Source organism: Paenibacillus sp. VT-400, from assembly GCF_001029205.1.
Lineage (GTDB): Bacteria > Bacillota > Bacilli > Paenibacillales > Paenibacillaceae > Paenibacillus > Paenibacillus amylolyticus.
On record NZ_LELF01000067.1, the window covers coordinates 3,460,283 to 3,921,655 of the forward strand.

A 461,373-nucleotide genomic window follows, 5' to 3' on the forward strand; every position below is an offset into this window, starting at 1 on the left:
GCTGAGGGGGGCGCAACTATGCATATAAATTTGAACGTACACCGACCGGATACAGCGTCAGAACCGCGCCAGCCGAACGTATCGAACGCGAACAGGCTGCGCGTGATTGGGCGGCGATGGCTGATTACGGGATCAATCGGGGCGTTAACGCTCATTTAATAAAGGAGTCGTGACTTCTCTCTCTAGGTAGGCGATCAGTAACCCAGTTATAAAGGTTGTGGGCGGCCTCTAGAATTGCGGCGATAAGTATGTACCACGTCAAATTGCTATTAAGTATGTCTGAAACCTTATCCCGCTCAGTTAATATGAGCTGAAAGTAAGTATAGAGAGCTATCGCGCTGTAAATTCCAAACTTCAACGCACTAAATAATTTGTCAATAAACTGTAGTAGTATGTACAAAATTTACTCTCCTTCTGTTCTTTTTAACCAAAATATACTACTAAACCATTAGAAAAAATAGGGAGTGACCGAATTGAACGACAATCTAACGCACATTTTCGCAATGCAGAACGCGCTTGACCATCGTATTATCCAGGAGCGTGGTATTGAAAAGACGACCGACGAATGGGTAGTCGGAATCACACTCGCAATGGAATCGGAGACGAGATCCGCCGCGAAGTTAACTGGAAGTGGTGGAAGAATCCGAAGCCGATCGATAAGGACGCGCTAAAAGGCGAAGTAATCTGTTTCGAACGAGTATAAAGTTAAAGGCCCTCGTAGCGAGAGCCAGTAGATAAGATTAATTATGTCCAGAACCATTTATTACGAAGTTCAACTTGTTTACAGATTGCACAGTATGACCGACCTAACATAGCCGCTATTACGTGGGCAGTTGCGTACATGTCAGCCTTATCTTTCCGAGTGGGCTTCGATAAGGGAAACGTACCCGGACAGGCAAGGCGCACTATGTATGGGGATTTGACGGTGAGAACATGGAAGAACCGCAAACCCTGCGACGGGCTGCGGTTATATAAGGTGATATTACTCTGTATTAGGTGCTGTAAGAACATCTGAGAGCCTGCCGAGCACATCTGATGCACCGTAAAAGATATCATCAAGCACCGCTAATACCGGTTGATCAATATCCTTAAATTTAAATTCAACTTCCACGTTGCCCTCATAACTAAACTCACTAGGAAAGTCACCTAGATTCATATTTGTAATATCAAGGTCATTCATACCAAAGGCTGAGGAACCATTCTCCCCTACGAAGGTGGTATTAGTAATTGTAACATTACCATCGTTAGTAACAAGTTTATGAATGTGTACTGTTTCCTTTTTTTTCTGTGCTGTGAGGCTTCTATGTTTATTGTTATTACTAAGTTCAACAAGATTGTTAGTCCAATTTACCCCATCTACTGTCATAAATCCTTGGGCACTTTCAAGAATATTCTTTATTTCTGGATTATGTTCTTCTACTCCTGGAAATTTATTCCTTATAATATCGTCAAAATTACTCTTTGACTTTAAAATAGGGAAGTAAATTCCCTTCTCATGTTTTTCCCGATTTCTCTCCCCAACATTCTGTCTACTTTTATCCGTGTATATCTGCCAAGCTGCGTAGTCAAGAGCGGATCTTATGTTATCTAAGAAGTGTTTAACTTTTAGACGAAGCATCTTCGACACTTCTTTTTCTTTAAAGGAGTTTTCGTAACTAATTTTTATTAATGTAAGCTGGTTTTCGGCATCTTTTAATAAATGAAGCGAATCAGATATCGGTGTGCTCATAGCTTCATTCTCCTCTCATCCCGCATATTTAAACGTACAGACTGCGCGCATAACGTTCATCTCCATAAACACCGCTTCCAACGAGTTCCGCGCCGATAAATATAAATATGAGCGTACGGTCCATTTGCGATTATCAGAAGTTAGCAGACGCACTAGACGTAGTCCTTTCGTTTTGGGTTACGTATACACTTCGACAAATTGGCGCAAAATTCCTGCTGCTATTCGGCGTCAAAATCGAAGGAGTGAACGTATAATGTACGCCGTCTAATTGAGAACCGGAATGTTCAACACGTACTATTTCGGAATCGTATTCGCGGCGGTATTATGCGCTTGGTTTCCGTTTCCGCCTAACGCGTTTTTGATGATCGTAATAGCGTGTCCGCTTATCGTAGCGTTATGGGTTTACGCGTTCATCAACGGGACAATTCCCGGAATGAATTTGTAAGAGAACGGGAGAATTCGGGAGATATAAGGAGTACGTTGTTTTATCGCGAAAGTTAGAAAACCCGGTCTAAATACCTACGAAGTTGGAGTTTTTCTACAAGTTGGATAAATTTTTATTCAATACGTGGAAAAAATTCTACAGTTAAAGCATTTCGCGAGTAGTAGTAAAAATGCTCTGATAAGCGAAATCGCCGAATTTGCACTTTGAAAGAAACACGCTAGTCCACTTATAATCGGAGGTGTCAACGAGATGATAGAAGCATTTTCATTCATTTCTTGTTCCCCTTTTTATACGAACATTGACACTCATATCCTATAATCTATAATACAAAGAAAGGAGGTGAAGGAATGAGTACATACCAAGCGTTGGACGTTATGCTTAACTTCGGTATTTTAATCTTCACAATGTTAGCCTTTATCACATCAGTTATTTTCTTTATAAACGCAAAGAAGCGATAGCCTCCCCGCCAAGAGCTGCTACCGCGATCACTATTCAGTATTAATCATAAACCTTACCGCCAACGCACGCAACACCCAAGACGCAGTCTAACCTGACGCTGCGTCTTTTTCTGTCTACTCCGGTGATAACTTTACTAATGGCCGCGTTCCCTCATTCACCCCGAGATACTTCCGCATCAACACGCCAGCCTCCGCCGACATAAACGCCCACCTTATCCGCATTTGCGACTCATAGCCGCGGCATTTATAGCGCGCCGTTACTCCGTCACTATCCGTTACCTCTTCGTAGACCTTAATCCCGCGCGTACGGAATCCTTTGCGTACTTCGTAGAGGTCTGCGGTGAGTTTGCGCTGAGCTTCCGCAATGACGTCGACGTACGGACCCGGCGTCTTGAGCGTTGCGTTAATAAGCGCGATGTCCCGTTCGAATGCGGTTAGGACACGCGGGAGAATAATATGCGATTTGAGGAGCGTGTGGTCTTCCGAGGTGATATCGATCATGGGCGGTGAGCCTCCGTTTAATCCGTGTGTAGAACGTTTGTTCTTAGTATAGCGCGGAGGCGGCGGATTATACAAGCGTGGGTAAACCGCTCGACGTCGCGCGAAATGGATTGCGCAGATATCCGAAATAAATAGTTGCAGCGATGCGCTCCTGTAATGACAAACAAGCCCGCAATCGGAAACGTTATCCGCTGCGGGCGAGTGTACAGGCAGTATTCATCATTCAGTGGGTTAGAGAAATTTCACGTTCTCCTGTTTCTACAAAAGAGTCATCATCTGGACCACGTCGAACAACGTTGTAGTGAATTCTCACTTTATGAGTGCAACTCCATTTTCTTGGGCCACCCCATACGCCCCCATCCGTATCTGTTTCTCTACCTAAGTCATCATAACTTACGTCAGTAACCTTCCAATCTACCCCATGACGCTTTTCAACTTCCCCGAGGCAGGCTTCGCAAGCTTTTTGGTAAGACCAGGAGTGTTTCTCAGACGAAGGTTTTTCAATAGACCAAGCAAATTCAAATGAGTGCTCCATTATTCAAGGTACCTCCTTTTGATGTAATCAGGAATTAATATTGTCAATAAGATTAACTACAATTCCTGTTAATAAATGACAACGAATGATCTCGCGCTCTCATCCGACCTCCCAACGCTAACTGCCGAGATCAACGCATACAAACGCGTGGCTGGCGAAGCGATATTCGAAATTGGGCGCCGATTGAAACACATTAAAGAGACGAAGCTGGCGGAAGAGCGCGGGGGCTGGACAACATGGTGCGAAGTTTGTATCGAGATGCCCGTGCGTCACGCTAATAAGTTTGTGCAAATTGTTTCCGAGTTGGGTGATCGGTGGTCGACGTCTACCACTTTGGCGTTCGAAGCCCTTTACCAAATCGCAACGCTCCCGCCTGAAGAGCGCACTCGCGGCCATACGGTTCCGTCCACAGGCGAGACTAAAACGGTTGACGAAATGACCGTGCGCGAGCTACGCGAAGTTAAAGCCGCGCTTAAGGCGGAAAGAGAAGCGCGGGAGGAAGCGGAGCGCCAACGTAGTAAAGTGGAATCGGACTACGAAACCGTCCGCGATACTCTCGAATCTATGCGTGAGCAGCCGCCACAAGTCGAGTATGTGTTATAGTACAAATTAACGTTACCAATTCCGGTCGCCGGGCATTTAATCCAACGCATCCTATTGACTTTTTCGACGTCGTGTGTATAATATAATATCTTTTAAAGACTTTAAAGATTTAAGATCTTTTACTCAGTTATTCACTACGTTCATAACTTCGTACGCCCCGATAACAAGTGATCGTGTCGGATAGATGGGCATCTCACATAGAATTGCGCGTCAGAACTAAAGAAAAAGACAATACGATACGCCTCGCCGCCCTCCTCCACCGAACCCTCCGAATCGCCGCCGTGAAATCTACGTGAAATTGCCGTTGATTTAGCCGTTCAAATAGCGCGTGAGGGTATTCGTTAGGGTCAGCGATTAAACACGCTAATTTCACGTGAATTTTACGGGAAGTTCAAAGAGGCGCAAATTGTGACGCGTACGATGTCGGCTGGAAATGACGAAAGATAAATGTATGTATAATAGTGCAAACACGAAGAAAAACCGGACGGCTGCATGAGCTATCCGGTCTATTTACGCGTTAATTAAAGATCGAGTTTACCGGAGAAAACTTACCGTGTTGCTTCGAAATATCAACTTGGAACATCTCACTGTATAATTGCGCCATATGAAGCGATTTATGACCTAAAATTTTCATGAGACTTACGATATCTCCGCCGTTTAGAATGTAATTGCGAGCAAATGTATAACGTAACGAATGGCAAGAAACGCGGACGCCTTTTATCTTCGCAAGCTGTCCGTAGTCTGATATCTCCTCTTGAACAGTCCGGCGTTTGAGAGGAAGTCCGTCAATATTAACAAAGAATACGGATGTGTCCGTTTCGCCGCGTAACTCTAGGTATTCACGTAGATGGACAGCAAGAGTAGCGCTAAATGGAACGAGTCTTTCTTTGCGGCCCTTACCGAAAACCTGTATGACTTGCTCCTTCCAGTGAACATCCTCAACTCTAAAAGACATTGCTTCTTCTATGCGCAGACCTGTATCGAGTATAAGCAAAATAAAAACGTAGTTGCGAAACCCTGCAGGTGTGGCGCGATCGGGTACGTCCAACAATTTAGTAACCTGCTCGCGATTCAGTGTGCGGAGGACCCGCTTCTCTTCGACCATCTTATCGATTGGTTCCATTGGGTTCTCTATTAAATAACCAGAACTGGATAAGTAATTAAAGAAAGCCCTTAAATTCCTTATATATTTATTCACAGTAGGGGCGCTATTGCCAAGCTCCATTCTTGTTTGAATGAATTCTTGGACGTCCTCGACAATTATCTTATTGACCTTAATAATCTCATTCACTTCAAGAAAGACACTGAGTTTTTCTAAGGATTGAGAGTATGAGGATATAGTATTCTCTGTCAAGTTTTTCAACTTACGTGAGTTCAAAAACATATTAATAGCTGACTTCATATCCAACTCATCTTTAGTATGCCGCATCTCTAAGATCAACTTTCTTTTTTCCTTGTAGTCCATTATGTTAACCTCCTCGCTGTATTAAGAATTACGCTAACACATCCCGTCAGCTAAAAACAGAACAATTAGAATCAAAATGCAGAAAAACGCACGCCTCCGAAGAGACATGCGTTTGTATTCTTTCATTATATGCGCTATTATGTTTATCAGCTAAATGACCGATAAGTTTACGCTAAAATTGCGCGGAGATTCGGACAGTTTACCGGAACAACGTCCGCATAGTTTATCGGAATCTCGCGACCAACGGCCGATAAGTTTACGCGAACAATCGTTCTAGTGTACGTCTGAAAACGTTGATACAGCGGTATTTACGAGACCTTATGCTCAATTCTCAGCTTGTCAGCAACCATCGCGATGAACTCGCTATTTGTTGGCTTCGACTTGCTGATGTTGATCGTGTAACCAAACAAGTGGCTGATGCTGTCGATGTTGCCGCGTGTCCAAGCCACTTCAATGGCATGACGGATGGCACGTTCGACGCGGGACGGCGTGGTTTTGAATTTTTCGGCAATCGCCGGATACAGTGTTTTAGTGATGGCTCCCAAAATTTCGATATTGTTATACACCATCGTAATCGCTTCGCGCAAATACTGATATCCTTTAATATGCGCAGGAACGCCGATTTCATGTATGATGGACGTAATATTTGCATCCAGATTTTTGTGTTTGCCCATTGGCACAACATTGGATGATTTCATGAACATGGATGATCCGCTGCTTGTGGACATCGCCGTCTGTGTTCCCACCAGTTGACGCACACGATTCGCAAGCACTTCCATGTCAAACGGCTTAAGAATATAATAAGAAGCTCCGAGTTGCACGGCACGCTGTGTGATATTCTCTTGTCCGAATGCCGTAAGCATAATGACTTTAGGCTGTGGAGACAGGTTCAGGTCGCGCAAGCGCTTAAGCACACCCAGTCCGTCCAGGTGAGGCATGATAATATCCAGAATCAATACATCCGGCACATCCCGAGTTTGCTCCAGCAATTGCAGTACTTCTTCTCCATTGTATGCAATACCGGTTACTTCCATATCTTCCTGCTCAGATATATATTCGGCAAGCAAATTCGTAAATTCACGATTATCATCGGCCAGCAATACCTCAATTTTTTGCAAAACGGTATCCTCCTTTAAATTAAACATCGTTTCGTACATTTCCTTACACGTTTAATTTTCGACACAGCCAGTTAAATTCCTCCTGTCGAAAATTATTTTTCTTTATTTTTTTTTCTTGATCCTATATAATAAATAATTTATTTCATTATCCGATATATTATGTTTGCTTTCGACAAAAAAGAACCTCAGGGCTGTTTAGCCAGCCTTGAGGTTCTTATCGTTTTCCTTTTTCATCATAACGCCAGCATCTTGTAACATCCATTCAATGAAGCAACCGTAACCCGATTTTGGATCATTCACGAATACATGAGTAACTGCACCGATCAATTTACCATTTTGTACAATGGGGCTGCCACTCATCCCTTGAACGATACCTCCGGTCTTATCCAGCAGTTTCGGGTCCGTAATTCGAAGTACCAGACCTTTTGTTGCTGGTTCAGTTTGATCTGCCACATGAACAATGTCAATGGAGAAGCGTTCAACTTGTTGACCGTCAACCACGGTAAGTATTTCGGCCGGTCCTTCCTTTACTTCATGAGAAAAAGCGACGGGAATGCCTTTCGAATACAAACTGTGCTCAGGATTTCCAGACATTTTACCAAAGATACCAAAAGCCGTATTACGTTCAATATTGCCCAAAATTTTGCTTTCCTTGAGGAAATGAGCACGTTTTTCACCCGGATCACCGGTCTCGCTCTTCGAAATTGACGTTACATTGGACTGAACAATCTGACCACTACCCACAACAATAGATGTCTGTGTGTTCATATCTGTAATGACATGGCCCAGTGCGCCATATACGCCCTGATCGGGAGCATAGAAGGTAAGTGTGCCAACACCGGCTGCAGAATCACGAATGTACAATCCAAGCCTCCACGCTTGATCCTCGGAGTCATACGCCGGAGTTAATCGTGTCTTCACCGTTTCCTTACCACGTTTTAACACAACATCAATACCTTTTTTACTTTTCCCTGCAAGTTCAACGGCTTCAGAGACACCTGCTACGCCATCCAGACGTTTTCCATCCATATGCGTAATCAGATCTCCGAGCTTAATGCCCGCTGTTTCTCCGGGCGATACACGCTCATCCTGACCGGAACGGACCAGATGATGTCCAACCACCAGAATGCCTGCCGATTTAACCTTGACGCCAATCGTTTGTCCCCCGGGTACAACACGCAAATCCGGTATCACATTCACATGGACTGTTTTGACCGGAATTTTACCCCACAACTTCAACGTTAATTTGGCATGTCCCGTCTGTTGAGGGTGAAGATGCAAAGGTTGTTGCCTGGTAACATGCATCGCTGCCTGATCATCCAAACCAACGATATCAGGACGATCTACAACGGCGCTTGAAGCAGCAGGTACAGCGAGCCGGACATCCGCTTGCCTGCCAGCAAACACCTGCAATTCATCCGGCAGTGAAGCATAACTTTGCACAGGCTGAATGGCCTGGCTAATCACACAAAGAAAGAAGGCAAATAAAAGACCTAGCAATTTCTTCCTGAGGGGGGAATTCAATGGCTGTCACACTCCCTTTGCTTCTTTCGCTTGACGAAAGGTGGTCGCCAATTGCGTACCTATAAGATAACCTCGCCCCCAGGCTTTTATTACTGTCAATCATTACGCCAGCCGTCCGTTTCACCCTTTTTTGGCTTCCGCCAAATTCAGCATTTCCTGTGCGTGATGCAGCGTTTTTTCTGTAATTTCCACGCCGCCCAGCATACGTGCCAATTCCTTCACTCTGCCTTCGTCTGACAGCGATTCCACCTGCGTCATTGTCCGTCCATCGTAGACATGTTTCTCAATGAGATACTGATGATCTGCCATACAAGCCACTTGTGGTAAGTGAGTTATTGAGAAAACCTGACAAGTCGAAGACAAACGGAACAGTTTTTCCGCAATGGATTGAGCTGCTCTACCGCTAACTCCGGTATCAACTTCATCAAAAATCAACACAGGTATCCGGTCATGTCGCGCAAAGATACTCTTCATCGCCAGCATCATTCTCGACAACTCACCACCTGAAGCAATTTTGCCAAGTGGTCGTAATGGCTCGCCCGGGTTTGGTGAGATTAGGAATTCCGCATTGTCCGCACCATGACGATTCAGACGAATACGACGTCCATTCCATTCAATCCCCTTTGGATCTTCGAAAGGAGTAATTTGAACACGCAGTGTAGTCCGCTCCATTTGCAGATCCTTGAGTTCGCTTTCCACCTGTGCAGCAAGTTCCTCGGCGCATTGTTTGCGAACCTTGCTGAGCTCTTCAGCAGACTCCATCACAAGGTTAAGCATTTTGTCACGTTCAGCTCGCAATTTCTCCAGCCGTTCGTCCTTGTTCTCCAGTTGGTCGGTTTCATGGCTAATCTGATCATAATAACTCAGAATAAGTTCAACACTGTCCCCGTATTTCCGTCTGAGGCCAGAAATCAGATTCAGCCTTTGCTCCACTTCTTCCAGCCTTGCCGGATTAAATTCAATCTTCTCCCGGTAATCCCTTAACTGAAATGTCGCATCTTCCAATTGATAAAATGCAGATTGTAGCTGTTCTACGATTGGTTGCAGTCCTTTGCTATCATATCCAGAAATGTCTTCAATTCTTGAAAGAGCAATGCTCACAGCTTCAAGTCCGCGTTGACCACTGAGCAGATCATATGCACCAGCAACACTGTCCATCATTTTCTCACTATGGGATAGTTTGACCCGTTCTTCCCCGAGTAATTCATCCTCGCCTTGTGTAAGGCTTGCTGCTGCGATCTCCTCAAGCTGAAAGCGATACATGTCCAAGAGTTGATATGCCCGCTGACTGGACTCCTGAAGGGCACGCAGTTCTTTTTCCGCCGTGATAAACTTGCTGTAGCGCTCCTGGTACTTCGCTTTGATCGGTCCGATGACTTCCGAGCCATAAGTATCGAGAAGCCCCAGATGGCTCTCAGCGCGTAGCAAACTCTGATGTTCATGTTGTCCATGAATATTGATTAGCTTCTCGCCTACTTCCCGCAGCATGGTCAGATTGACCAATTGCCCATTAATGCGGGACGTACTCTTCCCTTGAGTATTCAACTCACGTCGTATAACCAAATGCTCTTCAGGCTCACAATGGATACCCAATTTCTCTAATGTCTGCCATACCGGATGACTCTGCTCCATCTCGAACAAGGCTTCCATCTCTGCCTTCTCACATCCGTACCGGATCAGATCAGCTGAACTTCGTCCACCAGCAATTAAGCCAAGTGCATCTATAATAATCGACTTACCTGCACCCGTTTCCCCTGAAAGTACATGGAATCCCGGATGGAATACAACGTCCACTTCTTCCACCACAGCCAGATTACGAATCGATAACGTAACTAACATCTGCAAAAACACCTCCGGATGACTAACTCAGAAATTATGTTTTTGAACCATTACTTTAAGCAATATAACCCATGATTCGCTCAATAACGGTCACACTGTTACCTTCAGTCCGGCAGATAATCAGAATGGTGTCATCTCCACAGATCGTGCCCATGACTTCATTCCACTCAATATTATCAAGCAAAGCTGCAATGGAGTTGGCTGTTCCTGGCAAACATTTCATCACAACCAGATTGTTTGTGTGATCAATGTGCAAGAAGTTGTCAACGAGTGCACGCTTCAACTTTTGAATCGGATTATATCGTTGATCTGTCGGTAAAGAGTACTTGTATCTTCCATCATCCATCGGAATCTTGATTAACAGAAGTTCCTTGATATCCCGGGATACCGTCGCCTGAGTCACCTGAAAACCTGATTTGCGTAGTGCTTCAACCAGATCATCCTGGGTCTCAATTTCATTTTGACTAATGATTTCACGAATCTTGATGTGCCTTTGTCCTTTCATATATGCCTCCAGTTAGATGTATTGCAATAAAGCAGCATTTGTAATTCGCCGCAGACTTTGCCCTGCAATGTTCATTCTTTTATATTAGTCCAGATCATCCCCATCATACACATCTTCCTGATAGTCCATGAGCCTGATTAACTTAATATCGGAATCCTCCACGTCAACGTACAGCAATCCTTCACAGCCAGGATATAACAACAAATAATTGAGGAAGCGATCCCTTAGCGCAGGGCCGGTCATATCGATTGGCTGTCTGCGACGAGACGTTTTCACGAGGTATCTGAGATCCTCACGTTCTGCAACATAATCAATGAATAATCTGCTGTAATAAACGGATTCATTGGCCTCAAAAGCCAGAGGGACTTTCATTTTCCCACCGATGACTTCGTAGCCCTGTGCTTCAAGCAAATCCAAGGCCGGGGAATCTTGAATCTTCACGTTCAGTTGCATTCCAGACAAGCTTACCGGCGTCGGTCGGTTCACCCAATTACGCAAGCCAAAGAACAGCCACAAGATCAAACAGACAGCAAGTACACCTATAAAGATTGTGTCATATTGACCATCCATTATCGCTCACCTCGAAGACATATTCGAGGTTCAGTAATGATTTCCCTTTACGTCAATCACCTTTCCAGCGAAAAGAAACCCATCTTATGATGAGTTTCCCGTAAATGTATGAGCTGCTTCCTTTGCAACTTGCTCCGCAAGTGCGTCAAGTGAAGCTGGATCGATCTCTGGTTGTGTTGCCTCTGGTGCTTCCAGACGCCAATGTGCGAGAAATTCTATATTACCTTCTCCACCCGTTATCGGTGAAAAAGTTAAACTCTGCAGATGTAAACCAAGTTGACTGGAAAAATGAAGCATTGTCTGCAATACATCCTTGTGTACCTTCGTATCACGTACCACACCGGACTTGCCTACTTTTTCACGCCCTGCCTCAAATTGAGGTTTAATCAATGCAACGATATCTGCAGGTTGTTTCAAAAGAGCCAGAAGTGGCGGCAATATGATTCGCAGTGAAATGAACGACACATCAATGCTCGCAAAGTTCGGCACGGGTCCCGTCAGATCTTCAGGAGTCACATAGCGGAAATTAGTTCGTTCCATAACAGTAACCCGCTCATCATTACGCAAAGACCAATCGAGCTGATTATAGCCCACATCAATAGCGTAGACGTGAGATGCGCCATGCTGAAGTGCACAATCCGTAAATCCACCGGTGGATGAACCAATGTCGAGCATGACAAGTCCATTCATATCAAGGTCGAAATGACGGATCGCTTTTTCGAGCTTCAATCCGCCTCTGCCGACGTAGGGATGTACCGAGCCTTTAACTTTCAGCTCGGCTTCCCTTGGAATTTTCATGCCCGCCTTTTCGATCGGCTCATTATTGGCATATACCAGTCCAGCCATGATTGCGGCTTTTGCCTTCTCACGACTTTCATAATAGCCCTGCTCAACCAGCAGAACATCAATTCGTTCTTTCGGGAGTGACATGTCTGTCTCCTATCATGTAAATTTACGAAGGAAAACGTGTTTTGGGTATGCCGTAAGATGATTGAACAGCCATCTTGCGCAGTTCAGCACATACATTTTCAACGGTAAGACCCACTTCCTCACGTTGTTCCTTAATACTGCCATGCTCGATGAAGCGATCCGGAATCCCCATCAATTGTACATGAACATCATGTAGTCCCTGTTCTGCATAAAACTCCAGAACTGCACTACCCATGCTGCCTGCCTGGGATGTTTCTTCAAGTACAATCAATTTGGTGCCTCGAACAGCTAAATCACGCAACATTTGCTCGTCAAGAGGTTTCAGGAAGCGAGCGTTGATTACGCCTGCTGTGATACCTTCCCGCTTCACCATCTCTGCTGCTTCTTCTGCAAGCTGCACCATCGAACCTGAAGCGATGACAGCATATCCCTCGGATGGACGCAGTTGCTCCCATGATCCGATTGGAATCGGAACAAGTACATCATCCAAAGGTACACCGACCACATTGTTTCGTGGATAACGGTAAGCAATTGGACCTTCATTATAATCAAGCGCCGTTTTCATCATATGACGCAATTCATTTTCGTCTTTTGGCATCATCAGAACGATATTTGGAATATGGCGCATAAATGCCACATCGTATACCCCTTGATGTGTTTCCCCATCCGGACCAACAAACCCCGCACGGTCAATAGCAAACATCACGTTGGCGTTATGACGGCAAATATCATGTACAATCTGATCATAAGCACGTTGCATAAACGTAGAATACACGGCAAAGACCGGCTTCAAACCTTCCATAGCCAGTGCAGCACACATGGTCGCCGCGTGCTGTTCTGCAATACCTACGTCAATCATGCGATCGGGAAATTCCTTACTGAACGGAATAAGACCTGATCCTGTAGGCATTGCTGGCGTTACAGCTACGACCCGCTTATCCTGCTTCGCAAGATCAATTAACGTTTGACCAAACACTTCCGTGTACATCGGTTTTCCGACTGCCTTCAGCACTTGACCGGATTCAATTTTGTACGGAGAAATCCCGTGCCACTTGTGCGAATCGGCTTCTGCTGGCTGATAACCTTTGCCTTTGGTCGTGAGCACGTGAACGAGTACAGGACCATCAACGTTATCTGCCTGTTTGAAGGTTTCGATCAATTTGGGAATATCGTGCCCATCAATCGGTCCCAAATACGTGAAGCCCAGTTCTTCGAAAAGAACACCTGGTACCATCATATATTTGACACTATCTTTGATCCAGCTTGCCGATTTGGCCAAACGGTCCCCAATAGCTGGAATTTTTTTAAGCATCCCCTCGACATCATCTTTTGCTTTCAGATAATGACGATCCGAACGAATCTTGCTCAAATATTTATGCATGGCCCCAACGTTTGGAGCAATGGACATTTCATTATCATTCAGAATAACCATCAGTTTTCTCTGCTCATGACCAATATGATTGAGAGCCTCAAAAGCCATACCACCTGTAAGCGCTCCATCACCAATCATCGCGATGACTTGGTTGTCCTCACCTTTCAGATCACGTGCAAGGGCCATCCCCATCGCAGCGGACAATGAAGTACTGCTGTGTCCAGCTTCCCATACATCATGTTCACTTTCGTTGCGTTTGACAAACCCGCACAGACCGTTATGTTGACGCAATGTATCAAAGCGATCCATACGTCCTGTCAGGACTTTATGCACATAAGCCTGATGCCCTACATCAAAAATCATTTTGTCTGCTGGACTGTTATAACAGTAATGCAGGGCTACCGTGAGCTCAACCACGCCTAAGTTGGGTGCGAGATGCCCACCTGTAACAGACAGTTTCTCAATCAGAAACTGCCGGATCTCTGCCGACAAAAGGGCAAGATCATCCTGAGACATCGACTTTAGATCACTGGGTTGTTTAATTTGTGGAAGCAGCACGAGAATCTCCCCGCTTTCCTAGATTGTTTAGTTATTGTTGTAAATCGATATATACATTATGAATCAAATGACATTAAATCATTATAACATAAAAGAACAAGAATCATAATTTACTGCACTATACTCCCGATAACGAGCATTCTCGCCAGCAAGTTATTTAAAATTCTTCTCCATATGTATTCCCGCATCCACTCGGGACAGCTCTTTCCATCTACTCGGAAAAAGGACATTACATTCATTACACGGCTATACAGGTTTTGAAACAGACCTCTCCGTCAGAATCTAATGGTCTCGACCCATCAGATAATCTGCAATTTCCAGCAATCTGGATGCATCAGGTAACTCGGCTCTTTCAAGTGCGTCTTTTGCAGATTGGGTAAGGGATTTCACTTCATCTACAGAAGCCTCCATGCCAATAAAATAAGGATATGTTACCTTCTGCTGATTCACATCGCTCTGTGTTTTCTTGCCCATCTTCTGCTCGTCACCCGTCAGGTCGAGAATATCATCCTGAATCTGGAACGCCAGCCCCAGATCACGTCCAAACACACGTAAGGCTTCCAATTGTCCTTCCGTTGCTCCACCAATTCGTGCTCCAGCAATGAGTGAGAAAACAATCAGATCACCCGTTTTGTGCAAATGGATATATTGGAGCTGTGAAAGATCGGTCATGCCTTGCTCGCCTTCCATATCCGCGACTTGACCGCCGACCATACCTCTTGCTCCAGCAAGTTCGGACATGTCCTCTACGATGGACAGCAACGCATCTGCCGCTACACCGCTGCGACGACCAGCTTGAACAATGCTATAAAAAGCATGAGTTAACAGCGCATCGCCCGCCAATATGGCTGTTGCTTCACCATATACCTTATGATTCGTTAATTTTCCCCTGCGGTAATCATCATTATCCATAGCAGGCAGGTCGTCGTGGATCAGTGAATACGTATGAACCATCTCCACGGCGCAGGCTACCGGCATTGCAGCTGTACGCTGTGCACCGAAGGCTTCCGCCGCAGCAACGACCAGAAGAGGACGAAGGCGTTTGCCTCCGGCCATAAGTGAGTACTGCATCGCATCCGTCAGCGACTGGGGTACATCCCAGTGATCGGGAAGTGTGTGTTTCAACGCTTCTGTCACCTCAGCTGTGACCTCTTCGAGATATGCTTGAAACGAAGGACGATTACTCATGGACTTCACCGCTCTCATCGTCAGCAGTTCCAAAAGGCTTCTTGCGAAGCTCTCCATCTTCTTCTACGATCATCTCGATCTTGCGTTCCACTTGTTCCAGCTTCAGACCGCAAAGTTGCGAAAGTTTCATCCCGCGTTGAAACAGATCGATGGCCTGTTCCAACGGAACATCACCATGCTCCAGCTGACCTACAATGTCTTCCAATGCCGCCATTGCCTCTTCAAAATTCAATTCCGGTTCATTCGCCATGGGTATTGTCGTCCTCCTTCATTCCCCAAACCTGACAGTCCAGCTGTCCGTCTGTTAATTTAATCTTAATTGAATCTCCAGGCTGTACATCTTTCGTTGACTTGATCAATCGCTGTTCTTGCTCATCATAGACAAGGCTGTATCCCCGTGACATGACTTTGAGCGGGCTAAGCGCGTCCAGATGCCGCACAGATGATTTCCACTGTTGCTGCTTCGATCTGGCTATAGACCTGATCGCAAGTTCCAGTTGTCTGCGTGCTGCCGCATTCTCACGGCGTGCTACATTGACCTGCTCACGAGGATTGAATCGTTGCAGTGCTGCCCGCAGACGCTCCTGCTTCTCTCCTGTCCATTTCATACGTGTATCGACTGTTCTCAAAAGACGTTGGTGCATCATATCCAGTCGTTCTATGTGCTGCATCAAGGTACGTCTTGGATGCACCAGCACTGGCGAACGCTGTAATCTTGCGAGCCGTTCACGATTATGTACAGCACGCTGACGTAAGCTGTGCTGTAACTGGCGCTGACGTTGTCCGATCTGATCAAGCAACTCAGCTCGATTAGGTACAGCTAATTCAGCAGCTGCTGTAGGTGTAGCCGCACGCAAATCGGCTGCAAAATCAGCAATAGTGAAGTCCGTTTCGTGCCCAACCGCAGAAATGACAGGAATATCCGAAGCAACTATTGCTCTTGCCACAATCTCCTCATTAAAGGCCCACAACTCCTCCAGTGAACCGCCTCCGCGTCCAACGATAAGTACATCGGCTTCTCCCATCCGGTTCAGGTTGCCAATCGCTTTGACAATGGAAGGTGCTGCACCCTTCCCTTGAACCAGAACAGGATATAAAACAACTTTGGCAGAAGGGTATCTGCGCTGGAGTGTGATCATAATGTCTCGCACCGCCGCTCCCGTCGGTGAAGTTACAACCCCGATGGTCTGTGGATAACGAGGGATCTGTCTTTTTCGAGAAGGTGAAAATAACCCTTCATCCTCAAGCTTTTTCTTCAGCTGTTCGTAAGCCAGATACAGACTTCCAATTCCGTCCGGCTGCATATGGGTAGCATAGAATTGATACTGCCCATCCCGTTCATACACCGAGACATTACCACGGGCAATAACCCTTGCACCCTCCTTCGGTACAAAGGGTAATCGCTGGTTATGGGACGCAAACATAATTGACTTGATCCGGCTGTCCTTGTCCTTCAATGTAAAATACATATGGCCGCTGGAGTGATGTGTGAAATTCGAAATCTCCCCGCGCAGCCAGACGTCCGACAGGACCTGATCCGATTCCAGTTTCATCCGGATGTATCGGTTCAGGTCTTTGATGGAGTAGATCTTTTGATCTGCCACAGACAAAACCCTAGGCCAATCCGTGAGCGCGCTTGGCAGCGATCAATGTATTTTGCATCAGCATTGTAATTGTCATCGGACCAACACCGCCTGGAACGGGTGTAATTGGACCAGAAACTTCTTTCACGCTCTCGAAATCAACGTCTCCTGCCAGTTTGCCATTCTCCAAACGGTTCATGCCGACATCGATAACAACAGCACCTGGTTTCACAAAATCAGCATCCACAAAATTAGCACGGCCGATGGCTACAACTAGAATGTCCGCCTGGCGTGTAATTTCTTTCATGTTGACTGTGCGGGAATGACACATCGTTACCGTTGCATTCTCACGTTGCAGCAACAGCGATACCGGTTTGCCAACGATGTTGCTTCTTCCGATGACTACCGCATGTTTACCGGACATTTCCAATCCAGTACGTTTGATCAGTTCAATTACACCCGCTGGGGTACATGGAAGCAGACTATCGTCCCCAATAACAAGATTACCAACATTGACTGGATGGAACCCGTCTACGTCTTTATCCACGGCAATTGCATCAATGACCGCTTTCTCTTCGATATGCTTCGGTAGTGGGAGTTGAACCAAAATTCCGTTAATGGATTGTTGATTGTTCAGCTTGTCCACCAGCGCAAGCAGATCTTCTTGGGACGTCTCTGCATCCAAGCGATGCACTTCGGAGTAGAAACCGAGGTCGTGACATGCTTTTTCTTTATTACGCACATAGACTTGGGATGCCGGATCTTCCCCGACGAGCACAACAGCCAGACCGGGTACTACCCCCTGTTCGCTAAGCTGTTTTACTTCTGTTGTCATGCTTGCGCGGATCTCTTGGGATACTTCTTTACCGTTAATAATAGATGCTGTCATTGTACTCTCTCTCCCTTATGTGAATATAAATTTAGAGGTTGTTCAAAAAGCCCGCTTTTGATTACGAAGGATACTGAAAACCGGTCTTTTTGAACACACACTATAATTAATTTTAACTTAAGATAATTTTGCTTTAATCGCGTCAACTTCCTGAATCATGCGTCCAAGTACACCATTGACGAATTTACCGGATTCTTCTGTACCAAAATATTTGGACAGTTCAATCGCTTCATTGACTGATACCTTTGCCGGAATGTCATCACGAAACACCATTTCATACGTGGACAGTCGTAGAATCTGGCGATCTACACGTGATAGACGGCTGATCTGCCAACCTTTCAAATAATCCACAAGTAGCCCGTCAATGGCTTCCTTATTGTTCCAGGCTCCTTGTACAATCTCAGTAACATACGTGCGCATTACATCTGCATCGCGAATAACTACTTCGGTTTCATTATCTTCAGCAGCTTCATTGATTAACATGTTTACAGCTTCTGCTGCACCTACCTCATTCATTTCCATCTGATACAGACTTTGTACTGCAATTTCCCTTGCCAAACGTCTTTTCATGTCCTGCCTCCTGCAGCGCTCCGTCTGGAGCGTCATCATGCTTATTTTATAATCCATGCAACCATCTCATCAAATCCTGTATTGGATTGATCGATGACTTCCACGGTATTGTTATTGTTATCCCTTTTCACAAAAAAACCTGCAATACGTATCCTCCAAAAAACGGGCAACCTAAACTACAGTTCTATTTTCGGAAGAAACATATTGCAGGGTTCAGGTAGGTCACTTAAACGGACGCCAGCGATCGCCCAGCCATTGCCCCCACTCCCTCCAGGGAATGGACGAACCCAGCTTCGAATCGCTTCGTCTGCCTAACGTATAACCGATGAACACCAAGAGTGCAAAGAACAACATATCCCAAAAACCGATCCATACATAAAGAAATCCAAAAAAGATGCCTCCGACAATTCCGGTAATTCGGCCTCTGTGACTATCCCAAATCTCTTTCCACAGCATCAGTGAAACTCACCTCATTCCACTCGACTCTTGTAGTTAGGCGACTGGGTTACATTAGCGATATACACCGTGACAAAAGAAACCGGGATGCCCGTAATCTCTTGTACATGATCATGTATCGCCTTTTGCAGATCAGAAGTCAGCGCAGGAATAGGTGTCTCACCATCCACTACTGCACGGATCATAATCTCCAGTCCTGACTCAACCACACGTATGCGTGCCTTGACATCACGTACTCCCCGGAAACGGGAAGTTGCCTTCAAACAGAGATTCTCAATCGTCTCCATCGAAATCTGTACATCACCAAACTCAGTACGTTGATCTACAGACGGCAACGATGCACGCTCACGCCGAACCGAGATGTAGAAAAATCGCAAACTCAGGATAAACAAAATCGCTGCTGCAATAACCGACGCAACAATAACGTTTTGTTCCTGCTGGTAATTCAATTCGTAAGGCAGCACACCGCTAATCAGAAGAATGACGGCTGCCGATATTGCTCCAACGCTTATGCTGTATATAAACAACAGAAGCCGATCCAGTATTTTAGCCACGAACTGCACAGCCTCCCTTGCTCACTAACATGACTTAACCTGTTCACTAGCAAAAAATCAGATCCTCATCTAGCTTTCGCTATAATGAAGACCTGTCCAAGACGGGATAACCCCCGGCAGATGATGCCGGGGGAATCTGTCTTCTTTTATTTTACGCGCTGACTGTTCAGGTCGATCTCTTCCACTTTCTCGGTGCTCTTGAACTGAACGTCATGAATGTGCACATTCACTTCATTCACATTCAATCCTGTCATGTTCTCGATGGAACGTTTCACGTTCTGTTGAATCTCCGTAGCTACTTGTGGCAGACGGTATCCGTACTCGATAATTACGGAAACATCAACTGCAGCTTCACGTTGGCCCACTTCAACTTTAACGCCTTTGGAAAGGTTTTTGCGACCAAGCAATTCAGCAAATCCGCCAGCGAATCCGCCACTCATGCCTGCAACACCTTTCACTTCAAGGGTCGCCAATCCAGCAATCACTTCAATAACTTCAGGTGCGATCTGGATTTCACCGATATCCGTTCGTTCAAATTCAGTCGGTAGTGTACTCATAACTGTTCAACACACCTTTCGCGAGATAAGTTTGCGGCCATCCGTCAGGGCGCTGGACTCAGGTTAATCAACCTTCAGAACCCTTCCGGTCCGGCTTTACCGGAACTCCTGCAAACATCCGCGAGGTGCGGGCTTATCCTTTGCAGGAGACATGCGCTCTTATTATTCATACTATATCATTTGGGCTACATTATGACAAACAAGCCCAATATACCTTTTAAATCTCGTTTTCCTCAAGAAATTTGATATCAAAGTCACCGCGAATGAACGTTGGGTGCTCCAGCAATTTCTGATGGAAAGGAATAGTTGTAGATATGCCTTCAATCGCAAATTCCCCAAGCGCACGTTTCATCTTGGCAATCGCCTCTTCACGATTCGCTCCCCACACGATCAATTTTGCGATCATGGAGTCATAGAAAGGTGAAATGGTATAACCCGGATAAGCAGCACTATCTACACGAACGCCAGGTCCTCCCGGTGCAAGGTAGAATCCGATTTTGCCTGGTGATGGCATAAAGTTACGGTCCGGATCTTCTGCATTGATACGACATTCAATGGACCAGCCATTGATAACCACGTCTTCCTGACGGAATGAGAGTGGGTTGCCTTCAGCTACCGAGATCATCTCACGGATCAGATCCACGCCAGTAACCATCTCAGTCACCGGGTGCTCTACCTGAATACGCGTATTCATCTCCATGAAATAGAACTCGCCATTCGGGCTGAGCAGGAACTCCAATGTACCCGCTCCCGAGTAATCCACAGCAAGGGCAGCCCGTACCGCAGCTTCACCCATCAGTGTGCGCACATCTTCGGAGAGAATCGGACACGGAGCTTCTTCTACCAATTTCTGGCGACGACGCTGAACCGAGCAATCACGCTCTCCCAAATGTGCTGCATTTCCGTGTTTATCAGCAATGATCTGAATTTCCACGTGTTTCATACCTGTCAGGAATTTCTCCAGATATACACCTGCATTGCCAAATGCCTTCTGTGCTTCCTGCTGAGCAGCGGTAATCTGCTTAATCAGCGTTTCTTCATCTTCGGCAATACGAATTCCCTTACCTCCGCCACCAGCAGTAGCTTTGATAATGATAGGATATCCGATATCTCTAGCAATCATGATGGCTTCATCCATATTTTCAACAAGGCCGTCTGATCCAGGAATAACAGGTACTCCTGCATCTTTCATCGTCTGTTTGGCAACAGCCTTGTCTCCCATTTTGGTAATGGCTTCGGGTGAAGGCCCGATGAATGTAATATTGCAAGACTCACAAATTTCCGCAAAATCAGCATTCTCCGCCAAAAAACCGTATCCAGGGTGGATTGCATCACATTCCGTCAGCGTAGCTACACTCATCAGGTTTGTGAAGTTGAGGTAACTGTCCTTAGACAGTGTCGGTCCGATACAATAAGCCTCATCTGCAAGACGAACATGCAGAGAATCCTTGTCCGCTTCCGAGTAGACGGCTACCGTTGAGATACCGATTTCACGGCAGGCACGAATAATACGTACCGCAATCTCTCCACGGTTCGCAATCAGTATTTTTTGAAATTTCATTTCGTTTTGTCCTCCTTCGAAGCTCATGCGGTTAGCTGTTAACCAGCTATAACGGTTATTCCGGTTTCACCAGGAAAAGGGGCTGCCCATACTCGACCAGCTGTCCGTTCTCAACCAGCACTTCAACGATTTCTCCCTTGATGTCCGCATCAAGCTCGTTCATCAGCTTCATAGCTTCGATGATACATACCGTTGTTTTCTCAACAACTTTATCACCAGCGCTCACAAAAGGACCCGCTTCCGGCGAGGAAGCTCTGTAAAAAGTACCTACCATCGGAGATACAATTTTATGTAAATGACTTGTAGTATCGACCTGCGGTGCAGCTTCACTTACCACTGCTGCCGGCTGTACTTGCGGAGCAGCAATCATTTGCGGTTGCACAGCAGCTGCTTGAACATACTCCGTTTTGCCCGGTTTGCGGATTGATAACCGTGATCCTTCATTTTCAATTTCCAACTCTTGAACGGAACTTTCATCTACCAGTTTAATCAGTTCTTTGATTTCACTCAATTTAAACATTTCCATTATTCACTCCTTCGGCATCATGCCAGTCTCACTAGGACGGTCATATGGCTTTATGTATTATATCATAATCATTAAAAATGGAAAGAGCCCGAGAGTGCAACCAGCTCCCGGGACTGCATTTCCATGATTTGGATTACTGTTCTGTGACGTATTGCACGCTGATTTTGTTCTGTGAAACCGCCAATTCTTTCATGACCAGATCCACAATGGATACCGCCTGTTTTACATCCAGTTTGTCGCTGAGGACCACAACTTTATACTTGTCGGAATCTTCTTGAACGATCGCATTAGCGTACTGTTGAGAGAGCGTCTCCTCAATGCCAGTGATTTTAGCTTCTTTTTCTTCCAGTGTACGGAGTTGCTCGGTTGCTTTGGCATTCTCCTCTGGCGTTTTGCTCAAATCACCTGCCACGGTCATCAGTTCCTCATACTTACGATTGTTGCTTTCCTCACGTTGCCACTGGTAGTTCTGGAACTGGCTACTCGCAGATGCTGTCGTATTCTGCTCTTCCATTTCCTTGAGGACTTCCTCATCTGTCTTGGTTGCAGTGCCGCCTGCCTGACCGTCTGTCTCCGGTGTAGTTGTTGCGCCTTTGTCGGTCTCTTTGTTGGTTTCTTTACCTGCCTCACCCTTATTTTCGCCTGGTTCGACAGCAGGTGTTTTCTCTGTATTTCCAGCTTCTTTACCTTCCGTAGCCGATGGTTCCTCCACAGCGCCAGCCGCACTTGGATCACTTTCAACTTCGCCGCTATTCACCACTTCATTTACAACCAAACCTTCTGTAGGATCAAGAATGCCTGCCGTCTCCTTTGCTTCCCCCTGCTTGATTCCATCCACTTGCTGACTGTCAGCCACCGGCGCGTTGACTGGACCGGAATCCTCAGTGAACAGATAATACGCGGACAAAATGACCATCAGACTCAGCATGGAAACGAGCCATACCGTTTGACGTTTGTTATTCATTAGAACTTCCTCCTCAAATTGGCTTCAATCTTATGAGAATTGAATCTTGTGATTCAACACATCAGATTAGTCTTGTTTGCGCGGTACAACCGAGATCCGGTAGGCTGCCACATTCAGTCCTTTTTCCACAGCATCGGTTATCAGGTCCTTCACAACCTTGTTCTCTGCACCCCTCGCAACCACAAGCACCCCACGGATCTGCGGTTTGAGCTTTTTGGTCACTATAGGTGTCTGATCCCCTGCTATTTCGTAAGTAATAATCTCGCCATCACGGGTATATTGCGTCATATGCCGTTTGCCCCCGCTAGCATCGGTTTCTTCGGTAAGTTGCTGAGAATCCTTCACGTTCCGCTGAACGACCAATTCTTCTGTGGAATCCACGGTAACCATCACATCAACCGTTCCCACACCAACAATGTTTTCCAGCACACCTTTGATTTTGTCTTCAAATGCAATTTCGATCGCCTGAAAAGGATTCTGTTCCGACGGATCACTCTGTATGGATGCCATGGATGTTGCCGGGTCCGGTGGTTCCCGACCGATATTTTCGGAATCAATTTTTTTGACATTGACGAAGGAATTGAACAGCATGATTCCCACCCCGATCAAACCCAGGATAATCAGCCAGCGGAAGGTTTGACTTCGCCTTGCCCCACCCTCTCCTCCACCCATCCAGGTTTCCATCTTTTTGAACCATTGTTTCATCGGACACCCTCCTTCTCAGAGCACTTCAGCACTTTTTGGTTCTGTCACTTGAACGTTGTTTGCATCAACATCCCACTTTTCAGTCAACAATGTAATAATCTGCACCGCATGTTCGGACCTTGTGGATGTCTCACCTTGCTGCTTCGTCTCATCTGCTTGATCACGTATAACAGGCTCCGAAGACGCTTCATTTCCATCACGTTGCCCTCTACTCACATCAATCTGAACATCAGGCACTTCAATCTGACCGATCTGGATGGGCTGCTGTATTTGATGTGATTTACCCTTATCGACTTCTGTGTCTGTTCCAAATATGGGTTGTGTGTTAGCAGCGACTTCTTGCTTCCCTGCCTTCACTTCTCCTTCTACACCCTCTCCGGCCATCTCGACCAACACACGCTGGATCACAGGCAGTTCGACTGATGAGGCAGCTTCCATCTCCGTTTCATATTTACTCATGGTCAGCTGTACTTCTACGGACCGCACCTTGGCTCCTGTTGTTTCTTCAATCTGACCTTTCATCACATTAGCCAGTTCTTTGGCTGTCCATTGTAAGGATTGTTCCTGTTCATTGGATTGTAGCCGTTTGCCCTGAGCTAATATCTGTTCGAGTGTCGCATTCCCATTCGATGGAGCATCCATTGCAGACATTGCCCGTTTCAGTTCGCCAACCGGATCACTTTTGAGCAGCTTGGTTATGGGTGATAAAAGGGTCAGCAGGATGAGAAGGCTCAGCACAAGCTTGACATAACGTTCCATGGATCGATTGGGCAACAACATATCCACAAAAGTCGCCAGCAGAACGATCATAATCAAATCCTGGAGCCAGTTGCTCAGCCACCCCATCCTTTCCACCCCCTTTCTTGCCAACATACATTCAGCGCATCATGACAGTCAGATTGCCCGCGGTCAGCAAGATGGTAATGGCCAGGAAAAACATCAGCCCGACGGCTGCCAGCGCCGCAAATACGTAGATCATGCTCTTGCCGATGGCCTGGAGGCATCCTACAATCGGGGTGTCTCCTAGCGGTTGCATAATGGCACCAGTTACGTTGTATATCAAGGCAAGAGCCAGAATCTTGAGTGCCGGAAAGGCACATAGAAACAAAATGATGATCACTCCGGTGAGTCCAATTGCATTTTTGACAAGTAAAGAAGCTGTAATTACCGTATCCGTCGCATCCGCAAATGTTCTGCCCACGACAGGGACAAAGTTGCCTGCGATGTATTTGGCGGCCTTCAGGCTAACTCCATCCGCTACGGAGCCCGATGCTCCCTGAACCGAGATTACACCCAAAAACATCGTCAGCAGGATACCCAGCAGTGCCACACTAATATTGCGCAGGAGGTCTGCCAGCTGTGTCAGCTTGTACTTGTCAGACAATGAACTGACGAGATGCAGAACTGCTGAGAAGAAGAGTAACGGGAATACCAGCAAGTGAATCAACGTACTCACCAGATGAATCATGAAAATGATGAGTGGATGTGTCACCGAGACGGTGATGACATTACCCATGGACGCAAGCAGTGTGAATAACAAGGGAACCATGGCCATCATGAAGTTGATCATGCCGGTTATGGCATCCTTGGCGTATCCAATCGCCACACTGAAGCTGTTAATCGCAATAATGATGATGACCATATAACAGATGGAATAGGCGATTTTGCTAATATTATTTTTCTCAAATGCAGTCTGAAGTGTCTCCAGAATCATGCTGAGTACACTTAACATCACAATCGTGACCAGAAGTTTGCCATTATATAAAATTTCATGCAGCATGAAGGTTCCTATCGCTACAAACACCGATTTCAGGCTGAACCCTTCATTGCCGGGGATTAACATATCCATGAAGGAAGGGGTCTTCCCATCCGGGAAGAAACCACCGTATTGTTGCATCAGTTGATCCCAGTATTTCTCCACCTGATCCTTGGGAAGCTGATCGGCCTGCTGCTCCATCCACTCACCGGAAGGCGAGGTTGCAGTAACCTGTCCCAGGATACCAAACAGAAAACAGAGCATCAGCACAACCGTAAGGCGCCACTGCGGCTTATGATGCATTGATTTCATATGAAGTCCGCACGCCCTTTCTACACCGGCATCAGCTTCATGACGGTTTCGATAATAATGCTGATGATCGGTATAGCAAGTACAAGGATCAGTACCTTACCAGCCAATTCGATCTTGGACGCAATGCTTTCCTGGCCTGCATCCCTGACAATCTGTGCGCCAAATTCAGCGATGTACGCTATGCCAATAATTTTCAGCACCGTTTTCAGATAAATACTTTCCATGCCTGAATTCTCGGCAAGCCGCTTCAACACTTCGATGACTGCTCCAATTTTGCCAATCAACAACATGAAGATGACAATGCCGGTCGCGGCAGCAATCAGAAAGGCAAACATCGGTTTCTGTTCCTTAATGACCAGAATAAGCACTGTTGCAATGAGCGCCAAACCTACAACTTGGATAATTTCCACAGGTCACCACCATCCGGCTTCATGACCGTTTTCATTGAAAAAGAAATATCGATTTGATCTCTTGTAGCAGGCTGTCCAGCATACGGACCACCATGAACAATACAACGACAAATCCGATTACGGTCACCCAGTGAGCCATATCTTCCTTTCCCATTTGTTTCAGTACCGTGTGAATCATGGCGATGATGATTCCGATACCCGCAATTTGAAAGATTGCGTTCACTTCTAGATTCATGACCTTGGCACCTCACTATCCCGGCTATTTCAGAAGATCAGAATGACGATTAACGCTCCGACAAGCATCCCGAGGCTTCGGCTCATTCGTTCATATTTCATTTGATCGGCCTGGGCGCGGGATTCCTCATGCATTAGTTGTTGAATGGCTAACGATATATGTTTGGTCTGATCCTGACGGTCACTTGTGCCAAGGCTGAAGCTTAATTGCAGCATCACTTCCTTCTCGTCAGCCTTCATGGCCGATCTTCCCCACGCCAGATCCACGCCTGACTGCAGACTTTCCCGGGCAGTGAGTCCATGAGGAGGTTCCATCTGTGTAGCTGCATGAAGAAACAACGTCTTTACAGGTTCTTTGGTCTGTGCTCCCATCTTGCCCATGGCATCGGGAAGTGGAGTGAGCCCATAGTTAATCTCCGTCATCAGTCGCTGGAGGGCTGCAATGAGTTCTCGCAACTGTCTCGGTCTTAATGCATACTGTCTGGCCTTGTAAAATCCGGCGAGGGTGCTGGCTAACAGAATAATTACCGCACCAAACATGTTAACCAAAGGCTTCACCTCCTGCCCCGGTCTGTTGCAACCCACGCATTTTGCCATCAGCCAGCCGAAAGGTCATGCCCCGGCTCGTCCGTTGCAGCTGGACATAACGTTGAAACATCTGCTCCGTAATTAAGGTTCTGAGGGCGGGTCTGGCCGACAGCTCCGATAGGTCACGGCCATGCGCAGTCGCAATCACTGAGACTCCTGCATGCAGGGCTTCCATCACCGCCTCGGCATCCTCCGGACGACCGATCTCGTCCACAATCAGGACATCGGGCGACATGGAGCGAAGCATCATCATCATGCCCTCAGCCTTCGGACAACCGTCCATCACATCTGTTCGGGGACCTACGTCGAAGCCAGGTACTCCTTTGTAGCTACCAGCGATTTCGGACCTTTCATCGACAATGCCCACTTTCAGACGTGGACGTATTCCCTGAACCAGTTCAGTTCCCCCTGTAAGCTTTGTACCACTACTAATTTGTCTCGCCAGATCTCGCAGCAACGTCGTTTTCCCTTGTTGTGGTGGTGATAGGATCAACGTGTGCAGGACCTGTCCACTCTTCATATCGAGAAGATAAGGAAGGATACGATCAGCCACTCCATGTACCTCACGGGCTACGCGAACGTTAAACCCGTTGATGTCACGCAAGTATTCGACACGCCCACCGCTTAGTACCGTTCGTCCAGCAAGCCCGATTCGATGTCCCCCAGGTATGGTGATGAACCCTTTGCGCAGTTCCTCTTCCAATGTATAAAGTGAATGGTTACTGATCAGGTCCAGCAACCTGTGCGTCACTTCTTTCTGAGGAACATACGCTTCTTCAGGATTCCCGGTCGGACAACCTTGAGGTGTCAGGAAGTGGTATGTGTTGCCTGCATTAATCTCCAGGGGTCTGCCTTCACGAATACGTACTTCCTCCACTTGTTCCAATAGAGCGGGTGGCATTCTTCCAAGAATGGTTCGGATCGGTTCCGGAAAAAGTTCCCTCCAGTTCACCTTCATGAGTAGGCTCCTCCAACCTTGAGATCATTTGGTTCACACTTCTGGCGCTTGTTCATATCTCAAGTTTATGCCTGTACATTTAATTTATGACGCTGAAATCTATCAATTCTTCAGAATGCGGTTGAGAGTTGAAACCATAGATCCACCTTCTGTTCTAGGCACCCGTCTAGATGTGCATGCATATAGTAATTGCAGATAGGTAAGTTCCATTCCGGTTCAAAACAGAACTACCGATCCCCAGATACAGAAAGGAGTTGTGGGGAGTGCGAGTTGATGTCGTAGGCAATGTGAATGAAGTACGTACCATTGATATTGCAGGGCGAAGTGCAGTTGTCATTGATGTATTATGTACGACCAGTACGATTGTTACGGCTCTGGCGTATGACGCTTCGGCTGTGATTGCCGTAGAGACCGTTCCACAAGCCAAACAAATGGAAGTGAAAGATTGCATTCGAGGCGGGGAGCGTTTTGACAAAAAAATCACCGGATTCGAAGTGGGGAATTCCCCCTATGAATATATGACTGCAGGCATTGCAGATAAAACAATCATTCTAACCACAACCGATGGAACACGAGCTTTGATCAAGGCTTCCAAGGGGAAACATGTATTTGCTGGTTCATTTCTCAATGTGCAGGCTGTTGCAGCAGCTCTATGTGAACTTCAACGAGATGTATTGCTGTTGTGTGCGGGGAACCAGGATGAATTTGCTCTGGAGGACGGCTTGTGTGCTGGATGTATCATCGATGAACTGCACCGTCAATCCTGTTCTCCCCTCCAACTTAACGATCTCGGCATAGTGCTTCATCAGGCGGTATCCCAATGTCAGGAGAGCATCCCGGAGTTGGTGCAGGGGTCTGTTAGCGGGCGGAGGCTTGAAAAGTTAGGCAGAGTTCATGATATTTCGTATTGTTCTCAATTAAACCTGCTGGATTGTGTTCCCGAGATGGGGGAGGGGAACCGCATGCAGCCCTATAGAGGCATACGCGGCGGAAAGATGTTCAAGTTGATGTGAGAATTGCCATGAGAAAAACAAAAAAAGGTGTACTGCTGCCCGTTGGCAACAGTACACCTTTGCTAATTTACATACATTGAAGATACTTATCTGCGATCTTGAGGTCCACCGATAACGGCTTGCTCGGCAGTGTCGAGATCATATGCTGTATGCAATGCCTTAATAACGTCATGCAGCTTATCTCCGTCAATAACACAAGATACTTTGATCTCGGAAGTGCTCACCATCTTGATACTCACGCCTTCAGCGGAAATGACTTTGAACATCTTCGCAGCTACACCAGGATGACTGACCATGCCTGCGCCAACAATGGAGATTTTAACGAGGTTCTCCTCAGATGTAACTTCACGGTAAGGCAAGCGGCTGTGAAGGCCTTCAATGACACGTAATGCGTTCTCACGATCAGACAGCGCCACAGAGAACGAGAAGTCCGCTTTGCCATCCATCACTCCGCTCTGAACGATAATGTCCACATCCAGCTGATTGGATGCAAGCGCACCAAATACTTCGGCCAGAACTCCAGGTACATCCGGCACACCCAGAATACTGATGCGAGCCACGTTTTTGTCATAGGCAATACCACTAACCACTACGCCTTGTTCCATTGCTGCTTCCTCCTTCACAACCGTTCCTTCATTATGGTTAAAGCTGGATCTTACGATTAAAGGTACACCGGAATGCTTCGCGTACTCTACTGCACGCGGATGCAACACCGCTGCTCCCAAATTAGCGAGCTCCAGCATTTCGTCATACGATATTTCCTTCAGCTTGCGCGCAACCTTAACGATCCGCGGGTCCGTAGAATAGATTCCGTCTACATCCGTATAGATCTCACACGCATCAGCCTTAATCGCTGCCGCCAGCGCTACAGCTGTTGTATCCGAACCACCACGACCGAGCGTTGTGATCTCGCCGTCTTCCGTCATGCCCTGGAAGCCTGCAACAATAACAATGTTGCCCTCGGCAAGTGCTGCATTCACACGGTCAGGTTGAATATCATGAATACGTGCTTTTCCGTGAACCGGCTCTGTGCGGAATCCCGCTTGCCAGCCCGTAAACGATACTGCCTTACGTCCAAGCGCTTGAATAGCCATCGATAACAAAGAGATCGAAATCTGTTCTCCTGTCGTTAAGAGCATATCCATCTCACGAGCAGGCAGATCACTATTCAGTTGTTTTGCCTGATCAATCAAATCATCTGTTGTATCCCCCATGGCCGAAACCACAACTACACACCGATGTCCTTCATCAGCTTTTTCTACAACACGTCCGGCTACACGCTTCATGCGTTCTGTATCTCCGACCGAGCTGCCCCCAAATTTCATGACGTACAATGACAACGCAAATCCACTCCCTACCTTGTGCAGTATGCATAATTAATGTCCATCGTCATTATTCTCTACGAGAAATGACTTTAACCCAGTATATTACGAAAGCGCCTGATAGGCTAATCTTTTTTCGAAAAAACCCTCTGCCAAAGGAATGGCAAAGGGTTGTTAATAACCTTTTTTAGTTTACAAGCTGTGAAAGTTACGCACGGGAAGAGTATTTACCTTCACGTGTGTCAATCAGGAGAACGTCACCTTCGTTGATGAACAAAGGAACCTGTACGTTCAGGCCTGTTTCCACTTTTGCATTTTTGGTAGCGCCTTGTGCAGTGTTACCTTTAACACTTGGCTCAGTCTCGATGACTTTCAACTCAACGCTTGTTGGCAAGTCAATTCCGAGGATTTCTCCTTGGTAGCTAACGATCTTAACGACCATGTTTTCTTTCAGGAAGTTCAATTCCCATTCCAGTTGATCACTAGTCAATGTGAACTGATCATATGTTTCGTTATCCATGAACGTGTGCTCTGTACCGCTTGCATACAGGTAGGATACGCCACGGTTTTCGATGATGGCACGACCAATCGTTTCGCCTGCACGGAATGTTTTTTCAACGGTGTTACCGTTACGCAGGTTTTTCAATTTGGAACGTACAAAGGCAGCGCCTTTACCTGGTTTAACGTGTTGGAAATCAAGCACGGTATAGATATCGTTATCTACTTGCACGGTCAAGCCTGTTTTAAAATCGTTTACTGAAATCACAAAAAATCCCTCCTGATATGGTTAAAAAGTAGGTGATATAAGACGATGGGTTAATGTTATATGTAAAATGAGCCCAAGAATGACCACCTCGTTCACTTCGAGTGCAGTACCATCCTCCGATCGCTGTTATCCCCAGATTTTTTTGATCCCATTATCAATGGGAAAATCCGGTGATAAAGGCGAACGCTTCGCTTCTTCAGATTGGTTCTGCACTCTCCGTTATGGTGAAATTTCTTATTTTCAATTTAAATAACACATTAAAAATCGTCTTATATCCCTGTGGCTGTAATTTAGCCGATTACGGTGAACTTCTTGTCCGACTTCGTGAGAATATGAATACCCGTCTCGGTAATCACTACGTCATCCTCGATACGCACGCCGCCAAGCCCGTCAATATATATACCCGGTTCAACGGTAACGACCATACCCGGTTTCAATACATCGTCGCTAAGCTTGGACAAGCGAGGAGCTTCGTGAACTTCCATACCCAGACCGTGGCCTGTGCTGTGTCCGAATTGATCTCCATATCCGTGACCTGCAATGATATCACGAGCCAATGCATCTGCTTCCCGTCCGGTCATGCCCGGTTTCAGGTTCTCCAGCGTATGTAACTGAGCTTCCAGTACAATGTCATAAATTTTGCGCAGTTCAGGTACAGGTGTACCTATTGCAATGGTACGTGTCAGATCTGAACAGTATCCGTCCAAAAGTGCACCAAAGTCAAATGTAATTAACTCATTTTGTCCGATGACCTTGTTGCTCGCTACACCGTGAGGCATAGCAGAACGTTCACCCGATGCTACAATGGTGTCAAACGAAGAGGACGTTGCTCCATGCTTGCGCATGAAAAACTCCATCTCCAGATCCACTTCACGCTCCGTCATACCTGGTTTTGCAAACTGCAAAACGTGGCTGAACGTGGCATCCGCCAGATCTGCTGCTCTCTGCATAACCGCGATCTCATCTTCATCCTTGAACATACGAAGTTGTTCCACGATCCCGGATACAGCTTTCAGTTCGATAGATTGAAGTGCTTCAGCATAAGCGGAATGCGTGCCAAATGTGACACTATCCTGCTCGAAGCCCACTTCTTTGATATTTGCGGATGCCAGTAGTTCACGCACTGTATCCATCGGCTTGGCTCCATGCTCCACAACGGTGAATCCTTTGGCTTGTTGAGGCGCTTGTGACATATAACGGAAATCAGTCAGCAGATATGCATCCTGTTCCGTAATCAGCACATATCCCGCCGAGCCTGTAAAACCCGTCATATAACGACGGTTAATCGGGTTTGTAATCAGCATTGCAGTGAGTTCATGCTCACGCATGGCTTCACGCAACTTATTTACTCGTTTGTTTTCCATCGGTAACCCTTCTTTCTCTCACATTCCCGGGTTCCCGGCTCAGGTTTGTTTGTCCAGATGACGCACAAGAGCCAGCAATCCCAGTTCATAGCTTACTTCGCCAAATCCGGCAATCTGCCCGATTGTTTCCGCTGCAATCACTGAATGATGTCTGAACGCTTCGCGTGCATGAATGTTGGATAGATGTACTTCCACTGTAGGGACTTTTACAGCATTGATTGCATCACGTATAGCATAGCTATAATGGGTAAATGCTCCGGCATTCAGTATTATTCCGTCTGCCTCACCCATCGCTGCATGAATGCGGTCAATGATGTCCCCTTCATGGTTCGATTGATAAAAAGCGATGGAGACGCCAATTTCATCAGCCTGTCTGCGAATTTTGTCCTCAATATCCTTCAGACTAAGCGTTCCATAGATGCCCGGTTCTCGTACACCAAGCATGTTCAGGTTCGGACCATTGATCACAATAATTCGTTTCATCGCTGCTCCACCCTCTCTGCAAATAACCATCTGCTATTTTAACACAGGCATTGCCGGATTGAGAAGCTTTTTTGCGCTATGCCCCCGCTTGCTCCGGCTCGCGTTTGCGTTCGTCCGTGTACTCCATGGCTACCGTGTAACCAATGAACAGCCCCCACAGCAAAAAGAAACAGAGTTCCGTGATGATTGAATCCCACGTTAAACCGTTCAAAGGTTTCATCATCCCCAGTTTTGGTCCGACCAGTATAAAGAGAATCAGCCACCAGACGATTCCATATACCATGCCGGGTAACGGTCCTTTCAGTTTTCTAATCGTGAACGTGTAGAGTAAGGATGCCAAGATGGAAAAGACGATAAAAAACAGCCAGCCTGTCAAATGTCCTGCTGCGGTATATATATATTCATGTTTGAAAAAAGGCTCGGCCAGAAATCCGACAGGTACAATCGTAAAATGCAACAGATAGAATAGCCAATGTAGCCCCCCCCAGATAAAACCGGCAAAGAAGCCAAGCTCTAATGCAAAGGAAAATGGCTTCGTATAGTAGTGTGCTTGACCTTGCCTCTGGGTAGGGCGCCTGCCCTTGTCTTTTGACTGCCGTTCTTTCGGACGTTGACCTTCATCTTGTGATGTATCTTCATGCTTACGTTCTGTCATCGATATTCTCCTTCATTCAGTTGATAATCCCGCATTATGCCTCGAATTTCCGCTCCAATTCTACGAGGTAGTATGTTCAAAACAGGACAATCTTAACAACATCCTTCAAGGTTTGACTCACAAACTAGAAATTGGTCTCAAAATTCGATACAATAGGGTTATTAAACTGCCTTTGATCGCGAAGGCCTAGAACAGAATAGGAAGGTGAATAATTTGCCTCAACAATCCAAGCCTGTCAGCTATGGGGGGCAAGCTGTCATTGAAGGCGTAATGTTCGGTGGGAAACATGTCAACGTTACAGCTGTTCGTAGAAAAGACGGCGAAATTACGTATCTGGAAGTTCCCAAGCAAGACAAGTCCTGGGTCATGAAATTGCGGCGGATTCCTTTATTACGCGGAATTGTCAGCATTATAGATTCAAGTGTCAAAGGTAGCAGACATCTCAATTATTCTGCTGACGCCTATGCTGATGATGAACTGGAACCGGAAGAGAAAGCCAAGCAAAAAGAGAAAGAAGGTTCGGGCTGGAGCCTTAGCATGATCATTGGTGTGACCGCCGTTGCCATCCTTTCATTCCTTTTTGGTAAAGTTGTGCTCACATTGCTTCCTGTTGTTATCGAGAATTTTCTATTCAAAAATGCATTCGACAATCAGTTTTTGCATAATTTACTGGAAGGCGGCATTAAGCTGATCCTGTTACTCGCTTATCTGTGGTTAATCTCACAGACGCCGATGATTAAACGTCTCTTCCAGTATCATGGAGCGGAACACAAAGTAATCAGCGCACATGAAGCTGGTGAAGAACTGACACCGGAGAACGTGCAAAAGTACAGCCGACTGCACTACCGTTGCGGAAGCAGTTTCATTATGTTGACTGTCATTATTGGAGTGTTTCTATACTCTCTCTTCACGTACGATAACCTCTGGGAACGGATGGGTCAGCGTCTGTTGTTATTGCCAGTTGTGCTAGGCATTTCTTTTGAACTGTTAAAGCTCACGAATTCAGTACGTGATATTCCTGTACTGCGTTATCTCGGATACCCGGGATTGTGGCTGCAATTGCTGACAACAAAAGAACCGACCAACGAACAGGTAGAAGTATCCATTGCTTCGTTTAACCGCATGCGTGAGTTGGATGCCAAGCTTGCCAATGTCTCTGCTACGTCAGAAGTACCTGTTGCAACACTCGATCCTGTGAAAGGGTGAATGATATGAACAAGCAGGCAATCTTATTTTGGACGTTCATCGCACTAGCTGCTGTTGGAGTCTTGACTTGGGTGGGGAACGCTAGTCCATCCAGGATCATTATTCCTCTGGTCGTGTTCGGAGCCGTATTCCTGCTGTACAAATATCCGCCTCGTCGCTGGGCAAGCAAAACCAAATCACCAAAGATCAAGCCATCGGCACGAACCATGGCAAAAGTCAATGCACAGTCCAGTGCCAGAAAGAGCAGCGGCTCTTCTAAGAAACGCAAGGATTATCCTTTCCAAGTGATTCAGGGACAAAAAGGTAAAAGCGATGAAGATATACCGAAATTTCATTAAAAGTTACTGATATACAAAAAAAGCAGTTCTCCCAATATGCGGAGAATTGCTTTTTTCGCGTTTATACAGGAATCAGAGGCGGAGCTTCTGCCTGTTTCTTGCGCAATTCTTTTCTTTGTTTGTCCAGCTGTTCATCATACACTTTCATATTCCACCCGTTGAAAAATTCACTCCCTGCGGTAGTACCTGATCGATATAACGCCGTGCTGTCCTGTAACGATAAATGAAATTGCGTTGGTTTAATCCCAAGCGTTGGTATCTTCACTGTCCGAAACCGGTTAATCTGTTCAATATAGCGTTCATCATGTGCTGTGAGCATCGTCTCTACAAGGGCCTGAAGCATGCTTAGCGGTCCTTTAATCCGGGCAGGTTCCACTTCCGTCTTCCCCACCATTTTGAATCCGACAACCGGAATGACGTCTCCTCCTCGTTCCGAACGATCACCATCGAAGAGCCACAACGGAAAATTGCTAAGCAATCCACCATCCACGACATACACAAACTGATCTTGAAAAGGAAGTCCTTTGGAGAATACTGGTGATTTACGTATGACTACCGGATCGAAAAAATACGGGATACTGCAACTCATACGAACCGCCTTTGCAACATCCAGCTTCGCAGGGTCAATGCCGAACCGCCGAATATCGTCTGGCAACACCAGAATGGTCCCATTGGATATATCGGATGCGGTAATAAGCAACTTACCTTGTGGCAAGTCAGCGAATGTGCGAATCCCTTTCTGCTCCAGCATCTTGCGAATCCATGATTCCAGTGCCTCCCCCGAATACAGTCCTTTCTTCAAGAACAGCCTTGTTGCCGGTCCGATCCATCGGGTATTAAATATGGGGGAACGACGAAGCAATGAAACAAAGGGGGTATTCTCAATAATGACTTTCATCTCCTCGGCCCTGTAACCAGCCGCTAGCAGAGCAGCTACAATGGAACCGGATGATGTGCCTGCCACTCGATTAAACTGAATGCCGCAGTCTTGAGCACCCTGCACAGCACCTGCAAGCGAGATCCCTTTGACGCCTCCACCTTCAAACACCGCGTTAATTAACATAACAAAAAACCCCCGTTCTCCAGGCAGCCACGTTTCTACTGCCACTCTATGAGAACAAGGGTTTGTCTTATCACTGTATTGTTAAAATGTTTTATAGACCATAGTAGGCTTTTAATTTGGCAATCAAGCCGAGAGGGTTCTTCGTCAAGTACTGTGAACTAAAGAATATATCCCCTTTGACCGAACCATACTTCTTGTTGTAGTTCAGCTGATCGATGATCTCCTGTGATGTCTGCCAGCCAATTTCCGGCGTACCTAACTTATAAGGCGAGTGGCCGATATACAATTTTACATTTGTGTTAGCCACTTCATTCGCCCACCAGTCCACGACTTTGTCGTATCGGGCTACGTTCAATGTCATACTCCAATATACCTGAGGGGCAACATAGTCAATCCACTCCTGATTAATCCATGTCCGCACATCTGCATTCATGCTGTCATACGCGGTTACTCCTGCTTTGGTATCAGAGCCTGTCAGATCAACAGATTTGTTACGCCATACACCAAATGGACTAATTCCATATTCAACGTTAGCTTTCACGCTATGAATGCTCTGCCCGAGCTGCTTAACGAACTGATTGATATTGTCCCGACGCCATTCAGCACGGTCTTTAGTATTTAATGTGTTGTAAGTTTTGAAAGTTGCATCATCATTAAAAGTCACATTGGACGGATAGAAATAATCATCCAGATGTACACCATCAATATCATACTGATTGACCACTTCCATGATCGTATCGATAATATGCTGTCTGGCTTCCGGGATACCCGGGTTAATGTACATTTTGCCGGATGCATTCACAATCCAGTCGGGATGAAGCTTCGAGATATGGTTTGCAGCCAAGTTTGATGTACTTGCTGAGTTCGTTGCTCTAAACGGATTAAACCAGGCGTGGAACTCCAGGCCCCGTTTGTGTGCTTCCTCAACCATAAACGCGAGGGGATCATAACCTGGATCTTTACCTTGTGTTCCTGTCAATACGCTGTTCCAAGGTACCAGACCTGAAGGATAGATGGCATCCCCATTGGCTCTCACTTGGACAAATACGGCATTAATGCCCATACCTTGCAACGTATCTAGCTGTTTCGTATACTCCTGTTTTTGCTTCTCTACATTTCCCTTGGCACCGGATGTAGGCCAGTCTCCATTCACAGTGGAAATCCAGGCTCCCCGCATCTCTTCAGAAGCTGGTACAGTGCCCGTGCCTCCAGGCTCAGCTGGGGTTACCGGGGTTGGTTCAGGAGTTGGGACTGATTCGTCTCCTGTGTACAGATCAATGGTCTGGGCAGCCTGATTCCAGTTCACTCGAATGCCCAGGTTCTCACTGACGAATCGAATGGGTACCATGACCCGACCTTGTTTCAATTCGACCGATGCATCCAGACCAACTACAGCGTTATCCACCGTCGCCTGCTGGCGTCCGCTCGTCATAGAGATGACCGAATCGGATTTCTGAATGGTCACGGTACGAGTAGCTTGAGACCATAGAACAGACGCACCCAGTCCTTCGCTAATAACACGCAGAGGCACCATCGTTACATTTACTTTGGGCAAGATGTAGGGTGATACATCCGATTCCAAACGGTTGCCGTCTAGAAAAATAGCGATTTCCTTCTGCCCGGCCGCTTGTGCCGTCATACCTGCTGTCTGTAATCCAAGTACAAAAATGAGCAGCAGCATCAATCCTTTACGAACGTTCATTAGTGCAGTCCTCCAAAATCATTATAAATTTGCGGTAAATTCTACTAGTTTAATAGACGCTCCTACCGTTCGTTTAGTTGCGAAAATCACCAAATTATGGTGTGATTGCACACAAAAAAATGCTTCCTGCCATTGAAACGGCAAGAAGCATCCTTTGAATCACGGGATACGATTCGTTGTATATCACCATGTGTATTCCACTGCTGAAACTTAAGATTCTGTATTACTCATGACATCCTGAAGGTTTTTGAGGTCACGCAACCGGCTCTCATCCTGACGGAAGTATTCAACCAAGGACTCGATGCATGTAATGGAGTCCCAGCTCAGATGATGTTCAATGCCTTCAACATCATTGTAGATATTTTGTTCCTGAACACCAATCGTTGTCAAAAATTGTTCAAGCAGATGATGGCGCTCCATCAAACGTTTGCCCATCTTTTTGCCTTTTGGCGTAAGCACCAGTCCGCGGTACTTTTCATAGATCAGGTACTCGTCTTTGTCCAGCTTTTGGATCATCTTCGTCACCGATGAAGGATGTACTTCCAGTCCTTCAGCTATATCAGACACACGAGCATAGCCCTTTTCATCAATTAATTTGTATATACGCTCCAAATAATCTTCCATACTGGGCGTTGGCATCTGCTTCCCTCTTTTCTCTCTGACCGGCCCCTATTCGTGCCTGGTCCCTATCTTATAATGATACATGTTATCAATACGCATTGGCAAGTCCTGTACAGTTCGGAGCGCGCTGTTACACAAGTAATTGGCAGGCGTGACTTCTCCCCAAATGAGGCAAACTAAGCAAAGTTCCGCATCGAAAGGAGTGATTTCGTGAGTACAAGTGTAGCCTCACCGCCAGTTCGTAAAGCAAAAGGTACTAAACCCTTTATTCCCGATTTGGTGTATTTTGAACCCGGTGCGTTGGAATATGATAAGGGCAAACGGATTATGGAGTGGGTGACATCCAAAAACATACCTTATCAGATGACCACATCCCATAACCGAATCACAAACTTGCCGGGTGAAACCGAACAAGAAAAATATCGAATGGCAAAGCGAACTCTGGTCGTTGGTGTGCGCAAAACACTCAAGTTTGACCAGTCGAAACCTTCAGCGGAATATGCCATTCCCATCTCTACCGGCTGTATGGGGCACTGCCATTATTGTTATCTTCAAACTACACTTGGTGCGAAACCTTATGTCCGTGTCTATGTTAATACCGAGGAGATCATTCAGGCAGCCAAAGGGTACATCGAAGAACGCGCGCCTGAAATCACACGATTTGAAGCCGCCTGTACATCTGATCCCGTAGGACTCGAGCATATCACGGAGAATTTAAGTGACCTGATTCGTTTTATGGCGGAAGAAGAATATGGGCGCTTGCGATTTGTAACCAAATACCATCACGTTGATCCGTTGCTGAACATTAAGCATAACGGCCACACCCGTATCCGGTTTAGTGTCAATTCGGATTATGTTATCAAAAACTTTGAACCGGCTACCTCCAGATTTGAGGAACGCATTGAAGCTGCTGGCAAAATTGCACACGCCGGTTATCCCCTTGGATTCATTATCGCTCCGATCATGTGGTATGAAGGCTGGGAAGAAGGATACTCGGATCTGTTGCAGAAGCTGGCAGATACACTTCCAGAGGAAGCAACCAAGGATCTTACCTTTGAGATGATCCAGCACCGTTTTACCAAAACGGCCAAAGCAACCATTGAGAAACGTTATCCTAAAACCAAGCTGGAGATGGATATCGAGAAACGTAAAATGAAATGGGGACGCTGGGGTCAGTACAAGTATGTGTATAAGGATGACCAGCAAGATGCGCTGCGCGAATTCATTACGGAACGGATCTTTGAACATTTCCCACTAGCCAGTATTGATTACTTCACCTAAACGAACAACAGGATTCCCCAAAATCATATGCAGTTAAAAGCATTCCTAACAAACGATTAAAAAGCAGGTTACATGACCCAGATTGACTCTGGTAACATGTAGCCTGCTTTGTCATGCATTTTTAAAATTCAAATTCAGTTCATCCGTTTAAATAATCATCCAGTCTGGTGTAATCTGCTGCAACCAGATCGTAATCTTCGTCATCTGATCTGTAAAAAGCAATACCCCAAGGAACAACATTAATGCTCCCCCGACTTTCATCATGACATTGGAATACCGTAAGATCCAACGTGTTGAACCGATGAAAAAGGCCAAAATGAAAAACGGGATTGCAAACCCTGCCGTATAACCTGTAATCAGCGCCAGCCAGGTTGTGGGCTCACTTGCAGCCATAGCAATGATTGCTGTTAGAATAGGGCCAATACACGGCGACCAGCCTGCTGAGAAACCGATACCAAATATAAAAGAGCCCAGATAGCCTGCAGGTTTCCATTTCATATCCAGCTTGCGTTCCTTCATCAGAAACTGTGGCTTGAACACACCAAGTAAAAACAACCCCATAAGCATAATCAGAATCGCAGACAATTGCCGAATCAGTTCACGGTTATCATTGAAAAATTGGCCAAACAGTCCGGCACCCAGGCCAAGCGAATAAAATACAGCCGAGAAGCCTAAAATAAACGCCAGCGTGTGCGTCATCGTCTTAAAACGGACTTCTCGCTGATTGCGGTCATCCTTCAATTGTTGCACCGTCATACCTGTAATGTAGGAGAGGTATGATGGATACAACGGAAGACAACATGGTGATATAAATGAGACCAAACCTGCTACAAAAGCCATCCATACATTAACATCAGGCATGAAGCGGATGTCTCCCTTCCCCGGGCTCTCGTGCTTGTTCGTTTAGCCGTCAGGCTCGGAACCCTTTTTTTCCAATCATCGTCAGAATCAGCATCATGATCAGCAGTAATACAATCGTTGCTCCAGGTGCGAGGTTCCAGATACCTGCTACAACCAGTCCAAGGACTACGGCAATTTCGCCGATAATCACGGACAAGATAATGGCGGATTTGAAACTCCGGGCCATCAACAGGCTGACCGCTACCGGGATGGTCAATAGCGCTGACACCAGGAGCGCACCGACAATCTTGATCGCCGTGCTTATGACAAGTGCTGTCATCACAGTGATTAACATGTTCAGAATTCTCACAGGCAACCCTGTAACCGCTGCCGCATCTTCCTCAAAGCTGAGCAGGAAAAATTCCTTATGTAACAATGCCACTACAATCACCACGATCAGCGTAACCACACCTACGAGCTTCAGATCCGTAGCGTCTAATGTATATATACTGCCGAACAAATAACTCATGACATCTGCATTATATCCTTTGCCCAGCGTAAAGAACAAGGAAGCAAGAGCCACGCCACCGGACATGATAATGGCAATCGATAATTCGGCGTAACTCTTATACGCTTTGCGCAATTTCTCTATCGCAAATGAAGCAAGCACGGCAAATATCAAGCCCACCGCAATGGGATACACTTCAATCAGGAATCCAAGTGCAACACCGGCAATGGTCACATGAGACAAGGTGTCTCCGATCATGGATAACCGCCGCAAGACCAGAAACAGTCCGATTAACGGAGCGGTAATGCCAATTAACAATCCACCCGCCAGGGCACGCTGAAAAAAATCACTCATTAATATTTCCAAAACAAACACGACTCCTTCGGCCTTACTCTAATCTAATGGGCCATAAATACGGCTAGCGTACCTGTGCAGTGGTATGTTGCAGATTGGTCTCAGCACATTCCTGTACCTCATGCGAATGACGGACATGAAAATTAATTTTGCCATTCGTTACCACAGCTTCAGAACCCAGATAACTCTCCATCCGATCCATATCATGAGACACCATTAGAAAAGTCATTCGGTGATGTTCATGCATATGCGTAATCAGTTCAAAGAAACTGGCCTGTGATTCAGCATCAATACCTACGGTAGGTTCATCCAGAATCAACAGATCAGGGTGATTGATAAGCGCTCGTGCCAAAAATACACGCTGCTGCTGTCCGCCAGACAATTGACCAATACGTTTGTTCGCCAGATCCTCGATCCGCATGACCTGCATCGCATCCGTGCACTGTTGCTGACATTTGCGAGACATACGACGGAACATGTTTTTGTTATTATACAAGCCTGACATGACCACTTCACGAACGGTCGCAGGAAACAACGGGTTAAATGCATTCTTTTGAGGCACATACCCGATTCGGTCCCAGTCCTTGAACCTGCGGATCGACTGTCCGAATAGTTTGATATCTCCCTGCGCAGGAGGAAGAAGTCCTACCAGCATGCGCAGCAATGTCGTTTTACCCGCCCCATTGGAACCGATAATCCCGACAAAGTCCCGTTCCTGGGCCATAAAATCGAGATTCTCAATCACTCGCTGGTCCCCGTAGGAAAATGATAGTTTCTCGATCTCTATAATTGGATCATGACATAGTGGCATGATTTGCTGCATGGCAAAGCCGCCCTTCATTATATATAAGAATCCCATAGCGTCCTAAGAGCCTTCACCGTGAACGGTAAAGACTCTTCGATCTGAATTCTTCATTATATCTTATTTTAATGCGATCAGCAGATTTTGCAAATTTTTCTCCATGAGGGTGAAATAATCATCCCGGTTTGTTGCCTGCTCCTTGGTCAATCCCTCAACCGGATTAAGGACCATGGTCTCCACTCCTGCTTCACTTGCCAGTGTTTTCGCCAATTTGTCAGATACCAGCTCTTCGAAGAAAATGTATTTAATGCCCTCATCTTTAACCAGTTTCGCAAGCTTCACAATATCCTGTCCTGTCGGTTCAGCATCCGGGGAAAGTCCCATAATGGCATGCTGGGTTAATCCATAATCACGTGCAAGGTAGCCAAACGCTTGGTGCGAGACAACAATCTCGTTGTTTGGTACGTTAGCCAATTCATCTGTAAAACGCTGATCCAGCGTCTCAAGCTTCGTACGAAGCTCTTCATAACGTTGTTCGTAACCTGCTTTGTGATCAGGGTCTGCCTCAACCAGACTATTTTTGATGTTTTCAGCCATGATCATGGCTGATTTCGGACTAACCCACGTATGTGGATCAATATGATGATCAGCGACATCTTCACTGGTAGCCTCATCTGCATGCTCGTCTTCGTGCTCTTCACCGTGACCGTGCCCATCATCACCCTCAGCAGTTAACAGTTTAACCCCTTCGCTAACGGCAACAGACTTCACCTGTGTATCGCTATTCAGCGACTTCAGGAAATTTGGCACCCATCCTTCCAGTCCAGCTCCATTATAGAGAAACAGCTGTGCCTTGGACGTATTAACAATATCCTGACTCTTCGGAGTCCAGTCATGTGGCTCTACTCCCGTTGGCAGCAGGTTAATAACATTGGCATCCTCACCACCGATTGCAGTCGTAAAAGCATATACAGGATAAAATGTCGTCACAACGTTTACCTTGCCTTCCACAATCTTCGCACTATTGGAACTATCCTGCCCACAAGCTGACAATATCAGCAAAGTGAGAATAAGCAAACCCGTCCACAGTAACTTCATGTTGCCTCTTTTGCTCGTATTCCCTATCCGGTTATCCTGAGCTTGATGTTGCACTTTATAAAATGTCATTATGATTCACTCCGCATCTCTTAATCGTAAACATTACTGAAAGAATTATAGGTAACCTGAACCTACTTGTCAAGCTATCCCGTCCTATTCATTCTTTCCTGAAGTACGGAGTTCATAACAGTATATGCTTGTTCTCTTCCCGTCAGATACGAATTATATCAACAAAAAAAGGGGCCCGAATTACATCGGGCCACCTTGTGTCATTTTTATGACAGAATTTGATTTCTTATTTCACTTGTGCGCCATTAGGCATGTTGTCTGGTACTGTTGCCAGTGTAAGTTGGTCGCCATGGGATGCTGCAAGGATCATACCCTGAGACAATTCACCACGAAGTTTCACCGGTTTGAGGTTCGTGACACAGATGACTTTGCGTCCAACCATCTCTTCTGGCGAATAGAACTTCGCAATTCCAGATACGACCTGACGCTGCTCATAACCCAGATCGAGCTGCAATTTCAGCAACTTATCCGCTTTTTTGACCGGTTCGCAGGCAATGACTTGCGCGACATGCAGTTCAACTTTGGCAAAATCGTCAATACCGATCTCTTCCGTACCTTCAGGTGCGGTTACCGGTTCAACAGCTGCTGAAGTTCCAGCATCTGTTTGACTTGTTTCAGGCTGTGCTGCTTTTTGGCCACCAGTCATTGCTTCGGAGATATAAGCAATTTCCTGTTCGGAATCCAAACGTGGGAAGATTGGATCACCTTTTTGCAATGCGTTTCCAGTTGGAACCAGACCCCATTGCTTAGCTGTATCCCAAGCCGTAAGTTCACCTTCCTGAATGCCGAGCTGTGCCCAGATTTTATGAGGAGCACGTGTCAGGAACGGTTGCAACAAGATGGAAGCAATTCGCAAGCTTTCGATCAGGTGAGCCATAACGGATGCCAATTCATCACGTTTTGCTTCATCACGAGCCAGCGCCCATGGCTGCGTCTCATCAATATATTTGTTGGTGCGGCTGACAAACTGGCTGATCGCTGTCAGTGCTACGGAAAACTGCAGGTTTTCCATCGCCTGTTCCACTTTTTCCACCGTAGCATGGCCTGCTTCTTCCAGCGAAGCATCAAATTCCGTTACATTCGATGCAAACGCAGGGGCTTTGCCTTCAAAATATTTGTCTACCATGGCAACGGTACGGTTCAACAAGTTACCCAGATCGTTTGCGAGGTCGGAGTTAACACGTTCTACGAAGCTCTCTGGTGTAAAGGTACCATCGGAACCAAACGGTACTTCACGCAGCAGGTAATAACGCAGTGCATCGAGACCGTAACGGTCAATCAGAGTCACTGGATCAACGACATTACCTTTGGATTTGGACATTTTGCCATCCTTCATCAACAACCAGCCATGTGCAAACACTTTCTTCGGCAAAGGCAGATCCAATGCCATCAACATAATTGGCCAGTAGATCGTATGGAAACGAACAATTTCTTTCCCTACCAGATGTACATCCGCAGGCCAGAACTTGTTATACAGGGATGCATCGGATGAACCGTAGCCCAGTGCTGTAATATAGTTGGACAACGCATCAATCCACACATAAACCACGTGTTTTGGATCACCTTTAACTTTGACGCCCCATTCAAATGTAGTCCGCGATACGGCCAAATCTTCAAGACCTGGCTTGATGAAGTTGTTGATCATCTCGTTCTTACGGGATTCCGGCTGAATAAAGCCCGGGTTCTCTTCATAATATTTCAACAAACGATCTGCATATTTGCTCATACGGAAGAAGTAAGATTCTTCTTTGACCAATTCAACCGGGTGTCCGCTATCCGGGCTCTTGGCCGAGATAATCTCACCCTTCTCATTTTTCTCTACATCCACCAGTTGAGTCTCCGTGTAATACGTCTCATCCGGAATGCTGTACCAGCCTTCGTACTCACCTTTGTATATATCTCCCTGTTTCAGCAAACGGTCAAAGATATCCTGAACAATGGTTTTGTGACGTTCTTCGGTTGTACGGATAAAGTCGTCATTGGAAATGTCCAACTTGTTCCACAGTTCCTTGATCCCCACAACGATATCGTCGATAAAAGCTTGCGGTGTCTGTCCTTTCTCTTGTGCCTTGCGCTCAATCTTCTGGCCATGTTCATCGGTTCCTGTCAGATAATGAGCATCGTAACCGCGTAGACGCTTGTAACGAACCATCGCATCTCCCGCCACAGTTGTATACGCATGCCCAATATGCAATTTGTCACTCGGATAATAAATCGGGGTTGTCAGATAAAATGTTTTTTGGTCAGCCATGAATGACTTCTCCTCCTTCAAATGTTCCTGCTTCATGTGATCCCTTCGTCCAAAACAACTAAAAAAGAACACAAAAAACTCCCGCCCCTATGGGACGAGAGTTGCTCTCACGTGTTACCACCCAAATTCCCCATGTTTTTCGCAAAACACAGGCTCTGTCGGTCCTTCGACCGCCCATTAACGCTGGATCACGCCTCAGCCTTACGACAACAGCTCTGAAATCACTGTCTGCACGCTCGAAAGAGGTTCCTCCGGGACCATATTCCATCCTCCTCCCAGACCGGTTCTCAGCTCATCCGGCTCTCTGCACTGGGGGTGTGTCTGTACTTATCCCTTCACTGGAAATCATATAGAAGTTGTTCAAAAAGTTAAAACTAGACTTATTGAACTCGCATATATAGGAAAAATATACTGAAATGCGGACCCCTTTGTCAAGTGGACAGCATACTCAAGTTCAATCCTGGCCTGCTTCCAGGCCACCAGAATACTTCAGGCAACATCGTTACTCTGATACCATCATAGACTTTTCCGCCTTTGGTGGCACCAGATCTACACCGCCTGGATGAAACGGGTGGCATTTGGCAATACGTTTCGCTGTTAACAACGAACCTTTGAGCGCACCGTGCACTTCAATCGCCTCCATGGCGTAAGCCGAACAGCTCGGATAGAACCGACATGTTGGCGGTGTTAATGGAGAGATATAGTTGCGGTACACCCGGATGGGTGCCTGAGCAATTCTGCGCGATAACTTCATGGTCAGTGCTTCCCATGAGCGTGTGTATGTCCCGATGCCGCTTTGGCCGGAGCATGCTCTGCACAGTCCTTGCAATATCCAAATACTTCGAACTTGTGGTCTACAACCTGAAATTGCTCAGGCGCATCCGCAAGCTGCATCGGGCAAAAAATAATAGGATATGTCTTCTGACACTTCAGACAGATCATATGATGGTGATGATGATCTTCACTACAGTGCGCTTTGAATTTAACGCCATCTTCGAAGATGACCTGTTCCAGTACACCCAGTTCCTGCATCACCCGCAAATTACGATATACTGTGTCAAAACTCAGTCCGCTGTAAGTCTTACCCATATATTCATAGACGTCCTTGGGTGTAAGATACCCCGGAGACTCGGCAAATAACCGGGCCAGTGTTTTCCGCTGATCGGTAATGCGAAGCCCCTGTGAGGACATGGTTGAAATAATCTGTTCTGTCGACAGCATGATCTAAAGCACCTCCTGTCATACGAGCATTTTGCATCATTCATAGAGCGACAGTTATTCGGCAAAAGTTAAAACTTTTGCTTTCTTGTATACCTCTAATAATGCATCAAATTACGATTAGAGTCAACGAAGACACCGGGTTAGGTCATTCCAACATTACATAAAAAGGACTCCATGCACATGCATTGCCATTAGTCTAGCTTGAGCTAATGACATTACATTTTGATGGAGTCCCTTCCTGACGGTTCAGATGATCAAACGTTCGGGCGACTTTTGGGGTGAACGGGTATATATGATATAAGCTTTCACTCCAAACCGTCCGTGCAGGTTCATATTATTACTTTTCAGCCGGAAGCGGCGTGAACAGCAGGTTAACAGGCAAGTTACTTCCTGGTGCCGCCGAGAAGAGAATGGTTACACTCTCGCCGTACGAACCTGTGCGATACATAACACTTTGCTCATTAGGTGCAGTTACAGATTTACCTGTGGAAATCTGAACGACCTGTCCATTCACGAGTGCCACACCTGAATATCTGCCTCCACGAGGGTTGAATGAAATCAACGTGCGCGGAGCAACATTATTCAATGTAATTTTGTACAATACACCGAAGTTACCTGCGTTGGACGCTTCAGTGAAAGCCATAGGGTCCGTTCCCACAAGGTTTGGATCACTTGCATTGTCTCCAAGTGGAAGACGTGCAGGTTTCGACCCTACTTCTTGATCATACGTAATGATCCGTGTTGCATTTGGATAGGTACCACGGTTGTGAACTCCATCACGATCCAGAACCGGCAGGCTCGATAACACTTCCATCGGGTCCTTGTTTTCTTCGATCATGATAATGTTGTAATCCAGTTCATAGTCACTGAATACATCCGAATACAAGGAAATGACTTGTCCCTGTTTCATCGGAAGAACGCTCAGATCATTAAGAATCAGCTTGCTTTCTCCTGGCTGGATGTACACTTTCTTTTGTCCGGTACCATTCTGCATGGACTGGAACCAACGGTCAATGGACAGCTTTCCAGCTACCGTTGCAAAAGGAGACGGTCCTGCAAAACCCATGTTTTGCTGGTCAATGGACGCCGTGTATGCATTGTTATTTGTCGCTACAACATACATTTTTACGCTTTTGCCCGTGTTGTTCACATGGTGAATCATGAAACGTGTCTGTCCAAAGGAAGATTCCTTGTACACAATACCTTCCGTATTCACGGTTTCAGGGCTGTTACTGCGGATCAACAGACTTGGTTCATCATAATAAGTGAAAGGTACTTTCTCCAATGCCGGTACTCCACCACCGTCAAAAGTGAACTTCTCACCGACTGGTGTGAACAATTGATTAAAGTCAGTCACACTATAAAGTGTTTCTCCCGTAATATTGATCATCTTGGTATAGCTATCGCTAGCACCATGTTTATCGGTAACTGTAATCGTTACGGTCTTCGGTCCTGGAACAAAGAATGCAAGTGCATTGTTATCCCATTCTGTTTTTACAATTGCGTTCTCATCATCTGTACTTTGATCAATATAAGTGATTTTCTCACCCATTTTGTATTCTTCTTTATCTGTCGTAAACATCGCGACAGGTGGCAGATTTGGTCTTTCAACCTTAATCGTAACCGAATACGGATCGCTCCATTGACCACTTGAATCCTGGACCGCATAGGTTACTGTGTATACACCTGGTTGGTCGAATGAATCCTGACGGCCTGTCCAACGCTCATCTACAATGCTGAGTCCCTTGGGAGAGCTAGATCTGGTTGTGTAGGTTACCTGGTCTCCGGCAAAAACCTCTTTTTGTACCGTGAAGCTTGCCACCGGTTTGGTACTCAGATTCAATACAACCGTTTTGGCAGATTGGTTTACTTTATACGTAATGTCCAGAGCCAGTGTAATTGAAGTCAACGGCACCATGAACGTATTTTTTTGTTGATAAGCCGCGCCCTTCATCGTTCTGGACACACCATTAACGGTATAGATCTTGCTGTTTGTTTTGAAACGCAGCTCATCTTCACCACTAATAATGATCGTTTCTTTAGTTGTGTTATCATATTTAACATCATAGCCAACCCGATCAACGAGAGCACGGATCGCTACATAGGATACACCATTTTTTACAGCCATCGGCTGTCCAGCAAGATATGTTTTGCCATCTTGCATCATTTTATTACTGTTCATATAAAGAGTGAGGTCTCCACCCCGGCCTCCAGCAACAGATGAACCGCCTGTAGATGGTTGCTCCACTTCGACTGGTGCAGGTGCTGGTGTTTCCTCAGCTGTACCTTCTTCGTCCATAGGTTCAATTACCGGCTCAACAGGAGTCGCGTCTGTTCCTGTAGGAACATCTGTCTCAGGAGGGTTCACTTCTTCAGTTGTTTCATTATTTGATGTTGGAGTGTTTGTTCCGGATTTCACTTCGGATTCCGCAATGGTCTGTTCTTTCTTCACAACCTCCACGGATTTAACTTTGGCTGTATTCACTGATGTAGTATCGCTCTGATCTGCTGATTGTGCATTGGCAGGAATCACTGCAAACGCCTGAAACACAGCAAAAGCGGTAAGTATGGACAATTTCTTCTTCAAATTCATTCTTTGTCTTTGGCTCCTTCTGCTCCCATTTTATAAATATCCCCCTCAAAAAGTCATATTATTAGACGCTTGGAACCGGGAAAAGTTGCTAAAAAGTTAAGAGGAGAATTGTAAACTTTTAATAGAAGGAAAATACTATGAAAATAGTTATCTATCAATTATCTTTTTGGCATTCATATTCCAAAATTAACCAATAGAAAATTCCAACAAAAAAATCTCTCCAGGAGATGGTCAATCAGCACCATATCGCAGAGAGATGTAAGGATTAAATAGTTCTAGCGCAAACGGACAGGTAGACTTCCTGTTGGTTGCAGTCCACCGGTTAACACATGGGACAGTACCCGAACAACTGCAGGTGTATTCTCATATGTACATACATAACTACCCGGCCTCGAGATCTCCAGCAGATCATATGGATTGCGTAGAGCAATTACAATCAGCGAATGATTTTTACTAAGCTTTTCAACCAAAAACTGTTGCCTTTTCGGAAGATGACCTGCCGATGTGTACGTACATACGATAACTTGTTCACTATCTGACACATCAGCCAATATCCGATCTGTTTCATCATAAGTGGGCTGAGTAGTAATTTTGTGCTCACGAACTCTGCCTCGCAGCTGCGATAACGCCATACCCAACGATTCTGTATGGGACCATGGTTCATCCACCTCTGTCCGTTGCACAACCTCAGGCCAGATGACATATACGCCCTTCTCTGGGTCCAACGGCAACAGCCCATCATTATGAACGATGGTAATACTGCTTGAAGCAATCTTGAACAACGTCAATTCGTTGGGCTCAGTGGGTTTAGTGCAATCAACAGGTTCAACATCGGTTGCTTCGACCGTTTCACTCGCTTTCGGCGAAACCAGATGATCATTCTGCTGGCCACAGCGCTTTTTTTTCCATGTCATAATGCGTTCAACCGCCTGATGAATAACCTCTTCCGAGATCCGGCCCGTTCGAACTGCTTCCACAATGGCTTCCAGCGCAGCAACCTGATCTTGCAAGGTATGACTCACCAGAATCAGATCTGCTCCTGCCTCCACAGCACGAATAGCAGCTTCAGCTACCCCATAGGGTTTGGATATTGCATGCATTTCAAGACAGTCTGTAATAATAATGCCTTCAAAACCCATTTCCTCACGTAGCAGACCCGTTAACACCTTATGTGACAACGTAGCCGGAATGGGCTCGGGCTCAATCGAAGGGAACATCACATGAGCTGTCATAATAGCATCAACTCCGGCCTCAATCGCCTTACGGAACGGTAACAACTCCATCTGTTCCAGCCTGTTTCGATCATGAGGTACCGTAACCATACCAAGATGAGAATCTACAGCGGTATCTCCATGTCCAGGAAAATGTTTGGCAGTAGCAGCTATGCCCTGTGATTGATATCCGGTGATGGCTGCTACGCCATGAGCGGCCACACTTTCAGCATGTTCACCATACGAACGCACACCGATAACCGGGTTAAGCGGGTTGTTATTCACGTCGACCACTGGCGCAAGGTTCATATCAATACCGATGTTTTTTAACTCACGACCCAGAATTTGAGCACACTCCAGAGTATATTCCGCATTGCCTGTCGCACCAAGCGCCATATTACCCGGCACTTGGGTCATTCCCTCTTGGTCAATCCGTGCAACCATGCCACCTTCCTGGTCCACCGAAATCATGAGTGGTAGAGCCCCTGCTTCAGCAGACATCTCTTGCAGTTCGGCGGATAGCCGTGTCAATTGATCTACACTTTCGACATTACGCCGGAAATAAATGACACCCCCGACGTGATAGTCACGGATTAAACGAGTAATCTGTTCATCTGCGTGCTGACTGTGAAATCCACACATCAACAATTGTCCTACCTTTTGCTCCAATGTCAGATCATTCAAGGGTTTCATTCGACCTCTCCTCCCGTTTCCCTTGGTACTACAAACCCAATTGTTTACTCTGCCTGTACTCTGAGGGTTTCATGTGAAAGTGTTTATGAAACACCTTGGAGAAGTAACGGCGCTCCTTGAACCCTGTTGCTTCCCCAATCGCTGTTATGCTCCATTCGGTTGTACTCAACAATAAAGCGGCACTTTCCATCCGTTTCTGCGTCATATATTCCACAAAAGTAACACCCATTTGGGTTTTAAATAGCTGGCAAAAGTATCCCGGGCTGATTCCAAGCCAATCTGAGACTTCATCTATTCCCAAGTCCTGTTGCAGCCGTGCGTCCATATACTCACATGCAGAGAGGATCAGTTCCGATACAGAAGGACGTGGTTGCGTTTGTTTGCCCTGAGAGGCATGGGTAACGACCTCTGCAAGTTCAAGGAGTTCCCTCATGGATACAGCTCCTTGCAGTGCATTCCAAAAGTTCACTTCGTGCTCTTCAGCGAGGGCCTGTATTTCACGCAGTTCCCGAAGCATGTGTACAAGCATAAACCGAAGATTGGTTTCATCTATCCTGTTGAAGGATTGTCCTGAATTCCCCATTTGCTGTTTAAGCCGCTCCAATACATCACATAACCCCTGCTTGTTCCCTTGACGAATCCACCGAGTAACAAGCTCCAGATCTTCTCTTGTAATCCATGAGTTAGCCCCTTTGGAGGCCGTATGATCATACGATAAGGTGGTTTCGGGACAACTCGCCTTCAGCACCTTGTCTTCACTCTCCGAATGGGACATCAGTATTTTTTGACAATGCCGGTATCGCTCCAGAATTTCACTTTCCAGGTTCACGGGCACAGCACCCTGAACAACCCTGACCTTCACACTTGAATCCAAGGACAATATCGCATTTAATTCGAGACACAGTTGATGGGCCAGTTCCTCTGAGCGACGTTTCCACTCACCTGATGCCTCCAGCAAGATGCACCACTCCCCTTTGCGAGTCGAAAGAATCTGACAGTCCCCCTCAATTCTCTCTGCTACTTCCCTAAGTCTGGAACTTAAGGTCTCATGCCATCGTTGGTGCTGAAGCTCGGACCAGCCGATAGAATGGCGAAAATAACCGACCGCATCCACCAGCAGCAACGTATACGGTGTAGCAGTTGTTATGAATTCAGGAACAGAGGCAGGATAGGCAACCTTCAACGGTGCTTCTCCTCGCAACAGGTCAATCAACTGTTTGTGTCTGATCCAGCTTTCCATCTCTTGGCTGCGATAACGTTGCGATTCGTTTTCCAGACGTCTCTTCTGGATCTGTCCGGCAAGTTCACGCAGTTTATGTTCCAGATTCAAATAATCAATGGGCTTACATATGTATTCATGTACGTTATACTTGATAGCAGTTCGAGCATATTCAAACTGCTGATACCCGGTCAGCAAAATAATCTCACACGTTTCACCCTGCTCTCGCAGCAAACGAATAAGTTCCAATCCATCCATAGACGGCATTCGAATATCACACAAGAGAATGTCCGGATGACTTTCTGTTACTTTCCCCAGCGCTTCTACACCACTTCTCGCTGTACCTGTGATTTCAATCCCCATCTCTTCCCAGGGTAAAATGTAGTTCAGATTCTCCAGAATCGGCAGCTCATCGTCGACCAGCATTGCAGTCAGATTCATCCGGCTTCCTCCTGCTCATATAATGGAATGATGCATCGAATAACTGTGCCATACCCCGGTGCTGAACATATAAATATGCCATACCCGGCCCCGTATTGAATACGAATTCGATCTGCCACACTTCGTAATCCCAATCCCCTGCGTTCCGTTATGGACGATAATGATTCCGCCCCTTCCGCGAGCATATCTTCCGGTGGATCTTCTGCCATATACTCAAATCGTGCGAGCATTTCCTGGGGAATACCGATCCCATTATCCTCAACACATAACACCAGATGACCCCGTTCTGCATATGCGCTTATCCGCAGTACACCTGGATAGGTGATCCCCTCAAACCCATGTTGAATGCTATTTTCCACCAGAGGCTGAAGGGTAAGCTTAAGCAGAATTGAGCTGTATAGATGGGGTGGAATGTCAATCTCATAGGTGAACAAATCACTGAACCTGTACTGTTGAATCTCCAGATAACTCTGCAAATGCCTAATTTCCTCACCCAGCGGAATCTCCTCCTGATCCTGAATGCTGATACGAAGCATATTGCCAAGTCTGGTCACCATCTCGCTTACTTTACGGCCCTCCCCACGCAGCGCTAATCCATTAATGGATTCCAATGTGTTAAACAGAAAATGAGGTTTGATCTGGGCCTGTAATACACGTAGTTCCGCTTGGGCCTTCTGCTCTTGCTCTGCACGAACACGACGGAATAATCCCCCGATCCGATCCAATAGTTCATTGAACCCTTGCGCAAGCAGCTGCATTTCATCGAACCCTTTTCCTTCCACCCTTGCATTAAAATCACCATCATCCACACGACGCATAAACCTTACAAGTACAGCAATGTTACCCGTAATGCGATTCATGAAAAAAAGATTAAAGATCATCGCTGCGAGCAGACATGACAGAATAATGATGACAGACCAACCTGCAAAGGCATTGGTTTCCGCAGATAAGGCTTCCCATGAAGTCACACTGACGAGACTCCAGTTATAGTTCTTCAGATGATATTGTGAAATGATGCTCTCCTTGCCGTCAAAGACCGTTCTGACGCTACTAAAGCCAGGACCGTAACGGCTGGATTCAGCACCAAGGTTTTGCATGTTCTCACCGTTATATATACCTGCAGGATCATAGACAATCAGCCCTTCTTCATTAATTAACAGGAATGATGTATCCTGTGCCGAATCGCTGATTTGCAGGTGACGGAAGATCCGGTCGATCTCTCCTTTTTTGATCTGAACAACAAGCACGCCGATATTTTGAAAATAACTGAGTTCTTTGACCAGTCTGATCTGGGTGAAGACAGGCTCTACCCCGGTTAATTCGGGATATTCCAGAGGTGCGAGCCATTTAGGCACGCCATTAAGTTGCTGAATTTCGTTGAATAAGGGATGCACTTTGAATTGCTGAAAAGGAAGGGCTTGAAAATTTTCTTTGGTGAAAATGGAGACAATCTGGTTGTTCTCGGACGAACGCAAATCATATAAAAAGGCATAACTAATGAACGGATAATTATATAGAAGGGAACGGAAATTGCGCTGGCTGGCATTCAGGGATAACTGATTACCGGTTCCCAGATCCTGCTTGGTCGGATCTTTGGCATTCAACGCCATTTGAAAAACCGATGTCGCTATCCCGTTGTCGGTCACATTATTAATCTGCTGAAATACATTCTCGATATTGTAGCTGATGGCCTGAAGCGCATATTCGGCCTGTTGATTGTATTTTTTCTCAATCGTATGTGATGTGACCAGAAACATGCCAATGCCCAGCGCACACATCGGTACAATAATCAGCAGCAGAAATGCCAAAGCCAGCTTCATTCGCAAGTTCATATCCCGTTCTCCCTATTCACTGGTTCATGGTATTAACCTTTGACACCACCTGCAGTTACTCCTTCTATAATTTTCTCCTGGAGTATAGCGTAGATCACAAGTACAGGTACAACGCTGTATACAATACCTGCCGACATCTGAGCATAGTTCATCTGATATTGATCCCGAAACTGGACCATGCCCACTGGCAGCGTACGCAATTTATCGGTGGATAAAAAATAGTTGGCGAGTAAAAATTCGTTCCAGTTGCCGAGGAAATTAACGATAAAAACCGTAACAATGGCTGGAACTGTAAGAGGTATCACTATTTTAGCAAAGATACCCGGGGCCCTCAAGCCGTCCATGACCGCCGCTTCCTCAATCTCCCCAGGCAGAGAACGCATAAAAGCCGCCAGGATAATAATTGTAAAGGGGATCGCATTGGCCACATAGGGCACGATCAATGCCAGATGTGTATCCAATATGCCCATTTTGCGTACAAGCAGATAAATCGGCAGCATAAGTGCATTGTTAGGAATAAGCATACCCGCCAGAATCAGGCTGTACAGAAACAGGCTCCATCTCCGGTGTCTCATCCGGGTTACGGCAAAAGCAAACATGGCGCCGAGGACAATCGTACACGCCGACGATAAAACCGAAATGTACAGGCTGTTCCAGAAATACGTGCCAATCTTGGCATTCACCCAAGCCTCCACGTAATTGTTAAACTCCCATGTTGTAGGCAAACCAAACGGATTCAGGGCGATTTCATTGTTATCCTGCTTGAAGGAAGAGAAAATTACAAATAAAAAGGGAAACAAAATCGCAATTAAATACAACATTAACAACACATGAGGTATACTGCTTTTTATGCTTTTCGCCATCAATATTCCACCTTCTCGCCCCGCCTCGCCACCAGCAGTTGATACACCGCAGTGAGCACAAGCGTCAGAGCAAAGATCAGCACTGCAATGGTATTGCCATAACCATATTTGAAGTTGGTAATTGCATATTTGATCATATATGTCGCCAGAACCTCAGTGGACCCAGCGGGCCCACCTTTGGTCATGACAATCACGATGTCGGCTGCTTTCATGGCACCTGCGATGGACAACATGATCACCACCGAAATGATCGGCCGGATCAGCGGCAACGTAATTCGCATTGCACGTTGTACTGCCGTTGCCCCATCAATTGCAGCCGCTTCATCCAGATCACGTGGAATCGCCAGTATGGCCGCCAGAACCATGACAATGTAAAATCCCGTCCACTGCCAGGCATTGGTCACCAAGATGGACAACATGGCAAATCGGTTATCCGATAACCAGTAGATGGGATCGATGCCCAGCACATGAAGCATTTTGTTTAATAGTCCGATATTGGGCTCATAGATGAATCCCCATAAAATACCGATAACGGCTGTCGACATGATGGATGGTAAAAAAACAGCGGTTTTATAAAGACCTTTCAGTCTTTTCACATTGGCAATCAGAAGCGAAAACAGGACGATTAGGGGTACCTGAATCAGTACCGAAAATCCGATGAAAAAGCCGTTATTCCTTGTGGAAATCCAAAAACGTTCATCGGTCAGTGCCTTCACATAATTGGATAAACCCACAAAACGTGGCTCAGCCGATACCCCATTCCAACTCGTCAGACTGTAATACAGGGAGCTACCAATAGGGTATAGAAAGAACATTACAAACAGAATTAGGGCTGGCATTACAAACAACGTATAGATTAACGGGCTGCGGAGTGAAGTATTCATAGTCAGCCTCCTTCAGTCACTTCAACGATCGCAGTTTCAACTTGAATTGCTTTATTCCACTGAAGCGTTTGCTTCTTCCTGTACCTTTTGCAACTCTTCTGCCATTTTCTCTGGTGTGGTCTGCCCACCAATCAACTTCTGGATTTGCAGATTACTGATCTCTGTTGTCACATCGGCCTGAACGAGTGCATCAAATGCTGGGAACGACGTCTTGGACGCATTAAGCACAGCCACAATTTCTTTCATCAGATCATCGGTAATGCTATCGGTCAGCACTTTCTCGTCCAGCTTCATGGCAGGCAACACACCGTCTTCCACAAGGCCGCGGATCTGCATGTCTTCATTGTAGAAATTTTTGATAAAAGCTTTCACTGCGTCCAGCTTCTGCGGGTCATCCGCCACTGCTGCCGAGAATCCGTATCCATTGTTCACATCCCGCATCAAAGACGTCTGATCACCTGCTCCGTTCTCTACCGGAGGCATATTGAAGAATCCAACCTTGCCAATGAGCGATTCACCGCTCTGACCTTCCTTAAATACAGATGATTTCCATGTTCCGTCATACATTAATACCACTTCTCCACTTGTAAATTGCGTGGTATATTCGGCATACTCAAAGCCCAGCTCACCTTTTTTGAAATAACCCTTATCCACCCATTCCTTATGTTTGGCAAAACCTTGCACAACACCCGGATCGGTCCACTTCGCTTCACCTGTTGCAAACTTTGCAGTAATCTCCGGCCCGGCATACCGGGACCACAGATGGTTGGTTAACATAAGCGGCACCCAGCCCGCCTTAGATGCGGAAGCAAGCGGCACTTTGCCATCAGCCTTGATCTCAGCCAGTATATTGTCCAGTTCAGCCATGGTAGTTGGGGCTTTCCATCCTTTTTGTTCGAAGTACTCTTTATTATAGAAAAAACCTTCGCCCGAACCGCCAATCGGCAGTCCATATACTTTGCCTTCATACGTAAACGGTTCAAGGGATGTAAACTGGTCTTGAATGCCCAGCTCTTGCAGGATTGGGGTCAGATCAAGCAACATACTTTCCTTGGCATAAACTTTGGAATCCGGGCTACCGAACAGTTCAAATATATCCGGCGGGTTACCTGCCGCCATCTCTCCGCGAAGCTTTTCCTTACGATTCACATCGGATTCGACGCCATCCAGCGTAAAGGTCAGATTGGGTATCTCTCCCTCAACTTTGTCCACAACATCCTGCAGAATGGCCAGTCTTTTCTGTTTGTCGGCTCCCACCTGTGTGTGGCGGAGAAGCATTTCAACCGGTTCCTTACTTGTTTCCTCCACAGGTGTATTGCCTGCGCCTTGCTGTGGCTCGTTACTTGAGCTTGCACATCCCGCCAAAGTCCATGAAGTGATAAGCAATAATGAAAGCAGTAATGTCATTCTTTTTTTCATCTGGTTGACCCTCCTCAAGATATTGAGCGTTTGGCTTTACACTCTGATTATAAAAAGCCGGAGCTTACATCGTAAGGATGACAATTCATCAATGGAGGGATAAAATCCTTCACTGGACAAAAAACAGCCCCTGCGAAACATGTTCGCAAGGACTGCTTGGGTTGAAATATAAGTTGAACTTAAAAATAATTACACTTGCCACTCCGATGACAGAACAACCTTCCGATCGCTGTTATCCCCAGATTATTTTTAATTCAATTTTACAAAGGTGAAAATCTGGGGATAAAGGCGAACGCTCCGCTTCTTCAGCTTATTTCTGTCCTCTTCGTTCTCGTGTAAAAAATTAGTTCAAATTATATAGATCCTGTATATAACTGTAGTTACTTACCTGAACAAGCCATGCCAGCTGTTTCCTGGCGACCTTGTTCGATCAGGCGATACGCCCGCTCCACTTCTTCTTCACTTGGTGAAGGAACTCCATCCAGTGGATATACTTTACCGAGCGCCTCCCATTTGTAGATCCCCATCTGATGGTATGGAAGAATTTCGAACTTCTCGACGCCATTTAATGTTCCAATAAACCGTCCGAGGTTAAGCAAATCCTCTTCCTCGTTATGAATGCCAGGAACATATACGTGGCGTATCCACATTTTCCGACCTTGCTCCGATAACCACTTGGCCGTTTTCAACGTTCTCTCGTTGGATTTGCCTGTCAACTTGATGTGTTTCTCATCATCAATGTGCTTGAGGTCCAACAGAACCAGGTCCGTGTGATCCAACAGATCGTGAATCCGTTCCGGTTCGTTAAACCCGTTGCTGTCCAGTGTCGTATGCAATCCCCAGCGCCGCTTCACTTCCTTGAAGATTTCAGCTACAAAGTGAGCCTGTAACGTTGGTTCTCCACCAGATATCGTGAGCCCGCCTCCGGAGCTGCGGTAGTAAGACAGGTAAGGCTCAATTTCAGCCAGTACCTCCTCAAGCGTCATTTCTTTTCCGCCATCCAGCGCCCATGTATCAGGGTTGTGGCAATATTGACACTTGAGTAGACATCCTTGCATAAAAAGCACAAAGCGGATGCCTGGGCCGTCAACCGTCCCGAAAGTTTCGAGTGAATGAATATGTCCGTTAACCATGCTGCCTCTTCCTTTCTGTATCCGCATCCGCTGTGCGTTTAATATGATTTGGAATGCCTTGCTCTAGCGGTCTTCTACTTGCAAATTACTTACATCGAGCCATGGAACGTACGGTTGATGACATCCAACTGTTGTTCACGAGTCAGTTTAATGAAGTTAACGGCATATCCGGATACCCGTACAGTCAGTTGTGGATAGTTTTCCGGGTGATCCATCGCATCAATCAATTGCTGACGATCAAATACGTTAACGTTCAGGTGATGAGCGTTTTGACCGAAGTAACCATCCATCATCGCAGTCAGATTTGATTTACGTGTAGTCTCCTCTTTACCCAGTGCTTTTGGCACGATGGAGAAGGTATTGGAAATACCGTCAAGACTGTGTTCATAAGGCAATTTGGCTACAGAGCCAAGGGATGCCAGTGCACCTTTTTTATCACGACCATGCATTGGGTTCGCACCTGGAGCAAATGGTTCACCTGCTTTACGACCATCCGGTGTAGTCCCTGTTTTCTTACCATATACCACGTTGGAAGTGATCGTCAGAACGGATTGCGTTGGCACTGCGTTACGGTATGCTTTGTGTTTGCGAATCATGCCCATGAAGTTCTCGACCAGTTCAACAGCAATGCTGTCTACGCTGTCTTCATTGTTACCGTAACAAGGGAAGTCTCCTTCGATTTCGAAATCAACAGCGATGCCTTGTTCGTTACGAATTGGTTTTACTTTGGCATATTTGATCGCACTCAGTGAATCTGCTGTAACCGACAGACCAGCGATACCACAAGCCATCGTACGTACAATATCACGGTCATGTAATGCCATTTCGATACGCTCATAGCTGTATTTATCGTGCATGTAGTGAATGACGTTGAGGGTGTTCATATACAGCTTAGCCAGCCACTCCATCATTGGTTTGAAGCGTTTCATAACCTCATTGTAATCCAGCACTTCGCTAGTAATGGCAGGATACTCAGGTCCAACTTGTGCTCCGGATTTCTCGTCACGACCACCGTTGATCGCATACAGGAGAGCTTTTGCCAGGTTGGCACGAGCGCCGAAGAATTGCATTTGTTTCCCGATCTTCATAGCCGACACACAGCAAGCAATACCGTAATCGTCACCGTAGATCGGACGCATCAGATCATCATTCTCATACTGAATTGAACTTGTTTCAATGGATACTTTGCTGCAATAATCTTTGAAAGCTTCTGGAAGTTTCGTTGACCAGAGAACAGTCAAGTTTGGTTCTGGTGCAGGACCCAAGTTGTGCAGTGTATGCAGGAAACGGAAGCTGTTTTTGGTTACGCGTGTTTCGCCATTCACGGACATACCACCGATGGACTCAGTCACCCATGTTGGATCTCCACTGAACAGTTCGTTGTAATCCGGTGTACGCAGGAATTTGACGATCCGCAGTTTCATTACGAAATGGTCAACCAATTCCTGAGCCTGTTCTTCGGACAAAATCCCTTCTTGCAGGTCACGTTCAATGTAGATATCCAGGAAAGAAGATACACGTCCGAGTGACATCGCAGCACCGTTCTGTTCTTTGATCGCAGCCAGATAACCGAAGTACAACCATTGGAATGCTTCTTTTGCTGTTGTCGCTGGCAAGGAAATATCGAACCCGTGCATATCGCCCAATTGTTTCAATTCTTGCAATGCACGAATCTGTTCAGACAATTCTTCCCGCAGACGAATGACATCTTCATCAATAACATCAACTTCGAGTGCATTCAGTTCGCCTTTTTTGTTACGAATCAGGAAGTCTACCCCGTACAAAGCTACACGACGATAGTCACCGATGATCCGGCCACGGCCGTAAGCATCTGGCAGACCTGTAATAATTCCTGCTTTACGCGCTGCACGCATGTCGGAAGTATAAGCATCGAATACACCTTGGTTATGTGTTTTGCGAATGTTTGTAAATATATCAATGACGCCCTGTGGCATTTCAAAGCCATATGCCTCACATGCGTCAATCATCATGCGAATTCCGCCTGTTGGTTGAATGGAACGTTTGAACGGAGCATCGGTCTGAACGCCGACAATCTGCTCTTTGGATTGATCCAGATAACCGGGTTGGTGAGAAATAATAGTACCTGGTGTGTTCACGTCAACGTCAAGGACACCGCCGTTATCCCGTTCTTTTTTGGTCAGATCAGATACGATCTCCCATAATTCTTTGGTATTCTGGGTTGCACCTGCGAGAAATGCTTCGTCGCCGTAATACGGAGACAAGTTGTGTGCCAGAAAATCATTCACATCTACGGATTTGGTCCATGTTCCTTTGGTAAAGTTTCTCCAGCCTGTTTGTTGTTTGACATCTTTTTCAATCACCGACATCGTAATCCCTCCACTAATTTGGATTTCTGGACACATAACATCTTGCTTCATTCGTAGCATTGTGTGCCCAGAGCCGCGATTAATGTGAATTGTTTCACATAAACCGGAACATGTTCTCTCTACTTGGGAACCGGAACCGCGGGATGAATGTTTTTCTTACATTTTCAGTATACGACTTGGGGCTTTCATCATCTGTGATTTTTGTCACAAAGCCAGTGAACTAACTCACTCCACCTGCGCTTTGTCCCATTGACCCCTGTAAATTCACACTTAGCCACTGCGCGGGCAGAACAACTTCCGATCGCTGTTATCCCCGGATTTTTTCAATTTTATTTTTCAAAGGGTAAAATCCGGGGATAAAGGCGAACGCTCCGCTTCTTCAGTTTTTTCTGCCCACTCCGTTATTGTGTGAACATCTGGCTCAAACAGCCACATCACGGATTCCGTGTAACCTCTCTAGAACCCTTTTGCTCCTCTATGCTCGGAGCAAACCAAATCTTAGATTAAATCCTGAAAAACAGATGCTCGCTCTTCTGTTTTTCTGCCCACTCCGTTATTGTGTGAACATCTGGCTCAAACAGCCACGTCACGGATTCCGTGTAACCTCTCTAGAACCCTTTTGCTCCTCTATGCTCGGAGCAAACCAAATCTTAGATTAAATCCTGAAAAACAGATGCTCGCTCTTCTGTTTTTCTGCCCACTCCGTTATTGTGTGAACATCTGGCTCAAACAGCCACGTCACGGATTCCGTGTAACCTCTCTAGAACCCTTTTGCTCCTCTATGCTCGGAGCAAATCAAATCTTAGATTAAATCCTGAAAAACAGATGCTCGCTCTTCTGTTTTTCTGCCCACTCCGTTATTGTGTGAACATCTGGCTCAAACAGCCACGTCACGGATTCCGTGTAACCTCTCTAGAACCCTTTTGCTCCTCTATGCTCGGAGCAAATCAAATCTTAGATTAAATCCTGAAAAACAGATGCTCGCTCTTCTGTTTTTCTGCCCACTCCGTTATTGTGTGAACATCTGGCTCAAACAGCCACGTCACGGATTCCGTGTAACCTCTCTAGAACCCGTTGCTCCTCTATGCTCGGAGCAAATCAAATCTTAGAATAAATCCTGAAAAACAGATGCTCGCTCTTCTGTTTTTCTGCCCACTCCGTTAATGTGTGAACATCTGGCTCAAACAGCCACATCACGGATTCCGTGTAACCTCTCTAGAACCCTTTGCTCCTCTATGCTCGGAGCAAACCAAACCTTAGAATAAACCCTGAAAAACAGATGCTCGCTCTTCTGTTTTTCTGCCCACTCCGTTAATGTGTGAACATCTGGCTCAAACAGCCACATCACGGATTCCGTGTAACCTCTCTAGAACCCTTTGCTCCTCTATGCTCGGAGCAAACCAAACCTTAGAATAAACCCTGAAAAACAGATGCTCGCTCTTCTGTTTTTCTGCCCACTCCGTTAATGTGTGAACATCTGGCTCAAACAGCCACATCACGGATTCCGTGTAACCTCTCTAGAACCCTTTTGCTCCTCTATGCTCGGAGCAAATCAAATCTTAGATTAAATCCTGAAAAACAGGTGCTTCGCTCTTCTGTTTTTCTGCCCACTCCGTTATTGTGTGAAAGACGGCAATCAGGGCTCCCCTCTCGGGGAACCCTGATCTTCTTACCGTAAGGCACGCTTCGTTCTAGATTTATTATTCAAATTTTCCGTAGAAAGCGTTGCGGTATACATCAGCCAGTTCAGTAACCAGCGGCAACTTCGGATTGGCAGTTGTACATTGGTCTTCGAAGGCACGGTCTGCCAGATAATCGACATGTGCTTCAAAGTCTTTGGCATCAAATCCGATTTCCTGGAACGATTCTTCAATACCCAATGTTTTGTTCAGTTTGCGAATGGCATTGATGAGACTGGTTACGCCTTCTTCTGTTGTACGAGCAGGCAATCCCAAGATGCGGGCAATTTCGGCATACCGCTCATCCGCTACAAAGTGCGAATATTTCGGGAACGATGCAAATTTGGTCGGTTTTTTCGCGTTGTAACGAATGACGTGTGGCATCAGAATGGCATTGGTGCGTCCGTGTGCGGTGTGATACTGACCGCCCCATTTGTGCGCCAAGCTGTGGTTAATGCCCAGGAATGCGTTGGCAAACGCCATACCTGCAATTGTGGAAGCATTATGCATTTTCTCACGTGCCAGTTTATCGCCTTGCAGCGCAGATTGCTCCAGGTATTGGAACACCAGTTGGATTGCTTTGATCGCAAGTCCATCCGTGTAATCATTTGCCATAACAGATACATAAGCTTCAATCGCATGCGTCAGTACGTCCATACCTGTATCGGCAACCGCTGTTCTAGGCAGGGAGTATACAAACTCCGGATCGACAATCGCTACGTCTGGAGTCAGCTCATAGTCGGCCAATGGATATTTGGTGTTACCTTGATTTTTATCTGTGATAACCGCGAACGATGTCACTTCAGAACCTGTACCGGATGTGGTTGGGATCGCTACAAATTTCGCTTTTACGCCGAGACGTGGATATTTGTAGATCCGTTTGCGGATATCCATGAATTTTTGTTTCAGGTCGTTGAAGTCCGTGTCTGGGTATTCATAGAACAACCACATGGCTTTGGCAGCATCCATCGGTGATCCACCGCCGAGTGCGATAATGCAGTCTGGTTGGAAGCGGCGCATCATTTCGGTTCCGCGATCGACCGTTGTTGTGGATGGATCTGGCTCAACATCGGAGAACACTTCGATCGCTACTGGCATTTGGCGTTGACGCAGATAGTGTTCTACCTTTTCAACATATCCAAGCTTCACCATCATGGCATCCGTAATAATCGCCACACGTGTGATGTCAGGCATTTTGGCAAGATACTGCGTTGCCCCTTTTTCGAAGTAGACTTTGTTCGGCACTTTGAACCATTGCATATTCACGGTACGGCGAGCCACCCTTTTCACATTGATTAAGTTCACAGCGGTTACGTTGGAAGAAGTCGAGTTACGTCCGTATGATCCGCATCCCAGTGTCAATGACGGCATGTTTGTGTTGTAGATATCCCCGATGGCACCATGTGTGGATGGTGAGTTCACAATAATCCGTCCAGTTTGCAGACGATCTGCGAATTTGCCGATCACTTCTTCATTTGTGGAGTGGATAACCGAGGAGTGACCCATGCCGCCAAAAGCAACCACTTCTGCTGCACGTTCAATGCCCTCTGCTGCCGTTTTAACTTTGTAACAAGCCAGTACCGGGCTTAATTTCTCAGCCGACAATGGGAATTTGGTACCTACCCCTTCAATCTCGGCCACGAGAATTTTGGTGCCTGCTGGAACTTCAATACCGCACAATTTCGCAATGCTTACCGCAGATTGACCAACAATCGCCGGGTTCACCGCACATTTCTCGGTATTAATCGCACCTGCTGTCAATTTTGCTGCTTCATCTTTGTTAACAAAGTAACAGCCATTTGCAATCATTTTTTTCTTCACTTGATCAAAGATCGGTTCTTCAATGATGACCGCTTGCTCGGAAGCACAGATCATGCCGTTATCGAAAGACTTGGACAGGATCAAATCCGTTACTGCCTGATTGATATCCGCGCTTTTCTCGATAAAGCAAGGTACGTTACCCGGTCCTACGCCCAGTGCAGGTTTACCACAGCTGTACGCTGCACGTACCATGCCTGATCCGCCTGTTGCCAGAATGAGAGCCACATCATTGTGATTCATCAGTTCGTTTGTACGATCCATGGAAGGATCATCAATCCACTGGATACAATCTGCTGGTGCACCATGTTTCACAGCCGCTTCCAGCAGGATTTTGGCAGCTTCCCGGCTACAATTCTGTGCAGATGGGTGAAAACCAAAGATGATCGGGTTACGCGTCTTGATGGAAATCAATGCTTTAAACATCGTCGTTGATGTTGGGTTGGTAACTGGTGTAATACCCATGATGATGCCGACCGGCTCCGCAATTTTTTGGAAGCTTTCATACTCGTTATCTTCAATCACACCTACGGTTTTATCGTACTTGATACTGTGGTACACATATTCTGTTGCAAATATATTTTTGGTGATTTTATCCTCATATACTCCGCGGCCTGTTTCTTCTACGGCCATCTTGGCGAGCATCATGTGTTTATCCAGACCCGCAAGCGCCATTGCTTGCACAATCCGGTCAATCTGCTTCTGGTCCATCTTCATGAATGCGGCGTGTGCTTTATTCGCTTTGTCGATTAACGTTTGAATATACTGACCTGCTGTCGGTTCTTTTGCTGGGGCGACTTCGTTCTTTACAGCCATCTCCCTCATCCTCCTAAAGGTTCGTATTAGTTTGTCTCTCTCGTTTACATTCACATCGTAACATGACAATAAACTTAATTATGTGATTTTTTTCACAAAGTATAACAAATTTAATTTAAGTTTTGTAGTGTCCTTCATACGACCATTTTCACTTCCTATTTAAAATATAGAGCTGTAAAATTCATCCTCTCCATTAAAAGTGAATTTTATCACAATGTTTGAAATTTCGTCATTTTTGCCCCCTTTCCTTCCCCCTCAAACGGTAAGATTAGGTATATACTGAACTTAAAAATTGAACCACCGCAATTTGTACCGTCCTTCCTCCCGGCCGAGATGACCCTGATCAGGACGGCAACGGTTTGCGGCGAACCTCGGAGGCTACTGCTTACTACAGAAGGTCGTCCGATGGACATAAAGGGGAGATAGACTTATGAGAGAACTAACAACTGTACTGGAAAAGCGCGGTAATACTAACTGTTTCTCGGAAGCAAATTTCAACCATCTGCTGGTTACCATGAAAGATAGAACCTATCCGGAAGGTACACATCTGTACTGGGAAGGCGACATCTCTGACAAACTTTATTATATGAAACGGGGCCGTGCCCAGATCACCAAATCCACGGATGAAGGCAAGGAACTGATCATGTACATGTATCAATCCGGTGATATGATTGGGCAGGCTGATCCCTTCTTTGGCTCTAAACACAGCTTCTCAGCGGAAGTATTGGAGGACAGTGAGATCGGTGTACTGGAACATAAAGACCTGGAAATGTTAATCTGCCAGCATTGTGACTTCGCGATCGATTTTATGAAATGGATGGGCATCCACCACCGGTTGACACAGACCAAATTCCGGGATCTCATGTTATATGGCAAACCGGGTGCACTTTGCTCCACCCTCATTCGGTTGTCGAATTCGTATGGTGAGCCTCATGGAGAGCATGTCATTATTCACAAAAAAATTACCCATACGGACCTGTCCAATATGATTGGAGCCACTCGTGAAAGTGTAAACCGCATGTTAAGCGATCTGCGTAAGAAAGATGGGATTGAATATGACAATGGCATGATTGTCATCAAAGATCTGAAGATGCTGCAAGGAATCTGTCACTGTGAGCTTTGCCCGAACGAGATCTGTCGTATTTAACATTTGACTATGATAATCGGATATTGCTTATATATATTTAATGAAAAAAAGCCCAGTTCTCTAAAAAGAGATTGGGCTTCTTGGTATACTTAGGATGCATTGGTCAATTCAAGCTTTACCGCATCACGTGGATTCAATTTCATGTCCAGACCATTTTCCATTAATTCTTTGTCATTCACCATAATGACCCACCGCTCATTCATACGAGGCGTGACATTCTCGACCGAAACGACAAATTTGTTATTCTCCGACATTCTTACAATGCCGCTCGACTTCAACACATCACGAACTGTGCACTCCTGAACGTAGACGCCGGCATATTGACGATTAAGGGTTGGCATAATGTTTCCACCGCTAACCTTGAGTAACGTTGTCTGATATGCAACGCCATCCCCCCCACTGTCAGCGGCTTTCACGTAAATGATCACTTCATCTTTGGCATGAAGTTCCATGTCCCAATCTTCCTGTTCAATATCCTTGCCATTCAATTTGACAGCCCAGCTAAGCGAAGAATCCAGAGAAACTTCACCGACGGATTGAATCCGCTTGCCATCTGCCGTAAAATCAACCAGTCCGCTATTGAGTAATGCTTTTTTGAGTGTCAAACCCTCACTAAAATCTCGCTTAATGGACTTTGTTGCATCAGGCAAAAACGTACTGCCATCTACAGCCACTGTGATTGTATTCGCTGTTTCTGTCTCCTTGACAATTGGCTGCTCAGAAGGCTGTGTCTCACTACAACCAGCCAAGATCGCCAGTAGGAGCAAACATACACCTATGTAACCGGGGATTTTCTTCATCATGTAGGTAACACCACCCTGCGTAAAATCATTCACCCTGTTGTCCATAACCTCTATTATGGCACAACTTTCGGCAAAAAAAAGTGTCAAAGCCGTTACTTTTATAGGGTACCGCCTCCAAATAAGGCTTGTACAAGAAAGAGAGCCTGCACACAGGCTCTCCAATCTATATCATTTTTATGTTCTCATTGGTTACGTTATCATTGGACACTAGCCTGCATGTATGTCCGTCCTCCATCGCCATCTTTCAGATATGGATTAAGCCCGAAGAACTGCTCCTCAGATACATATACACCTGTCAGCAATCGCCCTTCAAGCAATCCACCATCCACCTGTACGCAAAATGTAGGTGCATCTACATACTCCTGATACAACGGAATCTGACCATATTGTTGATGTACCTTGAATACCTTGCCTTGCTCATGCAAAGGCCGTTCCGAGAAATAGGTAGGCACAATATAACGGGCAATGACATCCAGTTCCTGCACGCTATAAAAGGGTTCATCACCAAGCCATGGTGCAAACATTCGAATCTTCTCATATTGAGACCAGACAACCGCCTGAATCAGCATTTCTGCCTGAACCAATCGACCTTCTCCCACATCCAGAACCAATTGCTTTCCATGGATTGTTTCTTCCATCTGAGACATCGTTGAATCAGGTTGTCCCAGCTCACATCCGATACACTTCCAGCCCCTGGACGTTTGAATCCATTTTTGCAGCACCGCCGGAGCTAATTTCGGACCATCGCTGTTCACAGAATGCGTATTCACTTCGGCAAAATCATCTTTAACCGAACGCGAATATGCTGTGCGCTTAAACAACTCCGCAGCTTTTTTGTAGATTAGATGTACCTGAATGGATGCGCTCTCAAGTTCCGCAATATCTTTTTTGCCGTAGCGTACTTTACGGGATAAGCTTTCTTCTCTCATGACAAGTGGGCCTCCTTCGCTCCGGCCGTCTGTGGCCATTTTCTATAGATTATACTACAACTCATGACAACATGTGCATAGCCCAAGAGAAAAACGCCGATCAACATAATACTTAAGACAAAAACCCCTGATTTCCACGGAAATCAGGAGTCTATGTCACTCATGCAACGAAAGTGGGTGATGCTTATGCGTTAGTCAACCCACTGCTCAGCCCAGTCTTGAATTTGATTCATGACAGGCTGGAGCGCTCTACCTTTATCCGTCAGTTCATATTCAATACGAACTGGCGTCTCGGGATAGACGTGACGAACCAGAATACCTTCACTCTCCAGATCTTTCATCCGTTCGGATAACATCTTATCACTCATGGATGGAATCAGATTGGAGATATCCTTGAATCGCTTCGAACCACTCATCAATGTTTGAATAATTAAACCATTCCAGCGCTTGCCCAAAAAAGAAAACGCCGTCTCAAAACGCGGACACATCCGCAAGTCTTGACCTTCCACATTAATCACCTCTTTAGAGATCACTCAAATCAACTTACATTTTGTTAGTATATTTCATAATAACATATTTAAGCTTCAAAGAAAACGCCTGCAACTAAAAAGTTTAAATTTTAGAAGCATATCATCCAAAATGGATCATACATCCCAGTATACATTACACGCTACGTCGTCACCATGGGAAATATCGTATAACTTCCCCATAGTACTATCTTACCCAAAAAGAACCCAGCTGCCACAGTCATCAATGACTCGGAGAAGGGTTCTTTTTGAATAAAACTTATAATTTCCATTACACGATTGAGTTAGTGAATTAGACCAGCACGCCACCAAATGGTCTTACAGGTTCGCTCTTGCCAAATTCCGGCTTAAAGCTGCGGGCAGGATATGCCCATTTCACAGCGTTGCTGATCACTCTTAATATTTCCGGCTTGTAATAGGTCGGATACGTCTCATGACCTGGTCGGAAATAGAAGATTTTACCTTCACCACGCCGGAACGTACATCCGCTCCGGAATACTTCCCCACCCTGGAAGTTACTTACAAACACCAGTTCATCTGGTACTGGAATATCGAAGAATTCGCCGTACATTTCTTCTTTTTCCAATACAATCTTGCCTTCGATGCCATCCGCAATCGGATGAGATGGGTTAACACACCATACAATTTCCTGCTCGTCAGCTACACGCCACTTCAGATCGCAGCTGGTTCCCATCAGGGCTTTGAATGGTTTGGAGAAATGACCTGAATGGAGCACAATCATCCCCATGCCGTTCAGCACTCGCTGCGCAACCTTCTGTGAGATCTCATCGCTTACGCGATCATGTGCCATATGTCCCCACCATATGAGCACATCTGTGGAATTCAGCACTTCATCACTTAATCCGTGTTCAGGCTGATCCAGTGTAGCTGTACGAATAGCAAAGCCTTCGCCGCCAAGTCCGTCAGCCAGTGCTCGATGCAGACCATCCGGGTAGACTTCCCTTACTTCATCGTGAATTTTCTCATGGACAAATTCATTCCAAATGGTGACGTTGATCATATTCAATTTCCCCCTAGTGTAGCTCTAAACCCACCACATATCGCCCAGCGGTTCTTCGATTAATACTTGCTGGAGATTTTGCACGGCTTTAGAGAATCCTTCTTCAACCGACATCAGACCGTCTTCGTGCTCAATACTTACTACATAATCATATCCGACCAGACGCAAGGCACTCATAATGTCTGCCCATGTCTTGTTATCATGTCCATAACCAACCGAGCGGAACTGCCAAGCCCGATCCAGCATATTGGTATAGTCCTGCATATCCGTTACACCGTGTTTGTTCACGTTTACCGGATCAATCGTTGTATCTTTGGCATGGAAGTGATGGATAGCTCCTTCACGTCCCAAGATGTGAATTGCCTGAACCGGATCAATACCTTGCCACCACATGTGACTTGGGTCCAGATTGGCTCCGATCACTTCACCTGCTGCTTCACGCAGTCTCAGCAAGGTTGCTGGTGTATGAACGGAGAATCCACCGTGCAGCTCCAATCCAACTTTTACGTTACGATCTGCTGCAAATTTACCCCACTCTGTCCAGTAAGGGATCACTTTGTTCTCCCACTGCCACTTCAGGATCTCCTGGAAGTCATTTGGCCATGGTGCAACAGGCCAGTTCGGATATTTGGCATCCTCATGGTCTCCCGGACAACCGGAGAATGTATTCACTACAGGTACTTCCAGCTTCTCAGCCAGTTCTACCGATTTAACAAAATCATCGTGAAATCCTTTGGCAATATCCTTTTGTGGATGTAGCGGGTTACCGTGACAGCTGAGTGCACTGATCGTCAAACCACGTGATTCCACTGCATTTTTGAAGTTTTTCAATGCTGTAGGATTGCTTAACAACTCATCTGGCTTACAATGTGCATTGCCTGGATGTCCGCCTGTTCCGATCTCTACTGCTTTTAATCCCTTGGATGCTACATAATCAAGAGCATCCTCCAATTTACGTCCTCCGAATAGTACCAAAAATACGCCGAGTTTCAAGTGCGATTCCTCCCTGGATTAGATATCGTATGATTGCTGAATTCATGAATATTGAACTGTATACCATTACCGTTCAGATCACATGCCTGTTTGATTAGTGTGGAAAATCGAGAGTGTTTCTATCCTGAAATTGAACGTAAGAATACTGGTTATTCTGCTTCACTCGTAAGAGCATCAAGCTTCGAACACTTATTACTCAGACTAGTGGGATTCCACGGTTTCAATCTCAGTTTGAACTGTGCGAGTTACTGCAAAAGAATCATAGCTGCTCTCCAGATGTATGTGCTTGCCTTCAAGTGAAGAACGCTGGAATGAATGCATGGCTTCCAGTACGTGATAAGCTAGCTTGTCACTGGCTTTGTGTTCCCGTCCGGCACGAATGGATTCAACCATTTCGGTTACGCCGATGCCTCGTTCGTTTTGTCCACTTTCGAAGACTGGTTTGACCGTCTCCCAAGTGTCTTGACCGTATCTGCGAACCTTCACTTCCCCGTTAAAATAATTGGGGTCCGGTACACTAAGCGTACCTTCTGTACCATAGATTTCAATACGTGGCAGATCCGAAGCTCCGCGAATATCGAAACTGGTGATCATGGTTGCAATGGCGCCTTCTGCGAAATCAATGGTTCCTGCCAAGTGAGTAGGCGTCTCTACTTGCAGCGCTGTACCTTCCTTCGGTCCGGAGCCAATCTTGCGATCTGCAATCTGTATGCCTGCCGAGGCACTGATTCTGCGTATCGGTCCAAGCAACGTAATCAGAGCGGTCAGGTAGTAAGGTCCCATATCAAACATCGGTCCGCCACCTGCAACATAAAAGAACTCCGGATTAGGATGCCAAGCTTCTGGTCCTCCACCCATGAAGAATGAAGTCGCTGCAACCGGCTTGCCAATCAGCCCATCCTCAATGGCTTTACGAGCTGTCTGTATGCCTGAACCAAGGAAGGTATCCGGTGCAGAACCAACATACAATCCCTTTTCCTCAGCCAACTCAACAACTTTGCGACCATCCTCAAGAGAAATGGCCAGCGGCTTCTCGGCATACACATGTTTGCCTGCTTCGAGTGCAGCCAGATCGGTCATGGCATGACTGCCAGGAACCGTAAGGTTCAACACAAGTTCAATTTCGTTATTTTGCAGCAACTCATCTACATTGTAAACGTTTGCGATATTAAATTCATCTGCCCGTTCCTGAGCGCGTTCACGAATCAAATCCGCAACAGCCACGACTTCAATGACCGGGTTGTTTTTAAGATTTTCCAAGTAGATGGCGCTGATGTTACCACACCCGATGATGCCTGCTTTCATTTTCTCCACTGTGATGTTCATCTCCTTACGCATGGTGAAAATCTGCGTTTGAATGGTTGAGATACATATGTTTTGTTGGATGTTTCCTGTTCCTTAAATCTAATACTATGGTATTCCGTTTCAGCTTCAATTAAAATGAATAATATGATTGAAACATGAACTATCTGGTCATAATTTTCAAATTGCAAGGAGTATGCCCATGCCGACAGATCAAACCTGCCAAGTTCTTACAGCAGGCTTTTCATTTCATCGTAAACCCTACGCTATGGTGCAGCCTGAAGGGGTGAAGAACTACCTGTTAAGACTGCAAACAGACGGACGTTGCCGTGCACGCATAGACGGGGACATGTCCCTGGTGGATGCGGGCGATCTGCTTCTTTTTGATCCTGACGAACCCTATGAGCTGAGAATAGACAATGAAACCAATCCGATGGGAGAACGACTAGTGGAGAGTGGTGACTATCACATCTTCTTTAATGGTTCCTGGGTGGATGAGTGGTGGAAACGTCACAAACGGCCGACCCGAATCAAAGTCGAACTGACGGAAAGTCTCTTGGTCCTGTTTCGACAGCTCGTACTGGAGCAGCGCCGCATCTCCAATCCTTATCCGGAAATTTCAAGTTATTATATGCGAATTTTATGTCTCGAAGTGGATCGTCTGCTCGCGGAGCATCCAACGATAACCAACACCAATTATGTGGCTTATGAGATCAAAAACTACATTGAAGAAAACGCTTCCTCTTTATTCAAGCTCGATGATGTGGCAACACATATTGGCATCAGTGTTTCACGGGGCGTTCATCTCTTCAAAGAAGCGTTTGGCAAAAGCATCATGCAATACACGCTTGACGTACGGCTGAATATGGCCAGGGAACGAATTATTTTCAGTCCAATGACCCTGGAGCAAGTGTCTGAGTCTTCCGGCTTTAACAACTATACCTATTTTCATCGGGTATTCCGTTCCCGGTTCGGCATGTCCCCGAAGGAATTCCGCGTCATTCACCGGGAACAGATGTAATCATACCAGTATACGTAAGTTGAACTTATTTGCGCGCGGCTATGGCCTCGGATACAACCATCGCCAGATCTTCATTTCCAAACATGGACAACACGCCAAGTACCGTATCATCCGGGATTTCACCGGCTTCCTCCTTGGATACAATCAGCTTCTGCACCTGCTGCAAACGCTCGTTGCTCTGCTGATTCGGGTAGGCTTGCCGGTACATCTCTTCCGGGTCCAAACCATTATTGACACACCACTGGGCAAATACGAGGATCATCATCTCTTCTTCCTGTTTATAGGTTTCTACAACAGCTTCCTCGATCTGTTTATTACGTTCCTTTTCATATTCATCCATGACTTGTATTCCTCCGTATGTGTATTCTGCAATTATTTGCGAATCAATTGTTCCGCCAGTTCATGACTGTCCATGACATGACTTGCACTGATCAGGCAATCATCAGGTGAGTCCAGACAAGCCAGGAAATTATCAACTGCTCCGCTAAAACCTCTGCGTGTTAACACGGTGTCCCAGCTCCCGAACGTTTCTTTGGTTTCCAGACTCCCCTGTTCCATGCAGCTGATCGTGTCCATGTTCACCACTTCAACAGATCGTCCACCACCATGCAATTCGATCTTCTCCAGATCTGCCCCAGCTTCACGCACCATATCGAATCGACCGTAGGCTGTTCTGCCCAGCTTGGCCGTTCCGGTTGCGTGCAGCAGTCTGTCCAGATCATTCTTCCGAATCCATTGATGAAGCAACTCCACATTATGATCCGAGTACCACAACATCAGATCCAGCATATGGATGAGATCATCATAGATGGTTTCTGCCGCAGGACGATCCTGAATGCCTGTACGATGTTTGGTCACTGTCAAGGATTCAAAACCTTTTCCACCCTGCATCCATTCTTTCGCTTTTTGGTACATCGGTGCGAATCTACGGTTGAAGCCTACTGCGAGTAGCAGCCCTTGTGCCTCGGCAAAAGCAGTCATCTCTTCCGACTCCCGAATCGTATAGGATAACGGTTTGTCTACGTACACGGCTAATCCCTGTTCCAGACATTGCATGACAATGTCAAAGTGCGCTTCCGTTGCTGTATGTACAAACACCGCATCCAAGTCCCAGGACAACAGTTCTTTCAGATCCGTTGTTCCCCGTTCTAATCGATACGCCTCCTGAACGGCTTTGACCGGCTCCGGAGATCGGTTCATAATGCCTACAATCTCCACGTTCGGATGAACTGTTAACAGCGGCAAATATACTTTACGTGCAATATCGCCGAGGCCGATAATTGCAACTCGTTTACGTTTGGTTGTTTCCATGATGATCATTCCACCTTCAGTTCGGTTCTATATTTCCACGTCCTATAGTGTAACCCTTCGGACAGCAACTTGCCAGTGATTGCAGCACACTTCGCACGAATTGTTCAGACAATGGGCGAACGTGGTAAACTTAGGAGGAACAGCAGTACAGATCGGGACACGACCAGACCTGCCTGATCTGAAAGGAGCGTTTGGGATTTTGCGAAAATGGTTATGGCTTCTGTTATATGTTTTACTTGCAGGAGTCACGTTTATTTACAGATATGAACTGCTGGCCTGGACCGATCTTCATCAGTCCATACCGCTGTTACTCGCCATGGCAACATTGTTTGCTCTTGTGCCTGTCATTCCTTATAAGTTTGTTATTATCGCGTTTGGTTACAGTTACGGTACCACCACGGCAGCCTGGATATGCTGGCTTGGCACCACACTTGCAGCCATGCTCGTGTATGGCGGAGCAAGAACCATCTTCAGACATCAGGCGAGATCGTACCTCGAACGCATTCGGGGTCTGAACCGTTTTACCACATGGATGGAAGCACATCCGTTCATGGGTGTCATGTCGATGCGACTGTTGCCGATCGTGCCTCAGATGGCCGTTAATATTTACGCAGGTATAACGTACACGCCATTCTGGGTCTTCATGGTTGCCACGGCCATTGGCAAATTGCCAGCGATTTTTGTTTTTGCCTATGCAGGTGCACAGGCTGAAACCTCCATCTGGCTGAGCCTGGCCATCCTTGCCGGATATCTGGTGTTCATGGCCATTGTATTGCTCTTATTTCGCTTTCGGTCACGCAACAAAGCCTGAATTCAGAATTCGCAAACCGTTCAGATTCAGCTTGTTTTCATTCCGGCTTGGTTGGCTTGCCAATTCAGGATATAATAGAAGAGCAAGCCTAATGCTTGTGTAACAAGTTTTAATAAAACGGTAGATTGCTGGAGCTCGAATACGAGCGCTAAATCTTCATCAGAAATGGAGTGACTATAGCATGGAACAACATTCAAGTGAGTTAGCAACTTTTGCAGGCGGATGCTTCTGGTGTATGGTATCCCCCTTTGAAGAACTGCCCGGTATTCATAAGATCGTATCGGGTTATACAGGAGGACATACCGAGAATCCAACATATGAAGAGGTCTGCTCGGAGACAACAGGACATGTAGAGGCTGTGCAAATTACGTTTGACCCTGCCATCTTCCCTTATAAGAAACTGGTTGAACTGTTCTGGCAGCAGATTGATCCTACGGATACAGGCGGGCAATTCCATGACCGTGGATCTTCCTATCAGACGGCCATCTTCTATCACAGCGAAGAACAGCGCCAGATTGCGGAAGCTTCCAAAGCGGAGCTGGGACAAAGTGGACGTTTTGATAAACCAATCTTCACTCCGATTTTGCCAGCCAAACCGTTCTATGAAGCGGAAGAACATCACCAAAATTATCACCGGAAGAACCCTGCCCATTACAAACGCTACAGCAAAGGTTCTGGACGTGTAGATTTCATCGAACGCAACTGGACCGGTAACGTGGATAAAGACGGGCTGAAAGAGCGTTTGACGCCGCTTCAATATGAAGTTACGCAGAACAGCGCGACCGAGCCTGCATTCCATAACGAATTCTGGGATCACCACGGTGATGGTATCTATGTGGACATCGTATCTGGCGAGCCATTGTTCAGTTCTACCGACAAATACGACTCCGGCTGTGGCTGGCCGAGCTTCACACGTCCATTGCGTGACCACAACGTGAAGGAAAAAACTGATCTCAGCCACTTCATGATTCGTACCGAAGTGAGAAGTCGTGAGGGCGATTCCCATCTGGGTCACCTGTTCAACGATGGTCCTGCCGAAGCAGGTGGAATGCGTTATTGCATCAACTCTGCGGCACTTCGTTTTGTACCCAAAGAAGACTTGCAAAAAGAAGGATACGGTGAGTACGCCGTCCTTTTCCAATAAGTTATAATACAAATACAAAAAGAGCAGTGGGATGATCCCGCTGCTTTTTTGTTGTACATTCTTGTTTTAATAGACGAACTATTGTTGCATGAGAATGCATTGATTAGGTTTGGCTCGAAGAGATTTCCGAATTTAATTGGCTGGCAGAAGCCCTCTGATCATTACGAAATTGAATTCGCATCGCTGGAACAATACCCAGGATCATCACGGTAACCGAAATTGCGTAGACGATAAAAATGGATGTGCTGTTCATCAGTACACCTGCCATGGAAGATCCAAGAAGCATACTTCCTATGAATAAAGGTGTGATGGTGCCATTCACTCTCCCGATCAAATGCTCATCTATCCGAGTGACCAAGTACGTGGAGATGATGACGTTGATGAATGCCATACTGATTGAGCTTAAGAAGCTGATCAAAAGGGTCAGCCAGAACCAACTGGATAACACTTCCCCCATCGTGGCTACAGCCAGACACAGCACACCTACAAGCAGAGTTAAGGTCTGGTTCAGCTTAGCACTTACAGCAGCCGCAATACCTCCTCCAATCAATAAACCTATTCCGGACGCACCAGACAAAAACTGTAACGACGTTGCTTCAAGTCCCAGACGTTCAGTGATCAGAAATATTCCAAGTGGACTGATGAGACCCGCTGAAAGCCCTATACAGATGAATACCAGACTAAGCATTTTTAACGAGCGAGATCGAGCAACATATTGCCAGCCCTCTTTGATATCCGCTAATAATGAGGTATTTGTTTCCCGTTGAGTGGCGTCTTTAGGCAGCAATGTGAGTAGAAGCGCAGAGATGAGGAATAAAGTGAGTAATGCGTACATGGATGCCTGAATTCCCATTGCAGTGTATATAAACGTTCCGACGATTGGTCCGAGAATTAAAAACAACGATTGACCACTCTGTGTAATAGCAATTGCAGACTGCAAATGTTCTCCCTTTACATTTCGCCTCACAATCTTTAGAGAGGATGGTTGAGAAAACTGGCTAACGATAGAGGATACAAATGTGGCTACGTATAGAATCTGCCAATACCCGGAAGATAAAACGCCAATTATCATGACAATAGACAACGCACTCAGAATATCCCCCAGTATCATCGTACGTTTGGGATTCCAGCGATCAGCAAGTGCACCGCCTATGATGGAGAAAACAAAAATCGGGGCATATTCAAGTACGGTAATCAGCGAGACGGCTATTGGACTTCCTTGAGTTCGATCCATTACATAATAGAGGATCGCCATATTCCGGATCCATATCGCCAGATTTTGTAGCAGATCAGACCCTGTCACGATTAAAAAAGCTTTATTTCTGAACAATGTGTTCATTCTCCATCTCCTCTTTTAAACCGACTGTCCGGTTTATTAATATTTAAAAAGAAAAACTGACGTTTCATCAGCTTTTCATGGTTAACGTTGTTGAATGCCTGCCAGCAGACCGGCCATGCCTTTGTGGTAAATACGACGAATATCCGTCAGGTCCTTCTCATAATAGAGTGTAGTCAATCCGCTAAACAGACCGTAGATAATGTGCATTACATCCTGTGGGTCATCCGGTTTTAACTCCCCATCTTCCATCCCTTTAGTAATAATGGACTCGTATGTCGCATACGGAATTCGGATCAGGGAAAGCATCTCATCAAGCATCTCCTGACTGACGACCTGACCCGAGACAAACTCGTTAATGGCGTGATTCAGCGGGTTAGCCAAATCATCTACGTAATGGTCAGCAAGTCCGTACAATTTGTCTATGGCAGTCTTATACCCGGATTCTTTGTCCAGCCAAGCATCCATCCAATCTTCATTGTTAAGCTTGATTAGATACATGAATAACTCTTCTTTGCTTTTGAAATGATAATAGATGCTGCCTTTACTCCGATTGTTAATCGTACATATGTCTTCCATGGAAGTTGCACTATATCCCTTTTGGGCAAACAGTTCCTTGGTATTACGTGCAATGTCTTTCTTTATCTGGGTAATATCTTTTCTTCGTTTAACTTCGATTGGAAAAACCTCCATAAATTAAACCGACTATTCGGTCTAATAGTATCACAGCACAAATACCCCGTCAATTCAATTTGCTCAGGCACCCTCTCATTTGCTGTTTCAAAAGGATGTACAAGAGAGTGCCTGACTACAATTCAGGAAAGAAGTCGTCACATCATACTTACGATCCAACCGATCCAATACGCAAATGGAATTAATAACAACTGTGCCAACAGAGTACCGAATAAACGGGATACGAGCATGCAACCATAAATCTGATTCATGCGATCCAAACGGATCTCGCCACGTAATGATTTATCACTGAGCAGGGAAATCCGCGGATCAATCAGGATGGTTAACAAAATAGTCGCTATTCCGTTAATTAACCCGGTTGATTGGGATGCAGCTACAGCCTGCCCTGGGTAAAGGTACGCTGCGTATAAGCTGGACAGGACACCTGTGGTATAGATTGCGGTTACCGCTACATTAAGTAGCATTAACCGTCTTGGCATCCCATGTTGTACCAATCGTTTGGCCATCTTCCAGGATGGCGGGGTGATGTAATACGTTGCATTTCTAATCTTGCTTCGCTTCAGCATACCGCGAACCATCGCAGGGATGGAACCGGCTGCTTCAAAATGTACAACCATTCTTGATGAGAGCTTCACCATAGTTGGAAAACACAATATGGCTAATGCCGTTCCAATTGTTGCCGCACCCATTAACCAGTGCAGCTGCGCCGCAAAGTGTGGATTGGTTCCACGTGTTGCAGTATCCACTAGATTACCTACCATCGGACCCTGGGCCATATTCGAGGTTCGAGAAACCAACAACAAGATACCTGCCAATGAAATGGCCAACGCGATTCTGCGGGTGCGTAGTCCACCAAGGCGGAGCGCGTATGACAAGCTGTCTGCGGCATGAATCAGCATGGTGAACAGCATAGGGATTGCCAGACTAAGACTAAACATATGTATGTACTCCTTTATATTCCTGTTATTGAACTTATTTCTTTCATGGACAGCATTATACTCCTCTGGCTTGCAAAAGTATAGGAACGAGATCCTTTTATATAAGTTGAACTAAAGAATGTTTACACTGGGACACTCCGATGACAGAACAACCTTCCGATCGCTGTTATCCCCAGATTTTTTGATTCCTTTTATAAAGGGGTAAATCCGGGGATAAAGGCGAACACTTCGTTTCTTCAGGTTTTTTCTGTCCTCTCCGTTTCGTGTAAATGTTTATTTCAATTTATATAGATCATCGGTAAATGCACTTACGACCTCGGATGTTCATCGTTTATCCCTCCCCTCAGAGGGTAATATACAACTAATCCATTATTGTACAGGAGGGTTTTATATGCCTTGGAACAAACAGGATTATCCGGTATCCATGAAGAATCTGGAACCACGTGTCAGACATAAAGCAATTGAGATTGCCAATGCTCTGCTCGATGACGGGTATGAGGAAGGACGCTCGATTGCCATAGCGACAGCTAAGGCGGAAGAATGGAATGAGAATCATCCCGCACCAGAAAGTTCGAAATCGGACTCCACATCTTCTTCCGATAATTCCAACCCTAAAAAGTCGTCTTCCACAGATCGTCGTCATTCCGAGCCCGTCTCTTCGTCCAAAAGTCATGACAACATCCATGTCGTGCCTACTGACTCCGGCTGGGCGATCAAGGAAGAAGGAAAGTCTACCTATCTGTCCACATTTGATACTAAGGCAGAAGCTGTAGATAAGGCCAAAGAACTGAGTAGCAAACAAAATATTCGAGCGATTATCCATAATCAGGATGGTCAGATTGCTTCTTCGATCAAGTCCTGAATGAATCGGATGACATCGGAAAATGGCTGTTTTCACAGTGAGCTGTCATCCACAGTTCAGCGAATATAAAATCATTGCATGAGCAAAAACAACAAAATCCCTTTTGCTGCTGAAGAGCAGTCAAAAGGGATTTTGTATGAACTTTAACTATCAAGACCTGAATATGATGCATACAGGTTATGGTTGTTCTGAAACGTATGGTTAATTGGATACCCCTCTAGCCACCGTAGTCCGTTGTGATATAGCAGCAGCGTTAACTGCCTTGGCTGCAGCCGATGGTATCGGCAATTTCACAGCCGAAGTTGTAACCACGGTTCCGCGAGCCGGAACACTAACGACGTACGTGATGACTTTGCTGGCAATCCATACGGCCAGAATCGTATATAAAGTTTCTTTTACCGGAAGAAAGAAAAGCGACAATCCCAATACAAAAGCATCGCTGACAAAGAAAACTGTTCCCAGCTTCCATCCCTTCCAGCGGCTAACCAGCACGGCGAGAATATCGTCTCCACCTGTCGCTCCACCGAATCGAAGCACGATCCCAGCGCCTACCCCTGTCAAAATACCGGATAGAACTGCCGGAATCCACAGATTTCCGTTAAACGACAATACCAGTGTGGAGTATCGTTCAAAGCCGTCATAGAATAGGGAAAATGCACCGACGCCAAGCAATGCCTGAATCATGAATTTCCAGCCTTTAAGGAACCAAGCCAGGATCATGACCGGAATGTCCAGTAACAACATACCGATAGCAGGTGATAAGCCTGTTGCGTATTTTCCGAGCAGGGCCAGACCAACAAATCCGCCCTCCGATAAATGATTCTGAAAGTTAATGTGATAATAAGCAAAAGCTAAAATAAATGTACCGAGTAGCATAATGGCGAATTTGATCGCCTCTGTTTTAACGTGTTGTAAGGTTAACGATGTTCTCTTCATTCAGGTTCCCTCGCAGTTTGTAGGTTGGTTTTTTAGACCGACCGTACCCTGCAAAAGGTAAGCCTGGAAGAAATCATCGTGTACGTCCTTCGAATATTCATTCCAATCCCCTCTTTCGCAGAGTCAGCCGTTTTTTTGAAACCGGTTGGTGTACTCTACAAGGGGCGCTATGTGTATGAGAGATCGTAACGTTTCCAGATCGTCCTTGGGGAGATTGTCCTTCGGGAACTCATGGTATCCTGATCCTTTCTGTTCTGTTGTGGTTAGCTGTGCTCAGTTAAACTGAAAAATAACTACAATGCGTAAGCTTGAACATTTAATTGTACACTTACACTTGGATTACAGTACCCTCTTTTGATCGCGGTTATCCCCGGATTTTTGGAATTCCATTTTCCCTCTGGGGAAAATCCGGTGATAGCTTATGCTTCCGAATCTGCTTTCATTCAAAAAGCTTTCAGACGAACGCTTCGCTTCTACAGATGGGTTCTGCACTCTTCGTTCCTGTGTAAATTGTAAATCCAACTTACAGCAGTTGCAAGTTCATTCAGTTTAAACACCAAAGCTAACTTGCTTGTTCTTCTATTATATAACACCAACGTGACCGGGTCTAAACAGTAGACCCCTCAAAAACAGGCATAAAGCAGCCTTTGGACTGCTCCAGCAGTCATACGGCAACACCAGGATAAGCAATGCTTGCTAATGGTGCAACCTGCTCCTTTATTCTATGACCAAAGCTTCCAAAAATAACTGTCAGTCACCCAACTGTGACAAATTGGGGCCTTTTTTTATTTTCTTGCGCTTTTTAAAGGAATCATTTTCCTTTCACACATACACTATAGCAAACGTAATCGGCTTATTCTTTGTGCAGTTCAGACGTTTCCAGACTTACTCTGCTGTTTATGGTATAATATAACAATTGAATCCCACTACCGTTTAAGCGAGGCGGATTGATGAAAACGTTAAAGCCAAGAGTCTTTATTGGCTGCTCGCTGGAAGCGAAGCCGATTGCAGCCGCAGTACACGAAAACTTACGTTTTTCAGCCGAAGTTACCCCTTGGTATTCCGGGGTTTTTAATCCAAGTAGCTATACCATGGACGATCTGGAAGTAGAGGTCCGTACGACTGACTTTGCCATTTTTATTTTTCATCCGGATGATATATCCAAAATTCGCGGGAAGTACTACGCGTCAGTCCGGGATAATACAATGCTGGAAATGGGTCTGTTTATGGGTCGTCTGGGACGAAAACGTATTTTTTTCATTCTTCCTGAGGATATTACAGACATCAAGGACACAACCAAGGTCGAAGGATTGCGTATGCCCACAGATCTGCTGGGGTTAAATCCACTCGTATATGAAATCCGTTCTGACGGAAAGTGGGCACCAGCCGTGTCCGTGGCATGTTCCAAAATCGCAGACAGTATTGAGGAACAAGGACGCTGGAGTGATCCAGAATTGGAGAACATCATTGAGAAGCATAAACGCACTGAGGGAGAAGCAAGGTTACAACTGCTTAAGTTGCTGCGGTTCTTTAGGGAATTGCTGCGTACCCGCAAAGCAGATGCCAAGATGCTGGAGCGAATGAGCGATGCCCTGCGTACTGCCTTTGTCTCTCATCCTCCATTCGCTGTACGTGGCACAGCCATATACCGTACAGATGACAGTGGTTACATCGAGCAATTATGTGGTAATGTTGGAGAACCGGGGAGAAAGTATGACTTGTCCGCTAACGACGACAAACAACCGGATGATCCCAAGCGCATCCTGGTGATTGATTCTTACCGGGAGAATAAAATCAAGATCAACCTGTATGATGATTACCTTGAGAAAGAGTATCTGCTATGCTATCCTGTAGCCAAGAGGTATGTAATCACCGTTCACATTATTGGACATATTGAAGCGGATGAGGCGGTATTTCAGCAGATTGACCTACAGAATCGTCAACTGTTCAACGCCATCAACGATTTGTTAGGAGGCGAACCGGAATGAAACCGGAAACGAAAAAAATAAGCAAGCGCTGGGGCAGCGAAAAAAAGGTACGCCTCAGTTCTGCGCCCGAATCATCACGACCGGTTCCGGAACCCAAGGAAGAAGATCGTTTCCACAAGCCGGCCGTACCGCTAACAACCATTGGGCCCTCCCTGAAGGGCAAGGAAAGACCTTATAAGGTCATCCTTGAAAAAGAGGCGTTCTACGAAAAGCCTCAATATCTTGCTTAATTTCTGAACACATCATCAAACCTGCCGCTGAATCGGCAGTATTCCATAGGCCCCGCCGCCCAAGGCAGGGGCTTTTTTGTTGCTCATTTTCGCTAAAATAAAGCTACTTCTACTCGTTGACCTGGTGCCATTGTGTTAAGGCAAGACATCCTTAAATCATGATCATAATCGTAATAGCAATTCATTGCAGTAATTCATTGCTTGTAATTACTTCTGTAGCAGACTGCATTGCATAAGGTTTATTTGGTTTATGGCCTTAGGTTTCCTGCAAAACCCATAAATTATACCTTATTTTGGAGCAGGCTTGTCCCTAAATCCCTAGCCTCACTCACTATCTGTACCTTTAGGAAAATGCGGTAATGTGTGCTTCCAATATTTCTCGGTTGTATTGTGTATCTCCATTACATATATTGATTATAATATAGGAACACATGTTCTGTAAATATAAAATTCCAATTAAAGGTTAAGGAAGTGAACATATGACATCCTCAACTTCCGCCCCATCCCCTGCGGATGAAGACCATCGTCTGATTAAAGGTCTGGTTGTGCGCACGCTATTGCTGGATGTACTTGAACGAGATATTCACACACTGGATACGTTGCTACTGAAGATGCCCGAAGTCTACATTCTGTCGCTGACCCGCATTCAAAACAATGTGCTCAAGGAGATGTTGGCCCTTCGTAAACAGATGAGAACACGCGGTGTCAAAGTACTGGAAGAGAAACGGGAAGCCGAGGGAATCGAAACTCTGTATATGTGCAGAGGGTATTGGCAACGGTTCTATATGCTGTGGACATTCGCACGTAATGAAGTCAAAAAAGAACTCAGTCGGCATCTGCAGATGGACTTGGCGCAGACTTGATACAACTCTGACAATATAGAACCCATTCCCAGCAAAACAAGTTGACCACGGAAGGTTACGTTCATTAAGATGGAATAGAGATATCCAACCATTCCAATAAGGCATGATATAGTTTCAACCGGATATACTCTCAACGTCTTATCAATCAAGGAGTTGTACTTCATGGATTTGAATACACATTCGATTAAACAAACACCCGCACATACAGGCATTGCCGCAGATGTAACAGAACTGATCGGCCAGACACCTGCCGTTAAACTGAACAGACTCACAGGCAGCAACTCCGCTGACGTATACGTGAAACTGGAATACTTCAACCCCAGTGGCAGCGTCAAAGACCGTGCCGCCTACAACCTGATCGTTCAGGCTGAACTTGCGGGACACTTGCTCCCTGGTGCTACCATTATCGAACCGACGAGCGGCAATACCGGGATTGGTCTTGCGATGAATGCCGCCGCCAAAGGATATAAAGCCATTCTGATCATGCCGGACAATATGTCCAAGGAGCGCATCAACATTCTGAAAGCCTACGGCGCAGATGTGGTGCTCACCCCTGCCGCGGAGCGGATGCCAGGTGCGATTCGCAAAGCAAAAGAACTTCAGGCAGACATTCCGGGAAGTTTCATTCCGCAGCAGTTCGAGAATCAGGCGAACCCGGACATTCACCGGATTACGACAGCTCCCGAGATTATGCAGCAGATGGAAGGCAAGCTGGATGCCTTCATCGCTACGGCGGGAACTGGCGGAACCATTACCGGCACCGGGGAGGAACTGCGCAAGCAGTTGCCCGATATCCGCATCTATGCGGTGGAGCCCAAAGGTTCTCCGGTGTTATCCGGTGGCGAGCCCGGACCACACAAGCTCGTCGGTACAAGTCCGGGGTTCATTCCGGACATCCTGAATACCGACGTGTGGGATGCCATCATCCAGGTGTCCGATGAGGACGCACTGGATACGATGCGGCAGCTTGCTGCCCGGGAAGGGCTGTTGCTCGGCCCTTCCTCTGGCGCTTCGGTGTGGGCCTCCCTTTGCATCGCGAAGGAACTGGGGCCGGGGCACCGGGTGCTCTGCATTGCGCCGGATACCGGGGAACGGTATCTGAGCATGGGTATTTTTTAACACAGCATAAATCTGTACACATCAAAAAGGGGCTTCCATATCCCATAAGTCATGAGCATGACAGAGGCCTCCCTTATTAGCTCTCATTGGTCATTGGTTCTAATGAACCTGACACACGCTATTCGCTCCTATTTGCGCAGGTCTGACGTGTAACGAATCACAGCGACGTTATTTCCCCAATTCGGTCGATTTCCAGGTTGAAACGCCATTTTCGACGGGATAACGTTACTGAGATTCGCTAGAATTTACATCACTTCATTATCACCCTAATAAGGTGCGGTAGGTTCGGTAGAATGTTGGAGCGATTGGTAGCGAGGAGCGAGGGAAAATCCCTCGAAAAAAAGAGAAGAGAAGTACATTGAAGGAATCATCAAAATAAAAAAATAAGCTCTTGCTCACATACGGATGGTGAATCCGCAGAGAACAAGAACTTATTTTGGCAAGAAACCTTATCATCAAAAATAAAGCAAGAACATTTAACGTAAGCTGGTTAGTGTGTCAGGGTTGTCCATTCCACACCTTCAGGAAGCAGGGCCGCAATGCGGTCTTTGGCTTCCTTTTTGGTATACAGCGATTCATCGAGAATGACCGCAGAACCGGAATCCGTGCTTGTCCGAATCAGACGTCCGAGACCTTGCTTCACACGCAAGAGCATATACGGAAGATCGATCTCTTCGTATGGTGCTGCCGACGCACTGCGTTTTGCATTGAAGACAGGGTCCTGTGGTGGATACGGAAGCGACCAGATCATGACATTGGATAATGACGGACCTGGAACGTCCAGTCCTTCCCACAGATTAACGGAGCACAGCACACTTTCCTCATCCTGCTGGAACGCCGCGATCAGATCACTGATCTCTCGGTCGCCCTCGTACATAAAGCGCAAACCTTCTGCTTCAGGTACATGAACGATGTCCTGCTTGAACGCGCGTAGCTCTTCCATCGTACGGAACAGAACCAGCGCACGTCCTCCACTCTCCTGAAGTAACGACACCGCATCACGCATGCGATTTTCGTTCTCCGGGTGCCCCGGCACAGCTTCATCGGTAATTTTCATCTTCATTTTGTCCGCATAATCATACGGAGAAGCCACCGAGAATGATACAAAATCATCAATGCCCAGGCTGTCCGCCACATAACGGAATGAACTGTCCACAGATAACGTGGCAGAGGAGAACACGATTGGAATACCTGTGTTGAACACACGCTCGTTCAGCATTTCCTTCACGGTGCGCGGCATGATCGATAAGGTCGTCTCATCCTCGCTCTCTTCCGCCCAACAGATGTAACCATCTTCCTTGCGGAACAAGGCAAGCGCAGACTGAATCATATCGAGATGTTCTTCCACGACACGCATCTGGTAACCATCCAGCGAGAACAATCCGCTCTCAAATACCAATTCTTCGCCGATTGCATCCAGCACACTCGTCAGACGTTCAATCTCACGTAGCAGTGGCGGCTCTACCCGAACTTCTTTCCGTTCCGAACCAGGGATCGCGACCGTATACGTATCCAGCAACGCAAACAGTCGCTCACTGCTCTCAATCGCTTCATCCACACACTCCGCGAGGGATTCACGAATCTCTCCTTCTAACAGGCGAGTGACGAGTTCCTCGAAAATGCGGTGTTTCAGCTTGTAGCTCAGTGCGTTCAGGGCTGCTTCTTCCAACAAGTGTCCTTCATCAAATACAACTGAACTGTGATCAGGCAGGAGTGGCAGTTGGCCCTCGCGTTTGCGCGCATCATAGGTCCACACATGCTCCATGTAATAATCATGGGAACAGATGATGATGTCTTTGGAACGACGGTAATGGTCACGCGACAGCGTCAGGCCGCAGCGTTGTCTTTTAGGACAAACAAAACAATCCTGGAACGGGTCCCAGTTGATTTTGTTCCACTGACGATCATTCAGATGTGGATACTGTTTACGGTCACCATACGGATGGAAAGCCTGAAGTGTACCCGGCGTATTCACAAAATCCGGCAGGCTCTCATGCACTTCTTCAATAACAGGCGCATCCTCATCCGCAAATCGCATCGCACTTAGTTTGTTCAGACAGACGTATTGGTCCGGTGATTTGCCCAGACGTGCGTCCACTTCCAAGTCCAGATGTGCAGCCAGCTTCGCAATATCTCCGCCGGGCTTCACAAGCTGTTCAATTAAGGACTCATCGGCACAAGCAATCACTGCCGGTTTGCCCGTATAACGTGCATAACAGACCGCGTAGAGCAGATAGACTAACGTCTTGCCTGTTCCGACACCGGCCTCCGCCATAATGGTCTTTTTATCTCCATAGGCCCGTTCGAGCTGGTACGCCATAAAAATCTGTTCATCCCGTACCTCGAAGCCGAACTCTGGCAAAATATCGTAAAAAACATCGGCAACCCATTCCCCGAGACGGGATACAAAAGGTTCAGCCGGATCATATGCAAAAGGATAACGTTGTGTAGACAATCCTAGGTCAGCCTCCATTCTTAGACGCGGTCCTCTTTCATTTTTCCGTTCAAAAAAGGCCGCAGGGCAAAAGTTAATTATCTCACGCGATGAAGCGGGTGACAAGCTTTTTTTACGAGATTATTTGCGAGGTTTAATGTATAGAACCAATTTTCAGGGAAAATATATACAGGAATCCACTTTAAGGAAAGGCGGTGCTCCACTCCATGAATCATCAGTCTTCACAACCAGAGCATTCCTCAGACAAATCAGCTGAGACATTAACGGATCGACAAGGGCATCCCATTACGGACAATCAGAATGTACGAACCGTTGGTAGCCGGGGACCGACTACGCTGGAGAACTATCATTTTCTCGAAAAGATTACTCACTTCGACCGTGAACGTATTCCGGAACGTGTGGTCCATGCCCGCGGCGCTGGCGCTCATGGCATATTTGAAGCATATGGAACGGCCGGGAGCGAACCAGTATCGAAGTACACACGTGCACGTCTGTTTCAGGAAAAAGGTAAACAAACGCCCGTTTTCGTTCGCTTCTCTACCGTTATACATGGCGGACATTCACCGGAGACACTGCGGGACCCACGCGGATTTGCTGTAAAATTCTATACCGAAGATGGCAACTGGGATCTGGTGGGTAACAATCTGAAAATCTTTTTCATTCGCGACCCGCTTAAATTCCCGGATATGGTACATGCCTTCAAGCCAGACCCGTTGACCAATGCACAGGATATGGAGCGGTTTTTCGATTTTGTATCACTAAGTCCTGAAGCTACCCATATGGTGACATTCCTCTTCTCTCCATGGGGCATTCCAGCGAATTATCGGCAGATGCAAGGCTCGGGCGTTAATACATATAAATGGGTCAATCAGGAAGGCACGGGCGTACTCATCAAATACCACTGGGAACCGCTCAATCAAGGGATACGCAACCTGCTGCAAAAAGACGCGAGCGAGATTCAGGGGCAGAACTTCAACCATGCGACATTGGATCTGTATCACGCTATTGAAAAAGGGGACTATCCCGAATGGGAGCTGTGCGTTCAAGTGATGGATGACGGCGAGCATCCAGAGTTGGATTTCGACCCGCTGGACCCGACCAAGTTGTGGCCGCAGGAGCAGTTTCCTTTTCTACCTGTGGGCAAAATGACACTGAATCGTAATCCCGAGGATTATTTCAATGAAGTGGAGCAAGCAGCGTTTGGCACAGGTGTATTGGTAGACGGGCTGGATTTCTCAGATGACAAACTGCTGCAAGGACGGACCTTCTCCTATTCGGATACCCAGCGTCACCGGGTGGGTGCGAACTATCTGCAACTACCTGTGAATGCACCGAAAAATCGGGTAGCCACGAATCAGAGCGGAGGACAGATGCAGTATCAAGTGGATCGTGCGCCGGGTCAAAATCCGCATGTGAACTATGAGCCTTCATCGCTCGGTGGGTTAAAAGAAGCACCCCCACGTGGCAAGGAACATGAACCACTGGTGGAAGGTCGACTTGTCCGCGAGAAGATTGAGCGCACCAATGACTTTGGACAAGCGGGTGATACGTACCGGGCATTCGAGGATTGGGAGCGGGATGAGCTAATCAGCAACATGGTCGGCGCGTTGGCACAATGCAAACCGGATATCCGGGAGCGTATGATCTCTTACTTCACCCAAGCGGATGCGGATTACGGTCGGCGCGTCTCTGAAGGGTTGGCCTCTGTACCAACCGATGATAGCGCAACGGTCCAACCGAAACATGAACCCAGTGTCGAGCAAGCAGAGAAACGCAGTCGTGAGACGGACGGATATTAAAATAGCTGGACAGCGTTTAGACTGATAAGTCTGACACTGTTAGTACATTTGAGTATTTTGAGTAAGCAAATTCCGTTCTGAATTAAACATAGCCCTGATCGTCAAGTTGCCCGTTGCAGCTGCTATCAGGGCTTTTTCATGACTAGTTTGAGTATAATCTTCACTTCAGGATGTAGGCTTCTATTTATTTTAGGTTGAATGAAGTTCATAGGAGTGGATCATAAGTAAAACTGGTACTCTGAGGATGGAAAAGCGTACTTCTCTACGTTCATTTCAGATGATTCTTCGTTAAATGAGAGCTATCACCCAATGGAAAGATTACATAATTCACGTGATATTACAGGCAGTGGAAGCTTGCAGGCCTGACCTGCCTGCATGTACCTCCATCTGATCAGATGATTATTGATGATAACGCTTACAACATTTACCATAAAGCTGTGTCCTAGAGATTACACCTAACCAGCCGGCATGATCTATCTCATAGGTAACGGTCTGCTACACGGCTACCACATGCTCTTCATTCTATTCCCAATTAACCAAGGAGGTTTACGTAATGAAATTATTCCCATCCACATCCACTCATGTATCTGCACGATCTGCACGTTCTCTGAAGGAACGCTCCCTCAAATCCAAAATGGCCCATATCTGTCTGAGCGCCGCGTTCCCTCTATTATTAATTGGTGGTGGATCGGTTGGTGCAGCAGAACTGATCGAGAGCAGCTTGCAAAATCCCTCTGAATCGGTGGCGACTTCGAATATCGCACTTGCTGCGGGTGATCTGTATGTGTCTCCTGGCGGCTCAGCCAGCAATCCGGGAACACTGAACAGCCCTACGTCACTCGCTAACGCATTGACCCAGATCGCCCCAGGCAAAACCATCTATCTACGAGGCGGAACTTACAGTTTCTCCGAAACCATTACCATTGAGCGTGGCAATAGCGGTACATCCGGACAACGTAAAAACCTGGTGGCGTATGGATCGGAAAAACCGGTCTTTGATTTCTCAGCTCAAACCTTCGCTTCCACCAATCGTGGACTGCAAATGTTTGGAGACTACTGGCTCGTCAAAGGACTTGAGGTTAAGGGTGCGGGCGACAACGGAATTTTCATCGGGGGTAGCTATAACCGTCTGGAGCAGATCGAAGCTCATCACAACCGGGATACAGGTATTCAAATGGGACGTTATGCTTCCACCGCAGCGAAGAGTGAGTGGCCTGCCTATAACGAAGTCATTCGCTCTTACTCCCATGACAACTACGACCCGGATAATGGAGAAGATGCGGACGGCTTTGCCGCAAAACTGACTGTTGGCCCCGGCAACCTTTTCGACGGCTGTATCGCCGCGTATAATGTGGACGATGGCTGGGATCTCTATAGCAAAACGGACACAGGCGCCATCGGCGCGGTTACGATCCGCAACAGCATCGCCTACGCGAACGGGGCAACCGCAGACGGTACTTCTACCTCTAACAGTGATGGCAACGGCTTCAAGCTGGGCGGTGAGAAGATTGCAGTGAATCATATTGTGGAGAACAGCATTGCGTTTAATAATAAAAAGCACGGCTTCACTTACAACAGCAATCCCGGTTCGATCCAGATGAAAAATAACACCTCCTGGAACAATGGGCAAAGCAACTTTGCCTTTGATGTAGGCACCCACATCTTCACCAACAACCTGTCCTTCCAAGGCGGCGCCAGTGACAAAACAAGCGGAACCGACGTCAGCAGCACTAACGTCTGGTGGAAGAACAAAAAAAGCGAGAACGCCAAAGGCCTGCTCGCCAGCGCAGCCGACTTTGTCTCCCTCGTGCCTTCGGTAACACGTAGCGCGGACGGAACACCTGTATTGGGCAATTTCCTGAAGCTTGCAGGTGGTAGTGATCTGATCGGCTCGGGTACGCCATCGGGTAAGAATATTGGTGCGCGGTAAGTGGTAAGTACTAAGATAAAAGAATAATTTAAAAGCAAGATCCCCTCCCCCATGCCAGCCTGATCGGTGGTAATGGAGGAGGGGATTTTTGAATTGCTGTGTATTGTTTACTTTCTTCTAGGTTGAAAGATACTCACACTCACGTTTTGCCTAAAACCTCAATGATGAGTCTACCGCCTGTGCGAAAACCTTGTTCGAATGCCGCTTCCACATACATGGACGTGGATTGTCCGATCAAGTCTATCAGTTGCTCCAAGGCATCGTATTGATTCTCGGTAAGCTGTGTTTTGTAACCCTTCATGAGGTCTGATATTTGACGATTGATCTCCTGATATTCGGAGTGCTCAGGATGAATCGACTCGTCCAACCGCAGGTTTCCGTGAAACAAATCTTCGATCAGGTTTGACATGTTATCCTTCATGGTAGGTTCACCTCAGGAAGATTTTAACTCATAGGATAAGGTGAGATGGGAATTTAGCGGGAAATCCGCTAGTTTTTTATTGAGTCGAAATTAAAGTTAAACCATGCCTCAAACACCAAATGAAGCTTATCTTGCTATAGTCTCATATATAGCAACTATGAATGAGGCGAGTGGGACATTTCAACGGCTATAATGATTAGGTTGGCTGACTATCATCAGACCAGTAAAGATTATCTTTTGAATCGGACGGATGTAATAGTGCCTTAACCATCAAAGTGGTTCGGCTTGAGTTTTACATACCCGAGGCCATGTCCTTTCATACTGGAAGAAAATCCAAAATAGTACCTTATTAATGAATGCATCTTTCAAATTTTTATAGGTGTTCGTCCGTAAGGATCATTAGCCATAAGATCGAACTTTTATAAATGATTGTCGGCGTCGATCCTCTTATACTAGCCAAACTATTTTTCGCCAACACTAGAATGTGATTCTTAGTGTATTGCCAAGGGACAAGACGATTTGTTCCCTATTCTCTCCTGAAATAATTGTCGCAGGGTCAACAGGTACGATATCAATCATATCATTACAACAGTACTCGTTTAGAACTGCTTCACCAGCACAAGCCCCTGTTACTACGGATTTAATTAGTATCCTCATATATTCATCATCACCCCCAACAAAGAAGGACCATGACAGTCACCCGTCACAGCCCCTATTTCACTACAGTGTATTCAGATTCGAATTCAGCCTGCTTCATGTATTTCAGTGTCCCGGGAAACTGAACAAAAGGAAAGATCTCATCTGTATGCGTCGAGCTGTTCCCTTCGAACTGATGGCCATAGCCGGAATGATCTTCTGATGAACATATTTGTACCTCCCTCCTGTTACAATACCAATTTCTTTATTTCGCTAGCCATTTAGATTCATCACCATCCCCAACAAAAAAACTACCTAAATGGTAGTTTTCCGAATTCGTCTTTTTAGTTGTTGTTGTCTATTTTCAATAATCTTCTTTCCATTTTCCAATTCAAGCTCTCTATCTTCGATTATTCGAGCGAAGAATAACTTTTCGTTAGTTGATTTAGAAATTATATATCCTAATAACGAGTACAGCACTAAGATACCTAGTAAAACTATTAGAATTGTTGGCCCAACGCCTTGTATAAATTTTTTTATATCATGTGACTCTAAAAATGATTGATAACCACTTTTATAAATGGCTGAACCCAAAGAAACGATCAAGCCAGCTGACAGTATACCTACCATTAATGGTAGAACTGAGTTACCACTCTCCTTTGTTTCAGTTTTAGTTTTTAAAATTTTTAATTCGTCAAGAGTTCTGTCTTTGTGTCTTTCTTTAAAACTATAATATTTTTCAATATAATCATCTTCAAGTTGTCTGTTTAACATCTTCTAGCTCCTCCCCTATGTCATAGCCCTCTTTTCTTCACAAGTATCTGGCACTTACACTTCGGTGCCAATCAAAATAAACCCGAGTATTTTCTTCCAGTGTACACAATCCTTATTAGCAATTTGATCGACTTTCTTTGTCGGATGTTGTGTATAAGACCTACTAGGATTTTTCTGTATCTTCCCATTAGAAACCGTAGTATAGCCCTTTCAAAAAGATCATTACAGCCGAACTTACACATAGGCATCACAATGTTCTTATAATCTAGTCGTTCTTCCAATGAGCACTTCGATCTCTTTTTAATATGCGCTGCAACCAAAATATCCACGGGATATTTATTTGGCCAAACGTTTTGTATCAAGATTTTTAAGAGTTTCTAAATGAAGTATTTCCTGCTCATACTCTGCTTCAGTAATCTCTGGTTGGTAGATTTAACTCCTTAAATCGAAAGATGTCAAAAAGAGTTCAATTAATTCGTCTCACAGTACGCTGAAACCTCTTATTAAATTATTGTCAGCATATCCAACAACCCGATTAAATTCTATGTACGGAATTGAGTGTTGTTTAATCTCATCAAGAAAATAAACATACGTTCTCACTAGATCAGGGTTAAAACGCCTCACATTTAGCCATATGAAAGCAAAAGAAAAAGCACCACAATGGCTGTCTTATTTATTTCATATAGAACCTTCCTTGTTCACTCACATAAATTACTCCTTCTTTTTTTAAAAGATCATCTAAGTAGGGTGTTAGAAAGAACAAATTCACTCCTAGTTTATTAGCGATTTCCTTTTTAGTGATCCCTTCAGCGCCACTGATTGCTACTATATCAAAAATTCTCTTTTTTATACTTAAATATTTTTTCTTGGATTTTTCTTGTTCAGATTCGTCATAAAAAGGAATTTTCATTAAGTAATTGAAATGTTCAGAATTCACTTCATTGTTTTGTTGTACACTTTCAAGTTTAAGCAAAGCCTCATTGAGGTCTTGTTTAAGTTGTTCATTTGCTTTATTGTTCTCTTTTGTTTGTTCCAACAGTTCAACCACTTCAACGATATCATGTTGAACTTTTTTGTTTTGAAGTAGATTCATAAAATTATTCTCGTTTACAAAATCACTTGGAGCATAAAGAACCTTGTGCTTAAATAACAAAACTAAAAAGAAAGCTGCTACCAGTCCAATAGGAAACAACATGACGAACCACACAAATACCTTTTGAATTTCTAACGGAAGGCCAAGCAGAACTGTTGTACCAGCCAATTCAGCTATGCCGGCAAATATAGCTATTATTGTAAGTGGATTCTGAACTTTGTTTTTATTGTTCATATCTCTCAACTCCCCGAACTATAATAACCGGATTTCCAAAATGATACAATATGTGACAATCAACTATTTTTAGTACAAATGGGTCTACTACAGAATTTCTTCACTCCATCCCATCTGCCCCATACACAATCTTTACATTTCTCAGTGCTTTCTAGGACGAATTTCTCTTCCGTCTTCTAATGCGATCACTGCAATCGCCCCAATAAAAAAACCGATCCATGAAGGAACGATTTTATCTCTGATATGTATGATTTTTGATGTTCTGTAAAAAAAGGATCACGGACGTTTCGTCACTCATACTCTCATCCTCTTTTTAAGGAGATATCAGATCAATCCTTAAGAGGGGCAGCCATGCAAATGATTGAAAGACCCGTTAGGACTCAGCATCAAAATTCATGGCAGGTCAGTGGGCATCGAGACCCCCTCTTCGCTTAGAACTGACGTGTCGGCAATCCCATGACGTCTTAAAGGTACGACTTGCTTCGAGCCCTCCAAGAAACATGTTTTATCGGAACCGATCTTATGACAGGAATGTCATTCGGGATCAATTAAAAAGGCAACTGGCGATTCTTGTCATCCCGAGCAAGAAGAATCGCCTGTTCGCCAAGCGAATCGTTATGATAAATTGGCATGTACATCCAAGGCTTTTTTGATATTGGATTCCATTATGATCTGGCTTGTTTGAGTTTGAAGACAACCCCTAATTATTCGAGCGGATCATTCTTGTATGAGGAAATAAAATTAGTTGCTGTGAAAAACTGATTGTCAAGAGTTCCTGCTGGAATCACAGTACCATCTATCTGATAAATGTATGTTTTTCCATCAGGTAAGATATATAGTGGTATTGCGGAAAAAAATTTGAATTGTATTGACTCTTCTTCTGCTTAAAATGGGCCGTGTTTTTGCCCTGCTGGTATTACATTAAATGTACCAGGCTCATATATATCACCAGCTCCGGTTCTTAGTCTTCCTTTATGAAAAAAAATCGTCTGAACAGTAGGATGGTAGTGTTCAGGAAAGGTTGCTCCTTTTTCAACCTTTGCTAATTCAATTGTAGCTCCACTTACTGGATCAGCAAAAAGTACCTTGTTATAAATCCCATCCCAAGGTAGTTTTTTCCAGGGATGCTGTTCGTGATTTCCAAGTTTGTAGAAATTATTTAGTAATTATGGCGGTATCGAAAAGTTACTCATTTTCTTCAGCTCCTTTTGTATTGGTAATATATATGAGCAAATAACTGTTTTAATTACAAATTTCCATTCAGAAAAATTAGATTTCATCTGATCCTTAGAGCCAAAAAACTAAGAAGAATTACCTCCCTATTAGTAGATTATTTTGGGCAAACAGAGAAATTTAATTAATGCCTATCAACCACTGAACCACTTGCGTCCTTTTCTATAGTATTCTGGGATGCGGTGACATAAAGAAAACCATATTTCTCCATAAACTCCTGCTGTGGGTGGTTCTGCTGATGCTTCTGTAGCCACAATGATCCTCCCCATATTGAAAAAGTTTCTCTTAACTTTCAAACCAAGAAAAAGGCCGGCATATCTGCCGACCAGTTTTATCAGTATTATCTTGTGGAAACATATTTTCACACAATGCTAACTTGTCAATCCGTAAGTCGAATGAACTGCCGTTAAGCTTTTTTTCATTCTAATAACAGTCATAAAAACAGCGTTAGGAAAAATACTCCTAATTAACATTTACAGTAATTTCAAAGTTTTTTACAGCCTCATAGTCCCACGGTCTTTGGTAATTAAATTTCAACTTTCGTTTACCAATTACCATTGCAGTATAGGTTAGTGTTCGGATACTTGATCCCCCACTTATTTTTTGATCACTAGAACTATGCTCTGATTCAAGGATAACTACATTCTTTAACTCGGGAAAGAACTCTTCCATCCAAATATATCCTGTAGATGGGTTCCATGTTAAAGTAATTTTAATTTGATCTCCTACTCTTAAGTGAAAGCATTTTCCGTTGTCTGATTCGCTTATTATCATTAAAACCAGCCAGCCTTCATCAGATTCTATTTGAAATTAAAATTAATGGAACTTAATTGTATTCTCCTCAGTGTATTCAATATTCAGTTGATCTAAAACCTTCTCTTTAGCTTTTACAAACGACTTAGGATCATTAATCAAGTCAGTGGCACTCCATGCCTCGCAGTACTTCCTATTCCGATCATCTCTTAATTCGAGATAATCATATGGTAAGTAGCCATATCCCTTGTCTCCCCAATTTTCACTCCAAGAATTTTTAAATTTGAACATTGAAGTTCCCTCATCATACCCTACTACACATATCGCATGCCCTCCAACCATTTGACTGTCACTAGGCATTGGGATTTCTCCGGTTTTCCCTACCTCGTCTTTCCACCAATTCATATACACCGGTACACCTAGAACAAATGGGCCATTAACCAAAAGACTTTTTTTCATGGTTTCTAAAGAATCCAGACTTGCATATGCCTTAATTTTATATTGTTCGGCATTTTCATCAGCCTCGGATTGAGGAGTTCCCGGTTGGCAAGGAACATACGGCCAGTAATGTTCCTCACTCACCCCTTTAGTTGCTAAAATATCCAAAGCCAAACGAATGTAAGTCCCTTCTCCAGGAAGCCCGTCAATTTCTTTGCATTTTTGATATAGATATCTTGGGGAGAGCTTAAAATAATGTTTATGCTCTTGCTGCTCTTGCCATTCTTTCATACCTACAGTACATGCAAACCCCACACAAGTTCCCTCGTTTTTCTGATCTCTTATTGGTGTTAAACCCTGAACCTCAAAACGTTGCGGAACTGTGAACTGCGGCAGAATAGAAGACATTAGGATATCCCTTTTATCTACCGGAGATGGAATGAGTCCTAATCCTTTAGAGTCTTGCATTTTTTTGTTCCTCCTTTTGTTAATTTAGGTACGAGCTTATATTTTCCTTTCTAATAAATATTATTTTTCCAAAATTGACCTAACTATAAATTTTCACCAGGTCTAACATACTGAATGACGTTGCGAATAACTTAACACTAAGCAGGAGATCACTTCCCCAGTCTAAAGGCCTGATGATCCGCACCTCAATTAGTTCACTTTATTGTCCAAAACAATGACTCTAAATTTATCTACTAACTGACACGCTACATAATGTCGGAAGCATTATAGAATGAGGTAATCCCATCAAGTATTCGCCGAAGGTGAGTACTTATGCGTCAGCTCTGTCAGGTGACTTTGATCCACACTTCTTCATGTCTTTCTTACTTTCAAGTAGTATCTTCCCCTTACTGGTCATTGACCATTTCCTTGTGGTCAATTGAGAAGTCTTCACATCATCATCTGGTAATTGTAAAACTGTGGAAGCAGCTCTTTTTTCAAGTTCGATAATCAGCCATCAGTAACTATAGTAACTTACTTAAAATGATGATGAGGCCAACTAATACCAGCGTGTTTACTATGATCTGTACGCAAATGATCTCGGGCGGCTGCCGGGCGAAGGTTCGCTCCGAGCAAAAGAGTCCTTGCCATCGCTAACTTATTCCTGATCCATAATACCCAGATTAATTGATGATCTTACAAAAGTATGTTCATCAGTAAGCCAGTCCATTTTAGGACTGGTTTTGTCAGTCATTTGACAGGATCTCCGAAGGATACTAAGAATCCTTTCAAAAGAAATGAGTATGTAACTGCACTATGGCATTGGTGATAACAGGTTGGTCAATTCATTAATTGAGACGTTCCGTGCCTGGTAACACTGAACAGACTAAACATTAAAACAAAGTTTGAAGGTAACATTCATTTTCAAAAAGGTCAGTTCACTCCCGTGTAAAATGGACAGTTCAATACTATGTCGACTGCAACCTCTTATCGGGCAGCGCGGTAAGCTCAGAATGGCGCTGATCCAACCAAGCACCTTTAACAAATAATAGCATTAATTAATAAACTTGACTTATACTGACAGTAGTAATACTATATGTTTATATAAATGGAATATATTACAATTTAAATATTTATTTTGGAATCTTATATTATCAAGATGGGTATCAGAGCCTACCATGCTAAGATATCAATGCGTATAAATGAGTTTTACATTTTGTCCTGCAACACATAATCATTGGCAGGCATTCATTTTACATATACATTCCTACTTCATAGAGTTTTCTAGCCTGTAAAGTTCTACCTCTTAATTTCTTTTTTAGTAAAGAAAAAAGGGGAAGAACCATCTTTAAAAGAGAGGAGGGCAAGAGGCTTTAAACTGCAAGCAGGTCTATTTGTCGTAACCGCATGTTTTGGTAAAAGAATACCCATAACAAGAAAGGTGGAATTTATTGCTATGAGAAAATTGATTAGTTTAGCTCTTATTCTTGTTCTAGTGCTTTCGTTTAATGTAGCTGCCTATGCAGACGGTGATGTGACTCAAGCCAAACCGTTGACAAAGGAAGAAATTATTAATTCCAAAGAATTCAGTGAAGCTGTGAAAGCGGCTAAGGCTGAATTTGAATCGCAGAAGGCTGATAATGCGGGTGGTCCAGTTCTGTTTGCGCCTGCTCCGAAAGTATCTCACATTAATGTATACGGTGTCGTATCTCCTAATGGCGGCCAAGAAATTTACGGCTACAATAACAACCCGCTCTCCACAACCAATGATCACGGTGGTGCTTGGATTCAGTGTATTACTTTCCAGATCGGTTATGACAGCAGTCACTACGGCAAACTCGCCGGCAATACAATGACTAACAACTGGTCTGAAGCTATTGATCTGGACGGTGATCGTGTCGTAGATGCTTGGGCCCATTCTTGGGTTTATGAAGCGCCTACTACAGGGGGACAATTTGTAGGTACAGTCTATTCCATTAATATTCCAACACAGTGGACCGCTTGGATTAATGTTCGTTAACAGGAAGGATGTAATATGAATATTGGAGGCATTGGCTATCCTGGTTCTATCCTGAGGAATACGGAAAGTAAGCCCAAAAGCTCATCAGCTTTGGACACAGATCGGATCGCACCTAAGCAACTTTGGAACGAGCTAATCATCCGTTAACAAGCGCGAATGGCTCTGCCCTGCTTGCGATAGAAAATCATTTTTAGCGACTCTTCTATCCTATCAGGTTTGATGGACACGGATTTGATTCTTGATCAGTCGCAGGGATATACATCCCTGCGACTTTTCTTATTGTGACGTTAAATGGCCGACTTTGTACAAGAATCACCTATTGCACAGCAGACTAATTTCCCTCTGTTTGTATGAAAACAAACGTACTCTCGTCGGATCGTTCTTCTGAAAAGTCAAGTTCAACCGATCAAAGTTTCTTCCCCCCTTCACATCTGTAATTTCACACTCTGCCATGTACCGTACCATCTCACCTCTGGCCATCTTGACCCAGGTTGCCTTTTCAACCAACTTCCCATTGAGCATTTGTCCAAATAAACATGTAATGAACCGGGTTTCCTCCTTCAGAAACGGCAAAATATTTTTGCTATATTCTTTGGAAGCCAAGTTTAGAATTCAGTTGCTTTCCGATTGAAGCTGATCTGCGAGTTTGCTGCCCCAGAATATTGATATGAGTTGGTCATCTCCGAGTTACATAATAACCTTTTAGTAATCGTGCTATCATATGGATTCCTCCAATGTCTATAAACAAAATATGCGATTGGAATAGAGGTACCTCTATTCCAATCGCATATAACTAAACTAGGTTACCCCGGTGTTAAACCATTCTTCGATTACTGTGCACACAAAAATAGCCCTAAACCACTATTTAATTCATTGTGCAAAGAATATCGAAGAATTAGTTTAACACACGTAACCTCTCCGTTCGTATCAGATAACGCGATACTAACATGACTTGATATTTTTCAGGTTTAGCTTTTGGCTATTCCAGGAAACTTATTTCCGAAATATTCGTCAGATAGTTCCCCTTCAATTGTATACTCAATGTCATAGTAATATTCTGCGATCTCTGTCTTAGGATGAAGTAATTCAAGACAAACTCTAAAGAAAGGATAAAGTCTATTTCGGTCATTGATTATTAACTCAATACATTTGTACTCTACAATAAAATCTTTTAATTTTAGATCCTCAGGTAAATGATCATCTTCTTCTTTTAAATAATTATTTTGACAATTAGCAATCATTTCTTCGAAGAATATAATTGAACTTGCCTTTAGTTTTTCAAAATGATACGTCTCATTGAAATGGTTTTGTAGATCAATTAAATCCATATGAGTCCCTCCTATTTTCCAGATTTGAGGTAATCAAAAATCAGGTTTCCCTTTCCATCTATTCTGCCGTAAACTCGTACATGATTTGGAGCTTTAGCCACTTTTAATTTAACAATGTACAAATTTCCTTTATGTGTTATCTGTTCACCTTGCGATAGGAGAATAATACCGTTATCTCCCTTTCTGGCATTAGCCAACCCTTTTTGCATCGCTCTAGCAAACTGCTGATTTAAACTTAGTTTTTTAAGAGCATCAAAGGTAGGTCGTGCTATCCAACGAGATGCGGGAAGAAGTGATGAAGACGATCCGCTGATGCCAATTGCGCTATTTACTCGTCCAGACAAAAAACTACCTGCTACTGAGGTCCATGCCACCTTAACATCATAACTATCTTGTCCGTTTTCATAAGCTGACAACAACTGACCTTTAGCCACATTCGCATTGAATGGGGAATTAATAAATGCACCGCTAGTTTGAGTTAATTGTGCATATAGATTGGCAAATTTAACACCTTTATCCCCGTAGACCTTAGTAAAGACTTTGTTTAAGCTAGATTTGTAAGATTTATCCCCTTTCATCGATGCAGTTAGCATTTTCTCAATCTCGTAATACGTTGAGGTTTTGCGATGCCCACTTGGATCTACATATTTTAGAGGATTATTACTTACATAGGAGTACAAATTCAAACTCAGCGGATCATTCAGTTCTCCCTCGTACGTATCCTCTCCAATGAAACGTGCCATACCTGGATCATACCAGCGTGCTCGCAGATATTGCAGCCCTACAGTATCATCCCAATATTCTCCGGCATAGCGAAGCATATTCGGTACGGTTTCTTCCGTCGTTAACGGTCCACCCCAGATGTCATAGGTGTAACTGTTCAGCACTTTTCCTGCATCGTCCACAAGGCCAACGACATCGCCATGACCGTTCAATTGGTAGTATTCCAGTTTACCTGTTTGTTTGTCCTGTCGAGCCCATAATTGCCCATACAGATCATAGATATAGGCATATGTCAGCTCTACTTTTCCAGACGTTACAGTGGCCTCAGCCATGAGTTTGGCTTCTTCATCGTAATAATAACGAATCGTTTGATCGCTTTCCGTACGTTCATACAACAGTCCATCTCCATTATAGCTGTAGGTTACCGTTTTGCCTTCACCCGTTGCTTTAATCAGACGATTCTGGCTGTCATACGTGTACTGTGCATCCTTTAGACCGTATACCTTACCACTTCCGGTACTGTACCGGTTACCGTTCGGGTCATAAGTATACGTTTCTTTTTGCGTGCCCGTTTCGGTCTGAATCCGGCTCAATTCATCGTATGTGTATTGATCAGTTTCCCCATTCTGTGTACGGGACGTGATGTTTTTATTACCATCATATTCATAGGCGAACTGTTGCACCGCAGATGTTCCTTGAGAGATCGTGATTCCCGACAGGTCATAGCCATTGAACTGGTAGCTTGTGCTGAGGCCCTTGCCAAACGACAATTTCTCCAGCAAGCTATTGGACGCATAATTGAATGTCATCCGATCCACAGGCGTCGTTCCCGATGCTGCGAGTGCAGAAGCCCCTCCTGAACCCGAGGTAATATCCATGGAGGTTACCCGATTCATGGCATCTACTTCGCCGTGAATGCGCAAGGATTGTCCTTTGGCATCCGTTAAGGTATACCCTAGACGTTGCTGGGTATTGTTTTCGTAATCAAGTCGTGTCCCATCCGGGAACGTCAGTCCGTTCAACATCCCATCTGCTGCTTGATAACTGTACGTGGTCTTTCCATGATCATCGGTCATCGATGTTCTGCGGCCAATCTCGTCGTACGTATAGGATACATTCGTATCCGGTGCTTTCATACCTGTGAGCATATTGTCACTGTTATACGTATACTCTGTTACTTTCCCAAGTCGATCCTGTTTTTTAATCAGATTGCTTTTCTTATCATAATATAACGTTGTCGCATACCCGGCTGGACTCGGATGCGTTTGTTTGATGAGTCTTCCCAATTCATCATACTGTTTTGTGACTGTTTGCGTATTCGGTGATACGATCTGTGTCACTTGGCCTTGATAGCTATAGAAGTAGCGACTTGTCTCTTGCTTCGGTGTGGTTACCGTCGTGATTTGTCCAAGCGCATCATACGTATATGTCGTTCGTTGACCGTTACCATCGATAGATGCAATTACGTTACCATCGATATCATACTCGGTTTGTTGTAACGGAACATATGCACCATTCCTATATTCTTCCACCGCCGTCACTCGACCAATTAAATCCTTCTTCTCTCGTGTGCGATTGTCAGCAGCATCCTTATAGGTCACCGTTTGGGCCACAGCATCAATGTTGGTTGTTCCGGTGGTCCCGTCTGGATACTTCGTCTCTATCACTTGCCCAAACGCGTCGACTACAACTCTCGTAACATTGCCTTCAGCATCCTCAACAGCCGTTACATTACCTTCGCGGTCATAGGCGTATTTATACGTAGCCTCAGCCGTCTGCTCTTCTACCAAAAGACCTAACGGATTATACCGCTCGGTTGTGACAATGCCATCAGCCGATGTATTTGTAATGATGTTCTTAACATCATCATACGCCGTAGTTGATTTCGTACCATCAGCATGGACAATTTGTAGAAGTCGCCCTCTCTTATCATACTGATACGATTCCTGTTCCCCGGATGCATCGGTTGTCTTTTCCAGTTCACCAGCATTCGTATATTGATACGATTCCACGAGGGCTTCTGCTTTACCAGCAGCATCATTCACGGTTATGGACTTGGATTTCACCAAATGCCCTGCATTAGCCTGATAACTCAACGTCGCTACGCTGTCTTTAGCTAAATAGCCGCCTTTATCCGTGGTGCTGGTGACTCTTCCTTTATCATCCAACTTCACTTCCGATTCAGTGAGCAACTGCCCGCCGTATCCATTTTTAGTTGTGCTCCGCAGAACGGAACCTTGGCTGTTATAGGTTGTTTCGGTGTATCTCTCCAAGGTACTATTAATCTTGCTGGTCGAACGAATAGGTTTGATCCAGTGATATGGAGCCTTACTCGTTTCATACGCATAAGTGGATTCTTGTCCGGTACTGCGCTTTTCTGAAGTCACCATTCCATTGGTATCATAGGTCATGGTCGTGGTTAGCTTCTCGCCTGCACGTCCACCCTCACTAACCCACTCCGTCATTTGAGTCGGAAGGTTTCGCTTCGTCTGGTTATCGTACTGCAACTCCGTGGAATAAGTCACGTCATCTCCAGTTAACGTGTGCTTATCTGCGCGAACCAAATCTGGATGAGCTGCAGCGCTAAACGTTTTGGAGAACGTCCAAGTATCTGCGGTGTTCTCTGCTTTCACTTTCGTTGTCCATGTTGCGGATTGACCGTATGCTTCCAGATCTTCTCCAGAGTACTCAAAGTTAACCTTGTCCAGAACGCCTTCGCCATCCGTTGTGCTAAACTGGCTTTTGCGCTCTCTTACTTTGAATACAAAATGGGAGGAAGCTTCGCCAATCTGCTTCAGCGCTGGAATATATGCATAATCCGTTATAGCTGATGAAGGGCTTGTAATGCGCGATAGCAACGCTGTATGCATCACACCTTGAGCATTTTGGTTGCTTTGCAAGTCAGGCAGGAAATTGAATTTGGATTCCGGATAATAGTACGTATACGTCGTTGTGCGATCGAGAGCATCCGTGTATTCTCGCAAAATGCGAATGCCTTCGTCCTCGCGTTGCGTGTACGTTGCTTTCCGATCTGTTCCGGCAAGCTGTACAGTAACCTTCAGGTTGTCATAAGCAAATGTCAGCGCCTGACCTTCGCTGTTTTCAATTCGTGCAATAGCTTGGTTTCCGTTCAATGTCGTATAGTCAAAATTCACGCTATTGCGGTAGCCATCTGTAATTTGCAACAGTTCTCCGGCTTCATTAAATAGATAATCATAGCCGTTACGGATGGATAGACGATAACTGCTAGATACGCCATCAACAGTCACGGTCGCATCTCGCTTAACGGTTAAGTCATTCCATACGTAACCTTCCAGTTCCAGGTTCGAGTTTAAGCGGTAATAGCCCACGCCTGGAATCAGAATATATTGATTCTCACCACGCTTTTCCATGAAAGGAATGTCCCAACGCCAGCCTTGCCCCAATCCAGCAGAGAGTTCTTCCTTGCGTGGCGTAACCATATTGGAATATGTCTGTGTCGTTTCGTCATATTCAACGCCCAGCTGTCCACTCGCTCTAGCGCTGTCATAGACGCGTGTCAGATCAAACGGAATGAGACCAGGTAGAGAAAGGTCAGTACTCTGAATCATCATTTCCCCTGTAGCGGTTGAGATGGATTCTGCTCCATAAGACGTCATATAAAGCGATGCGTCATCTCGGATATCTACATGGTTAAGTCCAGTTTCGTCCACGGTTGTTCCTGTACCTGGAGCATCCTCATTAAGAGCATTAATTGAGAAGTTATTTTGCTGTGATGATCCGGAAGGGCGTAGCCCCTCCATTTGAATCGGTTCGCTTATTTCTTGTGCTTCTAGCCATTTTTCAGCAGCCTCGCCGCCTGTGCGATCTGTCTGTAAAGCTTTATACAACTGGTACAGCGAGTAACCTTGATCTAGTTTTTTCTCAATCCAATCTTCGTTGATACCAAATTGCTCTTTTAAACTATGGATAGTAATGTAGGTAGCGGAAGGGAGGGAATCCCTACCTTCTGCCGCCGCTGCTGCTTGTCCTCCATATCCAAAAGAACCGAACCCACTAAGAACCAATATGACGCATAACCAAATAATCGTTATTTTCTTAAACACTCCATCACCTCAACCTAGATTTAGACAATCATTAATTAAATGGGAAAATCTTTTTCGTTCGTTTCGTTAAATTACCGTTGCGATCATACTCAAACACAATTTGATCTCCTGTAAATAGAACGACTTTAAGCAATTGATTGCCATAGCCGTACTCATAGCTATTGTCATTACGAATGTTCATCCATGCTGCTTTTATGGCTCCCTGAATCGGTTTTCCATCCTTTTCACTTAGCTTGAGATAATAATTCTGTCCACCTTGAAGCTCCCATTCAAGAACAGTATATTGCTCACCATATACCTGTTCTTGCTCTATTGAAGCAGCTACCGGAATGTTCAATTCCTTATCTGAATACAATTCGATCCGAGGCTCAATAGAAAAATCACCTGATTCCTTTATGGCAATCCGATACTTGTCAGAGCTATACGGACTAAAACGGTAGTATACATTCCCTTGCTGAACTGTCGGAAGCGCCGTCTCTGTGTTTTCATACAAAGTCAGAAACTCCACTTCCACTTCCTTGACCGTAAAGTGCCGATAAGCACCTACAAATTTCAGCGTTTGAGCTGACACGTTATGCACCTGAATGTCAGACTTTCCAGGTACAAATTGTCCTCCTGTAGCGTTCTTTCCTTCCTTAATAACCACTTGATTCTGATTCCGAATAACGTAATCATAGGTTCCTCCTTCAGAAGGAGAACCAACGAGTATAGCCTCATAAGGTGAGGTATTCGAGAACAAGAGCGTGTTATTTGGCGTCAAATTCCGCTTGATAAGTGCAGGCTCCTGACTTGAGCTGGCTGTCACAGGAGAATGATATTTAATCGTTACAGGTTCCGTAGATACTACGGTAACAACAAGCGTTGCACCTGCTGGAATATCCCATGTTGCATGACTCATACCTTCCACGAAATACAATGCTTTATTAGATTTATCGTAGACTGTATAATCCACAACGGATGTTACTCCTACGATTCGTTCAATTTGAGCAGGTTCCGAACCCGGATTTGTAAATACTGCGCTCTGCCCTTGGTTAACAGTGATTTCCGATTCTGGTGAAGGGACTTGATCATCTTGTCCACGGAAAACGCGGTAAATCCCACCATACGTTATGGGTTGATCCGAGATGTTGGTAACAACAACTTTTTTACCACCCAAGACATACGCCTCGATCGCTGTTGCTGTTCTACTGCTTGACACTGTTCCATCTACGTTGTAAATCGTGTAATCATACACCCGTCCCTCACCGCTGGAAATATCATTTCGGAGCCTTTTCGGATCTGAGCTTATGTTGGTAAAGGCATAGCTCTCACCCTTGTTCAACGTAACGCGCAGATAAGCTGGTTCCTGGCTGTCCACGACAGAGAAATCATCCGTGTATTCAAATAATACAGGTGTACTTCCCCCTACAGTAACGATGGCTTCACCACCAGAAGGAATGGTAGCGAGACTTACGTTGCTATTGAATTTGTCACTATGTGCTCTGCCGTCTGCCTTATACACGACAATATCAAACAGTGCACCTATTTTCTTAGCATTACTCCGTATTGGGTTGCTGAGGGAACCCCCATTGTGGAATTTGACCGATTGACCCGGTGATACGGTAATCTTAGTTAGTGCTTCATTTGGTCGATCCTCTACATCAAAAATGGTGTAAATCGCACCTATAGTTACAGGTTGAGCGGATACACCCGTGACCACTGCTTTATTTCCATAAAAAACAACAGGTTCAACCGTTGTTGCTTTTCTTGTACTCCGTTCTGTACCATCTGGATAATAGGTGACGTAATCAAAAATCCGCCCTTGGGTGGTGGACGCATCACTGTCGAGATATTCCCGATCAGTAGTGTTATTCCAAAATGTCACGCTTTCTCCCTGTTTGAGTGTTACGCGATGGTACGCAGGTTCCATGCTTTCTTCAACCGAGAAATCATCCGTATAACTAAACTCAATTGGGACTTGCCCAACTACAGTCACGACTGCGTAACCTTGTGAACGAATGATCGGATTGGTATTTTTGTTGAATCCATCCGAATGAACGACGTTTTCTGCTGTATAAAGAACATAGTCAAAAAGGGCTCCATTGGAACTGCTGGCATTGTTTTTTATCGGATTGGCCAACGAACCATTATTACTGAAAATCATAGATTCTCCAGGATATACAGTGATTCGAGTAATTGCATCGCCACCGGCTTTTTGGACATCAAATGTCCGATAGGGCACACCATATGTTACAGGCGTTGCTGTAACCAAAGTTACAACGGCGGTTCTTCCTGCTGCTACAGTAGGTTTAGTGGTCGTATTCGTCCCTGTAGAACTTTCCGTTCCATCCGGAAGATAAACAACGTAATCATGCTTATCTTTGGTCGTTCCATCCGTTTGGAGTGCATCGGATTTGGAACTGATATTAGTGAACTGGTAGCTATCTCCCTGATATAGCGTTGTACGCGTATAGGCTGGCTCATCGCTCCATTCACCGGTATAGACTTCATAGGGAAAACCAACACTAACAGGCTGTGAGCCCGCTCCAGTAATAATGATTTCGTTCCCTCCCGCAAGTGAAGGTTTCCCAGTCGTTTCGAAATTGGAAGCTACAAGACTACCATCTTCTTTGTATGAAGCGTAATCTATCTTCCTGTCCTGAGCTGTGGAAGTATCGGCACTTAGAACTCTTGACTGTGTCCCTTCATTAAAGTATCGATAGCTCTCTCCTTTGGATAACGTAACCCTAAGCATGGCTGGGTTAGCTGATACACTGTAGGAAAATTCGGAACGAATTGTCACTGTAAACGGATTTTGACCCGTAGATGTCACCACAGCTGTATACCCCGAACCTACCGACAAACTGCTAATAGAATTCATGTTTTCGCTCATGATGCTGCCATCTGGTCTATAAATAACGTAATCGTATGCACTGCTTCTTGAAGTCGCGGCATTGGTACTTAACGATCTTGCGGCACTTCCGTTATTCGTGAACGTATAGGAATCTCCGGGACTCATGGTCAAAGTTCCGTCTGCCATGGCCATAGCTTGAGGAGAGAAAGAGTTTTCCCCGTATGTATCATCAGTTACCGTCGCTTCATCTTCTGCTTCTTCGATAACTTCGTCTACACCTTCTGGTTCTTCGTGGACATCCGGATCAATAACATCCAGATACTCGCCGTCTGTTAAAGCTGATTCCTCCATAGAAACATCAACATTCTCCGCGCTACTTTCAGTTGTTTTTATGGCATCCGATTGATCCGAAAGCGCATAACCGCTAGTCGGATACATGGTTCCAATCAACAACAAAGCCATCAGAAAAACAATAAAACCTTTTCTTAAACTCATGGAATTTATATTCCTCCTTTATGTTTTTTCTCCATTTCTTCCCTCAACAGATGTATAAATGGAGTCCGATAAATCATTATCGTCATTTTCCTTATTTTAGGACATAGTAAATTAGTCCCTAAATTCAGGGACTTTTTTCCTTTTATATCTCAGATAACAATTTAAAATATAACCTGTCATTACCCTGATACAAAATAGAATAATAGATTAGATGCAGTTCAAATGCTTTTTCAATTGAGTTTATCTTTCCTATTTAGATTAGGACTTAGATTTAATATCTGAAAAATAAAAAAGCCGCCAGTTGGCGACTTTTAATTGAATCAAATAGTTATCATTCTGGTACATGATCAGCGCACAGCAGCTACTGTACCTCTGCTTGTATAAAAACAAACGTACTCTCGTCGGATCGTTCTTCTGAAAAAGCGAAATTCAACCGATCAAAGTTTCTTACGTCCTTCACCTCTGCAATCTTATGCTCTGCCATATAACGTACCATTTCACCTCTGGCCATTTTAGCCCAGGTTGCCTTTTCAACAAGCTTCCCATTGACCATTTGTCCGAATACACAAGTAATGAACCGGGTTTCCTCGCTCAGAAAAGGCAAAATATTTTTGCTATACTCTTTGGAAGCCAGATTTAGGATGTAGTTGCTTTCTGATTGAAGCTGATCTGCGAGTTTGCTGCCCCAGAATTGATAGAGCGATTTGAAGCCCGGACCTTGCAACTTGCCCTGCATCTCCAACCGATAAGGGGTAACCCCATCCAAAGGCCGTAACATGCCATAAAAACCGGATAATATGCGTAAATGCTGCTGAAGATACTCTAATTCCTCATTTTGAAAAACACCCGGAGCCATATATTGATACTGAATACCCTCATAGGCATATATTGCTGGTGTCAGATTTTCCTTTATATTCATATTCCGAATCCGCTCCACGTTCTGTTCGGCGATTGCATCGTTACACTTCCACATCGCTTTGAGTTCGTCATAGGACAACTCTTGAAGCAGACTCAATAGCTGTTCTGACTCGTTTATAAATTGCGGCATCTGCGCGATAGCCATAAGATCGGTATCAATCTTCATCTTTTTAGCTGGTGATATGATAATTCTCATCGTGCTGATCCATCCTTAATCTACCGTTGTTTTTGTCGTTATCCATTGTACAGGATTGGACAGGCGAATCCAATGCCAAGGCTTAACTAAATCCCTCGTAGTACCTTTGAAAAGACTCAAAATGAACAAGTCAGCCCACGATTGGACCGGCTTGTTCATTAGAATTCAACACATTCAATTGGTGAGAAAGCAAGGCGTGCAACTCAAACCGCTATTAGGGAGATACGCTCCCCGTGCCGCTATTTTGCTCTGTTTTTGTAGTCGGCAATTGAATCATTGGCGTATTTGACCCACTTACATATGGAAGGGCTCCATCCCATTTCTTGATGGTTTCATATTCAACGAGTTGACTCGATAATGATTGTTGAAGTTCTTTATTTGCTTTAGCTTGACCTTCTGCTTCGATCAATAGTTTGTCTGCATTACCTTGCGCTTCCACGCGCTTGCGATCTGCTTCTTTCTTGGCGATCTCCAGTTCAGTCGTTTTACGTTCCAGTTCTTGAGAAGCTTCAACACGCTTATCGATTGCTTCCTGAGTCTTGGCGTCAGGTTGAGGAACACCTACAGTAACGTTTGATACAATAAAGCCTAATTCTTTAACGTCATCAGAAAAACGTTGTTGCACGTCTACTCCTGCTTCGGATGACTTTTCACCATAAACATCAATGACTGTAAACTTGGAAATCCCCTTACGAGCTGCGTCACGGAAACGTGTTTTGAGATATGTATCCTCAATTTCTTGAATGCTAATTGGCCCAAATGTATTGAATATAGAGGATACTTTACTTGGTTCTACTTGGTAGTTGTAGGCAAAATCAATTGTGATGTTTTTCCCGTCAGAAGTAGCAATCTGAATATCTCTGTATTCCACCGTTTGAATTCGGATAGGATATTTCGTCACTTTATCAAACGCTCCAACGAGTTTCCACCCTTGACTCAGTGTGCTATCTTTTACGCCTCCATTTGGTGAATAAACGACCCCAACATATCCATTAGGAATTCGTGTTAAAAAGAAGGTCACCATTAGCACTCCCACAATAATAACTAATGCAACCGCAATTGCCCCTACCCTAAACGTCTTTGAATTTTTCATCACCATTCTCCTCTTGTTTGAATGTATTGTATTTCTTCAAAATTCTACTACCTATTTTATTGAATAGCGGGAACATTAATGACCATAGAATAAATGCTAGGATAAAAATTAAAATGATCCCCCCAATAAATGGCATATCCGTCCTCCCCTCTATGGATGTAACCGAGTACAAATTTATAAATGGTAACTAATTATATCCTCCTTTATATATACTTTGTAAATTCGTATTAGGTTTCAAGGATATTCATCGCTTGAACTACTATTAGATAAAGTAGAGAAGAAGATGGGGAGTGAGGGACGTCCAGTATCCAGTTATTCCTATCAAGAAAGGGATCATCAATTGATCTAGGAATTATGGATCAGGCCATAGTTGCATCCATTGCTCTTCTCTCTTGGTGTATACAACTTCCTGCGGATTGTCCTTGAATTTGACGACTACAGGATACATCGGCATTTTACTGCGACGAGCAGTGATGCTAATGATATCATGTTCATCCACACCCTTTTCAACGATTAAATACGTTCTTAAACCTTCTTCAAGTTTCTTCATATCATTCTTATATGAGCCGTACCATGTGACTGAAGCTATGACAACTAATATAAGTACAATCAGTGATCCTTTTAGAAACTTCTATTCTATCGGCCAAAAAGAAAAAACCTTAAGGACATTGCCCCAAGGTTTAAGCGTAGGAAATTATACATGTTCATTATAAGAAATAGACTCAAATAATTGACCAAATACAGGTATTAGTTTAGTTGCATACCAATTTACGTCAGTTATTTTGTTATAACTTTCTACATCAAGGACTTTTCGATTGATATCAGGACTCATAAGTATGGTACCATTCTCTTCAATTAAAAATGTTCCCCCTACATCAGTATCTTTCCAAGTCATTGCCACTCCAATTAATTCTCTTTTATTATCCTTTATGACTAAAATCTTTAGTAACTCCTCTAGAGGAATTGATTTGCTCCGCCAATTAAAGTAATTATCGTCTCCAATTGGTAGATAAGTTACTTTTCCTTGATCGTTATAAGACCAACCGAAATCTTCGAGTTTGCGAAGAATAGTCATTCTTGAGATTTGCTTTGATAAACTTATTTCAATGGATATTGAAACAGACATGCAAAATCCCCCTTATCTTTAATCTAAAAATCCCTTGAATCCAATCCCTTTTTTAGTTAGCCAATCTTTGATCTGCTGAGGTATTTTTCGTGTTTGAATATAAGTAATTTATAAATTGCGGCATCTGCGCGATAGCCATAAGATCGGTGTCGATCTTCATCTTTTTAGCTGGTAATATGATAATTCTCATCGTGTTAATCCATCCTTAATCTACCGTTTTTTTTATCGTTATCCATTTTCCAGGATTGGACAGGCGAATCCAATGGTGAAGCATAATATCTTCTTTTGTCTTAGTAAGTATGATTGCTTTATTCATTCGGATTAGGCGTCAGCTGAATCCATTCATCTGTAAAGTTGTAGATATATTCCTGCGGATTGTCCTTGAATTTGACGACAACAGGATACATCGGCATTTTGCTTCGACGAGCGGTGATGCTTATAATCGTATTCCCATCTATTCCTTTTTCGGCGGTTAAATATGTTCTCAAATCATCCTCCAGCTTCTTCATGTCACTCTTATAAGAGCCATACCATGATAAAGAAGCGATGACAACTAGTGCAATTATAACTAATGAGGTCTTTAGCAACTTCATTTTACTCACCCTGACTTTAATTTATATTCTAATGATCCTAAATTTTAACAAACTGATTGAACCCGCTTATTTGGAATAGGCCCTTGCTACTATATCAGATCAAAACTTGTCAATATGCTATTACCTGAAGTTGGGTCGATATTCTCATGAGTCACCATGATCTGTTTTGTTATGATTATAAATAAAATACATTTATATTAATAGGGTCTAAGAGAAAGGGTGCCGCTTCTTATGTTTATTGTTCAACTACTGCTCGCTCTCGCACTTTTGGGCGGTTCAGACAGCTCCAATGATACCACATCTACACAACTGGAAGTAAATCCGTTACTGCCTCACCCTGCTTATTCTGAACTTGTCTTGGAATCCGGTTTAAAGCCTTTCCGTTCTGAACTAACATACAAAGGACTTGAACCAGACTATAATCAATTTGAGCAGGCCGCTAAAATTCTTCAGGACAAGCTTTTGGAAAGCGCACTACCCCCGCTTCTATCCAAATCCGGAGATACAGGTACATTTGATTACGGCGGACAATTAAAATTGTTAAAAACTGTCCCTCTGAAGCAAAGTATTGAATTCGGCCCATTAACTATTCATATGATGGATGCTCAATTATTAGAGGCTAGTGATATTCCAGATGATACTCGTAAAAACATTTCTATTCTGAATCAAGAAGATATCGGTCCTGATATAACTTATATCAAAATCATCTACAGTGTGGAAAATACAACGGATCAAAACATCGGATTTTACGGTTTGAATTCCATCCATCCAAACACAGGTAAACCTATCTCAGCAGATCGTAATTTCATGAGAAAACCCTATGTTTATCATCAATATGACGGCGTAGTCATGGATAATATGGGCTATGGTTTAGTATATACAGATGACCCCGACAAGCTGGAATCCATTGAATTGGTTTTCAATAGAATCTATGACTATGACACTGGAGAAACCATTGTAGAGCCTACTTCATTGAATATCCCTTTCACGGTCCAGAAGTAATATTAAACTTATATTTGCTTCAATTTTAAGATACCATTTTTCCACGATATAATAATTATTAAACCCCGGCCATGTACCTGCAGATGAGCAGCATACAGCCGGGGTTCCTTGTTGTATTAAGAAAATACATTTGTTCTATCTATAAACTCAAACTATCTTATCTCGTAAAATCATGCTGCCCAATAGTCAGCAGCGTTGGCCTGCTCTTACTCCACACCGAAGTGGCGATCTTCGGATTGTAATAATAGAGCGCTCCGTTTGTCGGATCAGCGCCATTCAATGCCTTACGAGCAGCCCTGTAAGAAGTCTGGGTTGGCTTGGTATTAAACTGCCCATCATCTATAGCCGTGAATTGCCCTTTCTGGAAAATAACCTTCGAAATAGACGACGGGAATTCACTCGAATGTACCCGATTCAACACAACCGCTCCTACAGCGACTTGCCCTTCAAAAGACTCCCCGCGCGCTTCACCGTGGATCAGCTTCGCCAACTGGCGCAGCGTCTCGCCCTCGGCTTTGGCCTTTTTGTTCAGCCTATTCAGCGTCGCTGGACCAGCAACACCGTCTGCACTCAGTCCCTGCGCCTGCTGGAACTTGCGGACAGCACCTTTGGTGATGGTACCGTAATATCCAGTCATTCCGGCGTCAAAGTACCCCAGATCGCTTAATTGCTCCTGCAATTGCAGCACATGCTCGCTACGAACGCCCTGTTCCAACTTCTGTGCTCCCGCAGAAGGAGCTGCCACGGTCAAGCCCAGAGTCAATGCGCAGGCACCGAGAAGCATACTGACCCGCCCTGCTCTTTTGCCAGCCATGTTACCCTTCCCATGAGTGACTTTCCGACTGACAGTGATAGGTTCCATGTTGTCAGCAAACGTTAATGGATTCAGCCCCTCATTCGTGCTATCAACTGTAGTCCGTTCATTACTGTTCATATGGCTTCCCCCCTTCATCTCTGTCATCTCACTTACGCTATCTAATTCACTTATCATATTCTTTTCATTGATTTCATTCGGTTGATCCATTCCAATATTATTCTTCATCATTCCATTAACCTCCACTTTTCTGAATCCAGATCCCACATCTTCCTCCTGAATCCTCACGGTTGGACATCCCGAGTGTCATTATAGGATATAGAAAAAATGAAGTCTATCGGACCGATGACGCAGTGAAAAAACGACACCGAACATAACAAAAAGAGGCATGAGCCCATGGTCACACCATGGTCATACCCCTTCTTCTATCAACCTTACAACGCTTGTCCAACCCGGCATTTTCGTAGGCTGGCAGACCCGTACAAAAGTTGCGTTGTATTTATTGACAATTACTCAGCAAGTTCCTGACCCTTCGTTTCCCGGCCCCAGAACAGTACAGCTGCTGCGCCAATGAGGATTGTCACGAAGAAAATCGTGAAAATTAGGCTGATTGCCACTTCGCGTTGAACCAGCATACCGACCATTAATGGAGCCAGTACGCCACCGATTCGGCCAACCGATGTGGCAAGGCCAACACCTGTCGAACGAACGGAAGTCGGATACAATTCCGGGCTGTAGGCGTACAGACCACCCCAGGCTCCCAGATTGAAGAAGGAAAGACAGATTCCTGCGGTCAGGATCGTCGCTTCCGTTGTTGCCAGTCCGAACGCAATCGCACTGAATGCGGTCAAGGTAAGGTACACAACAAGTACGAACTTGCGACCGTAACGTTCAATGAAGTACGCCGCGGTGAAGTAACCTGGCAACTGTGCAATCGTCATGATCAGCACGTATTGGAAGCTTTTGACCAACGTAAATCCTTTTGCCATTACAACCGAAGGCAGCCACAGGAACATTCCATAATAAGAGAAAATGACGGTAAACCACAAAATCCAGAGCATCAACGTTGTACGGCGATGTGGTGCTGACCAGACGGTAGCCACTTTCTCGCGGAACGTGATTTTATGAAGCTTGGTATGATTCTTGTACCGCGGCGGGTCCTGAATGGCACGACGCAGATATAATGCATAGAACGCCGGAAGTGCACCAATGGCAAAAGCAATTCTCCATCCGTACTCCGGAATGACAAAGTTGGCAATGAGCGCCGATACAATCCAGCCTCCTGCCCAGAAACTTTCCAATAATACAACGGCACGTCCACGTTCTGCTGTAGGCATCGACTCCGATACCAGTGTGGATGCCACGGGCAGCTCTCCGCCGAGTCCAATGCCTGCAACCAGACGCAGTGCACACAATACGGCAAATCCAGTCGCCAATGCAGACAGACCGCTTGCAATCGTAAAGATTAACAAGGTCCACATCAGTATGGCCTTCCGTCCAAAACGGTCCGCAAGTGCACCTGCAAGCAAAGCACCTAGTGCCATACCAATGGAGTTAATACTCGTAAGCACGCCAACTTGTCCGGGACTGAGACTCCATTCCTTGGCGAGTGCAGCCACGATAAAGGAGATCATGCCAACTTCCATCGCATCAAACAGCCAGCTCATGCCGGCACTGAACAGCAGCTTGCGCTGCTTGGGATTCCGCAATACTTCCAGTTTGCTCATCACTTATAGCTCCCTTGATCTCTATGTAGTCATTCTGACACTAAATCATTATTATGCAGAATGCTCCAGAAATCAATGCAAAATAAGCTTTTCCTTCCTATTTCTGCGATACCTTACCCCTTGAGTGAACCCGCTGTCAGACCTGCAACAAAGTAACGCTGGAGCAGAAGGAACAATGCAATCATCGGAATGGCCGTTACCAGCACACCCGTAAGCATCATCGGATAGTTCGTCACGTATTCTCCGCGGAACTGCATAAGCGCGAGCGGTAAAGTGAGCTTGGACTTACTGCTGAGCATCAGCATCGGAATAAGCAAGTCATTCCATACCATGACGAGCAGGAACGTAGCCGTTGCCGCCAGCGAAGGTGCAGCCAGTGGCAGTGCAATTCGCGTATAGAGTCTCCATTCGCTTGCTCCATCCATACTGCCCGCTTCCAGAATCTCCGAATTGAGCATGCGCATGAAGCCTGTCAGCATAAATACAGAGACAGGCATCAGCATAGCCGCGGATACGACAATCAATCCCGTGAGACTGTCCGACCACCCGAGTGTACGCGTGAGAGAATAGATCGGCAGCATACTCACTTGGGAAGGAACGATCAGACCTGCTACGAACAGAGCAAACACGATTTTACCTACACTACCGCCCCAGCGGACAATGGCGTAAGCAATCATGCTACTCAGCAACAACTCAATTGCAACAGTACCAAGCGTCACGACCAGACTGTTCCCGAAATATTGCCACATCGGCTGATTGCGGAACATGCCAGTGATGTTATCCCACGTAAACGGGTCCGGCCAGCTGAACGGACTGGTGAAGAAGTTGCTGCTTGTTTTGAACGAGGATACAAACACAAAGTACAGCGGCACCAGAATCAGCAGCGCGTACACCAATAAGATCAGGCGATTGAACCATTTTAAAAACATGTGGACTCCCTTCTGCCTCGGTTGCAGGATGAATGCTCCATCATCAACCTTAATAGCTTACCCGGTCGGCACGCAGTGCCTTGAACTGCAACAGCGTCAAGAGCGCGAGCAACACCAGGAAGATCATGGAACCGGCAGAAGCCAGACCAAATGAATAGCTGCCAAAGGCGGTATGATAGATATATGTTGTCAAAATTTCAGTTGCGTAGTTCGGCCCTCCGTCCGTCATTGTGAAAATGAGGTCAAATGCCTTGAACGACTGAATCGTCGTATAGGCCACAACAATCGTTGCCGAAGGTGCCAGCAGTGGCCAGGTCACGGTACGAAATACCTGCCATTTGCTGCCGCCGTCCATGCGAGCCGCTTCATACAGTTCTGCCGGAATACCTTGCAGACCTGCGATGAATACAATCATCATCTGTCCGGCATGGGCCCATACCTGTACCGCAGCGATGGAATAGATGGCGATTTTGGGATCTCCAATCCAGTTACGAGCAATGCTGCTCATCCCAGCTTCATTCAGTCCATAGTTGATTAGTCCGATAGATGGATCATACATAAATGCCCAAATCAGTCCAACCGATACGGAGGACAGAATCGCAGGCAGGAAATACAATGCCCGAAGCACGATGCGTGTCTTGGTATTACGTACCAAGAGTAGAGCCAGGACAAGTGAAATAAAGGTTTGTGCAATAACAACCGTTAACATGAACTCCACGTTGTTGCCAAAGGCTTTGCGGAATACGATGCTGCTGAGACTGTCCTTGTAATTATCCAGCCCTACAAATGCATACGACGGGGATACCCCATCCCAATCCGTAAAGGAGTAGAACAGCCCCGTCAATGTAGGAAATACGAACAATCCAACGTACAGCAGCAACCCGGGGATCAGAAACAGGGATAGCTGAAGACGGTTTTTCATCGTTTATTTCCCGATATGCTGATCAATGATCGCTTGTGCCTGCTGTGCTGCTTCTTCTGGAGAAGTGCCGCTCAGTACAGCCTGGATGGAGTTGGTTACTGCTTTTTGATTATCTCCGTTCAGGATGGTGAACCGTGGCTGGAACACGGTCTTTTTGGTTGCCCATTCTCCGGCTACCTGAAGCTCAGGCGTATCGTACTTCACATCATTCACCGTTACATTTTGTCCCGTTTGGTTGGCATAGTCACTCGCTACATCGGGTTTGCTAAGGAATTCGAGGAACTTCTTCGCTTCTTCCGGATGTTTTGACTTGCTGTTCACCGCGAGCATGAACGTAGTAGTATGCACTCCTTCATACTTCGCTTGATCTGCACTTACTGTAATCGGTGCAAGCAGTTTTTGCTCCAGATTAGGATTCTGCTGCTTGTTCTGTGCCAATTGATATGATCCGCTCGCCAGCATGGCTGCTTTCTCTTGAATAAACAGCGCTCCAGCCGCAGGGTCTTTCGTACCCAGTGCATCCTGCTGGAAGTAACCTTTATCGTTCAGTTCCTTGACTTGAGTCAACGTTTTCACCCAAAACTCATCCGTCAGTTTGGCTTCGCCAGCTTCCACTTTGGTAAAAATGTCGTCACTCGGTGCATTGTTCATCACCATTGTATTCATGAATTGCCCTGGGCCAATGTCCGCTCCGGCAAAGGCAATCGGAATGATGCCATTGTCTTTCAGCTTCTGGCAAAGGGCCAAGAAGCCTTCCCAATCGGTCGGCGGCGTCAAGCCGTATTGTTCAAACAGTTTTACATTATAAATTGGATCATTATATACGAGTTGATACGGGATCGCATATTGCTTGCCATCGTGCTGTCCTGATTCAATCAGCTTTGAATTGTAGGCCGACAGAAACGATGATCCGGTCAGGTCCGTGAACAATCCTGCTTTCGTGAAGGCTTCGAACTGTGCACCCGGGAAGGAAGCAAATACATCTCCTACCGAACCGTCACTGATTTTGGATTGTACGGTGGACTGATATTGATCGGAGGGCAGTGTCTGCATCTCCACTTTAATGTTCGGATTAGCTGTCTCAAAAGCGTCAATGGTTTTGTTCAGTGCTTCCACATCTTCTCCACGCCAGTGCATGAAGCTGATCGTAACTTTACCTGAACCCGAGGAACCGTTCTCTCCAGATGACGCATTATCCCCACCGCCGCAAGCTGACAGCAGGATGGACATCACCAGCATACTGACAAGCGGCAGGATCAATTTTTTATTTTTTTTCATGAAAGACGACCTCCTGAGGATGATTAATGTAAGTTGCACGAAAGTTTTTACACGGGGCACTCCGAGTGCAGTACCATCTTCCGATCGCTGTTATCCCCGGATTTTTTGAATCATTTTTCTCAATGGTTAAAATCCGGGGATAAAGGCAAGATGATGCTTACGAAGTAGCTTTCTTTCAGAAAGCTTTTAGCTTCGCTTCTTCAGATCGGTTCTGTCCTCTCCGTTTTCGTATAAAAAGATTAGTTAAACTTACTTAGTTAGTAGTAACTTGATGCTGCTTCTGTCTTGTTTTCCATTTCTCGCGAATGATCGGCATCACGGTACGTCCGAAGATTTCGGCCTCTTCCAGATGCGGGTAACCGGACAGAATGAAAGTCGTAACGCCGAGATCTCCATATTCCATCAGACGTTCTGCGACCTGTTCGGCTGTACCTACAATGAGGATCGCACCCCCGGAACGCACAACGGACAAGCCTGTCCACAGGTTAGGACCTACAACAAACTGCTGCTTCTCGGACAGTTCCCGTAGCTCGTTCTGTCTGCGTTGGTTGGTTGCATCCGTCTCGGCAAAAGCGGCTTTGGCTTTCTCAATCGCTTCTGGTGGTACTTTGCTAATAATCTCCCAAGCTGCTGCCCATGCTTCTTCTTCGGTATCCCGAATGAGTACCTGAGCACGCATGCCGTAACGCAATTGACGATCTTGTCCTGTTTCCTCTTTCACCTGCTGACGGATGACCTCAATCTCTTCGATCTGCTCCTGAATCCAGTCATGAGGCTCGCCCCACATAAGGAACGTATCCGCATGTTCAACAGCGACCTTCTTGGCAATCGGAGAACTTCCTCCCAGATAGAATGGTGGATGCGGATTTTGCACCGTCTCCGGCATGCCTACCGGTCCTTTGAAATTATAATACTGGCCGTTGAATTCAGGATTGGGATCGCTGGGGGCATCTGCACCAGAGTTTGAACCACTACCTGCAAACTCCGTCAGATTCAGTCCCGTCGATTGAGTCCATGAACGCTTCATGACTTCCATATACTCGCTCGCCCGCACATAGCGTTCATCATGCGCATGTGCCAGTGGATCGCCGAGTTCCTCCAGATCTCGAACAGAACTGCCTGTCACTACATTGATCATGGCGCGACCACCAGAGAGCTGATCCAGTGCGGCTCCCATTCGTGCAGCGAGTACGGGTGTAACCAATCCCGGGCGAATGGCGACAAGGGGACGCAATGTCTTCGTGTGACTCATCACAGCTGAGCCAACCACCCACGCGTCCAGACAGGCTCCCCCTGTCGGAATCAGTACAAATTCGAATCCTGCCTTCTCCGCCGTCTGTGCCACATCAACCAGATAATCCAAACTTGGTTCCCGCTCCGGAGCAACCCCTACATACTTACCATCCCCTGCTGTAGGCAAAAACCATCCAAACTTCATCTCTTCGTGTTCGCTCACAAAAGTCAATCCCTTCTATGAATAAATAAAGTCTCATGTTAAAAAAAAGATCACTGTTCTGCAACTTGGCCGTTCCGGTTACGAATCGTTCTTACGATCACTGTTATCTCCAGATTTTTTGATCCCCTTTTCTAAGGGGAAATCCGGAGATAAAGGTGAACACTACGTTTCTTCAGAATCGATTTCGTCCCCTCCACTACGTTTGCACTGGTTGAAATTGATTTTTAAAGTGTGCCTAATTTCTAATTCATTTTCAAAGTAAACATCCAAATGCCGATTAATTAACTTGGTTTAATAGGTATGGACATCATAACAATTGATTTGTATGTGAGCAATGTCATTTCGCGGTAATTTCATTTTGTCATTTTGTGGTCTTTTCTCAGATTTAGGTCTTCCTGATCTTGAATATATATAAAACCCACCTGTATAATAGGTTTAAATACGTGTTCAAAAAGTCTGGTTTTCAGTACCGAGAAGATCGAATGAAGCTAGAAATGGAGTAGCGGAGCGTAGGAAAACTACGTGAGCAACGGACATTTCGGCTGAATTTCAGCTTCGATGTTGATAATGCCACTAGGCATGATTCGTAATCAAAAGTGGACTTTTTGAACTACATCTGTAAGCCAAACTTTTGGAATGTACAAACGATACTTATACAATAAAGAGGTGTTCCTGATGACCGAGAGCATGAAGGAGGACCACCATGAGTTTTTGGATATTATTTTCTTCACTCCATCTGAATTCGAGAAAGCTGGTGGCGCCTGGCCGATTCGCATCGGCCGTAATAAAGCCAAGACCAACTATCATATTGGCCCGCGCACTACACCTTATTATTATTTGCTATTTGTGCTGGAGGGGGAAGGTACATTCATACAGAACGGACAGCGTCACACCCTTCGTGCCAGGGATGCGTTCTGTCTGTTTCCACATGTTACCCATGAGTACTGGACGGACCCCGAGGATACGTTGCAGAAAATATTTATTGCCTTTGATGGTGCACATGCAGCCGAACTGCTTTCCCGAATTGGACTTACACCCGACTCACCATACCGTTCAGGTGTACTTACTCCGGAGACTGCAAGTGCCATGCGCTCATTCATGGAGGATGTTCGCAAACCGCAGGACGGAGCGAGTGATCTGGGACGACTCACCCGGTTTCTAACTCTATTCGACCGAATTGCCCGGTCCCCCGCAACCAAAGGATTCCAACCTGATTCAACCACGCCTTGGCTCCAGAAAGGCAAGGAATACATGGACATTCATTTTGCAGGCGGCATCTCCGTGGAAGGTGTGTCCGCTCATGCGGGTGTGGATCGAACCCATTTTGCCAAACAGTTCCGCAAAGCCTATGGTCTGTCCCCTGTGCAATATATCCAGCAATTGAAAATGACCCAAGCCAAACGTCTACTCGTGCAGACGCCGCTAAGCTTAACTGAAGTGGCTCATTCCGTAGGTTACCCGGACTTGTTCTCCTTCTCTAAAGCGTTCAAAAAGCAAGTCGGTCTGCCGCCCAATCGCTATCGCACAGCGGAGAGCACGAAAGAATGAGGGAGCGACTTTCGCTCCTCAGCCTATAACTCAGTCTCGTGTACCCTGACTTGTGTACGATACCGCGTCTACTAAATTGCAATGAACGCCTAAGTGTCATATCCTGCACATCATAGTGCTGCGAAACCCATTACTATATAAATTGAACTAAACATTTACACGGGAACGGAGAGGACAGAAATAACCTGAAGAAGCGGAGCGTTCGCCTTTATCACCAGATTTTCTCCTTTGTAAAGCCGAATATAAAAAATCTGGGGATAACAGCGATCAGAAGGTTGTTCTGTCATCGGAGTGGCAAGTGTAAATTTTCTTTAGTTCAATTTATGTAGATCCAACACCAAAAAAGGCAAGCCCCTTTAACCCGGTACTTGCCTTCTTTCTATACTATAGTCTTGACTACACGTACTACCTGAAACTAGAAACTTTTTTACGTTGACCTAACGCTATTCCTTCTTCTCATCCTTGCGCGCAAGTGGAATACCGTTCTCCTTCGCATACCATGCTTCATAATGATGCACAGCCACACCTGCAAATGAAGAATGCGAGGTACCGAGATCAAACACCTTTGCCATCTCTTCATTCATATTGCTAACCGGTTTACGGAAAAAGGTCAGGTGATCCCCCTCGTGTGTATCCGCGAGTTCCGCTCCGATCCAGACTTTCTTGCCGAGATCATCCGCTTCGTCCAGTTCTTCCTTGGACAGATCATACATCTGCTGCCCACTATCCCGGTAAGCCATAATGGCCACCGCATCGAAATGGGAGATCACCCAGCGACTGAATGTACCCTCACCTTCAGCCGACTGACGGGCATCAAGCCAGAACGGAATGGCAGCACTCATGTACAGTCCGGCATCCTCGCCGGCTTTTGTCCAGGCCTTCATGTTGTTCTGCCACTCTGCAATGACGCTGCTCTCCTCGTTCTCCCAGCGCTTCAGCTGATACGGCTCCACATCCAGTTGAATGCCTTCGAAACGTTCATTCTTAGCGGAAGCCGCATTGTATGCTCGTACTCGCTCGATAAAAGCAAGCCCTTCATCCCGCTTTTCCTCATAGGCCCAGTCTGCATGACCGTTAAGTCCATGCACTTCAATCTCAGCCTGTCGGGCAGCCGCAATGAATTTACGGTATGTTGCATCAGGCACCTCATCCTGGATTTGAAGGAAGATGGTATCTACGCCCTGTTCTTTGGAAAAAGCAATAATCTCAGGCGTTTGCTCTGCAATAATGGACGCGTCCCACAGCCAGGTCGCTTTATGTTCCTCTGCCGAGAACCATTTGAACATCCAGGACAGAAGCAGCAGGCACAACACCACAGCCAGAATGGCCCATTTCGCCATACCCACCAGTTTGCCCCGTTGCCTCATATATTTCCTCAGACGAGCAACGCTTCACTTGGCTCAAGCACAGGATGCTGTACCGAGTGACCAATCTTGTAGATATGCGGATGTGTGTACGAACGGAAGGCATTACGTGTATCCAGAATCGGTACACCCATCTCGGCAATATCAAAGTAAGGCAAATCGCTGTGGTTGGTGATCAGCACGATGCAATCGTACTTCTTGAACTGCTCCAGATTGAACACTTCGCTGTGTACGGTCTCCCCATGCTTATCCTGGAAGGAATCCGCATGTGGATCGTAGTAGCTAACGTTAGCTCCACTTTCCTTGAACAATTCATATACTTCCAGTCCTGGTGATTCACGCAGGTCGGCAATATTCGGTTTGTACGACATACCGAGGAGCAGAATATTGGATTTACGTACGGATTTAGCGTATTCGTTCAGAATCGTTGACGTTTTGTTCAACACATAATATGGCATGTTGTCATTGGTGGATTGCGCCAGTTCAATGAATTTGCTATAGAAACGGAAGCCTTTGGCCTTCCATGACAGGTACATCGGATCAAGCGGAATGCAGTGTCCACCGATGCCTGGGCCTGGATAGAATGGCATGAAACCAAATGGTTTCGTCGCCGCCGCGTCAATAACTTCCCAGATATCAATGCCCATACGGTCACACATCATCGCCATCTCATTTACAAAAGCAATGTTCACACTGCGGAATGTGTTCTCCAACAGTTTGGACATCTCAGCCACTTTTGGTGAGGATACCGGTACTACGGTTTCTACATATTTTCCATATAGCGCTGTTCCGAGCTTCAAGCAAGCTTCAGTTGTGCCCCCGATTACTTTCGGCGTATTAAATGTTGTGAAACGTCCGTTCGACGGGTCCACACGTTCAGGCGAGAAGCAGAGGAAATAGTCTTTACCTGCTTCTTGTCCGATCTTGTCCAGCTGCTGCTGGATCAGTTCTTCGGTTGTACCTGGATAAGTGGTGCTCTCCAGCGTAATCAGCATGCCTGGTTTCATGTGCAGTTTGATCTGATCCACAACAGTCTCGATGTAAGACGTATCCGGGTCCTGATTCTCACTAAGAGGTGTCGGTACGCAGATACTGAGGGCGTCGATCACACGCAGCATGCTGTAATCTGTCGTTGGCTGGAAACGACCGCTTTGCATTACTTTTTTCAACTCATCAGACGAAATATCGTGAATATAGGAATCTCCTTGATAGATACTTTCTACTTTGGACGCATCCAGATCAATTCCGATTACCGTGAAACCTTGATTGACCATTTCCACGGCAAGTGGAAGTCCTACGTAACCGAGCCCGACAACGCCGAGTACAGCTTCTTTATTTTCAATCGCATTCAGTAATGTGTGGAATTGTTGATTCTCCATGATATTCCCTCCGGGCAGTGTATTTGGTGGTGCTTAAAATCCATATAAATAGATGAGTGTCTGTGCTCTAAATGTTGCTCTAATCTATCTGATTCATAGTGTAAAAAAAGCTATTACTTTGCACTTCACACAATCAGTTGTTCCAAGCTGTCTTCTAATGCAGGCAGCGTCTGATTCGGGCATCCAGCTCTACAGGCGAGAACGGTTTGGTCATGTAATCATCGACTCCGCTGCGGAAACATTGACTAATCGTCTGCTCGACACGCTGTTCGGTCAACACGACAATTTTGGGTGGCTGCTCCATCTCCAGATTCTGAATATGATGGATGAACGGCAGACCATCGATGCCATACAGATTCAGTTCGGTGAGCACCAGATCTGGTGTGACTTTCTCGATCAACTCCAGTGCAGCCAGTCCATCAACGGCTTCATAAGTTTCGTATCCCTGCATCTTCAACCGCAATTGCAGGAATTCGCGTACCGTCGGATCGTTGTCCACAATCAAAATTCGTTCCGGCTCGTCCGCCGTATTGTCCAGCGTGTAGATATGAATTTCCGACGAATCTACGAGCTTCGAGGACTCAGCCATATGCTGAATAGTTGCCTTCGAAGGGCGCTCCCCTTCCGGGAAACTGGCCAGTGTAATCTGTGGATCGGCACCGGGTACAGTCTCTTGCAACTCATGTTTGATCCGAAGTCCTTCATAATGAACCTCATCCAGTGACAACCCTGGCAGCAGGACGGCAATCGCCTGGGTGGCCCCATCCTTCCACACCTGGAAGGCAGACTCACTCGTTTGCTCCAGATGTGTCCTGACCTGCTGCTCAGGTTGAGAGTTTCCTGCACAATGGATGAACATTAAGCCGCATGTTTCGGCACCCGTTTCCTTCAATCCCTGTTCTACACTTCGGTACACATCAACGGCAGCCTCACGCTGCAATGTCGCCGTATTTGGCATGTTCTTTTCCACCCTTCTCCTCGATTATCTATAAGTCCAAAAAATATTATTTACACTGCCACTCCGATGACAGAACAACCTTTCGATCACTGTTATCCCCAGATTCCTTTATACAAGGGGAAATCCGGGGATAAGCGTATGCTTTCGATGCAGCTTTCTTTCAGAAAGCTTTTAGGTGCACGCTTCGCTCTTCAGGCTTTTTCTGCCCTCTCCGTTATCGTGTAAATGTCTAGTTGGACATATAATTGCTTTGATTATTCTTTAATCAAGCGGCTTCGCTTGTTTTCTTCTCATCCTCGGACCAGCTTTGACGTGTCATAGTACCCCATGAGTTGTTGTTTTGCATGAACTGCACATGTCCCTGCAATCTCCACAGTACACCGAGCTGGTGGTAACCCACGAATTTCAGCGCGGAGTAGACGAGCATTTTGACCAGATCGGAGAGTTTGTTGTAACGTTTGAAAGCAATCTCCTCCAGGACAAGTGCGCCCACACTCAGCAGATAACCACTCACAAAGTTCAGCAGTCCGAACAGAACCAGAATCGGCCATTGCGTCATATCCAGAAGGACATATCCAGCGAGAGCCAGAAGTCCGGTAATCCGGAAATACGGGTTGAGCGCTTCAAAAAGGACGTTATATGGCATGGTCACCATACCCATAACCTTATATTTCGGATTGAACAACATGCCACGATTCTCGATCATGTTCTTCAGATTCCCGCGGCCCCAGCGCTTACGCTGACTGGACAAGATCCGGTAGGAATCCGGTGCCTGCGTCCAACATACGGCCTCAGGACAGAAGGCAATGCGGTACTTCAATTTGTTTTCCAGCATGTAACGGTGAAGTTTGATGATGATGTTCATGTCTTCCCCAGGATAACCATCCCGGTATCCACCCACGGCGATTACAGCGTCCTTACGGAACATGCCGAAGGCACCGGAGACAATGATCAGACCGTTCATGTGACTCCAGCCAATCCGTCCGCCCAGGAAGGCTTTGAGATATTCAATCGACTGGAACATGGGCCAGATCTTGCGTGGCAGCGATACATCTTGCACTGCCCCGTTTTCAATTTTGCAGCCATTGGCGATCCGTACATCTCCACCGATAGCTACCGTCTCTTCCGGATTCTCCATATACATGCGTGCCATGCGGATGAGGGCATCCTTCTCCAGCAACGAATCAGCATCGATGGATGAGATTAGCGGATAATGAGACAGGTTGATCCCGGCATTGAGGGAATCGGCCTTACCGCCGTTTTCCTTATCAATGACATACAGATCCGGGAACTCCGGGTTATGGTAGATCCCACGAATTTTCTGACAGGCGATCTTGCCCCGAATCTTCGTATTGGGTACTGGCTTCAGACGATATTCTTCCAACAGGATATTCAGTGTCGCATCACTGGAGCCATCATTCACAACAATGACTTCATACGTTGGATAATTCAGTGTCATCAGGCAGTTTACATTTTCAATAATCGTCAGTTCCTCGTTGTATGCCGGTACCAGCAGAGAAACCGAAGGTACCAGTTCCGAGCCTGACAATGTATTGTATTTGGAATAATGCGACCGCCGGAAGATCGTCCAGATGTTACGGAACGATAAGGCCAGAATGGAAAAATAGAGCGTATTTACAAAAACAACATAGTAGATTGCGACCATGCCGTAGATTAATAGTAGATCCCTAAGCAGTGTAATCCCCTCCTACCGTAGCGACACCTGTGCGTTTCTTGCTGGTTCTGTTCTCTCGTACAGGGCCAAAATAGCGATCGTACAGCAGTCTTTTTTTGTTATGTGCAATCATCTGCTCTACAGCTCTGTCATCGGTTCTCGTGTGCTGCATGGTACTCTCAATCTGCTGCATCGCAATCTCGCGCTCAGCAACTGTACCTTGCACCGCAGCCTGACACAGCGCTTCGAATCCCGGTTCACCGAGCTTGCTCAGACTCTCCGCACTGTTATATCGAACTCTCCAGTCTTCATCCCGAAGCGCTTTGCGCAGCAATGGAATGCTGCCAGATGCATGCTTGTAACCAAGCGCTTGTACCACTTCGGCGCGAACTTCCGGATCGGGGTCCTGGATCAGCTTCAGGATTGTCTCATCCCGGAGTGCCGGACTTGCGCTAAGATACAGCTTCACCGCCTCGGCACGTACATCCTGATGTTCTGCGCCTACCAGTCTGTCGAGTGCAGGCATCACTTCAGGTACAGCCTGTCCCCACATGGCAACCAGTCCGACTTTGACAAAATCAGGATTCCGGTCTTCCAGCAATTCAATTAGAACTCTGCTCGTATCCAGACTCGTTTCGAGCAGAATATCTGCTGCCAGATGGTGAATGGACTTACCTTTGGTTAACAGCAAAGCGAGCATGTCTTTCAGTTCACCTTGCCGAGTCGCACATCTGGAGATGGATCGACCAATCATAATGGCCATCGGGCCCGGTTTCTCATCCTTCAGTAATTCCATCAAACCCGGAACGGCTTCGGGACAACGCATGCCACCCAAGCGATAAGCTGCATCAATCTGGCGACCATAACGCAGACGGCCCAGTTCCTTCAGATCATGCTCTACGAATCCTGCTTCACGGCACAGTGCGATTAATTTGTCGCGATACTCACCCTTGAACTGGTCGATCCATTCAATCAGTCTGTCCTGAATGACTCTGCGTTCCAGCGGAGCCAGTTTGCCTGGTGGCAATCTGAGCGGACTATTCTCGGTCAAGGCTGTTTGCAGATAGGTGAAATAGTCACGCTGCTTCAATTCATAAAATGCCGTCTTGCGTCGTTTGCCATTGTGGGACATTTTCATGGCAAACAATACGATGACGCCTACAACAACAAGTGCGATACAGATGTACAAAAACAGATAGGCCAAAGCCAAACTTGGAAACATGTGAAAAGGTCCTCCTTTATACTCATTTATTCGATCTGAAAACTAGGAATTTTTTCATAACTCTTCTTCATTTTTTCGTAGCTTAGCTTCAGGCGTTCACTATACTGCACCTGCTCCCAAGGCTGCCAGCTATATACCGGCAATGTCTTCAGATCCAGGGTCGTCTGTTCACCCCCAGGCCAAGATACTTTCTTCGTGGCGCGGTCCGTTAACCACGGAATGAGGGTAACGCCTTCCACAGCAACTGTGGAGAACTCACGTCCATTCTTGAGCGGTCCATAGTCGATCGCTTGCAGCGAACTCGGATCACCGAACCCAAGCAGCATCCAGGGAATTCGCATCTCCACCTGATTGCCGTTATACTGCCATGACGTTAATGAATCCGTATCAGGCTGGCCGGGAGCCGTCGTTCCTCGTTTCAATGTTCCGACCTTTTCATTCATGAACGGTTGAGCAGATCGGGTATCCGGCGGTGTCATCCTCAGGCTGACTGCCAGATTCCATGGGTGGAACGGATTATCTGCGGAATCTGACTGCTGATCTGGCAGCATATCGTATCCTTCTTTGCCGTACAGGCGCTGATTAAAGTCATAATCCTTGGCAATCTCCACCTGTGATTCTTCATCCTGTCCCAGTGTAATCACCGTCTCAAGACCATCACTGAGTGTTCGGCCCGGGAGTAACTTGTCAGGCTGACTGCCTCCAGCAAGTGTATCGGTCCCAATTCGCAGCACTGTCTTAGCCGGGTCAAACGGTTGATCCAAGGTCAGCCCAATATACAGATAGGCTTCATCATGGGTCATCTTCATTTCCTGAATGCCGTCCACTTGGCCCTGCCAGGTCGTGACCTCTTCATCCTTCAGATCATCCCAGTCATCCAGTGATCCGTCGATGGTCAACTGTTCCTGTTTCCCGGGGTCCATGGCAAGCAGACCAAACATCTTCTCGTTTGTCAGTACGTTCAGCCAATATGCACGGCGATCAGCCGGGATTTCCAGTGGCATCGTGTTCCATGTTTTTTTGAACCATTCATCCTGCCACATGAACACAATCGCTCCCGAGTATCCTTCATCATAGATATCCTGCGTCAGTGACGCGTCAATATCTCCCTGCTCTACTTCGTTATGTCCACCCTGATTCCGTCCTCCCATACCCAGATGGGAAATACCAAGAGAAGAGGGTACGCCATACTCTGTAATCATTACAGGCATATCGGAAAACTCGGCTTTCAGCTTGCGCAGATAACTTTTGTACGTGTTGTACTCACCGTTCTCATCCTTGATGGTTTGGAGTGTTTTATCGATATGGAACAGATCCGGGTAATATGGGTACACATGGTAGGCTGCAAAATAACCTCCCTGCCATGCCTCCGGCTGAATATGTCGGGCATCCACACTCACGAGATCCTCTTCATACAGCGGCTCGCCAGGATGATCCAGCACATCGGTAGTTACCCAGTTGGTGAAAGTCATCGGATGCTCCCATCCATACTTCTTCTCCAGGACCGCTGTATGATCCAGCAGTTCTGCGAGCCAGTTCTCGAACGGTGACGCTTCTGGACTCGCCGAGAAATGAACTCCCTTGTACTGCGGCACGTCCGCATGTTTTGCGTTTGTGTTGTCTACCATTGCCGGGTCCCATTCCGTCCCCACATGCCAGGCCATCAGGTATTTTCCTGCATTCGTTTTGTATTTGCCGCTGGACTCTCCCTGCTTGGCAGGAATGTCCGCATCGCCATAGACAGCAGATACGGCCTTTTCAATCTCCTGCTTGAACGTCTGCTCAATATGCGCCGCATAGGCATCCTGCTTCTCAATTAACTCTTCTTCAGGTGACCATATGCCCTGTATAAAATATAACGGTTGCTCCCGGCCGCGGTTATATTCGACTAATGCGGAGTAGAAAATCGGTTCGTGAACCGTGTATACCCGGATTACATTGGCTCCCAGATCCTCGATCTGCTGGAACCACCGCAAGTAATCCTCTTTGGTCAGCGGGAATTCTCCCGGGTAATGCCCCGGTGAAGTTGCGCCCAGGTTGACACCTTTGACGAACATCTCCCTCCACGTTCCATCTGGCCCGTATTCCATGAACCGGTCTCCATCGGTCTTGAATTTCATCTCCGTGCCGTTCTCCGCTGTGTACGTAACGAGCTTGGGTTGCATATAGTGCCATCCGGCAAATATCCCACCGGTCACCACCACTGCTCCTGTCAACACCGTTAATAGCCAGCGTCTTCGTCTTTGTCTGCTCATGTCTTTAGATTGCTCACCTCTCTAATATGCATCCTGCTTCAACATCGAATGGTCCAACATGAAGTTTACGAATCTTTCCGCTTCGGATGTCCGCTTGGTAGAGATGTCAGCGGTGTAGTTCTCACTATAGCGCTAAGACTCTGCATTTGTAACTAGGCTGATGGAAGCAAACATGAAATGGAACATTCTGCCCATAATTCGTAAAAAGAGCCATCAACTAGCACCGGGAAGCCTCTGAGATACGTCTGATTCCCGAACACTAATATCTGCTGGAATCGCATGGTATTGGTGCCCTGCTGATCTTGCAATTCTGGAACCTATATTGTTATGTGCAACGCGGGTACAGGCAACGTTTGCCGTTGGAACACATACCCCATTAAACGCGAGTCATTATTTAAAGTTGCGGACCTTTTTACAGTATTAACCATAAAGATTACAAAATTGATACTATAGTCCGATAACGCATCAGCGATATTCCGCGTCACATCAAGGTTTTCTGAAAAATGCAGAAAATCAAAAAAGGACGTCAGTCCCCCTCTATAGGACTGTGCCCATTTATAACCCTTTTACAAAAACCCAAATGAACGCCCGGTCATCAACCGTAGGTCATGGATCTCTCACATTAAATGTAAAAAAGCACATCTTATTTCCTAATTTCTGCCTCTAATATGGCTAACCCATAATTGTGTCCAATTTGCAAAATAATTCCGGTTGCCGCATTTCGAATTGTCAGATATGCTTATAAAACAAGAACACTTGTTCCATACTGTAAATAAACTGTTAATTATCGATGTTCAAATGAAAATAATTGCTTCTTAACATAAGAGCTTAGCATCACGAATAAGGAGAGAAGTCTTATGCCCCGCCAAGACAGACGTGTCATCATGCTGGCAGACTGCCAGTCATTCTATGCCAGTGTGGAGAAGTCTGCACATCCCGAATACAAGGACCGCCCCCTCGTAGTCGCGGGAGATCCGGCGCGCCGTTCGGGTATTATTCTTGCGGCCTGTCCACTCGCCAAGTCCTATGGAATTACGACAGCAGAACGACTGGGCGAAGCGCTCGCCAAATGTCCAGATGTTGTTGTTGTTCGCCCCCGGATGGCCGAGTAGATTCGGGTATCCCTTCATATTACGCGTATCCTTCAGTCTTACACCGATCTGGTGGAACCCTATAGTATTGATGAACAGTTTCTCGATGTCACCGGAAGCCTGGATCTGTTCGGCAGTCCCGAGACGATTGCACGCAGCATTCAATCGAGGGTGATGGATGAGACGGGTGTGTATATTCGAATCGGTATCAGCGATACCAAGGTCGTTAGCAAGATGGCCTGTGATCTGTATGCCAAAAAAGTCCCGGGAGGCATCTGCACGCTGCCTCGCAAAGATCTGCCTTCAACCATCTGGGAAAAGCCTGTTCGAGACATGTTCATGGTTGGTTCCCGCATGGCGCAGCATCTCTACAAGATGGGCATTCATACCATTGGTGATCTGGCCCAGACCCCACTGTCCCGACTAAGAGAACGTTGGGGGGTGAATGGCGAGGTACTGTGGCGTATCGCTCGCGGTATTGACGATTCCCCGGTCAAACCCGGGACCTATGCTCATCAGCAACAGGGGATCGGACATCAAATGACGCTGCCCCAGGACTATGACTCCTGGGAAGATATCAAAGTGGTACTGCTTGAACTGGCGGAACTCGTCAGTCGACGTTCCCGGGACAAATCACTCATGGGCCATGTGGTCTCGGTTGGATGTCGCGGACAGGATTATGATCGACCAACCGGTTTCTCCCGCCAGATGAAGGTGAATGAACCCACCAACATTACGGATGAAGTATACGATGCGGCAGCAGCTCTGTTCCTGCGCCATTGGGACGGATTACCCATCCGCCGCATCAGCATGTCATTGACCGGACTTGTACCCGATTCCGAAGTGCAACTGTCCTGGTTTGATGACCGCGAACGCAAAAGAGAATTGGAACGTGCCACGGATGATATCAAGCGCAGGTACGGAGATACCGCCATCATGCGGGCATCCTCCCTCTGCTCGTCCGCGCAAGCCCATGAACGTTCTCATAAAATTGGAGGTCATTATAAATGAGTAAAAAATTGCAGCAAAACGGTATCTTCGAGTCCTCACGCATGATGCTCCCCGAACACCGGGAAGCCTACATTCTTCATCAGGAACAACTAGCTCCTCGTACCCGCCCATCCCTGGATGCCCAGGCCGCGGAAGAAATGTCCCGTTTGCTCAGTAACTCGATGATGCTTGGAGATAGGGTCACCATTACCGTGTTTCACGAACATGACGATATCCGTTATACTGGTCAAGTACTTCGACTGGACCGTCCGGCTCGTACCCTCAGACTGCTGATGGAAGATGGGTCCCGGGATATTCAGATGAACCTCATTACAGATGTGGCCCTAGCCGATGACTGAAGGCGTATATACCCGCCCCGATGTTGCGGATAATCTATGATAGATGCAGCATAGTCGTTGCCATGCAGGACTGTCTTCCTACACTTCCAGGTGAATACCAAAAGCAGCCGACGAGACATACCCAGACCATTCACTTCGTTCTAAAGAAGCAAAATATCAGATACGTGATTCATCGGCTGCATATAAGGGTAAAGCTTTTTTTCTGAAAAACTTCTTAGAAAAAGCTCCAGTCGAATTCCTTAGACAGACGCTCGAGCAGATGCACACCGGCAATACTGTTGCCTTTGCGATTCAGAGCCGGGCCAACAAGACCTATGCCGAATTGTCCCGGTACAAGGGTCAGAATTCCACCGGATACTCCACTTTTGGCGGGCAAGCCGACCTCGATGGCAAATTCGCCTGATGCATTATACATACCACAGGTGGTCATGAAGGTTTTGGCAATCTGAACATAGCGACGAGGGATGAGTTCTTCTCCCGTAATTGGATCTGTTCCATTATAGGCCAGAACGAGTGACATTCGAGACAGATCTGCACACGTCACTTCAATGGAGCAATGACGGAAATATACGGCAAGCACGTCTTCAACGTCATCCTTAATGACCCCGTTGTGCTTCAAAAAGTAGCCAAGTGAACGATTCATATGACCACTCTCCGATTCGGACTGGAATACCTCTTCGTTATAGCCCAGCTGATCATTATTCGCCAGTTTGCGGAAAAACTCCAGAATGCGGCGTGATTTCTCTTCCTTACAGTCTCCTCCAACAAGCGAGGACACCGTAATCGCACCCGCATTAATCAATGGATTAAATGGAATACCGGGTTCAACCAATTCAAGCTTGATCATCGAATCATAATCGTCGCCTGTGGGTTCTTTTCCTACATTAAAGAAGACTGCTTCTTCACCATGGTCCATTAAGGCCAGAATAAGGGTAAATACTTTGGAGATACTTTGCATTGTAAATGGGACACCGCAATCCCCTGCCGACACATAGTTCCCTTCGGCGTCCATGATATGTATACCAAGCTCATCCTGAGAGGCTTTAACAAGCTCCGGGATATAAGAAGCCACCTTACCCTGCCCGGTGTGCAAACGACTGGTCTCCAGCCACTCCGGCAGCAATGCATTCAGACGTTCCATGGTTGAATTGCTCATATGTCATCTCCTCCACATCTCTATATAAGCATCTTGCATGAAATGTACATGGGTGAACCCATGCACCATGGTGATAATGAGTTCCAGCCATCTCATGCAAAATGCCCTATATTATCTGATTACCCTCAGAATAGTTCCTTTACCGCTTCATTTGAAGATTTAACTCCAAAATCTCACCGGGAAGACCATCGTAATCGCCTGTCCAGGTGGATACAAAGTTCTGTCTGGTCAAGATCCGGCGAGAAGCAGCGTTACCCGGATCGATAACTGCATAGAGTGATCCAATCCCTGCGGCTTGTGCCTGAATAATCAACCGTGACGCAATGGATGTGCCTTGACCTTTGCCCCAATGTTCAGGCAGGATCATGTAACCTATCTCAGCCTTGGTCGGGTCCTCCTGATCCGGAATCAATTTGGCATACGCCACACCGGCACCATCTTCACTATATACTCGGTAATGTCCGCATGTGGAACGCTCATTAAACTCCAGCATGGACTCAAATTGCGTTCTCGCCTCTTGCTCCGGTATTGCACGTTCTGTAATCTGTTTCATTACTTCCATATTGGAAACCAATGCATAATAATCATCAAAATCAGGTTGTGTGTATTTAATGAACTTCATGATGTGCCTCCTCTGGGGTACATAACTTATCTTGGTCTTGTTGAATTCACCTAGAGTATAACAGATGCGAATGATGGAATGCACACAAGGCAACACTCTTGCAGGCAGCCAGATGATCCGATAGGCCAACTAAGTCAGCAATCTGAACACTGTAGATACCAAAAAGCGGCCTCAACTGGAGACCGCTTTGTTTACTTTGTTTTTTAATTTGCTTTTTAAGATGAAGAAATATCCTCAGTTCCGTACTTCCAGTGCATGTTGTTAGCTTGCCCGTGATGAAGGGTTAAGGTTCATCTGTTTTTCACGTTGACGTGCACGACGACCTTCACCTGGAGGGGTAATGATCAGTGCGAGCAACAGCGAGACAGCGCAGAGTACAGCAATCACGATGAAGGTCAGATGGAATCCGCCCAGCAGGGCGCTGATGAATGATCCAGCCAAAGCACCAAATCCAAATCCCTGATAGATCACACCATAGTTTTTGCTCTGATTTTTCAGTCCGAAGTAATCGGCCACAATCGCCGGGAATACCGTAATGTTACCGCCAAAGCAGAATGCAACGGCCGCCACACAGGCGAAGAATATCCCGAAGGTCAGTGGAACCAGACTAAGTGTCATGACAGCTACGGCTGTAACTAGCAGCGCACCAGCGATGACCTTCATTCGTCCTACTTTATCCGACAGCGCACCGAGAATAATACGTCCTGCCGTGTTAAAGATTGCAACCATGGCCACTGCGTTCGCAGCGGTAGCTACATCAAGTCCAGCGAGTTGTACACCGATATCTTTGACAATACCGATCAGATACAGGCCACTCATACACGCCGTGAAGAAAATAACAAACAGCATGTACGCTTCTTTTGTACGCAGCATCTCTTTCACCGTGTAATCATGACGTGCTACGACTTGTTTGGATCCTTCCTTGCTTGCCGGAGCCTGTTCACGAACAACCGCTTCACGGATCAGGAATGATCCCGCAACGACCAGAACCAGAACGATAATGCCCCAGTACATAAATGCCTGAGCAGGACCAACGGCACCAATCAATGCCGTGTTCACATATTTGAACAATAAACTACCGGTACCAAAGGCTCCGACCGAGATCCCCGAGATCAGACCTTTACGCTCCGGAAACCATTTGATCAGATTAGACAGCGACGTAATGTACGCCGTACCATCTGCAAAACCAACAACAAATCCAGCCAAAATGTACAGCAGTGTTAACGAGGTGACTTGAGAACTCAGAATAAGACCCAGCCCAAGCACAACCCCGGCTACACGGATCAGACGCTGAAGACCCCAACGTTCCTGCAATCGTCCTGCAAACAATGTGGCAAAAGCCAAAGCAAAACTCGTAATTGAAAAAGTTATCGCGACCGAGCTGACGTCCCATCCGAAACGATCAGACAACGGTTGATTAAATAAACTCCAAGTATAGATGGTTCCAAGACCCATTTGTACAATGATGGTCCCCAAAACAATAAGCCAGCGATTCATTTTTGTAGGTGCAAATGTTGATTCAGGTGTTGATGAAACGGATGAAATGGTTGCTTTCATCGTGATCTCCCCTTTGCCGATGTCATATACATGAATGCGTTCACAAGCTAATCATACATGAAAGGGGATTCATCACACCGTTTTGAGCATGAGTTGCATCAGATGCGGAATGAAATGCTGCTAGATGCGCATGAGTTGCCTGAATTCTTTGACCTTCCCACGACTCACGGGCACTTCAGCTTCCAAATCGCGCAGACGGAGCAGATACGTATTGTTGAACCAAGGTACAATTTCACGGATTTGCGACAGATTTACGACGTACGAACGGTGGCAGCGAAAGAACGTATCCTGTGGCAGACGGCTGTGAAAATCCGATATGCTCACTGGCATGGTGAACTCCCCATTTTTGGTATATACCTTCGTCACTTTCTCTTGTGCTTCCGCATAGTAGATATCTGCCGTATCCGTAACAATAATATTGTCATTCCGCAGCAAATTAATTCTTCTATCTGTATGGGAATTCGTATCTCGTTCTCGTACCAGTTCACCATGCGCAGCAGATCCGTCCGCCGTAGGGGCTGGTCCATCCTCAACATGTTGCTCCACCGGCGCATGATCACGTTTGAATGCGAGCTCCAGCTTATGGAGCATTGCAGCAATTCGTTTCTCGTCATACGGCTTCAGAATATAATCAAATGCCTCCAACTCAAAGGCTTCCGCTGCATGTTCCTTATACGCCGTCGTAAATACAATGTAGGGTTTCGTTGCAAACTTCCCAATATGATGGGCCAGCATCATACCGTCCAGCGAGGGAATATTGATATCAAGGAAAATGACATCTACTTCTTGTTCCTGCAAAAATTTCAGTACATCCAGCCCGTCTTCAAGGCGGTCCACAACTTCAATCTGACTATGTTCCTGGATTAAATAATTCAATTCCTCACTTGCCAGAATCTCGTCTTCCACAATAAGAGCTCTCATTGATCCATCATCACCTTGTTACGACATCTCCTTTGGGCACATCAAATAAAATATCGGTTCCTTGTTCCAGCCTTGTAATGGTTACACCTTGTCCGTAGATAAGCTTAACGCGGCGATGCACATTATATAGCCCGATCTGGTTACCAGGCATACGGTCATGGTAGACACGTTCAATAATATCTGCACTGATGCCTGCCCCTGTATCACTGACACTGATTCGCACAAACTCCGGATAATCCTGTACCCGAATTCGAACAGTCCCGGGTCCTTTGACCTTGAGAATGCCATGAATAATTGCATTTTCGACGAGCGGTTGGATAACAAGACTCGGAATATGCACCGCGACCTCATCAATGTCATAGATCACGTTAAGTCGGCTACCAAAGCGAGCTTTCTCAATCTCTACATAATTACGGACCTGCTCCAGTTCCTTATGAATATCGATCAACTCATCCGACAGCTCCAGATTGTAGCGCATGTACCCGGATAGGTTCACAATCAGCTCCCGGGCACGATCAGGTTTGGTTCGGATGGACGATGCAATCGCATTTAGCGCATTAAACAAAAAATGAGGATGGATCGTTGTCTGTAATGCACGCAGCTCTGCTTTGTTGGCAGCAGCCTTGATCTCCTCTACCCGCGATACCTCCATCTGGGTCGAGATGATCTGCGATAGACCTACAGCCATCGTTTGTAATGGATACGTAATTTTGTACGCTTTGCGATAATAAATTTTCAGCGCACCTGTAATGTCTCCTCGTTCTTTGAGCGGAATGATTAACAGCGAGTGGATATCGGGTGTTTTTTCATCAATCACATCATTACTGATCGTAATCTCCCCGCTGGATATCGTCTTCTTGGTCATCTCACTTATAATTTCATTGCCTATATGATAGCGTTCCTCACCAAATCCTACATACGCCAGTACATTCCGGGTATCCGTAATTGCAACCGCATCAGCCTGAATATCCTCCTGAATAATCCGGCAGATTTTGCGCAGAGAATCCTCATCAATCGAACGGAAATAAGGCAAGGTTTTGTTTGCAATCTCCAGTGCCAGCTTCGCCTGACGAGCTGCAATCATCTCTTTTTCCCCTTCGACACTCTGTACCAAGAGCACAATCAGCCCAATGTTGACTTCACCCAGAATCATAGGCAGCGCAATCTGCGAGACAATATCGGCACCCAGTGGATCGGGATAGGAAAATAGCAGGATTAATAACATCGTGAGCGCTTCACAGATCATTCCAGCACCAATACCGATGATCCACCGCTTGGGCTTGGGCGTGTACTTATGTATATATCCGGAGACCAGACCCGCCAGGATACTCGTGATTAGACACGGTATAGCTGTGACTCCATCCATATCAATCAGATACCGATGCACCCCGGAGACAATCCCCGTAATAATACCCACAGGCGCTCCGAACAAAATACCACCCGATAACACGGCGATGATCCGCACATTCACCAGTGAACCTTCAACATTAATGCCCGTATATGTCCCGAAGATGGCAAAAGCACAGAATAACAAGGTAACCGCAATAGACTCCTGCCACCTTAATTTCCCCTTTTGCAGAATCTGCCTAAATCTCGGCACCCTCGACAGAAAGAATAAAAATATAATCAACAGCGCCGCCCGTTCAAATAAACCCAGCAGCATCGTAAACATCTCCAATCGTACTTCCTCCACATCTGTCTGAAAATAAAATGCATACCGACACAGCCACGCTTTACTACGTAAAATCCAGGACATTAATCCATAAAGCTCGTATGCAACAGTTTACCGCTCCCCCCGGAGGAAAGCAAAGTCCATCCTGTGAAAAAACATCAATATGACTACATCATGCATGCATATGATAGTTCATCCCTTAACTTCTATGAAAATATCCGACTCCAGAAAAACCTATGTTATAATCAGTTGTCATGTTATTCCAATTATTGAGTGAAATTAATTAAAGAAAGGTGTTCATGCATGCTTGCAATTCTACTTTTAGGTTTGCTTCTGCTTTTTAGTTTTCTATGGTTTACCCTATACTTTATCTCCAAACGAAGCCATCATCCCGATTGCTCATCGGCGATTGTCCTGCGAATCATCTTAAGCATCTCAACTCTGACACTCATCGTTCAAGTCTACAACCTTAAAGGAAACCCATATAACTTTATTTTAATATTCGTATTTATCGCTTCATTAATAGCCACTCGTTCTTTTAACGGTACGAACAAAAACAGATAAATAAAAACAATAGGCATGGCTGGCTCTATAGTTCAATCCTGAAACTAATCCAAAAAGGCCAACCAGACGTACCTGATTGACCTCAAGTCCAAAATTACGAAAAATTTCGCCTGATAAAATAACTTGGTGTGCAGCTCCAAGCATGGCAATAACTGTTGACCAAATTGCTGCCATAAGGAGAATACGTTTTGTCGTCCGGGTCGTAGAGCTCCCAGAAAGTGTCCGCTCCATCCTTCAGCATACCGCCCCAATACCTTCGGATCTGCTCCAGTGCCTTCTCCTCTTCCCCGCACATTATTAATGCATCAACATAATGATGAACCATGTACGGTGTGGTCATGCCAATAGCTTCTTCGTTACTCATTAACCGATCAAGTAATTGCCGGGCCGCTGGAGCATCCATGATCTCAGCCAGTACCATCCATACTTGCGATGCCCAGGATATCTGTCTTTTCTCACCACTGACGAAAAAGCCCTGTTCACCATCCCACAGATGTGCGAGGGCTGCTTGCTCAGCGTCTTTGATGTGTGCGTTAATCCATTCCTCATACTCCGGCAGCCCTAGTTCTTTGGCAATCGACCTTCCTCTTTTCATACTATAGATGAGCACTGCCTGGGCACCAGCCTGTTTATTTAATTCTTCATGCCAGTCTAGAAAACAATACCATGTATCGTCATCCCTTACGATGCCCCGCTCATCAAGTCGTTTAAGCCCGATCTCAATCTGTTCTCGAGCCACCGGCCAAAGTTCTTCCAACGTTTCCCTGTCCTTGGTAGCTTCAAAATATTCCCATAATGTCGCAATAAAGAACAACGCATAGTCATATAGGTAAATGTCGTCCATGTACGGTTCCGGTTGTTCGTACAAACAGGCTCCTACTTGGCCTCCCTCCAATCTTGTTCCGGCAAAGAGATAGAGACAGCGCTTGACGAGATCATTACAGCCGAATGTTTCATAATTGACGAGGGCCTGAAGGCGAAGATCTCCGATCCATAAACGTCGATCGCGCTTCGGTCCATCTTCGAATACCATCTGCATGCAATCCCGGAGTGTCTTCACGGACACGCGATCTATTTCCAGCAGCTCCGTGTCGATACCTTCAGGCAATTGAGGTACTGCCCCTATGTCTGCTGAGGTCACCGTCAAGCAATATATATCGTTAATTCGAATATCGTAACGGATCGACGTTTCTACCACCTCGATTTTCAGATACCGAAAGGCATACCGACGGTCCAGTGTTAGCGTGCCAGGTAACACGTCCACATTCACGATCTCATCTTGAAGCCATGAACGGCTAAGCCAACCCGAATATTCTGCAAAATCCTCACCGACCTCACAGGGCATTTCTCCAAATGTGAGCTTCAACCTGAGAGGTGCATCTGCATTACTGCGCTCGTTAAGAAGCGACAAGGTCAGATAACCGACGAGATGCTCCCCGAAATCCAGCGTAACACTGTCTCCCTTGCACAGCACTTGATCCGATAAGTGTTCTGCTAAGCCTATTGGTTCGATACGCCATCCCTGAAAAGCTGACGCATCCGGAACTGCGCTCACGATATGTTCCGGATAGACCTTTTGCTGGCGAAGCTCCGGCATCAGACCCTGCGCTTTTTCCAGCCAGGCTGTGTTTATCACTTTTTCACTCATTGCAGTGCCCTCCTTATCCTTTGACCGCCCCAACGGTCATACCGCCGATAAAATATTTTTGCAGGAACAGAAACGCCAGCAGCAACGGTAGCGCGCACAGAAAGCACGCTGCAAACAGGACATTCCACTGCGTGGGATTTTGCTGATCGCCCAAAAATCCGAGCATGGCCAGCGGTAACGGTGAATCTCCTGCGCTGGAAATAAAGATCATATTGAAGAAATAATCGTTCCAGATCCAGACACCTTGCGTAATAATGACCGAAACCGTTACCGGAATGAGTAAGGGGAACACGACGGTCCAGAACCGTTGGAATAATCCCGCCCCGTCGATGTGCGCCGCTTCTTCTACCTCCTCAGGCACACCGCTTCGAATGAAGCCCGTGTACAGGAAAGTTGAAAACGGCAGACTGCACGTAATGAACATGAAAATAGGCGTATATTGATTCGTTGGGATATGAAGCGCATTAATCATTTGCACGATCGGTATCAATACCATTTGCGCAGGTACCACAAGTCCGGACAAAAAAAACAAATACATGAACTTACTTAGCTTTGTCTTCAAACGGGCCATCGGGTAGGACGCCATTGCCGCAAACAGGACAACGAACACGACCGATACGCCGGTTAACACCACGCTGTTCCATAGCGCTTCCGGAAAGTGCATGCGGTCGAAGGCAGCCTTGTAACTTGCAAAGGACATCTCCCGGAACAGGACCAGCGGATTTGTGTTGTTGCTTGGATCTCGGAGTGATGTCGAAAAGGCAATAATTAACGGAATCAGGTTTAACGCCATCACCAACAGCACAACGACCTGAACGGACCCTTTCCCCAAAACTTTACGAAGCGTCATGCCGACACCTCCCGTTTGTTCATTTTCAGGACAAAAACAGCGGTAATGACGATAATTACGGCAAAGGAAATGACACCAAGAGCCGAAGCTTTACCAAAGAGTTGTTCGGTAAATGCCATCTTGTAGATGGTATAAATCAGCGTGTTGGTAGCCGTGCCGGGACCGCCATTCGTCATGATAAACGGGAAGTCGAACGCTTTGAGTCCATTGATCAAACTTAACGTCACGTTGATTGTAATTGCTGTTGCCAGTAATGGAATCTTCACATGGCGCAGCAATCTCCATGAGCCGCAGCCATCAATCCGTCCGGCTTCCAAAAGGTCGCTTGGAACAGTCTGTAGTCCTGCAAGGAAGATAATCATTGTCGTTCCGATCGTCTTCCAGATTTCCACGAAGATAATAGAATACAGCGCGGTCGAGTAATCACCCAGGAAATTCAGTTCATTTGCGATACCCAGTTTATCGAGAAAGGAAGAAATCAGCCCGTAATCCGGCATATAGACGTAACTCCACAAAAAGCCGACGACAATCGCACTGAACAAAGTGGGAATATACGCCAGGGAACGGTAAATCCCGGTTCCTCTTATTTTCATGTTTAACAGCAATGCCATTGCTAAACCGATGATATTGCCAGCTATGACGGTGACGAATGTATAGATCAGTGTATTTTTTAAAGAAATGCCTAGGATGTCGCTCCGGAACAATTCCTTATAGTTGTCGAAACCGATATAGTTATAGGCTTGGGCGTACCCGTTGTAATCCGTTATACTGTACTGGAACAACCGCAGGATCGGGAAGATCCAGAAGGTCAGGTAGAAGATCAATGCCGGCAAAGCAAACCAGTACATGGACTTTTTCATTACAGTAGAGCTCATCCTGCTCCATCCTTTCCAAGGGGCCTGCGGCAAGGGAAGAAGGACAATCATTCTCCCCTTTACAGCAGACAGCATCGTTTTGTTCTAGTTTTTCCATAGCTCTCTAAACTTGGTTTCCATGGCGTTTGCCACATCTTCTGGTGTTGTTTTCTGTCCAGCAATAATTTCGGCAAACTTTGCCTGCATGACGTCCGATACTCCGGCTGGCCACATCTGGTTGCTAAAGTAGATGGAATTTCCAGTTTGTTGATAGTTGTCATTCACTTCCTTAAACAATTCATTTTCAAGTTCTACGTCCTTATAGACGCTGATGGAACTGTTGGCTTCCACAAATGCTTTGAACAGATCGGATTCACCATCAAACAGGTAGTTCAGTACTTCCTTGGCTGCATCCAGGTTTGCCGATTTGGCGTTCAAAGCGTATCCGGCAGATGTTGCAGCAGATACAAACACCGGCTGTTCCGGCTCGTTACCTGGCAATGAAGCGAATCCGCGAGTAAATTCGGCAGCGCCTTTGGACGTCATGGAGGCATAATCCCATGTTCCCGTAAAGGTCATTGCTGCTTTCCCGTCGATAAACAACTGCGCAGATTGGGCACTACCAATGCCAAGTGAGTTTTTGACGACGTAGTTGTTATCATAGAGCTCTTTGTATTTGGATATGGTTTGAATCCACTTTGGATCAGTCAGCGATTTTTCACCGTTCTGCAATTTGACATCAAAATCCAGCTCATTCGGATACACGACATTGGCTGCAATCGGATACATACCGAATTGGATCATCCAAGGGTCCTTGTCTCCCATCGCAATTGGCGTTACGCCCGCTGCCTGCAACTTTTGACACAAATCCAGAAACGAAGGCCAATCCTTCGGAAACTCGGAATATCCCGCTTGTTGTAACAACTCCTTATTGTAGTAAACGCCCAAGAAGTCCAACCCTTCGGCCACGCCGTAAGGTTTACCCTCATAGGACATATCTTCCTTCGCTCCTTGGCTGATGTTGTCCCAGAACTTCAGATCTGACAGATCCGCAGCGAAGCCTGCCTTTGCAAAATCAATGACACCGCCAGCCGCATTTTTCGGGAAAATCCAGAAAATGTCCGGTCCCTGTCCAGCCGCAAGCTTGGTTCGAACAGATGTATTGTATTGATCATCAGGCAACTTTTGTACTTCCAAGTTAATGTTCGGGAACTTCTCTTTGACTAGACGCGGCAAGGTCTCCAGCTCGAAATCCTCTCCCTCGGATGCCTTGTTTCCCGAAAGCATCATCGTCAACGTAATTGGCTTTCCTGACTCATCTGTACTCCCGTTATTGGTATCCGTACCGCCCCCCTCCTCGCTACTGGAGCTGCATGCGCTCAGAAACATCAAGAGCAGTACCAAAGCTAAGGACCACAGTCGTTTTCTTTTTTTCATCTTGTCATTCCCCCAATTCATGTTTATTCTTGCTTTGTGCACATTCTCATCATACGGTGGGCAAAAGTGCATTTGCTTTGGCTCGTATGGTGCACTATTTTTAGAATTGACAAATGGCGGGAGGAGCACGTATGATTCTGTTCAACATCAAAACTAAACTTTTTCTGGTCCTCGTCCTCGTATCAATCGTGCCAATTATCGTTGTGTCTGTCAGTTCCTATCGCAGTTACACGAAGCTGGTGAGTGAGCAGACCTCTCTCGTGACGTCGACAACTATAGGCAATTCGGTCAAGAGCATGGAGGAAATTTTGCAGAACATCGACCGGATCTCCGTCACACTCCTTCAGCAGTCTTCCAATGCAACCGCTTACAGCACTGTGAGTGATGAACTAATCAAGTTGAACGGTACCAACGATCAATATGAAATCTTCATGATCCGCAGCAAATTGAAATTGATCTTTGAAAACATTCTGCTTGGTTACAATTACATCAATGGTTTGTACCTTTTCACACCTGATGGCAAATGGATAAGCTATGGCAGCAGCGGTACAGACCTACGCCTCGATTATGTAGCACTTCGGGATGAGTGGTATCTGGATACGATCCAGCGAAAAGGCGATTTGTATATTGGTGAAGTAGGCGTCAAACCTTACATCATTAACGCCAAGGAATCCATTGGCTTCTCCAGAGCCCTCTACGATCCCAACAACAACGAGTTCCTAGGCGTGTTTATGCTGGATTGCAGCATGAACATTTTTGACGGTCTAAAACGTAATCCGGCACCAAGCTTGTCCAATCTATATCTGGCGAACGACGCTGGCGAGATCCTGTACTCCAGCGACGGAAGTAGAGTTGGCACTCCTCTCTCCGATACTCTGGCTGCGGCAACGCATCAAGTCGGAAACAGTTCACAGTACAAATCAATCCAAGATAACATGATGACGGTAATCCAGAAAGTTCCCGGCCGCAATTGGAACGTGATTGCCAACATCTCTATGGATCGGTTGTATGAGGAGTACAACATCTCACAAAAGTTGCTGTTATACGTGGCCGTAAGCTGTGCCGTCATTTTCCTTCTACTTTCCTTTTTCTTATCCAACCTGATCACCAAACCCATCATCGAATTGACCAAAATGATGCGCAAAACCAAATCTCATCGTTTTGTGACCATCAAGCCTCAAGTAACGAGGCAAGTCGATGAAATAGGAATCCTTTACCACGAGTTCAACAAAATGATGAAAGATATCGATACGCATATCCGAGAGAGTTACCAGAATAAAATCCTCATGCTGGACTCGCAGATGAAGGCATTGGAAGCACAAATCAACTCCCATTTCCTCTACAATACGCTGGAGTCGATTAATAGCATTGCCGAGATCGAAGAAGTTGAGAGTATTGTGGTGATGACCAAGTCACTCGGGGACATGTTCCGCTACAGCATCAAAACGGACAGCGAGCTGGTCGCGGTCAGCGAAGAACTTCAACATGTAGAAAACTACATGGCCATCCAGCAGATTCGGTATGGTGACAAGTTCGCGTTCAACCTGAATGTAGACCCGGAAATTCGGAGTCGTCGCATGCTGAAACTTCTGTTGCAACCACTCGTGGAAAATGCTATCTATCACGGGTTGGAGAACAAACGTGGGAAGGGTTCCGTTACCATTACCGGTTTGTTTCAGGGGGACAGCATCGTGTTCGAGATCTGGGACGATGGCGTGGGCATGTCCTCAACACAAGCGGAAGAACTTCGACAATTGCTCCAGCAGCCACCTGAATTCGTCGCCGTTGGTCAAAGGCATAAACAAAGCATCGGCATCAAAAACGTTCATTCACGAATTGCTTTGTATTACGGAGAGGGTTACGGCCTTTCGTTTCATACCGATTTGAATACAGGAACTCGAATTACACTCGAAATTCCGGCCAATTGGGAAAAGAGGTGACCAAGAGATGTACACGTATATCGTTGTGGACGATGAACCCTTGATCCGCAAAGGTTTGTTGAAAAAAATCGGGACTTTTGAGCACTCGCTTGAACTCTTAGGCGAAGCAGATAACGGGGCAGATGCCTTGGCTTTGATTAAATCCTTCAAGCCGGACATTATCTTTACGGACATGCGCATGCCCGAGGTAGACGGCAAGCTGTTGATCAGGACAGTATGCCAGCAATATCCGCGCATCAAGTTAATTGTCATTAGCGGACATACCGATTTTGATTATATGCAGGAGGCCATCTCTGCGAAAGTTGTAAATTACCTGCTGAAGCCTTTTAGCCGGGATGAGATCCACGGTACGCTTCACCAAGCCATCCAAGCCATCGAACAGGAGCGCTCTCTTCAGCGGGAAGTCGTTCTAAGAGAAGTAGAAACGGAGCAGATGAAAAGGGATGCAGACATGCAAGCCTTCCTGAATTATGTGCTGGCTCCCCATTCATCCATCAAAACACCTGTGTTCCGCTCTGCGGAATTTGCCGCCATCATGGCATCTGACCAGTTCATTTTATTGACGATTTATGGTCCTCAACCGCTTACAGCACAGCAACTACCTACCTTTTCGAATGGCCTGTACATTCCTCATCCACAAACGGATCAAGTACTGTTTTTCCTGATGCATGATCTGGATTGCTCAGGCCAGCTTGATTTGCAGAAAATGGCGGAACAAACTGCGAGTATCATTTTGACCAAATCCGAAACTACGGATTGTTGTGTGGGGATCAGCTTGCCTCATACAGGCATTGGTGGGGTCCGAGAAGCTCATCATCAAACGATCCTTGCGTTGGACGAACGAGCCATTACCGATTTTGGCAAATGTTACGTATTTTCACGGGAGCAATTTCCTTTACATCAACTGAAGTGGGCTCGAACATATGAACTGCTATTTTTTATAGAGAGCGGGAATGTGCCGAAGGTGGAAGAGCTCATCACCGATTTCTTTGCTTTCTACATACGCCAGCCTGACGCTTTGCTTGCCCACCTGAAAGAGCAGTGCAGAGACATTATCACGGAAACCAAACGGCTGCTGAGTAACTATATCCAGAACGGAGGTAACAGTAGCGCCTCTTCCAGCTTGGAGGCCGTCCTGAACGTCTCGTTCGATATGGAGTGCATTAGGCATTACATGGTAAAAGTGCTGACGGGAACAGCTCTTCTGCTTAAGGAAGACAACCCCTACGCATCAGATCAAGTGATCGACAACGTCAGGACATATATCGATAATCACTATACCAAGGATTTAACGCTGGAATGGGTATCGTCCCTGTTCTACCTGAACCCGAGTTACCTCAGTCATTTATTTAAAGAAAAGACATCCGAGAACTTCACTGATTACGTAAACAGACTACGGATCAGGCAAGCCAAGCAGCTCTTAACGAGCACAGACGATAAAATCTATCGGGTTGCCAAACAGCTGGGTTACGACAATCCAAAATATTTTTTTCGGGTGTTTAAAAAATTGACCGGTTGGACTCCAGAGGAATACCGAAAGCAACACAAATCCTTCACCGCAAACAACAAGGAACCAGGCCATGTATGATGGCCCAGTTCCTTGTTTTCGTTGTTCTGGTTCTTAGTGATCCAGCCGTTCTATTATCCGGTCATGCACACGGACAATAACAGTTGCAAGTTGTGCCCGTGTAAGGGTGCTCTGTGGTTGTAACAGTTTATCCGGCGTACCTTGGAATATACCAAGCTGAATGGCCGTTGCCATGACTGCCCGGTTATTTGGTGTCAGCTGGACCTGATCCTTAAAATCTTCCAGCCATGATTCAACCTCTGCTTCCGGCAGTTTCGTATCCACTCCAGACAAGTTCAACGCACGAACGAGCACCATTGCCATGTCCTCACGTGACATTGGGGCATTTGGCAGGTACTGCCCTTCTTCCATCAGCCCATATTCCTTGGAGGCTCGCAAAATTGGATCAAACCATTTCTCGTTTGCCGCCACTCCCCCCGGCTCAATTCCTAACGCATTCAATGCAGCCATCAACGTTTGGGCTGATGTTGTCGTTCCCTGGGGTTGCATGCGGCGTTCCGATACGCCATTGATCAACAGCAAGCTGTTGGCTTTAGCTATATCTTTGGCATACCAGGCTGAAGGCTTAACATCAACAAATTCGCGGAGCGAGTGAATCGCAATGTACGTTCCTCCTTGGTTTAGCAGTACTTTCCATACCTTGTTTCCGTTAGTGTCTTTGGTCAACACGCCAGGCACCGGCGTAAGTTGTCCTCCTTCCCCAACGTATGCGATTGTTGTGGAGTTTGCAGCTACGACATCGTTAACAGGCAGCGCTGCAATGACATACGTGTTCTGCTTATCTTTGATGGATACATTCCATGGATCGCCGATAACCCGGATGCCAGATGAACGGATACTTGCTGCCTTAGCTTGATCATCAACATCCCCCGCTTGCACGGTCACGACAGCAGAAACATTGCCCTCCGAATCCGTTTCGCCTTCAGTCTCAGACCCGGATGCTGGTGGCTTAACAGGAGTTCCAACACTACCTGATCCAGGCGGGCTTGGCGAATCAGGATTCGTTCCTGGATTTGTGCCTGGACTTCCTGGATTTGTTCCCGGCTCTTTCAACGTAAATGACAAACTGTCAATCCGAAGATCCGGTTCATGAAACACCAGATACAGATCATGTACACCGCTCACGGCAGCAGAAATATCCGCCTCTACGTCAACGTACCCTAATTCCTTGACCGTTACGTTAGCATTACTAATCTTGTAGGAGACAGGTTCTGTCATCGGTACGTTCCATACAGCAATCGGTGCGGTATCGAGCGCATCCGCATGTAACGAGATCGTGCCACCCTGCACATTAGATGCGACAGTTGCCTTAACCTTCTGCGCACCTGTCAGGTCAGCCTTAGGCAACGCGATCCACGATCCATTTTGTTTGGAACGAACTGCATAATAACCTCCAACAATCGCTTTGGCTTTTAATTGGGCTGCCGTGCGTTCCTTGGACACTTCGTGGTAAACGACTTCATTTGAAGCAAACGCATGATCAAATACATTTATGGGTTGGGTAAGGGGTAAGGTCGCAATCGACTTCCCACCAATGCTTAATGCCTTCGATACTTGCACGTCTGCATCCGCTGCCGAGGTCCCAATCATGAATTCATAACTGCCCTGTTCAACGATCCATTCACTCCGATTCACATCCCATAATGCCAGCGTTTGTGGATCAACTTGCAACAGGACTTCTTTTGTTTCACCCGGAGTGAGATGAATCTTCTCAAATGAAACCAGCTTCTTTTTAGGCGCATGTGCGCCGTATGCAGAGTTGCTGTTACGGGTGTACAGCTGCACAACCTCGGAAGTGGCTACGTCTCCTGTATTGGTTACGCGGACCGACACCGTGAATGGTTCATTCCCCGTTACAGAAGACGATACGGTCAGGGAATCGTACGTAAAATCAGCATATGATAACCCGTAACCAAACGGATAGGTCACTGTGGCATCTGTATACATATAAGTCAACTCAGATTCAATGGGGTCTGCATTCGTCATATCAACCGTAAATCGGGGGTCGATGTCGTCAAGACCAGTAGAATTCCCTTCTGGTACGACATAAGAACTAATAGATGGAAAAGCATCCATGCCTGCATACCATGTGGACGTCAGGCGGCCTGTCGGCGCGTAATCTCCGTACAATACCTGGGCCAGAGCATACGAATCGTATTGACCGCCATATGGCTGGTAAACGATCGCCGAGACGTTAGGGTTGTTCTGAATGCGCTCCATGTTTACAGGGAAGCTCGATTTAACCACGACAACGGTTTTCTTACCCTGGGTTGCAAAGGCAGCAGATACTTTGTCGACCAGTTCATAATCAGACTCGCCCATATCGAGGGTAGACCGGTCGTTACCTTCTCCTGCGCTATGTCGTGGAATTGCGCCGACAAAGACGATGGCATAATCGTCTTCTGTGGCTCTTGCTGCTGCCTCTTCGCCCACGCTCTTCACAACAGTCTTCTCAAACTTCGCCTCGTCCGGGCGATTTGCAGCATTATCTTTGCTTCCCAGTGGAGATGATGCTGTCACGAGCTTACCAGCATCATCTACCTTGATAAAGCGTCCGTTAGCATAATACCAATTTGTAAAGTCACCAGAGAATCCTGTACGGTACCCATTGGTAACAATAGACATTGAGCCATCCTCGTTCGTTTCCATTCGTAATGTTGGGGGTATGGCACTCGTATCACCCATCATCTCAGGAAGGTTCCAATCATTGTTCGTCAGATTGAGGCTGGTACGATCCGTATTGCCAACTGCTGCATGATTTGTCGCAGGGGAAGTCACCCAACGCTGGTTATACAGCGATAATAAACTTGAACCCGCCTGACCCCAATCGTACACTCGGAACAAGTGGGAGAAACTGGCCTCACCTGGGGCATCCGAAGTTGTGATGAGCTGCGCTCCCTCCGTGCCTGCATTTGGACTATACACGTCCGCTGTGACCGTTTGTTGATTCGCTTTAGAGGTTAGTGCAATGACTTCATTTCCTGGGGCATAGTTTACGTTACTGCTGCCATTCATTTTAATGATTGAGAGCAGTGGAGATTCACCGGCGTTTTCCACCGTAGGTGTCGCGCCAACTGAATACGTTGTCTTGAAGCGTGCGTCGGCATACACCCCAGAAACAGCAGCGTCATTTCCTTTTTCCAGCGGAAGTGTGCCGTCATTTTTCAACAAAACAACGCTCTCCTGTGCCGCTTGAAGTGCTATTTCCTGATGGTTCACTTGGTTATAATCGGAAGGCGGAGACGTCCTGACATCCCTTGCTTCCTGGGCAAAAGGATAGTTTTTCGGTATGCCCTGCTCATCAGTTTCATTAAAAATCCCCAAACGTACCAGCTGGTTTACATGTGGTCTGGCTGCTTCTATAAGTTCTTCCTCGGTGATTCCATATTCCCCTTGCTCTACGAGCGCCACCAGATCGGTCACATCCGTAGGTGTCGTCCCTGACGGCCGACCCGCATTCGCCTGAGCAAGCGCCATGAGAACGGTTGCATGACCGCGGTCCACGGCATAGCGGTCGTCATATCCATTTCCGAGTTGGTTCGCGTTGGATACAATTGCATCTCCATTGAAATCGGGCGAGCTGTATACGCCATATTTGGCGTCCAAATTGGCTAATAATTGTAGCGGGGAAAGGATGTTTGGAATGCCGTTAGTCCGGCCATAAGATGTCATTGTGCCTGCCAGCGCACCTGATTCAAATCCAGGGAGCGCAGCTCTGGTTTGGTACTCAAACAATGAACGCGCGCTTGCACTGTTATTCGCTGTCTGCCTGAACCACTGCGCGTTATATACGGAGTAATGCTTTGTCCCCACCGCAGCCCTCATCCAGAATCCATCTTCGCTGGTGGACTGATCAATTCCGCTAAGACCCGAAGCCATCTTGTCGATCAAGACTCCGGCCATATTGGGATCTTCAGAGAACCCTTCATCGAAGCGACCGCTAAGCGGATTGATACGCATATCACTGACCACACTGAACGCCACGCTGAGGGAAGGATCATTGCCCCCATGAATGTTGGATTCGCCCTGCTTGACCTTTAATTTGCTGATTTTCTCGTTCCCCATCACTTCACCGATATCGGACAAAAGTTCTTTGTTCCAGCTCTGTCCCATGCCAATCAGAGCAGGAAAATCGGTCGAGACACCCTGAACATTATCTGCAGCAGATAACGCACCGGGAATGACCTTGTCCGCATGTTTCCCCTGCTTCAATGTGTAATGGTTTCGCGAACCCGTCACATAAACGGCTGGACCTTCGAGGCCAGTGTATTCGAAATAGGTGTCTACGTATGCATCCAGATGCGCTGGCACGCCATCAAATAATGGCATCCCGTCAAAGACACCTCCCTGCTGAGTTTGGAACTTTAAAGTACTTGTCGTAGATGCTGATAGTGGCGTGGCTCCCCAGGACCCCCATGTCAGACTGACCACGGTGATGACCGCAATCACTTTGCCGCTAATCTTCTGCTTGAAACCTCTAGTCAATGTTACCCCTCCTTTATTTGTAATCGCTTACAATTTGGTACTCACTCATTATAGTTGGAGGAATGGTACATTTTGTTTATGGGTTGAGGTACAGTATTTTTAGATATTACGGTTATGTATCGTTAAAGGATAAATTTGGATTCATATTAAATATAAGCCTCATACTCCACCCATCACTGTACTAAGATGCTTGATTTAACCAACATAACTACTCACTGAAAACTTTGTTTCCGTGGTAACACAAGCCAGGTCATGGGTCATTTCGATAACTACAACGAATATCAACCAAGTAATACCACAAGGCTTGTCCCAAGTTATAACAATCAAAAAGGCGTTCCATAAGTCATCTTCCTGACTTATGGAACGCCCCACCCACTAAAATTACTTCATAAACATTCGATGTAATTTGGTTTTGTAAAATAAATCAATTTACACAACAACGGAGAGGACAGAAATAACCTAAAGAAGCGAAGCGTGCGCTGTTATCCCCGGATTTTACCCTTGGAAAGGGTCAATCAGAAAATCCGGGGATAACAGCGCTCGGAAGGTTATTCTGTCATCGTAGTGCCCTCGTGTAAACGAATGTTTTTTTCCACCCACATTACATCGAATCCCTACCTAAACATCCCCCACAGCTTAATCAAATGAAACGTATTGTTTGGATCAATCTTCTGCGCGAGCACAAACGCAACAAACTGCTCCTCCTGCGCCGGAGAGAAATTCTCATTCATAATGACAGCGGAAGACTTGACCAACCTTCTGACCTTGGCCTTATCTTGCAGATCAGACTTGGTCACGCCATCAATCAACTTTTTGATACGCTCTTTGACAGCGGGATTTTTCATCTTTAATTTGATCCGCTCCACCAGCTGCGGACTAATTCCATATTGTTGATAACCCAAAACACATAGCACCTCCCAAAAGAATGAACTCACTTCTTATTCATATGTCGGGAGGGCTTGTACACTTGTCTTTTTTTACAAAGGTAATACGAAAAACCAGCTATCAAGGCAAGCTTTAGTCAATCAGATCACCCTTGAATACTTGCTGTTGCTGTAGGAAATCACGCAGAGGTGCATAGTCAATGGAGGTCCAGAAAGTCGCATCCTCAATTAAGTGGGTCACGTCATCTCTGGCCTGTTCCAGCACAGCAAAATCGGCAACCATGTCGGCAAGACGGAACTCGGGTAATCCGCTCTGTTTGGTACCAAAGAAATCACCCGGACCCCGGAGATCCAGGTCACGCCGGGATACCTCGAATCCATCCTCCGTTTCCGTCATGACCTTCATGCGTTCCTGTCCAACCTCCGTCTTTGGATCAGCAATGAGTACACAATAGGAAGCATGCGCACCACGACCGACCCGACCACGAAGCTGATGCAGCTGGGAGAGACCGAAGCGGTCCGCGTCCATAATGACCATCAACGTTGCATTTGGCACATCGACCCCGACCTCGACAACGGTGGTGGAGACAAGCAACTGAATATCATTGCTGTAGAAGTCGCGCATCATCTCTTCTTTCTCCGCAGCCGTCATCCGTCCATGCAGCAGACCTACACGATATTTCGGAAAGTTCTGCTGCATCTGCACATGCAGATCAATGGCATTCTGCACATCCAGCTTCTCCGACTCTTCAATGAGTGGACAGATCAGATAGGCCTGACGGCCCTGATCCACTTCTCTGGAGATAAACCCGAGCACCCGCTCCATCATATCGTGTTTAACCCAATACGTGGAGATTGGAATCCGTCCTTTCGGACGCTCCGAGATCGTGGATACTTCAATATCCCCAAAAGCAGTAATCGCAAGTGTCCGTGGAATTGGCGTTGCCGTCATCGTTAAAACATCCGGGTTATATCCTTTGCGTCGTAAAACGCTGCGCTGATTCACCCCGAAGCGATGCTGCTCGTCCGTCACCACAAGACCCAGATCACGGAAGAAAACATCTTCCTGAATCAGGGCGTGTGTACCCACCACGATATCAATCATGCCCATTTGCAATGAGGCGATCAGATCTTTGCGTTTGCGTCCATTTACACTGCCCGTTAACAGCCCTACGGTTACCCCAAACGGTTCAAACAGCTTTTGCAGTGAGCGCATATGCTGCTCCGCCAGAATCTCTGTAGGCACCATCAGAGCCCCTTGGAACCCAGATCGAACAGTCGTGTATAGCGCAATTGCCGCAATAACCGTTTTACCCGATCCGACATCACCCTGCAATAACCGATTCATTGCATAGGGCGAACGCATATCATGCAAAATTTCAAGCTCCACCTTTTTCTGAGCATCTGTCAGTTCAAAAGGTAAACTGCGTACAAACTCACGAATCGTCGTATTATCCGTGGTATGCACTACACCATCCATGCGATTTCGGTTGAGTGCGCGGTACGCCTGCATTTTCAACTGGAACAGAAACAGCTCTTCATACACCATCCGCTGTCTGGCCTGTTGACCTTCTCGGTTGTCCTGTGGACGATGAATTCCAGCAATCGCTTGTTTACGAGGCATCAAGCTGTATTTCTTCATCAAGGACTGAGGCAGAATCTCAGGAATCATATCTCCGAATTGAATTAATCCCTGATTGATCGTCTTCCGCATCCATTGTTGTGTCAGTTTGCCGGTTACCGAATATACAGGTTGCAATGTACCTGAACGCCCATCGCCTTTATCAGGGAACTCCGAGTCAGTCACGGTCATCTGCATGCGTTTTTGTTCCCATTTTCCCGTAATCACAATCTCCCGATTGGGGGTAAGTTGTTCTTTGAGGAAATGGCGATTGAACCAGGTGGCTGTAATCATCCACTCTTCCGTCATGATCTTACAGGTAAGACGGGACTTTTTACCGTATCGTTGTAATACAGGAATACCCATCACCTGTCCCTGGACCGTAATCTTGTCCCCATCCTTCACTTCACTAAGTGAACGCAGACGATAATCCTCGTAACGGAACGGATAATATTCAAGCAGGTCTTTAACAGTAGAGATGCCAAAGGCGTGAAGCTCTCCCTCTTTGAGAGCACTCACGCCGTTAATTTGCTTAACTGATATTTCTTCCAATTTCATGTCTAATCCCTCATTCCGGAACAGGCCACATAAAGATCGCAATGACACCAGGTCCAACATGACTGCCTATTACGGCTCCAATATTGGTATAGATCACTTCATTCAGTGTAAAATGACCCCGCAGCTGCTCTGCACAAGCGATCGCTGATCCCGGGTCAGCGGTATGACCTACCGCCAGGTTAACCCGTTTGCCTGCAAGATCCTTCTGGAACAGCTCTATAATGCGTGCCATTGCTTTTTTATGACCTCTGACTTTCTCAACTGCGTAGATAACGCCTTCTTCATCAATAGACAGGATCGGCTTAATGTTAAGCAACGTTCCCAAGATGGCTGAAGCTTTGCCAATCCGACCGCCCTTTTGCAGATACTCCAGAGTATCTACAAGAAAGAACAACTTGCGAGATTTTTGCATCCCTTCAATAGCCGCAGCGATTTCGACTGCTGACTTGCCCTGTTCGGCAAGTTCAGCAGCCTGTACCACCATTAGACCATATCCATAAGATGCTGACTTCGAATCCAGCACGGTGATGTCACCCTCACGCTCCAGCAAAGACTTGCCAAGCATGGCCGATTGATATGTACCACTCATGCCGGATGACAGGTGGATCGATACAATCGGACGTTCCGGGTTCTCATCAAGAAGTGATTGGTACACATTCATGAAATCGGTTGGAGATGGCTGTGAAGTTGTTGGCAACACAGATACCTTCTTCAACTTTTCGTAGAACTGTTCCGAAGTCAGATCAACGCCATCTGCATAGGTCTCTTCACCGAACAGAACACGTAGCGGAACAATATGAATCCCGTATTTGCGAATGAGTTCTTCGGGAATATCTGCCGTACTGTCTGTTACTATCGTAACCTTGTGGCTCATGACTCTCCTCCTCTTCGCTAGAGTGCTATTAGGACTCTACGGAGAACAAATAATAATACACAGGCTGTCCTCCAAGATGTACCTCTACCTCAGCATCAGGATACTGTACTTCAAGCCATGCAGCGAGGGCAGCAGTAACCTCAGGGTCAGCTTCTTCCCCTTCAAGGATCGTCACCACTTCATCTCCACTCTCCATCATCTGTTTGAGCAGACCTTCACATGCTTGAAGCATAGTTTCATCCGTCGCTACAATTTTGGAGTTATGAATACCGATATAGTGCCCCGCCTTGATATCCAATTCATCATATTGCGTATCACGAACCGCATGAGTCACTTGACCGGACTGTACCCGGCTGATGGCCTCCAACATTTGGTCACGGTTTGTTTCCGCAGACTCATCTTCCTGGAAAGCAAAAGCAGCAGCCATTCCCTGTGGAATGGTCTTGCTTGGAATAACCGTAATCCGGCGCTCATCTTCAAGCAATTCACGAGCCTGCTCCGCAGCCAGTACAATATTCGAGTTATTCGGGAGTATAAATACCTGCTCCGCAGCAATGGAACGAACGGCTTTTACAAAATCCTCAGTACTCGGATTCATTGTCTGTCCACCGGACAGAACAACATCAACGCCAAGACTTTGGAAAATCTCTGCAATACCGTCACCGGAGGATACCGCAATAAAACCATACGGTGCCATCTCATCTGCAGGAAGCACAGCCTCTTCCATACTGCGCGCTGCCTCAGGTGGAATCTCTGCAAACAATTCAGGTGATGGAGCAATGTCCATGCCTGCTGTGAGGAGATCCCGATGCTGTTCACGCATATTGAGAATATGAATCTGTGTAATCTCACCATAATGCAGCGCCAAGTTTAATACATCGCCTGGTGTCTTGGAATGGACATGAACTTTGATGACTTCATCATCGGCAATGATGATGATCGAATCCCCATTAACTGACAACGCTTTCCGGAATGCTTCGTCATCAAATGCCACTCCTGCGTTCTCTCCAAGCTCACGATTAATGAAGAATTCCATATCATACAGGAATTCAATATCTTCCGTTTCCAGTCTCGCCTGAGCAGACAATGGCATCTCCGGTGCAATCACCTGCTGCTGTGCAGGCTTCTTGATATCCACTTCTGTCGGTGCAGCCGGTTTCAAAGCAGATGCTGCCACGGATGGGGTTACTTCTTTGTTCAGCGAAGTACGACTCCCTCCGTCACTTTGCAGCAATACTTCCATAAAGCCCTCGTAGATATATACAAGCCCCTGACCACCTGAATCCACAACACCAACCTGTTTCAGTACAGGCAGTAATTCCGGAGTCATTGCCAGCGCTTCTTTTGCTTTTAACAAAACTTCATTCATTAATTCAGTAATATCATTCGTCCGTCTTGCGTAGTAGTTGGCATGTTTCGCCGCTTCCTTGGCTACGGTAAGAATGGTCCCTTCAACGGGCTTTACGACTGCTTTGTAAGCTGCGTCAACACCGTTCTGCAGGGCTGCTGCAAATTGGAGCGTATTCAGTTCCTCATAGGGAGCAGCTGAACGACTAAAACCACGGAACAATTGCGACAGAATAACTCCTGAATTCCCCCGTGCGCCCATAAGCAGGCCTTTCGATAGAATACCGGCAGCTTCGCCGATGGAGGCAGAACTTTTTCTTTTAATCTCTGCGACTCCTGCACTCATTGTCAAATTCATGTTCGTTCCCGTGTCACCATCCGGCACAGGGAAAACATTCAGGGAATTGACGTGCTCTGCATGCTGTCCAAGTTGTTCCGCTCCGGCAAGTACCATTGCGGTGAAATCTGTTCCATTTAAAGAACGTATACTCAAGTGAGAATTCCCCTTCCTAGCTTGATACACGAACACCTTGCACCAAGATGTGTCTGGTCTGTTCATGCGCTAACGCGGACTGCGTTATTCTTCGTCCATACCTTGTCCGGCACAGGCATACAATACAACATGTCAGCCGGATTAACGGTCTGGGCGGCCGGGCTACCAATATCCTGCACTCTCTGCACCCCTAACTTCGGGGCATACGGATATGCACCGGTATCAAGAGCCGGCATGAATGCCGCATGGAGACTGGTGCCAATGATGGAATGCCGCAGCTCACAGCGTTGCCAAAAAGCAGACCACCGACCTCTAAGTACGGTTTATTCTCCGACTTCCTCGCGGCAACAGCCTGTTCACCACTGTATTATGGACTACTCAACATTGTACTATATTAGACAGGAGAAATAAATAAAGTTTTTGGATCAGTTGACGAAGCTTTTTTAATTATGATATTATATTCAAGTATTGTTTTATGCAGGTTAAGTAATGGAAATGATCCGGTTCATGCCGGCTTAAACAACGCCATTAGCTACTGAAACCTGATCTTTATGATCAGGAAGAACAATTTAGTCCTTATGGAATGACTTTTCGTTTCTGAAGGCAACTGGTTATTTTAGGATAGGAGGTGTAATCTATGTCTCGCAAATGTTATGTGACAGGTAAGAAACCGGGCACCGGTAACCACGTATCCCACGCTAACAACCGTAACCGTCGTACTTGGGGCGTAAACGTTCAGAAGGTCCGCATTCTCGTTGACGGCAAACCAAAACGTGTATACGTAAGCACCCGTGCACTGAAAGCCGGTAAAGTGACTCGCGTATAATCACGCAAAGCTACTATAAATCGGGTAAGCAAAAAGCACCTTGTTCCTTGCAGGTGCTTTTTTGGTATTCAAAAAAGGGATTCTTGAATACGCTCATTAACATGTGAATGGCCGCCGCATGGCGCTTCGCAGGTACGAATTCCAGATAAGACTGAGCCAAAGCGGCGGTATTCCCTGTTACCTTATCAATCGGATCAGTTCTTTTGAAACGTATTAAGAATCGCCTTTACAAACCCTCCCAAAAACTTCGGCAGTTTGAATGTGTAAAATTTCATAATTCACCCTCCCCATCATGCTCATGCGTCCGCCGTATCCTATGCTTCAGGCCTTCTTTACCTCAAACACGACAAAAAAGGCTACATGAGAAACCTGCTCATGTAACCATATTTATGCGGAACCTTCGATCCCTATTCCACAATGACAAGCCCGAAGATCAGGTCATTTACGTTTGGGCAGGAATATATTGATAGGCAGCGATCATGAAAACACTCAGTAAATAATACAGTATGCCGAATATGACAAAAGTAACCCGATGTCCCGTACGATCAAATTTGCGGAAATACATAATAACAACGCCTACCCCGATTAATGACGTGATGGCATTGAACGGGGATTGAATAACCGCAAACAAAGCAAGCACAAGTCCCGTCACGAGACTCGCAGCCATCGTCCACAGTGTCTCCTTGAGGGTCATAGATCAGCCTCCGTAGCTACGGCGTATTTCAGTAATCGCGGCAGCACGATCCTCACGGCCAAATACGGCACTCCCGGCAACGAGCACATCTGCTCCAGCTTCCACCACAAGCGGGGCTGTATCGGCAGCAATTCCGCCATCTACTTCGATATGTACATCATGGCGTCCCTTTTCGTTTAACCAAGTACGAATCTGCTTGATTTTGTTCATCGTACCCGAGATGAATGCCTGTCCGCCAAAGCCAGGATTGACCGTCATGACAAGAACCATGTCCACATCATCCAGAACTTCGAGAATGGCAGATGCTGGCGTTCCTGGATTAAGGGCAACTCCTGCCTTCACTCCTTGCTCCTTAATTAGATGAATAACGCGGTGCAAATGCACACAAGCCTCAGCATGAACGGTAATTACCGCTGCACCCGCTTTGGCAAATTCCTCAACATAACGCTCCGGATTCTCAATCATCAAATGCACATCGAGCGGCAAGCTTGTATGTGGAGCGATTGCCTTCACAATCGCAGGTCCAAGCGTAATATTAGGGACGAAATGACCGTCCATAACGTCAACATGAATCCAGTCTCCTCCTGCAGCTTGAGCTTCTGCAACTTCCGCACCAAGGCGGGCAAAATCAGCTGATAATATCGATGGGGCAATTTTAATCATGTTAATACCTCCGCTTCTTATCTTTCATTTCAGTCAGGAACAGCACATAGTGCTGATATCGGCTTTCGGAGATCAGACCTTCCTCCTTGGCCGCAAGCACACGACAGCCTGGTTCATGTGTATGGGTACAACCTCGGAATTTGCACTGATCTGCAAACTGGGCGAATTCCCGGAAACAAGTGGAGAGTTCCTCCACACCGATCTCCAGAAAGTCCAGTTGGCTGAATCCCGGCGTATCCGCAACAAATCCACCATTATCCAACGGAATAAGCTCCACGTGCCTGGTGGTGTGTTTCCCTCGTCCTAGACGCATGCTGATCGCATTTGTCTCCAGCGTCAGGCCCGGCATCAATGCATTTAACATCGAAGACTTGCCTACACCGGATTGTCCGGAGAATACGCTGATCTTACCAGCCAGACGGTCTCTGAGCAATTCACTGCCTTCACCGGTACGTGAACTTGTGGAGATCACTTCATAACCAACCTGTTCATACAATGCTTTCACTTCAGCAACAGTGTCTTTGGATGGATCAGCCAAATCCAGTTTGGTCAACACAATGAGTGCATCCAACCCCGCCTGCTCGATGTGAACAAGGAACTTGTCCAACAGGTTCAGGTTCATATCCGGTTCCTTCACAGAGAACACGAGAACAGCCAAACTTACATTGGCTACAGGAGGACGGATAAGTTCCGTCTCACGCTTCCGAATTTCATCAACCGTTCCTTCTCCGTTCTCAGTCAACATGTAGCTGACGCGATCACCTACAAGCGGTGATGTTCCCCGCTTTCTGAAGATACCTCTGGCTCGACATTGAACGGCGGAACCTTCAACCGAAGGAACCCCGTTGTCTTCCACTGGCATGACATAATAGTAACCGCTTAGCGCTTTAACGATGATACCTTCTGGCATAGCTCCGACGCCCTCCTTTAGATGGTGGTACATTTACTCCAGACGCCAGCATAAGCCGCCCTTATGGACGGCTTGATGCGTTAATGACTTCCTTTTTCTTCTCTTTTTCCTTGCCGTGCCCCTTACCATTATTCATGGCAGAAGTGTCCTCATCTACGCTTTCACCCTCACCGTCTGCCGGTGTGGACTCAGGTTCACCTTCCTGATTGGAATCAACGCTTCCCTCATCAACGCTACCTTCACCTGGATCAGGCTCATTTTCTGGCGGCGTCTCAGTGCTTTGTTCCGGGTCAATGGAAGGTACGTTTACTGTTCCGTTTTTGGCTTCACTGTAGGAGACAAGATACGTATCCAGGAACTGTCCATCACGATAGACGGACACAGCCCCATTTTCATTTGGAGCGAGTACAAGTGGAATGGTCAAGATCTGGGTTGAGTTCACGGTGCGAGTTCCCCATTCCTGATTCTTGCCACGTGCATCTTCATATGTGATACGGATTTTACTGTTTTTTCCCTCTTCTTTGGGTGATACATTGATATCAAAAGGATATTGCAGCGCTTCAGGTGGATACCCTGTGCTGATAAAGATTGTAATCTTATCGCCAGGACTCACATCTGCGCCCGCTTCCACAGGCCATTGCTGCGTCACTTTGCCCTTTTCTACCGTATAACTTTGTTCTTCCTGTACCTGAGCAAGCTCAAGTCCAGCAGATTTAAGTTTTTCTTCGGCTTCACTGCGGGTAAGATTTTTCAGATCAGGCATTTTGACCGTTTCAGTGCCTTTACTTACGGTTAACTCAATCTGAACTGTCTCTGGATCAAATTCCTCATTGACACCCGGTGTCTGGGAAATAACAGAACCTGAAGCCACATCATTGGAGAAGTCATCTTTCCGCTGAATCTGATCTTCCTTAATGCCAAGTGCAGTCAACTTCTTGACAGCCTCATCATAAGTTTCTTGTTTGACATCAATCATCTTCACCAGTTCTTTTTCTGCACCAACACTGATCTGGACCTCGGAGCCTTCTTTGACAACATCGCCTTCTTTTCTGCTCTGGTCAAACACAATACCGGGTTCGACACCTTCCTGGTACAGACGGATGACCTCATCACTGACGACGAGTCCTTTCTCCTCAAGTAGTTCCCGAGCCTTTTCTTCAGTCTGGGTGATCACGTTAGGTACGGTAACTTCAGGTACAACCAACATACCCTTGACATACCATACAACACCCACCATGGCGATTAGAATAAGAACGGTTAATGAAATGAGTAGAGCTGGCTTCTTCCAGCTCTTCGATTTCGCTTTACCCTTGTCAGTTTCTTCGTCAGACTCCATCACAGGCACCGCACCCGTCGATGTAACTCCACGCGGTTCAGGCTTGATCGCTGGCATTACGCGAGTCTGGTCTATATCATCCTCATCCGGAAAATCAATCTTCGTTTCATTTCGTCTCTCCGGCATCAGGCAAGTTTCCAGATCGGTCTGCATTTCTTTGGCCGACTGATAACGTTCCTGCGGATTTTTACGCATGGATTTTAAGATGACATTTTCCACACTTTGCGGAATCAATGGATTGAATTTGCGTGGTTCATCGAACTCTTCCTGCAAATGCTTCAATGCCACACTGATTGGACTTTCACCCAGAAACGGAAGTTGCCCGGTAAGCATTTGGTAAAGTACGATCCCAAGAGAATATAAGTCCGATTTTTCACCAGTAACGATGCCTTTGGCATGCTCTGGTGAGAAGTAATGTACAGAACCAACTACGGAACCGGTCTGCGTAATCGTTGTAGATGTAACCGCACGGGCAATCCCGAAATCCGTTACTTTCACACGGCCATTCCGGCCAATTAATATATTGTGTGGTTTGATATCCCGATGAATGATTTGATTATGATGTGCATGATCAAGAGCATCTGCAATCTGGGAAGCGATTCTCACCGATTCGTCCACCTGCAGAGGGGCGCGTTCTTTAATAATTTCATTCAGGTTTTTGCCTTCCACATACTCCATGACAATATAATGAACGTCATCTTCCTGCCCCACGTCATAAATGCTGACTACATTCGGATGAGACAGCGATGCTGCCGACTGTGCTTCCCTGCGGAAACGGCGAATAAACTCTTCGTCATGCACAAACTGTTGTCTAAGAACTTTGATCGCTACATTCCGGTTCAACAGAAGATCCTGGGCTTTGTACACAAGAGCCATGCCGCCACCACCGACACGCTCAATCACTTCATAGCGTCCGCCTAGCTGGTGCCCAATCATGACTCACACCCCGTTTCCGTATCCACGGAACCTTCCCTCTGCAACTCGAACAAAGCAACCGTGATGTTGTCGTCTCCCCCAGCAAGTAAAGCCAACTGAAGCAGTCGGTCTGCACGATCTTCCAATGCCAGTTCCAGATTGCCGGCAACCTGAATAATCTGCTCATTGCTGACCAGGTTACTGAGACCATCACTGCACAGGAGAAGAACTTCGCCTTCCTCCAGCTTGACGGTATCCAGATCTACCTTCACCTCGGCATCTGTTCCAAGCGCACGAGTTAGTACGTTGCGACGTGGATGATGGGACACATCCTCTTTGCTAATCTGACCATTTTTGAACAATTCATTCACCAGTGTATGGTCCTCGGTTAGCTGGATCACAGCTTTGTTCGCAATTTTGTAGGCTCTGCTATCACCGATGTGTCCAATAACACCTTCCGTATCGTTCAATAAAGCCGCAACTACCGTTGTTCCCATGTTGTGATACTTGTCATCTGTTGATGCCGTGCGGAAGATAACTTCGTTGGCATGCAAAATAGCATCGCTGAGAGCCGCAGACAGAGACGCATGTGACAGACCTGGTTCCAGTGTTCCCAGATCTTTCACCAACGTCTCTACTGCCAAGCGGCTTGCCGTATCCCCTGCAAGATGTCCACCCATGCCATCGGCAACAATACCCAGAATATATCCTGTATCGAGATTACGAATCCAGGCTGAATCTTCATTCACCGAACGCACTCGTCCGATATGGCTCACATGAACTGTTTTGATCAAAACGTTCTCACCTCAACTCCATATGCTTTGCACGAAGCTGACCGCAAGCGGCAGCAATATCATGTCCCTGTTCACGACGAATGGTTACATTAACACCCTGTTCCGAGAGAATCTTCTGAAAATTGAAAATGTCGCTTCTCGATGTTCTTACATATTTGCGTTCAGGTACATGGTTAACCGGAATCAGATTCACGTGGCACAACATGTTCTTAAGCACACTTGCCAGTTCTGCTGCATGCTCTGGCTGATCGTTTACCCCACCAATAAGTGCATACTCGAACGTAATTCTCCGACCTGTTTTGGCCAGATAATAACGAAGGGACTCCATCACGTCTTCAAAAGGAAAACGACGGTTAACCGGCATCAATTTCGAACGCAGTGCATCATTTGGTGCATGGATCGAAATGGCGAGGTTAATCTGTGTATCTTCATCTGCAAACTTGTAGATGTTCGGAACGATTCCGCTCGTGGATACCGTGATGTGACGCTGACCGATGTTCAGCCCTTTTTCATGAATCATAATGCGCAGGAAAGTCATCGTAGCTTCATAGTTTTCAAAAGGTTCACCCGAACCCATGATCACGATGCTGCTGACACGCTCGTTGCGTTCATCCAGAATTTTCTGAGCCTGCACAACCTGTGCAACAATCTCCCCAGCCGTAAGGTTACGCTTGAGTCCACCCAATGTGGATGCACAGAACGTACAACCAATACGACAACCAACCTGTGTGGTTACACAGATGCTGTTCCCGTAGTTATGCTTCATGATTACTGTCTCAATGGCATGATCATCATGAAGACCAAAGAGGAATTTAACCGTTCCATCTTTGGATTCAAACTTGGTAATTTCCTTAAGCGTTACAAATTCAAATTGCTCTGTCAGTTTTTCACGCAATGGCTTGGACAGATTGGTCATTTCACTGAAATCATTCACGCGTTTTACATAAATCCAGTCAAAGATTTGGCCACCGCGAAACGCCGGCTCCCCATTCTCCACAGCCCATTGCTGCAGTTGTTCCAGAGAATAATCATATATAAAAGGTTTCATTTTGTTGTCAACACCTATTCCTTCTTTTCTTTTCGTTGGCTTCCTTCTTTTCGTTCCATTCGTCCTATTCTATCACAAAGACCACGTTACATCCATGTATACCCTTGATATCTGTACTTCATGCATTATAACATCTCAATGCCGCCATCGCACCCTGTCACCACATTCTCTGACAATTATATCGAAGTCCCATCACAAAGAAATCCGCCGAAGTTCCCCTCGGCGGTCATACTTCCGTGCTCTATTAAACTGTTATTCCACTGTTTTTGTCAACCGTGCGATGAAAAATCCGTCACTGTGAGCGTATTGTGGCAAAATCTGAATACCACCGTTCACAACCTTCAAGTTCGCTGTCTCCGATTCAGACCAGACGGATGCTTCTGCTGGGCTGTATTCCGGATGTCGATTCAAGAAGTCTGCAACCATATCCTCATTCTCAGCAGGCTCAATCGTACACGTGCTATACACCAGAATACCACCTGGTTTTAACAACGGCGCAACCTGATCAAGCAATTCACGTTGCAAGCCTGCGATATCTTCGATATCTTTTACGGTTTTGGTCCATTTCACATCAGGCTTGCGGCGAATAACACCCAGACCTGAACATGGTGCATCCAGCAAAATGCGGTCAAACGACGCTTCCGGGTACCGTTCATTCAGGTCTAGTGCATCTCCAGTTACAGCATCGATACAAGTCAGACCGAGACGCTCCGCCTGATCCAGGATCAGCTGGCGCTTGTGTGCATGTACATCATTCGCGACAATACGACCGCGATCCTGCATTTTCTCAGCCATATGAGCTGTTTTACCACCTGGAGCTGCGCAGCAATCCAATACAAGTTGGTCTACTTCTGGCGCAACTGCTTCAGCGACAAGCATGGAACTTTCGTCCTGTACAGAGAACAACCCGTCCCGATACCAGGACGTTAGAGCCATGTTTCCGCCACTACGTACAAGAATTCCATCGGAACTCAGCTGAGAAGCCTCAACGACTGCACCTGTACTGGTCATCTCATGCATCAGTTTCTCCCGTGTGGTCATTGTTGTGTTGACCCGGACACTCACCGCTGGCGGCTCATTATTCGCACGACAGATCGCTTCCGCTGTCTCTTCGCCGTACTGGGCAATCCAGCGTTCAACCATCCATAACGGGTGGGAATGCTCCAGTGAAATACGTTCTGCAGCGGGCAGATGTTCTGGAATACGAAGTTCATCCCGATTGCGGATCATATTGCGGAGCACTCCATTCACCATACCCGAGATTCCCTGATGGCCCAGTTTCTTCGCCAGATTAACCGCTTCGCTCACCACGGCATGCTCCGGAATACGATCCAGGTATATCATCTGATAGACGCTGATTCGCAGCAGGCTACGAACCCATGGTTGCAGTTTGGATACTCCTTTGGCGACGTAACGTTCCAGAAAATAATCAAGTGTATTCAATCTGGCGATTGTTCCATACACCAATTCGGTAGCTAGTCCAGCATCTGCGGGGCTTAAATCCGCCTCTTTCAGACGGCGGTTCAACTCCAGATTACTGTATGCTCCATCTTGCTCAACAGCACTCAGAACCTTGACTGCCAATGTACGAGCAGATGTTTTGGGTTGCTGGGAGCGCGATGCACCACCCGATTTACCCGAATTCGGACGACGGTTTCCTTCACGTCCGGATGAATTCCCATTAGCTTTCTGGCCTTTTCCTGACGAACGACCTGGTATATTACCGCTCATCGCAGCACCGTTCCAGGTTTCAGTGTACCACCGCGAGCAAAGTCAGCGGCCTGCATCACTTTTTTACCTGCTGGCTGCACTTCAGTCAACCAGAGAGATCCATTGCCTGTGCGGACTTCAATCCCTGCCTTATTCAATTGCAGCACCGTTCCCGGCTCTGCTTGTCCAGCATCTGAAGAAGTTTCTAGGTCCACCTGATCGGGATTAGCCGCAGCCCAAACTTTGAAGACCTGATCATCCCACATCGTAAATGCACCGGAGAACGGCACAAGACCACGAATCTGATTGAACAGTTCACGTGAAGTACGACTCCAGTCCATTTTCTCGTCATCCCGAGTCAGATTGCGAGCATACGAAGCCTCAGCATCATCCTGAGGGACCGCCGTTGTCTCGCCTGTAATCAATCGTGGCATTTCTGCCTGAAGCAGTTTGGAACCAGCCTCACTTAATTTATCAAACATCGATCCTGATGTATCTTCATCCGTAATTGGCAGTTCCACACGCGAGATCATATCTCCGGTGTCCAAGCCTTCAGCCATATACATCAATGTGACTCCTGTCACGGATTCCCCGTTAATAATGGAACGTTGAATCGGTGCTCCTCCCCGATATTTCGGTAAAAGAGAGCCATGCACGTTCACACAACCACGAACAGGCATATCCAGCACGGCTTTGGGCAGAATCTGTCCAAAGGCCGCGGTTACGATCAGATCCGGCTTCCATTCAGCCAAGCGGGCTACCGCTTCCGGATCACGCAATTTAACAGGTTGAAACACCGGCAGACCGTGGCGTTCTGCCGCGGCCTTAACCGGTGTTGGCGTAAGTACTTTTTTGCGTCCCTGTGGTTTATCAGGTTGAGTCACCACACCCACCACATTGTATCCCTCTGCCATCAGCATATCGAGAGAAGGAACTGCAAATTCAGGTGTTCCCATAAAAACAATATTCAAATCGATCACTCCTTAATTACGACGCGGTCCCGTTTGATCGGCTGCAATTTCGTACACTTTCTCGGCGACATCCGTAAAGAGTACGCCATCCAGATGATCAATCTCATGCTGGAATGCACGGGACAGCAAGCCACTACCCGTAATAATCAGCTCTTTACCTTCACGATCCAGACCTTTAACTGTAACGGTCTCGAAACGGCGAACATCACCATTAATTCCAGGGATACTCAGACAACCTTCAGGTCCAAATTGTTCTCCCTCACTTGCAATGATCTCCGGGTTAATCATCTTGATCAGCCCTTGCTCATCACCTGCGTCGATAACAATCAGACGTTTCAAAATACCGACCTGTGGCGCAGCAAGACCCACACCTTCCGCATCGTACATGGTATCAGCCATATCATCCAGCAATTTTTGTACATTTGGTGTAATTTTGGTTACTTCTTTGGCTCTCTTGTGGAGCACCTCATCTGGTTCTTGCACGATAATGCGAATCGACATGTTGTAAGCACCTTCCTAATCCTCATCATAATTTCAGGACGATATCTGTATTTTTGGGGTATTCATTTTAATCTATGTTTATACCGCTTGTTTACATCCGCATTGCTGCAAAATGCTTACATTAACATTTGCGGGTCTACATCCAGACTAATAAGCAATTTTTGCGCCTGAACATCATCGTCCATGCGCCGGGCCGTAGCCAGAGCGAGTCCTATGGCGTCTACATCCCCCCGCCATTTTATCATACATTGGAATCTGTATCTATTCTTGATCCGAGGAATCGGAGACGCTACCGGCCCCAGTACATCAAAGGCATCATTGCTGAATCGATCCAGACTGCCGAGCCATCCAGCCGCATTAGCCTTCTCTTTCAGTATTCGAGTATAGTTCTCGGCAAGACGAATCAATACCGGAAGCTGTTCATGCGAAAAGGTCACCAGAATTAGGCGACAGTATGGCGGATATTGCAAATTGCGACGGTGCAGCAATTCCTCACGTACAAACGACACATAGTCATGCTGACTCGCATGGCCAATGGAGTAGTGTTCCGGCGTATAGGACTGAACAAACACCTCACCAGGCAATTGGTGCCGACCCGCTCGGCCAGCTACCTGTGTTAGCAACTGAAACGTTTTTTCCGCAGCACGGAAATCAGGTAAATTCAACGCTGAGTCCGCTGTTATCACGCCAACCAGGGTCACATCAGGGAAATCGAGTCCCTTAGCAACCATCTGGGTGCCTAGCAACACGTCTGCTTTTTTCTCACGAAACTGTTTCAGCAACTTCTCGTGAGCCCCTTTTTCCGTTGTCGTATCCACATCCATCCGAATGACCCGAATGCCCGGAAAGAGCTTCGCAAGCTCTTCCTCCACCCGCTGTGTACCTGTACCAAAGTATCGAATATGCTCACTTCCACAATCTGGACACACTTCAGGAGCTGCTTCCGCATACCCGCAGTAATGACAACGGAGATTATTCGAGCGCTGATGATACGTCAATGAAATATCACATTCAGGACAACCTGCCACATATCCACAACTTCGGCACATAACAAAGGTCGAATATCCACGGCGATTCAGCAGAAGCACCGTCTGTTCACCACGTTCCAAGCGTTCCTCCAGCCCTTTGTGCAAAGCCCTGCTGAACATGGAGCGGTTGCCATCCTTCAACTCTTCACGCATATCAACGATCCGCACTTCAGGCAGCTTGTTACCCAGTGCCCGCGTTGGCATCTCCAGTAAGAGTGGTGCAAAATCATCATTACTCTGCGAGCGTGCAGCGTAATAACTTTCCAGCGAAGGTGTGGCTGAACCCAGAACAACCACGGCCTGGTGCTGCTGTGCTCTTTTTACCGCTACATCACGGGCATGATATTTCGGAGTTTCCTCCTGTTTGTAGGAAGTCTCGTGTTCTTCATCCATAATGATCAACCCAAGCCGACTGAAAGGAGCAAATACAGCTGAACGCGCCCCAATTGCAACCTTCACCTGACCCTCACGAATCTTGCGCCATTCATCATAACGTTCACCGCCAGACAGACGACTGTGCATAACAGCAACTTGGTCCCCAAATCGCCCTTTAAAACGTTCTACCATCTGTGGTGTGAGTGCAATCTCGGGCACCAGTACGATAGCCTGCCGATCCTGTTCGATGCATTGTTGAATGGTTTGAAGATAGACTTCCGTCTTGCCACTTCCCGTAACACCATGTAACAAAAACACCCCATGGCGTTGTTCCTGCAATCGGCCATTGATATTGTCGTAGACAAGTTTTTGCTCATCGGTCAGAACCAGCGGTTCAGTCGCTTTAAACGTCCTGCCCTGGTAAGGGTCACGAAAGACCTCAACGTCCTCGGTGACGATCAGTCCCTTTTCCTCAAGCCCTTTAATCGTTGCAGCCGATACCTGTAGTGTAGATAACACTTCTTTCATCGGCATAGGCAGCAGTTCTTTCATTTCCAGCAAAAAAGCCAGAATCTCCTTCTGCCGCTGTGCTTTCGCCGGGAATGAAGCAAGTGCTTCCTGAGCAGCAGCAATATCTACAGCCAGATCAACGGACTTCATCGTTTTTTTATTTAACTTGTCCTTGATGGCCTGACTTTCCAGCAGCACGCCACCAAGCAATAATTTCTTAATTAGTGCAGCATGATTGGGATATTTCCGACTCAGTTGTTGCAGCGGTACCTGACCCCGACTTTTGACAAAACGGATGATATCCTGCTGTACTTTCTCAGTCGTAGACTCTTCTCCCCAAACAAATAACACCTCATCATCCGGTTGTGCACCCGCCATCTGTCCATCAAGTGCATCTCCCAGCGAGATGTATCGCTCTGCTTTACCTTTCAATGCCGTCGGCACCATGACCTGCAATGACAAAATCCGGTTACTGGCATAACGTCCACTCATCCATTCGGCCAACTCAACCAAATCCTTTGACAACGGGGGAACAATGTCCAGCAACTCCTGAATCTGCTTAAGCTTGAATGATTCCTCTCCGGTACGGGGCACAAGATCAATCACGAATCCCTGCACCGTCCGATGACCAAAAGGTACACCCACCCGGCTGCCAATCTCGATCCATTCCCTCATCGATTCAGGTACCAGGTAATCAAACGGCCGGTCTGTTTCCTTCACGGGAACATCGACTATGACCTTGGCAATCTCCATTTCCTAATTCCTCCCGGCAATGCGCTCCGCCGCAATCCGGAGCAACCGATGAGCCACATCGTCCTTGGCTATCACTGGAAGCTCCTCCACCAAACCTTCCCGGTCATAGATATGTACCGCGTTGGTGTCTGTTCCAAATCCTGCACCCGTGCGGGTTACATCATTGGCTACGATCAGATCACAGTTTTTCCGTTCCAATTTCTCACGTGCATACATCTCAACTGACTGAGTCTCCGCAGCAAAACCAATCAAAAATTGATGGGTCTTCTGTTTGCCCAGCGTTTCAAGAATATCTATATTTTTAACAAGTTCGAGCGACAGCGTGTCGCCTTTCTTCTTGATCTTCTCGGTATAAACTTCCTTTGGACGATAATCGGCAACTGCCGCCGCCTTAACCACGATATCAGCATCGTCCCATTCGCGTGTTACCGCTTCATACATATCCTGTGCAGACTGTACAGGGATCAACTCAACATTCTCCGGTGGCTTGGCTTGGGTACTGCCCATAACCAATTTCACATCTGCCCCCAGATCACGCGCAGCTGCGGCTATGGCAAATCCCATTTTGCCAGATGAATCGTTCGTAATGTATCGTACTGGATCAATGCGCTCAATCGTACCTCCAGCCGTAACGACAACCTTCTTGCCTTGTAACAATGAAGCTTGTCCCTGCCGACTAATGTCTGCAGATTCTTGCTGTTCAAAGAAACGTTCTACCACATCCACAATGCTCTCCGGTTCTTCCAGACGTCCCTTGCCCACATATCCACACGCAAGCAGACCTTCACCCGGTTCAATCATCATGGCGCCCCGTTCAACAAGCAGGTTCATATTATGCTTTACAGCTGGATGATCATACATATGTACATTCATCGCTGGTGCAATCATGACAGGGGCTGTCGTCGCAAGAAGAGTTGTTGAGAGCATATCATCTGCCATGCCATGCGCCATCTTGGCAATCACATTGGCTGTTGCCGGAGCAACCAGAACAAGATCAGCCAGATCGGCCAGATGAATATGAGATACGACTGCTGGCTCACGCTCATCAAATGTATCGGTGTATACGGTGTTTCGGGTCAACGTTTGCAGCGTCAATTCGGTAATAAACTGTGTAGCGGAAGCTGTCATAATCACATGAACATCCGCTCCCTTTTGCACCAGTCTGCTGCATAATGTTGCCGCTTTGTAAGCGGCTATGCCGCCAGTCACACCAAGCACGATTTTTTTACCGTTCAACATGTTTATTTCCCCCGATATTTATACGACGTCTAAGTAAGATTCCGTTAAAATATGCTTATTCGTAAAAAAATAACAACCTCGCGGTTGTCAATTAATCCGGCTTACGCCGTATGCAGTTGAAGAGCAGCCGCAGGCGGCTTACTCTTCTTCTTCGTCCTGTCCTTTGATGACAACGAGCAGGTCTCCATAGATTTCTTCCAGTGCAACGCCAACTTGTTTATGGGATCTCGCACCTCTTAAATCCGTTTTTTCACCTTCACGTAGCTGTCTAGCCCGGCGGGAAGCAGCAACAACAAGGGAATACTTGCTGTCGACTTTGTTCATCATTTCATCAATAGAAGGATACAGCATATTAACAAACACCTCTTCGCATTAGTATAATCACAAGTTGCCGCCTGACAGAACTGATGTGGCATGTCTTCACACCCGGGCATTCCGAGAAGGAGTGCTTCAGTATATGATATGACAACTGCCCCACTTATATCGCATTCTGCAGCGGCAAAAGGGATTATTTATTGATCTTACAATGTTCGGCGATTATGATGCTTTCTATTCTCTTGCACGCCAAATCAATTTCATCATTAACAACAGCGTAATCATACTGCTCCAGCAGACTGATCTCATCAACCGCCACGGACATCCGGTGATCAATGGTCGCTTGGCTTTCGGTACCACGGCCCTGAATGCGATCTTTCAGCTCGTCCAATGAAGGAGGAAGCAGGAAAACAAAGATGCCTTCCGGGAATTTCTCTTTCACTTTTAACGCGCCTTGAACCTCAATCTCCAGAATGATGTCGCGGCCTTCGTTAATCGTTTTCTCCACAAAATCACGCGGTGTTCCGTAATAATTACCAACATACTCCGCATGTTCCAACAATTGATCTTCAGCAATCATGTTCTGGAACTCTTCATGACTTCTGAAGAAATAGTTCACACCATGTTCTTCACCAAGACGAGGCTGACGGGTTGTTGCCGATACGGAATAGATCAATTCCGGCACCCGTTTGCGCAAAGCGCTGCATACAGTACCCTTCCCGACCCCAGATGGGCCGGACAACACTACCAGTAATCCCTTAGACATATTACACTCCATTTTATTCGTCGTTATCATCATCTTTCGAAGAAAGACGATGGGCGACCGTCTCAGGCTGAACTGCAGACAAAATGACATGATCGCTATCCGTAATAATTACGGCACGAGTACGTCTTCCGTACGTTGCATCAATCAGCATGTGACGATCTCTTGCCTCTTGTATAATTCTCTTGATCGGCGCCGATTCCGGACTCACGATGGATATAATCCGGTTCGCCGATACGATGTTACCGAATCCAATGTTAATGAGTTTGATTGCCATAATCAGGTTCTTCCCCCTATACATGCGACTCTTTTGCCGAAATGTGGCCGTTCATTCGATATTCGCAGCTTGCTCACGAATCTTCTCCAGCTCCGCCTTCATCTCGACAACACGATTCACCAGAGCCAAATGGTTGGCTTTTGATCCAATCGTATTGACTTCCCGATTCATCTCTTGAATTAGAAAGTCCAACTTACGACCTACGGGCTCATCACTCTTCAGCAGTTCCCTGCTCTGTCCAAAGTGACTCTGTAGACGCGTAAGCTCCTCTTCTATGTTAGAACGATCGGCAAACATTGCAATTTCCATACCCAATTTATGCTCATCAAAAGGGAAAGAGCCTTCTTCCTGCATTTCCGTAAGCCTTTGTCTTAGCTTGTTGCGATAATCACTTACCACAGTCGGTGCAAGATCAAGCATTTCGGTATGCAGTGACTCCAGACGGGTAATCCGCCGTTCCAGATCACTGGCCAGATGAAGACCCTCGCGAGCGCGCATCTGTTCAAGGCTGGACAGAGCCTCTTTCAATCCTTCCTGCAGAACTCGCTCCCATTCGTCCTTCTGCTCTTCGGGAATGGAACTTGTCCCATCCGAATGAACCATGACGTCCGGCAGCCCAAGCATATCCACAATACTTGGTTTGCCCTGCAATCCATATTGGGTCTCCAGTTGCTCTGCAGCCTGCAGATAGGCCCTGACCGTCTGTTCATTCAGAACAGCGGGAAGAGCCTGGTCTTCCTCTTTTTCTTTCATTACATAAACATCAATCCGCCCACGTTTCAAACGACTCTGTACGATCTTCCTCAAACCGTCTTCATAATACGTCCACTCTCTTGGCAGACGCATCATCACTTCGCAATAACGATGATTAACAGATTTGATCTCTAATTGTACCTTATAGCCGCCAAAATGAAAGGCGGATTGACCGTATCCGGTCATACTGAATGACATCGGCATCACATCCGTTTTACTATTGTAATTGATTATTAGGGTTGAAACAAGTAGGACATTGATGCTCCGACTTCTCCCATACGTATTGAGTCAGTTCGGCCGTCATGCCGTAGAACATAAACGGTGTCATGAGATAGATGCCTTTGAAATGTGCTGTTGCTACGTCCAGCAGTTCTTTGGCAATTTTTACTCCCATCGCACGGCCTTCTTCGCCTTCCAGACCTGCCATACGGGAACGCACTTCATCCGAAAGCTGGATCCCGGGAACCTCGTTGTGTAGATACTCTGCATTCCGTCCACTCGCTAGCGGCATTACACCTACAAAAATGGGCACATCCAGGTGCTTGGTCGCTTCGTGCATTGCTACAATCAACTCAGGATCATAGATCGGTTGTGTCATGATGTAATCAGCGCCAGAGGTAATTTTCTTCTCCAGACGTTGTACAGCTTTCTCCAAATATTTCACATTAGGATTAAATGCTGCTCCGATTACAAAACCAGCTTTTTGCTTCAGTGGTTTACCTGAGAAAGCTACTCCATCGTTCAACTGTTTGATCATGCGTATGATTTCAAAAGAAGTCAGATCGTATACCGAGCTCGAACCAGGCAGATCGCCAAATCTTGCAGGATCTCCTGTTACAGCCAGTACATGATTAATACTCAAAGCATCAAACCCCATCATGTGGGACTGCGTTCCAATCAGATTCCGGTCACGGCAGGCAATATGCACCAGTGGACGAAGGCCCGTGCGATCCTGAACGAGGTGACCCAGCGCCATGTTGCTCATGCGTGTAACCGCGAGTGAATTATCGGCCAGTGTCAGGGCATCGGCTCCGGCTGCTTTCAGTGTCTCGGCACCTTTCATGAACTTGGCAATGTCCAAGTCACGTGGCGGGTCAAGTTCAACGATAACGGTGTGACGATGCTTGACCAGATCAACGATCGTAGGCTGTCCGCCACGTCCGGAACGCTCATCCACATTTTCATGCAACACAATACGCGGTTTGGATTCTGACGGATCAGGCTCCAGAATAGGCGAAGGCACATAGTCAGCAAGCGCCTCTTTCATAGCGGTGATATGATCAGGTGTCGTACCACAGCAACCACCGATAATACGAGCGCCCAGTTCAGCAAATTGCACTGCCGTCTGACCAAAGTACTCCGGAGTCGCACCATAACGGAACTCACCATCTACATAATCTGCTGCACCCGCATTCGGGTAGACGGACATTGGAATACCAATTCGTCCCGAGACGGTTTCCATGGCACGCATAATTCCGTTTGGACCTGAGCGACAGTTAAAACCAATGACATCCGCGCCCTGCTCCCGCATAATCCGGAAGGCTTCAGGCATTGTATATCCGTCCAGTGTGTGTCCTACATCCTCTACCGCGAACTGTCCAATTACGGGCAGATCACTTAGCTTGCGCGCTTGCAAAAGGGCAATATCCATTTCCTCGATATCATAGAAGGTCTCAAGCAAAATGCCATCCACGCCTTCATCTAGCAGTGCAGAGATCTGTTGTTGATAAAAGCGTTTCAGTTCACTCGTTGACACATTCGTCCGCTTGCCACCTCGAATGGAACCAACTGCACCAAGCACATAACCGGTATCTCCAGCTACCTCTTTGGCGATGCGTACGCCGGCACGGTTCACGTCCTCCACCTTGGACTCCAGACCGAACTTGGACAACTTGTCGTAATTGGCAGAATACGTATTTGTTTCAAATATTTCTGTACCTGCATCCCGATAACGGCGATGTACATCCGCCACTACTTCAGGTGAAATCAAGTTTAATTCTTCATATGAAATCCCCACCGGGAACCCCATTTGGTACAGAAATGTTCCCATGGCCCCATCTCCAACGAGAACCCGTTCCTGCATAACTTTGCGCAAATCCGCCTTCATCCCATTTCCCCCCGCCTAGCTGTGATCATTTACATACTAATGTAACACAAAAAACGCTAAAAAACGAAGAAAAACACAGGTTTTTAATGAGTATCCAGCTCATATGGACTTTCTTGCCATACAGCCCCCAATATGTCTCTGTACAGGAGACACGACCTATCCTTATTGACAAAAAAAGAGGCCCGCAGGCCCCTTTGGTTAAACCTTTCACTTTTTATGAAGTGATTCCTTTAAAAACAACTTCAGCGGGTCCAGTCATGTACACATGATTGTCAGCTTCATTCCACTCAATGTGGAGATCCCCACCCTTGAGGCTGATGACTGCTGTACGATCTGTATGTCCATTCAGGACAGAGGATACCAGTGTCGCACAAGCTCCGGTTCCACAAGCTAGTGTTGGACCCGCTCCGCGTTCCCATACACGCATATCCACATATCCACGGTCACGAACTGTGGCGAATTCCACATTGATTTTTTTTGGAAACATCGGATGCACTTCAAGAAGTGGTCCCCAAGTCGTGAGGTCAAAATTCACAGCGTCATCTACATAGATAACCGCATGCGGGTTACCCATGGATACGGCGGTGAATTTGAACGCATGTCCATTCGCTTCAATGTAGTGATCAACCACTGGGTTGGCATCCACCGTTGTAGGCACTTGAAGACCGTTCAGGATCGGCTCGCCCATATCGACACGAACAGTTTCCACTTTACCATCACGAATGTTGAGACTCACAGGTTGTACCCCTGCACCAATCGTTTCAATGGTGATCTGCTCCTGGTTCACGTGACCATGATCGTATACATATTTGGATACACAGCGAATGGCATTACCGCACTGCTCTGCTTCCGAACCGTCCGAATTCATGATACGCATCTGAAAGTCCGCCTTCTCCGAAGGCAGTATATAAACCAGGCCGTCCGCACCGATGCCAAAGAAACGGTTGCACCATTTCACAGCCAACTCTGCCGCATCTGCCGGAAGCTCCTTTTCACCAAATACAACGATAAAATCGTTACCAAGTCCATGCATTTTCGTAAATTCCATAATCTTGCCCACTCCTTTTGGCAGTCTGCTGCCAAAGCTATATTCTTGCTCTTCTACAGGATTACCATAGAAATTCATATTCAGCATTTACACAAAAAAGCTATCCTGCAAAATGCCAAAGCTTCCGCTTTGAATCATTTTGAGGATAGCATACCGAAATAGGTAGGGAAAAGGTATTGATTTTATGCCGAAAACTTTGTACTTTTCGGTACGAAGCGGCCAGAACCACCCATACGGCGGCGGTTACGACGACCACCCCAGACGCTGCCTGCGCCCATAAGAAACGTGGGAATGCCCGCAGCTACGATACAGATCGCCCATTCACGCAATCCCAGAGGTACGGTTTTGAAGATCGGCTGTAACGGTTCAACGTACATGACAACCAGCATCAGTACAACCGATGAAATCACCGCAAGAACCAGATATTTGTTCTGTAAAGGATTCCGGTGGAAGATGGACCGCGAACTACGGCAATCAAAGACATGAATAAGCTGCGCCAAAACGAGTGTAGCAAAAGCCACAGACTGTGCCTTGATCAGTTGACCCGGATTATCCGGCGCAGCCTGAAGGGTAAGCCAGAACGCTCCGAGTGTGCATAACCCAATCAACACACCCCGGCTGACGATTTTCCACCCCAGTCTGCGGGCAAAAATGTTTTCCTTGGCGCCACGGGGTTTGTGTTCCATCAGATCTTTCTCAGGCTGATCTACCCCCAGCGCCATTGCAGGCAAACCATCCGTTACGAGGTTAACCCACAGAATCTGAATAGGCACGAGTGGTAGCGGCAGGCCCATCATCATTGCAAAGAACATCGTCAATATTTCGCCCACGTTTGATGCCAGCAAATAACGGATAAACTTGCGAATGTTCTCATAAATATTACGGCCTTCTTCAATGGCAGCCACAATGGTTGAGAAGTTATCATCACTCAGAATGAGCGCCGAAGCTTCCTTCGTGACATCCGTTCCTGTAATGCCCATCGCTATGCCGATATCTGCAGCTTTGATCGCCGGAGCATCATTGACTCCATCACCCGTCATCGCGACGACATGCCCTTTGCGCTGTAACGATTTCACGATGCGAAGCTTGTGTTCCGGAGATACCCTTGAGAACACGTAGATGCCCTCTACCTGTTTATCCAGTTGCTCGTCTGTCATGCCTGCCAGTTGCTGACCACTTAACGAAGCCCCTCCGCGGGGAAGAATCCCCAACTGATGAGCAATGGCTTCTGCCGTTGTTCCATGATCACCTGTGATCATGACGGTACGAATGCCCGCTTTGCGGCATGTGGCAATCGCATCTCGCACTTCACGACGCGGTGGATCAATCATACCTGCAAGTCCTACGAAGACAAGCTGACTTTCGGCGGCATGTTCGTCAGCCACTTTTTCTTCCGGCCGCACTTCACGATAGGCCATTCCAAGGACACGTAGTGCCGCTCCGGCCATGCTCTCGTTAGCTGCCATCACTTTCTGCCGCAGTGTTCCAGTGAACGGTACAACCTTGCCTTCCCACAAAATATAACTACAGTGTCCGATCAACACATCCGGGGCACCTTTGGTATAGATCATTCGGCCTCCCTGATGATGAACCAGGACCGACATGCGTTTTCGCTCCGAATCAAACGGGAATTCCTGCTGGCGGGCATACAACTCTTTGAGTCCGGCAGGAGTAAGCCCCATTTTGGAAGCCAGTGTGACGAGTGCTCCTTCCGTCGGATCGCCTTTCAGTTCCCAAAATACATTATCTCGTTGAACGGTTTCTTCTTGGAGTTCACCTTTTTTCGTGTTTTTCTTGCTTTCCTTTTTGGTATCCTTGCCCTTTTTCTTGCTCCCCACCTCGCTTGCAGCACTTTCCACAATACTCGCATTGTTGCAAAGCGCGCTGATCTGAAGCATTCTGCGCAGGGACTGGTCGCTCTTCAGTTCCACCGTACGACCGTTCTCCAGCATCTGCCCTTCAGGTGCATAACCATCCCCGGTAACCTTGATGTTACGTCCCTCCAACCACACATCCGTTACCGTCATCTTGTTCTGGGTGAGCGTGCCAGTCTTATCCGAACAGATTACAGATGCACAGCCCAGAGTTTCGACAGAAGGCAGTTTGCGTACAATGGCTTTACGTTTGATCATACGCTGCACGCCTAGTGCGAGTGCAATGGTTACAATGGCCGGCAGGCCCTCCGGTATGGCAGCCACCGCGAGGCTGACCCCTGCCAGAAACATGCCAACGGCTGGTTGTCCGTGCAATATACCTGCGACGACAACCATAATGGTTAATCCCAATGCGACAAAAATCAGAATTTTGCCCAATTGCTCCAGCCTGTGCTGTAACGGTGTTTCTTGCTCCTCCGTATTTTGGATCAGATCGGCGATTTTGCCCATCTCCGTCTCCATCCCCGTACGGATAACCACACCTTTGGCTGTACCACGAGTGACCATGGTACCCATAAAACCAATATTCTTCTGATCACCCAGCGGAACGTCCTCGTCCGCAATCGGAAGGCAATGTTTGCTTACAGGAACCGATTCCCCGGTAAGTGCCGATTCCTCGACATCCAGACTGTTCGTTTGCAGCCAGCGCACATCCGCGGGTATGCGGTCCCCACTCTCCACCATGATAATATCCCCGGGGACAAGTTGTTTGGCGGCAAGGTGTACTTCCTGGCCTGAACGAAGCACTTTGGCAAGAGGTGCAGACAACTGTTTCAATGCACGAAGAGATCGTTCAGCCCGGAATTCCTGTACAAACCCCAGAATCGCATTCAGTACGATAATAGCCACAATCGTTACCGCATCCAGATACTCACCCAGTAATCCGGATACCAACGTTGCTCCCATCAACACCAGCACCATAAAATCCTTGAACTGATTCAAGAGCAATGTAATTGGAGAAATGCGTTTCCCCTCGCTCAGCTCATTCGAACCGACCACTTTCCTCTTCTCTGCTACAGCTTCATCCGTCAATCCTTCCTGCGGGCTGACGCCAAGAGTGTTACGAAGCTCTTCATCACTAAGTTGATGCCACTTGGTATGTTCCATGCTTCAAGTTTCCCTCCCAGTCTGTATTTCATCTGCAAAATAAGCTCACATGACTCACCGGCGCGCTGGTCGACAGGCTGTACACTATGCCGGACAAACTACCTGCTCTATATGTATTCGGACAGGTCTGTGATTAGCACCCGGAAGGTGAATCCTTTCCCTGATGGACAGAATAGGCTAAAATAAAAGTCTGCGATGTTCTGCGCAGTACCAATTCCATTGTTCAACAGGCAAGCAACGAAGAATCTGTAGCCAGTCCTTGTTTTTTTACATACCTGGTTGCACGTTTCAGTTATATAGATGAAGCATTTGGCATGATAAATGCAGATGCTCGATAGAGAGAGGAAGTGGAAAAAATGGCATTGGACGGCATTGTAACACGGGCCATTGTTCATGAACTGCAAGGCTGCATTGGTGGACGTATTAGCAAAATCCATCAGCCGAATGGCCATGACGTAGTTCTCACCCTGCGTGCTCAGCGCGGAAATAGTAAATTGCTTGTTTCGGCAAGCCCAACCTATCCTCGTGTGCATTATACGGAAAAGACATTTCTTAACCCTACGGAAGCACCCATGTTCTGCATGTTGCTCCGTAAGCACTGTGAAGGTGCAATCATTGAGGAGATCCGTCAGATTGGCATGGAGCGTATTATCCACATCAATGTGCGCCAGCGCGACGAACTGGGGGATGTTTCGGTAAAACGGATCATCATTGAATTGATGGGGCGTCACAGTAATATTATTTTGCTTGATCCTGTAACTGGAACGATTCTGGATGGCATTCATCATGTGACTCCGTCCATCAGTAGCTACCGGGTAATCATGCCTGGATTCGCGTATACTGCCCCACCCGAGCAACATAAAAGTAATCCGCTCGAAGTGAGTCGTACAGCATTCGAGGACAGCTATCATGCCGCTGAGGAAGAGGCATCACGCTGGCTTGTGAACTCCTTTAGCGGTCTTAGCCCGTTAATTGCGGGAGAGATTGCTGCTCGTGGAATTGCTGCTGAAGGCACCGTGAGCACTCCAGCTGTGGTTGAGGGTGAAAGCCGAGTTGAGGCTGGTGCACTCTGGAACGCTTTTGAAGCCGTGATGGGACCTGTCAGAGATCATATCTACACACCTGTAACCGGAATGAACGCCAAAGGCAAAATGATTTTCTCAGCCGTTCATCTTCAGAGCATTCAGGATTTGGAGAAAACCTATGACACGATGAGCAAGTGCATGGAAGATTATTACGGAGATAAGGCTGAACGAGACACGGTTAAACAGAGAGTAAGTGATCTGCTCCGTTTTCTGCAGAATGAGCGAAGCAAAAACATCAAAAAGCTGGACAACCTGAACAAGGATCTACTGGAAGCGGATGATGCGGACAAGTTCAGACTATGGGGTGAGTTGCTGTTTGCCTCCCTGCATCTGGTTCACAAAGGGGACAAGAGCGTGGAGCTTGTGAACTTCTACGATGAAGACCAAGCCAACATTACCATTCAGCTTGATCCGTTGCTTACACCATCTGACAACGCACAACGTTATTTCAAGCGGTATAACAAATACAAGAACAGTCTGGCTGTCATTCATGAGCAGCTTGGCAAAACCAAAGACGAGATTGACTACCTCGATAACCTGTTACAGCAGCTCTCCATTGCATCGATGAACGATATTGAGGAAATACGGGACGAGCTTGTACAGCAAGGATACCTTCGTGACCGTAATAAAAAGGGTAAAAAGAAGAAGAAAAGTGACCGTCCAACCGTACACCAGTTCACCTCCTCGGAGGGAATTGATATTCTTGTGGGCAAAAACAACCTGCAGAATGAGTACGTGACCAACCGTCTCGCTTCTTCCAACGACACCTGGTTGCATACCAAAGACATTCCAGGTTCACATGTCGTTATTCGTAGTACGGACTTTGGTGAAGCTACATTGGAAGAAGCAGCACAGCTTGCTGCCTATTTCAGCCAGGCCAAGGAGTCCAGCAGTGTGCCTGTGGATTACACGTTTATCCGTCATGTGCGCAAACCAAGTGGTGCGAAGCCTGGTTTTGTGATCTATGATCATCAGAAGACGTTGTTTGTCACGCCAAATGATGAATTGATCAAGAGTCTGCCATCCACCATTAAAAATGGATAGTAAGTTGAACTAAAGATTATTTACACTGACACTACGATGACAGAACAACCTTCCAATCGCTGTTATCCCCAGATTTTTCTGATCCCCTTTTTCAAGGGTAAATCCGGGGATAAAGGCGAAGCTTATGCTTCCGAAGTAGCTTTCTTGCAGAAAGCTTTTAGCTCCGCTTTTTCAGGTTTTTTCTGTCCTCTCCGTTATCGTATAAATGATTAGTTCAACTTATATAGATGTAACAGTAACAATAGAAAAATCCCCTGACCATTAACGGTTCAGGGGATTTTTGTTATTGCATTAGTTGTTTGAGTGATAGGTGAAGCTCAGCTTATTTATCATTTTATTGAATATTAATTCATTTATATGTATAATAATTCAATTCTAAGAAATATAAATTACTGTTAAGGAAGTGTACCATGACCATACATATCAGAGAAACTCAACCTAATGATCTGAAACCCCTGATGGCCTTAATGCATGACTATGTGGTGGGATTCTACAACAACCCCTGGCCTGGTGATCAATCCATCCAGCTTTTGATCAACAACCTGCTTAATCAGCAGATCGGTGCTCAATTCGTGGCAGAAGAGGACGGGAAGCTTATCGGATTTTCTACCCTGTTCTTTACATACAGCACGATGAAAGCAGAACGTGTCGCCATCATGAATGACCTATTTGTTACGGAAACATTCAGAGAAGGCGAAGCAGAAGCCAAATTATTTGCACACTGTCAGCAATATACGCGTGACCATGGATGTGCATATATGTCTTGGATCACAGCAGTGACCAATGAGCGGGCACAGCAATTATTCGAACGTCTCGGGGCTACACGTGGCGCTTGGGTAAACTATTCCATTACATAGACTATTTTCAGAACAAAAAAAGGGACATGCAAACATGAAGGTTCAGCCCTATCATGCTTGCATGTCTCTTACTCCTTCGATCTTAAAATGTATCCAGTAATACAGAATTTATTATAGTCAGATAGAGCGTTGCAACGTCTCGCTTACTCTCCCCTTTGCTGTGAAGCAGCTGCCTTCAGCCTTTCCATCACATCAACCGTTACGGTCTTGCTACCAAGATCCCCGTGGAAAACAATACCTTGCCGTTTACCATGATAATCAGATCCACCTGTTTCAATGAGGTCGTATTCCTTGGCCAGCTTACCATACCTGCGTTCCTCTTCCGGGCCATGGTCCGAATGAAACACCTCAATGCCATCTGGACGAGAGTCTTCGATGATACGTCGCACCAGTTCATCATCGTTATAGAGACCCGGATGGGCAATCACAGCGGCTCCACCTGCGGCTCTGATCCACTCGCAAGCATCCTCTGGTGCAACGCGGGGTACAGATACAAAGCCTGGCTTGCCTTCAGCAAGATACTGATCAAAAGCATCCCGCATGTCGACCGCATATCCCTTCTTCACCAGCACATCGGCCATATGAGGTCTTCCAATACTCTCATCCGGCTCTAACGGTCGTCCTAGCTCATCCAGTACCTCCTGCCAGCTTATATCAAGCCCGAGTTCTTGCAGCTTGGCGATAATCAGAAGATTCCGCTCATCTCGCGCTTCTCGTAATCCGCGCAACCGTTGCAGGAACTGCTCATCCTCTGTATTCACATAATACCCAAGCACATGAATATCTTTCCCACCAGCCCGAGTGCTGATCTCCACTCCAGCAACAACATCAATATCGTACTCTTTTCCCGCTTGCTGTGCTTCCGCTACACCAGCTACTGTATCATGGTCCGTTAGGGCAACCGCAGATAGCCCTTTTTGTTTGGCAAGCTTCACATTATCAGCAGGTGGCTGCATTCCATCGGAAGCCTGACTATGCGTATGAAGATCACAGCGTCCTTGGCGCTGATCCATGATCAACAGCTCCTTTGTGTAAATTGATTATGATTTAATCTTATCTACCATTGATGTTGCCAACGATTATGCCTTCCCCGTTTTATGTACCGACTTAGGCTGCTCCTGCTGACGCAGATAATTCAGGAAAGCGACTGCTGACAGGGGCAACAAGGACGATTTTAGATGGATGGCATAGAACTGCCTTTTGAATTCGAGTCCGCGGATATCCACAATATGAACAAGTCCCAGAGCCAGTTCATGCTGCACCGAAGAAGGAGATAACATCGTAATACCTACCCCTGCCTCCACGGCCGATTTTACCGCTCCTGTACTGCCAAGTTCCATCACTACATTCATATCCTGTGGATCAATCTTTTTCTTTTGCAATTGGTCTTCCATCACCTGACGAGTACCCGAGCCCTTCTCACGCAGCACAAAAGGATAATTCATTACATCCTCAATATTCACTTTGCTACGCTTAGCCAAATCATGTCCGGCAGGTACAATCAGTTTCAGCTCGTCCTGCATGACAGGCTCCACAATCATGTCCGGGTGGTGCACTGGCGCTTCAATCAGACCAAAATTAAGCTGGTGCTTCAATATATCATCCATAATTTGCGTTGTATTCATTACTTTCATGACAATTGAAATATCGGGATACTGAAGTGCAAATGGTCCGAGCATGCGTGGAAGCACATATTCCCCGATCGTTAAGCTGGCTCCCAGCTGGAGTCGGCCCTGTAACATCTGGGTAAACGCCGACATCGCTTCGTCCGTCTGTCTGACCAGCTCTACACTCCGTTTCGCATGAGGTAATAAAGTTCGGCCAGCCTCGGATAATTCTATTTTTTTGGTGGAACGATGCAATAACTTGGTGCCAAAATAGTCCTCCAATGATTGAATCTGCATCGTTACTGCCGGTTGAGTCATATGTAATGCTTGTGCAGCAGCCGAGAAACTCCCCTTCTCTGCTACCGTATAAAAAATATGCAATTGGTGAAAATTCATATCTTCGCCCCTCTTCGATTACACTCTCTACATTGTAGCCGATTTCCCGCTTGGCAACAAAAAAAGCATGCAGCTTGTCTGCATGCGATAATACTTGAATCTATGATTTCAACATATTGAATCTACCCAGGCTTACTTATGCTTGCGGCTATTTTTGACCAACGTCATTCTTCTTGAATGTCTTAACCATGAATAATATGATTTCAGGTCCCTCAACTCAATGGTCTCCGACATACGTCCCAGAAACGTAACTACAATCATTTTGTGCAGCGGGTTGCCCGCAATATCATATTCTCCTTCAAGTTCGGAAAATTCGGCGACCACCACCAGATCCTCATCAATCAGGTAGACGTCCTGTTCATTACGGTAGTATGGTGTTATACGGTCCTGCTTCAGACACTCCCATAACCACGCCGCAATATGGTCATCATCACTACGTGCAGGCTCAATACGGTCTGCATACCGCATCTTGGCATGATGGGTAATGACGATGTCGGCCACTTTCTTGTCTCCAAGAGCCACGAAAAACGGCTCGTAGGTGCTCCAACGTTGCATCACCTTATCACGCATGGGAATCACTCTCCACCAGATAGGACTTTCTATCTATTTATTACCAAATATATTACAACATTAGTCCCGCAACCTCAAGGCGTAAGTTTAACTTTTTTTCACAATAGCCAATTTGTGTATAATTCAAGAAAAGAGCGACCCCAAAGGGTCCCTCCAGTTTCTCTTCTATATTCCGTAAAAGCTCGTTTTGTCCATCGTTTTGCTGGCATACTCGGTTTTGATCTCATTACGATACGAGCGTTCGATCTTGCGCACATAGGAAAGTCGCTTCACATTTTTCATCGTATCATCTGCCCGTTCTGCATTAACATACATGACTACATAATGCATACGGCGGGAGATATAATGCACGGTGCCATATTTTTCGAGATTACGGGCAGCCTTCAAATCACTGACCCAAATAATGAATCCTGTCCTTTCCGCAAACATCATCGTTCCCCGCCCTTCTATAATGATTACTTAACTGCAACCACACTTGCCGCCACTACCGCAGCCGCCCTTCGGATTCGGGTCATTGCTCGGTACTTTAATGGTCGTTGACACTGCAAATGCAATGGTCTCTGACATCTGGAATAACATATCATCCAGGGACTTCTCTGCCTGTTTGAAGCGGATTACCGCCTCGAAATTTTCCAACTCCTGTTCCAGAGCCTTCACCTGGTCTTTTGCTGCATGATAATCCGGGTGAAAATGACCGAAACGCTGTGTTTCTTCAAACAATTCCTTCTTGGCATTCAGCTTCCGAATCCCCATCTGAATCTCAGGGGTAGTCTCGACTTGCTGCTTCCAATATAAATAATCCGATACTTCGGCAGATTGGTTAATCATGTCGCCCAGTTCATATGCGCCCGTTAACACTTGGGCCATATCGACCGTGTTCATTTCCGCTACGCTCATGAAATATTCATCCTATCTATATATAAAGTTCTACTTAACGTAGACTACCTCATCATAGCATATCCATGAATAGTTAAGAAGAGTTTTTCCTGCAATTAGAAATAGGGGGAACTCGAAAATTCGCCTTTCAACCTGATATTCACGTGAAATAGTCAGGTTATGACATCATCTGGCAGGATAAGACGCATTGTATCCCACTCTGACGGGGAGAATGTACGCCATTCCGTCTCTGATGTATTTTCACTTGAATCCAACATGCACCAACCGCTTAAAGTCCATTGTTCATGACCCTCTACCTGATGTGGAATGAGGTATTGCGTACGATTTTCCTGTTGTATCCCCAGCTTGGTCTGCCACTCAATGGCTTTGGCAGCAATCTGTCGGGCGGTTGAACTATGATATCGACGCCACTCCTTGTACCAGGTTTCCGGTATCTCCTCAAATCCCAACAGAGAGAACTTCTTCTCAATGACAGAATGATCACGCTCCAACCCATGCAGAGAAGCAGGGACATCAACCAGACCTTGATTATCGAGTGTGTAGAAAGAAGAATATACACCGCTAAACACATCTTTTTCTAATAACTTCGGATCATCTGCGGAGCCTGTACTTGCCTCCATTACCTTCATACTCCGATTTACAGTCAACGGTGCAGCATCCGTCTCCTTGCCCCAATCTGCTAACGCAATACGTACATTCTCTGGTATGCCTGTCAGCGCATATTGATCCAGACACTCTATCACTTCATGTAATTCATACCCTCTGGCTAAGGCCGAAATGAATCGCTCTCTTGTCATACGGTAGATCGACATTCGATCACGCGTCACCCGTTCTGCGCATTGCTCCAGCATCCAGATCACATCAGGACCTGCTTCGGGCGGCACCAACATTTCGAAATCAGGCTGCATGTAAAATCCACAAGGATCCGCCTCACTTACCATCTCTTGTTCTCGATATAACAGGCTTTGCGGTTCGATCAGCCAACGGAATGCCAGCGCTCCCGACTGATCTTCTCCTACTTCACCATAACCCCAGCCAGCTAGTGCGCAGAGCCAGCCCCTAACCCGTGGTTTCAATTCCGAATTCTCTATATGGCACCATATGTTTTTTTCTGGAGCAAACACTGCCAATTGATAACGGAAATGCTGCAACGCGGGTTCAGCTTCTCCGTATCTTTCCATACACGCTTGATATATTTCCCGATGCATCTGTCTCCACGAGAGCTGCAACCATTTTTGTAATCGATGATCTACAATCTGAATTTGGCCATCTGACTTCTGAACGAGATTCAGACTGAGCAGTAGATCGAGAAGGATAGCTACGTGGGTCGGATACAAATCCGAATGATCATATCGGATGCCCAGACCTTCAAAGTCTGTCGAAGATAACACCGTGATCACACTTAATTTTTGAACACTTTTCTTATGTATAGTGCCCTTCCCTGTCAAAGGAAGTCCTTCTCTTTCAATCCACGCGATCAGATGAAGAAGTTCCGCAGCAGTATCCGGCTTTCCTTCCTGTAATACATGAGCATGCTGTGCCATCTGTTTAACGGTTATACCCACTCTTTGTGCGTAAGCAATCGTCAATGTCTCCATCAGCGAAGCAGGAATATAGAATAATCGCTCTCCCCAACTCTTATATACAGATTCAATCCATCTTTGCTGCCTAAGGCTGGCGAATGAAGAATTGGCTTCTGCGACACTTAGTCCTTCGATGGCCCACTGTTCTCGTGGCAGGAGGGAGGAAAAAGGCTGACCGGCATGTTTGTGAAAAATTGCACCAAGCACTTTTTGTTCCACCAAAGCAAGCTTTGACCATGAATCAAGGTTCAGTACCACAGGCTCATCTATTGCTTCAAATGAAGACATATCCCAATCCCTCCTCTTTTCGCGAGTATAAATGGACTATTCGTTCTCATGAACGATGGCATATTCATATCCCTGCTCGACCAAGAACATCTGACGGTTTAATGCAAACTCCTGTTCCTTACTATCCTCTGATACCAACGCATAGAAATATGCTTTGTTTTCTCCAGCTTTTGGTCTCAGAATTCTTCCCAAACGCTGTGCCTCTTCCTGCCTTGACCCGAAACTTCCGGATATCTCAAGCGCAACAGCAGCATCAGGCAAATCCACAGCAAAATTGGCAACCTTGGATACCACAATTGTTTTAATCTCTCCACGTCGAAAAGCGGCAAACCACTTGATTCGCTCTTGCTGTGACATGTTACCCGAGATCAAAGGTGCTTCAATTTCCCGGGCAATCAACTCAAGTTGATCCAGATATTGTCCAATCACTAGCGCAGGCATATCCCGATGACGTTCCAGCAAACGCTTAACTACATGTACCTTCGCCGGATTCTCGGCAGCCAATCGAAATTGATGTTTAACCTCGGCTTGCAGATAATTTGATCTTAGTTCCGGGGAAAACGGAATACGTATCTCTTGACATTGTACATCAGCAATCCACCCTTGCTGCTCCAGTTGTTTCCACGGCATATCATAGAGCTTTGGACCAATCAACGAAAACACATCCTGTTCACAGCCATCCTCTCGAACCAAAGTGGCCGTCAATCCCAGCCTTCGCGTAGCTTGAATATCCGCAGTTGCACGAAACACTGGTGCTGGCAGCAAATGTACTTCATCATATATGATCAGCCCCCATTGCCGCTCACTGAGCAGTTTGATGTGGGTAAAATCAGCATCCTTTGATTTCCGGTGTGTAAGAATCTGATATGTAGCTACAGTCACAGGTTTCACCTGTTTTTTCTGACCGGAATACTCACCAATCTGTTCGCTGGTAATCGTGGTTTTGTCTTGAATTTCCTGAATCCACTGTCGCACAGACGTTGTATTGGACGTCAAAATCAAGCATTCACATTGAAGCCGCTCCAGAACGGCCATGCCAATGACCGTTTTGCCTGCCCCGCAAGGAAGTACGAGTAAACCACTTCCTCCCATGCCCTCACTGCCTTCGAATGCATCCACAGCCTCTCTCTGGTAAGAACGCAGCGCAAATCGCTCAGAGTGGTCCCCTGGATCATTAGAGCGCCAATCAAATGAAAGCTTGGTTCCCTCCCGATATCCTACGTAATCAAGTACGGGGTAACCCAATCGTGTTAATTCCCTTTTTAATAACCCTCGCTGTTCTCCTGGGAGCAGAAGTTCATGAGCGTCCTTACGTTCCATGCGAAAGGCAGCTATCGATTTCAATCCACTTAATTCATCCAGCAACCGCTCATCCTCACTGTAAAGACGCATTCTAGTGTGATCTGCTTCGGAATGCAGTTTTAATTTGCCATACTGATCCATGATTCTCCGAACATCCTGTATAAGTGCAGCAGGCACGTTCCAGCGGGATACCAGCTCCAAACTTGCGATGACCTGATCTGCATTCCATCCCAGCGCAGCCGCATTCCAGAGCGATAACGGAGTGATTCGGTAAGTATGGAACGCTGCCGGTGTCTTAACTAGTTCTGAATACATCCCAAGCTGCTCTCTTGCTCTTTCGAATCCGGGGTGGCCAACTTCCAGCAAAACTGTAAAATCTCGCTGAACGATACAAGCATCTGTGCTTACCATATGTTCTGTTCCTTCCATTTGGTGCCTTCCTCCTATCACAAAAAAGTCCAGTTCCGGCAGCTTCCGAAAATGAACCACTTTAAGTGCACGTTCAAAAAGTCTAGTTTTCAGTACCGAAAAGTGGACTTTTGGACAACATCTATAAAATCCACAAAAAAACATCCTGCCCATACCTCGGTATGAACAGGATGCCCAACTGCATCTAAAGTCATTCGGCTGTGTAACCCTTAGCCATAGCTATGAACAATCTAACGGCCGTCTGCATTGCGTCTTCATCAAAATCAAACATCGGATGATGATGCGGATAGATCGCATTTTTATCTGGGTTGCCTGCTCCAACAAACATAAAGCACCCTGGAACCTTCTGCAGATAATACGCAAAATCTTCCGCTGGCATCAGCATCGGGGAAGCTTGCACTCGTTCTGCCCCAAATAATTCTGTAGCTTCTCTGAAGAAACGTGCTGTCTCCTGTTCATCGTTCACCACAGGCGGATATCCCATAATATATTTCACTTGCGTCTCTGCGCCATAAGTTGCCCCTGTCTGGGCTACCATGGTAAGCACACGCTCTTTCATCCCGTTTCGGGTCTCTTCATCAAACGTTCTTACCGTACCGCTCATTTTGCATTGCTCTGCAATTACATTCTGAGCCGAGCCCGCCTGCATTGTACCAATGGTCAGCACCGCGGGTTGCAATGGATCCACCGAACGACTGACAACGGTCTGAAGCTGCATCACAAGCGCAGAACCCGCGATAAGACTATCTATCGTGGATTGTGGCATCCCGCCATGTCCACCTTTACCTTTGATCTCAATGTAAAAATCGTCTGCCGCCGCCATCATCGGTCCTGCTTTACTGGCAACAACACCTACAGGCAACGGGGTCCACAGATGAATGCCATATATGACATCCACGCCTTCAAGCGCACCATCCGCAATGACCTGAACTGCACCACCCGGAAGCAGTTCTTCTGCTGGCTGGAACAAAAAGCGAATCTCTCCTTGGATCTCCTGCTTGTGACGGCTAAAATACAACGCCGTACCGAGCAAGATCGAGATATGACCATCGTGGCCGCATGCATGCATCGCTCCTGCTTGTTGTGACGCATACTCGATATTCTTCTCATCCTGAATTGGCAGTGCGTCCATATCAGCTCGCAGCATGACGACAGGACCCGGCTTGTCCCCACGAATGGTACCGATGACCCCGTGGCCACCAACATGACGCCTCACTTCAACGCCAAAGCTCTCCAACATATCCGCTACAAAAGAGGATGTCTTCTCCTCATGAAAGGAAACCTCTGGATTGCGATGAAGGTGACGCCGCCATTCCACCATATGGATCTGCAGATCTTCCCACCATATATTATTAGTCATGTCTCTCCACCCTTTCAATCTTGAACGGGACTTGGATCAAGCCCGAACCTGCCTCTTCAAACCTATTGCTGTATATTGTAGCAGAATTGGAAGAAAACCGATACGAAACGCCTTTGGAAAGCTTGCACGGGAAGGGGAAACATACTATCATGAACTAGAGAAATACTCGAGAAATTATACTCGGAAGCTTATGAGGAGGATCAAACGCTTATGATTTTTGAGAATACAGGCTTGGATGGCTTGAAGAGCGACTTGGCATACCTGGATGAGAGCGCCGAGAAAGTCGGATTTGTCCGGTGGCAATGGGAATATTACCGTGCTACATATGACTACAAAATTGAAGATGAACTAACCAACTCAGAATACTTTGTACGCATTAATACCCGCGCTGTGGAAGGCAAATTGGAAAAACCGGATACCGTTCTTGCTGTTGAAGCAGTATACCTTGGCAAAGCCACTTTCCCTCACGGCCTGGATTATGACTCTTCCGTTCCGCAACCAGTCGTGAAGCTGGCAGCCCAAAAATTACAGCAGCTTAAAGAACTGCTGGAAGCATAGGCTGGGCCAAACGATGAAACAACAAACGGCCCAAACGAAAACGAAGAGAGGCACGCCGGATTTTCAACTGCTAATCCTCACTTTATTGTTGGTGGGCTTTGGACTGGTGATGGTATTCAGCTCCAGTTCCAGCATTGCAATCGCAAGCGATAAATTTAACAATGATGCCCTTTACTTCACGAAAAAACAACTTATGTGGGCGATTATCGGTCTATTTGGCATGTTTTTTGCCATGAATATCCGCTTCAACAAGTACAAAAAGCTCTATGCACCCTTTTTCCTGCTCACTACGGTCATGCTGGTGATTGTTTTGATCTCAGGTGCAGTATTGAACGGTGCACGAAGCTGGATTCACATTTTTGGTTTCAGTCTTCAGCCTGCAGAGTTCGCGAAAATTGCTATCATTCTCTATCTCTCTGCTCTTATTACCAAAAAAGGTGAGAAATTCAGGGTTTTCAAGACAGGGTACGTTCCCGTCTTGTTCATCGTTGGATTCATCGCAGGGCTGATTATGCTGCAACCAGACTTCGGTACCACCTTCATTCTGGTGTCCACCTGTGGTCTCTTGATCTATGCCGGTGGAGCCAGTATGAAACATATCCTGGGTTCGATTCTCCTGGTTGTACTCGGTGGGGCACTGGCGTTCGGAGCGAATTCCCTGTTTTCTTCCATGTCTCCTTCCGACACAACGACTGCTACAACAGCAGTCACTGCGGAGCAGAACTACAAGATCGGACGTATTCAGGCTTTCCTTGATCCAATGTCCGATATTAATGGCGGAAGTCTTAACCTTTACCGTTCCCTTGTTGCCATTGGTGATGGCGGCATGACAGGTTCAGGGATTGGACAAGGTACGATGAAGCTGCACTATTTGCCAAACGCGTATAATGACTTTATTTTCTCCGTAATCGGGGAAGAACTCGGATTCATCGGAAGTGCCTTATTCCTGCTTGTTTACCTGTACTTCATCTGGCGCGGAATTATTGTCTCTCTCCGCTGTCCCGATCCATTCGGAACATTGGTCGGCATAGGTATCATGGGACTAATCGCGATTCAGGCATTTATCAACATCGGTGGTGTAACTCAGACCATTCCGGTGACGGGGGTCACGCTTCCGTTTATCAGTTATGGGGGTACCTCACTCTTTGTGATGATGGTTGCCATGGGCATTCTGCTCAGTATCTCACGCACCAACAATCTGGACGTGATCAAGGAAGAGAAAACGAAGTCCGTAACTGTACAGACACAGACTCGTACCTCTCCTGCTCTTCGTTCACGGGAGTCCATCCGTCGGATTCGATAAAAAACAACACAAAAAAGGCTGTGCACCTAATAGATGCGCAGCCTTTTCTGTATACTAAGTACTATTCTGTCTATCAAGATGAAGAACAGGTCAATATCGCTCTGTCCTCCATTGCGGATTGCGATTTCTACAGATCGTCGCCTTTGAAAGATACGCCTTCTACCTTTACATTGACTTCAACCACGCGTAATCCGGTCATGGTCTCTACCGCTTCTCTTACATTCTGCTGAAGCATACGGGAAACTTCATGAATCGGGGTTTCGTACAGGACGATGATGCGCAGGTCAATGGCTGCTTCCAGCTGGCCGACCTCAACGCTCACGCCTTTCTGTACGTTTTTACCGCTGAGTCGCTTCGCCCAGCCCTCTGACAATCCTCCAGACATTGCGGCAATTCCGGGTGTTTCCATTGCAGCCATTCCGGCAATTTTTGCAACCACGTCATCGGCAATCCGGATGTTTCCGCTCTCCAGTTGAAGTTGTTCTGCCATGCCACATCCTCCTTCACTTCGTTACTCGTATTTTAAATCCTTTCCACCCCAAAAAGCAAATTAAACTCAAAAAGATGCGTTTACAACCTACCACCATTTGGTTATATTGAAATATGAAAATAATCTCATAAGCGATTTACAGTGTAATTCAAAAACAAAATAATTTATAACCGAGGTGTTTGTTGTGAGAAACCGGATTTCATCCATTTTGCTGATTGCGTTCTTTGCACTCAGTGCCATCGCCCACTACTTGAAATGGGATTCGATTCTACAGTTCGTGATATCAGCCATTTCGGTTATTTTTGTGGCCGGTTTTTTAGGCAAAGCCACCGAAAATGTAGCCCACTACGCCGGACAGCGGCTGGGAGGATTCTTGAATGCCACCTTCGGCAATGCTGCCGAATTGATCATCGCCATTTTCCTCGTCAAAGAGGGACTCTTCGACATGGTCAAAGCTAGTCTGACAGGTTCTATCATAGGAAATCTGCTATTAGTGCTCGGGTTAAGTATTTTTGCGGGAGGACTCAAGTTCAAAATTCAGAATTATAATGTTTCACTTGCAGGTCTGAATGGTTCCCTGATGATTGTTGCCATCATTGCCCTGTTTATTCCGGCAGTCTTTCTCAATACACATTCCATTACACAGAAAGACACCAATACACTTAGTCTCATCGTGGCCGGATTGCTCATCCTCGCGTATATTGCGTGGTTACTATTCTCCATGGTGACACATAAGAACTACCTCGCAGACGTCACTGAGGATCGCGATGAAGAGCTACCTCATGAGCATGCTCCGGCATGGTCCAAGAAAAAATCAATCCTCTATCTGGTGCTCGCAACAGTCATGGTTGCCTTCGTCAGTGAATGGCTGGTGGGCACGCTCGAAGTCTTCACTTCGGAATTTGGACTTAGCGAACTGTTTGTCGGTGCATTCCTTGTGGCCATCATCGGTAATGCGGCCGAACACAGTGCAGCCATCATGCTTGCCATGAAAAATAAAATTGGAGCCGCCGTTGAAATTGCCGTTGGCAGCAGCTTGCAGATCGCACTCTTCGTTGCTCCTGTACTGATTTTTGTCAGCTACTTCACAGGCAGAACCATGGATATCGTATTCACAACGATTGAACTGGTCGCCATCGGCGTATCCGTATTTATTGCGAAGTCCATTACCCAAGATGGTTCAACGAATTGGTACGAAGGTTTACTCCTGCTCGTCGTATATATCATACTCGGTGTATCCTTCTTCCTGGTGTAACTAGGCCCTCACGTAGCGATATAAGTTGAACTAAAGAATATTTACACTGGCCACTACGATGACAGAACAACCTTCCGATCGCTGTTATCCCCTGATTTTTTTGATTCCTTTTATAAAGGGGTAAATCCGGGGATAAAGGCGAACGCTCCGCTTCTTCAGGTTATTTCTGTCCTCTCCGTTTTGTGTAAATGTTTAGTTTAATTTATATAACACTAAAATAAACAAGCCACAAGAGGCAGCCCGAATTTACATTCGGTGCTGTCTCTTTGTTTGTATACGCCTTCCGGCTGGTTATATCCCCATCCCGTTCAGGCGCACAAAAAAAGCATGCATAAACGCCTGCATGCCTTCTATTCTGACCCGCGCATTTGCAGGCTATTGCTCATTCTTCTTGTTCAAGGCTTCATATAAAATTGCCAAATTCCGCTCAAGCGCGCTAACCAGCTGCTTACCTGCACCTTCTGGAAGGAGCCCTGCACGAACAGCAAAATCAACTTCTTTGGAGAACCCATACATCTGTGTATCCAATACTTCCTCATAGAGAGGGCAGTAGCGGGTAGCCAGATTCTCCATCTGTACTTCAATAAGCTTCTGTATTTTATCTGCATCTTCTTGAAGAAGACTGATCGCTTTCAAACTCAGCTGGTCCTGCAGATCAGATGAAGTCATGCATTTTTCCCCCCTATGTCCCAAAAATCGCGTAAAGACGTTCTACCTCTAATATTAGACGAAATGAAGAGCTAATACAAGAACCTGACCAAAATAAGCCCGCAAAGTTAAGCCTTTTGTTGAAGCTTAATCCACCTGTTCCAGTCACGTCCAGACGAGTATTCAGATCATTCCATGCCAAAAAACACCCCTGCCAAAAAAGGCAAAGGTGCTTCTTGAGAGCTATTACTCAGATGCGATGCTTACATTCAGTCCATGCTTGGCAAATACTTCTGACATGGCTGCTTTCGCTTCAACTGCATCTGGACCATGAACATGCAGTTCATAGCTGTGCGTGCTGATCAGCGTTGTAAACAATCCGAGAATACTTTTTACATCGATATACTTGTTCTCCGAATGAAGCACGATTGAAGAAGTAAACTTGCCTGCTGTTTGAGCAATTTCTACTACAGCCGCGTTATTACTCGACATAGGAATCCCTCCGTCTTTTTACTATTGGTATCATCTATTAATTACCACTACATGATACCGTGAATCCGCTTTCCTAGCAACAGCAAAATCCTGTTCCTACTTCAAACGGTCCGGATTCAAGCATTCCAGCTCAGGAATGACAAAGATACCGTCTTTACGAATCAGCACATCGTCAAAATAAATCTCCCCGCCGCCATAATCCGGACGCTGGATCAATACGAGATCCCAGTGGATGGACGAGCGGTTGCCATTGTCGGTTTCTTCATACGCCTGACCTGGCGTAAAGTGTAAGCTGCCTGCGATTTTTTCATCGAACAGGATATCTTTCATCGGATGCAGAATATGAGGGTTAAATCCAATCGCGAATTCACCGATATGACGAGCACCCTCATCCGAATTCAGGATTTCATTCAAACGCTCTGTATCGTTACTTGTCGCTTCAACAATTTTGCCATCCTTGAAGGTGAACTTGATATTTTCAAAAGTCACTCCGTTATACAGGGTTGGCGAGTTATAACTAATCGTTCCGTTCACGGAATTACGCACAGGGGCACTGTACACTTCGCCATCCGGGATATTTTTTTGGCCAGAACATTTCTCTGCACCGATATCTTTAATGGAGAAGCTCAGCTCTGTTCCTGGTCCGGTGATACGAACTTTGTCCGTCCGCTTCATCAGGTTAGCAAGCGAGTCCTGCGCTTTGTCCATTTTGGCGTAATCCAGGTTACATACGTCGAAGTAGAAATCTTCGAACGCTTCTGTACTTGTATTGGCGAGTTGCGCCATACTTGCGTTAGGGTAACGCAGTACAACCCATTTCGTATGTTTGACACGTTGTTCACTATGTACCGGGTGGGAGTACAATGCATTGTACATTTTCATTTTTTCTTCCGGCACATCGGACAGATCATTCACATTTTCTCCCGCACGAATACCGATATAACAATCCATCTGTTTCATACGGTTTAGATCAATCTCTGCCCATGTTTTCATCATTTCTTCTGTGGCATTTTTCAGCATCGCACGCTGTACGGTTTTATCGGTCAACTGTACAAAGACGTTACCACCTTTTTTGCCTACCTCTTCAATAATGGCGTTAATCAGATCACGTTCCGATCCAATCATCTCAACCAAAACATTTTCACCAGGCTGTACATCTACTGAATAGCCCACCAGGTTTGTTGCAAGCTTTTGAATTCTTGGGTCTTTCATCTTGGTAAAATCCTCCTGTCATCTGCCATACTTGAATTGAACAACGGTAAATTACGATACTATTGTAGCACGCGAACAGTCATCCCGTCAGCAGGCAGTCCCTCACTTCGTTTATTGATATGACTTGAAGTTAACATCGGTGACAAGGGCTTCTTTGTTACTTTTACGGTTGTTGTCCGTGTAACTCATCTGACTTTCAGAGGATAAGCGAAGAGGCAGACTGCTCTTCCGATCTACCGTGAGATGATATACCGTCTGCACGCTCGCTTGTTTCATCATCTGTTGCATCGTTGTTTCGCCCTGTTTCCAAACTTTCTCCAGATCCTTCTCAAGCTTCTCCTTACGCGCCCCTTTCACCGTAGCTGCCTTATGCATATATTCTGCCCGAATGGCGTTCATCTCGTCGTTTAGCTGGGTTACAGCCCATGATTTGGCGTCTTCCGGTGCAAGTTCAATCCGTAATGTTCTGGTTCGACGACCGGCCCCATACTCGGATTGAATGGTTTTGTGCATCCCATCAATCTTCTCCAATTGGGCGATTGGGTTAAATCGAGAAAGAGACCCACGCAGCGGCTCATGCTGCGCTGACAATGCCGTCCATTGCCCTTGTTTCCGCTCAAAAGAGGCGCTAAACCCACTGGGCTGTCCATTATTTTTTACGGCAGTTGTTTGAATGCCTGTCCCCACAGCAGTTACTTCTCCAGGTAAGCGGGTCTGAAGGGTCAGACGATCATGATTCTCCAGCTTGCCTTCAAATTTGAACTGATTTTCAAACAGCCCACTGTTCTCCCGTCGAAGTCCTGCCTCTCCTTCAAAACTCAACGTTTCTTTTCCCGCTATCCCCGATAAAGCCAAGGAAAAAACCTCTTCAGGCGTTTGATCTCGCTGGATTAATCCACAACCCGGAACACCAATAATCACGATGCTCACAAATAACCATAATGTACGTACCGAATGGCGGTTAAACATGTCTATCTTCACCCTTCCGTGAACTTTCTCCATAGATTGCCCCGCCCGTATATGCTTATACTTCCTTCTATACACATCTTGATCTGCGATGCAAAAAAAAAAAAAAGAGAACGACTCCGCAATTGGAATTGTTCTCTCTTAACGTGTTACATCCTGTTCCTCTACAACGATTCTGTTCCGACCACCATTCTTGGCGCTGTACAAAGCCATATCAGCCCGATAAAACAAGGACTCTACACTGACCTTTTCATCCATCCAATTCCACTCTGCGATGCCACTGGATACCGTAACGGGCGGTCGGGTCTCTTCTGCGACTCTCTTTCGAATCACTTCCGCATAATCTAACGCCTGCCTTACACTCACCTGTGGCATATAGATCGCCAGTTCTTCTCCACCCCATCTGGCGCAGACATCCTCCGAGCGAACAGAGCTGGTGACGATCTCACTCACTTGCTTCAATACTTGATCCCCCGTCTGGTGTCCGAACGTATCATTCACCTGTTTGAACTGATCAATATCCACCACAATGAGGGAGCCACAGAATTCATGAGCCTGTCGCTCGTGAATCACACTGTCCAGATAATGCCTCACGTACAGACCTGTCAACATATCCAGATTAGCCAAGCGCCGAACCTCGGCATGCAGCGTGGCATTTGACAGGGCAAGCCCGATATGAATGGATAACATCTGCAAGAGCCTATAGTTATCATATGAAAAGTAGTGCTCTCTACTGTGTCCCAGCAAAATGGCACCCTTCACTTCACCATTGACTCTGATCGGTGATGCAATCAGTGACATGGATCCCGTATCTTCCATGAAAAAGGAGGACACTTTATCAAATTGCGCATAATTGGCTATAATGAGCGGTTCCTCTGTTCGATAGACCAAACCTGCGATACCGTAGTCTACAGAAAAGGATTGGTGAAAAACATCTTTCACGTTAGATGACATGACTTCGAAGTCATTTGTACTGTCATTGAGTTGAAGAATGCAACACGTTTCAGCCTGGAATATTTCCTTTAACTCTTGCTCGGATAGTTGATAGATCTCGGAAAGATGCAGGCTTTTGTTCAACCGCTGTGTAAGATCATTAATTAAACGAAGTTCCTGAATTAACATATTGGATTGTTCATGCAGCTTGGCATTCTCAAAGGCCGTTCCTGCAGTGTCTACCATCATCGTAATCAATTGCAAGTCCGATTCTTCCATAATCTCTTCATTCATTTCGATATGGAACACACCGTATATGCCTTGTTTGCCTTTCAGCGGAATCCCTATATCTACAATGCGGTTCTCTGCATCATCTGAGCGAGCAACGATCAGCTTACCTTCCATAAATGAACGCACACAAATATCTTCTCCTCGCTCGTGGACAAGCAACGGTTTAATCCGTGGATCAGAGTTGTTCTGATCCTGAGACATATACAATTTGATATAAGTGGCCGGGTACAAGTAGTCCATACTGTCAAATACCTCATCCAATATGGCCTCGACATCCATTTTGTCATGCATTCGCTGAACAATCTGAAAGAGAATGGACCTCCGGTGTTCCTCACGAGCTGTTTGTTCATGAGCATGTAACAGGTCCGTCATAAATATGTATTCGAATCTTCGGTAAAAGCAGGTGTGATAATGCAATGCCTCAGATTGAACCACAGCTTCAGACGTTTCATATCCATTGGATTCATAGATCACAGCGGTGAATACGGCAAACATATCCTTGTTAGTTCTGGAGAATAAGGGATGTGTTATTATAAGATATTGTCCGTGTTCGCTTGTCCCTTTAAGGGACAGGACCTGTCTCTTATCCAAACATTCCAATACCAGCCTGCGTGCATTTACGCCCGGATCAGCTTCATGATCGCTATCGTATCCTATGCAATCACCTTCCGTGTTCCACACGCTGTAAAAGGTTGATGTTCTGGCCAGCCTTGAACCCACTTTGGAGTTCCAGTCACTGTATGCCTGCTCTAGCAAGCTACCTAAATATGAAAAATCAAAAGGTGTGATATCCATTTTTTGCATCCACAACACATGCTCTTCATGAGAATGAGGAGCGGCAAAAGATGCGGAATCGCCCGAACTTCGTGAATTCAAGCTGGCAGGTAAACTTCTTAGATGTTCTAACATGTCAGGCGCTCCTTTGCACCGTTTTTGCATCCACCAGGATGCATTAATCTGCAGACGTTATCGCAAACCTGCAAATTCGTTGCGATAACCTTGTTACATAAAGATGATTTAAAGTTAAGATACAATCTATTTTACTCTGTTTAAACCATTTTTGCATCCATATTTCAGAAAATTGTCCCATTATTTTAGGCCCAATGACCTATCGACAAATTTAGACGTTTTTTTGCTTTTATTCTGCGCTTGACATTGTTTCTCTTAAACTGTAATATAAATTGTTGATGAAGACTACTAATGGGTCTTTAAATTTGGGCATTACCGGTTGTGTCACCCTCATTCTTTTTGTTGCTTTCAGGACAGCGGCTGAACTTTCCTGATCGTTCTATGCGTGGCCAAGCCCGCATCAACAAATTGGAGCGCAAACAGAGCCCTAATATGAACTTTAACTAAAAAGGAGCTACTTTAAACATGGCACGTTACACTGGTCCTAAATTTAAATTGAGCCGTCGCCTCGGCATTTCCCTTAGCGGAACAGGCAAAGAATTGAAACGTCCTTTCCCTCCAGGTCAGCACGGAGCTAACCAACGCAGAAAAATCAGCAACTACGGTATGCAATTGCAAGAAAAACAAAAATTGCGCCACATGTACGGTTTGGGCGAGAAGCAATTCCGCACACTGTTCTCTAAAGCTCAAAAAATGCAAGGTATTGCCGGTGAGAACTTCATGTTCTTGCTTGAGTGCCGCCTTGACAACCTCGTTTACCGCCTTGGGTTTGCTAACTCCCGCGCTGGAGCGCGTCAGTTGGTAGCACACGGTCACGTAACTGTAAACGGCAAAAAAGTCGATATCGCTTCTTACCAAGTAAGCACTGGCGATGTAATCGGCTTGCGTGAGAAGAGCCGCGCTCTTTCTTCCATTAAAGAAGCTTTGGAAGGCCGTTCGCATCTTCCAGCATACGTTGAATACAACGAAGCAGCTGTAGAAGGTAAATTCATCCGCTTGCCTGAGCGTGCTGAATTGTCCCAAGACATCGATGAAAAACAAATCGTCGAGTTCTACAACCGTTAATCGTTGCAATCACATTAAAGTTTCACTCCAAACAGCTGTCGAGATTTTCTCGGCAGCTGTTTTTCTATGCTTTTTTTTAATTATCTTCATTATAGGAACGTAAATAACGATATAAAATATAGACTCCCTTCAGGAGAAGCACACATCCATATATACATCACAAGAATGACATCGAGGGGGATTAAAACATGCATTTTTTTCGCAATCGCAAGCTCGCTGTTAAGCTTGGACTTTTACTCGGGATCGTATTACTCTGTTGTATTGGAGCCCTGATTGCATTTAATACCAAATCCATTTACGACAAAAGCCTCCAGTACGGCGAAACCGTTGCTGGACAGGCAGCAAACCGGGCTACAAATGAGTTTATGACTGACATTAATCAGGTGAAAAACACGTTGGACACCATGAGTACCACGTTATTGGATGCCGCTCAGAACGGATCACTCAACCGTGAAGAAGTCGTCAGACTCCTTGAACAATATCTGAAGAAGGACGAGAAAGTTTTTGGCTTTTATACGGGCTGGGAACCAAATGCCTTTGATGGAAACGATGCGGATCACGTCAACAAAAAAGAATATGATGATGCTACGGGTCGATTCGTTCCATACGTTATACGTGATGGCAACTCCCTGCATTTTGAGCCTATGCCTACTTATGAGGGAAGCGGTGAAACCAGTACTTACTATCAGCAGCCAAAGAAAACCAAATCCATCTATTGGTCCGAGCCTGTTACCTACACGGTTGGCGGAAAAGAAACACTACTCGTTTCGATTGTCCTCCCTCTATTAGATGAAAACAAAAATTTTCTAGGCATTGTTGGGGCCGACTTTACCATTGATCGTTTTCAGCAAAATATAGCATCACTTAATCCGGATCAGGGTTATGCCATGCTTATTACTAGTGAAGGACAGATTGCTGCACACGGCTCCAAACCGGAACTGGCTAATGAAGGAGCCGTAATTCCATCTGAGATGAAGACAGTCATTCAGCGTATACAGTCTGGCGAGTCTCAGTTTTACGCTACAGACCCTGAAGTAGGGGAAGAACTGTTTATTGCCGAGCCTGCCAAGTTACAAGGAACAGATTCAAACTGGTACCTTGTATCGGCACTGCCAAAGAGCCATATCCTTCAACCCTTCTATGACAGCTTGAACTGGTCCATACTGATTGCCGCACTGGCAGTACTTCTGCTTGCAAGTGTGGTTACCTACACCATCGTCTCCATTGTAAGGCAGTTGAATCAAGTTAATATCGTCGCTGGACAGCTGGCTGGCGGGGATTTGACACAAAAGTTACCTGTACGATCCAAAGATGAATTTGGCGTTATGGCGGGTCATATGAATCAGATGATGGATACCCTGCGTCATACCATATCGGTTATATCCGAACATGCTTTATCTGTCGGCTCCACTTCTCAACAATTGACCGCGGGTGCCGAAGAAACAGGTAAAGCCGCCGAACTGATTGCATTAACAGGAGTCGAAGTTGCAGATAAAGCAGGTAAACAGGTGCAGGAACTGCAAGAGTCCTCCCGTTCCATGAATGAAATATCTGTAGGAATCGGAAGAATTGCAAAGGCAGCCTCCGATGTCTCGGATTCATCGCGCGCTGTGGCTGAGCGAACAACCATCGGAACTGATAAGATTCAGTCCGCTATGCGTATGGTCGATAGCGCCACCTCTTCTGTGCAGACGTCCATGACCGCACTGGAGAATTTCCGTCAACGTTCGGAAGAGATTGGACATATTACAGGCATGATCACGGAAGTTAGCCGTCAAACCAATCTACTTGCCCTTAACGCTTCCATTGAAGCATCACGAGCAGGTGAACACGGGCGCGGGTTCGGTGTTGTTGCTTCCGAGATTCGTAATCTGGCTGAACAATCCAGAATATCAGCAGCGCAGATTGCAGCGTTGATTCATAACGTTCAGCAAGAGGTCCTTTCTCTCGTTGAAAATATGGAGCATGGGAATGCCGAGGTGAGCCATATAGCGGAAGTGATCCATGAAAGTGGTGAACTATTCCTCTCCATTTCATCACAGATTACAGATGTTAATGAGCAGATTGAACATGTCTCAGCCATTGCCCAGCAGATGTCGGCTGGATCACAGCAGGTTGATGCCACGTTAGTGCAACTCAAAACCATTGGTCATGAGACAGCAGATCATGCAACTCGTGTTGCCTCTGCCTCTGAAGAACAACTCGCATCCATGGAAGAGATTACGGCGGCATCTGCCTCATTGGCTAATCTTACCCAGGAATTATTAGAGCTGATTCAACGCTTCAAAACCTAATGTAGAAGACCTCCAATACGACTAATCATTCAGGTCACCCTATGCACCTCAGCATGGAGGTGGCCTGCTTATTTTTGCTTACAACTCATGAAATGTGCTTCAATATCGCATGATATATAGCATAATGCATGGCAGAATGGCAAATTTCGACCATTACTTGTATTTCTCAGGCATGCAAACCCGCCTTTTTATGCTATAATAAGTGCTGTTAAAAGGAGGAAGACACTGAATGGTTGATGTTAATAAGAAAAAGCCCGATGAACAGCCTGTACGCAAACGCAGCTTTGCCCGCAGACTGGGAAGTTTCGTCAAATGGATGGTTGTCCTTGGATTTATGGGGGCACTATTTGTAGGCGGTGCTTTGATGGGATACGTCAGTTCCATTGTGAAAGACGAGCCTGTCCGTTCAAGGGCCCTGATTGAACAAAAAGTCAGCGAAAACTCCATCACAGGCTTTGCTTACTTTGCCGACGGCAGTCCGATCGGTCAATTACGTACGGAAGAAGACAGGCGTCCGGTCACTACGGACCAGATCCCACAAAAGGTTATTGATGCTGTCGTTTCAATTGAAGACAATCATTTTTACGAACATAAAGGTGTAGACATGAGCGGAACCCTACGTGCCGTGAAACAGAAAGTGCTGAAAGAATCAGTACAAACCGGCGGTAGTACACTGACTCAGCAATTGGCGCGTCGTGTGTTTTTGAATCTGGATCGCACGGAAGATCGGAAAGTGAAAGAAATTTTGCTCTCACTCCGACTCGAACGTTTCCTGACCAAAGACGAGATCATGACTGCCTATCTGAACAAAGTTCCTTTTGGAAATGGTTCCAGCGGATACAACGTTTACGGAATCAAAGCAGCCGCCAAAGGATTGTTCAATATTAACGATCTGGAAAAAATCAACATCGCTCAAGCTGCTTATCTTGCTGGATTGCCACAACTCCCCTCCTCTTACTCCGCTTTTAACGGTAAAGGTGATTTTGTAGAGGAGAATTTTGACCGCGCAATCAACCGTCAGCATCTGGTACTGCGCCGTATGCTTGAACTGGGCAAAATCAATCAGTCCGAGCATGACGATGCTCTAGCTTTTGATATCAAAAGCTCACTCGCTCCGAAGACCATCAAGGCTTACAACACTTATCCATATCTTATGATGGAAACGGAACGACAAGCTGCACAGATTTTGATGAAACAGTTGAATTCCGACACAGCTGAATCTGCAGACAAAGCTAAGGATGCAGCCACACCTCAGAAGGAAAGCAGTGCATTATTAGAGGAAGCTCAGACGCAACTGCGGACAGGTGGATATCGTATATACACGACCATCAACAAAAGCATCTACAAAACGATGCGTACCATTGCGGAAGATGACAGCAATTTCTCAGCAGATGATCCTGTCAAAGGAAAAGAACAAACTGCTGCCATGCTGATTAATCACAAAACCGGTGCAATTCTGGGGATGATTGAGGGTCGGGATTTCCAGGATGAACAGATGAACTACGCAACGCAGATGATACGCCAGCCAGGTTCAACGATGAAACCTATAGCCGCTTATCTTCCTGCGCTAGATGAAGGTCTTGTTCAGCCAGCTTCAATTATTGATGACTCACCGATCATTCTCAAAAATGGTCCGAGCGGATACCACATTGCCAAGAATGCCAACAACCGGTATCAGGGACTCGTCACTGCCCGCAGAGCACTGAATTATTCTCTCAATATACCGGCTCTGAAGTTGTTTAATGAAGAAGTAGGGATCGAGAAGGCTTGGACCTTCGCCAAGAAACTGGGGATTACCACCATTCAGAAGGAAGACTATCAGGCTCAGACTGGTGTTCTCGGAGGTCTCCAATACGGTGTAACCGTTGAAGAATTAACCAGTGCCTATGGTGCTATCGCCAATAAGGGTGTATATAACGATTCTTACATGATTAGCAAAATTGTAGATTCCAAAGGAAACATCGTTTATAAACACGATACTGAACCTGTCCAAGCTTTCTCGGAGCAGACAGCATACCTGATGACCGATATGCTGCGGACCGTTATTACAGAAGGAACGGCAGATAAAGTACGTGAAAATTACAAATATTCCAAGAGTGTGCCAATCGTAGGTAAAACGGGTTCCACTCAAAACTACGCAGATGTCTGGTTTGAAGGTTATACACCAGATGTCACACTTGGCGTGTGGGTTGGATACAAACAGCCCGTGAATACGCTGGAAAGTAAATCACAGAGAAAACGTGCGCAGCAACTGTGGTCGAAAATCCTGAACGAAGTGATCGATACGCAAAAAGATCTGTTCGTTACGGATTCGTTCAAAAAACCATCTGGCATCGAAACGCGCACGGTGTCTGCATACAGTGGCAAGTTGCCAACATCCATGACTGACAAATTTGTTACGGATATTTTCAACAGCAAGTTTGTTCCGAAGGATAGCGATGATGGTGTAGCCAAAGCCAAGTACATTACTTACAATGGTGTAAACTATATTCCGCGTGACGGAACACCTTCGGACATGTTGAAGGAAAAAACAGTAATCAAGCGTAAAAAACCAATCTCGGATCTCATCAAAGAATTGCAAAATGCATTCTCACGTATGAGTCGACATGAGTCACTTGCTTATTATCTTCCTGAAGATGCTGGTGCAGACATGCCAACACAGATTGATCCAAGGACAGATAACGGCAAAGCTCCTGATGCACCAGGCAACGTACGCATCTCAACCTCGGGTGACAGAGCAGTCATTACATTTAATGCCACACCTGAAAATGATGTCGTGGGTTATCGTCTGTACCGTTCTGTAAACGGTGGAGGATTCCAGAACCAGGGCCAGGTTGTCTTGGCCGGTGAATCCAGATCATTTTCTGCATATGCAGCGCAAGGCGGTAACTTCGCCTTCTATGTAACGGCAGTGGATGTTGCCGGCAGAGAATCTGCTCCTAGCGCTACAGTAAATAGTGCTGGTGTAGCTCCCCCTGTGGAAGAAGAGATTGATCAACCGATTGAAGTTCCTGGTACAGTCGTTACGCCGGGAGAAACGCAGACCGATAATACAACAACGACAGCCCCAGGCACACCTGGTCAAGTCAGCGTATCTGCCCTCACTCAAGGACTGCGTATTCAATGGGCGGCCAGTCCAAACGCAGATAGTTATACTGTATATTACAGTGAAACAGGCTCAGCTCCTTACACCAAAATTGGAACAACAGCGGGAAATACCATGGATTATGGAGTACCCGCATCGACCAGTGGATGGTTCAAGGTATCTGCCAGCAACAGTGCGGGTGAATCCGAGCCTTCTGCAGCCCTACATTTTCAACCCTGATTCAGGCATAGCGATCCAAAACAAGCCGCATTCTCAGACCATATCTGAGAGTGTGGCTTTTTATTTGCATGTGCAGCAGGCAGCAGCTAAAAAAGCCTGCTTCATGCCATTGGCATAAAGCAGGCTTTTACAACCGATTTTAATGGGTAGAGTCACTGTATTCGGAACCACAGAAGAGTAACTTCTTCCCCACTACTCAATGTATCACCATCGATACCAACACATTGATGATCCTTGCATTGTCGCGTTAGTCTTCAATGGTGGATAGATCTCCTGTTGGCAGATCAAGCTCCCAGGCTTTCAGGACACGGCGCATGATCTTGCCGGAACGTGTCTTGGGCAGTTTATCCTTAAACTCAATCTCACGCGGAGCAGCGTGGGCAGACAGGCCCTCTTTGACAAAACGATAGATCTCTTCTTTCAGCTCCGGTGTCGCCTCATATCCTTCACGAAGCGCCACAAAGGCCTTGATGATCTCCCCACGTGTCACATCCGGCTTACCGATTACACCCGCCTCTGCTACCGCAGGATGCTCCACAAGCTTGCTCTCGACCTCAAAGGGGCCGATACGCTCGCCTGACGAATTAATCACATCATCAATTCGTCCCTGGAACCAGAAATATCCTTCTTCATCCATATAAGCGGAGTCACCGGATACATACCAACCCGTAAGCCTGAAATACTCCTCGTATTTCACAGGGTTATTCCAGATCTTCGCCATCATGGATGGCCAAGGCGCCCGTATGGCCAGATTACCCATACTGTATGGCGGCAATTCCTGCCCGCGATCATCAATAATCGCTGCTTCGATTCCAGGCAACGGACGTCCCATGGAGCCAGGTTTGATCGGCATTCCGGGATAGTTACAGATCAGCTGTGCACCTGTTTCCGTCATCCACCATGTATCATGAATTCGCTGACCATAGGCTTTCCACCCCCAACGAACAACCTCCGGATTGAGCGGTTCACCGACAGACATGACATGACGCAGACTGCTCAGATCATGCTGGGCAATGGTCTCTTCTCCCGCTCCCATCAGCATACGGAAGGCCGTTGGTGCACTGTACCAGATCGTGACTTTGTTCTTCTGGATAGTGCTGTACCAATCTTGAGGGCTGAAACGCCCACCCCGTATCACATTGGTCACTCCGTTGAGCCATGGAGCAAAGATACCGTAAGAAGTCCCTGTCACCCAACCTGGGTCAGCAGTGCACCAGTACACATCATCCTCACGTAAATCCAGAACAACCTTACCTGTATAATAGTGCTGAATCATGGCATTTTGAACATGGTACACCCCTTTGGGTTTACCCGTAGAGCCTGAGGTATAATGAATAAGCAAACCATCCTCACGATTCAGCCACTCTACTTCCATCTCATCCGAAGCGGCAGACATCTCTGCATCAAAATCAATGAGTCCTTCTTCAGTCTGCACGCCCCCACCCACGATAAATATATGTTTGAGCTCGGGCAATTCGGAACGTTTGATGCGTTTTAGCAATTCCGGAGTTGTTACGAGTGCTACTGCTCCGCTATCCTCCAGCCGATCCTTCACAGCCGTTTCCATAAAAGCTTCGAACAACGGGCCCGCGATGGCTCCAGCTTTCAATATACCCAGGAGACTAAAATACAGCTCAGGACTTCGAGGCATAAAAATAAACACTCGTTCCCCTTTGGCTATGCCATATTTGCGGAGAACGTTCCCGAACCGACTCGACTGTTCACTCAGATCAGCAAAAGTATAGGACTCTTCACGTGAAGCATCGCTATACAATAAAGCGGTTTTTCCGCCCCTTCCTTCCAGTACATGACGATCAATCGCTTCATGCGCCATGTTTACTTTTCCGCTGGCGTGCCACGTAAAGTGCCTTTCCACCGATTCCCAATCGAACCGGCTTCTCGCCTCCGTGTAATCGCCCAGATTAGATTCAGACACAACCGTTTGCAGCATCTCACCATGTGCTTGACTCATGCTTGCCAGCCTCCTTCAACTCGACATTTCGATTCCCGTTAGGGGTCACTTCTCATTGCCTTTGTGTTGACTGAACTTCCAGTTAGCGCTTACATTAGTAGAGAGAACTTCTCATCATGTACTTGCTCGGCCAAACAGATGTTAACTATACTGTATTGAATTGTGAACATTTTTTGTCTACGCAATTATAGCAAATCTTTTCAATTGTCGTCTATGGCTTTTCAATTTTTTGGATTTTTGCTATAACGTTCTTTTTTGAAGAACACCCTCTATAAGTAGGAAAGAGAGGAGCATGAACCATGGAACATATCAAAGAACATCATATGCGTTCCATCTTCAAGTCCGGCCACCGAATTACTGTGGAAGGCCCCGTGCAGGCCGAGGAGATAACCCATCTTGCTTTCCATCCGGATCTGGATGCCTTTCGGCGCCCAATGGAGCAGCAGGAAGCTTTGGCCGAGATCGCAGCATTACCTGAAGGGAGAATTATCATTGCACATGAAAATGAAACGATTATCGGTTATGTAACCTTTCACTATGCGGATGATTGTGAACGCTGGTCCGAGGGTAATATGACTGATCTTATTGAGCTTGGGGCAATCGAGGTTGCGGACGACTATCGCTCGCTTGGCATTGGACGTGAGATGTTACTTACCGCTTTGGAAGATAAATACATGGAGAACTACATTATTTTCACCACAGAATATTATTGGCATTGGGATCTGAAGGGCAGCGGACTAAACGTATGGGATTATCGCAAAATGATGGAGAGGCTGATGGAAACGATCGACATGACCTGGTATGCAACAGACGACCCCGAAATCTGTTCACATCCTGCGAACTGTTTGATGGTACGTATCGGAAGTCAGGTGCCCATCACATCGGAAGAACAGTTTGATCGTGTACGCTTCCGCCATCGGTTCATGTACTAATTCAATGATCTGTTCAAAAAACGATATACATAACAAAAACCGCCTCTCGCAGCGTTGCTCCATACTTCATGGAACAGCTAAACGAAGGGCGGTTTTTCAAGTTACTGTCATTACATATTTTCTAACATATGTTCCACAATACGATGTGAACGCTGCGAAGATTCCACGGTAAATTCAGCAAAGTTAACATGCGCCGAACCATCCGCTTTATCTGACATCCCACGCAGGACAACGAACGGTACACGATTCATGTAACAGACCTGAGCAACTGCTGCCCCTTCCATCTCGGCACAAGCACCGTCCATTTCAGTATATAACATGTTAACCGTATCTTTGTTCGCAATAAATTGGTCTCCAGATAACACTTTACCGATCAGGTAATTGGCTCCCTGTGCTTTACACGCTTCTTCAGCCAGTGTAATAAGCGAAGCCTCGGCAGGGAATGCAGATGTCTCCTGGTAAGGAATAACCCCGCGTGCGAACCCCAGTGGCGTTACATCCATGTCGTGCTGAACACATACAGACGATATAACCATATCTCCGATGTTCAGATCGGGGTTAACTGCACCCGCAACACCTGTGAAGATAATGCGATTAACTTGAAAACGATCAATCAAGATCTGCGTTGTAACCGCTGCATTTACTTTACCTACGCCGGATTTGCACACGACAATTTGCTTGCCCAGCCACTCGCCCGCAACGTATGTAATGCCGGTTTGTTTGACCGTCTCAAGCTGCTTCATACCTGCCAGCAAAAGCTCGACTTCCTCATCCATCGCTCCGATAATACCAATCGTTTCACGCATCTTCTGATACCCCCTGTTTTCATTTTTAAACTAATTCAGCACAAAAGCTCCGTCTCCGGAGCTTTCGCATATCCACTATGTAGAGAGAATGACTTCTCCCTTACTGTATATAATCCCGATTAAACTACATCTGCGTGACTTACAGACAGACGAAGAATCGTTTCATGCGGCAAAATAACCCGTGGGTTCTCCACATTTTCTTTCTTCATCAACTTGGTCAGCAAACGCATCGCTACTGCGCCAAGGTCGTACATTGGCTGAGCCACTGTTGTCAACTGAGGACGCACCATGGAAGCCATACGGATGTTATCCACACTAATAATGGAGAAGTCATCCGGTACTTTCAGACCGTCATCCTGAATGCTGTGAATGGCACCAATGGCCATTTCATCTGTAGCAGCAAAGATAGCTGATGGTTTTTTCTTGAGTCCAAGGAAATATTTCATTGCTTCCACACCGGATTCATATCGATAGTTACCGATTCGAACAAGATCCTCCTGGTATTCAATCCCCGCTGCTTCCAGTGCTTTTTTGTATCCTTGGAAACGGGCATATCCATTCGCAGGATCTTGCAGTGTACCACTGATCATCGCAATTTCCTTGTGTCCATGACGAATCAGGGTGTTTACCGCGTCAAACGCAGCCGCCTCATGATCAATATCCACTGAAGGGAATGTGCCCTTCTCATCACTTGTTGCACAAAGTACAATCGGCACAGCCGCAGACTGGAACGCCTGAATATGTTCGTCCGTTACTGTTCCACCCATGAAGAGCAGTCCGTCTACTTGTTTTTCGAGCAACGTGTTAATAACACGAATTTCTTTTTCTTTCTTCTTGTCTGCATTACACAAAATAATATTGTAGTGATACATATTCGCAATATCTTCAATTCCGCGGGCAATCTCCGCGAAGGTTGAGTTCGAAATATCTGGAATAACAACCCCGACCGTGGTTGTCTTCTTGCTTGCCAGACCTCTGGCTACCGCATTCGGACGATATCCCAATCGTTCGATGGCTTCATATACTTTTTTCCGCGTTTGCGGTTTGACATTAGGGTTATTATTAACTACCCGTGATACCGTTGCCATAGACACTCCAGCTTCACGTGCCACATCATAAATGGTTACCGTCACAGTACTTCTCTCCATTACCAGTAAATTTTCATACCATTTTCATTAAGATTTATATTACGACAAATTTTTGCATTAATCAATTAAAATAGGCTTTAGGACTCACTCAAAACATTCGTAAGTGTGGTTCTAGTAATATCTGAATGGGAAGTATGCCATACAGGAATTCCCTTTTTAATCAGGATCGCCTGTGGAGATTCGTGCTTAACACCCAGCTTGTCTGCTGCTTCATTGGATACCGGGCGATCTTCCACAACATAGATGATGCCATATTTCACTTGTTCATTGGCATTGTTAAGCAAATAATCGTTCATCTCCTGATAAGCGTTTGAGCTGATCGGACAGCGCGTGCTATGCTTAAACAGAAGCAAGGGTTGATCCTTGGTAGCCTCCACTGCGGAGTTTAGCTGTTCAATACTTGTCATTTTAGTCATGTCAGCCATTAGATATACATCCCCCTTTACCAGGAATACCGCTATGTTGAGCGTTTTCACTCTTCGATATCTTAACAAAAAGTGCGCGAAAAAGCCAATTTTCATGAAAACAAGCATTTTACACGTCAAAATTAGACAGCATTTGAGAAGTACTCCTGCCACACAAATCCGGATAATTGACTTAATCTACGCTCCGTGGTCTCCATCCACGCTGCATCACCAGACTTCGTTGCGTAACCCATAATGTCCAGCAGCAGATTGATACGCTCCTCCACTGCTTGCTGCATACGATGTTCCATCTCCCGATCGGTCGCATCCGGCCAGGCCAGCAGTAACTCATGAAACAGGTCTGCCAGTTCATTACGTTCACCAAAAGATACGTCTTGCTTCACGGGCTGTTCACCCAATGTGTTTATGCATTCTTTTAAGTCCGGCTTGACCGGCGGAAGCACTTCATATGATACACAGTCTGTACACGCAAATACGGGTACGTTTCGAATCTCCACTTTTTTGGCGTACACCACTGTTCTTAATTCCAACTCCATTACATGTCCACATCTGCACGACTTGCGCACCACCATCACCTCATTCGTTCTATACTCTATATAAGTACCATTCGACCTATTTCGGCTCAAATCCTGCTATAAACGAAAGGTTGCACAAATTACCACTCCCTCCAGATGAAGGTTGTCGAATGCAGGCAGTTACTGACTTGTAATCGCTTCCTCCAAACTGAATATGCACTTCCATGAAGTCCCTTGGAGAATCTGTTACAATTAAAGACGCAACAGACCTAATCACCACAAAAAGGAGAGATGGACATGAGATTAACCGGCAAAAAAGTCATCGCTCTGGTCGATGAAGAATTCGAGGATTTAGAATTGTGGTACCCTGTACATCGAGTTCGTGAAGAAGGTGCAGAAGTGCATCTTGCTGGAGAGAAAAAAGGAAAAACCTATATTGGCAAATATGGTGTGCCTGCTGAATCCGAATACAGTTTCGATGAACTCGACAGTTCAGATTACGATGGCATTCTCGTGCCAGGCGGTTGGGCGCCAGACAAGCTGCGTCGTTATCCCAAAGTACTGGAGCTTGTGAAGGAAATGAATGCAGACCGGAAACCGATTGGACAGATCTGTCATGCGGGCTGGGTGCTGATTTCTGCCAAAATTCTGGACGGGGTTACAGTAACCTCTACACCAGGCATTCGGGATGACATGGAAAATGCAGGTGCTATCTGGAAAGATGAAGCCGTTGTTGTTGATGGACATATCATCTCAGCACGCCGTCCGCCTGACCTTCCCCCTTATGGCAAGGCATTCTGTGATGCACTCGCTGACAAATAAAAATAGCCCCATTGTGCTCTCATGCACAGTGGGGTTATTTTATATAACAAGGTTTCCAACAAATAATTATCACAAATGTAAATATATTAACTTAAAGGTATTTATATCCAGTTATCCTAATTACGATGCGTTCGAACCACTTTGTTCATCCGGACTTCCCGTGGAGTCATTAAAGACTTGCAGTCGCTCCTCAATATCTCCGCTGGTCCGTAAGGCGAAGCACTTTCGCGCTTCTTCTTTGGCGGTCGATGCTGTTGTGTTCAGCACTCTGTGCTTCACACGTAACAAGGATTGTGGAGACATACTCAAGTGGCGAATGCCAAGCTCCAACCAAAGCGGAATGGCACGTTCGTCCCCTGCCATCTCTCCGCACACACTGACATCAATTCCAGCCGTATGAGCCGCATCTGCTGTCGCACGAAGCATCCGCAGAACAGCTGGATGATAGGGGTGATACATATGAGCAATCTGCTCATTCATTCGATCTACTGCAAGTACATATTGAACCAGGTCGTTCGTACCAATACTGAAGAAATCAGCTTCCTCTGCGAGCAGATCAGCAATCATCACCGCTGCAGGAACTTCGATCATAATTCCCACCTGAATGTGAGGGTCGTATGATAATCCCCGCTCGTCCAGATCGGACATCGCCTCACGAAGAATCTCATTGGCCTGCTGAAGCTCTTCCACCGAAGAGATCATCGGATACATGATTTTGACATTTCCGGCCGCGCTGGCACGCAGAATGGCTGTAAGCTGTGTTTTGAACAGATCCTTGCGGTCGAGACTAATCCGAATTGCACGGTAACCCAGAAACGGATTGTCTTCCTCCGGCAATTCAAAGTAATCGAGTTGCTTGTCACCACCGATATCCAGTGTACGAATAACAACCGATTGTCCTGCTGTTTTCTCTGCCACAAGACGGTACACCTCATACTGTTCTTGCTCACCAGGGAACGTAGCACGGTCCATATACAAGAATTCTGTTCGGAACAAGCCCACACCTTTGGCTCCTTGTTTCAAAGCAAGGTCCAATTCCTTCACCGAACTGATATTGGAAGCCAAGTGCAAAACGGCCCCATCTTTGGTTACGGCATCCACGGTAGCAAGGACTTGAAGTTGTTCCTTTTTCTTCAGTTGTTTGCTGCGAAGCATGGTATACCGTTCAATTGTCTTGCGATCCGGGTCTGTAAATACCAAGCCATTGTCACCATCCACCACAAGCATATCCCCTGTCTCTACTGGCATGCCAAGACTCGCTTCCAGACCGGAAACGAGAGGAATGCCAAGGGCACGAGCCATAATCGCGGAATGTGATGTTTTCCCACCAATCAAGGTCACAATGCCTAATACATGGGTGGGATTCAGATGCGCCAGTTGAGATGGCGACAGTTCTTTGGCAACGAGTACATACGGCTGAGTATCCGAAGGAAGTGTAATCTCCGGTGCACCGAGCAAATGCTTGAGCAGACGGTTCCCCACATCCTTGATGTCAATGGCCCGCTCCTTCATATACTCGTCTTCCAGCAAGTCAAACATCGTGACAAAATGGTCTATGGCTTCTTTGACCGCCACTTCTGCTGCCTTGTATTGACGCTCAATAATGCCGCGAATTTCGTTCATGAATACCGGATCTTCCAGGATTGCCAGATGTGCATCAAAGATACTGGACTCCTCTGGACCAACAACTTCCTTGAACTCATTTTTGATATATTCGATCTCATCCTTTGATGTCCGTATGCCCTCATACAGCCGTTCGAACTCTTGGGCGAGATCCACCGAATCCATCTTCTGATCCGGCAGATCCCATTCCCAACTGGGCAGGACAAATGCTTTGCCGATGGCTATGCCTGCAGCTCCGTTGATGCCTTGTATCTTCATTCTACCCCTCCAACGTTCCTGTCATAGAGCACCACGGACATAACGGATGCCTGACCTTTCTTAACTTGCTTAAATGGAGCAAAACTCCATGATTTTACACGATCTGGATTCGTAATTACCATTGGTGTTGTTAGTGACGCCGCTTGCTCGCGGAGTACTGCCAGATCAAACTTGATCAACAACTGCCCCGGCTCCACCGTATCGCCCTCCTGAACAAAAGCTTCAAAATGGCCTTTCAACTGAGAGGTATCGATGCCGATATGCAGCAACACTTCAAGCCCCTCACGGGTAGATATACCCAAGGCATGCATGGTCGGGTACAAGTGCATAATCGTTCCGTACACGGGTGAGACCAGCTCTCCCTTTTCCGGGACAAAGGCTACACCATCACCGACAAGCTTGGCTGCAAAGATCTGATCCGGCACCTCTTCAATCGGGAGCATTTTGCCCTGAACGGGGGCACAGAACAGAACCTGTTGCAGATCTCTTTCCAGCAGCTTCGCGATTTCTTCCCGAATCAATTCCGAGTAGGTCCCGAATACCACCTGTACGTTACCGCCACCCAGCTTGATCAGTCCAGCGGACCCCATACTCTTCATGGCACCCGTGTCGATCAGGCGGTCATCATGCACAGTCAGGCGAAGGCGTGTAATACATGCTTCAACCTGTACAATGTTACTCTTCCCACCCAATGCTTCGAGGATTAAAGGTGCCTGATAAGGAATGTTACCTACCCAATCTTCCAGCATGGAGCCCTCTTCACGTCCTGGTGTTGGAATCTTGAACGTACGAATCGCCCATCGGAACAGGAAGTAGTAAACCAGCCCATATAGTATGCCAATCGGAATGAGCTTCCAAGCATTCTCCGATAGATGGAAATTGAGTATGTAATCAATAATACCTGCGGAGTAAGAAAATCCATGCCGGATATCAAGCCAGTAACTAATCCACATGGCAACGCCGGACATCACTGCATGCACGATGAACAGATAAGGTGCTGCGAACAAAAAAGCAAACTCAATCTGTTCCGATACCCCGGTTAGAAAACAAACGAGTGCCGATGTCAGAAAAGTTTTCTTAATTTTTGGTTTCAGATCTTCCCTGGCTTCCTGAATAATAGCAAAGGCAATTGCCGGAATGGCAAACATCATGATGGGAAACAGACCCGCCATAAAGAATCCTGCTGTTGGATCACCTGCAAAAAATCGGGGCAAATCCCCTTGCACAATGTTACCATCAGGCGTCTCAAACGTCCCTAACTGGAACCAAAACACATTGTTAAGCAGGTGATGAAGCCCAAAAGCAACCAGAACCCTGTATAACACTCCGTAGATGAACAGTCCAAAACCCCCGAGACTGTATTCCCAGGTAGCAATGCCGTTCAATCCATGCTGTAGGATCGGAGCGAGCCATAACATAAAACAGGAGAACAATGCCGAACAGAGTCCGACAATGAGCAAAACAAACCTTGAACCTCCAAAAAATTGTAAAATTTCAGGCAGTTTAATGCTTTTAAACCGATTATGCATCCCACCGGCAAGCGCGCCGAGTATGATTCCGATTAAGGAAGCGGGCTGAACGGTGCCATCCCCGAAGTTCCGAGTTACCTGATCATATATCACGATACCAGCCAGAGCAGCAAGTCCCGCTTGTCCGGCCTGGTTGGAGAGTCCCAGTGCTACACCGACAGCGAACAGATACGGTAAGAAATAAAAAATACCGTGTCCGGCCACGGTAGACACTTCACCGACAATATCCAATCCCCAGGCGTCCCAAGGCAGACTGCCAACACTGAGCAAAATTGCGGCGGCGGGCAGGACCATTGTAGGCAGCATTACCGCTCGTCCGAGCTGCTGCAAGGATCCGAGCCAATTCATGGCGACCTCTCCTTTCTATCCTAGATGGTAAGCTTTACGCAACGTTTTGTCAAAGCAAAACAGTAACCAATTGGTAATTAATACGGCAAAAATAGAACAGAAAAAATCCCGTCAACTTCAAGTTAACGGGATTCATCCTATAATCATTCAATTGGTTCAGATCAGGAGATCATTCGATCACAGGTGAACGAGCCTCTCAGCCGCGTCCAGCGCCGCGCAGAACGATGGAATCCTCTACCTTGATACAACGATTCGTTACCGCTGTCATGCCGTTCTCTGCAGCAATCTGGACCGCTTCATCACTATGGATGCCAAGCTGCAGCCACAGCACATTTGCTTTGATGGCAGCGGCGTGACGAGCGACATCCTCGCAAAACTCTTCGCGACGAAACACATTGACAATGTCTACCGGCTCTGGAATATCCGCGAGTGTGGCATATACCGTCTCGCCAAGGATTTCACCTTGCACCTGTGGATTAACCGGGATGATGCGATAACCTCTGCTCTGCATGGCTTCTGCCACCATATAGGAAGTGCGATCTGATTTGTCTGATAAGCCGACGACTGCGATGTTGCCTGCCTTGCGCAAAAGTTGTCCAATTTCTTCACGAGTAGGGTTATTAAATTCCATGTTCAAGCACCATCCTTTTCTGATTAAAGTGCGTGTTCAAAAAACAGGTTTTCAGTTATTTACTCTTTTACCCATTGAACCGAGGCGCCAAGCGCCTGCAAATGATCGAAATATTGCGGATAAGACTTGGCTACATGGTGTGCATCCCGAATACGAAGCGGTTCCTTGGAACGCAGACCAACGACAGTGAGCGCCATAATTACGCGATGATCGTAGTGAGCGTTAATCTCCACGCCGCCTTCAACGCCTTCCGGACGTCCGTGTACGATAATCTCAGCTTGACGCTCTTCAACGTTTGCTCCTGCCTTCCGCAGTTCGTTCAAATAATCGGTGATTCGGTCACATTCCTTGTAACGCAGGTTCTCTACATTATAGAACCGTGACGTGCCTTCCGCAAACACAGCTGCGGCTACCATAGCCAAAACAGCATCCGTCGCGGCATCCCCGTCGAATTCGATCGCTTTCAGTCTGCCATTACCTTGAACGTGTACAACATCGTTCTCATGTGTCAATGGCACTTCCATCATGCGCAGCACGTCAACGATGGCACGTTCACCCTGTTTGCTCTGCTCCATCAGGCGCAGAATTTTCACATCGGACTGTGTAACCGCTGCTGCGGCAAGAACGGCTGCCGAGCCCGGGTAGTCCCCTTGAACCGTGTAGGTCGTCGGCTGGTAAGCCTGTCCACCTGGTACACGGAAGGACATGTAATCATCACTTGCATGGATAACGATGCCTGCCTGCTCCAGCACTTCCAGCGTCTGTCCGATAACAACCTTGGACTTCAGGTCATTCAGTACTTCGATGGTGCTGTCTTCTGCAAGCAACGGCGTAACAAACAACAATGCACTCAGATATTGGGAGCTGACGGAGCCGGATACACGAATGTGTCCACCCTTGGCATTGCCACCCTTGATTGTAATCGGCAGGCGTCCTTGTTCATGCTGTACATCTACACCCAATTGGCCAAGCGCATCGATCAGGTCATCATGGGGGCGTTTGCCCAGTGAATCCGGGTACGTATTCACAAATGTAACGTCAGGGCAGAGCGCTGTAACGCCCATCAGGAAACGAAGTACTGCACCCGCATTCCCAACATTCAACTCACGCACATCACGGGGATGACTGCCAAAGCCCTGGATCACAATCTTGCTATCGTCTTCTTCAAGTACTGCCCCCAGATCGCGAATACATCTGCGCATGGCGTCACTGTCTTCACTGTGTGCCGGGAAATGAATAGTACTTGTGCCTTCTGCCAGCGCTGCAGCCAGCAAATAGCGAGTTGTGTAATTTTTGGAGGACAGCGCCCCGATTTCCCCGTTCAGAGTGGGGGTTGGTTTAACAATAACGTCCATGGATGAAATTCTCCTTCATTGATTATATTGTGGCCAAATTGACATTCCGTGCATCGCTTGGGTATCATTATAGGCGTTAAGTCCATACAGAAAAGAGGACCTGAATATGACACAAATAGCTGAAATTGAAACGTCTGAGCTGCGCCGCCGTTTACAGGCGGGAGAGAAGCTGCAGATGATAGACGTCCGCGAGGACGATGAAGTCGCGCAAGGCATGATCGAAGGAGCCAAGCATATTCCGCTTGGACAGATTCCGGACCGACTGTCTGAGATTGAGAAGTCAGGCGAGATCGTGATCATCTGTCGTAGCGGTTACCGCAGTGAGCGTGCATGTGAATATCTGCAGCAACTGGGATATGAAGGCTGTACAAACATGGTCGGCGGTATGCTTCAGTGGCAACAGGAAGACTAGAGTAACCCGGAGAGAAGCGAAGTCATTTGTAACCTTGTGACTTCTGCTCAGCTCCACTCCTAGAAACGGGCCTATATGGCCCGTTTTGTTATATCTGCCACCACCTATCAACCATCAAACTTCGATGATAACAAGCTTAGACGCGGTAATGTGCTAAAATTAAACGAGTCACTTCGGCAGCGGATAACTCGGTTGTATCCACCGTATAATGTGCGAACCGATATGCGTCTTTCCGTTCTTCCATAATTGCCTGAATGCGTTCCTCTGCATTGCCTGCGAGGAGTGGGCGATTGTCACAGCCACTAACACGCTCTACAATCACTGCCGGATCAGCAGTCAAGGCAACAACCCAACCATTTTTCAACATCACGTCACAATTATCCGAACGCAGTACCACGCCACCTCCGGTCGCTATGACCTGTGACTTCTTCTCCAGCATCGAGCATAACATGCGGCTCTCGGCATCACGGAAATACGTCTCTCCCTTGCCAGTGAACAATTCTGGAATCGTACAGCCTTCCTCTTTTTCCACCGCGGCGTCTACATCAATCAATCGATAACCAAGCTCACGTGCAAGCATGTCAGCGACGGTTGATTTGCCGGTTCCCATCATACCAATGAGAATAATATTGTTAGACTTGCTCAAGGTGTACACTCCTTTAATTCAAGCAATTCGTGAGCACTTTTGTCCTATCATAACACAGCCCTGCGGACTGGGAAAGACCATCTCCTTACCGACTTCCTTTCGACCATCCGCAAGTACTTCCAAGACAGATTAAGTAACTCCCTGCATCTAAGCCTACGTCAGATCACCCTCAAGCAGTTTTGAGCCTCCAAACATCTCAATCAGTAATCATCCACCAACCTAACGAACTCCAATGAACTTATTTACGCAAAATAGGCGCAGTTTAACTTCTAACGAATCTCAGTAAACTTATTTCAGAAAATCACCGTCAAAACACCGAAATCTCGCTGCAAATTATTGAAATAGGGCCTTCTGAGTTTGTTAAAAAATAGAACCGGCTCATTTTGCCAAAATAGAGTGTCTCATGTTCATTAGGTCTAGAACCAGCTACATATCTTCTCCATCAACACTATTACTGTATAACACAGTAAAAAAGAGGCTCAGCGTTAACCGGCAATCACCGGAACGCCAAACCTCTTTTGAGCCCCTTAGCAGGCCATAGCTCCTGCTTAAAGGCGCTTTGGCCAAATCTAATAGACTTGTATATGTGGTACTACTCCATCCAGTTGTGGTGGAAGCTGCCTTCTTTGTCCACACGTTTGAACGTGTGAGCACCGAAGTAGTCACGTTGAGCTTGCAGCAAGTTTGCTGGCAGACGCTCTGTACGGTAGCTGTCGTAGTAAGAAAGAGCACTGGAGAAGCCAGGTACCGGAACACCTTGTTTTACAGCAGCCGCTACAACTTCACGCCATGCGCCTTGATAAGACTCAACGATGTTTTGGAAGTAAGGATCCAAGAGCAGGTTTTTCAGTGCTGCGTCTTTATCATAAGCTTCTTTGATGTTTTGCAGGAACTGCGAACGGATGATGCAGCCACCGCGGAAGATCATGGCAATGTTGCCGTATTTCAGATCCCAGCCATACTCGTCGGAAGCTGCACGCATTTGTGCAAATCCTTGTGCGTAGGATACGATTTTACTTGCAAAGAGGGCTTTACGCACGCTCTCGATAAATGCTTTTTTGTCACCGGAGAACTCTTCAGTCGCTGGTCCATTCAGGATTTTGCTAGCTGCTACACGCTCGTCCTTCATCGCAGACAGGAAACGGGAGAATACGGATTCCGTAATCATGGACAATGGTACGCCGAGATCCAGCGCGCTTTGGCTTGTCCATTTACCTGTTCCTTTTTGTCCTGCAGCGTCCAGAATGACGTCAACCATTGGTTTGCCCGTTTCCGGATCATATTTCGAGAAGATATCTGCTGTGATTTCGATCAGGTAGCTATCTAGCTCTCCTTGATTCCATTCCGTAAAGATTGCGTGCAGCTCTTCAACAGAAACGTTTAATACGGATTTGAGCAAGTGGTACGCTTCACCAATCAACTGCATGTCTCCGTACTCGATACCGTTATGCACCATTTTCACATAGTGTCCGGCACCATCAGGTCCAATATATGTACAACATGGATCGTCACCGACTTTGGCCGAAATCGCCGTCAGGATCGGTTCAACCAGTTTATAAGCACTTTCCTGTCCACCTGGCATGATGGAAGGGCCTTTCAGTGCGCCTTCTTCACCACCGGATACACCTGTACCGATGAAACGAATGCCTTTGTCTTCCAACTCTTTGCTGCGACGTTGCGTGTCAGGGAAGTATGCGTTCCCTCCGTCAATGATGATGTCGCCCTCATCCAGGTGAGGAAGCAGTTGTTCAATGGTAGCGTCGGTTGCTTTGCCGGCTTGTACCATGATCAAAATTTTGCGCGGGGATTCCAGGGATGCTACGAACTCTTCAATGGAGAATGAGCCTGTCAGGTTTTTACCTTCAGCTTCTTTCAGAAGATCATTGGTTTTCTCCGGGGAACGGTTATATACCGATACTGAGAAACCTTTGCTTTCAATGTTAAGGGCCAAATTTTTGCCCATGACAGCCAGGCCAATTACGCCAATTTGTTGTTTTGTCATCTGGTCCTCCATCCTTTGCTCCAATTAATTTTATTGAAATAAATTCTCAACAATACTCCCATTTTAACGGTTTTATGTATAGAAGTGAACCCCGTGGCACAGCTACGCAACGAGAAAACACCCCAATCTGCTGAGGTGTTCATCGTATTTTCATAAATACGGCCGTATCTTGTCATCCTTCCAACATTAACAGATGTCCAGACAACTGTTTTAAGACTTGACGGCAAGCATTTGCTTTTTCGATATTATCCATTTGCATGGCCGTGTAGAGGCGCTCCAGTTCATCGTCTACTTCCATGCGCAACAACATGAGCCTTTCCTCGCCTTCACGCGAGAGGAACATTTCTTCCATCTCTTCCGCCGTCGGCGCAGGTTCCTTTTGAAAAATGACACGCTGTTTGAACCCAGACACTTCCACGAGCCGAATGACTTCACCGAATAAAATGTTCTCCACGGTCATCTGCTGATCCTTGAACCGCTTCACAACCGCATGCCCGCGTGTATCTCCAATCAGCTTCTCCAGCCACTCTGCAAGCTTTGCATCCTTAATGATATAATCCCCAGTCATCTTGTAGTTCCCCGTGCGTGTCTGTTGAAAGCGGAGCTTTACCAGCTTGCGGCCGGTCCGGACTGACAGGATAAAAAAGGATTCGTCCTCGCTCCAATATAGTGAATATCCCTCACGAATAAGGTCTCTGATCAAATTTTGGATATGCCGACGGTTGAACCGCAGCTCCAGATTGCAATATTCAACTTCATAACTCTTATTCACGGCACTCCCTCCATCTGTACCGGATCAACTCCGGCCCTCATCTTCAATCGCTTCTACTCAATCGGCTTACCCTATTTTATACTTCATTTTATGTAAGGGTACTTGGTTATTTGACTATTTTTCACCGAAAGGACTGCCGGATTGCAGCTTTCCGCACACGCACAGGGGCAAGCCCCCGATTATCATGATATATTGGACGCGAAAAAGGGAGCTCCACAACCAAGACGGTTGGTGGAACTCCCTTTTCTTTTGCTTATTTGGCCGGAGCGGTGCGAAACGGATTGCGGGATAACACAAAGTGCACAACGGCAAGTCCTGCCATGACGATAGCACTGCCAATGAATGGAGCCGGATGGCTAACGTGGTCCCACAGCAGTCCAGAAACAATAGGTCCTACAACCATGCCTGATCCCTGCAATGTAAGGAAGAATCCCCAGATCGCTCCCCGCTCTCCTTTGGGAATCAGTGTGGCTACAAAAGCATTCCAGGCGGGCAAAATCATGGCATAACTGATGCCCACGAGCATGACAACACCAAACACCACCGGAATGGATGTTATAGAGGAGAATGCGAACAGACTCGCTGCCGCCATCAAAAAACCAACGTTCAGGAACGGTTTCGTGCCAAACCTGTCTACCATTTTACCAACAGGCAGCAAGGCAATGACCGTTATTCCACCACCTGCAATCAGCAACAAACTGTAAAGGTTCGGTGAGATGTGCAGGTCTGTGCGTGTATATAGCGTGATTACCGGACTGAGCAGCCCAATGACAAACGACTGCATAAACAGTGCAGGATACACCAGTGGATTAACATTAAGCGTGCTGCGTACCCGTTGCAGTGTGTCCTTCACACTCTTTTGCAGCCGGATGAACGGCGTGAGCAGATTCGGTTTGGCTGGATATTTCACATCACTATTCTTCGCTGCTTGCTCGGCATGCTCTCCTTCAACAATGACACGTCCAGGAAGAATCATGGCCACCAGAATAACGAGAATGGCACAACCCATCAGCACGAGGAATATAGTTCGATAATCATGATGCGTGCGCTCCAGCAGCCAGTTCATACCTATAGGTCCAAGCCCCGTTCCGCCGAGAGCAGCCATCTCCAGCGCCCCCATTGCTGTACCATTCTTGTTCTGTGGGCCTGACATCGCCGTCACCCCTGTCATGGCGCAAGGCCAGAGTGGTGACGTACCAATGCCAAGAATGAGACAGGCCATGGCCAGTCCAAAGGCACTTTTGAGAAAAAGGATCATAATAACAGCGATTAAGGTACAGATTAGTGCTGTAACCATCGTTGCGCGGAACCCGATCCGTTCTGCTGCCCAGCCGGAAGGCGCCCGGAACAGATTATCTCCCAGATATTGAAGAGCAAATGCCACACCAATGACGCCTGCAGACAGACCCAGTATATTGTCCATATACACGGGCAAAACAGCTACCAACAGGGCTCCTTTGATAATTTCAACTAGAAAAAGTGTCAGCCACATCGCGATAAAAAATGGTGATCGCAAAATTTTGGCTGGTTTTGTATCGGTTTGCATTCTTTTTCCCCTTTCGGTGTTCATTTGCCTATTCCCTATCCTTAGTGTAACCGTGGGGAATGTGCCCAAATCTCGGCAATTTAAAAAATTGTCGATTTATACTGTTGCATTCGGTTCTTAATTTGCTATACTCATCTTTGTTTACCAATTTTATTAGGAAGGGTTGTGACAGCACTGATGAATCACCACCGTACGCCGCTGTTTACCGCTTTAAAAAATCATGCGGCACTCAATCCGGTACAGTTTCATATTCCGGGCCATAAAAAAGGATTGGGAGCGGATACCGAATTCCGTGAATTTATTGGCGATAATGCCTTCTCCATAGATTTGATTAACATCGCACCATTGGATGACCTGCATCAGCCAACCGGTGTCATTCAGGAAGCACAGATTTTGGCAGCAGATGCCTTCGGAGCCGATTATACCTATTTTAGTGTACAAGGCACAAGCAGTGCCATTATGACCATGATTCTGTCTGTATGCTCACCGGGTGACAAAATTATTGTGCCCCGTAATGTGCATAAATCGGTTCTGTCCGCGATTATTTTCTCAGGCGCCAAACCCGTATTTGTTTCTCCTTCACAAGATGCCAATCTGGGCATTGACCATGGAGTGACTACACAGTCTATCCGTCGCGCACTTGAGCGTCATCCAGATGCCAAGGCATTGCTTGTAATTAACCCGACCTATTACGGCGTGGTTACCGATCTGAAAGAGATTGTTGAGCTGGCACACAGCTACCAAGTCCCTGTACTTGTTGATGAAGCACATGGCGTACTCATTCATTTCCATGAGGATCTGCCGTTGTCTGCGATGGCAGCAGGTGCTGATATGGCTGCAACCAGTGTCCACAAGCTTGGTGGCTCCATGACACAGAGTTCCGTACTCAACCTGAACACAAAGAATGGGTTCGTGAATCCACAGCGTGTACAGACGATCCTGAGTCTGCTCACCTCAACATCAACTTCATACATTTTGCTTGCTTCACTCGATACATCAAGACGTAATCTGGCACTCCACGGTCGTGAGATTGCACAGAAGGCGATTGAACTAGCTGAATTTGCCAGACGTTCGATTAACGATATGGATGGCCTGTATTGCTTCGGTAGAGAGCTGCTGGGTACAGAAGCGACCTTCAACTATGATCCAACCAAAGTAACGATCCATGTTCGCCATCTGGGTATTACAGGGTATGAGACAGAGAACTGGCTGCGTGAACATTACAACATCGAGGTCGAACTTAGTGATATGTACAATATTCTGTGTCTCATTACGCCAGGAGATACGGATGACAGCGTGGATATCTTGCTGAACGCTCTGCAGGATCTCTCCCGTACCTATTATCAAGTCAACCCGGCCCATGAACTGGTCGTAAAAGTTCCGGATATTCCACAATTGATGCTAACTCCACGTGATGCATTCTACGGTGATACCGAAGTAATTCCGTTTAAGGAATCCGCAGGACGAATTATCTCGGAATTCATCTATGTCTATCCGCCAGGAATTCCGATCCTGTTACCGGGTGAGGTCATCACCCAGGAAAATATCGACTACATCATCGATCATGTTGAAGTTGGATTACCCGTCAAAGGACCCGAAGATCGCAGCGTAACCAACGTTAAAGTGATCGTGGAAGCCGATGCCATTTTCTAAAACAACTCCATCACCCTGTGAATGGAATAAACTTGAAGGACCAAGCCTTAAGCTTGGTCCTTTTTTTATTTTATGAGACAAGCAAGTTTGCATTTTTCCGTCTATTTCGTCGTTCAAACCGGTGGTGTAAATCCTCGTATACCTCTTAAAAAACAAACAAAAGGCCCCCTGAGATCAAGGAGCCTTCATGTTATGTTCCAAAAGAATGACTATTCTTGTGATGCAACGAGTTCGTTGTAAGCCGCTTCAACGCGGTTCCACTCTTCTTCGTCTTCAATATTGTAGAGCACCATTTCCTCGTCTTCTTCTTCCATACGCAGGATGATGCCGTCAGCTTCAGGATTGTTACGTTCCAGCAGGAGCGCATAAACATGCTTCTCCACGTCAAACGTCTCCACCAAAACCATCTCCACGTCTTGGCCGTTCTCGTCTGTTAATGTGAGAAGGACTTCTTCATGCTCGTGGTCGTGGTCGTGGTCTTGCCCGCATCCGCAGCCATCGCCGTGTTCATGTGTGTGATCGCTCATTGAAATACCTCGCTTTATAAATAGAAATTGTGTAACCTTGCATATCGTAACATGTTCAATGACCCAGGTCAATTTAACTCACAGGGTAATTTTCGCTTCAATCGTTCAGCGCTGTAATGATTTTCTCCGCTACCAGGACGTAGCTGCTGTTTGCATTTTCTTTAATATGAAAGCCGACCTGATACTTGCCGGCACGACTGAAATCGTACGTAAAATCATATGTGCGGAACCAGAAGTTATCCTTCTGGGTCGTGAGCTCCTGGGACTGGATATCCTTCACCTGACCGCTTGGATTGGTAATCGTTACTTTCACCGCAGCTACATCTGCTGTTAGACTATCCACTTGTGAAAATACATTGAATTTCAGCTTACCTACGTTAACGTTGCCAAATACAGTGTCTCCCTTGAAGAGAAAAATATGTACATTCGGTTTGATCACCGTTACTCTCTTGTTACTGCTGTCCCATTTGACGACGCCTCCGGCTTCTCTTACAGGTACATAGGTCGTTCCATCAATGAGATAACCTCCATCAGCTGCTTCCTTGCCGTTAATGAGAACACGAATCTTCTCGTTCACCGAATCTGCAAACAATAAAGACCCGCCGAGCAAGGAGAATACCGTGACACAAAGCAATATTCGTTTCCATTTCATCCCGTCAATATTCCCTCCCCTGCTGCTAGCTGTTGTACATTTATACTGCAGATTCATCCACAAAGTTGCGCTGTTTTTCATCATTTTTCATTTTTTATCCAGAATTTTTTCCACCCCTTGGAATGCACAAAAAGAGGCGATCCTCATTAAAGGATGCCCCTGATCTATAATTATTATATATACGGGATTATACGAAGAGTTATGAAGAAGTATGGCGGGTCAATATACAGGGAACGCCCTTGCCTAAAGCCCCTTCAATTCTCATACGTGCAGCATAATCCATTCCTCGCGTACATGGTGTCTTACATCTCTCACATACATCCGAAGTGACCAACTTCATGGATACACGTATTTTATCACTCTTTAATGCGGGAGCTTTCTTGCCCTTTGCTTTTGCCATCCCGGATTCCCCATTTCCCCAAGTGCTTACTGATGTAATGCATCATATGGGGATTCGCCCGGTTGTGTGTCTATTTAAAAAACGTATTTAAATAATAAAAATATGACAAGGAGGATACCTCCGAGAATGAGCCAGTTGCTGATTTCATACCAAATGCTCTTGCCTCCGGAGAGATATTTCTGTTCATTCTCTTGATGACGCTGACGGTGAGTATCGGTCTCAGAGCCATGGGGTGGTTTGCTAAAATCCATCATAAGTACATTCCCCTTTCAGCAGTTGTGTGTAAACTCACTACCATTATAACCCATAATTGAGTATGAAATTGATTTTTCTGCATAAAACACCAAAAAACCTCCGATTTATCGGAGGCTTCTTATCAACAATAAATAGTATCAATGATTACGCCAGTTCCACGTTAACATTCACGTTACCTTTGATTCCTTTGGAATATGGGCAGTAGTCATGGGCAAGTTTCACAAACTTCTGTGCTGTCTCCTCATCCAGACCAAGGATTTTAACTTCCAAATCTACTTGAAGCTTCACGCCGTTATCCTCAGAGTCTGTCACCAACATTACGGTTGCAGCTACGGTACTTCTTTCAATTTCAACTTTGTGTTTCTTCAATTGAAACTCCAGTGCGGAGTTAAAACAAGCACTATACCCTGCTGCAAACAACTGCTCCGGATTGGTAGCTGTCGTCACTTGTCCTCCGAGTTCAGGCGGTGCAGCTACATCCAACATAAACACGTTATCTGGGGATTGTACGATGCCTTGACGTCCACCTGTATTGATTACTGTTGTTTCATATAATGTTTTCATTTGTGAAAACTCCTTTAGTTAATTAGATTTATTTTGACTAAATTTCGATCTCTCTTGTATCGCTAACAATTACATTGTACACAATTAAATTGTGTATGTAAATAGTTATTATAAAAAAATATAGTTTAAAACACGTTTGGAGAATAATTCATTTCTAACCCCGGACAAGCCCAAACCTAAAGTCAGTGCACTTTCTGAGTTGTTCGCTGTATCCACCAAACTTGGCCTGACTTCATTCTCTAAATAAAAATGGTACCCAAACACTGCACTTCATTTTCAAAGCGTCCGTGTTTAGGTACCAAATTACTGCACGTATATCTTTTTACCGATCCATACAGATAATCTATTTTTTCTCTTTGTCATTCCTCTTCAATTCATACACCTTGTTCATCTTCCGACGTCTCCCCAGTTTGATTAATTACTCCAGATATCCACTTTCATCTGTGCACATTTGAAATACTTGGCCTCTGCCTTACTTGTAGTTAGTTTCAAAAGACATTGCAGTTCTCCATGTTGGAACAACCCACCGCTAAGGTCAGCAGCAACACCGCCATATTGATCATCCGCACCAAGCCATACGGACGGTCTCTCGAACCCAGCTGAGAACTGTAATCCTGTACAGAGCAACACAGTGAGATTCTTACGGTTCTGTGCTTCATCTCCTGCTACACCATGTGTGGTGAAGAACACCATGTTTTGATTAAAATCCGTGTACGTTCCATCTGCTTTATAGGCACGGACCATACCATACTTCTGATTTACGTTTTGAAAAAATGTGATTCCGGCCTTGCTATCCTTCGATTTAATCCCAACCTGAACTGAAATTCCAATGTTCCCGTTTAATTGTAGCGCTTCCAAAGTTATTGCAATTGCTGTTACTTTCGAGCTGTCAATCAGATGTTTCATTTTCAACTCTGCCGTGGCTCCTGCCGTTGTCGGTGTTGTAACGGTTATGGTCCCTCTGTCGGGCAAAGGCTCAAACGTAGGGGTGCCCACCACCTCCACCCAATCCGGTAACGTTCCGTAAAGAAAATCGGCCACAAGTTGTTTGTGAACCTTTCCAAAGGGTACGATCTGACCCGCTGCATCACGTATAACCATCTCTACACCCCCACCGAATAGGCTACACCGATATTATGATCGGTATTGTAATACACGTACACTACACCGTCCATAACGGACACCATCAAGGACTGCATGTTGGTCGTCTCCCAAGTCAATGCCGGAAAATATATATCTGTAGGTTTGTCCAGCAGTTGACGAAAGTCTGCGCTGATCTTGGCAATGGCAGGCCGAGCTACAGTCGTAACCCCACCGGAAGCATAAGCCGATAACATGCCCAGCCACCACATGCTCCCTTTGTACATAAATACACCAGCATTGGATCTCGAAATGTTTTCTCCCGCAGTTAAAGTGGCATCATTACCACCCATTAATGGTCTTGGATCAGCTAACCAGCTACGTCCGTCATGTGAATGCCAGATACATTTACGGCCAAAGTCACCACCGCCCATCACCGAGAAACCAATCCATTTGCCTCCATTTCTGAAACACGAGAAGTAACCGGTATGACCATCACCAGGGAACCCGGGAGGTTTGTCCAAAATCAAACCCACTCTTGTCCAGTTGATCATGTCTACAGAGGTCGCAAGTGCGGTCGATTGATTGATCCCCAGTCCGTTTTGTTGATAATACATAAAGAACAATTGTTCTTCATCGTTCCAGATCACAAATGGAGTTTCCGTCGAATTCCCAACCACAGTATCGAGATACACCTGTCCGTGTTTGGTCCATGGTCCTGTCGGGCTGTTCGAGTAGGCTAGTCCAATTCCTCCGATGTGATTATGGTTGGTAGAATACGTAGCATAATAATCTGCTTTTGCATCAGGGATAAGCCCCTTTACCTTGATCGCCCGAAACCAATAGATCGATTGAAGGCCCGCCATTGCAGCGGTGTACATAGGATTGTCCATTTTTTTATCAAATTGAGGCGTGTACATCCGTCTGGTTTCTGCATCGCAATAATCATAAGGCGCAACGGCCCTATTTGCCTTCATCGCTGCGTCGAGTGCTGTCTGAGCAATATTATCAGTCATAGACATGGAAACTCAACTCCTTCGTGAGCAGGGTATTACCATTTACCGGTCGCGAATATAAAACATCCGAAGTGTCCTTTAATAGGATTGAAAAATCAACAACATTACCCTCATTCGCAACCGGCTCCTGAGTAACACAAAGGATAGGACAAATTCTAGCATTATATGAATACGCTTTCATTTTGTTCATTCCTTTATTTCCTTTACAGTTGTAATCAGCAACTGTCCCTTTCATTGGTACGCCCGGATAATGTTGATCCTTCATATTAATCCCTCCTATTGTTTTCTCCCGATAAGTATATTCATGAAGTTGCCTTTGTGTTAAAGCATTATGCCCATCTTACAGCCTATTATTCTAAGTCTGGTTTTCATATAAAACATAAACAGGCTAACCAATACAAATTGGCTAACCTGTTTGAACGAAGAAACTGCAAAACCAATTCCTTATTACTCCGCAAAAAGTGAAGATATGGGATTCGCAACTTTTTTATTGGATTTCTCCTTGCCTTGGTTATCCAATACATAGTACTGGTAAAAGTCGTTAGTGAAGCCGATAGACTCCTGTATTTTCAGCTTAAAAGCTTCAAATGCCTCATCACTCAGATGATCCTCATTCCAGAAATAATGAAGCATCAATCGATTCTGGTTATAGGGATGTTTGATAACATATGCACCAGCCGTGAGAGGTTGATTCATGGTATTCTTCCAAGGAAACCCCGTCTGTTTCGTTCGATCAATAATGTTAAGTTTTAAAGCCTGCACCAATCCGTTTGACTTGGCATTGCCAATGACAATAAGGTTGCTGTTGCCGATCTTTTTTTTCATCTTTTGCTTCAATTCCTTGCGATCCCTTATAATGTCGTATCTCATACCAGTCATATCAAGGAATCCGGTCAACTGATTAACCATATCTTCCTGTTGTTTAGCCGCCAGCTTACTTACCTGATCGCTGAGCACAATGGTTAATTCCTCGCCTTGAAGGGCTTTGTACATCAATCGATTCATCACATCATAAGGCAGATTAGGAACCATACCCATGACAGCCTGATATTGCACTTGTAAGACATCATGCACATAGGCGGCGGTCTCTTCTTGTGATAGTTGGTATTCCGGGTTTAAGACAAAACCAGGCTGATATAGGGCCATCTGCATTTCTGAACGTATTTCTTTACCAAGCACATCTTCAATGGTTTGAAGCAGCCCCTCTACCGTTGCATTTTGGTACACGTAGCGTTTGAAATATGTCCTCATCAACTCGTCAAATTTCTCTTCACCGACGGAACGGTAAAGCTGATAGATCGCTTGTCGCCCCTTCTGATAATATACCAAACTTGCCAAATCCCCAGCTTCATCGTTTGTTGACGCAATCGCCATATCTACGGGCGCAGTATCAAACTGTATGGATCTGAATCCATTTAGCTTGTCTCCCTGTTTCTCGGCAAAATACACCATGGAGAAATCAGCAAAGCCTTCATCCAGGAAGGATTCTGTCTCCGAATTATTACCGATCAATGCATGGAACCACTGATGCGCTATTTCATGAACAAATGTTGTGTCTTCTTCTGGAACAGCACCATTTTGAATCTGTCCCATCTGGATGAGCCTCGCATACTCCACGGCAACGCCTTGTACATACGTCTCGACAATTCGGAACTCTGGATAGGGATACTTGCCATATTTCTCACTATAGAAATCGATGACCTTGAATGCCTGATTAATGTAGCGGTCAACTATCTTTTTCTTGGATGGATCATCGTTGTAATAATAGTATTCCACCGTCAGACCGTTACGAGTAGCGCGTTCCACTTGAAGATTAGGACTTGCAAAGAAAACAAACTCCCTTGTATTCTCGGCCACAGCAGAAACAACTTTACGACCATGTTCTGTACTGTTTTGAATGGTGATCGTACCCGGCATAGCTACCTGATACTCATCGGGAACATTGAATTGAACTTCAAAGTCCGATGAGGTGTAATAATCGCTCTCAAATGTTCGACTATACGGTGCCTTGTTCCATTGATGCTTAACCTCGTCGTATACAGACATCACCGGGAACCAGTGTGCACCATTGATCATGTCCTTGTAGTAGGAAACTCGCTGGGAGCCATAGGGTATATTCAACTGAAACTCCAGTTGGAATGATACCGATTCACCTGGTTGTACGGGCTTCTTCAACTGCACGGTCAACGCTTGGTTTTCCTTATGGTAATCCAGCGATTGGCTATCTGCTGTTACAGCCTGAATATCGATGCCACCCAGAAAGTCCTCCGCTGTCTTCTCCGGGTGATCTTCACTAATCTTTTCATTATGCTGTTGGTACATGCTCGCCTGTGTAGACTTGGAGAGGTTTGCATCAGCATATGTATGAAGGACCAACTGCTGGAGGGTATCCTTGCTTGTGTTGTGATACGTTACCTTCTCGCTCCCCTGGATTGTCATGTCCTTCTCATTCAGCCGAGCCTGGATCTGGTATTGAATCGGGGTCTGCTCTAGAGAGTCTTTCTGTGTGTTATGTATCTTCGTAGATACAGTCGCTGGGTCTGCTCCCGCGGCAACAACCCCCATGTCGGCAAGTGGGCTTGTTGCCAGTATTAAAGCCAGTGTACCCGCGATCCCTACTCTGGCTAACTTTGATGTAAATGGGTTTGAATAATTCATAAGTTCTCTCCTTCTCCTGTTCTATGTTGACCTCAGAACCAAGTATAGAAGACGAAGCTTACGCTGAATTTATGTTTTATTTAAGTTTTGTTTAAAAAGAGGAGAGAAAATGAAGCTATCGCAAATTGCATTATGTTTGTATGTAAAAAAAAGAAAAGAAACCTTACATTGTAAGGCTTCTCATGTATGATCTGTAGTGGGCTCGAACCACTGACCCCTACCCTGTCAAGATAGTGCTCTCCCAGCTGAGCTAACAGATCATGATATATAAATGTTTCCCAATCAAGTAACAGTATCATATCAAGTAACCGTGTTCATTGTCAATAATTTATTTGGTTATAATTCACCTGAAATGGAGCACAATAAAGGAAAGATTACCATTTCAGCAACGAGGTGAATTCCCCATGAGAAACATAACAAAACGGTCAAAATCCAATAAATATACATTTACCAAATGCTTCTTTCTCTTTGCTGGGCTTGTGATTCTCAGTACAAACGTTACGGGTTGCGGCTTGGAGAAGGATGAACATACGGTACAATTCCAACAATTACAACAGCCCAATGAAAATGGTGAGTCTCTGCCCGTCTGGCTGGACGTATACTCCAAATCTGTAATTCAAGATGTATATTCTCCGCGAGGAAGCAGTGAAGTCTTGCCGTGAAGGTTAACAGGTGAATTACTCATCTTCATCCCACTTGCGTGAGTATGCTTTCTTCGTAACGTAATACAACAGAGTAATCATTCCCGCCGACATTAGCAATGTAATTACCATGATGCCTGTCATGCCCATCACTACCCCCTCCTCTCCCAATATGTTCCAGACTTCACTATACAGGAAAAACATTTTTTTGTATAATTCAGTCTGATATGTCGCGCAAGAGCAGAAAGAAGGAATGGAATTGGCAGCTGAGATTAGTTATGTATCAACAGAAGAACAACTGGAGCAAGCCCTGGGGATTCGCCATCACGTTTTTGTGATTGAGCAACAGGTGCCTGCCGAGATTGAGATTGATCAATATGATGTCATCAGCCCGGATGTGCATCATGTATTGTTAAGTACGGATGGCCAAGCTGTAGCCACAGGACGTCTGATCTATTACAGCAAGGATACGGCCAAAATGCAGCGGATCGCAGTGCTTGAATCTCATCGTTCATTTGGTTATGGACGTGTGCTTCTGCTCGCGATGGAGGAGCTGGCACGTGAACTCGGCTTATCCTATTCTGTACTGGATGCGCAGTGTCAGGCACAGAAATTCTATGAAAAACTGGGTTATGAAGTGATTTCGGAAGAACCTTTTTATGATGCAGATATTCTGCATGTTCGTATGAGAAAGAGCTTGTAAAACCTCAGCGTTGGCAGGTCTTATCAGCATATGGTGCATACTTCCGATGAATTCGGATAGGCTAATCAGGTAAGCAGATTCCTATCTCGTCATATAAGGAGAGTGTGACATCATGGATCAAACGACACGCGAGAGTTTTACAGCAGTACAGAAAAATGGTGACGGTGACCTGACAGCTTTTCAGACTTCAGCAGGACGCGTACTGGATTATCAGCAGGCACTTGCAGAAGTAAAAGCTGGTGCTATTGCCGGTGTGAATGTATTTAAAGGCAAGGATGGCGAAATGTACATTCGCGGAGATGCCGACGGTGACCCAACCAACAACCTGGACCAACTTCCCCATTTCTAAAATAGATGCACATGTCGTACATGTGACACAGTAAGCGCCGATCCGGATATCCGGGTTGGCGTTTTCTTATTATGATTAGTAGTCCGTAAAATATTTTACGGAATCACCGGAAGGTTGGCTTTTGCGAATCGGCTGTTGTACCTGTTCCCATGCCTGCAAAATCTGTATCCCTTCAAGAGTAGACCGGTTCTCCCACGCGATGTGCCCGGTGCGTTCAAGCTCCAGCAATGACTCATGAATGTAAGCTCTGCTTCGTCCCGTCTTGTTCTCGAGTTCATCCATACGCGGCAGCCTGCGCCGTTGTCCTGCATAGTTCACCATAATACGCAAAATCTTGCGTTCAAAGTCGTTCAGCATACTTTACCTCCCCATTCAGATCGGTAACAGGACGCCATGCCAGAATACCTTGCTCCAGAAATGTTCGGGGTGAGCCTTCTTTTCCCGCTGATGCTCTAATCATCCCGCCACGTACACTGTTAATTCGAATCTGTCGCTGCGTAATCTGCCCTGCACGATCCATGTAGACAAGCTCCACCATCTGGCCAATATATTTCCCTAGCATAATCATCCCTCCGATAAGAACGTTTGTTTGTATTTCATATTATATGCGAACATAAGTTCTTTATTCAATGGTAAAAAAAGGATTTTGTAAAATAAAAAAACCAGACTTTCACCTTAATGATTAAGGCAGTCTGGTTCAACCCACAGTGTAGCTAAGATGAAAACATGGCTTGTAATGACCAAGTCCAGCGGATCAGTGTCGATCCGATTCGGAAAATTGTACTTTCTTCAACTGCTGTGTAGATGGATTAAAATCAACATTTACATAGACTGCGAATTGCTTGCCGTCTTTCGCACGAACCCACAGCTTGAACTGTTCCCGTGATTGATCCGCTGTTAGAGAGGTGCGACCGATATGCTTATAGTCCAAAATATCCACATTATACTTGGTCTGTGTTTCTTTGACCGCAATAATTCCCCACTTCGCATAATCAGGGATGGCGGCGCCTGTGCCTGATGTAATTCCGGCTAAACTCAGGACTACCGACATGACGGTAACGATGAGCATTCTCATTTCACTCACTCCTTGGGACAATATGTTTCTGTTATATTGCCCGTCCGGGTTTCATTTTACACGAATAAACGAAAGATCCAGGCCAGTGGCCGTAGGGAAAAAGGAACCACATGAACAAGTCGGTCAAACGAATCAGGAGGCTCTGTCCGGAAACTTATCCCCCAGTCACCCGAGAAAAAGTGTTGTTGTGTCTTCGGCTCCTCAGGACGTTCCAACCCGTATTTCTTTTCAAGCCTTTGCCTCGTTTGTTCATCCACCTGAACCTCGTTCGTAACGTCATATGCTGTGGCAGGCTCGCTGCTTATGTACATTTGAATCATTAGAAACATCACAATCCCAACTATTTGTATCCAACGCTTGTTCATCTCTTACTCCTTTATGGATTCATGACTCTCTTCTCTTGTACGTGAAGACTCGTTTGAATGTTTGATTATACATAAATTTGACCGTATTGGAAATAACAAATGGGAGAAGAGTTGGGGCATGCGTTATGCGATGCTTAAGTCCCATTTGGTTGATTTTTTGTTTAAAAAACCCAATAGACGTGTAATAGGCCATGACAGAGTGACTTCACGATCTGAAACTCTACACGATCTGCAATACCAATAAGAGGAGGTTACACCCGAATGTTCAAACGCTTGGATGAAATCCTGATTGAGATTCCCAATGTCGAGAAGCCAGATCCGAATGCTGCCGCAGCCATACAAGAATTACTCGGCGGCAAATTCGGAGAAATGTCAACGTTGAACAACTACCTCTATCAATCATTTAATTTTCGATCCAAAGAAAAGCTGAAGCCCTTCTATGACCTCGTCATGAGTATTACGGCCGAAGAATTGGGTCATGTTGAACTCGTGTCTCATGGCATTAACAAATGCCTCAGAGGTTCCACCGAGTACAAAGAACCCGACGATACACCGCTAGGTTCCGTGAAAGATGCTCGTCTGTCGTATCACTATCTGGCAGGTGCACAAGGCGCAATGCCTTTTGACTCTATGGGTAATCCATGGACGGGAGCAAACGTCTTCAACAGTGGCAATCTGGTCGAGGATCTGCTGCATAACTTCTTCCTTGAATGTGGCGCTCGTACCCATAAAATGAAAGTATATGAGATGACGGATCACCCGGCAGCCCGGGAAGTGGTTGGTTTCCTGCTGGTACGTGGCGGCGTGCATGTTGTCGCATATGCAAAAGCACTTGAGATTGCAACTGGCGTAAATGTGACCAAGCTGGTTCCTATCCCTTCACTGAACAACAAAGCCTTCAACGAGGCTCGCAAATATGAAGAAAAAGGGGTACACACCAAGCTGTATACCTATAGTGATAAAGATTTCAATACGATTGGACAGATCTGGAAAGGAACTCACCCCGAAGATGGACAACCTCTTGAAGTCATCCAGGGGATACCTGAAGGATTCCCGATTCCAGAAGCCCCTGCGGTCGAGGAAGAGTTCGCACCGGGCATCTCACAAGAAGACTTTAAGGAAATTGCACGTCGTCTGAAAATGGCGGGGAATATTGCGGATTAAGGAACAATTTGTTTAACAGGCCTATATATAGGTTTTTTAACTCTATGTTTAAGTGAAGCCCTCGAACCCTGCTGCTTAATGCAGAGAGGATTGGAGGGCTTTGTTATACTATATTTATGATACAATTTTATGGTGCAAGATGAGTATGTTGTATGCACGTCATTTCCTGAGAATTTAGCTGTAAAAGTAAACCGGATCTCTGCTCACATCGTTAAACTTAGTTAAACTCCAACACCGATTCCTCCCGCTGACTCATGACTTCAATTAGCATGTTGGCACCCAGACGAAAACCTTGTGCAAACGCTGCTTCCGTATGCATGCCCTCACATCTGCCACACAAGTCAAATAACTGTTCAAGCTCAAGAAATTCATTCTCACTCAAACGATTCTTCCATTGCTCTGTCAGAGCTGCAATCTGCCGCCCTAACGCTTGGTATTCAGGATGTGTCGGCATCATCATCTCATCCGGTCGAAGTCGTCCATTATATAATGCTTCTAATATCGAATTCATGTGCATCCTCCTTGCACATGGTAGGATATTTATGCAGTCGCTCATTCAAGTGATTGCGGGATAGGAAGCAGCGGTGTTCTTCGTGGGACTTACGCTGCTTCCTTTTTTTCATTTTTGGAGTTCGTCGTAAATCTTCTCAATCCCTTTGCGAACGATGTCTGATCGGTTCGTATTCAGCTTCTCAGCCGAAATATCGAGCTTGTTCATAATTTCCTCGTCGACACGTATATCAATCGTTCTGCTTTTGGGTTTGTCAGATTTAGGCCGCCCCATCTTTTTGGCGGACATTTGCTTCACCTCTTTTTTTGTCCTGACAACAATATATTAATGTCAGGACAAAAAGTCAATGTATTTGTAAAACATACGTCTTTTTTGTGACAGCAGATTTATAGATAAATGTATAGTCAGTAATCCGTTTGAATGATAAAAAAACAACCTTGAACGGTTAGGCGCTCAAGGTTGTTAGAGTACTATTTCACTCTTCCATTGGCTTTCCATATCTCACCAAGACATGCCAGAGTAATTTTAACTCTTGTAGAACTTCAATGTAGGTTCCTCTATCGCTCCAATGGCTTGAGTTTCGTTTCAAATCCATAGCTGCAAAACCAATGATATCTGCATCAATCAAATCACTTTTTGCAATTCTTTTGGCTAGTGAAGGCATTGAAGGACCTCGAAAATCCATAGGAACGTCATTAACTAATAGTGTAAAGCCCATGTGCCAGTGGAGATCAATGGAATACTTTAAACATATCTGCTCTAAGATTTGTCCTGTATGGGTGCCTTAAAATGATGGGTCGGCAACAAGCATCTTCACATCTTTTTCAAGGGAAATGTCACCATGAACCTGAGCTTCGATATAATGGTCCAGATTTCGGTTTGGCTCTTGGTTGGATGGATTTTGGAATGGTTTCTCAAGATTGACGTGCATATGGTCAACTAACTTTTGAACCGTTAGATTTCTTTCACCCATGGCAAAATTACTATAGAATACATCCCTCATGAGAGCAGCCAAAATGAGGTCAAATTCCTCATACGTTCCCTTCTCCTCAGGTTCTTGATGAGAATCCAAATATGTATACGTGCAACGCTGAGAGACCTCAGTGGATAAAATAAAATAACATGATCCAAAACGCGGAACAGGTCCATCAGGATGTAACATGACATTGAGTGCCCCATACTTGGGTCGTTCGCTATTGGTTGAGCCATTTATTTGGTACGCTCCGCCAAACATTTTATTTTCCCAAACGTCACGTTCACCACCTGAAAATGCGGATACACTTCCATTTGATAAGAAAGTCTCAAACTGACTTTTATAAACTCCCTGCTCAAGTAGTGCTTCAGCCACGCTTTTCATGGTCGGATCTAATCGATCTGGGTGAAAGTGTAGCGCAATACTTGCATGAGATTTTAGTTTATTGATAGCTTGTTCAAATGTCTTCAGCTCGATGTTGGACATACGAAGGATTTCTCTAATGGTTTGCTCCGCCTCATTTTTGCGGCTTCTTGCATAATTGGTTACATGCTCTTGAGCTAATTGCTGAGACCTTGATAGTTCCATGGGCAGAGGAGTCCTTTCCCTTTTTATAAAATCATAATACATGATGGACAGTAAGAGAACTTACAGGCTGTTCAAAAATCATGATAGCTTGCAATGAATCTAATCCACATCATTTCTTTCAATTTGAATCATATCTTGTGCAAAGCACGCTTCTCCACCATCATAAAGCTATGAACCCCTCATTCTCCGCCCTGCTTCCCCACTTGCTCCTCGTCCTTCACGGTCACATGCACGGCTTGCCCTTCATTCGCTGTCATCGCATCTCGAATAAGAAGGGTCCATGCCCCTGAATCTGCATCAAACCGCTTGTCCTCAATGACTGGAACACGGATGTTCTCTGCATCAGGTGAAAGAAGTCCGCTACGAATCGCATCGGCATCCGTCATATGCGCACCATCCGGTGCCACTGGACAAGATACCGCTATCTTTTGTGCTTTGGCCTGCCCAGGATAGGGTTGATTTTCTGGGCCTCCATCCGTCCAAACTTCAACATAGGAGCCGATCTGCGGATCAGGCGCATTGGAGAACCATTTTGCCGGATAATACCGACTCCCTCCTCCGTTCGCACTGAAATCCTCATATGCAGGATCAACCACAAGAATGGAATTGTCTTTGCGTTCAACCACATAACCAGTGAATCCATCTTCACTTGGTGCATTCGCTTGAGTCTGCACAGAGTTGCACTCGATATGTCCTGAACATCCCGTAAGGCATACGATTAGGATTGAGAGCAATATGAGGACTCGACGAAGATTGGACATCTGTAAATCCCCCTTTAATAACACCTCTTTCTAAATTTAACGTTCCATATCAGTTTATTGTTACAAATACAACTGTCAGCTCACCCTTAACTTCCTGACGGGCTCAACACGATCAACCCAAATATTCACTTCTTCATATCCCTTTTGTACACGTACCTTCCCCATACCACCAACGCCGCACACAACAAGATCACACAATAAGCCCATACAAAAAACATAGCAAGCCCCAACCCGATGTTGGCATCCAGGCGCCTATCAAAGATCTCTGTGTATAGCGAAAAACCGAGTGGCACGGCGCCAACAACGAAAAGTCCAATGGACCATCCACCCCAGCGTTGGAAACCGGACCCCGCACGACTTCTGGAAATTTTGCGAATCCCTTGAGTCAGTAGCCACCAAATCAAAATAAATAATAGACAGGTTATAAGAATTTTCAGCATATCGTTCAACTGCATATCGTGTACCTCCTATATCTTGCAAGATGATGAACATATCTTACACGTTAAGTGTTCTCTTTACTATATTACCCGTTTCCACATCCATGATCACAGGCAGATATGAGCACAGTACCCCTGACTCACACCTAATCATAAAAAAGAAAATAACGCCACCGTCTTGACTCCTTCCAAGTCAAGAACGATGGCGTTACTTCTCGTATTTACATTGTTACATCCACATCGAATAGGTTAAGCACCAAACTGCGCATAGTGAAGGCGGCTGTACACCCCACCTGCTGCGAGTAATTCTTCATGACGTCCCTGCTCCGTAATACCTTGTTCAGCAACGACAATAATGCGGTCTGCATTTTTGATCGTAGCCAATCGGTGGGCAATAACCAGTGTGGTTCGGCCCTCGGACAGCTCAGCAAGGGACTGCTGAATCGCCGCTTCCGTTTCTGTATCCAACGCGGATGTGGCTTCGTCCAGGATCAGAATTGGTGGGTTTTTCAGGAACATACGGGCAATGGACAAGCGTTGTTTCTGTCCACCGGACAGCTTCACACCGCGTTCACCAATTAACGTATCCAATCCTTCCGGCATGGATTGAATCAAAGGTTCCATCTGGGCACGTCTGGCGGCCATCCAGATTTCTTCTTCGGATGCATCCAGCTTGCCATAGGCAATATTCTCGCGAATGGTTCCATCGAAGAGGAACACGTCCTGTTGTACAATTCCGATATGACTACGCAACGAGTCTAGTGTCATATCCTGTATCTCCTGCCCATCGATCGTGATGCGACCTTCCAGCACATCATAGAACCGCGGCAACAGACTGCATAGCGTTGTTTTACCTGCCCCCGATGGACCGACAAGCGCTACGGTTTCACCTGCACGCACGTTTAGATCGATACCTTTGAGCACAGGCTCCTGATCCGAATAACCAAAGGTTACTTGCTCATAACGAATATCTCCACGCAGATGGGATACCGTGACGGCTCCTGGACGATCTTCCACATCCGGTTCCATATCAAGCAACTCCGTATAACGTTTGAAGCCTGCAATCCCTTTTGGATACGTCTCGATAACCGAGTTGATCTTCTGAATCGGTGTCAAGAACACATTGGACAACATAATAAATGCAATGAACTGACCGTAGGTCATACTGCCTTGAATGACAAACCACGTTCCGCATACCAGGACAAAGAGGGATACCAGCTTCATCAGCATATAACTGACAGAGGAGTTCCAGGCCATGATTTTGTATGCGATTAGCTTGGTCTGACGGAAACGACCGTTGTTCACAGCGAATTGTGCTTTTTCATGCTCTTCATTAGCAAAAGCCTGAACAACACGGATACCTGTGATATTGTTCTCTACACGAGCGTTGAAGTCCGCAATATCTCCAAACATTCGGCTGAATGCCTTGGACATTTTGCTACCAAAGTAGAGCGACAGATAGATAATCAGCGGAACGATGATAAAGGTTAACACTGCCAGATTCCCGTTAATGCTCATCATGATGCTGAATGCACCAATTAGCGTCATGACCGCGATAAATACATCCTCTGGACCATGATGGGCAATCTCACCGATATCCATCAGATCGTTAGTCATACGGGACACGAGGTGTCCTGTTTTTGTATTATCGAAGAAACGGAACGATAACTTCTGCACATGATTAAACAGACTTTTACGCATATCCGTCTCAATGTTAATACCGAGCTTGTGTCCCCAATAGGTAACCACGAAGTTGAGAAATGAATTCAATAAGTAGATGCCGAGCAATGCCAGACACGCCCATAGAATCCAGTCCCAGCGGCCGCCTGGCAGCAGATCATCGACTACCCGGTTGACTGCCAGTGGAAATGCCAGCTCCAGCAGGGCGACTAAAATCGCACAACTGAAGTCAAGAATAAAGAGCTTTTTGTAAGGCCTATAATAGGCAAAGAAACGGCGAAGCATGGACTGAAGTCCTCCTTATGCAATCACACAATGATGATTACGTTTTATTTCGTCTTGCTTAAGAGGTACAGGAAGTATGGCGCACCAATAATGGCAACCAGGATCCCCGCAGGAATCTCCGAAGGCTGCAGGATGACACGACCCAGCGTATCTGCAACCAGTACAAGCAATGAACCGATCAGTGCAGATGCGGGTAACAGGAATTGATGTTTTGGACCCACCAAACGACGTGCCAAATGCGGTCCGATCAGACCAACAAAACCGATCCCCCCACTCACAGATACACATGAGCCGGCAAGTCCTACAGCAGCCGCAAGCAAAATCAGTCGCTCACGCTCAACCGGAGTCCCGAGTCCGCTTGCAGTCTGGTCCCCCAGATTCAGTACGTTCAATACACGTGCCTTATACAGAACAAGCGGGACAAGAATAATAAGAAACGGTAGCAATGCCGTTACAAATTTCCAGTTCGAACCCCAGATGCTGCCTGCCATCCAGGTAGCTACAAATTGATACTTTTCCGGACTAAGCCGTAACGTAAGCACGATCATGGCAGAACTGATTCCCGCCGCTACCCCGATCCCCGTAAGTAACATACGAGTAGGCATAATGCCCTCTCCTTTTTTGTAAGAGAGAACGTAGATCAGAAATGCAGCAAAACCGGAACCGATCAGGGCCAGAATTGGCAAAAGAAATACCGGCGCTGCTGTCGTTGTCGGGAAAAAGGAAACAAATAACATGACGACCAGACCAGCACCTGCATTAATCCCGAGGATCCCCGGATCTGCCAACGCATTCCGAGATACTCCCTGCAAAATACAACCAGATAACGCAAGTCCGGCCCCGACCAGCACCGAAATCACAATCCGTGGCAGACGGAATTCAAACAGGATCAATTCCTGTTTCGCCGTGCCTCCACCAAACAGGGTTCGCAACACCTCAAGCGGCGAAAGCTTGGTAAAACCTGTGTTCATGCTCACCACAAAAGCCGTAATAATTAATAGGGCAAGCACAATGAGGACAATCGTACTCTTGGTTCTCTTCTTGCGCTCTGCTCCAACTATTGTTGAGGATTCCATCGTTACAGAGTCCTCCTTTCTTTACGCGCCAGATACAGGAAGAATGGTACCCCGATGAGGGCAACCAATGCGCCAATTGGCGTCTCGTACGGCGGGTTAATCATACGTGCAGCCAGATCCGCAAATACAAGCAGCAAACTGCCCATCACAGCGGAACATGGAATAATCCAGCGATAATCGACCCCAACCAGCTTCCGCGTGAGATGGGGAATAATGAGTCCAACAAAACCGACCGCACCCACCACGGATACAGCCGTACCCGCGAGAATCAGTACAACAATCAGGCCTATGAGCTTGATCAGCCCAGTACGTTGCCCCAAGCCCACCGCAATATCTTCTCCGAGACTAAGCAGAGTAATGGAACGGGAGATGAGAAGACCTGCGATCAGTGCCGCGAGTACCCATGGGAACATGACCTCAAGTTGAGACCACTTCGTTCCGGCTACACCACCCGCTGTCCAGAAAGCCAGATCTTGTCCAATCCTGAAATATAATGCAATCCCTTCACTGAGTGCCGACAACATCGCTGATACAGCCGCACCTGCAAGCACAAGGCGTAGTGGTGTAAGACCCGATTTGGAAGCTGCACCAAAACCATACACCAACAGGACACCAAGCCCTGCTCCAAGGAAGGAATACATGATGATATACATAAATGGCAAGCCAGGGAAGAAGGCAAAACAAACTGCAAGCGCAAATCCAGCTCCCGCATTCAACCCAAGCAGACCTGAATCGGCCAGCGGGTTACGAGTCATGCCCTGCATGATCGCACCAGCTACAGCAAAACATGCACCTACCATTGCTCCTCCAAGGATACGTGGCAACCGAATCTCCCATATGATCTGATGTGGAGTCAGCTCAGGATTGAAATCAAAGATAGCCTTCCAGACTACACTAAGCTTAATATCAGCAGCGCCAAAAGAAATGGACAACGCCATCCCCAGAGCGAGTAGCAAAACTCCCCCTGTAAGAATAAGTGTGGCCGCCCACGGACGAGTGTGTATCTTCGCTGTGGGTGAATCCGGATTATGTTTTTCTGGTGAAGCTTGTGAACTCATACGCGCCCACCCTCGTTATGAGTGGAGCTGCTCAAACCTATGTACATAACAATCACCTCTCTATAAATACCGAACTTTAATGATATTGATTCTCATTCCCATAGACCATTGTAAGTGAATCCACCGGCTCTGGCAATGGACAAATAGGACATGTTTATTGCATATATGAATATTTGCACACAATTTCACACGCAAAAAGGCTGCGCAAGAGCCAAAAAGCTCGAACACAGCCTTATCATTGCATATGTAGAACAGGTAAAATACAGACTCGTTTAACGGGCATGTACCGTAAGTAAGGATGCCAGGACATCCGGAACATCGGTAATGATCCCTTGCACACCCATATCAATCATGGCCTGCATCTCGGCAGGATCATTCACCGTAAATGGATAGGTAACAACGCCATGTGCCAGTGCAGCAGCAACATCTTCTTGTGTGACTGCCAGCTTGTAGGGATGAAGGCCGGTAGCTTCGAGTTTGGCGGCATAATCATAGGGACGATATAACTTTTCCATATATAGAAGTGCTGTACGAATCTCCGGGGCAAGACGTTTACATCTCACGAGCGAAGCATGATTGAAGCTCGACAGCACAACCTGTTGCTCCAGATTCCAATCCCGGATCGCCTGTATGACCTTCTCTTCCATCCCTTTATAACTCACAATACCATTTTTCAATTCCAGATTAAGCAGTGTTCCTTTCCCCTGTACCAGCTTGAATAACTCCTCCAGAGAAGGAATACGTTCCCCGGTAAAATCAGCATGGAACCAGGACCCCGCATCCCGTGTGCGCAATTGATCGTAAGTCGTATCCTTAACCCAGCCTTCTGCGCCGCCAGTTCGGCTTAACGTCTCATCATGAATCAGTACCAGTCTGCCATCACTCGTCATCTGCACATCGGTCTCAATGCCTGTCGCTCCAAGCTCCAGACTCCGTTCAAAAGCGTTCATCGTATTCTCCGGGCATACGGCAGATGCACCGCGATGGGCAATAATCTCCATGTTCCTCATTCCAGCGCCTCCTGTGTTCAAGCTTCACTCTATGATCATCACTATAAACACGGTTTGTTAGACCTGTATTAACAGAACGTATAATCGGTTGCCTGCTTCGCTAATACTAGCGACTGGGCCCAACATCTAACGGGCTGGGGATTCACTCATTTTTGCGAACTCAATCTGAAAATCGACATAACATAGTATGAACGATGGAAGCACTGAACTCCGTTATAAGGAGGTTGACTATTGAATCCCTCAAAGAAAAAATCGATACCTACGCGTCCTCACACATCCCAGTTACAGTCGGCTTCCAGGCTTTCCAGATCATCTGTCCATATCAAAAACAAATCCGGCAAGACGGCTAATCAGCGTTCTCTTAACTCCAGTTCACCCAACACACTGGATCAGCTGGCTATTGTTGCAGCAATACTCTCCTTAATTGCAGCCGCCATCGGGCTATATATCGCCTGGAAATCGTTAAGTAATCCGGATCAAACTGCTGTTGTGGTGTAAGCTGCTTGTTGCGCAGCTAATGGCTCAGGAGGCTCTCTCCTGCTTCTGACCTTATTCAGGGGCAGGTTTTTGCTTTTTCAATTATTTACGTATGCTGGAAACGTCAAAAAACCGTTCCCCTGAAACGCCGGCTTATACCGGCGTCTCTTTGGAAAGGTCATTTTTTTACTCGGGCGCTGCCTCTGCAGCTTAATCCCCGTCCCGGGATACTGACCGAATTACAGAATGAATGTGCGAGAGATAATAACCAACAGAATGAACAATACCAGAATCGCACCTGTTGATGTCCATGCTCCACCACCGAAGCCTCCGCAATATCCGTAACCTGTACCTTTGAGTTCGCTCATCAGTGACACTCCCCTCTTCATCGAAGTACACTATAGACTATGTCCGATAGCGCAACTTGCTTGGGCAGATCGAAAATTCTCCCGAGGAACGAGTAGGTTCAGGCCCGTCTTCTTATGCACTCATTTCCCGTTGAGTTGCGACCACTTCTGAGTCAGCTCTGCAGGAATATAGGATGACATTTGTTTGAGCAGTTCAGCCGGATCAGCTTCCAAACTCCATAGACTGAGATGCGAGGTGTTGGAGAATCCTTCCTGTACGCTATGTTCTACCATCTTCATCAGCGGTCCATAATATCCGTTGACATTTAATAAGCCAACAGGCTTACGATGAATACCGATCTGTGCCCAGCACAGTACCTCAAATAGTTCTTCAAATGTACCCATACCTCCGGGAAGTGCAATGAATCCATCGGATAATTCAGCCATCGTTGCCTTCCGTTCATGCATGGTTCCCACTTCAATCAGTTGTGTGAGCCCTCCATGAACAACCTCGCCCCGGAACAATCCGGTAGGCATAACCCCGATTACCTCTCCCCCTTGCTCAAGAGCAGCATCGGCTACTGCACCCATCAAGCCCATGCAAGAACCACCATAGACCAGTGCATAACCACTATCAGCAATCTGTTTGCCCAGTTGAACAGCCTTCTCTGTATAATCGGGGTGATTTCCCGGATTGGAGCCTGCAAAAACAGCTATACGTTTCAATGGATTTCACTCCTTCTCGTGATCTTTTTAGATTGAACTAAAGAATATTTACACTTGCCACTTCGATGACAGGACAACCTTCCGATCGCTGTTATCCCCAGATTTTTTGATTTAATTTTACAAAGGTGAAAATCTTGGGATAAAGGCGAACGCTCCGCTTCTTCAGGTTATTTCTGCCCTCTACGTTCTCGTGTAAATGTTTTGTTCAATTTTCTATTTTAATAATATATAACATGAATGTTATGGGTATGTACAACGTACAACAGGTTAACAGAACCAATGGACAAAAAAATACCCGACCGTTTGCAGCCGGTCGGGCTCCCATTTCAATACACATCAATTTAGAAGGGGTTGTTATTACCTAATATACAGACCGAACATTAAATCCGTATGATCTTTGCATGAAATGAATATTAAATCTTCGAATAACTAACGTATCCCACGGCGTGAACGTACGACAAACATATGCTTGTCTTTACGAAGAACCCGACCATCTGCAAGTTCAACCTGATCCTCGTCATGACGCAGAATCGTCGTGGATAACGCTACAATTTTGGCCCGGCGCCAGATCATCACCTGCGACTTGAAATAGATCGCATTTTCGAACTGAATCGCCTTTTTCATCACATATCCAACCTTGTGCACTTCAGAACGTGCTTTCTTTAAGGGAAGACTCTCTTCGGGAAGAGGTCTGATCATTGCGATATTGTCAAACGATACCTTAATCCGTTTCGGTCCGATCCGTACACATTCCGCTTCTTCATCCCACTCGACCAGCGTTCCCTTTAATGGCTCCCGTATGCCTGTTGCACGATATACCGCTACTTTTCGTCCTATCCAATGTCGCAATGTTCTCACCTCCATCTGTCTAGTTTTCAGGTATCTTCCAATCGATCGGTTCAATACCTTTGGAGGTCAAGAAATCATTGGCTTTGGAAAAGGGACGACTGCCGAGGAATCCACGATGCGCAGCCAGCGGACTGGGATGTGTAGACTCCAGTACCAGGTGCTTGTCCCTGTTAATAAAAGCACCTTTCTTCTGGGCATGACTGCCCCACAGCATATATACCATCGGCTCTGAACGTTCATTCAGCGCACGAATGACAGCATCCGTAAACGTCTGCCAGCCCAGTGCCTGATGGGAGTTCGGCTGACCTTCACGAACCGTCAGAACAGCATTTAATAGCAGGACTCCCTGCTGTGCCCAATGAACGAGAGATCCATGATTCGGAATGGGCAGGTCCAGATCAGCCTGAAGTTCCTTATATATATTTTTCAGAGAAGGCGGTACACGTACCCCCGGTCTAACCGAAAAACTTAATCCATGAGCCTGACCCGCTCCGTGATAAGGGTCCTGACCAATAATAACAGCCTTAACCTGATGATATGGCGTCAGCTTCAATGCGGAGAACAGGTCTTCTTTGGGCGGAAAGACCGTCTGTGTTTTGTACTCAGCGGCGAGAGTGTAACGAATCTTGTTAAAATATTCGGCTTCCGTCTCTTCCTGAAGCACCTTGTCCCAATCGTTTCCAAACATATGTATAGGCTCCTTTCCCCTGATGAATGCAGTTTCGTTCAGCCCAACTACTGGGCTCTACCTTCTGAGAGCCGCATGTCATGCAACTCATAGACTATCCACCATTTTAACATAACCGGGGACAGCAGACCAGAATTGCGCATCAGGTATAAGTCCACCTCAAAAAAAATCGTATTCTTGCTACATTTCGTATGCTCATACAAAAAAGTCACCTCGCTATTGCGTGGTGACTTGATGACTTTATACTTGAACAGGCACCTCTTCGACTTCTTTCACAAGCACACTACTGATTCTTCGTAACCCTTCCTGAAGGACAGAACGGGGACAAGCCAGATTCAACCGAATGCAACCCTCACCATTGGCTACAAACATATGACCATCTTCCAGCAACACACCCGCTTGCTCCGCGAAGAATAAAGGTAGACTTACATGCTCGGGAGCATATGCCGAAATATCGATCCAGGCCAGATACGTGGCTTCCGGGATGTGAAAAACAGCCCGTGGCAGATGCTGCTTCACATACTGTTCTACGCAGGCAAAATTGGCGTCTAGATACCCTTTTAATTGTTTCAGCCATTCATCACCCGTTTCGTAAGCCGCTTGAGTGGCAGCGATGCTCAGTGGGTTTTTGAAACCATAGTGGCGTGCCTGCCAGATGTCTCGAAGTGCCTTATTTGGAATGATGACATTGGAGAACATCAGACCAGCCATGTTGAATGTTTTGCTCGGAGACATACATGTAATGATTCGATCCGTATCCGGGAACAGCTTGGCGAGTGGGGTATGTCTCTTGCCCGTCCGCAGCAGATCACAGTGAATTTCATCCGAAATAACCCATACGTTGTTCCGCAGGCAGATCTCACCCACACGTTGTAACTCTTCCGTTGTCCAGACACGTCCAGATGGATTATGCGGGTTGCAGAAAATACATACCCTTACCTTCTCATCCTTCGCCTTGGCTTCAAAATCCTCATAATCAATCGAGTAACGTCCCTGCTCATTGAGCATATCCGAACATACCAGTTCAAGATTGTTATGCTCCGCAGCTGACTTGAAGAAACCATAAGACGGGGTCACGATCAGTACTTTCTCATCCGACTGACAGATATATTCCACCAGTTCATACAAAGCGGGAATGATCCCGTTCGAGGTCTCCAAATGCTCCTTCGGGAAGGACCAGTCATAGTATCTTTTCATCCAGTTCGAGACAGCTTCGTAATACGCCGGATCAAACACCTGGGAGTAACCCATAATTCTACGGTCCAGACGCTCCTTAACCGCATCCAGAATCTCGGGAGGTGTGGCGAACTCCATATCTGCAATCCACATGCGAATGAATTCTTCATCTTTGAATGGAAAAGTCATGTCCTCTGTGGCGTTAAAAATATATTGTCGGAAACCATCCGTATTCATGGCATTTGTTCCTGTGCGGTCTATAATCTCATCAAAGTTATATTTCATAGCTTCTGCTCCTCTATCTGCTTTACTTTTCAATTGTCGTTTCATGTCGTATTACACCTATTATTTCATGACGCAGGAATTGCATCAAATGCAATACAATCTATTCTGACGAAACAAATGAAGTTTATTGTTTCTCCAAAATAGGTATTTCCGTGAAAAAGTGATATATTTCTCATATAACATCATTTTTATGAATGACTTTCATCATTTTCACGTACTCTCAAGAAACATTGCATAAGGAGAACCGGTTATGAACAATATCAATCAGGAAGTTGGCAAGAAAATACGAAACTTTCGGAAGTGGCGGGGACTGACCATTCAACAGCTTGCGGATCAGATCTTCAAAAGCAAAGGAACCCTGTCCAAATATGAGAGCGGAGATATTACACTTGATCTGGTCACGTTACATCATATTGCTAATGCACTCAACATCCAGGTGGAGCAACTCTTGTACCAAGAACCAAGGCATGCATCTCCCCTGATGAATGCGGTCCCGTCCAGCTTTTTCAAGAACTCCACACGTTTCTATTCTTACTTCTATGACGGGCGTAACAACAGTCTCATTCGTTGTGTCATTGACATGATGGCTCAATCGGATGCCAACCGTTATCGCACCGTGATGTATATGAATGTGAAGGATTTTGAGAACTACCAGGAGTGCGAGAATATGTATTGGGGCCACACTGAGCATTATGATACACTCACCACGCTGATTTTGAAAAATCAGGCCACGCCGCTGGAGAATCTATATATTAATATTTTGGCGTCTTTTCAGGAATCGGAGAAAAAATGGGGACTGATGGCTGGTGTTTCGTTCAGACCTTTCATGCCTATCGCGCTCAAAATGTTATTCTCCAGAACCCCGCTGCCTGAGAATCAGGAGTTATATAATGAATTAAAAATCTCAAAGGAAGATCTGCGGACCCTGAAAATATACAACATGCTCGCCGTCACCTGAACAACGCAGTGTGTCACACATTCTCATATGGGATGGAGACAGTCCTTCCCCATTAGAAAAGGCACTTCTATAAGCTGTTGAAACCAGCTGCTCATAAAAGTGCCTTTCGCTTTGACGCTTATTGGATCGTGGAATAAACGAGACTAACGCTTAGTTTTTAATTAAATCCAGTGTCTCGTCAAACATTTGTTTCTGTTCCTCAATCTTGTTCTCATTACCGATCACGCAGCGCTGTTGCTGTTCAAGTATGGCCGATAAAAGCTCAGCAAAACCGATAATGTCGCTTTCCTTCGTGCTTAACACTTCGTCACGTTCCTGTTGCAGATCCGCTTCAGTCACATTCGACAGATAACACTCCAGCGAGAATGCTCCTTCGCCATAAGGTGTTCTCGGCGTATCAAGATCCTGAATCGCACCAATGATATAACGCGTCATCTCCCGCTCGTCTGCCCGGAAATCGTTCAAATACATCGGTATCTCTTCATATACTTTGTACGTTTTATCGAGATTTGGATCACGATACGATGCAACGTAGCTGTCTCCGTTCCGTCTGAAGCCTGACATACAGCCATAAGCTCCACCTTTGGCGCGGATATTGGTCCACAAGTAATCCAGAGACAGGATTCCCTGCAAGACCCGTAGTGAACCGGTGTATTGATATCCTTTGTCGATATAATTGCCCGTTTGCACCACGTACTGCACCTCCGAAGGAGAACGGAATCCTTCCTTATGAATAGCCGGTGTGAATGTAAATTCTTCCTTGGCAACTTCATGTGTAAACAGCTTCGCTTTCAGATCGGATACCTGTTGCTCCAGTCCTTCATATCCCTGCTCATCGGCAGTATAACTGACAAGCAAGTTCTCTGGTCTGAAAATATACCCCGTCAACTCTTGCAGGCTGGAAGATAACTCTTCTTTTCTCGCCTCAAAGTTCGCTTGAAGATCCTCAAGCCACTGGTAAAAGGCAATGCCACTCACAGCTTCTCTGAAATCCGCAACCGCTGAATGTTTGGACGAAGACCGACCAATTCCCGTAGAGTGTCCGCTATTGATCAGATTACGTTGCAGATTACCTTTCATCTGAGAGATGATCTCATATAACCGCTTCGAATTATCGAATTGGGACGTGAACACGATTTCTTTGATCATATCAAAGGCAAATCCAAGCTTGTCATACAACACTTTTGCGTTGAACTCATAGGTAGCCATGAATTCATTGTGCTTATGCGCGTTAGCATAAGATCCTATCCCGCTATGAATACCACCCGAATGGATATGGATTTCATTGGACAGTTCATTGAACGAGTAGTGTTGAGTATCCACGTAACCCAGTACATTTTTCAGCAATCCTGCATACGGCAGGAGATGACGTGGCACTTCTTTGATATCAAACAGCAGTCTCAGATAGCCAATTCCGTTGGTGTAGAGGTTATGATGGATAATGGTTGTGCCGTCAACCTGGTTCACCGTTTGATGCAACGTAGAGGCCTTTGGTTCAATATCTTCAATCGATAACGTCGGAATGACCTGCTGCTGCTCTTTGGTTGAAGGTGTATTCTGATACTCGGCAAGTGCTTCCGTTTTCTGAATCAACGTCTGAACTTCTTCCTCACTAAGACCGGCCTGAATAGTTTTCAGACGTTCTTTCAACGCTTCTTCTTTGCGTGAACTCAACCCTTTGTCCGGTGTCAGGGCTACAAAAGAAGTATGTGTGTTTTGCAAAATATATTTCTCAATCAGTTGCTCGAAGTAACCTTCGTTCATTTTTGTCCGCAGTTCAGCAAATACGTCATTGGCTTCCAAATGAGTGAAAGGTGCTTCTTCATCGTACAACCAGCTTTGCAGGGAAGAGAATCCGTAGTTCAGGCCTTTCGGCATTCTGCCATAGTCCGCTTCTCTATGATTGAACTCATACGAGTTAATTCCAGCAAGCAGCGCTTTAGGATCAAAACCTTCTTTTACCACACGCTCAAGCACTTCTTTAACCGTTCCCAGGAAATCCTCTTTGCTCGCCAGATTGCTCTTCTTCAGTCCCACCGTGAACACAGGCTGATATAGACTATCATCATACGAACCGTAGACATCCTTCGCAATTCCTTTATCCAACAAAGCCTGTTTCAATACCGCTCCCGGAGCGTTCAGAAGGGCGTATAACAAAATTTGGAAGGAAATGTTCAGTTCCTTGTCCAGACTTGTGCCGATCACTGCATTGTAGGTCAAGAAGCTGTTATCCACTTCCGATTCCGTACTTCCCGCAGAGTAAGTCTTAACCGTGTCTACCCGTTCTGCAAAGGCAGGTTGAAGTGGAATGGCCGAATCAATCTCGATTCGATCATATGCACTCAGATAGTTCTCATCCAGCCATTGCAGCTTCTCTTCCATATCCATATCCCCGTAGAGATAGATGTAACTGTTGGAAGGATGGTAGTATCTCGTGTGGAAATCCAGCAGCCCCTGATACGTTAGATCCAGAATAGCTTCCGGGAATCCGCCAGACTCGGAGGAGTATGTGGTATCCGGGAAAAGGGAGTTCAGCACTTCTCTGCGCACCATTCGTTCCGGTGAAGAAAAGGCACCTTTCATCTCGTTATATACAACTCCGTTGTAGGTTAACTCATCGTCAGCAGAGGTCAGGTTGTAGTTCCAGCCCTCTTGTAGAAATATCTTTTCATTCTCATAAATATTTGTATTCAATACTGCATCCAGGTAAATATCCATCAGGTTATGGAAGTCATGATCATTACGACTCGCGATCGGATAGATCGTCTTATCGGGATACGTCATGGCGTTAAGGAATGTATTCAATGAACCTTTCAGCAACTCAACAAAAGAATCCTTGGCCGGAAATTTCTTGGACCCACAGAGCACGGAGTGTTCGAGGATATGGGCTACCCCTGTATCATCTTCCGGAGGTGTGCGGAAACCGATACTGAATACTTTGTTGTCGTCCTGATTGGACAAAAGTACAATTTTGGCCCCGGATTTCTGGTGTTCCAACAGATACGCATCCGATTTCAGTTCTTCGATTCTGCGCTCCTGTAACACCTTGTATGGCTTAAGCTGTTTCAACATAAACTTGAGTCCTCCGTCCATAAGATTGTTTATTGGTTTTGTGACTCTACATAAGTTCAGCAAGGTAAAGGTAATATATGCCTACGGATAGTATACACCATTGTTCTCTCTCTTCATAAAAGTCAGGTAAATGTCCCTTCTGATATGTATTATGCAGGGTTTATGTTTATGAGCTGCATGGTGATGTGGTCTGCAATGAAGTAACATTCATATTAAAGAACACAAAAAAAGATCGAATGCAGCTTGGTTAACAAGCGTCATACGATCTTTCTTTTTAAGATGCCGAGGACCGGGATCGAACCGGTACGGTAGTCACCTACCGCAGGATTTTAAGTCCTGTGCGTCTGCCAATTCCGCCACCCCGGCAGGATTATGTATTTCTTGGCGACAAGAAATATCTTACCATGAACTAATTAACTTTGCAACACTTTTTATAAAATAATCTAACTATATAAGTTTAACTAATGATTTACACGATAACGGAGAGGACAGAAAAAACTGAAAAAGCGAAGCGTTCGCCTTTATCACCGGATTTTCCCTTGAGAAAAGGGAATCGAAAAAATCTGGGGATAACAGCGATTAGAGGTTATTCTGTCATCGAAGTGCCAGTGTAAATAATCTTTAGTTCAACTTATATAAATGAAACAGGCACTGCAAGCATCAGCTCACAGTGCCTAGAAAGTCCGAGTTGCGGTCCCGGACTTCCGGTAAACCAATCTATATTAAGGGAGGTGTGAGATAAGAATACCTCCCCAACATTAAAGAAACCTAAAATCAGCCTTAAATTAAACTAAAAAAGTAAAATAGGTCGAACACGAGCCGCTTCTTCCTCACTGCACTCCACGATAACCAAGATATGGTCCTTTAACAGCCAATCTTCGTAATACCGCGCATCCTCCTCCGAGATCCCCGCTTCAGTCAGTGTAAGCACCAAATCATCGGTCTCACTCCCAATCTCATTACCAGCGAGTCTACGCACTGCATTTCCGATCGACATCGTCTGATCCATTCGCTTCCCCAGACCAGCCAGTATGCCTTTCAGAGCGCCAAAGGCACCATCTGTTCCGGCACCCTTCAAAGGTTTGGGCAGCCCCGTCTTTTCGCTCACCAGCTCCAGATTAAGCTGCTCCTTCGCCACCGCTCCCAAATATTTATCCTTGATGCCTTCCTCTTTGACCTTATTCAGCATAATTATAGCCTCGTTCTCGGTACGGGCCAGCCCAATAATCAATTGTGTCATTCCGTTCCCCTCCTTTTACCCTAATATAACCCGTAATTCCCATTCAAAAACGGATCATCCACAGCTAAGACAAATCACCTAGAAGATTGTTGATTTCTCTTCTGGAAATCTATACCTAGTTCTGATAGACTAGATAAAGAAGACAAATTAACCATTGAAAAAATTGACATATGGATTTAACATCTCATAATCAGGAGCAATGACTTATGAAAAAAGAGGTAGAAATTGCCATCCGGCGCAAGCAACAGATCATGGTTCGTAATACAAGCGGTCAGACGGTAACCGGATTTCCCGAGCGTACCGCTGATACATCCATTCTTTCCTTACGTACGGTCCACGGCAGTCTGTGGATACCGTTTGATGAGGTGGAACATGTTACGCGTCTGTTAAGCATCCGGTCTCATCATTTGAGCGGAATGCAACTCGTTTAGTCGGCTCTGTAATCCTAGAAACTCCAGTTCCCGTATAGATACGTTAACTAGATCTATTTATGCCAGCACTTTACACCAAAAAAACCAGACGCATGCACGTCTGGTTTTTCTCTTCTACTTATCCTGTACCACGCTGCCACTGATCTCACAACAAAGGCCTTACAATCCTTATTTCTGCCCAACCATATCCTGTTGTTACTTCACTACAAACTTCACTCGTGTTCCATCCGGATATGTACTTAACTGATTCCCTACCCATGAACCTGCACCACGATTATCCTTCGGGGTAATGTACTGGATATCTGCACCTGTTCCTCCCTCAGCACACATCGCCATGGGCCACTCGTCACGATCCTTACCTTTTTTGACCGGAACACCCTTAAGTGATAGATCCCGATTGCCTTCCGCTCCATTACGATTAATGGTGCATACATCCGAATGCCCTGCCTTGATAGCAGCTTTAATATGTTTGGCTGTTTCGGGATAACGCTCTGAAGGGAACGTAATGGTATGGTCTACACTCTTATTAGTCCCACCGAATGGATTAGGTATCTCCTCGGGCCATTCGCCCCCAGCCCAGGCATAGAGGGCTACCAGCAGCATTGCTACCAGCGTCAGAACCTGCTTTTTGAAACCTTGCTTACCTTTACGTTTTCTTCTTGTGCGTCTCTTACTCATGCTGTGTCTCCCCCATTCAACACTTGCATTATAACAGAACGCCCGTTCGTAAAACAATCCAATACAATAAAAAAACAGCCGAGACCGCCCGGCTGTTCTGCTTGATTGATTATCCTACATTGGGAATGGCCTGTTGGCGCAGCAAGGGCAGTGTCACCTCAAACTGTGTACCTTTCCCCTCTGTACTCTCCACCGAAATCTGACCATTCATCAGTTCCAGCAGTTCTTTGCAGATGGTCAGACCAAGACCGCTTCCGCCAAATCGGCGCGCATGGGAGATGTCGGTCTGGGTAAATGCATCAAACAATTGTTCGATCTGATGCTGAGGAATGCCAATTCCCGTATCACGCACAGAGAATACCAATACAACGGTATCCATCAGTTGTTGCCTCACATCCACCTGTAACTGCACTTCACCTTGTTCCGTGAACTTAATTGCATTACTCAGCAAATTATCCAGTACCTGCCGAAGTCTTAGCGGATCACCGATAAGCACATCAGGAACATTCAGATCAGCATGACAGAGCAAACGAATTTGTTTATTCCGTGCCGCAGGCTCATGTGTCTTCACAATCTGTTGGATCAGCTTCAACGGCTGAAATTCAATGTTTTCAACATCCATTTTGCCTCTGCCCAGTTTCGCCATATCCAGGCTGTTGTTAATGATGTTCAGCAGCGCCTCACCTGATTGACGTGCAAGCTCCAGATATTCTTTCTGCTCATCCGTAGTTTCACCCATACTGGCAAGTTCGATCATGCCCATAATGCCGTTAAGCGGGGTACGAAGCTCGTGATTCAGCTTGCCGATGAATTCCAATTGCCCTCTGCTGTTCATCTCAGCCATGGAAGTTGCAAACTTCAACTGCTGTTCAGCATACTTCCGTTCTGAAATATCGTATTGAATGCCTACAAAATATAAACACTCTCCGGATTCATTAAAGATCGGATCGATATTCAATTCGTTCCAGAACTTCTGACCACTTTTTGTATAATTTAAGATATCAATCTTAATGGACTGTTGTTTCTTTATTGCATCACGAATCTGCATTACCGTTTCGGGATCTGTATCCTGCCCTTGCAAAAATCGGCAATTGTGTCCGACAGACTCTTCATACGTGTATCCTGTCAGTTGGGTAAAGTGTTCGTTTACATACATGAGCGGAAGCTCAGGCAAAGTAGCATCGACCACCGTCACGGAGGATTTCACTTTCGAGATGATAAATTCCCATTGTAATGAGAGTTGATTATGTTGGCTCATGCCTTCCTCCTTCATCTCACACACATTAATGTTTATATATTCTGCAATCGTACATTATAAGGAGAGAAAACTAACCAGTCGGAATGTGTTGATATTAAATCAATATATTTTAATTGTAACATAGTTATTCAAGTCATGTGGTTTATGGGTAATAGTTGATAACTAACATTCCACAATAACCTAACTACTCACCAGGAGGAACATACATGAAATTTCTGTTAATTATCATCATTATTATTTTGATTGTAGTCTTTTTTACCAGACGCAAACGTTAAAATACGATCCGTTATGTAAGTGAGAAAGGAAGATGGGTATGAGAACCCTCTTTTTTATATTCATGGTACTCTGTATCATCAATCTCTGTTTCCCAAAATTCGGCTGGTATCTGCGCTATGGCTGGATTTCCCAGGGTGAAGCCGAACCCAGCAGGCCTTATATGACTATGGTCAGAACGACCAGCCTGCTGATGTTGCTTATCGCCTTCACACTTGCTATGGCATGAACTATAGGCATTAGAAAATGACTGCCCTGTTGGGCAGTTTTTTTGTGATGAAATGACGGGAAAATGATAACTTTGTTTGTGGTGCAATGATGACAATGCCCGTAATATAGATATATCGTTTCGGAAAGGACATCATTGGCATGAACATCGCATTTTATCCGTACTGGGCCGCCAAGACGCTGCTCTCGCTTATTAATGTCATATATATCATGGTCATTACTACGTATATATACGGTCTCACTGGATCGGTACTCTCTGCTGCAATGTTTCCACTTATTCAGATCATTGCACGCAAGATAGCAGATCTCACTTTGCCATTACTTGTGAACCGTTTCCCATTCTCCAGACTATTGATCAGCATTTCCATAGCCAAAACATTAATCATGACCTGTATAGCCATTTCGTTGAATCACTTGACTTCACAACTGCCGCTTCTATTGCTCGGAGTGGTCCTACTATCCTTCTTGGACGGATGGGAAACTCCCTTACTGAAGACTTTAACGCCACGATTGGTTCAAGGTGAAGACCTTATAAAAGCAAATAGCCTGCTATCTTTCTCCAATCAGACTGTAACCATTGTCGGTTACGCCATGACGGGATTCGCCGTGATGAACTGGGGGGCGTCACAGACCTTCTGGGCAGCTACAAGCCTGTCCTGGGCCGTTCTGATCTTCATGATTGCCATGGGCTCGCTCACACGGAATGTAGAACAACCTCAGAAATCTGCTGTATCGCGGAATGTATTGAGGGAAGGTTGGATTATACTTTGGAACAATCCATCATTACGACTGATTACGCTTATGGACATTGCTCAGGCACTTGCGGGTTCCATCTGGATCGGAGCTGTTACGCTGGCCTTTGCAAAAGAAGCTCTGGGACGAGGAGAAGGTTGGTGGGGACTCATGAACTCGAGTTACGCTGCTGGAACCATGCTTGGAGGTATTCTGGCTCTTGCACTGGCCAAACGTATTCAGAAGCATCTAATCGCAAGTATGACCATAGGTTCTCTTCTCTTCAGCCTGCTGACCGTCGTTTATGGTCTAAACAACCTGCCGTGGCTCGCTCTGGTGTTATGCATACTCATGGGTCCAGTTAATCAGATTCGTGATGTGGCTCAGCAGACAGCGCTTCAGAACAGTGTACCTGTAGAATCCCTAACCAAGGTATACGCCACCCATGGCGTCCTGATATCCACGGTTATGAGTGTATCCATAGTTATCTTTGGTCTAGTCGCCGATCAACTGGGCGTTCGATGGGTATACCTTATCGGCGGAGCCTTGTTTATTGTATCTGCGATATGCTCATTATCGTTGAGCAGAGTTCACAGAAACCATCCCATTGCTAAACATACGAAAAATATGTAAATCAAAAGAGACGAGCAACATTATGCTCGTCCCTCACAATCTCAATCCAATCGATAATCGGTCAGCGGCCTGCCTTTTTTATAATACAAAGTAGGTGACAATATATTGAAGAAAATATGCACATCGGGCATGTATGCTTCTTCCAAAATAGCTTGCACCGACGATGCAATCCGATTATGAATCTCCTGGTCACGTTGAAACATCAGAATCTCTATAGAAGCCGGAGAAGGTGTTAGCGCTTGTACATCATGACGCTCTGCCTTCATTCTCTCCCTTGGAATATGAGTAATTAGGGCCATCTGCTCTGTAATTTGGGGTACAACTTCCTCTAGTTGAGGACCTGTGAATCCTTTAAAGCGAATAAACGGCATTGCTATCCCTTCAATCTCTGTTAATAGTCTCTTATGTGATTTTAAGCACATTGTTTTCAGTTGTCAAATGTCATGGATGACATATGTTGCTTCTTATAAACAGGAAAAGCCCCGCTGAAGTCTCAGCGGAGCCACTGTTTGCACGTTTCTATACGTGACTTACAGCCAGAAAGATTTTGTGATGATCACGAGCAGGATGAACAGCACGAGAATTGCACTTGTAGAAGTCCATCCGCCACCAGCATTACAACAACCGTATCCAACTTGACTCATTTGATTGGCCTCCTTTGAATTTCAAGGTATGCCATAACATATGCGTATTCCGTGCAAGTGACCGGGCGAATCGGCAAGTTCAACAGCCCATTCATCTGGGATTCATACCCGTTAATTTAACCGGATGGGGCTATGGAAATTTTCAGTTGTTTTTCTTTTGACTCCTGAGGTGAAGGGTCTGTATTTCCTCTGTCCAGAAAGATTGTACGAGTACGTGTATCACTTTCGGATGCCAGAACAACCTCTCCATCAGGTGTTATGCAATAGGCGATTGGAATGGAGATCTCGCTATCACGGTACGAACCATCCGCATGGCTAGTCCCCATGACAATACATTGATGCTTCAAGGCGATCTGCCGAGCCTCTTCGAACCACTCACTGTACTGCTCTTCACTGAACATGCCCACACCAATGGAATGCATCACAATGTCCACATCCCCTATATTCTCATTGCGAAATCCTTGCAGGACCAGCTCATCACACAACAAAGTGCTTATTACCCAACCCTGTTCCTCAACCGTTTCAGCAGGTGTATATTTAGCTTTCTCCAATACAATCTCTCCAGCCGTACTGATGATGATCGATCGGTCCTTCGGGCGTTCGTCCAACCTGCGATGACCTGATACAATCATGGTTCCATATTCAGCCGACAGGCGGCAAGCGTCTTCGACATTCTGGTTCAGATAACCTTCAGGAAAGAATACTACATCTGCATCAGGATGTTGCTTGAGTTCGGCTTCAAGCTGCAGCAAATGCTGTTCCAGCCTCGGTTGTCCAATGATAATCTTCATCTGGCATCCCCCATTCAATAATAAAAGCCGGTTCATACCTGAATAAGGTACGAAACCGGCTTAAAGGTTGTACGGACAGAACTCCTGCTCATCGTACATCACTTCATGAGTAATTGTTTCTCATGTTATTGCTCGGTGAAACAGTTGAATGATATGTAGTTAGGCATTTCTACGTTCAATACTATCATAGATGGCCTGCCCATCATAGCTTCGATCTGTAGCGATATCCTTCACCAATAGGACACTGTTTTCATTTCCAGATAAGATACTCAGTGCCCCCAGCACCCAAGCAAGTGGATATAATGCAACGGATAACATTTTCTTCATAGCGCTGTCTCCTTTATGTACTATAGAAATAATTGGTTGAATATCCCATTAATACGATTACAACCCAATTAGGTTTCAATTTTATATACAACCATCACTATTTCTAGACATATAGGAGACAAACTAAAATTGTTCCGTTCAGATCAACTCGAAACTCTGGAGCAACGCTGCTGCTTCTTCATGATCAGGTTCCAGAGCCAATACTTTATGCGTATATGACAGGGTTTCTTCTTCCAGTTCAAGTTCGTAACAGCACACAGCCAAATCGTACAAGACAGCTGGATTATGGTTACTCGGATCTGCAACCAATGATATCTCCAGAAACCGTTTTGCATCCTCATACATATACATCTCATATAATAGCTGCCCTGCCAGAAATGCGAGACCTCCTTGCTGCTCCATCACATAGTAGGACGACCACATCGTATGAATACCAGACTGAATATCGAGCATCTCCTCATCACTTGCATCAGGAAGAAGACTGGAAATGTGAGTAGCACTGTGAATCAAGAACTCCGCATCATATCCACCCAGACGCCAAAACGGCAAAATATGCTTTAACTCCATACTCTCTATTCGAGAGTCTACCCATTGTTTCATGCTGAAAAAGTCATCCGGTCCAAAACGTTCAACAAATCGATGGTAAGCCAGACGTGTGTTCACATAACTAATGGGTTCTTCAACCATCAACATGCACCCAACATTCAGATCTTTATAATGATGTGTCGTGAATCGAGTATGAGCGCCCTGTTGTTCAAGAACAAATTGAATCGCATGGTAGTTAGCCGTTAGAGAAAAACTCCCGTGAAGAACAAATTCTGGTGGCTCTGCGAACTTCCAGTTATCCAGGCGATGATCCCCTTTATCAGCGGTAATCAACACATAACCTGACTGTGACAGCTTGTTCAACCGTTCGAGACAGGACAACCCGATTGCAGGGAAAAGAATGTGCGAATCCTCCAGTTCCTCTTTGTACAATGTAATAAGCTCCTGATATGGATAGTTATCCGCACTGTATTCCGGCGCTCGGCGATACTCATAACTCAGTGTCATGTTCTTCAGCATCTCAGCGGGCTCAAGATCAAGACGACGATCCGGAGACTGTACAAGCAGATCACACTCATAGATCTCGCCATCCCCAATGTAGATTAATTCCTGTGGAATGCTGTCAAAAAAGTAATTAGCAATCAACAACAACGGTTGTTTCAGATCACCGGGCTGAATAACCGTGCCTGCAACGACCAAATTCAATTCCGTATCCGCTACAGCGTCAAAACGCGCAAAATCCACTATACCTTGTTGAATAAAGGATTGCATGGATGGATGCTCCTGCCAACCTAGCACATTCTCCGCTACGAGATCCGTCATCACATATCTGAAAGGCGGTAAAGGTATTCCAGCAAATTCCTTTAACTCAAGCAATTTCAGGAGAACTTGATGTGCCAAACGCCCTACACCCGCTCCAAGTTCAAGAATGGTTACGGTCTCGTTGATCTTTCCTTTGTTCGAAAGGTCCTGAAGAAAGCCAAAGATCATCTCTGCATACGCCGTGGCAATCATCGGATTACTCGTAATATATTGAGGGACTTGGTTCTCTGTCCAAGCTTGTAGCCCCTTCTGTTCATAATAAGCTCTCTGCCAATCCCATACCGGAGCTTCACTGTAACGAAAACGTTGACTTTCATTTGACGTCATTAAACGGAAACCTGCTTTCTATCACTAATTTCATACGTTTCTCAGATGTTAACGTATTATTCTATGCCCAATACCATTCAATCTCTGTAATGCATTATATCATAGAACCCTACCTACTCGATGAAGTTCAGTTTTCCCCTTCAACAGGAAAAAAACCTGCTTTTGAGGGCAGGTCCTTGAGGCCTTTCAATTAAGAAGACTATTGATCTAGTTTACTTAGGCAAGGACGCTCAACATTAGTCGGAATATACAGCTCCATCAAAGTTCTCAGGGCCTACACGGATCGTACCGAGCAAGTTGGAACTGATAAATGCAGTGTACGTCAATTGAGGTGTGATAGGCGGGTTGAAGTCATCTGCAGAGAACGTAATAATCTGAGGTGCAAGGACACTCAAGCTAAACGTAGACGTTGCGGAATAGATCACAGGGTCCGTAGCCAAAGTCCCCCTAACAATTGTAATGGTTACACCAACGAGTGCCAAAGGAAGTTGCACAGACACCGTTCCTTTGAATTGTACCCGTGGGTTTGCCCCTGCTCCTGCTGTTTGCAGACCAATCTGGCCGAATAATTGTGGTGTATTAATAACCAGGATTGGTATTGCAATAGAGTTAGCCAAACTCGCATTCTGAGATGTTCTTGCATCAAGAAATTGACTCATGAAATCTACCTCCTATGGGTTGGGATAAGGTAGTATATGCGAGATTTGAGATATGGCATGGACATACATCGTGATTCGAAAAAAAGGGCATACTAGAAAGACACCATTACAAGATACCTTTTACTTCAGAGCTTACATGCAGACAGAAAAAAACCCTTGCTAGGCAAGGGTTTTAAGAGTATGGGCCCTACAGGACTCGAACCTGTGACCAATCGGTTATGAGCCGACCGCTCTAACCAACTGAGCTAAGGGCCCTAGACATAATGTATAACGTGCAGATGATGGCTGTGAATCATCCAAGTGAAACTAAATTGCGGGGGCAGGATTTGAACCTGCGGCCTTCGGGTTATGAGCCCGACGAGCTACCGGGCTGCTCCACCCCGCGTCAGTAATAAATATTAAAACAGCGACTTAATTAATATACACCATTCTATCCCAATAAGTCAAGGGGTAATGTCAGGGAATAAAACGTACACCGTAACGTCCTTTACGTGATCGATAAACTTCCACTTCCGCTGGTTCATTATGACCGTAAATCCACCCATCCTGCTCCATACGTTTGGCCAGACATCCTGCCTGAAATTTGGTTGCATACAACTTGCTGAAATATACCCAGTGCATACCGCTCGTCCTTTCCGGAGTCGTCATTTATTCCTGCTTTTTGTAGAATACCCCATTTTCATAAAAATAGCCGCCAAAGATTAAAATCTTCAGCGGCTATCCTAAACTTATGATATGACTACTTCATCAAATCTCATTGAAACGTAGCTTTAGGATCCTTTTTCAATTTCTCCAGCATCTCGTTTCCTTTAGCTGCCCACTCACCAAGCGCTTCTTTTGGTGTCTTTTTGTTCTCTAGTACTTGGTTGAAATATTCCATACCTTTTTCATTCACTTGCCATAAGCCTGGGGATTTTTGATACATTTTATCCAGATTGGTATTTGTTGGCGGAATTGGCTTCAGCGCATAGAATGCTTGAATGTTATAATCCAGGCCATCTTTGGGCTTAATGAAGCTCTTACGTGATACCATCTCATAGCTGCTACGTGCTTTGATCTTAGCCCAGTCCTCACTGTTCATGTACTTGATCAGTTCCCACGCATCATCCGGGTTCTGAGCCGCACTATTAATCGCCATGAGGTTGCTCAGGTAGATGCTACCTCCAATTTCAGGAGCTTCCGGGTGAACTGGAGGTGTTACCACATCCCAATCCACTTTCGTAAAGTCTTTCATTTTATCCGCATTTTTATTGGCATCAATTAATTGATTAATATAGCTGTAATCACCAATAACCATGGCTGACTTGCCACTCAGGAATAGGTCACCCTGTACTGGATCATAACGTCCATTCGGATTCTGATCCTGCGGTTCGTCGCCTTTAGGAATAACTTTGTCAATCGCAAGTTTGCTGATGGTACTCCACACTTTCTCCCATTGAGGAGAATCTACGGTCATCTTCTCTGCTTTGTCATCAAACGTCTTCAGCTGCAACGAGCTGTAGTACTGTTGCATGGAGTAGTACGGAGAACCTCCCTGATATGTCGTGAAGGAGAAACCAAATACATGATCTTTACCTTCACCTTTCGTTAGACGGGTACCCAGATTGAAAATATCGTCCCATGTCATGTTGTCCGTTGGCGGTTCCACGCCTGCTTTTTCAAACATACCCTTGTTATAGAACAAAGCCGAGGAGGAGAACGTTGGTGTCAATGCATAAATGCTCTGATCCCCAAGGTCCTTAATTCCCTCCAGTACACTAGGCACGATATCACTGGTATCAAACTTATCTTCCTGCATCAGTGGGTCCAGCTGTTTCACCAGATTCTCCTGAATTAATGATTTCACTGTGGCGGTATCGGCCACGATAACGTCAACCGGGTTATCCCCAGTCATAATCTTCTTCAGACTTTCCATTGTATCTGGAACTTCCGGCTGTTCTTCCGTGTTGCCATACCCATACATACTGCTCTGATCAACAGCAGCTACAATTTCGATGGTTACATTGGGATGTGTCAATTCAAAAGCATCGGTGAATTGCTGACGGAAGTAACTGTCATCCTGTCCCCCCCACAACGTAGCCACACGTAATACACGCTGCTCCGTATCCTTCGCCTCACTTGCCGTACAGCCGGCAATCAGCGGCAGTGCTAGCGTCGCAGTAGCGATGACAGCCAGCACACGTTTTCCCCACATACTATTCTTCATTTCCCAGTTCCCCCTCTTAATTATCTTGGCGGTGTAATGACAATACGTTCACCGTCAAATTCCAATGTCGCCCGGTTATCAATGGATAAGGCCTCCAGATACTCTTTTGGCACCTGAAGTCGTCCTGCACGGTCTATAATGACAAATGCTTCATGGATGTCTGGCATACCCGCCTCGGACAAGTTATGCTCATCATCCAGATTCGGGTTGCGCTTCACAAACTCGGTACTGGTCAAGCCGTCCCGAATCGCAACGATCCGGTCCACCTTGCCAGCAAGCGTCAAGTCATGGGTAACGATGACAATCGTAACGCCAAGTTCCTTGTTCATTCTTCGAAAAATGCCCATGATTGTATCACATGTCTCGGAATCGACCGAACCGGTAGGTTCATCTGCAAGCAGAATTTTGGGACGATTGGATAATGAGATCGCAATCGCTACCCGTTGTTGCTCTCCTCCTGACAATTGATGCAATTTGTTATGCATCCGATCCTTAAGGCCTACCCATTCGAGCAACTGTTTCGCGTAAGCACGATCACGCTTGCCTCCCAGAATCATGGGAGTCTCCACATTTTCCAGTGCAGTGAGATAAGGCAGCAAGTTACGACCGTTATTTTGCCAAATAAAACCTACCGTATGACGTTTGTATTCGACCAATTGAGCATCTGTCATCTTGAGCAAATCCCAGTCTCCCACAACAGCCGTACCAGCCGTAGGGCGATCAAGTCCGCCCAGAATGTTCAGCAGCGTGGATTTACCGCTACCGCTGTTACCGATGATCGCCATCATTTCACCTTGATTGACAGTCAGGTTGAGACCCTGAAGGGCAACGACTTCCACATCGCTGGATTTAAAAATTTTGACAAGTCCTTCGCATTGGATCACGTTTACCTCTCCTCTCCCATTTTGACTGCCTGGTGAACCCGCAATCTGCGAATCTGCCAGAGCAACATCGTTGCACCAATGACCAGCATCACCACGGTGACCCCATACAGTTGCAACATATCCTGCTGTTCAAACACAATCCGGAACGGAGGTACCTGAGCAGATACATTATCCGTCGTTTGCAGGAATGGCAGGAATAAACGACTGGATACCTGACCAATCCCAATACCTAGCAGGATCGACAGCCCCGCTGTGAACACCTGTTCCAGCAACAGCATGCCGCTCAGTTGTGCACGGGATAAGCCCATGGCCCGCAATACCCCAAACTGTACAACACGTCCAGACAGGTTGAAGAACCAGTACAGCACGTATCCGATCAATGAGATAATAACTGATACCAGGAACCCAAGGCTCAGAATTCCGAATACACCACCTCTTGATGGATGTTTCCCCTGAGATACCAATTCGGTACGGACGTCACGCACAGATGATAACTCAATGCCTTCTGCTGCGAGTTTCTCCATTAGTGGAGCCACTTTGGCATCCGGTTCCATTTTCAGCCACACCTCATAAGGAATCAAAGGCACCTGATCATAGATATAATCCAGATTCGCCACGAAAAATGGCATCTGATCCGGATACTGGGCTGGCCAGTAAGGAATGATTCCGAAGACTACGAATTCAATCGCCTGTCCCTGTACACCCATGGAGACGAGGTCTCCAGTTTTGAGTTTGAACTTGTCAGCAAATTTGGAAGAGATCAATACAGCCCCTTCATATTTACCAAGCAAGTCAAGGTACTTGTAGGGATGTGCCGGGAACAGATCGTTGCGGAACCATGCCACTTGAGCAAAGTCCACATTATCAATTCCGACCAGCATCCCCTGTCCGCCCGATTTACCAGAGACGATAATATTGCCTTTGGTCTGCAGCACGCGTGCTGCATGTTCAACCCCGTCTAATCTGCGGAACACTTCGAATGGAGGTTCGGAGTAGATGACTTTGGATGGCTGCGAAGAACCGCCACCACCACCTGGAGCACCTCCACCGCCGTTGCCTCCTCCGGAACCACCACCAGCAGAACCTCCTCCTCCATTGCCACCACCTTGTTGACCTCCACCCGTACCGCCATTTTGTCCGGAACCACCAGGTTTAACTTCAGGTGTCCCTTCCCACACAGTCTGCATAATCACATCAGAACCATAACGGTACAAGGTACGCTCAGTGGAATTCAGATCAATCGTCCGAGCCGCAGCCGAGTTGTACACCCCAAGTCCCAGTGTCAGTACAAGGAGGATCATCAGTGGATAATATGAAGAAGATGAACGCGATAACTGTGTTAATGTCAGATACAACGGGACCGGGAGAAACTTGCGACCGATCAGCTGAATAAGCTTTAATATCCACGGGAACAAGCGCAGGAAGAATAATCCAAGCGCAAAGATCGCGAGTGCGGGTACAAAAAACAGAAACGGCTGTACCTGCAACTGATCGGTTGTCATTCCGGTCTGGAAGGTCAACATCTGACGTTCATAGAACAGGTAGTATCCATATCCAGCCAGACCCAGCAACACAACGTCAAGGAACCAGCGTTGCCATACTGGAGCACGGTCTGTCCGTGCTTGCCGCCGCTTGGCAGATACAATGGTTGCCCGTGCATAGGTTATCGCAGGGATAAGTGATGCGATGATCGCAACAAGGACCGCTGCTACGCCTAGGAGAATAGCTTCTTTTGATACACCGATCGGAATAGACTTCCGATCTACGAACGAGAGAAAGCCACTTGCAGAACCGATACTCTTGGCCATAAACCAACCAAGCAACGGCCCAATAATCAACGCAATAGCGCCCAGAAATATGCCTTCAAGCAGGTAAAGAGAGAAGATCTGCCGAGCTGAAGCTCCACGGCTACGCAATACCGCAATATCACTCTCTTGCTTCTGTAATGACTGTCTGGCGTTCATCGCAATAAAATAAAAGACCATCGCAATCATCGGTGCTGCCAAGGTAAACAACATCGTCTGCAGTTGCAGACTCTGACTGCGGAACTGCTTGAGCAGATCACCAAAGGTGATGTCCACTTTTGTATCTTTCAGCCGCTGGTACAGATCGATATCCAGCCTTTCCAGCATGGAAGTCAAACCTGATAACTGGCTGGTTTGAATTTCTTTCAGATCAAAGGCATAATACCAACGTGAATTTTGAAGTGGAATCCCTTTTTCCTTCAGTAAAACATCATTAAAAACCGATTCATCCACATAAAGTCCATTCATCATGCCGTCAAATCCTTGTACCCAGTAAGGGCTGTTCGGATCATCTGCCTTGAAGGAACCCGTAATCTTCACACGTAACGTGATATCAAGACCGCTATATACCGGATATTCCAGAATGTCACCGATATGCAGGTCGTTACGGTACATACCCTCTTCCAACATGACTGCCTCGATCGTGTCATCTTTGACCTGGTTTCCAGGTTTCACCCCGGCAGAGTAATTCACCTGTGCATCCAGCCCACTCATCGTACCCAGACTCATACTGCGCGCCCTGCTGGCATCCACTTTGGTTGGATCTTCCGGGCTCACCTCTGTGCTGCGAATGGATCTTGAATTCACATACGTATGAAAAGGAAACCCGATGTCGCGCGGAACATCCTCACGAATATAACGATCTACTTCGTCCAGACCCCGAGTGTCTGTCTTCACGCCACCGGGTGCCTGATAACTCATCAGCAACGAACCGGCTGGCAACCCTTCACTGTTATCCTGCAGCGTTTGCGCGACGACCCGTTTCAACGCACCATCGGCATACATTGGAATACTGACGGTGAACGCTACCGCCACAATCAATCCAATCAGTGTGCTGAAGGTCATCCAGCGCGTGTTCCACATTTTGCGGAACAGCAGCCGAAGCAATGGCAGCCCCATTAGCGTCCCACTACTTTCTGGCCTACGGTCAGACCTTTCAGAATCTCGACATCTGTCGATGTCTGCTGTCCAACTTCAACGTCCACTTCACGCTTGCTGCCATCACTCTCCACCACTTGTACATACGTTCTTGAACCGATGGAGCGTAAAGCGGATACAGGAATCACAATTGCATTCTCGGTACGCTGCGTTACAATCGAGACCGATAGTGGTGTGCCACGTTCGACGCCTTTTGGCATTTTTGCAAGTGTAACGATAACATACTTATCCAGCGTTTCCTTGGTTGGAGGCGTACCGCCTTCCCCCGTCCCTTCGCCACTGCCGCTTCCCGATGCTTCCGCGATAGGCATAACTTTAATTTTGCCAGCGACTTTACCAGCTCCATTAATATCTACTTCCGCCTTCATACCAGCGGAGAACTTCTCCAGATCTTCCTTGGCAAAGGTAGCTGCTACAACCAGATTGGATGTATCCGCAATCGTAGCAATCGGATCATACGCTTTCACGGCTGCACCCTTCTCTACCTGCACAGCAATAACGGTACCGCCAAACGGAGCTGTCAACGTGGCTTTGCCCAGTTGTTCCTCCAGATCAGCGAGTTCCTGGCGTAGTTCTTCAAACGCAATCGTTGATTCTTCGAACTCTACCGGGTCCATCTCATCCTTCTTGCGGAGTGTTTCCTTCATTTGAACTTCTGATTTGCGAATAGCCAGTTTCTTGCCACGGATCTCCTTCTCTACACTCTCCACATCAAGGACAGCAAGAAGTTGACCCTTTTTCACTTTATCCCCTGGTTTAACATTTAACTCTTTGATATGCATGCCATCAAGCGTGAAGTACACTTTCTCTTCCCGCTGACTCATCATCTTGCCACTACCACTTACTTTTTTCTCCAACGTTTCCGTCCGGACTTCATATTCCGGTTTCTTGGAGATCGTTGGTGGTGTGATAGGCGGAAGCACTTCTTCCTCTGTTTCTGACGGCAGCAATGAGCAGCCGGACATCGTTGCAACCATTATCGCACCGAGTACAATAATCGCTGCGCGTTTCCCCCTCTTCGGAGCGGCCCCTTTACTTGATAAATCTGCCGTCCGCCATTTCATAAACATGGTCCGCAACCTCCAAAATTGTAGGATCGTGTGTAGTCATACATATTGTTACTTGTTCTACTTCAATAATATTGCGAAATACGGCCATGACCTGAGCGCCCATCTTGGAATCCAGTTCCGCTGTAGGCTCATCCGCAAGCAACAATCTGGGTCTATGGGCAATCGCCTTGGCTATAGCCACCCGCTGTTGCTCTCCCCCAGACATCTCGAAAGGTCGATGCTTCACCCGTTTGGATAATCCAACCAGATCCAGACAGTGACCAACCCTGTCCTTCCACTCCGCTCGCGGAACGTCCGCCATGCGCAGCGACAGTTCTACATTTTCCCAAGCAGATAATAAGGGCATAAGGGCATACGCCTGGAAAATAAAACCGATCTCTTTGCGCCGCAAAGCGGTCCGCCGCCGGTCTCCCCAATCCTGAAGAGGCTGACCAGAGAACAGAATGTCTCCACTTGAAGGCTGATCCAGTCCACCGAGCATATTCAGTAGTGTTGTTTTGCCTGAACCCGATCGCCCCTTCAGCATGACCAGTTGTTGCGGATTCACTTCCATATCAATGCCTTTGAGCACATGGATAATGCGACTGCCTGTCTGGAAACTGCGATGCACGTTACGCACCTCCAGTACAGGTCCATCATATGGAGGCAGCATATCCTTCTTTGGTTTGATCTTCTTCTGGGGTTCATCAACGGTAGTGACAGCAGCTGCAGCCACTTCATCTGAAGCGATTTCACTTTCAGGTAACGGAGGTTTACTCGTCGGGTAATCGTGTTCATTGTTGTATGTATTTTCCCCCGACTCCGTCGATGCCTCCAACGGTGTTTCCCCCTGTTGATGTTCATCGCCTGACTGGCTCTTGGCAGGTCTTTTTCTGAGAAATAAATTCTTCATGCCAGCAATCACGCTCATCCTTTCTTGAAATCCCGTTCATTTCTTCAAAAAACCTAAAATTAGAAATCTGTTCCATCCTACACTGAATTATAAACGACCGATCACAACTAAAAGTTACAAGCTTTTTACAACGGTAGAGAGAAAAAGTTAATATTTTGATGAACAAACAAAAAAAGCACCCCAAAGTGCGGGATGCCTCTTGCATATTCGATGGTTTTGCCGCTATGACGGCAATCATTACAATTTTGATACCGTTCATTCCTGAACATTTTTTCGAGGTATCAATGATATTATTTACCAAATGAAGAAGGATCTTCACGCCAGGATTTAAGCAACTCAAAGTCACTCTCCTGAATCGTTCCCTGAGCCAAAGCCACATCCATCAGCGCCGTGTAATTGGACAACGTCTGAAGTGGAATTCCAGCATCTTCAAATGCTTTAACACCTTTATCCAGCTGGTAGCTGAAAATGGCAAGCACGGCGAGAGGTGTTGCACCTGCAACGCGTACAGCTTCTGCTGCTTTGATCGAACTTCCACCTGTAGAGATCAGATCTTCGATGACAACCACTTTCTGTCCTTCGGTAATCAGACCTTCGATCAGGTTCTCCTTGCCGTGTCCTTTCGCTTTATCGCGAATGTAAGCCATCGGCAGATTCAGCTTCTGAGCCACCCAGGCAGCATGCGGAATACCTGCGGTTGCTGTACCTGCGATGACTTCTGCATCCGGATACTGGTTCCGAATGATTGTTGCAAATGCTTCAGCGATATCGTTGCGAATCTCCGGATAGGACATCGTTAAGCGGTTATCACAGTATATTGGTGATTTGATGCCGGATGTCCATGTAAATGGCTGCTGCGGACGTAACGCCACGGCTTTAATTTTCAAAAGTTGGGAAGCAATATGATTTGGAATCTCATTCAGTTCGATCATGCGTTCAACATCTCCTTCAAAATGGTTTCTACCGCTTCTCGCGAATTGGGAGCGCCTGTAATGGGTCTGCCTACAACAATGTAATGACTGCCTCTGGCGATAGCTTCACCTGGGGTCAAGACGCGTGTCTGATCTCCCAGACCACTACCCGCTGGACGAATTCCTGGAGTAACGGTGTGAAAAGCACTGCCACACGCTGCCCGAATTGCGGGCACTTCCAGTGGAGAAGCAACAACTCCATCCAGTCCGGCCTCTTGGGCTAGTCCTGCATAACGGACCACAGCAGCTTCCACACTTCCCGGGATGCCAATCTCGTTATTCATCGTTTCCAGACTTGTACTGGTGAGTTGGGTGACTGCAATGATCTCGGGCTTGCTAAGGGAAGGATCGGCAGCGATTGCTGCCTCAGCACCTTCACGTGCAGCACGCATCATAAGGGCTCCACCCGCTGCATGTACATTGAACATGTCTACGCCAAGACGTGTGATACTCTCAGCTCCGCCACGAACGGTGTTGGGAATGTCATGCATTTTCACATCCAGAAAAACGGAGTACCCTTTCGATTTCAGCTCCCGAATAAAGTCAGGTCCTGCTGCGTAGAACAGCTGCATACCCACCTTGAGATAACAGGGAATGCCCTCAAGAGCTTGTACCAATTCTTGAGCTTCTTCCGCTCCAGGATAATCCAGTGCCACCATCAGACGGCCAGCCATTTCATTGAAACTCGCTTGATTCATCACCAGCGCTCCCTCCACTTGCTCATTTTTTCCGTTTTTGCCCGATATAAAGGACATCCCGCCAGCCCGCAGGCTGACTGATGTCCTTCATCAGAGAGTTATTTATTTTACAAAGACAGGCATTGCTTCCGAAGAGAAGTTGATCGTTTGCAGCATGATCAACAGCGCACGAATCGTATCCAGTGAAGTCATACATACAATGCCGTTTTCTACCGCTTCACGACGGATACGGAATCCATCACGCTGCGGTGTTTTGCCTTTGGTGAGTGTGTTGAAGACAAAGTTTGCTTCGCCGCTACGGATCATATCCAGAATGTTCGGCGAACCTTCACTTAATTTGTTCACAGTCGTTACCGGAATGTTCGCTGCTTCAAGCGCAGCTGCTGTTCCGCCGGTAGCCATGATCTTGTAACCCAGTCTGTAGAAACCTTCGAGCAAAGGAACCGCTTCGTCTTTGTCTTTGTCTGCTACAGTTACTACGATCGCTCCGGTTGCCGGAATTTTCATTCCTGCGCCGATGAGACCTTTGAACAACGCTTTAGCGTAATTCGGGTCACGGCCCATAACCTCACCTGTAGACTTCATCTCAGGTCCGAGGGTTGGTTCTACACGACGCAGCTTCGCGAAGGAGAAGACCGGAACTTTAACAGATACATGATCCGATTCAGGCCACAGCCCGTCAACATAACCAAGATCTTTTAGTTTCACACCCAGAATGGCTTGTGTTGCCAAGTTCGCCATCGGAATGTTGGTTACTTTACTCAGGAATGGTACGGTACGGGATGAACGCGGGTTCACCTCGATAATGTACACTTGGCCATCATGGATAACAAACTGGATGTTGACCAAACCTACCGTTTTCAGTTCTTTCGCAATTTTGATTGTAATCTCTACAATTTTCTCTTTCAAATCCTGGGACAGATGTTGAGGAGGATATACCGCGATGGAGTCACCAGAGTGAACTCCTGCACGCTCGATATGTTCCATGATTCCCGGAATCAATACCGTTTCACCATCACAGATGGCGTCAACCTCAACTTCTTTACCCATCATGTAACGGTCGATCAGGACCGGATGCTCCGGATTGATTTTAACCGCCTGTTCCATGTAAGTCAGCAATTCAGCATCGGAGTATACAATCTCCATCGCACGACCGCCGAGTACATAGGAAGGACGAACCAGTACCGGGTAGCCCAGACTTTGAGCTGTTTCTACCGCATCATCAACGGAAATGACTGTTTTACCTTTTGGCTGTGCAATCTCCAGACGGGAGAGCAGACGTTCGAACTTCTTACGGTCCTCCGCCTCATCGATGCTTTCCAGATCCGTTCCGAGAATCGTTACACCTGCATTACGCAATGGTGCTGCCAGGTTGATGGCCGTTTGACCACCGAACTGTACGATAACCCCTACTGGTTTCTCCTGTTCAATCACGTTCATGACATCTTCGAAGAAGAGCGGTTCAAAGTACAGGCGATCCGATGTATTAAAGTCCGTAGACACCGTCTCCGGGTTATTGTTGATAATGACTGCTTCATAGCCTGCTTTTTGCAATGCCCATACTGCGTGTACAGTTGAGTAGTCGAACTCGATCCCTTGACCGATCCGGATTGGTCCTGAACCCAGCACCACAACTTTTTTCTTGTCTGAAGGAATTACTTCATTTTCTGTCTCGTAAGTTGAGTAGTAATATGGCGTTGTTGCTTCAAACTCAGCCGCACATGTATCTACCATTTTGTACACTGGGCGCAGGTTCTCTGCTTCCCGACGAGTTCTAACTTCCGCTTCAGTTGTTAATGTGCCTCCTGGTTGACCTTGCGCACGCAGTTCAGCAATGGCACGGTCTGTGAATCCAAGGCGTTTCGCTTGATACAGAATGTCGGAAGACAATTCGGATTCTTCGCGAATGCGATCTTCGAATGCGATCAGACCTTCGATTTTGTCCAGGAACCACCAGTCAATCTTGGTCAGATCCTGTAGCTGTTGCAACGTATAACCTCTGCGGAACGCTTCGGCAATCAGGAAGATACGCTCATCATCTGCTTTGATCAGACGCTCGTTCAGGGTAGCTTCGTCCAGCGTTTCGGCATCCTTCAGGTAGAGGCGATGTACGCCAATTTCCAAGGAACGAACTGCTTTGTGAATCGACTCTTCGAATGTCCGGCCAATAGCCATTACTTCGCCTGTTGCTTTCATCTGAGTTCCCAGTTTACGGTTCGCCGAGATGAACTTGTCGAACGGCCAGCGTGGGATTTTGCTCACGATATAATCCAGTGTAGGCTCAAAGCAAGCATACGTTTGGCCTGTTACCGGGTTCACGATTTCATCCAACGTGTAACCCATCGCAATTTTGGCTGCCATTTTTGCAATCGGATAACCCGTTGCTTTGGAAGCCAGAGCTGATGAACGGCTTACCCGTGGATTTACCTCGATAACATAATATTGGAAGCTGTGTGGGTCCAGTGCAAACTGTACGTTACATCCACCCTCGATGTTCAGGGCACGGATGATTTTCAGGGAAGCTGAACGCAGCATTTGATATTCACGGTCCGACAGAGTTTGGCTTGGTGCTACGACGATACTGTCGCCTGTGTGAACACCTACCGGGTCAAAGTTTTCCATGTTGCAGACAACGATACAGTTATCGTTTTTGTCTCGCATAACCTCATACTCGACTTCTTTCATGCCTGCAATGCTCTTCTCGACCAGACATTGCCCAATCGGGCTGTAACGAATTCCCGCTGCCACCGTCTCGCGCAGCTCTTCTTCGTTCGCACAGATTCCGCCGCCAGTTCCGCCCAGTGTATAGGCTGGACGCACGATGATTGGATAACCAATCTCATTCGCAAATTCAAGTGACTCTTCAAGTGTCGTTACGATGACACTCTCTGGTACAGGTTGTTCCAATTCACGCATCAGGTCACGGAACAGATCACGATCTTCCGCTTTCTCGATGGATGTCAACTGTGTTCCGAGCAATTTCACATTTTCACGTTCCAGCACGCCAGCACGAGCCAGCTCTACAGCCATGTTCAGACCTGTTTGACCACCCAGTGTTGGCAACAAACCGTCAGGACGCTCTTGACGAATGATTTGGGTTACAAAATCCAGTGTAATTGGCTCAATGTAGACTTTGTCAGCCATGTTTGTATCCGTCATAATGGTCGCCGGGTTGCTGTTGATAAGTACAACTTCCACGCCTTCTTCTTTCAGAGCCTGGCAAGCTTGTGTACCGGCATAGTCGAACTCGGCCGCTTGACCGATGACGATTGGACCGGAACCAATCACCAGGATTTTTTTGAGATCTTTGTTAATCGGCATGTTATTGTGCTCCTTTCACTGCGGCTGCCAATACGGCTTGACGCGGCTTTTGCGGGTTAGTGATCTTGTGCTCGCGAATCATCTCGATGAAGCGGTCGAACAGATAGCTGTTGTCGTACGGACCCGGGGCTGCTTCAGGGTGATATTGAACCGAGAATGCCGGGAATGATTTATGTTTCAGACCTTCAATGGTCTTATCGTTATTGTTGATATGTGTAACTTCCAGATCTGTACTCTTCACAGACTCTTCGTTTACGGTAAATCCGTGGTTCTGGGATGTGATGAAGCAACGTCCGCTCTCCAGTTCTTTCACCGGGTGGTTTCCTCCGCGATGTCCAAACTTAAGTTTTTCGGTGTCTGCTCCTGCTGCAAGTGCGAACAACTGGTGACCCAGGCAGATGCCGAAGATCGGGTATTCGCCAAGCAGTTCACTGATCATGTTAACCGCATGAGGTACGTCTTTCGGGTCCCCAGGGCCGTTGGACAGTTGAATACCGTCCGGGTTCAAGCGACGAATCTCGTCTGCTGTTACATCGTGTGGAACAACAACAACGTCACAGTTACGTTTGCTGAGTTCGCGCAAGATTCCTGTTTTAGCACCATAATCCACGAGCACAATACGCTCAGCTGTTCCCGGGCTGTTGTAGACATGCTCTGTAGAAGTCATTGGCACCTGGTTACGCAGCTCGGCAATGGTAGTATCTCCCATCATCTCCAGCAGTTCTTCCACAGGCTTCGATCCTGTTGTGAGAATTCCCTTCATTGTGCCGTGGTGACGAATCCGGCGAGTCAACATGCGTGTATCAATTTCGCTGATTCCTACGATGCCGTATTCTTTGAGCAGATTGTCTACGCTGTATTCCGCACGCCAGTTACTCGGCGTTGGCTCATGACGACGCACAACAAAACCGTGTACGTATGGACGAATCGACTCAAAGTCATCACGCGTAATGCCGTAGTTTCCGATCAGCGGATACGTCATGGTTACGATTTGACCGCAATAGGAAGGATCCGAAAGCACCTCTTGATAGCCTGTAATTCCCGTATTAAAAACGACCTCACCTGTAGTTTCACCTTCAGCACCAAATGCTTTCCCGGTGAACAGTGTGCCGTCTTCCAACAATAATCTTGCCTGTGCCTGCATCCCATTTCACTCCTCTGTGTTTATCAACGTTGAATGCATTGGGGTTGAACATGGGGGACGTTACGATTGTGCGGCTCCGCTGACAGAAAACCCTTTGATCGCTGTTATCCCCGGATTACTTTTTATCATTTTTCAAATGATGTAATCCGGTGATAAAGGCGAACGCTTTGCTTCTTCGGGTCTTTTCTGTCCGCTCCGCAGTTACGTTGGTGTCCAAGTTCAAAATCATGACATTCAACTTTGCTTTGTTTCGTATGTTAGACTCTCGGCATGATTTGCCTCGAGTTAGTTGAAAAGATGTTACTGGTGTAAAAAGTTATAGATTAAGTTTTAGAGTTAATTTGTTGTTTTAAAAAAGTTAAGAATACTGTTACTGAGTTAAAGATATAGAGTTACTGATTTATTAATTTGCCGAGTTACCGTTTTACTGTTGTACCGTGTTATTCCACACGCTTTTGCCATCCACCCATGTTTGTGTGGCCCAGCCTTTCAGCTTCCAGCCTGTGAATGGTGTGTTTCTTCCTTTGGTTGCAAACGTTGCAGGATCAACTGCTTTTTCCTCGTTCAGGTCAATCATCGTGATATCGGCTGGTGCTCCCTCTTCCAGTTTGCCTGTATCCAGTCGGAATACACGTGCAGGATCAGCTGTCATACGTTTCACCAGGAAGTCCAAGCTCCACAATCCTGTTTCCACAAACTTCGTGTACAGCAGCGGGAAGGCTGTTTCGAATCCTACGATTCCGAAAGGTGCCAGCTCCATGCCTTTGGCTTTCTCTTCTTCACTGTGTGGCGCGTGATCAGTTACGATCATGTCCAGCGTGCCGTCCAGCAAACCTTCGATACAAGCCTGCACATCGCGTGGTGAGCGCAGCGGCGGGTTCATTTTCCAGTTGGCGTCCATGCCTGGGATATCTTCATCCGACAACACCAGATGGTGTGGACATACCTCAGCAGTTACTTTAATGCCGATGGACTTCGCTAGACGAATCAAGCGAACCGATTGCTCTGTACTTACGTGACAGACATGGTAGTGAACTCCCGTTGCTTCTGCGAGCAGGATATCACGGCCAACGTGGATGGCTTCGGATTCATTTGGAATCCCTTTGATGCCATGACGCTTCGAAAACTCACCTTCCGTCACATATCCACCAACAACCAGTGAGTCATCTTCACAGTGAGCGATCACTGGCATATCCATGCTTGCCGCGAGGCTCATGGCATCCTTCATCATTTGAGCGTTTTGTACGCCTACACCGTCATCTGTGAATCCAATAGCGCCTGCTTCTTTTAATGCGGCAAAATCGGTAAGTTCACGACCAAGTTCATTTTTTGTAATGGCTGCATAAGGCAACACTTTAACCAGATCAGCTTCTTTGGCCTTATCCAATACCAGCTTCACAACTTCCGCTGTATCTGTAACTGGTCTCGTGTTCGGCATGCAAGCGATTGTTGTAAAACCACCTTGTGCTGCTGAACGGGCACCTGTCTCAATCGTCTCTTTGTGTTCGAATCCAGGTTCACGCAGATGCACATGCATATCGATCAATCCCGGAATGACCAGTTTGCCTGATGCGTCTGTCACACTTTGCGCTGACTTTTCGGCATCCAGTACGGCTTGGTCTTCCAGACCAGCGATCTTTTTAATTTTACCTTCATCTATAATGATGGTTTTCCGTTCAAGTTCCCCTTGTTGGTTCAAGACGTTTGCGTTTTTTATAATCTGTAGCATAATTGCCCTCCGCTTCGGTTCTGTCCGGCTTACCAGGCAAGCCGGATGATTTTCTTTATCGTGTACTCTCTTATTGCTCTATAAGAACTACCGTACCGTCAGCCTATGACCCACAGCCAGACCCTGTTACAGTTTCATCGCACGTTCCATAACCGCCATGCGGATTGGAACGCCGTTTGCCATCTGCGGGAAGATCCGCGATGCTTCACTTTCCACAACCGCGTCATCTACCTCGACGTTGCGATTCACTGGAGCAGGGTGCATGATAATGGTGCTTGGTTTTAGGCGTGATGCCCGTTCTTCCGTCAATCCGTAGTGTTCGCGATAATCCTCAGCTGAAGTAATTAAGCCATGTTGATGACGTTCCAGTTGAACCCGGAGCATCATGACTACATCTGCATCCAGCGCTTCTTCAAGACCGACATAAGGAGCATGCTCTGCGAGTTCCGGTGCCTGCATCGTTTGCGGTGCACAGAAGCGTACATCTGCACCAAACTTTTGCAGTGCCCACAGGTTGGAACGAGCTACACGGCTATGCAGGATGTCACCAATGATGGAAACACGCAAGCCTTTCAGTTCGCCAAATGCTTTCCTCATCGTGTAGAGATCCAGCAACGCCTGTGTGGGATGCTCATTGTTGCCGTCTCCGGCGTTCACGAGTGGTACATTCACTTTCTGAGCCAGTTGTTGCAGAACCCCTGCCGGTTTCAACCGGATCACGCCTGCATCAATGCCCATCGACTCAAGTGTTCGTACCGTATCGTAGATGGACTCTCCTTTTTCCACACTGGATGCGGCTGCCGTAAAGTTCAGCACTTGTGCGCCCAGACGTTTCTCTGCCATTTCGAAGGAGAAGCGGGTACGTGTGCTGTTCTCGAAGAACATGTTCGCAACGAAGCGTGATTCCAGTACAGGAACCAGTTTCTCTTTCTGCGCTTCCCAGTGAGCCGCTCGGTTAAGAATGGACTCGATTTCTCCTCGACTAAGTTCCTTCAGTCCAAGCAAGCTTCGGTCTCTCAATGCTGTCTGTGTAATCATTATGCTTGCTCCCCCCGGTTCTGAGTGATCTTGACTTCGTCCTGTCCGTCCGTTTCCATGAGTGCAACTTCGATCTCCTCTGATTTGGAAGTCGGCACATTCTTGCCGATAAAATCAGGTCGAATCGGAAGTTCCCGGTGTCCGCGGTCTGCGAGTACAGCCAGCTGAATGTTCTGCGGTCTTCCACAGTCCATCAGGGCATCCATCGCTGCGCGAATCGTCCGTCCGGTATAGAGCACATCATCGAACAAAATCACTTTTTTGTTATGGATCGAAAGTGATTCAGGTGTCATAATCAACATTTCCTTGCGATTCGCTTTATTTTCGTCCAAGCGGTCATCGCGGTAAGGAGTCACATCCAGCTCTCCCCAGGGGACTTTGGCGCCCTCGATTTCTTCAATCTTGGCGGCAATCCGTTCTGCAAGGTAAACCCCGCGTGTACGGATACCGACCAACACACAATCGTCGATTCCTTTGTTTTTCTCCAATATCTCATGGGCAATCCGTGTTAATGCGCGGCGGATCGCCGTCTCATCCATAATGACATGTGTCTCTGTGCTCATGCGTTCAGCCTCCTCAGGATTTCCCTTCAGCATCATGGCCCCGTGACGAGGAGAAAAAAAAAGACTCCTTGCCGTGTTTATTGGCAAGGAGTCTCCGAACTTCAGACCGCTCTGAAGAAAGTTTACTCTCGGGGATGCATCGCTTCATTTGCCGCAGCAAAAAAAACGATGTATCGTTCACGTTACCTTGCCAGTCTCACGGGACTGATTTAAAGGTGCTATTCATGTCGTTCATATTGCAGGACCTCACAGGGTTCTGTAATCAATATGTCCGTTTGTCTTCATGAATTATGACAGAAAGACAACCCCCTGTCAACACCTCACCATCGCAGGTGAAAACCCTCTGCTACGTTCTTCTTAGAATCAGCAGTTAGGCTGAAAAACATCCATGCACAATACATCTCATTGGTTATTCATAATTATACAACATTTCTGCATATTTATCCATAGGCAAATGAGAAATTTGATATAACCAAAATAAACCTCTTACTGTACTCAAAAGAGATAAAACACTTCTTTTTAGAACAGACAGTGAGTTTCATTTTACGCAATATATGAAGGCTCTGAATTAGTACCAAGTGAAATGGGTACAGTTTATAAACATGAACCCATTATTAGATACTGCAATAATACCGATATACATAAGATTCACAAATTTACGACATAGAAATAAGTTACGCCCTACATTTATGTACATTTAGGAGGAAGTCATGCGTCACATTTGGCACGTTTACAAAACAGACTGGTTGCATATTCTGAAGGTTCCCACAGGTATATTTCTAATTGTGGCTATTATTCTACTGCCCGGGGTGTATGACTGGGTCAACGTGAAGTCCGTCTGGGACCCATACAGTAATACCCAGGGGATCAAAATTGCGGTGACAACTGAGGACAAGGGTGCGACTGTTGAAGGAACCCATGTTAATATCGGAGACGAACTGGTATCCAGCCTTAAACACAACGAAAAGCTGGGTTGGACTTTTGTGGACCAGGCTGAGGCTAATCGGGGTGTGCAAACTGGAGAGTATTATGCAAGCCTGCTCATTCCGGGGGACTTTTCATCCAAAATTACAGGCATCGTTGATGGGAAGCTGGAGCGACCGGAAGTAATCTATACCGTCAATGAGAAGGTGAATGCCATTGCTCCTAAAATCACAGGCTCTGGTGTATCTGCCATAACAACACAAATCAATGAAAATTTCACTGAAGCCGTCAGTGAGGCCGTTCTGACCAAGCTGAATGAAGCCGGGGTTGAGATTAATTCCCAGCTTCCAACATTACGCAAAATGGAGAATGGCATTTTTACGCTGGAGAAAAATCTTCCGGCTATTCAAGCCGCAGGTCAAAAGGTTCTGGAAGTAGAAAAAGACATGCCCGAGATTGTAAAAGATGCTCAAAAGATCGTTGAAATCGAGAAAAAACTGCCTGAAATCAATGAAGCAGCACAGTATGTGCTCAAGGTGCAGGAGTATTGGCCACAAATTAATGATGCGGCTTCCGAAGTGCTGGCTATTCAAGGGCGGATACCGGATATACAAAAAGCGGTAGAACGCATTCGAGAAGTGGATGAAAACTTTGGCCAGGTATCAGATGTCATCCAAACGGCGCTGGATAAAACCAACAAAGCTCTGTCTATCGTAACAGCAGCAGAGCAAGATTTGGACAAAGTATCACAAATCGCTGGCAACGGGATTGAGCTTGCAGAGGGATTAAATCAGTTCGTGGATTCCAGTGAAGAAGCGTTTCAGACAATTGGCCCGACGATCCGCCAAAATCTGCTGCTGGTGCAGCAGATTACTAACGCTGCAGGAGACGTATTTGCACAATTGCAAAATTCGGATCTTAATAACCTTCCTACAGTAGAAGATCTCGACCGGATTGCTTCACGTTTAGGGGTTGCGGTAAAACTCGTGGACAGTATGGCAGAACTACTGGGCAACATCAATAACTTGCTTCCAAGCCAACCACTTGCCGATAAAATCGCACAACTGAACTCCATCTCAGATAAACTTCAGTTGCAGATCCACTTGGCTGGCATCATCAATGATGCCATGCGTCGTAATACAACTCCACCAACAGATGTCATCGCTCAGTTAAATACTCTCTCGAAGGACATTAGCAGCGGGATTGCCAATATCTTAAGCACCTATGAAAGTGAAATATCGCCTACACTGGCAGCTGGTGCGGATAAGCTCAGATCTATCCTTTCCACTTCAGCAGAAACTCTACAAGGAGCAAAGGATCGTATTCCGGATATTGCGGACATTCTTGCATCTGCCAAAGAAGGAATTACGTTTGGGCAGACCGAGTTGACAAAAATCCAGAGCGAACTGCCTCAAATACAATCTAAGATCCATGAGATATCAGAGACACTTGCGAACAAAAGTGAAGGTTTTATCCAAGCTTTGAACACAGTGTCTTCATTAATTCAAAACGATCTGCCCAAGTTGGGAAACAAACTGAACGAAGCAGCTAATTTTGTTCGTAATGATCTGCCTACTGCCGAGAAACAGATAGGCAAGGCATCCGATTTTGTACAGAATCAGCTGCCGGAGGTCGAAAAAGGAGTTCACCGTGTTGCCGCGCTTGTACGTGATGATCTGCCAGCATTGGAAAGTGCCATCAGCAAGGCTGCGGACAAGCTCAGGGAAGTTGAAGGTAATAACCAGTTTGCCGAACTTGCCAAGCTTCTGCGCGGCGACATTGAGGAAGAGAGTGCTTTCCTTTCGAGTCCCGTGCAAATCAAAGAACAACAGCTTTATCCGATTCCGAATTATGGATCGGCCATGTCACCATTTTATGGCGTGTTGTCCTTGTGGGTTGGCTCAACACTGCTGATTTCTCTGCTTCGTGCCGAAGCTGAGAAATCAGGGGGAAAGTTCCGGGGATATGAATTGTATCTTGGACGTCTCGCTACTTTCCTAACCATTGGATTGCTCCAAGCGGTATGCGTCACCTTGGGAGATATCTTAATTCTGGGTACTTATGTCGCAGATAAACTGTGGTTTGTCCTGTTTGCCATGTTGGTGAGTACCGTATTTGTCACCATAACGTACACCCTGCTGTCCGTTTTTGGGAATATCGGAAAAGGGATCGCCATTATCTTCATGGTGTTCCAGTTCTCCAGCTCCGGCGGTACGTTCCCAATCAGTATGACATCACCCTTTTTCCAAGCATTGAATCCGTTCATGCCCTTCACGTATGCGATCAGTCTGCTGCGTGAGTCGGTCGGCGGCATATTGTGGTCTACTGCCATCAAGGATATTCTGTGGTTGTGTATGTTCATCGCGCTGAGTCTCATTGTTGCTCTCGCTTTGAAACGTCCACTCAGCAGTCTCACCAAACGTTCAGCCGAGAATGCCAAGAAGACCAAAATTATTGCTTAACTCATTTGCTCAACACTAAATAAGAAAAGGCCATTGGACTTTCCATCCAATGGCCTTTTCTCGTTTCATTATATGAATCGATACATTTACTATTTGACTATTTCACTGAGCGTTCCTGTTCCAACTGATTATAGGATTGTTTGATTGTTGTTAATGTTTCTACATGGCGATAGATGTTGTTACTTGCCGTAACGATAACACATAACATGATCAAGCCTATAACCACTTTTTTCCCCAATCCCGGACGAAGGCTGATGACGAAACTTCCACCCAACAGGAAGAACGCAAACAGATAATGTCCCGCATACAGGTACATATCGTATTGAAACACAGCTAGACCAAAGCCCACGACTACATGAAGCAAAAAGGCAAACAAAATATATGGCACAAGGGTCCACACTTCTCGTTCACGAATGCCTTTAATGAAGCCCATGAATGCCAGTAGTAAAATAAAGATACCTGTCATCTGCACATGGATTGGATTGGAACGGGATAGATCCGTAACAAAGGCCGCCATGCCCGGGTCCAGTAAATGCATTTTCGGTGTCAGCATCGGATTAATAGTTAACATGTTCAATGCTTTCCAGTGAACAGCGAACTGGAATGGCGTTGCATAGCTGGTTCCACCATTTTGAATGCCCAACAGCCAGTTACTAACCCAGCTGCGACCTCCAAAGGCAACGTACTGGACGCCAGTTAATACGACGATGATCAGAACCGCTAATGCCATGATACCGATGTATTTTTTCAAATTCGCCTTATTGCGCCATGCATGCATATTGAAGAATGTGGCAGCAGCAAATGGTACGATATTGGTCGAGGTTAGTCCAAAGTTAATCGATGTAAGCAATGCATTGGGTACATAACGTACGTCCTGACGCTCACGAGTATACTGCATGTAAACCACCGACAACAGAATAACGAACTGTACATAAGGATACGAATCCGGGATCAATGCAGTAAACATTAAGTAGGAACTGAAACCAAACAATAAGGCAAACAGTAGCGGTACGATGGTCGGTTTATCTTCTTTTTGACTCAGGAACAGATACGCCAGCACCACCGAACCCGCATTCACCAGCGATTGCAGGATTAGAAAGAACCAGTTGCCTCCCAGCAGTTTCGCTACAGCCGCAAGGGTGACAGCGAGAAAGGAAATCAGCGGATGGATCACTGAAGAACTGTTGTCCCCATAATACATTGAAGGATCAAAGTTGAATAAATTGATTGGAAACAGCGTTGTATTAAATGGGGTATACGCCCCAAGCACCTCTGCATTATTTTCAATGTACAGAACATACGAGCCGTTCATTAAACCATAGAACAGAGCAAATCCCGCAAACAGGTAAAAAGCTGTCCAGTTGGCTCTGCGATTATAAAATAAGTAATCTAAAAAGTTCATGCTTTCATTTCACATCCTGATTAATTAAGTTCTAAAATACCAATAAACATAGGCCACCCATAATACATGCCACGCCTATCCAGCGTAAAGGGCCCACGGTCTCTTTAAATATCAGCCGAGCTATGATAAGAGTCCACACATATGTTAATGCGTTTGCAGGCAACACTACGGTTAATGGAAGAAACTTCAGCAATACAATATTCAGCAACGCGCCCGTTCCGTAGAATCCAAGTCCCATGAGTACATGCAGACGATTGCGACTGGAAGCATAAGCTTTCAGTCCGGCCCCACCCAGTGCACCACACAACGTCATGACAATTAATACGGCAACCATCCAGCTATCGATCAACACTGGTTAGTGTCACCCCGATTCCAAGCAACACAACTGCTGCCAGCTTCTGCATCGTAATTTCTTCCCCAAGCAAAAAATACCCATAGATTAAGGCAAATACGTAACTAGCACACATCAGAGGATAAGCAACAGAGAGTTTTTCCAGAGCAAAAGCTTTAATCATCAAAATCGCTCCAAGTCCATAACACAGAAAACCAACACCCAGGTAAATCCACTCGGTTAGTCCCCATTTCCAGAGCAATTGACCTGTTGCTGTCAGAAAAGCGGAAACGAGCATTAACCATTTACCAGTATGACGCGATTTTATTTCCCCCACGTTAATGCCTCCATGTCCGGAACACGCTTGTTAATAAAGTATCGTTGACTCACAAGTTGCATGACGGGAAGGTCGGATAAGGAGTCAGAGTAGGAACATGACTGGTCATAATCAATGACCATATTCTTTTCACTCAGATAAGCCTGAATTCGGCGTACCTTCTCTTCCCCTTTGCAATTGCTGCCATCAACTCTGCATGTGTAACCATTCTCATGACGGACAAGTTCAGTTCCAATTACATGATCCACCCAGGGAAAATTATTAAAGTATTTCATATAGGCATGCGGAGATGCAGTTACCAGCAAGACATGATACCCTGCTTCTTTGCGATGTTGCATCTCTACACTGGCCTCGGCAAAAATGGACGTACGCAAGCGAGTATCAAAGAAATGTTCGAGATCTTTTTCAGACATACGCTCAATTTCTTGAAAGTAGGATCGTTTGACTTGTTCAACCGTCATGAAGCCTGCCTTGAATAACACGGTATGTAATGCAATGACAGGTAATCTCCATACCTGCCACGGGTAACGGCGAACACCGTAATGCACAAATTGAAACATGGAATCACTGCGTATGATCGTTTTATCAATATCAAAAATTGCGACTTTCGTGCTTTTCACCCTGATCCCCCTCAGCCTTTATTCAAAGATTGCAAAGATTGTAACAACACTTATCACATACAACATAACCGTAATTAATATAGGCTTGTCCTCAAACAGCACACGATCGGGCGAACCTCCCTGGTTCTTCATGTGGATCAGATACAGGTAACGGAACATGCCGTAAATGACCAATGGAATCGTCCACATGAGATGAATGGTTCGATCTGAAGTGAATGTGAACAGGGAATAACTGATAATCGTAGCTGTCGTCACAATTGTATTGAATTGATCCAGTAACGTAATGGAGTAGTTATCCAAAACCTTACGATGTGATCCCGTGTTTCCCTCAAGCAACGTGAGTTCATTTCTGCGTTTTCCAATGGCCAAAAACAACGACAACAGCATGGTACAGATCAAAAACCACGGTGTGAATGGCACATGGATCAGCACACCACCTGCAATGGCACGAAGTACAAAGCCGGCTGCAATGGTCATCATATCCAGGATAACGAGATGTTTCAGCACAAATGAATACGATACATTCAACAGGAAATAGACGATACATAACACCCCGAATAGAGGGTTCATCATGAAGGCCGTTCCTACGGAAAGGATTAATAGAATAATGCCAAACAACAAAGCATGACTCGGATTCACCTGCCCAGAAGCCATAGGACGATACCTTTTCACCGGATGCTGTCGATCCCTGTCTCGGTCTACAAAGTCATTTAAAATATACACACAGCCTGCAACAAGGCTAAATAGAATAAAACCAAGCAACGTCGCAAGAATGGTTTCAGTCCGAATCTCCTCAAAAGAAAATAGTAACGCAGCAAATAACAGCAGATTTTTAGTCCACTGTTTGGGTCTTAACAATCTGAATAATCCTGACACTGTACTGCCTGTTCCTGTAGCCGGTGAGGACACCGTACTTGTTCGTGATGATAACAATTGTAATAACTCCCTTCAACAACAACTTCTGTATATAACAAATAACGTAAAGATCTAATCATATGTTGCTTGTATAATTTTGTAAAGGGAGTAAATGAAAAAAATCTAATATGGGCATAAAAAAAGAGACCGTTTCCGGTCTCTTCGTTAGTACATGATTTAACTATTGGGTGATGCGATTAAAATTCAAATTGTACGTCGCTCAGACGACGTTTGATCTCAGCAATAACACGTTTCTCTTCCTCTTCACCCTTCGCTTCAAAGGTTACGGAGAAACGAACAAAGTTACCGGCATCATCCCAAGGTACGGATGAGATCAGTTTCTCACGGATCAGGAATTGGGAGAAATCTTCGCCGGATTCAAAGCGACGTCCGCCAACGACACCTTTTGGTGCTTCTACATACAGGAAGAATGAACCTTTAGGTTTTTCAGCCTGGAAGCCCAGTTCGTTCAATGCGGCAACGAGCATGTCGTGACGACGGGAATATTTCTCTGCAATTTTTTCCGTGATCTCAGGGTGATTCAATCCATAAGCAGCAGCCTTTTGAATCGCGATGAACTGACCGGAGTCATTGTTGTCCTTCACATCACTGAATGCTTTGACTACAAGCGGGTTACCCGCTACAAATCCGATTCTCCAACCCGTCATGTTGTAGGACTTGGACAGAGAGTGTAGCTCTACGCCGACATCCTTTGCACCAGGTACCGACAGGAAGCTGAACGGTTTTTTGCCATCATACGTCAATGCTGCGTATGGAGCATCATGTACAACCACAACATTGTATTTCTTAGCCCATTCCACAACTTCAGTGAAGAACTCCACCGTCGCGCTTGCGCCTGTTGGGTTGTTCGGATAGTTCAGGTAGAGCAACTTCGCACGTTTTGCGATGTCTTCCGGGATAGCCGTCAGATCAGGCAGGAAGTTGTTTTCTTTCGTCAATTGGATGTTGAACACTTCTCCACCCAGATACTTCGTATGTGTACCCATAACCGGGTAACCTGGAACGGTCATGATCGTAACATCACCCGGATTGATGAAGCATGAAGGCATCATCGCCAAAGCCGGTTTTGAACCAATGGAGTGTACGATTTCAGTATCTGCATCGATACCTTCTACGTTGAATACGTTTTTCAGGTAGGAAGCAGCAGCAGCTTTGAATTCAGGAATACCATTGTCGGAATAACCACGGTTCTCAGGTCTGGAAGCTTCTTCTGCAAGTGCAGCTACAATGCCTGCATCCGCCATTTCGTCCGGTTCACCTACACCAAGGTCAATCAGTTCCACATCGGGAAAATCTTTTTTGGCCGAAGCTTTGGCACGTTTGATTTTCTCGAATTTATAAATGTTCGTGTCTTTACCATAGTTGGAGCCACCGATACGGTCGGCAAAATTAGTCTGAATGTAAGTTTCTTGGTATTTATCGATACTCATAACGTTGTTCATCTCCTCATTTGACGCAAATTTCTACACTTTAATATGAAGCATTTGCGTGATCAAAGCCATGGACAAAGTATCCGAACATTTGTACTTTCTTGGAGCTGTTAACGACTGCGTAGCGAGGCGAGCACGTCTTCCATATCTTGCGGAATCGGAGCTGAAAATTCAAGGTATTCTCCCGTTGTTGGATGCACAAATCCAAGAATGGCCGCATGAAGAGCCTGTCCTTGCATTTTGATGCCTTTATTCCGTCCATAAGTTGGATCTCCTACAAGCGGGTGACCAATAAATTTCATGTGAACCCGAATCTGGTGAGTACGTCCTGTCTCCAGTTTCAATTCCAACAAGGTGTAATCATTAATCCGCTCAGTAACGGTAAAATGCGTAACGGCATGTTTACTGTTACGTTCCGTTACCGTATACATTTTGCGGTCATTGGTATCCCGTCCAATCGGTGCATCAATGGTCCCTTGATCATGGTTAAGATGACCATGAACGAGCGCAATATACCGTCTATTCACCGTATGTTCCTTCAACTGAGCAGCCAGTGATGCATGCGCACGATCGTTCTTGGCAGCCATGATCAGGCCGGATGTATCCTTATCAATACGATGCACAATACCAGGACGCAACTCCCCATTAATACCCGAGAGGTCTTTGCAGTGATGCATAAGTGCATTAACGAGGGTACCCGATGTGTGTCCTGGTGCCGGATGCACCACAAGACCACGCTGTTTGTTGATCACGATCAGGTCGCTGTCTTCATATACCACTTCCAGCGGAATATCTTCGGCAACGATCTCCACAGCAGCTGGTTCTGGAATCTGTAACTCAACTAGATCCCCTTCGGATAACTTGGCATTGGCTTTGACTACAGCACCATTTACCGTAACCATTCCGTCTCCGATCCACAATTGAACTTGGGAGCGAGATACGTTATCTACGGCTTCCGTAATATATTTATCAATTCGTTCTTTTTTATGTTCAGCGGCAACGGTCCATTCCATACGTTCATTGCCATTCATTAGTTCTTCGTCGTTAATCTGTTCCTTATTCGGATTACTCATGATGTTCATTCCCTTCAATCTTCGCGGCTGCTTTTTCGCGCCGTCCTTCAAGCAATGTCTCCACTATGATCAACCCTACACCGATGCAGATTGCCGAATCGGCGATGTTAAAAATGGGAAACGTATAACTTCCAAAATTAAGTTGTACAAAATCTACAACTTCTCCGGTCAATGCCCGGTCAAGGAAGTTGCCAATTGCTCCACCAAGCACCAAACTAAGCGCCACAGGCAGCAATTTGTGCGGGGTATCTTTTACCTTTTGCAAATACCAAATCAAGGCAACGACCACAATCAACGTAACCACGATAAAGAACCAACGCTGGTCTTGCAGAATGCCAAATGCTGCTCCTGAGTTACGATGTGATGTGATGACAAAGAAATTGCCGATGACCGGAATTTCTTCTCTGAGTTCCATCCGGGTTGCAATCAGATACTTGGTTCCCTGATCCAATAAAAATACGATAAAAGCAAGGATATAATACACCACGTTTGTTTGTCACTCCGTTCTTGTCTTTTCCAAACGATACCAGGCTTACGCCAGACTTGTTTATTGTAGCACAGCTGTTTGGAAATCGTCCACGACGCGCTACATCGCAATGCTTATGGCAAAAACGATAACATTTCCCTTCTGTAATCTTGCCCTCAATGGCACATCCTACAATAGAGTCAAAATCCGGATTCCAGCATGAAAGCAGAAAGGGGAAAATCATGTCACATTTTACTAACAAACAACTGCAATTTCTACGTTCCCAACTGATGTCCGATAAGCGCGATATTGAACATAGACTTTCGGAAAACGAGCATTATGGACTTGGAGACTCCCTTAAACTACAGACAGGTGAATTATCACCAATTGATAATCATCCTGGAGACATAGCCACGGAGGTGTATGAACGCGAGAAAGATATTTCCCTGCTGGAACATGATGAATTCCAATTGGAACGAATCGATTCTGCACTGCACTCCATCGAAGAAGGACATTACGGTACATGTGCGGTCTGCCAGCAACCCATTCCTTATGAACGCATGGAAGCTGTCCCCTACACCAAATACTGCAAAAAACATCAACCGGAAACCGTTGTCTCTGAGAACCGCCCTGTAGAGGAAGAATTCCTTGCCCCGGCATTTGGTCGAACCAGTCTGGACGAGCGAGATGATCAAAATGGCTTCGATGGTGAAGACACTTGGCAGATTGTTGAAAGTTGGGGCACATCGAACTCACCAGCCATGGCTGAAGGACGCGATATCGACAGCTATGATGTTATGGCGATTGAAGCTACCGATGAAGTGGAAGGCTGCGTTGAAGCGTACGAAAGTTTTGTTGCCACGGACATCTATGGTCATGACGTCTCCATCGTGCGCAATAGGCAATATCGTCAGTACCTGGAGAACCGTGAGGGCGAGGGTCTGTTAGAACCGGATATGGAGACGGATGACATTTACTAAATGCACTTTGATATCTTTCACCTTTAATTACTAATCGCTTAGTAAGTGTTCATATCAAGCTGACGCTGGACAATGCGCACAATATCAGCGATGTAATCTCCAACAATGGGAAGATTGAGCGCCCCAAGTAGCTGCAAAACGTAAATGATCGTTGCTGCGAAAAAGGTAAACCCAATCGCAATCCCCACACCTCGTGCGGCTCCTGACAACAGGTTAAGTCCAATCAATTTCCATGGTCTGTTCAGCAATTCTGTGTATTGCGCTATTCGTGAACGTTCCAGTTCATTCGCCAGACGGTTCGTCAGGGTATGTAACTCTTCAATTTTGTCATGCGAATTCAGATTATCTGATGTTGATTGTTGTGAAGTGGATGCGGTTTGCTTGTCATGTTCGCTCATGTTTTGGTCAGTTCCTTTGATCAATATAGATTGACTGCACTATAGAATCATTGCCTTATTGCCTAAAAAACAAACGAGCCCAGATACAGGGAATATGTCCCTGCCTCTGCGGCTCGTTTGTTTATACTCTATATTCTGTCCTAATTGAATGGGACATGCTCCGAATTACGCTTCGATGTAAATACCGATCGATTTGCCTCCGGCTTCAACGCGTTCCATGGACTCATTCGAGCCAAATGTAACTTCGGTTACGAGAACATTTTCACGCAACACATCATCAAACGCCTGAATAGCTTCCTGAAGGGATGCATCCACATCCAGTGTCAAACGTACTCTTTTCTCAATCGGCAGATCCAGACGTTTCCGGGTATCCTGCACAGCACGAACCACTTCACGGACCCAACCTTCCTGTTCCAAGGCTGGCGTGATTTCGGTATTGAGTGCAACCGTCAGACCGTAACCTGATGCTGAAGCAAAGCCAGATTTGGCCTGTTTATCAACCAATAATTCTTCGCTCGTCACTTGCAGCTCTTCGCCTTCTGGAGAAACGATGTTCAGCACACCCTCCGAAACCACTTTACGCGTCTCATCAGCCGACATTCCTTTGAAGAAGTTTTGCAGGAACCCTACGTTTTTACCGTATTTCTTACCTGCGACCTTCAGGTTCAGCTTCAATGTAAAGTCAACGAATTCCGCATCATTATGCTCCGTACGGATTCCTTTTACATTGATCTCTTCTTTGATGATCTCTTCATAACTTGTCAGGTCAAAGCCTTTATCCAGGGAAACGATCAATTCGGACAGTGGCTGACGTGTCTTAATGCCTGTTTCGTTACGAACGTTACGGGCAAGTTCAACCACGCGGCGAGCCGTCTCCATATCCTGTTCCAGTCCTGCATCAATCAGCGCTTCATTAGCTACCGGATAGTCTTCCATGTGCACACTCTCACCTGTTGCAAGGTTCAGATAGATGTCTTCTGCCAGCATCGGTGTGAACGGAGCAACCAACTTCGCAGTAGTCACCAGTACCTCAGTCAATGTGCGGTAAGCGTCCAATTTATCGTCTGTCAGGCCACTTCCCCAGAAACGGTCACGGGAACGACGGATGTACCAGTTACTCAACTCATCAACAAATGCTTCAATCGCTTTGGAAGAGTTCAGATAGTCGTTAACCAGCAGCGCTTTTTCTACAACCAAGATCAGGCTGTTCAGTCTCGACAGAATCCAGCGATCCAGCTTGTGTGCGGACAGTTGGAACGGGTGCTCCTGTGGATCAAATCCATCAATGGTAGCATAAAGCGTCAGGAATGCATGGGTGTTAACCAGCGTATCCACCATTTTGGATTTGGCTTCCCCTACGATACCTTTGGAGAAACGTTTGCTGTTCCACGGTGCACTGTCAGACAACAAAGCCCAGCGAAATGCATCTGTACCGTATTCTTCAATTACTTCCCAAGGATCGATAACGTTACCTTTGGATTTGGACATCTTCTGTCCGTTCTCGTCAAGAACGTGTCCTGTAGCCATAACCGCTTTGTAAGGCGCTTTGCCTGTCAAAAGGGTGGAAACCGCCAGCAAGCTGTAGAACCAGCCACGTGTCTGGTCAATCCCTTCACAGATCATATCCGCAGGATACTGCTGTTCGAATACTTCTTTATTTTCAAATGGATAGTGTTGCTGGGCAAACGGCATGGAGCCGCTGTCGAACCAGACATCGATCACTTCCGGTGTACGTTTCATCTCATATTTGCCACAAGAGCTCATGACTTTAACGTCATCCACATATGGTTTATGCAATTCAAGATTCTCAGGCACATCACCTACCGCACGGGCACGCAATTCCGCAATGCTGTGTGGAGCAAATTGTTCGCCAGTCTCCTCGCACACCCAGATGTTCAGCGGTGTTCCCCAATAACGATCACGGCTGATATTCCAATCCACCAGATCCTCAAGGAATTTCCCGAAGCGACCTTCACGAACGTGACCTGGGTACCAATCCACTTCACTGTTGTTGGCAATCAATTGGTCCTTGATCGCTGTTGTTTGGATAAACCAGCTGTCCATCGCATAGTACAGAAGTGGTGTATCACAACGCCAGCAGAATGGATAGCTGTGCTCATATTTTTCTTTGCTGAACAAACGTCCATGCTCAGACAGATATCTTACGATATCAATATCACAATCCTTCACAAAACGTCCGGCAAAGTCAGTAACCTCAGCGACAAATTTACCTTCCAAGTCCACCATGTTCACAAAGCTGATCCCATTCTCACGGCATACCCGGTAGTCATCTTCACCATGGGCAGGAGCCATGTGTACGATACCCGTACCACTTGCATCCGTTACAAAGCTTGCACCCAGAATGATGTTGGCCTTCTCAGCCTGTACGTAGTTGAACGGAGGATCATACGTTTTGCCAACCAGGTCAGCACCTTTCAGTGCACCGATGATCTCATACTCACCCTTGGTATCTTTCATCACTTTTTCAACCAGATTGGTTGCCATGATGTACACTTCATCACCTTGACGAACACGGGAGTAGTCCATATCCGGATTCACGGCAAGTGCAACGTGTGAAGGCAGTGTCCAAGGTGTTGTCGTCCAAGCCAGTACAAATTCTCCGCTGTCATTCAGTTTGAATTTCGCTGTAGCGCTCAAGTCTTTGACGTCTTTGTACCCTTGTGCAACTTCATGGGAACTCAGTGTTGTCTGACAAGATGGACAATACGGGCTCACACGATGACCACGATACAACAGGCCTTTCTCGTGGATCGTCGCCAGGATGTTCCATACACTCTCGATGTAGTTGTTATCAAGGGTGATATACGGGTTATTCATATCCGTCCAATATCCGATACCTTCTGTCAGATCACGCCATTGTTGCTCGTATTCGAATACGCTCGCTTTACATTCGTTAATGAATTTTTCCACGCCGTAATCTTCGATTTCCCACTTGTGGGAGATACCAAGCTTTTTCTGTACACCCAGTTCTACAGGCAGACCATGTGTATCCCAGCCTGCTTTACGAACAACACGGTAACCCTTCATCGTGTTATACCGTCCAACAAAATCCTTGATTACCCGTCCCAGTACGTGACCGATATGCGGTTTACCGTTTGCTGTAGGCGGCCCTTCATAAAATACGAAGTTTGGCTTGCCCTCCCGGTTTTCGATGGATCTTTTGAATGTATTCTCCGTTTTCCATTTATCTAACACGCGTAATTCTCTGGCACGTGCCTTCTCTTTGACGTCAACTCGTTGCATGATGATTATCTTCCCTTTCTTTGGTTGGATTGTGGACCGTCCACAAAAAGCGTTTCAATCCCCCTAAATCCCCCTTGCCAAGGGGGACCCCATAGGCGCTCCGCCCTCTGGACACCCGGGATGGGTTGTCGTTGGCGGATCGGTGGCGGTTATGGGCGAGGGGTGGATGTGCGTAGTGGCGGCCATTATGCGGCTGTTCCCTGCGTGAACGCCTCATGGGCGTTCGCCTTAGCGAAACCCGTGTGCCGGGTGCTTCGCTCCCCCGGCAGGTGGCTCTCTCCTTGAGGTCCTTTCCGGCCTCATGGACGTTCGCCTTTTTTGGACACAAAAAAGCCCCGTCCCTGGAAAGGGACGAGGCTATACTCGCGTTACCACCCTAATTCTGTTCATCACAAACCACATCCAGGCAAACCTGGGTATGTTCTGTCATCAACAGCGCTTATGCCCCGCTAAACTACTGCAGGGTGCCGTTATAACGTACGGCTTACGGTTCGGCTTACACACGGCAATCATAATCACCGCTTCAGCGTCACTTCTCCGGGGAGATATTCGGCTATAACTCATCCATTGGTTTGCACCAACCACCAACTCTCTGAGGGATGAGATCATAACGTACTGAACCCGTCATGGAATCACTATTCATTATGAATATAGTTATAGCCTCTTTGCAGACAAAAGTCAACCAGGCGACAGACTAATAAATTTCTTTCATCTCCCGCTCACGGTCACGCACTTCCTGCTCCCGGCTCTCCAGCACTTCCCAACCATCCTGAGTCAACAGTTCAAGCTGCGCTTCAACAAGCGTGCGGAAACGGGCACGATAAATCGAGGCCTGTTTTTTCAGTTCTTCCACTTCCAAAGCAATTTTGCGAGATTTGCCCAACGATTCGTTCACGATCCGGTCTGCATTTTTCTCTGCTTCCTTCACGATCAACTGCGCTTCTTTCTTCGCATTACCCTTCACATCATCAGCAGCTTCCTGCGCAATGATGATCGTTTTGCTAAGCGTCTCTTCAATTGTAGAAAAATGATCCAGTTTCTCCTGAACGGACAGCAACTGATTGCTCAGCTCTTTGTTCTCGCGAATGACGCCTTCGTAATCTTTGATGACTTGATCCAGGAATTCATTGACTTCATCCTCGTCATACCCGCGCAAGCGTCGGGAAAATTCCTTGTTGTGTATGTCCAGCGGCGTTAATGGCATGCTGTCCACCTCCTGTTAAAGTTCCTTCCCGTCCAGAGAAGGTTTGCAGCATATGGGTCCCACCCAAGGGGCCGTATCGTTGATGCCTAACCTTGGCAACGTATACGGATTGCAGGATCAGAATTGCATCCTCCAACGTTCATGTAAAGCTTTGACTTAATGTTTATCGGATACACCGCGTATTTTCTACACCTTTATGATAAACATTTCGACAAGAAAGCGGATTTTCCTGCAACAGACTCAGGCAAATTTGCCAATTTTCACTCGGCAACGTCCTTTTTTGGTCATCCCATCCTGTTCCATAACCTTGAAACGGCCAAATCCCTGAATCGATACAACATCACCCGCTTTTAGCAATTTGGAGGGATCTTCCTCAACTTTCCAGTTCACACGGCAACGACCAGCTTTGATCGGCACCAGCACTTTACTGCGACTAAGCCGATACACATCTGCGCAGATTCCATCCAAACGAAGAGAAGCGACCGTAATGTCCATCGTCTCCAGTTTACTCTCTGACCATCGCATCTGATCCAAAGGAAGTAACTCTGTGAACACATGTAACCGATGCACCTGATTCAGTTGAAGCGATAAAAAAGCGCCGGTTTCCGCCGCCACCACTGTATGGCAACCGTCCTCCAGCACTTGGATATCCCCGATCTTTCCACGTTTCATCCCAAGCCCGAGCAGGGAACCCATATAGTCCCCATGCTCCAGCTCCGAGATTTTCTGATCATCAGACGTAATACTGAGCACCTGCATACCCATATCCTCATCATCCAGATACATATAATCAGGTGCAACCAGCGCACGCTTGCGTTCAGCAGCCTCGTAACCACCATCCAGACGAATCTGAACGTCGTTACGGCGATTGGCAAGAGTCTGTAATATAAAAACCTGTCTTGGATCAAGAAAGTCAGTTAGCTTCATGTCATGATACTTACCCGCCTGCTCAACCCAATCCGAAGCCTTATCTACAAAATCCCGCTCATCATGGCTAAAATGTTCGTAAATTTCACCGCTCATCTATGTCACCCTACCCTAATATGCAAAATACCGAAGTATGGAGATCAGCCCATTAAGCGCAAGTTGCAGAACGATCAGCGCCACAATCGGGGAAATATCCAGCACACCGAACAAAGGCGGTATAAATCGGCGAAACGGTCTTAGATATGGTTCCACTAATTTGCCCAGCCATTCACCGATGAAGCTTTCCCGCGCATTGGGAAGCCAAGACATCAATATGTAGACAATGACCATGTAAAAGTAAATCTGGTATAACGTGTACAGCACGCTTTCAATCTGATACAAAAGTGGCTCACCTCATTCTGTTATAATCTTGCTCGCTGTCAGCCAGTATTTCCGTAATTGATCCCTGAATTTCAACCGTATCTGGCGTACAGAGAAAAATGTTTCCGCCGATTTTGGAAATACCGCCACCCAATGCATATACCGTGCCACTCAAAAAATCAATAACGCGCAGCGCTTGGTCCTGGCGAATTCGTTGCAAGTTCACCACAACGGTACGATGCGAACGCAGATGGTCGGCAATTTCCTGAGCCTCGTCATAAGAACGCGGTTCATACAGGACAACTTTAACATTTTTCTGGGAATGAATGCTCACCACATTATTCCCCCTTTGGTTTCTACGTTTATCGAGACTGGAGGTTTCAGCTTCCTGATGTTCAGATTCATTTTCCTCCTGCGCAGCCATTCGTTCACGTTCCACAATCTCTTCCTCTTCCTGAAGTCCGAGGAAATTCATAAATTTATTCATTACGCCCATCGTGAACCCTCCTCTTTTCCTACGAGAATCGATCCTAGCCGTACCCAGGTTGCACCTTCTTCAATGGCCACTTCAAAATCATTGGACATCCCCATCGACAGTTCAGTCAATGGTTCTGCTGTAAGGGCTTGTCCATTCAGTTGATCTCTCAGCTCACGCAATCCACGAAATACGGGACGCGTCAGCTCCGGATCTTCCTCATGAGGTGCCATGGTCATCAGGCCAACGACCTTGAGATTGTTGAACGAACGAATATCACGCAAAAAAGAACTTGCCTGTTCAGGCTGTAAGCCATACTTGCTCTCTTCACCCGAAATATTCACCTGCAAAAACGTTTCCACTTGGATGCCAAGTGAAGCTGCTTTTTTATCCAACTCCTTCGCCAATGACAAACGATCCAGTGAATGTATGTAACGAAACTTGCCAATCACGTCTTTCACCTTGTTTGTCTGCAAATGACCGATAAAGTGCCAGGTACCCTGCTGACCAAAAGCTTCCCATTTGGCCTGTGCATCCTGCCACCGGTTTTCTCCAATATGCTCAAGACCATGATCCAGCACCGATCCCGTTGTTTCAAGTGAGACATATTTCGTGACCGCAATCACATTCACATCATCACGATGACGGTTACTGCGCCGACATGCGTCCTCGATCTTCTGATTTACCTGTTGAATACGCTCCTCCAATGACACAGAGGGTCACCTCTCTTCCAGCCCAATCCAGCTCGCCATCCGCCCTGTAACACCATTTTCCTTCCGATAGGAGAAAAATAGTTCGGGATGACAACTTGTACACCATGTTGTACATTCGATATGATCCGGCATTATTCCTGCTTTCATCATAATGTGTCGATTACATTCTTTCAAGTTTAACATCGTTTTACCGTTATTCACGGCTCGATATGCTTGTTTAGAAGCAGAACCCTTGTATTTATCATTAACCGGGGAATCATCAAACCAAACCCGTACATGCTGCATGACCGCCTCATCCACTTCATAACAGCAATCCCCAATCGACGGACCGATTGCAGCTCGAATGTCCTGCCTACGGCTGCCATACTCCCGTTCCATCGTCTCCACCATGGATACAGCGATACCCGCGACTGTACCTTTCCAGCCGGCATGAGCAAGACCTACCGCCTGTTGCACAGGGTCATAGAAATAAAGCGGAACACAGTCTGCGTAGAAAGAAGTCAACAGCACACCAGGCACATTCGTGACCAAGCCATCCGTATCCTGCAACGCAGATTGACGATCAAGTAATCCTCTGCTCCGATCTTTAGCGGTAATTACAGCCACATGTTTGCCATGCACCTGCTCTCCACAGGTCCATGCTTCTGCTGCAAAACCAAGCTTCTCGGTTACAAGCCTGCGGTTGTTAAGTACAACTTCAGGATCATCCCCCACATGATAAGCACAATTAAGCGTAGCATACGGAACTTTTCCAACTCCACCATGTCTCGTCGTAAACCCGACTGACAGCTGTTCAAATTGCTGTGTCCAAGGCTCAACATATAATAATAACGGATCAGGACCGAAATCTGAATTTGGGTTCTTGGTCCGTTCAAGTAATTCTTTATCCAATACAAAGGGTTCCATTATCTCACCTCACCACTTCCAGTGTACCAAATGAGCCACATTCTGTCTCATTTATATCGTTCGACGCTGATTACGTTCCGACCGTTCAATGCGTTCCACTCGCTCTGTGCGGTTATGCTGCTGTTCATCATACAGGCGCGCTTCGCGATCACGCTCGTCATACGTATTTTCCTTCACCTCATCCATCTTCACCAGTATCACATCTGAACCAATCTTCACAATGTTTCTCCAGGGAATCACCAGATCCGTTCCCCCGCCAAAAAGACCCATAAAACGGCTGTACCCCGGCACAACAATCGCTTCAATTCGTCCCTGCTTCAGATCCAGCTCCAAATCACTGATCTGACCGAGGCGTTTACCATCCGTAATGTTAATGACATCCTTTGTTTGAAAGTCCGAGATTTTCATGCCTCGTGCCGCTACTTCGCTCGTATTTACTTTCATTCATTCCCGCCCCCTGTTATTCCTCTTCTGCCCGTTCTTCACGCTTCTATACAATATATGTTTCGGGGGCGAAAAATGTCCTGTTTTTCATCGAATGTGGAAACGGTCCAAAACAAAAAGACGACCAACGGTATACACTGTCCCGATTGATCGTCCTTCTGCCTTTGCATCGTGTTATGACTTTACATGTTTTTGCATCTGCTGTATCGCTGATTTCTCCAGACGTGATACCTGAGCCTGGGAAATGCCAATTTCATCAGCCACTTCCATCTGGGTTTTCCCTTCGAAAAACCGCATCGACAGAATCATTTTTTCCCGCTGACCAAGACGATGCATCGCTTCACGGAGTGCAATTTCCTCGATCCATGACACATCTTTGTTTCTGTCATCGCTGATCTGATCCATAACATAGATCGGATCTCCACCATCATGATAAATCGGTTCGAAGAGCGAGACCGGGTCCTGAATGGCGTCCAATGCAAAAACAACATCTTCCTTCGGCACATTCAGTACTTCCGCAATTTCGAATATCGTCGGTTCCCGGGAATTTTTATTCGTCAGGCTGTCACGGACCTGAAGTGCTTTGTAGGCAATGTCCCTCAAGGAGCGAGATACCCGAATTGGGTTATTATCACGCAGGTATCGACGGATTTCACCGATAATCATCGGCACCGCGTAGGTTGAAAATTTGACATTCTGGGATAAATCAAAATTATCAATGGCTTTCATCAGGCCGATGCAACCAACCTGGAACAGATCATCGACAAACTCCCCCCGATTGTTAAAACGCTGAATGACACTGAGTACCAGACGCAGGTTGCCATTCACTAATTTCTCTCTTGCTGAGCGATCATGGTGTTGCTGAAGGGAATGAAACAATTCCCGCATTTCAGTGTTGGTGAGGACAGGCAATTTTGCGGTGTCCACGCCACAAATCTCGACTTTGTTTCGGGTCATCGTGATTTACCTCCCAAGGAGAAACATTAATGTACATTATCTCCGGGGCAGGCTTTTTTATTCGTACTTGGCACCCTTGCCAGTAATACCCATTCTGACCAATGATGTATTTCAGACCATTTTATTGAACTCCTTGCGAAGTCTTTTAATGATTCTTTTTTCGAGTCGAGAGATGTAGGATTGGGAGATTCCGAGGAGATCGGCTACATCTTTTTGTGTCTTTTCTTCCCCATCCGTCAGGCCAAAACGAAGCTCCATAATCATTCGCTCGCGCTCCGTTAATTTTTCCAGTGCCTTGTGCAAAAGTTTCCGGTCTACCTGCTCTTCAATATTCCGATAGATTGTATCGTTTTCTGTACCCAATACATCGGATAATAATAGTTCATTTCCATCCCAATCAATGTTGAGCGGTTCATCAAAAGAAACTTCAGTTCGGATCTTACTATTACGTCTCAGGTACATCAAAATTTCATTTTCGATACAACGTGAAGCATAGGTTGCCAGTTTGATTTTCTTTTCCGGGTCAAATGTATTAACTGCCTTGATCAATCCGATCGCTCCAATGGAGACCAAATCCTCAATATTGATTCCTGTGTTTTCAAACTTTCGTGCAATGTACACCACCAGACGCAGGTTGCGCTCAATGAGCATCGCGCGAATGGCCGAGTCTCCCGAGGATAATTTTTGCAGCAAAAATTCTTCCTCTTCCCTTGTCAAAGGCGGCGGAAGTGCCTCACTTCCCCCAATATAATAAATCTCTTCACTTTTGAGTCCCAACAAAAATAACAGACGGTAATATTGCAGCTGCGCCACCAGTTTCCATTTCACAAGCATGTACGTTCCTCCTATACCACATTCAGCGGCTTTTCTGTTGCTCCCGCAGAGAGAGCCGTAGACTGCGCAGAAGCAGCGTCTTGCACAAGTTCAGGATGAATCACGGCCTGGTATTTCCCATCCGACGACAAAACACCTCCATCCAGCCCAATAAGTACCCTTGTCGTCTCATAACATGTTTCCTCCATCGTCACCTTCACCCGGTCCGGCTTCATTGCCAGCATAAACGCAGTCCCTTTGTTAATGCCCCGATAAGGCACCAGCCGCAGTCGATCCTGCCACTGAAAACTTTCCTGATCAAGCTCCAGAATAAGGTTGTCCGGCGCCTCGTCCTTGAGTCTACCCTTCCATGAAGCGGGTAACATGTCTTGCCATAACGAAACCTCCATTACCATGACCGGCATGCGCGATAAGGGATCTGTGAGTTGATTGCCCGTATCCAGAAGGCCTGTACAAGAAATGACTACCTCATCGATGCAGACCTCAACTTTACCCAAATAGGTCGTCATGCGATCCGTTTTCCGTTTTGAACTCTGCACAGCTTTGAATAAAAACAGGATAGAAAAAAATACGATAAACGTGAACCAGAAAGCAATTTTCAGATCAAATGACATACCGCCAGAAGCCGTGAACCAAATGCCGTTAAACAACTCACCGGAGCTCTGAAGCATGTAATGCACACCCAGAATACCTCCGGCAGCGACAAAATTAATCACATAGAAGGTACCGAGCGTCCTCGCAAAAGCCTGCAGACCTTTAAAACCAAAAGCAATCGTAAGCATGACCAGCGAGAACCCGAACTTGATCAGAAAGGTGAACATAAAATCAAACTCCGGTACAAACATCATGACCACGTATAATGCACCCACAATGGCTGACAGCAACCATCGCCACCAAACCAGCTTTGTCTTGCGCATCCAAGCGGTCATTCCGATGAGTGCACCGTCAATACACAGGTTTGTCAAAAAAATTAGATCCACATAAACAACCAAAGTCTTCACCTGCCTGCGCGCAACATATCGAAATACCGGTACCCGATATCCTGATATTCATGAGCATATTCACAAGTATACGGAGCCCCCTGTTCAAAGTCTGTCTAATCATGGGGGTGTGGTTCCAACTTTTTTTGTCGGAATTGCTCAGGCCCTTTGTTCAGAATTTGTTCATTGCTGTATGCTATGATATCTAAATAAACAGAAAAAACCCGGTCGCTCCATAAGGAGTACCGGGTTTCCAATAAATTGATTTGCGTATTAATCGTTGTTATTATTGCGTGAACGATTGCGTAAAAATGTCGGAATGTCCAGCTGATCATTGCTCGGCTGATTTCCGAAAGGACGCAGGTTCGGCGAACGCGTATCCGTCGTCTCCGCTGTTGCTGGAGCTGGCTTACGTCCTGGTGGTGGTGGAGCAGGTTTATCTTCAAAACCGGTTGCAATAACCGTAACCTTAATCTCCTCTTTCAGGTCTTCGTCAATGATGGCACCAAAGATCATATTCACTTCCGGGTCGGAAGCAGAAGTTACGATCTCTGCCGCTTCGTTCACTTCATACAGGGACAGATTAACGCCACCCGTAATATTCATGATTACACCGCGAGCACCTTCAATAGAAGTTTCCAACAAAGGACTCATAATGGCTTTCCGTGCTGCTTCTGCGGCACGATTCTCACCAGTTGATTCACCAATCCCCATAAGGGCTGAACCACGTTCGTGCATAATCGTTTTGACGTCAGCAAAGTCAAGGTTGATCAGACCCGGTACAGCGATCAAATCAGAGATACCTTGTACAGCTTGACGAAGTACGTTATCCGCTTGACGGAATGCTTCAAGCATAGGAGTCTTTTTGTCCACGATTTCGAGCAAACGATCATTAGGAATCACGATCAGTGTGTCGACTTTTTCCTTGAGAGCTTCAATACCTTGCTCTGCATGGCTGGAACGCTTGCGTCCTTCAAATGTAAATGGACGAGTTACGACACCAACGGTAAGTGCACCACACTCTTTAGCGATTTCGGCAATAACCGGAGCCGCACCTGTACCTGTACCACCGCCCATACCGGCTGTAACAAATACCATGTCTGCACCTTTCAACGTGTTCATGATCAGATCGCGGGACTCTTCCGCTGCTTTTTTACCTACATCCGGGTTGGCGCCAGCACCAAGACCACGAGTCAATTTATCACCGATTTGCAATTTATGCTCGGATTTCGCCAGGTGTAACGCCTGAGCATCCGTATTTACCGTAATAAATTCAACACCTTGTACACCATTTTCAATCATACGGTTGACTGCATTGCTTCCGCCGCCGCCTACACCGATGACTTTAATTTGAGCCAAGCTCTCCATCTCGAAATCAAATTCCAACATATTATTCCATCTCCCCCTCAATGTGCATGGATGGCCCGTCCAATTTTTGATTTGAACCGAATCAATTTCATATATCGACGAACGAAAGCGTTTATTTTAGTACCGGCGCATTCAGACGGCTTCAAGAATGTATGAAATGGATCCAACCTGTTATATAAATTCGCTGAACATATTCTTCAGCCGCTCGAAAAGACCGGGTTTTTGCTCCGATTCCTGTGCCGTATTTGGCTTCGGACGGTTGGTCGGTTTCTTGTTGTTATTATTGTTGTTGTTATTTCCACCGCCGTTATTGATCGAGGGACGAATGCGCAAACTGCGAATTACACTGTGCAATATGCCGACTCCGCTTGTAAACCCGGGGTCACGCACACCAATATAATCCGGAACTGCAACTCGTACCGAAGCAGCAAGCTCATGCTGAGCGACCTGCAGAACCCCCGGCATAGAGACCGTACCTCCCGTTAGTATATAACCTCCAGGAAGCTCGTTGTAACCAAGACGCTTCACTTCTTGGGATATCATCTGGAATATTTCTTGAACCCTAGGTTCAATAATTGCTGCCAGATCCTCCTGTGAAAACTCCTTGTCTACATTACTGCCAATTCGGGTGACTTTGAACATCACATCCGCAGCAGCATCATCCAACCAGGCGCAGCCATATTTCAGTTTCACCTTCTCCGCCTGATCCGTTAACGTGCGTAAGCCATAGGCGATATCATTTGTTACGAATTCCCCACCTATAGGCAACGTTGATGTTGCAACAAGACTGTCTTCTTCAAAAATGGCGATGGTTGTTGCACCTGCTCCAATATCAACAAGCACTGAACCCATCGTTTTTTCATCTTTGGACAAAGCCAGTTGACCCGCTCCAAGCGACATGAGAACCAGATCGCTTACTTTCAGACCCGCTTTTTCCACGCAGCGCAAAAGATTATGTATCGCGGTTTTTGCACCCGTAATGATCGTTGCTTCAACTTCCAGACGAACACCAATCATACCACGGGGGTCCTGTATGCCCTCCAAGCCATCTACAACATATTGCTTGGCGACAACATCAATAATTTCCCGTTCCGGCGGAACTGCAATGACTTCGGCTGCTTTCAACACCCGTTCCATGTCTTCTTCTCCGATTTCACGATCCTCGTTAGACACAGCCACGACGCCGTGACTGCTCATCAGTCCGATATGATTTCCCGAGATTCCAACATACACTTCGGATATTTGAATACCTACCATACGTTCTGCATGATCCACTGCGTTGCGAATCGACTGCACCGTCTGATCGATATCTACGATTACACCTTTGCGAATTCCCTCCGAGTCGGCAGATCCAACTCCTATAATATTAAAGGTTCCATTATTCATTTCCCCAATAATAGCGCGAATTTTGGATGTACCGATGTCCAAACTAACAATGATGTCATTGTTGCTCAAGTCTGTGGCACCTCCTGACTCCAATAGTAAATTACGTTCGAATTTAAACACTCTTAAAACATATTCAACACACTTCAGGCTTTCCCTCTTTTTTCTACAATGTTTTTGGGTGTCAAAATCTGGTTGCCAGACATAAAACATTGAAGAAAAAAGAAGGAGGCAACTCATGTGCCATAAGTTCAAGTGTATCATTTTTTCTTCATCTCAGAAAGAACAAGTTTCATTGCTCTGACGGGGTCAAACCCCGACCTGCCTAGGCTTTCATATTCAGTCCAGCCTCATGATGGCAAAGATCAGGGGCTTGCTCCTGGTTCAGCATCATCTTCCGGGTCATCCGGGATGAAAGGGACATAGGTATCTGCCTCAAGCATGGTGATTTTCCCAGGCCGTTCGGTCTCAATCACCTGATTCAGATACTCCACTTTATCCGATAAAAGAGAGACGGTTGTAATCACTTCAAACTGCGATTTGGTATACATCCGAATCTGATCCGGAAATGAAGGCGTTGGATTTGGAATAATTTCTGAAATATCCGTCGTTAATTCATTCGGAATTTTAGCCAGTGTCTGGCTCAGTTTGGCTTTGAGTGGATCATCAGCCTTCCATTGGGTCAATATGGGCTTCTCCACAGCAACACCAATTGTTGCCGGAACCGTCAAGCTTGTCCCACTGGCTAATATCGCTTTTAGCGTACCGTCAGAACCAAGCTCATAAGCAACCGTGGCATATTCCTGAACTTTGATATGGATAATCCCCGGAAACTTTTTGTCCACGGTAACGGTGGAAATCGCCTTGATAGTCTTGAGAAGCTCAATAACCTCGGCAGTACTTGTCCCAAAAAATTGTTCGCCTTCTTTCAGTCCGCTTTTCTCCAGCAGTTCTGAAGTTGCTGTATATACATTACCCGTAATTTCAATTGCCGAAATCCGACTCATGGAAGAACGAAAGAATAATACAGCCAGCAATACAATAAATAATAATAAGAGAATAATTACAATTTTGCGGCTTGTGTTTCCTTTTGGCCGATTCTTCTTCAGAACCGGAATTTGACTTTTAGGCATAAGTAGCGCTCCACAAAGCCTCAGGTCCCCTCCCTTCAAGAAGGGGACGCCAAGGACGTTAATTGGCAAAATCCAACTGTTTCGAAACGGGCGACTGTCGCTCAACCGATGCTCCAAGACTTTGGAATAACTTCTCGATCTGATCGTAGCCCCGGTCAATATGATGCACTTGCTCTACAACCGTTTTGCCTTGAGCAGCCAGACCAGCAATGACCAGAGCTGCACCTGCACGAAGATCGGTTGCTTCTACTGTAGCCCCGTACAGACGGGGAACACCACGGATAAATGCTGCGTTCAGATCGACTGAAATATCAGCCCCCATCACATTCAGTTCATCCACATGTTTAAACCGGCCCTCGAATACCGTTTCCTTCATCACACTGAATCCGTCTGCCAGACTGAGCAGCACCATGATTTGCGATTGCAAATCTGTCGGAAACGAAGGATACGGAGAAGTCACAATACGGTCTACTGATTTGGGACGGCTCATACAGCTCACCGTCATTATATCATTGCAGACTGTGATTTGAACACCAGTGCGCTTCAATACATGTATAAGTGAAGTAAGATGAGCAGGATTGCAGTGTGTAAGCGTAACATTGCCTCGTGTTGCTGCTGCTGCAATCATCACGGTTCCAGCAACGATTCGATCCGGTATAATCTCATAGGAACAAGGTTTCAGTTTCTCAACGCCATTGATCGTGATTGTATCCGTTCCTGCACCAATAATGCTTGCACCCATAGCATTCAAAAAGTGTTGCAGGTCCTGGATTTCAGGTTCTCTTGCGGCGTTGCAGATGGTTGTCGTCCCTTTAGCCATAACGGCTGCCATCATGATATTCTCCGTCGCTCCCACACTTGGGAAATCCAAATGAATATCTGTACCCACCAGATTGTGCCCATGACAGATAATCTGTTGGTCCTGCTCTTCAATCAAAGCTCCGAGCGCTTCCAGGCCCCGGAGGTGAAGATCAATTTTGCGTTCTCCAATGGCACAGCCTCCTGGCTGATACACTGACACTTGCCCAAACTTAGCCAGCAATGGTCCCATCAAAAAAATGGAAGAGCGCATCTGCTTCATTAGATCTTCTGGCACATCATATGACCGGATAGACGAGGTATTAATCGTCACTGTTCCCTGTTCATGCCGACACGTGCATCCAAGCCGTTCCAGGATATACAGCATCACTTCAATGTCCAGCAAGTGTGGAACGTTATGCAGTGTAACTTCTCCATCTGCCAACAAACTTGCGGCCATAATCGGTAAAGCGGCATTTTTTGCTCCATGGATGCGTATGGATCCTGAGAGGGGTTTCCCGCCTTCAATCACCAATTTGTCCAATGTATCACCTCCGGGGTTTACCGCTCACCCACTACGAAGACTTCCGGTACCAGGTTAATACCGTTTTGAGATGATATAGTGCTCTGTATCTGCTGCATTAGGGTGATAACGTCCTCTGCTGTTGCTTGGCCTGTATTAACAATGAAATTGGCATGCATGTTGGATACCTGTGCGCCTCCCTGGGTCATTCCTTTCAGCCCTGCTGCTTCAATCAGACGGGCCGCATGATCACCCGGTGGATTTCGGAATACACTACCTGCACATGCCATCTGCAGTGGCTGTGTGCGGCGTCGGCGATCTTTGTAAGCCGCCATCGTTTCCGAAATGACGTTGCGCTCTCCATGCTGGAGTTCAAACGTAGCTTCCAGCACGATGCCTCTCCGATCATGCAGAACAGAGTGGCGATAGGCAAAATCCATGTCCTCCTTGCTGTAACGTACCAATTCCCCTGTCTCCAGTACAATCTCAGCGAATTTGAATATCCGTGACACATCCGATCCATGCGCGCCTGCATTCATGTATACGGCTCCACCGACAGTGCCGGGGATACCGCTGCCGAATTCCAGACCGGTCCATTCCTTTTTGGCAGCAACCACGCTGAGTTTAACAAAAGAATGCGCCGCTCCGGCGGTTACACCGCCTTCGTGAAATTCGGCATAATCAAAGCCCTCGCCTGGTTTCACCACAACACCACGTATTCCTTTGTCTGACACCAGCATGTTTGAGCCCCGTCCAAGCTGCATCCACGGAATCTGATACGTGTGAAGCAATTGAACGAGATTCATCATCTGCTCTTTATTCTCGGGAATGACCAGTGCATCCGCAGGACCGCCGATCTTCCATGTGGTGTATTTGGCTAGCGATTCGTTTTCAAGAACTCTGCCAACATTATTCTGGGATAGTAACGATATCCACTGATGCATGTTTGCTTCCTCCTTCGCTTCAAAACCGATGAGCACGGTATGTTCTGTTGTTACAGACCGTGTTCTGGCGCCATGGAACGATGGTCACGATTTATACGGTATCTTATGTCAGCCCCGTCTTGTGTGTGACAATCGCCCACAATCACACTTTATCGGCGTGCAGCAAGACGCTGAATTTCATGAACAAGCACTTCAGCTGCATCGGGTTTCCCCAGTTTCCTAGAGGCTTCAGCCATTCGTTTGCGTCCCGATTCATCATTCATAATCTTGGCGATGGCTTCATACAGGACTTTGCCTGTAAGATCCTTCTCCAGCATCGTGAGTGATGCGCCTCCACCTTCAAGCGTGCGTGCATTGGCTTCCTGATGATTATTAGTCACGTTAGGTGACGGAATCAGGATCGAAGGAATACCCAGTGATGTAATCTCCGCAAGGAATGATGCACCTGCGCGGTTTACAATCAAGGATGTGCAGGCAAGCACCTCAGGCATATTATGCACGTAAGGCAGGACATGCAGGTGGTTTGGCATCGTACCCAATGAGCTGCGAATGGCTTCACGCGTTTCATCAAAATAGGTATCGCCTGTCACGTAAACGACATGTACATCGTCCAGTTGTTCCAGCATTGGAGCCATGTCCACCATGGCCTGATTGATTGCTTTTGCCCCGCGACTGCCACCAACCACAAGAACAACACGGCTGTTCATCGGTACACCTAACGTGGCAAAACCACGATCACGGCTAGCTTGGGCTACCGTAGTCGCTCGCGGATTACCAGTGTAGATCACCTTTTTTGCGCCGGAAAACGATTTTTCAGAACCTTCAAAGCTAACGGCAACCGTGTCCACATAACGCATCAAAAATTTGTTCGTCAGACCAGGGATGGCGTTCTGTTCATGAATTATACTCGGAATCCCCAGTTTTGTTGCTGCATATACCACAGGTCCACACACATATCCACCTGTACCAATCACAACATCCGGTTTGAATTCCTTCAGCATTTTTTTGGACTTGCGTACTCCTTGAATGAAACGCATGACCGTCTTCAGGTTTTCGATGGACAATTTCCGTCGAAAGCCCGTAATATCAATGGATTTAAAAGGAATATTTTCTTGGGGAACCAGCTTACTTTCCAGCCCTCTGGTTCCTCCGATGTATAGAAATGTCGAGTCCGGATTCTCCGCCTCGCATTGTCTTGCTATGGCAACGGCCGGATAGATATGTCCACCCGTACCGCCACCGCTTAGAACGACTCGCATCGCATAGTCACCTCGCATAACGGGATAAATTCACTAAAATGCCCAGTGCTGTGAGCATGAGGGTCAATGATGACCCGCCGTAACTGATCAGAGGCAATGTAATGCCCGTAACAGGCATCATGCCAATGACAACACCAATGTTAATAATGACCTGTACGGCGACCATACCTACGATACCAACACCAAGCAGACTGCCGAAGGCATCCGGAACGGTCATGGCTACACGCATCCCTCTCCACACCAGCACCAAAAACAACAATAATACAATCATTCCACCTATAAAGCCGAGTTCTTCGGCCAAAATACTAAAAATAAAGTCCGTTTGCGGTTCAGGTACATAACTGTACTTCTGCCGGCTCATACCCAGTCCCAATCCCGCCAGTCCTCCAGGACCAATCGCGTATAAGGATTGAATGATCTGATATCCGGCACCCAGCGGATCGGACCACGGGTCCAAAAACGCTGTGATACGCTGCAGCCGATAGGGTGCTGCTGCAATCAAAGCTGCAAACCCGGCTACGCCGCCAAGAGCAAGCAAGCTTAGATGTTTCATTCGCGCTCCGGCTGTGAAAATAATAAGCATCGCTGCGCCCATCATCACGGTGCCAGTCCCCAAATCAGGTTGCAGCATAATAATCCCAAAAGCCAAACCGATCAATCCCAGCGGTGGCAGAAGCCCCGTTGTGAAGGTTTTGATTTTACCCGGTTCCTTGCTCAGCCAGTGAGCGAGAAACAGAATCATGCCCAGCTTCATGAATTCTGAGGGCTGAATACCAAACGAACCAATGCCCAGCCAACTTCGTGCACCACCGCGAACCACACCGATTCCAGGAATGAGCACCGCAATGAGCATTATAAAACAGGCAATCAATATAGGCTTGGCATATTTCCTCCACACCCGGTAGTCTACATTAGCAGTTACGAACATGGCCACAAGCCCAAGCACCGCAAACAGGGCCTGTCTTTTTACAAAATAAAATGAATCGCCATAGTCATGAAAGGCAAGCACCGAGCCCGCACTATATACCATAATAATGCCGATGGCAAGCAATGCCAAAATACAAATCAGCAACCAAATATCTGGTGCCGGTCGCGTCTGTTTCATCAGGAGGCCACCCCTTGCATGGAAGTAGGGGCTTTTCCACCCCCCTACTTACAAGTTATGCGCCGCCTCTTTAAAAATGCGTCCCCGCTCTTCATAGGAAGCAAACATGTCCCAACTTGCACATGCCGGGGATAACAAAACGACATCTCCAGCAGTGGCAAGCTTCGATGCTTCCTGCACAGCAACGGTCAACGTCCGGGCAGCGTCCTCCTCATTATCGACGACCTTAATTTGCTTTAATCCGGCAAGTTCCGCGACCTTGGCAATTTTTGTCCGTGTCTCTCCAATTGCAACGACAGCTTTTACCCGTTCCTGGAACAAGGGTAACAACTCCATCATGTCTGACCCACGATCCAACCCTCCAGCAATTAATACAACCGGTTCCTTGAACGAATTCAGGGCCATAACCGTAGCTTTCGAATTGGTCGCTTTGGAGTTGTTGTAGTATGCAGAGCCGTTATACTCCAGGACATACTCAAGTCGGTGTTCAACTCCCTTGAAGTCTGCAAGTGGAGCAGCCAGCAACGCAGGATCAGCTCCTGCCGCTACGGCAATAGCCACAGCAGCCAGTGCATTCTCCACATTAAATCGCCCAGGAAGGCCAATGTCCTCAACGTCGATAATGATGTGGTGATCTCCGTTTTCATCTGCGTAAATTACCTGACGCTTCACATCATCCTCTTCTCCATCCACATAAGGAGGATCTGCATACACACCTGTATCCAATTTCTCTGTCACGGAGAAGGGGATCAATCTGCCTTTGATGTAAGGAACCAGACCACGACATACCGCATCATCCCAATTCAGGATGGCTACGTCGTCAGGCTGCTGATTGGCGAATAGTTTGGCTTTGGAAGCCACATAATCATCCATGTTCCCGTGATAATCCAGATGTGTCTCAGCAACGTTAAGCAAGCTGGCAATCCGGGGACGGAAATCAACCGTTCCTTTGAGCTGGAAACTGCTAAGCTCAACAACCATCCAGTTATCTGGAGAAGCTTGCTCTGCCGCTTCACAGAGAGGTGTTCCGATATTACCGGCAACGATCGGCTTGAGGCCGGCATGCTCCAACATTTTACCCACCCAAGTGGTGGTTGTTGTTTTGCCGTTGGAGCCCGTAATCCCGATCATGGGTGCAGCACATAGATGATAAGCAACCTCTACTTCGGTCAACACTTCAATGCCCAATGCCAAAGCTTGCTGCACAGGAGCAGCATGGTATGGGATACCCGGGTTTTTGACAACCAGCTTCACACCACTGTGAATCAGATCATCCGGATGCCCTCCGCATACAACAGAAATTCCCAAAGCCTCCAATTCGGAAGCTTCGGGACATTGATCTCTCTCTTTTTTATCATTTACTGTAACCTTCGCTCCGGCGCGATCCAGCACCTTGGCGACCTGTACGCCGCTTTTGGCCAATCCGAGCACGACTACTTGTTGTCCGCGATATGATTCAGGATGGTTCATGATCTACAACCCCTTGTTGAGATAAAGTCCAAGAGCGGCCAAAATTGCGCCTACCGCCCAAAAGGTAATAACAACCCGCCATTCTGACCAACCACTTAATTCAAAGTGATGGTGAATGGGGCTCATTTTGAATACACGCTTGCCACGAGTCTTGAAAGATACCACTTGAATAATGACAGACAGGATCTCGATAACAAAAATACCGCCAATGATGACAAATAGAAGCTCTGTTTTGGTTACAATGGCTACCGCACCAATCGCACCGCCAATCCCGAGAGAACCGGTGTCTCCCATAAACACTTTGGCCGGATGTGCATTGTATACCAGAAAACCGAGTACGGCTCCGATCATCGCTGCTGCACACACTGCTGCCGGCATCGACGTGGCTTGCATCGCCACAATGGCAAACGCACCAAAGGCAATCGCACTTACCCCTGACAGCAAACCATCCAGACCGTCGGTAAAGTTAACCGCATTGGTAATGGCAAGCATCATGAATACGACAAAAGGATAATAGAACCATCCGGTCCAGTCAAACGAGAATGACGTTCCCGGAATAGAGATGGCTGTGCTGTGTCCATTCTGGATCAGCAAGAAACACATCACTGCACTGAAGAACAATTGGCCCAGCATTTTTTGTCTGGCCGTCAGTCCCAGCGAACGTTTGAATACAATTTTGATGTAATCATCCAGGAAGCCAATGAGCCCGAATCCCAGCGTAGCCACGAGCAAGACATAAAAGTCTGTATTCTTGACTGCCGAAAATTTCAAAAAGGCCAATGTGAACGCAACTAAAATGACGACTCCACCCATTGTAGGTGTTCCGCTTTTTTTCAAATGGCTCTGAGGCCCATCTTCCCTAACTTGCTGTCCGAATTTCATCCGGCGTAACAGCGGAATCAGGAGCGGTGCGGCAATCACCGCCAAAATAAATGAAACGCCGATTGTTAACAGTAATACCTGAAAATCCATGGGTTCACCCCTCTAGTCTACTCGATTCTGTAATGGTGCTATTTGTAGTGCTTCGACCACGTCCTCCAGCTTCATGCCTCTTGAGGCTTTGAACAAGACAACGTCTCTGGGATGTAGTTTCTCCAGTAGATAACGGGTCATTTCTTCTTTATCTATAAAAGCATGCACAGCCTCTGTAGGCATATGCTTGCTTGCTCCTTCAGCAATCTTGGCTGATAGCGGACCATATACCAGCACCATGTCCATTTTGGCCGATGTGATATACTCTCCGATTCCGTAATGCAGATCCTGCTCTTGGGGACCGAGTTCAAGCATATCACCAAGCACAGCCACTTTCATGCGGTATCCTTTCAGACCTTCTAGTACATCGATTGCGGCCTTCATGGAGGTTGGACTTGCATTGTATGCATCATTCAGCAGGGTTAGACCACTAACGCCTTGCGTAACCTCAATACGCATGCCTGTCAGTTTCAAGCGAGACAATCCCGCGGCAATCTGCTCCGTCGTCACTTTAAAATGACGGGCTACTGCCAAAGCAGCCAGACAGTTAACGACATTATGCGTTCCTAGCAGAGGTAGCGTAAAAGCATGTTCTCCAGACTGTTTGGTAGTGAAAACTACCCCGTTCTGCGCATTCATAAGTCCGGTAGGATAGTCATCATTATCAGTTTGCAGACCAAATGTAAACCGCTGCAATCCATCGGGTTGTTTCGTTGCGGGTTCTTCAAGGACTTGTGCAATTAAAGGCTCGTCTCCGTTGTAGATCAGTAACCCGCCAGGCTTCAATCCCGCGGCAATCTCGGCTTTGGCTCTGGCAATCTCCAGTCTGGACCCCAGCTGAAGCAGATGTGATTCACCAATATTGGTAATGACCGCTACATCAGGCTGCGCAATAACCGACAAATCGTTAATTTCCCCGCGCCCACTCATACCCATCTCCAAAATGATAATCTCGGTATCCGGGTCCATGCTTAGTACAGTCAGCGGTAAACCAATGTGATTATTGAAGTTGCCTTGCGTCTTATGCACTTTGAACGTCGTTGAGAGAATGGCATCCACGATGTCCTTTGTTGTTGTCTTGCCGTTGCTGCCTGTAATGCCGACTACAGCCGCTTTATTCTCCGTTAGATAAGCAGATGCGAGTGCTTGCAGTGCGACAAGTGTGTCGTCAACAACAATGACAGCTCCTTGTGGCGGAATACCATGATCCTTTTGCCAGATCGCGCCTGCAGCCCCCTTCTCCAGACAGGCTTGCACAAATTCGTGTCCGTCAAACCTTTCACCCACTAGCGGGATAAATAAACTGCCTTCCAGAGGTTTACGCGAATCGGTAAACACCCCTTCGACCATTACATTGCCATGAGCAGCAACGTCACTTAATGTTCCTCCACACATCTCGGCCAATTGTGCCAATGTTCTTTTTATCAATTGGATTTGCCCCTTATCGCTTCTTTGGCTATGATTCGGTCATCAAAATCGGTTTTGGTTGTGCCGATAATCTGATAGGTCTCGTGACCCTTACCCGCAATCAATACTACATCGGCTGGGCTTGCCATTTCAATAGCTTCATGAATGGCCTGGCGTCGATCCACAATCATCGTATAACGTTCAGCAGGAACGGATTCTTCAATCAGGCCCTGTTCAATGTCTTTGAGAATGAGATCCGGATCTTCTGTCCGTGGATTATCGGAAGTAACCAGTACAAAATCACTATAATTCGCAGCAATTTTCCCCATGAGAGGGCGTTTTGTACGGTCCCTGTCACCACCACAGCCAAACACGCAGATTACACGCCCTTCGGCAAATTCTTTCACCGTACGCAACACATTCTCCAGTCCATCCGGTGTATGGGCATAATCGACAATAACAGCAAATGGCTGTCCTTCGTCCACTCCTTCAACACGTCCATCCACGCCCGGAACCGTCTCCAGACTGCGCTTGATCTCTTCCAGCGGAATACCTTCCACCAGCGCTGCAGATATTGCTGCCATTGCATTGTACACATTGAATTTGCCTACCATGCGCAAGCGAATATCTGTGCTACCTGCAAATGTATCCACATGGAAAGAAGTTCCCTGAGACGTGATTGAGATTTGGGATGCGCGTACATCCGCCTTTTCACCCATGCCATATGTAATCACTTCAGCCGCAGTCACAGAGATGAAATAAGCCGCAGCCGGATCATCTGCATTGATGACAGCATATTTACGCTGTGTAACATCTTCCGTATAACCGTTACCCAGACGTGCAAAGAACAATCCTTTGGCCCCGCGATATTCCTCCATGGAATGGTGGTAGTCCAGATGATCTTGCGTCAGGTTAGTGAATACCGCAGTACGGAAATTTGTTCCCTTTACTCGCCCTTGTTCCAATGCGTGAGAAGAAACTTCCATAACACAGCAGTCCGTACCCTTCTGAACCATATCATGCAGACTACGCTGCAGATCAAGCGCCTCTGGTGTTGTTCCTGACATCGGGTAGGTGCGACCGTCATACCGCATTTGAATAGTACCGATCAATCCCGTCTTGCGTCCGTAATCACTCATGATTTTTTCAATCAAATAGGTGGTCGTTGTTTTTCCGTTCGTTCCCGTTACACCAATCATATTCATTTTCTGGCTTGGCGAGTCAAAAAAGAAATCTGCCAGAACAGCCATCGCAAATCGGCTGTCCTTCACCAGCAATTGTGGTACAGGCAGATCCAGCTGCCGTTCAACCACCAATGCAACTGCACCGGCATTTACAGCTTTTTCTGCATAATCATGACCATCTACCGTATGTCCCGGAAGACAGATAAACAGATCACCCGGTTTTACCTGCCGGGAATCTGTCTGAAGGTTTTGGCATTCTGTATTTGATTCGCCCACGAGGCGGGCGGTGGTCAGCATCGATGCAAATTGTTTTAAAAGCACATGAATAACCTCACTTTTCCAATTATACTTCTGTTTTAACATATGTCTGTATTTATTAATATCGTCAATACAACCCAATAATGAAACGCACTTGGATGAATTTTGTTGCGCTAGAAGCCTCAAACTACCCCTAAGCCCCGTTATTCATCCTTTGTGTGATCATGTGCATCGTTCAGTACATTCCCCATATAAATGCGGATGGTTGATCCCTGATCTACCCTCGCCCCTGGTTTGGGTGCCTGATTAATCACGTATTTACCACTGCCAGACTTCGCCAGCATAAAATTCATGTTCAGGTCTTCGTACAGATCTTCAACAGTAGCTCCTGTCAGGTCTGGGACTGTCACGATTTTGGTTTCACCATACTTGTATTCTTTGGCGACCTGATCCTTCCGAACAGGAACATTCATGTAATGCAGCGCATCTTCAAGGATGTTCTGTACAATCGGGGCGGCAACTACACCTCCGAACTGTATTCCTTTGGGATTATCCACTGCGGTATAGACTACAATCTGTGGATCATCTGCCGGTGCAAATCCGATAAAGGATACGATATGCTCGGTTGAGGAATAACGTCCGTTGATGACCTTCTGGGCTGTACCTGTTTTACCACCGACCCGGTACCCATCAATGAATGCCGGACGCCCGGTACCTTTTGCAACAACACTCTCGAGTGCTTCACGTACTTGTTTGGATGTATTCTCCGAGATCACCTGACGAACCAGTTCCGGCTTGGCTTCTTCCATGACTTCTCCTGTGACCGGATGGACCCACGCTTTCGTAACATAAGGCTTGTAAAGTTTCCCCCCATTGATGGCCGCTGACACAGCTGCTACTTGCTGAATGGGCGTTACGGATACACCTTGACCAAAAGCCGTCGTTGCAAGCTCGACAGGTCCCACTCTGGACAGTTTGAACAGAATTCCACTGGCTTCTCCGCTAAGGTCGATCCCTGTCTTGGTACCGAAACCAAAGTCTTTAATATAGGAGAACAACGATTCTTTGCCCAGCCTCTGCCCCAAAGCCACAAAGCCCGGGTTACATGAGTTCTCCACCACTTGCAAAAAGGTCTGACTTCCGTGGCCGCCCTTTTTCCAGCAACGCAGACGGGCTCCACCCACCTCAACATATCCGGGATCAAAAAATTGATCCTGTTGCAGATTGACCTTTTTCTCTTCAAGCGCTGCTGCCAAGGTAATAATCTTAAATGTGGAGCCCGGCTCGTAGGTCATCCAGATCGGTAAATTGCGATTGTATATCTCCGCGGGATATTGCTGATAATCGGCAGGTTCGTATCCCGGTCTGCTGGACATCCCCAAAATTTCACCCGTTTTCGGATTCATCGCTATGGCCAATGCTGAGTTCGCCTGGAACTTCACCATGGCCTGATCCAGTTCTCTCTCCATGATGGACTGAATGGATTTATCAATGGTCAGCTTGAGGTTAAGGCCGTCCTTCGGTTCCACATACTTCTCGGATGAGCCCGGCATTAGCCTTCCGGCCGCATCGGACAAGTAGGACACACTGCCATTCAAACCATTCAGCTTATCATCATATTTCTTCTCGACACCCGTTAAGCCCTGATTATCAATGCCCGTAAAACCAAGAATATGGGCAGCCAAATCATCATAAGGATAAAAACGTTTATTGTCCTCAGCAACAACGATACCCGGAAGCTTCAAATCACGGATGCGCTGAGCTTTCTCCATCGTAATTTTGCGGCCGCCGGGTTGTAGTCGTACAATGAGTTCTCGTTTCTTGATGGTTGCGAGCAATTTTTCTTCCGTCATCCCAAGCAATGGGGCCAGCGCTTTAGCCGTCGTTTCAGCTTCTTTAACCTGAGCCGGAATGGCCATAATGGTTGGTGTTGTCACATTATAGGCCAGAGAGGTTCCATTTCGATCCAGGATCTCCCCTCGCTTGGCTGAGTAAGGAATATTACGCCGCCAGGATTCTTCTGCTTTTGCTGACAATTCAGGGCCTTCCCCGAGCTGTACATAAGCAAGCCTGATCATCAGGGCCGAAAATAACAAAACTAAAATCATTAAACTCCATAGCAACCTGCGCCGCAGATTTACGCTTGATCCCTTCACGAAAAGATCCCCCCACTCGTCCCAAAATCATGACATTCGTTCCATTCATGAATATTCAGGACAACCGGGGGTTAGAACAAGCTGTCAGAGCTCTCTAAGGAAGCGAAGCTCCGTTTGTGGCTGGATCGTCAGAGGATTCGGATTCATTGGCAGGAGCCTTGTTGTTATCTGTTTCGTCTGTTCCGTCGGTTTTAGCTTCTCCGGCCGAAGCATCTTGTTCCTTCACTTCAGCTTCTGACGACGGATCAGAAGAGATTGGAGCCTCATCGGCTATACCTGTCACTGCAGCTTTGGCAGTTTGCAAGTTCAACTGCACAGTTCTCTGCTCACCTGCGACCTGCTCGGTTTGCTTCACGACATAACCCTCACCCTTGACCGTAACCCCCACCTTCATGAGAGAAAGTACTTCAAGGGCATCACGGAGAGATTCACCTGTTAGATCGGGAATCTTCATCTTGCTGCTTTCTTCCGTTAGCAGATAGATTCGTTGGCCTGGATTCATAGAAGCGCCAGCAACTGGATACTGCCGAATTACATTATCACCTTGACCAAGAGTCACATAAGCAATACCTGCGCTTAGAAGATGGCTTCTGGCCTGTTTGGCTGTCTTGCCACTTAAGTCAGGCGCCTTGGCTTGCACGACAGAGACTTCTTTTGACTTTTTGTCAGGAGTTTTGGCTGTATCTTTGGGTATTCCCATGTATTGAAGAGTCTGGCTGACAATCTTTTTGAACACCGGCGCAGCTGCGGTTCCTCCCCCAATGTTGGTTCCATCCGGTTGGTCAATGACAACAAGTATAGCAATCTTCGGATTATTCACGGGCGCGAATCCAATAAACGATACAACGTCTTTCGACTTGCTGTATGCTCCGTTAACAACCTTTCTTGCTGTACCTGTCTTACCAGCTACACGGTAACCTTCAATATAGGCGTTACGACCGGTACCAATCGTCTGATCTGCAACCACTTGTTCCAGATAACCGCTCACCAGTTTGGAAGATTCCTTGGAAATCACCTGACGGACAACTTTAGGTTTGATGACTTCCGTTGTTCCATCATTCGGGTTCTTGATCTCCTTCACCAGATGTGGCTCCAGCAATTTGCCGCCGTTGGCAATCGCAGAGATGGCTGCGACCTGTTGAATTGGTGTTACCTGTACAAGACCGTGACCGTAAGCAGCAGTAGCAATCTCGGATTTGTAAACCAGTGGCTTGATCGGGGACGCTGCTTCATTTGGCAGATCAATACCCGTCTTTTTGCCGAAACCGAATTCGTCTATGTAATGACGCAGACGTTCGCCGCCAAGCATGTTGTAACCCAAGTTAACAAAAGCAATATTACTTGACCGTTTGACACCTTCGAGATACGAGATCCAACCATAGGAATGACCATTATCACTTATCGGGAAACCACCGATATACATGCGTTTGGATTCAAAACTTGCATTGGGATCAAAGAGTTTTTCTTCAACAGCCCCTGCTAGCGTAACTATTTTGAATGTACTACCTGGCTCATAGATGGATTGCGTAGCATGGTTAATAAAATTCTTTTGATCAGGTGTACTCCCATACGTATTCGGGTTAAAGGTTGGCCAGTTCGCCATCCCTAGAATCTCCATCGTGTTTGGGTCTGCGGCAATGACCGTCATGCTCAGTGGATTATACTTGGCAACGGCTTCTTTCATTGCATCCTCAATGTAGAACTGGATCGTATCATCGATGGTCAGCGTAAGGTTCTTACCGTTCTGAGGTGGCAGATAGTTATCCTGTGAATCCGGAAGTTTAATGCCTTTGGCATCCTTCTGATAATTCAGATATCCGTCTGTACCTGTCAGCGCTTCATCATATGAGACTTCAAGTCCATTGACAGCTTTCCCATCACGGCTCATATATCCCAAGAGGTGAGAAGCAAGGGTTTCTTCAGGGTAAAAACGCTTCGACTCCTGAGCCATCACAATTGCATTACGCGCCTTATATTCATCTTGCAGTTCTTCACGCAACTCGTTGACTTGTGCCGCAAGTTCAGGACTTATTTTATAACCTTCACTGCGTACTTCACGTTGTTGAAAAAAATCACCATCTTTATTCTTCGCTGTGACTAGAGTACGCATCTCACTCTCATTTTTCCCTAGGAGGGCAGAGAGCTTCTCCGTAACAACATCCTGTATGCCGAGTTCATCGATCAAGAGGGGATTAACGGAAACCGTATACGCTGGAGCGTCAGTAGCCAAAATGTTTCCATTTCGATCCGTAATCGTTCCACGTGCAGCCTTAATCGTCTGCTCCCGCTCTATCAGAATAGCCGCCCGTTCCTGCCATTTACCGCCATTCACAACTTGAATGAAAAAGATTCGGGTTACGAGTACAAGAAAAAAGAGGGTAATACATCCCCCTATAAGCAACGTGCGCATCTTTATTCTTTTTATCATCGGAACACCTCTTTACTTACTGCTTGCTGTATTCGAGGACGACTCAGTGCCAGTTGATTTCGTACTTGTTGAGCGAGGTACATAAATGACATCCTTACCGGAAGCTTCAACGTAACCAAGTTGTTTTGCATTTTCGATGACCTGGTTGTTCAATGATTCTTTTTCCACCTGCAGGTCTGCAATCGTCTTTTCATACCCCTTAATATCCGAAATAGTGGACTGCGCCTGCTTGTTCAGATCATAGATATGAGCATAACGAGACATCAAGGCTCCTCCAACAAGGATAACTGCAACCAGGGTAATCAGATACAAAATCTTCTCGCGTGCCGGAAGACCCGTACGACGGGTCACCACTTTGGTGGTTTCTTTGTATCGTTGCTGGGTCACACGTTCCTGGGACGCTTTTTCTTTTACAGCGAGATTACCACGTGTATATGCCATACTCCGATTCTCTCCTCCACTCTTGATCTACAATTTCTCGGCTACGCGCAGCTTGGCTGAACGAGCACGTGAATTTTCGGTCAATTCCGTTTCCGTTGGAATCAACGGTTTTCTGTTAACTAAACGCAGGGTCCCCTTGCCGCCGCATACACACAACGGAAAATCGGGTGGACATGTACATTTTTCCAGATAACTGCTGAAAATCTGTTTACATATCCGATCCTCAAGGGAGTGGAAGGTAATAACAGATACACGTCCTCCTGGTGCCAGACAACGAACAGCCTGATGCAAGCCTTCTTCAAACGCACCCAACTCATCGTTGACGGCAATGCGTAATGCCTGGAAGCTGCGTTTGGCAGGATGTCCGCCAGTACGTCGAGCTGCCGCCGGGATGCCTTCCTTGATCAGTTCCACGAGTTCACCTGTCGTCTCAATGGTAGACTGCGCTCGTTTTCCGACGATAACACGGGCAATTCTTCTCGAAAACTTCTCTTCACCATAGCGATACAAAATTCGAGCAATCTCTTCTTCTGGCCACTCATTCACAATCTCTTTGGCCGTCAGCATTGCATCCTGGTCCATTCGCATATCGAGCGGAGCATCGTGATTGTAACTGAATCCACGTTCTCCTTCATCAAATTGCGGAGATGACACACCCAAGTCGTACAAAATACCGTCGACCTGTGGTGCACCATCCTTCATTGGCACATCCAAATCCTTGAGTACCTGTTCCAGATCTCGAAAATTGGTTTTCACCAATGTTACACGTTCTCCATAAGCTGCGAGCTTCTCGCGAGCATTATCCAAAGCCCAATCATCCTGATCAAGTGCGATCAGACGTCCCCCTGGACCGAGCTTGGAAGCAATCACGGAGCTATGTCCGCCACCGCCTAAAGTGCAGTCCACGTATATACCGTCCTGCTTGATGTTTAATCCCTCTGTTGCCTCTTCTTTGAGTACGGTTATGTGGTGAAACAACCTGCACCCCTCCTGACTTTATAAATCAAAATTAAAATCGACCAGCTTTTCGGCAATGTCGTTGAATGCTTCTTCGGATTGATTGAAATAACTCTCCCATATGCCTTTGCTCCAAATCTCCACCCGGTTCGACACGCCAAGAACAACACAATCCTTGTCCAGCTTGGCATACTCTCTTAAATTGCCCGGCAGATTTACCCTGCCCTGTTTGTCCAGTTCACATTCGGTTGCACCCGAGAAAAAAAACCGGGTAAACGCACGTGCATCAGATTTCATCAATGGCAGTGCTTTGAGCTTCTGTTCCATGACCCCCCACTCCTCCATGGGGTACACGAAAAGACACTGGTCCAAACCCCGTGTGACAACGAAAGACGGTCCCAGAGATTCGCGGAATTTAGCCGGAATGATAACCCGACCCTTATCATCAATGCTATGTTGGAACTCCCCCATAAACATTGGCCCACTCACTCCTCACCCGTTTCTCCCACTTTGCCCCACTTTCCACCACCTAAGCATAATAGATTCGCACAAAAAAATCAAAACCCTTCTTGCATGACTTGATTTTTTAATTTTTCAGCATAAAAAAAACGTCCTTGATCCTGTAACTCAGGATCAAAGACGCTTCCCTTAAACGGGCAATCGTATGTCTACCCGCACATGAGCCATATCATCAATAAACCATTCTATACCTATTGAATCATTTCATCAGCTTGTAATTATTGGATAGTGCTTAAAATTTCCAGCTATCCAGGTATTTCTCTTGCTCAGCTGACAAGGAGTCGATGCCAATATTCAGGCTTTCAAGTTTATAGCTGGCAACCTGTTGGTCAATATCATAAGGTACATTAACAACGTTTTTACCCAAGTTTTCATAATTCTCACTTACATAACGCAGACCAAGCGCCTGCAGAGCAAACGTTGTATCCATGATTTCGGCAGGGTGACCATCTGCTGCACCCAGGTTCACAAGACGACCTTCTGCAAGAAGGTACATTTTACGACCGTCTTTGAAACGATATTCCTCAATGTTGCGACGAACTGTGCGAATCGATTCGGAACGTTTAGCCAGTTCAGGTTTATTCACTTCAACATCAAAGTGACCCGCATTACTCAGGATCGCTCCATCCTTCATCACATCGTAATGCTCCCCTGTGATAACATCTTTATTGCCTGTAACTGCAATAAAGAAATCGCCCAATTTGGCGGCTTCCACCATCGTCATGACCCGGAACCCGTCCATGTGTGCTTCTACCGCTTTGATTGGATCGATCTCGGTTACGATCACATTCGCACCAAGACCTTTGGCGCGCATCGCTACACCTTTACCACACCAGCCATAACCTGCTACCACTACGTTTTTACCAGCGATAACCAAGTTAGTTGTACGAATAATCCCGTCGAATGCAGATTGTCCAGTACCGTAGCGATTGTCAAACAGATACTTGCAGTATGCGTCATTAACCGCAACCATCGGAAACTTCAATTGGCCTTCTTTCGCCAATGCTTTCAAACGGATAATACCCGTTGTCGTTTCTTCTGCTCCTCCGCGAATTGTTGCTGCGAGGTCAGGGCGCTCGGATGCAATAATGGTTGCAAAGTCTCCACCATCATCAATAATGAGATCAGGCTTCACCTCAAGCGCACGCAGTTGCAGTGATTTGAATTCCGCAGGCTCCGGATTGTACTTCGCATAAACCGTAACGCCGTCTTCCACCAATGCTGCGCAAACATCATCTTGTGTAGACAATGGATTGCTATGCGTAATGGTTACTTCTGCACCACCCGCTTGGATCACTTTTGCCAAGTAAGCTGTTTTCGCTTCCAGATGAAGACAAATGGCAACCTTCAAACCTTTGAAGGGCAGATCCTGTTCGAACTGGCGACGAATGCGGTTCAGTACCGGCATATGCGCTTCTACCCAATCAATTTTCAGGTGACCCTCTGAAGCGAGTCCCATATCTTTAACAATACTGTTTTGCAATGCAGGTGTAGTCATTTCACGTCCTCCTCGTTTATGTGTTTCTTCTATTATAAAGGGCTCTATAGTGTAATAACCTTGTGCTCACCAAGGAATTCACTTGAGGCCTTAATCAGTTCATCGATCCACTCGGTGCCATAACGATTCAGGTAAAAGAGTGCATTATGTACTCGTTCCTGTGGTTTGCCCGTTGGGAATAAGGAGTTCTGAATGCCGTTCCAGTGCCTTAGACTCACATTGTGTTTATCTTCGATAGCTTTGTGAGTCTGCTGTTTCAGATACTGCATTTGCTCGTTGATTTTACTCAAATTGGTATCGCCAATTCGTTCCAGCCCCGGATGAATCTCCGCGATCTCATCTAGCAACGGTCCATACAGATCAAGAAACGCCTCCTGAACCTTGTCAAACTGTTCATCTACCTGGAACGTCTCCTGCTGTGCGAGCCACTGCTCCTTCTTTTCTTCCATATGATATTGAACATCCTGAAAAGAAAGTCCATATTGTTTCATATGTTTGTGATGAATATCTTCCATAATGGTGAAAGATAACCGCGGCAACAAAATGGGCATTTGCAGGCCGAACTGACGGAATGCTTCCCGAGTCAAACCCCAATATGCAATTTCACCTTGCCCCAAAATAACAGCGGCTACAGGCAACACGGAATCTTGCATTAATGGTCGTGTCAATACGTTGTTACTGAAGCGCTCCGGATGTTCTCCCAGTTCCTGAAGCAGACGTTCCTCTGTGAAAGAAACCAAACCTTTGCGATCACTATATAAACCGTCCTTCAACAACAAGAGTAGACGCGTCCCTTCATGAATGTAGAACAGATTGGCTCCATCCTCCGCTACTTCGGCAGGCATAGCATAACCAGCTTGTTGTACCAGCGAAGCACCTTGTGTGTATGCGCTGCGCAGCACTTCATTTTTTCGTATCAACCGCTCAAACACGGGCTGTTCCAACCTGCGTAAATCTGGATCCGATGCATCCATTAGAACAAGTCCACTACTGGCAAACAAGGCAGATATCATGCGGGCAAATGCATCACTCAGATTTGAACTGGATTGATGGATCTCTGTGATGCATTTCATCAGTCCTGGTTTATGTATCGTATCAGGTAAAAGATGTTCCACCTGTTCGAGTACATTCATCCACTGCTGCGTATCCACATGAACATTACTCACAGAATCCCTTCCTGCGAATCGTCCTTGTAACTTAACCTTCTTCATGTCTCCCTGACGATCAGGTAGATATGTGTGGTTAACCTCATCCCAGTCATGGTCTTCACCGGCAATCCAAAATACTGGGACTACCGGGCGTTGAAGTCTTTCTTCCGCTTCACGCGCAGCTGCCACTACGCTGGCGGCTTTGTATATGACGAACAGTGGTCCGGTGAGCAGACCGCTCTGCTGTCCTCCTGTAACCACTAGTGCATCTTGTTCTGCAAGACGTGTGATGGACGCATGAACCTCTCCATGGTCGTTCACCCGCTTATTATATATACGTAAATACTCTGCCAGATCACGACGATCAATACGTGTGTTTTCCGATTGGTCCAGCCACTCGGCACGCGCCTGAAGTCCTGATTCCCAGCGAATGTCATACTCGTAAAGGCCACGCGCAGCATCTCTTGAACAGATATAATCTTCTGCAAGTCTTGATCCGCTGCGGAGTGCCTCGGTAATACCGTTCATGAGGTCTGCCTCCTATTCTGCTTCAAAGAGCCTTTCTTGATTGTACCGAATTCAGGGCCGCTTCGTCAAAAGAAAGTAATTAAAATACGAAAAAAACCGCCGAACGAGTCGGCGGCATTTAATACATCAATAATAGCATATCGCTTTAATATTCCTATTATACGTAAGGTTCTGCAACCCAGTGACCTTTGGAAACCTCAATCAATTGAGAATTTTCCAGGTTGTACGGATCATTTGCAGGACCGCCAGATCCGTTCTGAATCGGGCTCATATGCTCTTCTGGCAGCAAGATGCGACGTTTGTTCGCTTCCACTTCCGGATCAGGTACAGGGATCGCGGAAAGCAATGTTTTGGTGTAAGGGTGGACAGGGTTCGCATATAGTTCTTCACTTTCTGCGAGCTCAACCACTTTACCCATGTACATTACAGCTACACGGTCACTGATATGTTTAACCATTGACAAGTCATGCGCAATAAACAGGTATGTCAAGCCGAGACGTTGCTGAAGTTCTTCAAGCAATTTAACGACCTGCGCCTGAATGGATACATCCAGTGCAGACAATGGCTCATCACAGATGATGAATTTAGGGTCTACAGCAAGCGCACGCGCAATCCCGATCCGTTGTCTTTGACCACCGGAGAATTCATGTGGATAACGAAGTGCATGACTTGGATTCAAACCTACCAGATCAAGCAGTTCCTCCACTCGTCTCTTGCGCTCTTTAGAGCTGGAAGCCAGACCATGAATATCGAGTGACTCCCCGATAATATCCATAACATTGAAACGCGGGTTAAGAGATGCATATGGATCTTGGAAGATCATCTGCATATCTTTACGCATTTCTTTCATTTTGCGCGGGGACAACTTGTAGATATCCGTTCCGTTGAAGTTAACATTTCCGCCAGTTGGCTCATAAAGACGCAGAATGGTACGACCTGTTGTGGATTTACCACAGCCAGACTCGCCTACAACGCCAAGTGTTTCACCTTCAAAGATATCAAAGCTTACGTCATTGACCGCTTTGAGAATGTTACCTTTACCCAAATTAAAGTACTGTTTCAAGTTTTTCACTTGTACCAGAGGCTTATTGCTGCCTTTGATAATACCAGCCGGAGCTGGTTTTTCCTTTTTGGGCTCGTCCAGACGTGGCAAGGCATTCAGCAATTTAATGGTGTATGGATGTTGAGGATTACTAAAGATTTCTGCAGTTGTTCCTGTTTCAACAACTTCGCCTTCCTTCATAACAACAACACGGTCACACATACCCGCTACGACACCAAGGTCATGCGTAATCAGCATGATCGATGTTCCCAGCTTTTGCTGCATATCTTTCATGACATCCAGAATTTGAGCCTGAATTGTAACGTCAAGTGCAGTTGTCGGCTCATCCGCAATCAGAAGGGATGGACGACATGCAAGCGCGATCGCAATCATGGCACGCTGACGCATACCACCAGAGAATTGGTGAGGATAATGATTCATGCGAATAGCCGCATTTTTAATACCTACAAGTTCCAGCATCTCCAAAGCCGCTTTATTCGCCGCTTGTTTGGACATGTTTTGATGCTTGCGCAATACTTCAGTAATTTGTTTACCAATTTTAATGGTAGGATTCAATGAAGTCATTGGATCTTGGAAGATCATACCGATATCTTTACCACGAATCGCTTCCATTTGTTTGTCTGTCTTATTCAGCAGGTCTTGCCCGTGAAAAGTAATTTCTCCGCTTTTGACCTTCGAAGGCGGGGAGGGAATCAATTTCATGATGGTTTGGGCGGTAACACTCTTACCACTACCCGATTCACCTACGATCCCCAGCGTCTCTCCTTTGCCAAGTTCAAAACTCACATGTTTAACGGCATCAAATTCACCAGAACGTGTTGAGAACGACACACTCAGGTCTTTGACAGTTAAAATCGGCTCCATAATCCCACCTCCTGTTTCTATTTACGTAATTTCGGATCGAGTGCGTCACGCAGACCGTCTCCGAGCAAGTTAAATGCAAGCATTGTAAGAACCATCAGACCTGCTGGGAACCACATCCGCCACGGGAATAGCGTCCAGCCTGTAAGTGCATCATTGATCATAGAACCAAGTGAAGATCTTGGTGCTGATACACCCAATCCAAGGAAGCTAAGGAACGCTTCAGCAAAGATTGCATTTGGAATGGACAACGTCAATGTTACAAGAATCGGTCCTATTGCATTGGGCAACAAATGACGGAACAATTGACGCCCTGTGCTTGCTCCCATGGACCTTGCAGCAAGAATAAAGTCTCTGTTTTTGAGTTGCATAATTTCACCACGCACAATCCATGACATGCTGATCCAGCCTGTGATGGTGAGGGCAATGATAATCGTTGTCAGACTTGGTTCCAGTACAACCAGCAACAAAATTACAACAAGCATGTACGGCAAGGAGTAGAGAATTTCGGAAAACTTGTTCATAATTCCATCTACACGTCCACCGTAGAAACCCATGATCGCTCCATAAATAACCCCGATAACAAGGTCAATCAAGGCTGCGGCCAAACCTACAGTAAGGGATACACGTGCTCCTACCCAAGTTCTTACCCACACGTCGCGACCAAGCTCGTCCGTGCCGAACCAGTGCTCCGCACTCGGTGCTGCATTGGCATTCAACAAATCATTGGAATAATAATTATAACTTGTAAACAAAGAAGTTGGACCAATCAAAGAGAAAATCACGACAAGAACTAACACGCTCAGACTGATCATTGCAGCCTTATTGGTTGCAAGTCTGTACATGGCATCTTTAAAAAGGGATACACTTTCTTGCGGTTTAACCGCTGCCTGACTAGTCAGGTTCGTGTTCGCCGTTTCATTCTTTTTATTATTCGTGCCAGACAACGTTATGCCCCCTTCCGGCTTTCCAGCTTAATTCTAGGATCAATCAGCACGTAAGCGATATCCGTAAAGAAACGAGCCAACATCAGGAGGATACCATAGAAAATCGTGATCCCCATGATCATAGTGTAATCACGGTTTGTGATACTCTCTACGAATACTTTACCAATTCCCCCGATGTTAAAGATCTGTTCAATTACAACGGAACCTGTGATGATATTCGCTGTCATTGGACCAACATAAGTTACTACTGGTAGAATACCGTTTCTTACAACGTGTTTAAACATAATTGCAGGCCATTTCAGACCTTTGGCTTTAGCTGTTTTGATATAATCTGCATGTAAGACTTCAAGCATGCTCGAACGCGTCAAACGAGCGATAAAAGCAATCGGAGATGCAGATAGCGCTGCAACCGGAAGAACATAATCCAATGGACCATCAAAGCCCATAACGTTAAACCAGCCTAATTTAGTAGCAAAGAGATACTGCAATAGTGACGCAAGCAAGAAGCTCGGAACAGCTATCCCAATGACAGCCAGGATCATCGTGATATCATCAATGAGTTTACGATGGTAAACTGCAGCAATAAGGCCCAGCAGAACACCAACGATAATGGAGATAACAATTGCAAACACTCCAAGCTTCAGCGAAGCGGTGAATGTTTCGCCGATCATTCCGGCTACATCTCGATTGAGATATTTCATTGAGACTCCGAAATCTCCCTTAATGATTCCACCCATATACTTCAGGTATTGTTCATACATCGGTTTGTCCAATCCATACTTCTGTTCCAGCAAGACCCGAATTTCAGGCGATACTTTTTTCTCAGATGTAAAAGGGTCACCCGGAATAGCCTTCATCAGGAAGAAGGTTGCAGATGCGAGTATGAAAAGCGATAGCAGCATAAATAATAGTTTTTTCAACACATACTTAACCAACCCTTGCACACCTCCACAAACAATATTTTGTATACAAATCGATTGTAGAATTAGACAGAAATAAAGTCCAATCCATTTATCGGAAATTTCAAGAATTATAAGGAAAATCGGTGCACATACAAAAAATCGGGATATATATGGAATTCCACATATATATCCCGAAGTATTCATATTAGACTTCAGAACAACTTATTTCTCTTCCAGATATGCACGAGTGTAGTCAATAGCTCCACTGAAATCAAGTTGTACACCTTTCAGGTAAGGCTTAGTCAAAGATACGTTAGTGTAATAATAGATTGGCATAACGCCCATTTCATCTTGAATCAGGATTTTCTCAGCGTCAGCAAATGCAGCCATACGTGCAGCTGGATCAGCAGATTTTACAGTTTCTTTAACATCTTTGTCATACTGTTCGTTGCTGAATTTGGAATCATTGTTTGTGTTTCCAGTAGTCCACATTTCCAAGAAGTTGTATGGATCGTTGTAGTCAGCAGACCAACCTGCACGAGCTACTTGGAAGTTTTGGTTTTGACGGTTCTCAAGGAATACGCCCCACTCTTGGTTTTCTGTTTTTACATCAACACCAAGATTTTGTTTCCACATGTCAGCAACCGCCAAAGCGATTTTCGCGTGACCATCACTAGTGTTGTAGATCAACGTAACAGCTGGCAATGTTGTGTAACCTTCTTCTTTCATACCTTCAGCAAGCAATGCTTTAGCTTCTTCAACATTTTCTGTGAAGTAGTCGTCTTTGTGCTCATCACGGAATTCGCCGTTTTCACCACGGATACCTGGAGGTACAAAGCCGAATGCTGGAATTTGTCCACCTTGTGTAACTTTGTCAACAATCAGTTGACGCTGAATTGCCATTGCAAATGCTTTACGGATTTTTACGTTATTAAATGGTGCTTCGTTTACGTTGAACTGATAGTAGTACGTACTTGCAATACCAGTAGCTTTGAACTCGTCCGGCAATTCCGCTTTTACAGAAGGAATTTGGTCGGATGGAATTTCACCGTTAGGTGCACCAGTGTAGTCCAATTGTCCTGATTTGTAAGCTTGCAGTTCGGAAGCACTGCTGTTTGTCAGAGACATATCGATTTGAGCCAATTTAATATCGGCAGCTGCATGGTAACCATCGTTTTTCTTCACAACAATTTTTTGACCTTTAGAGTATTGATCCATTACAAATGGTCCGTTAACGATCATGTTTTTGTAGTCTGTGAAGAATTTGTCATTGGTGTCAGCAGATGCATGTACTGGGTAGTACGTGTAGAATGCTGTCAGACCCAAGAAGTAAGGTGTTGGGTTTTCCAACGTTACTTCCAATGTGTGCTCATCAGTAGCTTTAACGCCTACTTGTGAGAAATCTGTGACTTTAGTACCTTTGTATGTTTCATCTTTGCTGAGGTTGTAACCTTCAGCGCCTTTAATATAGTACAATTGGTATGCATATGGAGAAGCTGTTTCCGGTTTCAAAGCACGTTCCCAAGAACGAACAAAGTCTTCGGCAGTGATTGCATCACCGTTGCTCCATTTAGCATCCGGGTTCAGGTTGAAAACATATTTCAAACCATCTTCGGAAATTGTCCAGTCTTTAGCTACGCCCGCTTGTTCTTTACCATCAGCATCGATGCGTACAAGACCTTCGTACAAGAATTTCAGAACTGTGTTGGTTTGGCTGTCTTTTGCTTGAGCCGGGTCCAACGTAGGAGGTTCAGCTGACAGGTTGATTTTCAGAATTTGATCTTTTGCAAGACCATTTCCTTCGTTTGCAGAACCAGTATCGGTGTTACCTGTGCCTTCGTTTTTCGATCCGCACGCTGCAAGTACGGTACCGAACGCCAAAATCAGCGTCAAAAGGACTAATAGACTTTTCCTTTTCATCTAACACGTTCCCCCTAAATTGATATGGTTTATATGTTTATAGATTATACAACCACCGGTCAAAAAAATCTACATTACTTTTTCAGAAAGTAATGTTTTTTTCAGTTTTCGACAAAATCGACACATTTCTTACCTCTTTTGCGTTATGTAACCTTACATCTGTTTCATGAAGTATCTAAATAATCCAAATAAAGTAAACAAAACATACCCGAAACTCATAATGATGAAGGCCATGCGCCATACTGCCCGGAACATTCTCCCCCCATCGACCTTCCCCTTTAGTCGATTTTGCGCACCTCCGATAAATCCAAGTGCTAGTAGTATGAGTAATAATGTCAGATAAAAACCAAAATTCGAATCAAATGTTAAGTTGAATAACGCCGATACTGAAAAAACAAGAAAAAAAGTGGTTACATCCATTGCCATCCGCATGGCGTTCCGTTTGTCTTTTTTCCATACATACATGCCCCAATAGACAAGAAAGAACGGAAAAAAGGGCAATATGCTTAATACAATAAAAAGTCCCATTAATTCACTCCTTCCGGTTGCATTCCTTCAATCAGATGAAGAAGTATTTCATGTGTAGGTGCAACAAGGTCCAACTTCTGTGCCATCTTTACAATATGACCGTTAATTGACCTCACTTCTGTACCACGTCCAGCGAGAACATCTGCGAGCATGGAGGAAGTATTCGTGGCAGTAGAACGACAGACCGATATCAGTTGATCCCACATATCCTGATCCAAACATATTCCACTTGCAGAGTAGATTAACAATACTTCATCATATAACTGGCGCATTAGCCTCTTTCGTTCTTCCTTGACGATCAATTCTCCATTAGGGACTCGCCATAGTGCCGTGAGCGGGTTAATGACTGAATTAATCAATAGTTTCCTGTATATCAGCTTATCGATTTCATTCGACACTGTACAGTCAAATCCTGCCTGCTGCAACGATCCCGACAGAGTAAATGTTCTCTTCTCCTCTATAGAGGTAGAAGCTCCTATATGTATGTTGTACCTCCCCAGCCTAGTTTCACCTGTACCTGCACGAGTCACCTGACTTAGTGTTCGCTTCGCACCTTCTGTTGTAACCGCACTACACAGAAGCGACTTTGGCAAAGCTGCTTGAAGTTTTGTAAGATGGCCCATCCCATTCTGAAAACAAGCGACATTCAGCACATGATCTTGTAATGGACTAATCTCATCAATGAAATCATCAATGCTTGTCTGCTTAACCATGAGCAGTAACCATTCTCCTGGTGTGTTCTTCCATGTGTCAGTCAGCTTACTTATTGGTTTCGCCTGTATTTGATCCGGTAGAATATGTATCTCCTCGTCTTGTTCCACAATGGTTACTCCATTATGGCTGAGGAGGTCTGCCTGAGCTGTTGTTCTGGTCCAAAATCTGACCTGGTTACCTGACGCCAGCAGTTTCCCGCCATACAAAAGACCAAGTGCCCCCGCTCCTACGATGTCAATGATCATATGATGCACTCCTCTCCGCTTCAGTAGTTTCTCTTCTATTATCTATAATAGAACAAAAACACCAAACTAAAAACCCGTCATACCTGCCGTTGTGTAACGGAGGTGTGGCGGGTTCATACCTGACTTTCACAAATCAAACGTCTGAATTTGTTATTCAATTCGTTCCAGATTCCCGTTGGCATCCATCTTGAAACGTGTCTTAAGTTCCTCTTCTTCTTCGGACAAAAATGCGAGTCTGCGAGCCCGATCCATAATCTGAATCAAAGCTTTGTAGTCGTCATTCACCACACGGTAATCCGTCTGTACTTCATTCACTTCCTTGGAGAGACGGTCATTCTCAAGACGTAGTTCAAGCAATTCATCTTCTTTCTCCCGAAGCTCCTTCTCCAGCATCTTGAGTTGACGACTACTCTCCTGCACCGTTCCCTTCCATTGTCGCAGGAAGCGGATTACTGCATCCATCGATAATGAATCGTCTGAGATCCCATCTGATTTGTACAGATGTTCTTCAGTGTCCAGTGTAGACAGTGCTGCAACCTGCGGTCCGAGCATAGCTGGTTGCTTTCTGAGATAACTTCGTTTTTGTCGTTGTGCCTTGGCGTTACTGATGGCAGAATCATACTTTTTACGTACACAACTGTTCCAGCGAAAACCGCATGCGGCAGATGTTCTGCCTATTTTTTCGCCCACCTCTTCAAAAGCGGCCAATTGTGTACTGCCTTCCCGAATATGACGCAAAGTAACCTCAGCCAATATCAAATCGTCCTCTGTACTCCAAGCATCCTGTCTCACTGCAGTCATGCTATAATACCCTCCTAACAACATCCTAAAATAACCGTCCGCATTACCGGAAGCCCGGTATGTGAATTAGGTATAAAAGCTGCTTCATTCATTCTTATGCCTCTCATAGAGTTCATAGAATTGATTTCATACTAAAATGTATTTCCACATTCAGGCTTGCTCATACGTGACATACGTAAAACATATCCCTCTATACTTACTTTGAGCAAAAAAAGAATTCGCTTTCATATCCAAATTTGTTTACACGTTTTTCCTTTCCCGGTATAATGTTGTGTAGACAATCTATGAACGTACTTAGGAGAGGAGGATTTACCGTGGCACGCATGTTTCGGGTACTCGGGTTCTTCACGCTTGCAATTGGCCTGATGGCTTTTGCGGGAGATCTGGTCGAAATGGCTTTGCTTTTTTTCCTGCAGACTGCGTTTTTTGTCATTTTGGGATACTTGAAATTTACCGAGCGAACGTACATATTGCTCTTCTGGGGTTATATGATCGTAACATTCACGGGGTTCAGCTACTGGACCGTATTCGAAATGGGTTTGCCGCTCTAATCCACCTGCAGCATCAAAGTGATCCGATATCTGTCGGGTTGCTTTTTTGTTGTGTTCAGATTAAATGAATGTTCATGGTGTTATGTAACCACTAAGGATATTTCACGTATTTGTTTCATATATTGTCTGGAAGACAACAAGCCTGTACGATTGTCATTTAAGAAGTGGAAAGGAGAATGGATCGGTGAAACGTCAACACGGCATTTCCGCCTTTATATTATGCATCATTTTATTCCTCCAGCTACCTTTAGCCTATGCCTATGGAGAGTCTTCACCTGAGGATACACGTGAGATATTACAAAAAAGTCTATCCATCGTTGAAATCGATCATGAAATCGAACGCATCACCGAAAGGCAGAAGCAGCTGGGTCAACAACACGAGACATTATCCGTCCAGCTGCAGGAACAGGAAGAGCAGATACATATTCAGCAAGATCGGGCCGGAGCTGTAGTGAGGTCCTACTACACAGGAGAACGCGACAGCCTCCTCATGACGGTCCTGGGAGCCAGATCATTCAAAGACCTGTTTGTACTGTATGATTATTACCAGATTATTATCGGACGGGATCAGGCTGTGCTGGACAAATATCAGGACCGTTATCGCGATCTGCAACAGACTTCTACTCAGATTCGTCAGACTACAACAGAATTAACCGAAATGAAGACTAATCTTCAAAACCAGCGGGAACGTGTAGTCGCCTTGCAAAAAGAAGTGGATGCCCAAATAGCCACCAGCGGAGATGCGGCAGCGATTCAGAAACTGATGGATGAATTAACCCTTTATTGGGAGAATATCGGCATCTATGAGGTGAAACGATATTTCAAAGCATTGGCATCTGCCATGCAGAACCTGCCTGATTTTATCCAAAAACAAAACGGAGGTATATCCACAACTGGAACAACGTATACGATTCGAATTGGGCAGGATGAGCTTAATGCATTTCTTCGTTCTCAAAATTCAATCTTTGAAGACTTTGCCTTTCAGTTTAATCAGGATAAGATTATAGCTTCCGGTCAGCGGGATCAGTTGCAATTAAGCATAGAAGGACATTATACGGTAGAAAATGAACCGCAAAACTCCATTCGTTTTCATGTGGACAAACTTGTATTCAACCAGCTTGAATTACCAGACACCACTCGCCGAATGCTGGAAAGAGAATTTGACCTTGGGTTCTATCCACAGAAAATCCTCTCGTTTGTGAAAGCAACCGATGTTTCAACAAGTGAAGGCATACTGGAAGTAAAACTAGCTATATCCTTTTAAAGAGGTTGAACACGAACTTAACGTTAATTCGTCGTTCTAATACTGTCTACGTATTGATTCGCTGTAATTTCACCCTTTAAGAATTGTTGTACTTTTTTATGAAAACGAGTTATTAGAGCATGACTTTCGGTCGTTGCAGCAGGGACATCTTGGGTGGTCGGGAACCAGGATTGTCCCTTTGTCATGTCATAACGTCCAACGAGTTTCTCAGACTCCATATCCAGCTCCTGTTGCTTTGCGGGCAACCGGTTAACCTGTTGGTACCATTTCAGCTGTGTCGTAGCGGACGTCATTCCTTCAATCCATCTACTGGCCTCCTCAGCCTCAACCGACCCCGCAGTAATAACAAGGCTTCTGGAGTTTACGGTTTCCAAGGTTTCAAAAGAAATCCGCTCCAAAGAATCTTTATCAACTGCACTCGCTTGATCCGCACTTAATAATTGAGATAACAATGATACAACCATCGGTGTGCCGTTCTGGTCAGCAGTTGGAGAGAACTCTGAATTGGTAGACTCCAGCTTAATAAGGGGCTGAATCTGATTCATCAACTGAATCCCCTGCTGAAGATTCCCCGTTTGCGAATCTATCTGTGTTCGTTTAACTTGGTCTGGTGCCATTTTCGGTTCCAAATGATTCAGCCACGCATTTGTCCCGTACATATCATTGATGTTCATTGTAATTAAAGGGGTGCCTTCCGCAACGGCTTGTTGAGTAAGTTTGACCCACTGATCTTTATTGCGAGGTAATGACTCCAGACCAGCTCTCTTCAGAAATGAAGATTGGGCAGCCAGAATGTACGGATCAAAATCAAAAGGCATTCCCCACTGATAACCATTCCACTCTGTCATTCCCCGTAACCCAACTACCGTATCTCCTAGCGACTTCGATAATGTGGTTCCGTTTAACGGATACAGGTACCCTTTTTGGGCATAATATTGCACTTCCTCACTATCAAGCAGAACAACATCACCGTTCTCTCCTAGTGAAAATTCAAGATCCAAAACATGCTTATATGTATCCGGCTTCTCATTCCGAAGATTAATCTCTACCAGCTGGGAGGCAGCAACTTCTTTGGCTATCTTTTGAAAGGCTTGAAACTCTTCATCCGACATGGCCACTACAATCTCCAGCGGAGCTTGAGCATCTTCATTACGGGACGAAGACCCAGGAAAAGCATCCTTCTCCTGATCGCGTTCCTGATTGAGCTGCGAACCTCTAAAGTCAAAACTCGGTGACAAGATCGTTAACGAAAGCAGCAATACCGCGAATAAAACAACCTGATGTCTACGCTTCATTAACTTCCCTCCCTGTTCACCTAGTTTTTTCCTGCAGCAATTATTGTAACAAATAAGTAGTACTCTTGTCCTACCCTGCCGAAAAACACTTTTTCGGATTTTTGCATAATAAGAGCATATCGAGTTCTGTGTAATAACGCTTACTTATTTTTTCAGCAAAAAAGCCGGCTCCAGGAGCCGGCTTCAATAACAACATTTTCCGGGAAATAAATCCCCTAAATTTTACAATAAATCAGCTGCAAGCTGTGCCAGCTTGGACCGTTCTCCTTTTTCGAGCATGATGTGTCCGCTGATTCCCTCTTGTTTGAACCGTTCCACGATATACGTCAGACCATTACTGGCAGAATCAAGATACGGATGGTCTATCTGTTCGGGGTCTCCCATCAAAATAATCTTACTGCCTTCACCGACCCTTGATACAATGGTCTTCACTTCGTGGCGCGACAGGTTCTGGGCTTCATCAATAATGATAAACTGTCCAGGTATCGATCTTCCACGAATATACGTTAAGGCCTCCACCTGAATACTGCCAAGCCCCATTAGGATTTTATCGATATCTCCGGCTTTTTTGGTGTCAAACAAAAACTCCAGATTATCATATATCGGCTGCATCCATGGACGAAGCTTTTCTTCCTTCTCACCGGGCAAGTAACCGATATCTTTCCCCATCGGAACGACAGGACGAGCGATCAACAGTTTTTTGTATTTATGATCATCCTCTACCTTAAGCAGACCTGCTGCAAGTGCCAGCAAGGTTTTCCCTGTTCCGGCTTTACCGGTGATAGTAACCAGCGGGATGTCATCATTCAAAAGCAGTTCCAGTGCCATGCGTTGTTGTGCGTTACGTGCGCTAATACCCCAGACATTATCATTACTGAGGAAAAGCGGCTCCAGCTTTGTTCCCTCTGTGTTCACTTTAAGCAAAGCCGATTTATTGGTTCCCATCTCATCCTTGAGAATGACAAATTCATTCGGATACAACGAATAAGACAACTGTAACGGTTTGATTGGTAAAAAACGATATGTGTAAAACTCATCAATCACTGACGGATGAACTTTTAGGGCCGTATAACCTGGATATAACTCACTGAGTCCTGCCGTCCGATCTGATAAGTAATCCTGTGTGAACAGACCAAGTACATCCGCTTTGATACGCACAAGTACATCTTTACTGACAAGCACGACCTGACGTTCGACTACTTCCTTTTCATTCTCCTCAATCTGATAATTCAGTGCGACAGCCAAAATGCGATTATCGTTGGACACTTCACCAAACATTTCCTGAACTTTCACGAAACTCCGATGATTCAGCTCTACTTTCAGGTTACCTCCATTAGCCAAAGGTACCCCACTGTGCAAGTGACCCAGCTCTCGTAATCCATCTAACAGTCTGGATACATTACGGGCATTACGCCCAATTTCATCGGCATTTCTTTTTTTGGAGTCGATCTCCTCCAGTACAACCGCGGGAATGATTACCTCATGTTCCTCAAAGGCAAATATGGCATTGGGGTCATGCAGAAGCACGTTGGTATCCAATACAAAAATCTTTTTCATTCAATCCCCTCCAAAGCGGCGTCGTTAAAGGCATGAATAGTGTGATCTTTCAGCAGCGGCATGGACAATCATGATCCCATACATAAATGTATTCGACTAGGGCAAAATAATTGTCAACCATTCTGAAAAACTCCAAGAAAGGATGAACATTTATGAAAATATGGGTTTGCACGCTGCTTCTGATCTTTATACTTACAGGTTGCAACAGTTCCACACGCAGCGCTTCGCCGAATCAAGGTACACATGCGAAAGGTTACGGAGGAAATGTAACAACTCAGCAAGATCAAGGGAAAGGATCTCACATGCTCAATGCACAGGAAGATCGGATGAATCCTTCACGTTTGGACCGTCTCAATGAGAATACAGGTGAAGTCCATGATACCAACATTGCGGATGATGCAAAGAGTGGCCGGATGCCAAATGAAAAACGAATCAATCACCTTAAAGCCCTTGCCAAGCAAGTAGAAGGTGTTGAAGATGCGAACTGCGTCATACTCGGTAATACAGCCGTAGTTGGCATCGATGTTGATGGTGAACTGGAACGTGCTCGGGTGGGTACCATTAAGTACGCTGTTGCCGAAGCACTTCGCAAAGACCCCGAAGGTATAGATTCCATCGTTACTGCTGATGCAGATGTCACTGAACGAATTAAAGAGATTGGTGAACATATTCGTCAAGGGCACCCAATTTCCGGTTTTGCTTCAGAACTCGCTGACATGGTGGGACGAATTATCCCTCAACTCCCGAAAGACGTCAAAGTCCGTCAAAATCCGGATGAACCGATGAATCAAAAACAACAAATGCAGCAGCTGCATTCATCGGACAAAAGACAACAAAAAGCCCAGTGATCTCTCACTAGGCTTTTTTCATGGCAGCAAAAACCTGCTCATCTAATTTCTCAGCAGCACGCTGATCATATATTTTGACATATTGAGGCACAGAGGACAATTGAGCGCCGTAAAACAGAGCATTCCTCACCGCTTCAATTGTAATGTCGAAACAGCACATATTAAATGGAACGTCCAGCAGCGGATCTTGTCGTACCGCAGCACGTCCGTTCACTGCGTACACCGTCTCTTCTCCAAAAACAGTTACCGTAATGAGCGGATTAGTAATCATGTTATTCACTAAACGTGAACGATGATCAATTGCTATACGAAAAGTAGAAGCATTCTCCGCATAAATCCAGGAGATGGCTGTTGAAGTCGGACCTCCGGATTCTACATCCACTGTGCTCAGAAGCACAAAGGTCTCATTCTTGAATTGCTGTAAAAGAGATTCAGTTAATTGTGTGACGGCTTCGGACATTCAACCAGCCCCCTAACCTTCTTTATGCAATTCTTGTACTTGGTTTATGTTATTATAGCATACCGATTAACGTGCTTCCAATCCCAAAAGAATGAAGGTTATTCACTTGAAGGTGAAGCCGTTACTTTACCTGAAAGTGTATCTTGTAAAGCCTGCTTGGCATTGGCGAGTTCCGTTTCATTAATATACACATATGGACTTCTCCATTCTCCAGTAACTGGAGTATAATGCACATCCGAAGTGGAAATGTTCCAATACGTCGAGATAAAGTTTTTCATTTGTTCCGATTCCACATCTGTCGTCATATTCTTGTCAACTGCACCAATCACTTTGCTGATCTTTGTAATGCCCCCAAGAGATTTCATCTGATCCAACATGGAGTTCAGCACTTGGTTTTGACGTTTATTACGATCAAAGTCGTTGGATTCATCAGTCTTTGGATTACAATTGGATTTGCGGTAACGAACAAAATCTAATGCTGCTTTACCATCGAGATGTTGTGCGCCTGCGACCAGATTGATATCTGTACCATCGGCTGTATCTCTATAACACATATTTTTATCCACAGTCACATCCACGCCACCCACGGCATTGACAGCATCACGGAATGCCTGGAAATTCAGGACGGTTGTATAATTAATATCTACATCCAAATACTTGCCCATCATTTCTTTCATCTGATCCTCTGCATTTTTGCCAGTGGTTTTTTCCTGTGCTTTGAATCTTGGATAATAGGAATTCAGCTTGTTCGACTTGTACCCATCCAATTGAATACGTGTGTCTCGTGGTAAAGATACAATGGTTGCCGTCTTGGTCTCCGGATTCAACGAAGCCACCATAACAACATCCGAGAGATATGTGCCAGTTTCAGGACGGTTATCTGTGCCTAATAACAGCATCGTGATCGGTTTGGTTGTGGCTGACATCCCGGGAGGTACCGGTTTATCGATGCCTGTATCCACGACTTGATTGTATACCCAGTACGCATATCCACCGCCTACCACAATGGCAATAACCAATAGACTTAAAAGGATTCTGCCAAAAGCATTCATTCTCTTTTTCTTCTTAGGCTGCTCGCCCTTGCCATTCTTCGATCCAGAAGCACCGGATTGCGTCGGTGCCTGTCTCCGTGGAGGCAGTCCGTTCGAATTTGAGTTCATATCTTCAACACCTTTATCACATCTGTTTTTGTCTAAATAAAAGACAACCGCTTTCCCTAAGGAAAACGGATGGTCTGTACAAGACAGGATTTATGAGTTTCGAGCGGCAGCTTCCGCTTTTTTCTTTTGACGACCTTCAATAAAATAACGCACTCTCACTAACAACATCAAACCAACCGCGACCAACAAACATTGAATGATGGGCAGCTTGTCGATCTGAAAAATAAGAAGCATGAATGTGCCCATCGCCATCAAAATATAGAGAACGATTTCCTTACCAAGTGGCAATTTCTGACGTACCCGAAACACCTTGTTATATACGTAAGTAATCAATACAAAGATGACGATGTAGGCTACGATCGGGTTTGACGCGAACCATGCTTGCATGCACAGCCAGCTCCTTTCGTGTTCATGCTAGGATAAGTTAACTGGTTGATGGAACAACACCAACAACATTAATTACAAAGCTCTGCAATATGACCGTTTCGGATTCGGATCGTTCTTTTGGTCGCTGTTATCCCCAGATTTTTTTGATCCATTTTTCAATGGTAAAATCCGGGGATAAAGGCGAACGCTTCGCTCCTACAGAATCGATTCCGTATCCTCCACTACTTTAGTGGATTGTAATCAACGCCGATGGTGCATATGTGTTCCATCAAATGCTAACTTATATAGTTTATTTTGTTGTTATTAGGCTTTAGAAGCCATTTTGCGTTGTTTTTCTGCACGCTCACGCTCGGATTTGTTCAGGATCTTTTTACGAAGACGAATAGATTTTGGTGTAATCTCACAATATTCATCTTCATTCAGATATTCAAGCGCCTGTTCCAACGAGAAGATAATCGGAGTTTTAATTTTAACCGTATCATCTTTACCGGAAGAACGAACGTTAGTCAGTTGTTTTTCTTTGCAGATGTTAACAACGATATCATTGTCACGTGTATGTTCACCAACAATCATACCTTCGTAGATTTCAGTACCCGGCTCCAAGAAGAGCGTACCTCGATCCTCAACGCCCATCATGCCATAGAACGTAGATGTACCCGTTTCAGTTGAGATCAGCACGCCTTGGTGACGTCCGCCCACTTGACCGGATACTACTGGAGCGTAGCTGTCAAATGCATGGTTCATTACACCGTAACCACGAGTCAATGTCAGGAAATTTGTGCTATATCCGATCAAACCACGTGCTGGAATCAGGAACTCCAGACGAACTTGACCACTACCTGTGTTAACCATGTTAACCATCTCTGCTTTACGTGCGCCCAGGCTCTCCATTACGGAACCCATGCTCTCTTCAGGGATATCAATCAACAAGCGCTCAACAGGTTCCATTTTCTTACCGTCAACTTCTCTTACGATAACTTCTGGTTTGGATACTTGAAGCTCATATCCTTCACGACGCATATTTTCAATCAGGATACCCAAGTGAAGCTCACCACGTCCGGAAACGATAAATGCATCAGGGCTATCCGTTTCGTCAACACGAAGGGAAACATCTGTTTCCAACTCTTTCAACAAACGCTCACGAAGTTTACGGGAAGTTACCCATTTACCTTCACGACCTGCGAATGGACTGTTGTTCACGAGGAACGTCATTTGCAGTGTTGGCTCATCAATTTTCAGAACTGGCAAAGCTTCCGGGTTGTTAGGGTCGGCAATGGTTTCACCAATGTTGATGTCCTTGATCCCTGCAATGGCAACGATGTCACCTGCTCCTGCTTCTTCCGTCTCAATACGTTTGAGACCTTGGAAACCGAACAGTTTCTCGATACGTGCAGTTTTACTCTTACCATCACGCATAATAACCGTTACCGATTGTCCTTGACGGATCACACCGCGGTTAACACGACCAATGGCAATACGGCCAAGGTATTCATTGTAGTCCATCAAAGTAACGAGGAATTGAAGTGGTTCTTCAACATTTTCGGTAGGGTGTGGGATATGACTAACGATGGTATTGTAGATCGCCATCATGTTGTCATCTTGTTTGGCAGGATCATTATCCATGCTGGATGTTCCGTTCAATGCGGAAGCATATACAACAGGGAATTCGAGTTGTTGATCGTTGGCACCCAGTTCAATGAACAGGTCCAATACTTCATCAATAACCTCAGTCGGACGAGCCGCTGGACGGTCAATTTTGTTTACAACAACGATTGGTGTCAGGTTATGCTCAAGTGCTTTACGAAGTACAAACTTCGTTTGTGGCATACAGCCTTCATAAGCATCAACAACGAGCAATACACCGTCAACCATTTTCATGATACGTTCAACTTCACCACCGAAGTCGGCGTGTCCTGGTGTATCCACAATATTAATCAGGTAATCTTTATAAGTTATAGCCGTGTTTTTGGCCAAAATCGTAATACCGCGTTCACGCTCCAAATCGTTGGAGTCCATTACGCGCTCCTGTACCGTTTCGTGATCTCGGTAAGTACCGGATTGCTGGAGCAACTTGTCAACGAGTGTTGTTTTTCCGTGGTCGACGTGGGCAATAATCGCAATATTGCGAATGTGTTCTCTTGAATGCATGTTTTGTATCCATATCCTTTCCAATTTCAAATCATATCTACTTAAACTTCCCGCAATTTCGCAGGTTACTCACAAAATAAGCGTCGGTGATATCCCGACGCATGTCTATATCCCTTATATTATAGTTTATTATAGGTAAAAATCAAGATATTTCGCACGAAAAGACCACTGGGAATGTTACCAGCCTCTCCCTTGACGTCCTCGTCCAAGTAATAACCAGACTCCACCCAAGATCAAAAGGACAGCAAGTACATAGATTATTCCCGTTTGCAGCAAGGTAAATCCGAATAATATGATGGACACCGCACCAAGGATCAAAGCTGCAGGTAACACATATTCCGGTCTTCGTCGTTCAGCCATTCCATATTCGAGTAACCCTATGGCGATCCCTAGCAAGAATGCTGGCCAAAGCCTGCTCATAAGTCCAGCGCCCCATGTATTCGTTATACTGAATAAAACACCATACACCGTTAGTATGCCGGCAGGAACGAGTGACCACGATGGTGAAATACGCGCATAATATAACGCATGAAGGGCGATGCCTGGCAGCAGGATCAGCAAAGGCCAGAAATTACGACCAATAAATCCAAACACGCCAAACTTGCCAAGCAGAATAATAATTCCCGCAGCTGCAATAAATAGTCCAATCGCTTTTTCATTTCTCATCCTCAATCACCTCTTATACTATGGCTATGTACTTTATTTCTTCATAAACGATACGCATTCCATGCTGACTGTTGATATTCAAACCTGTAATCATGCTTCTAGTGTATCCGATGTTTCGGCAAAAAACTATACTTTATGTCGCACTTTGCGTGCGCCCTTTACCTGTATTACCCTAAAATGTGCAACTTATGATTAGCCCAATGGTTGTTGTATTGACAAGCGTATTCTCTCACCACAAAACCGCCTAAACCGGACGGTTCAGACGGTCATATGTTCAAGCTTTTATCCAACATTAAACTATGCGTTCTTACGCACAAATTTATGTGCGCCTCCAATCGCAACCACAAGACAAGCCATGGCTACGGGTAGCAGCGTATGTACCTCTGATGCCATACCTCCCAGCCATTCTCCTAACTTCGGGTCTTTCATCACCATCTCACCTGCTGTGAAGGCCAGGATGCCTGATCCGACGAATACAAGAATCGGAAATCGCTTCAACAAACCAACAATTAAGCCGCTCCCCCATACGACGATGGGGATACTGATTGCAATACCAATGACGATCAGAGCCAAATCTCCATCTGCCAAAGCCGCTATGGCCAAAACATTATCCAAGCTCATTACAAAATCGGCAATCAGAATGGTTTGAATGGCTTTCCAGGTCGTAGAAGCTTCTCGAATATGTACTTCATCCTCATTTTGAAGTAGCAGCTTTACTGCAATCCAGAGTAGTAACAGCCCACCTGCCGCTTGGATAAAGGGAATTCCCAGCAATAATACCGCTACAAAGGTTAACACACAACGCAGCAGTACCGCACCAAAAGCTCCCCACCATACCGCTTTTTTGCGTTGTATTGGTGGCAGATCCTTGCTGGCAAGCGCAATAACAACCGCATTATCTCCACTTAATACCAGATTGATCATTAAAATTTCAGTTAACAGCCATAGTGTATCCATGTCCTCATCCCCCCCACATTAACTTGTATGTCAGAGTTGTCCATGCTATTCTTAATGATTGAACCGTATATAAGGAGTGACATATATCATGGAGCTATTTAGTCCCACATTCTGGCTGGCTTTGCTGAACGTTGTCTTTATTGATCTAATTCTGGCTGGGGATAATGCCATCGTCATTGGTCTCGCAGCTCGAAATTTGCACCCTTCCGTGCAGAAAAAGGCGATTCTATATGGAACTGGCGGCGCACTTTTGATTCGAATTTTAGCAACAGTTGTTGTTTTATGGTTGCTTAAAGTTCCGTGGCTCTTGCTTGTGGGAGGCATACTTCTGATCTGGATTGCCTATAAATTATTGGCGGATCAGGGAGATGAACACAATGATGTCCAAGCGGGAACTTCCTTGTGGACCGCTATTCGTACCATTGTCATCGCGGATGCAGCCATGGGATTAGATAACGTGATTGCAGTTGCTGGAGCAGCGCAGCAGCATCTCGTGCTTGTCATCCTTGGACTCCTGATTAGTGTACCTATTATCGTCTGGGGCAGTACCCTGTTTATCAAGCTAATTAATCACTTTCCTTGGATCATCTATGTCGGAGCCATTGTTCTCGGGTATACGGCTTCCAATATGATCACTGAGGAACAGCGACTCTTGCCTTACTTTACTGAACATCCGGCATTGCGCATTCTTTTCATCGTTGTGGTTATTGCAGGTGTAGTCTTTGCAGGTTATCGCAAACGCTCCAGCAGTTCCAGCCACAAGGGATCTGGCGGGGAGCAACAGCGCTCCTATTCATAGGCTAATTTAAACTAACAATTTCATCTGAATACAGCAAAGGACTGAACGATATTTCATCGGACAGTCCTTTTTTGCAGTTAACATAGCCCTTATTATGTCAGCCATGCTAATTTTTATTGAGTTTAGAACCAGTCATCCTTCAAGCCATTGTCTCCTGTTGGATTCGTTACCACAGAAGTTTCACCGGCGTGCAGTGTGATCGTTTCAGTTTGTTCCACCGCCTGATCCACCCATTCTGACAGATGGCTCATTGTTGATTCTATTTTATCCACAATTCGAAGATTTGGATTGGTTGAAGGTGACTTTGGCACAAAGAGAGTGCAGCAATCCTCATATGGCAAAATAGAAATGTCATACGTTCCGATCTGTTTGGACAGGGTAATGATCTCCTGTTTATCCATCATAACCAGTGGTCGCAACAGTGGCAGATCCGTCGCACGACCAATGACATTCATACTCGGAAGAGTCTGACTCGCTACTTGGCCCAGGCTATCCCCGGTGATCAGTGCGAGTGCCCGCTCACGCTCGGCAAGTTTGGATGCAATTCGCAGCATTGAACGTCGCATCAGCGTAATAATCAGATTATCCTGACCCAGCTGGGTAAATGCCGTTTGGATCTCCGTAAATGGAACCAGATGCAGCTTGATTGTTCCCGCATGATCAGCAAGGGCACGTGCCAAATCAATGACTTTCTCTTTGGCGCGCTCGCTTGTAAACGGGTAACTGTAAAAATGCACACATTCCACTTCCAGTCCACGGCGCATGGAAGACCAGGCTGCCACCGGGCTGTCTATTCCACCTGATAGCAGTACCATCGCTTTGCCATTCGTCCCCAGTGGAAAGCCGCCTACTGCCGGAATGGTTTCGTTGAAAATATAGGTACCCTGATCCCGAATTTCCACTCGCAGTTCAATATCAGGTTGACGAACATCAACACTTAATTGCTGAAACTTCCTAAGGATCGGGGAACCGACCAGATGGTTCATTTCATGGGAAGAGTTCGGGAACTCCTTCCAAACCCGCCTTACATTTACCTTAAATGTGGTGCCTTCTTTGAATTCGTCTTCCCTTTCGTTCATAAACGCAACTGCTGTTTTCACAATCTCATCAAGCTCGGATGGAGTAACTTTAACCGGACTAATCGACATCACACCAAATACCCGCTTCAGCACCTTAATCAGTTCAGTATGTGATTCACCGCCAAGATCCACATAGACACGGCCATATTCTTTGCGAAGGCTCGCTCCTGGATAAGGTTTAAGCAAAGCTTTCACCTGTGTAATGATCGTTTTCTCAAATCGGGCACGATTTTTCCCTTTTAACATAAACTCTCCGAAACGGAGAAGCAGCATATCATATTTCATTTCCATTACATCCGCCTTTCGAGGGGCCGCAACTGCGCCACCATCTGATGTAAAGCCTGTTCAAGCAAGGCTACATCTTCTTCTGTATGTTCATCTCCAAGACTAATACGCAATCCGCCACCAGCACAAGTTGCATCTCTGCCCATCGCAAGTAGAGCCCGACTCGGTTCAGCCGAACGCGAAGAGCAGGCAGATTGGGTCGATATGGTTACGCCAAGTTGCTCCAAGGTGTGCAGCGCCACTTCTGCCTTCATCCCCGGATATGAGAAGTGTACAATATGAGGTGCACCCTCTGGGCGACTGTTCAATTCAAATTCGGGAATAACACGTATCGTTTCCATCAATCGATCACGGAGCACCGTTGTACGCCGGGCAAAATCAACCTGATCTTCTGCTGCCATTCGCATGGCCTTTGCCATGCCTACCAGCAAGGCCACGTTTTCTGTGCCTGCTCTTAGGCCTTGCTCCTGTGATCCTCCTGACAATAGTGGCGTAAGCTCCACTCCACTTCGCACATACAGGAGACCTGCTCCCTTCGGTCCACGTATCTTGTGAGCAGACAGACTGTATAGATCTGCACCCCAAACGGCAGGTGTCGCCTTCATTTTTCCAAAGCCTTGAACACCATCCACATGGAAAAGCACCCGTGGTGCTTTCTTTTTGAGCTGTTTGCCAATCTCTGCAATCGGATGGATGGCTCCTGTTTCATTGTTTACATGCATCAGACTTACAAGCACCGTGTCGGGCCTGATCGCGTCTACAACCTGCTGAGCGTTGACCACTCCATCGGAATTCACGGGAACTAATGTCACTTCCCATCCCCACTGCTGCAATTGCATAAAACTTTCGTACACCGAGGCATGCTCGGTAGCCGTAGTGATGATGTGTCTGCCTCGTGACTGATAACGTAATGCAGCACCTTTTATCGCAAGATTGTTACTCTCGGTGGCACCGGAAGTAAATACAATCTCTTCAGGCTTAACGCCGATTGCAGCAGCGCATCCAGATCGAGCACGACGCAGCAACTGATCGGCACGCTCTCCATACCCATGGATGGAGGACGGATTACCGAATTGTGTCTCCATAATTTCGGCCATCGTACGAATCACATCAGGATGGGGAGGTGTGGTTGCAGCATAATCAAAATATTTCAAATGAGGTTAGACCTCCCTTATCTCTTCGTTCATGAACCTACAGTGAGCATTGTAACACGATACCCATACAACACAAAAAGACCAACCGGGAACAGGCGTTTCAAGCGCTTCTGCTCCCACATTTGATCTCATCCTGCCTATCATGTGTTTTCACAACTGTCTATCTGTGAGTTTAGATCACATATTTCGACTGTGCCTTCTCCACCTTGGAGATATAATTCTGAGTTTCGGAAGGCAAACGGTTAAGTACACTCATCAGTTCGCTATCACTCGACACGCCCAGACGTGAAACACGCCCTGGCCCTGCATTATATGCAGCAAGTGCCATCTTCACTTCTCCACCGAAACGCTGGAGCTGAAGGGAAAGATACCTCGTACCCGCATCAATGTTCTGGGCAGGATCAAATGAATTACTCACACCCAGCCCTGCAGCCGTGCCATCCATTAATTGCATGAGCCCTTTGGCACCGGCAGAGGACACCACATTTGGGTTAAAATTGGACTCTGTGTCAATGACGGCCTTGATCAATGATTCAGGAACACCGTATTTGGCACTTGCCTCGGCAATCAAAGATTCATAATCCGTAGGTACAGATGCACCTGAATCCACGATTCCTGTATTGGATGAAGATAATAAAGACTCAACGATGTTATTGGAGACAGAGGACGATCCTGCCGTATTTATATCTGGATTGTACGTGCTTCCGAGTTGCAGCCACAACAGACCATCACTGGATCTTTTGGAGACCGTAGCGGTAGAATCTGTATTGCTCGTCGAATTGGCACCCGTACCTAACAGCCCGTCCATCACATTGGCGAAATCCACTGTTGAACCAGCATCCGATTGTGATCCACTGGTTTGGTTATTCACATTGGACAATTGCAGTTCCAACAACTGCCGCGATCCGCTTGGATCAATCTGCATGAGTTATACCCACTCCCGTATAATTAAGCGTATTATGACCTTATTCTACATCGTTTTACAGCAAGGTTCCATTGTTTTCAAAAAAATATATGAATCTCTCCACATAACCTGCGCATATACGAAAAAAACCTTCTGTAATTCACCTCATTTGGGTGAGTACAGAAGGCTTTTGAATGAATCATTTTACACGTTAACGAGCGAATGGAATCATGAAAAAATAACTCAGCGTAGCTACAACACCCAGTCCAATGGACCAGGCTCCCGCTGTCTTACGACCATTCACATATGCATAGTAACCCAGTACGGCTGCGGCCGGTCCAAGTACGATTGACCACATGAACAAAGACGCGATCCCGAAGGCAAGTCCCATGTAACCCGCAACCTTGCCTGTTGATTCCATGACCCGGTCTGCCTCATGCTTCTCAGGTACAGGCTCTGCCCGTTTGGTACCTCCAGTTCTTACGACAGTCGGAGGAGCGACCTCTGCCCCGTATTCTTCCCGATGTGCTTTTCTGGGATAATCGACGCGCATACGCTGTTTTTCACCGTCAACATTGATTTTAGGGCGATCCTGAAAATTAAACTTATTATCGTCATTTTTCATTGGGAAGCACCTCCGTTATAAATAGGGATGACTGCTCACTTCGGTTTGAACGTGTGACAGCATGTTGCAGAGGATGTGCGTGCATGATCATGGTGATCGGAGTCAAATGTCTCACCGGCAAATTCCTCATGCAGACGACGGGTGGCATGTTGGTCGATGTCAATCATGATGGCATCAGCGTGGCAGAAGTTGTTCTCTCCCCAAAAGTTGCAGTTGGAGACGCTGCATTTGACAATTGGTTTGTCTTGGCTCATTTTTTATCACCTCGACTACTATTGTCTCCCCGCCACAAACCTGATATTCCCCGTCAAAATGCCAGATGATGACATGATCACACCTCGTCTGATTCTCACTAAGAACACAAAAAAACCGCCACAAGGGCGGTTTCGTCCAATTTCATATTCAGGTTTAAACGTTAATTAGGCGTGATTCCGTTGATTTTGCATACGGCGCTGAGTCAGGTAATCACTTTCATAATATGCCAGATCATCGCGCAATTCTTCGTACGTTTTGGAAACCTCAAGAATGACATCCCGTACTGCACGGATTGGCTTGTCACGGAAACGAATGGCATCTTGTCCTGTGTAAGCGTATCTTCCGTCTTCGGAATAACATTCATTTTTGGGATAGAAAAAGCTGTTTACGCATTGGTGATACGTATTATAAAGAGCCTTTTCGGCAAAATCGACATCAAAGTTGGCACGACGCAGCACAACGCCAAGTTTTTCGTAAGAAACTTCAGAAAAAACGAGCAAATGACGGAGATCTGAAAGAAATCCTTTGTAGAAGGCTGTTGATTCTTCCGTCTGATTCTGATCCAGTTCAGGCAAAGCATTCTCATTCAAAAAATTTTCAATCCGATCGATAGCCGGTTTTAACTTTTCCCTAGTTGACTCACATGTTTTCTGTACATTGGCTGCTGACATAAAGGTAGCTCCCCCTTAAATAAGTCCTTACATATAGGTCGGCCAACGGTGGTTTTCCCCTGACCTTTGAATTCTCAGCTATAATCCTACCATAAAAAGATGACGAGCGGTATCCCTTAATCATGCTTTCCGCTTCTGCCGTTAAACATGCCTATTATACGCAGTTAGACTCGAACCCGCCTGCATAAAAATATCCGCTTTTTCTAACGATAGATATAACCAGTGACAACGACGAAGCACTGTTAATGATTGTCCAAAATGAACGAAGGAGGTTCCATCCACCATGTCCAGACCGAAATGGATTAACTGGGCCCTTGCAGCTGGTGCAGGAGCACTCGCTCTGACGCTCCTGCTTCCAACATCCAATCGTCCCGAACCTAAGCCAGGTGCCCTGTCTGACTCTGCTCATGAGGAGCACACGAGTAAGCATCGTCTGAAAGTGCAGGATGTCAAAGCAACCGATCTTCTGACCCGAATGGATGCCAAGCAACATCTCAGTATCATGCTGGAGAAAACCGCCACAATGAATGCTGCTCAGGTTAGCCGATATGTGAATGATCTCCAAAGTTCACATGAACATATCAGATCCATTCATCTGATGAATACCAATGGCTCTTTTAACAAGCCCTTTGATCACGCCTCCACACAAGGAAGCAAGTTGGAACAACAGAAACTTCAACATTCGCTCAACCTTGCCAAAAAGGCGGTAAACAAACGTCAAAGTTTTGAATCCTCTTCTTTTCCTTTGGGAAAAGAAAAATACTTTGTTATGGGGCAACCCTCCAAAGATGGCAAAAGAGCTGTAATTGCCTTGTTCAGTCAGAACGTATTAAATGCTGTTGAACAACATCAGCGCAAAAATCTGCGCATGATCCCTTATCCGCGTGAGGGTAAATTCAAAATTGAGTCTGTTCACCCGGATACGCTTAACGAAATCACAGTAAAAACTGGACATGATAATGCAAATGCCAGTCATTTTTATGAAAATGAAATCGTCATCCGTTTTCGCCAAGATCCCGGTGAACGGGATATGCGTATCATTAAATCCGATCTGAGAGCGCAATCTGCGCGCAAGCTGGGATACACGTATGTTTTTCGGTCAGAACATATGAGTTACAAACAATTGCATAGTTATTTCGAAAGCAAATGGAATCCACTCTATATGGAGCCCCACTATATGTATTTAACCAATGATACTGTAACTGAACAAACAGATGTAACGATACCCAATGACATTTTGTTCTCCGATTATCAGTGGAACCTGCCTGCGATTGAAACAAACAGAGGTTGGAATATTACCAAGGGAAACAAAGATGTCATCGTTGCAGTGGTTGATACGGGGGTTGATATGAATCATCCTGACCTGAAGGGCAAGCTCCTTGAGGGTTATAATGTGGTCGAGCCGGGAAGCCAACCGATGGATGATGTGGGACATGGGACACACGTCGCAGGCATTATCGGCGCTACTGTCAACAATAATGAAGGCGTGGCAGGCATGAGCTGGTATAACAAGGTACTACCGGTTAAAGTACTCGACAACTCGGGTTCTGGTACCACGTATGCCGTTGCCGAAGGCATCATCTGGGCAGCCGATCATGGAGCCAAAGTGATCAACATGAGTCTGGGCAATTATGCTGATGCGCAATTTCTTCATGATGCCATTAAATACGCTTTTGACCGGGATATCGTCCTAATTGCAGCCACGGGGAATGATAATACAGAGCGTCCAGGGTACCCTGCTGCTTATCCGGAAGTATTTGCCGTATCTGCTACGGACCCGGATATGAGCAAAGCTTCCTATTCCAACTACGGGGACTATGTTGATGTGATGGCTCCAGGGTCCAGTATCGCCAGTACCTATCCAAACAATCAGTATGCGGCCTTATCTGGAACGTCCATGGCTAGCCCTCATGTAGCCGCACTTGCAGGTTTGATTCGTTCGTTGAACCCGGACTTGACCAACACGGAAGTGATGGATTTGATGCGCCAAAGTGTTATTGACCTCGGTGATCCAGGTCACGACAAGTATTTCGGTTATGGCCAAATCGATGTCTATAAGGCACTGCAAGCCGCATCAGGCAACAGCGCTCCTTTGCAGTTCTGGCCGCAACATGTCAGACAACAAATGGATAATACGATGAAAAAGTATACTCAGTAAGCGTAATGAGGATAATCTGTAAAAAATACAAAAGCAGCTGCGCCCCGGGGCGTACGCTGCTCTTTTTGGTTTATATCCAATTCCCCGGGGCACCCGCTGCGATTAGCGTTTGCGAGAAGTTGTGCGGGCTTTGCTTGATTTTTTCACGGATTTTTTCTTCGGATTATGGCTGGATACATAACAAGGGTCTTCTTCTTTGACAACAACAGGATACATGTGGTGATGAATCGGAACACAGTGATGTTTTTTGATCACTTCAATCGGGTGGATTACAGGCACGATTTGTGGGATGTAATAATCCTCAACAACCTGGATCGGGTCACAGACAATCGGGCAAAGCGGTGGACAGTAATGGTTCATTTCAAAACCAACTCCCTTTCTGGTGATACTATAACCTATTGCAACAGAGCGAAAGTGGATTGGATGTATGTCCATAGTCCGAAAAATTATATGAGCGGTAGCCTGTCCGCCACTGTCCCACCCTGCCCAGGTGTTACTCTGTCAATGACTTGGCACAGTACACGAAGTCCTTCACACAAAAGCTCAACGTTTGTTACAGTGAAGCAGATACGCAGACTTGGTGTATCCATCTCCCCTACATAACAGGCGGAACCGGGGAGGAAAGAGACCCCTGCAGCAAGTGACTGATGATGCAACTCACGCATATCCAAGTTACTCGGAAGTTGGAGCCACAGATTGAGTCCTCCCTCTGGCAAGCGCCATTGCATGCCCATAGTAGCATGCTCTTCCAGCACTTCAGATGCTGCACACAAGCGAGAATACAATTCATCCCTCAATCGCGATACATAGGCACCGTACTGATTCTGAATGAAAGATTGCAGTGCCTTTTGTGTAAGCAGCGGACTCCCCAGATCCGCCGTAGATTTCGCGGCCACAAGCCGGGTCAATACACTTCCGTCTGCGATGGCGCAGGCTATACGGCAACCGGGAGACAACACCTTGCTGAAGCTTTTGATATATACGACATGACCTGTCCCATCCATCGATTTAATGGAAGCCGGGGGAGGTTCCCTAAAATAAAGATCTGCAAACGGATCATCCTCCAGAATGAGGCAGTGGTAGCTTTGCGCGAGATTAAGAAGTTGTGCTCGTCTTCTTGCGCTCATCGTGATACCTGTTGGATTGTGATAGGTCGGGATCGTATAGATCAGCTTGGGCGGATAGGTATCACATAATCGGGTCAACAGATCAATACGCATGCCTTCGTCATCCATTGGGACCGTAATGATCTTCGCGCCTCTACTCGTAAATACATCAATGGCTCCGGTATAGCTTGGTGCCTCCATGTATACAACATCCCCAGGTCCGACAAAAGTTCGTGCCACAAGATCGATTCCCTGCTGAGCACCACTTGTAATTAACATGCGTTCAGGTGTAGCCTGTAGTCCACGCTCGGCAAAGTGTTCGGCCAAGATCTGTCTAAGCTCCCGATCCCCCTGAAAAGATCCGTAAGCTGCCATACGCTCTGTATGATCAGAGGAGAGTCGGTAGGCGCTGTCGATAACCTCGCGTGTAGGCAACAGTTCAGGCTGAATCGCTGACATATGAAGTTCATACCGCACTTGAGGTGACGTATCAAAATGTCTCCAGAGCTGGGCTCGCGGTAAATAATCCACCAGTGCCATCTGCCAATTCCATGACGTACCGGATTCACTGTTGGCATTGTTCCGCTGCGTTCGGTCCACATCCTCCATCTGATCCACGTTCAATGTACCTCTCACATAACAACCTTTCCCCTGGGAGCAGGTGATCAATTGAATCGCTTCAAGTTCAGCATACGCTTTGGATACAGTGACCAGGCTGACACCCAAATCCGCGGTCATTTTACGCACAGAAGGAAGTCGGGTTCCGGGTTCGATGAGTCCTGATCTGATGCGATCGGCAATCGTTAGCGCAATCTGCACGTACAATTTGGTACTGCTTCCCCGCTTTAATTCAATATGCATATGTGCTCCCCCAACTGTTATGATCTTCATTTTACTGTTATAGTGTAGTCCGTCTATTATAGTTTATAATATCAGTATAACAGTGAATAACAGGAGATGAGAATAACATGAGTATCCCTTGGTCCAAAATGGCACAAAACACCCCGTCCTCTGTCGTTCGCGACATGCTCCAGGCCGCTCAGGCACCTGGAATGATCTCACTAGCCGGTGGATTACCAGCCCAGACTTCATTCCCGCTGGAAGCCATCCGCGCTGCATATGAAAAAGTATTTATGAGCGGAGCAGCCGCTCTTCAATATGCGGAGACTGAGGGTTACCGTCCTCTTCGCGCCAAAATCGCCGAACGTCTTGAATCCAAGGGCATTCCCGCTTCACCCGATCACATGCTTCTCACTACGGGTTCACAGCAATCCATTGACTTGGTTTGCCGCATCCTTCTCGACCCGGGTGACCGCGTATTGGTTGAATCACCAACCTACCTCGCTGCTCTGCAAGTCATTCATTCCTATCAAGCTGAATCTCACGGCGTAGCCTGTGATGATCACGGTATGTTGCCTGAATCTCTGGAGGAACAACTCCAGTTGCATCGTCCAAAACTTGTCTACATTAACCCCACGTTCTCCAATCCTACGGGAAAAGTATGGTCGCGAGAAAGAAGACAGCAGGCTGTGGATCTGTGCCGCAAGTATGGTGTACTCATTCTGGAAGATGATCCCTATGGTGAAATTCGGTTTAATCCGGAGCAATTGGATGTCCCTGCTCTCGCAGAACTGGATGCAGTATCCTATGACGGCCCTTCCAACGTTATCTACACCAGTACATTCTCCAAAACGGTAGCACCTGGCCTTCGTACGGGCTGGATACTGGCTGCCCCCGATATTGTCAAAATGGCAGCACGAGCCAAACAAGGTGCTGACTTGCACTCCAGCAGCATTGACCAAAGAGCGCTTCATGCACTACTTGAATCTTTCGATCTGGATGCGCATATCCGCCATATTTCAGAGGATTATGAAAAACGCATGAAAACACTGACGACTCTTATGGCAGCCAAAGCTTGGGAAGGCATCTCGTGGAATTCACCTCAAGGTGGCATGTTCTTGTGGCTGCAATTGCCTGAAGGCATGCTTGCAAGCAATCTGTTCACTTATGGTATCCAGGAGAAAGTGTGCATCGTGCCAGGTGATTCTTTCTATGCAGGTACACCGGAGTTAAACCGCATGCGGATCAACTTTACTCATACGGACCCTGAGCTCCTTCCGGAAGCCGTGGAAAGAATGGATCGCGCCATCCAACGTTGGCATGCTTCCTTAACATCGGACAGTGTTGTTACACTGTAATGAACTGTCATAAACGTTTGACTATTCCATTAGCGTATGAAGATTAATAACTTGATATGAGAAACAAAAAAAAGGCGGCAGGCCCGAGAATCTCGGAACTGCCGCCTTTTTTTTATAGAACCTGTTATCAACAGGAGTTAAGTTTTTTTAGATGTTCATGGGTCCTTCTGATCAGTCAGGCCATCGGATAATTCATACGAGTTGTCCTCGACTGATAGGTGGACTACATTGTGTTGTTGTTGCAGTTAGGAAAGCTTACCGTAAGCCGGGTTCTGTGCTCTTCGTGGTTCATACGGGAACTACCCTCCCACCAGAAGCGACAATCATCTATCTAGGCCATACATTGCTGCACAGCTCAAGCGACCAACCTAGACACACCTCGGGCTAAGGTTGCCTCCTCCGAAGAGGCGGCTGTGTCCCATTAGGTCTTGCTCCAGATGGGGTTTACCAGGAACGAAGTCACCAGCGTTCCTCGGGGTCTCTTACACCTCGGTTCCATCCTTGCCTGTGCCGGAAAATCCGGCCATCGGCGGTCCATTTCTGTGGCACTATCCTTCAACTCGCGCTGACTGGACGTTATCCAGCATCCTGCCCTGTGGAGCCCGGACTTTCCTCTCGTGGCAACAAAGGCCACCAGCGATTGTCTGTCAAGCTTTCCGAACAACATTACATAGTATACAGGCATTTAGGTTCCCAGACAAGCTTAATATTACTGGGAACCACACAGCAACGGTCTTTTTAGATAAATTGGAATACCTCCGTATTTACCTGTGAAGCTGTAACTTGCGTATCATATCGTTTTTCTTCCAAACGGGAACGAAGCCAATCCGCTGTTTTTGGTTTCATAATCTTCTCGGAATTATGTCCCGGGTCGATGATACACATACCTGCCATTAACGCATCATGAGCCGTGTGATAATCAATATCTCCGGTCACAATAACATCCGCACCTTTGAAGCGGGCAGTCAGCGCGTAACGGCTGCCAGAGCCGCCAAGAACCGCTGCTTTTTTGATCTGCTTGTTCAGATCTCCTACTACCCGCACATGAGGCACATTGAATTGGGTCTTCACGACCTCCACTAGCTCACCTAATGTCTTAGGATCCCTAAGGGGTCCCAAGCGTCCCAGACCGAGCGTACGGCCCTTTAAATCCATTGCATAGAGGTCATAGGCCACTTCCTCATACGGATGAGCCTTAAGCATCGCCTGAACGACCTTACTTCTCAGACTTTGGGGTACGATGGTCTCAATACGCATTTCTTCCACACGTTCCATCTGCCCTTGGGTACCGATAAACGGTTGAGTCCCTTCACCAGGTACAAATGTTCCTGTACCTTCCGTGTTAAAGCTGCACTTGTTGTATTGACCGATACTCCCCGCTCCGGCTTCCAGAATGGCCTGAAGAACCTGTTCATGATGGGTACGAGGCACAAAGACAGCCAGCTTGTACAGATGATCTGTGTGTACATCTTCCAGCGATTCTTTACTCTCGATGCCAAGTGCCTCGGCCATCCAGTCATTCATCCCACCCTCGGCCACATCCAGGTTTGTATGACTGATATAGACAGCAATATCATGCTTAATCAGCTTTTCATACAATTTACCCATAGGTGTATCTGTACTCAGTGACTTAACCGGACGGAAAATGATCGCGTGATGAGCGATAATCAGGTTGGCACCGATACGAATCGCTTCGTCCACCACCTCATCCGTCACGTCCAAAGCTACTAACACGTGACGGATTTCTTTTTGCAAACTGCCGAGCTGGAGACCAATGCGGTCATCCGGTACAGCCAGATGTTTGGGAGCGAGTTGCTCCATCAGTTGAATTACAGTTTGACCTTTGGCAAACATGCCAAAACCTCCTTCAAGTTTGCGATAAGACGCTCTACCTCAGCCGCCTTGTCCCGGGAAGAATCCTGATCGGATTTGGAGATGGAGTTAACAACCCCTTGCAGTTTGACGATCTCACTTTCCCATTTGGCAAAAAATACATCCGTTGGTCGATCAACCAAATAAGGCCCCATCCGTAGCAGCAAATCTTCCGTCAATTCTGCCCCGCCTTGAAGCGGACGTGCACGATACACCTCTACATTGGCAATCGGGCTTACAGATTGTGGCATCGCCGTTATAATCTCATAAATCTTTCCATCTTCTTCGAGCAACTGTTCTGCTACAACCACCCAGTGATGCTCCAGTAACCAGCGTCTGAGGATATCCTCACCCACATTTGGTTGCAAAATAAGTAACTGGACTCCTTCCAGTTTGGATAAACCTCTGTCCAAAATAGAAGCAATCAAGGCACCGCCCATACCTGCAATGGTGATGACATCCACTTCACCCGCAGAGATCACATCAAGACCGTCTCCACGACGCACCGTGATTTTTTCTTTCAGGCCAGCATCACTGACTTGTTTGCATGCAGCATCATAAGGGCCAGGATTGACTTCCCCGGCTACTGCACTTGCAGCTTTCCCACTGCGGATTGCGGCTACTGGCAGCAACGCGTGGTCTGAACCGATATCAGCCATGCGGCTGCCATCGGGAATTTGATCATGTATTCGCTGTAATCGATTCGAAAGTTTCATGAAGCACCTACACCATTCATTTAATTTATTGATTTGCATTGAACAAGGAAAAGCGATAAAATAAAATCCAATAAAACATTTCAAGGATGAATTTCCAAAACCAAGAAATCAAGACGTTTAAATTAAAAATAAAGGAGACCCCGCCGCCGCTAAAGCGTCTTGCGGAAAGTCTCCCATAGTTCGATTATTCGAGGAAATCCTTGAGTCGTTTACTACGACTCGGGTGACGCAACTTACGAAGAGCCTTGGCTTCGATCTGACGAATACGCTCACGCGTAACACCAAATACCTTGCCGACTTCCTCCAGCGTTCTCGTCCGTCCATCGTCCAGACCAAAACGTAGACGAAGCACGTTCTCTTCACGTTCAGTCAGTGTATCCAATACATCTTCGAGCTGTTCTTTCAGCAACTCATACGCAGCAGCATCCGCCGGAGCAAGTGCTTCCTGATCCTCAATGAAGTCACCCAGATGGGAATCATCTTCCTCACCAATCGGTGTTTCCAGAGAAACCGGTTCCTGTGCAATCTTCGTAATTTCACGAACTTTCTCTACACTCAGATCCATCTCAGCAGCGATTTCTTCTGGTGTCGGTTCACGCCCAAGTTCTTGCAACAGCTGACGGGATACCCGGATCAGCTTATTAATCGTCTCCACCATGTGCACAGGGATACGAATGGTACGCGCCTGGTCAGCAATAGCACGAGTGATCGCTTGGCGAATCCACCATGTTGCATACGTACTGAACTTGTATCCTTTTTTGTGGTCGAACTTCTCAACCGCTTTGATCAGACCCATATTACCTTCCTGAATCAAATCAAGGAACAACATTCCACGTCCAACGTAACGCTTGGCGATACTGACAACGAGTCGTAAGTTAGCTTCAGCCAGACGACGCTTGGCTTCTTCATCCCCGTTCTCAATCCGTTTAGCCAGTTGTACTTCATCATCTGCTGACAACAGTGGCACACGACCAATTTCCTTGAGGTACATACGGACAGGGTCATTGATTTTGATACCTGGCGGCAAGCTCAGATCATCATCAAAGTGGAATTCGTCCTCTCCCTCTCTGGTGTTGTTCTCGGAATCTTCACTAGGACGAAGTGTAACCTCTTCATTATTTTCATTCACTACATCGATACCCAGATCGCTCAGTTGCTCATAGAACTCATCCATTTGCTCTGCATCCTGCTCAAAAGGAGAGAGTTTCTCTATAATTTCCTTGTAATTCAGCGAAGCTCTTTTCTTACCTGATTCAATCAATTGATCTTTAACCTGATCCAGTGTCAATTCTGTTTCTAGTTCAGTATGCTGATCATTCGCCATAATTCGACTCCCTCCTCCCTAGAAACATCTAATCATCAGACGTTCACTGTCTCTCTAGGGCAATCATTTCAATTGCAATCTGTGCCGCGCGTACAGAATCACCTGCCCGCTCTGCAGCAATCATTTCTTCTTTTTTCAAATCGTACTCTTTCTTACGCGGATGCTTCAGCACTTCCCTGATGCAATCATCGAGCATTTGAATACTCCATTCACCTGGACCATCCATCATCGAGATTGAACTAACCGTCTTTTCCAGGCGATCGTCATGCAGTGAAGACATAAAACGGCTTGTATCCGACGGTTTGCCTTGCGCATAGTAGGCATATAGATAAGCAGCAATAGCTGCATGATCATCCAAGTTAAAAGCTTCACCAAGATGCTCATTCACGTACTGGGCAGCCTCATCATCCTGCAACATCCAGGCAATCAGTTTGCGTTCGGCAGCGTGATAAGCCGGCAACAGATTGGGTGTAGGCACCTGCCTATTTTGTTGCCTACCATTATTCCACCTTTTCGGGTTATTATCCCCAAACTGGAGGTTATTTTTCATCGCCTCCCGTTCTTCATTACACTCCTGCTTCAATGTTTCGAACGATACGTCCACTTCTGCAGCCAGTTCACGAAGATACACTTCCCTTTCTGTTGGAGAAGGTAAGGGTGCAATCAACTTTACTGCTTCTTTCGAATAGGCGATTTGTCCGCCACCCTCTAGCAGTATATGGCTTTTTTTTAAGTTTATAAGTTTAAATTTTGTAGTTGTCACGGCACCGTCCACAATCTGGTTTCGGAACCGTTCACCACCATGCTTCCGGATAAAATCATCCGGGTCAAGTCCCTCGGGAATGAGAGCCACTTTGACCTGCAATCCAGCTTCCTCAAGAATAGGGAAGTTTTTGAGTGCAGCAGCCTGTCCTGCTCTGTCGCCGTCATAACATATGATGACTTCGTCGCACATCCCTTTGAGCATCAGTGCCTGATTCTCGGTTAACGCAGTGCCCATTGCCGCTACACCATTCTGGATATCCTGGTCCCATGCGGAGATGACATCACCATATCCCTCGAACAAAATGGCTTGTCTTTGTTTGCGAATTGCATTTTTGGCATGATGCAGATTATAGAGAACACGGCTTTTGTTAAATAACCGGGTTTCCGGTGAATTTAGATACTTCGGTTGCCCATCTCCCAATATGCGTCCTGCAAATGCAATCGGCTTACCGCTCCTGCCATTGATCGGGAACATAATCCGGTCTCGGAATCGATCCACATATCCCTGACCTTCATTTCGGGGTGACAGAAGTCCACCCTTTTCCATCTCTTCGAGCGGATAGTTACGTTTCTCAAGAAATTGTACCAGTGTGTCCCAACGATTTGGTGCAAAACCAATCTGGAACTGGTCGATTAACTTGTCGCCAAAACCTCTTGAGCGTAAATACTCCATGGCTGACTTGCCGTGCTCTGTATTTTTCAACAAAAAATGATACAGCTTCGCGGTAAGCTCATAAGCCTCCAACAGACGTTCCGTCTCCGGATTCACATGAGCAGATTCACGCCCTTGCCAGTCCCCCATAGAGATGTGACTTTCTTCCGCCATCGTTTTGACAGCCTCGGGAAAGGATAACCCTTCGATTTCCATCCTGAATTTGATGGCATTTCCACCCGTGCCGCAACCGTAGCAGTAGAAAATTTGTTTCTCAGGTGTAACGGTGAACGAAGGCGTCTTCTCGGAATGAAAAGGACAGAGGCCTTTCATATACTTCCCCTGTTTGGTCAGATGCACAAATCGGCTCACCGTATCGACAATATCATTCTGCTGTAACACCGATTCAATAATACTTTCGGGTATACCGCCTTGTCCGGTACTCATCTCTGGCCACCTTCATCTCTTCAACACGTAAATATAATTCGATAAACTTACACATTCTCCTGCAAATCTTTTAAAAGTTTTGTCAGTTTATGTTGAAACATTTCTCGATCCTGCTCTGTGAAAGGCTTTGGGCCTTTCCCGTAATGGCCTCTTTTTCGTGCTTTGGCCGCAGTATGACGAGAATCCAACATGAAATCAATGTCACGATCGTTGAACTCACGACCACGAAAGGACAAAACATAACAACGTTTGCCAAGCGCAAGTGCCGCAAGTCCATAGTCCTGAGTGATAACCACATCATATGGCTTAATATGATTAGCAATATACAGGTCTGCGCTCTGATCACTGCGATCCACTTGCACGGTTCGTACCCCTTCTCCTCCTTGAAGCAAATGATCAAATGAAGAGACTAACAATACGGGGATGTTGAAAAGGCGAGCGGTTTGCGCAATCTCGGTTTTGACCGGGCAAGCATCACCATCCACAACAATGTGGCGTATATTTAACTCACTCAAACCCAGACCACCCGGTTTCATAAAATAGCTGCATATTGTTATATACGACCCCGGCCAGGCAAAATCCTTCTGCCGGAACGAGGGAAATCAAAGGCTAAAATACGGAGCGGTTGTCAAAAATACATTTCACAACCCGTTCCGTATATTTATACCCTCATATATCCTTCTTTAATACTGAATTTTAGCTTTGCGCCAAGTCTGTGGAAAAGGACTCATGAAATACGCCCAATTACCAAACCAACTTGGAAAAATCAGCAAATCCTTTCAAGTCACGATCAATAGCCGCGAGCAAGGCAAGTCGATTCGCCCGAACAGCTTCATCCTCGGCCATAACCATGACCGAATCGAAGAATGAGGTAATACCATCCTTCCAGGCAGATGCAATAGCCAGTGCTTCAGCAGCATGATGCTGAGTCAACGCCTGACGATATTCTGCATTCGTTTTGCTCCATGCCTCATGTAACTGACGTTCTCCATCTTCTGTGAACAGTTCTGGATGTACGGAAGCATTGGATGCTTTGGCCGCCAGATTACCCACACGGTTGAACGATTCAACCGTTGTTTTGAATGCGTCTCCTGTCATAACAGCCGCCATCAACGCTTCACCTTTTGGAACCACAGCGCTGATATCATCGAATCCGGAAGAAATTACGGCATCCACTACGTCGTAGCGAACTGTTTCGGACAACAATTTTTTCACACGAAGACCAAAGAAGTCTTGCAGATCTTTACGAACCTCTTCATCTGCACGTTTCAACAGGTTCATCTGGGCATGTACTTGAAGTGCTACTCCGAACACGTCAGACAATGTCAGCGGAAGCTTGTGATCCAGCAAAATCTGTACAATACCTGCAGCCTGACGGCGCAGCGCGTACGGATCCTGTGAACCCGTTGGAATAATGTTGATGGAGAAACAACCCACGATTGTATCCATTTTGTCCGCAGCACTCACAATGGCACCAACAAGAGAAGCAGGGGATTGATCTCCAGCGAAACGTGGCTGATAGTGTTCAAATACCGCTTTGGACACCTCTTCTTTTTCGCCAGCTTTACGAGCGTAATCCTCACCCATCACACCTTGCAGTTCCGGGAATTCTCCCACCATCAGTGTCACCAGATCGAATTTGCAGATATCTGCTGAGCGGCTAACGGATTCAGCAACATCACCGGATACTTGCAGTTTGGCAGCAAGTCCATCCGCAATCTTGCGAATACGGCGCACTTTATCTCCAACCGTTCCCAGTTCTTCCTGGAAGACGATACTTTCCAGCTTCGACAATGCATCCTTAATCTGTAGCTTCTGATCTTCCTCATAGAAGAACTTGGCATCAGACAGACGTGCACGCAGAACTTTTTCATTCCCTTTGGCAATAACGTCAAGTGAATCACTTCCACCGTTACGTACCGTCACGAAGAATGGCAACAATTGTCCTTCATTGTCCAATACAGGGAAATAACGCTGATGCTCACGCATGGAAGTAATCAATACTTCTTGTGGAATATTCAAGAATGAAGAGTCAAATGTCCCGAACAATACGGTAGGTGTTTCCACCAGGAACAGGACTTCCTCCAGCAAGTCTTCCTTAATCGCGATATCCCATTTTTTCTCCGCAGCCAGTGCCTGAATCTGGGATACAATCATCTGTTCACGTTCATGGATATCTACAATGACATGTTCTGCACGCAACACTTCCACGTATGAAGATGGATTGGAGATCACGGCCTCCTCACCGAGGAAACGATGTCCGCGAGTTACGTTACCCGACTTAACACCTGTCACTTCCAGATCGATAACATCACTGCCGAGCATAGCCACAATCCAGCGGATTGGACGTACGAATTTGAAATCATAGGAAGCCCAACGCATGAATTTCGGGAACGTCATGGCATGTAATACAGATAACAAGCCTTCGCCAACTACAGAAGCTGTTTCCACACCTTTGCTGCTCTTCGTTGCATAGATATATTCGACACCGTTCAGTTCCTTGAACGTGAACTGATCGGGTTCAACACCTTGACTGCGGGCGAATCCGAGTGCAGCCTTGCTCCAATTGCCACTGTCGTCCAGGGCAATTTTGCGTGAAGGACCTTTCACTTCTTCCTCGATATCTTCCTGCTTTTCAGCCACATTGTGAATCAAAACAGCCAGACGGCGTGGTGTAGCATATGCATTCACTTCACCATAAGCAATGCGGGATGCGTCAAGCCATTTCACGACACGCTCTTGCAGCTGTGCGATTGCTGCGCGCATAAAGCGTGCAGGTACTTCTTCCAGCCCGATTTCAAACAACAAATCCTTAGACATGCTCGGCTCCCCCTTTCTTGATCAGCGGGAAGCCTAGCTTCTCACGCTCTTCCATATATGTTGCAGCGACTTGGCGAGCCAGATTACGGACACGTGTGATGTAACCCGTACGTTCCGTTACACTGATGGCTCCACGTGCATCCAACAGGTTGAACGTGTGGGAACATTTCAGCACATAGTCATATGCCGGGAATACCAGATGCTGCGCCATGGCCTTGTTTGCTTCTTCTTCATGCATGTTGAAGAGTGTAAACAGCATTTTGACATCAGATACTTCAAACGTATATTTAGAGTGTTCGAATTCTGGCTGACGGAATACATCACCATAAGTGATACCTTCCACCCATTCCAGATCAAACACATTCTCTTTATCCTGAATGTAAGAAGCCAAACGCTCCATACCATACGTAATTTCAACAGCTACCGGATTTGTCTCGATTCCACCAACCTGTTGGAAATACGTAAATTGTGTAATTTCCATTCCGTCCAACCATACTTCCCAACCAAGACCTGCACAACCAAGGGAGGGATTCTCCCAGTTATCTTCAACAAACCGAATATCATGTTTGAGCGGATCAATGCCAAGACGTTTCAGACTTTCCAGGTAAATTTCCTGAATATTGTCCGGAGAAGGCTTGATGATGACCTGGAACTGATGATGCTGGTACAGCCGGTTAGGGTTCTCACCATAACGTCCGTCCGAAGGACGACGGGAAGGCTCCACATAGGCCACTTTCCAAGGTTCGGGTCCAAGCGAGCGTAAAAAGGTCATCGGGTTCATCGTACCTGCCCCTTTTTCCGTATCGTATGGCTGGACAATAATACAGTTATGCTCGGCCCAGAATTGTTGCAGCGTTAGAATCATCTGCTGAAAATTCATAATCATGCTCCTTTTCAATGGTTTGTTATCAAGCTTAGGACGGTGAAGACAACAATAAATAGCCCCCGTCCTACGCCTGTTGTACAGACGTAGGGACGAGAGCTATTCCCGCGGTTCCACCCTACTTGGCTTAGATCAAACAAGATGATCCTGTTCGTTCCAGCCCACTTTTCCGTGTCCATTCATGCTCCCGAGTGCCGTTTCAAAAACCGATTCAGCCAGGCTCCCACCATCCCCGACTCGCTCATTCATGATTCCCAAGTGTTATACAACGACTTGTCTCCATAAATGCAATAAATCCAGTCTTTTACTTTCTCGTTCAATGCATGTCTCATAAAGAGAAATTATATTTCATAATATATAAAATCTAGTATGAAGTCAAGATATAGTTTCACTTCCACCAAAACGCCTCAAATCCCGTACTTCTCCATCTGATCGAGGAAAGAACGGGATTTAAGATTCAGACCAAGCTGATGATCCATAAAGGCACGCATCAATTTTTTGATCTCATCACGGGTAGATTCACTCACTGATATATTCCCCAAGCGCTGCAGATCCAACTGTGCGAACAAACGCAACAACTTCAGAGCCTTTGGACTAACTGACATCGCTGGAGGATCAAAGTGTTTGCATGCTCGACACAAGACGCCACCAAGTCTGGGACTTATAAACAACTGCTCATCTGGTCGCTCCTGGTTGCAGGAGATGCACTCATCGAACTGTGGACCATATCCGGATGCCTGTAATATTTTCATTTCGTACAGACTTGTAATAACAACCGGATCTTTCTCTTCCTTCAACGCCTGCAAACACGCCTTTAACTGTTTGAACCAAAATGTACCTGTCTCTTCATCCTGAAGCACCCGATCCAATAGTTCACACGCATAAGAGGCATAAGAGGCCTTGACCAGATCTTCACGCAACTCATGATAGGATTCAACAATTTCTCCAGCGTTCAGTGTGCCTAGACCTGTATTGCGAAAATATACATATTGACCATACGTAAACGGCTGCACCAGTGCAGCATGTCGGCTCTTGGGCTTTTTGGCACCGCGGACGAGTACCCCTACTTTCCCGCCGCTTTCGGTGCAAAGTGTAATGATTTTGTTCCCTTCGCCGTAGTCCATGCTGCGGATGACAATCCCTTCCACCCTGTATAGCATGCCTCGTCACCTAACCATTCCCGAATCAGCCAGTTATCCTTCGGCTTCTTCATCTTCAATCACTTCCCTTGCATTCTCCGACTCCTGTCCTAACGAGTTACACGCCTCGGTATATAACAAATAGGACTCCACATCCCCCGTCATCGCAAAAACCTTCCACGAAAAATCTCGCATCGGAATTTCATCCTCTCTTCGGAAATGACGTCTGCATCTACCAAATAGGATGGAGTCTTGCAAGGTAAACTATGTGTTGCAATTACTGGATACAATTCCGACGATTAGTCACGGCCAAAGCCAAGGTCACGCAGAACCCGATCCTGATTTCTCCAGTCTTTTTTCACTTTAACCCACAGGTCCATGAAAATTTTGGAGCCAAGCAAATTCTGAATATCGTGTCGAGCTCGTTTACCCACTTCTTTCAGAAGGGCACCTTGCTTGCCGATAATGATCCCTTTTTGGGAATCCCGTTCCACAAAAATGACGGCTGAGATATAAACGACACCATTATCCTGCACTTTCATATCTTCGATCGTTACAGCAATGGAGTGAGGCACTTCTTCACGAGTCATTTGCAGAATTTTCTCACGAATCAACTCGGCACATACAAACTGCTCCGGATGGTCAGTAACTTGGTCATCAGGATAGTACTGTGGACCTTCTGGCAAATACTTGCCGAGCTGTTCCAGCAACGTGCTGACATTGCTGCCAAGCATGGCAGAGACAGGAACGATTTCAGCGAAATCGTGAAGCTTGCGATACGTCTCAATGAGTGGCAGCAGCGCTTCCGGCTCAATTTTGTCAATTTTATTCATGACAAGAATGACAGGTGTACGGATATTTTTCAACTGTTCCGCAATATAACGATCACCGCCACCCAAACCCTCTGAAGCGTCAATCAGGAACAGTGCTGCTTCTACTTCTCCGAGCGTATTCAGAGCAGTCTGGTTCATGTAATCGCCAAGTTTGGATTGACGTTTGTGAATACCCGGTGTGTCCAGGAATACGATTTGCTGATGTTCGGATGTATACACACCATGAATTTTATTACGTGTGGTTTGTGGTTTGTCCGACATAATCGCAATTTTCTGTCCGATCACTTGGTTCATCAGTGTGGATTTACCTACGTTTGGACGTCCAATAATGGCTACAAAACCGGATTTAAATGCTTGTTTTTTCATATGTTCCTCCTCAGGCGCCTAGGCCTGGAATATTGGTTTATTTTTTGGCAGAATTCAGATCAGAAGGCCCAAAAGCCCAAGGTAACAGTTCAGCAACGGTGGTCTCTTGCAGATCACCTTTCAAGTTTCCCAAGATGACTTTCATATCAGGTTCACACAGTTCGTACATGACCTGACGACATACGCCACATGGAGCAATCGGACCATCCGTGTCTCCCACAATGGCAATCGCTTTGAAGCTGCGAGGCTGCTGTCCACCTGCAATGGCACTGAACATCGCTGTACGCTCAGCACAGTTACCTGGGGTATACGCAGCATTCTCAATATTACAACCATGATGCACATGACCTTCACTGTCAAGCAAAGCCGCGCCTACACCAAAATGGGAGTAAGGCGTATACGCCTTCGTACGTGCCTTAATTGCTTCTTGCATTAACAAACCGTTATCCATTAATATTCTCTCCCTTAGGGTGCAATATAAAGTTAGTACCTACGAATTAAGTTTAACCAAAGCCAAATTTACACTAGTCACTCCGTGTCCAGAATAACCCTTCGATCGCTGTTACCCCCAGATTTTTTGATTCACTTTTTCAATGTGAAAATCCGGGGATAAAGGCGAACGCTTCGCTTCTACAGATTTATTTCTGTCCTCTTCGTTATCGTGTAATGTCAACAAGTTCAACTTAAAAAACGGTCTAACTTCACAAATTTGTGTAGTATTAAAATCACAAAACGAATCAAAGTTAATACAAAATCAGTACAAACCTAGCCAGCTCATCACTGGCTTAATGAAAACGATACAACCGATGATGACGGCGAATACCGCAGCCAGCAGAACTGCCCCGGCCGCGGTATCCTTTGCCGCTTTTGCCAGCGGGTGGATATGGGGGTGTGCCAAGTCAACCGCTGCCTCTACAGCCGTGTTCATCAATTCAGTCACCAGGACCAAAAAGACAGCGGTCAGCACAAACATCCAATCCGTTCTTGAGATTCTGAAAAAAAAGCCAGCTACACACATCAAAATAGCCACTCCCGTGTGAACTCTCACATTACGCTGAGTCCGCAACCCATATGCGATTCCTTCCGCAGCATTGCGGAATACCAGACCCCAGGAGCGTCTTTTCATTATCGTGTCAACCCGGCCTGGGCCAATACCGCTTCTTGTTTGCCCATCATTTCAGCCTCACTTGCTTCATCCTGATGGTCGTACCCGAGCAGGTGCAAGAAACCATGGACAAACAGAAAACCAAGTTCACGTTCAAATGAGTGTCCATACTCTTCACTTTGCAGGATGGTCCGTGGTACGGAAATGATGATGTCTCCAAGAACATCCGGCATTTCTTCCATTTCTTCATCTTCGTCCAGCTCATAGATAATATCGAGCTCTTCATCCACCGTTTCGTTCATCGCAAAAGACAGTACATCCGTAGGACGATCAATACCGCGATAATCACGGTTCAACTCATGGATCTGCTCATCGTTTACAAAAGTCAGAGCCACTTCCCCGTCTGCAACACCTTCCGCTTCTCCGGCGAGATTCAGCAACTGTTCCAGCATTGCAATCATCGGGTCTGTAATTTCTTTATCCTGTTGTTCATTATTCCATGCCAGGTTAAGACTCATTCTTTCATAACTCCTGTCTGCTCATATTAGAGGTTGTTCAAAAAAGCATTTCTAGCTTCATCCCATCTTCTCGGTACTGAAAACCGGCCTTTTTGAACACAAACTATTATTGAATTAGCCTGCTTCGGGTGAAGTTGGCTTTGGTTTCTTGATCTCCTCCGGATATTCTATCCTGGAGTGGAAGATACCCATCACCGTTTCCTTCAATGTTCTGGAAACGATATCCAGTTCACGCATCGTAAGGTCACAATCATTAAATTGATGATCGTCCAATCGTCCTTTAATAATCTTCTCAATCATGGACTCCACTTGCTCCACTGTCGGTTTGCGCAAAGATCTCACAGCAGCCTCTACACTATCGGCAATGCCAACAATAGCCGATTCCTTGGACTGAGCCTTGGGCCCAGGGTAACGGAAATCTTCTTCCGTGAAATCAGGTTCTACGCCTGCTTCTTCAGCCTGACGCAGTGCTTTGTGATAGAAATAGTGGAGAAATGTCGTGCCGTGATGCTGTTCCGCAATATCCCGAATAGGTCTGGGCAGCTTATAATCCTTCTGCATTTCCACCCCATCGCGCGCATGGGCAACGATAATGGATTTGCTCAGTTTCGGATCAATTGAATCATGTGGATTCTCCATATTGTTCTGATTTTCAATAAAATAGATGGGGCGCTTCGTCTTGCCAATATCATGATAATACGAACCGACTCGGCATAGCAATCCGTTAGCTCCTATGGCTTCTGCTGCTGCTTCGGACAGATTCCCTACCATAACACTGTGATGATAAGTACCCGGTGTCTCCGTCAGCAACTTGCGAAGAAGCGGATGGTTCGGATTAGATAGTTCCACCAGTTTGAGCGCTGATAAAATGCCAAATGAAGTTTCGAAAAATGGCATCAGCCCAATGACCAGTATGGCAGTCAGCACGCCACCTGCAAATGCAAACCCAACACCATACAGTGTCGTGGTTCGGTTCCAATCTCCCGAGTCAATCAAAGCCAAGGTGAAGACGGCTATCGACCCGAACAGGCAGACCATGATGGCCCCTTTCAGGATCGTTGATCGCTGGCTAGCCTTATGAGTTGCGAAGATCGCAACAAATGAAACCAATACAGCGAAGAAACCTAGTTCGAAGTCAAAAAGTTGACCCTGATGCGTATTCAAAATAATGCTGGACAACATACCGATCAAAATCGAACATACAAAGGCAAGCGACGTATCCAGCAACAGCGCAATTAACATCGCCCCTACCGCAACAGGTGCAAGGAAGCCCACATAAGACCGCTCATTGGTTTGGATAATCGCTGTCACATGCATAACCACAATCGTAATAATAAAAATGAGAACAAGCATCAACAGCTGGGCATTATTATACTTAAAATGTGTTCCGCTGCCTTGCTGAATATACATCAGAATTGCTGCTGACAACAGGCAGGAAAACATAAGAAGACCAAGCTGTGGCCAGTAGTTCACTTCATTTTTCAGCAAATCATTTTCATCCAGCAAAGTATACATCTCCGGGGTGATCATTTCACCCTTGGCAACTAATGTGTCCCCTTGCTTGATAAAGACAGTCTGCGTGTTCTCTCGCGCCTGAACTTTGGCTTCCTTGGTTCCCTCTTCATCGTAGAAGCGGTTCGCGGTCACCACGAGGCGAGCAAGCTCTTGCACGACCTCACGTTGCGTTCGCTTACCAAGAGAGCTGACACTCACCATCTCAGCTACTTTGGCACGGGCAGTGGTTGCATCGCTGATCTGATCCGTCATTAACCGGGCAACAATATCCCTAGCAACCGGTTTCATCTCCTGGATATCATCCGATGTCAGACGTGAGATTTTGATGTAAGTTTCTTCGGGAATACGGTAGCTTTGCTCCTGTACCACATTTCTGATTTCTTCCAAAAGAGTCTCGGAGTATGTACCGGCTTTCCGATTATTATTGATATAGTTGGTCACAAAGTCCTTCTGGCGCTGCGGAATTTCATCCCGATATATATCAATCTTGTCCTGACTTGAGATCTGATCATCCTGATTTAATCGATCTACACGATCAAGCAGGGTAGTCATCAAATTTTCGTTTCGCAACTGGACAATCTGAAATATCGGCTGTACCCGTTCAGCAGCTTCTTCCTGTGCTTTGAGCGTGGCCTTGTTATTCGGAATCTGCATGGGCGCAGCAATGTCCACTTCACTCCGTGTCCCTTCCTGAATATCATAGCGCTCAGGGAGCAGTTTGGAAGCCAGACTGACGTAGAAAAGAATCACCAGAAACAAAAACAGAAGATAGCGTGCCCACACGCTATACTTCCATCCTGTAGCCTTATTCTGAAAAGATTTGCCTTTTGACGGTTCCTTCGAGGTCACTTTAGACAATCCCTTTCTATGCTTGATTTTCTGCGGCGTGGTTGTAAGCCACGATAATTTTCTGGACAAGGGAATGCCGTACAACATCTTGCTCGGCAAAATAGACAAATCCAATCTCGTTAACTTCATTCAAGATCGTATTCGCTTCCACAAGCCCGGATTTCTTACCACGCGGTAAATCAATCTGTGTCACGTCTCCGGTGATGACCATTTTGGAGCCAAAACCAAGACGGGTTAGAAACATCTTCATCTGTTCCGGCGTTGTGTTCTGTGCTTCATCCAGAATGATGAAGGAGTCATCCAGCGTACGCCCCCGCATGTAGGCGAGTGGCGCGATTTCAATTAACCCTCGCTCCAGTGCCTTAGCGGTCTGTTCCTGTCCCATAACGTCATATAGGGCATCGTACAGCGGTCTCAGATACGGGTCTACCTTCTCCTGAAGATCACCTGGCAAAAATCCAAGACTCTCTCCCGCTTCAACAGCAGGCCGTGTGAGTACAATGCGTTTGACGCTGCCTTCTTTAATTGCAGCAACAGCCAGTACAACAGCAAGGTAGGTTTTACCCGTACCGGCAGGACCAATGCCAAATACAATATCACGTTTTTTAATTGTAGTTACATAGTGCTTCTGTCCAATGGTTTTAACACGGATTGGTTTACCTCGGTATGTCGTTGTAATCTCGCCCTTGAACAGATCCAATAGCTGGTCTGCCCGCATATCCTTGGCAAGTTCAATCGCATACTTCACATCTCTCTCGGTTAACACATATCCATTGCGTATCAATTGCAGTAACACATCAAATAATTGTTCAAGCGATTCCACCTGCTGTGCGTTGCCAAAAATCACAATCTCCGCTTCACGGGATGCAATCTGGGCGGGAATCTCGGATTCAATCAGTTTAAGAAAAGTATCTTGGGGTCCAAAAAGAGATTGGCCCTCTCCCGCACTCTGGAGGGAGATTTGTATGCTGCGTGTTTGCTCTGACAAATATCCTCATTCTCCTTGACTATGGACTAGCGGAAGTTCTTCCGCAATGCTTTCTTCTACTTCAAATAAGACTTTCATATAAACTTTACCATTCTCTTTCTTCTCATGCAAAATTTTTTCACTTATAATTTTTGTTCCTTTGCCGTTTTTGGCGATAATATCGTTCCTTGCTCCTTCCAATCCTTTTGTTCTGGCCCATTCTATCGTCTGTTGTTGCTCATGCTCTCGGGTCTCCAGATCTTTCTCTGTCAGCCAACCCATGGGAAGTGTAAAGGATCGCCACGTCAATGGTTTATGATTACTCTCGGTATCAAATGAAGTGAATGGTGTACTTCCGTACCCCCACAGTTGAATCGCCCAATTCCCCAGTACCATGTAAAAACGTTCTTTGCTCTCACCTGTCATTGTATTATGTTTTTGCACCAGCGGAACCTCTACCTGATACTCACGCCATACCAGACCACGAACTTCGCCTTTGGCAACGATGGTTTTGGTGTTCTCCTCATCCCCGAGAATCCCCGAGATCAATACCTGACCCTTTTTAACACGCATGTCCTTCTGAACAACAGGGCGTCCCTGCTCCGCATAGATTTGAGTGACCACAGCATCTGACTTACTGATCAGATGTCTGGGGTTCAGTAATGGTTCGCGCTTTGGTTGGGCAGATTCTACGACCTGAATGGTAATGGTTGTCCCCTCTTTGCTGACGCCAATCCAGGTTACATCCGGCAGAGCGAGTGCAAGCTGCCTGGAGAGCTTGTCTTGGCTTTGCAGACGGAACCCCCATTGGAAAGGATATATGCCCTCTTTCTTCGCTGCTGCGAGCACCTCGTCGGTGGGAATGGTGACGTTACCCTTGACCTCCACATCCCATACCATGGACGACAACGCAAACAAAACTGCCACAAAAAACAGCATACCCCCAAGAAAGAACTTCCTCCGCAATAAACGGGCCGCAAAAAAGGGGAAACCGCTGCGATGGGTTACTTTCACCCTGCAGCCTGTCCGTTTCAACATAGGACGCAACCTGAAAAAATGCGGCAGCAGAATATTCATCTCTGCCACGCGTCCATCGTGAGCACGCAGGTCCCAAACTTCCAGTCCCTGCTCTGCCACCGTGTTGATTAATGTTTCAATGTCTCCCCCAGTGACCGTGATTCGGACTGCTCCCCGCAGTTTGTACAGACTGGGCTGCTTCATCCGTTCCCCTCCACTCCATTCATATGAATATCCAGAATCGTTCCTTCAACAGCTACTTCATCCGGCAAAATGTTACGTATCACCAAGGCAGTTCCTTTGATCTCTAACTGGCCTTGGGAAAGAGCCAACACGATACGATCCGGTGTAAAATGGATGACACCGCGATGATTCTCTATATACAGTTGCTTACTGCCGATCAGGGTTAACCGAGGCATATCATAAAGCACATCCTGCGGCAGATCCAACACTTCACTGGTCCATCTGCGCAGCTTGCGGCTGATCCGGGTCATTCGAAGGTCTTCCCCCTTCCTCTACAGTTCAACTTATGCGCAGATTCATGAATTTATGAAAATTCCGGGGCGTGTTAGGGACGAATGTTGAGAAAAAAGGATAGAACACAGAAAAAGCCGTCTCCGGCGGCTTTATGCTCACCAGAGACGGCTTTATTTCCGTCCAATAAATTGACTTGTTTACAGTTTTCCTCTTGTACCAAACGGCTGTTTGGAACGAGGGGAACCCAGTACTTCTGCCCACAGGACACCTGTACGAATATCAGCAGGACGAAGTGGAGACGCTCCCGATTCATCGGTGCTGGTCTCATCCCAACTGGAATCAGACACAACTGGCCGATTCGCAGAAGAGATGCGATTCAAGCGTTCTTCAATCAAGCGCTGCTGTTCTTCCATGCCTCTCATCTGTTCCTCAAGTGAATTTGCCATCGCACTCATCGTGCCCTCACTTCTGTAGTCAGTTGCGGGGCGAGAAGATGCAGCAGGCTCCGAATACGGCTCATCATACTGATTCTCATATTGCACGTCATCATACCGATCGTCATACTGTTCATCATAGCGGGGGTCTGTAGGTCCGGAAGACTGCTGCGGAGATGAATTGTCTCTTGAACGTTCATCCCGGCCTGAATCACCACTGCCTCCAAATGTAGGCATCCCGTTGGCAGGACGCTTTTTGTTCGGATCAGCCGATTTGGCAGCTTTCCCCAAGAAGGAGAAGAGTGCAAAACCGATGACGGCCACAATATACAGATTATCAAAAATCCATTCAAATAGGCCCATATGCACTCACCGCCTATCTTCCGTTTTTGGAATCACCCTGATCGTTGGAATTCGAACCTTCACCAGGTTTTCCCAATGTGTTACGCATTTGAGTATCCGCTTCAATGTTCTTCAGGTTCATATAATCCATCACACCGATTTTACCGTTACGAAGTGCCTCAGCCATTGCCAAAGGTACTTGGGATTCGGATTCAACAACGCGTGCTCTCATTTCCACTACGCGTGCTTTCATCTCTTGCTCTTGGGCTACGGCCATTGCGCGACGCTCTTCGGCTTTTGCCTGAGCGATACGTTTGTCAGCTTCTGCTTGCTCTGTTTGCAAGAAGGCACCAATGTTTTTACCTACATCAACGTCCGCAATATCAATGGACAGGATTTCAAATGCAGTACCTGCATCCAGACCTTTGGACAATACGGTACGGGAGATCAGATCCGGATTTTCCAGGACGTCTTTGTGAGAATTGGAGGAACCGTTCGTACTTACGATACCTTCACCAACACGGGCGATGATCGTTTCTTCACCAGCACCACCGACGAGACGGTCAATATTGGCACGAACCGTAACCCGCGCTCTAACTTTAACTTCAATACCATCTTTGGCAACCGCAGAGACAATCGGTGTTTCGATAACACGTGGGTTAACGCTCATCTGTACGGCTTGTAATACATCACGACCTGCGAGGTCAATCGCAGCAGCACGTTCAAATTCGAGTGGAATGTTGGCACGTTGTGCAGCAATCAGAGCGTTTACAACACGGTCAACGTTACCACCGGCCAAGAAGTGACTTTCCAGTTGGTTCATTGAAAGTTTAAGACCAGCTTTAGTTGCTTTAATCATTGGATTAACGATACGGCTAGGCGTTACACGTCTCAGTCTCATCGCTACCAGTGTAATAATACTTACGCGTACGCCGGATGCAATCGCTGAAACCCAGAGCATAACCGGGAAAAAGCTGAAGAATACGCTCAATACGATAATACCTACTACCGCAATGAGCAAAATCGTAATCATAGATGTGTCCATTGTTTAATTTCCTCCATTTGCAATTTGAATTTTGATAAAAATGTTTGAGAAGACACTCATGAGTCCGCTGCTAAATTAAAGAATACACCACCTCGCTGGCAGCTTCAGCATGTGGTTATGTACATTGCCGAAGCGTTAATCCGCTTCGACAACAGAGCGAGTTACACCGGCAAAGCTTGCTGAACCACAATCCGGGTACCTTCCGCTTTAATCACAATAATCGGAGTATCGATGGGAATAAAATCTCCGTCGGTCACAACGTCAATTCGTTCCCCTTCAAACATCGCTGTTCCAGAAGGACGAAGTGCTGTCAGACTGATTCCTTGCAGACCAACCAGCTCTTTACGTTCTGTGGCTGATGAATAACCCCGATCCGCAGACATGCTGTCACTCAGTATGAAGCGATTCCATATCCCTCGATCCTTAAAGATAATTGAGATGATCGCAATGACTACCAGTGCTGCTCCAAAAGCGATACCTAGAGATACAAATGCATCACTCGTATCATAAGCAGCCCTTACAACACCGGCCACAAGCGCAATTGATCCCAAAATCCCCAGAATACCAAAGCTCGGAATAAACATCTCCAGAATCATCATGATGAGTCCGACGGTAAATAACACCCATGTCTCTGCTCCGGCAAATCCCGCAATGTAATTACCCGAGAAATACAACACGAAACACACGATACCTACAATACCAGGAACTCCAAAACCAGGAACAATCAATTCAATGATCACACCCGCGATTCCGAGGAACAATAACACAGTCATCACAACCGGATTAGTAAGAAAAGAGGAAATATTCTCCGCTGTTGTTCGTTCTACCTTAAATACGTCATCCTGACTGTAACCGAGCCAAGCTGCCGCTTCTTCCGGTGTGTTGCTGATGTGGTCGGCATAACCAACTTTCAGCGCTTCTTCAGCCGAGAGAGCAATAATTTCACCTTTTTGCTTGGTTTTATTGATCTCTGGCATTTCAACAACGATGTTAACATCCGTCATTCCAGCTGCAATCTTGCCATCACGACCACTGATTTCAGCCGCTCCCTGCATTTTGCTTTTCCAGAATGCAACAAGCTTTGGATCATCAACATGTTTACCCGTACTGTCGACCATTGCTGCCGCACCAATCATACTGCCTGGTGACATTACGATCTTATCTGCATTCAGAGCCAGAAAACTCCCTGCTGAAGCAGCATCTCCACGAACAAATGCAACAGTCTCAATCGGACTGTCCTTAATTAGGGTACCCAATGCTTCTGCAGTGTCGACACGGCCTCCCGGCGTATTGATATCAAGAACGATCAGGCCAGCATTCATCTCTTCTGCTTGCTTGAACCCGCGTTCCATGAACTTGCCAAGTCCCTGCTCGATTGGTTTATCAACCGGAATAATATATACGGCACCACTCTTCTCAGCTGCATGCGCTGACGGTGATCCAATCCAGACAGGAAGCAACAGCGTCAGCAGCATTAAGAGCATCAATGGCCCCGTAAGCTTCTTCCGGCGCTTTCCCTTCACAATAGTCCCCCCTTTTCCATTAATGTTATACTGTCCAGCTTATGGTATTTATTACGTGCAATGCAACATTTCGTTTCAAAATCTTAAAATTATATTTGAAAACTCAATCAATTGCAAGAATAAAAATCCATAATAATATATATTAACCATTAAAAAGAAATTTTTTCATCCCAAGGACATCATGCCTTCTGATAAATGGAAAAAACACCTCCTGACAAGTCAGAAGGTGTTTATTGATTTGCTTTATTGCAGAAATTGTTGAACTGCTTGATTTACCAGTTTGCCGTCCGCTTTGCCTTTAACTTTCGGCATAAGGGCCGCCATGACTTTCCCCATCTCGGCTTTCGAAGAAGCACCGGTTTCCTGGATGGTCTGCTGTACAATAACTTTAATTTCTTCTTCGGTAAGCTGTGTGGGAAGGTACTGGATGAGTACTTCAATTTCCGCTTTTGCATTTGCCGCGAGATCTTCACGGCCCGCTTTGTCAAATTCTTGGAGGGCATCTTTGCGCTGTTTGATTTCACGACTCAGGATATCAAGCACTTCGTTGTCATCCAAATCTCTTTTCAAATCTATTTCAAGATTCTTGATCGTCGAACGAATCAACCGAATGTTGGAGAGTCTGAACTTGTCCTTACTCTTCATCGCTTGCTTCATATCTTCGTTCAATCGTTCGCTAAGATTCATGTAATTAAAATCCTCCTAAAACTTTCTCTTACGAGCAGCCTCGGACTTTTTCTTGCGCTTTACGCTTGGCTTCTCATAATGCTTACGTTTCTTCACCTCAGCCAATACGCCATCTTTAGCGATGGAGCGTTTAAAACGACGAAGTGCAGCATCAATAGTCTCGTTTTTGCGAACTTTAGTTTCAGACACCAGTTTTCCCTCCCTCCGACCAGACCGTCCAAGAGCAATAACACGGTTCATCATCTTACATTATAGGCGAAAGATAATAAAGGTGTCAACCTCAATGTAATGATCACTTATTTGAATCCATTTTATAACTCAAAGGTATTATGAAATGAATTCATTATATAAGCATTTGGTCACACATTCGTGGATTTAATGCATATGACTAAATCCTCAATAGTAGTACCCATTAGCTCGTTTATTTGTGAGAATCGGACAGACTTGTCAACACGCCAAGTCTGGTACCACCCAACAAATGGTAATGCAGATGATGAACGGTTTGTTCTCCATCCTTACCACAATTGTTGATTAATCGATATCCTGTTTCCTCCACGCCAAGACGCTTCGCAGCTTCTTGAGCAGCCAGATGAATCTCGCCGATCAATGGCAGATCTTCTGCAGTAACTTCATTCATGGAAGCAATATGTTTCTTCGGAATGACAAGAACATGTGTCGGTGCAGCGGGCTGGATGTCATGAAAAACGATAACATGGTCATTCTCCAGTACTTTATTGGAGGGAATGCTGCCCTCTACAATTTTGCAAAATAAGCAATCCATAGTTCATACCCTCCTTTGTATTCCAGTGTATGTATTCCCCTCTATCATACTAAAAGTAAAAACCCACGTCCAATCTTTAGACACACAACCAGGTATTCCAGGTCAACTCTCCATCTATCATCAAGCCGAACACTATACAACATTGGATGTATACCAAGCTCTTTTATCGAAATATGGTTTTATCACGCACTTTTCCCAATTAAACAAATATGTATGGTTAATGACACACAAAAGGAGATTGGTTAATTTGACCGTTTATCAACATGTACAGGAACTTATAGGTAATACACCTCTGCTTGAATTAACTCGTTATCCATTACCGGAAGGAATCCGCCTGTTCGCCAAACTGGAATTCATGAATCCCGGAGGAAGTGTGAAAGACAGGATCGGCAAGTATTTATTGGAGAAGGCCTTGGCACGAGGAGATGTTAAGCCAGGTGGAACGGTGATCGAAGCTACCGCAGGCAATACAGGAATTGGTCTTGCAATGGCGGCTGTTGGCCTGAATTTAAAGGTCATTTTCACCGTACCTCAGAAGTTCAGCGTTGAGAAGCAGCAGTTGATGAAAGCCCTTGGTGCTACGGTTGTCAACACACCCACATCCGAAGGAATCACTGGTGCCATACGCAAGGCGGAATCGCTGGCGAAAGAAATACCGGGTTCGTATATTCCAGGTCAGTTCTCCACTGCAGATAACCCACTCGCACATTATGAACATCTGGGTCCTGAGATTTGGCGTGATCTGAACGGGCAGGTGGATGTATATGTCGCCGGAGCCGGGTCTGGCGGAACTTTCATGGGAGTATCTCGTTATTTGAAGGAGCAAAACCCGTTAATTAAAACGTGTATCGTAGAACCCGAAGGTTCGATTCTCGGAGGAGGTCCATCGGGACCACATCGTACAGAAGGAATAGGGGTCGAAACGTTATCTTCTTTTATGGATGTGAGTTACTTTGATGCCATTCATACGATCTCAGATGAAGATGCCTTTGAGCGGGTCAAGGATTTGGCCTTGTTGGAAGGCTTACTGGTAGGAAGTTCCTCAGGTGCAGCTATGCAAGCCGCATTAAACGAAGCCGTTCACGCAGCTCACGGAAGTAACATCGTCGTTATTTTCCCGGATAGCAGCGAACGGTATTTAAGCCAAAATATCTATAATGGAGGACAATGAAATGAGACCAAAAACCAAGCTGATTCATGCAGGTATTGTCGGTGATCCACACACTGGAGCAGTGAGTGTACCGATCTATCAAGTAAGCACGTATGAGCAAGAATCAGTTGGCGTACACAAAGGATACGAGTATTCACGTACAGGCAACCCTACCCGTCATGCGTTGGAAGAAGTCATTAAAGAGCTGGAGGATGGCGTTCGAGGTTTTGCTTTTAGTTCGGGCATGGCTGCAATTCACGCTGTACTGTCTCTGTTGAAAACAGGAGATCACGTCATTCTGACGGATGACGTATACGGCGGGACCTATCGCATTTTCACCAAGGTGCTGAATCGTCTGGGTATCGAGTCTACCTTTGTAGATACCACCTCACTACAAGCACTGGAGGAGGCTTTGCAATCCAATACAAAGGCCATTTATGTAGAAACACCTACCAATCCGTTACTCAAGGTCACCGATATTGCTGCTGTAGCGAAATGGTCAAAACAACATGAATTGTTGTTCATCGTGGATAACACGTTTAGTACGCCTTATTGGCAAACCCCGCTGGCTCTGGGGGCAGATATTGTATTACATTCTGCAACGAAATATATCGGCGGTCATAGTGATGTCGTGGCAGGACTTGCGGTTGTCAACAGCGAGCAACTTGGTGAAGATCTGCATTTTATTCAAAATGCAATTGGCGCAGTTCTGGGACCTATGGATTCCTGGCTGTTAATGCGAGGTCTTAAAACATTGGGATTGCGGATGGAAGCGCAAGAGCACAATACAGAGCAGCTTGTGACATTTCTGAATCAGCATCCAACAGTGAGTAAAGTTTATTACCCCGGACTGCCCGACCATCCGCAGCACAAGCTTGCTTCCATGCAAGCGAGAGGATATGGCGGTATGGTTTCCTTTGATGTAGGCAGTGCTGAAAAAGTAGATGACGTGTTAAGCAAAGTCCGTTATTTCACATTGGCTGAAAGTCTGGGCGCGGTGGAAAGTTTAATCTCTGTACCTGCCCGAATGACGCATGCCTCCATTCCTTATGAACGTCGGCAAGAATTGGGGATCACGGATGGTTTGATTCGGATCTCCGTTGGGATCGAGGATGTTGAAGATTTACTTGAGGATTTGAAATCTGCATTAAGTTAAGGGCATTTTGAAGTCCGTGCTGGCTGATACTTGCGAATGGGTAGTTGACCATTTTCTAAGGAACACAGGACGTCTCATTTGGCGTTCAGGCGCTAATTTGAAATTATAAGGAACATCAGGCACGTTATTTCTCGAAATAACTCAAAAAAATGCTTAAAGCGGCTGTTTATTCGGTTTTAACGTGTATCAGATTCCTTAAAATTCTGAGGGCGCTTCAAAGCCTTGAATAAGATGCCTGAGATTCGTCAGCGCTCACATCATGCTCCGCTCTTCCAACCGCGGGTAAGAGAACAGCATCGATTCCACACGAATCGAAGCTTTTTATCGGAATAGAGAATTAAAGCTTTGCGGTGTCTTGATCGTTTGCTTGCACATAGGAACGTTCTCGCATATTCAGGATGAGGGACGTCGCCTCTACTGCGGACACGTTCAGAGCAAGCTTCTGTTTTCAGTAAGTTTGAATACACGCTATATACTATCCGTTCATCCTCAACCTTACACTAATTAGGCTCAAAAAAAGGTCATGCCTTACAGAAGTTCGCTTCTGCACAGGCATGACCTTTTTGGATGTTCGTATGTTGCCAGTTGTATTGCAATGACTATTGCGATACATCAGGCTGAGGCTCCGTATGTGATAGGAACTCTCTATTTCATGCTGTACGGTACCATGAATGAAACACCCATCCTCAGCTAGTTATTTTCAAGATTTTCATAGGATGCCCATAGGGTACATAAGAATGTGTCACTTGCAGTTATGACTGTTTTTTCTAATTTCAATAGTACGGTAAAAGGGTTAATGCTGTAAGCGCAAATAACGGGAGCACCAGTCGGTTAAAACGTCTACGGCCATAACCATAATACGGATAAGGTGTAGGGTAGCCGTAACCTGGATAAAATCCGCGAGTATGACCTATCGGATAGTTTGCTCCAGGCATTGCATTTGGAGCCCAGTTCGCATGATTCACCATGGCTTCCGGTCCAACGGGAACAGCCAGGTAGATCATTTCGTCATCCACATTTTCCATAATGCCATCGTAGTGCATACCGTCATTCATCTGTACACATACATAACGGTGCATGTGTTCCTTACATATTTTCTTTGCTTCCACTTTTTCCACTTGCCAACGCCTCCCTGATTCTGCTCTTGATCACCTTTTCATGGTATTCAGAACTGGGCGAATTGACACTACTGACGAAAAAACACAAAAAAAGAAGCACCCCGTGAGCGGCTTCCTTGGAAGGCTGCTGCGCGGACATCTATTCAGGAAACGTCCTGATCAGATGTCCGCCGGGGTACTTAAATAAAGTTTGTCGGCTTAACTGTAGTATAACAGCGGGATGAACCTGTATCTGTGATGTAACTCACTCCGCTAAGTTATAAAAGCAAGAAAAGAAATATTTTCACAAAAATAATATTCCATAATAGTGCGTGTTTAAAAAGGACGGTTTTCAGTACCAAAAAGACGGAATAAAGCTAGAAATGGAGTAGCGGAGCATAGATAGAGCTACGTGAGCAACCGTAATATTTCCGAAGGAAACAACCTTCGTAAGCCCCTACTTATTTCGGCTGAATTCCATATTCGATGTTGATGATGCCGCTAGGCACCATTCGTAATCAAAAGCGGACTTTTTGAACAACCTCTAATATTCATTTTGCTTGGACTATTAGAGGCGCTTCTATGATCTATATTGCTTACACATTGCCCTCTACAGGGTCTCCAAGACCACCCGTGAGCCGTTTCCGGCCTCACCTGCCGGAATCACCACAAGTTTGCGCGGTAAGCGTGCACGCAGTTCAGGCACGTGACTGATTACACCGACAGCCAATCGATCGTCATGCAATTTTTCCAGAGACGTAATGACGGTATCCAACAGTTCAGGGTCAAGTGTACCAAACCCTTCATCCAGGAAGAAGAATTGAAGTGGGTACTGACCTCGTAGCTGAATCTGGGCCGACAGTGCCAAGGCCAGTGACAATGAGGTCAAAAACGTCTCGCCACCTGACAACGTTGATACCGGTCGTTTGACTCCCCCGTTGGCATCATCACAGATTACAAAACCACCACCGGAATCCACCTCCAGTGAATAACGTTGTTTGGTCAGGAAACGCAGACGCTGAGATGCCGCATGACTAACCTGCATCAGTTGTTCTTCGGCAATATACTCGACAAAAGCATTGCCTCTGAACGCGGATTGCAATTTGCTGAGCAGCTCACCTTGATGGCTTACCTCCACCCGCTTGTTCTCCAGTTCGGTCCAGCGAACATGTCGCTGCTCCACATCCTCCAGATCACGTTCTGCACGTGCTTTGGCACGAAGGGCAGCCTCGTCCTCAATTCGGACCTGCTGCAAACGTTCGGTGCAGGCTAACCACTGTTCCTCTGATACGACAGCACCACCCAGCTTTTGTTCCAATTCACGCAACTGGGATGCCAGTTCACGCTCACGTTCACGGTGCTGCTGGATCTCCCCTGCCAGTCGCTCTGCTTCCTGTGAAGGAATTGCCGCGGATACAACTGCATCATCCGAGTCAAACGGAGATTGTTCCAGCAATTGCTTCCACCGTTCCTGTGCTTGTTGCAGATGTTCTGTAGCCGAGGCAGCTGCCTGCTGAGCCATAACGTCTTTCTTCGCTGATTCCTGCTTCAGTGTGTCCGCTTCTTTGAAGCGTTGTGCCGAGTCCGAAGCTGTTTTCCGCAGTCCATCCAGACGAGCCTGAGCCGCAGTAATCAGATCTTCTACCCGTTGCTCCCCAACCCACTGGCGCAAGCGTTCTTCCTTCTCGGCCAGCTGTTTGCTATTGCCCTGCCACTCCGTTTGCCACTGAATCAGTTGTTTATCCAATTCAACCAGCTTCTGCTGGAGAGATTGAATGATTTGGTCTTTTTCCTCAAGGAACGTCACGCTTTTGTTCAGACGTTCCTTGATGTCTTCGGCGCGCGCATCGCGCTCCTGCATCGCCTGATAGAGGGCCTTGGCCTCCTCCTGAGCGATGCCCGGCAGTTCCGCGGCCCAGCGGCTCTGCAAGGCAGCCGCTGCGGCCTCGCTCTCGGCCAGCTTGCGCTCCGCCTGGGCGAGCCCGGCACGGCCGGCCTCTTGCGCAGCTGCCGCTTCCATGCGGCGCTGCTGCGCGCCCACAGCCGCCTGCTGCAACGCGGCGGCTTCGGTCTGGAGCGGCGCTGCTGCGGCAGCCAGCTCCTGCGCGGCTTCGCGCAGCGCAGCGGCACGCGATGCCCAGCCTGCCGGGGAGCGCCCGTGTTCGGGCGACCCGGCGGGCTCGGGCTCCGCTGCCGCAGGCGCGGCCTCGGCTGCGGCAGGAGCTTCGCCGGCCGCAGCGCCAAGCTGCGTCAGCAGGCTGCGACGTTCGTGCAGCTGCTGGCGTAGCCCAAAGCGCAGCTCCTGCAGCTCCGCGTGCAGGCTGCGCAGCAGTTCCAGGTCCGCGTCGCCTGCGTGCGGACCTTCTCCCGGCGGCGCAGCCGGGAGCGGGTGGTGCGGCGAGCCGCACACCGGGCATGGCTCGCCGTCGTGCAGCTCGGCGCGCAAGGCGGAGGACAGCCGGTGCAACTCCTGCTCGCGCATCGTGCCACGCAGCTGTTCCTCCGCAAGAGCCAGCAGGCTCTGTTCGCGGCTAATGTCCTGCTCACAGGCAAGCAAGGCCTCAAGACCTGCTGACGCCTGTTCTACCAGATGCTGACGCTGATCACTCAGGCGTGTTTCTTCCTCAGCCGCCGCCTTCAGCTTGTCGGCTCCCTGTTCTGCCGACTGCTTATAAGCTTGCATGTCAGCCTTGTTTTGCTGCAACTGCTCCGCAGCAGTATCCACACGATGTTTCAGTTCAAGCGCAGCTTGAAGTTGCCTGCGTTCCTCTGACTTCACTTCATTTGGCTTGAGGCTCTCCTGTAGTTCCTCACGCCGTTTGCGTCCGCGCTGTTGCAGTTCCTTTTCTTTCTCAAGCTGCTGTCCCAGCGCAGTCTGTTCGCTCTGCCCCTGTTCCAGCAGCTGCGCGAGGCGCGAGCAATCGGCTTGAAGTCCGTCCCGTTCCCGTTGCAGCTCTTTTGCTTGTTCGAGTTGCTCCAGGCGCAGCAAAAGTTTCGGTTCTTCCTCAGTCATTTGCTTACGTGCCGTCTCGGCCTTCTCCGCTTCCTGAACAGCCAGACGCTCATGTTCCAGTGCTTGCTGATGAGCTGTCTCGGCAGTATCCTGCCGCTGCTTCTGTGTAGCCGTGGCATCTCGAACCGTCTGCAATGCAGGCAGTATTGCATCTGCCGCAACGGATTGTTTCAGCCGTTGTTCGCCTGCCTCTATCTGTGGTGCCAGTGCTTTCAGCTTCTGCTGTTCATCCGTCCGGGCCTGCCGTTCGTGACTTAACTCACGAATTTTGCCCAGTTGTTCAGCTTCCTTCGCAGCTTCATCCAGCGCTTTGCGGGACAATTCAGACTGCTGAACAGCGGTTTGAAGAAGCCGTTTCGTTTCTTCCAACGTCTCCTTACTGGCATTGCCCAGTCCCTGTTGCTCCGCAGCAAGAGATTGGTGAACCATATCATTATCCTTAACCCGCCGACTTAATTTGATGGCCAGCTGATCCCCATACTTCTCCAGATGGAATAATCGTTGCAGCATCTGGCGACGTTCACTGCCTTTGAGTGACAAAAACTCGGCAAACTTCCCTTGCGGAAGCACCACTGCCCGTGTAAAATCATCCATCTTCAAACCGATCACATCTTCAACACAGCGATTCACATCTGCCAATTTGTCGGCAAGTACCTGTTCTTCGCCATTAACCGTCTCTATGAATTTGCTGATCGTATTACTCACCGAAACTTCATTATTTCGTTTGAAACGTCGCTCTACCCGGAACCTTCGAGTGCCTTCCGCCGACATCAGTTCAAATGTAAAAGCAACCGACAACGAATCCTCTGCATGATTCATAATGCCTTGCGTCCCGTTCACCGCGCGTTCCACTTTTCCGTACATGGCGAGTGTGATGGCATCGAGCAAGGAAGATTTACCACTACCCGTTGGACCGAAAATACCGAATAGTCCCGTCTCCGTCAGCACGGTAAAATCAATCTCCTGCATCTCCCGATAACTTTGCAGTCCGGCAACTTTTAATAGAATTGGCTTCATCTTTCCTCGACCTCCTCACGCACACCCGGCTCGTCTTCATCCACAAGTTCCAGGAAAAGCTGTACTAGGCTGTCTTCCGGCTGTGCACCACCGGTCTGACGCTGATAGAATTTACGGAACAGTTCATGTACAGGTAGCTCGGATCGTTGCTCCAAAAGTCCTGCTGCAGCCATCTCGGGATACACGGGGCGTATGTGAATGATACCTTCATGTGATTTTCGCAGCTGCTGAATCTCCTTCAGGGACATTGCCTCATCCAGCCACACTTCCATGTCGATAAAAGCCTGTGGATCACGCCCCTCATCCAGCCAGCGATATACTTCTGCCAGACCACCACGGGCCTGCCAACGTACAAGCGGACGCCCGGACGTTAACAAAACTTCTTCTACCTGTGCTGCTCCACCCGGCGCCAGATCAACCATCGTGACAGACTTGCTCTGCCCTGCTTCCGAGAAGCTGTAGGCGAGAGGAGAACCGCTATATCGAATCACACCGTCTCCTTTGACAGCCTGTGCACGATGAAGATGCCCAAGCGCCGTGTATTGCGCACCAGTCGATAAAGATGATGGGTCCACCGTGTAGGCCCCACCGATCTGAATCGGACGTTCCGAATCACTCTCAAGTCCGCCGAGCACATAGATATGGCTCATGGCCAAGTTCACGGTATCCGGGCGAAAAGAAGCTGCCAGACGCTGCATTAACATGCCCACCCGGTGACTGTATGCCTGACGAAGCACATTTTCGTCCCCATCTGTTGTCAGCAGTTCATTCAATCTGGCTTCAGAAGGATAAGGTAATGCGGCAATCTGTGCAATTTCTCCGGTTCGCTTTGCATGGATGGTTACCGCTTCTGAAGTAGGCATCCCTACGAGTGTAATGCCCTGTCTGTTCACAAGTGGAGTTACAGAAGCTACACGTTCTGGCTGATCATGATTCCCTGCAATCACCACAAGAGGTCTTCCATGCTCCGTCAGACGTGCTGCCGCTTCATAAAAAAGCTGTTCCGCCGCTGCGGGAGGATTAACCGAATCATACACATCTCCGGCCATCAATATGGCATCTGCCTGTTGCTCATCAGCGACCCTGACGAGTTCATCAACGAAATCTTCCTGTTCACGCAGTCGGCTTCGTCCTTCCAGCGTTTTTCCCAAATGCCAGTCCCCTGTATGCAAAATACGCATCGTCCGTTCCACCCCTCTCCCATATGAAATCCATGGTTTTAAATTCCGATCTTTTACAATTTCACTGCATGTCCACCATCAAAAAAGTACAGCCATTTCCGGTCAACTTTCCGACCCAATATATCTTCAATGGCCCGTCCATACAGATCTAGCTGGAAGCGATAATTTTTGGTGAGTTCATCCAAACCACCACGATGCTCCAATACCCGATCCGTCTTGTAATCAAGCAAGACAAGCTCGCCGTCCACCTCATACAGACAATCGATAATCCCCTGTACAAGCACGGTTTCATTTTCAATCGTTGCCTGCATTTTGCTATCTTCATTTATTGTCTGCATATCTGAGTTCGCCGCCCGTTCATGTAGCCATTCCACAGGAGACTGATGTGCCGGAAGTCCATACACAAACGGAATTTCCCGTTTCACCCACGCTGCACGCAATAATTCTTTCCCTGGTTCTGTATTGAAAAATCCGGCCAGTTCTTCAGGTTCGATAGCCGCAGCATGATGGGGCAGCAAAATCTGAAGCTTAATCAACCGCTCAATCGTCTGTTCAATAAGCTGTGAATCAACAGATGATCCATCTATAGGAAGATGCTGCATCAACGTATGATACACGTTTCCCCGTTCTGCCCCTGTCAGCTGCGTTGCCTCCATGAATTTGGGACGACGCAGGTGCAGTTTGAAAGACGTACCTGCAGATCCCGCATCCGGAAGGTTCACCGTACCGTTTGAATCTGTCCATGATCCAGTCTCACGCTCGTTAGATTCATCGGATACGCCACGTAGTACATGGCCTGCTTCATCTTTGGTGTAATTGATTCCTGGGTTGTTGTGAGCCAATAATTTCTCGGACTGTTCTCCCAGTTCCTCCATCACCTCTACGGACTGGATATCCTGCATCGCAAGTAACGTTTTCAACTCCGTGACAGATGTACTGGCTGCTACTTGAGTTGCTGCTTCATAGGGGTACGTCCATGAAAGTCGTTGATCAACCTCGTTGATCAGCCGTGTCTCCTCTTGTTGAAGAGCTACTGTGTCTGCACCTTCATCTCCAATGTTTTGGTTAGCCGTATCTTGTGCACTCTTCGTCAGCTCTTCTACAGTTGAAGATGTAACCAACTTCACGGGTTGGACGGCTTTTAGTGCAGCAATTCGTTCTTTCCGTACCTCATTTATCCCGTCTTCTTCTCCGAGTATCAGATCTACCACATGGTCACGGGATACCTGATCGGCGGAAATAATAGAGATCGCCCATCGTGATTGATCATCTGCAAGACAAGCTGAGAACGAATCATTGCTTCCAGCAAGTTCACGCAGCACACCCGCATCTGGATGTCTCATCAGGGATGGCCCAATCCAGTCCAGGTAACTCCGTCCAGCAGCAAGCAGATAATCTGGCAATGCCAGTTCAGGGCTGTCTTTGACCTGAGACCACGCCAGCGCTTTTTTCGCGGCATCTTTTACAGTACCTAGCAGAATCATTTTCTCTTTTGGACGGGTCAACGCAACATACAGCACACGCATCTCTTCAGCCAGCAGTTCAAATTGCGCACGACGACGAATCGCCAGATTGGCTAATGTAGGATAGGCAACCCGGTTCTCACGATCCACAAACCTCGGACCAAATCCCAGTTCCTTATGCATTAGAAACGGTGCGTTCAAGTCCTGCTGATTAAACATCTTGGATATGCCACCGACAAAGACAATTGGAAACTCCAAACCCTTACTCCGGTGAATCGTCATGATACGTACGGCGTTGTCCTGCTCACCAGAGCTACTTGCTACAGTTCCGAGGTCTCCCCCGTTTTCCCGCAGTCTGGAAACATAGGTCAGGAAACGGAACAAGCCGCGATTCGCAGTTGATTCTTCATATTGTCGTGCGCGATCGTACAATGCCTTAAGATTACTTTGACGTTGCAGTCCTCCTGGAAGACCACCAACCCAGTCCAAATAACCGGTTTCCCGATACATACGCCAGATCAGTTCACTTAGACTACCTTGTCTTGCCTCAAGTCTCCACTGCTGCAATTGACGCATAAAACGAATTAACTTCTGCTGCAACTCCGAGCCTGAGATCTCCGTTATACCCAAATCCTCACTTGCATGTCCCGCAACACCAGCATCTTGCATTCCATCTGTATGCAATGTATGCACATCGGATTCATAGACATCATCCAGGATCTCTGCCTCGACTGAAGCTGCTGTCTCCCGCTGTCCCAGTTCCATCTCTGCCCAGGCTTCCGGCCACTGCAACTGGACCATATTGGAATCAGGATGATTATCCTGCCGGGATTGTTGTACAGCATTAGTGGAGGAATCGCTCCAATCTCCCGCAGCCGATATAACCGCATCATAGAATGACTGTCTTTTGTCACCAAGCCGAATCTGTGCCAGTTCCTCTTCATCCAGTCCAACAATCGGGGAACGAAGCACGGAAGCAAGCGGAATATCCTGCCTTGGATTATCAACAAGCTGAAGCAGAGACATCATGATTTCCACTTCTGTAGCCTGAAAATAGCCCTTGCTCTGTTCTCCTCCAGCAGGAATTCCCTGCTGTCTGAATTCCTCAATCATGAGCGGAGCCCACATCAAGGTCGAACGCAGCAAGATGACCATGTCACCGTAACGTGCCGGGCGCATCGTTTGCAGGGCTTTGTCATATACATGAAGGGCAGGTTTGTCCGTGTCTCCAACCATCTCCCGAATACGCCTTGCGATTGCCCTCGCTTCCAACTGGGCTGTTTCAAGTTCGGCACTCTCCAGTTCTGCGGAGACCGATGCATCCCCATTCTCATCCGTACTCTCTGTCAGATCAGGACCACCACCCTGACGATCGATCAGCATGAGTTCAGGTGTATACGCCTCATCACCAAGTGTTTCTGACGGGAAGGTAGCCCCATATGCCAGTTGAGCTCGTTCATCGTAAGCAATCTCTGCCACACCTTCGTTCATGAGTTGCCGGAATATCATATTGACCGAATGCACGACTTCTGCTCGACTACGAAAATTCCGCGCAAGATCAATACGTTGACCAGTACGATGCAGACGTTCTTCCACCATTCCGTCCTCATTTGTGCTCGCTCCATACTGGCGATACTTGTTCATAAACAGACCTGGCTCAGCCAACCGGAAACGGTAGATACTCTGTTTGACATCACCGACCATGAATCGGTTACCCGGGTTTTCTCTGGAGATCAGTTTCACGATATCTTCCTGAACCGTATTGGTATCCTGATATTCATCAAGCAACACTTCATCGAATCGCGAACGGTACTCCATAGCCGCATCGGAAGGCATCGACTGTTCAGGCGTTGAATCCTCATGTCGCAAAATGTGAAGACAGTAATGCTCCAGATCACTGAAGTCAACTTGCCCACGTTCCTGTTTGGCCTGTCGATAACGTTCTCCAAATGTACTAACCAACCTCGACAACTCCTGCATGAGTGGTGCCGCTTGCTCCAACTCCTGCCAGAACGCAAACGCACTTCTTCCGAACAATGAACCTTTCAGGTCGGTAACTGCCTTTTTCGCGGCCTCACGGAGTTCCTTCACCTGATCCTGTAAACCCGGGTCCGTCTGATCTTTTTTGCAGGGTTTCAGTTTGCCAAATGTAGCGGGTTGAAACACTTCAGGCAACCTTTCCCATGGCATAACCTGGGCTGCAGACAACAGTTCTTCTACCATCACCAGGTCTTCTTTTAACGTATCTGCATAAGGTGCCGGACCTTCAGGCTGCATGGAAATATGAATGCCTTGACGGAGCAATCCTGCTGCACCACTTAAAGCAAGAGCCGCATCACGCAAAATACTCTGAACCCATGCTGAATGTCCAAGTGCCTCTACACTTTCCACCTGAAAAGCAGACGCCATCTCTGAGAGCCAATGATCCGGCCAGGAATGACTGCGGGAGAAATCATACAAACGTTGCACCAGTCGATGCATCGCATCATCGTTTCGTTCTCCACTGAACCAGTCCACTAATTCGCGGAATGTACTCCCTTCATCTTCTTCGCCATACTTTTCCTCAAATAGTTCTTCAAGCAGTTCCTGCCGCATGATTTCCGCTTCATTTTCATTCAGGATACGGAAAGCCGGGTTCAACGGAATTTGCTGATAATAACGGCGAATGACTTCCATACAGAATGAATGCAGCGTTGTAATAGATGCCCGTCCAAGCAGCGACAGCTGCTTACGCAGATGCTCTTCTCCAGGCTGTTCTTCCAGCGCACGTTCCAACGCTTCCCGAATCCGTTGTTTCATCTCGGCGGCGGCCGCTTTGGTAAACGTAGCTACAAGTAAACGATCCACACTGTATCCTTGGGAGGGATCTGCGATCTTGCGAATAATTCGTTCAACCAGTACGGCTGTCTTGCCTGATCCCGCCGCTGCGGCAACCAGTATGTCTTCTCCGCTTTCGGAAATCGCACTCCACTGGTCATCACTCCAGAAGCTTCCTTCCGGTTTTGGCATATTCGTCATGATGTTTCCCCTCCCTTGGTGTGAGATAACATATCCCAGATTTGCAGTTTGCCCGGTTTGGACAACAGGTTGTATTCATTTCCTTCTATATTCTCATCAAACTGACAAACAGGCTTATATGGACAGAACGTGCACGCCACTTCCTGCTGAATACGATAAGGCTCAATGGCCACATCCCCATCCGTAATCCGGGTACCAATCTCACGGATATTACTGCGGACTGAAGCAAGCAGCGTATCCCATTGCTCTGGCGTAGCTACAGCGGCGCTGCTATAAAAGCTTCCGTCCGCCTTAAGAGCAACTGGAATAATAGCTGAATACCCCTTATCCAGGGTGTTGTCCATTTGAGCAATTGCGTCCCGATCCGCCAGTAGCAAACCTTTCATTTTGAACCGTTTCAGCAGTTCTTGTCCTGCCTGCTCTGATGTCATGCCGTTTGCGGATTGCAACAGCGGGTTATGCACATGGAAATACAACGTTCCTCCCGGCATCGCCGTTTCCCCAAGCCATTCTTCGGCAGCACTAAGCAGCACCTCCAGATAGGTGAGCATTTGCAATGACAGACCATAGTACACTTCATGTAACTTGAGGTCCGTCTGGCTTGATTTATAGTCAATGACACGCAAGAGCAGACCATTCTCTCCTTCTGCGACATCTACACGGTCAATTCGACCCACGATCTCCATCACACAGCCGTTCTCCAGTTCAAAACGTAGTGGCGGCAGTGTTTTATCGGGTCCAAAATCAAGCTCCAATCCAATCGGTTCAAAACTTCCACGTCTGGACTGTTCACCAAGAATAACCGATGCCCGGCTAACAATGTCCTTCAATTTGCGGAAAATATAACCGTATCGCTTGGTGCTTAGCAAAATCTCCCCTTGCAGCTGTGGTGCAATCTGCTCCACCGTTTGCTCGGCTTCATGACGACATTGGTCTGGAGTCAAACTGCCCCAACTACGATTTTCTTCGCGCAATCGCATAGCCAACTGGCTTAGTGCAGCATGAAACAGCTGTCCGATATCAGGAGCCTGAAGGCGGTACAATTGCCGTTCTTTGAGACGCAGCCCATGCGAAGCAAAATGGGAGAACGGACAAGCGACGAACCGCTCCATTCGCGAGACACTCGTCCTCACCTCTGTACCATACAGTCTGCGACTGGTAACTGTACGTAGTGGTAATGCCCGATTACGATAAAAGATTGATCCCATCAACCGTTCCAGCTGAGGTCTGCTTGTCTCTCGAGATACATGCCAATTGTAGACCGCCCACCACATTTCAGGGATGTCTTCTCCGTGGCGCCATTTGCGCAATTGTCCAATGAGCGTTGACAGACTCTGACCCGGATGGGTGACATAGGACCAATGCGCTTCTTCCGAGTTCGCAACCGGCGGTTGAGCGAGCAATGGCTGTTCTTGTAAACCAAACATCTTCCGTACATGACGGACAATCTCGGAAGGAAGCAGTGCTTTCCCCTCATCATCAGCAACCGGGTAACTCAGCCACAACTGGCTGCTTGCCGCTGTAAGTGCCGTATAGATCAGGAAACGTTCATCCAGCATCTGCCTTGTTGCACCTGGTCCAAGCGCCACGCCTCTTTCCGTCAGTAACGATCTCTCCAGTTCCGTTAATACGCCATCATCCTGAGGTACGGCAGGTAATTCACCATCAATCGCGCCAAGGATAAATACGTATTTGATGTCCTGAAGTCGTGTACGGTCCATAGAACCAACCAATACCTGATCAAGTGCTGGTGGTACCAGACCTAGCTTCAGTTCCGTCAATCCGGTCTCAATCATCCCGGCAAACAGCGTGATATCCAGCCGTTCATTCCCCATCATATCGACCATCTGATCCAATAAATCCAGCACAGCTCCCCACATCTGCCGATGTTCTCTCGACCGTTCGGGGTCACCTTGTGCCTTAGCTTCAGCAGACATGTTATCCAGCTTCCATGGGATTTCAGCATCTTCCAGCAATCTGTATAGTGCCTCGCACTGGGCTTTAGCTGTCTTTGCCTTTTTCATTCGTTTCTCAAAAACACCCAAGGAATCTGTAATGACCGTTCGGCAGCTCTCCATTAAAGAAAGCATCTGGTCCCGTCCTCGACTACGGCCATCCTGACCGTTGTCTTCGAGCGACAGGCTTGGTACATACTTCCACGGTTTGCCGTCAGTCCAGCGATACCCGTGAATACCACAAGCCAGTACATAATTCTCAAGCTGGTCCATATCTTCACGAGTGATGGAACCATCACGCGGAAGCAGCAGATCCGTTTTGACACAACGAAATACATCCTCGTAACGCCAGTGGCGCCGAACAATATCCAGTGCGGAACGGATAAACTCGGATAATGGATGATGAAGTTCATTTCTTCTGCGGTCCAGAAAGACGGGTACGCCATAATCCCTGAATAGAGGTTCAGCTATATCAGCGTAGGTATCCAACTGACGAACAAGTACCGCCATGTCCCGATAACGCGCACCTTCGTTTTGCGCCAGACGCCGCATCTCACGCAGTGCTCCCTCCATCTCAGCTCGTCGGTTCTCCGCTGCAACCAGTCGGATTCCGGAATCAAGGCCATCACTTTTCCAACGAATTCGGCGGTCGAAACCAGCCTCCAGATGAGCAAGTCCCGGACGATCCTTGTATCTCGGTGGAATCTCCGAATCTAGCACGGTTATATCGCTCGGTACACCCAGTTCGTCAGCCATCCCTTTCAGGCGCGCATAGGCACTCGCCGTAGGATAGAACAGTTCCAGTTCTCCAGGCAGCGCACCATGATCATAAGGGCGATCCAATGTCAGGGCAATCGTCACGGATGAGGATTGCAACATCAGCCGACCAATCACACTCATCTCCTGTGGTGTGAATCCCTGAAAACCATCAATCCAGATCTGGGCATCCTGCAGCAATGCACTTTCCGACAAACGATCTGTCAGCTCGGTCAACGTGTCTTCATCATCAATATATAAATTGGTCAGTTCCTGTTCATAGTCACGATATATCAGATTCAAGTCATGCAACTTGTCCTCCAGAATCGGCGAAGTGGATGAGGTATTCCCTCCAGACATCCCTTCTTCCAGCAATGACGGATCAACTTCATAACGTTTAAATTCACTATATAAGTCATTTAATTCGCCTATAAAACCCAGCTGGCTGCCGGATGCACCAAACAGCTTTAATTCTTCCTTACGGCGCTGGATGACCTTGTAGAGCAACATCTTTTTGCCTTCGGCTCCGATCGGAATACGAGCAGAACCACCTGCTTCTTGCATTACACGATAGGCTAGACGGCGAAAGCCGAGCACTTCTGCACGCATGGTACCTTTAATTGCTCCAGAAGACACCAATGCCTGCTCTGTTCGAAAAGAACTCTGTTCGGGAACGAGCAAAATCAAAGGTGTGCCTTGCGGCTCCTTTTGAAGCTGGGATGTAATTTCCCGGGTAATCAGCGAGCTTTTGCCGCTGCCTGCCCGGCCAATAACAAAACGAACGGACATGTCTAATCCTCCAAACCACACGTACAAGATTTTAATTCCCAGTATAACATATCTGACTTGGTTCGGAACATACGTTTGCCACTATCCGGTAAAACCGGAGATCATCTCCGTTAACACAGCAAAACAGCAAAAAGCCCGCAGCTATCACACTGTGGACTTTTGACTTGATCTATACTTGATTGGAACGAAAATCAATCATACGATTAATTCTTTTTACTGCGCACTTCGAAAATAGCAAATTTCAGATAATGTCCTTCATCCACGCCCAAAATTTGTGGGTGATCCTTACCGGCTGCTTTCCAGTCGATCAAACGAAGCACTTTACCTGCATCTTCCGCTGCATCGGCAATCGTATCCAGGAAGAGGTCTGGACGCATGTGATACGAACAGCTGGCTGTTACCAAATATCCACCCTCATTGACCAGTTTCATTCCTTGCAGATTGATATCTTTATAACCGCGACATGCACCTTTAACTGCTGATTTCGTTTTGGCAAACGCCGGGGGATCGAGGATGACCACATCAAATGTTTTACCGCCAGCTGCAAGGGCTTTGGATGTATCCACTTTCTGTTCGCCTGCACGAGCACGTGCGGTACGTTCATCCAGCCCCTTCACTTGTTCACGCAAGTACTGGAATGCATCAGCAACTACGAATTCGACCCGGTCGGTGAAACCGTTCAGCTCCACATTTGTTCGTGCACTCTCAATGGCGTGCTCCGAAATATCAAGACATGTCACTTTTTTGGCTCCATACTTACAGGCATTCAACGTGAAGCTACCCGTGTGTGAGAAGCACTCCAGTACGGTAGCACCATCCCAATAAGGGAATGTAACTACCTTACCGCTTTTATTCACAGGCAAGAGCTGCTCCGTGCCATCCTGCTCGGTCGTTTGAAGTGTGATTCCACTCTTGTAGCCCCAACCCTTCATGAGCGGTTCAATGGCTGCACGATTCTCGCGTTGGTCGAAGAAGTAACCTGTCTTCTGCCCTTCCACGATATCCACTTTGATGAGTAGTCCATTCTCTGTAACCGTGACATGCCGTGGGCACTCTCCATACAGCGGACCTTTGGTCTGCTCCAAACCTTCCAGTTCACGAATTGAGACATCACTGCGCTCATATATGCCTTCCGGCTGCATTACTTCAATGAGTGCCTGTACGATGGCTTCACGGCAACGATCCATGCCAAGTGTAAGCAACTGTACAACGAGGATGCTGCCGAATCGATCAACGATTAATCCTGGCAGAAAATCAGCTTCGCCGTAAACGAGACGGTATGCCTCTCCATCCTGGATAAAACGTTCCCGGTGTCGCAAGCAATCGCGGAAACGCGCTGCAAAAAACGCGGTGTCCATCTGTTCGGACTCCAGCGGTTGATACGCTACAACCCTTACAGTGATCTGAGATGCAGGATTGTAATAACCTGTCGCCAGATAGCGACCTTGATGATTCAATACATTGACCAGATCTCCCGGTTCCGGGTTTCCGTCAACAGAGGCAATTTCATTGTTAAATATCCATGGATGTGCATGTTCAAGCCGCTTTTTGCGACTGCGTTCGAGTGTAACTGATGGCAAGGTAGATCCACTTCCTTTAATTTAATAGTTCAAAAGATAGGTTTGGTGCGGCGCGTAGGTGGCGTTTCGGTTACGAATCGATCTTCCGATCGCTGTTGTCTCCAGATTTTATTGATTCCCTTTTTTAAAGGGAAAATCCGGAGACAAAGGCGCACGCTTCGCTTCTTTAGATTCGATTTCGTCCCCTCCACTACGTTTGCACGAATCACCGTATCTTTCGAATTGGGGTGGCGCAATTAGGTGGCGCTACGGCGACGAATTGTTCCTCTGATCGCTGTTATCCCCAGAATTTTTTTGATTCCCTTTCTTAAAGGGAAAATCCGGGGATAAAGGCGAGCGCTTCGCTTCTTCGGTAACAATTTCGTCTTCTTCGCTACGTTTGCACGAATCACCGTATCTTTCGAATTGGGGTGGGGTAATTTAGGTCGCTTCCCTCTGAATTCCTTTAGGCTTGTCATGGTTGTCTTTTCTTACTCATAGGATGAGTTAAGGAACCGGACGGAAGGAATGATGTTTCTATGTTTAGAGATGTTATATTGCCCCTACTCTATGGGCTTATTATCTTTTTTGGTGGCATGAAGCTGATGGAAACGGCCTTGCAGCGCATGGCTGGGCCCATGTTGGCGGGTTGGCTCAATCGGGCTACCTCTGCTCCATGGAAAGGCATGGCCTTCAGTGCAGGCGCAACGGCCTTGTTACAGAGCAGTACTGCGGTCACCGTACTCACCATTGGACTGGCTAATGCCAGATTAATTACCTATGGACGCACACTTGGCATCATCCTCGGCACCAACATCGGGACATGCCTGACGACGGAGCTGGTGGGACTGCAGATCGGACGTGCTTCCCTTCCGCTACTCGTCCTGTCGCTAACGGGCTGGGCCATGTTTGTTGTTCTTGGTGAACGCAATCTGGCCGCTCCTGAACGCACGCGTCAGACTCTGTTTAACATCCAGTACAGCTTCCTCGCAGCTGCCGGATTTTCACTTGTTATGACAGGTATTCAGGTGATGCAATCCATTGCCTTACCCTTGCGGAGCATGGGCGTATTTCAATGGTTTCTCGACCGCTCGGCCGACAGCTTGTGGTGGGGCTTCCTGGCAGGTGCCTGTCTGACAGCGCTCATTCACAGCAGCGCAGCTGTCATTAGCATGGCGATTACGCTCGCAGCCACAGGGGTATTGCCTGTGGAGATCGGCATCGCCATTGTGATCGGGTCCAATGTGGGGACCTGCATCACCGCTGTGATTGCTGCCGCGGGCGGAGCATCCGCAGGCAAATTTGTCGCAGCCTCCCATGTTGTATTAAACATTGCGGGAGCGCTGCTGTTTATGCCGCTGATCGGCCAGCTGCATGCAGCTTCGGCCTGGCTGTCAGCGGACAACGGGGCACAGATTGCGCATGCCCAGACCCTTTTTAACATCACCAGTTCACTGCTCGCTTTGCCATTCTGTTACTTGCCAATCTGGCACAAAAAACCACCGGTCCACGCCCCCGCGGCGAAGTCACCCGTGGCTTGATGATCTGCCTGTCCAGACCCACAGAGCGCGCGGCTAACTGACTCGAACAATAATGCCGTTATACGTTAATGCCTAACTTGTTCAGGGCTACACGCAAGATATCATCGTTATTATCATATCCGCTCTGCTGCTGTAAGGACCATGCTTCTTCCGGAGCATACCAATCCACACCCTTGATTTCTTCAATCTGAGGCTGTAGATCACCACTCTCAGCTTCAACGAGATAATAATGAACTTCCTTGTCCACCGGGCCAAAGTCTGCATGTTGGTACGTGTAAGCAATGATATCAACCGGCTCTACAATGCGGCCCACCATACCTGTCTCCTCCAAAATCTCGCGCAGTGCCGTCTGTTCAATTGTTTCTCCATCTTCCATTTTGCCCTTGGCGAGAGTTGTTTTACCATAACGATCTACGATAAGCTGAATTTGAAGACGTCCGTCTTCCCCTGTTCTATAAACAACTCCGCCTGCTGAAATTTCTTTTTTGTTCATCGTGCTCTCCCCCATCAACTTCGATATCTTTATCTTATTTTTTTGCAAAAGAAGGACCTCATCTCCCCGGGTAAGCTCCCCAAGGAAATGAAATCCTTGTTTCTGACGCCTCGATTTACATCGCGGCGGACTTAAGATTCTCTTCCAACACACGTACCAGCGTAGCCTGACTCTCGTTGACGCCAGCTTCAACAACTTTAACTCGGCACACTTTACCGACCATATCCATGGTTCCGTCAAAGACCAGTTGAATGTAGTTGTCGCTATAACCGTGCAGCTTGCCACTTCCCTCGCGGCCTTTGGCTTCCCCTTCGGGAATAACATCCAGTACCTGTCCGACAAACTGCTCAGCGTACTCCAGCTGCATCTGCTCAGATAAGTCAATCAGTTCATGCACACGTGCATTTTTGACCTCTTCGTCCACCTGATCTTCCATTCGTGCTGCTGGCGTGCCCGTACGCTTGGAATAAGGGAATACGTGCATTTCGGAAAAACCGATCTTCCGCATCAACTCATAGCCATTACGGTACATCTCATCCGTCTCACCTGGAAATCCAACAATGATGTCTGTTGTAATCGCTACATCAGGCATTGCTTCCCGAATGCGAAGCATCTTGTTGTAAAACTCTTCTGTCGTATATTTACGACGCATGCGTTTTAACACCGTATCATCACCCGCTTGCAGCGGAATATGGAAGTGACGAACAAGTTTGTCCGAACGTTTGATCACGTCGAGCATGCGGTCATCGATCTGGCTGGCTTCAATCGAGCTGATTCGAATACGCTCCAAACCCTCTACCTTATCCAAATCCCACAGCAGATCGGTCAGATCATAGTTCTCCATGTCATCGCCATACCCACCTGTATGAATACCGGTCAGAACAATCTCCTTGTATCCGGCGTGTACGAGTTGATGCGCCTGTTGAATAATGCTGTTTGCTTCCCGACTGCGTGAGAGACCACGAGACCACGGAATAATGCAGAACGTGCAAAAGTTATTGCAACCATCCTGAATCTTCAGGAACGCGCGGGTACGGTCAGCAAAATCCGGTACGTCCATTTCTTCAAACACACGGGTTTTCATAATATTACGCACCGCATTAACCGGTTGACGGGACTCCTGAATTTCATTAACATATGGCAAAATCTTGTCACGGTCCTGTGTACCGATAACCAGATCCACCCCTGGGATGTCCAGAATCTCTGCCGGAGAAGTCTGCGCGTAGCAGCCTGTAACGGCCACAATCGCCTCCGGGTTGCGCCGAATGGCACGACGAATAATTTGACGGCTCTTTTTGTCGCCGGTATTGGTTACTGTACAAGTATTAATCAAGTATACATCCGCTGTCTGTTCATCAAAGTCCACTTGATCGTAACCTTCGTTTTTGAACAATTGCCAAATCGCCTCTGTATCATAAAAATTAACTTTGCAGCCTAAGGTGTAAAACGCCACGGATGGCATAATTACATTCCTCCCATTTCTCCGGATTCATATAGCACGCAAGTTAGTGCTGCCATTCCAGCTGTCTCAGCACGCAAAATGCGTTTGCCCAGTCCAACAGATACAGCACCTGCCTGATCAGCCTCTGCCGTCTCCTTCTCAGAAAATCCACCTTCCGGTCCAACCACGATCAATACTTCTGCACTTGCATCAGGTGCAAGCTGCTCTACAAACGGCTTCAGTGCATCTCTCAGCTGTTTACCGTTTTCTTTCTCATAACAATAACATACCAGGCTATAGCCCTCAAAAGAAGATAACAGCCCTTTCCAGGAAAGCGGCTGCTCGACGGATGGAATACGATTCCGGTGACTCTGTTCGGCAGCTTCCTTGGCAATTTTCCGCCACCGCTCCAACCGTTTGCCTTCTTTCTTGGCATCATATTGCACAATCGTACGTTCTGATAGGAAGGGTACAAATGATACCGCCCCAATCTCAGTACATCTCTGGATGACTGTTTCCATCTTGTCGCCCTTGGGCAAACTCTGTGCCACGGTTACACGAATCCGTGCTTCATGGTCCATCTCGAGAGGTTCCACAATATTGGCTGTAACTTGGCCCACTTCAATACTCTCAATTTCGACGAGTGCTTCTCTGGAGTTTCCGTCACTGACAATCAGTTTATCTCCAGGTTTACCACGCATGACCTTGCCAATATGGCGTGCATCATCACCTGTGATAATCACAGCGTGTTCATTAAACTGTTCTGCAGATACAAAATATCGCTGCATTAGTCAATCCACCCATTCTGTCCTGTTATGATTGGAATTCACCCCGCCTGATGGCAGGCGTGAATCCAATCGCCACAGATGATCATACAACTTTTACGTGTTTCTGACCAGTATTCCGGTCCATAAACAATGCGCTTTTAGCGATATAATTCGATAATCACCTTTGCCAGATCCACATACATCGTTTGCGCAAACTCATACAAAGGTTGAATCGTCACATTTTGCAACGGAGGTATAACAAGAATCAATAGGAAGATAAAAATAGACCATTGCTCCACCCCTTGCAGCTTGCGGCTGATTGAAGGTGGCAGTAGATCCTCTAGAATCCGATAACCATCCAGTGGTGGCAACGGAATCAAGTTAAACAGGAACAGGAAAAAGTTGGTTAAGTTAAAGATAGCGAAGAACGTTGTGATTGCTGTCAGCAACCGCTCATTATCAATCCCACCGAGTGCTCCCGAACCAACCAGTGAAGCATAGATGATTGTACCGATGATCGCGAGCAACAGATTGCTCAGAGGCCCTGCTGCAGATACGATGATGCCCATCAATCTAGGTTTGTCGAAGTTAGCCCGATTAACGGGAACTGGACGTGCCCAACCAAAGCCGGCAATAATGAGCAGCAGCACACCAAACAAGTCAAAGTGTACAACCGGATTCAGCGTGACCCGACCCAACAGCTTCGCTGTTGGATCACCAAATTTGTTGGCAAAATATGCATGCGAGAATTCATGCACCGTAAATGCGATCAGAATGGTCAGTAGGAAAAACGGAAGCTGATCGATCGGATAACGAAAGAACGAATTCCAAAAGTCCATACGTTACCCCTTTCTGGCTACAAACGCCAGCCAGTCCTCATCACGGTGGATCGCACTCACTTCAAACCCCGAGGCTACCAGTGCATCATGCACAACCTGCTCTTTGTTCTTCCAAATGCCGGATACAATATAGGTACCACCAGACTCAAGCGCATTATAGACATCATCTACGAACAACAAAATGATCTCAGCCAGAATGTTCGCCACGACAACCTTAACCGGCAGTTGTACACCAAGTGCAGGGTCCTGACTCCCAAGGACGGACAACAGATCACTCTCTTTAACCGTAATTTGTTGTTCCAGCCCATTCAGTTCCACATTCTCCCTGGCACTGATTACCGCAACTGGATCAAGATCAAGCGCCAGTACATGTTTTGCCCCAAGTTTTATCGCTCCAATAGCCAAAATACCAGAACCTGTACCTACGTCAATGACTTCCTCGCCGCCCTGAATAACCGTTTCCAGTGTGCGCAAGCAGAGGGAGGTCGTTGGATGTGTTCCTGTACCAAAGGCCATGCCTGGATCAAGCTCAATAATTTTCTCATCTGGACTTTCAGGCGTATACTCTTCCCACGTTGGCTTGATCGTCAAACGTTCCGATACGCGTACCGGCTTGAAATATTGTTTCCAGGCTGTTGCCCAGTCATCTTCATCCACTGTACGCGTCTCATAACGAACCTCACCTGTATCAATTCCGAATTCGGAGAGTTGCTCAATTCTCGGATTAACTTCTGACTGTAATGCAACCATATCCGTACCTTCGGAGAAGTACCCTTTGATGACTGCAAAGCCTTCCGGAATATCATTCAAAGGAACGTCATATAACTCACCATATGTCGTGTCCCGTTTTTTATTTAAAGTACCGGACTCTTCAATCGAAACCCCTCCAGCACCCGCTTCATGTAAAAAATTCGAAATCATCTCCACAGCTTCTTCTGTGGTATGTATTGTTAGTTCATGCCATAACATACTTGGTTTTTCCTCCTCATTTTTCAAACATCCCAACTATTGTACTACACAAGCTAGCCGGAGCACAAAGCCGCACCAGTAAAAGAAAAACAAAACAGGATATCCGCAGCCTGACTGCTCGAATATCCTGTCATCTATTCATACATATCTGTTTCATATACTTAAGCATTTTGCATATTTTGAATCTCAGTTAGCAAAAACGCCCACCATTCTGCGTGATCATCTCTGCGGCTTGCGGGAGCGAATCGTTGGATACGGACACGGTTAGCAAAATTTCTTGTTTTAGCCTGTTGGCCGAGTCCTCTTTGGGTGTATCATACACCTGACCATTGGACAACATTTCCGTTTCATCACTAATCAGGGCAAGTACATTCAGTTCGCCACTAAATCCTCCAACGACGGCCGTAGGAGAATTATCGGAGCCCGTAATATCGTTTGAGTCCAATGCAGACGCTTCATTGCCAAGGCTCTCAATACTCAATTGGTTCGGGTGCAGCAATTCCAGGGCTCTGCGTGCAGACTCGGCCTCAGTCCAGCTTGTAAAAACTGCTTCGAGGGTCACTGCCGAGCGATCTTCAGTCATGAAGCTCCCGTCCCTGTCGTCGATCAGCCGCTTCACTGCGGCGTAGTGCTTCTATATCTTCATGATCCGCAGCTTCAGCGCTGAATTCCACGTCCTCATTTTTCGCGGATTGCATACGTTTCATCTTTTCTGTTTTCGTTAAAATCTTGCCTGGACGTTCATGTTCTGCCATTGTAATGCTCCTCCTTCAAATTGGGAAACTAGATCATTCCACCGGCTTGTTCGATTATAGACATAGCGCGGTGATGTACCGATTCATCTACGATGACAGTTAGCAATACATCTCTTCCTGTAGGTCCACCCTGTCCACCATCACTCATGCCGCTTGCAGAAGGGTCCGCCGCAGCCATGATTCCAGCACTGGCATTTGTTTGCATCGAATCGGGCACCCATGATGAAAAACTGCCGGAAACGCCCGGCTTGTAGGAAGCCCCGCTTGGTCCTACACCCGCATATCGGCTGAATCGATTAATCGACAGGTCCTCCACTCGCAATGCCTCCAGTTTTTTGGCCGCCCCTTGAGCCTGCTCCGGGCTGTGAAAGTACGCCAAAATATTTTTCTCGGTCATCCGCTTCACCTGCTTTCCTAATTTCTCGCATATCAGCTATGCATATCATTCTCGCCATGCTATCTTTCCGCAAGTTCGCTCAGAATATACCGAAATGCTCCCACAAATTGCTGTCGTGCTTCGTAGCATAAATCCATGGATTTTTCGAAAACCACTCAATCAGTAAAAAAAGGCGTACAAAAAAGGACACCCTACGGGAAAAACCGCTGTGGTGTCCTTTTGGACTTGCTTTATTTTATTCTCAGTCGCCGCGGAAGGCGCGTTTCACTCTATCAAAGAAAGATTGTTCATGCTCATGTGTTTGCTCTCCATCCAGCGAAGCAATTTGGCGAAGCAGATCTTTCTGCTCGTCATTCAGCTTACTAGGTGTGACCACAACCACTTTCACATGTTGATCCCCTTGCCCCATACCGCGCAGGCGTGGTACACCTTTGCCTTTGAGTCGGAAATACGTTCCCGTTTGTGTACCAGCTGGTACTTTCAACTTCACTTTCTCGGTCAACGTTGGGATCTCAACTTCATCTCCCAGAGCTGCCTGAGCAAAGGTAAGTGGGATTTCGCAATAAATATCGTCGCCTTCACGCTCGAAGAAATCATGTGATTTCACGCGAATGACAATATACAGATCTCCCGCTGGTCCGCCACGCAGGCCTCCCTCGCCTTCACCTGTCATACGCAGTTGCGCGCCATCATCTACACCCGCTGGAATGCGGACATGGATTTTGCGTTGCTTGCGAACTTTACCGCTACCACTGCACGTTGTACATTTTTCTTTGATAATTTGGCCCGAACCGCTACAGTTCGAACATGCACGACGATTAACCATACGACCAAACGGTGTATTTTGCACGACTTCCTGCTGACCGCTACCTTGGCAGACCGAGCAGGTTTCCGGTTTCGTTCCAGGTTTGGCACCTGAGCCATGACAGGTATCACAGCCTTCGGTACGCGGAATCGTAATATCGGTTTCTTTACCGAATACAGCTTCCTTGAACTCAATTGTCATCGTGTACTGCAGATCATTCCCCCGTTGCGGAGCATTTGGATCACGTCGTCCACCGCCACCGCCGCCAAAGAACATGTCGAAGATGTCGCCAAATCCGCCGCCGCCAAAATCACCGCCACCACCGAATCCACCTTGATTCGGATCGACATGACCATATTGATCATATTGTGCACGCTTCTGACCGTCACTCACTACGTCGTAAGCTTCTTTAACTTCTTTAAATTTAGCTTCCGCATCAGCAGCCTTGTTTACGTCAGGGTGATACTGACGGGCAAGCTTACGGTAAGCCTTTTTAATCTCATCGTCGTTAGCCGTTTTACTAACGCCAAGCACTTCATAATAATCACGCTTTTCAGCCACTCTTCCACCCCCATATCATTCACCATATCGCACATCGTGACAAAAGGAAAGCCAAAGCGCGGGAGCCCCGGCTATGACTTTCCCTCTAATTCGAACGTCACCGATGTTTAATTCGCGTAGAACTACGAATTAGTTTTGTTTTTTATCTTCATCCACAACTTCGTAATCAGCGTCTACGACGTTGTCACGTTTAGCAGAACCTTGCTGCTCTTCAGCACCTTGTGCTTCTTGCTCTTGCGCCTGAGCTTGCTCATACAGTTTCACAGACAGTTGTTGAACGATCTCTGTCAGTTCTTCTGTAGCAGCTTTGATATCTTCCAGGTTGTCGGAAGCCAGAACGCCTTGCAGTTTTTCTTTGGCAGCATTTGCTTTTTCAACTTCGCCAGCATCTGCTTTTTCGCCAAGATCTTTGATCGTTTTGTCAACAGAGTAGATCAATTGATCTGCACTGTTTTTCGCTTCAACGAGTTCTCTGCGTTTTTTATCTTCTTCAGCATGCAACTCAGCATCTTTCATCATTTGCTCAACTTCAGCATCGCTCAAACCGCTGGAAGAAGTGATTGTGATTTTTTGAGTTTTGTTCGTACCTTTATCTGTTGCAGATACGTTAACGATACCGTTGGCATCAATATCGAAGCTAACTTCGATCTGTGGAACGCCACGTGGAGCTGGTGGAATATCACCCAACATGAAACGTCCAAGCGATTTGTTACCTGCTGCCATCTCACGCTCACCTTGCAGAACATGAATCTCAACGCTTGGTTGATTGTCTGCATATGTGGAGAACACTTGAGATTTGCTTGTAGGGATCGTAGTGTTACGCTCGATCATTTTAGTGAATACGCCACCCGCTGTTTCGATACCCAGGGACAATGGCGTTACGTCGAGCAATACAACGTCTTTCACGTCACCTGTCAGTACGCCCGCTTGTACAGCAGCACCCAAAGCTACAACTTCATCCGGGTTAACGCCTTTGTGTGGCTCTTTACCCGTCAGTTTTTTGATTGCTTCTTGTACTGCTGGAATACGTGTCGAACCACCAACCAATACGATCTTGTCGATATCGTTAGGCGTCATACCCGCATCACTCAATGCACGACGAGTTGGTTCAAGCGTACGCTCAACCAGACCTTCAGAGATTTCTTCAAATTTCGCACGGCTCAGGTTCAACTCCAAATGCTGAGGAACGCCATCAGCAACTGTGATGAACGGCAAGGAGATCGTTGTAGTCAATACGCCGGAAAGTTCTTTTTTCGCTTTTTCCGCTGCATCTTTCAAACGTTGAACCGCTGCTTTATCTTTACTCAAGTCAATGCCTTGATCTTTTTTGAATTCACTTACGAGGTAATCAATGATCACTTGGTCAAAGTCATCCCCGCCTAGTTTGTTGTCCCCGCTAGTTGCTTTAACTTCGAAGAAGCCATCACCCAGTTCAAGAATGGATACGTCGAACGTACCGCCACCCAGGTCATATACGAGGATCGTTTGGTCTTCGGATTTCTCCATACCGTATGCCAAAGCTGCTGCTGTTGGCTCGTTGACGATACGCAGAACTTCCAAACCTGCAATTTTACCCGCATCTTTAGTCGCTTGGCGCTGACTGTCATTGAAGTAAGCTGGTACAGTGATAACTGCTTGAGTTACCGTTTGACCCAGATAAGCTTCAGCATCGGATTTCAATTTTTGCAGGATGATTGCAGAGATCTCTTGTGCAGAGTAGTCTTTGCTATCGATTGTTTCCTTGTGGGAAGTACCCATGTGACGTTTGATCGACATGATAGTACGATCCGGATTGGTGATGGCTTGACGTTTTGCTGTTTCACCAACAACGCGCTCTCCATCCTTTTTGAAACCAACTACGGATGGAGTTGTACGTGCGCCCTCCGGATTTGGAATTACGACAGCCTCGCCGCCTTCCATTACTGCTACGCATGAGTTTGTTGTTCCTAAGTCAATACCAATTACTTTGCTCATCCGAAAATTTCCTCCCTCAACAATTTAAAATGAATGGGTCTGATCTGACCCTTATTTAGATGTTCATGTTGCTAATCGTGCTCTATGTGTACAAACCTTTATATTAAACTTCGCCCACATTGTTCAACCATGGAGCCGACTCATTCCTTCCTATAAGGAATTTATGAGCTGACTTTAACCATAGCTGGACGAAGCACTTTATCTTTCAGCATGTAGCCTTTTTGGACTTCCTCAACAACGATACCTTCTTCGTACTCGTCGCTCTCCACTTGCATAATTGCTTGGTGGAATTCAGGATTGAACGGTTGTCCTACCGATTCCATAGCCGTCAGACCTTCATTATTCATCACGGTTTCCAATTGACGGAAAATCATTTGGATGCCCTTGGAGAAAGATTCGACCTCTGCTCCTTCCGGTACAGTAGCCATGGCGCGCTCGAAGTTATCAATAACCGGTACCAGTTCGGTGACCAGCTTCATCGAAGCGTATTTAGCCAATTCTTCTTTTTCCTTCTGCGTACGACGACGGAAGTTATCAAAATCAGCCTGTGCACGGACATAACGCTGTTGTTGCTCCTCAACTTCTGCCTTCAGACGTGCAAGCTCATCCTGCTCCTGACCAGCCATCTCTTCAGCTTGTGCTTCTGCAGCGCCAGCTTCATTAATAGGCTCCTGCTCAGTTGCTGTTACCTCTTGTTCTTCTGTAAATGATTGCTCCTCTTTCAAGATGTTCACCTCCTTATACGAATGAAATGGTTCATTCCCGAATCTTATTTGAAACGATGTGTCAGCATCGCCGTCAAGTCACGGGATAGTGTATTTAGAATATGAATGACACGTGCATAATCCATCCGCGTGGGTCCTAGAATACCGATCGAACCCAAAGCCTCACCGTCCAAGGAATAGGAGGCTGTAATCAGGCTGCAGTTGGCAAAGGCTTCATGATCATTTTCAGTGCCGATTCGCACTTGAATACCAGATCCACCCGGCACGGGCATCATCAATTTCATGAGTGTTGGTGTCTCTTCCAGCAGGTCAAGAATATCTTTTACCTTTTCGATATCTTTAAACTCCGGTTGAGTCAACATATTGGTGGCACCACTGAGGAACAGACGATTATCATGTTCATTGTCAAAGGCACTGTTCAGCACCTGCATAACTTCCTCGTAACGTGTAATATGCCGTTCCATCTCTTGCCCAAGTTCGGTATAAAGACGGGATTTCAATTTGTAGATTGGTACGCCCACAAGTTTGGTATTTAACAAGCGAACCACATTTTCCATCTCGGCTACCGAGATTTCTGGTGGAATCTGAACCGTCTTGTTCTCCACTTGACCTGTATTGGTCACAATGATCGCCACAGCTTCACTCTCGTTCAGCGGAAGCAATTGGAAGTGACGTAAGGACGTATGGAATACTTCCGGTCCAAGCAGGATCGAAGTATAATTCGTCATATGTGACAAAATATTGGATGCATGCTGAATAACTTGTTCCATGACGTTCAGTTTTTCAGCAAAGAACGACTTCAGATCATCCAACTCCTGAGGCTCCACCTGATTCCAAGGGACCAAATGATCGACATAATATCGATAGCCTTTATGAGAAGGAATGCGTCCTGCCGATGTATGCGGCTGTTCCAGGAAACCCATATCTTCAAGGTCCGCCATTTCATTACGGATCGTCGCCGGACTGTATCCAACATCTCCCCTTTTGGAAATGCTCCGGGACCCTACGGGCTCAGCTGAACGGATATAGTCATCCACTATAGCGTTCAGAATCATTCGTTGACGCTCTGTTAACATGGTGAGTATCCCTCCTTCTGACTGTACTGTCCCATGTCGTTAGCACTCCGGTTAGATGAGTGCTAAGCGGTAATACAAAAATACCAAACTGACGTGAACATTGTCAAGTGAGTTTGATGAGTGGGCTCATCTATTTATAGTATAGACCAATGTCGACGAGTCCTAACAACTTTATTGAACATACTTTGAAGTAAAAAAGGACTGCATGTAGGGCAGAGGCTGACTCGGCTCGATTCATGCAGTCCATTCAGTTGTTATGCTGAAACGTTAAGCTCTTTTAATACCGCGATCTCATCGCAACAATCCTGCTTGCTGCAATGAACACAGTCGGTCCATACTTTCTCAGGGAAAATCTCTTTTTCCACCACGGCAAAGCCGTTTTTGAGGAAGAAGGATACTTCATATGTCAACGCCATAACCTTAGGAATCTGTTGTTTCTCTGCTTCTTCTACCAGTCGGTCCAGCAATCGGGAGCCAATACCGAGCCCTTTGTGTCCTTCCGAGATACCGAGTGATCTGACTTCCACCAAATCATTCCCCAGACGACAAAGCGATCCGCAACCCACCACTTCACCATCAACTTCGGCTACAACAAAGTGCTCCAGCTGTCGGTGCAGTATTTCCCGTGATCGCGGAAGCATGATCCCACGCTCTGCATAGCCCTTAATCATTTCATACAGTGGTTCAACATCTTCCGGCACGGCTTTTCTGCATATTACCGACATCCTGCTCTCCTCCTATTACCAAGCTTTCCAGAGGAAAGCTGACTTCGTAGTTGTTAAATTAACACGCTCTGTAAAATCAATATGAATAAATATACAACAGAGCGTATAGAATTTCAAGCTATGAATTCAGCGATATGGACCCGATAAACTCCGCAAAAACGTCATTTCCGAACAGGATACCCTTCTCGCTCAGTCGGAAGCCGTCTGCCGTCCGCTCAAGCAACCCTGCGTTCAACATTTTGCCCAAAGGCTTCGCAAACACTTCTTCCATGGACTCTCCGAACTGTTCGCTAAAGCGTGAGGCCGAAGCTCCCTCCAACATTCGCAGTCCAACCATCAGATAATCTTCCATGGCTTCGGGGCGAGCAATCTCAAAATGATCCAGACGAGGCAGCCCTGCTCGTGAAGCTTCAACATAAGGATTTATACCTTTAATATTCATATGCCGTTCGCGGCCCACATATCCATGTGCACCTGCACCCAGACCGTAGTAGTCCTCATTACGCCAGTAGGTAATATTGTGACGACTCTCGAAGCCCGGCTTGGCAAAGTTACTGATCTCGTATTGTCCATAGCCCGCTTCTTTCATACGTCTCATTAATAGAAGATACATCTCCAGCTCATCATCTTCATGAGGAAGTGGTAACTGGTTCTTCTGATACAGGGTATGGAAAAGTGTATTCTCTTCCACTTTCAGGCTGTAGATGGAGTAATGCGGCAGATCCAGTTCCAGCGCTTTGTCGATACTCTCATTCAACATTTCTACGGTCTGGTTTGGCAAACCAAACATCAGGTCAATGGACAGGTTATTCAAGCCTGCTTTTCGAGCATTCTCCAAACTGCGATATACATCATCCGTATTATGAATACGGCCAATGCCTGTCAGCAGATCATTCTGAAAAGCCTGCACGCCAAAGCTGACGCGGTTGACGCCGCCTTCTTTCATCGCAGCGAGTTTCTCCGCATCCGTTGTTCCCGGGTTGGCTTCCATCGAAAATTCAATATCGTCTGCCCAATTTGGGAAATACGTCTTCACGGAACGAAGAAATACGGCCATCTCATCCGGTTTCAGAGCTGTTGGCGTACCCCCACCTACAAATATCGTCTTGATCTCACCCGGTGGATTGGCCTTAACTGTATGTTCCATCTCACGTTCCAGCGCTTCGAGATATTGCATCACGGGCTGATCTTTCAGAACGTAAGAGTTAAAGTCGCAATAAAAACATTTATTCGTGCAAAAGGGAATGTGAAGATACACCGCTTGGGGCGCACCTGTCTTCCGGCTGTGTGCTGCCAATGTCATGGCAAGTCCCCCTCTATTTGAAAAAAGGAAAGCCATCCGGCTTCCCTTTCAGCTTAGTTATTTAATATTCTGTGTTGTACCCATGTTTGCAAGCAAACGTCCTAGTCATCAATTTTCAGTACCGCCATGAATGCCTCTTGTGGCACCTCAACGTTACCAACCTGCTTCATCCGCTTCTTACCTTCCTTCTGCTTCTCAAGCAGTTTCCGTTTCCGCGAGATGTCACCACCATAACACTTGGCAAGTACGTTTTTACGCATTGCTTTTACCGTCTCACGAGCAACGACCTTGGTACCTACAGATGCCTGAATTGGCACCTCGAACATTTGCCGTGGAATCAGCTCGCGCAGTTTCTCACAGACAATGCGTCCGCGGTTATAGGCACGATCACGGTGAACGATGAAGGACAGAGCATCCACCTGTTCGCCATTGAGTACAATATCCATTTTCGCCAGATTGGACTGACGGTAACCGGACAGCTCATAATCCAGAGATGCATATCCTTTGGTACCGGATTTCAACTGGTCGAAGAAGTCATATACAATCTCGGACAACGGAATCTCATAGGTAATGGTAACCCGGGTTGTGTCCAGATATTCCATATTTACATATTCACCGCGTTTAGTCTGACACAGCTCCATAATGGTACCTACATAATCATTCGGTACGATAATATCTGCCTTGACGTATGGTTCCTCGACGTAATCAATCCGTCCCACCTCAGGATAGTTGGAAGGGTTATCGATTTTCATCACTTCACCATTCGTTAAGGTGACGTGATAAATCACACTTGGTGCCGTTGTGATCAACGGAATGTTAAACTCCCGCTCGATCCGCTCCTGGATAACGTCCATGTGAAGCAGTCCAAGGAATCCGCAACGGAATCCAAAACCAAGTGCACTGGATGTTTCCGGTTCAAAGCTCAGAGACGCATCGTTCAACTGCAATTTCTCCAACGCTTCACGCAGATCAACATAGTCCGATGTTTCGATCGGATAGAGACCACAATACACCATTGGATTAATTTTACGATAACCCGGCAAAGGTTCCGGTGTTGGATTTTTGGCATCCGTTACCGTATCCCCGACTTGTGTATCGCCAACATGCCGGATACCTGCAACGATAAATCCAACATCCCCGACGTTCAGCTCGTCCACGATGGTCATACGAGGTTTGAACGCTCCAACTTCAATGACTTCAAATGATTTACCTGTTGCCATCATTTTGATTTTGGAACCGGATTTGATTTTGCCGTCAACAACACGCACATATACGATTACACCTTTGTACGGGTCGTAGTGCGAGTCAAAAATCAGCGCTTTCAAAGGCTGGTCAGGATCACCAGTTGGTGCCGGAACACTTTTCACCACTTGCTCCAAAATTTCTTTGATCCCGATTCCTGATTTGGCCGAAGCCAAAACCGCATTACTTGTGTCCAAACCAATAACATCTTCCACTTCCTGCTTCACCCGTTCAGGATCAGCGCTCGGAAGGTCAATTTTGTTGATAACCGGTAAAATTTCAAGATTGTTATCCAATGCCAGATACACGTTGGCAAGTGTTTGGGCTTCAATTCCCTGAGCCGCATCCACAACCAGCAGAGCACCTTCACATGCAGCAAGACTGCGTGATACTTCATACGTGAAGTCTACGTGTCCCGGTGTATCAATCAGATTCAATAAATACTCTTCACCATCATCCGCTTTGTAAGTCAAGGCTACTGCTTGTAGCTTGATCGTTATTCCACGTTCACGTTCAAGGTCCATTTTATCCAGAACTTGTTCCTGCATTTCACGTGAAGTGAGCGCACCTGTGTGCTCCAAGATCCGGTCCGCAAGTGTTGATTTGCCGTGATCTATATGTGCAATAATAGAAAAGTTACGAATTTTACGTTGTCTTGCCCGAATGTCAGTCATTCCTTACCCCCAGAAACAGCCTAGTGTCAATCACTTCATTATAACAGTTGAAGCACAGTGCATCAATCCCGTGATGTCTCAACTTTATAATAAAGTGTCTTCATGCACTCCCAGAGGTTATATTGTACCTTAAAATTATGGTATTTTATTCAGCAACGCCGCTAAAAAGAGAGACCACCCATTTGATTCCACTGTGTGAGAGATTTTGCAGTAGTCCAGCCGTTTTGTCTGCCAACACATCAACGGGAGCCTTATTTTGATCTGCCCCAAGCACTTGGCTTGGTGACTGAACAGGTACAAATGGTGGTTCTTTGATTTCCTTTTGGACAGGTGCAGTCGGGACAGATTCGGTAACCTGTGAAGTTGGCTCTGTTGTCACAGCGGTTGACGTGCCTCCTGACGGATTGCCCATATGAAAGTTGCTGCCCGCCAGCTGCATTCCAAACAGCACACCCAGCAACATTAATACAGCGATGGATAACATTCTTTTACCGAATCTGGACATGTGGATTGCCTCCTGTCACTCTCTACTATTTTTCCTTTTTACATATATGGTTCCTATCCACCCTGCGACGAGGTTTTGGCACTGGCTTTGTCCACCTTCTGATCTTCCCAATACACTTGGGCAATCATGTCTGCTAGAATCTTCGATGTCCGTTGGAGCTCAGCTCCTGTGTTGTCGATGCCGCCAATCTCAATCAAAATGCTGTTGGGTGAAAGGGTTTGGTTATACTCTCCGTTGTTGGCTCCTCCGCCGTCCTTGCCCCACACACCACGGGATACCCCAGGATACTTGGCTTCCAGTTTCTTATGAATTTTCGCTGCAAAGGCTTCATTCTGCCGCCAATTTGGATTTTCATGTCCAATAATGAAATACACTTTGGCGTAGCCCAAGTCATTAATAGTGGTTGTTGTTTTGCCATGACGTTGTGAATCGCGATGAATGTCTATGAGATACGTCAGATCATCATTTTGGGAGAGTGCCGCTTTTACCGTTTGACGGGAGTATTTATAAGAATAGTTCCAGTTGTAGTCCTTTACTTTAGTGGGGTAATCATCCTTGGCGTGTTCTACGCCGATTCCCAGCTTCTCCAGACTATCTGAGAGGTAGGTTCCCACTTGAAACACATTTCCTGTTGATTTGCCTGATGATGGATTATCACTTTTCGTACCTAGCAGTGGATTGTAGCCTTCCCGTGGATGGGAATGATAGATAAGAATTGACTTTTTGCCTGTTGTCGGTGAGCCTGAATTGTCTTTCTCACCATTCTTCGCTGGGGGATCTTCTTTACCTTCTCCATCTCCAGGCTCACTCGACTCAGGTGGATCCGTATTGTCCTGACCTGGTGGAACATGCAGCTCACTACCGGGTTTTCCTCCACCTGCGGAAGCTGTGTCCGTAAGACCGGGACCGGGCTGATAATCTTCGGGAGCCTCGGCTTTTTCGTTACCAGATCCAGGACGGAGCAGAACAGGTTGGTTGGAACCCATGCCCGGCATTTCTCTCGCAATCAGGCTCTTCGGATCTTGAGGATTTACATTCGTTAGTAATTGGAAAACAAATGAGGTGAGGTTTTCACCGGATATAGCAGACGTCTGTTCCTTCTGGGTAAGATGGGGCATCTCCATACCGAGCATATCGACGAAAAAGCGGCTTGATACGGCACTCGCAAATCCTTTCATGGAAGAAACGGGTGAATTATTCAAGCGTTTCTCTGCCATCCCCCCCAGACCCAGTACGACAAAAAACAAGGCAGATATGATCATAAGCAACAACAACGTACGGCCCATGGCCAGCACGTGCAGACATCTTTTTTTCCACTTCCCAATATTCCAGGCCAATATCTTGTTCATTCTGCTGTCTCCTTCCCTGCTGGACAACTCTTATACTTCAACTCTATGAGCCCGCCCAAATTGATAGAACAGGAAAATGAAAGATTCCAGAAACAAAAAAAGAAAGTCCGATAGATTCGGACCTTCTTCTCAGCAGTTTTAAGTTTTAATGTGTATAGGCCGCTACGTTATCCGGATTCACGGCATCATGGAGTGCCGCGTTAAGTCCTGTAGCAATAACATTGGCAATTCCCTCAATAAACTCATCGATTTCCTTTGGGGTAACAATGAGGTCATGACCTAGTGGCTCCAGTACCTCTTTCACCAGACTCAAGCGATCTTGCTCACCAATGTCGTCCAGCATACCCATGATCTGTTTGGTCTGATCCGTTTCTTGGCGGAAGTGTGAGCGCATCATCTCAATCACATTGTTCACAATGGTGGACGCATAACATACGGTTGGTACTCCGATGGCGATGCAAGGCACACCTAATATCTCACGGGTCAGGCCACGCCGTTTGTTTCCAATACCGGAACCCGGATGAATACCAATGTCCGCTACCTGAATTGTTGTATTTACACGTTCCAAGGAACGGGAGGCCAGCGCATCAATCGCAATAATGGCATCCGGCTTGGTCCGGTCTACAATCCCCTGTACGATGTCACTGGATTCAATACCCGTTGTACCGAGCACGCCGGGAGCAATCGCGCTGACTTCCCGATACCCTGGCGCAACCTGATCTGGTACCAATTCGAAATACTGACGCGTCACCATCAGATTTTCCACAACAAGTGGACCGAGTGAATCCGGGGTGACATTTAAGTTGCCCAAGCCAACAATCAAGACCTTGGAGGTTTTGTTAATTCCGGCCTTAACCATAAAATCTTCCATTTCACGGGTGAACTCAGCAGCAACTCGCTCCTGTAACTCGGTATCACCATTCCGTAGTGAAGGTACTTCCAAGGTAACATAGTGACCTTTCACCCGACCAATAGCCGTGGCTGCTTCTTCAGTCAGGACATCAATACGTGTAATCGTAATGCCCTCTTTTTTCTCTACATCTTCCTGTAGTCCGGGAATCGTCTGTTTCTGTCCACCTTGCGCCATTTCCTTGGAGTCGATCGCCAAATCGGTACGAACTGTATAGTTTTGCAAATCCAGTGTCATTCTGTCCCTGCCTCCCTTACCGCATTTGAGCATATTGTGTGGGAAAAAGGGTTTCTTTATACAGCATGTCGAACATCGTAGGAATATCTGTTGCATTTTACATGCTAGCGTGATAGAATATTTTAAGTTGTGAAACGTTTGTATTCATGCAAATGCCTTACAGGAGGTGAATGTAATGCCAAACATCAAATCCGCTGTTAAACGCGTAAAAACGAGCGACAAGCGCCGCGCACTCAACGCTTCCCAGAAGTCTGCACTCCGTACAGCTGTTAAAGCTGCTGATGCTGCTCTGGTAAGTAACGAAGTTGATACTGCAAAAGCTGCGATTCAAGCTGCTTCCAAAAAGCTGGACAAGGCTGTAACTAAAGGTCTGGTTCATAAAAATGCTGCAGCACGCAAAAAGTCTCGCTTGGCGAAAAAACTGAACGCTCTTTCCGCACAAGCGTAAGAAGCGTTACTTATACGATCCAATGGAAAAATCCTGAACAGCATAGGCTTTCAGGATTTTTTAGTATCTGATTCGATAAGTATAAGACAAACATAAAGCGACCTTTATTCCGATGATTTAACTATCATGGAGCAAAGGTCGCTTTGTTTGTTATTCACACTAGTAATCTATTACGTTCCTATCCATTCATGCACCAAGTCTCAATAAGAACAGCTCCAGACCAAGCACTTTATCCACCGCTCCTGTTTTCATCTGGTAATCCAGTTCGCTGAGGTGACTCAAAATCATTCTCAGACGTTCCGGCTGAAATTTCCGAGCTTGCTCACCTGCAATCTTAACAGCATACGGATGCAGACCTAGCTGACTGGCAATCTGCTGCTGGGAGTAACTTTGTTGCCCCAACTCTTTCACCTGGATCATGATCCGAAACTGGCGTGCGATTAGAGCCGCAATTTTAATCGGTTCTTCCCGCTGCTTCAGCAACTCATAGAAAAGAGCCAACGCTTTCTCCAGTCGCAAATTAGCGAGTTCCTCCACTAGTGAAAATACATTCTGCTCTGTACTACGGGCAACCAGTGACTCGATATCAGCACGTTTGATTGTCCCCCCATTACCCGCAAACAAACATAACTTATCTACTTCAGCAGACAGGGTCTGAAGACCTGTTCCTGCATAGCTGATCAACGTTTCCGCCGCTCCCGTCTCCAAGGAAACATCCCGCTGCTTCGCAAGTTTCACTATCCAATTCAATAACTCTTCTCCACTGAGTGGAGCAAAAGCAAGAACTACTGCCTGTTTCTTGACAGCTTTCACCAGTTTCTTACGCTCATCCAGCTTATCCCCTTGGGCCAGGAAAACAATCGTACTGTAATCTGCCGGATTTTCCATATATGTAAGCAGACGATCAACCTGATGTTCAATCTTGGATTCTTTACCTGCGGTGAACAGGCTCGCATCCCTTACGATAATTAATTTGCGTGGAACCAGAAAAGGTACAGTCTCTGCTTCTTCAATAACAACCTCCACAGCCGTTTCAGACAAATCATATGGAATAATCGCAAAATCACGATGTTCTTCTTCAATAACCTGTTCTTTTAACATATCCGTAAATTGCTGTATCTGGTACTTCTCCGTTCCGTACAGCACATAGATCGGTGCCGTTTCTCCATTACGTATTGCCTTTGTTGCACTTTTTACATCCATTCACGGCGCCTCCTTATCCCTCTTATCCTACCAGAAAAAGCGCAAGACAACAAAGGGACCTTACATCCAGTTATGGATGAAGGTCCCCTGTCCTACATCTATATAAACGCTGACACCAGCAGTTCTAGAAAAAGCCGGTGCGCGGTCATACGACGTCAGTTGCTTGAACTGAGATAGGACGTTTTGTTACTTCCACTATATGCTTGTCATACTGAAAATGTTCTTTCGTTTTAGAGGAGCGCACTCCCCATTTTTAATTATTTCGCAGGAGCTCCACCTGAAACAGCAGGTACATTAAACGAGTTCTTCGCCGTTGTTCCGTCCTTGTCCGTTTCGTAATTAAATAGGGTACCATCCTTTGACCAACTCGCTGACTTCAGTGTCCCCTCTATACTGCGTTGTTCAACCAAATTTAGAACATCCGGTTCGCTCACAGGTTTGGAGTATATGCTGATTTGATCACCAATAAGCATAACTACATAGGAGCCGTCAGGTGACTTCCATTCTTTTGGTGCTGCTGTTGTAGCCATTCCCTGATCCGGTCCTGCTGCGAATCCTTTGTTTCCTCCAGAAGCGTCTGCACCTGCACTGGAATCAGGTACAGTGTTACCTTCAACCGGAGCATCTTCAGTCATATTAGGTGTTGTATCCTGAGAAGTGAAGGATTGCGCATCTCCATTTTCTGTTTCTGTTACTCCACTCTCTTCCCCATCTGCAGAAGATTTAGGAGAATCTCCTGATCCCTGAATTCTCTGCTCAGAATCTTGGTTTTGAGCCGGATTCTTCTGATTATCGGTCGAAGGAGTTCTGGACGAATTATCCTGCGGTCCTTTATTCGGAGCAGGCGTTGATTCAGTAGCCGGTTGTTGAGGTGTCGGATCTGACTGAACTTCAGGCTCCTGTACCTCATCTCCACCGTTCTCTTCAGGCATTGTTTCTACGTCTTGGTTATCTGGTTTAGTTGGTGAAACATTCGATTGATCCACAAACACATCGTTGCTACTTGGTTGGGACGAAGTGGCAGGATCATAATTTTCAATATTCTTGCTTAATGGATTCTCGTCCACATTGCCGCTCTCTTGAGAAGCTCCAGAGCTCATCAGCATGGAATCGGCATTCTCAATCTGTTCAGGCGGATTTCCCCAGATGGCAAATCCCAATATAACTGCCGCAGCCGCTGCACCCATGGACATACGTCCTGCCATCGAGTTAAGCCATTTTTGCTTCGTTTTCCGCTCACTTGAACGTTGTAAATTCTCAAATGCAGCGGGGACAGGATTCATTTCCTGTATGGTGCTACTTTGTTCCCTCCGCGCTTCGTCAATGGCATCAAGCTGTGGCATAATCGCATCAACCAGACTAAATTTCGGGCTTACTTGCGGTAATTCTTCCAGTTCTCTGGAAAGAGCTCTGAGTAAACTAAAATTCTCGGCGCACTCCGGACACTTCGCCACATGCTGTAGCATCTGCGCGGTTTCCGCCTCGCCCAGATCATGATCCAGATAGCGGTGCATCCATTCCACCACCTCTTCGCATTTCATCCTGTCACACCACCTTTCTGATATTCCTGTAGTAGATTCTGTAATTGCTGCCTGGCTCTAAATAAATAAGATTTCACCGTATTCAACGGAAGATCGAGACAATCCGCAATTTCATTGTAGGATAAGTCCTGCAAATATCTTAGAACAATAACGGTACGATGATGCTCGGGAAGCTTGTTGATCGCATCCTGAATGTCCTGGGCCACATATGTAGACATGACCTCGTACTCCACATCCTGATTATCCTGAAAAACCATGTCATGTTCGTCAATGGAGACGGACGGCTTGGTTCTTCTGAATTTATCAATACAGATGTTCGTGACGATGCGTTGTACCCATGTTTTGAATTGGGCCTTTTCTTCGTATGAATTGATTTTGGTGTAAATTCGGATCAACGCTTCCTGAGCAGCATCCAAAGCGTCCTGTTCATTATTTAGAATGTAATATGCGGTCCGATAGACATGTTGTTCAATCTCCCGCAATAGGGTAATTAGAGCGTCGCGATCGCCCGATTGAGCGGTTCTGATGAGTTCCGGCTCTACCACAAAGGATCCCCCTCTCCCTGCAACCTTACAGACGTGATCATCAATAAAATTGTTGCAAAGTTAAGTATTTTTTTAATTTGCCATAACAAAATAACGGCGTATGTATTAGGGCCGCTGAAATCTTCTCTTAGAATAACAGAAATTGCATAACGAGTCACCAAACGTATCCAAAAGGGATTCCATTACTTACACGACTCAATTCAAATGCAATGGCATACATTATAGATAAGCACTTTTTTGGTTCCTAAAATAAAAAAAGTCGAAATTTGTCCAAATTTAAGCTGATTTTAATGCAATTTTCATGAAAATAGTGTATTGTAAATTTACATTCATAAACACGAGGTGATGAGCATGCCAGCTCTTGCGAAAATTCAAGCTTTAAAAGAACAAATGCCCAAAGAATATCAAAGTATTTCCCACTTTGTGGAACATGCATTGGAGTCCATTGATACTCTGGTCGAGGAACATCGGAAGTACGTAGCTGCACAGGCATTATACGGCGATAAAATCGTTGGATCGGAAGAACGCTTGTACAGAGAAACCGTACTTGATGTCAGAGCACAGCTATTGATGACTCTTGAGAAAACGGTAGAAGATCTGTTGCACAAGGGCGACAAACACTGGAGCAAACACTTTAAGGATGGCGTAGAGTAGTTCTTATATTTCTTCTACATTTTGAAAAAATGGCCCGTTTTCCGATATCCTCCCTCGTGGAGTGTAACGGAAAGCGGGCTTTTTTTGTGCTGTGCTGTAACTTGCAATCAAATGAAGTGATTAATTGGTATATTCATCAGTAAATCGCCATCAGTTTGCCATTGAGAAAACCTAAAGCTCTTATGCCTGCGGAGCTGGCATACACCCAAACCTCGATTTTGCCTTTTGAACTCGTTTCATACGTAATGCTCGATGGATCTCCCCATGCAAGGCGCACCTGAGTTATGTTCATTCCTAAAGCTACTTCTCCAGCAATGATTTTATTCCAAGTAGACTTGGACCAATTGTATTTCTTATACGGATCAGAAGAGAAGAATTGGTTGGAATCGGCAAGCATCTCCGTCACACTGGAAGGCGCCCCTCCTGCATAGGCAGAAACGGTTTTTCCTTTTGCATTACGGAAGATAATAGAGTAACTTCGATCACCGTATTTAATCTTCTCAATTTTGATATCTGATATGGTCACTTTACTGAAACGTTGCCCTAAACTCGTATCACTGTTGATCCAGTAGGACTTGCCAATGAAGCGAGCAAGATTCCCCAACTCTTTTTTCTTGATCAGTGCAAGTGTATCCTTCGATTCCACCAGAATAGAAGAATTTCCAACCAGCACCTTGGCCTGCTTTAGCTCAGCATCCCATCGAACCTGAATACCCGCAGCCTGTCTTAACAAGTCCGCAGGAAATACAGTTTGCCCTCCAATGGTTTGTACTTTCCCTTTCAACTTCAGCTCTTTGTTGTTTAATCGCGCAACAGCACTCCCTTTTTGCAAAACAATACTGTCATCTCCAAATTGAATTTCAAAAGATGAACCCTTCACATCAATTTTGGCTCCCAAAGTTTTGAACACCGACTGTACTGGCAAGTATACATTTCCATCCAACAATGTGGCGCCTGTTAACTTTTGCTGTGAATCAACGTTCAGTTGAAGACTTGAGGCAAAATCACCTATCTTCAAAGTCACTTTGGTTGTTCCCATGCCCGTAACCTTCAGTTTGCCTCCTGCCTGAATTTGTGCAACTCGGGGCTGCTCCACTATAATTTCTTCAGGCAATGGCGCACGCTTGTTTTTGAAACCATTACTATAATTCTCCTGAACAGCAAGCGTGATCGTATCCCCAATATTAGCTTCCTTGGAAGATGCCGTAAGTGTCACTTGATTTAACGCGGGAGCTGATAGAGGAGTTAACTTTCCATTATCATATGTAGCCCATGATCCATCTTGTAACTGTGCATATAGCTCATCCAGATTAGGCGCATACACCATCCGCGATACGTTACTTAAACCAGGCAGTTGCTCGCCCTTATATTTGGCAGTTCGATCGTAGCTCCAGACGCTTCCATCCTGTTTCACCGTGAGCAGCTTATGCGTACTCCCCCACCAAATCAAAGATTGCACATTATTCGCAACCGTGATGTAGTCATCCTCATACAGCATACTTACGATCACTACCGAGTCATCATTTTTCAGCACTGCTGCGTAAACACCATTCGTTGCAATTGCTTTACCATCAGGTACATTTCCAGCTTTACGTATTTTGTTGTATTTGTCATAATATATATCTCCTGATGAAGATAATGCGCTATAAGAAGAATCGCTTCCAAAACTATAAGAATCCGCATCGATAATCGATTCCAAAACCTTAGCCTGATCATCAAAATTATAAAGGTTTCCATCCTGAAGCTGAACCCATCCATGGCCATAAACTTTCACAACGCCATTGAATTGTTTCGTTACTGGTTTATGCGCATTGTCCTTATTCCACCGAATCACTTGGCCATCGGCAGTCCACCCATAGATGGAATGGTCTTCTGATTTTGAAATACCAATCAGTTTTCGATTTTGTGTCCATACTCCACTTGTGGCCCCTTTAGACCAAAGTGTACCATCGTCCAGCAAATAGTCATTTCGGTCAAGAACTGAAGTGATGGAATTACCCGATCCAGATGATGCAAAAGCGGAGGACTGTCCTGCGATCAAACCGATAACTAAAAGTCCAATGCATAGGGCTATCGCTTTTCTAATCCATTTCACTCTAAACTTCTGAGTTGCATTTCTGTTCTTTTTACTTTGCGACATTTCTACAAGTTCCATTTTCTTGATCCCCTCATTATTATGTATAGTGCTACGATCCCTAAGTATCTCTATCCCTCCTCTAAGGTGGGCCTAACTATTATTCGGTAAAAACAACCATAATCCTGCAACAAAAATCACATAACATTAATCAAATCCGTAACTAAAAACATATTTTTACATATATACAACAAACCAAATACAAATGATTGCATTTAATAATCTAAAATAGAAAACATATTATAAACGAAATAGGGCGTGCAACCGTAACAAAACTATAAATGGATATGCGGGAGATTAAATGAATCTAATAATATTTTTCAAATACTTCCTGGGATTCTTTCTACTCAGTAGTGTGTTATTCATTGCATTTAATATGATAATTTGGCATAAAAGTTGGGATCAAATTGATCATATACTAAACTTATTCAGCGCAACTATAATTAGCTTGATAGTTGGCATATCAAAGGCAAGAGAGTAACTGATTTTTAGTCAACTATCCTAAGTGATAGTCTAGATGTCCTTACACTTCATGAAGTATTACTTACTTCTAGTACGAAAAGTTGAAAAAAAGATGACTGCATAACTAAAATATTATAACGCTGGAACCATCTGTCGCTAGCGAGTGAAGCAGCTTATGGACAAAATGTTCGTTAGAAAAACTCTTACATCCGTATCTGAATATAAGAAACTATGGAGAAATCGGAACAGCAAGGAATTATTTCAAATCCAAATAAAGGTCGGTTTATATAGGATAGTGCAAATCCATTCTTATAGAGAAGGTACAAACCTTAGAAAAACGAAGGTTTGTACCTCTTTTGTGTGATGAACTTATTGATTATAATAAGGGCCATTTCCTGTGGATTTATTCAAGGACAACAACTGAGACACCGTTACGAATTGGTAGCCTTGCTTTTTTAGTGATTTAAGCATGTGGGGCAGCGCATCAGCTGTAGAAGCGTGAATATCATGCATAAGTAAAATCGAACCTGATCTGATGTTTTTAGCAACCTCTTTATTTACAGCTTGAGCGTTCCGGCTTTTCCAATCCAGCGAATCCACAGACCATAAAATAATGGGTGTTTTCTGTTCTTTGGTGACTTTTTTGACTGATTCATTCATAGCACCATAAGGCGGACGGAATAGGGTTGGTTTTTCCCCAGTCGCATCCTCGATTCGGTCCGATGATTCTATGATTTGTTTGCGCACCTCACTCAGGCTCATATTCGCAAGATTTGGATGACTCTTGGAGTGATTGCCGATCTCGTGGCCGGCCTTAGCAACCTTTTTAGCCATATCAGGATAATACTCTACTTGTACGCCCAGCATGAAGAAAGTAGCTTTCGCGTTGTACTCCTTCAAAGTCTTTAGAACTCTAGGTGTCACCTTTGGGTGAGGCCCATCATCAAAGGTAAGAGCAACATATTTCCCTTTAGGATCAAGCGGAGGCTGAGTTGGCCTCTTCCCTTTTGGTTCATCGTTATTTTCATAATTAATATTCCATTTTTTAGTAAGGTCCTTCTTCAAGTAGGAATGCAAGGATTTCAGTGGAATGTTCACTTGGACCGTTCCGGCTGCACCAGCAGCGATCTCGTATTTATTAAAGTATAAAGTAAAGACTCCGTTACCTATGGACCATTTCCATCCAGATGGATTTTTTATAGATTTTTGAAGTTCTGCTTCGAATACATAAGAGTGAACGTTTTTCTGTTTCTTCAATTCTTCCTTCACGATGGACATAATATGGTTAACAGCTGCTTTGTCATAAGTCATGATATCAGATAAATTCAATATTTTATTTTCAGCTGTGTCGATATTAAAAGATTTTATTATCGATTGTCCATTAGCACCGCCTGTGGTGATTTGATAGGAAGTGAACACTAAACTATATAAATGGTCATTAATTTTATTCGTATCTACTGTAATATTCAATTCAGCACGATGATCGCCTTGAAGCGTTTTTGCACCGGTTTTAACCTGGGCTAAGAATTTCTTTTCCTGATCATTGACCCACGTCTGAATAGGAGTATTAATCTCCTTGCTGTTTGAGAGAACGTTGCTAATCGACAGTATATAATGCTTCGTATTCTTCGTCCTTGTTTCGATATTTAAGCCTGGGTATGCACTGGGCGACACTTCAACGTTCTCTGTAACGCTGTGGTTCCCAGCTAGAACATTTTGCACCATTAGATTGATTCCTAGAATCCCGCCAGCTAATACAATAAATCCAACCAGCCAAACGGGCCACCGTGTTTTCTTCCTTTTGTTCATTTCAAATCATCCTTATCTTTATTCTAGTCATAAAACTGCAAGTCATTGTCTATCATTTCTTCCGGCGATGGTAGGCCATGACAGCCATGACGGATAATGCCCTTAAGCCATCAAGTCCTGGCATATAACGATTACCGTCGCCTCGTACCGGTGCAAAGTTCCGGATTAGACTTCCGAAATGATCTGTGTTGTCATGCATTTTGCTTTCGTCCCTATCCTTTTTGATTTGTTGCTCATAGGCAGGACGCCGAGGTTGTGAAAAAAGTTTTCTCCAATTAATGTAATCAATGAAGAGAACAAAACATTTTCATGGAACTTCTACCTTTAGAACTAAAAAAAGCATCCCGTAAGAAGAGAGTCTTCGGGATGCCACATTCAGAATAATCGTCATGTTTCCAGCATAAGACTTGAATTAATGTTGTACTTGTACATTTAAAATGTCGGACACAAATTGGATTGCACGGAAAACTGATTTTTATGAATCGAAGTGGCTGCGCCGAGCGCTTTGGGAGCCATTTTCGAGAAGAAGCAAGCTGCCACCTTTTTCAGATCCAACTTTACTGCGACTTCTGGCTTCATATCATTTGGCTTTGCCTCAGAGGCTGGCATTCTTCAAATTGAAACGGAACTCCGGTGAACCCACATATCCCGGCGCGATACTGTATTTCGGGAAGATGATAACCAGTTCGCCTTTTTCAATATAAAACGACTGTTCCGTGAACGTCCCTTTGAATTCTTCCAGGAAGTATTGATCGGGATCCTTTCTCATTTGCGCAAGAATATCTGTATCAAGCTTTTCTTTATAGTTAGAACCGAGGAGATCCTCCAGTGTCACGCGCTGAGCCGCAGAGGCATTTTTCAAGTTGTAGGTATCGATCCGGGGCATGCTTGTTCCGCCCCTGTAACCTTCCGTGATTACTTCAAGCGAAACTACTCCTGCAGGGTTTCCAGTTCCGTCCGATTTTAGCTTATAGCTGACGTAAAATTCATAGGGGTGGAACTTCTGGTGATTTACTTTTGCCTTTTTGGCCGTTTTTGCGGCATCCTTCTCCCACTGAGCAAGATCCTTTTGCACACGGGATAAAAGGATGCCATTCAGTTCATTCTGGTATCTGGTGTCCAGCATGCCGTCCAGCTGCGGTACCTTGATGTTCACAATAAGGTTCTTGCTCGTTGTGCTCAGTACCTTCTCCACGATTTTTACTCCTGTAGCCGAAGGGACGGTTGCTTGTACCTTAGAGCTGACAGTTACGTTCGCTGAAACAGGTGCCGAGGCCAGCGCATATGCAGATAAGCTCGCTGCGCCGACGCCGAGCATGGCTACACAGCCCATGGCCCCCATCTTCATGTATTTTATCGTTTTCTTTTTCATAGCTTTCATCCTCCATCTCTTTGTATGAGTGTCTAATCACGTACACTCATTGGCTAGACGCATGAGATGGTACAGAAAGTTTTGGAAAATCAAAAACAGAACAATATCTCTTCGACCAAAGTACTAACAAAAAAAACCGGCGCGGGGTACCCCATCACCGGTCTCTTCCATTACTTAATGTATTTGTTATTAATCAGAACGTCTTTCAACACATCCGTGGGAATGACGAATTCCACAGAACCCATATAGCCTGGCGCAACGTCATATTCGTTGAAAGCAATCACCAGCTTGCCGTCGTTGTTGATATAGAAGCCTTGATCCTTCGCGATGCTCTGGAACTCACTGGTGACCGGCACGTCGCTAGCTCCCGGAGCCCAGTAAATCTTATTAGGGTCCGCTTTCATTTGCACCTGCATCTGCTCTTTAACGTTGTCGCTGATGAGCCGTACATAACGATCGTCCTTGAACAGCATCGGCAGAGTTATGAGGATTTGGTTTTTCTTATCGATCGTATCAAACTGAAGCTCCTCCGAGGATGAACCGGCGGTCTCGACCACGTATCTTTGTATAGATAAAATCTCGTCGTTGTCCGTCTTTACTTCATATCCGACATCAAGTCCCAGATGGCCTCCGCCCTGCTTCTTCAATTCGCTGATTTCCACCTGGAACTTTTCGTAAAGCGCTTTGTTCTCCTTCATATATTTCTCGTTCAACCCGCTTTGCAACTGCTCATTCTCCATATCGGTAATGGAAGGCACTTTGATATTCGCATTGTAATTAGACTCGTCAACCACGTATTCCTTGAACGTGAGCACCTGGATAACCCGGTCCACACCCGGTATGGATGACAAGGCTTTTGCTACAGGAGGGCTCACATTGATCGCAATAAGGAACATGAACGCAGCCGCACTGGAAACGGCTAACCATCTGTACTTTGAGCCGCGGCCCCTCCTTCCCTCCTTAGAGAATTTATGAATCGATTGGTTTACAATGCTATCCAATTCATCTGGAATGGGTATTTCTTGGTATTCTTTTCGCAGCTGTTCCATGTTATTGTTCATCTTACTCGATCTCCTTTGGTTGTTTAATCATTCATTTTGATTCGCAATAGCTGATGCGCCTGATACAGCCTTGTTTTAATCGTATTCACATTCTCATCCAGCACAGCCGCAACTTCTTCGATCTTCATGTCTTCAAAATATCTCAGTATAATGACGCTCTTGTATTTATCCGGCAAGGATTCGAGCGTTCGCTTCAAATCAATGTCCATATACGTATCTTCTGCCCCGGGGCTGTAGGTTTCGATCATTTCATGATCCATCGCCTGAACCTTTTTGTTTCTGCGCAGAAAATCCAGGGCGGTATTCACCACAATCCGGTAAAACCAGCTTTTGACCGCATCTGGGTTCTTCAAAAGCTCGAGATGCGTCATCGCTTTATATATGGAGTCTTGTACGATATCCAGGGCATCATCCTTATTTTTGACATAGCTATAAGCAAGTCGGTATACGTTCTCTTTATGCTCGGTAATACAGTGTGTAAGAATTTTTTCAGTTTTTCTATTGAACATGGTCGATTATTCCTTTTCTATATAAATCTTTTGTCGTAACAAGAAGTAAGACGTATACGGGTTCCCAAAAAGTTTTCGCATCCAAAATTTTTTTTTACTTCTGCAAACCGTTCAAGGCCCTCACAAGCAGGTCAACGTAAACCTCGGCGCCTCTATTAAATGCACCTCGTCCTTGTAAAAATAATCTTCCCTTCCTTCACTTGCCGAATACCAGTCTACTACCGATGACCGAATTCATTTGAAACTTTTGAGGTTTCTTTATAGTAACGATATTTCATACTTTTAATCCGTCTTCTTCTGATCTGTGCCGGTGGAACCACGCTCCCCTTCCTCATTTCCTACCCTGCCACTACCAAAAAAATATATGTCACCACCATGAAATTAAAAAAAGTCGTTTCGCAGCGAAACGACTTCTTTCTTTTATAGGTCAACTAAGTACTTTCTTTCTCTAATTCCCACTTTTCCTCAACCTCTGTATGTTAAAATATAGTAACGCCTTAGCCTATCTCTTATTGAATATAGTTATTTAGGGAGGTCAATATTTAAATGACAAACACCCATAGAATCAATAGGCCGCGCGGAAAAATAGTTGCAGCTGTATTATTCATTCGGGTATAAATTTGCGGTTGGATTATTGATTAACCTCGCTATTTTACTTTTCTTACTTACGCCACTTTCTATATTGGTGGATGGATTACTTTTATACAGAAAAAAAGATAGTACGTATAAAAGATTGCTCGTTGCAATCGTTGCATATGGTCTATTAGGCTTCATAGGTGGGATCATCTACTCGATATTTACACGTAACTTCAGTACTTTTTCTGCTCAAACTATCCACATTATTGTATGTTCTCTTGTCTTTTTAACCTTCCAGTTGGTATTAAATCGGAGTTTTCTTCACTCATCTTCATACCGATAAATAGATTGCCTGCCTTCACTCAACTCCAAACAACTTGTACCGGATATCAATCTTCCCATCTTTCACCCTCATCTGAACCTCTCCCATCTGATCTGTCCGATAAATATCTGACCCGGTAGCCTCCAGACGTTCCATCACTCCCGGATTGGGATGCCCATATGTATTGTTAACTCCTGCAGATATCACAGCGGTTTTGGCGTTCCAGTATTGGAGCCAGGCTTCAGTGGACGACGTTTTACTACCATGATGAGCGACCTTTAGAACGTCAATGGATACAGACGCCGCCGCTGAAGCATCTTTTGAATCAACCTGCAACGGGCGTGTAAGTATCCTTTGAACAACTCCCTCTGTAACTCCAATATCTGCACCTTTCTGTTCAAACTGGGCAGCCAACGAGCCATCCTGAATCATATAGAGCAGGTCCTGCTCGGCTGCTGCATCCATATCTCCGGTGAACAACATGGAAGCCCCGGCCATTTCCAGCAAAAAGACAACGGAATCATGATTTTGGTGTTCAGATACAGGCAAATTGCCTGATTCATTTACATCCATATGTGCCAGATCCGGAGCTATAAAATGTAAACTTGTCTCTTTATCAGCCTTATAGGACATGCCCTGCTGAATGGCGTACAGAGGAATTTTACGTTCCATGGCTGTGTCCAGTAATTTATCAAAGTTTTCTTTACCACTGGTTGTGCCATTAAATATGAAACGTTTAACCGGAATCTGTTCCAGCACAGCCTGTAGTCCTCCGGCATGATCCTGATCGGCATGCGTTACAATTACAGTGTCCAGTTGATGGATGCCTCTCTTTTTCAATAGAGGAACAACCACCTTGGCTCCCACCTCATACGGATCACGCCTTGTTTTCCACGATTGTTCGTTGTTCCCAAAACTAACTGTTCCCCCGCCATCCACCAGAATGTGTTTGCCTTCCGGGGTTGTAATCAATGTACTGTCTCCCTGACCAATATCCAAAAACTGCACGATGCCGGTTCCAGCAGGCTTGGGAGTCTGATATGCCCACCATAATCCAGCAATAAAGCTGATTGCGAGCAACCCGCACAACCATTGCTGAGCTTTACTCATTCGTTCATTTGAATAATAACCTGCGCCTCGTATAGTAAATGCACTTGTATACTCCGGCCAGGCAATACTGGCTCCTAATGTCGTTAATGAAGATTCTTTTCCATCTACGCGGTTCTTACCTTGATCCTGTAACACGGTAGACATCGAAGAGCGAATGCCCATATTCGCCATTGAAACTGAAGGTTGTCGCCTCACAAGAGGAGCCGTCTCTTCCTCAACAAATGCTGTTTCTTGCTGCTCACCATTGCCACGATGCAACAGGTAGAGTAAGGCATACAACACAGCATAATAGGCAGCAATCCATAACAAGGGCGGTGTTGCCCAGATCAACACAAAACCTGGCAGGCTGTTCATCCACTCCACGCTTACAAATGTCAGTTGATTCAGTTGCATCGCAATCCATGCGAGAGGTTTCGCCAAGGGAACCCATATGAATGACAATAACATGGCGACCGTCCCCAGAGGTAATACAATGGCACTAATCAAAGAAACCAGCAGAAAGTTAGCTACAAATGAGAGTAGTGAGAACTGATTGAAATACAGAATGGTTACTGGGAACGAAATCAGCTGAGCGGTCACGGTAACGGATGACGTTGCAGCCAGAGATTTCGGCCAACTGCTGAACAGCCGGTTAATCAATGGCATGTAGATCATCAAACCTGCGGTCACGAGAAAGGATAACTGGAAGCTCACGCTTAGCAAAAAGTACGGGTCCCACCACATCATCAGCAACGCTGCTGCACTGATCATCTGAAGACCGTCTCTGGCGAGACCACGACGTGCCATATACAACCCAATCATGGACATCATTCCTGCCCGAATCACTGAAGGTGAACCTCCGGATAACAGTACATAAGCTGGCACCAGGATCAGAACAATCGTGAGTGCCGTCTCTCTTGTAAGCCTTAGCCAAGATAGAATGAGAAGCAACGACGCAACATACACAGCAACATGGGTTCCAGAGATAGCCAGGATATGCGTTAGACCCAGTTGTGAAAACTGACCATAGGTACCCGGATCGATATCAGTAGCCATCCCGATAATAAGACCCTTCATATAACCTGCATGAGGCTCTGGAAATAACTGCTCAACCGCCGAGCCCAACTTATGCCTAGTCCAATCCGTCCACCTTAGTATGTTATATTGTCCAAGTCCCTCAGGAGCAACTGCTGTGACCGAACTGGCTCCCTTCACTTTGAACAACCAGTGGATATGCAGGGTGCGCAAGTAACTGCGATAATCAAACCCGCCAAAGTTCCTGGCTTCACCAGGAAGGACAAAAGAACCATTAAGCGTAATCAAATCGCCCCTCTTCCAGCCCGCTGCTACCTGTTGTTCTTCTTCCTCCAACAGTCTGACTTGTACCATCAATTGTTCATCTATTTTGAATGCAGATGATGCTACAAGATCTGTATCTGCTAACGAATCCAATGTTGGCAATATTGAAGACATCTGAATCTTAAAGTCAGCCCGATCTCCATCAATACGTACATCTGACACCAGCTCACCCTGAATTTCAGCTGACCATCCGTCCAACTCGTGAGTAGCGATATGCATGGTCTCCGGCAGACTGCTATGATTGCTTACGTCATTCCACTCCCAATGTGCAGCACCTCCAATAAAGGCAGCGAGTAAAAATAAAACAGACAATCCACGCACATCCATAAAACGAAGCAAAAGTGGCAGACATGCCAGAGCTCCAATTAACCCCCAGATTAACGTCCAGCCTGTTAACGCGCATGCTATCCCGCTCCCGCACAACCAACAAATCGTAAAACTTAATAATGGTCTGCCTTTCATTTCTACCCCTCCTTCATTTCACCCGTTGAACGCAGAAAAACCCCCGGAAAGCCCATTCAGGCTTGCCGGAGGTTCTCCCTCACGTATTCGATCATATTTACATTAATTGCTCACAGTCATCATCGTTTCCCGCGGGGGCTGGTAATTCTCCAGCCTGCGGAACGTTATGCCCTTCTGTTCCATCATATTGGTAACCTTGCCGGTATCTTTAGGATAAGAACGATGAAACACGATTTCTGTAATCCCGCTATTCGCCAGCATATTGGCACATGTCCAGCACGGTTCGTCGGTCACATACACGGACGAGCCTTCGCGGTCGATTCGATCTGTGAATAAAAGCAAATTTTGCTCCGCATGAATTGTGCGAATGCATCTTTGCTTTTTCACCATTTCTTCTTGCCCATCGGTCACGACCAACTCATACTCTTCCGATATCATGCAACCTGCTTCAGAACAATCCGGGACGCCGGTGGGTGCACCATTATAGGCTGTTCCCAGCAGTTTCTTTCCCTGAACAAGAACGGCGCCCACATGACGACGCGAACAGCGGGAACGGGTGGAAACCATATACGCGATGTCCATAAAATACGTATCCCAGTCCTTGCGTACCTCTGTACTCATGCTGCTTTCCTCCCGCTTAATACAATTTATATTTTAATTTTACCGGATCTGCACATACGGCGCCATCTTCTCCAGCATCTTCATCCCGATTCCTTTGACCTTTGTCAGATCACTGACTTTCGCAAAAGGACCATGTGCATTCCGATAGTCCACAATAGCTTGAGCCTTCTTCTCCCCAATTCCGGGAAGCTCGATAAGCTTGGAGACAGGAGCGGTATTCACATCAATCTTGCCATTGTCGCTAGCTTCCTCACGAACTACAGGTGGATTACTGCTTGATGCCGTCTCGGAGGTAACCGAAGGATCAGAATTCGTCCCCTGTGTAACTGTTTCAATCGAATTTGAGGTGTCCGGTGGATTATTATTCGTCTGACTTGTAGTTTGAACAACTGAATCACCTTCAACCCCAACGCTCGCAAGCTCTTTAGACTCATCTGCCTTTACATCATTTCCAGTCTGCAGCCCACTTGCCTCGGTTCCCGAAGAAGATGCTCCTGTATTGCCCTGAACCGAATTAGCCGACTGTACAGCAGGGAGTTCCTGCTCTATCGTCGGCTTCTCGGTGCCGAGCTGCAAGGGTTCCCAGCCACTAGGTGGTTGTTCACTTTTGCCCGACCATAATATAAGTATACTTCCAACCACCGCAGCAGCAATGGTCATCCCTTTGTTCCATCTCATTCTTCCACACCTCTCCCTGAATTCAAAATCATTCATTTCGAACACGGGCGGTGCTTCCGAACCGTTGTACTTTCCTGATGAAACAAGTTGTGCATTTTTCATGTCATGTGAAACAGGTCCTCACGCATAGAATAGAGGGAATGAACTGCGCCAGTACCGTAAAGCATGAAAGGAGGCCTGAAACAATGAAGGTTGGATTTATCGGAACCGGCAGCATGGGCAGCCTGCTAATCTATGCCCTGATCCAATCGGGTGCTCTTGAGCCCCGGCAGATCGCGGCCAGCAATCGAACCCCGTCCAAAGTACGTCAGTTATCCCTCCGTTACCCCGGTCTGCATGAATCCCAGAGCAATCGGGAAACGGTGATCCGAAGCAACATCATCTTCCTGTGCGTGAAGCCGCTTGAATTCAAACATGTTATTGACGACATACTGCCTGTCGTGAATCCCAATCATATAATTGTCTCGATCACCAGTCCCGTGCAGCTGCGACATCTGGAATCTTCACTTCCTTGCAAAGTCTCCAAGGTAATTCCCAGCGTCACACACCAAGTTGGCAGTGGAGCATCCCTCTGCATACATGGCGAACGAATGACCAGTGAAGACCGCGCTGTGTTGGAAAGTCTGCTCAGTCATATAGGCAGGCCGTACCAAGTGGATGAAGCCTGTACACGAATCACATCCGACTTCTCCAGCTGCGGACCTGCATTCATATCGTTCTTTTTGGAACAGTGGATCGAAAGTGCAGTGAAGCTGACAGGCATCAAAAGGGCAGATGCCTGCGCTCTGGCTGGCGAAATGCTCCTGGGAACAGGCAAGCTGCTCACCGAAGGAGGATACACCCCGCAAGAGCTTCAGGCTCGTGTCGCTGTACCTGGCGGTATTACCGCTCAGGCACTCGCACTGCTGAAGGTTAGTCTTGACGGTGTTTTCGACAACCTGATCCACACGACACATGACAAATATGATGAAGATTTGTTAAAGCTGGATGAACTATTCCGAGCCGGTGAGATTAACCGGCAACAATATTAACGAGTTTGCCTGGAACGGCAATGACCTTACGAATGGTCTTGCCTTCCAGCGCCTGCTTAACAGGTGCCAGCTCCATCGTAAAGTCCTGCATACCCTGTGCATCCAGATCCTTCGCGATTGTAGCACGAGTTACAATTTTACCATTTACCTGAACAACGATTTCTACTTCCGCATCCACTGTCATGGACTCATCATATTCAGGCCAAGCCACGTAAGAGATTCCACCTTCATGACCCAAACGGCTCCACAGTTCCTCTGCCATATGTGGTGCCAGTGGTGACAACAGCTGCACAAATTTCTCCATCGCTTCACGAGGCAGTGTGTCCGCTTTGTATGCATCGTTGATGAAAATCATCAGCTGGCTGATGGATGTGTTGAAGCGCAGATGTTCCAGATCTTCCGTAACTTTTTTGATCGTTTTGTGAGCAGTCCGTTTGAACTCATCCGTTCCACCGTCCACCGTAATCTTGTCATTGATGGCTCCTGTGTCTTCGTTAATGAAGAGACGCCATACACGTGACAGGAAGCGGTGCATGCCTTCAACCCCGTTTGCATTCCACGGTTTTGTCGCTTCCAATGGTCCCATGAACATCTCGTACAGACGCAATGTATCTGCACCGAATTCATTCACGATTTCATCCGGGTTAATGACATTACCACGAGATTTACTCATTTTCTCATTATTGGTACCCAGGATCATACCTTGGTTGACCAGTTTGTGGAAAGGCTCTTTGGTCTCCACAACACCCAGATCATACAGCACTTTGTGCCAGAAACGAGCGTACAGCAAGTGAAGTACGGCGTGCTCTGCTCCGCCAATGTACAGATCAACTGGCAGCCACTGCTGCTGTTTCTCCTTGGAGATCAGTTCCTTGTCATTGCGCGGATCGATAAAGCGCAGGTAATACCAGCAGCTACCCGCCCATTGTGGCATGGTATTGGTCTCGCGACGTGCCTTCATTCCCGTTTCCGGATCTACCGTATTCACCCACTCCGTAACATTCGCCAGTGGTGATTCTCCTGTACCCGAAGGTTTGATCTGGTCGATATCAGGCAGCAGCAGTGGAAGTTGATCCTCAGGTACGGTCTTCATCGTTCCGTCTTCCAGATGCAGAATCGGGATTGGCTCACCCCAGTAACGCTGACGGCTGAACAGCCAATCGCGCAGACGATAGGTCACTTTCCCTTGTCCTTTACCGTTCTCTTCCAACCAAGCAATCATCTTGGCAACCGCTTCTTCATTATTCAGTCCGTTCAAGAAATCGGAATTCACATGTGCGCCATCACCCGAATATGCCTCTTGTGTAACGTCTCCACCTTGAATAACCTCGATGATATCCAGACCGAACTGCTTCGCAAATTCCCAGTCACGCGCATCATGACCCGGAACTGCCATAACCGCACCTGTGCCGTAACCTGCAAGAACGTAATCAGCAATCCAGATCGGCAGTTTTGCACCATTAACAGGGTTGATTGCATAAGCGCCAGTGAATACACCTGTTTTGTCTTTGGCCAAATCTGTACGTTCCAGATCACTCTTACGAGAAGCCTGCTCCTGATAAGCCTGAATCGCTTCATGTTGGTCATCGGTTGTAATTGCTTCTACCAATTCATGTTCTGGAGCAAGTACTGCAAAGCTCGCACCGAACAATGTGTCCGCACGGGTAGTGAACACCTTGATAACTTCCTCGCGACCCTCAATGGCAAATACAACTTCCGCACCTGTTGATTTACCGATCCAGTTGCGCTGCATATCCTTGATGCTTTCAGACCAATCCAGCTCTTCCAGGTCTTCCAACAGACGCTCTGCATACTCGGTAATTCTCAGAACCCATTGACGCATCGGTTTGCGTACAACCGGATGTCCACCACGTTCACTCTTGCCATCAATAACCTCTTCATTAGCAAGTACCGTTCCAAGGGCTTCACACCAGTTAACTGCAACTTCATCCACATAAGCCAAGCCTTTATTGTACAGCTGAATAAAGATCCATTGTGTCCATTTATAGTATTCAGGGTCCGTTGTGCTGATCTCACGATCCCAGTCATAGGAGAAACCAAGCGATTTGATCTGGCGACGGAAATTGTCAATATTACGGAATGTAATATCTCGTGGATGTTCACCTGTATCCAGTGCATGCTGCTCAGCAGGCAGACCGAAAGCATCCCAACCCATTGGGTGCAATACGTTGTAACCGCGCATACGTTTGTAACGGGAAACGATATCCGTTGCCGTATATCCTTCCGGGTGACCTACGTGCAGACCTGAACCGGATGGATAAGGGAACATATCCAGTGCATAAAATTTCGGTTTAGCAGGGTCCTCACCCGTTTTAAACGTTTTATTTGCATCCCAATATTGCTGCCAACTTTTTTCCATGACTTGTGGCTGATAGCCGTGTTTCGGCTGGTTATTCTCACTCATCTATTGTTCCTCCTTCAGGTTATTCACTTTAGCTTTAATTGCAACAAAAAAACCTCAGCATCCCGTAGCGTTTGCAGCGCTAGGGACGAGAGGTTGAATTCCCGTGGTACCACCCTAGTTAGTGGACGAACGTGCTTCGTCATCCACTCCCTTTGGACCTGTAACGGCGGTTAACCGATGCGGATTTCCATTCCTGAACCCAAGCTTTATACAAGCAGGTTAAACAGAATGGTGTAATCACCGCATTTCTCCAAGGCGAGTTCGCAAATCACTGTCAACCGGCTTGCACCAACCGCCGGCTCTCTGTTATGTACAGGAATTACTACTGATCCTTATCATCGAAATATGTATACAATATCGGGACCATTATATAAAAAAGCAAGCCCAAAGTCAATATTACACGTTATAATGACCCTTTTAAGTCACACGGTTCGTACCGTTCAATAATACTCGTTGCTGTTCAGGATAACCGAAAACGCTCAATGCCTTCCTCCAGATTATGAATGGTCCAATTCACATGTTCCTGATTATCATATTGACGATAAGCGCACTCAATGCGCAGCACCAGATCAAAGTACAAGTCATAGAGACTTCTTCTTTTCAGCTCACTTTCAGTCGTAATCTCATGCCCATACCCTTTCACAAAACCGGGTGTATAGTTAAAATGACTGAAATAATGCTCCATCAGAGGATCTGCCCACAGAGAACGTTCAAAATCAATAATCGCTGTGATACGACCTTTGTCTACTAGAACATTGCCATCCCACAGATCCCAACTCACAAGAACAGGTTCTTTTACATCGTCCAGCACATCCGATTTCTCTTCAATCAAGCGTCTCAATTCAGGATAATCGATTGAAAATTTAATTCCGGCTTCTTCCCCGTCGGTAAGAATATCATCCATCAGATTCATAAATGCTTCTTTCCATGTGGAATATTGCTGTTTTTGCTCCGAGAAATATCCAAACTTCTCGCCTTTGATTTCATTAATTCGACGATTGTACCGACCGAGCTGGTGTTCAATGGCCTCCTGCTCTTCCGCAGAATATTGATCCTTGACCTGATTATAGGGTGTTCCAGACATGTACTCCATGATAAAATAACGCGCTGAAGCCATAGTTAACGAATCATCATAAGCCAGCACTTGGGGTACGGGAACATCCTGTAGCTCCGTGATGAGGCGTAGCGCCTCAATCTCAGCAATCATGAGATCCTGCTCACAGCGCATCAGATTTGTCGAAGCCGACGGTGCAATTTTGAGTACCACTCGCTGTGCGTCACTCAGTGTAATGAGATATGCATGATTGGCCCAGCCATCCACCATTTCCTTGTAGTCCTGTATACTTGCAGAGAAATGCTGCTCTATTATGGCATTCAACTGTTCTGACGTAAGTCTTGTTTTATATGTACTTTCCATTTCTACACCTCACATTGACATTTGATTTATTTCCTCAGAAAACGCTTTCTATCCGACTATTATCACCTTCTTTACTTTAACTGGCAATACTTTTTGTCACGTCGTTATGTCTTTTCTTGCATTCCTCTACCCTATTTAAGACTATTGCTATTCATTCTCCATAAAAAAATCAAACAAAAAACTGCCCTTATGCACCATAAGGACAGTTCTCATTATTCGCTCTTACTTCACAGCCACGTAGAACAAGCGCTGTGCGCTGTCTCCAGCTTCTTTCCATTCAAAATCCGCATATACCTTCACGTCTCTAAAACCTGCCTTGGACAACTCAAGCTTCATCCAGTCCGGGTTATATGCACGCTGGACATGAACTTCTTCAAACCGCTGATACATATCCTTGCTACCATCATCCACACGCGAAAAAATACTGAGATGATGTTCGATCTCACAGCGATCCTGATCCAGATCACATGTCCAAATATACGACACGGAGCGCTCATCCAGTACAAAAGGCTGCTCTTCATCATAACGAATAAGGGTATTGGGATGATGCACATCAAACAGGAACGTTCCACCAGGCTTCAGCATCTCGTATGTCCGCTGGAAAGTACGAACGACATCTTCTTGTTCAAGCAAATAATTGACACAATCACAGAAAGATATCACCGAATCCACAGGTTCCGGAACTCGCCATTCCCGCATATCCTGTTGCACCCAACGGACACTGCCCTCGCGATACAAGCGATGTCCCTGAGGCGTAGCCTCCATCTTGCTGCGCGCAACCGACAGCATATCTGATGAGAGGTCAATGCCTGTAACTTCGAAACCGGAGTTCACGAGCGGGATCGTAATGGAGCCCGTTCCACAGCCAAGTTCAGCGACACTTTTGGGCATTCCATGCTTTTCCCATGCTGTTCTTGCAAACCTTATCCAGTCCGGATAAGGCATATCTTCCATTAATTCATCATACACATACGCAAATTTCCGGTAAGACATGTCAGGCACCGCACTTTCAATTTCATTTTCCAATCCTGTTAACAAAAGAAAAGACAGGGGCATCCGGTGTTTACCCAGCCTATCCCTGCCTTCTCCGAGTTCCATATTACAACTATTTAATCAGGAAGATTACTTGTTTTCATTTTGATCCGCAGGAGCAGATTCGGACAGATACGTCCAGCTTTCCTTTTGGACCACCAATCCGTCTTTCATCAATTTGCCCAAGGCACGCTTGAAGGCAGACTTACTGATGCCAAAGCGCTGCTTGATGATATCCGGCGGAGTTGCATCCGAGTATGGCATGCCGCCCATAGGACGCTCTTTCATAAAGGCGAGCAGTTTGTCTGCATCTTCGTTACGTCCAACTTGTTTGAGTTGAGTCATGGCCAGATTCACACGTCCGTCTTCACGTACCAGTGTCACCCGACATTTAACTTTCTCACCAAGACGCAGCATATGACTACGTTCGGATGAATGAATCATACCAATCGCGCCAAAGCCCAGTACACCGCCCTCTACAAGTACAAAAGTACCCATCTGCAGTGGCTTGTATACCGTCGCTTCAACCCACTCGTTTAACCATGAAGTTGGAGCATGGAAAGACAATGGTGAAAGCTCACGTTCCCCGGCCAATTTGGCACGCAGACGTCCCTGCTTGTCATGTTCCATGATTACAAAGACTTCATCCCCCACTTGAGGACGCAGTTCTTCCAATTCAGGCAATTCACGAATAGGAAGCAGCAATTGCCGTCCAAGGCCCATTTCCAGGAAACAGCCCAGTCGTGGGTGAACATCAGCCACAACCAGTCGTGCCATTTCGCCAAGCATGAGATAAGGCTTTTTCATCGTTACGGCCAGACGATCTTCTGTATCAAAGAATACAAATACCTCAAGCGTCTCACCAATCTTAATATCCCGTGTTAACTCGGTGTAGTGAAGCAGTACATCTTCCGATCCTGTCGTCAAAAAGAAGCCAAACGGAGACACTTCACGTGAAACCGGCAAAGAGACGACTGTTCCAGCAATCAAACTCATACAGTTTCCACCACTTTGGCATCAGACCATAGTCGTTCAATGTTGTAGTATTCGCGCTCGTCACGGTGGAAGATATGAACAACAACATCGCCCATGTCCATCAATACCCAACGTGCGGAATCCATACCTTCGATACCTTTGATCGTCGCTCCGGCTGCATGAGCCTGTTTGCGAATTTCAGTGGCAATGGCTTGTACCTGTGTATCGGAATTCCCGTGACAAATAACAAAATAATCTGCCACCAGGGAAACATTAATCAGATCCAACGCTACAATGTTGGATGCCTTTTTGTCGTCAGCGGCAGCAACCGCCATATTCATAAGTTCTTTCGATGATACTGTCATGAACCAACCTCCATAATCTATAATTGTGCAATTAAGTCATTCCGCGACAGCATGGTCAAAGGATAAATGACACGTCGTTGCGAGATCAGCAAGCTGATCGTCGAATCGAATCCGGCAATTAAACCTTCCTCCAGACTACGTTCAGCCTGTTCGCGAATGTGATCCACTCCCGGGAAATCTCGTCCCGGTTCAATGTAATCGGCAAGACATACCACTTTGTCCAGCAAGCTCATGCCTACCCGACCCGAGGTATGCCACCGGATGGCATTAATAACTTCGGAATCTTCCACACCGTAATCACGCATGGCTACAAAAGCACCGACTTCGGAATGCCAGAGTTGCTTGTCATGCTGCAGAAGTTCCTGGTTTAATCCGTTATCACGAATGACCGCTTCCATCTCCGCTACGGGCCAGTACTTCGCCACATCATGCAATATCGCTGCCAGATCTGCTTTCACAGGATCAGCACCGTATTTTTCAGCCAACATCACTGACGATTCCATTACACCCAGTGTATGCTTCCAGCGTTTTTCCGGCATTTGTCCGGATACGGCTTGAATCAGTTCATCACGGCTTAGCGCCATATAAACCGCTCCTTACAATGTATTGGTGCACTTCATCAGGAATCATGAAGCGTACCGAATGACCTTTGGCCAGACGTCTGCGTACGGCTGTCGATGAAATATCGACCAAGGGCATCTCGGCCAGCAGGACCCGATCCTGTAACTCGTCTGGTAAATCATCCAGATGTAACTGGAAGCCCGGCCGACCAACTCCGATAAAGGTTAAGCGTTCTGCAAGCTCTTCAATCTGCTCCCATTTGGGGAGATAGTTCACCATATCCGCCCCGATAATGAAATAAAATTCATGTTCAGGATGGCGACGCCACAGTTCCTTCATCGTATCGATGGTATAAGACACTCCGCCCAATTCCATCTCGATATCCAGCACCTCATATTGCTGCACACCCTTCACAGCCGCTTCCGTCATATCGAGACGCTGCTGTCCCGAAGCTCCGGCTCCGCGTTTGTGAGGTGGAACATGGGAAGGCATGAACCAGATCTCATCCAGTGCATGTGAGTCCCTTGCCGCTTCAGCTGCCAGGAGGTGTCCCATGTGGATCGGATCAAACGTACCACCCATGATGCCGATCTTCACCTGCGTCACGCTCCCTTATCTAGGTAGTTCGATTTGTTTGTTATCGCGAGATTCTTTGTACAGGATGATTGTGTTACCGATGAGTTGTACAAGCTCACTTCCCGTTTCACGGGCAACTTCTTCTGCCATCTCTTTTCTGTCCTCGTCATTGTTGTTCAACACTTGCACTTTCATCAATTCGCGCTTCTCAATCGCATCTTCGATGTGACGGAACAGGTGCTCGTTGGTTCCACCTTTACCAATCTGAAATACAGGGGTCAGGTGATGTGCCTGTGACCGCAAAAAGCGCTTTTGTTTACCGTTTAACATGAATACTCCATACTCCTTATGTTGAGCAGGCCCTGATCGACAGCGCAAAAACTGTCCGGACCTGACCATTCAATTATTATTTTCACACTTCAAAACTGTTTAGTACAGCACGTCTCATCGTCTCCACAGGAGCCGGAATGCCGAGCCAATGCTCAAAAGCCACTGCGCCCTGGTATACAAACATACCCAGACCACCGTGCACTGTGCATCCACGCTTCCGCGACTCTCGAAGCAGACGGGTCTCCAGCGGATTGTATATCAGATCACTCACCGCTGCTCCTTCACGGATCAGTGCAGGATCAACTGGTACGTCATCAACATTAGGATGCATTCCGGCAGCCGTTGTGTTAATCACGATATCAGCCGTAGCCAGTACCGTTGCAGCGTCTTCCATGCCACTGCCCGAGATTTCTCCCAAGCCATGGCCTCGTAAATCCGAAGCAAGTGCAATAGCCCTGTCCGCTGTACGGTTCAGAATGTGGATCCGTTCAGGCTTCTCCAGTGCAAGTGCATATATGACACCTCTCGCTGCTCCACCTGCTCCTAGTACAGCAATACGTTTACCCCCAAGCTCAGGCACAGCCTCTTCCTTCAGCGATCGGACATAACCAATACCATCCGTATTGTACCCTATCAGTGTTCCACCTTCATTGACGATGGTATTCACCGCACCAATCAGGCGAGCACTGTCATCGACCACATCCAGATACTGCATCACCTGCTCTTTGTGCGGGATGGTGACATTGACACCACGATAGCCCAGTGCCACAATTCCGCGAACTGCCGCTTCCAGTTGATCCGGATAAACATGCAGTGGCATATACATTCCATTCACTCCTGCAGCCTGCAGAGCCGCATTGTGCATTGCCGGAGACTTGGAGTGAGCAATAGGATCACCCATAACACCAAGCAACACGGGAAGTGAAGAGTTGAATTTGTTCTGCTCAGACATAGGTCCGCCTCCGATCCATCTGATGTACAGCTTCTGAGATTACTAGATCAAGGATGGGCGGATCTGTACACGAATGCCTTTTGGAGCATGAACAGCAACAAGCGCTCCAATATCGCCATTCACCTTAATCCAGCCCAGACCCGAGATGAATACATCCGATTGACTGCCGCGTTTGATGCGGAATTCATGTCTGGTCCATTCAGCCATCTCTGCTGCATCCTCACGGGTTGGCGGAGACAACAATTCTCCCAGATGGTCGCGGTAAAGATCATCTGCACGCTCCAGCTTCGTCCGGTGAATATCAAGCGCAGTGCTGATAAAACAAGTGAACGACTGGCGATCACCTTCCACAAAGTCAAATCGAGCCATGCCGCCAAAGAACAGCGTCTGACCGGAATTCAACTGATACACAGCCGGTTTAAGCGGTTTTTCCGGCATGATGGCAGCGAGATCCTTACGTGAAACAATCTCGCTGAAACGCCATGGATACACGATTCCAGGCGTATCAATGATATATTTTCCATCATCCAACGGAATGTTCACCATATCCAGCGTTGTTCCCGGATAACGGGATGTAGTCAGTTCCTGCTCCAGATCACTGTAATCACGAATCAGACGGTTGATCAGTGTGGATTTGCCCACATTGGTACCGCCAACCACGTACACGTCACGATCTTCGCGATAGGTTCCCACAAGCTCAAGCAGTCGGTCGAAGCCCTGGTTTTGCTTTGCACTGCACAAGACTACATCGACGGTACGCAAACCTTGTTCTTTGGCTTGCTTCTGTACCCAGTTGCGAACCTTGTTCCAGTTGGTTACTTTCGGAAGCAAGTCCGTTTTGTTCACAGCAAGCAATACCGGATTGTTGCCTACAAAACGTTGCAGACCGGAGATAATACTGCCATCAAAGTCAAACAAATCAACGATATGGATGACAAGTGCATCCTTATCCCCGATTTTGCTAAGCAGCGCCAGGAATTCGTCCTGATCCACCGTAACGGATGATGACTCATTGTAGTTTTTGATGCGGAAACAGCGCTGGCATATAACCGGTTCACGATCCAGTGCTTTCTCTGGGATAAACCCTGGTAATTCCGAATTTTCTGTTTGCAGATGCACGCCGCATCCGCTGCACCTTACGGCAAGATTGCCGTTATGCGGTTCTGTCATTTCTTCTTTTCCTCCTCAAGCCATAAGCCTTTCCTGCGTAAACTCGTTAGAGCAATCCGTTCCACGCGTCGATTGAAGCGGGTCATAAAACCTTCGTCCCCTATGGAGATTGGCAGTACCAGAACAGTATATAACCCCATTCGGTTCCCTCCATAAACGTCCGTAAGCATCTGATCGCCTACTACAATCGTGTTTTCAGGAGATAACTCCATCATTTTCATTGCTCTACGAAACGGTACATTCGATGGTTTGCGTGCACTATGCACAAACTGGATATCCAGCGGGGTCGCAAACAGGGATACACGATTCAAATTGTTATTGGACACAATCATCAGCTTGAAACCTGCCTCTTTCACACGTGCAAACCATTCAATCAGTTCGGGCGTAGCGTCAGGGGCTTTGGCTCCAACGAGTGTGTTATCCAGATCAGTTATAATTCCACGGTAGCCTTGAGCGTACAGCTCTTCCAGATTAATGTCAAAAACCGTGTCTACACGCAGCTTGGGCATTAACATTTTAAACAAAGAAGTCACCTCAGTTTCATACGACACACTATATCACAAATCCGTCTTTCCTGAAAATGCATACAGCGCCTGATGGCATAGGAAAAAAGGAAAAACGGGACGGGCAACAACTATGCCCGTTCCGCTTTCAGTTCCTTCCGCAGCTTCAAGGCGGTCTGATAGACGCCCTTCCAGTCGTCGGCAGTTACGGACGCCGGACTGTAACGAGTCTGTTCAAACTTCGTGAGAAGCTCATACAATGTTGCTTCTGCAGCAGGTTTTGCCTGGCTCCAGCGGGCTACCGATTCACGAAGTGTCTCGTCTCCGCTCCGGGTCAACCCTTTGCGTTTCACATACTGAATCCAACGCTCGGTCTCTGCCACTACCTTCTGTTCAGGGGTGAGCGGTCCACCTGTCCGTAGACGAAGCAGGAAGAATCGCATGGAGAAACGATTACGCCAGAACATATATGCTACCCACAATACAATAATGGCTCCTGCAGCCCAGATAACAAAAGTTGGGATGGCAGACGATGTCTGCTCAGGTGCAGGGGTCTGCTCTTCCTCTTGTACCGGCTCCTCTTCTGGCTCTTCTTCTGGCTCATCTACAGGCTGTACATCAGGCTGTTCCGTCAGCAGCGGCATATCAAAGCCCGGCGTTGCTTCAACAGGAATCCAACCATACTCACCAAAGTAAACCTCTGCCCAGGAGTGTGCATCTGCATTGGTAACGGTGTAGGTCGTCTCAATCTCCGCGCCAGGTTGACGCGGGGCCTGCATGTCCGAATTCAGGGACAATTGTCCAGGCGCATAACCTTTAACCCACCTTGCAGGAATGCCCTCCGAGCGCGCCATCATCACTAGCGCAGTGGAGAAGTAATCACAGTAGCCTTCCATAATATCAAACAGGAAACCTTCCACAAAGTCGCTGCTTACTTTTCGAGATAAATCCGGATTGTTTGTGTATTCAAAATTAGTTTGTAAATAGTTTTGCAGTAATGCCACTTTTTCATACGGAGTATTCGCAGATGCCGTTATCTCGGCTGCCAGATCCGAAACCCGGTCAGGGAAACGGGATGGTAACTGCAAGTACATATCATCTGCCGGATTACCGTTATACAGATCTTCATATGACTTCGTACGAAGCTCATCTTCCACAATCACAGGGGCTTCCGATACGATAGTATACGTCTTGGGATACTGCGGTTGCTGACGGTCTGTCACCACATGCAGTTCAGCCTGTTCAGCATTCCACAACATCCGCTCCGTTCTGTCCTCACCATTAATCGAGCTCACTTCCGAGATCGAATAAGCACCAAAGAGAATCGGATAGACATTATCATTCAGCATCGTTACGTTCTGAGTCACTTGTTTGGTATTCACATTACCGGATTCTTGGTTCTCCAGAGGCTGTCCAGCTTGAACATTATCTGTCGTACCCCGTCCACGGTCATCCCAACCTGTGCCTGTATACTCTGCACGTGTCTCACCGCGCCAGTAACTGCGCTCATTGGTCGTGACAGACATGACAGGGGTATAGTCGAAGTTAAAACCTCCACCAAGCTGATTGTCTTCCCTGCTGTATCCCGATTCGGTAGCCGCGGGAATATCAAGGTTTCCGTTACCAGCCTGACTTGTGGAAGTTCCGGTATAGTTACGCCACGCCGTATATGGGTCCGTCAAGGTGGGTGGAATCTCAGGCATATTAACGCTGGCTACAATAATCAAAGAAAAGATAATGGCAATATTGGCCAGGACTTTATAAGGATACCGGATGATTCGTTTCCAACCTTGTGGATACTGTAGCTGATAGTTACGGAAATGCTGGCATACGAGCCATCCCATCCCCGCAAACATCACCCACGCGATTTCAATCCAGAGTGGAATCTGGGTGAAAGAATCGAGAATCCCCATCGAAATGATGTTAACACCCAGAAAAACAAGAATGCGACGTGTTGTGGTCACGAGTCGAAGCGCAGCTTCAAGCATCACCCATGCACACAGGGAGAACCAGATGTACGGCGTCATGTGTAATATGAATTGCTCCGCTCGGTCCGTTAAAGAGCCATAAGGGATGTATACCGTATAATCAATCAGCGTTTTATGCAAAATGTAACCAACAACGACCGCCTTGATGATCGCCCGATAGATCGTTTTGAAGGGCAGAATGACCTCCAGCACACTGACCGCTGCAAGTGTCCATAACACCAGAGAAGTTGTCTCCGTGTACCACGATTCCTGCGTAAATGAAATCCACTGCATTCCAATCAGGAAAATCCAGAGCAATGATGCTGCATGGTACCAGGATCGTTTGCCTGCAATACTTTCATTTCCTTTTGTACTCATACAGAACCTCCCCCCATCACCGTTGGAAGCTCCTGCAAGTGAGAAACAGTGAATGACCTCGTGCCTCTTCCACGCAACATGGCATTCCACTCGGCACTCCGGCGGGATTCACTGGTATCGATCAGAATATGACATGGCGTCATGCCCCGCGTATCGGCCCAGCGCAACAGTTCCATTATTTTTTCATCCTTCTGGGGAGAAATCACGACAAAGTAAGCTCCCTGAGGCAGTTGACGTGCAATTCTTTCCACGCCGGGCAACAGATGGGTATCCTGACCGTTATATTGAATATCCACCAGATGATGCATCATCTTCTGCCGTTCCATCAGACTTTCACTGGGTGCCATGAAGGATGTCTGGTCTGACAATGTCAACAACCCCATCCCCATTCGTTCCCTGACACCATACTCCAGCAGAGAGGCAGCCGTGGAAACGGCAATTTCAAATGCATCCCCATGTTCATAACTTGATGCCAGCGCATCCAGAACCAGAATGGTTTTGGGCACAGACTCATGCTCAAACTCCTTGGACTTCCAGTTCCCTGTCTTTGCCGTTGCATTCCAGTGAATGCGGGAAAGTCGATCTCCGTATACGTAGTCACGTACACCATTGATCTGAGTGGTCTCTCTCCGTGAGCGGGTTAGCGCCGTCTGAGGACCGGATAACCGTGATTTGCGGTCGTAAAGCTGCCAATATGGAATAAATACCGTTCTTGGCAGTACGCGAAACTCACCTTTGGCCTTAAACTTTCCTCGATGTTCAATCAGTCCGAATATGTCCTCGCTGGCACATTCCGTTTCTGAAAAAACATACTTCCCCCGCTCAAGTGGTGGCGTCTGGAATGACAGCTCCCCATTACCTCGCATATTGGGAATCAAACTTTCCTTGAACGACCACGATTCCCCGTTATGCCGATGCAGCATTTCACGCACAACAACATAGGGAAGCGGGAGGAATCCCGGAATCGTCAGACTCAGCTGTACTTGAACCTGGTCACCCGCATGCAGCAATTCTTCGTGGTCTGGACCAGAAGATAACCTACGAACTCCTTGAGCACGTCTTACCCCGCTAAATCCAGCAATGGCAAGGTATACACAGAGCAGGGTCACCATCGACAGCAACATAAGGGATGTCTTCCCGCCCTGAAACAAAACATAAGCCAGACAGCACATCCACACCATTGCGATGCTCCATACGCGTGGGTGGCGTAACCCTCTATTCACTGTTCTCAAAAGCGGCTTCATGAACTATTGCCCCATGGAGACGGGCACGCGTACTTGCTGGAGTACGGCATTCAAAACGGCCTCGGAACTCATACTGTCCAGTCTCGATTCGGGACGAAGCACAATACGATGAGAGATCACATAAGGGGCCATCGTTTTCACATCATCCGGAAGCACATAATCACGTTCCTGCAAGAATGCAAAGGCTTTTACGGCCATCATGAACGATATGGCTGCCCGTGGGCTGGCACCCAGCAATACAGATGGGTGGGAGCGAGTTTGACGAACAACATCAAGCAAATAGTCCATAACCGGATCACCGATAAAGACCTCTTTAATCTCCTGCTGAATTGCCGAGATCTGGTCCATATGAGTCACGGATTCAAGGCGATCTACAGGCTGACCGAGCTGATGCTGTTTCAATAGGATTTTCTCAATTTCCTTATCGGGATAACCTAGACTTATTTTCAACATAAACCGGTCGAGTTGTGCTTCCGGCAACGTATACGTACCTTCAAAATCAATCGGATTCTGAGTTGCACAGAGCATGAATGGATGTGGCAGATCATACGTATCGCCATCAACGGTTACGCTGCGCTCCTCCATCACTTCAAGCAGAGCCGATTGGGTTTTTGTTGTGGCCCGGTTAATCTCATCAGCTAGCAAAATGTTGGTCATCACAGGACCTGGCCGGAAATAAAAACGCTCATCCTTCGGATGAAACACAGATACGCCCGTAATATCACTAGGTAAAATATCAGGATTACATTGAATACGTCGGTACTCACCGCGCATGGATTTCGATAATGCCTTGATTAACTGCGTTTTTCCAGTTCCCGGTACGTCTTCAATCAGAACGTGCCCGCCTGCAAGCAAAGCTGTAAGTAAAAGTTGAATTTCAAAGGATTTCCCCATAATGCAGGATTCCAGATTAGAACGAACTGCGGATATGATTTGGATCGACTCTTTGCGCACAGGCATGTGGTCTAACCTCCTAAAAAAGCATACAGATTTCCTTTTATTGTACATGATCCAGAGTCACGAGTACACTCGAAGGAACTCACAATTTGTTTCCAGCCCGTCAGATTCACCGCAGTTCACGCATGAATACGACAAAAAAGCCCCGGATAAAAGTTATCCGAAGCCTCTGTTGAATCGTAATATGTTCAAGGAGATTTCTCATTTTATGTTAGCCTTTTGGTCTAACGACCAATGCCGCGAGAAAAGAAAAGATGATCGCTGACGATATTCCCGCCGCAGTCAGATCGAAAATCCCTGTAATCACACCCAGCCATCCCTCTTTTTCCAACTCCGTCAATGCCCCGTGCACCAAGGAATTACCGAAACTTGTGATGGGGATGGTAGCACCCGCACCTGCAAATTTAACCAAGGGGTCATACACGCCAAATGCATCCGCAAGCGCACCTGTCACAACAAGTGTGCTCATGGTATGAGCTGGCGTCAGTTTAACCCCATCCATTAGAAGTTGTCCGACAACACAGATTAAACCGCCAACAATAAATGCCCACAAGAACTGCATTACCTTTATCCCTCCTTTTCTATGGCTACGGCATGTGCAATACAAGGAATACTTTCACCCTGCTGGTACGAAATTGGAGACAACAGTGCCCCGGTAGCTACGACGAGCACCCGTTTAAGATCACCCTTCTGCATTCGGTTCAAAATGTGACCATAGGTGACGGTGGCAGAACATCCGCAGCCACTTCCCCCGGCAACCACATAAGGCTGTTTCTCCCGATCATAGATCATCAGGCCGCAATCATTAAATACCGTCTGTTCCATGGGAATGCCTTCTTTTTGCAAAAGCTCTTTCGTAATTGGCAGACCGACGGAAGCCAGATCCCCAGTAACAATGAGATCATAATAGCCGGGTTCCAATCCCGTATCCCTGAAATGAGAGATTATAGTGTCGGCTGCTGCTGGCGCCATGGCTGAACCCATATTAAAGGGATCTTTGATGCCCAAATCCATAATGCGTCCAATGGTGGCTTTGGTAACAACGGGACCATCACCCGTACGGGAGACCACGCCACACCCTGCTCCTGTGACGGTATATTGCGCATAAGGCGGCTTCTGGGAGCCATACTCCGTCGGATACCGAAATTGTTTCTCCACCGTACAGTTGTGGCTCACCGTTCCTGCAAGGACATAATCTCCAGCTCCCGAGTCAACAATCATGGACGCTAACGCTAACGTTTCCATGGAAGTAGAACAGGCTCCAAAGACACCCAAGTAAGGCACACCCAGTTTTCGCGCTGAAAAGGAACTGCTGATAATCTGGTTCATCAGATCTCCACCAACAAAAAATTGAAGCTCTTCCTTGGTGATATTTGCATTTATCAAAGCCAGTTGGGAGGCCTGTTCGAGCAGTTTACGTTCTCCCTTTTCCCACGTTTTCTCGCCGATCTCGAGGTTGTCGTAGACATAATCGAAATCAGATGACAGTGGACCCTCGCCTTCTTCTGGTCCTACAACTGCGGATTTACCGATGATCCGCGGACGATTCTCAAACTGCCATGTCTGGCGACCCAATCGTTTCACAGGTGCCCACCTCCAAATCCCAAAAAGGCATAAACGATCCCTACGACAAATGCTGCCACGACACCAAACACAATAACGGAACCAGCAAGTTTAAACATGTTGGCCCCTACACCGAGCACCAGTCCTTCAGCACGATGTTCCAGTGCAGCAGAACACATGGAATTGGCAAATCCGGTAACCGGTACAGCCGTTCCCGCTCCTGCCCATTGAGCCATTTTATCGTAAACGCCGAGACACGTTAGAATAACCGATATGAGAATCATGACCGCCACCGTAGGACTGGAAGCTTCCTTCGATGTCATGTCGAAACCGGCCATAAAAGCCTCTTGAATGGCCTGTCCAATCAAACAGACGGTACCCCCAACCAGAAATGCTTTGAGGCAATTTTTCAGGATTGGACGAGGCGGCTCATGTTTTTTTGCGACTTTTTTGTACTCCTTTTCATCCATGGACAGGGACGATGATTTTTTTTCGCTTCCGGATGCAGATTGAGCTGGCAAGATACAAGACCTCCTCTATGTGAAAATGGTTCAAAGCTAAGGCTGAATGCCAATGTGTGTAATCCTATATTCATTGTTTGTTAATAATCGGAAGGTTATGTATCCGGCGACAGACAGCATATGTTTCCAACAAGATCATGTTGTGAAAGCAAGATGGGAATACGCCGGATCTGAGGACTTTTAGATACGTCTATAAATAAAGAAGAACAATCACGAGCAAGATAAAAAGAACGATAAACAGTACTTTTTCCGTGCCCTCTTCTGGAGGCTTCATTGGATATTTAGCTCCTTCCTGTAAACAGACAAACAAATATTGAAATAAAGAACTTCACAAAATGATGACATCTCCTCCATATATTCATATTCATTGAAGTGGCATCAGGACTGCGACTACAGCGGATAGAGTCATGAAACTTGGACACGGTAAGCGCCCAAAATATGCCTTAAATACGTGACATAAACATGGACAATCACTTGCGCAAGGTTCATACTGTAATGTGACCAGTGGTTAAATAACAAGTCCTCAGCATATTAAAGTGCATGTTCAAAAAGTCTAGTTTTCAGTACCAAGAAGATGGGATGAAGATAGAAATGGAGTAGCGGAGCGTAGGAAAACTACGTGAGCAACGGACATTTCGGCTGAATTTCATATTCGATGCTGATCATGCCGTTAGGCATGATTCGTAATCAAAAGTGGACTTTATGAACTACATTTAAAGGACAACAGGCGGGTAGCCGTTCTACTGTGACCTGAAATACATACCAACAGAGGAGTTGTTGACACATGAATGAAAAAACGATGGATATGTTCCGTACGTTGACGGAATTTCCTTCCGCATCCGGTTTTGAACGTGAGCTTCGCGGCTGGATGAAAGATAAGCTTTCCGCTTATACCGATGAGTTCGTCCAGGATCGCCTGGGGAGTCTATTTGGTGTATTACGCGGGGAGGAATCCGGTCCCAAAGTTATGGTAGCCGGACACTTTGACGAAGTGGGTTTCATGACTACTGGCATTACCGAAACAGGTATGATCAAGTTCCGTCCACTGGGTGGATGGTGGAGTCAGGCTGTACTGTCTCAACGATTGGAAATCATCACACCTGATCGTCGGATTACCGGAGTTGTAGGTTCTACACCTGCACACTTGCTGGACGAGTCCCAGCGGAATAAACCTGTGGATCTGAATTCCATGTATCTCGATATTGGAGCAGACAACCGTGCGGAAGCAGAATCCTGGGGCATTCATCCAGGGATGCAGATCGTGCCGATCTGTGAATTTACGCCTATGGCGAACCCGAAAAAAATTATGGCCAAAGCGTGGGATAATCGTTACGGCGTAGGACTTGCACTTGAACTGGTTGAAGCGCTGCACAAGGAAAAACTGCCTAACAAGCTTTATGCTGGTGCAACGGTTCAGGAAGAACTGGGGCTTCGCGGTGCACGTACGGCGGCCAATTTGATTCAGCCTGATATCTTCTTTGCACTGGACTGTAGCGCGGCGAATGATATGACAGGTGACAAACAGTCATTTGGACATATCGGAGAAGGCGCATTGCTTCGTATTTTTGACCCGGGTATGTTCACCCATCGCGGAATGGTGGAATATGTTCAAGATACGGCTTCATCCAATCAGATTAAAATGCAGTATTTCATTTCACCAGGTGGTACCGATGCAGGTCAAGTTCACCTGAGTGGCATTGGTGTACCATCAATAGTTGTTGGTATCTGCGCACGTTATATCCATACCTCTTCTTCCATCATTCATACGGATGACTACGATGCAGCCAAAGAACTGATCGTGAAGCTGGTCAAAGGTCTGGATCGGACAACGATGAATACCATAATTAATAACGCGTAATAGCTGACAAGAGACCTCCTAACCATCGGGAGGTCTCTTTTTTATATTCACAACGATATCAGTTAGACACGTAGATTAATAGGCCGAACATTATAGGGAATTACACATAAGATACAATAACGGAAGATGAATTAAACACCAAGCAGCGGGGGACCTGTTATGGCAGTGAGAAGGAATGGAAAATCGAATAAAGGTTCCAAAAAAACAAATGCCGCAAACACCCTTCTCAATGGCAACCTTAAAGGAAGTCGTTGCAGCATTACTGGTAAGTGGGAAGTTAAGAGTGGATGCGGTCACGTTGTTTCGAGAAGCTACACTGGTCGTTGAACTGGTCGGGCAGTATAAATCGCTACAAAATATTACACCATCGAATCAAGACAAACTGGTGCAATTCCTCGATGAGATCGGTGGTGATATGACGTTGAATGACGTTATACGGGCTTTCCAACAGAGAATCAATTCCTAAACACCAAGAAATGAGGTTGAAGTGATGTCTGACTTTGACGGAAATGGGTTCGCTGAACTACTGATCATTGTCATTCTTGTTGTTTTATTTGTATTTGGTTCTTCCGATATTGACGACCTGACTGATTCTCCTTCTCAATCCTGAATTGGCTAAGTTATTACGATTTACTCATTATGAAATGCATACCTGTAAACGCCAGCCCACAATATGCGGGCTGGCGTTTTTGGATGGCTATAGAAATAGCGGTGAGAATGCAATCCAGGCCAAAATAAGAGTAAGCACAATGCAGACATTCTCTACAACGGCCCCACGCTTGGTCCCTGTACTCATCAGATTCACCCGTATGCGCCACTTGAGCGGTGGTAACGGACGAATACCCCGATTGGTTAGTGAATCGGCCAATAGATGCATCGCATATGCCGTGCCTCCCGCTACCCAGATCTCCGGTCCCTGCTGCTGGGTCGTGCTGTACAACAAGCCCGCCCATATTGCGGTTCCGTACAGGGTATGTGTCAGTCCCCTATGAGTCAGTGTGGTACAGAGCATTAACAAACTGCCTGCAATCAAGTTCCACGGTGCGAACGCGTGACCATAGAAGACCAGCCCGAGTCCAATCGCAAACATCAACACTTTGCGAAGCGAACGCGAAGGCAGGAATGACACAAGCGCAATGAGGATCGCAAGCAACAGGTTCCATGGTTTGGCATGAACATAGAAGTACACAAATACAGCTGTGGGCAACAGAATCGTCTGTAACAACCTGATCAGACTGTTAGGCAAGGCTCTGGATACCAGCAGCGAATTTGGCTCATCAATGTCAGGCAATAACGAACCAATCAGAGCAACCGTAACTGCTGGCGCGGTCACTGGCATACCGGCCAACTGCAGAACAGAAAGCGACACGCCTGTCCCGATAATAAGGTGGGATCTTCCCATCATGATGCAAAAACGTCCTTTCGAAGAAATCGGGAACAATACGGCCCAGTTCCGATTTTACAACGAAAACAAAATAAGAACAATAGTTCGCATTTCTTATTTGTATGAAAATAAATATAACTTTCTGTGATGGGGCTCACATTATTATATTTATGACTCTTTTATCTTTATTAGTGAATTAAATCACATAAAGTGTCGTCAACCACTTGTATAATTTCAAATATAAACCACTAAAATTTTGAGTAATGTACAGCGTCTATTCAAGGAGGCATACACACATGAACGGAAAAAAAGAGAACCTCATTATCATTGGTAACGGTATGGCAGGAATCAGTACCGTTGAGCAAATTTTAAAATTAACTACGCGATTTGATATTACCGTTTTTGGCACAGAGCCCTATCCTAACTACAACCGCATTATGTTGTCTTATGTACTGGAAGGAAGCAAAACACTGGACGATATCGTACTGAACGACCTTCACTGGTATGAAGATTACGGCATTACATTGCACACAGGCACAACGGTTACACGAATCGATGCCGAGACACACGAAGTTGTGACTGAAGATGGAACTCGCGTTCCTTATGACAAAATCATCATTGCGACTGGCTCCAACTCCTTCATTCTCCCTGTGCCAGGACATGACAAAGAGGGTGTTGTCGGTTTCCGTGATATCGCCGATTGTAATGTCATGCTGGAAGCTGCTAAGCAGTATAAACGAGCGGCCGTTATCGGGGGCGGACTGCTAGGCCTTGAAGCTGCCAAAGGTTTGGTACAACTTGGCATGGAAGTTACCGTAGTGCATCTGATGGAAGATCTGATGGAGCGTCAGCTTGATCCACAAGCTTCAGCCATGTTGAAGGCGGAACTCGAACGTCAGGGTATCCGCTTCAAAATGGGTGCGCAGACCTCCGAACTACTGGGTGGCGAACGCGTTGAAGGGATACGTTTTGCAGATGATACGGTTCTGAATGTTGATTTTGTGGTCATGGCTGTAGGCATTAAACCCAATACGGCTGTAGCCCGCGAAAGCGGTATGGAAGTGAACCGGGGTATTGTCGTGAATGACTATATGCAGACTTCCCTGGAGAATGTGTATTCGGTCGGGGAATGTACAGAGCACCGCGGGGTATGTTACGGCCTCGTTGCCCCATTGTTCGAGCAAGGCATGATTCTGGCGAAACATATCTGCGGTGTGGAGACCGCTCCTTATGAAGGTTCAGTTGTATCCACGAAATTGAAAATTTCGGGTGTAGATGTCTTTTCAACCGGTGAATTCATCGACAGTCCAGAGCACACCGTCATTTCGCACAAAGATGACTGGAAACGGACCTACAAAAAAATTCTGCTTCGTGATAATAAAATGGTCGGCGCTGTTCTCTTCGGTGACATTACGGATTCTGCCGAGTTGCAGAAACTGATTAAAAATCAAACCGAAATGACCGAGGAATTGTACGGTTCACTCATGGGTACAGGCTGCGGCGGTCATAAGAAAGCAACCTCTGTTGAAACGATGCCCGAGGACGAGATCGTCTGTGGATGTAACGGGGTAACCAAAGGAACCATTGTTGATGTAATTACAAACCAGGGCCTTACCACTGTTGATGAAATCAAAGCCTGTACCGGTGCAACACGCTCTTGCGGTGGGTGTAAACCGGTTGTGGAACAGATTCTGCAGTATGTACTTGGAGACAGTTTCAGTACTGGAGCCAAACAGGGCATCTGCGGATGTACTTCCATGGGTCGAGATGAAATCGTAGCCGAGATTCGTGCAAAAGGATTACAAACAACCAAAGAGGTCATGAATGTACTGGGTTGGAGTCAGCCAGAAGGTTGTTCCAAATGTCGTCCGGCGATCAACTATTACCTTGGCATGATTGCACCAGACACACACGAAGATGAGAAAGAATCCCGTTTTGTTAACGAACGGATGAACGCGAATATTCAAAAAGATGGAACGTATACGGTTGTACCTCGGATGTATGGCGGGGTGACTACACCAGCAGACCTCAAACGCATCGCTGACGTTTCAGTCAAATATGATGTAAAAGCAGTCAAAGTGACTGGCGGTCAGCGTCTCGACTTGATTGGTGTCAAAAAAGAAGATCTGACTAAAGTCTGGGCAGAACTGGATATGCCTTCAGGTTATGCATACGCCAAATCGCTGCGTACAGTCAAAACATGTGTCGGCTCCCAATTCTGCCGATTCGGTACACAGGATTCCATGGCCATGGGTGCTCGCATCGAACGTAAATTCGAA

At 46.3% G+C, this 461,373-nt stretch carries 404 protein-coding genes, 4 tRNA genes, 1 other RNA gene, 3 pseudogenes and 2 other annotated features (1 of these 414 running past the window's edge); of the genes and pseudogenes, 65 read left to right on the top strand and 347 right to left on the bottom strand.

Annotation, left to right across the window (positions count from 1 at the left end; genetic code table 11):
- Positions 1-18: 18 nt before the first annotated feature.
- Positions 19-159: a hypothetical protein gene (locus tag EL84_RS32075; RefSeq protein ID WP_161799448.1), complete on the top strand. Its 141-nt coding sequence runs from the start codon at positions 19-21 to the stop codon at positions 157-159.
- 314 nt (positions 160-473) lie between these two features.
- Entirely contained in the window at positions 474-671 is a 198-nt protein-coding gene (locus tag EL84_RS25920; RefSeq protein WP_235431592.1) for a hypothetical protein, read from the top strand.
- A gap of 311 nt (positions 672-982) precedes the next feature.
- Here the strand turns inward: EL84_RS25920 and EL84_RS25925 are convergent, their stop codons facing one another.
- A complete protein-coding gene (locus tag EL84_RS25925; protein WP_047843615.1) occupies positions 983-1,729 on the bottom strand; it encodes a hypothetical protein in 747 nt (248 codons plus the stop codon).
- A 792-nt stretch (positions 1,730-2,521) separates the two neighbouring features.
- On the opposite strand from EL84_RS25925, the gene EL84_RS33160 reads away from it, so the two are divergent.
- Positions 2,522-2,632, top strand: a complete 111-nt coding sequence (locus EL84_RS33160) for a putative holin-like toxin (RefSeq protein WP_414855720.1) — start codon at positions 2,522-2,524, stop codon at positions 2,630-2,632.
- 114 nt (positions 2,633-2,746) lie between these two features.
- On the opposite strand, the gene EL84_RS25930 is transcribed toward EL84_RS33160, so the two are convergent.
- Together EL84_RS25930 and EL84_RS25935 are read right to left on the bottom strand one after the other, a co-directional pair.
- Complete coding sequence (locus tag EL84_RS25930) at positions 2,747-3,133, bottom strand: hypothetical protein (protein WP_047843616.1); 387 nt, start codon at positions 3,131-3,133, stop codon at positions 2,747-2,749.
- A gap of 223 nt (positions 3,134-3,356) precedes the next feature.
- Complete coding sequence (locus tag EL84_RS25935) at positions 3,357-3,668, bottom strand: hypothetical protein (protein ID WP_047843617.1); 312 nt, start codon at positions 3,666-3,668, stop codon at positions 3,357-3,359.
- 75 nt (positions 3,669-3,743) lie between these two features.
- On the opposite strand from EL84_RS25935, the gene EL84_RS25940 reads away from it, so the two are divergent.
- A complete protein-coding gene (locus tag EL84_RS25940; RefSeq protein WP_047843618.1) occupies positions 3,744-4,271 on the top strand; it encodes a DUF3102 domain-containing protein in 528 nt (175 codons plus the stop codon).
- 517 nt (positions 4,272-4,788) lie between these two features.
- On the opposite strand, the gene EL84_RS25945 is transcribed toward EL84_RS25940, so the two are convergent.
- From EL84_RS25945 to spoIIIAA, 26 genes are all read right to left on the bottom strand, one after another.
- Positions 4,789-5,736, bottom strand: a complete 948-nt coding sequence (locus EL84_RS25945; protein WP_053061614.1) for a tyrosine-type recombinase/integrase — start codon at positions 5,734-5,736, stop codon at positions 4,789-4,791.
- A gap of 308 nt (positions 5,737-6,044) precedes the next feature.
- Positions 6,045-6,854 carry a sporulation transcription factor Spo0A gene (gene spo0A / locus EL84_RS25950; protein ID WP_047843619.1) on the bottom strand — a complete coding sequence of 270 codons (810 nt, stop codon included), beginning with the start codon at positions 6,852-6,854 and terminating at the stop codon, positions 6,045-6,047.
- Positions 6,855-7,049: 195 nt separating this feature from the next.
- Positions 7,050-8,378 carry a SpoIVB peptidase gene (gene spoIVB / locus EL84_RS25955; protein WP_036614352.1) on the bottom strand — a complete coding sequence of 443 codons (1,329 nt, stop codon included), beginning with the start codon at positions 8,376-8,378 and terminating at the stop codon, positions 7,050-7,052.
- 120 nt (positions 8,379-8,498) lie between these two features.
- Entirely contained in the window at positions 8,499-10,217 is a 1,719-nt protein-coding gene (gene recN / locus EL84_RS25960; protein WP_036614354.1) for a DNA repair protein RecN, read from the bottom strand.
- A gap of 55 nt (positions 10,218-10,272) precedes the next feature.
- Positions 10,273-10,722: a transcriptional regulator AhrC/ArgR gene (gene ahrC, locus EL84_RS25965; RefSeq protein ID WP_017687604.1), complete on the bottom strand. Its 450-nt coding sequence runs from the start codon at positions 10,720-10,722 to the stop codon at positions 10,273-10,275.
- An 84-nt stretch (positions 10,723-10,806) separates the two neighbouring features.
- Positions 10,807-11,292, bottom strand: coding sequence for a hypothetical protein (locus tag EL84_RS25970; RefSeq protein WP_036614357.1), 486 nt, complete (start codon positions 11,290-11,292; stop codon positions 10,807-10,809).
- 84 nt (positions 11,293-11,376) lie between these two features.
- On the bottom strand, positions 11,377-12,222 hold the full coding sequence (locus EL84_RS25975; RefSeq protein ID WP_036614359.1) for a TlyA family RNA methyltransferase: 846 nt from the start codon (positions 12,220-12,222) through the stop codon (positions 11,377-11,379).
- A 22-nt stretch (positions 12,223-12,244) separates the two neighbouring features.
- The gene (gene dxs, locus EL84_RS25980) at positions 12,245-14,152 is read right to left on the bottom strand and encodes a 1-deoxy-D-xylulose-5-phosphate synthase (RefSeq protein ID WP_036614362.1); all 1,908 of its coding nucleotides are present in this window, start codon (positions 14,150-14,152) and stop codon (positions 12,245-12,247) included.
- 282 nt (positions 14,153-14,434) lie between these two features.
- A complete protein-coding gene (locus tag EL84_RS25985; protein ID WP_036614364.1) occupies positions 14,435-15,340 on the bottom strand; it encodes a polyprenyl synthetase family protein in 906 nt (301 codons plus the stop codon).
- A complete protein-coding gene (gene xseB, locus EL84_RS25990; protein WP_017687599.1) occupies positions 15,333-15,590 on the bottom strand; it encodes an exodeoxyribonuclease VII small subunit in 258 nt (85 codons plus the stop codon). Before xseB ends, EL84_RS25985 begins: the two co-directional genes overlap by 8 nt.
- Positions 15,580-16,944: an exodeoxyribonuclease VII large subunit gene (gene xseA / locus EL84_RS25995; RefSeq protein WP_082219131.1), complete on the bottom strand. Its 1,365-nt coding sequence runs from the start codon at positions 16,942-16,944 to the stop codon at positions 15,580-15,582. Before xseA ends, xseB begins: the two co-directional genes overlap by 11 nt.
- Positions 16,945-16,954: 10 nt before the next feature.
- The gene (folD, locus tag EL84_RS26000) at positions 16,955-17,812 is read right to left on the bottom strand and encodes a bifunctional methylenetetrahydrofolate dehydrogenase/methenyltetrahydrofolate cyclohydrolase FolD (RefSeq protein WP_047843620.1); all 858 of its coding nucleotides are present in this window, start codon (positions 17,810-17,812) and stop codon (positions 16,955-16,957) included.
- Positions 17,813-17,929: 117 nt separating this feature from the next.
- On the bottom strand, positions 17,930-18,382 hold the full coding sequence (gene nusB / locus EL84_RS26005) for a transcription antitermination factor NusB (protein WP_017687596.1): 453 nt from the start codon (positions 18,380-18,382) through the stop codon (positions 17,930-17,932).
- Between the two features lie 222 nt (positions 18,383-18,604).
- The gene (locus EL84_RS26010; RefSeq protein ID WP_047843621.1) at positions 18,605-18,838 is read right to left on the bottom strand and encodes a DUF2273 domain-containing protein; all 234 of its coding nucleotides are present in this window, start codon (positions 18,836-18,838) and stop codon (positions 18,605-18,607) included.
- A 14-nt stretch (positions 18,839-18,852) separates the two neighbouring features.
- A complete protein-coding gene (amaP, locus tag EL84_RS26015; protein WP_017687594.1) occupies positions 18,853-19,392 on the bottom strand; it encodes an alkaline shock response membrane anchor protein AmaP in 540 nt (179 codons plus the stop codon).
- A gap of 146 nt (positions 19,393-19,538) precedes the next feature.
- The gene (locus EL84_RS26020; protein ID WP_017687593.1) at positions 19,539-19,949 is read right to left on the bottom strand and encodes an Asp23/Gls24 family envelope stress response protein; all 411 of its coding nucleotides are present in this window, start codon (positions 19,947-19,949) and stop codon (positions 19,539-19,541) included.
- Between the two features lie 217 nt (positions 19,950-20,166).
- On the bottom strand, positions 20,167-21,510 hold the full coding sequence (gene accC, locus EL84_RS26025) for an acetyl-CoA carboxylase biotin carboxylase subunit (RefSeq protein WP_036614375.1): 1,344 nt from the start codon (positions 21,508-21,510) through the stop codon (positions 20,167-20,169).
- Positions 21,511-21,565: 55 nt separating this feature from the next.
- Positions 21,566-22,030: an acetyl-CoA carboxylase biotin carboxyl carrier protein gene (gene accB, locus EL84_RS26030; RefSeq protein ID WP_036614903.1), complete on the bottom strand. Its 465-nt coding sequence runs from the start codon at positions 22,028-22,030 to the stop codon at positions 21,566-21,568.
- 139 nt (positions 22,031-22,169) lie between these two features.
- A complete protein-coding gene (locus tag EL84_RS26035; protein ID WP_047843622.1) occupies positions 22,170-23,000 on the bottom strand; it encodes a SpoIIIAH-like family protein in 831 nt (276 codons plus the stop codon).
- A gap of 66 nt (positions 23,001-23,066) precedes the next feature.
- Positions 23,067-23,705: a stage III sporulation protein AG gene (spoIIIAG, locus tag EL84_RS26040; protein WP_036614381.1), complete on the bottom strand. Its 639-nt coding sequence runs from the start codon at positions 23,703-23,705 to the stop codon at positions 23,067-23,069.
- Between the two features lie 15 nt (positions 23,706-23,720).
- A complete protein-coding gene (spoIIIAF, locus tag EL84_RS26045) occupies positions 23,721-24,551 on the bottom strand; it encodes a stage III sporulation protein AF (protein ID WP_047843623.1) in 831 nt (276 codons plus the stop codon).
- Positions 24,552-24,582: 31 nt separating this feature from the next.
- Positions 24,583-25,725, bottom strand: coding sequence for a stage III sporulation protein AE (spoIIIAE, locus tag EL84_RS26050; protein WP_397376270.1), 1,143 nt, complete (start codon positions 25,723-25,725; stop codon positions 24,583-24,585).
- Positions 25,726-25,793: 68 nt separating this feature from the next.
- Positions 25,794-26,183, bottom strand: a complete 390-nt coding sequence (gene spoIIIAD, locus EL84_RS26055; protein ID WP_017687586.1) for a stage III sporulation protein AD — start codon at positions 26,181-26,183, stop codon at positions 25,794-25,796.
- A 31-nt stretch (positions 26,184-26,214) separates the two neighbouring features.
- The gene (gene spoIIIAC / locus EL84_RS26060; RefSeq protein WP_017687585.1) at positions 26,215-26,418 is read right to left on the bottom strand and encodes a stage III sporulation protein AC; all 204 of its coding nucleotides are present in this window, start codon (positions 26,416-26,418) and stop codon (positions 26,215-26,217) included.
- A gap of 29 nt (positions 26,419-26,447) precedes the next feature.
- A complete protein-coding gene (gene spoIIIAB / locus EL84_RS26065) occupies positions 26,448-26,966 on the bottom strand; it encodes a stage III sporulation protein SpoIIIAB (protein ID WP_036614389.1) in 519 nt (172 codons plus the stop codon).
- The gene (spoIIIAA, locus tag EL84_RS26070) at positions 26,959-27,963 is read right to left on the bottom strand and encodes a stage III sporulation protein AA (protein WP_036674989.1); all 1,005 of its coding nucleotides are present in this window, start codon (positions 27,961-27,963) and stop codon (positions 26,959-26,961) included. The genes spoIIIAB and spoIIIAA overlap by 8 nt, the downstream gene beginning before the upstream one ends.
- A gap of 263 nt (positions 27,964-28,226) precedes the next feature.
- On the opposite strand from spoIIIAA, the gene EL84_RS26075 reads away from it, so the two are divergent.
- On the top strand, positions 28,227-28,976 hold the full coding sequence (locus tag EL84_RS26075) for a 2-phosphosulfolactate phosphatase (RefSeq protein WP_047843624.1): 750 nt from the start codon (positions 28,227-28,229) through the stop codon (positions 28,974-28,976).
- Between the two features lie 86 nt (positions 28,977-29,062).
- On the opposite strand, the gene EL84_RS26080 is transcribed toward EL84_RS26075, so the two are convergent.
- From EL84_RS26080 to EL84_RS26100, 5 genes are all read right to left on the bottom strand, one after another.
- Positions 29,063-30,316 (bottom strand): aspartate kinase, encoded by a 1,254-nt coding sequence (locus tag EL84_RS26080; protein ID WP_047843625.1) that lies wholly within the window; start codon positions 30,314-30,316, stop codon positions 29,063-29,065.
- A 190-nt stretch (positions 30,317-30,506) separates the two neighbouring features.
- A complete protein-coding gene (gene efp / locus EL84_RS26085; protein ID WP_017687580.1) occupies positions 30,507-31,064 on the bottom strand; it encodes an elongation factor P in 558 nt (185 codons plus the stop codon).
- Between the two features lie 290 nt (positions 31,065-31,354).
- Positions 31,355-32,428: a M24 family metallopeptidase gene (locus tag EL84_RS26090; RefSeq protein WP_047843626.1), complete on the bottom strand. Its 1,074-nt coding sequence runs from the start codon at positions 32,426-32,428 to the stop codon at positions 31,355-31,357.
- Between the two features lie 39 nt (positions 32,429-32,467).
- Complete coding sequence (aroQ, locus tag EL84_RS26095; RefSeq protein WP_036614400.1) at positions 32,468-32,911, bottom strand: type II 3-dehydroquinate dehydratase; 444 nt, start codon at positions 32,909-32,911, stop codon at positions 32,468-32,470.
- A gap of 76 nt (positions 32,912-32,987) precedes the next feature.
- Entirely contained in the window at positions 32,988-33,566 is a 579-nt protein-coding gene (locus EL84_RS26100) for a YqhR family membrane protein (protein ID WP_047843627.1), read from the bottom strand.
- A 213-nt stretch (positions 33,567-33,779) separates the two neighbouring features.
- On the opposite strand from EL84_RS26100, the gene EL84_RS26105 reads away from it, so the two are divergent.
- Both EL84_RS26105 and EL84_RS26110 read left to right on the top strand, forming a co-directional pair.
- Positions 33,780-34,772 carry a DUF1385 domain-containing protein gene (locus tag EL84_RS26105; RefSeq protein ID WP_047843628.1) on the top strand — a complete coding sequence of 331 codons (993 nt, stop codon included), beginning with the start codon at positions 33,780-33,782 and terminating at the stop codon, positions 34,770-34,772.
- A 5-nt stretch (positions 34,773-34,777) separates the two neighbouring features.
- Entirely contained in the window at positions 34,778-35,110 is a 333-nt protein-coding gene (locus EL84_RS26110) for a hypothetical protein (protein ID WP_047843629.1), read from the top strand.
- 61 nt (positions 35,111-35,171) lie between these two features.
- On the opposite strand, the gene EL84_RS26115 is transcribed toward EL84_RS26110, so the two are convergent.
- The 3 genes from EL84_RS26115 to mntR form a co-directional block, all read right to left on the bottom strand.
- On the bottom strand, positions 35,172-36,173 hold the full coding sequence (locus EL84_RS26115; protein ID WP_047843630.1) for a patatin-like phospholipase family protein: 1,002 nt from the start codon (positions 36,171-36,173) through the stop codon (positions 35,172-35,174).
- Between the two features lie 91 nt (positions 36,174-36,264).
- Positions 36,265-37,875, bottom strand: a complete 1,611-nt coding sequence (locus EL84_RS26120) for a family 10 glycosylhydrolase (RefSeq protein WP_047843631.1) — start codon at positions 37,873-37,875, stop codon at positions 36,265-36,267.
- A gap of 210 nt (positions 37,876-38,085) precedes the next feature.
- Positions 38,086-38,514: a transcriptional regulator MntR gene (mntR, locus tag EL84_RS26125; protein WP_036614415.1), complete on the bottom strand. Its 429-nt coding sequence runs from the start codon at positions 38,512-38,514 to the stop codon at positions 38,086-38,088.
- Positions 38,515-38,706: 192 nt separating this feature from the next.
- Between mntR and splB the strand changes: the two genes are divergently transcribed.
- Complete coding sequence (gene splB, locus EL84_RS26130) at positions 38,707-39,777, top strand: spore photoproduct lyase (protein ID WP_047843632.1); 1,071 nt, start codon at positions 38,707-38,709, stop codon at positions 39,775-39,777.
- Between the two features lie 147 nt (positions 39,778-39,924).
- Here splB and EL84_RS26135 read toward each other — a convergent pair whose 3' ends face one another.
- The 17 genes from EL84_RS26135 to adhE form a co-directional block, all read right to left on the bottom strand.
- Positions 39,925-40,638 (bottom strand): cytochrome c biogenesis CcdA family protein, encoded by a 714-nt coding sequence (locus EL84_RS26135; protein WP_036614418.1) that lies wholly within the window; start codon positions 40,636-40,638, stop codon positions 39,925-39,927.
- A 49-nt stretch (positions 40,639-40,687) separates the two neighbouring features.
- The gene (locus tag EL84_RS26140) at positions 40,688-41,491 is read right to left on the bottom strand and encodes a metal ABC transporter permease (protein WP_047843633.1); all 804 of its coding nucleotides are present in this window, start codon (positions 41,489-41,491) and stop codon (positions 40,688-40,690) included.
- A 52-nt stretch (positions 41,492-41,543) separates the two neighbouring features.
- Positions 41,544-42,302 carry a metal ABC transporter ATP-binding protein gene (locus EL84_RS26145; protein WP_047844418.1) on the bottom strand — a complete coding sequence of 253 codons (759 nt, stop codon included), beginning with the start codon at positions 42,300-42,302 and terminating at the stop codon, positions 41,544-41,546.
- A gap of 99 nt (positions 42,303-42,401) precedes the next feature.
- Positions 42,402-43,448, bottom strand: coding sequence for a metal ABC transporter solute-binding protein, Zn/Mn family (locus EL84_RS26150; RefSeq protein ID WP_082219134.1), 1,047 nt, complete (start codon positions 43,446-43,448; stop codon positions 42,402-42,404).
- A gap of 226 nt (positions 43,449-43,674) precedes the next feature.
- Entirely contained in the window at positions 43,675-45,699 is a 2,025-nt protein-coding gene (gene metG / locus EL84_RS26155) for a methionine--tRNA ligase (protein WP_047843634.1), read from the bottom strand.
- Between the two features lie 502 nt (positions 45,700-46,201).
- Complete coding sequence (gene yidD / locus EL84_RS26160) at positions 46,202-46,453, bottom strand: membrane protein insertion efficiency factor YidD (protein ID WP_017687565.1); 252 nt, start codon at positions 46,451-46,453, stop codon at positions 46,202-46,204.
- Positions 46,454-46,455: 2 nt separating this feature from the next.
- Entirely contained in the window at positions 46,456-46,920 is a 465-nt protein-coding gene (locus EL84_RS26165) for a Fur family transcriptional regulator (protein ID WP_017687564.1), read from the bottom strand.
- 337 nt (positions 46,921-47,257) lie between these two features.
- On the bottom strand, positions 47,258-49,513 hold the full coding sequence (locus EL84_RS26170) for a stalk domain-containing protein (RefSeq protein ID WP_047843635.1): 2,256 nt from the start codon (positions 49,511-49,513) through the stop codon (positions 47,258-47,260).
- A 275-nt stretch (positions 49,514-49,788) separates the two neighbouring features.
- The gene (gene nagZ, locus EL84_RS26175; protein ID WP_047843636.1) at positions 49,789-51,417 is read right to left on the bottom strand and encodes a beta-N-acetylhexosaminidase; all 1,629 of its coding nucleotides are present in this window, start codon (positions 51,415-51,417) and stop codon (positions 49,789-49,791) included.
- A gap of 28 nt (positions 51,418-51,445) precedes the next feature.
- Positions 51,446-53,077: a response regulator gene (locus tag EL84_RS26180; protein ID WP_047843637.1), complete on the bottom strand. Its 1,632-nt coding sequence runs from the start codon at positions 53,075-53,077 to the stop codon at positions 51,446-51,448.
- Complete coding sequence (locus EL84_RS26185; RefSeq protein ID WP_036674969.1) at positions 53,074-54,909, bottom strand: sensor histidine kinase; 1,836 nt, start codon at positions 54,907-54,909, stop codon at positions 53,074-53,076. Before EL84_RS26185 ends, EL84_RS26180 begins: the two co-directional genes overlap by 4 nt.
- Before the next feature lie 32 nt (positions 54,910-54,941).
- On the bottom strand, positions 54,942-55,772 hold the full coding sequence (locus tag EL84_RS26190) for a carbohydrate ABC transporter permease (protein WP_036674968.1): 831 nt from the start codon (positions 55,770-55,772) through the stop codon (positions 54,942-54,944).
- Positions 55,772-56,656 carry a carbohydrate ABC transporter permease gene (locus tag EL84_RS26195; protein WP_036674966.1) on the bottom strand — a complete coding sequence of 295 codons (885 nt, stop codon included), beginning with the start codon at positions 56,654-56,656 and terminating at the stop codon, positions 55,772-55,774. Before EL84_RS26195 ends, EL84_RS26190 begins: the two co-directional genes overlap by 1 nt.
- A gap of 51 nt (positions 56,657-56,707) precedes the next feature.
- Positions 56,708-58,075, bottom strand: coding sequence for an ABC transporter substrate-binding protein (locus tag EL84_RS26200; RefSeq protein ID WP_047843638.1), 1,368 nt, complete (start codon positions 58,073-58,075; stop codon positions 56,708-56,710).
- 380 nt (positions 58,076-58,455) lie between these two features.
- Positions 58,456-59,208 carry a pyruvate formate-lyase-activating protein gene (gene pflA, locus EL84_RS26205; RefSeq protein WP_036614436.1) on the bottom strand — a complete coding sequence of 251 codons (753 nt, stop codon included), beginning with the start codon at positions 59,206-59,208 and terminating at the stop codon, positions 58,456-58,458.
- An 89-nt stretch (positions 59,209-59,297) separates the two neighbouring features.
- Positions 59,298-61,556, bottom strand: a complete 2,259-nt coding sequence (gene pflB, locus EL84_RS26210; protein WP_047843639.1) for a formate C-acetyltransferase — start codon at positions 61,554-61,556, stop codon at positions 59,298-59,300.
- A gap of 1,700 nt (positions 61,557-63,256) precedes the next feature.
- The gene (gene adhE / locus EL84_RS26215) at positions 63,257-65,869 is read right to left on the bottom strand and encodes a bifunctional acetaldehyde-CoA/alcohol dehydrogenase (protein WP_047843640.1); all 2,613 of its coding nucleotides are present in this window, start codon (positions 65,867-65,869) and stop codon (positions 63,257-63,259) included.
- 430 nt (positions 65,870-66,299) lie between these two features.
- Here adhE and EL84_RS26220 point away from each other — a divergent pair, with 430 nt between their 5' ends.
- The gene (locus EL84_RS26220) at positions 66,300-67,016 is read left to right on the top strand and encodes a Crp/Fnr family transcriptional regulator (RefSeq protein ID WP_036614443.1); all 717 of its coding nucleotides are present in this window, start codon (positions 66,300-66,302) and stop codon (positions 67,014-67,016) included.
- A gap of 89 nt (positions 67,017-67,105) precedes the next feature.
- On the opposite strand, the gene EL84_RS26225 is transcribed toward EL84_RS26220, so the two are convergent.
- From EL84_RS26225 to EL84_RS26250, 6 genes are all read right to left on the bottom strand, one after another.
- On the bottom strand, positions 67,106-67,819 hold the full coding sequence (locus tag EL84_RS26225; RefSeq protein WP_017687552.1) for a hypothetical protein: 714 nt from the start codon (positions 67,817-67,819) through the stop codon (positions 67,106-67,108).
- Between the two features lie 197 nt (positions 67,820-68,016).
- Positions 68,017-68,748: a hypothetical protein gene (locus EL84_RS26230; RefSeq protein ID WP_053061615.1), complete on the bottom strand. Its 732-nt coding sequence runs from the start codon at positions 68,746-68,748 to the stop codon at positions 68,017-68,019.
- A 191-nt stretch (positions 68,749-68,939) separates the two neighbouring features.
- Positions 68,940-69,236, bottom strand: coding sequence for a winged helix-turn-helix transcriptional regulator (locus EL84_RS26235; protein ID WP_074096966.1), 297 nt, complete (start codon positions 69,234-69,236; stop codon positions 68,940-68,942).
- A gap of 331 nt (positions 69,237-69,567) precedes the next feature.
- Positions 69,568-70,296, bottom strand: a complete 729-nt coding sequence (locus tag EL84_RS26240) for a ThuA domain-containing protein (protein WP_017687549.1) — start codon at positions 70,294-70,296, stop codon at positions 69,568-69,570.
- A 24-nt stretch (positions 70,297-70,320) separates the two neighbouring features.
- Positions 70,321-71,289, bottom strand: a complete 969-nt coding sequence (locus EL84_RS26245; protein ID WP_017687548.1) for a sugar phosphate isomerase/epimerase family protein — start codon at positions 71,287-71,289, stop codon at positions 70,321-70,323.
- A 201-nt stretch (positions 71,290-71,490) separates the two neighbouring features.
- Complete coding sequence (locus EL84_RS26250) at positions 71,491-72,603, bottom strand: Gfo/Idh/MocA family protein (RefSeq protein WP_047843641.1); 1,113 nt, start codon at positions 72,601-72,603, stop codon at positions 71,491-71,493.
- 190 nt (positions 72,604-72,793) lie between these two features.
- On the opposite strand from EL84_RS26250, the gene EL84_RS26255 reads away from it, so the two are divergent.
- The gene (locus EL84_RS26255; RefSeq protein WP_036674960.1) at positions 72,794-73,612 is read left to right on the top strand and encodes an AraC family transcriptional regulator; all 819 of its coding nucleotides are present in this window, start codon (positions 72,794-72,796) and stop codon (positions 73,610-73,612) included.
- 25 nt (positions 73,613-73,637) lie between these two features.
- On the opposite strand, the gene EL84_RS26260 is transcribed toward EL84_RS26255, so the two are convergent.
- Complete coding sequence (locus EL84_RS26260) at positions 73,638-73,952, bottom strand: hypothetical protein (RefSeq protein ID WP_036614451.1); 315 nt, start codon at positions 73,950-73,952, stop codon at positions 73,638-73,640.
- Positions 73,953-73,984: 32 nt separating this feature from the next.
- Complete coding sequence (locus tag EL84_RS26265; protein ID WP_047843642.1) at positions 73,985-74,923, bottom strand: Gfo/Idh/MocA family protein; 939 nt, start codon at positions 74,921-74,923, stop codon at positions 73,985-73,987.
- 199 nt (positions 74,924-75,122) lie between these two features.
- Between EL84_RS26265 and EL84_RS26270 the strand changes: the two genes are divergently transcribed.
- Together EL84_RS26270 and msrA are read left to right on the top strand one after the other, a co-directional pair.
- Positions 75,123-75,734 carry a TVP38/TMEM64 family protein gene (locus EL84_RS26270; protein WP_047843643.1) on the top strand — a complete coding sequence of 204 codons (612 nt, stop codon included), beginning with the start codon at positions 75,123-75,125 and terminating at the stop codon, positions 75,732-75,734.
- A 181-nt stretch (positions 75,735-75,915) separates the two neighbouring features.
- A complete protein-coding gene (gene msrA / locus EL84_RS26275) occupies positions 75,916-76,878 on the top strand; it encodes a peptide-methionine (S)-S-oxide reductase MsrA (RefSeq protein WP_036614455.1) in 963 nt (320 codons plus the stop codon).
- 103 nt (positions 76,879-76,981) lie between these two features.
- Here msrA and EL84_RS26280 read toward each other — a convergent pair whose 3' ends face one another.
- The 3 genes from EL84_RS26280 to EL84_RS26290 all read right to left on the bottom strand — a co-directional run bounded on the left by EL84_RS26280 (position 76,982) and on the right by EL84_RS26290 (position 79,845).
- Positions 76,982-78,217 carry an MFS transporter gene (locus EL84_RS26280; RefSeq protein ID WP_047843644.1) on the bottom strand — a complete coding sequence of 412 codons (1,236 nt, stop codon included), beginning with the start codon at positions 78,215-78,217 and terminating at the stop codon, positions 76,982-76,984.
- A gap of 81 nt (positions 78,218-78,298) precedes the next feature.
- Complete coding sequence (locus EL84_RS26285; protein ID WP_047843645.1) at positions 78,299-78,907, bottom strand: TetR/AcrR family transcriptional regulator; 609 nt, start codon at positions 78,905-78,907, stop codon at positions 78,299-78,301.
- A gap of 137 nt (positions 78,908-79,044) precedes the next feature.
- The gene (locus EL84_RS26290) at positions 79,045-79,845 is read right to left on the bottom strand and encodes a lipid II flippase Amj family protein (protein WP_036614460.1); all 801 of its coding nucleotides are present in this window, start codon (positions 79,843-79,845) and stop codon (positions 79,045-79,047) included.
- A 391-nt stretch (positions 79,846-80,236) separates the two neighbouring features.
- On the opposite strand from EL84_RS26290, the gene EL84_RS26295 reads away from it, so the two are divergent.
- Positions 80,237-80,707, top strand: coding sequence for a DUF2188 domain-containing protein (locus EL84_RS26295; RefSeq protein ID WP_047843646.1), 471 nt, complete (start codon positions 80,237-80,239; stop codon positions 80,705-80,707).
- A gap of 201 nt (positions 80,708-80,908) precedes the next feature.
- Here EL84_RS26295 and EL84_RS26300 read toward each other — a convergent pair whose 3' ends face one another.
- Entirely contained in the window at positions 80,909-81,643 is a 735-nt protein-coding gene (locus EL84_RS26300) for a YitT family protein (RefSeq protein WP_047843647.1), read from the bottom strand.
- A 950-nt stretch (positions 81,644-82,593) separates the two neighbouring features.
- On the opposite strand from EL84_RS26300, the gene EL84_RS26305 reads away from it, so the two are divergent.
- From EL84_RS26305 to cysK, 4 genes are all read left to right on the top strand, one after another.
- Entirely contained in the window at positions 82,594-83,631 is a 1,038-nt protein-coding gene (locus EL84_RS26305; protein WP_051447360.1) for a nucleotide-binding protein, read from the top strand.
- Entirely contained in the window at positions 83,628-83,861 is a 234-nt protein-coding gene (locus tag EL84_RS26310; protein WP_017687536.1) for a hypothetical protein, read from the top strand. Before EL84_RS26305 ends, EL84_RS26310 begins: the two co-directional genes overlap by 4 nt.
- 479 nt (positions 83,862-84,340) lie before the next feature.
- Positions 84,341-84,724 carry a hypothetical protein gene (locus EL84_RS26315; RefSeq protein ID WP_036674948.1) on the top strand — a complete coding sequence of 128 codons (384 nt, stop codon included), beginning with the start codon at positions 84,341-84,343 and terminating at the stop codon, positions 84,722-84,724.
- Positions 84,725-84,886: 162 nt separating this feature from the next.
- Positions 84,887-85,843: a cysteine synthase A gene (gene cysK / locus EL84_RS26320; protein WP_047843648.1), complete on the top strand. Its 957-nt coding sequence runs from the start codon at positions 84,887-84,889 to the stop codon at positions 85,841-85,843.
- 490 nt (positions 85,844-86,333) lie between these two features.
- Here the strand turns inward: cysK and EL84_RS26325 are convergent, their stop codons facing one another.
- A complete protein-coding gene (locus EL84_RS26325) occupies positions 86,334-88,298 on the bottom strand; it encodes an ATP-dependent DNA helicase (RefSeq protein ID WP_235431593.1) in 1,965 nt (654 codons plus the stop codon).
- A gap of 206 nt (positions 88,299-88,504) precedes the next feature.
- On the opposite strand from EL84_RS26325, the gene EL84_RS26330 reads away from it, so the two are divergent.
- Together EL84_RS26330 and EL84_RS26335 are read left to right on the top strand one after the other, a co-directional pair.
- Positions 88,505-90,097 (top strand): catalase, encoded by a 1,593-nt coding sequence (locus tag EL84_RS26330; RefSeq protein WP_047843650.1) that lies wholly within the window; start codon positions 88,505-88,507, stop codon positions 90,095-90,097.
- A 553-nt stretch (positions 90,098-90,650) separates the two neighbouring features.
- Positions 90,651-92,027, top strand: coding sequence for a right-handed parallel beta-helix repeat-containing protein (locus EL84_RS26335; protein ID WP_047843651.1), 1,377 nt, complete (start codon positions 90,651-90,653; stop codon positions 92,025-92,027).
- Positions 92,028-92,166: 139 nt separating this feature from the next.
- Here the strand turns inward: EL84_RS26335 and EL84_RS26340 are convergent, their stop codons facing one another.
- The 6 genes and pseudogenes from EL84_RS26340 to EL84_RS30980 all read right to left on the bottom strand — a co-directional run bounded on the left by EL84_RS26340 (position 92,167) and on the right by EL84_RS30980 (position 98,077).
- Positions 92,167-92,448, bottom strand: a complete 282-nt coding sequence (locus tag EL84_RS26340) for a DUF6809 family protein (RefSeq protein WP_053061616.1) — start codon at positions 92,446-92,448, stop codon at positions 92,167-92,169.
- A gap of 951 nt (positions 92,449-93,399) precedes the next feature.
- On the bottom strand, positions 93,400-93,858 hold the full coding sequence (locus tag EL84_RS26345) for a hypothetical protein (protein ID WP_047843652.1): 459 nt from the start codon (positions 93,856-93,858) through the stop codon (positions 93,400-93,402).
- A gap of 673 nt (positions 93,859-94,531) precedes the next feature.
- A complete protein-coding gene (locus tag EL84_RS31895) occupies positions 94,532-95,185 on the bottom strand; it encodes a hypothetical protein (RefSeq protein ID WP_152683076.1) in 654 nt (217 codons plus the stop codon).
- An 884-nt stretch (positions 95,186-96,069) separates the two neighbouring features.
- A pseudogene (locus EL84_RS33165) lies at positions 96,070-96,309 on the bottom strand (cupin domain-containing protein); the annotation flags it as partial.
- 571 nt (positions 96,310-96,880) lie between these two features.
- Positions 96,881-97,192: a protease inhibitor I42 family protein gene (locus tag EL84_RS33170; protein WP_082219136.1), complete on the bottom strand. Its 312-nt coding sequence runs from the start codon at positions 97,190-97,192 to the stop codon at positions 96,881-96,883.
- 42 nt (positions 97,193-97,234) lie between these two features.
- Complete coding sequence (locus EL84_RS30980; protein WP_053061617.1) at positions 97,235-98,077, bottom strand: C1 family peptidase; 843 nt, start codon at positions 98,075-98,077, stop codon at positions 97,235-97,237.
- Between the two features lie 1,435 nt (positions 98,078-99,512).
- On the opposite strand from EL84_RS30980, the gene EL84_RS26365 reads away from it, so the two are divergent.
- The gene (locus tag EL84_RS26365) at positions 99,513-100,076 is read left to right on the top strand and encodes a DUF4879 domain-containing protein (protein ID WP_047843654.1); all 564 of its coding nucleotides are present in this window, start codon (positions 99,513-99,515) and stop codon (positions 100,074-100,076) included.
- Positions 100,077-100,388: 312 nt separating this feature from the next.
- Here the strand turns inward: EL84_RS26365 and yaaA (EL84_RS31520) are convergent, their stop codons facing one another.
- From yaaA (EL84_RS31520) to EL84_RS33175, 10 genes are all read right to left on the bottom strand, one after another.
- Positions 100,389-100,679, bottom strand: coding sequence for a peroxide stress protein YaaA (gene yaaA, locus EL84_RS31520; RefSeq protein ID WP_321163453.1), 291 nt, complete (start codon positions 100,677-100,679; stop codon positions 100,389-100,391).
- A gap of 365 nt (positions 100,680-101,044) precedes the next feature.
- Positions 101,045-101,404, bottom strand: a complete 360-nt coding sequence (locus EL84_RS26375; RefSeq protein ID WP_047843655.1) for a hypothetical protein — start codon at positions 101,402-101,404, stop codon at positions 101,045-101,047.
- An 11-nt stretch (positions 101,405-101,415) separates the two neighbouring features.
- Entirely contained in the window at positions 101,416-106,212 is a 4,797-nt protein-coding gene (locus EL84_RS26380) for an RHS repeat-associated core domain-containing protein (protein ID WP_053061619.1), read from the bottom strand.
- Between the two features lie 31 nt (positions 106,213-106,243).
- Complete coding sequence (locus tag EL84_RS26385) at positions 106,244-109,540, bottom strand: hypothetical protein (protein WP_053061620.1); 3,297 nt, start codon at positions 109,538-109,540, stop codon at positions 106,244-106,246.
- Between the two features lie 361 nt (positions 109,541-109,901).
- The gene (yaaA, locus tag EL84_RS26390; RefSeq protein WP_047843656.1) at positions 109,902-110,654 is read right to left on the bottom strand and encodes a peroxide stress protein YaaA; all 753 of its coding nucleotides are present in this window, start codon (positions 110,652-110,654) and stop codon (positions 109,902-109,904) included.
- Between the two features lie 214 nt (positions 110,655-110,868).
- The gene (locus tag EL84_RS26395; RefSeq protein ID WP_082219137.1) at positions 110,869-111,747 is read right to left on the bottom strand and encodes a prohibitin family protein; all 879 of its coding nucleotides are present in this window, start codon (positions 111,745-111,747) and stop codon (positions 110,869-110,871) included.
- Complete coding sequence (locus tag EL84_RS32340) at positions 111,725-111,883, bottom strand: hypothetical protein (protein ID WP_200904545.1); 159 nt, start codon at positions 111,881-111,883, stop codon at positions 111,725-111,727. The genes EL84_RS26395 and EL84_RS32340 overlap by 23 nt, the downstream gene beginning before the upstream one ends.
- A gap of 216 nt (positions 111,884-112,099) precedes the next feature.
- On the bottom strand, positions 112,100-112,360 hold the full coding sequence (locus EL84_RS26400; RefSeq protein ID WP_047843658.1) for a DUF3139 domain-containing protein: 261 nt from the start codon (positions 112,358-112,360) through the stop codon (positions 112,100-112,102).
- An 81-nt stretch (positions 112,361-112,441) separates the two neighbouring features.
- Positions 112,442-112,873: a hypothetical protein gene (locus EL84_RS26405; protein WP_047843659.1), complete on the bottom strand. Its 432-nt coding sequence runs from the start codon at positions 112,871-112,873 to the stop codon at positions 112,442-112,444.
- 308 nt (positions 112,874-113,181) lie between these two features.
- Positions 113,182-113,361 carry a hypothetical protein gene (locus EL84_RS33175; RefSeq protein ID WP_370739102.1) on the bottom strand — a complete coding sequence of 60 codons (180 nt, stop codon included), beginning with the start codon at positions 113,359-113,361 and terminating at the stop codon, positions 113,182-113,184.
- Between the two features lie 336 nt (positions 113,362-113,697).
- Here EL84_RS33175 and EL84_RS26415 point away from each other — a divergent pair, with 336 nt between their 5' ends.
- Entirely contained in the window at positions 113,698-114,468 is a 771-nt protein-coding gene (locus EL84_RS26415) for a hypothetical protein (protein WP_047843661.1), read from the top strand.
- Positions 114,469-114,625: 157 nt separating this feature from the next.
- Here EL84_RS26415 and EL84_RS26420 read toward each other — a convergent pair whose 3' ends face one another.
- The 6 genes from EL84_RS26420 to EL84_RS26445 form a co-directional block, all read right to left on the bottom strand.
- Positions 114,626-115,513, bottom strand: coding sequence for a cell wall hydrolase (locus EL84_RS26420; RefSeq protein ID WP_235431594.1), 888 nt, complete (start codon positions 115,511-115,513; stop codon positions 114,626-114,628).
- A gap of 278 nt (positions 115,514-115,791) precedes the next feature.
- The gene (locus EL84_RS26425) at positions 115,792-117,009 is read right to left on the bottom strand and encodes an MFS transporter (protein ID WP_036614537.1); all 1,218 of its coding nucleotides are present in this window, start codon (positions 117,007-117,009) and stop codon (positions 115,792-115,794) included.
- A 113-nt stretch (positions 117,010-117,122) separates the two neighbouring features.
- The gene (locus EL84_RS26430; protein WP_036674932.1) at positions 117,123-117,938 is read right to left on the bottom strand and encodes a carbohydrate ABC transporter permease; all 816 of its coding nucleotides are present in this window, start codon (positions 117,936-117,938) and stop codon (positions 117,123-117,125) included.
- A 49-nt stretch (positions 117,939-117,987) separates the two neighbouring features.
- The gene (locus EL84_RS26435) at positions 117,988-118,860 is read right to left on the bottom strand and encodes a carbohydrate ABC transporter permease (protein ID WP_017687487.1); all 873 of its coding nucleotides are present in this window, start codon (positions 118,858-118,860) and stop codon (positions 117,988-117,990) included.
- Positions 118,861-118,863: 3 nt separating this feature from the next.
- Entirely contained in the window at positions 118,864-120,138 is a 1,275-nt protein-coding gene (locus tag EL84_RS26440; RefSeq protein ID WP_047843662.1) for an ABC transporter substrate-binding protein, read from the bottom strand.
- 253 nt (positions 120,139-120,391) lie between these two features.
- Positions 120,392-121,576, bottom strand: a complete 1,185-nt coding sequence (locus EL84_RS26445; protein ID WP_047844427.1) for an LLM class flavin-dependent oxidoreductase — start codon at positions 121,574-121,576, stop codon at positions 120,392-120,394.
- 693 nt (positions 121,577-122,269) lie between these two features.
- On the opposite strand from EL84_RS26445, the gene EL84_RS26450 reads away from it, so the two are divergent.
- A complete protein-coding gene (locus tag EL84_RS26450) occupies positions 122,270-123,142 on the top strand; it encodes a helix-turn-helix transcriptional regulator (RefSeq protein ID WP_047843663.1) in 873 nt (290 codons plus the stop codon).
- A 443-nt stretch (positions 123,143-123,585) separates the two neighbouring features.
- On the opposite strand, the gene EL84_RS26455 is transcribed toward EL84_RS26450, so the two are convergent.
- The 6 genes from EL84_RS26455 to EL84_RS26480 form a co-directional block, all read right to left on the bottom strand.
- Complete coding sequence (locus EL84_RS26455) at positions 123,586-124,509, bottom strand: hypothetical protein (protein WP_047843664.1); 924 nt, start codon at positions 124,507-124,509, stop codon at positions 123,586-123,588.
- A gap of 8 nt (positions 124,510-124,517) precedes the next feature.
- A complete protein-coding gene (locus EL84_RS26460) occupies positions 124,518-125,885 on the bottom strand; it encodes a nucleotide sugar dehydrogenase (protein ID WP_047843665.1) in 1,368 nt (455 codons plus the stop codon).
- Positions 125,886-126,039: 154 nt separating this feature from the next.
- A complete protein-coding gene (locus tag EL84_RS26465) occupies positions 126,040-126,843 on the bottom strand; it encodes a response regulator transcription factor (protein ID WP_047843666.1) in 804 nt (267 codons plus the stop codon).
- Positions 126,844-127,108: 265 nt separating this feature from the next.
- Positions 127,109-128,509, bottom strand: a complete 1,401-nt coding sequence (locus EL84_RS26470) for a glycosyltransferase family 2 protein (protein ID WP_174806433.1) — start codon at positions 128,507-128,509, stop codon at positions 127,109-127,111.
- 22 nt (positions 128,510-128,531) lie between these two features.
- Positions 128,532-129,740 carry a HEAT repeat domain-containing protein gene (locus EL84_RS26475; protein ID WP_047843667.1) on the bottom strand — a complete coding sequence of 403 codons (1,209 nt, stop codon included), beginning with the start codon at positions 129,738-129,740 and terminating at the stop codon, positions 128,532-128,534.
- 26 nt (positions 129,741-129,766) lie between these two features.
- Positions 129,767-131,995 carry a hypothetical protein gene (locus EL84_RS26480; protein WP_047843668.1) on the bottom strand — a complete coding sequence of 743 codons (2,229 nt, stop codon included), beginning with the start codon at positions 131,993-131,995 and terminating at the stop codon, positions 129,767-129,769.
- A gap of 857 nt (positions 131,996-132,852) precedes the next feature.
- Here EL84_RS26480 and EL84_RS26485 point away from each other — a divergent pair.
- A pseudogene (locus EL84_RS26485) lies at positions 132,853-134,097 on the top strand (DNA polymerase IV).
- Positions 134,094-134,435 (top strand): YolD-like family protein, encoded by a 342-nt coding sequence (locus EL84_RS26490; protein ID WP_047843669.1) that lies wholly within the window; start codon positions 134,094-134,096, stop codon positions 134,433-134,435. The pseudogene EL84_RS26485 and the gene EL84_RS26490 overlap by 4 nt, the downstream one beginning before the upstream one ends.
- Before the next feature lie 214 nt (positions 134,436-134,649).
- Here EL84_RS26490 and glsA read toward each other — a convergent pair whose 3' ends face one another.
- From glsA to EL84_RS26535, 9 genes are all read right to left on the bottom strand, one after another.
- Positions 134,650-135,591 (bottom strand): glutaminase A, encoded by a 942-nt coding sequence (gene glsA, locus EL84_RS26495; RefSeq protein ID WP_036614565.1) that lies wholly within the window; start codon positions 135,589-135,591, stop codon positions 134,650-134,652.
- A gap of 139 nt (positions 135,592-135,730) precedes the next feature.
- Complete coding sequence (locus EL84_RS26500) at positions 135,731-136,213, bottom strand: GNAT family N-acetyltransferase (RefSeq protein ID WP_047843670.1); 483 nt, start codon at positions 136,211-136,213, stop codon at positions 135,731-135,733.
- A 261-nt stretch (positions 136,214-136,474) separates the two neighbouring features.
- Positions 136,475-137,710, bottom strand: a complete 1,236-nt coding sequence (locus EL84_RS26505) for an OFA family MFS transporter (protein ID WP_036675050.1) — start codon at positions 137,708-137,710, stop codon at positions 136,475-136,477.
- 180 nt (positions 137,711-137,890) lie between these two features.
- Complete coding sequence (locus tag EL84_RS26510; protein WP_047843671.1) at positions 137,891-138,691, bottom strand: LytR/AlgR family response regulator transcription factor; 801 nt, start codon at positions 138,689-138,691, stop codon at positions 137,891-137,893.
- A 10-nt stretch (positions 138,692-138,701) separates the two neighbouring features.
- Positions 138,702-140,354 (bottom strand): sensor histidine kinase, encoded by a 1,653-nt coding sequence (locus EL84_RS26515; protein ID WP_036660169.1) that lies wholly within the window; start codon positions 140,352-140,354, stop codon positions 138,702-138,704.
- A 667-nt stretch (positions 140,355-141,021) separates the two neighbouring features.
- Positions 141,022-142,575 carry a family 78 glycoside hydrolase catalytic domain gene (locus EL84_RS26520; protein WP_047843672.1) on the bottom strand — a complete coding sequence of 518 codons (1,554 nt, stop codon included), beginning with the start codon at positions 142,573-142,575 and terminating at the stop codon, positions 141,022-141,024.
- 13 nt (positions 142,576-142,588) lie between these two features.
- On the bottom strand, positions 142,589-143,425 hold the full coding sequence (locus EL84_RS26525) for a carbohydrate ABC transporter permease (protein WP_017687468.1): 837 nt from the start codon (positions 143,423-143,425) through the stop codon (positions 142,589-142,591).
- A complete protein-coding gene (locus tag EL84_RS26530) occupies positions 143,422-144,300 on the bottom strand; it encodes a carbohydrate ABC transporter permease (protein WP_036614579.1) in 879 nt (292 codons plus the stop codon). The genes EL84_RS26525 and EL84_RS26530 overlap by 4 nt, the downstream gene beginning before the upstream one ends.
- Positions 144,301-144,384: 84 nt before the next feature.
- Positions 144,385-145,716: an ABC transporter substrate-binding protein gene (locus EL84_RS26535; protein WP_047843673.1), complete on the bottom strand. Its 1,332-nt coding sequence runs from the start codon at positions 145,714-145,716 to the stop codon at positions 144,385-144,387.
- 131 nt (positions 145,717-145,847) lie between these two features.
- On the opposite strand from EL84_RS26535, the gene EL84_RS26540 reads away from it, so the two are divergent.
- Both EL84_RS26540 and EL84_RS26545 read left to right on the top strand, forming a co-directional pair.
- Positions 145,848-147,656, top strand: a complete 1,809-nt coding sequence (locus EL84_RS26540; protein WP_047843674.1) for a sensor histidine kinase — start codon at positions 145,848-145,850, stop codon at positions 147,654-147,656.
- 7 nt (positions 147,657-147,663) lie between these two features.
- Positions 147,664-149,244, top strand: coding sequence for a response regulator transcription factor (locus EL84_RS26545; protein ID WP_047843675.1), 1,581 nt, complete (start codon positions 147,664-147,666; stop codon positions 149,242-149,244).
- Between the two features lie 33 nt (positions 149,245-149,277).
- On the opposite strand, the gene EL84_RS26550 is transcribed toward EL84_RS26545, so the two are convergent.
- From EL84_RS26550 to EL84_RS26570, 5 genes are all read right to left on the bottom strand, one after another.
- Positions 149,278-153,729: a glycoside hydrolase family 3 C-terminal domain-containing protein gene (locus EL84_RS26550; RefSeq protein WP_047843676.1), complete on the bottom strand. Its 4,452-nt coding sequence runs from the start codon at positions 153,727-153,729 to the stop codon at positions 149,278-149,280.
- A 614-nt stretch (positions 153,730-154,343) separates the two neighbouring features.
- Entirely contained in the window at positions 154,344-154,631 is a 288-nt protein-coding gene (locus tag EL84_RS26555) for a stage VI sporulation protein F (protein ID WP_036614589.1), read from the bottom strand.
- 115 nt (positions 154,632-154,746) lie between these two features.
- Positions 154,747-156,792 carry an ATP-dependent DNA helicase RecG gene (gene recG, locus EL84_RS26560; protein ID WP_047843677.1) on the bottom strand — a complete coding sequence of 682 codons (2,046 nt, stop codon included), beginning with the start codon at positions 156,790-156,792 and terminating at the stop codon, positions 154,747-154,749.
- Between the two features lie 10 nt (positions 156,793-156,802).
- Positions 156,803-157,666: a DegV family protein gene (locus tag EL84_RS26565; protein ID WP_047843678.1), complete on the bottom strand. Its 864-nt coding sequence runs from the start codon at positions 157,664-157,666 to the stop codon at positions 156,803-156,805.
- 28 nt (positions 157,667-157,694) lie between these two features.
- A complete protein-coding gene (locus tag EL84_RS26570) occupies positions 157,695-159,506 on the bottom strand; it encodes a DAK2 domain-containing protein (protein WP_047843679.1) in 1,812 nt (603 codons plus the stop codon).
- Between the two features lie 637 nt (positions 159,507-160,143).
- Here EL84_RS26570 and rpmB point away from each other — a divergent pair.
- Entirely contained in the window at positions 160,144-160,332 is a 189-nt protein-coding gene (gene rpmB / locus EL84_RS26575) for a 50S ribosomal protein L28 (protein WP_017687459.1), read from the top strand.
- Positions 160,333-160,526: 194 nt separating this feature from the next.
- Here the strand turns inward: rpmB and spoVM are convergent, their stop codons facing one another.
- The 19 genes from spoVM to EL84_RS26670 form a co-directional block, all read right to left on the bottom strand.
- The gene (gene spoVM / locus EL84_RS26580) at positions 160,527-160,607 is read right to left on the bottom strand and encodes a stage V sporulation protein SpoVM (RefSeq protein ID WP_019424875.1); all 81 of its coding nucleotides are present in this window, start codon (positions 160,605-160,607) and stop codon (positions 160,527-160,529) included.
- Positions 160,608-160,774: 167 nt separating this feature from the next.
- The gene (locus EL84_RS26585) at positions 160,775-161,026 is read right to left on the bottom strand and encodes a hypothetical protein (protein ID WP_047843680.1); all 252 of its coding nucleotides are present in this window, start codon (positions 161,024-161,026) and stop codon (positions 160,775-160,777) included.
- Positions 161,027-161,029: 3 nt separating this feature from the next.
- Positions 161,030-161,689, bottom strand: coding sequence for a ribulose-phosphate 3-epimerase (rpe, locus tag EL84_RS26590; RefSeq protein ID WP_017687456.1), 660 nt, complete (start codon positions 161,687-161,689; stop codon positions 161,030-161,032).
- A gap of 1 nt (position 161,690) precedes the next feature.
- Positions 161,691-162,599 carry a ribosome small subunit-dependent GTPase A gene (gene rsgA, locus EL84_RS26595; RefSeq protein ID WP_047843681.1) on the bottom strand — a complete coding sequence of 303 codons (909 nt, stop codon included), beginning with the start codon at positions 162,597-162,599 and terminating at the stop codon, positions 161,691-161,693.
- A 61-nt stretch (positions 162,600-162,660) separates the two neighbouring features.
- The gene (pknB, locus tag EL84_RS26600; protein WP_047843682.1) at positions 162,661-164,871 is read right to left on the bottom strand and encodes a Stk1 family PASTA domain-containing Ser/Thr kinase; all 2,211 of its coding nucleotides are present in this window, start codon (positions 164,869-164,871) and stop codon (positions 162,661-162,663) included.
- Positions 164,868-165,644 carry a Stp1/IreP family PP2C-type Ser/Thr phosphatase gene (locus tag EL84_RS26605; protein WP_036614606.1) on the bottom strand — a complete coding sequence of 259 codons (777 nt, stop codon included), beginning with the start codon at positions 165,642-165,644 and terminating at the stop codon, positions 164,868-164,870. Before EL84_RS26605 ends, pknB begins: the two co-directional genes overlap by 4 nt.
- Before the next feature lie 7 nt (positions 165,645-165,651).
- A complete protein-coding gene (rlmN, locus tag EL84_RS26610) occupies positions 165,652-166,692 on the bottom strand; it encodes a 23S rRNA (adenine(2503)-C(2))-methyltransferase RlmN (protein WP_017687452.1) in 1,041 nt (346 codons plus the stop codon).
- A gap of 252 nt (positions 166,693-166,944) precedes the next feature.
- Positions 166,945-168,423 carry a 16S rRNA (cytosine(967)-C(5))-methyltransferase RsmB gene (gene rsmB / locus EL84_RS26615; RefSeq protein ID WP_047843683.1) on the bottom strand — a complete coding sequence of 493 codons (1,479 nt, stop codon included), beginning with the start codon at positions 168,421-168,423 and terminating at the stop codon, positions 166,945-166,947.
- Positions 168,420-169,373: a methionyl-tRNA formyltransferase gene (gene fmt, locus EL84_RS26620; protein WP_047843684.1), complete on the bottom strand. Its 954-nt coding sequence runs from the start codon at positions 169,371-169,373 to the stop codon at positions 168,420-168,422. The genes rsmB and fmt overlap by 4 nt, the downstream gene beginning before the upstream one ends.
- Before the next feature lie 12 nt (positions 169,374-169,385).
- Entirely contained in the window at positions 169,386-169,874 is a 489-nt protein-coding gene (gene def, locus EL84_RS26625) for a peptide deformylase (RefSeq protein WP_017687449.1), read from the bottom strand.
- Positions 169,875-169,990: 116 nt separating this feature from the next.
- Positions 169,991-172,540, bottom strand: a complete 2,550-nt coding sequence (gene priA / locus EL84_RS26630; RefSeq protein WP_047843685.1) for a primosomal protein N' — start codon at positions 172,538-172,540, stop codon at positions 169,991-169,993.
- Positions 172,541-172,543: 3 nt separating this feature from the next.
- Positions 172,544-173,779, bottom strand: a complete 1,236-nt coding sequence (gene coaBC, locus EL84_RS26635; protein WP_047843686.1) for a bifunctional phosphopantothenoylcysteine decarboxylase/phosphopantothenate--cysteine ligase CoaBC — start codon at positions 173,777-173,779, stop codon at positions 172,544-172,546.
- A 138-nt stretch (positions 173,780-173,917) separates the two neighbouring features.
- Positions 173,918-174,130, bottom strand: a complete 213-nt coding sequence (gene rpoZ / locus EL84_RS26640) for a DNA-directed RNA polymerase subunit omega (protein WP_036614619.1) — start codon at positions 174,128-174,130, stop codon at positions 173,918-173,920.
- A gap of 157 nt (positions 174,131-174,287) precedes the next feature.
- On the bottom strand, positions 174,288-174,860 hold the full coding sequence (gmk, locus tag EL84_RS26645) for a guanylate kinase (RefSeq protein WP_017687445.1): 573 nt from the start codon (positions 174,858-174,860) through the stop codon (positions 174,288-174,290).
- Between the two features lie 13 nt (positions 174,861-174,873).
- On the bottom strand, positions 174,874-175,134 hold the full coding sequence (gene remA, locus EL84_RS26650) for an extracellular matrix/biofilm regulator RemA (protein ID WP_006209218.1): 261 nt from the start codon (positions 175,132-175,134) through the stop codon (positions 174,874-174,876).
- A 51-nt stretch (positions 175,135-175,185) separates the two neighbouring features.
- A complete protein-coding gene (locus EL84_RS26655; protein WP_036614623.1) occupies positions 175,186-176,085 on the bottom strand; it encodes a YicC/YloC family endoribonuclease in 900 nt (299 codons plus the stop codon).
- A gap of 19 nt (positions 176,086-176,104) precedes the next feature.
- Positions 176,105-177,994 carry a bifunctional homocysteine S-methyltransferase/methylenetetrahydrofolate reductase gene (locus tag EL84_RS26660; RefSeq protein ID WP_047843687.1) on the bottom strand — a complete coding sequence of 630 codons (1,890 nt, stop codon included), beginning with the start codon at positions 177,992-177,994 and terminating at the stop codon, positions 176,105-176,107.
- A 214-nt stretch (positions 177,995-178,208) separates the two neighbouring features.
- Entirely contained in the window at positions 178,209-179,042 is an 834-nt protein-coding gene (gene dapF, locus EL84_RS26665; protein ID WP_036614947.1) for a diaminopimelate epimerase, read from the bottom strand.
- 182 nt (positions 179,043-179,224) lie between these two features.
- Positions 179,225-182,083 (bottom strand): calcium-translocating P-type ATPase, SERCA-type, encoded by a 2,859-nt coding sequence (locus EL84_RS26670; protein WP_047843688.1) that lies wholly within the window; start codon positions 182,081-182,083, stop codon positions 179,225-179,227.
- 356 nt (positions 182,084-182,439) lie between these two features.
- Here EL84_RS26670 and EL84_RS26675 point away from each other — a divergent pair, with 356 nt between their 5' ends.
- Together EL84_RS26675 and EL84_RS26680 are read left to right on the top strand one after the other, a co-directional pair.
- The gene (locus EL84_RS26675; RefSeq protein WP_047843689.1) at positions 182,440-184,212 is read left to right on the top strand and encodes an NFACT family protein; all 1,773 of its coding nucleotides are present in this window, start codon (positions 182,440-182,442) and stop codon (positions 184,210-184,212) included.
- Between the two features lie 410 nt (positions 184,213-184,622).
- Positions 184,623-185,069 (top strand): GNAT family N-acetyltransferase, encoded by a 447-nt coding sequence (locus EL84_RS26680; protein WP_047843690.1) that lies wholly within the window; start codon positions 184,623-184,625, stop codon positions 185,067-185,069.
- Positions 185,070-185,212: 143 nt separating this feature from the next.
- Here the strand turns inward: EL84_RS26680 and EL84_RS26685 are convergent, their stop codons facing one another.
- From EL84_RS26685 to EL84_RS26720, 8 genes are all read right to left on the bottom strand, one after another.
- The gene (locus EL84_RS26685) at positions 185,213-186,082 is read right to left on the bottom strand and encodes a PHP domain-containing protein (RefSeq protein ID WP_047843691.1); all 870 of its coding nucleotides are present in this window, start codon (positions 186,080-186,082) and stop codon (positions 185,213-185,215) included.
- A 66-nt stretch (positions 186,083-186,148) separates the two neighbouring features.
- Positions 186,149-187,072, bottom strand: a complete 924-nt coding sequence (locus tag EL84_RS26690) for a selenium metabolism-associated LysR family transcriptional regulator (RefSeq protein WP_036614641.1) — start codon at positions 187,070-187,072, stop codon at positions 186,149-186,151.
- 132 nt (positions 187,073-187,204) lie between these two features.
- Entirely contained in the window at positions 187,205-187,642 is a 438-nt protein-coding gene (locus EL84_RS26695; protein WP_017687436.1) for a hypothetical protein, read from the bottom strand.
- Positions 187,643-187,807: 165 nt separating this feature from the next.
- Positions 187,808-188,071, bottom strand: a complete 264-nt coding sequence (locus tag EL84_RS26700) for a YlbG family protein (protein ID WP_026080981.1) — start codon at positions 188,069-188,071, stop codon at positions 187,808-187,810.
- 30 nt (positions 188,072-188,101) lie between these two features.
- A complete protein-coding gene (locus tag EL84_RS26705) occupies positions 188,102-188,539 on the bottom strand; it encodes a YlbF family regulator (RefSeq protein WP_036614642.1) in 438 nt (145 codons plus the stop codon).
- 152 nt (positions 188,540-188,691) lie between these two features.
- Positions 188,692-190,410, bottom strand: coding sequence for a helicase-associated domain-containing protein (locus EL84_RS26710; RefSeq protein WP_047843692.1), 1,719 nt, complete (start codon positions 190,408-190,410; stop codon positions 188,692-188,694).
- A 36-nt stretch (positions 190,411-190,446) separates the two neighbouring features.
- A complete protein-coding gene (locus EL84_RS26715; RefSeq protein WP_082219138.1) occupies positions 190,447-192,141 on the bottom strand; it encodes a DNA repair helicase XPB in 1,695 nt (564 codons plus the stop codon).
- 190 nt (positions 192,142-192,331) lie between these two features.
- Positions 192,332-193,501 carry a M20 family metallopeptidase gene (locus EL84_RS26720; protein WP_047843693.1) on the bottom strand — a complete coding sequence of 390 codons (1,170 nt, stop codon included), beginning with the start codon at positions 193,499-193,501 and terminating at the stop codon, positions 192,332-192,334.
- A 210-nt stretch (positions 193,502-193,711) separates the two neighbouring features.
- On the opposite strand from EL84_RS26720, the gene EL84_RS26725 reads away from it, so the two are divergent.
- On the top strand, positions 193,712-194,059 hold the full coding sequence (locus EL84_RS26725) for a YugN family protein (RefSeq protein WP_036614650.1): 348 nt from the start codon (positions 193,712-193,714) through the stop codon (positions 194,057-194,059).
- Between the two features lie 13 nt (positions 194,060-194,072).
- Positions 194,073-195,362, top strand: a complete 1,290-nt coding sequence (gene ftsW, locus EL84_RS26730; protein WP_036614653.1) for a putative lipid II flippase FtsW — start codon at positions 194,073-194,075, stop codon at positions 195,360-195,362.
- Positions 195,363-195,489: 127 nt separating this feature from the next.
- Here the strand turns inward: ftsW and EL84_RS26735 are convergent, their stop codons facing one another.
- A complete protein-coding gene (locus EL84_RS26735; protein ID WP_017687428.1) occupies positions 195,490-195,852 on the bottom strand; it encodes an Asp23/Gls24 family envelope stress response protein in 363 nt (120 codons plus the stop codon).
- A 184-nt stretch (positions 195,853-196,036) separates the two neighbouring features.
- Here EL84_RS26735 and cax point away from each other — a divergent pair, with 184 nt between their 5' ends.
- The gene (gene cax / locus EL84_RS26740) at positions 196,037-197,107 is read left to right on the top strand and encodes a calcium/proton exchanger (RefSeq protein WP_036674882.1); all 1,071 of its coding nucleotides are present in this window, start codon (positions 196,037-196,039) and stop codon (positions 197,105-197,107) included.
- A 375-nt stretch (positions 197,108-197,482) separates the two neighbouring features.
- Here the strand turns inward: cax and EL84_RS26745 are convergent, their stop codons facing one another.
- The 5 genes from EL84_RS26745 to EL84_RS26765 all read right to left on the bottom strand — a co-directional run bounded on the left by EL84_RS26745 (position 197,483) and on the right by EL84_RS26765 (position 202,558).
- Positions 197,483-197,776: a YlaN family protein gene (locus tag EL84_RS26745; protein ID WP_036614657.1), complete on the bottom strand. Its 294-nt coding sequence runs from the start codon at positions 197,774-197,776 to the stop codon at positions 197,483-197,485.
- Positions 197,777-198,001: 225 nt separating this feature from the next.
- Positions 198,002-198,247, bottom strand: a complete 246-nt coding sequence (locus EL84_RS26750; RefSeq protein WP_036614658.1) for an HPr family phosphocarrier protein — start codon at positions 198,245-198,247, stop codon at positions 198,002-198,004.
- Between the two features lie 96 nt (positions 198,248-198,343).
- The gene (locus EL84_RS26755) at positions 198,344-199,459 is read right to left on the bottom strand and encodes an aminopeptidase (protein WP_047843694.1); all 1,116 of its coding nucleotides are present in this window, start codon (positions 199,457-199,459) and stop codon (positions 198,344-198,346) included.
- Positions 199,460-199,570: 111 nt separating this feature from the next.
- The gene (locus EL84_RS26760; protein WP_047843695.1) at positions 199,571-200,461 is read right to left on the bottom strand and encodes a hypothetical protein; all 891 of its coding nucleotides are present in this window, start codon (positions 200,459-200,461) and stop codon (positions 199,571-199,573) included.
- 105 nt (positions 200,462-200,566) lie between these two features.
- Entirely contained in the window at positions 200,567-202,558 is a 1,992-nt protein-coding gene (locus EL84_RS26765; protein WP_047843696.1) for a sensor domain-containing diguanylate cyclase, read from the bottom strand.
- A 465-nt stretch (positions 202,559-203,023) separates the two neighbouring features.
- Here EL84_RS26765 and rpsD point away from each other — a divergent pair, with 465 nt between their 5' ends.
- The 3 genes from rpsD to EL84_RS26780 all read left to right on the top strand — a co-directional run bounded on the left by rpsD (position 203,024) and on the right by EL84_RS26780 (position 209,242).
- Positions 203,024-203,623, top strand: a complete 600-nt coding sequence (gene rpsD, locus EL84_RS26770; protein WP_017687421.1) for a 30S ribosomal protein S4 — start codon at positions 203,024-203,026, stop codon at positions 203,621-203,623.
- A gap of 188 nt (positions 203,624-203,811) precedes the next feature.
- Complete coding sequence (locus tag EL84_RS26775) at positions 203,812-205,917, top strand: methyl-accepting chemotaxis protein (RefSeq protein WP_047843697.1); 2,106 nt, start codon at positions 203,812-203,814, stop codon at positions 205,915-205,917.
- Positions 205,918-206,146: 229 nt separating this feature from the next.
- Positions 206,147-209,242, top strand: coding sequence for a transglycosylase domain-containing protein (locus EL84_RS26780; RefSeq protein WP_047843698.1), 3,096 nt, complete (start codon positions 206,147-206,149; stop codon positions 209,240-209,242).
- Between the two features lie 247 nt (positions 209,243-209,489).
- Here the strand turns inward: EL84_RS26780 and acsA are convergent, their stop codons facing one another.
- Complete coding sequence (acsA, locus tag EL84_RS26785) at positions 209,490-211,214, bottom strand: acetate--CoA ligase (RefSeq protein ID WP_047843699.1); 1,725 nt, start codon at positions 211,212-211,214, stop codon at positions 209,490-209,492.
- Between the two features lie 299 nt (positions 211,215-211,513).
- Here acsA and EL84_RS26790 point away from each other — a divergent pair, with 299 nt between their 5' ends.
- Positions 211,514-212,146, top strand: coding sequence for a GNAT family N-acetyltransferase (locus EL84_RS26790; protein WP_047843700.1), 633 nt, complete (start codon positions 211,514-211,516; stop codon positions 212,144-212,146).
- 110 nt (positions 212,147-212,256) lie between these two features.
- Here EL84_RS26790 and EL84_RS26795 read toward each other — a convergent pair whose 3' ends face one another.
- From EL84_RS26795 to EL84_RS26810, 4 genes are all read right to left on the bottom strand, one after another.
- Positions 212,257-212,952: a 5'-methylthioadenosine/adenosylhomocysteine nucleosidase gene (locus EL84_RS26795; protein WP_047843701.1), complete on the bottom strand. Its 696-nt coding sequence runs from the start codon at positions 212,950-212,952 to the stop codon at positions 212,257-212,259.
- 119 nt (positions 212,953-213,071) lie between these two features.
- Positions 213,072-214,085 carry a catabolite control protein A gene (gene ccpA, locus EL84_RS26800; RefSeq protein WP_036614690.1) on the bottom strand — a complete coding sequence of 338 codons (1,014 nt, stop codon included), beginning with the start codon at positions 214,083-214,085 and terminating at the stop codon, positions 213,072-213,074.
- A 92-nt stretch (positions 214,086-214,177) separates the two neighbouring features.
- Positions 214,178-214,525, bottom strand: coding sequence for a bacillithiol system redox-active protein YtxJ (gene ytxJ, locus EL84_RS26805; RefSeq protein WP_036674876.1), 348 nt, complete (start codon positions 214,523-214,525; stop codon positions 214,178-214,180).
- 122 nt (positions 214,526-214,647) lie between these two features.
- Positions 214,648-215,061 (bottom strand): hypothetical protein, encoded by a 414-nt coding sequence (locus tag EL84_RS26810; protein ID WP_053061622.1) that lies wholly within the window; start codon positions 215,059-215,061, stop codon positions 214,648-214,650.
- A gap of 276 nt (positions 215,062-215,337) precedes the next feature.
- Between EL84_RS26810 and EL84_RS26815 the strand changes: the two genes are divergently transcribed.
- The gene (locus EL84_RS26815; protein ID WP_047843703.1) at positions 215,338-215,862 is read left to right on the top strand and encodes a type 1 glutamine amidotransferase domain-containing protein; all 525 of its coding nucleotides are present in this window, start codon (positions 215,338-215,340) and stop codon (positions 215,860-215,862) included.
- 120 nt (positions 215,863-215,982) lie between these two features.
- On the opposite strand, the gene ptsP is transcribed toward EL84_RS26815, so the two are convergent.
- The 4 genes from ptsP to aroA form a co-directional block, all read right to left on the bottom strand.
- Positions 215,983-217,743, bottom strand: coding sequence for a phosphoenolpyruvate--protein phosphotransferase (gene ptsP, locus EL84_RS26820; protein ID WP_036674873.1), 1,761 nt, complete (start codon positions 217,741-217,743; stop codon positions 215,983-215,985).
- Positions 217,740-219,620, bottom strand: a complete 1,881-nt coding sequence (locus tag EL84_RS26825; RefSeq protein ID WP_036674872.1) for a glucose PTS transporter subunit IIA — start codon at positions 219,618-219,620, stop codon at positions 217,740-217,742. Before EL84_RS26825 ends, ptsP begins: the two co-directional genes overlap by 4 nt.
- 196 nt (positions 219,621-219,816) lie before the next feature.
- Positions 219,817-220,251: a CoA-binding protein gene (locus tag EL84_RS26830; protein ID WP_047843704.1), complete on the bottom strand. Its 435-nt coding sequence runs from the start codon at positions 220,249-220,251 to the stop codon at positions 219,817-219,819.
- Between the two features lie 59 nt (positions 220,252-220,310).
- Positions 220,311-221,606: a 3-phosphoshikimate 1-carboxyvinyltransferase gene (gene aroA, locus EL84_RS26835; RefSeq protein WP_047843705.1), complete on the bottom strand. Its 1,296-nt coding sequence runs from the start codon at positions 221,604-221,606 to the stop codon at positions 220,311-220,313.
- Positions 221,607-221,712: 106 nt separating this feature from the next.
- Between aroA and EL84_RS26840 the strand changes: the two genes are divergently transcribed.
- Entirely contained in the window at positions 221,713-222,018 is a 306-nt protein-coding gene (locus EL84_RS26840) for a rhodanese-like domain-containing protein (protein ID WP_017687407.1), read from the top strand.
- 136 nt (positions 222,019-222,154) lie between these two features.
- Here the strand turns inward: EL84_RS26840 and EL84_RS26845 are convergent, their stop codons facing one another.
- The 4 genes from EL84_RS26845 to EL84_RS26860 all read right to left on the bottom strand — a co-directional run bounded on the left by EL84_RS26845 (position 222,155) and on the right by EL84_RS26860 (position 226,984).
- Positions 222,155-222,664, bottom strand: a complete 510-nt coding sequence (locus EL84_RS26845) for a shikimate kinase (protein WP_223868845.1) — start codon at positions 222,662-222,664, stop codon at positions 222,155-222,157.
- Between the two features lie 592 nt (positions 222,665-223,256).
- Complete coding sequence (gndA, locus tag EL84_RS26850; RefSeq protein WP_047843706.1) at positions 223,257-224,666, bottom strand: NADP-dependent phosphogluconate dehydrogenase; 1,410 nt, start codon at positions 224,664-224,666, stop codon at positions 223,257-223,259.
- Between the two features lie 172 nt (positions 224,667-224,838).
- Positions 224,839-225,438 (bottom strand): hypothetical protein, encoded by a 600-nt coding sequence (locus EL84_RS26855; RefSeq protein ID WP_036614719.1) that lies wholly within the window; start codon positions 225,436-225,438, stop codon positions 224,839-224,841.
- Between the two features lie 253 nt (positions 225,439-225,691).
- On the bottom strand, positions 225,692-226,984 hold the full coding sequence (locus EL84_RS26860; RefSeq protein WP_047843707.1) for an MFS transporter: 1,293 nt from the start codon (positions 226,982-226,984) through the stop codon (positions 225,692-225,694).
- Positions 226,985-227,161: 177 nt separating this feature from the next.
- Between EL84_RS26860 and EL84_RS26865 the strand changes: the two genes are divergently transcribed.
- Positions 227,162-228,637 carry an aminotransferase class I/II-fold pyridoxal phosphate-dependent enzyme gene (locus EL84_RS26865; RefSeq protein ID WP_047844430.1) on the top strand — a complete coding sequence of 492 codons (1,476 nt, stop codon included), beginning with the start codon at positions 227,162-227,164 and terminating at the stop codon, positions 228,635-228,637.
- 209 nt (positions 228,638-228,846) lie between these two features.
- On the opposite strand, the gene EL84_RS26870 is transcribed toward EL84_RS26865, so the two are convergent.
- The 9 genes from EL84_RS26870 to EL84_RS26910 all read right to left on the bottom strand — a co-directional run bounded on the left by EL84_RS26870 (position 228,847) and on the right by EL84_RS26910 (position 236,049).
- Positions 228,847-229,164: a DUF1292 domain-containing protein gene (locus tag EL84_RS26870; protein WP_036614722.1), complete on the bottom strand. Its 318-nt coding sequence runs from the start codon at positions 229,162-229,164 to the stop codon at positions 228,847-228,849.
- 97 nt (positions 229,165-229,261) lie between these two features.
- Positions 229,262-229,816 carry a copper amine oxidase gene (locus EL84_RS26875; protein WP_036614723.1) on the bottom strand — a complete coding sequence of 185 codons (555 nt, stop codon included), beginning with the start codon at positions 229,814-229,816 and terminating at the stop codon, positions 229,262-229,264.
- Between the two features lie 474 nt (positions 229,817-230,290).
- Entirely contained in the window at positions 230,291-230,470 is a 180-nt protein-coding gene (locus EL84_RS26880) for a hypothetical protein (RefSeq protein WP_017687398.1), read from the bottom strand.
- Between the two features lie 145 nt (positions 230,471-230,615).
- On the bottom strand, positions 230,616-231,035 hold the full coding sequence (locus EL84_RS26885; protein WP_017687397.1) for an organic hydroperoxide resistance protein: 420 nt from the start codon (positions 231,033-231,035) through the stop codon (positions 230,616-230,618).
- 414 nt (positions 231,036-231,449) lie between these two features.
- Positions 231,450-232,136: a hypothetical protein gene (locus EL84_RS26890; RefSeq protein ID WP_047843708.1), complete on the bottom strand. Its 687-nt coding sequence runs from the start codon at positions 232,134-232,136 to the stop codon at positions 231,450-231,452.
- A 2-nt stretch (positions 232,137-232,138) separates the two neighbouring features.
- Entirely contained in the window at positions 232,139-233,137 is a 999-nt protein-coding gene (locus EL84_RS26895) for a hypothetical protein (protein ID WP_047843709.1), read from the bottom strand.
- Entirely contained in the window at positions 233,124-233,396 is a 273-nt protein-coding gene (locus EL84_RS26900) for a hypothetical protein (RefSeq protein WP_047843710.1), read from the bottom strand. Before EL84_RS26900 ends, EL84_RS26895 begins: the two co-directional genes overlap by 14 nt.
- Positions 233,397-233,578: 182 nt before the next feature.
- Entirely contained in the window at positions 233,579-235,789 is a 2,211-nt protein-coding gene (locus tag EL84_RS26905; RefSeq protein ID WP_047843711.1) for a M1 family metallopeptidase, read from the bottom strand.
- Between the two features lie 187 nt (positions 235,790-235,976).
- Positions 235,977-236,049, bottom strand: a tRNA-Val gene (locus tag EL84_RS26910).
- A gap of 144 nt (positions 236,050-236,193) precedes the next feature.
- Between EL84_RS26910 and EL84_RS26915 the strand changes: the two genes are divergently transcribed.
- From EL84_RS26915 to EL84_RS26925, 3 genes are all read left to right on the top strand, one after another.
- Entirely contained in the window at positions 236,194-236,451 is a 258-nt protein-coding gene (locus EL84_RS26915) for a hypothetical protein (RefSeq protein ID WP_047843712.1), read from the top strand.
- A gap of 238 nt (positions 236,452-236,689) precedes the next feature.
- Positions 236,690-237,133: a GNAT family N-acetyltransferase gene (locus EL84_RS26920; protein ID WP_036614958.1), complete on the top strand. Its 444-nt coding sequence runs from the start codon at positions 236,690-236,692 to the stop codon at positions 237,131-237,133.
- Positions 237,134-237,245: 112 nt separating this feature from the next.
- A complete protein-coding gene (locus EL84_RS26925) occupies positions 237,246-237,482 on the top strand; it encodes a DUF3892 domain-containing protein (protein ID WP_017687389.1) in 237 nt (78 codons plus the stop codon).
- A 75-nt stretch (positions 237,483-237,557) separates the two neighbouring features.
- On the opposite strand, the gene EL84_RS26930 is transcribed toward EL84_RS26925, so the two are convergent.
- The 4 genes from EL84_RS26930 to EL84_RS26945 form a co-directional block, all read right to left on the bottom strand.
- Positions 237,558-237,839, bottom strand: coding sequence for a hypothetical protein (locus EL84_RS26930; RefSeq protein WP_047843713.1), 282 nt, complete (start codon positions 237,837-237,839; stop codon positions 237,558-237,560).
- Positions 237,823-238,044 (bottom strand): hypothetical protein, encoded by a 222-nt coding sequence (locus EL84_RS26935; protein ID WP_017687387.1) that lies wholly within the window; start codon positions 238,042-238,044, stop codon positions 237,823-237,825. The genes EL84_RS26930 and EL84_RS26935 overlap by 17 nt, the downstream gene beginning before the upstream one ends.
- A 192-nt stretch (positions 238,045-238,236) precedes the next feature.
- Positions 238,237-238,557: a DUF3889 domain-containing protein gene (locus tag EL84_RS26940; RefSeq protein WP_036614744.1), complete on the bottom strand. Its 321-nt coding sequence runs from the start codon at positions 238,555-238,557 to the stop codon at positions 238,237-238,239.
- 56 nt (positions 238,558-238,613) lie between these two features.
- Positions 238,614-238,922, bottom strand: a complete 309-nt coding sequence (locus EL84_RS26945) for a hypothetical protein (RefSeq protein WP_047843714.1) — start codon at positions 238,920-238,922, stop codon at positions 238,614-238,616.
- 261 nt (positions 238,923-239,183) lie between these two features.
- Here EL84_RS26945 and EL84_RS26950 point away from each other — a divergent pair, with 261 nt between their 5' ends.
- Positions 239,184-240,086, top strand: a complete 903-nt coding sequence (locus EL84_RS26950; protein WP_036614750.1) for a manganese catalase family protein — start codon at positions 239,184-239,186, stop codon at positions 240,084-240,086.
- 217 nt (positions 240,087-240,303) lie between these two features.
- Here EL84_RS26950 and EL84_RS26955 read toward each other — a convergent pair whose 3' ends face one another.
- From EL84_RS26955 to EL84_RS26995, 9 genes and pseudogenes are all read right to left on the bottom strand, one after another.
- Positions 240,304-240,597: a DUF6809 family protein gene (locus EL84_RS26955; protein ID WP_047843715.1), complete on the bottom strand. Its 294-nt coding sequence runs from the start codon at positions 240,595-240,597 to the stop codon at positions 240,304-240,306.
- A 108-nt stretch (positions 240,598-240,705) separates the two neighbouring features.
- Positions 240,706-240,885 carry a ribbon-helix-helix domain-containing protein gene (locus EL84_RS26960; protein WP_047843716.1) on the bottom strand — a complete coding sequence of 60 codons (180 nt, stop codon included), beginning with the start codon at positions 240,883-240,885 and terminating at the stop codon, positions 240,706-240,708.
- Positions 240,886-241,072: 187 nt separating this feature from the next.
- A pseudogene (locus EL84_RS26965) lies at positions 241,073-242,158 on the bottom strand (DUF3626 domain-containing protein).
- A 179-nt stretch (positions 242,159-242,337) separates the two neighbouring features.
- The gene (locus EL84_RS26970) at positions 242,338-242,919 is read right to left on the bottom strand and encodes a DUF3221 domain-containing protein (protein WP_047843717.1); all 582 of its coding nucleotides are present in this window, start codon (positions 242,917-242,919) and stop codon (positions 242,338-242,340) included.
- A gap of 125 nt (positions 242,920-243,044) precedes the next feature.
- A complete protein-coding gene (locus EL84_RS26975; RefSeq protein WP_047843718.1) occupies positions 243,045-243,374 on the bottom strand; it encodes a hypothetical protein in 330 nt (109 codons plus the stop codon).
- Positions 243,375-243,605: 231 nt separating this feature from the next.
- Positions 243,606-245,321, bottom strand: a complete 1,716-nt coding sequence (locus EL84_RS26980) for an ABC transporter ATP-binding protein (protein WP_047843719.1) — start codon at positions 245,319-245,321, stop codon at positions 243,606-243,608.
- A 44-nt stretch (positions 245,322-245,365) separates the two neighbouring features.
- Positions 245,366-246,397: a FecCD family ABC transporter permease gene (locus EL84_RS26985; RefSeq protein ID WP_036674863.1), complete on the bottom strand. Its 1,032-nt coding sequence runs from the start codon at positions 246,395-246,397 to the stop codon at positions 245,366-245,368.
- Between the two features lie 2 nt (positions 246,398-246,399).
- Positions 246,400-247,455: a FecCD family ABC transporter permease gene (locus EL84_RS26990; protein ID WP_036614761.1), complete on the bottom strand. Its 1,056-nt coding sequence runs from the start codon at positions 247,453-247,455 to the stop codon at positions 246,400-246,402.
- A gap of 272 nt (positions 247,456-247,727) precedes the next feature.
- Positions 247,728-248,465 carry a glycerophosphodiester phosphodiesterase gene (locus tag EL84_RS26995; RefSeq protein ID WP_047843720.1) on the bottom strand — a complete coding sequence of 246 codons (738 nt, stop codon included), beginning with the start codon at positions 248,463-248,465 and terminating at the stop codon, positions 247,728-247,730.
- 231 nt (positions 248,466-248,696) lie between these two features.
- On the opposite strand from EL84_RS26995, the gene EL84_RS27000 reads away from it, so the two are divergent.
- Positions 248,697-248,963, top strand: coding sequence for a hypothetical protein (locus EL84_RS27000; RefSeq protein WP_036614763.1), 267 nt, complete (start codon positions 248,697-248,699; stop codon positions 248,961-248,963).
- A gap of 218 nt (positions 248,964-249,181) precedes the next feature.
- Here the strand turns inward: EL84_RS27000 and EL84_RS32780 are convergent, their stop codons facing one another.
- From EL84_RS32780 to EL84_RS27020, 5 genes are all read right to left on the bottom strand, one after another.
- Positions 249,182-249,310, bottom strand: a complete 129-nt coding sequence (locus EL84_RS32780; RefSeq protein WP_255319930.1) for a hypothetical protein — start codon at positions 249,308-249,310, stop codon at positions 249,182-249,184.
- Between the two features lie 120 nt (positions 249,311-249,430).
- The gene (locus EL84_RS27005) at positions 249,431-250,015 is read right to left on the bottom strand and encodes a TIGR00730 family Rossman fold protein (RefSeq protein ID WP_047843721.1); all 585 of its coding nucleotides are present in this window, start codon (positions 250,013-250,015) and stop codon (positions 249,431-249,433) included.
- Between the two features lie 429 nt (positions 250,016-250,444).
- Positions 250,445-250,864, bottom strand: coding sequence for a hypothetical protein (locus EL84_RS27010; RefSeq protein WP_017687369.1), 420 nt, complete (start codon positions 250,862-250,864; stop codon positions 250,445-250,447).
- A gap of 19 nt (positions 250,865-250,883) precedes the next feature.
- Complete coding sequence (ung, locus tag EL84_RS27015; protein ID WP_047843722.1) at positions 250,884-251,552, bottom strand: uracil-DNA glycosylase; 669 nt, start codon at positions 251,550-251,552, stop codon at positions 250,884-250,886.
- A gap of 240 nt (positions 251,553-251,792) precedes the next feature.
- Positions 251,793-253,013 carry a MalY/PatB family protein gene (locus EL84_RS27020; protein ID WP_047844431.1) on the bottom strand — a complete coding sequence of 407 codons (1,221 nt, stop codon included), beginning with the start codon at positions 253,011-253,013 and terminating at the stop codon, positions 251,793-251,795.
- 250 nt (positions 253,014-253,263) lie between these two features.
- Between EL84_RS27020 and EL84_RS27025 the strand changes: the two genes are divergently transcribed.
- The gene (locus tag EL84_RS27025) at positions 253,264-253,971 is read left to right on the top strand and encodes a helix-turn-helix domain-containing protein (protein WP_017687366.1); all 708 of its coding nucleotides are present in this window, start codon (positions 253,264-253,266) and stop codon (positions 253,969-253,971) included.
- 150 nt (positions 253,972-254,121) lie between these two features.
- On the opposite strand, the gene EL84_RS27030 is transcribed toward EL84_RS27025, so the two are convergent.
- The 3 genes from EL84_RS27030 to EL84_RS27040 all read right to left on the bottom strand — a co-directional run bounded on the left by EL84_RS27030 (position 254,122) and on the right by EL84_RS27040 (position 258,283).
- Complete coding sequence (locus EL84_RS27030) at positions 254,122-257,043, bottom strand: insulinase family protein (RefSeq protein WP_047843723.1); 2,922 nt, start codon at positions 257,041-257,043, stop codon at positions 254,122-254,124.
- A gap of 280 nt (positions 257,044-257,323) precedes the next feature.
- Positions 257,324-257,409 (bottom strand) — tRNA-Leu (locus EL84_RS27035).
- A gap of 424 nt (positions 257,410-257,833) precedes the next feature.
- Positions 257,834-258,283 (bottom strand): general stress protein, encoded by a 450-nt coding sequence (locus EL84_RS27040; RefSeq protein ID WP_047843724.1) that lies wholly within the window; start codon positions 258,281-258,283, stop codon positions 257,834-257,836.
- Between the two features lie 206 nt (positions 258,284-258,489).
- Between EL84_RS27040 and EL84_RS27045 the strand changes: the two genes are divergently transcribed.
- Positions 258,490-258,714, top strand: coding sequence for a hypothetical protein (locus EL84_RS27045; protein WP_017687353.1), 225 nt, complete (start codon positions 258,490-258,492; stop codon positions 258,712-258,714).
- A 195-nt stretch (positions 258,715-258,909) separates the two neighbouring features.
- On the opposite strand, the gene EL84_RS27050 is transcribed toward EL84_RS27045, so the two are convergent.
- Both EL84_RS27050 and EL84_RS27055 read right to left on the bottom strand, forming a co-directional pair.
- Positions 258,910-259,392, bottom strand: a complete 483-nt coding sequence (locus EL84_RS27050) for a NucA/NucB deoxyribonuclease domain-containing protein (protein WP_047843725.1) — start codon at positions 259,390-259,392, stop codon at positions 258,910-258,912.
- Positions 259,393-259,501: 109 nt separating this feature from the next.
- On the bottom strand, positions 259,502-260,650 hold the full coding sequence (locus tag EL84_RS27055; RefSeq protein WP_053061623.1) for a sensor histidine kinase: 1,149 nt from the start codon (positions 260,648-260,650) through the stop codon (positions 259,502-259,504).
- 313 nt (positions 260,651-260,963) lie between these two features.
- Here EL84_RS27055 and EL84_RS33180 point away from each other — a divergent pair, with 313 nt between their 5' ends.
- The gene (locus EL84_RS33180; RefSeq protein ID WP_053061624.1) at positions 260,964-261,152 is read left to right on the top strand and encodes a DUF6199 family natural product biosynthesis protein; all 189 of its coding nucleotides are present in this window, start codon (positions 260,964-260,966) and stop codon (positions 261,150-261,152) included.
- Positions 261,153-261,292: 140 nt separating this feature from the next.
- The gene (locus EL84_RS27065; RefSeq protein ID WP_047843727.1) at positions 261,293-262,516 is read left to right on the top strand and encodes an MFS transporter; all 1,224 of its coding nucleotides are present in this window, start codon (positions 261,293-261,295) and stop codon (positions 262,514-262,516) included.
- Between the two features lie 41 nt (positions 262,517-262,557).
- Here the strand turns inward: EL84_RS27065 and EL84_RS27070 are convergent, their stop codons facing one another.
- From EL84_RS27070 to pyrR, 21 genes are all read right to left on the bottom strand, one after another.
- Positions 262,558-262,887, bottom strand: coding sequence for a DUF1904 family protein (locus tag EL84_RS27070; protein ID WP_017687348.1), 330 nt, complete (start codon positions 262,885-262,887; stop codon positions 262,558-262,560).
- A gap of 159 nt (positions 262,888-263,046) precedes the next feature.
- Positions 263,047-263,160, bottom strand: a complete 114-nt coding sequence (locus tag EL84_RS31530) for a YjcZ family sporulation protein (protein ID WP_082219140.1) — start codon at positions 263,158-263,160, stop codon at positions 263,047-263,049.
- Between the two features lie 116 nt (positions 263,161-263,276).
- The gene (locus EL84_RS27075; protein WP_047843728.1) at positions 263,277-263,951 is read right to left on the bottom strand and encodes a hypothetical protein; all 675 of its coding nucleotides are present in this window, start codon (positions 263,949-263,951) and stop codon (positions 263,277-263,279) included.
- Between the two features lie 159 nt (positions 263,952-264,110).
- Complete coding sequence (locus EL84_RS32080; RefSeq protein ID WP_155985131.1) at positions 264,111-264,278, bottom strand: hypothetical protein; 168 nt, start codon at positions 264,276-264,278, stop codon at positions 264,111-264,113.
- Between the two features lie 138 nt (positions 264,279-264,416).
- Positions 264,417-265,973, bottom strand: a complete 1,557-nt coding sequence (locus EL84_RS27080) for a hypothetical protein (RefSeq protein ID WP_047843729.1) — start codon at positions 265,971-265,973, stop codon at positions 264,417-264,419.
- A gap of 236 nt (positions 265,974-266,209) precedes the next feature.
- Positions 266,210-266,632, bottom strand: coding sequence for a hypothetical protein (locus EL84_RS27085; RefSeq protein ID WP_036614795.1), 423 nt, complete (start codon positions 266,630-266,632; stop codon positions 266,210-266,212).
- Between the two features lie 181 nt (positions 266,633-266,813).
- Positions 266,814-266,887: transfer RNA gene (locus EL84_RS27090), tRNA-Ile, on the bottom strand.
- A gap of 56 nt (positions 266,888-266,943) precedes the next feature.
- Positions 266,944-267,017 (bottom strand) — tRNA-Met (locus EL84_RS27095).
- Positions 267,018-267,088: 71 nt separating this feature from the next.
- The gene (locus EL84_RS32170) at positions 267,089-267,280 is read right to left on the bottom strand and encodes a hypothetical protein (protein WP_047843730.1); all 192 of its coding nucleotides are present in this window, start codon (positions 267,278-267,280) and stop codon (positions 267,089-267,091) included.
- 106 nt (positions 267,281-267,386) lie between these two features.
- Positions 267,387-268,838 (bottom strand): ABC transporter substrate-binding protein, encoded by a 1,452-nt coding sequence (locus EL84_RS27105; protein WP_047843731.1) that lies wholly within the window; start codon positions 268,836-268,838, stop codon positions 267,387-267,389.
- Positions 268,839-268,858: 20 nt separating this feature from the next.
- A complete protein-coding gene (locus EL84_RS27110; RefSeq protein ID WP_036614799.1) occupies positions 268,859-269,722 on the bottom strand; it encodes an ABC transporter ATP-binding protein in 864 nt (287 codons plus the stop codon).
- 2 nt (positions 269,723-269,724) lie between these two features.
- Positions 269,725-272,646, bottom strand: coding sequence for an ABC transporter permease (locus tag EL84_RS27115; protein WP_047843732.1), 2,922 nt, complete (start codon positions 272,644-272,646; stop codon positions 269,725-269,727).
- The gene (locus EL84_RS27120) at positions 272,646-273,755 is read right to left on the bottom strand and encodes an efflux RND transporter periplasmic adaptor subunit (protein ID WP_047843733.1); all 1,110 of its coding nucleotides are present in this window, start codon (positions 273,753-273,755) and stop codon (positions 272,646-272,648) included. Before EL84_RS27120 ends, EL84_RS27115 begins: the two co-directional genes overlap by 1 nt.
- Entirely contained in the window at positions 273,718-274,665 is a 948-nt protein-coding gene (locus EL84_RS27125) for an ABC transporter ATP-binding protein (RefSeq protein WP_076250788.1), read from the bottom strand. The genes EL84_RS27120 and EL84_RS27125 overlap by 38 nt, the downstream gene beginning before the upstream one ends.
- A 272-nt stretch (positions 274,666-274,937) precedes the next feature.
- The gene (pyrE, locus tag EL84_RS27130) at positions 274,938-275,579 is read right to left on the bottom strand and encodes an orotate phosphoribosyltransferase (protein ID WP_036674850.1); all 642 of its coding nucleotides are present in this window, start codon (positions 275,577-275,579) and stop codon (positions 274,938-274,940) included.
- Positions 275,576-276,316 carry an orotidine-5'-phosphate decarboxylase gene (gene pyrF, locus EL84_RS27135; protein WP_047844433.1) on the bottom strand — a complete coding sequence of 247 codons (741 nt, stop codon included), beginning with the start codon at positions 276,314-276,316 and terminating at the stop codon, positions 275,576-275,578. The genes pyrE and pyrF overlap by 4 nt, the downstream gene beginning before the upstream one ends.
- A gap of 102 nt (positions 276,317-276,418) precedes the next feature.
- A complete protein-coding gene (gene carB, locus EL84_RS27140) occupies positions 276,419-279,637 on the bottom strand; it encodes a carbamoyl-phosphate synthase large subunit (protein WP_047843734.1) in 3,219 nt (1,072 codons plus the stop codon).
- Position 279,638: 1 nt separating this feature from the next.
- Positions 279,639-280,781, bottom strand: coding sequence for a glutamine-hydrolyzing carbamoyl-phosphate synthase small subunit (gene carA, locus EL84_RS27145; protein ID WP_047843735.1), 1,143 nt, complete (start codon positions 280,779-280,781; stop codon positions 279,639-279,641).
- Between the two features lie 424 nt (positions 280,782-281,205).
- Positions 281,206-282,510: a dihydroorotase gene (locus EL84_RS27150; protein ID WP_047843736.1), complete on the bottom strand. Its 1,305-nt coding sequence runs from the start codon at positions 282,508-282,510 to the stop codon at positions 281,206-281,208.
- Between the two features lie 126 nt (positions 282,511-282,636).
- Positions 282,637-283,548: an aspartate carbamoyltransferase catalytic subunit gene (locus EL84_RS27155; protein ID WP_036674848.1), complete on the bottom strand. Its 912-nt coding sequence runs from the start codon at positions 283,546-283,548 to the stop codon at positions 282,637-282,639.
- Positions 283,548-284,111, bottom strand: coding sequence for a bifunctional pyr operon transcriptional regulator/uracil phosphoribosyltransferase PyrR (pyrR, locus tag EL84_RS27160; RefSeq protein ID WP_017687330.1), 564 nt, complete (start codon positions 284,109-284,111; stop codon positions 283,548-283,550). The genes EL84_RS27155 and pyrR overlap by 1 nt, the downstream gene beginning before the upstream one ends.
- 710 nt (positions 284,112-284,821) lie before the next feature.
- Here pyrR and EL84_RS27165 point away from each other — a divergent pair.
- Complete coding sequence (locus EL84_RS27165) at positions 284,822-287,497, top strand: YhgE/Pip domain-containing protein (protein ID WP_047843737.1); 2,676 nt, start codon at positions 284,822-284,824, stop codon at positions 287,495-287,497.
- A 97-nt stretch (positions 287,498-287,594) separates the two neighbouring features.
- Here EL84_RS27165 and EL84_RS27170 read toward each other — a convergent pair whose 3' ends face one another.
- The 8 genes from EL84_RS27170 to lspA all read right to left on the bottom strand — a co-directional run bounded on the left by EL84_RS27170 (position 287,595) and on the right by lspA (position 294,113).
- On the bottom strand, positions 287,595-288,899 hold the full coding sequence (locus EL84_RS27170) for a DUF6080 domain-containing protein (RefSeq protein ID WP_047843738.1): 1,305 nt from the start codon (positions 288,897-288,899) through the stop codon (positions 287,595-287,597).
- A gap of 31 nt (positions 288,900-288,930) precedes the next feature.
- A complete protein-coding gene (locus tag EL84_RS27175; RefSeq protein WP_235431595.1) occupies positions 288,931-289,251 on the bottom strand; it encodes an EamA family transporter in 321 nt (106 codons plus the stop codon).
- Positions 289,238-289,528 carry an EamA family transporter gene (locus tag EL84_RS27180; protein ID WP_414855726.1) on the bottom strand — a complete coding sequence of 97 codons (291 nt, stop codon included), beginning with the start codon at positions 289,526-289,528 and terminating at the stop codon, positions 289,238-289,240. The genes EL84_RS27175 and EL84_RS27180 overlap by 14 nt, the downstream gene beginning before the upstream one ends.
- A gap of 26 nt (positions 289,529-289,554) precedes the next feature.
- Positions 289,555-290,187, bottom strand: a complete 633-nt coding sequence (locus EL84_RS27185) for an HAD-IB family hydrolase (RefSeq protein ID WP_036614827.1) — start codon at positions 290,185-290,187, stop codon at positions 289,555-289,557.
- Between the two features lie 18 nt (positions 290,188-290,205).
- The gene (locus EL84_RS27190; protein ID WP_047844436.1) at positions 290,206-291,096 is read right to left on the bottom strand and encodes a decaprenyl-phosphate phosphoribosyltransferase; all 891 of its coding nucleotides are present in this window, start codon (positions 291,094-291,096) and stop codon (positions 290,206-290,208) included.
- A 203-nt stretch (positions 291,097-291,299) separates the two neighbouring features.
- Positions 291,300-292,553 carry an LL-diaminopimelate aminotransferase gene (locus EL84_RS27195; protein WP_047843740.1) on the bottom strand — a complete coding sequence of 418 codons (1,254 nt, stop codon included), beginning with the start codon at positions 292,551-292,553 and terminating at the stop codon, positions 291,300-291,302.
- A gap of 110 nt (positions 292,554-292,663) precedes the next feature.
- Positions 292,664-293,626, bottom strand: a complete 963-nt coding sequence (locus EL84_RS27200) for an RluA family pseudouridine synthase (protein WP_370739101.1) — start codon at positions 293,624-293,626, stop codon at positions 292,664-292,666.
- Positions 293,619-294,113: a signal peptidase II gene (gene lspA / locus EL84_RS27205; RefSeq protein WP_017687321.1), complete on the bottom strand. Its 495-nt coding sequence runs from the start codon at positions 294,111-294,113 to the stop codon at positions 293,619-293,621. The genes EL84_RS27200 and lspA overlap by 8 nt, the downstream gene beginning before the upstream one ends.
- Positions 294,114-294,334: 221 nt before the next feature.
- Between lspA and EL84_RS27210 the strand changes: the two genes are divergently transcribed.
- On the top strand, positions 294,335-295,072 hold the full coding sequence (locus EL84_RS27210; RefSeq protein WP_047843742.1) for a TraR/DksA C4-type zinc finger protein: 738 nt from the start codon (positions 294,335-294,337) through the stop codon (positions 295,070-295,072).
- Between the two features lie 38 nt (positions 295,073-295,110).
- On the opposite strand, the gene EL84_RS27215 is transcribed toward EL84_RS27210, so the two are convergent.
- The 37 genes from EL84_RS27215 to EL84_RS27395 form a co-directional block, all read right to left on the bottom strand.
- Positions 295,111-295,470 (bottom strand): DUF5665 domain-containing protein, encoded by a 360-nt coding sequence (locus EL84_RS27215; RefSeq protein ID WP_017687319.1) that lies wholly within the window; start codon positions 295,468-295,470, stop codon positions 295,111-295,113.
- Positions 295,471-295,635: 165 nt separating this feature from the next.
- Complete coding sequence (gene ileS, locus EL84_RS27220) at positions 295,636-298,734, bottom strand: isoleucine--tRNA ligase (RefSeq protein ID WP_047843743.1); 3,099 nt, start codon at positions 298,732-298,734, stop codon at positions 295,636-295,638.
- Between the two features lie 344 nt (positions 298,735-299,078).
- Positions 299,079-299,371 (bottom strand) — a binding site (T-box leader).
- A gap of 57 nt (positions 299,372-299,428) precedes the next feature.
- Positions 299,429-299,938: a DivIVA domain-containing protein gene (locus EL84_RS27225; protein ID WP_017687316.1), complete on the bottom strand. Its 510-nt coding sequence runs from the start codon at positions 299,936-299,938 to the stop codon at positions 299,429-299,431.
- Between the two features lie 240 nt (positions 299,939-300,178).
- Complete coding sequence (locus tag EL84_RS27230) at positions 300,179-300,961, bottom strand: RNA-binding protein (protein ID WP_047843744.1); 783 nt, start codon at positions 300,959-300,961, stop codon at positions 300,179-300,181.
- Between the two features lie 15 nt (positions 300,962-300,976).
- Positions 300,977-301,246: a YggT family protein gene (locus tag EL84_RS27235; protein ID WP_036674839.1), complete on the bottom strand. Its 270-nt coding sequence runs from the start codon at positions 301,244-301,246 to the stop codon at positions 300,977-300,979.
- 7 nt (positions 301,247-301,253) lie between these two features.
- Positions 301,254-301,721 (bottom strand): cell division protein SepF, encoded by a 468-nt coding sequence (locus EL84_RS27240; RefSeq protein ID WP_017687313.1) that lies wholly within the window; start codon positions 301,719-301,721, stop codon positions 301,254-301,256.
- On the bottom strand, positions 301,712-302,413 hold the full coding sequence (locus EL84_RS27245) for a YggS family pyridoxal phosphate-dependent enzyme (RefSeq protein ID WP_036614854.1): 702 nt from the start codon (positions 302,411-302,413) through the stop codon (positions 301,712-301,714). Before EL84_RS27245 ends, EL84_RS27240 begins: the two co-directional genes overlap by 10 nt.
- A 6-nt stretch (positions 302,414-302,419) precedes the next feature.
- Complete coding sequence (gene pgeF / locus EL84_RS27250) at positions 302,420-303,319, bottom strand: peptidoglycan editing factor PgeF (protein WP_047843745.1); 900 nt, start codon at positions 303,317-303,319, stop codon at positions 302,420-302,422.
- Between the two features lie 51 nt (positions 303,320-303,370).
- Positions 303,371-303,763 carry a YlmC/YmxH family sporulation protein gene (locus EL84_RS27255; protein ID WP_017687310.1) on the bottom strand — a complete coding sequence of 131 codons (393 nt, stop codon included), beginning with the start codon at positions 303,761-303,763 and terminating at the stop codon, positions 303,371-303,373.
- A 174-nt stretch (positions 303,764-303,937) separates the two neighbouring features.
- The gene (sigG, locus tag EL84_RS27260; protein ID WP_017687309.1) at positions 303,938-304,720 is read right to left on the bottom strand and encodes an RNA polymerase sporulation sigma factor SigG; all 783 of its coding nucleotides are present in this window, start codon (positions 304,718-304,720) and stop codon (positions 303,938-303,940) included.
- A 111-nt stretch (positions 304,721-304,831) separates the two neighbouring features.
- Positions 304,832-305,554 carry an RNA polymerase sporulation sigma factor SigE gene (gene sigE, locus EL84_RS27265; RefSeq protein WP_017687308.1) on the bottom strand — a complete coding sequence of 241 codons (723 nt, stop codon included), beginning with the start codon at positions 305,552-305,554 and terminating at the stop codon, positions 304,832-304,834.
- Positions 305,555-305,565: 11 nt separating this feature from the next.
- Complete coding sequence (spoIIGA, locus tag EL84_RS27270) at positions 305,566-306,546, bottom strand: sigma-E processing peptidase SpoIIGA (RefSeq protein ID WP_047843746.1); 981 nt, start codon at positions 306,544-306,546, stop codon at positions 305,566-305,568.
- A gap of 261 nt (positions 306,547-306,807) precedes the next feature.
- Complete coding sequence (ftsZ, locus tag EL84_RS27275) at positions 306,808-307,923, bottom strand: cell division protein FtsZ (protein ID WP_017687306.1); 1,116 nt, start codon at positions 307,921-307,923, stop codon at positions 306,808-306,810.
- A 150-nt stretch (positions 307,924-308,073) separates the two neighbouring features.
- Entirely contained in the window at positions 308,074-309,357 is a 1,284-nt protein-coding gene (gene ftsA / locus EL84_RS27280; RefSeq protein WP_036614863.1) for a cell division protein FtsA, read from the bottom strand.
- A 293-nt stretch (positions 309,358-309,650) separates the two neighbouring features.
- Positions 309,651-310,418, bottom strand: a complete 768-nt coding sequence (locus tag EL84_RS27285; protein ID WP_047843747.1) for a cell division protein FtsQ/DivIB — start codon at positions 310,416-310,418, stop codon at positions 309,651-309,653.
- A 58-nt stretch (positions 310,419-310,476) separates the two neighbouring features.
- Positions 310,477-311,760 (bottom strand): UDP-N-acetylglucosamine 1-carboxyvinyltransferase, encoded by a 1,284-nt coding sequence (murA, locus tag EL84_RS27290; protein WP_036614867.1) that lies wholly within the window; start codon positions 311,758-311,760, stop codon positions 310,477-310,479.
- A 17-nt stretch (positions 311,761-311,777) separates the two neighbouring features.
- Positions 311,778-312,683, bottom strand: a complete 906-nt coding sequence (gene murB, locus EL84_RS27295) for a UDP-N-acetylmuramate dehydrogenase (protein WP_047843748.1) — start codon at positions 312,681-312,683, stop codon at positions 311,778-311,780.
- Between the two features lie 149 nt (positions 312,684-312,832).
- Complete coding sequence (gene murG / locus EL84_RS27300) at positions 312,833-313,942, bottom strand: undecaprenyldiphospho-muramoylpentapeptide beta-N-acetylglucosaminyltransferase (RefSeq protein WP_036674835.1); 1,110 nt, start codon at positions 313,940-313,942, stop codon at positions 312,833-312,835.
- Between the two features lie 7 nt (positions 313,943-313,949).
- Positions 313,950-315,047, bottom strand: coding sequence for a stage V sporulation protein E (spoVE, locus tag EL84_RS27305; RefSeq protein ID WP_047843749.1), 1,098 nt, complete (start codon positions 315,045-315,047; stop codon positions 313,950-313,952).
- 48 nt (positions 315,048-315,095) lie between these two features.
- Entirely contained in the window at positions 315,096-316,517 is a 1,422-nt protein-coding gene (gene murD / locus EL84_RS27310) for a UDP-N-acetylmuramoyl-L-alanine--D-glutamate ligase (RefSeq protein WP_047843750.1), read from the bottom strand.
- Positions 316,518-316,520: 3 nt separating this feature from the next.
- Complete coding sequence (gene mraY, locus EL84_RS27315) at positions 316,521-317,489, bottom strand: phospho-N-acetylmuramoyl-pentapeptide-transferase (RefSeq protein ID WP_047843751.1); 969 nt, start codon at positions 317,487-317,489, stop codon at positions 316,521-316,523.
- A gap of 12 nt (positions 317,490-317,501) precedes the next feature.
- On the bottom strand, positions 317,502-318,914 hold the full coding sequence (locus tag EL84_RS27320) for a UDP-N-acetylmuramoyl-tripeptide--D-alanyl-D-alanine ligase (protein ID WP_047844438.1): 1,413 nt from the start codon (positions 318,912-318,914) through the stop codon (positions 317,502-317,504).
- Complete coding sequence (locus tag EL84_RS27325) at positions 318,914-320,401, bottom strand: UDP-N-acetylmuramoyl-L-alanyl-D-glutamate--2,6-diaminopimelate ligase (RefSeq protein WP_036614878.1); 1,488 nt, start codon at positions 320,399-320,401, stop codon at positions 318,914-318,916. Before EL84_RS27325 ends, EL84_RS27320 begins: the two co-directional genes overlap by 1 nt.
- Positions 320,402-320,541: 140 nt before the next feature.
- Positions 320,542-322,494, bottom strand: a complete 1,953-nt coding sequence (locus EL84_RS27330; protein ID WP_047843752.1) for a stage V sporulation protein D — start codon at positions 322,492-322,494, stop codon at positions 320,542-320,544.
- A gap of 94 nt (positions 322,495-322,588) precedes the next feature.
- Positions 322,589-324,922 (bottom strand): penicillin-binding transpeptidase domain-containing protein, encoded by a 2,334-nt coding sequence (locus EL84_RS27335; protein ID WP_047843753.1) that lies wholly within the window; start codon positions 324,920-324,922, stop codon positions 322,589-322,591.
- A 12-nt stretch (positions 324,923-324,934) separates the two neighbouring features.
- Complete coding sequence (locus EL84_RS27340) at positions 324,935-325,363, bottom strand: hypothetical protein (protein ID WP_047843754.1); 429 nt, start codon at positions 325,361-325,363, stop codon at positions 324,935-324,937.
- Positions 325,364-325,390: 27 nt separating this feature from the next.
- Entirely contained in the window at positions 325,391-326,341 is a 951-nt protein-coding gene (gene rsmH, locus EL84_RS27345) for a 16S rRNA (cytosine(1402)-N(4))-methyltransferase RsmH (RefSeq protein WP_036614882.1), read from the bottom strand.
- Between the two features lie 18 nt (positions 326,342-326,359).
- Positions 326,360-326,797 carry a division/cell wall cluster transcriptional repressor MraZ gene (gene mraZ / locus EL84_RS27350; protein WP_017687291.1) on the bottom strand — a complete coding sequence of 146 codons (438 nt, stop codon included), beginning with the start codon at positions 326,795-326,797 and terminating at the stop codon, positions 326,360-326,362.
- A 274-nt stretch (positions 326,798-327,071) separates the two neighbouring features.
- Positions 327,072-328,337, bottom strand: a complete 1,266-nt coding sequence (locus tag EL84_RS27355) for an adenosylhomocysteinase (protein ID WP_047843755.1) — start codon at positions 328,335-328,337, stop codon at positions 327,072-327,074.
- Positions 328,338-328,381: 44 nt separating this feature from the next.
- Entirely contained in the window at positions 328,382-330,013 is a 1,632-nt protein-coding gene (bshC, locus tag EL84_RS27360; RefSeq protein ID WP_047843756.1) for a bacillithiol biosynthesis cysteine-adding enzyme BshC, read from the bottom strand.
- A 157-nt stretch (positions 330,014-330,170) separates the two neighbouring features.
- On the bottom strand, positions 330,171-331,940 hold the full coding sequence (locus EL84_RS32865) for an ABC transporter ATP-binding protein (protein WP_036614890.1): 1,770 nt from the start codon (positions 331,938-331,940) through the stop codon (positions 330,171-330,173).
- A 17-nt stretch (positions 331,941-331,957) separates the two neighbouring features.
- Positions 331,958-332,839 (bottom strand): ABC transporter permease, encoded by an 882-nt coding sequence (locus EL84_RS27370; RefSeq protein ID WP_370511422.1) that lies wholly within the window; start codon positions 332,837-332,839, stop codon positions 331,958-331,960.
- A 47-nt stretch (positions 332,840-332,886) separates the two neighbouring features.
- Complete coding sequence (locus tag EL84_RS27375) at positions 332,887-333,819, bottom strand: ABC transporter permease (protein ID WP_036614893.1); 933 nt, start codon at positions 333,817-333,819, stop codon at positions 332,887-332,889.
- A 189-nt stretch (positions 333,820-334,008) separates the two neighbouring features.
- Positions 334,009-335,706, bottom strand: coding sequence for a peptide ABC transporter substrate-binding protein (locus EL84_RS27380; RefSeq protein ID WP_047843758.1), 1,698 nt, complete (start codon positions 335,704-335,706; stop codon positions 334,009-334,011).
- Between the two features lie 153 nt (positions 335,707-335,859).
- Positions 335,860-336,234 carry a DUF3397 domain-containing protein gene (locus EL84_RS27385; protein WP_047843759.1) on the bottom strand — a complete coding sequence of 125 codons (375 nt, stop codon included), beginning with the start codon at positions 336,232-336,234 and terminating at the stop codon, positions 335,860-335,862.
- On the bottom strand, positions 336,234-337,193 hold the full coding sequence (locus EL84_RS27390) for a ketopantoate reductase family protein (RefSeq protein WP_047843760.1): 960 nt from the start codon (positions 337,191-337,193) through the stop codon (positions 336,234-336,236). Before EL84_RS27390 ends, EL84_RS27385 begins: the two co-directional genes overlap by 1 nt.
- 150 nt (positions 337,194-337,343) lie before the next feature.
- Positions 337,344-337,994 carry an RsfA family transcriptional regulator gene (locus tag EL84_RS27395; protein WP_036674824.1) on the bottom strand — a complete coding sequence of 217 codons (651 nt, stop codon included), beginning with the start codon at positions 337,992-337,994 and terminating at the stop codon, positions 337,344-337,346.
- A gap of 314 nt (positions 337,995-338,308) precedes the next feature.
- Here EL84_RS27395 and EL84_RS27400 point away from each other — a divergent pair, with 314 nt between their 5' ends.
- Complete coding sequence (locus EL84_RS27400) at positions 338,309-338,545, top strand: DUF2626 domain-containing protein (protein WP_017687281.1); 237 nt, start codon at positions 338,309-338,311, stop codon at positions 338,543-338,545.
- Positions 338,546-338,729: 184 nt separating this feature from the next.
- A complete protein-coding gene (locus EL84_RS27405) occupies positions 338,730-339,809 on the top strand; it encodes a hypothetical protein (RefSeq protein ID WP_053061625.1) in 1,080 nt (359 codons plus the stop codon).
- Positions 339,810-339,832: 23 nt separating this feature from the next.
- On the opposite strand, the gene EL84_RS27410 is transcribed toward EL84_RS27405, so the two are convergent.
- On the bottom strand, positions 339,833-341,104 hold the full coding sequence (locus EL84_RS27410) for an extracellular solute-binding protein (protein ID WP_047843761.1): 1,272 nt from the start codon (positions 341,102-341,104) through the stop codon (positions 339,833-339,835).
- Between the two features lie 222 nt (positions 341,105-341,326).
- Positions 341,327-342,661 (bottom strand): PhoH family protein, encoded by a 1,335-nt coding sequence (locus tag EL84_RS27415; RefSeq protein ID WP_024628438.1) that lies wholly within the window; start codon positions 342,659-342,661, stop codon positions 341,327-341,329.
- A 152-nt stretch (positions 342,662-342,813) separates the two neighbouring features.
- Here EL84_RS27415 and EL84_RS27420 point away from each other — a divergent pair, with 152 nt between their 5' ends.
- Positions 342,814-343,509, top strand: coding sequence for a YhcN/YlaJ family sporulation lipoprotein (locus EL84_RS27420; protein ID WP_047843762.1), 696 nt, complete (start codon positions 342,814-342,816; stop codon positions 343,507-343,509).
- A 7-nt stretch (positions 343,510-343,516) separates the two neighbouring features.
- Here EL84_RS27420 and EL84_RS27425 read toward each other — a convergent pair whose 3' ends face one another.
- The 6 genes from EL84_RS27425 to EL84_RS27450 all read right to left on the bottom strand — a co-directional run bounded on the left by EL84_RS27425 (position 343,517) and on the right by EL84_RS27450 (position 349,287).
- Complete coding sequence (locus EL84_RS27425; protein WP_047843763.1) at positions 343,517-343,969, bottom strand: pyridoxamine 5'-phosphate oxidase family protein; 453 nt, start codon at positions 343,967-343,969, stop codon at positions 343,517-343,519.
- Between the two features lie 98 nt (positions 343,970-344,067).
- A complete protein-coding gene (locus EL84_RS27430; protein WP_047843764.1) occupies positions 344,068-345,129 on the bottom strand; it encodes an LCP family protein in 1,062 nt (353 codons plus the stop codon).
- Positions 345,130-345,219: 90 nt separating this feature from the next.
- On the bottom strand, positions 345,220-345,516 hold the full coding sequence (locus EL84_RS27435) for a YlaH-like family protein (RefSeq protein ID WP_047843765.1): 297 nt from the start codon (positions 345,514-345,516) through the stop codon (positions 345,220-345,222).
- Between the two features lie 303 nt (positions 345,517-345,819).
- Positions 345,820-347,664, bottom strand: a complete 1,845-nt coding sequence (gene typA, locus EL84_RS27440; protein WP_036614992.1) for a translational GTPase TypA — start codon at positions 347,662-347,664, stop codon at positions 345,820-345,822.
- A gap of 177 nt (positions 347,665-347,841) precedes the next feature.
- On the bottom strand, positions 347,842-348,336 hold the full coding sequence (locus EL84_RS27445) for a hypothetical protein (RefSeq protein ID WP_036614997.1): 495 nt from the start codon (positions 348,334-348,336) through the stop codon (positions 347,842-347,844).
- Positions 348,337-348,627: 291 nt separating this feature from the next.
- Complete coding sequence (locus EL84_RS27450; protein WP_047843767.1) at positions 348,628-349,287, bottom strand: TerC family protein; 660 nt, start codon at positions 349,285-349,287, stop codon at positions 348,628-348,630.
- Between the two features lie 88 nt (positions 349,288-349,375).
- On the opposite strand from EL84_RS27450, the gene EL84_RS27455 reads away from it, so the two are divergent.
- The gene (locus EL84_RS27455) at positions 349,376-350,086 is read left to right on the top strand and encodes a TerC family protein (protein ID WP_047843768.1); all 711 of its coding nucleotides are present in this window, start codon (positions 349,376-349,378) and stop codon (positions 350,084-350,086) included.
- Between the two features lie 122 nt (positions 350,087-350,208).
- Here EL84_RS27455 and thiI read toward each other — a convergent pair whose 3' ends face one another.
- The 6 genes from thiI to EL84_RS27485 form a co-directional block, all read right to left on the bottom strand.
- Positions 350,209-351,450 (bottom strand): tRNA uracil 4-sulfurtransferase ThiI, encoded by a 1,242-nt coding sequence (gene thiI / locus EL84_RS27460; protein WP_047844440.1) that lies wholly within the window; start codon positions 351,448-351,450, stop codon positions 350,209-350,211.
- A gap of 5 nt (positions 351,451-351,455) precedes the next feature.
- Positions 351,456-352,604: a cysteine desulfurase family protein gene (locus EL84_RS27465; protein ID WP_047843769.1), complete on the bottom strand. Its 1,149-nt coding sequence runs from the start codon at positions 352,602-352,604 to the stop codon at positions 351,456-351,458.
- A 172-nt stretch (positions 352,605-352,776) separates the two neighbouring features.
- Complete coding sequence (locus tag EL84_RS27470) at positions 352,777-353,529, bottom strand: lytic transglycosylase domain-containing protein (RefSeq protein WP_047843770.1); 753 nt, start codon at positions 353,527-353,529, stop codon at positions 352,777-352,779.
- A gap of 190 nt (positions 353,530-353,719) precedes the next feature.
- Positions 353,720-354,133: a hypothetical protein gene (locus EL84_RS27475; protein WP_047843771.1), complete on the bottom strand. Its 414-nt coding sequence runs from the start codon at positions 354,131-354,133 to the stop codon at positions 353,720-353,722.
- A gap of 35 nt (positions 354,134-354,168) precedes the next feature.
- On the bottom strand, positions 354,169-354,387 hold the full coding sequence (locus EL84_RS31535) for a DUF1540 domain-containing protein (protein WP_074095869.1): 219 nt from the start codon (positions 354,385-354,387) through the stop codon (positions 354,169-354,171).
- Between the two features lie 165 nt (positions 354,388-354,552).
- Complete coding sequence (locus EL84_RS27485) at positions 354,553-355,059, bottom strand: YpuI family protein (RefSeq protein ID WP_017687263.1); 507 nt, start codon at positions 355,057-355,059, stop codon at positions 354,553-354,555.
- 283 nt (positions 355,060-355,342) lie between these two features.
- On the opposite strand from EL84_RS27485, the gene EL84_RS27490 reads away from it, so the two are divergent.
- Positions 355,343-357,217 (top strand): S8 family peptidase, encoded by a 1,875-nt coding sequence (locus tag EL84_RS27490; protein ID WP_047843772.1) that lies wholly within the window; start codon positions 355,343-355,345, stop codon positions 357,215-357,217.
- A gap of 102 nt (positions 357,218-357,319) precedes the next feature.
- Here the strand turns inward: EL84_RS27490 and EL84_RS27495 are convergent, their stop codons facing one another.
- Together EL84_RS27495 and EL84_RS27500 are read right to left on the bottom strand one after the other, a co-directional pair.
- Positions 357,320-357,577, bottom strand: a complete 258-nt coding sequence (locus EL84_RS27495; protein WP_036615016.1) for a hypothetical protein — start codon at positions 357,575-357,577, stop codon at positions 357,320-357,322.
- Positions 357,578-357,663: 86 nt separating this feature from the next.
- Entirely contained in the window at positions 357,664-359,184 is a 1,521-nt protein-coding gene (locus EL84_RS27500) for a PLP-dependent aminotransferase family protein (protein WP_047843773.1), read from the bottom strand.
- 107 nt (positions 359,185-359,291) lie between these two features.
- Here EL84_RS27500 and EL84_RS27505 point away from each other — a divergent pair, with 107 nt between their 5' ends.
- A complete protein-coding gene (locus tag EL84_RS27505) occupies positions 359,292-360,521 on the top strand; it encodes a PLP-dependent aminotransferase family protein (RefSeq protein WP_047843774.1) in 1,230 nt (409 codons plus the stop codon).
- Positions 360,522-360,767: 246 nt separating this feature from the next.
- On the opposite strand, the gene rnpB is transcribed toward EL84_RS27505, so the two are convergent.
- From rnpB to EL84_RS27615, 24 genes are all read right to left on the bottom strand, one after another.
- Positions 360,768-361,177, bottom strand: an RNA gene (gene rnpB, locus EL84_RS31065) — RNase P RNA component class A.
- Between the two features lie 82 nt (positions 361,178-361,259).
- Complete coding sequence (locus EL84_RS27510) at positions 361,260-362,375, bottom strand: Nif3-like dinuclear metal center hexameric protein (RefSeq protein WP_047843775.1); 1,116 nt, start codon at positions 362,373-362,375, stop codon at positions 361,260-361,262.
- A complete protein-coding gene (locus EL84_RS27515; RefSeq protein WP_036615026.1) occupies positions 362,351-363,109 on the bottom strand; it encodes a tRNA (adenine(22)-N(1))-methyltransferase in 759 nt (252 codons plus the stop codon). Before EL84_RS27515 ends, EL84_RS27510 begins: the two co-directional genes overlap by 25 nt.
- A 184-nt stretch (positions 363,110-363,293) precedes the next feature.
- Complete coding sequence (gene rpoD / locus EL84_RS27520; protein WP_017687256.1) at positions 363,294-364,433, bottom strand: RNA polymerase sigma factor RpoD; 1,140 nt, start codon at positions 364,431-364,433, stop codon at positions 363,294-363,296.
- A gap of 43 nt (positions 364,434-364,476) precedes the next feature.
- Positions 364,477-366,297 (bottom strand): DNA primase, encoded by a 1,821-nt coding sequence (gene dnaG, locus EL84_RS27525; protein ID WP_036615029.1) that lies wholly within the window; start codon positions 366,295-366,297, stop codon positions 364,477-364,479.
- A 47-nt stretch (positions 366,298-366,344) separates the two neighbouring features.
- Positions 366,345-366,812 carry a YaiI/YqxD family protein gene (locus EL84_RS27530; RefSeq protein ID WP_017687254.1) on the bottom strand — a complete coding sequence of 156 codons (468 nt, stop codon included), beginning with the start codon at positions 366,810-366,812 and terminating at the stop codon, positions 366,345-366,347.
- A gap of 229 nt (positions 366,813-367,041) precedes the next feature.
- Positions 367,042-369,117 (bottom strand): glycine--tRNA ligase subunit beta, encoded by a 2,076-nt coding sequence (glyS, locus tag EL84_RS27535; protein ID WP_047843777.1) that lies wholly within the window; start codon positions 369,115-369,117, stop codon positions 367,042-367,044.
- The gene (gene glyQ / locus EL84_RS27540) at positions 369,110-369,997 is read right to left on the bottom strand and encodes a glycine--tRNA ligase subunit alpha (protein ID WP_017687252.1); all 888 of its coding nucleotides are present in this window, start codon (positions 369,995-369,997) and stop codon (positions 369,110-369,112) included. The genes glyS and glyQ overlap by 8 nt, the downstream gene beginning before the upstream one ends.
- Before the next feature lie 410 nt (positions 369,998-370,407).
- The gene (recO, locus tag EL84_RS27545; RefSeq protein WP_047843778.1) at positions 370,408-371,160 is read right to left on the bottom strand and encodes a DNA repair protein RecO; all 753 of its coding nucleotides are present in this window, start codon (positions 371,158-371,160) and stop codon (positions 370,408-370,410) included.
- 33 nt (positions 371,161-371,193) lie between these two features.
- Positions 371,194-371,334, bottom strand: coding sequence for a YqzL family protein (locus EL84_RS31540; protein ID WP_082219141.1), 141 nt, complete (start codon positions 371,332-371,334; stop codon positions 371,194-371,196).
- A 104-nt stretch (positions 371,335-371,438) separates the two neighbouring features.
- On the bottom strand, positions 371,439-372,338 hold the full coding sequence (gene era, locus EL84_RS27550; protein ID WP_047843779.1) for a GTPase Era: 900 nt from the start codon (positions 372,336-372,338) through the stop codon (positions 371,439-371,441).
- 37 nt (positions 372,339-372,375) lie between these two features.
- A complete protein-coding gene (locus EL84_RS27555) occupies positions 372,376-372,789 on the bottom strand; it encodes a cytidine deaminase (RefSeq protein ID WP_047843780.1) in 414 nt (137 codons plus the stop codon).
- Positions 372,790-373,092: 303 nt separating this feature from the next.
- The gene (locus EL84_RS27560; RefSeq protein WP_017687246.1) at positions 373,093-373,464 is read right to left on the bottom strand and encodes a diacylglycerol kinase family protein; all 372 of its coding nucleotides are present in this window, start codon (positions 373,462-373,464) and stop codon (positions 373,093-373,095) included.
- Complete coding sequence (gene ybeY, locus EL84_RS27565) at positions 373,464-373,961, bottom strand: rRNA maturation RNase YbeY (RefSeq protein ID WP_036615036.1); 498 nt, start codon at positions 373,959-373,961, stop codon at positions 373,464-373,466. Before ybeY ends, EL84_RS27560 begins: the two co-directional genes overlap by 1 nt.
- A 114-nt stretch (positions 373,962-374,075) precedes the next feature.
- Positions 374,076-376,325, bottom strand: a complete 2,250-nt coding sequence (locus tag EL84_RS27570) for an HD family phosphohydrolase (RefSeq protein WP_047843781.1) — start codon at positions 376,323-376,325, stop codon at positions 374,076-374,078.
- A 16-nt stretch (positions 376,326-376,341) separates the two neighbouring features.
- Positions 376,342-377,313, bottom strand: a complete 972-nt coding sequence (locus tag EL84_RS27575) for a PhoH family protein (RefSeq protein WP_017687243.1) — start codon at positions 377,311-377,313, stop codon at positions 376,342-376,344.
- Positions 377,314-377,319: 6 nt separating this feature from the next.
- Entirely contained in the window at positions 377,320-378,513 is a 1,194-nt protein-coding gene (gene yqfD, locus EL84_RS27580; RefSeq protein ID WP_047843782.1) for a sporulation protein YqfD, read from the bottom strand.
- The gene (gene yqfC, locus EL84_RS27585; RefSeq protein ID WP_017687241.1) at positions 378,510-378,803 is read right to left on the bottom strand and encodes a sporulation protein YqfC; all 294 of its coding nucleotides are present in this window, start codon (positions 378,801-378,803) and stop codon (positions 378,510-378,512) included. The genes yqfD and yqfC overlap by 4 nt, the downstream gene beginning before the upstream one ends.
- 180 nt (positions 378,804-378,983) lie before the next feature.
- Complete coding sequence (locus EL84_RS27590) at positions 378,984-379,583, bottom strand: hypothetical protein (protein ID WP_047843783.1); 600 nt, start codon at positions 379,581-379,583, stop codon at positions 378,984-378,986.
- 13 nt (positions 379,584-379,596) lie between these two features.
- Positions 379,597-380,607 (bottom strand): flotillin-like protein FloA, encoded by a 1,011-nt coding sequence (floA, locus tag EL84_RS27595; RefSeq protein WP_036615045.1) that lies wholly within the window; start codon positions 380,605-380,607, stop codon positions 379,597-379,599.
- Between the two features lie 161 nt (positions 380,608-380,768).
- Positions 380,769-382,091, bottom strand: a complete 1,323-nt coding sequence (locus EL84_RS27600; RefSeq protein WP_047844441.1) for an NfeD family protein — start codon at positions 382,089-382,091, stop codon at positions 380,769-380,771.
- Positions 382,092-382,373: 282 nt separating this feature from the next.
- Entirely contained in the window at positions 382,374-382,817 is a 444-nt protein-coding gene (locus EL84_RS27605) for a GatB/YqeY domain-containing protein (protein ID WP_017687237.1), read from the bottom strand.
- A gap of 15 nt (positions 382,818-382,832) precedes the next feature.
- Positions 382,833-383,006, bottom strand: coding sequence for a 30S ribosomal protein S21 (gene rpsU / locus EL84_RS27610; protein WP_005547957.1), 174 nt, complete (start codon positions 383,004-383,006; stop codon positions 382,833-382,835).
- Between the two features lie 232 nt (positions 383,007-383,238).
- The gene (locus tag EL84_RS27615; RefSeq protein WP_024628477.1) at positions 383,239-383,598 is read right to left on the bottom strand and encodes a histidine triad nucleotide-binding protein; all 360 of its coding nucleotides are present in this window, start codon (positions 383,596-383,598) and stop codon (positions 383,239-383,241) included.
- Positions 383,599-383,818: 220 nt separating this feature from the next.
- Here EL84_RS27615 and EL84_RS27620 point away from each other — a divergent pair, with 220 nt between their 5' ends.
- Entirely contained in the window at positions 383,819-384,769 is a 951-nt protein-coding gene (locus EL84_RS27620) for a PLP-dependent cysteine synthase family protein (protein ID WP_414855721.1), read from the top strand.
- 1 nt (position 384,770) lies between these two features.
- Positions 384,771-385,904, top strand: a complete 1,134-nt coding sequence (locus EL84_RS27625; RefSeq protein ID WP_047843785.1) for a bifunctional cystathionine gamma-lyase/homocysteine desulfhydrase — start codon at positions 384,771-384,773, stop codon at positions 385,902-385,904.
- Positions 385,905-386,677: 773 nt separating this feature from the next.
- Here the strand turns inward: EL84_RS27625 and EL84_RS27630 are convergent.
- The 6 genes from EL84_RS27630 to EL84_RS27655 all read right to left on the bottom strand — a co-directional run bounded on the left by EL84_RS27630 (position 386,678) and on the right by EL84_RS27655 (position 401,773).
- Complete coding sequence (locus tag EL84_RS27630) at positions 386,678-387,022, bottom strand: hypothetical protein (RefSeq protein ID WP_036674796.1); 345 nt, start codon at positions 387,020-387,022, stop codon at positions 386,678-386,680.
- Between the two features lie 589 nt (positions 387,023-387,611).
- Positions 387,612-391,031 (bottom strand): SbcC/MukB-like Walker B domain-containing protein, encoded by a 3,420-nt coding sequence (locus EL84_RS27635; RefSeq protein WP_047843786.1) that lies wholly within the window; start codon positions 391,029-391,031, stop codon positions 387,612-387,614.
- Positions 391,028-392,212 (bottom strand): exonuclease SbcCD subunit D, encoded by a 1,185-nt coding sequence (locus tag EL84_RS27640; protein ID WP_036615059.1) that lies wholly within the window; start codon positions 392,210-392,212, stop codon positions 391,028-391,030. Before EL84_RS27640 ends, EL84_RS27635 begins: the two co-directional genes overlap by 4 nt.
- Positions 392,213-392,265: 53 nt before the next feature.
- The gene (gene addA / locus EL84_RS27645) at positions 392,266-396,693 is read right to left on the bottom strand and encodes a helicase-exonuclease AddAB subunit AddA (protein ID WP_047843787.1); all 4,428 of its coding nucleotides are present in this window, start codon (positions 396,691-396,693) and stop codon (positions 392,266-392,268) included.
- Entirely contained in the window at positions 396,690-400,193 is a 3,504-nt protein-coding gene (gene addB, locus EL84_RS27650; protein WP_047843788.1) for a helicase-exonuclease AddAB subunit AddB, read from the bottom strand. The genes addA and addB overlap by 4 nt, the downstream gene beginning before the upstream one ends.
- A 203-nt stretch (positions 400,194-400,396) precedes the next feature.
- A complete protein-coding gene (locus tag EL84_RS27655; protein ID WP_047843789.1) occupies positions 400,397-401,773 on the bottom strand; it encodes a class I SAM-dependent rRNA methyltransferase in 1,377 nt (458 codons plus the stop codon).
- Positions 401,774-402,291: 518 nt separating this feature from the next.
- Between EL84_RS27655 and EL84_RS27660 the strand changes: the two genes are divergently transcribed.
- Positions 402,292-403,293, top strand: coding sequence for a Na/Pi cotransporter family protein (locus tag EL84_RS27660; RefSeq protein WP_047843790.1), 1,002 nt, complete (start codon positions 402,292-402,294; stop codon positions 403,291-403,293).
- A gap of 58 nt (positions 403,294-403,351) precedes the next feature.
- On the opposite strand, the gene EL84_RS27665 is transcribed toward EL84_RS27660, so the two are convergent.
- The 18 genes from EL84_RS27665 to gpr all read right to left on the bottom strand — a co-directional run bounded on the left by EL84_RS27665 (position 403,352) and on the right by gpr (position 421,040).
- On the bottom strand, positions 403,352-403,786 hold the full coding sequence (locus EL84_RS27665) for an NUDIX hydrolase (RefSeq protein WP_036615070.1): 435 nt from the start codon (positions 403,784-403,786) through the stop codon (positions 403,352-403,354).
- A gap of 115 nt (positions 403,787-403,901) precedes the next feature.
- Positions 403,902-405,248 (bottom strand): tRNA (N(6)-L-threonylcarbamoyladenosine(37)-C(2))-methylthiotransferase MtaB, encoded by a 1,347-nt coding sequence (gene mtaB, locus EL84_RS27670; protein ID WP_047843791.1) that lies wholly within the window; start codon positions 405,246-405,248, stop codon positions 403,902-403,904.
- 2 nt (positions 405,249-405,250) lie between these two features.
- The gene (locus EL84_RS27675; protein WP_047843792.1) at positions 405,251-406,015 is read right to left on the bottom strand and encodes an RsmE family RNA methyltransferase; all 765 of its coding nucleotides are present in this window, start codon (positions 406,013-406,015) and stop codon (positions 405,251-405,253) included.
- A 137-nt stretch (positions 406,016-406,152) separates the two neighbouring features.
- Complete coding sequence (locus EL84_RS27680; protein ID WP_047843793.1) at positions 406,153-406,833, bottom strand: site-2 protease family protein; 681 nt, start codon at positions 406,831-406,833, stop codon at positions 406,153-406,155.
- Positions 406,834-406,836: 3 nt separating this feature from the next.
- The gene (prmA, locus tag EL84_RS27685) at positions 406,837-407,802 is read right to left on the bottom strand and encodes a 50S ribosomal protein L11 methyltransferase (RefSeq protein ID WP_047843794.1); all 966 of its coding nucleotides are present in this window, start codon (positions 407,800-407,802) and stop codon (positions 406,837-406,839) included.
- A 190-nt stretch (positions 407,803-407,992) separates the two neighbouring features.
- Positions 407,993-408,385 (bottom strand): hypothetical protein, encoded by a 393-nt coding sequence (locus EL84_RS27690; RefSeq protein WP_047843795.1) that lies wholly within the window; start codon positions 408,383-408,385, stop codon positions 407,993-407,995.
- The gene (locus EL84_RS27695; RefSeq protein ID WP_017687220.1) at positions 408,378-408,557 is read right to left on the bottom strand and encodes a YfhD family protein; all 180 of its coding nucleotides are present in this window, start codon (positions 408,555-408,557) and stop codon (positions 408,378-408,380) included. Before EL84_RS27695 ends, EL84_RS27690 begins: the two co-directional genes overlap by 8 nt.
- Positions 408,558-408,585: 28 nt before the next feature.
- Positions 408,586-408,954: a hypothetical protein gene (locus tag EL84_RS27700; RefSeq protein ID WP_017687219.1), complete on the bottom strand. Its 369-nt coding sequence runs from the start codon at positions 408,952-408,954 to the stop codon at positions 408,586-408,588.
- 241 nt (positions 408,955-409,195) lie between these two features.
- Complete coding sequence (gene dnaJ / locus EL84_RS27705; RefSeq protein WP_036615086.1) at positions 409,196-410,320, bottom strand: molecular chaperone DnaJ; 1,125 nt, start codon at positions 410,318-410,320, stop codon at positions 409,196-409,198.
- A gap of 129 nt (positions 410,321-410,449) precedes the next feature.
- Positions 410,450-412,294 carry a molecular chaperone DnaK gene (dnaK, locus tag EL84_RS27710; protein ID WP_047843796.1) on the bottom strand — a complete coding sequence of 615 codons (1,845 nt, stop codon included), beginning with the start codon at positions 412,292-412,294 and terminating at the stop codon, positions 410,450-410,452.
- A 161-nt stretch (positions 412,295-412,455) separates the two neighbouring features.
- A complete protein-coding gene (gene grpE, locus EL84_RS27715; protein ID WP_047843797.1) occupies positions 412,456-413,019 on the bottom strand; it encodes a nucleotide exchange factor GrpE in 564 nt (187 codons plus the stop codon).
- A 44-nt stretch (positions 413,020-413,063) separates the two neighbouring features.
- Positions 413,064-414,095 (bottom strand): heat-inducible transcriptional repressor HrcA, encoded by a 1,032-nt coding sequence (gene hrcA, locus EL84_RS27720; RefSeq protein ID WP_036615092.1) that lies wholly within the window; start codon positions 414,093-414,095, stop codon positions 413,064-413,066.
- A 254-nt stretch (positions 414,096-414,349) separates the two neighbouring features.
- Positions 414,350-414,820 (bottom strand): N-acetyltransferase, encoded by a 471-nt coding sequence (locus tag EL84_RS27725; protein WP_017687214.1) that lies wholly within the window; start codon positions 414,818-414,820, stop codon positions 414,350-414,352.
- Between the two features lie 118 nt (positions 414,821-414,938).
- Positions 414,939-416,123: a radical SAM family heme chaperone HemW gene (hemW, locus tag EL84_RS27730; protein WP_036615094.1), complete on the bottom strand. Its 1,185-nt coding sequence runs from the start codon at positions 416,121-416,123 to the stop codon at positions 414,939-414,941.
- Between the two features lie 101 nt (positions 416,124-416,224).
- Entirely contained in the window at positions 416,225-418,039 is a 1,815-nt protein-coding gene (gene lepA, locus EL84_RS27735; protein ID WP_036615097.1) for a translation elongation factor 4, read from the bottom strand.
- Between the two features lie 145 nt (positions 418,040-418,184).
- Positions 418,185-418,544 (bottom strand): hypothetical protein, encoded by a 360-nt coding sequence (locus EL84_RS27740; protein ID WP_047843798.1) that lies wholly within the window; start codon positions 418,542-418,544, stop codon positions 418,185-418,187.
- Between the two features lie 53 nt (positions 418,545-418,597).
- Positions 418,598-419,893: a stage II sporulation protein P gene (locus EL84_RS27745; protein WP_047843799.1), complete on the bottom strand. Its 1,296-nt coding sequence runs from the start codon at positions 419,891-419,893 to the stop codon at positions 418,598-418,600.
- 145 nt (positions 419,894-420,038) lie between these two features.
- The gene (gpr, locus tag EL84_RS27750) at positions 420,039-421,040 is read right to left on the bottom strand and encodes a GPR endopeptidase (RefSeq protein WP_036615103.1); all 1,002 of its coding nucleotides are present in this window, start codon (positions 421,038-421,040) and stop codon (positions 420,039-420,041) included.
- A 175-nt stretch (positions 421,041-421,215) separates the two neighbouring features.
- Between gpr and rpsT the strand changes: the two genes are divergently transcribed.
- Entirely contained in the window at positions 421,216-421,488 is a 273-nt protein-coding gene (gene rpsT / locus EL84_RS27755) for a 30S ribosomal protein S20 (RefSeq protein WP_024628504.1), read from the top strand.
- 186 nt (positions 421,489-421,674) lie between these two features.
- Here the strand turns inward: rpsT and holA are convergent, their stop codons facing one another.
- The 3 genes from holA to EL84_RS27770 all read right to left on the bottom strand — a co-directional run bounded on the left by holA (position 421,675) and on the right by EL84_RS27770 (position 424,777).
- Positions 421,675-422,691, bottom strand: coding sequence for a DNA polymerase III subunit delta (gene holA, locus EL84_RS27760; RefSeq protein WP_036668560.1), 1,017 nt, complete (start codon positions 422,689-422,691; stop codon positions 421,675-421,677).
- A 257-nt stretch (positions 422,692-422,948) separates the two neighbouring features.
- Positions 422,949-424,232, bottom strand: a complete 1,284-nt coding sequence (locus tag EL84_RS27765; RefSeq protein WP_047843800.1) for a zf-HC2 domain-containing protein — start codon at positions 424,230-424,232, stop codon at positions 422,949-422,951.
- Positions 424,229-424,777: an RNA polymerase sigma factor gene (locus tag EL84_RS27770; RefSeq protein ID WP_047843801.1), complete on the bottom strand. Its 549-nt coding sequence runs from the start codon at positions 424,775-424,777 to the stop codon at positions 424,229-424,231. The genes EL84_RS27765 and EL84_RS27770 overlap by 4 nt, the downstream gene beginning before the upstream one ends.
- Positions 424,778-425,128: 351 nt before the next feature.
- Between EL84_RS27770 and EL84_RS27775 the strand changes: the two genes are divergently transcribed.
- Positions 425,129-425,431 carry a hypothetical protein gene (locus EL84_RS27775; protein WP_017687204.1) on the top strand — a complete coding sequence of 101 codons (303 nt, stop codon included), beginning with the start codon at positions 425,129-425,131 and terminating at the stop codon, positions 425,429-425,431.
- A gap of 136 nt (positions 425,432-425,567) precedes the next feature.
- Here EL84_RS27775 and EL84_RS27780 read toward each other — a convergent pair whose 3' ends face one another.
- From EL84_RS27780 to EL84_RS30990, 9 genes are all read right to left on the bottom strand, one after another.
- A complete protein-coding gene (locus tag EL84_RS27780) occupies positions 425,568-427,586 on the bottom strand; it encodes a copper amine oxidase N-terminal domain-containing protein (protein WP_053061626.1) in 2,019 nt (672 codons plus the stop codon).
- 810 nt (positions 427,587-428,396) lie between these two features.
- Entirely contained in the window at positions 428,397-429,836 is a 1,440-nt protein-coding gene (locus EL84_RS27790) for a polysaccharide deacetylase family protein (RefSeq protein WP_047843803.1), read from the bottom strand.
- 52 nt (positions 429,837-429,888) lie between these two features.
- On the bottom strand, positions 429,889-430,035 hold the full coding sequence (locus tag EL84_RS32175) for a hypothetical protein (RefSeq protein ID WP_162489227.1): 147 nt from the start codon (positions 430,033-430,035) through the stop codon (positions 429,889-429,891).
- A gap of 396 nt (positions 430,036-430,431) precedes the next feature.
- Positions 430,432-431,208: a DUF3298 and DUF4163 domain-containing protein gene (locus tag EL84_RS27795; protein ID WP_053061627.1), complete on the bottom strand. Its 777-nt coding sequence runs from the start codon at positions 431,206-431,208 to the stop codon at positions 430,432-430,434.
- Positions 431,209-431,378: 170 nt separating this feature from the next.
- Positions 431,379-432,269: a DUF3298 and DUF4163 domain-containing protein gene (locus tag EL84_RS27800; protein WP_047843804.1), complete on the bottom strand. Its 891-nt coding sequence runs from the start codon at positions 432,267-432,269 to the stop codon at positions 431,379-431,381.
- Positions 432,270-432,292: 23 nt separating this feature from the next.
- Positions 432,293-432,778 carry an RNA polymerase sigma factor gene (locus EL84_RS27805; protein WP_047843805.1) on the bottom strand — a complete coding sequence of 162 codons (486 nt, stop codon included), beginning with the start codon at positions 432,776-432,778 and terminating at the stop codon, positions 432,293-432,295.
- A 934-nt stretch (positions 432,779-433,712) separates the two neighbouring features.
- Entirely contained in the window at positions 433,713-436,586 is a 2,874-nt protein-coding gene (locus EL84_RS27810; protein WP_053061628.1) for a ComEC/Rec2 family competence protein, read from the bottom strand.
- Between the two features lie 102 nt (positions 436,587-436,688).
- The gene (locus EL84_RS27815; protein WP_017687196.1) at positions 436,689-437,207 is read right to left on the bottom strand and encodes a deoxycytidylate deaminase; all 519 of its coding nucleotides are present in this window, start codon (positions 437,205-437,207) and stop codon (positions 436,689-436,691) included.
- Between the two features lie 39 nt (positions 437,208-437,246).
- Positions 437,247-437,885, bottom strand: coding sequence for a ComEA family DNA-binding protein (locus EL84_RS30990; protein WP_053061629.1), 639 nt, complete (start codon positions 437,883-437,885; stop codon positions 437,247-437,249).
- 185 nt (positions 437,886-438,070) lie between these two features.
- Between EL84_RS30990 and comER the strand changes: the two genes are divergently transcribed.
- Entirely contained in the window at positions 438,071-438,916 is an 846-nt protein-coding gene (gene comER / locus EL84_RS27825) for a late competence protein ComER (protein WP_036668550.1), read from the top strand.
- Here the strand turns inward: comER and leuS are convergent.
- From leuS to spoVAC, 17 genes are all read right to left on the bottom strand, one after another.
- Positions 438,897-441,341, bottom strand: a complete 2,445-nt coding sequence (gene leuS, locus EL84_RS27830) for a leucine--tRNA ligase (protein ID WP_047843806.1) — start codon at positions 441,339-441,341, stop codon at positions 438,897-438,899. The genes comER and leuS overlap by 20 nt on opposite strands.
- Positions 441,342-441,419: 78 nt before the next feature.
- Positions 441,420-441,689 (bottom strand) — a binding site (T-box leader).
- A gap of 112 nt (positions 441,690-441,801) precedes the next feature.
- Positions 441,802-442,758 carry a phosphotransferase family protein gene (locus EL84_RS27835; protein ID WP_047843807.1) on the bottom strand — a complete coding sequence of 319 codons (957 nt, stop codon included), beginning with the start codon at positions 442,756-442,758 and terminating at the stop codon, positions 441,802-441,804.
- Positions 442,759-442,980: 222 nt separating this feature from the next.
- Entirely contained in the window at positions 442,981-443,751 is a 771-nt protein-coding gene (locus EL84_RS27840; RefSeq protein WP_036615129.1) for a class I SAM-dependent DNA methyltransferase, read from the bottom strand.
- Positions 443,752-443,880: 129 nt separating this feature from the next.
- The gene (locus EL84_RS27845; protein WP_047843808.1) at positions 443,881-444,786 is read right to left on the bottom strand and encodes a S1 RNA-binding domain-containing protein; all 906 of its coding nucleotides are present in this window, start codon (positions 444,784-444,786) and stop codon (positions 443,881-443,883) included.
- A complete protein-coding gene (gene rsfS, locus EL84_RS27850) occupies positions 444,783-445,130 on the bottom strand; it encodes a ribosome silencing factor (protein ID WP_036615136.1) in 348 nt (115 codons plus the stop codon). The genes EL84_RS27845 and rsfS overlap by 4 nt, the downstream gene beginning before the upstream one ends.
- Before the next feature lie 17 nt (positions 445,131-445,147).
- A complete protein-coding gene (yqeK, locus tag EL84_RS27855) occupies positions 445,148-445,714 on the bottom strand; it encodes a bis(5'-nucleosyl)-tetraphosphatase (symmetrical) YqeK (protein WP_047843809.1) in 567 nt (188 codons plus the stop codon).
- Positions 445,698-446,288 (bottom strand): nicotinate-nucleotide adenylyltransferase, encoded by a 591-nt coding sequence (locus EL84_RS27860; protein WP_047843810.1) that lies wholly within the window; start codon positions 446,286-446,288, stop codon positions 445,698-445,700. The genes yqeK and EL84_RS27860 overlap by 17 nt, the downstream gene beginning before the upstream one ends.
- 15 nt (positions 446,289-446,303) lie before the next feature.
- The gene (yhbY, locus tag EL84_RS27865; protein WP_017687186.1) at positions 446,304-446,597 is read right to left on the bottom strand and encodes a ribosome assembly RNA-binding protein YhbY; all 294 of its coding nucleotides are present in this window, start codon (positions 446,595-446,597) and stop codon (positions 446,304-446,306) included.
- An 82-nt stretch (positions 446,598-446,679) separates the two neighbouring features.
- On the bottom strand, positions 446,680-447,549 hold the full coding sequence (gene aroE, locus EL84_RS27870; RefSeq protein WP_047843811.1) for a shikimate dehydrogenase: 870 nt from the start codon (positions 447,547-447,549) through the stop codon (positions 446,680-446,682).
- Positions 447,550-447,591: 42 nt separating this feature from the next.
- Positions 447,592-448,719 carry a ribosome biogenesis GTPase YqeH gene (yqeH, locus tag EL84_RS27875; RefSeq protein WP_017687184.1) on the bottom strand — a complete coding sequence of 376 codons (1,128 nt, stop codon included), beginning with the start codon at positions 448,717-448,719 and terminating at the stop codon, positions 447,592-447,594.
- The gene (locus tag EL84_RS27880; RefSeq protein WP_036615148.1) at positions 448,716-449,243 is read right to left on the bottom strand and encodes a YqeG family HAD IIIA-type phosphatase; all 528 of its coding nucleotides are present in this window, start codon (positions 449,241-449,243) and stop codon (positions 448,716-448,718) included. The genes yqeH and EL84_RS27880 overlap by 4 nt, the downstream gene beginning before the upstream one ends.
- A gap of 110 nt (positions 449,244-449,353) precedes the next feature.
- A complete protein-coding gene (locus EL84_RS27885; RefSeq protein ID WP_047843812.1) occupies positions 449,354-451,567 on the bottom strand; it encodes a DUF4129 domain-containing transglutaminase family protein in 2,214 nt (737 codons plus the stop codon).
- Positions 451,564-452,811 (bottom strand): DUF58 domain-containing protein, encoded by a 1,248-nt coding sequence (locus tag EL84_RS27890; protein ID WP_176872547.1) that lies wholly within the window; start codon positions 452,809-452,811, stop codon positions 451,564-451,566. Before EL84_RS27890 ends, EL84_RS27885 begins: the two co-directional genes overlap by 4 nt.
- Before the next feature lie 3 nt (positions 452,812-452,814).
- Entirely contained in the window at positions 452,815-453,771 is a 957-nt protein-coding gene (locus EL84_RS27895) for an AAA family ATPase (RefSeq protein ID WP_036615157.1), read from the bottom strand.
- Positions 453,772-453,979: 208 nt separating this feature from the next.
- The gene (gene spoVAE, locus EL84_RS27900) at positions 453,980-454,330 is read right to left on the bottom strand and encodes a stage V sporulation protein AE (RefSeq protein WP_047843814.1); all 351 of its coding nucleotides are present in this window, start codon (positions 454,328-454,330) and stop codon (positions 453,980-453,982) included.
- Positions 454,331-454,335: 5 nt separating this feature from the next.
- Complete coding sequence (spoVAD, locus tag EL84_RS27905; RefSeq protein ID WP_036615162.1) at positions 454,336-455,352, bottom strand: stage V sporulation protein AD; 1,017 nt, start codon at positions 455,350-455,352, stop codon at positions 454,336-454,338.
- The gene (gene spoVAC, locus EL84_RS27910) at positions 455,349-455,852 is read right to left on the bottom strand and encodes a stage V sporulation protein AC (RefSeq protein WP_036615164.1); all 504 of its coding nucleotides are present in this window, start codon (positions 455,850-455,852) and stop codon (positions 455,349-455,351) included. The genes spoVAD and spoVAC overlap by 4 nt, the downstream gene beginning before the upstream one ends.
- 784 nt (positions 455,853-456,636) lie before the next feature.
- On the opposite strand from spoVAC, the gene EL84_RS27915 reads away from it, so the two are divergent.
- Positions 456,637-457,710 carry a M42 family metallopeptidase gene (locus tag EL84_RS27915; RefSeq protein ID WP_047843815.1) on the top strand — a complete coding sequence of 358 codons (1,074 nt, stop codon included), beginning with the start codon at positions 456,637-456,639 and terminating at the stop codon, positions 457,708-457,710.
- A 175-nt stretch (positions 457,711-457,885) separates the two neighbouring features.
- Entirely contained in the window at positions 457,886-458,176 is a 291-nt protein-coding gene (locus EL84_RS27920; protein WP_053061630.1) for a hypothetical protein, read from the top strand.
- A gap of 231 nt (positions 458,177-458,407) precedes the next feature.
- Here EL84_RS27920 and EL84_RS27925 read toward each other — a convergent pair whose 3' ends face one another.
- Entirely contained in the window at positions 458,408-459,115 is a 708-nt protein-coding gene (locus EL84_RS27925; RefSeq protein ID WP_036615169.1) for a metal-dependent hydrolase, read from the bottom strand.
- A 275-nt stretch (positions 459,116-459,390) separates the two neighbouring features.
- Here EL84_RS27925 and nirB point away from each other — a divergent pair, with 275 nt between their 5' ends.
- Positions 459,391-461,373: the 5' portion of a nitrite reductase large subunit NirB gene (nirB, locus tag EL84_RS27930; protein WP_047843816.1), read on the top strand. The gene runs 447 nt beyond the window's last position; only the first 1,983 of its 2,430 coding nucleotides appear in the window; it begins with the start codon at positions 459,391-459,393; its stop codon lies beyond the right edge, outside the window.

Excerpts from the sequence above, each read along its gene's own strand:
- EL84_RS32075 (WP_161799448.1), top strand. The coding sequence starts at position 19 with ATGCATATAAATTTGAACGTACACCGACCGGATACAGCGTCAGAACCG.
- EL84_RS25925 (WP_047843615.1), bottom strand. The coding sequence starts at position 1,729 with ATGAGCACACCGATATCTGATTCGCTTCATTTATTAAAAGATGCCGAA.
- EL84_RS33160 (WP_414855720.1), top strand. The coding sequence starts at position 2,522 with ATGAGTACATACCAAGCGTTGGACGTTATGCTTAACTTCGGTATTTTA.
- EL84_RS25930 (WP_047843616.1), bottom strand. The coding sequence starts at position 3,133 with ATGATCGATATCACCTCGGAAGACCACACGCTCCTCAAATCGCATATT.
- EL84_RS25935 (WP_047843617.1), bottom strand. The coding sequence starts at position 3,668 with ATGGAGCACTCATTTGAATTTGCTTGGTCTATTGAAAAACCTTCGTCT.
- EL84_RS25940 (WP_047843618.1), top strand. The coding sequence starts at position 3,744 with ATGACAACGAATGATCTCGCGCTCTCATCCGACCTCCCAACGCTAACT.
- EL84_RS25945 (WP_053061614.1), bottom strand. The coding sequence starts at position 5,736 with ATGGACTACAAGGAAAAAAGAAAGTTGATCTTAGAGATGCGGCATACT.
- recN (WP_036614354.1), bottom strand. The coding sequence starts at position 10,217 with ATGTTAGTTACGTTATCGATTCGTAATCTGGCTGTGGTGGAAGAAGTG.
- ahrC (WP_017687604.1), bottom strand. The coding sequence starts at position 10,722 with ATGAAAGGACAAAGGCACATCAAGATTCGTGAAATCATTAGTCAAAAT.
- EL84_RS25970 (WP_036614357.1), bottom strand. The coding sequence starts at position 11,292 with ATGGATGGTCAATATGACACAATCTTTATAGGTGTACTTGCTGTCTGT.
- EL84_RS25975 (WP_036614359.1), bottom strand. The coding sequence starts at position 12,222 with ATGTCACTCCCGAAAGAACGAATTGATGTTCTGCTGGTTGAGCAGGGC.
- EL84_RS25985 (WP_036614364.1), bottom strand. The coding sequence starts at position 15,340 with ATGAGTAATCGTCCTTCGTTTCAAGCATATCTCGAAGAGGTCACAGCT.
- xseB (WP_017687599.1), bottom strand. The coding sequence starts at position 15,590 with ATGGCGAATGAACCGGAATTGAATTTTGAAGAGGCAATGGCGGCATTG.
- folD (WP_047843620.1), bottom strand. The coding sequence starts at position 17,812 with ATGACAGCATCTATTATTAACGGTAAAGAAGTATCCCAAGAGATCCGC.
- nusB (WP_017687596.1), bottom strand. The coding sequence starts at position 18,382 with ATGAAAAGACGTTTGGCAAGGGAAATTGCAGTACAAAGTCTGTATCAG.
- EL84_RS26010 (WP_047843621.1), bottom strand. The coding sequence starts at position 18,838 with ATGCTGTGGAAAGAGATTTGGGATAGTCACAGAGGCCGAATTACCGGA.
- EL84_RS26020 (WP_017687593.1), bottom strand. The coding sequence starts at position 19,949 with ATGAGTACACTACCGACTGAATTTGAACGAACGGATATCGGTGAAATC.
- accC (WP_036614375.1), bottom strand. The coding sequence starts at position 21,510 with ATGAAATTTCAAAAAATACTGATTGCGAACCGTGGAGAGATTGCGGTA.
- accB (WP_036614903.1), bottom strand. The coding sequence starts at position 22,030 with ATGTTTAAATTGAGTGAAATCAAAGAACTGATTAAACTGGTAGATGAA.
- EL84_RS26035 (WP_047843622.1), bottom strand. The coding sequence starts at position 23,000 with ATGAATAACAAACGTCAAACGGTATGGCTCGTTTCCATGCTGAGTCTG.
- spoIIIAG (WP_036614381.1), bottom strand. The coding sequence starts at position 23,705 with ATGAAACAATGGTTCAAAAAGATGGAAACCTGGATGGGTGGAGGAGAG.
- spoIIIAF (WP_047843623.1), bottom strand. The coding sequence starts at position 24,551 with ATGGGGTGGCTGAGCAACTGGCTCCAGGATTTGATTATGATCGTTCTG.
- spoIIIAE (WP_397376270.1), bottom strand. The coding sequence starts at position 25,725 with ATGCTCTGTTTTCTGTTTGGTATCCTGGGACAGGTTACTGCAACCTCG.
- spoIIIAC (WP_017687585.1), bottom strand. The coding sequence starts at position 26,418 with ATGAATCTAGAAGTGAACGCAATCTTTCAAATTGCGGGTATCGGAATC.
- spoIIIAA (WP_036674989.1), bottom strand. The coding sequence starts at position 27,963 with ATGAAGGTGAACTGGAGGGAACTTTTTCCGGAACCGATCCGAACCATT.
- EL84_RS26090 (WP_047843626.1), bottom strand. The coding sequence starts at position 32,428 with ATGGAAAACAAACGAGTAAATAAGTTGCGTGAAGCCATGCGTGAGCAT.
- aroQ (WP_036614400.1), bottom strand. The coding sequence starts at position 32,911 with ATGAAACGAATTATTGTGATCAATGGTCCGAACCTGAACATGCTTGGT.
- EL84_RS26100 (WP_047843627.1), bottom strand. The coding sequence starts at position 33,566 with ATGACAGAACGTAAGCATGAAGATACATCACAAGATGAAGGTCAACGT.
- EL84_RS26110 (WP_047843629.1), top strand. The coding sequence starts at position 34,778 with ATGAACAAGCAGGCAATCTTATTTTGGACGTTCATCGCACTAGCTGCT.
- EL84_RS26115 (WP_047843630.1), bottom strand. The coding sequence starts at position 36,173 with ATGTTAATTAACGCGGTGTTTGAAGGTGGAGGCGTCAAAGGGATCTCG.
- EL84_RS26120 (WP_047843631.1), bottom strand. The coding sequence starts at position 37,875 with ATGAACGTTCGTAAAGGATTGATGCTGCTGCTCATTTTTGTACTTGGA.
- mntR (WP_036614415.1), bottom strand. The coding sequence starts at position 38,514 with ATGCCAACGCCCAGTATGGAAGATTATTTGGAGCGTATATACAAATTA.
- EL84_RS26135 (WP_036614418.1), bottom strand. The coding sequence starts at position 40,638 with ATGCCTGATGTTAATGTATGGATGGCTTTTGTAGCAGGTTTGGTCTCA.
- EL84_RS26145 (WP_047844418.1), bottom strand. The coding sequence starts at position 42,302 with ATGCAGCAAATCATGCCACTATGTCATGATCCAATTATAGAGATCGAG.
- EL84_RS26150 (WP_082219134.1), bottom strand. The coding sequence starts at position 43,448 with ATGACATTTTATAAAGTGCAACATCAAGCTCAGGATAACCGGATAGGG.
- metG (WP_047843634.1), bottom strand. The coding sequence starts at position 45,699 with ATGGCTGACCAAAAAACATTTTATCTGACAACCCCGATTTATTATCCG.
- yidD (WP_017687565.1), bottom strand. The coding sequence starts at position 46,453 with ATGAAGTTATCGCGCAGAATTGCTCAGGCACCCATCCGGGTGTACCGC.
- EL84_RS26165 (WP_017687564.1), bottom strand. The coding sequence starts at position 46,920 with ATGCTGTCGACAGAACAGATTATTTCAACCATGTCCTCACAGGGGCTT.
- EL84_RS26170 (WP_047843635.1), bottom strand. The coding sequence starts at position 49,513 with ATGAATTTGAAGAAGAAATTGTCCATACTTACCGCTTTTGCTGTGTTT.
- nagZ (WP_047843636.1), bottom strand. The coding sequence starts at position 51,417 with ATGAAACCCTTGAATGATCTGACATTGGAGCAAAAGGTAGGACAATTG.
- EL84_RS26180 (WP_047843637.1), bottom strand. The coding sequence starts at position 53,077 with ATGAATCTGACTGCAATGCTGGTCGACGATGAGCTGCCGATTCTGGAG.
- EL84_RS26185 (WP_036674969.1), bottom strand. The coding sequence starts at position 54,909 with ATGAACTTGCGAATGAAGCTGGCTTTGGCATTTCTGCTGCTGATTATT.
- EL84_RS26190 (WP_036674968.1), bottom strand. The coding sequence starts at position 55,772 with ATGGCGAAAAGCATAAAAAGCAGTATACCTCATGTGTTGTTAATGTTG.
- EL84_RS26195 (WP_036674966.1), bottom strand. The coding sequence starts at position 56,656 with ATGAATACTTCACTCCGCAGCCCGTTAATCTATACGTTGTTTGTAATG.
- EL84_RS26200 (WP_047843638.1), bottom strand. The coding sequence starts at position 58,075 with ATGAAAAAAAGAATGACATTACTGCTTTCATTATTGCTTATCACTTCA.
- pflA (WP_036614436.1), bottom strand. The coding sequence starts at position 59,208 with ATGGTTAACGGACATATTCATTCACTCGAAACTTTCGGGACGGTTGAC.
- pflB (WP_047843639.1), bottom strand. The coding sequence starts at position 61,556 with ATGTCGGTGATTGAAAAAGATGTCAAACAACAAACAGGCTGGAGAAAC.
- adhE (WP_047843640.1), bottom strand. The coding sequence starts at position 65,869 with ATGGCTGTAAAGAACGAAGTCGCCCCAGCAAAAGAACCGACAGCAGGT.
- EL84_RS26220 (WP_036614443.1), top strand. The coding sequence starts at position 66,300 with ATGAGAGAACTAACAACTGTACTGGAAAAGCGCGGTAATACTAACTGT.
- EL84_RS26225 (WP_017687552.1), bottom strand. The coding sequence starts at position 67,819 with ATGATGAAGAAAATCCCCGGTTACATAGGTGTATGTTTGCTCCTACTG.
- EL84_RS26230 (WP_053061615.1), bottom strand. The coding sequence starts at position 68,748 with ATGAGAGAAGAAAGCTTATCCCGTAAAGTACGCTACGGCAAAAAAGAT.
- EL84_RS26235 (WP_074096966.1), bottom strand. The coding sequence starts at position 69,236 with ATGTGTCCGCGTTTTGAGACGGCGTTTTCTTTTTTGGGCAAGCGCTGG.
- EL84_RS26240 (WP_017687549.1), bottom strand. The coding sequence starts at position 70,296 with ATGATCAACGTCACCATTTGGAATGAATTTGTCCATGAGAAAATTCAC.
- EL84_RS26255 (WP_036674960.1), top strand. The coding sequence starts at position 72,794 with ATGCCGACAGATCAAACCTGCCAAGTTCTTACAGCAGGCTTTTCATTT.
- EL84_RS26260 (WP_036614451.1), bottom strand. The coding sequence starts at position 73,952 with ATGGATGAATATGAAAAGGAACGTAATAAACAGATCGAGGAAGCTGTT.
- EL84_RS26265 (WP_047843642.1), bottom strand. The coding sequence starts at position 74,923 with ATGGAAACAACCAAACGTAAACGAGTTGCAATTATCGGCCTCGGCGAT.
- msrA (WP_036614455.1), top strand. The coding sequence starts at position 75,916 with ATGGAACAACATTCAAGTGAGTTAGCAACTTTTGCAGGCGGATGCTTC.
- EL84_RS26280 (WP_047843644.1), bottom strand. The coding sequence starts at position 78,217 with ATGAACACATTGTTCAGAAATAAAGCTTTTTTAATCGTGACAGGGTCT.
- EL84_RS26285 (WP_047843645.1), bottom strand. The coding sequence starts at position 78,907 with ATGGAGGTTTTTCCAATCGAAGTTAAACGAAGAAAAGATATTACCCAG.
- EL84_RS26290 (WP_036614460.1), bottom strand. The coding sequence starts at position 79,845 with ATGTTTAGTCTTAGTCTGGCAATCCCTATGCTGTTCACCATGCTGATT.
- EL84_RS26295 (WP_047843646.1), top strand. The coding sequence starts at position 80,237 with ATGCCTTGGAACAAACAGGATTATCCGGTATCCATGAAGAATCTGGAA.
- EL84_RS26300 (WP_047843647.1), bottom strand. The coding sequence starts at position 81,643 with ATGAAGAGAACATCGTTAACCTTACAACACGTTAAAACAGAGGCGATC.
- EL84_RS26305 (WP_051447360.1), top strand. The coding sequence starts at position 82,594 with ATGAAAACGTTAAAGCCAAGAGTCTTTATTGGCTGCTCGCTGGAAGCG.
- EL84_RS26310 (WP_017687536.1), top strand. The coding sequence starts at position 83,628 with ATGAAACCGGAAACGAAAAAAATAAGCAAGCGCTGGGGCAGCGAAAAA.
- EL84_RS26315 (WP_036674948.1), top strand. The coding sequence starts at position 84,341 with ATGACATCCTCAACTTCCGCCCCATCCCCTGCGGATGAAGACCATCGT.
- cysK (WP_047843648.1), top strand. The coding sequence starts at position 84,887 with ATGGATTTGAATACACATTCGATTAAACAAACACCCGCACATACAGGC.
- EL84_RS26330 (WP_047843650.1), top strand. The coding sequence starts at position 88,505 with ATGAATCATCAGTCTTCACAACCAGAGCATTCCTCAGACAAATCAGCT.
- EL84_RS26335 (WP_047843651.1), top strand. The coding sequence starts at position 90,651 with ATGAAATTATTCCCATCCACATCCACTCATGTATCTGCACGATCTGCA.
- EL84_RS26340 (WP_053061616.1), bottom strand. The coding sequence starts at position 92,448 with ATGAAGGATAACATGTCAAACCTGATCGAAGATTTGTTTCACGGAAAC.
- EL84_RS26345 (WP_047843652.1), bottom strand. The coding sequence starts at position 93,858 with ATGTTAAACAGACAACTTGAAGATGATTATATTGAAAAATATTATAGT.
- EL84_RS31895 (WP_152683076.1), bottom strand. The coding sequence starts at position 95,185 with ATGAACAATAAAAACAAAGTTCAGAATCCACTTACAATAATAGCTATA.
- EL84_RS33170 (WP_082219136.1), bottom strand. The coding sequence starts at position 97,192 with ATGATAATAAGCGAATCAGACAACGGAAAATGCTTTCACTTAAGAGTA.
- EL84_RS30980 (WP_053061617.1), bottom strand. The coding sequence starts at position 98,077 with ATGCAAGACTCTAAAGGATTAGGACTCATTCCATCTCCGGTAGATAAA.
- EL84_RS26365 (WP_047843654.1), top strand. The coding sequence starts at position 99,513 with ATGAGAAAATTGATTAGTTTAGCTCTTATTCTTGTTCTAGTGCTTTCG.
- EL84_RS26375 (WP_047843655.1), bottom strand. The coding sequence starts at position 101,404 with ATGGATTTAATTGATCTACAAAACCATTTCAATGAGACGTATCATTTT.
- EL84_RS26385 (WP_053061620.1), bottom strand. The coding sequence starts at position 109,540 with ATGAGTTTAAGAAAAGGTTTTATTGTTTTTCTGATGGCTTTGTTGTTG.
- yaaA (WP_047843656.1), bottom strand. The coding sequence starts at position 110,654 with ATGAGAATTATCATATCACCAGCTAAAAAGATGAAGATTGATACCGAT.
- EL84_RS26395 (WP_082219137.1), bottom strand. The coding sequence starts at position 111,747 with ATGAAAAATTCAAAGACGTTTAGGGTAGGGGCAATTGCGGTTGCATTA.
- EL84_RS32340 (WP_200904545.1), bottom strand. The coding sequence starts at position 111,883 with ATGCCATTTATTGGGGGGATCATTTTAATTTTTATCCTAGCATTTATT.
- EL84_RS26405 (WP_047843659.1), bottom strand. The coding sequence starts at position 112,873 with ATGTCTGTTTCAATATCCATTGAAATAAGTTTATCAAAGCAAATCTCA.
- EL84_RS26415 (WP_047843661.1), top strand. The coding sequence starts at position 113,698 with ATGTTTATTGTTCAACTACTGCTCGCTCTCGCACTTTTGGGCGGTTCA.
- EL84_RS26420 (WP_235431594.1), bottom strand. The coding sequence starts at position 115,513 with ATGATGAAGAATAATATTGGAATGGATCAACCGAATGAAATCAATGAA.
- EL84_RS26425 (WP_036614537.1), bottom strand. The coding sequence starts at position 117,009 with ATGAGCAAACTGGAAGTATTGCGGAATCCCAAGCAGCGCAAGCTGCTG.
- EL84_RS26430 (WP_036674932.1), bottom strand. The coding sequence starts at position 117,938 with ATGTTTTTAAAATGGTTCAATCGCCTGATCTTATTGGTGTACGCGCTG.
- EL84_RS26435 (WP_017687487.1), bottom strand. The coding sequence starts at position 118,860 with ATGAAAAACCGTCTTCAGCTATCCCTGTTTCTGATCCCCGGGTTGCTG.
- EL84_RS26440 (WP_047843662.1), bottom strand. The coding sequence starts at position 120,138 with ATGAAAAAAAATAAAAAATTGATCCTGCCGCTTGTCAGTATGCTGGTG.
- EL84_RS26445 (WP_047844427.1), bottom strand. The coding sequence starts at position 121,576 with ATGAAGTTTGGATGGTTTTTGCCTACAGCAGGGGATGGTAAGTATGTA.
- EL84_RS26450 (WP_047843663.1), top strand. The coding sequence starts at position 122,270 with ATGACCGAGAGCATGAAGGAGGACCACCATGAGTTTTTGGATATTATT.
- EL84_RS26455 (WP_047843664.1), bottom strand. The coding sequence starts at position 124,509 with ATGAGGCAACGGGGCAAACTGGTGGGTATGGCGAAATGGGCCATTCTG.
- EL84_RS26460 (WP_047843665.1), bottom strand. The coding sequence starts at position 125,885 with ATGGAGAATCAACAATTCCACACATTACTGAATGCGATTGAAAATAAA.
- EL84_RS26465 (WP_047843666.1), bottom strand. The coding sequence starts at position 126,843 with ATGCCAAATACGGCGACATTGCAGCGTGAGGCTGCCGTTGATGTGTAC.
- EL84_RS26470 (WP_174806433.1), bottom strand. The coding sequence starts at position 128,509 with ATGGTCGCAATCTACTATGTTGTTTTTGTAAATACGCTCTATTTTTCC.
- EL84_RS26475 (WP_047843667.1), bottom strand. The coding sequence starts at position 129,740 with ATGTTTCCAAGTTTGGCTTTGGCCTATCTGTTTTTGTACATCTGTATC.
- EL84_RS26480 (WP_047843668.1), bottom strand. The coding sequence starts at position 131,995 with ATGAGCAGACAAAGACGAAGACGCTGGCTATTAACGGTGTTGACAGGA.
- EL84_RS26490 (WP_047843669.1), top strand. The coding sequence starts at position 134,094 with ATGAGTAAAAAATTGCAGCAAAACGGTATCTTCGAGTCCTCACGCATG.
- glsA (WP_036614565.1), bottom strand. The coding sequence starts at position 135,591 with ATGAGCAATTCAACCATGGAACGTCTGAATGCATTGCTGCCGGAGTGG.
- EL84_RS26500 (WP_047843670.1), bottom strand. The coding sequence starts at position 136,213 with ATGAAGTTCATTAAATACACACAACCTGATTTTGATGATTATTATGCA.
- EL84_RS26505 (WP_036675050.1), bottom strand. The coding sequence starts at position 137,710 with ATGAATCGCTGGCTTATTGTTTTGGGGACCATCATTGTACAAATGGGT.
- EL84_RS26510 (WP_047843671.1), bottom strand. The coding sequence starts at position 138,691 with ATGAGAGCTCTTATTGTGGAAGACGAGATTCTGGCAAGTGAGGAATTG.
- EL84_RS26515 (WP_036660169.1), bottom strand. The coding sequence starts at position 140,354 with ATGCTGCTGGGTTTATTTGAACGGGCGGCGCTGTTGATTATATTTTTA.
- EL84_RS26520 (WP_047843672.1), bottom strand. The coding sequence starts at position 142,575 with ATGAGTGAAAAAGTGATAAACACAGCCTGGCTGGAAAAAGCGCAGGGT.
- EL84_RS26525 (WP_017687468.1), bottom strand. The coding sequence starts at position 143,425 with ATGACGCTTCGTAAAGTTTTGGGGAAAGGGTCCGTTCAGGTCGTTGTG.
- EL84_RS26530 (WP_036614579.1), bottom strand. The coding sequence starts at position 144,300 with ATGAGCTCTACTGTAATGAAAAAGTCCATGTACTGGTTTGCTTTGCCG.
- EL84_RS26535 (WP_047843673.1), bottom strand. The coding sequence starts at position 145,716 with ATGAAAAAAAGAAAACGACTGTGGTCCTTAGCTTTGGTACTGCTCTTG.
- EL84_RS26540 (WP_047843674.1), top strand. The coding sequence starts at position 145,848 with ATGATTCTGTTCAACATCAAAACTAAACTTTTTCTGGTCCTCGTCCTC.
- EL84_RS26545 (WP_047843675.1), top strand. The coding sequence starts at position 147,664 with ATGTACACGTATATCGTTGTGGACGATGAACCCTTGATCCGCAAAGGT.
- recG (WP_047843677.1), bottom strand. The coding sequence starts at position 156,792 with ATGAAATTGGAAGAAATATCAGTTAAGCAAATTAACGGCGTGAGTGCT.
- EL84_RS26565 (WP_047843678.1), bottom strand. The coding sequence starts at position 157,666 with ATGAGCCACAAGGTTACGATAGTAACAGACAGTACGGCAGATATTCCC.
- rpmB (WP_017687459.1), top strand. The coding sequence starts at position 160,144 with ATGTCTCGCAAATGTTATGTGACAGGTAAGAAACCGGGCACCGGTAAC.
- spoVM (WP_019424875.1), bottom strand. The coding sequence starts at position 160,607 with ATGAAATTTTACACATTCAAACTGCCGAAGTTTTTGGGAGGGTTTGTA.
- EL84_RS26585 (WP_047843680.1), bottom strand. The coding sequence starts at position 161,026 with ATGACCCTCAAGGAGACACTGTGGACGATGGCTGCGAGTCTCGTGACG.
- rpe (WP_017687456.1), bottom strand. The coding sequence starts at position 161,689 with ATGATTAAAATTGCCCCATCGATATTATCAGCTGATTTTGCCCGCCTT.
- rsgA (WP_047843681.1), bottom strand. The coding sequence starts at position 162,599 with ATGCCAGAAGGTATCATCGTTAAAGCGCTAAGCGGTTACTATTATGTC.
- pknB (WP_047843682.1), bottom strand. The coding sequence starts at position 164,871 with ATGATTGGGCACCAGCTAGGCGGACGCTATGAAGTGATTGAGCGTGTC.
- rlmN (WP_017687452.1), bottom strand. The coding sequence starts at position 166,692 with ATGAAACCTTTTATATATGATTATTCTCTGGAACAACTGCAGCAATGG.
- rsmB (WP_047843683.1), bottom strand. The coding sequence starts at position 168,423 with ATGAGCGGTAATATACCAGGTCGTTCGTCAGGAAAAGGCCAGAAAGCT.
- def (WP_017687449.1), bottom strand. The coding sequence starts at position 169,874 with ATGTCGATTCGCATTATCGTGCAAGAACCAGATGAGGTGCTCCACAAG.
- priA (WP_047843685.1), bottom strand. The coding sequence starts at position 172,540 with ATGGAGATTGCCAAGGTCATAGTCGATGTTCCCGTGAAGGAAACAGAC.
- coaBC (WP_047843686.1), bottom strand. The coding sequence starts at position 173,779 with ATGTTGAACGGTAAAAAAATCGTGCTTGGTGTGACTGGCGGCATAGCC.
- rpoZ (WP_036614619.1), bottom strand. The coding sequence starts at position 174,130 with ATGCTGTATCCTTCTATTGATGAAATGATGAACAAAGTCGACAGCAAG.
- gmk (WP_017687445.1), bottom strand. The coding sequence starts at position 174,860 with ATGTCTAAGGGATTACTGGTAGTGTTGTCCGGCCCATCTGGGGTCGGG.
- remA (WP_006209218.1), bottom strand. The coding sequence starts at position 175,134 with ATGGCAATCAAACTCATTAACATTGGATTCGGTAACATCGTATCGGCG.
- EL84_RS26655 (WP_036614623.1), bottom strand. The coding sequence starts at position 176,085 with ATGTCATTCAGTATGACCGGATACGGTCAATCCGCCTTTCATTTTGGC.
- EL84_RS26660 (WP_047843687.1), bottom strand. The coding sequence starts at position 177,994 with ATGAAGGCGGATTTGCGCAAAGTTATGCAGGAACGGGTTCTCGTTGGA.
- dapF (WP_036614947.1), bottom strand. The coding sequence starts at position 179,042 with ATGGAATTTACGAAAATGCATGGACTTGGTAACGATTTTATCGTTGTA.
- EL84_RS26670 (WP_047843688.1), bottom strand. The coding sequence starts at position 182,083 with ATGGAACATACCAAGTGGCATCAACTTAGTGATGAAGAGCTTCGTAAC.
- EL84_RS26675 (WP_047843689.1), top strand. The coding sequence starts at position 182,440 with ATGGCATTGGACGGCATTGTAACACGGGCCATTGTTCATGAACTGCAA.
- EL84_RS26680 (WP_047843690.1), top strand. The coding sequence starts at position 184,623 with ATGACCATACATATCAGAGAAACTCAACCTAATGATCTGAAACCCCTG.
- EL84_RS26685 (WP_047843691.1), bottom strand. The coding sequence starts at position 186,082 with ATGGATCAGCGCCAAGGACGCTGTGATCTTCATACGCATAGTCAGGCT.
- EL84_RS26690 (WP_036614641.1), bottom strand. The coding sequence starts at position 187,072 with ATGAATTTTCACCAATTGCATATTTTTTATACGGTAGCAGAGAAGGGG.
- EL84_RS26695 (WP_017687436.1), bottom strand. The coding sequence starts at position 187,642 with ATGCGTGATAAGGTGATGCAACGTTGGAGCACCTACGAGCCGTTTTTC.
- EL84_RS26700 (WP_026080981.1), bottom strand. The coding sequence starts at position 188,071 with ATGTTTGCGGAAAGGACAGGATTCATTATTTGGGTCAGTGATTTGAAG.
- EL84_RS26705 (WP_036614642.1), bottom strand. The coding sequence starts at position 188,539 with ATGAGCGTAGCGGAAATGAACACGGTCGATATGGCCCAAGTGTTAACG.
- EL84_RS26710 (WP_047843692.1), bottom strand. The coding sequence starts at position 190,410 with ATGTCTTCATTTGAAGCAATAGATGAGCCTGTGGTACTGAACCTTGAT.
- EL84_RS26715 (WP_082219138.1), bottom strand. The coding sequence starts at position 192,141 with ATGGAAGGAACAGAACATATGGTAAGCACAGATGCTTGTATCGTTCAG.
- EL84_RS26720 (WP_047843693.1), bottom strand. The coding sequence starts at position 193,501 with ATGACTAATAATATATGGTGGGAAGATCTGCAGATCCATATGGTGGAA.
- EL84_RS26725 (WP_036614650.1), top strand. The coding sequence starts at position 193,712 with ATGATTTTTGAGAATACAGGCTTGGATGGCTTGAAGAGCGACTTGGCA.
- ftsW (WP_036614653.1), top strand. The coding sequence starts at position 194,073 with ATGAAACAACAAACGGCCCAAACGAAAACGAAGAGAGGCACGCCGGAT.
- EL84_RS26735 (WP_017687428.1), bottom strand. The coding sequence starts at position 195,852 with ATGGCAGAACAACTTCAACTGGAGAGCGGAAACATCCGGATTGCCGAT.
- EL84_RS26745 (WP_036614657.1), bottom strand. The coding sequence starts at position 197,776 with ATGACTTCATCTGATCTGCAGGACCAGCTGAGTTTGAAAGCGATCAGT.
- EL84_RS26750 (WP_036614658.1), bottom strand. The coding sequence starts at position 198,247 with ATGTCGAGTAATAACGCGGCTGTAGTAGAAATTGCTCAAACAGCAGGC.
- EL84_RS26755 (WP_047843694.1), bottom strand. The coding sequence starts at position 199,459 with ATGAAAGACCCAAGAATTCAAAAGCTTGCAACAAACCTGGTGGGCTAT.
- EL84_RS26760 (WP_047843695.1), bottom strand. The coding sequence starts at position 200,461 with ATGGAGAAAGTTCACGGAAGGGTGAAGATAGACATGTTTAACCGCCAT.
- EL84_RS26765 (WP_047843696.1), bottom strand. The coding sequence starts at position 202,558 with ATGTTAGAACATCTAAGAAGTTTACCTGCCAGCTTGAATTCACGAAGT.
- rpsD (WP_017687421.1), top strand. The coding sequence starts at position 203,024 with ATGGCACGTTACACTGGTCCTAAATTTAAATTGAGCCGTCGCCTCGGC.
- EL84_RS26775 (WP_047843697.1), top strand. The coding sequence starts at position 203,812 with ATGCATTTTTTTCGCAATCGCAAGCTCGCTGTTAAGCTTGGACTTTTA.
- EL84_RS26780 (WP_047843698.1), top strand. The coding sequence starts at position 206,147 with ATGGTTGATGTTAATAAGAAAAAGCCCGATGAACAGCCTGTACGCAAA.
- acsA (WP_047843699.1), bottom strand. The coding sequence starts at position 211,214 with ATGAGTCAAGCACATGGTGAGATGCTGCAAACGGTTGTGTCTGAATCT.
- EL84_RS26790 (WP_047843700.1), top strand. The coding sequence starts at position 211,514 with ATGGAACATATCAAAGAACATCATATGCGTTCCATCTTCAAGTCCGGC.
- EL84_RS26795 (WP_047843701.1), bottom strand. The coding sequence starts at position 212,952 with ATGCGTGAAACGATTGGTATTATCGGAGCGATGGATGAGGAAGTCGAG.
- ytxJ (WP_036674876.1), bottom strand. The coding sequence starts at position 214,525 with ATGGCTGACATGACTAAAATGACAAGTATTGAACAGCTAAACTCCGCA.
- EL84_RS26810 (WP_053061622.1), bottom strand. The coding sequence starts at position 215,061 with ATGGAGTTGGAATTAAGAACAGTGGTGTACGCCAAAAAAGTGGAGATT.
- EL84_RS26815 (WP_047843703.1), top strand. The coding sequence starts at position 215,338 with ATGAGATTAACCGGCAAAAAAGTCATCGCTCTGGTCGATGAAGAATTC.
- ptsP (WP_036674873.1), bottom strand. The coding sequence starts at position 217,743 with ATGAAGATACAAGGCATCAACGGAGCTGCAGGCATAGCCATCGGCAAA.
- EL84_RS26825 (WP_036674872.1), bottom strand. The coding sequence starts at position 219,620 with ATGAATTGGCTCGGATCCTTGCAGCAGCTCGGACGAGCGGTAATGCTG.
- EL84_RS26830 (WP_047843704.1), bottom strand. The coding sequence starts at position 220,251 with ATGGAATTTAATAACCCTACTCGTGAAGAAATTGGACAACTTTTGCGC.
- aroA (WP_047843705.1), bottom strand. The coding sequence starts at position 221,606 with ATGGACGTTATTGTTAAACCAACCCCCACTCTGAACGGGGAAATCGGG.
- EL84_RS26840 (WP_017687407.1), top strand. The coding sequence starts at position 221,713 with ATGACACAAATAGCTGAAATTGAAACGTCTGAGCTGCGCCGCCGTTTA.
- gndA (WP_047843706.1), bottom strand. The coding sequence starts at position 224,666 with ATGACAAAACAACAAATTGGCGTAATTGGCCTGGCTGTCATGGGCAAA.
- EL84_RS26860 (WP_047843707.1), bottom strand. The coding sequence starts at position 226,984 with ATGCAAACCGATACAAAACCAGCCAAAATTTTGCGATCACCATTTTTT.
- EL84_RS26865 (WP_047844430.1), top strand. The coding sequence starts at position 227,162 with ATGAATCACCACCGTACGCCGCTGTTTACCGCTTTAAAAAATCATGCG.
- EL84_RS26870 (WP_036614722.1), bottom strand. The coding sequence starts at position 229,164 with ATGAGCGATCACACACATGAACACGGCGATGGCTGCGGATGCGGGCAA.
- EL84_RS26875 (WP_036614723.1), bottom strand. The coding sequence starts at position 229,816 with ATGAAATGGAAACGAATATTGCTTTGTGTCACGGTATTCTCCTTGCTC.
- EL84_RS26880 (WP_017687398.1), bottom strand. The coding sequence starts at position 230,470 with ATGATGGATTTTAGCAAACCACCCCATGGCTCTGAGACCGATACTCAC.
- EL84_RS26885 (WP_017687397.1), bottom strand. The coding sequence starts at position 231,035 with ATGAAAACATTATATGAAACAACAGTAATCAATACAGGTGGACGTCAA.
- EL84_RS26890 (WP_047843708.1), bottom strand. The coding sequence starts at position 232,136 with ATGGTTATACGTGATGCAGCGGGTCAGATCGTACCCTTTGGAAAGGTT.
- EL84_RS26895 (WP_047843709.1), bottom strand. The coding sequence starts at position 233,137 with ATGTCTATGACTGATAATATTGCTCAGACAGCACTCGACGCAGCGATG.
- EL84_RS26900 (WP_047843710.1), bottom strand. The coding sequence starts at position 233,396 with ATGAAGGATCAACATTATCCGGGCGTACCAATGAAAGGGACAGTTGCT.
- EL84_RS26905 (WP_047843711.1), bottom strand. The coding sequence starts at position 235,789 with ATGAATTATTCAAACCCATTTACATCAAAGTTAGCCAGAGTAGGGATC.
- EL84_RS26915 (WP_047843712.1), top strand. The coding sequence starts at position 236,194 with ATGAGAAACATAACAAAACGGTCAAAATCCAATAAATATACATTTACC.
- EL84_RS26925 (WP_017687389.1), top strand. The coding sequence starts at position 237,246 with ATGGATCAAACGACACGCGAGAGTTTTACAGCAGTACAGAAAAATGGT.
- EL84_RS26930 (WP_047843713.1), bottom strand. The coding sequence starts at position 237,839 with ATGCTGAACGACTTTGAACGCAAGATTTTGCGTATTATGGTGAACTAT.
- EL84_RS26935 (WP_017687387.1), bottom strand. The coding sequence starts at position 238,044 with ATGCTAGGGAAATATATTGGCCAGATGGTGGAGCTTGTCTACATGGAT.
- EL84_RS26940 (WP_036614744.1), bottom strand. The coding sequence starts at position 238,557 with ATGAGAATGCTCATCGTTACCGTCATGTCGGTAGTCCTGAGTTTAGCC.
- EL84_RS26945 (WP_047843714.1), bottom strand. The coding sequence starts at position 238,922 with ATGAACAAGCGTTGGATACAAATAGTTGGGATTGTGATGTTTCTAATG.
- EL84_RS26950 (WP_036614750.1), top strand. The coding sequence starts at position 239,184 with ATGTTCAAACGCTTGGATGAAATCCTGATTGAGATTCCCAATGTCGAG.
- EL84_RS26955 (WP_047843715.1), bottom strand. The coding sequence starts at position 240,597 with ATGAATTCGATATTAGAAGCATTATATAATGGACGACTTCGACCGGAT.
- EL84_RS26960 (WP_047843716.1), bottom strand. The coding sequence starts at position 240,885 with ATGTCCGCCAAAAAGATGGGGCGGCCTAAATCTGACAAACCCAAAAGC.
- EL84_RS26970 (WP_047843717.1), bottom strand. The coding sequence starts at position 242,919 with ATGTCCAATCTTCGTCGAGTCCTCATATTGCTCTCAATCCTAATCGTA.
- EL84_RS26975 (WP_047843718.1), bottom strand. The coding sequence starts at position 243,374 with ATGCAGTTGAACGATATGCTGAAAATTCTTATAACCTGTCTATTATTT.
- EL84_RS26980 (WP_047843719.1), bottom strand. The coding sequence starts at position 245,321 with ATGCTTCGCCGTTTCTTTGCCTATTATAGGCCTTACAAAAAGCTCTTT.
- EL84_RS26985 (WP_036674863.1), bottom strand. The coding sequence starts at position 246,397 with ATGGAATCCTCAACAATAGTTGGAGCAGAGCGCAAGAAGAGAACCAAG.
- EL84_RS26990 (WP_036614761.1), bottom strand. The coding sequence starts at position 247,455 with ATGAGTTCACAAGCTTCACCAGAAAAACATAATCCGGATTCACCCACA.
- EL84_RS26995 (WP_047843720.1), bottom strand. The coding sequence starts at position 248,465 with ATGAGGAACATGGAGATTATTGCCCATCGCGGTGCATCTGCCGTATGC.
- EL84_RS32780 (WP_255319930.1), bottom strand. The coding sequence starts at position 249,310 with ATGAGCGAACTCAAAGGTACAGGTTACGGATATTGCGGAGGCTTCGGT.
- ung (WP_047843722.1), bottom strand. The coding sequence starts at position 251,552 with ATGTTTGGAAACGATTGGGACAAGGTGCTTCAGGAAGAGACGGAAGCC.
- EL84_RS27020 (WP_047844431.1), bottom strand. The coding sequence starts at position 253,013 with ATGAAATATAACTTTGATGAGATTATAGACCGCACAGGAACAAATGCC.
- EL84_RS27025 (WP_017687366.1), top strand. The coding sequence starts at position 253,264 with ATGAACAATATCAATCAGGAAGTTGGCAAGAAAATACGAAACTTTCGG.
- EL84_RS27030 (WP_047843723.1), bottom strand. The coding sequence starts at position 257,043 with ATGTTGAAACAGCTTAAGCCATACAAGGTGTTACAGGAGCGCAGAATC.
- EL84_RS27040 (WP_047843724.1), bottom strand. The coding sequence starts at position 258,283 with ATGACACAATTGATTATTGGGCTGGCCCGTACCGAGAACGAGGCTATA.
- EL84_RS27045 (WP_017687353.1), top strand. The coding sequence starts at position 258,490 with ATGAAAAAAGAGGTAGAAATTGCCATCCGGCGCAAGCAACAGATCATG.
- EL84_RS27050 (WP_047843725.1), bottom strand. The coding sequence starts at position 259,392 with ATGAGTAAGAGACGCACAAGAAGAAAACGTAAAGGTAAGCAAGGTTTC.
- EL84_RS27055 (WP_053061623.1), bottom strand. The coding sequence starts at position 260,650 with ATGAGCCAACATAATCAACTCTCATTACAATGGGAATTTATCATCTCG.
- EL84_RS33180 (WP_053061624.1), top strand. The coding sequence starts at position 260,964 with ATGAGAACCCTCTTTTTTATATTCATGGTACTCTGTATCATCAATCTC.
- EL84_RS27065 (WP_047843727.1), top strand. The coding sequence starts at position 261,293 with ATGAACATCGCATTTTATCCGTACTGGGCCGCCAAGACGCTGCTCTCG.
- EL84_RS27070 (WP_017687348.1), bottom strand. The coding sequence starts at position 262,887 with ATGCCGTTTATTCGCTTTAAAGGATTCACAGGTCCTCAACTAGAGGAA.
- EL84_RS31530 (WP_082219140.1), bottom strand. The coding sequence starts at position 263,160 with ATGAGTCAAGTTGGATACGGTTGTTGTAATGCTGGTGGCGGATGGACT.
- EL84_RS27075 (WP_047843728.1), bottom strand. The coding sequence starts at position 263,951 with ATGAAGATTATCATTGGACAACCGAGGCTGGAACAGCATTTGCTGCAG.
- EL84_RS32080 (WP_155985131.1), bottom strand. The coding sequence starts at position 264,278 with ATGAAGAAAATGTTATCCGTTGCATTATATCCACTTGCTTGGGTGCTG.
- EL84_RS27080 (WP_047843729.1), bottom strand. The coding sequence starts at position 265,973 with ATGACGTCAAATGAAAGTCAACGTTTTCGTTACAGTGAAGCTCCGGTA.
- EL84_RS27085 (WP_036614795.1), bottom strand. The coding sequence starts at position 266,632 with ATGAGTCAATTTCTTGATGCAAGAACATCTCAGAATGCGAGTTTGGCT.
- EL84_RS32170 (WP_047843730.1), bottom strand. The coding sequence starts at position 267,280 with ATGACGACTCCGGAAAGGACGAGCGGTATGCACTGGGTATATTTCAGC.
- EL84_RS27105 (WP_047843731.1), bottom strand. The coding sequence starts at position 268,838 with ATGAAGAATAGTATGTGGGGAAAACGTGTGCTGGCTGTCATCGCTACT.
- EL84_RS27115 (WP_047843732.1), bottom strand. The coding sequence starts at position 272,646 with ATGGGGCTGCCATTGCTTCGGCTGCTGTTCCGCAAAATGTGGAACACG.
- EL84_RS27120 (WP_047843733.1), bottom strand. The coding sequence starts at position 273,755 with ATGTTTATGAAATGGCGGACGGCAGATTTATCAAGTAAAGGGGCCGCT.
- EL84_RS27125 (WP_076250788.1), bottom strand. The coding sequence starts at position 274,665 with ATGAGCGTGATTGCTGGCATGAAGAATTTATTTCTCAGAAAAAGACCT.
- pyrE (WP_036674850.1), bottom strand. The coding sequence starts at position 275,579 with ATGATCGAACTGAATGAGATTCCAAATCATATTGCTTCCCAACTTTTG.
- pyrF (WP_047844433.1), bottom strand. The coding sequence starts at position 276,316 with ATGAATCAAGCGAGTTTCAATGAAATGGCTGGCCGTCTGATGGTGGCA.
- carB (WP_047843734.1), bottom strand. The coding sequence starts at position 279,637 with ATGCCGATTAACAAAGATCTCAAAAAAATCCTGGTGATTGGTTCCGGT.
- carA (WP_047843735.1), bottom strand. The coding sequence starts at position 280,781 with ATGCAGGCACAGGCAAGATTATTGTTGGAAGACGGCACACTGTTCACC.
- EL84_RS27150 (WP_047843736.1), bottom strand. The coding sequence starts at position 282,510 with ATGCTACAGATTATAAAAAACGCAAACGTCTTGAACCAACAAGGGGAA.
- EL84_RS27155 (WP_036674848.1), bottom strand. The coding sequence starts at position 283,548 with ATGATTACACAGACAGCATTGAGAGACCGAAGCTTGCTTGGACTGAAG.
- pyrR (WP_017687330.1), bottom strand. The coding sequence starts at position 284,111 with ATGAGCACAGAGACACATGTCATTATGGATGAGACGGCGATCCGCCGC.
- EL84_RS27165 (WP_047843737.1), top strand. The coding sequence starts at position 284,822 with ATGCGTCACATTTGGCACGTTTACAAAACAGACTGGTTGCATATTCTG.
- EL84_RS27170 (WP_047843738.1), bottom strand. The coding sequence starts at position 288,899 with ATGAACTTTTTAGATTACTTATTTTATAATCGCAGAGCCAACTGGACA.
- EL84_RS27180 (WP_414855726.1), bottom strand. The coding sequence starts at position 289,528 with ATGCTCGTTTCCGCTTTTCTGACAGCAACAGGTCAATTGCTCTGGAAA.
- EL84_RS27195 (WP_047843740.1), bottom strand. The coding sequence starts at position 292,553 with ATGAGTATCGATAAATACCAAGAAACTTACATTCAGACTAATTTTGCC.
- EL84_RS27200 (WP_370739101.1), bottom strand. The coding sequence starts at position 293,626 with ATGAGTAATCCGAATAAGGAACAGATTAACGACGAAGAACTAATGAAT.
- EL84_RS27210 (WP_047843742.1), top strand. The coding sequence starts at position 294,335 with ATGTCACATTTTACTAACAAACAACTGCAATTTCTACGTTCCCAACTG.
- EL84_RS27215 (WP_017687319.1), bottom strand. The coding sequence starts at position 295,470 with ATGAGCGAACATGACAAGCAAACCGCATCCACTTCACAACAATCAACA.
- ileS (WP_047843743.1), bottom strand. The coding sequence starts at position 298,734 with ATGCAACGAGTTGACGTCAAAGAGAAGGCACGTGCCAGAGAATTACGC.
- EL84_RS27225 (WP_017687316.1), bottom strand. The coding sequence starts at position 299,938 with ATGCCATTAACGCCGCTGGACATACACAACAAGGAATTTTCCCGACGC.
- EL84_RS27230 (WP_047843744.1), bottom strand. The coding sequence starts at position 300,961 with ATGAGCGGTGAAATTTACGAACATTTTAGCCATGATGAGCGGGATTTT.
- EL84_RS27240 (WP_017687313.1), bottom strand. The coding sequence starts at position 301,721 with ATGGGCGTAATGAATAAATTTATGAATTTCCTCGGACTTCAGGAAGAG.
- pgeF (WP_047843745.1), bottom strand. The coding sequence starts at position 303,319 with ATGGAACCCTTTGTATTGGATAAAGAATTACTTGAACGGACCAAGAAC.
- EL84_RS27255 (WP_017687310.1), bottom strand. The coding sequence starts at position 303,763 with ATGAAAGTAAATACGAGCGAAGTAGCGGCACGAGGCATGAAAATCTCG.
- sigG (WP_017687309.1), bottom strand. The coding sequence starts at position 304,720 with ATGACCCGAAACAAAGTCGAGATTTGTGGCGTGGACACCGCAAAATTG.
- sigE (WP_017687308.1), bottom strand. The coding sequence starts at position 305,554 with ATGCTTGTGAAATGGAAACTGGTGGCGCAGCTGCAATATTACCGTCTG.
- ftsZ (WP_017687306.1), bottom strand. The coding sequence starts at position 307,923 with ATGTTGGAATTTGATTTCGAGATGGAGAGCTTGGCTCAAATTAAAGTC.
- EL84_RS27285 (WP_047843747.1), bottom strand. The coding sequence starts at position 310,418 with ATGCCTAAAAGTCAAATTCCGGTTCTGAAGAAGAATCGGCCAAAAGGA.
- murB (WP_047843748.1), bottom strand. The coding sequence starts at position 312,683 with ATGCATCAGTGGATATCGTTACTATCCCAGAATAATGTTGGCAGAGTT.
- murG (WP_036674835.1), bottom strand. The coding sequence starts at position 313,942 with ATGCGAGTCGTTCTAAGCGGTGGCGGTACGGGTGGACATATCTATCCG.
- spoVE (WP_047843749.1), bottom strand. The coding sequence starts at position 315,047 with ATGAAACAGACGCGACCGGCACCAGATATTTGGTTGCTGATTTGTATT.
- murD (WP_047843750.1), bottom strand. The coding sequence starts at position 316,517 with ATGAACCATCCTGAATCATATCGCGGACAACAAGTAGTCGTGCTCGGA.
- mraY (WP_047843751.1), bottom strand. The coding sequence starts at position 317,489 with ATGGATTTTCAGGTATTACTGTTAACAATCGGCGTTTCATTTATTTTG.
- EL84_RS27335 (WP_047843753.1), bottom strand. The coding sequence starts at position 324,922 with ATGATAAAAAGAATAAAGATGCGCACGTTGCTTATAGGGGGATGTATT.
- EL84_RS27340 (WP_047843754.1), bottom strand. The coding sequence starts at position 325,363 with ATGGCATATACACGTGGTAATCTCGCTGTAAAAGAAAAAGCGTCCCAG.
- mraZ (WP_017687291.1), bottom strand. The coding sequence starts at position 326,797 with ATGTTTATGGGGGAGTTCCAACATAGCATTGATGATAAGGGTCGGGTT.
- EL84_RS27355 (WP_047843755.1), bottom strand. The coding sequence starts at position 328,337 with ATGACTACACCTGCATTGCAAAACAGTATTGTTAAAGATATGGGACTC.
- bshC (WP_047843756.1), bottom strand. The coding sequence starts at position 330,013 with ATGAACGGTATTACCGAGGCACTCCGCAGCGGATCAAGACTTGCAGAA.
- EL84_RS32865 (WP_036614890.1), bottom strand. The coding sequence starts at position 331,940 with ATGGAGCCGATTTTAACTGTCAAAGACCTGAGTGTGTCGTTCTCAACA.
- EL84_RS27380 (WP_047843758.1), bottom strand. The coding sequence starts at position 335,706 with ATGAAAAGGAAAAGTCTATTAGTCCTTTTGACGCTGATTTTGGCGTTC.
- EL84_RS27385 (WP_047843759.1), bottom strand. The coding sequence starts at position 336,234 with ATGGGACTTTTTATTGTATTAAGCATATTGCCCTTTTTTCCGTTCTTT.
- EL84_RS27390 (WP_047843760.1), bottom strand. The coding sequence starts at position 337,193 with ATGATCATTGACATCGTAGGAGCGGGGGCACTTGGTCTTTTGTATGGC.
- EL84_RS27395 (WP_036674824.1), bottom strand. The coding sequence starts at position 337,994 with ATGACTGCAGTGAGACAGGATGCTTGGAGTACAGAGGACGATTTGATA.
- EL84_RS27410 (WP_047843761.1), bottom strand. The coding sequence starts at position 341,104 with ATGAAGCGTAGACATCAGGTTGTTTTATTCGCGGTATTGCTGCTTTCG.
- EL84_RS27415 (WP_024628438.1), bottom strand. The coding sequence starts at position 342,661 with ATGAAAAAGATTTTTGTATTGGATACCAACGTGCTTCTGCATGACCCC.
- EL84_RS27420 (WP_047843762.1), top strand. The coding sequence starts at position 342,814 with ATGAAAATATGGGTTTGCACGCTGCTTCTGATCTTTATACTTACAGGT.
- EL84_RS27425 (WP_047843763.1), bottom strand. The coding sequence starts at position 343,969 with ATGTCCGAAGCCGTCACACAATTAACTGAATCTCTTTTACAGCAATTC.
- EL84_RS27430 (WP_047843764.1), bottom strand. The coding sequence starts at position 345,129 with ATGAACTCAAATTCGAACGGACTGCCTCCACGGAGACAGGCACCGACG.
- EL84_RS27435 (WP_047843765.1), bottom strand. The coding sequence starts at position 345,516 with ATGCAAGCATGGTTCGCGTCAAACCCGATCGTAGCCTACATCGTCATC.
- typA (WP_036614992.1), bottom strand. The coding sequence starts at position 347,664 with ATGCATTCAAGAGAACACATTCGCAATATTGCGATTATTGCCCACGTC.
- EL84_RS27450 (WP_047843767.1), bottom strand. The coding sequence starts at position 349,287 with ATGGATACACTATGGCTGTTAACTGAAATTTTAATGATCAATCTGGTA.
- EL84_RS27455 (WP_047843768.1), top strand. The coding sequence starts at position 349,376 with ATGGAGCTATTTAGTCCCACATTCTGGCTGGCTTTGCTGAACGTTGTC.
- thiI (WP_047844440.1), bottom strand. The coding sequence starts at position 351,450 with ATGAAATATGATATGCTGCTTCTCCGTTTCGGAGAGTTTATGTTAAAA.
- EL84_RS27470 (WP_047843770.1), bottom strand. The coding sequence starts at position 353,529 with ATGCAGATTGATCCAAGCGGATCGCGGCAGTTGTTGGAACTGCAATTG.
- EL84_RS27475 (WP_047843771.1), bottom strand. The coding sequence starts at position 354,133 with ATGAAAAATGACGATAATAAGTTTAATTTTCAGGATCGCCCTAAAATC.
- EL84_RS31535 (WP_074095869.1), bottom strand. The coding sequence starts at position 354,387 with ATGAGCCAAGACAAACCAATTGTCAAATGCAGCGTCTCCAACTGCAAC.
- EL84_RS27485 (WP_017687263.1), bottom strand. The coding sequence starts at position 355,059 with ATGTCAGCAGCCAATGTACAGAAAACATGTGAGTCAACTAGGGAAAAG.
- EL84_RS27490 (WP_047843772.1), top strand. The coding sequence starts at position 355,343 with ATGTCCAGACCGAAATGGATTAACTGGGCCCTTGCAGCTGGTGCAGGA.
- EL84_RS27495 (WP_036615016.1), bottom strand. The coding sequence starts at position 357,577 with ATGAACCATTACTGTCCACCGCTTTGCCCGATTGTCTGTGACCCGATC.
- EL84_RS27500 (WP_047843773.1), bottom strand. The coding sequence starts at position 359,184 with ATGCATATTGAATTAAAGCGGGGAAGCAGTACCAAATTGTACGTGCAG.
- EL84_RS27505 (WP_047843774.1), top strand. The coding sequence starts at position 359,292 with ATGAGTATCCCTTGGTCCAAAATGGCACAAAACACCCCGTCCTCTGTC.
- EL84_RS27510 (WP_047843775.1), bottom strand. The coding sequence starts at position 362,375 with ATGTTTGCCAAAGGTCAAACTGTAATTCAACTGATGGAGCAACTCGCT.
- EL84_RS27515 (WP_036615026.1), bottom strand. The coding sequence starts at position 363,109 with ATGAAACTTTCGAATCGATTACAGCGAATACATGATCAAATTCCCGAT.
- rpoD (WP_017687256.1), bottom strand. The coding sequence starts at position 364,433 with ATGGCGAATGATCAGCATACTGAACTAGAAACAGAATTGACACTGGAT.
- dnaG (WP_036615029.1), bottom strand. The coding sequence starts at position 366,297 with ATGAGTACCGGACAAGGCGGTATACCCGAAAGTATTATTGAATCGGTG.
- glyS (WP_047843777.1), bottom strand. The coding sequence starts at position 369,117 with ATGTCTAAGGATTTGTTGTTTGAAATCGGGCTGGAAGAAGTACCTGCA.
- glyQ (WP_017687252.1), bottom strand. The coding sequence starts at position 369,997 with ATGAATTTTCAGCAGATGATTCTAACGCTGCAACAATTCTGGGCCGAG.
- recO (WP_047843778.1), bottom strand. The coding sequence starts at position 371,160 with ATGCTATACAGGGTGGAAGGGATTGTCATCCGCAGCATGGACTACGGC.
- EL84_RS31540 (WP_082219141.1), bottom strand. The coding sequence starts at position 371,334 with ATGCGAGATTTTTCGTGGAAGGTTTTTGCGATGACGGGGGATGTGGAG.
- era (WP_047843779.1), bottom strand. The coding sequence starts at position 372,338 with ATGAAAAAACAAGCATTTAAATCCGGTTTTGTAGCCATTATTGGACGT.
- EL84_RS27555 (WP_047843780.1), bottom strand. The coding sequence starts at position 372,789 with ATGGATAACGGTTTGTTAATGCAAGAAGCAATTAAGGCACGTACGAAG.
- EL84_RS27560 (WP_017687246.1), bottom strand. The coding sequence starts at position 373,464 with ATGAAAAGACGCTCCTGGGGTCTGGTATTCCGCAATGCTGCGGAAGGA.
- ybeY (WP_036615036.1), bottom strand. The coding sequence starts at position 373,961 with ATGAGTCTTAACCTGGCATGGAATAATGAACAACAGGATAAAGAAATT.
- yqfD (WP_047843782.1), bottom strand. The coding sequence starts at position 378,513 with ATGAAGCAGCCCAGTCTGTACAAACTGCGGGGAGCAGTCCGAATCACG.
- yqfC (WP_017687241.1), bottom strand. The coding sequence starts at position 378,803 with ATGACCCGGATCAGCCGCAAGCTGCGCAGATGGACCAGTGAAGTGTTG.
- EL84_RS27590 (WP_047843783.1), bottom strand. The coding sequence starts at position 379,583 with ATGGGCCTATTTGAATGGATTTTTGATAATCTGTATATTGTGGCCGTC.
- floA (WP_036615045.1), bottom strand. The coding sequence starts at position 380,607 with ATGGACACATCTATGATTACGATTTTGCTCATTGCGGTAGTAGGTATT.
- EL84_RS27600 (WP_047844441.1), bottom strand. The coding sequence starts at position 382,091 with ATGCTCTTAATGCTGCTGACGCTGTTGCTTCCTGTCTGGATTGGATCA.
- EL84_RS27605 (WP_017687237.1), bottom strand. The coding sequence starts at position 382,817 with ATGAATCTTAGCGAACGATTGAACGAAGATATGAAGCAAGCGATGAAG.
- EL84_RS27615 (WP_024628477.1), bottom strand. The coding sequence starts at position 383,598 with ATGGATTGCTTATTTTGCAAAATTGTAGAGGGCAGCATTCCCTCCAAT.
- EL84_RS27620 (WP_414855721.1), top strand. The coding sequence starts at position 383,819 with ATGACACACAAAAGGAGATTGGTTAATTTGACCGTTTATCAACATGTA.
- EL84_RS27625 (WP_047843785.1), top strand. The coding sequence starts at position 384,771 with ATGAGACCAAAAACCAAGCTGATTCATGCAGGTATTGTCGGTGATCCA.
- EL84_RS27635 (WP_047843786.1), bottom strand. The coding sequence starts at position 391,031 with ATGAAGCCAATTCTATTAAAAGTTGCCGGACTGCAAAGTTATCGGGAG.
- EL84_RS27640 (WP_036615059.1), bottom strand. The coding sequence starts at position 392,212 with ATGCGTATTTTGCATACAGGGGACTGGCATTTGGGAAAAACGCTGGAA.
- addA (WP_047843787.1), bottom strand. The coding sequence starts at position 396,693 with ATGACGAATATGCCAAAACCGGAAGGAAGCTTCTGGAGTGATGACCAG.
- addB (WP_047843788.1), bottom strand. The coding sequence starts at position 400,193 with ATGTCCGTTCGTTTTGTTATTGGCCGGGCAGGCAGCGGCAAAAGCTCG.
- EL84_RS27660 (WP_047843790.1), top strand. The coding sequence starts at position 402,292 with ATGTTTAGAGATGTTATATTGCCCCTACTCTATGGGCTTATTATCTTT.
- EL84_RS27665 (WP_036615070.1), bottom strand. The coding sequence starts at position 403,786 with ATGAACAAAAAAGAAATTTCAGCAGGCGGAGTTGTTTATAGAACAGGG.
- mtaB (WP_047843791.1), bottom strand. The coding sequence starts at position 405,248 with ATGCCATCCGTGGCGTTTTACACCTTAGGCTGCAAAGTTAATTTTTAT.
- EL84_RS27675 (WP_047843792.1), bottom strand. The coding sequence starts at position 406,015 with ATGCAGCGATATTTTGTATCTGCAGAACAGTTTAATGAACACGCTGTG.
- EL84_RS27680 (WP_047843793.1), bottom strand. The coding sequence starts at position 406,833 with ATGGACTTTTGGAATTCGTTCTTTCGTTATCCGATCGATCAGCTTCCG.
- prmA (WP_047843794.1), bottom strand. The coding sequence starts at position 407,802 with ATGTTATGGCATGAACTAACAATACATACCACAGAAGAAGCTGTGGAG.
- EL84_RS27690 (WP_047843795.1), bottom strand. The coding sequence starts at position 408,385 with ATGACTGAAGATCGCTCGGCAGTGACCCTCGAAGCAGTTTTTACAAGC.
- EL84_RS27695 (WP_017687220.1), bottom strand. The coding sequence starts at position 408,557 with ATGGCAGAACATGAACGTCCAGGCAAGATTTTAACGAAAACAGAAAAG.
- EL84_RS27700 (WP_017687219.1), bottom strand. The coding sequence starts at position 408,954 with ATGACCGAGAAAAATATTTTGGCGTACTTTCACAGCCCGGAGCAGGCT.
- dnaK (WP_047843796.1), bottom strand. The coding sequence starts at position 412,294 with ATGAGCAAAGTAATTGGTATTGACTTAGGAACAACAAACTCATGCGTA.
- hrcA (WP_036615092.1), bottom strand. The coding sequence starts at position 414,095 with ATGTTAACAGAGCGTCAACGAATGATTCTGAACGCTATAGTGGATGAC.
- EL84_RS27725 (WP_017687214.1), bottom strand. The coding sequence starts at position 414,820 with ATGTCGGTAATATGCAGAAAAGCCGTGCCGGAAGATGTTGAACCACTG.
- hemW (WP_036615094.1), bottom strand. The coding sequence starts at position 416,123 with ATGACATTGGCAGCACACAGCCGGAAGACAGGTGCGCCCCAAGCGGTG.
- lepA (WP_036615097.1), bottom strand. The coding sequence starts at position 418,039 with ATGACTGACATTCGGGCAAGACAACGTAAAATTCGTAACTTTTCTATT.
- EL84_RS27740 (WP_047843798.1), bottom strand. The coding sequence starts at position 418,544 with ATGTCCAGATTCGGTAAAAGAATGTTATCCATCGCTGTATTAATGTTG.
- EL84_RS27745 (WP_047843799.1), bottom strand. The coding sequence starts at position 419,893 with ATGAACAAGATATTGGCCTGGAATATTGGGAAGTGGAAAAAAAGATGT.
- gpr (WP_036615103.1), bottom strand. The coding sequence starts at position 421,040 with ATGACACTGGATTTGCAAAACTATACAGTTCGTACCGATTTGGCGATC.
- rpsT (WP_024628504.1), top strand. The coding sequence starts at position 421,216 with ATGCCAAACATCAAATCCGCTGTTAAACGCGTAAAAACGAGCGACAAG.
- holA (WP_036668560.1), bottom strand. The coding sequence starts at position 422,691 with ATGGATGTAAAAAGTGCAACAAAGGCAATACGTAATGGAGAAACGGCA.
- EL84_RS27765 (WP_047843800.1), bottom strand. The coding sequence starts at position 424,232 with ATGAAATGCGAAGAGGTGGTGGAATGGATGCACCGCTATCTGGATCAT.
- EL84_RS27775 (WP_017687204.1), top strand. The coding sequence starts at position 425,129 with ATGCCAGCTCTTGCGAAAATTCAAGCTTTAAAAGAACAAATGCCCAAA.
- EL84_RS27780 (WP_053061626.1), bottom strand. The coding sequence starts at position 427,586 with ATGGAACTTGTAGAAATGTCGCAAAGTAAAAAGAACAGAAATGCAACT.
- EL84_RS27790 (WP_047843803.1), bottom strand. The coding sequence starts at position 429,836 with ATGAACAAAAGGAAGAAAACACGGTGGCCCGTTTGGCTGGTTGGATTT.
- EL84_RS32175 (WP_162489227.1), bottom strand. The coding sequence starts at position 430,035 with ATGCATGACAACACAGATCATTTCGGAAGTCTAATCCGGAACTTTGCA.
- EL84_RS27795 (WP_053061627.1), bottom strand. The coding sequence starts at position 431,208 with ATGAAAAAGAAAACGATAAAATACATGAAGATGGGGGCCATGGGCTGT.
- EL84_RS27800 (WP_047843804.1), bottom strand. The coding sequence starts at position 432,269 with ATGAACAATAACATGGAACAGCTGCGAAAAGAATACCAAGAAATACCC.
- EL84_RS27805 (WP_047843805.1), bottom strand. The coding sequence starts at position 432,778 with ATGTTCAATAGAAAAACTGAAAAAATTCTTACACACTGTATTACCGAG.
- EL84_RS27810 (WP_053061628.1), bottom strand. The coding sequence starts at position 436,586 with ATGAAAGGCAGACCATTATTAAGTTTTACGATTTGTTGGTTGTGCGGG.
- EL84_RS27815 (WP_017687196.1), bottom strand. The coding sequence starts at position 437,207 with ATGAGTACAGAGGTACGCAAGGACTGGGATACGTATTTTATGGACATC.
- EL84_RS30990 (WP_053061629.1), bottom strand. The coding sequence starts at position 437,885 with ATGAGATGGAACAAAGGGATGACCATTGCTGCTGCGGTGGTTGGAAGT.
- comER (WP_036668550.1), top strand. The coding sequence starts at position 438,071 with ATGAAGGTTGGATTTATCGGAACCGGCAGCATGGGCAGCCTGCTAATC.
- leuS (WP_047843806.1), bottom strand. The coding sequence starts at position 441,341 with ATGAGTGAGAATAACCAGCCGAAACACGGCTATCAGCCACAAGTCATG.
- EL84_RS27835 (WP_047843807.1), bottom strand. The coding sequence starts at position 442,758 with ATGGAAAGTACATATAAAACAAGACTTACGTCAGAACAGTTGAATGCC.
- EL84_RS27840 (WP_036615129.1), bottom strand. The coding sequence starts at position 443,751 with ATGTCTTACCGGAAATTTGCGTATGTGTATGATGAATTAATGGAAGAT.
- EL84_RS27845 (WP_047843808.1), bottom strand. The coding sequence starts at position 444,786 with ATGAGTTTGATTGCTGGAACAGTCGTCTCTTTGCCGGTTTCACGTGAA.
- rsfS (WP_036615136.1), bottom strand. The coding sequence starts at position 445,130 with ATGACAGTATCATCGAAAGAACTTATGAATATGGCGGTTGCTGCCGCT.
- yqeK (WP_047843809.1), bottom strand. The coding sequence starts at position 445,714 with ATGGCGCTAAGCCGTGATGAACTGATTCAAGCCGTATCCGGACAAATG.
- yhbY (WP_017687186.1), bottom strand. The coding sequence starts at position 446,597 with ATGTTAAACGGTAAACAAAAGCGCTTTTTGCGGTCACAGGCACATCAC.
- aroE (WP_047843811.1), bottom strand. The coding sequence starts at position 447,549 with ATGTCTGAGCAGAACAAATTCAACTCTTCACTTCCCGTGTTGCTTGGT.
- yqeH (WP_017687184.1), bottom strand. The coding sequence starts at position 448,719 with ATGACAGAACCGCATAACGGCAATCTTGCCGTAAGGTGCAGCGGATGC.
- EL84_RS27885 (WP_047843812.1), bottom strand. The coding sequence starts at position 451,567 with ATGAGTACAAAAGGAAATGAAAGTATTGCAGGCAAACGATCCTGGTAC.
- EL84_RS27890 (WP_176872547.1), bottom strand. The coding sequence starts at position 452,811 with ATGAAGCCGCTTTTGAGAACAGTGAATAGAGGGTTACGCCACCCACGC.
- EL84_RS27895 (WP_036615157.1), bottom strand. The coding sequence starts at position 453,771 with ATGCCTGTGCGCAAAGAGTCGATCCAAATCATATCCGCAGTTCGTTCT.
- spoVAE (WP_047843814.1), bottom strand. The coding sequence starts at position 454,330 with ATGCAGTTCTTGTGGGCATTTATTGTTGGCGGTTTAATCTGTGTTGTC.
- EL84_RS27915 (WP_047843815.1), top strand. The coding sequence starts at position 456,637 with ATGAATGAAAAAACGATGGATATGTTCCGTACGTTGACGGAATTTCCT.
- EL84_RS27920 (WP_053061630.1), top strand. The coding sequence starts at position 457,886 with ATGGAAAATCGAATAAAGGTTCCAAAAAAACAAATGCCGCAAACACCC.
- EL84_RS27925 (WP_036615169.1), bottom strand. The coding sequence starts at position 459,115 with ATGATGGGAAGATCCCACCTTATTATCGGGACAGGCGTGTCGCTTTCT.